Annotated in this window: 421 protein-coding genes, 2 tRNA genes and 1 other RNA gene (2 of these 424 only partly in view); 217 read left to right on the plus strand and 207 right to left on the minus strand. The window is 58.8% G+C overall.

Annotated features, from left to right (window positions below):
• The 11 genes from IMCC20628_RS01210 to IMCC20628_RS01260 all read right to left on the minus strand — a co-directional run.
• Nucleotides 1–527, minus strand: the start of a protein-coding gene (locus IMCC20628_RS01210; RefSeq protein ID WP_047028681.1) for an ABC transporter permease. It extends 1,057 nt beyond the left edge of the window; the window shows 527 of its 1,584 coding nt (coding positions 1–527); the start codon lies at nt 525–527; its stop codon lies off the left edge, out of view.
• Nucleotides 528–614: 87 nt separating this feature from the next.
• The gene (locus IMCC20628_RS01215; RefSeq protein WP_245307929.1) at nt 615–1,649 is read right to left on the minus strand and encodes an extracellular solute-binding protein; all 1,035 of its coding nucleotides are present in this window, start codon (nt 1,647–1,649) and stop codon (nt 615–617) included.
• Between the two features lie 153 nt (nt 1,650–1,802).
• A complete protein-coding gene (locus tag IMCC20628_RS01220; RefSeq protein WP_047028683.1) occupies nt 1,803–2,903 on the minus strand; it encodes an ABC transporter ATP-binding protein in 1,101 nt (366 codons plus the stop codon).
• Between the two features lie 365 nt (nt 2,904–3,268).
• Nucleotides 3,269–4,777 carry a mannitol dehydrogenase family protein gene (locus tag IMCC20628_RS01225; protein WP_047028684.1) on the minus strand — a complete coding sequence of 503 codons (1,509 nt, stop codon included), beginning with the start codon at nt 4,775–4,777 and terminating at the stop codon, nt 3,269–3,271.
• Complete coding sequence (locus IMCC20628_RS01230) at nt 4,777–5,550, minus strand: L-iditol 2-dehydrogenase (RefSeq protein ID WP_047028685.1); 774 nt, start codon at nt 5,548–5,550, stop codon at nt 4,777–4,779. Before IMCC20628_RS01230 ends, IMCC20628_RS01225 begins: the two co-directional genes overlap by 1 nt.
• A complete protein-coding gene (locus IMCC20628_RS01235; protein WP_047028686.1) occupies nt 5,550–6,548 on the minus strand; it encodes an ABC transporter ATP-binding protein in 999 nt (332 codons plus the stop codon). Before IMCC20628_RS01235 ends, IMCC20628_RS01230 begins: the two co-directional genes overlap by 1 nt.
• Before the next feature lie 10 nt (nt 6,549–6,558).
• On the minus strand, nt 6,559–7,389 hold the full coding sequence (locus IMCC20628_RS01240) for a carbohydrate ABC transporter permease (protein WP_047028687.1): 831 nt from the start codon (nt 7,387–7,389) through the stop codon (nt 6,559–6,561).
• Between the two features lie 4 nt (nt 7,390–7,393).
• Complete coding sequence (locus IMCC20628_RS01245; RefSeq protein ID WP_047028688.1) at nt 7,394–8,266, minus strand: sugar ABC transporter permease; 873 nt, start codon at nt 8,264–8,266, stop codon at nt 7,394–7,396.
• A 92-nt stretch (nt 8,267–8,358) separates the two neighbouring features.
• Nucleotides 8,359–9,624, minus strand: a complete 1,266-nt coding sequence (locus IMCC20628_RS01250) for a sugar ABC transporter substrate-binding protein (protein ID WP_197078447.1) — start codon at nt 9,622–9,624, stop codon at nt 8,359–8,361.
• A gap of 210 nt (nt 9,625–9,834) precedes the next feature.
• Nucleotides 9,835–10,791 (minus strand): sugar-binding transcriptional regulator, encoded by a 957-nt coding sequence (locus IMCC20628_RS01255; RefSeq protein WP_047032150.1) that lies wholly within the window; start codon nt 10,789–10,791, stop codon nt 9,835–9,837.
• The gene (locus IMCC20628_RS01260; RefSeq protein ID WP_052766247.1) at nt 10,788–11,510 is read right to left on the minus strand and encodes an HAD family hydrolase; all 723 of its coding nucleotides are present in this window, start codon (nt 11,508–11,510) and stop codon (nt 10,788–10,790) included. The genes IMCC20628_RS01255 and IMCC20628_RS01260 overlap by 4 nt, the downstream gene beginning before the upstream one ends.
• A 189-nt stretch (nt 11,511–11,699) precedes the next feature.
• Between IMCC20628_RS01260 and IMCC20628_RS01265 the strand changes: the two genes are divergently transcribed.
• Genes IMCC20628_RS01265 through IMCC20628_RS01275 form a run of 3 tightly spaced genes read left to right on the plus strand, consistent with a single transcriptional unit; the run spans nt 11,700 to nt 16,887 of the window.
• Nucleotides 11,700–12,761 (plus strand): efflux RND transporter periplasmic adaptor subunit, encoded by a 1,062-nt coding sequence (locus tag IMCC20628_RS01265; protein ID WP_052766248.1) that lies wholly within the window; start codon nt 11,700–11,702, stop codon nt 12,759–12,761.
• Entirely contained in the window at nt 12,758–13,801 is a 1,044-nt protein-coding gene (locus tag IMCC20628_RS01270) for an efflux RND transporter periplasmic adaptor subunit (protein WP_052766249.1), read from the plus strand. Before IMCC20628_RS01265 ends, IMCC20628_RS01270 begins: the two co-directional genes overlap by 4 nt.
• Nucleotides 13,798–16,887 (plus strand): efflux RND transporter permease subunit, encoded by a 3,090-nt coding sequence (locus IMCC20628_RS01275; protein ID WP_047028690.1) that lies wholly within the window; start codon nt 13,798–13,800, stop codon nt 16,885–16,887. The genes IMCC20628_RS01270 and IMCC20628_RS01275 overlap by 4 nt, the downstream gene beginning before the upstream one ends.
• 19 nt (nt 16,888–16,906) lie before the next feature.
• On the opposite strand, the gene IMCC20628_RS01280 is transcribed toward IMCC20628_RS01275, so the two are convergent.
• From IMCC20628_RS01280 to IMCC20628_RS01290, 3 genes are all read right to left on the minus strand, one after another.
• Nucleotides 16,907–18,082, minus strand: a complete 1,176-nt coding sequence (locus IMCC20628_RS01280; RefSeq protein ID WP_047028691.1) for a carboxylate-amine ligase — start codon at nt 18,080–18,082, stop codon at nt 16,907–16,909.
• Nucleotides 18,083–18,396: 314 nt separating this feature from the next.
• The gene (locus IMCC20628_RS01285) at nt 18,397–19,557 is read right to left on the minus strand and encodes a cation:proton antiporter (protein WP_047032154.1); all 1,161 of its coding nucleotides are present in this window, start codon (nt 19,555–19,557) and stop codon (nt 18,397–18,399) included.
• A gap of 100 nt (nt 19,558–19,657) precedes the next feature.
• The gene (locus tag IMCC20628_RS01290) at nt 19,658–20,572 is read right to left on the minus strand and encodes a polyheme membrane-associated cytochrome C (protein ID WP_245307852.1); all 915 of its coding nucleotides are present in this window, start codon (nt 20,570–20,572) and stop codon (nt 19,658–19,660) included.
• Nucleotides 20,573–20,941: 369 nt separating this feature from the next.
• Between IMCC20628_RS01290 and IMCC20628_RS01295 the strand changes: the two genes are divergently transcribed.
• The 9 genes from IMCC20628_RS01295 to IMCC20628_RS01330 are packed head-to-tail and all read left to right on the plus strand — an operon-like array spanning nt 20,942 to nt 27,827.
• Nucleotides 20,942–22,213: a hypothetical protein gene (locus tag IMCC20628_RS01295; RefSeq protein ID WP_047032155.1), complete on the plus strand. Its 1,272-nt coding sequence runs from the start codon at nt 20,942–20,944 to the stop codon at nt 22,211–22,213.
• Nucleotides 22,210–23,028, plus strand: a complete 819-nt coding sequence (locus IMCC20628_RS01300) for an RnfABCDGE type electron transport complex subunit D (protein WP_082127957.1) — start codon at nt 22,210–22,212, stop codon at nt 23,026–23,028. Before IMCC20628_RS01295 ends, IMCC20628_RS01300 begins: the two co-directional genes overlap by 4 nt.
• The gene (nqrC, locus tag IMCC20628_RS01305) at nt 23,021–23,821 is read left to right on the plus strand and encodes an NADH:ubiquinone reductase (Na(+)-transporting) subunit C (RefSeq protein WP_047028693.1); all 801 of its coding nucleotides are present in this window, start codon (nt 23,021–23,023) and stop codon (nt 23,819–23,821) included. Before IMCC20628_RS01300 ends, nqrC begins: the two co-directional genes overlap by 8 nt.
• Nucleotide 23,822: 1 nt before the next feature.
• Nucleotides 23,823–24,476: an NADH:ubiquinone reductase (Na(+)-transporting) subunit D gene (locus IMCC20628_RS01310; RefSeq protein ID WP_047028694.1), complete on the plus strand. Its 654-nt coding sequence runs from the start codon at nt 23,823–23,825 to the stop codon at nt 24,474–24,476.
• Nucleotides 24,473–25,072, plus strand: coding sequence for an NADH:ubiquinone reductase (Na(+)-transporting) subunit E (nqrE, locus tag IMCC20628_RS01315; RefSeq protein ID WP_047028695.1), 600 nt, complete (start codon nt 24,473–24,475; stop codon nt 25,070–25,072). Before IMCC20628_RS01310 ends, nqrE begins: the two co-directional genes overlap by 4 nt.
• On the plus strand, nt 25,069–26,289 hold the full coding sequence (nqrF, locus tag IMCC20628_RS01320) for an NADH:ubiquinone reductase (Na(+)-transporting) subunit F (RefSeq protein WP_047028696.1): 1,221 nt from the start codon (nt 25,069–25,071) through the stop codon (nt 26,287–26,289). The genes nqrE and nqrF overlap by 4 nt, the downstream gene beginning before the upstream one ends.
• 3 nt (nt 26,290–26,292) lie before the next feature.
• Nucleotides 26,293–27,258, plus strand: coding sequence for an FAD:protein FMN transferase (locus IMCC20628_RS01325; protein ID WP_047028697.1), 966 nt, complete (start codon nt 26,293–26,295; stop codon nt 27,256–27,258).
• 12 nt (nt 27,259–27,270) lie between these two features.
• Complete coding sequence (locus tag IMCC20628_RS25300) at nt 27,271–27,432, plus strand: hypothetical protein (RefSeq protein ID WP_197078373.1); 162 nt, start codon at nt 27,271–27,273, stop codon at nt 27,430–27,432.
• The gene (locus IMCC20628_RS01330; protein ID WP_047028698.1) at nt 27,429–27,827 is read left to right on the plus strand and encodes a CBS domain-containing protein; all 399 of its coding nucleotides are present in this window, start codon (nt 27,429–27,431) and stop codon (nt 27,825–27,827) included. Before IMCC20628_RS25300 ends, IMCC20628_RS01330 begins: the two co-directional genes overlap by 4 nt.
• Here the strand turns inward: IMCC20628_RS01330 and IMCC20628_RS01335 are convergent, their stop codons facing one another.
• A complete protein-coding gene (locus IMCC20628_RS01335; protein ID WP_047028699.1) occupies nt 27,828–28,988 on the minus strand; it encodes an acetate/propionate family kinase in 1,161 nt (386 codons plus the stop codon). It abuts the gene before it with no gap.
• A gap of 424 nt (nt 28,989–29,412) precedes the next feature.
• Between IMCC20628_RS01335 and IMCC20628_RS01340 the strand changes: the two genes are divergently transcribed.
• From IMCC20628_RS01340 to IMCC20628_RS01375, 8 genes are all read left to right on the plus strand, one after another.
• The gene (locus tag IMCC20628_RS01340; RefSeq protein ID WP_047028700.1) at nt 29,413–30,105 is read left to right on the plus strand and encodes a hypothetical protein; all 693 of its coding nucleotides are present in this window, start codon (nt 29,413–29,415) and stop codon (nt 30,103–30,105) included.
• Between the two features lie 155 nt (nt 30,106–30,260).
• Nucleotides 30,261–31,586, plus strand: a complete 1,326-nt coding sequence (locus tag IMCC20628_RS01345; protein WP_156174376.1) for a DUF1513 domain-containing protein — start codon at nt 30,261–30,263, stop codon at nt 31,584–31,586.
• Between the two features lie 162 nt (nt 31,587–31,748).
• A complete protein-coding gene (locus tag IMCC20628_RS01350) occupies nt 31,749–32,786 on the plus strand; it encodes a BMP family protein (protein WP_047028702.1) in 1,038 nt (345 codons plus the stop codon).
• Entirely contained in the window at nt 32,786–34,336 is a 1,551-nt protein-coding gene (locus tag IMCC20628_RS01355) for an ABC transporter ATP-binding protein (RefSeq protein ID WP_047028703.1), read from the plus strand. Before IMCC20628_RS01350 ends, IMCC20628_RS01355 begins: the two co-directional genes overlap by 1 nt.
• On the plus strand, nt 34,326–35,375 hold the full coding sequence (locus IMCC20628_RS01360) for an ABC transporter permease (RefSeq protein ID WP_047028704.1): 1,050 nt from the start codon (nt 34,326–34,328) through the stop codon (nt 35,373–35,375). The genes IMCC20628_RS01355 and IMCC20628_RS01360 overlap by 11 nt, the downstream gene beginning before the upstream one ends.
• 1 nt (nt 35,376) lies before the next feature.
• Nucleotides 35,377–36,321 (plus strand): ABC transporter permease, encoded by a 945-nt coding sequence (locus tag IMCC20628_RS01365; RefSeq protein ID WP_047028705.1) that lies wholly within the window; start codon nt 35,377–35,379, stop codon nt 36,319–36,321.
• Entirely contained in the window at nt 36,318–37,604 is a 1,287-nt protein-coding gene (locus IMCC20628_RS01370) for an amidohydrolase family protein (protein ID WP_047028706.1), read from the plus strand. The genes IMCC20628_RS01365 and IMCC20628_RS01370 overlap by 4 nt, the downstream gene beginning before the upstream one ends.
• Nucleotides 37,605–37,716: 112 nt before the next feature.
• Nucleotides 37,717–38,355 (plus strand): hypothetical protein, encoded by a 639-nt coding sequence (locus IMCC20628_RS01375; protein ID WP_156174377.1) that lies wholly within the window; start codon nt 37,717–37,719, stop codon nt 38,353–38,355.
• Nucleotides 38,356–38,372: 17 nt separating this feature from the next.
• Here the strand turns inward: IMCC20628_RS01375 and lysS are convergent, their stop codons facing one another.
• Nucleotides 38,373–39,869: a lysine--tRNA ligase gene (gene lysS, locus IMCC20628_RS01380; protein WP_047028708.1), complete on the minus strand. Its 1,497-nt coding sequence runs from the start codon at nt 39,867–39,869 to the stop codon at nt 38,373–38,375.
• Nucleotides 39,870–39,874: 5 nt separating this feature from the next.
• The gene (gene gltX / locus IMCC20628_RS01385; RefSeq protein ID WP_047028709.1) at nt 39,875–41,347 is read right to left on the minus strand and encodes a glutamate--tRNA ligase; all 1,473 of its coding nucleotides are present in this window, start codon (nt 41,345–41,347) and stop codon (nt 39,875–39,877) included.
• A gap of 272 nt (nt 41,348–41,619) precedes the next feature.
• On the opposite strand from gltX, the gene IMCC20628_RS01390 reads away from it, so the two are divergent.
• The 6 genes from IMCC20628_RS01390 to IMCC20628_RS01415 all read left to right on the plus strand — a co-directional run bounded on the left by IMCC20628_RS01390 (nt 41,620) and on the right by IMCC20628_RS01415 (nt 48,583).
• Nucleotides 41,620–42,642 carry a LacI family DNA-binding transcriptional regulator gene (locus IMCC20628_RS01390; protein ID WP_047028710.1) on the plus strand — a complete coding sequence of 341 codons (1,023 nt, stop codon included), beginning with the start codon at nt 41,620–41,622 and terminating at the stop codon, nt 42,640–42,642.
• Nucleotides 42,643–42,690: 48 nt separating this feature from the next.
• A complete protein-coding gene (gene xylB, locus IMCC20628_RS01395; protein ID WP_047028711.1) occupies nt 42,691–44,145 on the plus strand; it encodes a xylulokinase in 1,455 nt (484 codons plus the stop codon).
• The gene (gene xylA / locus IMCC20628_RS01400; RefSeq protein WP_047028712.1) at nt 44,142–45,452 is read left to right on the plus strand and encodes a xylose isomerase; all 1,311 of its coding nucleotides are present in this window, start codon (nt 44,142–44,144) and stop codon (nt 45,450–45,452) included. The genes xylB and xylA overlap by 4 nt, the downstream gene beginning before the upstream one ends.
• A 138-nt stretch (nt 45,453–45,590) precedes the next feature.
• A complete protein-coding gene (pcaD, locus tag IMCC20628_RS01405; RefSeq protein WP_047028713.1) occupies nt 45,591–46,388 on the plus strand; it encodes a 3-oxoadipate enol-lactonase in 798 nt (265 codons plus the stop codon).
• Nucleotides 46,389–46,427: 39 nt separating this feature from the next.
• A complete protein-coding gene (locus IMCC20628_RS01410) occupies nt 46,428–47,789 on the plus strand; it encodes a GH1 family beta-glucosidase (RefSeq protein ID WP_047028714.1) in 1,362 nt (453 codons plus the stop codon).
• 83 nt (nt 47,790–47,872) lie between these two features.
• A complete protein-coding gene (locus IMCC20628_RS01415; RefSeq protein ID WP_052766251.1) occupies nt 47,873–48,583 on the plus strand; it encodes a YetF domain-containing protein in 711 nt (236 codons plus the stop codon).
• A 12-nt stretch (nt 48,584–48,595) separates the two neighbouring features.
• On the opposite strand, the gene IMCC20628_RS01420 is transcribed toward IMCC20628_RS01415, so the two are convergent.
• From IMCC20628_RS01420 to IMCC20628_RS01430, 3 genes are read right to left on the minus strand one after another with little or no spacing between them, the layout of a single operon-like run.
• Nucleotides 48,596–49,600, minus strand: a complete 1,005-nt coding sequence (locus tag IMCC20628_RS01420; protein ID WP_047028715.1) for a 4-hydroxyproline epimerase — start codon at nt 49,598–49,600, stop codon at nt 48,596–48,598.
• Nucleotides 49,601–49,622: 22 nt separating this feature from the next.
• A complete protein-coding gene (locus tag IMCC20628_RS01425; RefSeq protein WP_047028716.1) occupies nt 49,623–50,873 on the minus strand; it encodes an FAD-binding oxidoreductase in 1,251 nt (416 codons plus the stop codon).
• Nucleotides 50,870–51,811: a rhodanese-related sulfurtransferase gene (locus IMCC20628_RS01430; RefSeq protein WP_047028717.1), complete on the minus strand. Its 942-nt coding sequence runs from the start codon at nt 51,809–51,811 to the stop codon at nt 50,870–50,872. The genes IMCC20628_RS01425 and IMCC20628_RS01430 overlap by 4 nt, the downstream gene beginning before the upstream one ends.
• A 237-nt stretch (nt 51,812–52,048) precedes the next feature.
• On the opposite strand from IMCC20628_RS01430, the gene IMCC20628_RS01435 reads away from it, so the two are divergent.
• The 8 genes from IMCC20628_RS01435 (at nt 52,049) to IMCC20628_RS01470 (ending at nt 61,385) form a co-directional block, all read left to right on the plus strand.
• Entirely contained in the window at nt 52,049–52,693 is a 645-nt protein-coding gene (locus IMCC20628_RS01435; RefSeq protein ID WP_047028718.1) for a 2-dehydro-3-deoxy-phosphogluconate aldolase, read from the plus strand.
• Nucleotides 52,694–52,855: 162 nt separating this feature from the next.
• Complete coding sequence (locus IMCC20628_RS01440) at nt 52,856–53,554, plus strand: tellurite resistance TerB family protein (protein ID WP_047028719.1); 699 nt, start codon at nt 52,856–52,858, stop codon at nt 53,552–53,554.
• Between the two features lie 106 nt (nt 53,555–53,660).
• Nucleotides 53,661–55,457 carry an ATP-binding protein gene (locus IMCC20628_RS01445; protein WP_047028720.1) on the plus strand — a complete coding sequence of 599 codons (1,797 nt, stop codon included), beginning with the start codon at nt 53,661–53,663 and terminating at the stop codon, nt 55,455–55,457.
• A gap of 67 nt (nt 55,458–55,524) precedes the next feature.
• The gene (locus tag IMCC20628_RS01450; RefSeq protein ID WP_245307853.1) at nt 55,525–56,892 is read left to right on the plus strand and encodes a sigma-54 dependent transcriptional regulator; all 1,368 of its coding nucleotides are present in this window, start codon (nt 55,525–55,527) and stop codon (nt 56,890–56,892) included.
• Nucleotides 56,893–57,180: 288 nt separating this feature from the next.
• Nucleotides 57,181–58,185, plus strand: coding sequence for a DctP family TRAP transporter solute-binding subunit (locus IMCC20628_RS01455; RefSeq protein ID WP_047028721.1), 1,005 nt, complete (start codon nt 57,181–57,183; stop codon nt 58,183–58,185).
• Between the two features lie 87 nt (nt 58,186–58,272).
• Nucleotides 58,273–58,953, plus strand: a complete 681-nt coding sequence (locus IMCC20628_RS01460) for a TRAP transporter small permease (protein ID WP_082127959.1) — start codon at nt 58,273–58,275, stop codon at nt 58,951–58,953.
• A gap of 6 nt (nt 58,954–58,959) precedes the next feature.
• A complete protein-coding gene (locus tag IMCC20628_RS01465) occupies nt 58,960–60,576 on the plus strand; it encodes a TRAP transporter large permease subunit (RefSeq protein WP_047028722.1) in 1,617 nt (538 codons plus the stop codon).
• Between the two features lie 251 nt (nt 60,577–60,827).
• A complete protein-coding gene (locus IMCC20628_RS01470) occupies nt 60,828–61,385 on the plus strand; it encodes a hypothetical protein (RefSeq protein WP_052766252.1) in 558 nt (185 codons plus the stop codon).
• Here IMCC20628_RS01470 and IMCC20628_RS01475 read toward each other — a convergent pair.
• Together IMCC20628_RS01475 and IMCC20628_RS01480 are read right to left on the minus strand one after the other, a co-directional pair.
• Nucleotides 61,382–62,335, minus strand: coding sequence for an AraC family transcriptional regulator (locus tag IMCC20628_RS01475; protein ID WP_245307854.1), 954 nt, complete (start codon nt 62,333–62,335; stop codon nt 61,382–61,384). The genes IMCC20628_RS01470 and IMCC20628_RS01475 overlap by 4 nt on opposite strands.
• 478 nt (nt 62,336–62,813) lie before the next feature.
• Entirely contained in the window at nt 62,814–63,992 is a 1,179-nt protein-coding gene (locus IMCC20628_RS01480; RefSeq protein ID WP_047028724.1) for a pyridoxal phosphate-dependent aminotransferase, read from the minus strand.
• 83 nt (nt 63,993–64,075) lie between these two features.
• Between IMCC20628_RS01480 and IMCC20628_RS01485 the strand changes: the two genes are divergently transcribed.
• The 3 genes from IMCC20628_RS01485 (at nt 64,076) to IMCC20628_RS01495 (ending at nt 65,542) form a co-directional block, all read left to right on the plus strand.
• The gene (locus tag IMCC20628_RS01485) at nt 64,076–64,753 is read left to right on the plus strand and encodes a GNAT family protein (RefSeq protein ID WP_047028725.1); all 678 of its coding nucleotides are present in this window, start codon (nt 64,076–64,078) and stop codon (nt 64,751–64,753) included.
• Nucleotides 64,750–65,229, plus strand: coding sequence for a GNAT family N-acetyltransferase (locus tag IMCC20628_RS01490; RefSeq protein ID WP_052766253.1), 480 nt, complete (start codon nt 64,750–64,752; stop codon nt 65,227–65,229). Before IMCC20628_RS01485 ends, IMCC20628_RS01490 begins: the two co-directional genes overlap by 4 nt.
• 88 nt (nt 65,230–65,317) lie before the next feature.
• Complete coding sequence (locus IMCC20628_RS01495) at nt 65,318–65,542, plus strand: hypothetical protein (RefSeq protein ID WP_047028726.1); 225 nt, start codon at nt 65,318–65,320, stop codon at nt 65,540–65,542.
• A 6-nt stretch (nt 65,543–65,548) separates the two neighbouring features.
• On the opposite strand, the gene IMCC20628_RS01500 is transcribed toward IMCC20628_RS01495, so the two are convergent.
• The 4 genes from IMCC20628_RS01500 to IMCC20628_RS01515 all read right to left on the minus strand — a co-directional run bounded on the left by IMCC20628_RS01500 (nt 65,549) and on the right by IMCC20628_RS01515 (nt 68,733).
• Nucleotides 65,549–66,580 (minus strand): nickel/cobalt transporter, encoded by a 1,032-nt coding sequence (locus IMCC20628_RS01500; protein WP_245307855.1) that lies wholly within the window; start codon nt 66,578–66,580, stop codon nt 65,549–65,551.
• 11 nt (nt 66,581–66,591) lie between these two features.
• Nucleotides 66,592–67,251, minus strand: a complete 660-nt coding sequence (locus tag IMCC20628_RS01505) for a DUF1007 family protein (protein WP_082127960.1) — start codon at nt 67,249–67,251, stop codon at nt 66,592–66,594.
• A 93-nt stretch (nt 67,252–67,344) separates the two neighbouring features.
• Nucleotides 67,345–68,238, minus strand: a complete 894-nt coding sequence (locus tag IMCC20628_RS01510) for a LysR family transcriptional regulator (RefSeq protein WP_047028728.1) — start codon at nt 68,236–68,238, stop codon at nt 67,345–67,347.
• Between the two features lie 255 nt (nt 68,239–68,493).
• On the minus strand, nt 68,494–68,733 hold the full coding sequence (locus IMCC20628_RS01515; protein ID WP_047028729.1) for a hypothetical protein: 240 nt from the start codon (nt 68,731–68,733) through the stop codon (nt 68,494–68,496).
• A gap of 171 nt (nt 68,734–68,904) precedes the next feature.
• On the opposite strand from IMCC20628_RS01515, the gene IMCC20628_RS24125 reads away from it, so the two are divergent.
• Nucleotides 68,905–70,056, plus strand: coding sequence for an AraC family transcriptional regulator (locus IMCC20628_RS24125; RefSeq protein ID WP_156174378.1), 1,152 nt, complete (start codon nt 68,905–68,907; stop codon nt 70,054–70,056).
• 16 nt (nt 70,057–70,072) lie between these two features.
• Here the strand turns inward: IMCC20628_RS24125 and IMCC20628_RS01525 are convergent, their stop codons facing one another.
• Both IMCC20628_RS01525 and IMCC20628_RS01530 read right to left on the minus strand, forming a co-directional pair.
• A complete protein-coding gene (locus IMCC20628_RS01525; RefSeq protein ID WP_047028730.1) occupies nt 70,073–71,689 on the minus strand; it encodes a GMC family oxidoreductase in 1,617 nt (538 codons plus the stop codon).
• A 44-nt stretch (nt 71,690–71,733) separates the two neighbouring features.
• Nucleotides 71,734–72,177 carry a sugar dehydrogenase complex small subunit gene (locus tag IMCC20628_RS01530; RefSeq protein ID WP_156174379.1) on the minus strand — a complete coding sequence of 148 codons (444 nt, stop codon included), beginning with the start codon at nt 72,175–72,177 and terminating at the stop codon, nt 71,734–71,736.
• Nucleotides 72,178–72,474: 297 nt separating this feature from the next.
• On the opposite strand from IMCC20628_RS01530, the gene IMCC20628_RS01535 reads away from it, so the two are divergent.
• Nucleotides 72,475–72,921 carry a glyoxalase superfamily protein gene (locus IMCC20628_RS01535; protein ID WP_047028731.1) on the plus strand — a complete coding sequence of 149 codons (447 nt, stop codon included), beginning with the start codon at nt 72,475–72,477 and terminating at the stop codon, nt 72,919–72,921.
• A gap of 12 nt (nt 72,922–72,933) precedes the next feature.
• Here IMCC20628_RS01535 and IMCC20628_RS01540 read toward each other — a convergent pair whose 3' ends face one another.
• The 4 genes from IMCC20628_RS01540 to IMCC20628_RS01555 form a co-directional block, all read right to left on the minus strand.
• Nucleotides 72,934–73,923: a WD40 repeat domain-containing protein gene (locus IMCC20628_RS01540; protein WP_047028732.1), complete on the minus strand. Its 990-nt coding sequence runs from the start codon at nt 73,921–73,923 to the stop codon at nt 72,934–72,936.
• A gap of 12 nt (nt 73,924–73,935) precedes the next feature.
• Nucleotides 73,936–75,018, minus strand: a complete 1,083-nt coding sequence (locus tag IMCC20628_RS01545) for a GTP-binding protein (protein ID WP_047028733.1) — start codon at nt 75,016–75,018, stop codon at nt 73,936–73,938.
• Nucleotides 75,019–75,082: 64 nt separating this feature from the next.
• Nucleotides 75,083–76,084, minus strand: coding sequence for an FAD-dependent oxidoreductase (locus IMCC20628_RS01550; protein WP_082127961.1), 1,002 nt, complete (start codon nt 76,082–76,084; stop codon nt 75,083–75,085).
• Nucleotides 76,085–76,186: 102 nt separating this feature from the next.
• Entirely contained in the window at nt 76,187–76,987 is an 801-nt protein-coding gene (locus tag IMCC20628_RS01555) for a creatininase family protein (protein WP_280949436.1), read from the minus strand.
• A gap of 22 nt (nt 76,988–77,009) precedes the next feature.
• On the opposite strand from IMCC20628_RS01555, the gene IMCC20628_RS01560 reads away from it, so the two are divergent.
• The 3 genes from IMCC20628_RS01560 (at nt 77,010) to IMCC20628_RS01570 (ending at nt 79,659) form a co-directional block, all read left to right on the plus strand.
• Nucleotides 77,010–77,582, plus strand: a complete 573-nt coding sequence (locus IMCC20628_RS01560; protein WP_082127962.1) for a MarR family transcriptional regulator — start codon at nt 77,010–77,012, stop codon at nt 77,580–77,582.
• A gap of 77 nt (nt 77,583–77,659) precedes the next feature.
• On the plus strand, nt 77,660–78,688 hold the full coding sequence (locus IMCC20628_RS01565; RefSeq protein ID WP_047028736.1) for a LacI family DNA-binding transcriptional regulator: 1,029 nt from the start codon (nt 77,660–77,662) through the stop codon (nt 78,686–78,688).
• Entirely contained in the window at nt 78,685–79,659 is a 975-nt protein-coding gene (locus IMCC20628_RS01570) for a 2-hydroxyacid dehydrogenase (protein WP_047028737.1), read from the plus strand. Before IMCC20628_RS01565 ends, IMCC20628_RS01570 begins: the two co-directional genes overlap by 4 nt.
• A 24-nt stretch (nt 79,660–79,683) precedes the next feature.
• On the opposite strand, the gene IMCC20628_RS01575 is transcribed toward IMCC20628_RS01570, so the two are convergent.
• Nucleotides 79,684–80,448 carry a gamma-glutamyl-gamma-aminobutyrate hydrolase family protein gene (locus tag IMCC20628_RS01575; protein ID WP_047028738.1) on the minus strand — a complete coding sequence of 255 codons (765 nt, stop codon included), beginning with the start codon at nt 80,446–80,448 and terminating at the stop codon, nt 79,684–79,686.
• A 298-nt stretch (nt 80,449–80,746) separates the two neighbouring features.
• Between IMCC20628_RS01575 and IMCC20628_RS01580 the strand changes: the two genes are divergently transcribed.
• Entirely contained in the window at nt 80,747–81,856 is a 1,110-nt protein-coding gene (locus tag IMCC20628_RS01580; protein ID WP_047028739.1) for a TRAP transporter substrate-binding protein, read from the plus strand.
• A 308-nt stretch (nt 81,857–82,164) separates the two neighbouring features.
• On the opposite strand, the gene IMCC20628_RS01585 is transcribed toward IMCC20628_RS01580, so the two are convergent.
• Complete coding sequence (locus tag IMCC20628_RS01585; protein WP_047028740.1) at nt 82,165–83,994, minus strand: TRAP transporter large permease subunit; 1,830 nt, start codon at nt 83,992–83,994, stop codon at nt 82,165–82,167.
• Nucleotides 83,987–84,571: a TRAP transporter small permease subunit gene (locus IMCC20628_RS01590; protein WP_047028741.1), complete on the minus strand. Its 585-nt coding sequence runs from the start codon at nt 84,569–84,571 to the stop codon at nt 83,987–83,989. The genes IMCC20628_RS01585 and IMCC20628_RS01590 overlap by 8 nt, the downstream gene beginning before the upstream one ends.
• A gap of 227 nt (nt 84,572–84,798) precedes the next feature.
• Between IMCC20628_RS01590 and IMCC20628_RS01595 the strand changes: the two genes are divergently transcribed.
• The 8 genes from IMCC20628_RS01595 (at nt 84,799) to IMCC20628_RS01630 (ending at nt 96,350) form a co-directional block, all read left to right on the plus strand.
• Nucleotides 84,799–85,569, plus strand: coding sequence for an SDR family oxidoreductase (locus IMCC20628_RS01595; protein WP_052766256.1), 771 nt, complete (start codon nt 84,799–84,801; stop codon nt 85,567–85,569).
• Nucleotides 85,570–85,780: 211 nt separating this feature from the next.
• Complete coding sequence (locus tag IMCC20628_RS01600; protein ID WP_047028742.1) at nt 85,781–89,263, plus strand: indolepyruvate ferredoxin oxidoreductase family protein; 3,483 nt, start codon at nt 85,781–85,783, stop codon at nt 89,261–89,263.
• Nucleotides 89,264–89,646: 383 nt separating this feature from the next.
• Entirely contained in the window at nt 89,647–91,980 is a 2,334-nt protein-coding gene (locus IMCC20628_RS01605) for an EAL domain-containing protein (protein ID WP_047028743.1), read from the plus strand.
• 186 nt (nt 91,981–92,166) lie between these two features.
• Entirely contained in the window at nt 92,167–92,922 is a 756-nt protein-coding gene (locus tag IMCC20628_RS01610) for a hypothetical protein (RefSeq protein WP_052766257.1), read from the plus strand.
• A gap of 150 nt (nt 92,923–93,072) precedes the next feature.
• The gene (locus IMCC20628_RS01615) at nt 93,073–93,297 is read left to right on the plus strand and encodes an aa3-type cytochrome c oxidase subunit IV (protein ID WP_047028744.1); all 225 of its coding nucleotides are present in this window, start codon (nt 93,073–93,075) and stop codon (nt 93,295–93,297) included.
• A 74-nt stretch (nt 93,298–93,371) separates the two neighbouring features.
• On the plus strand, nt 93,372–94,523 hold the full coding sequence (locus tag IMCC20628_RS01620) for a Re/Si-specific NAD(P)(+) transhydrogenase subunit alpha (RefSeq protein ID WP_047028745.1): 1,152 nt from the start codon (nt 93,372–93,374) through the stop codon (nt 94,521–94,523).
• Nucleotides 94,523–94,942: an NAD(P) transhydrogenase subunit alpha gene (locus IMCC20628_RS01625; RefSeq protein WP_047028746.1), complete on the plus strand. Its 420-nt coding sequence runs from the start codon at nt 94,523–94,525 to the stop codon at nt 94,940–94,942. Before IMCC20628_RS01620 ends, IMCC20628_RS01625 begins: the two co-directional genes overlap by 1 nt.
• A 10-nt stretch (nt 94,943–94,952) precedes the next feature.
• Nucleotides 94,953–96,350: an NAD(P)(+) transhydrogenase (Re/Si-specific) subunit beta gene (locus IMCC20628_RS01630; RefSeq protein WP_047028747.1), complete on the plus strand. Its 1,398-nt coding sequence runs from the start codon at nt 94,953–94,955 to the stop codon at nt 96,348–96,350.
• 79 nt (nt 96,351–96,429) lie between these two features.
• On the opposite strand, the gene IMCC20628_RS01635 is transcribed toward IMCC20628_RS01630, so the two are convergent.
• From IMCC20628_RS01635 to rpsU, 3 genes are all read right to left on the minus strand, one after another.
• The gene (locus IMCC20628_RS01635) at nt 96,430–96,930 is read right to left on the minus strand and encodes a DUF992 domain-containing protein (protein WP_047028748.1); all 501 of its coding nucleotides are present in this window, start codon (nt 96,928–96,930) and stop codon (nt 96,430–96,432) included.
• A 187-nt stretch (nt 96,931–97,117) separates the two neighbouring features.
• On the minus strand, nt 97,118–97,969 hold the full coding sequence (locus IMCC20628_RS01640) for a tetratricopeptide repeat protein (protein ID WP_156174380.1): 852 nt from the start codon (nt 97,967–97,969) through the stop codon (nt 97,118–97,120).
• A 116-nt stretch (nt 97,970–98,085) separates the two neighbouring features.
• Complete coding sequence (rpsU, locus tag IMCC20628_RS01645) at nt 98,086–98,322, minus strand: 30S ribosomal protein S21 (RefSeq protein WP_047028749.1); 237 nt, start codon at nt 98,320–98,322, stop codon at nt 98,086–98,088.
• A gap of 333 nt (nt 98,323–98,655) precedes the next feature.
• On the opposite strand from rpsU, the gene IMCC20628_RS01650 reads away from it, so the two are divergent.
• From IMCC20628_RS01650 to IMCC20628_RS01670, 5 genes are read left to right on the plus strand one after another with little or no spacing between them, the layout of a single operon-like run.
• Nucleotides 98,656–99,909 carry a sarcosine oxidase subunit beta gene (locus IMCC20628_RS01650; protein WP_047028750.1) on the plus strand — a complete coding sequence of 418 codons (1,254 nt, stop codon included), beginning with the start codon at nt 98,656–98,658 and terminating at the stop codon, nt 99,907–99,909.
• 11 nt (nt 99,910–99,920) lie between these two features.
• Nucleotides 99,921–100,277: a cupin domain-containing protein gene (locus IMCC20628_RS01655; RefSeq protein WP_047028751.1), complete on the plus strand. Its 357-nt coding sequence runs from the start codon at nt 99,921–99,923 to the stop codon at nt 100,275–100,277.
• 16 nt (nt 100,278–100,293) lie between these two features.
• Entirely contained in the window at nt 100,294–100,617 is a 324-nt protein-coding gene (locus IMCC20628_RS01660; RefSeq protein WP_047028752.1) for a sarcosine oxidase subunit delta, read from the plus strand.
• Nucleotides 100,614–103,610: a sarcosine oxidase subunit alpha gene (locus IMCC20628_RS01665; protein ID WP_047028753.1), complete on the plus strand. Its 2,997-nt coding sequence runs from the start codon at nt 100,614–100,616 to the stop codon at nt 103,608–103,610. The genes IMCC20628_RS01660 and IMCC20628_RS01665 overlap by 4 nt, the downstream gene beginning before the upstream one ends.
• Complete coding sequence (locus IMCC20628_RS01670; protein WP_047028754.1) at nt 103,603–104,157, plus strand: sarcosine oxidase subunit gamma; 555 nt, start codon at nt 103,603–103,605, stop codon at nt 104,155–104,157. The genes IMCC20628_RS01665 and IMCC20628_RS01670 overlap by 8 nt, the downstream gene beginning before the upstream one ends.
• Before the next feature lie 21 nt (nt 104,158–104,178).
• Here IMCC20628_RS01670 and IMCC20628_RS01675 read toward each other — a convergent pair whose 3' ends face one another.
• The 12 genes from IMCC20628_RS01675 to IMCC20628_RS01730 form a co-directional block, all read right to left on the minus strand.
• The gene (locus tag IMCC20628_RS01675; RefSeq protein ID WP_047028755.1) at nt 104,179–104,661 is read right to left on the minus strand and encodes a MaoC family dehydratase; all 483 of its coding nucleotides are present in this window, start codon (nt 104,659–104,661) and stop codon (nt 104,179–104,181) included.
• Nucleotides 104,662–104,803: 142 nt separating this feature from the next.
• A complete protein-coding gene (glgX, locus tag IMCC20628_RS01680; RefSeq protein WP_047028756.1) occupies nt 104,804–106,789 on the minus strand; it encodes a glycogen debranching protein GlgX in 1,986 nt (661 codons plus the stop codon).
• The gene (locus IMCC20628_RS24980) at nt 106,789–108,417 is read right to left on the minus strand and encodes an alpha-D-glucose phosphate-specific phosphoglucomutase (RefSeq protein ID WP_047028757.1); all 1,629 of its coding nucleotides are present in this window, start codon (nt 108,415–108,417) and stop codon (nt 106,789–106,791) included. The genes glgX and IMCC20628_RS24980 overlap by 1 nt, the downstream gene beginning before the upstream one ends.
• A 6-nt stretch (nt 108,418–108,423) precedes the next feature.
• Nucleotides 108,424–109,866, minus strand: coding sequence for a glycogen synthase GlgA (gene glgA / locus IMCC20628_RS24985; RefSeq protein ID WP_047028758.1), 1,443 nt, complete (start codon nt 109,864–109,866; stop codon nt 108,424–108,426).
• Entirely contained in the window at nt 109,863–111,134 is a 1,272-nt protein-coding gene (glgC, locus tag IMCC20628_RS01695) for a glucose-1-phosphate adenylyltransferase (RefSeq protein WP_047028759.1), read from the minus strand. Before glgC ends, glgA begins: the two co-directional genes overlap by 4 nt.
• Nucleotides 111,135–111,168: 34 nt before the next feature.
• Entirely contained in the window at nt 111,169–113,376 is a 2,208-nt protein-coding gene (glgB, locus tag IMCC20628_RS01700; RefSeq protein WP_047028760.1) for a 1,4-alpha-glucan branching protein GlgB, read from the minus strand.
• The gene (locus IMCC20628_RS01705) at nt 113,373–115,862 is read right to left on the minus strand and encodes a glycogen/starch/alpha-glucan phosphorylase (RefSeq protein ID WP_197078374.1); all 2,490 of its coding nucleotides are present in this window, start codon (nt 115,860–115,862) and stop codon (nt 113,373–113,375) included. The genes glgB and IMCC20628_RS01705 overlap by 4 nt, the downstream gene beginning before the upstream one ends.
• Nucleotides 115,863–116,355: 493 nt before the next feature.
• Nucleotides 116,356–116,949, minus strand: coding sequence for an OsmC family protein (locus IMCC20628_RS01710; RefSeq protein WP_047028762.1), 594 nt, complete (start codon nt 116,947–116,949; stop codon nt 116,356–116,358).
• Nucleotides 116,950–116,994: 45 nt separating this feature from the next.
• Nucleotides 116,995–117,603 (minus strand): peroxidase-related enzyme, encoded by a 609-nt coding sequence (locus tag IMCC20628_RS01715; protein WP_047028763.1) that lies wholly within the window; start codon nt 117,601–117,603, stop codon nt 116,995–116,997.
• Nucleotides 117,604–117,654: 51 nt separating this feature from the next.
• Nucleotides 117,655–118,449: an ABC transporter ATP-binding protein gene (locus tag IMCC20628_RS01720; protein WP_047028764.1), complete on the minus strand. Its 795-nt coding sequence runs from the start codon at nt 118,447–118,449 to the stop codon at nt 117,655–117,657.
• Nucleotides 118,442–119,347 carry an ABC transporter permease gene (locus IMCC20628_RS01725; RefSeq protein WP_047028765.1) on the minus strand — a complete coding sequence of 302 codons (906 nt, stop codon included), beginning with the start codon at nt 119,345–119,347 and terminating at the stop codon, nt 118,442–118,444. Before IMCC20628_RS01725 ends, IMCC20628_RS01720 begins: the two co-directional genes overlap by 8 nt.
• A 70-nt stretch (nt 119,348–119,417) precedes the next feature.
• Complete coding sequence (locus IMCC20628_RS01730) at nt 119,418–120,398, minus strand: ABC transporter substrate-binding protein (protein WP_052766258.1); 981 nt, start codon at nt 120,396–120,398, stop codon at nt 119,418–119,420.
• A 214-nt stretch (nt 120,399–120,612) separates the two neighbouring features.
• On the opposite strand from IMCC20628_RS01730, the gene IMCC20628_RS01735 reads away from it, so the two are divergent.
• Nucleotides 120,613–121,068: a MarR family transcriptional regulator gene (locus IMCC20628_RS01735; protein ID WP_047028766.1), complete on the plus strand. Its 456-nt coding sequence runs from the start codon at nt 120,613–120,615 to the stop codon at nt 121,066–121,068.
• 104 nt (nt 121,069–121,172) lie between these two features.
• On the opposite strand, the gene IMCC20628_RS01740 is transcribed toward IMCC20628_RS01735, so the two are convergent.
• Nucleotides 121,173–121,247 (minus strand) — tRNA-Val (locus IMCC20628_RS01740).
• A gap of 208 nt (nt 121,248–121,455) precedes the next feature.
• Entirely contained in the window at nt 121,456–121,821 is a 366-nt protein-coding gene (locus IMCC20628_RS01745) for a response regulator (RefSeq protein WP_047032170.1), read from the minus strand.
• Between the two features lie 255 nt (nt 121,822–122,076).
• Between IMCC20628_RS01745 and IMCC20628_RS01750 the strand changes: the two genes are divergently transcribed.
• Together IMCC20628_RS01750 and hisN are read left to right on the plus strand one after the other, a co-directional pair.
• Nucleotides 122,077–122,913: an N-formylglutamate amidohydrolase gene (locus IMCC20628_RS01750; protein ID WP_047032171.1), complete on the plus strand. Its 837-nt coding sequence runs from the start codon at nt 122,077–122,079 to the stop codon at nt 122,911–122,913.
• A 275-nt stretch (nt 122,914–123,188) separates the two neighbouring features.
• On the plus strand, nt 123,189–123,968 hold the full coding sequence (hisN, locus tag IMCC20628_RS01755; RefSeq protein WP_047028767.1) for a histidinol-phosphatase: 780 nt from the start codon (nt 123,189–123,191) through the stop codon (nt 123,966–123,968).
• Here hisN and IMCC20628_RS01760 read toward each other — a convergent pair.
• The gene (locus IMCC20628_RS01760) at nt 123,952–124,938 is read right to left on the minus strand and encodes an alpha/beta hydrolase (RefSeq protein WP_047028768.1); all 987 of its coding nucleotides are present in this window, start codon (nt 124,936–124,938) and stop codon (nt 123,952–123,954) included. The two genes, hisN and IMCC20628_RS01760, sit on opposite strands and share 17 nt — an antisense overlap.
• A gap of 373 nt (nt 124,939–125,311) precedes the next feature.
• Between IMCC20628_RS01760 and IMCC20628_RS01765 the strand changes: the two genes are divergently transcribed.
• Nucleotides 125,312–125,779, plus strand: coding sequence for an Hsp20 family protein (locus IMCC20628_RS01765; protein WP_047028769.1), 468 nt, complete (start codon nt 125,312–125,314; stop codon nt 125,777–125,779).
• Nucleotides 125,780–125,889: 110 nt separating this feature from the next.
• Here the strand turns inward: IMCC20628_RS01765 and IMCC20628_RS01770 are convergent, their stop codons facing one another.
• The 5 genes from IMCC20628_RS01770 to IMCC20628_RS01790 form a co-directional block, all read right to left on the minus strand.
• Entirely contained in the window at nt 125,890–126,453 is a 564-nt protein-coding gene (locus tag IMCC20628_RS01770; protein ID WP_047028770.1) for a DoxX family protein, read from the minus strand.
• Nucleotides 126,450–127,226 (minus strand): DNA-binding domain-containing protein, encoded by a 777-nt coding sequence (locus IMCC20628_RS01775; RefSeq protein WP_047028771.1) that lies wholly within the window; start codon nt 127,224–127,226, stop codon nt 126,450–126,452. The genes IMCC20628_RS01770 and IMCC20628_RS01775 overlap by 4 nt, the downstream gene beginning before the upstream one ends.
• A 13-nt stretch (nt 127,227–127,239) precedes the next feature.
• Complete coding sequence (locus IMCC20628_RS01780) at nt 127,240–128,175, minus strand: DUF692 domain-containing protein (protein WP_245307856.1); 936 nt, start codon at nt 128,173–128,175, stop codon at nt 127,240–127,242.
• 14 nt (nt 128,176–128,189) lie between these two features.
• Nucleotides 128,190–128,495, minus strand: coding sequence for a DUF2282 domain-containing protein (locus IMCC20628_RS01785; RefSeq protein WP_047032173.1), 306 nt, complete (start codon nt 128,493–128,495; stop codon nt 128,190–128,192).
• A gap of 339 nt (nt 128,496–128,834) precedes the next feature.
• Nucleotides 128,835–129,884: a low specificity L-threonine aldolase gene (locus tag IMCC20628_RS01790; protein ID WP_047028772.1), complete on the minus strand. Its 1,050-nt coding sequence runs from the start codon at nt 129,882–129,884 to the stop codon at nt 128,835–128,837.
• 589 nt (nt 129,885–130,473) lie between these two features.
• Between IMCC20628_RS01790 and gltB the strand changes: the two genes are divergently transcribed.
• From gltB to IMCC20628_RS01805, 3 genes are read left to right on the plus strand one after another with little or no spacing between them, the layout of a single operon-like run.
• Nucleotides 130,474–135,195, plus strand: coding sequence for a glutamate synthase large subunit (gene gltB, locus IMCC20628_RS01795; protein ID WP_245307857.1), 4,722 nt, complete (start codon nt 130,474–130,476; stop codon nt 135,193–135,195).
• Nucleotides 135,196–135,200: 5 nt separating this feature from the next.
• Nucleotides 135,201–135,527: a heavy metal-binding domain-containing protein gene (locus tag IMCC20628_RS01800; RefSeq protein ID WP_047028773.1), complete on the plus strand. Its 327-nt coding sequence runs from the start codon at nt 135,201–135,203 to the stop codon at nt 135,525–135,527.
• 13 nt (nt 135,528–135,540) lie between these two features.
• Nucleotides 135,541–136,995 (plus strand): glutamate synthase subunit beta, encoded by a 1,455-nt coding sequence (locus tag IMCC20628_RS01805; protein WP_047028774.1) that lies wholly within the window; start codon nt 135,541–135,543, stop codon nt 136,993–136,995.
• A gap of 144 nt (nt 136,996–137,139) precedes the next feature.
• Here IMCC20628_RS01805 and IMCC20628_RS01810 read toward each other — a convergent pair whose 3' ends face one another.
• Nucleotides 137,140–138,300: a DUF459 domain-containing protein gene (locus IMCC20628_RS01810; protein WP_047028775.1), complete on the minus strand. Its 1,161-nt coding sequence runs from the start codon at nt 138,298–138,300 to the stop codon at nt 137,140–137,142.
• Nucleotides 138,301–138,357: 57 nt separating this feature from the next.
• A complete protein-coding gene (locus IMCC20628_RS01815; protein WP_047028776.1) occupies nt 138,358–139,575 on the minus strand; it encodes a lytic murein transglycosylase in 1,218 nt (405 codons plus the stop codon).
• 193 nt (nt 139,576–139,768) lie between these two features.
• Between IMCC20628_RS01815 and galU the strand changes: the two genes are divergently transcribed.
• Nucleotides 139,769–140,653, plus strand: coding sequence for a UTP--glucose-1-phosphate uridylyltransferase GalU (gene galU, locus IMCC20628_RS01820; protein ID WP_047028777.1), 885 nt, complete (start codon nt 139,769–139,771; stop codon nt 140,651–140,653).
• 51 nt (nt 140,654–140,704) lie between these two features.
• On the opposite strand, the gene IMCC20628_RS01825 is transcribed toward galU, so the two are convergent.
• A complete protein-coding gene (locus IMCC20628_RS01825) occupies nt 140,705–142,300 on the minus strand; it encodes an outer membrane beta-barrel protein (RefSeq protein WP_052766259.1) in 1,596 nt (531 codons plus the stop codon).
• Nucleotides 142,301–142,452: 152 nt separating this feature from the next.
• Here IMCC20628_RS01825 and IMCC20628_RS01830 point away from each other — a divergent pair, with 152 nt between their 5' ends.
• Complete coding sequence (locus tag IMCC20628_RS01830) at nt 142,453–143,436, plus strand: KpsF/GutQ family sugar-phosphate isomerase (RefSeq protein ID WP_245307858.1); 984 nt, start codon at nt 142,453–142,455, stop codon at nt 143,434–143,436.
• Nucleotides 143,437–143,458: 22 nt separating this feature from the next.
• On the opposite strand, the gene IMCC20628_RS01835 is transcribed toward IMCC20628_RS01830, so the two are convergent.
• The 8 genes from IMCC20628_RS01835 to IMCC20628_RS01870 all read right to left on the minus strand — a co-directional run bounded on the left by IMCC20628_RS01835 (nt 143,459) and on the right by IMCC20628_RS01870 (nt 153,638).
• A complete protein-coding gene (locus tag IMCC20628_RS01835; RefSeq protein ID WP_047028779.1) occupies nt 143,459–143,914 on the minus strand; it encodes an NfeD family protein in 456 nt (151 codons plus the stop codon).
• Nucleotides 143,911–144,939, minus strand: a complete 1,029-nt coding sequence (locus IMCC20628_RS01840) for an SPFH domain-containing protein (protein ID WP_047028780.1) — start codon at nt 144,937–144,939, stop codon at nt 143,911–143,913. The genes IMCC20628_RS01835 and IMCC20628_RS01840 overlap by 4 nt, the downstream gene beginning before the upstream one ends.
• Before the next feature lie 145 nt (nt 144,940–145,084).
• A complete protein-coding gene (hemH, locus tag IMCC20628_RS01845) occupies nt 145,085–146,161 on the minus strand; it encodes a ferrochelatase (RefSeq protein ID WP_245307859.1) in 1,077 nt (358 codons plus the stop codon).
• A gap of 153 nt (nt 146,162–146,314) precedes the next feature.
• Nucleotides 146,315–148,291 (minus strand): 5'-nucleotidase C-terminal domain-containing protein, encoded by a 1,977-nt coding sequence (locus IMCC20628_RS01850; protein ID WP_047028781.1) that lies wholly within the window; start codon nt 148,289–148,291, stop codon nt 146,315–146,317.
• A gap of 140 nt (nt 148,292–148,431) precedes the next feature.
• The gene (locus IMCC20628_RS01855) at nt 148,432–149,685 is read right to left on the minus strand and encodes an AMP-binding protein (RefSeq protein ID WP_047028782.1); all 1,254 of its coding nucleotides are present in this window, start codon (nt 149,683–149,685) and stop codon (nt 148,432–148,434) included.
• A gap of 61 nt (nt 149,686–149,746) precedes the next feature.
• Nucleotides 149,747–150,109 carry an outer membrane lipoprotein Omp10 gene (gene omp10, locus IMCC20628_RS01860; protein ID WP_047028783.1) on the minus strand — a complete coding sequence of 121 codons (363 nt, stop codon included), beginning with the start codon at nt 150,107–150,109 and terminating at the stop codon, nt 149,747–149,749.
• 134 nt (nt 150,110–150,243) lie between these two features.
• Nucleotides 150,244–151,695: a homospermidine synthase gene (locus IMCC20628_RS01865; RefSeq protein WP_047028784.1), complete on the minus strand. Its 1,452-nt coding sequence runs from the start codon at nt 151,693–151,695 to the stop codon at nt 150,244–150,246.
• A 95-nt stretch (nt 151,696–151,790) separates the two neighbouring features.
• A complete protein-coding gene (locus tag IMCC20628_RS01870; RefSeq protein ID WP_047028785.1) occupies nt 151,791–153,638 on the minus strand; it encodes a M3 family oligoendopeptidase in 1,848 nt (615 codons plus the stop codon).
• A 170-nt stretch (nt 153,639–153,808) separates the two neighbouring features.
• Here IMCC20628_RS01870 and IMCC20628_RS01875 point away from each other — a divergent pair, with 170 nt between their 5' ends.
• Together IMCC20628_RS01875 and IMCC20628_RS01880 are read left to right on the plus strand one after the other, a co-directional pair.
• Nucleotides 153,809–155,347, plus strand: coding sequence for a sigma-54 dependent transcriptional regulator (locus IMCC20628_RS01875; protein ID WP_047028786.1), 1,539 nt, complete (start codon nt 153,809–153,811; stop codon nt 155,345–155,347).
• A gap of 188 nt (nt 155,348–155,535) precedes the next feature.
• Nucleotides 155,536–157,344 carry a DUF882 domain-containing protein gene (locus tag IMCC20628_RS01880; protein ID WP_245307860.1) on the plus strand — a complete coding sequence of 603 codons (1,809 nt, stop codon included), beginning with the start codon at nt 155,536–155,538 and terminating at the stop codon, nt 157,342–157,344.
• 130 nt (nt 157,345–157,474) lie between these two features.
• Here IMCC20628_RS01880 and IMCC20628_RS01885 read toward each other — a convergent pair whose 3' ends face one another.
• Together IMCC20628_RS01885 and IMCC20628_RS01890 are read right to left on the minus strand one after the other, a co-directional pair.
• On the minus strand, nt 157,475–157,741 hold the full coding sequence (locus IMCC20628_RS01885; RefSeq protein ID WP_047028787.1) for a DUF2312 domain-containing protein: 267 nt from the start codon (nt 157,739–157,741) through the stop codon (nt 157,475–157,477).
• Nucleotides 157,742–157,878: 137 nt separating this feature from the next.
• On the minus strand, nt 157,879–158,661 hold the full coding sequence (locus tag IMCC20628_RS01890; protein ID WP_047028788.1) for an N-formylglutamate amidohydrolase: 783 nt from the start codon (nt 158,659–158,661) through the stop codon (nt 157,879–157,881).
• 226 nt (nt 158,662–158,887) lie between these two features.
• Here IMCC20628_RS01890 and IMCC20628_RS01895 point away from each other — a divergent pair, with 226 nt between their 5' ends.
• Nucleotides 158,888–159,358, plus strand: coding sequence for a DUF1036 domain-containing protein (locus IMCC20628_RS01895; protein ID WP_047028789.1), 471 nt, complete (start codon nt 158,888–158,890; stop codon nt 159,356–159,358).
• Complete coding sequence (gene pyk / locus IMCC20628_RS01900) at nt 159,358–160,797, plus strand: pyruvate kinase (protein ID WP_047028790.1); 1,440 nt, start codon at nt 159,358–159,360, stop codon at nt 160,795–160,797. The genes IMCC20628_RS01895 and pyk overlap by 1 nt, the downstream gene beginning before the upstream one ends.
• Nucleotides 160,798–160,823: 26 nt before the next feature.
• On the opposite strand, the gene IMCC20628_RS01905 is transcribed toward pyk, so the two are convergent.
• The 6 genes from IMCC20628_RS01905 to IMCC20628_RS01930 all read right to left on the minus strand — a co-directional run bounded on the left by IMCC20628_RS01905 (nt 160,824) and on the right by IMCC20628_RS01930 (nt 164,744).
• Nucleotides 160,824–161,855: an alpha/beta hydrolase gene (locus tag IMCC20628_RS01905; protein WP_047032178.1), complete on the minus strand. Its 1,032-nt coding sequence runs from the start codon at nt 161,853–161,855 to the stop codon at nt 160,824–160,826.
• Between the two features lie 117 nt (nt 161,856–161,972).
• Nucleotides 161,973–162,584, minus strand: a complete 612-nt coding sequence (locus IMCC20628_RS01910; protein ID WP_047028791.1) for a hypothetical protein — start codon at nt 162,582–162,584, stop codon at nt 161,973–161,975.
• Between the two features lie 70 nt (nt 162,585–162,654).
• On the minus strand, nt 162,655–162,780 hold the full coding sequence (gene ykgO / locus IMCC20628_RS01915) for a type B 50S ribosomal protein L36 (RefSeq protein ID WP_047028792.1): 126 nt from the start codon (nt 162,778–162,780) through the stop codon (nt 162,655–162,657).
• A 158-nt stretch (nt 162,781–162,938) separates the two neighbouring features.
• Nucleotides 162,939–164,027: a 5-(carboxyamino)imidazole ribonucleotide synthase gene (locus IMCC20628_RS01920; RefSeq protein WP_047028793.1), complete on the minus strand. Its 1,089-nt coding sequence runs from the start codon at nt 164,025–164,027 to the stop codon at nt 162,939–162,941.
• Nucleotides 164,024–164,524, minus strand: coding sequence for a 5-(carboxyamino)imidazole ribonucleotide mutase (gene purE / locus IMCC20628_RS01925; protein WP_047028794.1), 501 nt, complete (start codon nt 164,522–164,524; stop codon nt 164,024–164,026). Before purE ends, IMCC20628_RS01920 begins: the two co-directional genes overlap by 4 nt.
• Before the next feature lie 16 nt (nt 164,525–164,540).
• The gene (locus tag IMCC20628_RS01930; protein WP_047028795.1) at nt 164,541–164,744 is read right to left on the minus strand and encodes a DUF465 domain-containing protein; all 204 of its coding nucleotides are present in this window, start codon (nt 164,742–164,744) and stop codon (nt 164,541–164,543) included.
• A 211-nt stretch (nt 164,745–164,955) separates the two neighbouring features.
• On the opposite strand from IMCC20628_RS01930, the gene IMCC20628_RS24520 reads away from it, so the two are divergent.
• On the plus strand, nt 164,956–165,132 hold the full coding sequence (locus IMCC20628_RS24520) for a DUF465 domain-containing protein (RefSeq protein WP_047028796.1): 177 nt from the start codon (nt 164,956–164,958) through the stop codon (nt 165,130–165,132).
• Between the two features lie 141 nt (nt 165,133–165,273).
• Here the strand turns inward: IMCC20628_RS24520 and IMCC20628_RS01940 are convergent, their stop codons facing one another.
• From IMCC20628_RS01940 to IMCC20628_RS01950, 3 genes are all read right to left on the minus strand, one after another.
• Entirely contained in the window at nt 165,274–165,570 is a 297-nt protein-coding gene (locus IMCC20628_RS01940; protein ID WP_047028797.1) for a metalloregulator ArsR/SmtB family transcription factor, read from the minus strand.
• A gap of 154 nt (nt 165,571–165,724) precedes the next feature.
• Nucleotides 165,725–167,380: an acyl-CoA synthetase gene (locus IMCC20628_RS01945; RefSeq protein ID WP_047028798.1), complete on the minus strand. Its 1,656-nt coding sequence runs from the start codon at nt 167,378–167,380 to the stop codon at nt 165,725–165,727.
• A 67-nt stretch (nt 167,381–167,447) separates the two neighbouring features.
• Nucleotides 167,448–168,224, minus strand: coding sequence for a sulfite exporter TauE/SafE family protein (locus IMCC20628_RS01950; protein ID WP_047028799.1), 777 nt, complete (start codon nt 168,222–168,224; stop codon nt 167,448–167,450).
• 91 nt (nt 168,225–168,315) lie between these two features.
• On the opposite strand from IMCC20628_RS01950, the gene IMCC20628_RS01955 reads away from it, so the two are divergent.
• The 6 genes from IMCC20628_RS01955 (at nt 168,316) to IMCC20628_RS01980 (ending at nt 174,043) form a co-directional block, all read left to right on the plus strand.
• Entirely contained in the window at nt 168,316–168,969 is a 654-nt protein-coding gene (locus IMCC20628_RS01955) for a thiamine phosphate synthase (RefSeq protein ID WP_047028800.1), read from the plus strand.
• 8 nt (nt 168,970–168,977) lie between these two features.
• The gene (locus IMCC20628_RS01960) at nt 168,978–169,985 is read left to right on the plus strand and encodes a tetratricopeptide repeat protein (protein ID WP_047032179.1); all 1,008 of its coding nucleotides are present in this window, start codon (nt 168,978–168,980) and stop codon (nt 169,983–169,985) included.
• A gap of 223 nt (nt 169,986–170,208) precedes the next feature.
• Nucleotides 170,209–170,772, plus strand: a complete 564-nt coding sequence (gene efp, locus IMCC20628_RS01965) for an elongation factor P (RefSeq protein WP_047028801.1) — start codon at nt 170,209–170,211, stop codon at nt 170,770–170,772.
• A 200-nt stretch (nt 170,773–170,972) separates the two neighbouring features.
• Nucleotides 170,973–171,773: an inositol monophosphatase family protein gene (locus IMCC20628_RS01970; protein WP_047028802.1), complete on the plus strand. Its 801-nt coding sequence runs from the start codon at nt 170,973–170,975 to the stop codon at nt 171,771–171,773.
• A 212-nt stretch (nt 171,774–171,985) separates the two neighbouring features.
• Nucleotides 171,986–173,008: a MotA/TolQ/ExbB proton channel family protein gene (locus IMCC20628_RS01975; protein ID WP_047028803.1), complete on the plus strand. Its 1,023-nt coding sequence runs from the start codon at nt 171,986–171,988 to the stop codon at nt 173,006–173,008.
• A 3-nt stretch (nt 173,009–173,011) separates the two neighbouring features.
• On the plus strand, nt 173,012–174,043 hold the full coding sequence (locus IMCC20628_RS01980; RefSeq protein ID WP_047028804.1) for a peptidoglycan -binding protein: 1,032 nt from the start codon (nt 173,012–173,014) through the stop codon (nt 174,041–174,043).
• Nucleotides 174,044–174,055: 12 nt separating this feature from the next.
• Here the strand turns inward: IMCC20628_RS01980 and IMCC20628_RS01985 are convergent, their stop codons facing one another.
• From IMCC20628_RS01985 to IMCC20628_RS01995, 3 genes are all read right to left on the minus strand, one after another.
• On the minus strand, nt 174,056–174,844 hold the full coding sequence (locus tag IMCC20628_RS01985) for a PhnD/SsuA/transferrin family substrate-binding protein (RefSeq protein ID WP_197078375.1): 789 nt from the start codon (nt 174,842–174,844) through the stop codon (nt 174,056–174,058).
• 28 nt (nt 174,845–174,872) lie between these two features.
• Nucleotides 174,873–175,784: a fatty acid desaturase gene (locus IMCC20628_RS01990; RefSeq protein ID WP_047028806.1), complete on the minus strand. Its 912-nt coding sequence runs from the start codon at nt 175,782–175,784 to the stop codon at nt 174,873–174,875.
• Between the two features lie 143 nt (nt 175,785–175,927).
• Nucleotides 175,928–177,763 (minus strand): ABC transporter transmembrane domain-containing protein, encoded by a 1,836-nt coding sequence (locus IMCC20628_RS01995; RefSeq protein WP_047028807.1) that lies wholly within the window; start codon nt 177,761–177,763, stop codon nt 175,928–175,930.
• Nucleotides 177,764–177,965: 202 nt separating this feature from the next.
• On the opposite strand from IMCC20628_RS01995, the gene rpmE reads away from it, so the two are divergent.
• Nucleotides 177,966–178,187 carry a 50S ribosomal protein L31 gene (gene rpmE / locus IMCC20628_RS02000; protein WP_047028808.1) on the plus strand — a complete coding sequence of 74 codons (222 nt, stop codon included), beginning with the start codon at nt 177,966–177,968 and terminating at the stop codon, nt 178,185–178,187.
• A gap of 180 nt (nt 178,188–178,367) precedes the next feature.
• On the opposite strand, the gene IMCC20628_RS02005 is transcribed toward rpmE, so the two are convergent.
• Both IMCC20628_RS02005 and IMCC20628_RS02010 read right to left on the minus strand, forming a co-directional pair.
• Complete coding sequence (locus IMCC20628_RS02005) at nt 178,368–178,886, minus strand: DUF1465 family protein (protein ID WP_047028809.1); 519 nt, start codon at nt 178,884–178,886, stop codon at nt 178,368–178,370.
• A gap of 463 nt (nt 178,887–179,349) precedes the next feature.
• On the minus strand, nt 179,350–179,541 hold the full coding sequence (locus IMCC20628_RS02010; protein WP_047028810.1) for a DUF1192 domain-containing protein: 192 nt from the start codon (nt 179,539–179,541) through the stop codon (nt 179,350–179,352).
• 152 nt (nt 179,542–179,693) lie between these two features.
• Here IMCC20628_RS02010 and IMCC20628_RS02015 point away from each other — a divergent pair, with 152 nt between their 5' ends.
• Complete coding sequence (locus tag IMCC20628_RS02015) at nt 179,694–180,674, plus strand: NAD(P)H-quinone oxidoreductase (RefSeq protein WP_047028811.1); 981 nt, start codon at nt 179,694–179,696, stop codon at nt 180,672–180,674.
• A 52-nt stretch (nt 180,675–180,726) separates the two neighbouring features.
• Here IMCC20628_RS02015 and IMCC20628_RS02020 read toward each other — a convergent pair whose 3' ends face one another.
• Nucleotides 180,727–181,968: an MFS transporter gene (locus IMCC20628_RS02020; RefSeq protein WP_047028812.1), complete on the minus strand. Its 1,242-nt coding sequence runs from the start codon at nt 181,966–181,968 to the stop codon at nt 180,727–180,729.
• A gap of 129 nt (nt 181,969–182,097) precedes the next feature.
• On the opposite strand from IMCC20628_RS02020, the gene IMCC20628_RS25305 reads away from it, so the two are divergent.
• Entirely contained in the window at nt 182,098–182,259 is a 162-nt protein-coding gene (locus IMCC20628_RS25305) for a hypothetical protein (RefSeq protein WP_197078377.1), read from the plus strand.
• On the opposite strand, the gene IMCC20628_RS02025 is transcribed toward IMCC20628_RS25305, so the two are convergent.
• From IMCC20628_RS02025 to tkt, 6 genes are all read right to left on the minus strand, one after another.
• On the minus strand, nt 182,210–182,959 hold the full coding sequence (locus tag IMCC20628_RS02025) for an SGNH/GDSL hydrolase family protein (RefSeq protein ID WP_047028813.1): 750 nt from the start codon (nt 182,957–182,959) through the stop codon (nt 182,210–182,212). The genes IMCC20628_RS25305 and IMCC20628_RS02025 overlap by 50 nt on opposite strands.
• Nucleotides 182,960–183,077: 118 nt before the next feature.
• Nucleotides 183,078–183,971, minus strand: a complete 894-nt coding sequence (locus tag IMCC20628_RS02030; protein ID WP_047028814.1) for a fructose bisphosphate aldolase — start codon at nt 183,969–183,971, stop codon at nt 183,078–183,080.
• A 163-nt stretch (nt 183,972–184,134) separates the two neighbouring features.
• A complete protein-coding gene (locus IMCC20628_RS02035; protein ID WP_047028815.1) occupies nt 184,135–185,331 on the minus strand; it encodes a phosphoglycerate kinase in 1,197 nt (398 codons plus the stop codon).
• 112 nt (nt 185,332–185,443) lie between these two features.
• Nucleotides 185,444–187,243, minus strand: coding sequence for a potassium/proton antiporter (locus tag IMCC20628_RS02040; protein ID WP_047028816.1), 1,800 nt, complete (start codon nt 187,241–187,243; stop codon nt 185,444–185,446).
• 281 nt (nt 187,244–187,524) lie between these two features.
• Nucleotides 187,525–188,535 (minus strand): type I glyceraldehyde-3-phosphate dehydrogenase, encoded by a 1,011-nt coding sequence (gene gap / locus IMCC20628_RS02050; RefSeq protein WP_047028818.1) that lies wholly within the window; start codon nt 188,533–188,535, stop codon nt 187,525–187,527.
• Between the two features lie 45 nt (nt 188,536–188,580).
• Entirely contained in the window at nt 188,581–190,572 is a 1,992-nt protein-coding gene (tkt, locus tag IMCC20628_RS02055; RefSeq protein WP_047028819.1) for a transketolase, read from the minus strand.
• A gap of 265 nt (nt 190,573–190,837) precedes the next feature.
• On the opposite strand from tkt, the gene IMCC20628_RS02060 reads away from it, so the two are divergent.
• Nucleotides 190,838–191,110: a DUF4164 domain-containing protein gene (locus IMCC20628_RS02060; protein WP_047028820.1), complete on the plus strand. Its 273-nt coding sequence runs from the start codon at nt 190,838–190,840 to the stop codon at nt 191,108–191,110.
• 64 nt (nt 191,111–191,174) lie between these two features.
• Nucleotides 191,175–191,537: a cell division protein ZapA gene (locus IMCC20628_RS02065; RefSeq protein WP_047028821.1), complete on the plus strand. Its 363-nt coding sequence runs from the start codon at nt 191,175–191,177 to the stop codon at nt 191,535–191,537.
• On the opposite strand, the gene IMCC20628_RS02070 is transcribed toward IMCC20628_RS02065, so the two are convergent.
• The 3 genes from IMCC20628_RS02070 to IMCC20628_RS02080 all read right to left on the minus strand — a co-directional run bounded on the left by IMCC20628_RS02070 (nt 191,534) and on the right by IMCC20628_RS02080 (nt 195,864).
• Nucleotides 191,534–193,327, minus strand: coding sequence for an alpha/beta fold hydrolase (locus IMCC20628_RS02070; protein WP_047028822.1), 1,794 nt, complete (start codon nt 193,325–193,327; stop codon nt 191,534–191,536). The genes IMCC20628_RS02065 and IMCC20628_RS02070 overlap by 4 nt on opposite strands.
• 113 nt (nt 193,328–193,440) lie before the next feature.
• Nucleotides 193,441–194,724, minus strand: a complete 1,284-nt coding sequence (locus tag IMCC20628_RS02075; RefSeq protein ID WP_047028823.1) for a surface lipoprotein assembly modifier — start codon at nt 194,722–194,724, stop codon at nt 193,441–193,443.
• 78 nt (nt 194,725–194,802) lie between these two features.
• The gene (locus IMCC20628_RS02080; RefSeq protein ID WP_156174381.1) at nt 194,803–195,864 is read right to left on the minus strand and encodes a transferrin-binding protein-like solute binding protein; all 1,062 of its coding nucleotides are present in this window, start codon (nt 195,862–195,864) and stop codon (nt 194,803–194,805) included.
• Between the two features lie 273 nt (nt 195,865–196,137).
• Between IMCC20628_RS02080 and ssrS the strand changes: the two genes are divergently transcribed.
• Nucleotides 196,138–196,294: non-coding RNA, 6S RNA (gene ssrS, locus IMCC20628_RS24525), on the plus strand.
• A gap of 92 nt (nt 196,295–196,386) precedes the next feature.
• On the opposite strand, the gene IMCC20628_RS02085 is transcribed toward ssrS, so the two are convergent.
• Nucleotides 196,387–196,596: a hypothetical protein gene (locus IMCC20628_RS02085; protein WP_047028825.1), complete on the minus strand. Its 210-nt coding sequence runs from the start codon at nt 196,594–196,596 to the stop codon at nt 196,387–196,389.
• A gap of 206 nt (nt 196,597–196,802) precedes the next feature.
• On the opposite strand from IMCC20628_RS02085, the gene IMCC20628_RS02090 reads away from it, so the two are divergent.
• From IMCC20628_RS02090 to IMCC20628_RS24130, 3 genes are all read left to right on the plus strand, one after another.
• The gene (locus IMCC20628_RS02090) at nt 196,803–197,390 is read left to right on the plus strand and encodes a 5-formyltetrahydrofolate cyclo-ligase (RefSeq protein ID WP_047032180.1); all 588 of its coding nucleotides are present in this window, start codon (nt 196,803–196,805) and stop codon (nt 197,388–197,390) included.
• Nucleotides 197,391–197,397: 7 nt separating this feature from the next.
• Entirely contained in the window at nt 197,398–198,222 is an 825-nt protein-coding gene (locus IMCC20628_RS02095) for a TIGR00282 family metallophosphoesterase (RefSeq protein ID WP_082127968.1), read from the plus strand.
• 167 nt (nt 198,223–198,389) lie between these two features.
• A complete protein-coding gene (locus IMCC20628_RS24130; RefSeq protein WP_052766261.1) occupies nt 198,390–198,902 on the plus strand; it encodes a hypothetical protein in 513 nt (170 codons plus the stop codon).
• On the opposite strand, the gene IMCC20628_RS02105 is transcribed toward IMCC20628_RS24130, so the two are convergent.
• Entirely contained in the window at nt 198,821–199,651 is an 831-nt protein-coding gene (locus IMCC20628_RS02105; protein ID WP_156174382.1) for an MBL fold metallo-hydrolase, read from the minus strand. The genes IMCC20628_RS24130 and IMCC20628_RS02105 overlap by 82 nt on opposite strands.
• Nucleotides 199,652–199,725: 74 nt before the next feature.
• Nucleotides 199,726–200,217 (minus strand): GFA family protein, encoded by a 492-nt coding sequence (locus IMCC20628_RS02110; RefSeq protein WP_047028827.1) that lies wholly within the window; start codon nt 200,215–200,217, stop codon nt 199,726–199,728.
• A gap of 80 nt (nt 200,218–200,297) precedes the next feature.
• Here IMCC20628_RS02110 and IMCC20628_RS02115 point away from each other — a divergent pair, with 80 nt between their 5' ends.
• Nucleotides 200,298–201,044 (plus strand): YebC/PmpR family DNA-binding transcriptional regulator, encoded by a 747-nt coding sequence (locus tag IMCC20628_RS02115; RefSeq protein WP_047028828.1) that lies wholly within the window; start codon nt 200,298–200,300, stop codon nt 201,042–201,044.
• A gap of 61 nt (nt 201,045–201,105) precedes the next feature.
• Here IMCC20628_RS02115 and IMCC20628_RS02120 read toward each other — a convergent pair whose 3' ends face one another.
• Complete coding sequence (locus tag IMCC20628_RS02120; protein WP_047028829.1) at nt 201,106–202,092, minus strand: LLM class flavin-dependent oxidoreductase; 987 nt, start codon at nt 202,090–202,092, stop codon at nt 201,106–201,108.
• A gap of 162 nt (nt 202,093–202,254) precedes the next feature.
• Here IMCC20628_RS02120 and ruvC point away from each other — a divergent pair, with 162 nt between their 5' ends.
• The 6 genes from ruvC to IMCC20628_RS25855 all read left to right on the plus strand — a co-directional run bounded on the left by ruvC (nt 202,255) and on the right by IMCC20628_RS25855 (nt 205,695).
• On the plus strand, nt 202,255–202,761 hold the full coding sequence (gene ruvC, locus IMCC20628_RS02125) for a crossover junction endodeoxyribonuclease RuvC (RefSeq protein ID WP_047028830.1): 507 nt from the start codon (nt 202,255–202,257) through the stop codon (nt 202,759–202,761).
• 10 nt (nt 202,762–202,771) lie between these two features.
• Nucleotides 202,772–203,389 (plus strand): Holliday junction branch migration protein RuvA, encoded by a 618-nt coding sequence (gene ruvA / locus IMCC20628_RS02130; RefSeq protein ID WP_047032182.1) that lies wholly within the window; start codon nt 202,772–202,774, stop codon nt 203,387–203,389.
• 51 nt (nt 203,390–203,440) lie between these two features.
• Nucleotides 203,441–203,725, plus strand: a complete 285-nt coding sequence (locus tag IMCC20628_RS02135; RefSeq protein ID WP_245307861.1) for a type II toxin-antitoxin system PrlF family antitoxin — start codon at nt 203,441–203,443, stop codon at nt 203,723–203,725.
• Nucleotides 203,712–204,110, plus strand: coding sequence for a type II toxin-antitoxin system VapC family toxin (locus IMCC20628_RS02140; RefSeq protein ID WP_047028832.1), 399 nt, complete (start codon nt 203,712–203,714; stop codon nt 204,108–204,110). The genes IMCC20628_RS02135 and IMCC20628_RS02140 overlap by 14 nt, the downstream gene beginning before the upstream one ends.
• Entirely contained in the window at nt 204,107–205,144 is a 1,038-nt protein-coding gene (ruvB, locus tag IMCC20628_RS02145) for a Holliday junction branch migration DNA helicase RuvB (protein WP_047028833.1), read from the plus strand. Before IMCC20628_RS02140 ends, ruvB begins: the two co-directional genes overlap by 4 nt.
• Nucleotides 205,145–205,329: 185 nt before the next feature.
• Nucleotides 205,330–205,695, plus strand: coding sequence for an RcnB family protein (locus IMCC20628_RS25855; RefSeq protein ID WP_047028834.1), 366 nt, complete (start codon nt 205,330–205,332; stop codon nt 205,693–205,695).
• Nucleotides 205,696–205,740: 45 nt separating this feature from the next.
• On the opposite strand, the gene IMCC20628_RS02155 is transcribed toward IMCC20628_RS25855, so the two are convergent.
• From IMCC20628_RS02155 to IMCC20628_RS02165, 3 genes are read right to left on the minus strand one after another with little or no spacing between them, the layout of a single operon-like run.
• A complete protein-coding gene (locus IMCC20628_RS02155; protein ID WP_047028835.1) occupies nt 205,741–206,643 on the minus strand; it encodes an NAD(P)-dependent oxidoreductase in 903 nt (300 codons plus the stop codon).
• On the minus strand, nt 206,640–207,509 hold the full coding sequence (locus IMCC20628_RS02160; RefSeq protein ID WP_047028836.1) for a glycosyltransferase: 870 nt from the start codon (nt 207,507–207,509) through the stop codon (nt 206,640–206,642). The genes IMCC20628_RS02155 and IMCC20628_RS02160 overlap by 4 nt, the downstream gene beginning before the upstream one ends.
• Entirely contained in the window at nt 207,506–208,726 is a 1,221-nt protein-coding gene (locus tag IMCC20628_RS02165; protein WP_047028837.1) for an NAD-dependent epimerase/dehydratase family protein, read from the minus strand. Before IMCC20628_RS02165 ends, IMCC20628_RS02160 begins: the two co-directional genes overlap by 4 nt.
• A gap of 123 nt (nt 208,727–208,849) precedes the next feature.
• Between IMCC20628_RS02165 and ybgC the strand changes: the two genes are divergently transcribed.
• From ybgC to serA, 16 genes are all read left to right on the plus strand, one after another.
• Nucleotides 208,850–209,302: a tol-pal system-associated acyl-CoA thioesterase gene (ybgC, locus tag IMCC20628_RS02170; RefSeq protein WP_197078450.1), complete on the plus strand. Its 453-nt coding sequence runs from the start codon at nt 208,850–208,852 to the stop codon at nt 209,300–209,302.
• A 23-nt stretch (nt 209,303–209,325) separates the two neighbouring features.
• Complete coding sequence (gene map / locus IMCC20628_RS02175; protein WP_047028838.1) at nt 209,326–210,081, plus strand: type I methionyl aminopeptidase; 756 nt, start codon at nt 209,326–209,328, stop codon at nt 210,079–210,081.
• 244 nt (nt 210,082–210,325) lie between these two features.
• Entirely contained in the window at nt 210,326–211,042 is a 717-nt protein-coding gene (gene tolQ, locus IMCC20628_RS02180; protein WP_047028839.1) for a protein TolQ, read from the plus strand.
• Between the two features lie 9 nt (nt 211,043–211,051).
• Nucleotides 211,052–211,504: a protein TolR gene (gene tolR / locus IMCC20628_RS02185; protein WP_047028840.1), complete on the plus strand. Its 453-nt coding sequence runs from the start codon at nt 211,052–211,054 to the stop codon at nt 211,502–211,504.
• A 10-nt stretch (nt 211,505–211,514) separates the two neighbouring features.
• On the plus strand, nt 211,515–212,633 hold the full coding sequence (locus tag IMCC20628_RS02190) for a hypothetical protein (protein ID WP_047028841.1): 1,119 nt from the start codon (nt 211,515–211,517) through the stop codon (nt 212,631–212,633).
• A gap of 53 nt (nt 212,634–212,686) precedes the next feature.
• Nucleotides 212,687–213,994, plus strand: a complete 1,308-nt coding sequence (tolB, locus tag IMCC20628_RS02195; RefSeq protein ID WP_047032184.1) for a Tol-Pal system beta propeller repeat protein TolB — start codon at nt 212,687–212,689, stop codon at nt 213,992–213,994.
• Nucleotides 213,995–214,159: 165 nt separating this feature from the next.
• Nucleotides 214,160–214,666 (plus strand): peptidoglycan-associated lipoprotein Pal, encoded by a 507-nt coding sequence (pal, locus tag IMCC20628_RS02200; protein WP_047028842.1) that lies wholly within the window; start codon nt 214,160–214,162, stop codon nt 214,664–214,666.
• A 159-nt stretch (nt 214,667–214,825) separates the two neighbouring features.
• A complete protein-coding gene (gene ybgF / locus IMCC20628_RS02205; protein WP_047028843.1) occupies nt 214,826–215,734 on the plus strand; it encodes a tol-pal system protein YbgF in 909 nt (302 codons plus the stop codon).
• A gap of 94 nt (nt 215,735–215,828) precedes the next feature.
• On the plus strand, nt 215,829–217,109 hold the full coding sequence (tilS, locus tag IMCC20628_RS02210; RefSeq protein WP_197078378.1) for a tRNA lysidine(34) synthetase TilS: 1,281 nt from the start codon (nt 215,829–215,831) through the stop codon (nt 217,107–217,109).
• 112 nt (nt 217,110–217,221) lie between these two features.
• The gene (gene ftsH / locus IMCC20628_RS02215) at nt 217,222–219,159 is read left to right on the plus strand and encodes an ATP-dependent zinc metalloprotease FtsH (protein WP_047028844.1); all 1,938 of its coding nucleotides are present in this window, start codon (nt 217,222–217,224) and stop codon (nt 219,157–219,159) included.
• A 172-nt stretch (nt 219,160–219,331) separates the two neighbouring features.
• Nucleotides 219,332–220,684: a phosphoglucosamine mutase gene (gene glmM / locus IMCC20628_RS02220; protein ID WP_047028845.1), complete on the plus strand. Its 1,353-nt coding sequence runs from the start codon at nt 219,332–219,334 to the stop codon at nt 220,682–220,684.
• Between the two features lie 12 nt (nt 220,685–220,696).
• Nucleotides 220,697–220,900 carry a hypothetical protein gene (locus IMCC20628_RS02225; protein ID WP_047028846.1) on the plus strand — a complete coding sequence of 68 codons (204 nt, stop codon included), beginning with the start codon at nt 220,697–220,699 and terminating at the stop codon, nt 220,898–220,900.
• An 87-nt stretch (nt 220,901–220,987) separates the two neighbouring features.
• Complete coding sequence (locus tag IMCC20628_RS02230; protein ID WP_047028847.1) at nt 220,988–221,848, plus strand: outer membrane protein; 861 nt, start codon at nt 220,988–220,990, stop codon at nt 221,846–221,848.
• Nucleotides 221,849–222,086: 238 nt separating this feature from the next.
• Nucleotides 222,087–222,932, plus strand: a complete 846-nt coding sequence (locus IMCC20628_RS02235; RefSeq protein ID WP_047028848.1) for an outer membrane beta-barrel protein — start codon at nt 222,087–222,089, stop codon at nt 222,930–222,932.
• A gap of 160 nt (nt 222,933–223,092) precedes the next feature.
• A complete protein-coding gene (locus IMCC20628_RS02240; RefSeq protein ID WP_047028849.1) occupies nt 223,093–224,268 on the plus strand; it encodes a phosphoserine transaminase in 1,176 nt (391 codons plus the stop codon).
• An 85-nt stretch (nt 224,269–224,353) separates the two neighbouring features.
• On the plus strand, nt 224,354–225,949 hold the full coding sequence (gene serA / locus IMCC20628_RS02245; protein WP_047032186.1) for a phosphoglycerate dehydrogenase: 1,596 nt from the start codon (nt 224,354–224,356) through the stop codon (nt 225,947–225,949).
• Between the two features lie 76 nt (nt 225,950–226,025).
• Here the strand turns inward: serA and IMCC20628_RS02250 are convergent, their stop codons facing one another.
• Nucleotides 226,026–226,523, minus strand: coding sequence for a lactoylglutathione lyase family protein (locus tag IMCC20628_RS02250; protein WP_047028850.1), 498 nt, complete (start codon nt 226,521–226,523; stop codon nt 226,026–226,028).
• A 101-nt stretch (nt 226,524–226,624) separates the two neighbouring features.
• On the opposite strand from IMCC20628_RS02250, the gene IMCC20628_RS02255 reads away from it, so the two are divergent.
• Nucleotides 226,625–227,536: a LysR family transcriptional regulator gene (locus tag IMCC20628_RS02255; protein WP_047032187.1), complete on the plus strand. Its 912-nt coding sequence runs from the start codon at nt 226,625–226,627 to the stop codon at nt 227,534–227,536.
• A gap of 24 nt (nt 227,537–227,560) precedes the next feature.
• On the opposite strand, the gene IMCC20628_RS02260 is transcribed toward IMCC20628_RS02255, so the two are convergent.
• Nucleotides 227,561–228,460, minus strand: coding sequence for a DMT family transporter (locus tag IMCC20628_RS02260; protein ID WP_082128284.1), 900 nt, complete (start codon nt 228,458–228,460; stop codon nt 227,561–227,563).
• Between the two features lie 234 nt (nt 228,461–228,694).
• On the opposite strand from IMCC20628_RS02260, the gene IMCC20628_RS02265 reads away from it, so the two are divergent.
• Complete coding sequence (locus IMCC20628_RS02265) at nt 228,695–229,993, plus strand: adenylosuccinate synthase (RefSeq protein ID WP_047028851.1); 1,299 nt, start codon at nt 228,695–228,697, stop codon at nt 229,991–229,993.
• A gap of 54 nt (nt 229,994–230,047) precedes the next feature.
• Complete coding sequence (locus IMCC20628_RS02270) at nt 230,048–231,604, plus strand: hypothetical protein (RefSeq protein ID WP_047028852.1); 1,557 nt, start codon at nt 230,048–230,050, stop codon at nt 231,602–231,604.
• A gap of 150 nt (nt 231,605–231,754) precedes the next feature.
• Here the strand turns inward: IMCC20628_RS02270 and IMCC20628_RS02275 are convergent, their stop codons facing one another.
• Nucleotides 231,755–232,816, minus strand: a complete 1,062-nt coding sequence (locus tag IMCC20628_RS02275; protein WP_343123250.1) for an aminopeptidase — start codon at nt 232,814–232,816, stop codon at nt 231,755–231,757.
• 147 nt (nt 232,817–232,963) lie between these two features.
• On the minus strand, nt 232,964–235,024 hold the full coding sequence (locus tag IMCC20628_RS02280; RefSeq protein WP_197078379.1) for a bifunctional diguanylate cyclase/phosphodiesterase: 2,061 nt from the start codon (nt 235,022–235,024) through the stop codon (nt 232,964–232,966).
• 397 nt (nt 235,025–235,421) lie between these two features.
• On the opposite strand from IMCC20628_RS02280, the gene IMCC20628_RS02285 reads away from it, so the two are divergent.
• The 4 genes from IMCC20628_RS02285 to IMCC20628_RS02305 all read left to right on the plus strand — a co-directional run bounded on the left by IMCC20628_RS02285 (nt 235,422) and on the right by IMCC20628_RS02305 (nt 239,707).
• Nucleotides 235,422–236,699 (plus strand): IS66 family transposase, encoded by a 1,278-nt coding sequence (locus tag IMCC20628_RS02285; protein WP_047028619.1) that lies wholly within the window; start codon nt 235,422–235,424, stop codon nt 236,697–236,699.
• A gap of 452 nt (nt 236,700–237,151) precedes the next feature.
• Nucleotides 237,152–237,538: a DUF4112 domain-containing protein gene (locus tag IMCC20628_RS02290; RefSeq protein WP_197078380.1), complete on the plus strand. Its 387-nt coding sequence runs from the start codon at nt 237,152–237,154 to the stop codon at nt 237,536–237,538.
• A 1,057-nt stretch (nt 237,539–238,595) separates the two neighbouring features.
• Nucleotides 238,596–238,895 (plus strand): Dabb family protein, encoded by a 300-nt coding sequence (locus tag IMCC20628_RS02300; protein WP_047028856.1) that lies wholly within the window; start codon nt 238,596–238,598, stop codon nt 238,893–238,895.
• A gap of 521 nt (nt 238,896–239,416) precedes the next feature.
• On the plus strand, nt 239,417–239,707 hold the full coding sequence (locus IMCC20628_RS02305) for a hypothetical protein (protein ID WP_047028857.1): 291 nt from the start codon (nt 239,417–239,419) through the stop codon (nt 239,705–239,707).
• Between the two features lie 286 nt (nt 239,708–239,993).
• Here IMCC20628_RS02305 and rpoH read toward each other — a convergent pair whose 3' ends face one another.
• Nucleotides 239,994–240,896, minus strand: a complete 903-nt coding sequence (rpoH, locus tag IMCC20628_RS02310; protein ID WP_047028858.1) for an RNA polymerase sigma factor RpoH — start codon at nt 240,894–240,896, stop codon at nt 239,994–239,996.
• A gap of 159 nt (nt 240,897–241,055) precedes the next feature.
• Nucleotides 241,056–242,105 carry an RluA family pseudouridine synthase gene (locus IMCC20628_RS02315; RefSeq protein ID WP_047028859.1) on the minus strand — a complete coding sequence of 350 codons (1,050 nt, stop codon included), beginning with the start codon at nt 242,103–242,105 and terminating at the stop codon, nt 241,056–241,058.
• Between the two features lie 29 nt (nt 242,106–242,134).
• On the opposite strand from IMCC20628_RS02315, the gene IMCC20628_RS02320 reads away from it, so the two are divergent.
• Both IMCC20628_RS02320 and IMCC20628_RS02325 read left to right on the plus strand, forming a co-directional pair.
• Nucleotides 242,135–242,530 carry a hypothetical protein gene (locus tag IMCC20628_RS02320; protein WP_047028860.1) on the plus strand — a complete coding sequence of 132 codons (396 nt, stop codon included), beginning with the start codon at nt 242,135–242,137 and terminating at the stop codon, nt 242,528–242,530.
• 71 nt (nt 242,531–242,601) lie between these two features.
• Complete coding sequence (locus tag IMCC20628_RS02325) at nt 242,602–243,381, plus strand: RNA methyltransferase (protein ID WP_082128285.1); 780 nt, start codon at nt 242,602–242,604, stop codon at nt 243,379–243,381.
• A gap of 1 nt (nt 243,382) precedes the next feature.
• Here IMCC20628_RS02325 and IMCC20628_RS02330 read toward each other — a convergent pair whose 3' ends face one another.
• A complete protein-coding gene (locus IMCC20628_RS02330) occupies nt 243,383–244,666 on the minus strand; it encodes a hypothetical protein (RefSeq protein WP_047028861.1) in 1,284 nt (427 codons plus the stop codon).
• Between the two features lie 363 nt (nt 244,667–245,029).
• Entirely contained in the window at nt 245,030–245,617 is a 588-nt protein-coding gene (locus tag IMCC20628_RS02335) for an EipA family protein (protein ID WP_047028862.1), read from the minus strand.
• A 236-nt stretch (nt 245,618–245,853) separates the two neighbouring features.
• Between IMCC20628_RS02335 and IMCC20628_RS02340 the strand changes: the two genes are divergently transcribed.
• Together IMCC20628_RS02340 and IMCC20628_RS02345 are read left to right on the plus strand one after the other, a co-directional pair.
• Nucleotides 245,854–246,504 carry a histidine phosphotransferase family protein gene (locus tag IMCC20628_RS02340; RefSeq protein WP_047028863.1) on the plus strand — a complete coding sequence of 217 codons (651 nt, stop codon included), beginning with the start codon at nt 245,854–245,856 and terminating at the stop codon, nt 246,502–246,504.
• Between the two features lie 135 nt (nt 246,505–246,639).
• Nucleotides 246,640–247,002, plus strand: coding sequence for a response regulator (locus tag IMCC20628_RS02345; protein WP_047028864.1), 363 nt, complete (start codon nt 246,640–246,642; stop codon nt 247,000–247,002).
• A gap of 105 nt (nt 247,003–247,107) precedes the next feature.
• Here IMCC20628_RS02345 and ctrA read toward each other — a convergent pair whose 3' ends face one another.
• Nucleotides 247,108–247,809, minus strand: coding sequence for a cell cycle two-component system response regulator CtrA (ctrA, locus tag IMCC20628_RS02350; protein WP_047028865.1), 702 nt, complete (start codon nt 247,807–247,809; stop codon nt 247,108–247,110).
• Between the two features lie 438 nt (nt 247,810–248,247).
• Here ctrA and IMCC20628_RS02355 point away from each other — a divergent pair, with 438 nt between their 5' ends.
• Nucleotides 248,248–248,604 carry a flagellar export protein FliJ gene (locus IMCC20628_RS02355; RefSeq protein WP_047028866.1) on the plus strand — a complete coding sequence of 119 codons (357 nt, stop codon included), beginning with the start codon at nt 248,248–248,250 and terminating at the stop codon, nt 248,602–248,604.
• Nucleotides 248,605–248,810: 206 nt separating this feature from the next.
• Here the strand turns inward: IMCC20628_RS02355 and IMCC20628_RS02360 are convergent, their stop codons facing one another.
• Nucleotides 248,811–249,089 carry a GNAT family N-acetyltransferase gene (locus tag IMCC20628_RS02360; protein ID WP_047032191.1) on the minus strand — a complete coding sequence of 93 codons (279 nt, stop codon included), beginning with the start codon at nt 249,087–249,089 and terminating at the stop codon, nt 248,811–248,813.
• Between the two features lie 180 nt (nt 249,090–249,269).
• Between IMCC20628_RS02360 and IMCC20628_RS02365 the strand changes: the two genes are divergently transcribed.
• A complete protein-coding gene (locus tag IMCC20628_RS02365) occupies nt 249,270–249,728 on the plus strand; it encodes a paraquat-inducible protein A (protein ID WP_047028867.1) in 459 nt (152 codons plus the stop codon).
• A 287-nt stretch (nt 249,729–250,015) separates the two neighbouring features.
• On the opposite strand, the gene IMCC20628_RS02370 is transcribed toward IMCC20628_RS02365, so the two are convergent.
• Nucleotides 250,016–250,291, minus strand: coding sequence for a DUF1153 domain-containing protein (locus tag IMCC20628_RS02370; protein ID WP_047028868.1), 276 nt, complete (start codon nt 250,289–250,291; stop codon nt 250,016–250,018).
• 226 nt (nt 250,292–250,517) lie between these two features.
• Here IMCC20628_RS02370 and mnmA point away from each other — a divergent pair, with 226 nt between their 5' ends.
• Nucleotides 250,518–251,708 (plus strand): tRNA 2-thiouridine(34) synthase MnmA, encoded by a 1,191-nt coding sequence (mnmA, locus tag IMCC20628_RS02375; RefSeq protein WP_047028869.1) that lies wholly within the window; start codon nt 250,518–250,520, stop codon nt 251,706–251,708.
• A 109-nt stretch (nt 251,709–251,817) separates the two neighbouring features.
• Here the strand turns inward: mnmA and IMCC20628_RS02380 are convergent, their stop codons facing one another.
• A complete protein-coding gene (locus IMCC20628_RS02380; protein ID WP_047032192.1) occupies nt 251,818–252,771 on the minus strand; it encodes a Gfo/Idh/MocA family oxidoreductase in 954 nt (317 codons plus the stop codon).
• Between the two features lie 614 nt (nt 252,772–253,385).
• Between IMCC20628_RS02380 and IMCC20628_RS02385 the strand changes: the two genes are divergently transcribed.
• Nucleotides 253,386–253,462, plus strand: a tRNA-Met gene (locus IMCC20628_RS02385).
• A gap of 652 nt (nt 253,463–254,114) precedes the next feature.
• On the opposite strand, the gene IMCC20628_RS02395 is transcribed toward IMCC20628_RS02385, so the two are convergent.
• Nucleotides 254,115–255,466 (minus strand): IS3 family transposase gene (locus IMCC20628_RS02395; protein ID WP_156174385.1). Its coding sequence is split into 2 segments (ribosomal slippage): nt 254,115–255,130 and nt 255,130–255,466, totalling 1,353 coding nucleotides; the frame shifts between segments, so codons are not numbered across the junction.
• Nucleotides 255,467–255,603: 137 nt separating this feature from the next.
• On the opposite strand from IMCC20628_RS02395, the gene IMCC20628_RS02405 reads away from it, so the two are divergent.
• Nucleotides 255,604–256,218, plus strand: coding sequence for a recombinase family protein (locus IMCC20628_RS02405; RefSeq protein ID WP_047028873.1), 615 nt, complete (start codon nt 255,604–255,606; stop codon nt 256,216–256,218).
• Between the two features lie 9 nt (nt 256,219–256,227).
• Here IMCC20628_RS02405 and IMCC20628_RS24135 read toward each other — a convergent pair whose 3' ends face one another.
• Entirely contained in the window at nt 256,228–257,433 is a 1,206-nt protein-coding gene (locus tag IMCC20628_RS24135) for a GGDEF domain-containing protein (protein WP_052766264.1), read from the minus strand.
• Between the two features lie 154 nt (nt 257,434–257,587).
• Here IMCC20628_RS24135 and IMCC20628_RS02415 point away from each other — a divergent pair, with 154 nt between their 5' ends.
• Entirely contained in the window at nt 257,588–258,535 is a 948-nt protein-coding gene (locus IMCC20628_RS02415; RefSeq protein WP_047028874.1) for a PD-(D/E)XK nuclease family protein, read from the plus strand.
• 78 nt (nt 258,536–258,613) lie between these two features.
• On the opposite strand, the gene IMCC20628_RS02420 is transcribed toward IMCC20628_RS02415, so the two are convergent.
• The 7 genes from IMCC20628_RS02420 to IMCC20628_RS02470 form a co-directional block, all read right to left on the minus strand.
• On the minus strand, nt 258,614–259,822 hold the full coding sequence (locus tag IMCC20628_RS02420; protein ID WP_047028875.1) for a hypothetical protein: 1,209 nt from the start codon (nt 259,820–259,822) through the stop codon (nt 258,614–258,616).
• A gap of 683 nt (nt 259,823–260,505) precedes the next feature.
• Nucleotides 260,506–261,644, minus strand: a protein-coding gene (locus tag IMCC20628_RS02425) for an IS3 family transposase (protein ID WP_156174386.1) whose coding sequence is annotated in 2 segments (ribosomal slippage) — nt 260,506–261,407 and nt 261,407–261,644 — 1,140 coding nt in all. Because the reading frame shifts where the segments join, the coding sequence is not laid out codon by codon here.
• 959 nt (nt 261,645–262,603) lie between these two features.
• The gene (locus tag IMCC20628_RS02440) at nt 262,604–264,535 is read right to left on the minus strand and encodes a bifunctional diguanylate cyclase/phosphodiesterase (RefSeq protein WP_052766265.1); all 1,932 of its coding nucleotides are present in this window, start codon (nt 264,533–264,535) and stop codon (nt 262,604–262,606) included.
• 494 nt (nt 264,536–265,029) lie between these two features.
• Complete coding sequence (locus IMCC20628_RS02445) at nt 265,030–265,347, minus strand: DUF6626 family protein (RefSeq protein WP_047028879.1); 318 nt, start codon at nt 265,345–265,347, stop codon at nt 265,030–265,032.
• 286 nt (nt 265,348–265,633) lie between these two features.
• Nucleotides 265,634–266,985 (minus strand): IS3 family transposase gene (locus IMCC20628_RS02455; RefSeq protein WP_156174385.1). Its coding sequence is split into 2 segments (ribosomal slippage): nt 265,634–266,649 and nt 266,649–266,985, totalling 1,353 coding nucleotides; the frame shifts between segments, so codons are not numbered across the junction.
• A 44-nt stretch (nt 266,986–267,029) separates the two neighbouring features.
• Nucleotides 267,030–267,812 (minus strand): hypothetical protein, encoded by a 783-nt coding sequence (locus IMCC20628_RS02465; RefSeq protein WP_047028881.1) that lies wholly within the window; start codon nt 267,810–267,812, stop codon nt 267,030–267,032.
• Nucleotides 267,813–267,957: 145 nt separating this feature from the next.
• Entirely contained in the window at nt 267,958–269,100 is a 1,143-nt protein-coding gene (locus IMCC20628_RS02470) for a CaiB/BaiF CoA-transferase family protein (protein ID WP_047028882.1), read from the minus strand.
• Nucleotides 269,101–269,180: 80 nt separating this feature from the next.
• Between IMCC20628_RS02470 and IMCC20628_RS02475 the strand changes: the two genes are divergently transcribed.
• The 13 genes from IMCC20628_RS02475 to IMCC20628_RS02535 all read left to right on the plus strand — a co-directional run bounded on the left by IMCC20628_RS02475 (nt 269,181) and on the right by IMCC20628_RS02535 (nt 280,420).
• Nucleotides 269,181–269,684, plus strand: a complete 504-nt coding sequence (locus IMCC20628_RS02475) for a MaoC family dehydratase (RefSeq protein ID WP_047028883.1) — start codon at nt 269,181–269,183, stop codon at nt 269,682–269,684.
• Between the two features lie 241 nt (nt 269,685–269,925).
• Nucleotides 269,926–271,227 (plus strand): sugar ABC transporter substrate-binding protein, encoded by a 1,302-nt coding sequence (locus IMCC20628_RS02480; protein ID WP_047028884.1) that lies wholly within the window; start codon nt 269,926–269,928, stop codon nt 271,225–271,227.
• 73 nt (nt 271,228–271,300) lie between these two features.
• On the plus strand, nt 271,301–272,197 hold the full coding sequence (locus tag IMCC20628_RS02485) for a sugar ABC transporter permease (protein ID WP_047028885.1): 897 nt from the start codon (nt 271,301–271,303) through the stop codon (nt 272,195–272,197).
• Between the two features lie 4 nt (nt 272,198–272,201).
• Complete coding sequence (locus IMCC20628_RS02490; protein WP_047028886.1) at nt 272,202–273,068, plus strand: carbohydrate ABC transporter permease; 867 nt, start codon at nt 272,202–272,204, stop codon at nt 273,066–273,068.
• Between the two features lie 2 nt (nt 273,069–273,070).
• Complete coding sequence (gene ugpC / locus IMCC20628_RS02495; protein ID WP_047028887.1) at nt 273,071–274,162, plus strand: sn-glycerol-3-phosphate ABC transporter ATP-binding protein UgpC; 1,092 nt, start codon at nt 273,071–273,073, stop codon at nt 274,160–274,162.
• 2 nt (nt 274,163–274,164) lie between these two features.
• Nucleotides 274,165–275,277, plus strand: coding sequence for a mandelate racemase/muconate lactonizing enzyme family protein (locus IMCC20628_RS02500; RefSeq protein ID WP_047028888.1), 1,113 nt, complete (start codon nt 274,165–274,167; stop codon nt 275,275–275,277).
• Between the two features lie 9 nt (nt 275,278–275,286).
• A complete protein-coding gene (locus IMCC20628_RS02505) occupies nt 275,287–275,616 on the plus strand; it encodes an L-rhamnose mutarotase (protein WP_047028889.1) in 330 nt (109 codons plus the stop codon).
• Nucleotides 275,617–275,668: 52 nt separating this feature from the next.
• A complete protein-coding gene (locus IMCC20628_RS02510; protein WP_245307930.1) occupies nt 275,669–276,676 on the plus strand; it encodes a Gfo/Idh/MocA family oxidoreductase in 1,008 nt (335 codons plus the stop codon).
• 3 nt (nt 276,677–276,679) lie between these two features.
• Entirely contained in the window at nt 276,680–277,132 is a 453-nt protein-coding gene (locus IMCC20628_RS02515; RefSeq protein WP_047028891.1) for a MaoC family dehydratase, read from the plus strand.
• The gene (locus tag IMCC20628_RS02520; RefSeq protein WP_047028892.1) at nt 277,132–277,440 is read left to right on the plus strand and encodes a UxaA family hydrolase; all 309 of its coding nucleotides are present in this window, start codon (nt 277,132–277,134) and stop codon (nt 277,438–277,440) included. The genes IMCC20628_RS02515 and IMCC20628_RS02520 overlap by 1 nt, the downstream gene beginning before the upstream one ends.
• On the plus strand, nt 277,437–278,639 hold the full coding sequence (locus tag IMCC20628_RS02525) for a UxaA family hydrolase (RefSeq protein WP_047028893.1): 1,203 nt from the start codon (nt 277,437–277,439) through the stop codon (nt 278,637–278,639). The genes IMCC20628_RS02520 and IMCC20628_RS02525 overlap by 4 nt, the downstream gene beginning before the upstream one ends.
• Before the next feature lie 21 nt (nt 278,640–278,660).
• A complete protein-coding gene (locus IMCC20628_RS02530) occupies nt 278,661–279,398 on the plus strand; it encodes an SDR family oxidoreductase (RefSeq protein ID WP_047028894.1) in 738 nt (245 codons plus the stop codon).
• Between the two features lie 182 nt (nt 279,399–279,580).
• The gene (locus IMCC20628_RS02535) at nt 279,581–280,420 is read left to right on the plus strand and encodes a fumarylacetoacetate hydrolase family protein (RefSeq protein WP_047032195.1); all 840 of its coding nucleotides are present in this window, start codon (nt 279,581–279,583) and stop codon (nt 280,418–280,420) included.
• Between the two features lie 52 nt (nt 280,421–280,472).
• Here IMCC20628_RS02535 and IMCC20628_RS02540 read toward each other — a convergent pair whose 3' ends face one another.
• From IMCC20628_RS02540 to IMCC20628_RS02590, 11 genes are all read right to left on the minus strand, one after another.
• Nucleotides 280,473–281,615, minus strand: a complete 1,143-nt coding sequence (locus IMCC20628_RS02540) for a CoA transferase (protein WP_197078451.1) — start codon at nt 281,613–281,615, stop codon at nt 280,473–280,475.
• Nucleotides 281,612–282,757, minus strand: coding sequence for an extracellular solute-binding protein (locus tag IMCC20628_RS02545; RefSeq protein WP_047028896.1), 1,146 nt, complete (start codon nt 282,755–282,757; stop codon nt 281,612–281,614). Before IMCC20628_RS02545 ends, IMCC20628_RS02540 begins: the two co-directional genes overlap by 4 nt.
• A 78-nt stretch (nt 282,758–282,835) precedes the next feature.
• On the minus strand, nt 282,836–283,636 hold the full coding sequence (locus IMCC20628_RS02550) for an IclR family transcriptional regulator (protein ID WP_047028897.1): 801 nt from the start codon (nt 283,634–283,636) through the stop codon (nt 282,836–282,838).
• A 101-nt stretch (nt 283,637–283,737) separates the two neighbouring features.
• On the minus strand, nt 283,738–284,841 hold the full coding sequence (locus IMCC20628_RS02555; protein ID WP_047028898.1) for a lactonase family protein: 1,104 nt from the start codon (nt 284,839–284,841) through the stop codon (nt 283,738–283,740).
• 2 nt (nt 284,842–284,843) lie between these two features.
• Nucleotides 284,844–285,812: an ABC transporter permease gene (locus IMCC20628_RS02560; protein ID WP_047028899.1), complete on the minus strand. Its 969-nt coding sequence runs from the start codon at nt 285,810–285,812 to the stop codon at nt 284,844–284,846.
• Nucleotides 285,809–286,798, minus strand: a complete 990-nt coding sequence (locus IMCC20628_RS02565; RefSeq protein WP_245307862.1) for an ABC transporter permease — start codon at nt 286,796–286,798, stop codon at nt 285,809–285,811. Before IMCC20628_RS02565 ends, IMCC20628_RS02560 begins: the two co-directional genes overlap by 4 nt.
• Nucleotides 286,795–287,535: an ATP-binding cassette domain-containing protein gene (locus IMCC20628_RS02570; protein ID WP_047028900.1), complete on the minus strand. Its 741-nt coding sequence runs from the start codon at nt 287,533–287,535 to the stop codon at nt 286,795–286,797. Before IMCC20628_RS02570 ends, IMCC20628_RS02565 begins: the two co-directional genes overlap by 4 nt.
• Nucleotides 287,532–288,278 (minus strand): ATP-binding cassette domain-containing protein, encoded by a 747-nt coding sequence (locus tag IMCC20628_RS02575; protein ID WP_047028901.1) that lies wholly within the window; start codon nt 288,276–288,278, stop codon nt 287,532–287,534. The genes IMCC20628_RS02570 and IMCC20628_RS02575 overlap by 4 nt, the downstream gene beginning before the upstream one ends.
• A 55-nt stretch (nt 288,279–288,333) precedes the next feature.
• On the minus strand, nt 288,334–289,503 hold the full coding sequence (locus IMCC20628_RS02580; protein WP_047028902.1) for a substrate-binding domain-containing protein: 1,170 nt from the start codon (nt 289,501–289,503) through the stop codon (nt 288,334–288,336).
• A 626-nt stretch (nt 289,504–290,129) separates the two neighbouring features.
• Nucleotides 290,130–291,026: a sugar kinase gene (locus tag IMCC20628_RS02585; RefSeq protein ID WP_047028903.1), complete on the minus strand. Its 897-nt coding sequence runs from the start codon at nt 291,024–291,026 to the stop codon at nt 290,130–290,132.
• Nucleotides 291,023–291,727 (minus strand): GntR family transcriptional regulator, encoded by a 705-nt coding sequence (locus tag IMCC20628_RS02590; protein WP_047028904.1) that lies wholly within the window; start codon nt 291,725–291,727, stop codon nt 291,023–291,025. Before IMCC20628_RS02590 ends, IMCC20628_RS02585 begins: the two co-directional genes overlap by 4 nt.
• Nucleotides 291,728–291,823: 96 nt before the next feature.
• On the opposite strand from IMCC20628_RS02590, the gene uxaC reads away from it, so the two are divergent.
• The 9 genes from uxaC (at nt 291,824) to uxuA (ending at nt 300,622) form a co-directional block, all read left to right on the plus strand.
• A complete protein-coding gene (gene uxaC, locus IMCC20628_RS02595; protein WP_245307863.1) occupies nt 291,824–293,224 on the plus strand; it encodes a glucuronate isomerase in 1,401 nt (466 codons plus the stop codon).
• Between the two features lie 26 nt (nt 293,225–293,250).
• Entirely contained in the window at nt 293,251–294,231 is a 981-nt protein-coding gene (locus tag IMCC20628_RS02600) for a TRAP transporter substrate-binding protein (protein ID WP_245307864.1), read from the plus strand.
• A gap of 72 nt (nt 294,232–294,303) precedes the next feature.
• Nucleotides 294,304–294,813, plus strand: coding sequence for a TRAP transporter small permease (locus tag IMCC20628_RS02605; protein WP_156174631.1), 510 nt, complete (start codon nt 294,304–294,306; stop codon nt 294,811–294,813).
• Between the two features lie 4 nt (nt 294,814–294,817).
• Nucleotides 294,818–296,098 carry a TRAP transporter large permease gene (locus tag IMCC20628_RS02610; RefSeq protein WP_047028907.1) on the plus strand — a complete coding sequence of 427 codons (1,281 nt, stop codon included), beginning with the start codon at nt 294,818–294,820 and terminating at the stop codon, nt 296,096–296,098.
• 9 nt (nt 296,099–296,107) lie between these two features.
• The gene (locus IMCC20628_RS02615) at nt 296,108–296,434 is read left to right on the plus strand and encodes a cupin domain-containing protein (RefSeq protein WP_047028908.1); all 327 of its coding nucleotides are present in this window, start codon (nt 296,108–296,110) and stop codon (nt 296,432–296,434) included.
• Nucleotides 296,435–296,447: 13 nt separating this feature from the next.
• A complete protein-coding gene (gene kduI / locus IMCC20628_RS02620; RefSeq protein ID WP_047028909.1) occupies nt 296,448–297,272 on the plus strand; it encodes a 5-dehydro-4-deoxy-D-glucuronate isomerase in 825 nt (274 codons plus the stop codon).
• Complete coding sequence (kduD, locus tag IMCC20628_RS02625; RefSeq protein ID WP_047028910.1) at nt 297,269–297,997, plus strand: 2-dehydro-3-deoxy-D-gluconate 5-dehydrogenase KduD; 729 nt, start codon at nt 297,269–297,271, stop codon at nt 297,995–297,997. The genes kduI and kduD overlap by 4 nt, the downstream gene beginning before the upstream one ends.
• A complete protein-coding gene (locus IMCC20628_RS02630) occupies nt 297,987–299,438 on the plus strand; it encodes a mannitol dehydrogenase family protein (RefSeq protein ID WP_245307865.1) in 1,452 nt (483 codons plus the stop codon). The genes kduD and IMCC20628_RS02630 overlap by 11 nt, the downstream gene beginning before the upstream one ends.
• On the plus strand, nt 299,435–300,622 hold the full coding sequence (uxuA, locus tag IMCC20628_RS02635) for a mannonate dehydratase (RefSeq protein ID WP_047028911.1): 1,188 nt from the start codon (nt 299,435–299,437) through the stop codon (nt 300,620–300,622). The genes IMCC20628_RS02630 and uxuA overlap by 4 nt, the downstream gene beginning before the upstream one ends.
• A gap of 58 nt (nt 300,623–300,680) precedes the next feature.
• On the opposite strand, the gene IMCC20628_RS02640 is transcribed toward uxuA, so the two are convergent.
• Nucleotides 300,681–301,151 carry an Lrp/AsnC ligand binding domain-containing protein gene (locus tag IMCC20628_RS02640; protein WP_082127972.1) on the minus strand — a complete coding sequence of 157 codons (471 nt, stop codon included), beginning with the start codon at nt 301,149–301,151 and terminating at the stop codon, nt 300,681–300,683.
• Nucleotides 301,152–301,369: 218 nt separating this feature from the next.
• Here IMCC20628_RS02640 and IMCC20628_RS02645 point away from each other — a divergent pair, with 218 nt between their 5' ends.
• The 3 genes from IMCC20628_RS02645 to IMCC20628_RS02655 all read left to right on the plus strand — a co-directional run bounded on the left by IMCC20628_RS02645 (nt 301,370) and on the right by IMCC20628_RS02655 (nt 304,129).
• Nucleotides 301,370–301,807: a universal stress protein gene (locus tag IMCC20628_RS02645; protein WP_047028912.1), complete on the plus strand. Its 438-nt coding sequence runs from the start codon at nt 301,370–301,372 to the stop codon at nt 301,805–301,807.
• 31 nt (nt 301,808–301,838) lie between these two features.
• Nucleotides 301,839–303,371: an alanine/glycine:cation symporter family protein gene (locus tag IMCC20628_RS02650; protein WP_156174632.1), complete on the plus strand. Its 1,533-nt coding sequence runs from the start codon at nt 301,839–301,841 to the stop codon at nt 303,369–303,371.
• Between the two features lie 155 nt (nt 303,372–303,526).
• Nucleotides 303,527–304,129: a ferric reductase-like transmembrane domain-containing protein gene (locus IMCC20628_RS02655; RefSeq protein ID WP_047028914.1), complete on the plus strand. Its 603-nt coding sequence runs from the start codon at nt 303,527–303,529 to the stop codon at nt 304,127–304,129.
• Between the two features lie 57 nt (nt 304,130–304,186).
• On the opposite strand, the gene IMCC20628_RS02660 is transcribed toward IMCC20628_RS02655, so the two are convergent.
• Entirely contained in the window at nt 304,187–305,038 is an 852-nt protein-coding gene (locus IMCC20628_RS02660) for a LysR family transcriptional regulator (protein ID WP_047032200.1), read from the minus strand.
• A 131-nt stretch (nt 305,039–305,169) separates the two neighbouring features.
• On the opposite strand from IMCC20628_RS02660, the gene IMCC20628_RS02665 reads away from it, so the two are divergent.
• The 15 genes from IMCC20628_RS02665 to IMCC20628_RS02735 all read left to right on the plus strand — a co-directional run bounded on the left by IMCC20628_RS02665 (nt 305,170) and on the right by IMCC20628_RS02735 (nt 328,477).
• Nucleotides 305,170–307,617: an FAD-dependent oxidoreductase gene (locus IMCC20628_RS02665; RefSeq protein WP_047028915.1), complete on the plus strand. Its 2,448-nt coding sequence runs from the start codon at nt 305,170–305,172 to the stop codon at nt 307,615–307,617.
• Nucleotides 307,614–310,061 (plus strand): FAD-dependent oxidoreductase, encoded by a 2,448-nt coding sequence (locus IMCC20628_RS02670; RefSeq protein ID WP_047028916.1) that lies wholly within the window; start codon nt 307,614–307,616, stop codon nt 310,059–310,061. Before IMCC20628_RS02665 ends, IMCC20628_RS02670 begins: the two co-directional genes overlap by 4 nt.
• A 33-nt stretch (nt 310,062–310,094) precedes the next feature.
• A complete protein-coding gene (locus IMCC20628_RS02675) occupies nt 310,095–311,669 on the plus strand; it encodes a trimethylamine methyltransferase family protein (RefSeq protein ID WP_047028917.1) in 1,575 nt (524 codons plus the stop codon).
• A 10-nt stretch (nt 311,670–311,679) separates the two neighbouring features.
• Nucleotides 311,680–313,116, plus strand: coding sequence for an aldehyde dehydrogenase family protein (locus tag IMCC20628_RS02680; RefSeq protein WP_047028918.1), 1,437 nt, complete (start codon nt 311,680–311,682; stop codon nt 313,114–313,116).
• Between the two features lie 99 nt (nt 313,117–313,215).
• A complete protein-coding gene (locus IMCC20628_RS02685) occupies nt 313,216–314,127 on the plus strand; it encodes an NAD(P)-dependent oxidoreductase (RefSeq protein WP_197078454.1) in 912 nt (303 codons plus the stop codon).
• 125 nt (nt 314,128–314,252) lie between these two features.
• Nucleotides 314,253–315,398, plus strand: coding sequence for a site-2 protease family protein (locus IMCC20628_RS02690; protein ID WP_047028920.1), 1,146 nt, complete (start codon nt 314,253–314,255; stop codon nt 315,396–315,398).
• Nucleotides 315,399–315,473: 75 nt separating this feature from the next.
• Nucleotides 315,474–316,769 carry a glycosyltransferase gene (locus IMCC20628_RS02695; protein ID WP_047028921.1) on the plus strand — a complete coding sequence of 432 codons (1,296 nt, stop codon included), beginning with the start codon at nt 315,474–315,476 and terminating at the stop codon, nt 316,767–316,769.
• On the plus strand, nt 316,762–317,445 hold the full coding sequence (locus tag IMCC20628_RS02700; protein WP_047028922.1) for a hypothetical protein: 684 nt from the start codon (nt 316,762–316,764) through the stop codon (nt 317,443–317,445). The genes IMCC20628_RS02695 and IMCC20628_RS02700 overlap by 8 nt, the downstream gene beginning before the upstream one ends.
• A gap of 166 nt (nt 317,446–317,611) precedes the next feature.
• Nucleotides 317,612–318,643 carry a BMP family ABC transporter substrate-binding protein gene (locus tag IMCC20628_RS02705; protein WP_047028923.1) on the plus strand — a complete coding sequence of 344 codons (1,032 nt, stop codon included), beginning with the start codon at nt 317,612–317,614 and terminating at the stop codon, nt 318,641–318,643.
• Between the two features lie 63 nt (nt 318,644–318,706).
• Nucleotides 318,707–320,218 (plus strand): ABC transporter ATP-binding protein, encoded by a 1,512-nt coding sequence (locus IMCC20628_RS02710; RefSeq protein ID WP_047028924.1) that lies wholly within the window; start codon nt 318,707–318,709, stop codon nt 320,216–320,218.
• Nucleotides 320,215–321,351, plus strand: coding sequence for an ABC transporter permease (locus IMCC20628_RS02715; protein ID WP_047028925.1), 1,137 nt, complete (start codon nt 320,215–320,217; stop codon nt 321,349–321,351). Before IMCC20628_RS02710 ends, IMCC20628_RS02715 begins: the two co-directional genes overlap by 4 nt.
• Nucleotides 321,352–321,354: 3 nt before the next feature.
• The gene (locus tag IMCC20628_RS02720; RefSeq protein ID WP_052766266.1) at nt 321,355–322,626 is read left to right on the plus strand and encodes an ABC transporter permease; all 1,272 of its coding nucleotides are present in this window, start codon (nt 321,355–321,357) and stop codon (nt 322,624–322,626) included.
• Nucleotides 322,627–322,730: 104 nt separating this feature from the next.
• Nucleotides 322,731–325,040, plus strand: a complete 2,310-nt coding sequence (locus IMCC20628_RS02725) for a cytochrome P450/oxidoreductase (protein ID WP_047028926.1) — start codon at nt 322,731–322,733, stop codon at nt 325,038–325,040.
• Between the two features lie 79 nt (nt 325,041–325,119).
• Nucleotides 325,120–326,163 carry a glycosyltransferase family 1 protein gene (locus tag IMCC20628_RS02730; RefSeq protein ID WP_047028927.1) on the plus strand — a complete coding sequence of 348 codons (1,044 nt, stop codon included), beginning with the start codon at nt 325,120–325,122 and terminating at the stop codon, nt 326,161–326,163.
• A 130-nt stretch (nt 326,164–326,293) separates the two neighbouring features.
• Complete coding sequence (locus tag IMCC20628_RS02735) at nt 326,294–328,477, plus strand: esterase-like activity of phytase family protein (RefSeq protein ID WP_047028928.1); 2,184 nt, start codon at nt 326,294–326,296, stop codon at nt 328,475–328,477.
• A gap of 57 nt (nt 328,478–328,534) precedes the next feature.
• Here the strand turns inward: IMCC20628_RS02735 and IMCC20628_RS02740 are convergent, their stop codons facing one another.
• From IMCC20628_RS02740 to IMCC20628_RS02750, 3 genes are read right to left on the minus strand one after another with little or no spacing between them, the layout of a single operon-like run.
• A complete protein-coding gene (locus IMCC20628_RS02740; protein ID WP_047028929.1) occupies nt 328,535–329,611 on the minus strand; it encodes an ABC transporter substrate-binding protein in 1,077 nt (358 codons plus the stop codon).
• Nucleotides 329,608–331,035: a sensor histidine kinase gene (locus tag IMCC20628_RS02745; RefSeq protein WP_052766267.1), complete on the minus strand. Its 1,428-nt coding sequence runs from the start codon at nt 331,033–331,035 to the stop codon at nt 329,608–329,610. The genes IMCC20628_RS02740 and IMCC20628_RS02745 overlap by 4 nt, the downstream gene beginning before the upstream one ends.
• Complete coding sequence (locus IMCC20628_RS02750) at nt 331,032–331,718, minus strand: response regulator transcription factor (RefSeq protein WP_047028930.1); 687 nt, start codon at nt 331,716–331,718, stop codon at nt 331,032–331,034. Before IMCC20628_RS02750 ends, IMCC20628_RS02745 begins: the two co-directional genes overlap by 4 nt.
• 116 nt (nt 331,719–331,834) lie before the next feature.
• Here IMCC20628_RS02750 and IMCC20628_RS02755 point away from each other — a divergent pair, with 116 nt between their 5' ends.
• The 5 genes from IMCC20628_RS02755 (at nt 331,835) to apbC (ending at nt 337,329) form a co-directional block, all read left to right on the plus strand.
• Entirely contained in the window at nt 331,835–332,818 is a 984-nt protein-coding gene (locus IMCC20628_RS02755) for a tripartite tricarboxylate transporter substrate-binding protein (protein ID WP_047028931.1), read from the plus strand.
• 88 nt (nt 332,819–332,906) lie between these two features.
• On the plus strand, nt 332,907–333,338 hold the full coding sequence (locus IMCC20628_RS02760) for a tripartite tricarboxylate transporter TctB family protein (protein WP_047028932.1): 432 nt from the start codon (nt 332,907–332,909) through the stop codon (nt 333,336–333,338).
• 9 nt (nt 333,339–333,347) lie between these two features.
• Nucleotides 333,348–334,883: a tripartite tricarboxylate transporter permease gene (locus IMCC20628_RS02765; protein WP_047028933.1), complete on the plus strand. Its 1,536-nt coding sequence runs from the start codon at nt 333,348–333,350 to the stop codon at nt 334,881–334,883.
• A gap of 158 nt (nt 334,884–335,041) precedes the next feature.
• The gene (locus tag IMCC20628_RS02770) at nt 335,042–336,073 is read left to right on the plus strand and encodes an AbrB family transcriptional regulator (protein WP_047028934.1); all 1,032 of its coding nucleotides are present in this window, start codon (nt 335,042–335,044) and stop codon (nt 336,071–336,073) included.
• 92 nt (nt 336,074–336,165) lie between these two features.
• Complete coding sequence (gene apbC, locus IMCC20628_RS02775) at nt 336,166–337,329, plus strand: iron-sulfur cluster carrier protein ApbC (protein ID WP_156174634.1); 1,164 nt, start codon at nt 336,166–336,168, stop codon at nt 337,327–337,329.
• A gap of 36 nt (nt 337,330–337,365) precedes the next feature.
• Here the strand turns inward: apbC and IMCC20628_RS02780 are convergent, their stop codons facing one another.
• Complete coding sequence (locus tag IMCC20628_RS02780) at nt 337,366–338,547, minus strand: serine hydrolase (protein ID WP_047028936.1); 1,182 nt, start codon at nt 338,545–338,547, stop codon at nt 337,366–337,368.
• Between the two features lie 132 nt (nt 338,548–338,679).
• On the opposite strand from IMCC20628_RS02780, the gene rirA reads away from it, so the two are divergent.
• Complete coding sequence (gene rirA, locus IMCC20628_RS02785) at nt 338,680–339,150, plus strand: iron-responsive transcriptional regulator RirA (RefSeq protein ID WP_047028937.1); 471 nt, start codon at nt 338,680–338,682, stop codon at nt 339,148–339,150.
• Nucleotides 339,151–339,159: 9 nt separating this feature from the next.
• Here the strand turns inward: rirA and IMCC20628_RS02790 are convergent, their stop codons facing one another.
• The gene (locus IMCC20628_RS02790; protein ID WP_047028938.1) at nt 339,160–341,148 is read right to left on the minus strand and encodes an FAD-dependent oxidoreductase; all 1,989 of its coding nucleotides are present in this window, start codon (nt 341,146–341,148) and stop codon (nt 339,160–339,162) included.
• 231 nt (nt 341,149–341,379) lie between these two features.
• On the opposite strand from IMCC20628_RS02790, the gene IMCC20628_RS02795 reads away from it, so the two are divergent.
• Complete coding sequence (locus IMCC20628_RS02795; protein WP_245307866.1) at nt 341,380–343,029, plus strand: alpha-glucosidase family protein; 1,650 nt, start codon at nt 341,380–341,382, stop codon at nt 343,027–343,029.
• Between the two features lie 31 nt (nt 343,030–343,060).
• Here IMCC20628_RS02795 and IMCC20628_RS02800 read toward each other — a convergent pair whose 3' ends face one another.
• The 15 genes from IMCC20628_RS02800 to IMCC20628_RS02870 all read right to left on the minus strand — a co-directional run bounded on the left by IMCC20628_RS02800 (nt 343,061) and on the right by IMCC20628_RS02870 (nt 357,417).
• Nucleotides 343,061–343,825 carry an ion channel gene (locus IMCC20628_RS02800; RefSeq protein WP_047028940.1) on the minus strand — a complete coding sequence of 255 codons (765 nt, stop codon included), beginning with the start codon at nt 343,823–343,825 and terminating at the stop codon, nt 343,061–343,063.
• Nucleotides 343,826–343,907: 82 nt separating this feature from the next.
• The gene (gene ade / locus IMCC20628_RS02805; RefSeq protein WP_047028941.1) at nt 343,908–345,605 is read right to left on the minus strand and encodes an adenine deaminase; all 1,698 of its coding nucleotides are present in this window, start codon (nt 345,603–345,605) and stop codon (nt 343,908–343,910) included.
• Nucleotides 345,606–345,686: 81 nt separating this feature from the next.
• Nucleotides 345,687–346,652 (minus strand): ABC transporter substrate-binding protein, encoded by a 966-nt coding sequence (locus IMCC20628_RS02810; protein WP_047028942.1) that lies wholly within the window; start codon nt 346,650–346,652, stop codon nt 345,687–345,689.
• A gap of 34 nt (nt 346,653–346,686) precedes the next feature.
• Nucleotides 346,687–347,793, minus strand: coding sequence for an ABC transporter permease (locus IMCC20628_RS02815; RefSeq protein ID WP_047028943.1), 1,107 nt, complete (start codon nt 347,791–347,793; stop codon nt 346,687–346,689).
• A complete protein-coding gene (locus IMCC20628_RS02820) occupies nt 347,790–348,677 on the minus strand; it encodes an ABC transporter permease (protein WP_047028944.1) in 888 nt (295 codons plus the stop codon). The genes IMCC20628_RS02815 and IMCC20628_RS02820 overlap by 4 nt, the downstream gene beginning before the upstream one ends.
• A complete protein-coding gene (locus IMCC20628_RS02825; RefSeq protein ID WP_047028945.1) occupies nt 348,674–349,009 on the minus strand; it encodes a membrane protein in 336 nt (111 codons plus the stop codon). The genes IMCC20628_RS02820 and IMCC20628_RS02825 overlap by 4 nt, the downstream gene beginning before the upstream one ends.
• The gene (locus tag IMCC20628_RS02830; RefSeq protein ID WP_052766268.1) at nt 349,006–349,497 is read right to left on the minus strand and encodes a GNAT family N-acetyltransferase; all 492 of its coding nucleotides are present in this window, start codon (nt 349,495–349,497) and stop codon (nt 349,006–349,008) included. Before IMCC20628_RS02830 ends, IMCC20628_RS02825 begins: the two co-directional genes overlap by 4 nt.
• A complete protein-coding gene (locus IMCC20628_RS02835) occupies nt 349,487–350,269 on the minus strand; it encodes an ABC transporter ATP-binding protein (RefSeq protein WP_082127974.1) in 783 nt (260 codons plus the stop codon). Before IMCC20628_RS02835 ends, IMCC20628_RS02830 begins: the two co-directional genes overlap by 11 nt.
• Nucleotides 350,270–350,351: 82 nt before the next feature.
• On the minus strand, nt 350,352–350,747 hold the full coding sequence (locus IMCC20628_RS02840; RefSeq protein WP_047028947.1) for a hypothetical protein: 396 nt from the start codon (nt 350,745–350,747) through the stop codon (nt 350,352–350,354).
• Complete coding sequence (hydA, locus tag IMCC20628_RS02845; RefSeq protein ID WP_047028948.1) at nt 350,744–352,201, minus strand: dihydropyrimidinase; 1,458 nt, start codon at nt 352,199–352,201, stop codon at nt 350,744–350,746. The genes IMCC20628_RS02840 and hydA overlap by 4 nt, the downstream gene beginning before the upstream one ends.
• Before the next feature lie 77 nt (nt 352,202–352,278).
• A complete protein-coding gene (locus IMCC20628_RS02850) occupies nt 352,279–353,040 on the minus strand; it encodes a class II aldolase/adducin family protein (RefSeq protein ID WP_047028949.1) in 762 nt (253 codons plus the stop codon).
• A 4-nt stretch (nt 353,041–353,044) separates the two neighbouring features.
• On the minus strand, nt 353,045–354,295 hold the full coding sequence (locus tag IMCC20628_RS02855) for a Zn-dependent hydrolase (protein WP_047028950.1): 1,251 nt from the start codon (nt 354,293–354,295) through the stop codon (nt 353,045–353,047).
• 9 nt (nt 354,296–354,304) lie between these two features.
• On the minus strand, nt 354,305–354,592 hold the full coding sequence (locus IMCC20628_RS02860) for a cupin domain-containing protein (protein WP_047028951.1): 288 nt from the start codon (nt 354,590–354,592) through the stop codon (nt 354,305–354,307).
• Between the two features lie 3 nt (nt 354,593–354,595).
• A complete protein-coding gene (locus IMCC20628_RS02865; protein WP_047028952.1) occupies nt 354,596–356,086 on the minus strand; it encodes a CoA-acylating methylmalonate-semialdehyde dehydrogenase in 1,491 nt (496 codons plus the stop codon).
• 2 nt (nt 356,087–356,088) lie between these two features.
• Nucleotides 356,089–357,417, minus strand: a complete 1,329-nt coding sequence (locus tag IMCC20628_RS02870) for an aspartate aminotransferase family protein (protein WP_047032204.1) — start codon at nt 357,415–357,417, stop codon at nt 356,089–356,091.
• Nucleotides 357,418–357,608: 191 nt separating this feature from the next.
• Between IMCC20628_RS02870 and IMCC20628_RS02875 the strand changes: the two genes are divergently transcribed.
• A complete protein-coding gene (locus tag IMCC20628_RS02875) occupies nt 357,609–358,307 on the plus strand; it encodes a TetR family transcriptional regulator C-terminal domain-containing protein (RefSeq protein ID WP_245307867.1) in 699 nt (232 codons plus the stop codon).
• Between the two features lie 185 nt (nt 358,308–358,492).
• On the opposite strand, the gene IMCC20628_RS02880 is transcribed toward IMCC20628_RS02875, so the two are convergent.
• Nucleotides 358,493–358,705, minus strand: coding sequence for a hypothetical protein (locus tag IMCC20628_RS02880; protein ID WP_047028954.1), 213 nt, complete (start codon nt 358,703–358,705; stop codon nt 358,493–358,495).
• Between the two features lie 349 nt (nt 358,706–359,054).
• Between IMCC20628_RS02880 and arsC the strand changes: the two genes are divergently transcribed.
• Together arsC and arsH are read left to right on the plus strand one after the other, a co-directional pair.
• Nucleotides 359,055–359,459 (plus strand): arsenate reductase (glutaredoxin), encoded by a 405-nt coding sequence (gene arsC, locus IMCC20628_RS02890; protein ID WP_047028956.1) that lies wholly within the window; start codon nt 359,055–359,057, stop codon nt 359,457–359,459.
• Nucleotides 359,456–360,172 (plus strand): arsenical resistance protein ArsH, encoded by a 717-nt coding sequence (gene arsH, locus IMCC20628_RS02895; protein WP_047028957.1) that lies wholly within the window; start codon nt 359,456–359,458, stop codon nt 360,170–360,172. Before arsC ends, arsH begins: the two co-directional genes overlap by 4 nt.
• 12 nt (nt 360,173–360,184) lie before the next feature.
• Here arsH and IMCC20628_RS02900 read toward each other — a convergent pair whose 3' ends face one another.
• Entirely contained in the window at nt 360,185–360,721 is a 537-nt protein-coding gene (locus IMCC20628_RS02900; protein ID WP_047028958.1) for a peroxiredoxin-like family protein, read from the minus strand.
• An 88-nt stretch (nt 360,722–360,809) separates the two neighbouring features.
• Between IMCC20628_RS02900 and IMCC20628_RS02905 the strand changes: the two genes are divergently transcribed.
• Nucleotides 360,810–361,580 (plus strand): AraC family transcriptional regulator, encoded by a 771-nt coding sequence (locus IMCC20628_RS02905; RefSeq protein WP_047028959.1) that lies wholly within the window; start codon nt 360,810–360,812, stop codon nt 361,578–361,580.
• A gap of 21 nt (nt 361,581–361,601) precedes the next feature.
• Here IMCC20628_RS02905 and IMCC20628_RS02910 read toward each other — a convergent pair whose 3' ends face one another.
• The 4 genes from IMCC20628_RS02910 to IMCC20628_RS02925 form a co-directional block, all read right to left on the minus strand.
• Nucleotides 361,602–362,225 carry a class I SAM-dependent methyltransferase gene (locus IMCC20628_RS02910; protein ID WP_047028960.1) on the minus strand — a complete coding sequence of 208 codons (624 nt, stop codon included), beginning with the start codon at nt 362,223–362,225 and terminating at the stop codon, nt 361,602–361,604.
• A gap of 49 nt (nt 362,226–362,274) precedes the next feature.
• Nucleotides 362,275–362,871, minus strand: a complete 597-nt coding sequence (locus IMCC20628_RS02915; protein WP_052766269.1) for a DUF2799 domain-containing protein — start codon at nt 362,869–362,871, stop codon at nt 362,275–362,277.
• Nucleotides 362,872–363,001: 130 nt separating this feature from the next.
• Nucleotides 363,002–364,312 carry an NAD-dependent dihydropyrimidine dehydrogenase subunit PreA gene (gene preA, locus IMCC20628_RS02920; RefSeq protein WP_047028962.1) on the minus strand — a complete coding sequence of 437 codons (1,311 nt, stop codon included), beginning with the start codon at nt 364,310–364,312 and terminating at the stop codon, nt 363,002–363,004.
• A 16-nt stretch (nt 364,313–364,328) separates the two neighbouring features.
• Nucleotides 364,329–365,678: an NAD(P)-dependent oxidoreductase gene (locus tag IMCC20628_RS02925; RefSeq protein WP_047028963.1), complete on the minus strand. Its 1,350-nt coding sequence runs from the start codon at nt 365,676–365,678 to the stop codon at nt 364,329–364,331.
• Between the two features lie 215 nt (nt 365,679–365,893).
• Between IMCC20628_RS02925 and IMCC20628_RS02930 the strand changes: the two genes are divergently transcribed.
• Both IMCC20628_RS02930 and IMCC20628_RS02935 read left to right on the plus strand, forming a co-directional pair.
• Entirely contained in the window at nt 365,894–366,730 is an 837-nt protein-coding gene (locus IMCC20628_RS02930) for an alpha/beta hydrolase (RefSeq protein WP_047028964.1), read from the plus strand.
• Between the two features lie 170 nt (nt 366,731–366,900).
• Nucleotides 366,901–368,040: a Gfo/Idh/MocA family oxidoreductase gene (locus IMCC20628_RS02935; RefSeq protein WP_047028965.1), complete on the plus strand. Its 1,140-nt coding sequence runs from the start codon at nt 366,901–366,903 to the stop codon at nt 368,038–368,040.
• Nucleotides 368,041–368,056: 16 nt separating this feature from the next.
• On the opposite strand, the gene IMCC20628_RS02940 is transcribed toward IMCC20628_RS02935, so the two are convergent.
• The 8 genes from IMCC20628_RS02940 to choX form a co-directional block, all read right to left on the minus strand.
• Nucleotides 368,057–369,115, minus strand: a complete 1,059-nt coding sequence (locus tag IMCC20628_RS02940) for a Gfo/Idh/MocA family oxidoreductase (protein ID WP_047028966.1) — start codon at nt 369,113–369,115, stop codon at nt 368,057–368,059.
• A gap of 86 nt (nt 369,116–369,201) precedes the next feature.
• Nucleotides 369,202–369,906: an SDR family NAD(P)-dependent oxidoreductase gene (locus tag IMCC20628_RS02945; RefSeq protein ID WP_047028967.1), complete on the minus strand. Its 705-nt coding sequence runs from the start codon at nt 369,904–369,906 to the stop codon at nt 369,202–369,204.
• A 37-nt stretch (nt 369,907–369,943) separates the two neighbouring features.
• Complete coding sequence (locus IMCC20628_RS02950) at nt 369,944–370,897, minus strand: nucleoside hydrolase (protein ID WP_052766270.1); 954 nt, start codon at nt 370,895–370,897, stop codon at nt 369,944–369,946.
• 214 nt (nt 370,898–371,111) lie between these two features.
• Entirely contained in the window at nt 371,112–371,909 is a 798-nt protein-coding gene (locus IMCC20628_RS02955) for a HugZ family protein (RefSeq protein ID WP_047028968.1), read from the minus strand.
• Nucleotides 371,881–372,642: an SDR family NAD(P)-dependent oxidoreductase gene (locus IMCC20628_RS02960; RefSeq protein WP_047028969.1), complete on the minus strand. Its 762-nt coding sequence runs from the start codon at nt 372,640–372,642 to the stop codon at nt 371,881–371,883. The genes IMCC20628_RS02955 and IMCC20628_RS02960 overlap by 29 nt, the downstream gene beginning before the upstream one ends.
• 50 nt (nt 372,643–372,692) lie before the next feature.
• On the minus strand, nt 372,693–373,754 hold the full coding sequence (gene choV, locus IMCC20628_RS02965; RefSeq protein WP_047028970.1) for a choline ABC transporter ATP-binding protein: 1,062 nt from the start codon (nt 373,752–373,754) through the stop codon (nt 372,693–372,695).
• Nucleotides 373,751–374,605 carry a choline ABC transporter permease subunit gene (gene choW / locus IMCC20628_RS02970; RefSeq protein WP_047028971.1) on the minus strand — a complete coding sequence of 285 codons (855 nt, stop codon included), beginning with the start codon at nt 374,603–374,605 and terminating at the stop codon, nt 373,751–373,753. Before choW ends, choV begins: the two co-directional genes overlap by 4 nt.
• 66 nt (nt 374,606–374,671) lie before the next feature.
• A complete protein-coding gene (gene choX / locus IMCC20628_RS02975) occupies nt 374,672–375,589 on the minus strand; it encodes a choline ABC transporter substrate-binding protein (RefSeq protein ID WP_047032206.1) in 918 nt (305 codons plus the stop codon).
• A 256-nt stretch (nt 375,590–375,845) separates the two neighbouring features.
• Here choX and IMCC20628_RS02980 point away from each other — a divergent pair, with 256 nt between their 5' ends.
• The 7 genes from IMCC20628_RS02980 (at nt 375,846) to IMCC20628_RS03010 (ending at nt 383,742) form a co-directional block, all read left to right on the plus strand.
• A complete protein-coding gene (locus IMCC20628_RS02980) occupies nt 375,846–376,436 on the plus strand; it encodes a thymidine kinase (protein WP_047032207.1) in 591 nt (196 codons plus the stop codon).
• A gap of 138 nt (nt 376,437–376,574) precedes the next feature.
• Nucleotides 376,575–376,973, plus strand: a complete 399-nt coding sequence (locus IMCC20628_RS02985; RefSeq protein ID WP_047028972.1) for a cytochrome c family protein — start codon at nt 376,575–376,577, stop codon at nt 376,971–376,973.
• Between the two features lie 196 nt (nt 376,974–377,169).
• A complete protein-coding gene (locus IMCC20628_RS02990) occupies nt 377,170–378,258 on the plus strand; it encodes a hypothetical protein (RefSeq protein ID WP_047028973.1) in 1,089 nt (362 codons plus the stop codon).
• Nucleotides 378,259–378,287: 29 nt separating this feature from the next.
• Complete coding sequence (locus IMCC20628_RS02995) at nt 378,288–379,433, plus strand: hypothetical protein (RefSeq protein ID WP_047028974.1); 1,146 nt, start codon at nt 378,288–378,290, stop codon at nt 379,431–379,433.
• Nucleotides 379,434–379,437: 4 nt separating this feature from the next.
• Complete coding sequence (locus IMCC20628_RS03000) at nt 379,438–381,354, plus strand: AAA family ATPase (RefSeq protein WP_047028975.1); 1,917 nt, start codon at nt 379,438–379,440, stop codon at nt 381,352–381,354.
• The gene (locus IMCC20628_RS03005) at nt 381,351–382,652 is read left to right on the plus strand and encodes a DUF6638 family protein (protein ID WP_047028976.1); all 1,302 of its coding nucleotides are present in this window, start codon (nt 381,351–381,353) and stop codon (nt 382,650–382,652) included. Before IMCC20628_RS03000 ends, IMCC20628_RS03005 begins: the two co-directional genes overlap by 4 nt.
• Nucleotides 382,645–383,742, plus strand: a complete 1,098-nt coding sequence (locus IMCC20628_RS03010) for a DUF2333 family protein (RefSeq protein WP_047028977.1) — start codon at nt 382,645–382,647, stop codon at nt 383,740–383,742. Before IMCC20628_RS03005 ends, IMCC20628_RS03010 begins: the two co-directional genes overlap by 8 nt.
• 64 nt (nt 383,743–383,806) lie before the next feature.
• Here the strand turns inward: IMCC20628_RS03010 and IMCC20628_RS03015 are convergent, their stop codons facing one another.
• The 3 genes from IMCC20628_RS03015 to IMCC20628_RS03025 all read right to left on the minus strand — a co-directional run bounded on the left by IMCC20628_RS03015 (nt 383,807) and on the right by IMCC20628_RS03025 (nt 385,626).
• Nucleotides 383,807–384,268, minus strand: coding sequence for a PAS domain-containing protein (locus IMCC20628_RS03015; protein ID WP_052766271.1), 462 nt, complete (start codon nt 384,266–384,268; stop codon nt 383,807–383,809).
• A gap of 38 nt (nt 384,269–384,306) precedes the next feature.
• Nucleotides 384,307–385,041: a LuxR family transcriptional regulator gene (locus IMCC20628_RS03020; RefSeq protein ID WP_156174387.1), complete on the minus strand. Its 735-nt coding sequence runs from the start codon at nt 385,039–385,041 to the stop codon at nt 384,307–384,309.
• A 123-nt stretch (nt 385,042–385,164) separates the two neighbouring features.
• Nucleotides 385,165–385,626 carry an Lrp/AsnC ligand binding domain-containing protein gene (locus tag IMCC20628_RS03025; protein WP_047028979.1) on the minus strand — a complete coding sequence of 154 codons (462 nt, stop codon included), beginning with the start codon at nt 385,624–385,626 and terminating at the stop codon, nt 385,165–385,167.
• Between the two features lie 112 nt (nt 385,627–385,738).
• Between IMCC20628_RS03025 and putA the strand changes: the two genes are divergently transcribed.
• Nucleotides 385,739–388,852, plus strand: a complete 3,114-nt coding sequence (putA, locus tag IMCC20628_RS03030; RefSeq protein WP_047028980.1) for a bifunctional proline dehydrogenase/L-glutamate gamma-semialdehyde dehydrogenase PutA — start codon at nt 385,739–385,741, stop codon at nt 388,850–388,852.
• A 54-nt stretch (nt 388,853–388,906) separates the two neighbouring features.
• Here putA and IMCC20628_RS24990 read toward each other — a convergent pair whose 3' ends face one another.
• Nucleotides 388,907–389,707, minus strand: a complete 801-nt coding sequence (locus IMCC20628_RS24990; RefSeq protein ID WP_156174389.1) for a hypothetical protein — start codon at nt 389,705–389,707, stop codon at nt 388,907–388,909.
• A gap of 301 nt (nt 389,708–390,008) precedes the next feature.
• Nucleotides 390,009–391,118, minus strand: a complete 1,110-nt coding sequence (locus IMCC20628_RS03035) for a histidine kinase dimerization/phosphoacceptor domain -containing protein (protein WP_047028981.1) — start codon at nt 391,116–391,118, stop codon at nt 390,009–390,011.
• A gap of 449 nt (nt 391,119–391,567) precedes the next feature.
• Here IMCC20628_RS03035 and IMCC20628_RS03040 point away from each other — a divergent pair, with 449 nt between their 5' ends.
• The gene (locus IMCC20628_RS03040; RefSeq protein WP_047028982.1) at nt 391,568–393,247 is read left to right on the plus strand and encodes a formate--tetrahydrofolate ligase; all 1,680 of its coding nucleotides are present in this window, start codon (nt 391,568–391,570) and stop codon (nt 393,245–393,247) included.
• Between the two features lie 90 nt (nt 393,248–393,337).
• On the opposite strand, the gene IMCC20628_RS03045 is transcribed toward IMCC20628_RS03040, so the two are convergent.
• The 5 genes from IMCC20628_RS03045 to IMCC20628_RS03070 form a co-directional block, all read right to left on the minus strand.
• Nucleotides 393,338–395,440: a hypothetical protein gene (locus tag IMCC20628_RS03045; RefSeq protein WP_156174390.1), complete on the minus strand. Its 2,103-nt coding sequence runs from the start codon at nt 395,438–395,440 to the stop codon at nt 393,338–393,340.
• Entirely contained in the window at nt 395,379–396,143 is a 765-nt protein-coding gene (locus IMCC20628_RS03055) for an extensin family protein (RefSeq protein ID WP_047028985.1), read from the minus strand. The genes IMCC20628_RS03045 and IMCC20628_RS03055 overlap by 62 nt, the downstream gene beginning before the upstream one ends.
• A gap of 12 nt (nt 396,144–396,155) precedes the next feature.
• Entirely contained in the window at nt 396,156–397,676 is a 1,521-nt protein-coding gene (locus IMCC20628_RS03060) for a pyruvate kinase (protein WP_052766272.1), read from the minus strand.
• A 128-nt stretch (nt 397,677–397,804) separates the two neighbouring features.
• Nucleotides 397,805–398,263, minus strand: a complete 459-nt coding sequence (locus tag IMCC20628_RS25310; RefSeq protein WP_082127977.1) for a DUF4342 domain-containing protein — start codon at nt 398,261–398,263, stop codon at nt 397,805–397,807.
• Nucleotides 398,264–398,437: 174 nt separating this feature from the next.
• A complete protein-coding gene (locus IMCC20628_RS03070) occupies nt 398,438–399,214 on the minus strand; it encodes a YHYH protein (RefSeq protein WP_047028987.1) in 777 nt (258 codons plus the stop codon).
• 185 nt (nt 399,215–399,399) lie between these two features.
• Here IMCC20628_RS03070 and IMCC20628_RS03075 point away from each other — a divergent pair, with 185 nt between their 5' ends.
• On the plus strand, nt 399,400–400,146 hold the full coding sequence (locus IMCC20628_RS03075) for a phosphatase PAP2 family protein (RefSeq protein ID WP_052766273.1): 747 nt from the start codon (nt 399,400–399,402) through the stop codon (nt 400,144–400,146).
• Nucleotides 400,143–400,952, plus strand: a complete 810-nt coding sequence (locus IMCC20628_RS03080; protein WP_047028988.1) for a DUF1206 domain-containing protein — start codon at nt 400,143–400,145, stop codon at nt 400,950–400,952. Before IMCC20628_RS03075 ends, IMCC20628_RS03080 begins: the two co-directional genes overlap by 4 nt.
• Before the next feature lie 101 nt (nt 400,953–401,053).
• On the opposite strand, the gene IMCC20628_RS03085 is transcribed toward IMCC20628_RS03080, so the two are convergent.
• On the minus strand, nt 401,054–401,524 hold the full coding sequence (locus tag IMCC20628_RS03085) for a hypothetical protein (protein ID WP_047028989.1): 471 nt from the start codon (nt 401,522–401,524) through the stop codon (nt 401,054–401,056).
• A gap of 149 nt (nt 401,525–401,673) precedes the next feature.
• Nucleotides 401,674–402,081, minus strand: coding sequence for a nucleoside diphosphate kinase regulator (gene rnk / locus IMCC20628_RS03090; protein ID WP_047028990.1), 408 nt, complete (start codon nt 402,079–402,081; stop codon nt 401,674–401,676).
• A gap of 608 nt (nt 402,082–402,689) precedes the next feature.
• On the opposite strand from rnk, the gene IMCC20628_RS03100 reads away from it, so the two are divergent.
• Genes IMCC20628_RS03100 through IMCC20628_RS03110 form a run of 3 tightly spaced genes read left to right on the plus strand, consistent with a single transcriptional unit; the run spans nt 402,690 to nt 406,140 of the window.
• Complete coding sequence (locus tag IMCC20628_RS03100; RefSeq protein WP_047028992.1) at nt 402,690–404,879, plus strand: anthranilate synthase; 2,190 nt, start codon at nt 402,690–402,692, stop codon at nt 404,877–404,879.
• The gene (locus IMCC20628_RS03105; RefSeq protein ID WP_047028993.1) at nt 404,876–405,235 is read left to right on the plus strand and encodes a cytochrome c; all 360 of its coding nucleotides are present in this window, start codon (nt 404,876–404,878) and stop codon (nt 405,233–405,235) included. Before IMCC20628_RS03100 ends, IMCC20628_RS03105 begins: the two co-directional genes overlap by 4 nt.
• 5 nt (nt 405,236–405,240) lie before the next feature.
• Complete coding sequence (locus IMCC20628_RS03110; protein WP_047028994.1) at nt 405,241–406,140, plus strand: cation diffusion facilitator family transporter; 900 nt, start codon at nt 405,241–405,243, stop codon at nt 406,138–406,140.
• 24 nt (nt 406,141–406,164) lie between these two features.
• Here the strand turns inward: IMCC20628_RS03110 and IMCC20628_RS03115 are convergent, their stop codons facing one another.
• Nucleotides 406,165–407,139: a threonine/serine dehydratase gene (locus tag IMCC20628_RS03115; protein WP_047028995.1), complete on the minus strand. Its 975-nt coding sequence runs from the start codon at nt 407,137–407,139 to the stop codon at nt 406,165–406,167.
• 152 nt (nt 407,140–407,291) lie between these two features.
• Here IMCC20628_RS03115 and IMCC20628_RS03120 point away from each other — a divergent pair, with 152 nt between their 5' ends.
• The 3 genes from IMCC20628_RS03120 to IMCC20628_RS03130 all read left to right on the plus strand — a co-directional run bounded on the left by IMCC20628_RS03120 (nt 407,292) and on the right by IMCC20628_RS03130 (nt 410,734).
• Complete coding sequence (locus IMCC20628_RS03120; RefSeq protein ID WP_047028996.1) at nt 407,292–408,221, plus strand: DMT family transporter; 930 nt, start codon at nt 407,292–407,294, stop codon at nt 408,219–408,221.
• 319 nt (nt 408,222–408,540) lie between these two features.
• Nucleotides 408,541–409,983 carry a DEAD/DEAH box helicase gene (locus tag IMCC20628_RS03125; RefSeq protein WP_047028997.1) on the plus strand — a complete coding sequence of 481 codons (1,443 nt, stop codon included), beginning with the start codon at nt 408,541–408,543 and terminating at the stop codon, nt 409,981–409,983.
• A gap of 172 nt (nt 409,984–410,155) precedes the next feature.
• Nucleotides 410,156–410,734 carry an ATP-dependent Clp protease proteolytic subunit gene (locus tag IMCC20628_RS03130; RefSeq protein WP_047028998.1) on the plus strand — a complete coding sequence of 193 codons (579 nt, stop codon included), beginning with the start codon at nt 410,156–410,158 and terminating at the stop codon, nt 410,732–410,734.
• A gap of 63 nt (nt 410,735–410,797) precedes the next feature.
• Here IMCC20628_RS03130 and rsgA read toward each other — a convergent pair whose 3' ends face one another.
• Complete coding sequence (rsgA, locus tag IMCC20628_RS03135) at nt 410,798–411,874, minus strand: ribosome small subunit-dependent GTPase A (RefSeq protein ID WP_047028999.1); 1,077 nt, start codon at nt 411,872–411,874, stop codon at nt 410,798–410,800.
• 187 nt (nt 411,875–412,061) lie between these two features.
• On the opposite strand from rsgA, the gene IMCC20628_RS03140 reads away from it, so the two are divergent.
• Nucleotides 412,062–412,559 carry a GNAT family N-acetyltransferase gene (locus tag IMCC20628_RS03140; RefSeq protein ID WP_082127978.1) on the plus strand — a complete coding sequence of 166 codons (498 nt, stop codon included), beginning with the start codon at nt 412,062–412,064 and terminating at the stop codon, nt 412,557–412,559.
• A 33-nt stretch (nt 412,560–412,592) separates the two neighbouring features.
• Here IMCC20628_RS03140 and IMCC20628_RS03145 read toward each other — a convergent pair whose 3' ends face one another.
• The 7 genes from IMCC20628_RS03145 to IMCC20628_RS03180 all read right to left on the minus strand — a co-directional run bounded on the left by IMCC20628_RS03145 (nt 412,593) and on the right by IMCC20628_RS03180 (nt 421,332).
• The gene (locus IMCC20628_RS03145) at nt 412,593–413,345 is read right to left on the minus strand and encodes a GGDEF domain-containing protein (protein ID WP_047029001.1); all 753 of its coding nucleotides are present in this window, start codon (nt 413,343–413,345) and stop codon (nt 412,593–412,595) included.
• A gap of 278 nt (nt 413,346–413,623) precedes the next feature.
• A complete protein-coding gene (locus IMCC20628_RS03150) occupies nt 413,624–414,376 on the minus strand; it encodes a GGDEF domain-containing protein (protein WP_047029002.1) in 753 nt (250 codons plus the stop codon).
• Between the two features lie 203 nt (nt 414,377–414,579).
• Nucleotides 414,580–415,821: a saccharopine dehydrogenase family protein gene (locus IMCC20628_RS03155; RefSeq protein ID WP_047029003.1), complete on the minus strand. Its 1,242-nt coding sequence runs from the start codon at nt 415,819–415,821 to the stop codon at nt 414,580–414,582.
• Between the two features lie 38 nt (nt 415,822–415,859).
• Nucleotides 415,860–416,957 carry a carboxynorspermidine decarboxylase gene (locus IMCC20628_RS03160; RefSeq protein ID WP_047032211.1) on the minus strand — a complete coding sequence of 366 codons (1,098 nt, stop codon included), beginning with the start codon at nt 416,955–416,957 and terminating at the stop codon, nt 415,860–415,862.
• 1,220 nt (nt 416,958–418,177) lie between these two features.
• Nucleotides 418,178–418,492: a GIY-YIG nuclease family protein gene (locus IMCC20628_RS03170; protein ID WP_245307868.1), complete on the minus strand. Its 315-nt coding sequence runs from the start codon at nt 418,490–418,492 to the stop codon at nt 418,178–418,180.
• Between the two features lie 807 nt (nt 418,493–419,299).
• The gene (locus tag IMCC20628_RS03175; protein WP_047029005.1) at nt 419,300–420,577 is read right to left on the minus strand and encodes an IS66 family transposase; all 1,278 of its coding nucleotides are present in this window, start codon (nt 420,575–420,577) and stop codon (nt 419,300–419,302) included.
• A 47-nt stretch (nt 420,578–420,624) separates the two neighbouring features.
• Nucleotides 420,625–421,332: a DUF4238 domain-containing protein gene (locus tag IMCC20628_RS03180; protein ID WP_047029006.1), complete on the minus strand. Its 708-nt coding sequence runs from the start codon at nt 421,330–421,332 to the stop codon at nt 420,625–420,627.
• Nucleotides 421,333–421,717: 385 nt separating this feature from the next.
• Between IMCC20628_RS03180 and leuA the strand changes: the two genes are divergently transcribed.
• The 3 genes from leuA (at nt 421,718) to IMCC20628_RS24140 (ending at nt 425,172) form a co-directional block, all read left to right on the plus strand.
• Complete coding sequence (leuA, locus tag IMCC20628_RS03185; protein ID WP_047029007.1) at nt 421,718–423,427, plus strand: 2-isopropylmalate synthase; 1,710 nt, start codon at nt 421,718–421,720, stop codon at nt 423,425–423,427.
• Nucleotides 423,428–423,498: 71 nt separating this feature from the next.
• Nucleotides 423,499–424,275 carry an alpha/beta fold hydrolase gene (locus IMCC20628_RS03190; RefSeq protein WP_052766274.1) on the plus strand — a complete coding sequence of 259 codons (777 nt, stop codon included), beginning with the start codon at nt 423,499–423,501 and terminating at the stop codon, nt 424,273–424,275.
• Between the two features lie 132 nt (nt 424,276–424,407).
• Nucleotides 424,408–425,172, plus strand: coding sequence for a hypothetical protein (locus IMCC20628_RS24140; protein ID WP_052766275.1), 765 nt, complete (start codon nt 424,408–424,410; stop codon nt 425,170–425,172).
• On the opposite strand, the gene IMCC20628_RS03200 is transcribed toward IMCC20628_RS24140, so the two are convergent.
• On the minus strand, nt 425,165–426,070 hold the full coding sequence (locus IMCC20628_RS03200; protein ID WP_047029009.1) for a metallophosphoesterase: 906 nt from the start codon (nt 426,068–426,070) through the stop codon (nt 425,165–425,167). The two genes, IMCC20628_RS24140 and IMCC20628_RS03200, sit on opposite strands and share 8 nt — an antisense overlap.
• Between IMCC20628_RS03200 and IMCC20628_RS03205 the strand changes: the two genes are divergently transcribed.
• Nucleotides 426,053–426,616: an NUDIX domain-containing protein gene (locus IMCC20628_RS03205; protein ID WP_245307869.1), complete on the plus strand. Its 564-nt coding sequence runs from the start codon at nt 426,053–426,055 to the stop codon at nt 426,614–426,616. The two genes, IMCC20628_RS03200 and IMCC20628_RS03205, sit on opposite strands and share 18 nt — an antisense overlap.
• A 71-nt stretch (nt 426,617–426,687) precedes the next feature.
• Here the strand turns inward: IMCC20628_RS03205 and IMCC20628_RS03210 are convergent, their stop codons facing one another.
• From IMCC20628_RS03210 to IMCC20628_RS03225, 3 genes are all read right to left on the minus strand, one after another.
• The gene (locus tag IMCC20628_RS03210; protein ID WP_047029010.1) at nt 426,688–427,680 is read right to left on the minus strand and encodes a P63C domain-containing protein; all 993 of its coding nucleotides are present in this window, start codon (nt 427,678–427,680) and stop codon (nt 426,688–426,690) included.
• Between the two features lie 35 nt (nt 427,681–427,715).
• Nucleotides 427,716–428,673 (minus strand): IS630 family transposase gene (locus tag IMCC20628_RS24535; protein WP_156174391.1). Its coding sequence is split into 2 segments (ribosomal slippage): nt 427,716–428,321 and nt 428,323–428,673, totalling 957 coding nucleotides; the frame shifts between segments, so codons are not numbered across the junction.
• 358 nt (nt 428,674–429,031) lie between these two features.
• On the minus strand, nt 429,032–429,244 hold the full coding sequence (locus IMCC20628_RS03225; protein WP_047029012.1) for a hypothetical protein: 213 nt from the start codon (nt 429,242–429,244) through the stop codon (nt 429,032–429,034).
• A 272-nt stretch (nt 429,245–429,516) separates the two neighbouring features.
• Here IMCC20628_RS03225 and IMCC20628_RS03230 point away from each other — a divergent pair, with 272 nt between their 5' ends.
• Nucleotides 429,517–430,443 carry an ABC transporter ATP-binding protein gene (locus IMCC20628_RS03230; RefSeq protein ID WP_047029013.1) on the plus strand — a complete coding sequence of 309 codons (927 nt, stop codon included), beginning with the start codon at nt 429,517–429,519 and terminating at the stop codon, nt 430,441–430,443.
• Complete coding sequence (locus IMCC20628_RS03235) at nt 430,440–431,201, plus strand: ABC transporter permease (RefSeq protein ID WP_047029014.1); 762 nt, start codon at nt 430,440–430,442, stop codon at nt 431,199–431,201. The genes IMCC20628_RS03230 and IMCC20628_RS03235 overlap by 4 nt, the downstream gene beginning before the upstream one ends.
• Before the next feature lie 82 nt (nt 431,202–431,283).
• Here the strand turns inward: IMCC20628_RS03235 and IMCC20628_RS03240 are convergent, their stop codons facing one another.
• Nucleotides 431,284–432,273, minus strand: coding sequence for a glutathione S-transferase family protein (locus tag IMCC20628_RS03240; protein ID WP_047029015.1), 990 nt, complete (start codon nt 432,271–432,273; stop codon nt 431,284–431,286).
• 230 nt (nt 432,274–432,503) lie between these two features.
• Between IMCC20628_RS03240 and IMCC20628_RS03245 the strand changes: the two genes are divergently transcribed.
• From IMCC20628_RS03245 to ggpS, 4 genes are all read left to right on the plus strand, one after another.
• The gene (locus IMCC20628_RS03245; RefSeq protein WP_047029016.1) at nt 432,504–433,031 is read left to right on the plus strand and encodes an N-acetyltransferase; all 528 of its coding nucleotides are present in this window, start codon (nt 432,504–432,506) and stop codon (nt 433,029–433,031) included.
• A 128-nt stretch (nt 433,032–433,159) separates the two neighbouring features.
• Entirely contained in the window at nt 433,160–434,287 is a 1,128-nt protein-coding gene (locus IMCC20628_RS03250; RefSeq protein WP_082127980.1) for an NAD(P)H-dependent glycerol-3-phosphate dehydrogenase, read from the plus strand.
• Complete coding sequence (locus IMCC20628_RS03255; RefSeq protein ID WP_047029017.1) at nt 434,284–435,066, plus strand: HAD family hydrolase; 783 nt, start codon at nt 434,284–434,286, stop codon at nt 435,064–435,066. Before IMCC20628_RS03250 ends, IMCC20628_RS03255 begins: the two co-directional genes overlap by 4 nt.
• Nucleotides 435,067–435,069: 3 nt before the next feature.
• Nucleotides 435,070–436,563 (plus strand): glucosylglycerol-phosphate synthase, encoded by a 1,494-nt coding sequence (gene ggpS, locus IMCC20628_RS03260; protein WP_047029018.1) that lies wholly within the window; start codon nt 435,070–435,072, stop codon nt 436,561–436,563.
• 30 nt (nt 436,564–436,593) lie between these two features.
• Here the strand turns inward: ggpS and IMCC20628_RS03265 are convergent, their stop codons facing one another.
• The 4 genes from IMCC20628_RS03265 to IMCC20628_RS03280 are packed head-to-tail and all read right to left on the minus strand — an operon-like array spanning nt 436,594 to nt 443,398.
• Entirely contained in the window at nt 436,594–438,654 is a 2,061-nt protein-coding gene (locus IMCC20628_RS03265) for a membrane protein (RefSeq protein ID WP_047029019.1), read from the minus strand.
• A 1-nt stretch (nt 438,655) separates the two neighbouring features.
• Entirely contained in the window at nt 438,656–441,466 is a 2,811-nt protein-coding gene (locus IMCC20628_RS03270; RefSeq protein ID WP_047029020.1) for a DUF4159 domain-containing protein, read from the minus strand.
• Nucleotides 441,463–442,380, minus strand: coding sequence for a DUF58 domain-containing protein (locus IMCC20628_RS03275; RefSeq protein WP_047032216.1), 918 nt, complete (start codon nt 442,378–442,380; stop codon nt 441,463–441,465). The genes IMCC20628_RS03270 and IMCC20628_RS03275 overlap by 4 nt, the downstream gene beginning before the upstream one ends.
• Before the next feature lie 4 nt (nt 442,381–442,384).
• Nucleotides 442,385–443,398, minus strand: a complete 1,014-nt coding sequence (locus IMCC20628_RS03280; RefSeq protein WP_047029021.1) for a MoxR family ATPase — start codon at nt 443,396–443,398, stop codon at nt 442,385–442,387.
• 115 nt (nt 443,399–443,513) lie between these two features.
• On the opposite strand from IMCC20628_RS03280, the gene IMCC20628_RS03285 reads away from it, so the two are divergent.
• From IMCC20628_RS03285 to IMCC20628_RS03300, 4 genes are all read left to right on the plus strand, one after another.
• The gene (locus tag IMCC20628_RS03285) at nt 443,514–444,134 is read left to right on the plus strand and encodes a DUF1285 domain-containing protein (protein WP_047029022.1); all 621 of its coding nucleotides are present in this window, start codon (nt 443,514–443,516) and stop codon (nt 444,132–444,134) included.
• On the plus strand, nt 444,131–444,790 hold the full coding sequence (locus IMCC20628_RS03290) for a CoA pyrophosphatase (RefSeq protein WP_047029023.1): 660 nt from the start codon (nt 444,131–444,133) through the stop codon (nt 444,788–444,790). The genes IMCC20628_RS03285 and IMCC20628_RS03290 overlap by 4 nt, the downstream gene beginning before the upstream one ends.
• On the plus strand, nt 444,787–446,037 hold the full coding sequence (locus IMCC20628_RS03295) for a CCA tRNA nucleotidyltransferase (protein ID WP_047029024.1): 1,251 nt from the start codon (nt 444,787–444,789) through the stop codon (nt 446,035–446,037). The genes IMCC20628_RS03290 and IMCC20628_RS03295 overlap by 4 nt, the downstream gene beginning before the upstream one ends.
• Before the next feature lie 276 nt (nt 446,038–446,313).
• Nucleotides 446,314–446,769 carry a hypothetical protein gene (locus IMCC20628_RS03300; RefSeq protein ID WP_047032217.1) on the plus strand — a complete coding sequence of 152 codons (456 nt, stop codon included), beginning with the start codon at nt 446,314–446,316 and terminating at the stop codon, nt 446,767–446,769.
• Nucleotides 446,770–446,796: 27 nt separating this feature from the next.
• Here the strand turns inward: IMCC20628_RS03300 and IMCC20628_RS03305 are convergent, their stop codons facing one another.
• A complete protein-coding gene (locus tag IMCC20628_RS03305) occupies nt 446,797–446,982 on the minus strand; it encodes a DUF1059 domain-containing protein (protein WP_047029025.1) in 186 nt (61 codons plus the stop codon).
• Between the two features lie 243 nt (nt 446,983–447,225).
• On the opposite strand from IMCC20628_RS03305, the gene IMCC20628_RS03310 reads away from it, so the two are divergent.
• Nucleotides 447,226–448,017 (plus strand): inositol monophosphatase family protein, encoded by a 792-nt coding sequence (locus IMCC20628_RS03310; RefSeq protein ID WP_047029026.1) that lies wholly within the window; start codon nt 447,226–447,228, stop codon nt 448,015–448,017.
• Here the strand turns inward: IMCC20628_RS03310 and IMCC20628_RS03315 are convergent.
• The 4 genes from IMCC20628_RS03315 to hemF all read right to left on the minus strand — a co-directional run bounded on the left by IMCC20628_RS03315 (nt 448,004) and on the right by hemF (nt 453,583).
• Nucleotides 448,004–449,080: an ABC transporter ATP-binding protein gene (locus tag IMCC20628_RS03315; protein WP_047029027.1), complete on the minus strand. Its 1,077-nt coding sequence runs from the start codon at nt 449,078–449,080 to the stop codon at nt 448,004–448,006. The two genes, IMCC20628_RS03310 and IMCC20628_RS03315, sit on opposite strands and share 14 nt — an antisense overlap.
• A 1-nt stretch (nt 449,081) precedes the next feature.
• Nucleotides 449,082–451,295: an iron ABC transporter permease gene (locus IMCC20628_RS03320; RefSeq protein ID WP_245307870.1), complete on the minus strand. Its 2,214-nt coding sequence runs from the start codon at nt 451,293–451,295 to the stop codon at nt 449,082–449,084.
• Between the two features lie 32 nt (nt 451,296–451,327).
• Nucleotides 451,328–452,353, minus strand: coding sequence for an ABC transporter substrate-binding protein (locus IMCC20628_RS03325; RefSeq protein WP_047029029.1), 1,026 nt, complete (start codon nt 452,351–452,353; stop codon nt 451,328–451,330).
• A 318-nt stretch (nt 452,354–452,671) separates the two neighbouring features.
• Complete coding sequence (hemF, locus tag IMCC20628_RS03330; protein ID WP_047029030.1) at nt 452,672–453,583, minus strand: oxygen-dependent coproporphyrinogen oxidase; 912 nt, start codon at nt 453,581–453,583, stop codon at nt 452,672–452,674.
• A 145-nt stretch (nt 453,584–453,728) separates the two neighbouring features.
• On the opposite strand from hemF, the gene IMCC20628_RS03335 reads away from it, so the two are divergent.
• Nucleotides 453,729–453,998 (plus strand): hypothetical protein, encoded by a 270-nt coding sequence (locus tag IMCC20628_RS03335; protein ID WP_047029031.1) that lies wholly within the window; start codon nt 453,729–453,731, stop codon nt 453,996–453,998.
• A 37-nt stretch (nt 453,999–454,035) separates the two neighbouring features.
• On the opposite strand, the gene soxR is transcribed toward IMCC20628_RS03335, so the two are convergent.
• Nucleotides 454,036–454,509, minus strand: coding sequence for a redox-sensitive transcriptional activator SoxR (soxR, locus tag IMCC20628_RS03340; protein WP_197078383.1), 474 nt, complete (start codon nt 454,507–454,509; stop codon nt 454,036–454,038).
• A 91-nt stretch (nt 454,510–454,600) separates the two neighbouring features.
• Between soxR and IMCC20628_RS03345 the strand changes: the two genes are divergently transcribed.
• Complete coding sequence (locus IMCC20628_RS03345) at nt 454,601–454,984, plus strand: VOC family protein (RefSeq protein WP_047029032.1); 384 nt, start codon at nt 454,601–454,603, stop codon at nt 454,982–454,984.
• Between the two features lie 12 nt (nt 454,985–454,996).
• Here the strand turns inward: IMCC20628_RS03345 and IMCC20628_RS03350 are convergent, their stop codons facing one another.
• Nucleotides 454,997–455,464: a tRNA (cytidine(34)-2'-O)-methyltransferase gene (locus tag IMCC20628_RS03350; RefSeq protein ID WP_047029033.1), complete on the minus strand. Its 468-nt coding sequence runs from the start codon at nt 455,462–455,464 to the stop codon at nt 454,997–454,999.
• A gap of 342 nt (nt 455,465–455,806) precedes the next feature.
• On the opposite strand from IMCC20628_RS03350, the gene IMCC20628_RS03355 reads away from it, so the two are divergent.
• The 4 genes from IMCC20628_RS03355 to IMCC20628_RS03370 all read left to right on the plus strand — a co-directional run.
• A complete protein-coding gene (locus IMCC20628_RS03355; RefSeq protein ID WP_047029034.1) occupies nt 455,807–457,657 on the plus strand; it encodes an ABC transporter ATP-binding protein in 1,851 nt (616 codons plus the stop codon).
• A gap of 48 nt (nt 457,658–457,705) precedes the next feature.
• Nucleotides 457,706–459,574 (plus strand): ABC transporter ATP-binding protein, encoded by a 1,869-nt coding sequence (locus IMCC20628_RS03360; RefSeq protein WP_047029035.1) that lies wholly within the window; start codon nt 457,706–457,708, stop codon nt 459,572–459,574.
• A 206-nt stretch (nt 459,575–459,780) separates the two neighbouring features.
• Nucleotides 459,781–460,359 carry a ubiquinol-cytochrome c reductase iron-sulfur subunit gene (gene petA, locus IMCC20628_RS03365; protein ID WP_047029036.1) on the plus strand — a complete coding sequence of 193 codons (579 nt, stop codon included), beginning with the start codon at nt 459,781–459,783 and terminating at the stop codon, nt 460,357–460,359.
• Nucleotides 460,360–460,373: 14 nt separating this feature from the next.
• A protein-coding gene (locus IMCC20628_RS03370; RefSeq protein WP_047029037.1) for a cytochrome b N-terminal domain-containing protein crosses the window boundary here: on the plus strand, nt 460,374–461,373 show its 5' portion. The gene runs 302 nt beyond the window's last position; the window shows 1,000 of its 1,302 coding nt (coding positions 1–1,000); its start codon is at nt 460,374–460,376; its stop codon lies beyond the right edge, outside the window.

A 461,373-nucleotide genomic window follows, 5' to 3' on the forward strand; every position in this document is an offset into this window, starting at 1 on the left:
AATGCGTCGGCGACGCCCGGCTGCTCCATCAGCACCACCCAGACGGCGGGCTCGGCCCATTTCGGGTCGAGGGCCACGAATTGTTTGGTGTAGATGTCGGTTTTCATACGGCTGATGCCGCGACCGGTCTTGCGCAGCAATGACGACATGCCGGTGGTCTCGTAGTTGAGACGCGAGCCGAGCCTTGTATGGGTCTTGAATTCCTCAGCCTCTGAGATGTCGACATACAGCGCTGCAAAAACATCGCTGTCGGGCGCGGCGGCGTTGCCTTCGTCGTAGTCCCAGCCTTCCAGCGCTATGACTGTGCGGGGAAGTGTCTGCGAGACGATATCGTTTTCCACCGAACGAAACAGCATGTCGGCGATCGGGGCAATGAAGCTTATCAGCACGAACAGCAGCAGCGGCGCAATCAACATCAGCGCCCGGAGCTTCTGCCGGCGAAGCGCGATTTGCAGGCTTTTTTTCAGCGGGATACCGTCAGCTGACAGCATCGGACCGTCTGAAGGGGTGTGGGTGGCATCGGTCATAGGGGCCGGCTCCGTCCTGCTGTCGCGTCAAATCAAATCGGATGGCTTGGGAGGGGCCGCAAACGGCCCCTCCCGCTATGTCAAAGATTACTGGGCAAGCCAGGCCTGGAACTTGGCATCCAGGTCATCGCGGTAATCAGCCCACCATGTGTAGTTGTACAGGAAGGTGTTCTTTGCATTGTTCGGATCGGTCGGCATATGCGGAGCCATGTCGATTCCGAGGTCAGCATGCTTGCCAACCAGTGGTGCGGACGACGCGCGAGCCGGGCCATAGGAGATGTACTTGGCCTGATCTGCCAGACGCTGAGTGTCGGTGGCAAACTTCAGGAAATCCTCAATGCGCGCCTGACGATCGGCGGGGAGGCCTTCGGGAATGATCCAGCCGTCAAGGTCGAACACCTGGGCGTCCCAGAGCATGGCGACAGGCTGCTTCTGCTCTTCGATCAGGCTGAAGAGACGGCCGTTATAGGTCGAACCCATGACGACTTCGCCATCGGCGAGCAGCTGTGGTGTATCGGCGCCTGCTGACCACCAGACAACCTGATCCTTGATGGTGTCGAGCTTGGCCAGCGCACGGGTCTGGCCTTCTTCGGTCTCAAGTACGTCATAGACATCGCCCTTGGCGACACCGTCGCAAAGCAGGGCCCATTCCATGTTGTTGATCGGACGCTTTTCGAGCGCGCGCTTGCCCGGATATTTTTCAAGGTCAAACACGTCGCAGATATTGGTTGGCGCTGTGTCGCCGACCAGATCGGTGCGGTAGCCGAAGGTGGTCGAATAGACGATCTGCGGGATGAAGCAATCGCTGACCAGCAGGTCGCCAAAATCTTCCGATGCCGGTGTGCCGTCCGGCGCAGGCGCCAGCAGTTCGTCGGCGTCAATTTCCATCGCCAGGCCTTCATCGCACAGGCGGATGGCGTCGGCGGCGACAACGTCAACCAGATCCCAGGTGATGTTACCGGCTTCGTTCATGGCGCGCAGCTTGGCCACTGCTTCAGCCGAGCTTTCGTCCCAGACGATCTTGAGTTCCGGATGCATCGCCTGATAGGGCTCGGAATAGGCCGCGATCTGACTCTTCTGATAGGCGCCACCCCAGCTGACGAGGGTCATGGTGTCGGCCATTTTGGCATCTTGGGCGTGTACGCCGGTGGTTGCCAGCGCGGCTCCGCACAACAGGGTTGCTAGTTTAAATTTCATGCTTGTTCTCCTTGTTAGGATACCCGTTTATGGTTCCCCCCATAGCCCGGGCAGACATTGGGGGTATGGTCTGTGGTCTCAGGCGTCGAGCGCGCGGCAGTCCTGCGGACGCCAGCCGATTTCGATCATTTCGCCGGGTTTGAGCCGGCGCTGATCCGGCGCGTTGCGGGTCTTGACGATGAAATCTTCCTTACCGGCAACCCTGAGACGGGTGCGATAAATGTCACCCATATAGATGAATTCCAGCACTTCGGCCTTGAGCGTATGGGCGTCGGGCAGAAGCCTTTCGCGGTTGAACTCGACCCGCTCGGGGCGGATTGAGACCAGTGTCCGGTCGCCGACATTGCTGACATTGACGGGGACGGTATCGATGAGGTCGCCATTGTCGAGGCGCACGAGCGCACTGTCCTTGTCGATCTTCTCGACCTTGCCCATCAGCGTGTTGTTTTCGCCGATGAACTGGGCCACGAAGCTGTTTTGCGGCTGTTCGTAGAGTTCGTCCGGCGGCGCCAGCTGCTGGATGCGGCCATCCTCAAAGACTGCGACCCGGTCCGACATGGTCAGCGCCTCGGTCTGGTCGTGGGTGACATAGACCACTGTGATGCCGAGATTGTCGGAAATGTGCTTGATTTCGAACTGCATGTGTTCGCGCAACTGCTTGTCGAGCGCGCCGAGGGGTTCATCCATCAGCACCAGTTCGGCTTCGAACACCAGTGCGCGGGCCAGAGCGATGCGTTGCTGCTGGCCGCCTGACAACTGCGCCGGTCGACGACCACCAAAATCGCCCATCTGCACCATGTCGAGCGCGCGCTGAACTTTCTGCTCGCGCTCTGCCTTGCCGATCTTGCGCACTTCCAGCGGGAACGAGAGGTTCTCGGCCACGGTCATGTGCGGAAACAGGGCGTAATTCTGAAACACCATGCCGATGCCGCGCTTGTGCGGAGGGATGTTGTTGATCTCTTTGCCGCCCAGCCTGATTGCGCCGTTGGTGGCAGTCTCGAAGCCCGCAAGCATCATCAGGCAGGTGGTCTTGCCGGATCCCGACGGTCCAAGCATTGTGAGGAACTCGCCCCGGGCAATCGAAAGATTGAGATCCTTTACGACAAGGTTTTCCCCGTCATAGCTTTTCTGGACGCCGTCGAATACGACGAAGCCGTCATCCGTGTTGGTTGAGACCAAAACACGCTCCTAATTGCTACGGGCTGTTGCGCCCTTCCCCTATTGATGGTCCGACAATTGATTTGCCGGTTGCCATCCTGTCGATATGTCAACGGATATAATGGTTGCAGATACAGGCTCAGCTGTCCACCCACACAAGGCATATGAATTGGCGAGCTGTAAACGGGCAGCAACGCCTAAGTTGTACGTTCCGTTATGACTTATGATTACTACTAATAAGGCCGTTGTACAAATAGAATGATGTGTGCCTTCGTCAGAAGGACATGGCATGCCGAACGATAACGACCGGTGATACGAGGCTTATATGATTTTGTTTTTGAGAATATTCACGGCATGGTTGAATCTTGCGAGTCTTTGGAAGCAGCTCAGGAAGCCAGATAGTCTGCAAGAACGGTCCGAGTCGGGCTGTTCTGGAGGCGCTGCAATGCTGCGGCGAAGGCCTGTTTGAATTCAGGCGCATCGGTGAGTGGGCCAAAAATGTCCGGCATTGCCAGAAACTCGAGGGGATTGCTTTGTGCGGCCAGCGCGCGTTCGCGCAAGCGTGCAGCGTTCGGGTCATCAAGCTTGATTGCTTCGCCGTCATCGCGGAAGCCCGCACAATAATGCGCCCAGAGAGCGACTTCGAGCGCCAGTCCGCTGATGGATTGGCCTTCCGATAGCCTTGCGCCGATGGTCGGCAGGATGAATTTGGGCTGACGATTGGAGCCGTCCAGACAAAGCCGCGGGATGGTGTCGCCGAGCGCAGAGTTTGAAAACCGCTTGGATACCACCGCAATGTAGTCAGTCAGACTGACGCCTTCGATGGCGGGCACCGTCGGCAGGACTTCCTCGACAGTGAGTTTGTTGAGAAAACCGGCGATCAGCGGATCGGCCATGGCGTCGTGGACAAAGTGATGGCCGAGCAAAGCCGAGGAATAGGCAATGGCTGCGTGACCACCATTGAGGATCCGCAATTTCATCAGCTCGTAGGGTGCGACGTCGGCGACGAACTCTACGCCAACCTTTTCAAGCGACGGCCGCCCTTGCGGGAAACTGTCTTCCATCACCCATTGCCGGAATGGTTCGCAGACGACGGGTGCTGCGTCCTCAATTCCAAACTGGCTGCGGACCAGGTCGATTTCGCGGGGGCCTGTCGCGGGCGTGATGCAGTCCACCATTGAATTGGGGAAGGCGACATTCGTTTCTATCCATGCAGCAAGTTGTGGATCGATTAACTGGGCCAGACCCAGAACCGTGGCGCGGGCGACATGGCCGTTTTCAGGAAGATTGTCGCAGGACATGACCGTAAACGGGGCGATGCCCTGGTCACGCCGGGCCTTGAGTGCGGCGATAATCGCGCCAAAGACAGTCTGGGGAGAATTGCCCATGCCTGCGTCACGGATGACAGCCGGATGGGTCGGATCAAATCCGCCGGTCTCGGCGCTGAGGAAATAGCCGCCTTCAGTCACCGTCAGCGACACAATCCGGATTTGCGGATCCTGCATCGCCGCGATCAACGCATCGGGATCGACGGCAATGAAATTGATCATCGACCCGATGACGCTGGCCCGGAAGCCTTCCGGGTTGAGCTCGACGATGGTGGTCAGCCAGTCCTGGGGGGCAAGCTTGTCGCGCATGGCCTGGTCAAAATGCATCATGCCGGCGCCGACGATGGCCCAATCATGGTCTTGGCCAAGCTCGAACAGGCGATGGAAATAGCTGGCCTGATGGGCGCGGTGAAAATTGCCGACGCCGACATGCAAAACGCCGGCGGTCAAGGCCTTGCGGTCATAGCCGGGGGTGCTCACAGCCTCGGGCAGGTTTGCCAAGGCATCGTTGCACAATCGCTGTGCCGAAATATTGTCATGGGGCTGTGGCGGGTTTGAGTCGGGCATCAGTTCATCCAATTCCCGCCATCGACATTGTATGTCTGGGCGACGATGTAGGCGGCATCTGGTGTTGCGAGAAAGACGGCCATGCCGGTGAGATCATCGGCGGTGCCCATGCGGCCAAAAGGCACCGCATCGCCGACAAGCCGCTTCTTTTCACCGGGCGCTAGGTTTTCATGGCGGGCGAACAGCGCGTCGACGCCGTCCCAATGTTCGCCATCAACCACGCCGGGAGCAATCGCGTTGACGTTGATGCCGTGCTTGATCAGATCAAGGCCAGCGGATTGGGTGAGGCTGATCACGGCGGCCTTGGTGGCACAGTAAACCCCGACAAGAGCCTCGCCGCGTCGTCCCGCCTGGCTTGCCATATTTATGATCTTGCCGCCCTTGCCGTGGGCGATCATCGATTTGGCGACGGCTTGAAGCGTGAACAGCGTGCCGGCGACATTGATCGCAAACAGCCTGTCGAAACTGTCCCGTGTGATATCGACGATCGGCGCCAGGTCGAACAGGGCGGCGTTGTTTATCAGGATATCGATTCCGCCGCTGCGTTCGGCTACGGTTTTCACAGCCGCATCGATGGAGGCCTGATCGGTGACATCGAGATGCACAGCGAAGGCCTGCTTGCCGATCCGGGCGGCAGTCTGTGTCGCCCGGTCAAAGTCGATGTCGGCAATGGCTACCACGGCGCCTTCGGCAACATAGCGATCGGCAAAAGCCTCGCCAATGCCACGCGCGGCGCCGGTGATCATCGCCGTCTTGCCTGCAAGGCGTTGCATCAGATCGCCATGCCGGCTGCGTCAAATTTGTAGATTTTTGACGGATCAGGAGACAGGTAGACAGTATCACCATGATGGATGTCGACTTCGCCATCAGCGCGGACGGTCATCGGTTCAAAGCCGTCAACGGCGACCCGCAGGAAGGTGTCGGAGCCCAGATGCTCGGAGACCCCGACCTTGCCCTTCCACAGACCCTCGGTCTTGGAAACGGTGACATGTTCCGGGCGAACGCCAATCGTCTTGGCGCCATGGGCTTCGGCATCCTTGCCCTCGATGAAATTCATCTTTGGTGAGCCGATGAAACTGGCGACAAACAGATTGGCCGGGGACCGGTAAAGTTCCAGCGGTGATCCGACCTGCTCGATGTAGCCAGCTCTGAGCACCACGATCTTGTCAGCCATGGTCATGGCTTCGACCTGGTCATGGGTGACGTAGATCATCGTGGTCTTGAGGCTGTTGTGGAGTTCGCTGATCTCGAGCCGCATGTTGACGCGCAGGGCTGCATCGAGATTGGAAAGCGGTTCGTCGAACAAAAAGGCATCGGGCTCGCGGACAATCGCCCGCCCAATCGCCACGCGCTGCCGCTGGCCACCCGAGAGCTGACCAGGCCGGCGCTCGAGATAGTCGGTGAGATTGAGCACGGAGGCTGCGTCTTCCACCTTCTTGTCTGCCGCGGCCTTGTCGAGCCCGGCCATTTTCAGCGGGAAGCCGATATTCTTGCGCACCGACATATGCGGATAAAGCGCATAGGACTGAAACACCATGGCAAGGCCGCGTTTGGCCGGCGGGATGTGGGTGGCGTCGTTGCCGTTGATCTCGATGGCGCCGCCGGAGACGTCTTCGAGTCCGGCGATCAGGCGCAGCAGCGTTGACTTGCCACAACCGGACGGGCCGACAAACACCACAAATTCACCGTCGTTGATTTCCAGGTCTAGCGGCGGGATCACCTGGGTGGTGCCGAAGCTCTTGGTAACTTTCTTGAGTGCGATATGTCCCATGGTTGTTTTCCTATTTCACCGCGCCGAAGGTCAGGCCGCGGACGAGTTGTTTCTGGCTGAACCAACCGAGAATGAGGATGGGTGCGATCGCCATTGTCGATGCCGCCGACAGCTTGGCGTAAAACAGGCCTTCCGGGCTCGAGTAGCTGGCGATGAATGCGGTCAGCGGCGCTGCTTTTGCAGCCGTCAGATTGAGGGTCCAGAAGGCTTCGTTCCAGGCCAGAATGACATTGAGCAGCAGGGTCGAAGCAATGCCGGGAACCGCCATCGGGGTCAGGACATAGATGATCTCCGACCAGAGCGCCGCCCCGTCCATGCGCGCAGCCTCAAGAATGTCGACCGGAATTTCCTTGAAGTAGGTGTAGAGCATCCAGACGATGATCGGCAGGTTGATCAGCGTCAGCACGATTACCAGCCCCAGACGCGAGTCGAGCAGTCCGGTGTCGCGGAACATCAGGTAGATAGGGATCAGGACGCCAACCGGTGGCAGCATCTTGGTCGACAGCATCCACATCAGGATGTCCTTGGTCCACTTGCCGGGCACAAATGCCATCGACCAGGCAGCCGGGATGGCAATCAGCAGGCCGAGCAGGGTGGAGCCCAGCGAGATGATCACCGAATTGGCGAAGTGAAGGCCGTAATTCGACCGTGAGTTCACCTCGGTGTAGTTTTCCGTGGTCCAGTCAAAAAAGAACAAGGACGGTGGGGACGCGATGGCCTCGGCTTCGGTCTTGAAGCTGGTCAGGAACGTCCACAGGATGGGAAAGAAGATTGCAATACCGATCGACCAGGCGAGAAGCGTGACGAAGAGTTTGCGTCGGGTGGAAACAGCGCGCGCCATGGTCTCAAGCGTCCAGGTTCTTGCCGATCATCCGCATCAGGAAGATCGCGACAATGTTGGCGAGAATGACAGCAACGATGCCGCCGGCGGAACCGCCACCCACGTCAAACTGCAACAGGGATTGCACATAGACGAGATAGGTGAGGTTGGTGGTCGCCGTGCCAGGACCACCATTGGTGGTGACCAGTATTTCGGCGAAAATGGAGAGCAGGAAAATCGTCTGGATCAGGATCACGACTGTGATCGCCCGGCCCAGATGCGGCAGCATGATGTAGGTGAATCGGTTGACGGGCCCGGCGCCGTCGATTTCCGCGGCTTCGAGTTGTTCCTGGTCCAGTGACTGCAATGCAGTGAGCAGGATCAGGGTTGCGAACGGCAGCCATTGCCAGGATACGATGAGAATGATCGAGGCCAGCGGCGCGTGACTGAGGAAGTCAAACGGTTCGAGCCCGACCGCTGAGGCCAGATAGGCGAAAAGCCCGTTGACCGGGTTCATGAACATGTTCTTCCACACCAACGCAGATACGGTCGGCATGACAAAAAACGGCGCGATCACCAGAATACGGACAATTCCCTGTCCGAAGAACGGCTGATCCAGCAGCAGTCCCAGCAAGATGCCGCCGACAACAGTGATCAACAACACCCCGAGCACCAGAATGAGCGTGTTGCCCATCGCATCGAAAAAGGCCGGATCGGTCAGAAAATAGCGGTAGTTGTCGAACCCGGCCCAGGCTTCGGTTCCAGGCGACAGCAGATTGTATCGCAGGAACGAGAAGTAGATAGTCATGGACAGTGGGACGATCATCCAACCCAGCAGCAAAATCACTGCGGGGGACATCATCAAGCGTGCTGCACTGCGTGAGTGGGCGGTCGCCATAGCTCAGTTCCTTGACGGGACGGGGACAGATCGGGAGTAGAGAGACGGGAGCCGGCCCGGGAAGGTTCCGGCTCCCGATGTGGACGGAAACCCTACTTGGGGTAGCCGGCCTTTTGCATTTCACGGGTGGTCAGTGCCTGCGCATTGGCCAGTGCGTCATCAATCGATGTCGTTCCGGCAAGGGCTGCAGAGAATTGCTGGCCAACAGCTGTGGCAATGCCCTGAAACTCGGGAATTGCAACAAACTGGACGCCGACATAAGGCACTTCGTCAACCGTCGGGTTCTGCGGATCGGCAGCATTGATGCTGTCGAGTGTCATCTTGGCGAAGGGAACCTTGGCATATTCAGGGTTCTCATAGAGCGAAGTCCGTGTGCCCGGAGGAACGTTAGCCCAGCCTTCCTTCTCGGCGACCAGTGCCAGATACTCTTTCGACGTTGCCCATTCGACGAATTTCTTCGCGGACTCTGCCTTTTGAGTGCCGGCAGGGATGCCAAGCGACCATGCCCAGAGCCAGTTGCCGCGCTTGCCCAGACCATTGTCCGGTGCCAGGGCGAAGCCGACCTTGTCGGCAACCTGGGAGTCTGTCGGATTGGTGACAAAGGATGCCGCCACGGTGGCGTCGATCCACATGCCGCACTTGCCGGTCTGGAACAGGGAAAGGTTCTCGTTGAAGCCGTTGTTGGCCGCACCGGGAGGTCCTGATTCATTCATCATCTCGATGTAGAATGTCAGGGCTTCCTTCCACTCAGGGCTGTCGAACTGGGCGTTCCAGTCCATGTCAAACCACTTGGCGCCGAATGAATTGGCGGTGGCGGTCAGAAACGCCATGTTCTCGCCCCAGCCGGCCTTGCCGCGCAGGCAGATGCCGTAAATGCCGGCATCCTTGTCGGTCATGGCAGCTGCAGCTTCACGGATGAACGTCCAGGTGGGTGCATCCGGCATTTCCATGCCGGCTTTTTCCATCAGGTCGCTGCGGTACATCACCATCGATGATTCACCGTAGAACGGCGCCGCATAAAGCTCACCGTCGACCGTCAGTCCGCCGCGGATGGCGGGCAGAAGATCGTCAATATCATAGGCTGCAGGCAGATCGTTGAGTGAAACGAGCCAGCCCTGCTTGCCCCAGATAGGCACTTCATAGGTGCCGATGGTCATTACGTCATATTGGCCGCCCTTGGTGGCGATGTCGGTGGTGACGCGCTGACGCAGGATGTTTTCTTCCAGCGTTACCCATTCCAGTTCGATGTCCGGGTTTTTTGCCGTGAAATCGTCGGATAGTTTCTGCATCCGGATCATATCGCCATTGTTGACCATGGCGATCGTCAGCCTCTCAGCAAGCGCAGCCGTGCTAAGCATCGACAACGCCGACGCGCACAAAAGCGCGTTTGCAAATCTTTTCATGAATTCCTCCCAAAGCCCGACATGGGCAAATGCCAATTAGACGGGCAAATATTCGCCCAACTACAGATTCGAGTCAAGGCAGATTCTATGCTGCACCTGCACAAAGACCGGCCACATTTGAGAATAATTATATATTTTCAGTAGTTTGTATGAACAATATTTTGCTCAATGATTGAGCAATTGTTCTGCTGTAGCTTCGTCCGTGATCAATCCATTGATCAGATTTCCCCGCATTGCTGCGAGAATTGCCTCGGACTTGATTGTCCCCACGGCAATGGCAATGACCGGCTTTGACGGCGAAATCTGCAGCACGGCGCTGGCCACCCGGTCATTGGTCAGACCGTCGATCAGCTTGCCGTTGCGGTCGAACACCCAGGATGTGATCTCTCCGATGCCGCCGGCCTTGCGCATGGCGCGCATCTCTTCGCGGCTGACAAACCCGTCTATGAGCAACGGCGCATTGTCGCCAATATTGCCGATTCCGACAAAGGTGATGTCGGCCTGCCGGGCCAGTTCGAGAATGTTGTGAACAGCCTCCTGCTGTTGCAGCAGCTGCTTTTCCTCCATGGAACGGGCGAACACCGGCAACGGCATCGGGTAATGCCGGGCGTTGACCCGGTCGGCCATGCGGATAACCACGTTGTAAGGCGTAGCGGCTCCATCCGACATCATGTTGCCGAGCAACGAGACAATCCGGTGTTGCGGGCAATCCATCTTGGGCAATTGCTCGACACAGGCCCGCAGCGCGCGGCCCGTGCCCAGGGCAATGATTTTCGGGTGATCCGATTTGAGGATGCGCTCGATTTCGCTGGCGGCCAGTTGGGCCACTCCGGTCAGTGCCGCCGGCGCATCAGGATCGGTCGGCGCCACCTCGCAGGTGATCAGGCCGAATTTTTTGGTCAGGCGGTGAGCCAGTTCCATGCAGTTGGCAATCGGATGGTCAAGCCTGACCTTGACCAGCTTTTCACTGACGGCAAGTGACACCAGTCGCTGGGCAGATTGCCGCGAGACGCCGAGTTTGCGGGCTATCTCGTCCTGGGTGTTACCGGCCACATAATAGAGCCAACCGGCGCGGGCAGCGTCGTCGAGACGGCTGGTTTCGTGATCGCCCGCAATGCTCATGTGTCCATCCATCCGTTCGTCTGCCGATTGGCTTGAGGCACCATTTCCAAGAAATGCTCCCATTTGTCAAAGCAATGTACGGTGCCGTTCAGCGTCAGCGTCTCTTCGTCAATCCCGCGAAGATGGCTGCCGCCGGTAAAGCGCAGCACCTCCATGCCGGCATTTTGCGCCGCCTGAATGCCGGGAAGCGAATCTTCGATCACCAGGCATTTGGCTGGATCGGTGTTCATGCGCTCGGCGGCATGCAGAAACAGATCGGGCGCAGGCTTGCCGCGGGCAACTTCAGATGCTGTGAAAATCCGTGCATCGAAAAACCCGGCTAGTCCGGTCAGTTCGAGCGACCGCAGCGCGCGCTTGGGGGTGCTGCTGGTGGCCACGCAGGTTCTGGTGGTCAACTGCCCAAGCAGGGCCTTGATGCCGAGGGTCGGAACCAGCTCCTGCTGGAAGCGGGCCAGAAGTTCGGTGCGGTATTTCTCCTCGAAATCGGTTCCCGGCAGATAGCCATGGGAATTGCGGATTTCGGCTGCAACCTTGGCCCAGCTGCGGCCGAGAAAATGGGTTTGCACATGGGCGGTGTCGACCTTCACCCCGACGCTTGCCAGAGCGTCGATAAGCACGCGGGCGCTGATCACCTCACTGTCAATGAGGACGCCATCGCAGTCAAAGATGATCAGTTCGGGATCGGGTGAAATCAGCGTCAGGCCTCGATTGAATTCCAAGCCGAACCCGATAGCACAGGCGGCGCTTCAAGGGCAGTGCGATGTGCGTGATAGCTTCACACGAACGTGCAGAGTTTTTTATCCTTACCGGCTGGTTCACGGTCATAACAGGTAACTTTTGATCTGGAACGTGAATGAGTGTCATAGTACAGGTCCGCTTCTTTCAATTACGCAAGTCCGGATGCCGTCTTGAAACGTTCAGTCATTGCCTGCACCGCAGCGCTCGCCCTTCTCACCGGTGTTCCCGCGTATAGCGAGACGCCTTTGGCTGTCGAAATTGTCGTCGCCACGATGAGCGTCGAACAACAGACATTCTCCCTGACCGGCGAAATCCGACCGAGGGAATCGCTGATGGCGGCGTTTCCCATTGGTGGCCGCGTGACAGAGGTTTTGGCCGATCTTGGCGCCAAGGTGGAGAGCAACGCGCCGCTTGCGCGACTTGATTCGATCCAGCAGGAGTTGGCGCTGAGAACTGCGGAGGCCGGATTGAGAACGGCCCAGGCTGACCACCTGCAAGCAATCGAAGATCTGCGTCGCGCCGAGGCGCTTTTGGCCAGCGGGGCAACGACGCGTGCAACGCGGGATGCAACCGATGACGCGCTGCGGGCTGCTGAAGGTGCGCTCGAGCTGGCAGAAGCTGATTGGGATCGCGCCACCAAAGCCCTTGCTGACACTGTGCTGCGCGCACCATCCGCTTCCACGGTGATCAGTCGAATGATCGAGCCGGGTCAGATCATCGGCGCTGCGCAAACTGCAATGGAGCTGGCACTGGACAAGGGATTTGAAGCGGTTTTCGAAGTGCCGGAGGCCATGTTGATCGGCGAGGCCCCGAGCTCCGGTATAGTGCTGTCGCGATTTTCCAAGCCCGAGGAAGGGTTTGGGGGCAGACTGACCGAGGTTTCTCCGCTGATTGATCCCAAGACCGGTACCGTTGCTGCGAAAGTAGAGGTGCTTGACCCGCCTGTTGGACTAGGCTTCGGCGAACCGGTGCGAGGAACAGCGTCGCGGCCGGCGGAAGCTCAGGTGAGCCTGCCCTATACATCAATGAGCGCCACGGCAGATGGACCTGCAGTCTGGCGTGTTGATCAGGAGACCATGCATGTCGTTCTCCAACCCGTCGAGATAGATCGTTATGAAACCGGCCGGTTCCTGCTCAGCGGTGGCGTGGAGGAAGGCGATTGGATCGTCACCAAAGGCGCCCAACTGCTTTATCCCGGACGCTTGGTTCGCCGCGTGGGAGAAGACCAATGAGATTTGCGGTTTTGCTGTCAGCCCTCTCCCTTTGCCTGGCAATGCCTGCAAAAGCCGATGAGCCGGTTCGCCCGGTGGTTTCGATGCTGGTCGATCCGCAAGCCGGAATTTCGCTCAGTTACACCGGAATAGTCGCCGCCCGCATTGAAACCGCGCTCGGCTTTCCCATGATTGGCACCATCGCCGCCCGTCCGGTCGACACCGGCGATCTGGTCAAGAAGGGGGATGTTCTTGCACGCCTCGATACCGAGGATTTGAATGCGGATTTGCGCACTGCTGATGCCGGGGTCACGGTCTCCAAGGCACAGTTGCGATCGGCAACGGATGCGCGCGAGCGGGCAAAGACCCTGGCAGAGCGGGGCGTTGGCAGCGCGACACGGCTCGAAGATGCAGAACGGGCGCTGGTTTCGGCACAGGCGCAACTGGAGCAGGCCCAGGCTTCGTATGCGCGCGCCGCTGATATCCTTGATCTGGCGACGCTGACCGCCCCCTATGATGGGGTTGTTGTCGAGACCTTCGCAGAGCCTGGCGCAACCTTGTCCGCCGGACAAGCGGTCCTCAAGCTATCGGCCATCGGCGAGCGGGAAATCGTGATTGATGTGTCGGAGGCAGAGGCGGCCCTGCGCGCACCGGGTGACCGGTTTGCAGCCAGCTTGATTGCAAGTGAAGCAATCACGACCGGCGCAGTACTGGCCCGTATTGATCCGGTGGCCGAGCGCGCCACCCGGACCTACCGGCTTCATCTGACGTTGGAAAACGCACCTGCGGAATTCAGGCTTGGCTCGCTGGTGCGGGTTTTGCCCGCCGGTGGCAAGGATACGGATATTGTCCTGCCTGTATCGGCGGTGCTTGATCCACCCGCAGTCTGGGTCGTCGACAGGAGTACCAACCAGGTCACTTTGAAGCAGATCAGTATTACCAGCGTCGCCGGTGATTTCGCCATCATCAGCTCAGGACTTGCTGCTGGTGACGAGGTAATCGTCAAAGGCATCCATTCATTGCAAGAAGGGCAGGCCGTTGGCCCGCGTGTGTCGGAATGAAAACTTTCAATCTCTCCGACTGGGCTCTGAAGCATCGTTCGCTTGTCTGGTTTCTGATGATCGTGTCGCTGGTTGCGGGGATCCTTTCCTACATGTCCATCGGGCGTGAAGAAGATCCGAATTTTGCGATCAAGACGATGATCATCTCGGCGGCGCTGCCGGGCGCTGATACGCGCGAAACGCTGACGCAGGTCACGGACAGGATCGAGAAAAAGCTCGAGGATCTTGGTGAGCTGGATTTCACCCGTTCGGTCACCCGTCCTGGCGAAAGCATCGTCTTCGTCGAGCTATTACCGACGACACGCGCCAAGAATCTGCCGGAAATCTGGCAGCGAGTCCGCAACATGATGTCCGATATCCGGGGGGAGTTTCCGGCCGAGTTCGCCGGCTTCAAATTCAATGACAGTTTTGGCGATGTTTACGGAAATCTGTACGCGTTCACGTCTGATGGTTTCTCGCCGCGCGAGGTGCGCGATTATGCCGAATCCGTTCGCCGTTCCGCGCAAGGATTTCCGGATGCAGGCAAGGTGGAACTCTTCGGCACGCGCGACGAGGTGATCTATCTGGAATTTTCGACAGAGCGTCTGGCTGCCATGGGGTTGAACCAGGCTGCGGTACAGGCGACGCTGGCGGCTCAGAACGCGATCATTCCTTCAGGTGTGATCGATACCGGTCCGGAACGTGTTCTGGTGCGGATCGGAGGCCAGTTCTCCGGTGCCGAAAGTCTTGAAGATATCAACCTGCGGGTCGGTGACCGGTTTTTCCGGCTGACCGATGTTGCCGATATTCGCCGATCCTATGAGGATCCGGCATCGGCTTTGTTCCGCTACAACGGCCAGGAAGCCGTAGGCCTGGCGGTCGGAATGCGGCAGGGTGCCAATATCGTCGATTTTGGCGAAGAGCTGAGCGCGGTGATCGAGAAAGCCCAGGCCGGCCTGCCAATCGGTGTCGATGTTCATCAGGTGGCCGACCAACCCCATGTGGTGGAGGAAGCGGTCGGACATTTTCTGCAGGCACTGGTCGAAGCGGTGTTGATCGTGCTGGCAGTGAGTTTCATTTCGCTCGGCATGCGGGCCGGGCTGGTTGTCGCCCTGACAATCCCGCTGGTGCTGGCGATCACCTTCGTGGTGATGAACTATACCGGGTTTACACTGCAGCGCATTTCGCTTGGCGCACTGATCATCGCGCTCGGCCTTCTCGTCGATGACGCGATGATCGCAATCGAGACCATGATTTCACGGCTTGAGCGGGGCGAATCCCTGACAAAATCCGCCTCCTACGCCTGGACGTCCATTGCCTTCCCGATGCTTTCGGGAACGCTGGTGACCGTGGCTGGATTCATTCCCATCGGCCTCAACACGTCGGCTGCGGGCGAATTCACTTTCTCGCTGTTTGTGGTGATTGCGGTTTCGCTGACGGTCTCGTGGATTGTTGCCGTGCTTTTTGCGCCGCTGCTGGGCGTGACATTCCTGCCGGCCAAATTGAAACACCACAGTGGCAAGCCGGGCCGGGTACGCAAGACATTCCATACGCTGCTCAAGGCCAGCATGAACCACCGCTGGATCACCATCGGGTTGACGCTGGCCGTCTTCGCCTTTTCGGTCTTCAGCATGCGTTTCGTCGAGCAGCAGTTTTTCCCCAGTTCTGACCGTCCGGAACTCATCCTCGATTTCACGTTGCCGCAAAACGCCTCTATTTCGCAGACATCTGCGGAAATGGCGCGGATGGAAAGCCGGCTGGAGGGCAATGAAAACGTCCTGTTCTGGTCGACCTATGTCGGACAGGGGGCGCCGCGTTTCCTTCTCGCTTATGACGTCACAACTCCGGCTCCGAATATCGGCCAGATCGTGATTCAGACCCCGTCGGTGGAGGCACGTGACGCGCTCAGGGCCGAACTCAACGCGACCGCCGCAACCGATTTTCCCGGCGTTGATATCTTCGTCAAGCTGCTTGAAATAGGGCCTCCTGTCGGCCGGCCGGTGCAATATCGCATTTCGGGACCCGGTATCGAAACTCTGCGCGATTATGCCCGCGACCTGACAGCAGTTGTTGCTTCCGATGAGCGGCTCGAGGGGGTTGTCATGGACTGGAACGAGCCTGCCCGAGTGGTTCGGGTGGACATTCTGCAGGACAAGGCCCGGCAACTCGGGATTACGCAGCGCGATATCGCCTCCGCACTGAACGCGATCTACGATGGCGCTTCGGTAACCCAGCTTCGCGACGCGGCTTATCTGGTGGACATCGTCGCGCGTGGAGATGCGCCTTCTCGCCAGTCGGTGGAGGCATTGGCTGCACTTCAGCTCTCCGGTTCAGGTTCTGCCATCATACCGCTGCGCACGGTGGCGCGGTTCAGTTACGAGACCGAGCAACCGGTGATCCATCAGCGCGGCAGAAAACCGACCATCTCCGTCAAGGCTGCAATTTCCACCACAGACCAGCCGGCGACGATTGTGACGGCTTTGAAAGATCAGATCGAGGCGTTCAACGGGAGCCTTCCGGCGGGCTACCATGTCGAAGTTGGCGGCTCGGTGGCTGAAAGCGCAAAGAGCCAGGCGCCGATTGCAGCTGTCGTTCCGCTGATGATCCTGATCATGCTGACGCTGATCATGATCCAGGTCCAGAGCTTCAGACTGGCCTTTGTCGTCATATGTGTCGCGCCTCTCGGGCTTATTGGCGTCGTCGCGGCGTTGGTTCCTTCCGGAGCACCGCTTGGGTTTGTCGCGATCCTGGGTGTTTTGGCGCTGATTGGCATTCTGATCCGCAATTCAATCATCCTGATTGACGAGATCGAGGTTTTGCGTGGCAAAGGACAATCCGCATGGGATGCCGTGTTCAATGCGTCGGATGCCAGATCACGCCCCATCCTGTTGACCGCGGCGGCGGCCAGTCTGGCGCTGATCCCGATCTCCAGGCAGATTTTCTGGGGTCCGATGGCTTATGCGATGATGGGCGGAATCATTGCCGGCACGGTGATCACGCTGTTCTTCGCGCCGGCGCTGTATCTGGCTGTCTTCCGGGTCAAGCGGGAAGACGATGCTGCCGAAGCATCGAACGCAGGTTCCATTGAGGGCGCTGGTGCCGGGTAAGCGATTGATGGTTCGACCGTCAGGCAGGTTGTCCGATGACGGCCCCGGAGTTCCGGTGTTTCTCAAGTCCCTCGGTAAATTCCCCGATCAGGGATCTGACAACCTCTTTCTGGGCTTCCTTGGTGCTGGCACCGCCAGCAATTGCTGTCGCGTGTACTGAGCGTTGCCTGTCGGCGCTGGTGCCTCTATCGATTATGCTCCGTGTTGACTGAACCTCGCTCCAGCATCCCAGAGCTTCGGCATCTTCACGGACCATGTCGATGATCTCTTCGAGCAGTTCGGTGAAGGCAACGACTTCGCCCCTGGCGAAATCGATCATGCCGTTTTTCACGCCATAGCGCTGGGCTCGCCAGCGGTTCTCGCCGACAAGAAACCGGTCATAGATGCGCCAGCGCTGGTTGCTGGTGCGCAGCCGCCACAGCATATGCATGATCGACTGGGTCAGTGCGACGATGGCCAGTGCATCGTCCAGTCGCGGCGAGACATCGCAAATGCGGGACTCCAGGGTCGGAAATCGCCCGGAGGGGCGCAAGTCCCACCAGATTTTGGTGCTGTCCTCAATCAGACCGCTGTCGATGATGATCTGCACAGAGCGCTCATATTCAGACCAGGATGAAAACCGCGGCGGCAAGCCGGTTCTGGGCATATTGTCAAACACCGTCAGCCTGTAGGCATTGAGCCCGGTGTCGTCACCTTTCCAATAGGGCGACGAGGTCGACAGAGCCAGAAGATGCGGCAGGAAGTAGGGAAACTGGGCCATCAGGTCGATGCGGGTTTCGTCATCGTCGATGCCGACATGTACATGCATGCCGCAGATCAGCATGCGGCGGGCGACACCGCCAAGATCACGCTCGAGTTCCCGGTATCTCGGTTTGTCGGTGAAGTGCTGTTTATGCCAATCGGCAAAGGGATGGCAGGACACCGCAAGTGGCGCCAGACAATGCTTGCCGGCGACAGAGGCGATTACGGAGCGCAGGCGAGCCAGATCGGCACCAGCTTCGGATACAGTCCTGCAGACGCCGGTGCCGACTTCGATCTGGCATTGCAGGAACTCGGGACTGACCTGATCTCCAAGCTCTGCGGCGCATTCGGTCATCAAGGCGTCGGATGCTGCCGCAAGATCGAGGCTTTCGCAATCAACAAGCAGATACTCTTCTTCTACACCAAGGGTGAAGCTGGGCACACGGTAGCTCATGGGAAGATTTGACCTTGAAAATGGCAAAAGCGCAAGCCGGGTTGAAATCGGGATTGGCTTTGAAACACCGCAACTGGTCGAAGGTTCCGTCCGATTTCGGCTCTACAACAAGTCCTTTGGCGTATCGCCGCGAAAGAACGCGTCAAGATTGTCGAGCGCGCGAAACCCCGTGGCATCGCCGGTTCGCACTGTCGCATTGCCAATATGGGGGCAGCATTTGAAGTCTTGTTGGACGAGTATCTTCGATGAATGTTCTTCAAACCAATGAGAAAAAGCGTTTCAGGGGCTGATTAAAGCCTGGGTTCGAACAGATATCAGTCCGTGCTGGTGCGGCGAATGGCTATCTGGGTCAAGAATGGTCCGACGATTTCAAAGGCGATGGTGCTGGCAACAGCGACGGCGAGCAGATCCTCTCCCATTTCGGGAAACCGTTCACTGGCGACCAGCGCCATGCCGATGGCGACGCCGGCCTGGGGCATCAGGCCGAGGCCGGTCATGCGGCTCTCGGCATCCGGCAGGCCTGCCAGCTTGCCTCCCAGCCATCCGCCGATCAGGCGGGCGAGAGCGCGCAGGAAGAAATAGGCAACACAGATATATCCTACTTCTGCGAGGTTGCCTGTCTTCAGGGAAGCGCCGGCCATGACGAAGAACAGCAGCATGAACGGCCATTCGATCCGTTCAATCTCATGAAACGGGCGATCATGATGGCGGGCGAAATTGATCACTGTTGCGCCGCATACCATCCCGGTGAGCAGGAAGGAAAAGCCGAAATGCAGTGCCAGTCCGGAGCACAGGAAAACCAGGCCGAGGGCTTCGATCAATGTCGGCTCGCCCGGCTTGATCCGCCCGGTCAGAAAGGCCGCAGGCAGACCGATGGCGAGCCCGAGCACAATGGCGCCGCCGACCTCGCGAGCACCATGTACCAGCGCGATCGCGGCATCCTGGTCGGTCATGATGCCGGCGAATGTCAAAGCCATTGAAAACACCAACAGGCCCCAGGCGTCATCAATGGCGACGATGCCGAGAAGATTGGTGACAAACCTCCCCTTGGCATGGCCCTGATTGACCACATCGCGCGTGGCGGCGGGATCTGTGGCAGCGGAAAGCCCGCCCAGCAGCACCGCAATCCCGATAGGCAGGCCAATCAGCCAGAGGCCGGTCGCCACCACGGCGACGGAGACGGCGACCAGCGTCAGCGATATGATCATGATCTCGCGCCCATGGGACTTCAGGGTTTCCGGGTTCAAGGTGCCGCCCAGCAGAAAGGCAACCATGGTCAAGGCGGTGGGCGCATAAAATTCGTTGGAACCGGTAAAACTGAGCGGCAGCCAATCGAGCACTGGCGGACCAATGATTGCTCCTAAAAGGATAAGCAGCGTAACCCGGGGGACATGGACAATCCGGCCGACCTTGTCGAGCAGAAGTCCGGCCAGAAACAGAATGCCGATTGCGACAAGAACTTCAGAATTATCCACCAGCAATTGTCCAGCTCAAGAATGTTTGTGAAAACAGGTGTTTACTAAAACGGCCCGGAAACAAGTTCCCGGGCCGTTGATTGTCATATTGTCAGCACGATCAAGGACGCGACATGCCTGTCATGTCGATTGTGGCCTTGGACGACAAGTCCTCGAGGCTGTCATAGGCCAGCTGAATGGCATAGCGCGGATTGTGCGCATAGGCGCCGGGGTCCTTGGCCAGGAACTGGTAGTTGTAGGCGGCGCGCAGCAGGCGCGGCGTCCAGCTCTGGTAGCGGTTGGGATACTTGGCTTCGTCAGCGTCGGATGCGCCATTCCCGTTCAGATCATTGAAGAAATAGGGGTAGGCGTGGGAATCATAGACCACCGGCGCACCGGTCACATCTGCGGCGTAGAGAAGAATGGCTTCGCCAAGCTTCTCGTGCAGGGTGCTGATTTCGGCGCGGATACCCTCTTTGACGTCACCGTCGCCATCAATATCTGCCGGAGTGATGCGGATGTCGCGCACGGTTTCCGCACCCTTGTGGCAGGCGACGCATTGATCAATGGCCACAACCTTGGTGGTGTGTGGATCGTGGCATGTGGTGCAGGTGTTGAAGTCAGGCACATGGACAAACCGGTCGGCGTAGGTTTTTCCCTCATACTGGTAACCGCCACGCACAGAGCCACCCATCAGGGTCGCCGCTGCCGCACGGTAGTGCACGTTGAGAAATCCCAGATCGCCATTGACTGTATCATCCTCGCCGCCGGCGATTGCCGCGTTGACGCTGTCACTTGATTCCCGGCCCTGATGGCAGACCATGCAGATCGCGGCAGAGCTGGTCTCTGTCGCCACTTCACCGGACGGTAAGGTGATCTGTTCAAGATCGGTCGCGGCCTGATTGTGACAGGTGACACAATCGATGGGCGATTCAATTGGTGCTGGCCCGTCGACCTTGCCTGCCATTGTGCCGTCAGCGCCGAGAAAATCCATCAGTCCGGGGCCGGAATGGCACGTGGCGCAACTTTCCGGCACGGCGCCCTCCTCGTTCCAGTGCACAAAGGATTCAGACTTTTTATCCGCGTGCGGTGAGGTGATCCATGCTTCGACAATCGAACTGATCGGAGGGGCTTCCTGCGCTTGAGCTGTTGGAACAGCAAAAAAAGCAAGGGCGATGAGGGATGGCAATAAACGAGAATGCGACAAGGTGGACCTCCAGCGGTTCAGTCAGATTGCGTGTATCCGGCACTTCTGGATGCTTCTGTAATCAGGACACTATGACGCACCGTCGCATCTTCGCATTGATATAGCTCAAGGCCTGACCAGAAAAATCTTGTTAGTTTTTGCGTTGTGGGGTCTCGGCGTGTCGTTTGATGCATTGGTCAATTTCGAAGAAATAGGGTGGTGTTCGCAGTGTTGCCTGGTTTCCGTACCGACCAAACCGAGCCGCCGCAGCAGGTGATCCGTGACGGGCCGCCGGTTGAGCGGGTCGCCTTGCTGGGCGCCGATTGGCCGGGCCTTCGACCGAAGCTGCTTTGTGCGCAAGGCGACCGGGTCACCCTCGGCCAGCCGGTCTTTCATGATCGCGCTCACCCTGACATTGTTATTGTCGCTCCCGTTTCCGGGGTGGTCGACTCGATCACACTTGGTCCGAGGCGGAGTCTGTCGGCCTTGGTGATCCACGCGGAGCTTGGTTCGACTGATCCTGAGCCAGTGACCGTCGCTGCCTCGACCGCAGCGGACCTGCGTACATCGCTTCTTGCACATGGTCTTTGGCCGAGTTTTCTGACGCGGCCGTTCGGTCGCATCCCTGCGCCTGATGCGACGCCGGATGCAATCTTTGTCACGGCTACCGCAGAGAACCTGCAGGCTCCTGATCCAAGAGTGGTGCTTGATGGCCGAAACGACGTGTTTCGGACCGGGCTGAAGGCTTTGGCGTTGCTGACTGCAGGGCCGGTTCATGTCTGCCAGAATAGTGGCGCCGACATTGCAGCCGGTCTCGGCGAGCGTATTCGCGGATCGTTTTTTCCGGCAGGGCAAGCGTCAGGCCTGGTCGGCAGCCATATTCACCGATTGCATCCTGTTGGTGCCCATCGGATGGTTTGGAGCATAAGCTATCAGGATGTCGCGGCCATCGGCAGCTTGATTGAAACCGGCGTCCCTGATTTCGGCCGAATCGTCTCGCTGAGCGGTCCGCGCGTCAAACATCCGTGCCTGATCCGTACCATCATCGGCGCAAGCCTGCAGGAACTGATCCGCGATGATACCTTGCCGGGGCCGGATGGTTCGGCAGTCAACGTGTTCTCCGGTTCGGCGCTGACCGGCCGGCCTGCGGCTTGGCTAGGCCGCTACCACCAGCAAGTTACCTTGCTCAGTGACGAGCCCGAGCGCAAGGCTAAATCCGGCCCGGCTTGGCTTGCGCGGTTTCGGAAACCGGCCTCGCGCCCGGGTCCGATTGTTCCGACAGCGGCGCTCGAAAACATGCTTGGCTTTGATATTCCTGCGGTGCCGTTCCTGCGCGCTTTGAGCGTTGGCGATGCGGAGGCCGCCAGCCGTCTGGGCTGTCTGGAAATGGTGGAGGAAGATCTGGCCGCGATTTCGCTTGTTTGCACCAGCGGCGCCGATTATGGCCGAATGCTCCGTCATGTGCTTGATGAACTGGCGGAGGACGCATGACCGATTGGCTGCTTGATCCGCACCGCATGCGCCAGCATGCAGGGTGGACGCCGGCGCGGGTGACGCTCGTGCAAATGCTGGCGCTGGCTGCGCCAATTGCCGTCAAGCTGGTGGAACAAGGAACAGCAATGGCAGCGGTGCTGGTGACAGCCCTGGTGACCAGTCTTGTCTGGGACTTGGCGTTTGCCTTGATCCGCGGTCGGACACCCAGCTGGCATTCGCTGAGCACGGCGTTGATCATCACCGTGCTGATCCCCTCGACACTGCCGCTGTGGCAGGTGGCCATGGCGGCAAGTTTTGGCATGGTATTTGGCGAGCTGGTGTTCGGTGGCCGCGGCTATGGCATCGTGCCGGCGGCAGCCGCGGCGGCGGGCTTCCTTGTGTTTTCATTTTCCGGCGCCGAGCTTTCCAGCAGCAACCAGGCCATGGCGCTGGCGACGCTGCCTGGCGCGGTCTTGTTGCTCGCCGGTGGCCTTGTTTCGTGGCGAGTTCTGGTCCCGGTTGTTGCCGTATTGGCCGTGGCCGGGTTTGCGCAGGGCGACATCAGTGGATTTTTCGAGACCTTGATCGCGGTGGCGTTTGGTATGGTGTTTCTGATTGGTGATCCGGTTGCCGCGGCATCGACAAACCTGGGTCGCTGGGTTTACGGCGCGCTGGCCGGCTTGCTGATTGTGGTGTTTGACACCTTGGCCGGACCGGCTGTGGCGCCGGCGGCGATTGTCTTCGCCTCACTGCTGGCCAGCCTGTTTGCACCGCTGATCGATTACGCCGCAGTTGCGGTGATCCTCCGGCGGCGGAGGCAAGCGCATGGCTAAACCGTTTGCACCCATTCGCAACTTCTTTGCTCGGTCCAATGATGATCTGGTCAAGATCATCGGCATGGCGGTGCTGGTTGCGCTGGTCTCGTCCGCCGCCGTGTCTGTCACCTCTGTCATGCTCAAGCCCTATCAGGACGCCAACCGCGCCGCCGAACAGCAGGCCCGGATGGACAAGATGCTCGACACCTTGCCGGGCATGCGCGACCTGATGATGGAAACCGGAGTCGATACGCTGGAAACCCGGCTGGTCAATCTTGATGATGGCAGTTTTGCTGATAGTGCAGATGCCGCCAGTTTCGATCTCGATGCGGCGATTCAGGACCCCGAGGCGAGCGTTGCACTCGACGCGGGTGTTGATATTGCCGCGATCAAGCGGCGCGCCAATCAATCGCCCGTCTATCTCCTGCAAAAGGACGGCGATCTCAAGCTGATCGTGCTGCCGGTCTACGGAGCAGGCTATCAATCGACCCTTCGCGCCGCGCTGGCGATCGAAGCGGATCTGGTGACGATTGCGGCGTTAGCGATTATCGAGCAGGGCGATACGCCCGGCTTTGGCGCGCGCATTGAAGACCCGGAATGGCTGGCGCAGTGGCCCGGCAAGAAGATCGCCGATGAAACCGGCACCATCCGCATCGAACTGGTGCGCGGTGAGGCCTCGACGCCCTACGAGGTCGATGGCATTTCCGGCGCCACCTATACCAGCAACGGGGTCACCAATCTTTTGCATTTCTGGCTGGGAGACATGGGGTTTGGCCCGTTTCTGACCCGGCTCAGGCAGGAAGGGCTCTAGGATGTCGCTCAAACACCATCTCACCGCCCCGCTGATCGGCAACAACCCGATCACCCTGCAGATCTTGGGCATCTGTTCAGCCCTGGCGGTGACGACCACCTTGTCGACCGCGGTGACAATGTCGGTGGCATTGACGGTGGTGCTGATGCTGTCGAACGGGACGATCAGCCTGATACGGCATCACATTCCGCCGTCGATGCGGCTGATCATCCAGATCACCATCGTGGCCTCGATTGTCATCGTCATTGATCAGTTCATGCAGGCGTTCATGTACGAAATGAGCAAGAAGCTGTCGATTTTCGTCGGTCTGATCGTCACCAATTGCCTGGTGCTTGGCCGGGCCGAAGCCTTCGCCATGCGAAACCCGGTGTTCCCGAGTGTGCTGGACGGGCTTGGTAACGGGCTGGGCTACAGCCTGATTCTGCTGATCGTCGGCGCGCTGCGCGAATTTCTGGGAACCGGTTCGCTGATGGGTGTTGCGATGGTCACCACAGTGGCGGATGGCGGCTGGTTTCAGCCGCTCGGCCTGATGCAACTGGCGCCAAGCGCCTTCTTTATCCTCGGACTGCTGGTCTGGCTGGTGCGGGTGCTGCGTCCCGAACAGGGGGAACAGCCTGAATTCCGGTTGCAAGCACCGGAGGATGGCCGGTCATGATCGAACTGCTGATTAAATCCATTTTTCAGGAAAATCTGGCGCTCTCCTTCTTCCTTGGCATGTGCACCTTTCTGGCTGTGTCCAAACGGGTCGACACCGCGCTCGGTCTCGGGCTGGCGGTCATCGTGGTGCAGGCGATCACGGTTCCGGTCAATTATCTGATCTTCAATCTGCTGCTGCTCGAAGGCGCTTGGGCCTGGGCCGGATTGCCGGACGTGGATCTGACCTTCCTCAAGCTCGTCAGTTTCATCGGCGTGATTGCGGCCATGGTGCAGATCCTCGAAATGATCCTCGACCGCTTCGCGCCGCGGCTCTACCGGGCCCTCGGAATCTTCCTGCCGCTGATCACTGTCAATTGCGCCATTCTCGGCGGCAGCCTGTTCATGGTCGAGCGGCAGTATGATTTTGCAGAGTCGGTCACTTACGGGATCGGCAGCGGTGTCGGCTGGGCGCTGGCGATTGTCACCTTCGCCGCCATTCGCGAACGGCTGAAATACAGCGACATGCCCAAAGGGGTCGAGGGGCTCGCCAGCGCCTTTATCGTCACCGGGCTGATGTCACTCGGGTTCTCGGCCTTCTCCCTGGTGACGCCATGACCGAGATTGTTCTGGGCATTGGTCTGCTGACTGCGATCGTCCTTGTGCTGGCGATCACGGTGATGGGGGCGCGGTCGATCCTGTCGCCGTCGCGGCCTGCATCCTTGACCGTCAACGGGTCGAGCAAATTCGACACCCGCACCGGGGTCAAGCTGCTGGCTGCCCTGAATGACAACGGCATTCTGGTGCCGTCGGCCTGTGCCGGTGCTGGTACCTGCGGATTGTGCCGGGTCAAGATCCTCAAGGGTGGCGCAGCGCCCTTGCCGACGGAAGCTGCGCGGCTGACCAAGGCTGACCTGCGGGATCAGGTTCATCTCGCCTGTCAGGTGGTTTTGCGCGGCGACATGGAAGTCGAGGTCGACAATGACCTGATGTCGGCGGAAAATTTCACCTGCACGGTCGAAAGCGTGAGAGCGCTGACACCGCTGATCCGCGAGATCGTGTTGCACCAGCCCGATGGCATGAAAGCCGCTATCGAAGCCGGGTCCTTCGTGCAGATCACTGCACCAGCTTTTAAGCTTGGCTTCGCCGATATCGAGGTTCCGCAAGAACATGCGGCTGTCTGGCAGAATTTGCTGAGGCTTGAGGTGTCATCGGCCGATCCGGTGACGCGGGCCTATTCCGTATCCAACCGGCCTGAAGACACAGACGCGGGGCGTATCGTACTCAATATCCGGCTGGCGCTGCCGCCGCCGTCGGTGCCCGAAGCGATGCCGGGGGTAGTCTCGTCCTGGCTGTTTTCACTGAAGCCCGGCGATCAGGTCGATACATCCGGACCGTTCGGCAGTTTTCGCGCTCAGCCCGGTGAGGCCGAGATGGTGTTCATTGGCGGCGGCGTCGGCATGGCGCCGCTGCGGGCTATCATTTTCGATCAACTCGAGCGGTTGGGCTCCAAACGCCGTATCAGCTATTGGTATGGCGCGCGCAACAAGTCGGATCTGCCCTATCAGGACGAGTTCGCTGCCCTGGCGGCCAGGCATCCGAATTTTGACTGGACCGTGGCCCTGTCGGATCCGCGTCCCGAAGATGATTGGCAGGGTGCCACCGGGTTTGTGCATATGGTGGCCTGGGAGAATTACTTGCGGGATCACCCGGCGCCGGAGGCTTGCGAGTATTATCTCTGCGGTCCGCCGATGATGATCCGCGCTGTGTCGGCGATGCTGGACGATGCCGGCGTCGATAAATCCCATATCTTCTCAGATGATTTCGGAGTCTGATCCATGAAGATGACGCGACGCAATTTTCTCGTCACAACCGCAGGCGCAATGGCCTGGGGCATGCGCCCGGCGATGGCTGGCACCATTGGCATCGGTGGACCGGCGTTTGGCAGCACTTGGCGTGCGGCTTTGCCGGACGCAGACAAGTCCGGTGCGGTGCGCAAGCTGGTGACTTCAGTTGTCGCTGAAATCAATCAGGCGATGTCGCCATATCTCGCCAAATCGGAACTCTCCCAGTTCAACCGCACCGATACACTGGATTGGCAAAACTGTTCCGCGCCGCTTGCCACTGTCGCAGACCATGCGCTGGAGATGTCAAAATTCACGCAAGGCGCCTTCGATCCGACTATTGGTCCGTTGGTCAATCGTTTCGGTTTCGGGCCTATCCACGGAGGACGGGCGCGTCCGCAAGATCTGTCGGTCTCAGCCGAGGCCTTGCGCAAGGCGGCGCCGGGTCTGACGCTTGATCTCTGCGGCATTGCCAAGGGCTACGCGCTGGACCGGATTATTGACAGCCTGCCATCTGTCGGCGTGGACACCGCTTTGTTCGAGCTTGGTGGCGAGGTGCGCACGCTGGGGCGTCATCCGGACGCAAGGCCGTGGCAGGTCGGCATCGAGCGGCCGGACGCAGCGCCGGGCCTCATGGCGCATATTGTTGCTCCCGGTCCGATGGCGCTGGCAACGTCGGGAACCGGATGGCAAAACGTCAGGCTGGAGCAGGGCGGCATCAGCCATCTGATTGACCCGCGCACCAGCCGACCGGTTGATGCCATGCCGGCGTCGGTGTCTGTTCTGGCAGACACCGCGATGCGCGCCGACGGTCTGGCCACGGCACTGATGGTGATGGGAATGGAGCGGGGTGCGGCCTTTGCCGAGACCCATTTGATTCCAGCGCTGTTTGTGCGGCTCGACAATGGCGGCAGCCATGAGATCATGACTGGCGGTTTCGAAGACTACGTCAGCGCATAGGAGGAACAGACGATGGAGACATTTCTGCTCGCATTTGGACTGGTGCTTCTGTCCGTGCTCGGATTGGCGCTCGGAGTGATTTTCGGACGGGCGCCGCTGAAGGGCTCCTGTGGCGGACTGGCCTGTGCCACCGGATTGTCCTGCAGCGGTTGCCGCAAGGGCGGCAAACCATGAGCACGCGCCCGCAAATAAAGACCTATATGAGCCGTGAACTGGTTACGCTGACGCCCGATATGGAAATAAACCGGGCGATGAACCTTCTCATCGACAATCACATTTCCGGGGCGCCGGTGCTCAATGAGTCCGGAAATCTGGTGGGAATGCTGTCGCAGAAAGACTGCCTCAAGGCAGCACTGCATGCGAGCTATTACAGGGAATGGGGCGATACCGTCGCCAAATACATGTCCGGTAACGTCCAGACGCTTGATGCAGACCTCGATCTCGTCGAAGCGGCGGAAGCCTTTCTGGCAAGTTCTTTCCGGCGCTTTCCGGTGATGTCGGAAGGCCGCCTGGTCGGCCAGATCAGCCGCTCGGATCTGCTCAAGGCTTTGGCCGGCAACTGGCAATAATCAGTCGATCAGGCAGGCAACGGCGCGAGCGATGACACCTTCCTCGTCGGCCTCGACGATATAGGCATGCCGGGCACTGTCAGCCGTCGTCAGCCGTTCGGCGCCGGCCGCATTGGCGTCGGCATCAAGCCTGAATCCGAGCCATTCCAGCTTTTGCATGGCCATGCTTCTGATTGGCGCTGCATTTTCGCCGACACCGCCGGAAAAGACCAGCGCATCGACGCCGCCAAGGCTCGCAGCCGCCGCGCCGATTTCCTGCACCAGCCGGTCGACATACATGTCGATGGCAAAGGCGGCATCGGGCTCATTGCTGGCCAGCAGCGTGCGCATGTCGCCCGACAGGCCGGAGACGCCTGACAGGCCGCTCTGGTGATAGAGCAGCTTGTTCACGGCGGCGATGTCGCCGCCATGGCGTTCCACCAGCCAGAGCACGGCGCCGGGATCGAGCCGTCCCGGACGTTGTCCCATCATCAGCCCGTCGAGCGGGGTGTAGCCCATCGATGTCCAGCTACTCTTTCCGTCCGTGAGGCCGCAGACCGAGCAGCCATTGCCGAGATGGCAGGCAATCACCCGGCTGCCGGAAACGCCCAAGGCCGGCAACCGGGCCGCGATATGTTCATAGGAAATGCCATGAAAGCCGTAGCGGATAAGCCCTTCGCGCGCATAGCTGCGGGGCAGGGGCATCTCGCGCCGCACGGTTGGAACGCCGGCATGAAAGGCAGTGTCGAAACAGGCGATTTGGGCAACACCGGGCAAGGCCAGCGTGGCAGCGTCTATCCCTGCCAGATTGTGCGGCTGATGGCCGGGCGCCAAGGGAGTCAGTTCGGCGATACCGGCGCGGATTTCCGGATCTATTCTGACCGGAGCGTTGAACCTCTCGCCGCCATGGACAATGCGATGGCCGACGCCGGAAATTGTTCCCGCGCGGGGCAGAATGATGTCATGGATCAGTCGCGGCAGTACGTCGGCATGGGTCTGATCGGAATCGCCAAACTCCTGTACGTCTCCTGCGGATGTTTTCAATCTCGGGTTCTGGCCGTGTCCGATGGCTTCAACCAGTCCGGAGAAGCTGCGCTCGAACTCTGGAGTAAACAACGCGAACTTGATCGAGGATGAGCCGCAATTGAGCGCCAACAGGCTTTCATGGGAACCGTGGCTCATCTTGGTTGTGTCCTTTCCGTGCTGCGTGTCCGTATATACGCCAAAAGCAGTGGCCTTAACTGTAGATCCGTTGTGCCGGATTGGAAGAATTGTGCAACCCAAATCCGGCACTGGACTGGTCTAAACCGCGCAATTGGCGTGATTGGGTGGTCAGCCGGGATGGTCGCAATCGGAATGGCGCGGTGAACGGAACTGGCCGGCAATGCCTGCGGTTCCTTTCCAAGAGCGGTCGCTGATTTTGTAGCTGTGGCTCAAGCGAAAGCCTTTCTCAACCCAAAAGTATTGTGGTGAAGCGCACCACATGGGCCACCTGTCCCTAAACATATAAACATTGATATGAATCAATGTGGAATCTTGGGCTGATCCCTAGTCTCTCCTAGATAACAGGGAGCGGTAAAGGCGCATATGCCTGCACCGGTGGAGCATGATCAGTCTGACACTGGACAAGGCAAGGATTTCGCGGGCAACGCTTTTGCGTCTGATTTCTGCGGTGGGGAGTGCCGCTGTTTTCGGGATGCTTACGGCTTCCCTGACGCCAGCAGCTTATTGGCCGTCGGCCTTTGCGCTCGCATTCATCTATGGCTTCTTTTTTGTCGGCGGCACCGGTTACAGGATTCTCATCGCCGTGGCGTTTCAGGACACCTCGCGCAAGGCATCTGCATCCTGGTCAGGAGCGACAACAGCCACGGCGCTCGCCGCGCTGACGGCAAGTCTGCTTATCGCTCAGCAAGAATCTGCCTTGCTCGTGATTGCAGCCTATGCCGCGGCGATCAACTTTGCCTATATCCCGGTCAAATTTGCATGCCTTGAAGCTGGCTGTTGTCAGGCACAGCGTCGCGATCCGTTTCTGATCCGCGGTCATGATCTGCGCCGTGTTGAAATTGCCGCAAGCGTCGCGGTGTTGAGCGTGGCTTTGACAATGATCTGGATCGGCGCATTTGACGTGGCCGCGATCCTTGGTGTGGGCGGTCATCTGGCGATCCGGCTTTTGTCTCGCTGGTCGCGCAACCGGTTGCCGGGCTCCGGACTTGAGGATGAAATCAAAGGGCAGGAACTGTTGCCGCTGGCGCTGTTGCTAGCCGTGGCGATCTGGATGACCGCGGTGCTGCAGTCCTGATGAACTTCCGTTTTCTGAACGATCTCAAACAAGGAGTCTGTGGTGGAAGCCAAATCTGAATCTGGAACAGAAACTGGTGATCGTTCGCGGCTCGGCCTTTTGGTGATCCGGCTTGTTGGTAACGGGGATTGCAGCGGAGGTTCGCATTGATTGCCATGGCTCTTACACGAAGAAATCTCCTCACCAGCGCTGCAGGCGCACTGATAGCAGCGCCATTGGCTGGGTGCGTAACTCAGGAAGGGCCCGAACAGGCCTTCGCGCCTCAATCCATCACGCCGATCAAGCCGTTGAGCAAATCCTCGGTCTATGTCCCCGGCTACATGCCTAATGCGGCGCAAGTCAACGGTCGGCCGGTGAAGGAAGATAGCTACTTCGCCCGAAACATCTCTGACCCGGCGCGGCCGTTCCGGCTGCTGACCCGGATCGGGATGGACGGCGAGGCAAGGCAGGCGTTGCTGCCCGCCTATGCGCATGATGTGGAAATCTCGCCTGACAGCTCCGTCGGGGTGATGTGCGGTTTCGAGGCCACTGACCAGGTGGCGTTCGATCCTGATACGCTTGATCTCGTTGCTGTCGCTCCGTCTTTTGACAAGGGCTGGAGAGGTGGCGGGCATGCCGCTTATCTCGGTAACGGTAAAACCGTTCTGATGTCAGAGCGCGCGCCGAAGCAGAGCCTGCGCGACGGCAAGATCGAAGCGCATTATGGCCGCATCACAATCCGGGATGTCGATACGCTGAAAATTCGCGGCAGTTACTCGACCCACGGGATCGACCCGCACGATATCCGGCTGATCGAAAATGACCGCTATCTGGTTGTTGCCAATTACGGCTCGCTGCGGAATGCAAGCACCGGCAAGATGGAGGTTCCGCGCCACGTGCATGAAGCCTGCGTCACCATTATCGATGTCGACAGCGGCAAACTGCTCGACAAGCGGGTCACCAACCGTCGGGACAGTGAACTGAGACATCTGGCAGCGGGCGCGCTTGACCGGATATTTGCGATCCAGGCGCGGTTGGGGAGTGAGGCGGACCTCGCCCGCGATTTAGGTCATGAACGCGAAGCTTATGGTGAGGACATCACCTCGGAGCCGGGTATTGCCTATCGGGCCGCTGCGACCCTGAAAATGGCCAAGGGAAAAGCGCCGCGCCAGATGGGGGGGCGCCGTGACACCGCCGAGATGCGTCATGGCCTGTCGATCCGCTACGATGCAAAGCACGATCAGGCAATTGCCAGCTATCCGAGCGCGCATCGATTGATCATATTCGATGGCGCTTCGGGTGCTGTGCTGCAGTCTTTCGACACGCACAAGATGGGGTTGCGGTTTCCCTGCGGCATTACCCTACTGCCCGATGGCGTACATTATGCGGTGACAGGCTATTGGGAAAACCTGTTTGTCTTCGAGCGCGGTAGCCACAGGCTCAACCGGGAAGCCTGTCTCTATCCGACATTCTTCGGACATAGCCATATTACAGCCGCCTGAGTTCAATCCATCAATCGAACGATGCTCTCGCTTGGTCCTCCTGTCATGCCGTTGTGCACAGCTCCTGCAACGGCCATTGCCAAGGACGTGCGCGCGTTTTATCATTTGGTCAAAAATAAAGTCGGGATCAGTTCAAATCATTGTTCAACAGGAGCGTCAGCCATGACAAAAATTACATCTTCAGCCCGCCTCAATCTTTTAAACCGGCGACAGGTGCTTGCCGGAACGGCTGCCGGAGCCGCCGCATTGGCGATGCCCGGTTTTCTCACCAAGGCCCGCGCCGAAGGGAAGCTGAAAGTGGCGGCGATCTACACCGTGCCGGTTGAGCAGCAATGGGTAAGCCGCATCCACAAGGCGGCGAATGCTGCGGTTGAGCGTGGCGATATCGAATATGTGTTTTCGGAAAACACTTCCAACAATGATTACGAGCGCGTCATGCGCGAATATTCCGAAGCCGGTCATGACCTGATCATCGGTGAAGTCTTCGGTGTTGAGGATGCAGCGCGGCAAGTGGCTGCGGATTATCCGGACACCGCCTACCTGATGGGGTCGAGCTTCCTGCCCAAGGATGACAATCCGAACTTCGCGGTGTTTGACAACTACATTCAGGATGCGTCCTATCTCTCCGGCATCATCGCCGGCGCCATGACCAAGTCGAAGAACATCGGCATGGTTGGCGGTTTCCCGATTCCGGAAGTCAACCGGCTGATGCATGCCTTCATGGCCGGCGTCAAGGAAACCGCCCCCGAGGCCAAGTTCCAGGTGGCGTTCATCGGCTCGTGGTTCGATCCGCCGAAGGCCAAGGAAACCGCTTTCGCGCAAATCGATGGCGGCGCCGACATTTTATATGCGGAACGGTTTGGCGTCTCCGATGCGGCCAAGGAAAAGGGCGTGCTGGCGATCGGTAACGTGATCGATACCCAATCCGACTACCCCGACACCGTGGTTGCATCGGCGCTGTGGCATTTCGAGCCGACGCTCGATCACGCCATCGAGATGGTCAAGGCAGGCACATTCAAGGCCGACAATTACGGGCTCTATTCCTACATGAAGGACGGCGGAAATTCGCTGGCTCCGCTTGGCACTTTCGAGGGCAAGGTTCCCGAAGAGGCGATGAAGCTGGTGATGGAGCGGGAAGCCGCAATCAAGGCCGGCGATTTTGTGGTTGAGGTCAACGACGAAGAACCCAAGTCCAACTGATGAACCCGAGCAAACGCCCGGAGGCGGAGACTGTTCTCCGCCTCACGGGCATCACCAAACGCTTTGGCGCGTTGATCGCCAATGACGCCATCTCGCTGTCGCTGAAACGCGGCGAGGTCGTGGCCCTGCTTGGCGAAAACGGTGCCGGCAAGACCACGCTGATGAACATCCTGTTCGGCCACTACACCGCCGATGAGGGCACTATCGAAGTCTTCGGCAAGGCGCTGCCGTCTGGGGACCCACATGCCGCGTTGGCCGCGGGCATCGGTATGGTGCATCAGCATTTCACCCTTGCCGACCAGATGACGGTGCTGGAAAATATCGTGCTCGGAACGCAGCCGTTATGGTCGTTCAATCTCGGCAAGGCCCGCGCGCGGGCGAAGATCCGGACGCTGGCTGCTGATTATGGTCTCGAGGTCGATCCGGACCGGATGATCACAGAGCTTTCGGTGGGTGAGCGGCAGCGGGTCGAGATCCTCAAGGCGCTATATCGCGAGGCGCGAATTCTCATTCTTGATGAACCGACGGCGGTGCTGACCCCGATGGAAACCGAAGCGCTGTTTGCCACGCTGAAGAAGCTGGTGGCGGCTGGTCTGTCGGTGATTTTCATCTCGCACAAACTCGGCGAAGTGCAGTCGGTCTCTGATCGCGTGGTTGTGCTGCGTGGCGGCAAGCTTGCTGGAGAACGCAAGACATCCGACGCGACGCGGCGTGAACTGGCTGAACTCATGGTCGGCGGACAATTGCCGGTCAACGAGATTGGGCCATCGACGCCCGGCGTCTGTCTTTTCGAGCTTAACGGCGTTTCGACCCGGGCGTTGGGCGGCGCTGCGCTCAAGCAGATCTCGATGCAATTGCGTGGTGGCGAGATCACCGGTCTTGCCGGGATCTCCGGCAATGGTCAGGCCGCACTTGCGGCGCTGATTGCCGGCACACTGGAAGCCCGCGACGGCGATATCATCATCCACGGAGAAAAAGCCACCCAGTGGTCGCCGCGCGCAGCTCTCGACCGCGGACTTGGCCGTATTCCCGAAGACCGTCATGCCACCGGCATGATTGGCGACATGAGCGTCGCCGAGAACGTGATTTCGGAAGCCTATCGCAGCCCACGTTTCTCCCGGTTCGGATTTCTCGACTGGAAGGCGGCAGCGAGTTTCGCGAACGACATCATCACCGCCTATGACGTCAAATGTCCGTCGCCTGACGCGCGGGTGCGGCTGCTGTCGGGCGGCAATATGCAAAAGCTCATTTTAGGCCGGGCACTCGATGGTGATCCGGACATCATCCTTGCCAGTCAGCCAACCCGCGGCCTTGATGTCGGAGCCGTTGCCTATGTGCATGCACGGCTGATCGAGGCTCGTGACCGCGGCGCGGCGGTGCTCTTGATCTCCGAGGACCTCGACGAAATTCAGACCTTGTCGGACCGGATACTGGTCATTCATCGCGGACAACTGTCCAAACCCTCCTTGCGCGGGAAGCTCAGTGTCATGGAACTGGGGGAATTGATGGCGGGTCATGGTCTTGACGAGGGGGCTCACCATGCGGCTTGAGCCGAGATCTTCATCTTCGCTTGCCGCCACCATCCTGTGGCCGGCGGGTGCGATTCTGGCGACCGTGCTGTTCTCCTCGGTTCTGGTGATGATCGCCGGCGCGTCGCCGCTCACAGTGTTCTGGCTGGTGTTCAAGGGCGCTGCCGGATCGCAATTCGCGCTGCTGGAAACCCTGACCCGGGCGACGCCGCTGATCTTTACCGGCCTCGCCGTGGCCGTGGCCTTCCGGGCGCGGCTCTGGAACATCGGGGCGGAGGCGCAGCTTTATCTCGGTGCGGTGATGACCGTCGTGCTCGGCACCGGTGCGGTGACAATTCCCTCGGCGGGGCTGATTCCGCTGATCATGCTGGCGGTCATGCTCACTGGCGCGTTGACCCTGCTGGGACCGGCGCTTCTCAAGACCCGCTTCGGCGTTGACGAGGTGGTGACCACCCTGCTTTTGAATTTTATCGTCCTGTTGTTTGTGTCGATGCTGCTTGAGGGACCACTCAAAGATCCTACGGGTCTCGGTTGGCCGCAGTCGAAGCGGGTGATCGCCGAGGCGCAATTGCCGCGGCTGATCAAGGGCAAGCGGCTGCATTACGGTTTCATCCTGGCCATTGTCTCGGCCATCGTGGTCTGGGTGATCATCAAGAAAACCACGCTGGGCTACGAGATGCGCGCGGTCGGGCACAATGCCGAAGCCGCGCGATTTGCAGGCATTCCGGTCAACCGGGTGATTGCCAAGACAGCGTTGCTGTCGGGCGGGCTGGCAGCGTTGGCGGGCTTTTCCGAAGTGGCCGGGCTGAAGGGCAATCTGACGCTCGATCTGTCGCCGGGCTATGGCTACACCGGTATTGTTGTGGCGATGTTGGCGATGCTCAATCCGCTCGGGGTGATCGCCGCGGCGATCTTCGTCGCAGGCATCTTTGTCGGAGCTGACGCGATGAGCCGCAGCGCCAATGTTCCGAGCTACATCGCCCAGGTCATGGTGGCGACCTCGCTTTTGACGATGGTCGCGGCCATCATGCTGATGCGCTACCGCGTGCGCTGGAGATGACATGAGCGAAGCTTTCGAGATTCTGTTCACCGCCAGTTTTTGGGTCGCCGCCATCCGGATTGCTTCACCGCTGATCTTTGCCACCATGGGCGAGTTGATCTGCGAGCGCGCCGGGGTGCTCAATCTTGGCATCGAGGGGATCATGGTGGCCGGCGCGTTTTCCGGCTGGTTCACCGTCTACATGGGCGGGGATCTGTGGACCGGCGTGCTGGTCGCGGCGCTGACGGGGGCAATGTTCGGGCTGCTGCACGGCTTTCTGACCGTTCCGCTCGGTTTGTCGCAGCATGTCACCGGCATCGGCATCACCCTGCTGGCGTCGAGTCTGACCTACTTCACCTACCGGATCCTGTTGCCCGAAGTGACGTCACCGCCGAAGATCGAACCGTTCCAGCCTTTCGCGGTGCCGGTGCTGTCGGACATTCCGGTGCTTGGCCCCGCTTTGTTCAACCAGACGCCGCTGACCTATCTGGCCTATCTCAGCGTTGCAGTTGTTGCCTTCGTGTTGTACCGGACCCCGGTCGGCGTTGCGGTGCGGGCGGTTGGCGAAAATCCGTCGGCGGTCGAGGCGCAAGGCATATCCGTGACTGCGGTTCGGATCGGCGCTGTGATGGCGGGTTCTGCTTTGATGGCAATCGGCGGTGCGTTTCTGACCATGTCGGCGTTCAATTCGTTCTTCTTCGAAATGATCAACGGACGCGGCTGGATCGCCATCGCGCTGGTGGTGTTCGGATCCTGGCGGCCCGGCAAAGCACTGATCGGGGCGATATTGTTCGCAGCCTTTGATGCCTATCAGGTCCGGCTGCAACAAATCACCGGCGGCGTAATTCCCTACCAGATTTTCCTGATGATGCCCTATGTGTTGTCGATCGTTGCGCTGGTCGTCGTGGCCCGCCGTGCGACCTATCCCAAGGCGCTTATGATTCCCTATCAGAAAGGCGAGAGATGAGTTTTGACACTTTGCTGAAAGGCGGGGTTCTGCCTGACGGAACCACTGCTGACATCGCCATCAAGGACGGGCGCATCGCTGCGATTGCCCCCGGGATCGAAGCCGAGGCGGGCGAGATAACCGACATCTCCGGCCATCTGGTGTCGCCGCCCTTCGTCGATCCGCATTTTCACATGGATGCAACGCTGTCCTACGGTCTTCCCCGGATCAACGCATCGGGAACGCTGCTGGAAGGCATCGGCCTGTGGGGCGAGCTCAAGCCGCTTCTGACCCACGAAGCGGTGAAAAAGCGGGCGCTTGCCTATTGTGACTGGGCTGCCTCGATGGGGCTGCTTGCTATCCGCACCCATGTTGACGTCTGCGACGACCGTTTGCTCGCCGTCGAGGCGCTACTGGAAGTCAAACAGGAGATTTCACACTATATCGACCTGCAACTGGTGGCGTTTCCGCAGGACGGACTCTATCGCTCGCCTACCGCGCGACAAAACACTATCCGGGCGCTGGATCTCGGGGTCGATGTGGTCGGCGGTATCCCGCATTTCGAACGTACCATGGTCGATGGCCGAGCGTCCGTTACCGAGCTTTGCGAGATCGCGGCGAAACGCGGACTGATGGTCGACATGCATTGTGACGAAACTGATGATCCGCTGTCGCGGCATATCGAGCAACTGGCCTACGAGACCCAACGGCTCGGGCTTCAGGGTAGGGTGGCGGGCTCGCATCTGACCTCGATGCATTCGATGGACAATTACTATGTGTCCAAACTGCTGCCGCTGATTGCGGAAGCGGAAGTGGCGGCTATCCCCAATCCGCTGATCAACATCACTTTGCAGGGCCGTCATGACACCTATCCGAAGCGCCGTGGTATGACCCGGGTGCCGGAAATGCTGGCGCATGGCATACGGGTTGGATTCGGCCAGGATTGCGTGCTCGATCCCTGGTATTCGCTGGGCACCGCCGACATGCTTGACGTGGCCTTCATGGGGCTACACGTCGCGCAGATGACAAGTCCTGCCGACATGCGCCGCTGTTACGACATGGTCACCACCCAAAGTGCAGCGATCATGGGGCTGACGGATTATGGACTGGAAGTCGGCAAGCGTGCCGATCTGGTCGTTCTGGATGCCGGAAATCCGATTGAGGCGATTCGGCTTCGGGCGACCCGGCTCCTGGTGATGGCCAGAGGGAAGGTGATCGCCCGCCGTGATCGCTCCCCGATGAAACTGCACATTCCCGGACGCGAAGGCGATATTGATCGCCGTTTTCGGGTTCCGAAGTCATGATAGCTTACAGCGCACGGTTCCCTGATAGCTGATTTAACATTTGTGAAAGAGCGTGGGGCTTACACTGCGGGAAGGAGTCTCGCGTAAAGGTACCCCTCGTATGGCCGCGGCAATGAGCCGAATTTTTCAGGCGTTTCGAATCTCGCGAAAGCTGGCATTGCTTTCAGGGGGATTTCTGCTCGTGCTGGGCGCTTCGGGTACCGCCGCACTGGTCTTTGTCCCGGCGAGCATGATGCCGGGTTATGGGGATGAGGTCGGAGGTCATTGCAAGACGGTCTACCAGTCCCAATTCCACCGCGGCAAAGAAAAGCGGTTGATCGCCGTTATTGCGACCGACGATCTCGAGCCCTTGGCACGGGTCAAGACCGGCGTGCGGATCGCCCGCCATCTGGCTGAAACACTGCACCCCGATCTTGTCATCGTCCAGGTCGCGGATCATCGGGGACCGACGGCGCGGTCGGAGCTTCGAGGTCAGGCAATTGGTGTAGAGATTGTCCACGCGCCAAATCCCGGCAAGTCATTGGCCGTCACCAAGCCCTGGGAAGCGCGCTATGTCGATGCCTTGCCGACCTCGTCGGGATTGTATTTCGGAAGCCGTGTCGACTTGCGGCTCACCGAGCTTGAAACCATCAACCATGAGATCGAACTGGTTGAGGGCTGTGACGGCGACGTGGTCGACGAAGATCCCAAAACCGTTGCTGATGCTGGACATGAAGAGGCCGCCAAGCCTGCTGACTCTGGCGGCCACTAGAACCCTATAGCTTCAGCCTATTCGCTGCGGGCCTTGCGGGCCGGGAACAGGATCACGTCGCGGATCGACGGTGCATTGGTCAATAGCATGATCAGACGGTCGACACCGATCCCAAGTCCGCCGGCGGGCGGCATGCCCTGGTCGATGGCATCGAGAAACTCTTCATCCAGTTGCTTTTCGTTCTCTCCGCGCGCATGCGCCTGCTCCAGCTGCTCGACCATGCGCTTGCGCTGCTCTTCAGGGTCATTGAGCTCGGAAAATGCGTTGCCCAGTTCCCAGGCATTGCAATAGGTCTCGAAGCGCTCGACCAGACGCGGTTCGCCCGGCACTTCCTTGGCAAAGGGCGAAATGTCCTTGGGGAAATGCGTCACATGCGCCGGCTGGATCAGGGTGGATTCGACCTTTTCCTCGAAGATGAAGGCCAGGCATTCGCCCCAGGTCCAGTCGTCCTCGATTTCGAAACCGGCAGCCTTGGCAGCGGCACGGGCCTCTTCGTCGGTGGCAATCGCGCGGAAATCGATGCCGGTGGCATCTTTCACCGCATCTGGCATGGCAACCCGCTTGAACGGGCCCTTGAAAGACATCTCGGTCTCGCCATACATGAATTCGGTTTTGCCGTGGATCGACAGGGCCAGGCTCTCGAACAACCTCTCGACGAGGCCCATGATGTCCTCGTAATCGGCATAGGCCCAATAGCATTCCAGCATGGTGAATTCGGGGTTGTGCCGGGTCGACACGCCTTCATTGCGGAAGTTGCGATTGACCTCGAAGACCTTGTCGGTCAGCCCGGAGACCAGCGCCCGCTTGAGATACAATTCCGGCGCGATGCGCAGATACATATCGAGCTTGAGGGTGTTGTGGTGGGTCTTGAACGGCTCGGCCGTGGCGCCGCCATAGACCGAATGCAGCATCGGGGTTTCGATTTCCATAAAACTCTCGTCTTCCATGAACCGGCGGATGCCGGAGACGATCTTCGAGCGCTGCTGGAAGCGAAGTTTCGAATCCTCATTGGTCATGATGTCGAGATGACGCTTGCGATAGCGCAGCTCGATATCCGAGAGCCCGTGCCATTTTTCCGGCATCGGCAGCAATGCCTTGGTCAGCATGGTGATCTCATGGGCGTTGATGGTCAGCTCGCCGCGCTTGGTTCGCCGCACTTCGCCGGTGACGCCGATGATGTCGCCAATGTCGATCAGCGGCAGAAGCGCGCGGACCTCTTCCGGTGTGGTGTCCTTGTGGCTGAAGATCTGAACCTTGCCCGAGGCATCATGGATATCCATGAACATGCCGGAATTGCGCGAGGAATAGACCCGGCCGGCCACGGTGATGATGTCGCCGGTCAATGTGTCGGCTTCAATATCGGCGTATTTTTCCGCCAGTTCGGCATTGGTCATGGTCCGGTGGAAATGCGCCGGATAAACCTCGCCAACCGTCTCGCGCAGAATGGCGAGCTTTTGCGCCCGCACTTCGGTGACATCGGAAGAAAGGCCGGGTTCAGTCGTCTTGTCGGTCATTGAAATTATCCGTTGTTTGCTTTTGCCGCTTCCACACCCGCCTTGACGGCGGTTTCGGCCTGTTTGAGGCGCTGGCGGACGACGGAACGGCCCAAAATGGCCATGGAATCAAAGAGCGGCAAGGACCGCGAGGAGCCGGAAACGGCGATGAACAGCGGCGCCAGCAAATTGCGCAGCTTGATTTCGCTGCGCTCGGAGATGGCGCGCAGTTCTGCCTCGATAGTTTCGGCGTTCCACTCGAAGATCTTTTCGAGATCGGGCTGAACCGTCTGCAGGGTCACCAGAACGTCTTCGAGCGTGACCTTCTTGATCCGGGAAAAATCATCCGCCCTCAGTCCCAGGTCGCCCTTGAGCAGAAAGCCGGTGAGGTCAGGCAGGTCGGACAGTTTGGTGATGCGCGACTGCGCCAGCTTCATGCCTTCGCGGAAGCGGTCGTTTTCCTGGGCCCAGGCCATGACACGGGTCATGAATTCTTCCTCGGAAATGCTTTCGCGCAGCCAGCGGCCGTTGAGCCAGTCGAGTTTCTGCAGGTCGAAGATCGCGCCTGCCTTGGACAGGTTCTCAGGATCAAAATGGGAAACCAGCTGATCCATGGTCAAAAGTTCATCGCCCTCGCCGATCTGGATGAAGAACAGGCCGAGGAAGTTCATCAGCGCTTCGGGCAGATAACCCAGCGCGCCGTAATAGGAAATCGATGTCGGGTTCTTGCGTTTCGACAGTTTTGATTTGTCGGCATTGCGCATCAGCGACAGGTGCATGAACACCGGCGGCTCAAGGCCGAGATATTGATAGAGCAGAATGTGCTTCGGAACCGAGGACAACCATTCCTCGCCACGAGCCACATGGGTGATCTTCATCAGGTGGTCATCGACCACATTGGCCATGTGATAGGTCGGCATGCCGTCGGCCTTGAGCAGAACCTGCATGTCGACGGCGTCCCAGGGAATCTCGACTTCGCCATAGACGCCGTCCACGAACTTGCAGGCGCCTTCGGTGGGGATCTTCATCCGCACGACTGATGGCTCACCGGCAGCCATGCGGGCGGTGACTTCTTCCGCCTTAAGTGTCAGGCAGCGGCCGTCGTATTTTGGAGGCTTGCCGGCAGCGCGCTGTTCTGCGCGCATTTCAGTGAGCCGCTCCGGGGTGCAGAAGCAGCGGAAGCCGTGGCCGTTCTCGACGATCTGTTCGACATAGGGAAGGTAGGTGTCCTTGCGCTCGCTCTGCCGGTAAGGGCCATAGGGGCCGCCGACATCGGGGCCTTCCGACCAAGACAGGCCGCACCATTTCAGTGCGTCGAGGACTTTCTGTTCAAACTCGGGCGTTGAGCGCGCAGCATCGGTGTCTTCGATGCGCAGAATGAACTCGCCGCCGTGTTTCTTGGCCAACAGGTAATTGAACAGGGCGATATAGGCGGTTCCGACATGCGGTTCGCCCGTCGGAGACGGTGCAATCCGCACCCGCATTGCAGTGTTGGCCATGAGTCTTCGTCCGCTTCCAGGTCCGATTGAATGGTGCGCGCGGCGGCTGATGCCGGCTGCGATCGTTCACCGGATACGCTGCGGCCAAGCGAGGCGCGGCGGAGACCGGCAAGCGCTGCCTTAGGCCATATTGCGCCGGTTGCGTCAAGTATGAGCAGGGACGGTGCGGACCGGATTGAGAGCTTTGGAGAACTGCGGAGCGCTTTGTGGTTGTTTGAAATTTCTGATTTACGTACCTCAAATATTGGTCTAGAAGGCCGTCAGGAGGACGGATGCGACCAACAGTGCACGATATTGCGGCTGAAGCCGGGGTCAGTCTGGCGACCGTTGACCGCGTGCTCAATGGCCGTCCGGGTGTGCGGAAACCGACCGTCGACAAGGTGGAGGCGGCTGTCAGCCGGCTTGGCTATGTGCGCGATGTCACGGCAGCCAACCTAGCCAGAAAGCGGGTCTATCCGCTGGTTTTCATCGTGCCGGGCGGGCCCAACAGCTTCCTGCAGAATCTCACCGCCGAAATCACCGCAGCCGCGCAACGCTCGTCGGTCGAGCGCACCTCGATCCGGATCGAGACCGTGCCGCCGTTTGATCCCGGCGCCATTGTCAGCGTGCTGGGTGCGATCGATCCCAAAACGGTCAGCGGCGTTGGCCTAGTTGCCACCGACACCGCCGATGTGACGGACGCAGTCAACAGGCTGGTCGAGCAGGGCGTTCCAGTGGTGACGCTTGTCTCCGATCTGCCCGGCTCGCAGCGCATCCATTATTGCGGCATCGACAACATTGCGGCTGGCCGGACGGCCGCCAGCCTAATCGGGCGGTTTTGCTCCGGACGGCCCGGCAAGGTGCTGGTCGTCGCCGGTTCGATGAAGCTATCCGACCATGCTGAGCGGGCATCGGGTTTTGCCGCAGTGCTGGACGCCGAATTTCCGGATCTCGACATCATCGGACCGGTGGAAACCAATGATAATGCCGATACCGTTAGGCATAGCGTCGAGGCGGCGCTTGAGAGGGAACCGGAAATTGTCGCCATCTACAATCTCGGCGCCGGCAATCGCGGACTGATCGAGGCGCTGGCCAGGCACAAGCGTAAGCTGTCTGCTGTTGTCGCCCATGAGGTGACGCAGCATTCGCGCCAGGCGCTGGCAGATGGGGTGTTTGATGCCGTCATCAATCAGGATTGCGGGCACGAGGTGCGCAGCGCGATCCGCGTGCTCAAGGCGCGGGCGGACGGGCTGGACCCGCTGACGGCGCAGGAGCGCATCCGCATCGATGTTTTTCTCAGAGACAATTTGCCATGAACCCTGATGTCACCACCACCCTGTTTCCCAATGAAAGGACGTTCCGCCATGTATCTCGGACTTGATCTCGGAACATCTTCGCTGAAAGCGCTGTTGATCGATGCCGATCAGCGCATTCTCGGATCGGCCAGCGCGCCACTGACCGTTGAACGGCCGCATCCCGGTTGGTCAGAGCAGGATCCCGACAGCTGGATCACGGCGACGAAGGCGGCCTTGGCGAAACTTGCGAAAACCCATGCGGCGGAGCTTGCCAAGGTGCGCGGCATCGGCCTGTCGGGGCATATGCATGGCGCAACGACCATCGACAAGGACGGCAAGGTGATCCGTCCCTGCATCCTGTGGAACGACACGCGCAGTTATGAAGAAGCTGCAGCACTCGATGCCGATCCGCAATTCCGCCGGCTGACCGGCAATATCGTGTTTCCGGGCTTCACGGCGCCGAAACTGAAATGGATGGCGGCGAACGAACCCGAAGCCTTTGCGCGCGTCGCCAAGGTGCTTTTGCCGAAGGACTATCTGCGGCTGTGGCTGAGCGGCGAGAGCATTTCCGAAATGTCGGATTCGGCGGGCACTTCCTGGCTTGATGTCGGCAAGCGCGCCTGGGACGATGGTCTGCTTGCGGCCACCGGGCTTGATCGCAGTCAGATGCCGTCGCTGGTCGAAGGCACCGAGCGGGCCGGCGCCCTGCGCGCCGAAGCAGCTTTGGAGCTTGGATTGCCGGCTGGCATTCCGATTGCCGGCGGGGCGGGCGACAATGCGGCGTCGGCCTGCGGCATGGGTACGGTGGCCAACGGCCAGGCATTTGCCTCGCTGGGCACGTCCGGGGTTCTGTTTGCCGCGAACAACCGTTATCTGCCCAATCCCGACAGCGCCGTGCATGCATTCTGCCATGCGCTGCCGGGGACCTGGCACCAGATGGGGGTGATCCTGTCGGCAACGGATTCGCTGAACTGGCTGTCGGGCATCACCTCCACCGACCCGTCGGCACTCACAGCCGAGCTTGGCGACAGTCTTGTGGCGCCCGGATCGGTGTTGTTTTTGCCGTATCTGTCGGGGGAACGCACACCGCACAATGACGCCACCATTCGCGGTGCTTTCGCCGGTCTGGGTCATGAATCCGACCGCACCGCCATGACTCGCGCCGTGGTCGAGGGCGTAGCCTTTGCCTTCCGCGACAGCCTCGCGGCCCTTGCCCAGGCAGGCACATCGCTGTCGCGGGTGACCGCGATTGGCGGCGGGTCGCGGTCAGGCTACTGGACCCAAGCACTTGCCACCGTTTTGGGAATGCCTGTCGATATTCCCGAGGGCGGAGATTTCGGCGCGGCCTTCGGTGCTGCGCGGCTTGGCCTGATCGCCGCGGAAGCTGCCGATCCCTTCGCGATCTGCACGCCACCGGCTACCGCCAAAACCATTCACCCCAAACGCGATCTCGCTGCCGGTTTCGACGAAGCCTATCAGCGCTATCGCGCGCTTTATCCCGCAATCAAAGGAGCCATGTCATGAGTACTGGATTTTTCGGCGACATCACGTCCATCCCGTTTGAAGGGCCTGACAGCACAAACCCGCTTGCCTTCCGGCATTACAATCCCGATGAAATCGTCATGGGCAAACGCATGGAAGACCATTTGCGCTTTGCGGTGGCCTATTGGCATTCCTTTACCTGGCCCGGCGGCGACCCGTTTGGCGGCCAGACCTTTGAACGGCCATGGTTCGGCGATTCGATGGATCAGGCGCGGCTGAAGGCCGACGTCGCCTTCGAGATGTTCGCGCTGCTCAAGAATCCCTATTTCTGCTTCCATGATCTCGATGTGCGGCCCGAGGGCGATACATTTGCCGAAAGCCGACGCAACCTCGAATCCATCGCCGACTATTTCGAAGGCAAGATGGCCGAGACCGGCACCAAGCTGTTGTGGGGCACCTCCAATCTGTTCTCGCACCGGCGCTTCATGTCGGGTGCGTCGACCAATCCCGACCCGGATGTGTTTGCCTATTCGGCCGCGACCGTGAAAGCCTGCATGGACGTGACCAAGCGGCTCAACGGCGAAAACTATGTGCTGTGGGGCGGCCGCGAAGGCTACGAGACGCTGCTCAACACCGATATGGGCCGCGAGCTTGACCAGATGGGCCGCTTCCTCAATCTGGTGGTCGAATACAAGCACAAAATCGGCTTCACCGGCACCATCCTGATCGAGCCGAAGCCGCAGGAACCGACCAAGCATCAATATGATTATGACGTTGCCACAGTTTACGGCTTCCTCAAGCGCTATGGCCTCGAAAACGAAGTCCGGGTCAATATCGAGCAGGGTCACGCCATTCTCGCCGGCCACTCGTTCGAGCATGAACTGGCCACCGCGCGGGCGCTTGGCATTTTCGGCTCGATCGACATGAACCGCAACGATTACCAGTCGGGCTGGGACACTGACCAGTTCCCCAACAATGTGCCGGAAATGGCGCTGGCCTATTACGAAGTTCTGCAGGCCGGCGGCTTCACCACCGGCGGCACCAACTTCGATGCCAAGCTGCGCCGCCAGTCTATTGACCCGGAAGATCTGCTGGCCGCCCATGTCGGCGGGATGGATTGTTGCGCCCGCGGTCTGAAGGCGGCGGCGAAGATGGTCGAGGACAAGGCGCTGTCGTCCTTTGTCGACGCCCGCTATGCCGGTTGGGATGGTGCACAGGCCAAGGCGATGCTGGATGGATCGATGTCGCTCGACCAGATTGCTGCGCGGGTGGAAGCGGAAAACATTGACCCGCAGCCGAGATCCGGCAAGCAGGAATGGCTGGAAAATGTCGTCAATCGCTATGTCTGAATGATCTTATAGAGGGCTGCGGCGGTTCTAATTTGCGGGCCGCCGCAGCCCAATTTACTTCCGGCAATTGCGCCGCGATGCACTCTGGCGTAAATCAACGGCTTCACCCGATAAAGAATGTCCGAAGGAAGCCTCGCCATGCAATTTGCCCGCCTGAACGGTGTCGTCCTCCATCATCAGGTGATCGGTGCGGCACCTGATCGCCCGACCATCGTCTTTTCCAATTCTCTCGGCACGGATTACCGTATCTGGCGCGATGTGATTGTCCGCATGGTCGGCGATTACAGCATCATCGCCTATGACAAGCGCGGGCATGGCTTGTCGGAAGCGGGTGATGGCCCGATCACCATGGACGATCACATCGATGACCTGATCGCGCTGATCGAACATTTCGAAGCCAAGGATGTCATTTTGTGCGGCCTGTCGGTCGGCGGAATGATCGCGCAAGGGCTTGCTGCCAAGCGGCCGGATCTGGTCCGGGCGCTGATCCTGTGTGACACCGGTCACAAGATCGGCACGCCGGATATGTGGAACGCGCGGATTTCCGCAATCACCGAGCAAGGTATTGCCTCGATCTCCGATGCGATACTCGAACGCTGGTTCACCACGGAGTATCGCAGCGCCGACAATGCCGAATTCAGCGGTTACCGGATGATGCTGGAACGCACCCCGGTGGAAGGCTATGTCGGCACCTGTGCGGCGATCCGCGACAGTGATTTCACACAGTCGAGTTCCGAACTGAGCCTGCCGGTGATTTGCGTGGTTGGAACAGATGATGGTTCCACTCCGCCGGCGCTGGTCGGTGAACTGGCACGGCTCATTCCCGGTGCGATGTATCAGGAGATTCCTGGAGCCGCGCATCTGCCGTGCATTGAGAAGCCGGTGGAACTGAGCGAGACCATCAAGGCCTTCATCGAGCGGCTTCCGGCAGCCTGACGTTTCTCTCTCGCGACACCAACCCTCATCGGACTTGCCATGACACGTGAATCTTTGCCTCAGGCTCTGGCCGGGCGGTTTTCCGCCGATTTTCTGTTCGGCGTGGCGACGGCGTCCTATCAGATCGAGGGCGCGGTTGAGGCCGATGGCCGCAAGCCGTCGATCTGGGACGCGTTTTCGCACATGCCGGGCCGGGTCAAGGGTGGCGACACCGGCGATGTTGCCTGCGATCACTACAACCGGCTTGAAGTTGATCTCGATCTGATGGCGGAGCTGGGTGCAAAGGCCTATCGCTTTTCGCTGGCCTGGCCGCGGCTGCTGCCCGATGGCGCCGGGGCGATCAATGAACCCGGTTTCGAGTTCTATGATCGCCTGCTTGATGGCCTCAAGTCCCGCGGCATTAAGGCATTCGCAACGCTGTATCACTGGGACTTGCCACTGGCGCTGATGGGCCGCGGCGGCTGGACAGACCGCGACACCGCCGAGGTTTTTGCGGATTATGCGCGAATCGTCACCCGGCGTCTGGGCGACCGGCTGGACACGATCACCACCTTCAACGAGCCATGGTGCTCGGTCTATCTGGGGCATCTGATGGGCGTTCACGCGCCGGGAGAGAGGTCAATCGAAGCGGCAATGGCGGCGCTTCATGTCACCAATCTGGCGCATGGCCTTGGCGTACAGGCAATCCGGGCCGAACGGGCAGAGCTTCCGGTCGGCATCGTGCTCAATGTGATGAGTATCATGGCCGCAAGCGACAGCGATGCCGACCAGAAGGCAGCGGAGCGGGCCAATGATTTCCACAATGGGGTGTTCTTCGGACCGCTGTTTGAAGGGGCTTATCCGCAATCTGTGCTTGATGGTTGCCCTGACCTGGTTTGCCTCATCAAGGACGGCGATCTCGACACAATCCGGCAGCCGCTCGATTTCTGGGGACTGAATTACTACACGCCGATGCGGGTGCGCGATGACGCAGAGTCAGAGTTTCCGCACATAGCTGGGGCGCCGGCGGTGAGGCCCGAGAAAACCGACATCGGTTGGGAAATCGAGCCGCAGGGTCTCTCTAATGTCGTCAGATATCTCTATGGCCGTTACACGCTGCCGGAGTTCTACATCACCGAGAACGGCGCTGCCGACAACACCGGGGTGGAAAACGGCGCGGTCAGCGACACGATGCGGCTCGATTATATTTCGACCCATCTTGCTGTCGTTGCCGATCTGATCGGCGAGAACTATCCATTGAAAGGCTATTTCGGCTGGAGCCTGATGGACAATTTCGAATGGGCTGAAGGCTACTCGATGCGTTTTGGACTGGTGCATGTCGACTACTCGACGCAGACACGTACCATCAAGCAGTCTGGCTATTGGTACCGGGATCTGATCGCGACGCACAGCGGTAGCTGATGGAGTGATTTTACGGCTGATGGGGGCGGAACCAGCATCGCAGCATGGCGTTATCGGGCTGACATTCAGCCGGAGTCGTTGTCATGGATCAAGCCGTCATCCCCTTTGATTGGGCGCGCATGCTGTTGGGCGATGCGCCGCCGTCGTTTCTCTTCGAAATCCTGTTCCGTACCGTCGTCATTTACATCTACACCTTTGGCCTGATCCGATGGATCGGTGGCCGCAGCATTTCGCAATTGTCGCTGGTCGAGTTCTTGCTGGTGATTGCGCTCGGGTCAGCGGTCGGAGACACGCTGTTTTATCCTGATGTGCCGCTCCTTCATGCGATGCTGGTCATCACCGTCATTGTGCTGATCAATAAGGGACTGGATTTCCTGATCCTGCGGTCCGACACCGCGCAAAAGGTGATTGACGGAAAGCCTGACTGGATTCTGCAGGACGGGCGGCTCAACACCGAGCAATCGTCAGACCGGGGCATGGGCAAGGCCGAGGTGCTGGCGATGCTCAGGCTTGAAGGTATCCGCAATCTCGGCGAGGTCGAGAACGCCTTTCTTGAAGCCAGCGGCAGCCTCAGCGTGTTCCGCACCAGCAAGCCGATCGCTGGAATGCCGATCGTGCCGCCGCATGAGATATGTCCTCTGCCACGCGTCGACCCGACGTCCCAGGACGGTGGTTCCGGCAGCCTGTGCTGCATGGACTGCGCGTTGCTTCGAACCGGCAGTGAAATCTCCTGCCAGAACTGTGGCGGCGAGGATTGGACACCCGCAACAATAGCTGATGCCAAATCGTCGTGATGCTGTTGCCGGTCAGCGCACCACGAAGCCGTGGGCGAAGGGATCTTCCTCGTCATCGATGGTGATGGTGTTGAGCCCGGTTTCCACGGCCCATCCGGCGATGGAGGGGATGATGGCGGGTGTGCCGGCAACATCGACTGCGGCCTCGACACGGCCGTGAAACAACGAGCCGATGATGCTTTCATGGACGAAATCATCGCCTGGCTTGAGCTTGCCCTGAGCCGCCCACTGCGCCATCCGTGCCGAAGTGCCGGTGCCGCAAGGCGAGCGGTCGATGGCCTTGTCGCCATAGAAGACGGCGTTGCGGGCATGGGCTTCGGCTCGGGTTGGCGCGCCGGTCCAGAGAATATGGCTCAGTCCGCGGATATCGGGATGCTCGGGATGGATGAACTCATTCTCATCATTGATGTTCTGCCTCAGCGCCGGGCTCATGCGGACCAGATCGGCGGCGGAGAAGTTGGCGATGTCGGAAAAATTCTCCTGCGCATCGACGATGGCGTAGAAATTGCCGCCATAGGCAACGTCGACGGTGATATCGCCCAATCCTTCGCAATAGGTCTTGATGTTGCTTGAATGTAGAAAGGCAGGAACATTGGTCAGCCGGACTTCGGTGACTTTGCGGCCTTTCATCTGATAACGGGCGATGATGCGGCCGGCTGGTGTGTCGATGGCCACAACGCCGGGCTCGCGCGGGCTGACCAGTCCGTTCTCGATCGCCATGGTCACCGTACCGATGGTACCGTGGCCACACATCGGCAAGCATCCCGAGGTCTCGATGAACAGGAAGGCGATGTCGCAATCATCCCGTGTCGACGGATAAAGGATTGTGCCGGACATCATGTCGTGGCCGCGTGGCTCGAACATCAGTCCGGTGCGGATCCAGTCATAGTCTCTGAGAAAATGCGCCCGGCGTTCGAGCATGGTGGCACCGTCCAACTGCGGACCACCGCCGGTGACGACACGCACAGGGTTGCCGCAGGTATGGCCGTCGATGCAGAAGAAACGGTTGCGCGCCATGGCGTGTTCTCCGGAAAGATTGTCAGAAACGGTCGGGCCGGCAGGCGGAAATGTCAATAGAGGGGAGCTTGCCATCAACAAGATCGGCGATCAGCCGTCCCATGGCTGCGGATTGCGTCAATCCGAGATGGCCATTGCCGAAGGCGAGCAGCACGGATGGATCTTCAGGAAGCGCGCCGATCACCGGCAGACTGTCGGGCAGCGAGGGCCGGAACCCCATCCATTCGACTCCACCCGTGGTTTTCAGTCCCGGCAGAAAACCGGCAGCCTTGTCGAGCATGGCTTTGCAGCGCGCATAATTGGGCGGCAGGTTGAGCCCGCCGAGTTCCACGGCACCGCCAACCCGCACGCCGGTCTCCAGCGGCGTCATGACGAATCCATGATTGCTGAAGATCAACTGACGCTTGAGATCGAATGCGCCCGGCGGCAGGGTCGTGTTGTAACCGCGCTCTGTGTCGAGCGGAATGCGCAGCTTGGTCACCTTGTTGATCAGCCGTGTAGACCATGATCCGGCGCAGACGACGATCCGGTCCGCCGCGCGCGTGGTTCCATCGGCCAGCCGGACGGATGGGCCGGTTTCGGAGTGCTCCAGCCCCGATACTTCTGCCTTTTCGAAAACGGCGCCGCAGCTTTCGGCATGGGCCCAGAGCGCCTGCGCAAAGCGCTGCGGTTCAGAGACGGTCTTCCAGCCGGGCACGAAGGTGCCGGCGACAAAGCGTGGTGACAGGCCGGGCTGCAGTTCGGCCAGTCGGGCACCGCGGACATGCTCGAATGCAATGCCTGCCTGTTCCCGCTGCTGCCAGCCATCAGAATGGGATTTGAATTCCGCTTCGCTTTCATAAAGTTCCAGCGAGCCGTCATGCCGTATTCGGCCAGCCATGCCGGCGCGGTCGACCAGCGCCATCATTTCGGATTCGGCCAGTTGCATCAGTGCGGTCTGCATCGCAATCGAGACCTGCTGGCGCGCGGGCAGGCTGGCTTTCCAGAATTGCCACAGCCACGGCGCCAGCCGTGGCAGATAGGATGGCCGGATCGACAGCGGACCAAGCGGATCAAGCAGCCATTTCGGCGCCTTGAGCAGGATTTTCGGCGATGCCAGTGGCATGATGTCGGAGAACGCAAGCGCCGCCGCATTGCCCTTGCTGGTTTCCTCGGCAATGCCGGATCGGTCGATCACGGTGACGGCGTAGCCCTGTTCGGACAACAGGGCGGCCGTGGCGATGCCGACAATGCCTGCGCCGACGATGACAATCCCGTTTGCTGAGCTGTTCATGCCTCGTCTCCGCTGGCCCGCGCCTTCTCCATGCCGGCCAGCATCTGCCGCTGGCGCATGCGGAAGCGTTCACGATCGTCCTCGCTGCGGCTGTCGTAGCACTGCGGGCAGGAGACGCCGTCCTCATAGAGCGGAGACGCTTGTGCCTCCGGCGAGATCGGGTTGCGGCAGGCGCGGCAGAGAATTTCGTCGCTTTCGCGCAGTCCGTGAGTGACGGCAACACGTTCATCAAAGACAAAGCAGGAGCCCTGCCACAGGCTGTCTTCTTCCGGCACCTGCTCGAGATATTTCAAAATGCCGCCCTTGAGATGGTAAACATTCTCATAGCCCTTGGCGCGCATGAAGGCTGTTGCCTTCTCGCAGCGGATGCCGCCCGTGCAAAACATCGCGACAGGCTTGCTTTTGTCTTCCAGACCGGCGTTTTCCACCCAGCCCGGAAATTCTCGGAAGGTGTGGGTTTCAGGATTGATCGCGCCTTTAAAGGTGCCGATGCCGACTTCGTAATCATTGCGGGTGTCGATGACGATGGTGTCGGGATCGGAAATCAGCGCGTTCCAGTCCTTCGGGTCAACATAGGCGCCGACGTCCTCGAGCGGATCGATGTCGGGCACGCCCATGGTGACGATCTCGTTCTTCAGGCGGACCTTCATGCGCCGGAACGGCATTTTGTGGGCGCTGCTTTCCTTGTGCTCCAGTGTCTCGAGACCGGGAATCTGGCGCAGATGCGCCAGCACGGCGTCGATTGCCGTGCGCGAACCGGCGATGGTGCCGTTGATGCCTTCCTGCGCCAGCAGCAAGGTGCCTCTTACGTCCATGTCACGGCACAGCTCCGCCAAGGGCGGTTGCAGTGCCTCGTGGCCGGCAAGCCGGGCGAAATGGTAGAGCGCAGCAACCACGACCGGCTGGTTGGGAGCAGGGGATATTTGACGTGTCTTCATGCTTGCGGGAATAGCGCGTCCACGGGTTTCAGGCAATCGGGCAGTGCGTCTCACCTTACTTGTTTGATGCTGCGTGCCAACGGATGGTTTTTGACTGATAACGGGCATGCATTGCTTCAATCGTTGCCGCGCTGTTTGCGCGTTTGACTGAGCGGGCGGCGCTCTCGCAGCATGGACAAGCATACGACGAAGGGCTATTCCGTTCACTTCAATTGATGACGTAGAAGGACCAGCGCCATGGCTGACAAGACCCAAGCCCTCATTTCCATTTTGAAATTGCAGCCTGTGGTGCCAGTGCTTGTCATCAAGGATCTCGCCCATGCGGTGCCACTGGCGCGTGCACTGGTGGCGGGTGGTCTCAAAGCGATCGAGATAACGCTGAGAACGCCGGTGGCGCTGCGCGCCATTCGAGCCGTTGCCGATGAGGTCGAAGGCGCGGTGCCGGGCGCCGGTACAGTGCTCAATGCGGCCCAGTATCATCAGGCAGTTGAAGCCGGGTCGCAGTTCATTGTTTCGCCGGGAACGACGCAGGAACTGCTTGATGTGGCCCGCAAGTCGCATGTGCCATTGCTGCCAGGTGCTGCAACGGCCAGCGAAGTGATGGCGCTGCGGGAAGAAGGCTATGGGGTTCTCAAGTTCTTCCCCGCTGAACAGGCGGGCGGTGCGGCCTATCTCAAATCGCTGTCGTCGCCGCTGGCCGGCACCCTGTTCTGCCCCACCGGCGGGATCACCCCGAACAATGCCCGCGATTACCTGTCCCTGCCCAATGTCGTGTGCGTTGGCGGATCCTGGGTTGCCCCGGCTGCACTGGTCGAAGACGGCGATTGGGAAGGCATCACGCGGCTGGCTAGGGAAGCCTGCCAGCTGTCAGTCCAGGGATAATTTCAGCAAGCTGCTGTGTCCGCGACTGGATCGCTCTGCCTGGCTGACCCGTTGGATCCGTGTAATTTGGTGTCGCGGTTTGAAAGCCGATCTGGCTCTTCCTATGTGATATTGAGCGGCTGGACAGGCCTGCCGCGTTCCGGAAGACAAGGACCAATTGCCATGTTTGATGCCAAAGCCCTGCTTGACCAGTTTCTCGGCTCCAATATTCCCGGCACTGAAGGGACCGTGCGTGACAAGGCCAGTCAGGCGACTGAGCTTGCCAAGAACAACCCGCTTGCCACGGGCGCCATCGCCGCAGTGTTTCTTGGAACCGGTGCCGGGCGTGCCCTGGGCGGATCGGCGTTGCGGCTTGGCGGCATGGCTGCAATCGCGGGACTTGGCTATCAGGCGTGGAAGAACTATCAGGCCGGCAATGCCCCGCAGGGCGGTGAAGCTGCGGCCGAACCGGAATTGCTGCCGCCTCCTTCAGATTCCGAGTTTTCGGTTGAGCCGGCTGCAGTCGAGAACGATTTTGCACTTTCGCTGGTCCGGGTGATGATTGCGGCAGCGCGCGCCGACGGTCATATCGATGACGCCGAGCGGGCGCGTATTCATGACAAGCTGGCCTTGTCCGGCCTTGGCCAGGACGCGATGAGTTTCCTTGACGAGGAATTGTCCCGGCCCGTCGATATGGACAGCATAGTCGGTGCGGCGACGAATGAAGCCCAGAAGGTCGAGATGTACACCGCGGCGCGCCTTGCCATCGAACCTGACAGCCGAGCGGAACGCGGTTTCCTCGATCTGCTGGCCGGCAGGCTGGGGCTTGCCGATGCTCTGGTTGATCACATTGAGGCAACGGTGTCCGCAGCCAAGGTCTGATTGTTGCCAGCCGGCAGCACTGCATGGTTTGTTCCTTGCCGTGTTGAACGGTGCATTGAGCAAGCGTCACGCTTGCCCGCCTCACCAAAGCGGCTAATGTCGAGCGATGCAATCACGCGTCGCCATCGAGAAGCAATTTCGGTTTATCCGCACCGGTCTGTTCGTCGGCTGGGCGATTCTGTCGGCGATCATTGTTGCCTGGTCTGTCCGCTCGTCGATGGAACGGGCGCATTCGGACGTGATGCAAAAGGCCGGTGAAACCCTGGCTGTTCAAACAGAAATCCTGTCCGGTGTGCTAGACAAATATCGCTTGATGCCGCCGTTGTTGTCGCGACAGTCTTCCATCCGCACACTTTTCGTTCGCGATGCCGGGGGCAATGCTCAAACCATCGATGCGCGCCGCACGGCCGAGGAGATTGCAGGCATGTCGGCGGCCCGGGATGTCGCGTTCTTTTTTCCAGATGGTGAATTGCTGGCCAATGCGCGTGGGTCATCTGCCAAAAGCGCGGTGGCCCGGCCGGATTTGATTGAGGTGGCCCGGCAAGGGCAACTTGGGCGCGCGGCGCTGTCTTATGGCGGGGATGACAGGACCTACGCCTTTTCGTCCGGGGTGCGCCGGGATGGAAAATTTGTCGGCGTCGTCATTGTTTATGTGGATTTTTACCGTGTCGAAGCGGCATGGGCGCTGTCGGCACGACGCATCTTCGTCACGGACAAGGCTGGTACCGTGTTTCTCGCCAATGAGCCGGACTGGCGGCTCAAAGCGCTGTCGGATTTGCGCGAGATCGGTCAACCAGCCCGCTATCTGATTGAGGGCGGGTTTGAAGAGCGGTTGGATCTGATGCATCGATTGCCGCTGCTCGAGTGGGACCTGCACGTTCTGGCTGACCCGTCTCCGGTGGAAACGGCCCGGATCACTGCAGCCTCAATAGCTACACTGGCTTGCCTGCTCGCAGGCATGATCGTTCTGGTTCTGCTGCGTCGCAACGAGGTCGCAATCCTGCGGACGCGAACTGACCGGGCGACGGCACTTCGTCTCGAGCGGGTGGTGCGTGACAGGACCCGGGCGCTTTCTGTCACCAACCGGTCGCTCAGCCACGAGGTCGAGGTTCGCCGTGAGGCGGAGCACCGCTTGCGCAAGACGCAGGATGAATTGGTGCAGACCGCCAAGCTTGCCGCACTTGGGCAAATGTCGGCGGCTCTCAGCCATGAATACAACCAGCCGCTGGCAGCGATCCGAACCTATGCGGACAATGCCCTGCGGTTTCTTGAGCGCGGTGCGACATCGGAAGTTTCCGGGAACCTGTCGCGTATCAACGGGCTGGTGGAGCGGATGGCGGAATTGTCGCGAACCTTGTTGGCGTTCTCACGCAAACCTGGAGCGACTGTCGGACCGGTGCCACTTGGCACGATCATTGACGAGGCGCTTCTGCTGGCCCGGCCCCGGGCAAGGGCAGCGGGTATAACCAATATTCATGTGGGGCCAGCAGTGACGGATCTGTATGTACAGGGCGGCCGGATCAGGCTTGGGCAGGTGTTCGTCAATCTGGTCAACAATGCCATCGATGCGTTGGCTGGTACGGTTGATGCCAGCGTCGAGATCGACGCCAGACGAGAAGGTGACCGGGTTGTCGTGACCGTGACGGATAACGGTCCGGGGATCGAGCCGGAAGAGCTGCCGAAGGTGTTCGACCCTTTCTTCACCACCAAGGGGATCGGTGAGGGGATCGGCATTGGTCTCTCGATTGTTGACAACATAATCCGTGATTTCGGCGGGACGATTGTGGCAAGCAATCGGCCTGAAGGCGGAGCTTGCTTTACCGTTAATCTTTGCGCCGCGAGCGCGTCACATGATACTCCGGACGCTAACAGAGATACGGTCCATACAGCGCAAAGTGTTTGACACTGGACAAGCTGGAGCCCGCATGGTTCTCACACACTCCGCAAGCGCTCTGGGGAGGAGCCCGGCATTGGAAGACAGTTCCGTTTTGAGAGACAAGGATCGTGTCGTTCATCTGATCGATGATGATTCGGATCTTCGCCACGCTCTTACGCAATCGCTGGAACTTGAAGGGTTGAGTGTGGTTGCCCACGCTGACGCGGGAGAGGTATGTGATCTGCCGCTGCGCACGCTCTATGGTGTCATCGTTTCGGATATCCGCATGCCCGGCACAGATGGATTTACGCTGATGCGTCAGGTGCTGGCGATCGATCCGACGATGCCGGTGGTGCTGATCACGGGGCATGGTGATGTCCAGATGGCAGTCGAAGCGATGCGCGCCGGCGCCTATGATTTCATCGAAAAACCGTTTGCCGCCAACCGGCTGTTTTCGGTGGTCGAGAGGGCGATCGAGAAGCGCCGGTTGGTGCTGGAGAACCGCTCTTTGCGGAGTGCGCTTGAGGGCGGAGACGACCTGTCATCGCGTCTGGTCGGGCGAAATCCGGCAATTCAACATTTACGGGCACAGATTTCCGCTGTCGCCGAGACAGACGCGGATGTCCTGATCACCGGTGAAACCGGCACGGGCAAGGAGGTGATTGCGCGCGCGCTTCATGATTTCGGACCACGGCGCAAAGGCAATTTTGTTGCCATCAATTGCGCCGCGCTGCCAGCGGATATTTTTGAATCCGAACTGTTCGGCCATGAAGCAGGGGCTTTCACCGGCGCGCAAAAACTGCGGATCGGAAAACTCGAGCATGCCAATGGCGGCACGGTGTTTCTCGACGAGATCGAATCGATGCCGATTGAGCTTCAGGCAAAGCTGTTGCGGGCCATTGAAGGCCGGATGATCGAGCGGCTGGGATCAAACCGGCAAGTCTCTCTTGATGTACGGTTTGTGGCGGCGACAAAGGCGGATCTTGCCAATAATCCCGCATTCAGGACGGATCTTTATTACCGGCTCAACGTGATCACACTGGAAATTCCGGCGCTCAGGGCGCGCAAGGATGACATTCCGCTGCTGTTCTTTCACATGGCGCGCGAGGCGCGGGCGCGCTACCGCCGCGAAATTCCGGACCTCACACCGCCGATAGAGGCTGGCCTTCTGGCGCATGACTGGCCCGGCAATGTGCGGGAATTGCGCAATGTCGCCGACCGGTTCGTCTTGGGCATGTGGTCCGGATTTGGCGGAGGTTCCGGCCCGGCGCTGGAACCTGGATCGGGGAGCCTTTCCGATCAGACCGATGCATTTGAACGGGCGGTGATCGTGGCGGAAATCGCCCGCAACAATGGCGCACTCAAGCCGACCTATGAGGGCCTGGGTATCTCGCGCAAAGGCCTTTACGAGAAGATGCGGCGGCTCAACATCACCGCCGATGCCGGCGGAGATGGGTCATAGACAACCCGCCGGATTTGCTGGATGGGTCGTTTTGTACCCATTGAGCAGCGTGCTGGCGTTTGTGCTTGCTGTTTTCGTGCCCGCATATGTGGGTTTTGGGCCCTTTTGACCGTATTTGCCGGTCTCGTCCGAAGTGGCACAGGGATTGCTAACCTGTTAAGCTGAATGCGATGGACGGGAGGACATCGCCGGGAGGACGCTGGGTTACGGACCCGGCCATTCTGGTTTTCCCCCACCTTCGCTTCGCTTGATACGTTCCGGGCATTTTGCCCCAGTGGAGGATATTTCATGAAAAAGCTTCTTCTCGGCGCCGTTTCCGCCGCCGCACTCCTGATCACCGCCAACACAGCATCCGCCAATTGCGATGATGGCGAAATGGTCATCAAGTTCAGCCACGTCGTGGCCGCAACCGGTCACCCGAAGGGCGATGCAGCCACAATGCTGGCCGAACGCGTCAACACGGAAATGAACGGCAAGGCCTGCATGGAAGTGTTCGCCAACTCGACCCTGTTTGACGACGACAAGGTCCTTGAAGCCTTGCTTCTGGGCGACGTCCAGCTTGCAGCACCTTCGCTTTCGAAGTTCGAAGCCTATACGCTGAAGTACCGCCTGTTTGACCTGCCGTTCCTGTTCTCGAGCCTCAAGGCCGTTGACACATTCGTGCAGTCTGACTCGGGCAAGGGCCTGCTGACGGTAATGGAAGACGTCGGCTACACCGGTCTTGGTTACTGGTCGTCGGGCCTCAAGCAGTTCTCGGCCAACAAGCCGCTGCTGACACCGTCTGACGCCGATGGCCTGAAATTCCGCGTCCAGACCTCCGACGTCGCCGTGGCGATGATCGAAGCCATGGGCGGTTCGGCCCAGAAACTCGCCTTCAAGGAAGTTTATGGCGCCCTGCAGACCGGCGTTGTCGACGGACAGGAAAACTCCTGGTCGAACATCTACACCCAGAAGTTCTTCGAAGTGCAGGACGGCGTGACTGAAACCAACCACCAGCTTCTGGCCTATCTGCTGGTGACATCGACGGAATGGCTCAACAGCCTGGACGCCGATTTCCGTGACCAGTTCGTCAAGATCGCGGACGAAGTGACGATCGAAGCCAATGCCGCGGTCGCCGCGACGGAAGCTGCGAACCGGCAGAACATTCTCGATGCCGGCGGTACCATCCGCGAGCTCGACGCCGAGCAACGCAAGGCCTGGATCGATGCAATGAAGCCGGTCTGGACCAAGTTTGAAGGCGACATCGGCACCGATCTGATCGAAGCTGCCGTATCTTCAAACGACGCCAGCTAAACTGGTTCTGATTGAAAAGCGGGTCCGGGGGCGTTCTCCCGGATCCGGTGACGCATATGCCAGCGGGCAGGCAGTCGGGGGGACGCCATGATTACGTTTTTGCCTTATCTCATCATGAGCTTGGTGATTCTGGTGTTCTTTCTTGCGGAGCGCCGCAATCCGGAATCGGTCACGCGTTTCGAGGAGAATGTGCTCGCGGTCATTCTGGCGCTGATCACCATTGTATCCTTCACCCAGGTTGTTGCCCGATACGGTTTCAACAGCGGCTGGACCGGCGCTCTCGAATTTACCCGGATCCTGTTTGCCTGGATGATCCTGTTCGGCATGAGCTATGGCCTTAAACAGGGCATGCATCTGGGTGTTGACGCGCTTCTGCGGTTGTTTCCCAAGCCGGTGTTCCGGTTCTTCGCGATTTTCGGCGCGGTCTGCGCCTTTCTTTATGCAGCCATCCTGATTGAATCCTCGTGGCTCGGGATCCTTGGCGCGGACACACGCGGCGGGGCGATGGTGTACTGGTCGAAGATGTACCAGATCGGCATTGGCCTTGATGATCTGCGCTATCCGGAATGGATGCAGGACACATTCGGCTTGAAAGAGCGGGTGCAGCGCTGGATCGCCTATCTCATTCTACCCATTGGACTGGGCCTGTTCGGTTTCCGTGCGTTGCAAGGCGTTGTGGCGATCTGGCGCGGTGACCGTGAACTGATCATTGCCGGACATGAGGCAGAAGACCTCGTTGCCGAAAACCGCAACGTGTTGAAGGACTGATCTGCCATGGAAACCACAATCCTGTTTATCCTTGTTCTCGGCCTGTTGTTTGTCGGTGTACCGGTTGCGGTCTCGCTGGGGCTGTCGTCGATCATTCTGATCGCCTTTTTCTCCACAGATTCAATGTCGTCGGTGGCTATCCAGCTGTTCACGGCTTCGCAGAACTACACTTTGCTGGCCATTCCGTTCTTCGTGCTGGCATCGGCCTTCATGTCGACCGGCGGTGTGGCCAAACGGATCATTCGCTTCGCCATCGCAACGGTGGGCCATTTCCGCGGCGGCCTTGCCATGGCCAGCGTGTTGGCCTGCATGCTGTTTGCCGCGCTGTCGGGATCGTCGCCCGCCACGGTGGTCGCAATCGGCACCATTGCCATCGCCGGGATGCGTCAGGTTGGCTATTCGAAGGAATTCGCAGCAGGCATTATCGCTAATGCCGGGACGCTCGGAATCCTCATTCCGCCGTCGATCGTCATGGTGGTCTATGCGGCGGCAACAGATGTATCGGTCGGCCGGATGTTCCTGGCCGGTGTGATCCCGGGTATCGTCGCAGGTCTCATGTTGATGCTGGCAATTTACATCGTGGCGCGCATCAAGGGGCTTCCGTCGGAACCTTGGCGTGGATTTGGCGAGATCGTCGCTGGCGGCAAGGAAGCCGGATGGGGCCTGTTCCTGATCATCATCATCATCGGCGGCATTTATGGCGGGGTCTTCACTCCGACCGAGGCTGCGGCCGTGGCGGCGGTCTATTCGTTCTTCATCGCCATCTTCATCTATCGTGACATGGGGCCGATGGCCGGCACGCCTTGGGTCAGTGATACCGATTCAAAGCCTGCCCGGGCCGGCTTTTCCGGTGTCGTCTATGCCCTGGCGTTCTACTTCGTCTGGATGATCCTGTCGTTCTTTGCCACCAATGATTCCGAAACCATCACTTTTGCCGGCCGCTCCAATCTTGGGCTGCTGATCTCATTCATCATCCTGGTGGCCTACACCACCTGGCGTGGCGACAAGGGACTTATGGGCGTGCCGTCGGCGCTGATTGCGGGTTTTCCCGTGTGGGGACGCAATCTCAAGCTGATGGGCCGCAATGCCGGCAGGGCGTTCTTCAATGAAGACACCCGCAAGGTGATGGTGGATGCCTCAAAAACCACCATCATGCTGATGTTCATCATCGTCAACGCGCTGCTGTTTGCGCATGTGCTCACCTCCGAGCGGATTCCTGATGCCATCACCGAACTGATGCTGGGCTACGGTTTCACCTGGTTCACCTTCCTGATCGCGGTCAACATCCTGTTGCTGATCGGCGGTCAGTTCATGGAGCCCTCAGGGCTGCTTCTGATCGTGGCGCCGGTGGTGTTCCCGATTGCCATGGAGTTGGGTGTCGATCCTGTCCATCTCGGCATCATCATGGTGGTCAATATGGAGATCGGCATGATCACGCCGCCGATCGGGCTCAATCTGTTCGTCACTTCTGGCATTACCGGCATGAGCCTGGTGCAGGTGGTGCGCGCGGCGATGCCGTTCGTGGCCGTGCTGTTCGTATTCCTGATCATTGTCACCTATGTGCCGGCATTGTCGACATGGCTGCCCTACAGTCTGATGGGACCGGAAATCGTTACCAGATAGGTATTGGGTGCCTCAGACCAAAAATAACCCAAATTCAAATTGGCGGGGCGCGCAAGCGCCCCGTTTTTTTTGTGCTTCTTCGATGCTTCGAGCAGATTTTCCGGCCAGGCCCGAACGGCTGGTTCTGATTTGCGATTTCGAACGTTCTCAAACGCGCTTTCGGGCGCGACACCTGGAGAAGCTCTGCCAGATGCGCTCATCGGCGGCTGTCGTGCCGCAGTCCAATCGAGCAAGCATCAAAGGAATTCATCATGCCGATGAAAAAGAAATCAGTCATCTACACTTACGCACTCCTCGCTGCCGCCACCGTTCTTGGTGCCCCCATTGTGACGAATGCGCAAAGCGAAGCCGGACAAGCCCTCGGATCCGCAGTTCGGACGCCGCAGGGGCAGGAGATTCCCGCAGGTGCCCTCGGGGTCGTCATCGTTGAAGACGCTCGCGAAGCCTCACTGCTGCAATTGCGCGGCATAGCCGGCAGCGGGATCGCCCTGCTTCGAAATTCTGACGGCGCTGATTGTCTGAGTGTCCCGCTACGGTTTGTTGCCGGAGATTTTGGCGGCGACAGCATCGCTGCCACGCGGGCAAAGACCATACGCCTGAACCTGAATGACGCCGGGCTGGTTCAGGCTCTGATCGCTGGTCAGGATATTGTCAGCGACCAGTACCGAGTCGGGACCACTCAGGATGACCAGATCTCCATCCAGCAAGGCCTGACAGAAGAGCACGGCTTTGTCCTCAATCCGGGAAAGTCGATGTTGGCGGATATTTTTGGCGCCGACGTCGGTCATGTCGCGTGTCCGACGTTCTAGATGGTCGGCTTGCGGGCGCGATATTGCGACGGAGTTACGCCGGTGACGCGGCGAAACTCGCCATTGAAGCTGGATTTGCTGACAAAGCCTGCCTCCAGCATGATTTCGGTGACAGGAAGGTCGGTTTCGCGCAGCAGCTTTTGCGCGTGGCGGATGCGAAAGCCGTTCATATAGCGAGAGAAATTGTCTCCGGTGCATCGGTTGACGGCATTTGAAACAAGACGCGCCGGAACGCCCAGCCGGCGGGCTGCGCGGACCAGCGTCAGATTGTTGTCGGAGAACAGCCGGGTCTCGTTCATCATTGCGTCCAGGGCAGCAAGCAGCCGTCGGTCATCTTCGGATGGCGCCGGCTGCCTCTGCGTTTGGGCAGGGCCGGTAATCGGAGTGCGCAACACTTGCGGTGCCACGATCAGGGCGACTGCAAAACAGAATGCTGCCAAAATACCTGCGGCTCCAGAGAGCAATTGCATTGCTTCGCCGTCGCCAGCGAAGAGGCTGGCAGCCACAATCGAAACGTCCGCCACAACCATCAGGCTCAATAGCGCGATCGTTGCGTACAAGGCCGAACGCGTGACCGGCATTGCCTGTGCCGCGACGTGGACGAATTCATCGGAATCCTTGCTCAAGAAGGCAGAGATGCGGACCAGATAGACAATGTTGAAGCCGAGAACGAAAACGTCGGCGGAGACTGGAACCGGTCCAAGAATCGCAAGTTGCGCAAGTACGACGACGCCGGCATTGATTGCCAGTGGTCTCTTCCATGATTGATCGCGGTCTTGTGTCAGGGCGAGAAACCCCAGATAGGCGGATGGCCCCAGCATCAGCGCGATCAACGGTTGTAGTTGAGCGGCCCAAATCATCGAGAACGACAATCGCAATCCGAGCAGCATGCCGATGGTGGCGAGGGACATCAGAAACACGCAGAAGGATGCCCGAACATATGCAGGCATTCTGCGGTTCATCAACAAGGCAACGGCGGCGATTATAGCTAAAGCGCTGACCATCCATGGAAGGGGGAGATTGACCATTTTGGATGTCTGTCGCCTTTTGTCTGAACCGCCCCGCGCTTGCTTTCTGTCCGAAGCGTTGAAAGATACTTCCTGTCTATACCGGAGCTGGCAATGAAACAACGTTCCCAAAACCTGCCCCGCTCCTGCGGTTTCTAGTGGGATTTTGACCGAAAAATATGGTTGTTTACGTGATTGATGTCGAAATTACTGGTTTAAAATTGGCGGTCTATGGGCGGTTCTGGTGGCGTTACTACCGTCCAAAACCGAGAATGAGGGGCAACAACCGGTCATTTCGCGTTAAGGTCTTGTTAAGATTTTGGGCGCAGCCTGATTATCAGACATGCCTCTTACCTCCTCCCAAGAACGGCATGACGGATGAGGGCGGCGAAAGCCGCCCTTTAACTTGTCCGGTATCTGTTCAGGGCTTGCGGCTTTCCAGAAATTTCCCGACGCGTGAAATCGCAGCTTCGATGTTGTCATCGGAATTGGCGCAGGAGACGCGAATATAGCCTTCACCGAGAACACCGAAGTCCGGACCGCCGATCAGGGCGACGCCTGCTTCTTCGAGTAGTGCGCTGGCAAGCGGCTTGGCTTTCCATCCGGTAGCGGAGATGTTCGGGAAGGCATAGAACGCCCCCTTTGGCAGGACGCAGGACACGCCCGGCAGGGCATTGAGCAGGTCGGTCACCAGCCGCCGCCGGCGGTCGAAAGCCGTAAGCATCTCGGCAACGGCGTCCTGAGGGCCATCAATGGCGGCTATGCCGGCAAATTGCGACGGTGCGTTGACGCAAGACCAGCAATTGACCGCGAGCTTGCGGACATAGCCGATCAGACTGTCGGGCCAGATCGACCAGCCCATGCGCCAGCCGGTCATCGCCCAGGTCTTGGACCAGCCATTGAGCACGATCAGCCGGTCGCGGATTTCGGGATAGCTCAGCAGCGAGGTGTGGCTTGCGCCGTCATAGGTCATCACGTCGTAGATTTCGTCGGACATGATGACGACCTGCGGATGCGCGGCCAGACCGGCAACCAGCTTGTCGATTTCGGCTTTCGGGGTGACGCCGCCGGTCGGGTTGGCCGGCGAATTGAGGATCAGCAGCCGGGTTTGCGGCGTTATCAGGGCCAGCGTTTCCTCGGCTGAAAAGGCAAAGCCGTTCTCCTCGCGCATCGGCACAGGAACCGGTCGCGCACCAACATGCTCGATCATCGAGCGGTAAATCGGGAACCCGGGATCGGGATAGAGAATGTCGACGCCCGGCTCGCCCAGCATGCGGATGGCGGCGTACATGGTTGGCTTGCCGCCGGGCATGATCATCACCGAGTCTGGCGAGATCTCGACACCGGTCATCGCCAGCGTCCTGCGGCATACGGCCTCACGGGTCTGCAGCAACCCGTTGGCGGGCGTGTAGCCGTGATGTCCATCGCGCAATGCCTTGACCGCCGCTTCGACGATATGGGCCGGGGTTTTGAAGTCCGGCTGGCCGATGCCCAGATTGAGGATGTCACGCCCCTGATTGGCGAGGTCGGTGGCGCGGGCGAGCACGGCGAAGGCATTTTCCTCGCCGATGCGATCGAAAGCGGCGACTGGCTTTATCATTACGCATTTTCCTGTTTGGATGGTTGTGTTGTGATGGAGAGTCATGTCCTATCCCGACGCGAAATTCAATTCAGGCGACCTCAATGCACGACTTGACCAACTGGCAACCCCGTCCGGCTCCCGAAGGTTTTTCGGTGACCGGGCGCTATGTGATGATCGAACCGTATGATCGTGATGTTCACGAAACGGCGCTCTGGGACGCGCTGGGTGGCACCGGTGTCAATGATTTGATCCGGTATTTTCCAAACGGACCTTTCGACACGGCCGGCCAACTGGCTGATTTTCTGTCGGGCACAGTCAAGGCGGGAGTGGTGGTCAATATTTTCCGCAGCCGCCGGACGGGAGATATCGTTGGCATGGCGTCACTGATGCGTCCCGATCCGGCCAATGGTGTTGTCGAGGTCGGCGCTGTTGCCCATGGCGCTGCGATGGCGCGCACACCGATGTCGACCGAGGCGCATTACCTGATGGCCCGGCACGTGTTTGAGGATCTCGATTACCGACGCTATGAATGGAAGTGCCACAACGAGAATGCCGCTTCCAAGATCACGGCGATCCGCCTCGGCTTCCAGTTCGAAGGCGTGTTCCGCCAGCACATTGTTTCCAAAGGCGGCAATCGCGACACCGCCTGGTTCTCCATGATTGATGGCGAGTGGCCGGATCTCAAGGCTGCTTTTGAAGCATGGCTCGACCCGTCGAATTTTGATGCGGATAGCCGCCAGAAGCGACGGCTGGAGGACATCAGACAGGCTGGCCGATGATGGCTTTGCGTCTCGCCGCAGCCAACGAACGGGCGCGGGTCGAGGCATTCCAGCGCGCGGCCTATGCGCGCACCGAAGCTGCTGTCGGCGCGCGGGCCATACCGCTCGAGTGGGATTACTCCGCCGTAATGAAGGAGTGTGAAGTCTGGTTGGACGAGCACGAGGGCGCGCTCATCGGCGTCCTGATCCTGCGTCTATTGGCGGACCGGCTATTCCTTGAATCCATAGGCACGGCGCCGCGGGCCGCGGGAACGGGCCGGGGCCGCTTGCTGCTTGAAGCGACATTCGAGCGGGCGCGGGAGCTTGGGCTGGATCGCGTCGATCTGATCACCAACAGCCTCAATCCTGCCTTGGTGTGGTACAAGAGGCGAGGCTTCACGGTCGATCATGAGGATATTGCGCCCGACCGGGTTGTGATACATATGTCCGCTGTTGTCCCTGACGCTGGATCCGGCATGCGGGACACACACGGATGATAGCGACGTTCAGAGGCAAAGCTGCCCTTGTCGCTGTGATCAATCAATGTTCAAGCGACGTGATCGTCACCAGACAAGGAATCGGTTCATGAGCAAACCTGCAACATCAGGCCGGTCTTCTGCGATCGCCGCAGCCATCATATTGGGCGGCACCGGGCTGGTTTTTTACTACATGCCGGCGATGATGATGTCCCTGTCGAAGATCTCGCCCTGGCTGTCCTATGCCTTGGCGATCAGCTTCGTGCTGGCATTCTTTGCCGTGTTCTGGCTGCGCGGCAAGCGGCAGCAAAAGCGCGATAATCGTCCGGAGTAGAAAAGTTCACGTCTGCAGCGACGCGGCCAGCAGCAGCAATCCGAGTGCAAACACCATCGCCGCTCCAGCAATTTCGATGAAGGTGCCGACGTGGCCGCCCATTGTGGCGCCAGCCAGACGCACGGCGGCACCCTTGGCCATGACAGCAAGTGTCGCCAAGGCCGACACGGTGATCGCGGTGCCGATCGCCATGGCGAAAGCCGAGACGATGCCTGCCAGCCAGAGCCCGTTGAGCATCGAGAATGTCAGCACGATCAGCGCGCCAGAACAGGGTCTCAGTCCCACCGCCACTACAGCGGCCCAGGCCTCGCGCAGGCTGAAATCCTTGCCTGAGAGCAGGCCCGGATCAGGCAAGTGGGCGTGACCGCATGTCGAGCAGACTTCGCCTTCTGCATGGGTGTGATGGTCATGGCTATGATCATGCGCATGGTGTTTGTGTGCATGGTGGTGATCATGGTCTTGACCGGAATGCAGGTGTTGGGGCGCCGCGGCAGGAACCAGGGCCGGTCGATCGTGGCGCAGTGAGAGCAGTTTGCGGCTCAGCAGCCAGAGTCCGAAAGCCGCGATCAGCGCATAGCTGGCCACTTCCATGAAGTGTGTTGCCTGCGTCATCGAAACCGACAGGCCGCGCAGCAGGTAGTAGGCGACGCCTACCACCGTGATCGCTGTCAGCGCCTGCAGCAAGGATGAGAGCAGCGCCAGCAATACACCGCGCCTGAGCGCCACTTCATTGGCGATCATGTAGGACGAAATCACCGCCTTGCCGTGACCCGGCCCGGCGGCGTGAAACACGCCATAGAGGAATGACAGGCTGACCAGTCCCCACATTTGCCACGGATCGGTGCGCATGGCCTTCAGGGATCCGGTCAGTGAACGGTAGAAGGCCTGTTGCTGCTGGTTGATCCAGTTGAGGAACGAACCGCCAAATCCGGAGGGGGCAAAAGAGGGTTCCGCGGTGCCGATGCCGAGCGAGGACTGGGCGTGGGCGGCAGTTGCAAGCACCACCAGGGCAATGGATGTCGTCAGAATCAAACGCATGGAACCGGGCTTCATTTGCAATCGAGCTCCAGCCGCGTCGCCAACAGCTTTGAAAGGTCATTGTTGGTTGTTGTGTCAAAAAACGCTTCGGTCAGGGAGTCCTGATTCTGAGCGATGATCTCGTCGGGATCGGGCCGGACAACGCTGCGGGTACAGTGGGACGCAGAGGCTCCGGTGACCATCATGTCTTCATCATTGAGGAAATCGAGCGCCGCATACATTGTCGGATCAAACACAGCGACATGGATGTTGCCTGACAGCTGCAGCTCGGTCTTGGGGATGACCGCGAAGAACATCAGCAATTGGCCGTCCTGATAATCGACCTTGATTGCTTCCGGGAGCGCAATTTCCACATCCGCGCCGTTGACGGTGACAGTGGTGTAATAGTCGAATTCCGCCAGCGACTGGGTGACCATGTCGCTGATTTTGGCGAGCTCTCCGGCGTCGAGTTCAAGGTTTGAGTCTTCGTCGAAATCCAGAATGACGCTGGATGAGAAGACTTCATCAAATCGCCAGACATTCCGCAGTTCCGTCACGCGTCCATCGGCGGAAGTCTCAATCTCCAGACGCGCTTCGGCAAAAACATGCGGATGCGCCAAGGCGGGAGCCGGGGCGAGCAAGGCTGCAAGCACCGCGGTGGCCGGCAATTTCTGCATCAAAAGCATGGTCATGGGTCGCCTAACTGTCTGTGCCGCTTCGAAGGGTCTAGTGACATCGAATATAGACGAAATTCCGGCACGCAGCAGACCTTGCGACAATTGGAATCACTGGTTGGTCTTGAACCACTGGTTCAGGAAATCAACAAAGGCGCGAACCTTGGCCGGGAGATAGCGACGGTGCGGGTAAATCGCATAGATCCCGCGGTCGTTGGAAAGGTAGTCTTCAAGGATCGGTACCAGCGTGCCAACTGGCTGACGTTCCTTGAAAATGAAGTCAGGCAAAATCGCCACACCCAGTCCGGCCTCGGCTGCGCGCATCGCCGTCAACGGGCTGTTGACCTCCAGACGGCCATGGACGGTGACGGAGAAAGAGGAGCCGTCCTTGTTCTCGAAGCGCCAATTGTTCAGCGTCCGGCCATTCGTGTCGACGATGCAAGGGACGCCGGCAAGCTGGGACGGATGAGTGATCGGGCCATGCTTTTCCAGAAATTCAGGCGATGCGCAGGCAATCAGGGCAAAGGATGACAGCTTGCGGGCGATGAGACCCGAATCCTCAAGCTTGGTGATGCGGATGGCCACGTCATAGCCTTCCTCGACCAGGTCGACGAAGCGGTCGTCGGAGATGATTTCCAAGGTGACATCCGGATGGGCGGCAGCAAATTCAATCAGCGACCGACCGATAGCTGCGTCGGCGAAAGTTCGTGGTGCGGACACCCTTATGCGGCCCTTGAGATCTGTCGAACCCTCTCGCACCAGATCGGCGAGGTTGTCAATTTCCTTGAGAATGTCCGACGCGGTGCGGAAATAGATGTGTCCGGCCTCAGTCAGTGAAAACTGCCTGGTGGTGCGGTTGAGCAGCAAGGCACCCAGATCGTCCTCCAGTTCCCGGACATATTTCGACAAAAGCGCCTTGGAGCGGCCAACCTTGCGGGCGGCGGCGGAAAAACCTTCGGCCTCGACCACGTCGATAAAAGCGCGAATCCGGGTCAATGTATCCATATTGGGCAGGTCCTCGGGGTTTGCGCCCGGCCAGGGCAGACGCTGTCATTGTCATCACAAATTGAACAGTTACCCGATATTCGTTCAGAGAATGAGTTTTTCAAGGCGCGATGGAAAAACTTCTGAATGCGACGGACGAAGAACCATGAATTAACTGTCTGAATTGGCACGTGCAGATGGATGCCTGTCGCCCTGATACGGCAAAGCGCCGGGCGGAGGGGCACCCGGCGCATTTTTGTAGCAAATTCTTTGTTGTCAGAATACCACGCCAGAACCGAAACTGACGGGCGCATCCGGATACTTGTTGGCAGGCGCATCTTCACTGCGGCCGATTGTCGATGTTGTGGTGCAATCGACACCAGCCTTGGCAATCTCGGCTGCAGTCTGATCGCAAATCCGAGTTTGGGTTTCAGCTGTTTCGGCAAATGCTGAAGTGGTTGCAAATGGCATGATTGCGGCGAGTGAAATGGCTGCGGCTGCGATGATCTTGGTCATGGTGGTCTCCCTTGAGAGCGTTTGAGTTATGACAGGCGGTTTCCGAAGAGATCGAAGAACTGCTGCGGAACCGGCGATGAACCCAAACTGGTGATTTGGTCGCCGACATGCCGCGCGACTTTGAAATCCGAATTGGAAGTTTCATTTTTGAGGCGACAATTCCGGAATCGATTGGACTGTTTGGCCCATCGTCCCTATCTCGAAGCCATGCTGACGCGCGCCAGTTCCGGTGATGCGCAACTCGCGGACTCGAACATGTCAATCGAATTGACCCTGGCTGGCTTTATCGACCTCATCCTGCGCGGTGCGACGTTCGGGATCCTGTTGCTGGTCATTGCCCGATTTTTGCGCCGACCGGATTTCGGGCCGATGTGTTTTTCCGGCGTGCTCTTCGGCGTGACCGGGCTGGTGGAAATCATTCTCAACGCACCGACGATCATTGAAATGCTGGCTCCATCCGCCGCGCTGATCCTGCTTTTCCAGCAGATGCATTTCATTGCCCTGTGGTGGTTCGTGCTGGCGCTGTTTGATGACCGGTTCCGTTGGAGTGCCGGTGTTTTCTGGCCGGTTGCGCTGGCGATTCCGCTCGTCTCCGGAGCAGCCTTTGCGCCGGAAGACTGGCTATTGCCATTCACGATGGCGCTGGTGGTGATGAATGCAACGCTGTTCGGATTGATCATCTATCGGGCCATGCGCAACCGGGCCAGTGATCTGGTTGATGAACGGCGCAGTTTCAGCCTGGCACTGGCGTTCTCGGTTCCGCCTTTCACACTTCTGGTGTTCGTGACCAATCTGATCAGCATCGACGCACCGCTCTATGCTGGCATTTGTCTTGTCTATTCGGCAGTCTATTTCAGCCTGGCACTGGGATTTTCCTATTGGCTGACAGCTTTGAAGGACGGGTTGTTCCAGCGCTCGGGCAACGGGTCGGTCGCAGCGGTCGCCCGCAGCGATCTGTCGGCAGCCGATCGGCTTGAGCTCGACCGGGTGGTCAAGGCCATGGATGGCGGGCTTTATCTCGAACCGGGCCTGACCATTGGCGGACTGGCCGATGTGCTGGCTGTGCCCGAACACCGGCTGCGGCGGCTGATCAATGGTGGCCTTGGCTACCGTAATTTCGCAGCCTTCGTGAATGACTACCGGATTCGCGAAGCCAAGCGCAGGCTGTCCGACCCGGAGATGGCGCGCGAGCAGATCATCCAGCACGCCTTCAGCCTAGGCTACGCGTCACTGGCTCCATTCAACCGGGCATTCAGGGAACGCGTCGGCGTCAGTCCGACCGAATACCGCGAAGGCGCCTTGACCGGCGTCATTACCCACTAGGCAGTGTGGCTTTGCCTCATTTTACCGAAGCGGCAATGGCATCGACAGCCCGCAGTGACAGGGCGGCGATGGTCAAAGTCGGGTTGGCCGTGGCCGATGTCGGGAAGGTGCCCGATCCGAGCAGGAAAAGATTGCGGTGGTCGAAACTGCGCAGATCTGCGTCAACCACAGCGGATTTGGCATCCGAGCCCATTCTCACGGTGCCGATGATATGACCTGATCCCTGGATCACCGGCGAGTGCTGCACGTCGGTCGCGCCCAAGGCGGCGAACACCTCCTCGTGCGCAGCTTCGGCAGCGTCGAGGCCTTTGCGGGTGTAGTCATCGAAATCATAATGGATGCGGGGCAGCGGCACGCCATTGGCGTCGCGCTTTTCCGGATCGAGCGTCACGCGGTTTTCTGCGTCGGGTGATTGCTCGACCAGCGACGCAAGCCGGATCTGGCGGGACGTTGCATCCTTGATTGCCGCATCAAGCTCTTCGCCGCGCAGGCCATTGGCTGCCAGGTCCGCCGCCGTGGTTGTTGGTGCTCCGGTTGGCCAGCTGTGGCCATCATTGCCGATTTCAATGCGGAAGGCGCCGCGCTCCTTGCGGAAATCGCCGTCTCGCAGGTTTTCGATGCCGGAGGTGGCCAGCGGTCCGCGATAGGGCCAGACCGGCTCTGCGGCCATGGCCCAGCTGAGGCGGGACGGGTGGTCCATCAGGTTGCGCCCGACCTGGTCGGAGCTGTTGGCAACGCCGTTCGGCGCCTTTTCCTGGGCCGAATTGAGCAACAGGCGGGGCGTCTCGAGCGCGTGGGCTGCGACAATGACCACCTTGCCCGACGCCGTGCCGGTGGTCCCGTCGGCGCGGCGGAAATCGACGGAGGCTATCTGTCCGTCTTCGCCGACATTGAGTTTGGTGGCCGTGGTTTGCTCATGAACTTTCGCACCGGCCTGTTCTGCCAAGGCAACATGCACGGTGGCGTCATATTTGGCCTGGATCGGACAGACCGGTATGCAGGAATTGTTGCCGCAGCATTCCGGACGGTCCTGGCGATAGACGGAGTTGCGGCCCTGCGGGGTGGAGCGGACCTGATAGGCGGTGCCGTCCAGCGCCGAGGCGAAATGCTTGTCGAGATAGGTCATCGGAATCTGCGGCATCGGAAATTCGCCGGAGCGCGGCGAGCCGAGATCCTCGGCGGAGTCGCCGGCTACTCCGATCTCGTTTTCGGCCGCCATATAGAATGGCTCGAGATCGTCATAGCTTATCGGCCAGTCAACCCCATGGCCGTAAAGAGACTTCAGTTTGAAATCCGAAGGCAGGTTGCGCAGCGTGGTTCCGAGCCAGTGCCAAGTGGTACCGCCGACAACCTTGATATAGGTCGAGCGAAAAAGCTCAGGACCCATCTGCTGATAAAAATCCTCAGGCTTGTGGGTCAGGGGATGGGAAGCCGTCGGATCATTCGGATAGGCCGATTCCGGTACCTTGATCTTGGCGTTCCAGAATTTCTCGACTGCATCATAACGGTCAATCCGCTTGCCGGATTCAAGAAAGGCGACGCTCAGTCCCTTGGCGGCGAGCTTGGCGCCGGCAATTGCGCCGGCCACGCCGGTGCCGATGATGAGAATGTCTGCGGTGATGTTATTGGCCATAATGCGGCTCCCGGAAAATCTTGAAATTCGGATGGTGAAAAGCGTCAGCTTTCAGGGGGATCTGCCCAGTAGCCGGTCGCTCCGCCGCAATAGCCCATGGGCTTGGTGTAACTCATCGCCGGCCACATCAGGGCTTCGGTGTAGGTGATCACCTCTTCGGCGTCGGGATCGGGCGACACGCCGCTGTACCAGGACGCGACAACCTCGTTTCCCAGCTCCGGATTTGCCTCCCCATCTGCGAGAGCGGCAAGCTCGTCGCTCTTTCCGATGGCCTTGAAAGCCTCAAACATCTTCATCGCATCGTCGGCGGAGAGATCGGAGTGACCGGTGAGCGTTTTGGACAGTTTCAGAAAGCCATCGGCGTCAATGGTCGCGGCAAAGGCCTTGCCCGGAAATTGAGCAAAGACGGAAACGGCCAGCGCCGATCCCCCTATCAAAATACTGCGCCGGGTGGCGTTCAGCGGGAGGTTGGACTTTGGCTGGGTCATGAAAATCTCCTTGCTGGTAATGATTTTCAACGCGGATTGCCCGAAATGGTTCCGTCTTTCGTCCTGTCAGGCAAACATCCCGGATCTAACGCTGACACCGATTGAATTGTGCCACAGATTGACAATCCTCATCGGCGTACCTATTTCACATCTCTCGGGTCTGGAGCCCCGGCCGTTCGCAGGCACTATGCCATGGTGAAGTCTCCAGCATTCAAGCAGTCACCTTTTTCGATGACATGCCAGATGGTGGAACGCGGACACCCCTTTGTTACGGTATGTCATGACAGGAGAACTGCCATGCGTGACAGCACGCCATTGCCAAACTTGAATACATTGAAAGATCAGGCACGCCGCCTGAGAACCCGCCTTGAAGCCAATGGTGATGCCATCGGCCATTCAAAAGCGCTGGAACTGATCGCTGCGCAGCACGGCTTCAACGACTGGAACACTTTGCACGCGGCCTTGGGTAATCGTCCCGGTCCCGAAAGCCTGGTTCCGGGCAGCCGGGTGACTGGAGCCTATCTGGGGCAACCGTTCACCGCCAAGGTGGTGGGTATCCAGGCGATCACCTCCACGCCTGGAAACTTCCGGGTGTCGCTGGACCTTGATGAAGCCGTCGATGTCGTCACCTTTGACAGCTTCTCGTCGTTCCGGAAACGGGTCAACGGGGTCATCGGCAAGGACGGGATAAGCCGTGCGCACACCTCCAACGGACGTCCGCAACTGGAGCTGTCCTGGTCTTGACCGGGAGAGTTTTCAGCCCGCTATGTCGACAACGCCGCAATCGCCTGCTTGCGATCCAAATGCGAGCAGGCGACCTGGCTTGTTCCATGCCAATGCGGTGATCGGGCCTTTGCCCGGTCGCCGCAGCAAGGCTTCCTTGCTGTCGCCGATGCGAACCGCCAGCACCATGCCGTCGCCAAAACCGATGGCGACAAGATCTTCGATCGGGTGGCAGGCAACGCAGGTCACCATCGTATCGGCGCGCTGACCAAGTTCGAGCGGGCCTTTGCCCATCGGACCGTCCTTGCCTGAAAATGGCCAGACGATCGCCGATGCCGCCCCGGACGAGGCGAGCCATTTGCCCTTGTTGGACCAGGACAGCGATTTGACCTTGGCCGGATAGCCGGTCATGCGCATGTGGCGCTGTTCACTGCCCGGCTTGCCATCGAGTTTCCAGCCGTGCAGCGCGTTTTCCTGCATGGCGGTGACCAGAAACCGGCCGTCGGGGCTGAACATCACCTGATTGTGGGCGCCCTTCCATTCGAAATCCACTGCCGGGGCGCTGCCATTGACGAAGACGAGAGACACCCCGTTGTAGCGCGCCATTGCCAGCCGCAGGCCTTTCGGCGCGAAGCCAAGCCCTTCTATGGTGCGCGCCTCTTCGAATGTCCGCTCGGTGCCATCAGCCAGCAGCACCGTTGCCGTGCGGCCATCGGCAAAGGCTAAAGCGCCTTGCGGCCCGGCCGCCACAGCATTGACCCATTTGCGCGCGGACGGGCGCAGCGTGGTTTCGGTTCCGTCGGCGCCAAGCCGCATCACCTTGCCGTCTTCGCCGCCACTGATCAGGCTTTTGCCATCCAAGGTGAGGGCGGTGGCGAGCAGCCCGTCATGCAGGTCATGGCGGTGGGTGCCGTGGTCGAGGCGTATGACCTGTCCGGACGCCAGCGCAAAGACCGGAACCTCATCCAGAAATGCGACGGCAAGGCAATGGTCATCGAGATCAATCGGAGCGACAGTTGGCATGATCGAACCTCCTCAGGCCTGGCAGGCCAGGAAGGTCCGCTCGAGCTTCTCGCGGTCGAGATCCCGGCCGATGAAGACGATGCGACTTTCGCGCTTTTCGTCTTCTTTCCAGGCGCGCTGATGGTCGCCTTCGACGATCATGTGGATGCCCTGGATGATGTAGCGGTCGGCATCGTCCTCAAAGGCGATAATGCCCTTGAGCCGGAGAATGTTGGGACCATCCAGCTGGGTGATCTTTTCAATCCAGGGAAAGAACCGCTTCGGGTTGAGCGGCCCTGCACGCAACGAGATCGATTCAATGGTTGCATCGTGAATATCGGACGGCGCGGCATGATCATGATGGCTGTGGCCGTGGTGGTCATGATCGTGCCCGTGGTGATGGTGGTCGTGATCGCAATCCGGGGTGCAGGCATGATCGGGGTGATCGTGATCGAGGAAATGCGGATCGTTGTCGAGCGCCCGGCTGAGATCAAAAGCGCCACGGTCAAGCACGGCATCCAGCGGCACGGCGGCACGTTCGGTGCGGTGAATGCGGGCTGACGGATTGATCGCCCGCACAGTCCGCTCGATGGCTTCCAGCTGTTCCGGCGTCACCAGATCAGTCTTGTTGAGAATGACTACGTCGGCGAAGGCGATCTGGTCTTCGGCTTCGCGGCTGTCCTTGAGGCGGGCCGGGAGATGCAGGGCGTCGACCAGTGCGACGACGGCGTCGAGCTTGGTCTTGGCGCGGACTTCTTCGTCCATGAAAAAGGTCTGGGCAACCGGCACTGGATCGGCCAGGCCGGTGGTTTCGACGATGATGGCGTCAAAGCGGCCCGGACGGCGCATAAGACCTTCGACGACGCGGATCAGGTCGCCGCGAACGGTGCAGCAGACGCAGCCATTGTTCATTTCGTAGATTTCCTCGTCGGACTCCACGATCAGGTCATTGTCGATGCCGATTTCGCCGAATTCGTTGACGATCACGGCATAGCGCTTGCCATGAGGTTCGGAGAGAATCCGGTTGAGCAGGGTGGTTTTTCCGGCGCCGAGATAGCCGGTCAGCACGGTCACGGGGATCGGAGCCACGGGGGTGGAGATTGGCGCTTCGCTCATGAGTTCTCTCTGTCAGCAATGGGTGTTTGAACCCCATATAGGCGCTTCGCCTGGCTTATGCCACTCACAAGGAGATGATGTGGTTGGCCAGAGCCAATCCGGACTGGTGCGCGGCCTCTGCCCGTGCCTCGATGCACCAGTCACCACAGGCAAACAGCGTGTTGTCCGAATTGGCGAGAAAAGGTTGTCCCAGCGGTTTCTCCACCAGTGCGTAAAGCCAACGGTGAAGCTCGAAGTGAACAGGTTCAGGGTGATTTGAACCAAGGCCCGTGGTCTCCCTCATTGCTTTGATCATTTCCAGAGCAACCGTTTCGCGGTGGTTTTGAAGATTGGCTTTCGACCATTCCGGCGTGGCATGCAGCACATAGGTCTCGCCGGTCCGGCCCGGTTTGGAACCATTTCGCACAATCAGTCCAAGCACGTCACCCGGCTGACCGCGTATGAGATCCGGCACGGAGTCCAGTGCGGCATCAAAGGCCAGCATGGCTGTCCAGCAAGGCGCCATTCCGACTTTATCCAAGGGCGCGAAGGCGGGATCAAGCGGGCCAAGAAGGGCATGAGCCTGCGGGGCCGGTATCGCAGCCACTATTTTTGACGCGGAGAAGTGGGTTTGTGTTCCGTCACTGTTTTTCGCGTGGACAACAAAGCCACCGCCCTGCCTGAGGATACGTGTCGCCTGCGCTCCGAGCCTTATGTCGAGGCCCTGAGCCAGCGCCTTGCCAAGCGTCGACATGCCAGGTTGCCCAACCCACCAGGGGCGCGCGCTGTCCTTGCCGTCAGGTGCCCATTCTGACGATTTGCCACTCTGCGTGAGTTGATTGACCAGAGCGGTAAATTCCGGCGTGCGGCTGGTGATGTACTGCGCGCCATGGTCGAAATCACCGTGCTCGCTGCGACGCGTTGAGAGTCTGCCTCCGGGCGATCTGGATTTCTCAAGCAGGAGCACCTTCTTGTGGCTGTCGACCAGATATCGAGCGAGGCTCAGACCTGCCAGTCCAGCACCTATGACAAGGATATCAGCGTCGATCATGTGATTTGTCCATCTGTTCACCTGCGGCCACGTCATCTCCTCAGAAACTAGAAATATCCTGAGCAATTCAAGCTGATGTCTCTGACGCCTCCTGGACGGCCTCCAGGCCTGGTTCCGGTTGGTCGCCCTGGAAACAGCTTAGGTGAGGTCATCCACATCGAATTCGGCCATGTCCGAGAGCAATTCGCTGAGTCCGCGCACGGCGTGAGCGAGAATGGCCTCACCTTTTTCTGCCGTCGCCTGGCTGGCCTTGCCGGCTGCGCCGTCCTTGTTCAGATCTGACATTTTCCAGCCGAAAGCGTGCGGGCCATAGGCGCGCAGATGGGTGAACTGCGCGGCATAATCCGACTGTCGCGAGGGGAAATCCTGCAATGCGTCTAGCCGGACAAGATCCGGGCGAATGGCCAGCATCACCGAGGTTTCGATGTCGCCTGCATGGATGTCGAGAGATTTCTCCTCCGGGCTGATGATGTCGGCTGGAACGCCAAACCGGGTCCAGCTTGTCGCAACCACCAGCATGTTGAAGCGCACCCGCGCTTCAGTGGCCACGACAGTCAGCAGCGGCGAATTTCCACCATGGGCGTTAAGCAGCATCATGCGGTGGATGCCGCGATCAGCGCATGTTGCAGCGATGGCGAGCCAGCGCTCGATTGCCTCGTTATAGGTAAGGCTTCGTGTGCCTGACACATCCATATGTTCGATGGAGTAGCCAACTGATTCGACCGGCAGCAGAGCCAGATCTACAGACGCTGGCGCAGTGACAAGCAGTCGTTGCGCCACCGCCTGGGCGATCAGCGCGTCTGTCTCAAACGGGAGGTGCGGACCATGTTGTTCATGGGCACCCAGGGGAAGGATGGCGATTGGCACGGATTGTGTGGGCATAAGGTGGTTTTTCCACTCAGGCTTGGTTAGGGTTTGAACCCTAGGGTGATGGAACAAAGGCCGCAAGAAGGAGCTGTCCATGTCCGGTAAAAAGAAGAACAAGAACAAGAAGTCGAAAAAGGCTGATCAGGCAGAAGCGCTCTCGATGATCAACCAGGTCGCCCGGAACGCCCGGACTGCGCTGTCGCGCCATTTGCTCGATATCGGGCTTTATGCCGGGCAGGATTCGGTGATGCTGGCACTGGACGAACATGATGGACAGACGCCGGGGGCAATAGCCGCCTTGCTCGGGGTCAAGGCTCCGACCATCACCAAGACCATAGGTCGACTTGCTGCTCAAGGCTTTGTGCGGCGACAGGGGTCGCCGAATGATGGGCGGATGATGCTGGTGTTCCTGACCGATGCGGGCCGGGATCAGATCAGATCGGTCCGAAAATCGCAGCGCCGGGCAGAGAAGGCGGCCTTCACGGGGCTGACGAAGAAAGATATCGCGCAGCTTCTCGATCTTTTGGCGCAGGTTGACACCAACATAGCTGCAACACTGGGGATTGCTGCTACGGCATCGGGTAACAAAACCTCCGAAATCCAGCCGCAGCAAGAAGCCGATGCCAGTGCAATGGTCGAGGGTAACCCGTCTTCGCAAACTGACTGATTGCCAGTCCGGTTTAAACCTTTTAAGTTTGTTTAAACGGTTGAATCGGGGCAGCGCCTCGACAGGGGAATTTGCATTTGGCTCAGAAAATTAAACTCTCCACCATTGCGGAGGCCTTGGGGCTTTCAACAGCAACGGTCTCTCTGGCGTTGCGTGACAGCCCGCTTGTCGCGGATGTGACGCGGGATCGCATCAAGGAGAAGGCGATAGAGCTCGGTTATATCTACAATCGCCGGGCGGCTTCGCTGAGAACATCGCGATCGGGGATTATCGGCGTCGTGGTGCACGACATCATGAACCCGTTTTACGCGGAAATTCTGAAGGCGATCGAGACCGAACTCGACCGTAGCCGGCAAACCTTCATTCTTTCCAATCATTATGATTCGGTCGAAAAGCAGCGCAACTTCATTGAGACATTGCTGCAACTGGGCGGTGACGGCGTGATCATGTCGCCAGCGATTGGAACGCCGGCGTCGGACATCCGGCTTGCTGAGGACAACGGCATGCCTGCCATTCTGATCGCGCGTTCGGTCCCGGAAATCGATGTGCCGACCTTTCGCGGCGACGATGCATACGGAACGTCGCTTGCGACCAATCACCTGATCAGCCTGGGCCATACTCGTATCGCCATGATCGGTGGCACCGATCACACATCGACCGGGCGGGATCGTTATGCGGGCTACGCCGACGCTCTCAGAAAGGCCGGCATCGAAGTCGACCCGGCGTTGAGGATTTCAGGACCGCGCACCAAGCAAAGCGGTTTTGAGGCGGCTGTGAATTTCCTCGCCAATCCGCTCAAACCGACAGCAGCGGTCTGCTGGAATGATCTCGTGGCCATAGGCATGATGAATGGCATTGCCCGCGCAGGGCTTGTACCAGGAAAGGATATATCAGTGACTGGATATGACGACCTCGAGGAAGCGGCGATCGCAACACCGGCGCTGACCACGGTCTGGAACGGACAATCCGAAGTGGGACGCTTTGCAGCACGGGCGCTGCTCGACAAACTCAATGGCTCAAGCGAAGCAGATGGTCTGCATTTGATCAAGCCGGAGATGCGGATACGGCAGTCAACCTCACCGCTCAATCCGGGAGCAGGCCGATGAGCGCCGCGGGTTCGACAGTCCTGATCCCTGGCGGGATCCATGCCCGCGTCCGGGAACGGATTGAAGCTGAGTTTGATGCTGTGTCCATTGCTGCAGCCGACGCAGCACTGATGACCCCGGAAGCCAGGGCGAAGATCAGCGGCATTGCCTGTGCGACGGTCATTACATCCGATTTCATCGACGCGTTTCCGAATCTGTCGATCATCGCCAGTTTCGGGGTTGGCTATGATGCAGTGGACGCCAAACATGCCGCAACGCGGGGTATCATGGTCACCAATACGCCGGACGTTCTGTCGGATGAGGTTGCTGACACGACCGTTGGTCTGTTGCTCAATACGCTGCGTGAGTTTCCAAAGGCCGAGGCCTATCTGCGTGCTGGCCGGTGGGTGGCGGAAGGTTCCTACCCACTGACGTCGCTGACCTTGAGGGGGCGGACAGTCGGCATATTCGGGCTTGGACGGATCGGTCTTGCCATCGCCCGGCGGCTCGAAGCCTTCGGTTTGCCGATCAATTATCATACCCGCACCAAGCGCAATGATGTCGATTACCCATGGCATGACAACTTGGCCGGGCTGGCCTCGGTTGTCGACACGCTGATTGTGGTCGTGCCAGGTGGCGCTGCGACAGAGAAGGCCGTGAATGCCGACATTCTTGCTGCGCTTGGTCCGAAAGGAGTGCTGATCAGTGTCGGCCGCGGATCGACAATCGATGAGCCGGCGCTGATTGCGGCGCTAGCCGATCACAAGATTGCCGCCGCCGGCCTTGATGTTTTTGCCGATGAGCCAAATGTGCCGCAGGCGCTGATGGAATTGCCAAATGTCAGCCTGCTGCCTCATGTGGCGTCGGCATCGGTATCGACACGCAACGCCATGGCCGATCTGGTGGTGGATAATCTCGCGGCCTGGCTTGATGGCCGCCCGGCGATTACCGCGGTTCCCGAATGCGCGGGTCTGGATAGAAAACCAGCATGAATACCTGGCCGAGGCTGCGTGAGCTTACTCTGCAGCCTCGGCGACGCGGGCATGTCTGGCCCGGACCGCATCGCCAAAGGCAGCGAAAATCTTGTCCGAGATAGCGTCGCTGCCGACCCAGTATTCCGGGTGCCATTGCACGCCGATGGCAAAGCCTGGTGCGCCGATGACACTGACAGCCTCGACGGTGCCATCTTCGGCGACGGCTTCGACAGCCAGCCGCGGCGCCAGTTTCGATATTGCCTGGCGGTGAAGTGAGTTCACTTGCACCTCGCCATCTCCGACGATCGAAGCGAGGCAGCTGCCTTCCTTCACCTGGATCGAATGTCGAATAGCAAACGCAGCATTGCGATCTTCGGTCTCGGGTTTGCGGTGATCGATCCGCCCCGGAAGGTCCTGTATTTCAGTGGCGAGCGAGCCGCCAAGCGCGACATTGAGTTCCTGAATGCCGCGGCAGATGGCCAGTAGGGGTATGCCACGCTCGATGGACCGGCGAATCAGCGCCATGCTCAGCAGGTCACGGGCCGGATCGAACGGGCCGTGGTTTTCGGTCTCGTCCTCTCCGTAGTTGGAGGGGTGCACATTGGTGCGGGAGCCGGATATCAAGACACCGTCGACGCGATCCAGCACCATGTCCACATCGGTTCCGTCCGCCAGGGCCGGAACTATCAGCGGCAGAACATTTGATCCGTTGACCGCTGCCATGATGTATTGATCAGGTGCTGCGTGCCATGTGTATCCATCGAAACTGCGGATGTCGGCCGGAACCGCAACAAGTCCACTGTGCATTGCATCATCCCTCTGATCTGTGGATCTGCCGGTATGTAACACGGCTCGTGTGGTTTTCCCGCTTCAGGCGATCTTTGTCAATTCGCCAGATGGCTGGTTTGGATGCAATAATCAAAGGTTCTCCGGGTTCAGATCCATGAAACGATTGACTGGCCAAAAATACTGACCATTGCCTCGGTATTTGCCGCCTTTCGCTTGAAAGGCCTGTCACAACATGGTTATGTCCAGCAAGGTCGCCGGGCTCTCAAACATGAATAATCACTCGGGCTCGCGACTTCGTTTCAACTGGGAGGTTTTTATGGATCGTCGTTCCTTTATCAAGAAGGCTGGGGTCGCTGGTGCAGGCGCTGCAGCAGCAACCACACTGGCCGCACCGGCCATTGCGCAGACAATGCCGAAAATCACATGGCGTTGTTCTTCGGGTTTCCCGAAAGCGCTGGACACCATTTACGGCGCAGCCGAAGTTTTCGCCCAGGCCGTTTCCGAAGCCACCGATGGCAATTTCGAAATCGAAACCTACGGCGCCGGAGAGATCATTGGTGCGCTTGAAGGCGCTGACGCGGTTCGCGACGGCACCATCGAAATGGCGCACACGGCTTCGTACTACTTCTTCGGCAAGGACCCCACATGGGCGTTCGGCACCGGCGTTCCTTTCGGTCTCAACCAGCGCATGACCAATGGCTGGCTCTATGAGGGCGGCGGGCTGGACCTGCTCAACAACGAATTCTATGCCGACAACAACATGATTGCTTTCCCTGCTGGTAACACCGGCGCCCAGATGGGCGGTTGGTTTCGTAAGGAAATCAACACTGTTGCCGATATGCAGGGCCTCAAATTCCGCATCGGCGGTTTTGGTGGACGCATCATCCAGGAAGTCGGCGTTGTGCCGCAGAACATTCCAGGTGGCGACATCTATGCCGCGCTTGAAAAGGGCACCATCGATGCGGCCGAGTTTGTCGGTCCTTATGATGACTCCAAGCTGGGCTTCAACAAGGTTGCTCCGTACTACTACTATCCTGGTTGGTGGGAAGGCGGCGTGACGCTGATGAACCTGATCAATCTGGACAAGTGGAACGAATTGCCAAGCGCCTACAAGGGCGTCGTCAAGTCGGCCTCCGCGCTGGCCAACAGCGTCATGATGGCACGTTACGACACCTTGAACCCGCCAGCTTTGAAGAAGCTGGTATCGGAAGGTACGAAGCTGCGTCCTTACAGCCTCGAGATCCTGGAAGCCTGCTTCAATGCAGCCAACAAGGTCTATGCTGAAATCGGTTCCGAGAATGCCAAGTTCAAGAAAATTCATGACAGCTACATGGGTTATCGCGGCGATGGTTACCTCTGGTTCCAGCTGGCCGAATACAACATGGACACGTTCATGATGATTCAGCAGCGCGCCGGCAAGCTCTAAGAGAGCTCATTCCAGGCAAAGCCTTCAAGGCCCCGGGACCTTCAGGTCCCGGGGCTTTTTCGTGTGCGGATGTCTTTGGTTCGCGGCCAGATGGGCTGAGAGATCCTATTGATTTCGTCCCTGTACCTGGCCGCGTTCAGGGGGAACACGCACGAAACCGTAGCCCTGCAAGCCAAGTCAATGACCTCCGGTTTCGCAACCTTCTTCCGCCGGCAAGCTGATCGCCAGAAGCTTGTCAGGTTGATTGCGCACGAAAAACCCGGCGATGATTACCGCCGGGTTTTTTGTGGTCTGCACAGAGGGACTGGTCAGTTAAAGTTTGGCAACCCGGTTGCGCCGCCCGGCGCGGGAAGCCCTCCGGGCGCCGGCAAGACGTCATTGCCCGTTGGTTTGGAGGGTTCTCCAAAGCTTGGCATTGCCGGCATGCCACCATTGTCGGGTTCACCGATGTTCGGTGTACCTGGCAGGCTGAGGCCTCCGCCCAGCCTTAGTCCCGAGCCAGGCAAGCCAAACCCACCACCGCCGATATCATTGATCGCATTATCTATATCACTCTGATTCATCATCACAGGATCAGTCTTGTAGTGGGTCACAAGGCCTGGGAAGGCGATCAGAATACCCAGCATGACGATCTGAATGATGATGAAGGGCAGCGTTCCGGTGTAGATCGCTCTTGTTGTAATCGGCTCAATCATTCGATCCGTGGTTTTGTCAAACCAGGCTTTGATTGGCGCCACTGACCGCAGATAGAAGAGCGCGAAACCAAACGGCGGCGTCAGGAAACTGGCCTGCAGGTTGAAGCCTATCAGCACGCCGAACCAGATCAGGTCGATACCAAGCTTATCCGCCACGGGAGCCAGCAGCGGTACCAGAATGAAGGCGATTTCGAAGAAGTCCAGGAAGCAGCCGAGGATGAAAATGATGATCGAGACCGAGATCAGGAATCCGGTCTCGCCACCTGGCAAGCCCAACATCAGATCTTCCACCCAACGGTCGCCGGCAATGCCGTAAAAGGTGAGTGAGAAAACGCGTGCACCGATGAGGATGAACATCACGAAAGTTGCCAGTTTCGTGGTGGAATCCAGTGCCTGGAGAAGTGTTTTCAAGTCCAGCCGGCGCTTCATCAAAGACATGATCAGTGCACCGGTGGCACCCATGGCGCCGCCTTCCGTGGGCGTTGCGATGCCCAGAAAGATGGTGCCGAGAACCAGGAAGATCAGCGCAAGTGGCGGGATCAGCACGATAACGACCTGTTCGGCCATTTTCGACAGAAACCCCAGCTTCATCGTGCGATTGAGCAGTGCAAAGGCATAGGGGATGATTGTGGCAACCAAGGCTGCCCAGACCACCTGGATCTCATAGCGCAGATGTTCGAAGACATAAAAGTAGCAAACCAGGAACAGCATGACTGCAGTTCCAAGGATAATGAACAGCGAACGGCCACCATTGCCCAGTGGCCGTGCTTCCGGCGGCAGGGCAGGCACCCATTGCGGTTTGATCAAGGTAATGGCGAAAATGTAGGCGCAGTACATTCCGACGACAATCATCGCTGGAAAAAAGGCACCGACATACATGTCGCCCACCGAACGGCCAAGTTGGTCGGCCATGACGATGAGGACAAGTGAAGGTGGGACAATCTGCGCCAGCGTGCCGGAAGCTGCAATCGTGCCAGCCGCAAGCCCGGGATGGTAGTTGTAGCGCATCATGATCGGCAGGGAGATCAGGCCCATGGCAATGACTGATGCCGCGACGACGCCCGTGGTTGCAGCAAGCAGGGCTCCAACGAGGACAACGGCAAACGCCAGTCCACCACGAAGATTTCCGAAAAGCTGACCGATGGTGTCGAGCAGATCTTCGGCCATGCGAGACCGCTCAAGAATAAGTCCCATGAAGGTAAAAAACGGGATCGCCAGCAGCGTATCGTTACGCATGATGTCGAAGACGCGGTTCATGTTGGCTTGAGCCAAAGGCCAGAAAAGCCGGATTTCCGGTGAAATGTGGCTCAGTTCGACGCCAGCCACAAAAAAGTACATGCCGCCAGCGGCAAGCGTGAAGGCAACCGGATAACCGATCAGCAGCATCGCCATCACGGTGATAAACATGATCGGCGCAAGGTTGTGGGCGATGAAATCAAGCATCGGTGCGGCCCTTCATGTCCGTGGCTGCTTCTACTTGCGGCGGCATCGAATGATCATGGCCGGGTTCATCTTCAATGATGCCGCGAATAATTGCGATGCGTTTGATGATCTCGGACACCGCCTGCGCGGTCAGCAGAATGAAACCGAGAAGCACGCTCGCCTTGGCTGGCCATATGATCAGGCCACCGGCATTGCTGGACATTTCACCACTCTGGAATGAGCGCCAGAAGAACGGCCAGGCCAGATAGGTCATCATCAGGCAGAACGGCAGCAGAAACAGGAAGTGACCGAACAGGTCGATCCAGTCACGCGCCCGCTTGGAGAGGTTGCCGGCCAGTACATCAATGCGGACATGCTCATTTTTGCGCAGTGTATAACCCGCAGCGAGCATGAAGACCGCGCCGAACAAGTACCACTGGACTTCCAGCCAGGCATTTGACGACATGTCGAACATTTTGCGGATGGTCGCATTGCCTGCGCTGATCAGCACGGCGGCCAGCACAAGCCAGGACACATTGCGACCGACAAACTCGTTGATCCGGTCAATGAACCGGCTCAATGTTAAAAGACTTCCCATTTTTTCCTCCTGGTCAGTTCACCTCCAATTGATAGGAGTGTGATCAACCATGGTTCCCATTGTTCATGCATAGCACCTAAGTGGAGCGGCGCCAGTCCATATCAGGAGAAAGGCATACAACGCAACGAGTGGTGCACTAATCTTACCAGTTCAAATCTGGCCCCAGGTGGCGTCTTTTCACGCTTGCGGCTATACCGTCGTTGAATCGAAGCTGAAAGGGGACCCATGTGGCTGCAGGCGAATTGTTTGATATGTCAGGCGAGGTTGCACTGATAACCGGTGGCGGCACCGGAATCGGCTTTGCCTTGGCGCGGGCGCTGGCGATAAATGGTGCAACTGTTGCACTTGCCGGAAATGAACCGGACAGTTTGCAGGCCGCAGTTGAAGCCATTGCCGCTTGTGGTGGACGCGCCATTTCAGTGGCTCTTGATGTGCGTCAGGACGAGATGATTGTCTCGGCATTTGATCAGGTCGAAAACGCCCTCGGCCCTGTAGGCGTGCTGGTCAACAGTGCCGGTATCGCGCATCGCGACAAAGCGACACATCTCTCGCGAGAAACCTTTCAAAATGTCATGTCGGTCAACGTCGATAGTGCCTTCATGGTGGCGCAAGAGGCTGCCCGGCGCATGATCCGTGATGGTCGCAGCGGATCGATTATAAATGTTTCCAGCATTTTGTCTGAAGTGCCGGTCCGTCAGGTGGCGGCCTACGGCACATCCAAGGCGGCGCTAAGTCATCTGACCCGCTGTCTGGCACTGGAATGGGCAAAGCATAATATCCGGGTCAACGAAATCCGCCCGGGCTGGTTTGACAGCGCGCTGACAGACCGCTTTCTCAAAGGACCGGCCGCCAAGGTGATGGCGTCCCAGACTCCGCTCGGGCGCCTGGGTGATTTCCGTGATCTGGATGGAGCGGTATTGCTTCTGGCTTCCAAAGCCGGCGTTTACATGACCGGCAGCGCCATCACTGTGGATGGCGGTTATTCCGTCAACCACTGATTCGGTCGCCACAGGTTTTTCAGGCGACAGAAAATTACGTATGCCACATCTTGCCGATCGTCTGATTGCGCAGTCTGGCTCTGGCCATGAATTCGATTGACCGACGGGCAAACTGGCCCAACTATCATCGTCAAAGTCGCGAGCCAATTGAGCTCGCGATCTGCGTCGGGTCAGGCTTGATCCGGACGATGGTGGTTTGAGGAGGCCGTAAATGACAGCGCATGATGTATCGCTCGACGACAAGTTCGATCTTACCAAGGATCGGATTTTTGTCACCGGATCTCAGGCCGTCGTCCGCCTTCTTATGATGCAACATGAGCGCGACCGCCTCGCCGGGCTGAACACTGCCGGCTTTGTGTCCGGGTATCGCGGCTCCCCGCTTGGCGGCCTGGACCAGCAGATCATGCATGCGCAGCGGCACTTGTCAGCGCGAAACATTGTTTTCCAACCCGGGTTGAATGAGGAACTCGCCGCCACCGCCTGCTGGGGCTCACAGCAATCGGGTCTGGACGGAACCGGGAAGTATGATGGCGTATTCGGTCTCTGGTATGGCAAGGGGCCCGGCGTGGACAGGTCCGGTGATGTGTTTCGCCATGCAAATCTCGCGGGTTCGTCCCGGCATGGTGGCGTATTGGCGCTTATGGGAGACGACCACACAGCCGAAAGCTCCACCAACGCTCATCAGACAGAATTCAATTTCGTCGATACCATGATCCCGATTCTCAATCCGGCCGGCGTGCAGGAGATGATTGATTACGGACTTCACGGATTTGCAATGTCCCGGTTTGCCGGCACGTGGGCCGCTCTCAAATGCGTCAAGGACAATGTGGAATCGACCGCGTCGGTTGATGCCGGTCTTGATCGCCTGAAGATCATTCTTCCCGATTTTGCAGTGCCGCCGGGGGGGCTGAATATTCGGGCGAACGATCTGGATTTCCTCGGCCAGGAGATGCGGCTTCATGAATACAAACGCGATGCGGCCAGCGCCTATATAAGGGCCAACGGGCTCAACCGGATCATCTATTCGGGTGGCGCCAACGCCAAGATCGGTATTTTGACTGTTGGCAAGAATTACCTGGACGTGCGCCAGGCTCTTGATGATCTGGGGATTGATGAGGCGCGCGCCAACAAGATTGGTGTCCGGCTTTTCAAGGTGGCCTGTCCGTGGCCGTTTGACCTGGCTGATATGGCCGAATTTGTCGATGGCCTGGATATGGTGATCGTGGTTGAAGAAAAACGTTCGCTTCTGGAAAGCCAGTTGCGTGAAGCCCTTTACGGGACGGCGCGCCAGCCGGTGGTGGTTGGCAAGCGAGACGAGCGGGGCGACTGGTTGTTCCCGGTCAAGGGGGCGCTTGATCCCAATGACATCGCGGTCGCCGTGGGTGAACGTGTACTCAGGGTCGTCGGTCATGCCGAAGACATTGACGCAAAGGTCAAACGCATTCGCCAGTTCCAGAGCATGCTGGCGACTGTCACGGACGTGGCCTCGCGCACGCCCTATTTCTGTTCCGGCTGCCCGCACAACAGCTCGACAAAGGTTCCTGAAGGATCAATTGCGGCTGCAGGCATCGGCTGTCATTTCATGGCGCTGTGGATGGATCGTGACACGGTGGGGTTCACCCAGATGGGCGGGGAGGGCGCGCAGTGGGTTGGCCAGGCTCCCTTCACTACACGCGATCATATTTTCCAGAACCTCGGCGACGGCACTTACAATCACTCAGGTGTGCTGGCGTTGCGCTTTGCCATCGCATCGAAAGCCAACATCACCTACAAGATCCTCTATAATGACGCCGTTGCGATGACCGGCGGGCAGGCGCATGAGGGCGGCCTCACCGCTGACGCCATTGCACGGCAGGTTCGTGCAGAAGGTGTCGATCGGATAGCGCTGGTGAGCGATGATCCGCACCGGTATCCCGCAGGCACGGTCTGGCCTGCTTCTATGAGTGTTCATCACCGCACCGAGCTTGATGCCGTGCAACGCGAGTTGCGTGACGTGCCGGGTGTGTCAGTCCTGCTTTATGATCAGACTTGTGCTGCCGAAAAGCGGCGCCGCAGAAAGCGCGGCACCTATCCCGATCCGGACAAGCGGGTCATCATCAATGAACTGGTATGCGAGGGGTGTGGTGATTGTGGCGTCAAATCGAACTGCGTGTCGATCCAGCCTGTCGACACCGAATTCGGGCGCAAGCGCCGGATTGACCAATCCAGTTGCAACAAGGATTTTTCCTGTGTGGAGGGGTTCTGCCCGTCCTTCGTCACCGTTCACGGTGCGCGGATCCGCAAGACCGACAGTTCTGTTCTCAAATCTGCGCCGGATCCGTTGATCGGACTGCCGGTGCCGGACATTGCACCGCTTGATCGCGGGTGGGCTTCGATCATTGACGGCATCGGGGGGACGGGCGTCGTCACCGTCGGCGCCATTCTGGGCATGGCTGCGCATCTTGAGGGGAAGGGCTGTGGCATGATCGACATGGCCGGGCTTGCCCAGAAAGGCGGGGCTGTGTTCTCGCATGTCCGGATCGCGCGATCACCCGAAGATATTCAGGCCATCCGGATATCAGCAGGCAAGGCGGATCTGGTTCTGGGCTGCGATCTGGTGGTGTCAGGATCACGAAAGGTGCTGGCCTCGGTGCGTGAGGGCGAGACGGCATTCTTGGTCAACACCAGTGAAGTCATGCCGGGTGAATTTACCCGCGATGTGAATTTCTCGTTGCCGACCGAGCGGCTCAAGCAGGCGATTGTCAAATCTGCCGGCATCGAGCGCACCAGCTTCTTCAACGCGACACAGGCCGCAACCCGGTTGTTCGGCAATGCGATTGCAGCGAACATGTTCATGCTTGGCATGGCGTCCCAGAAGGGCGCTTTGCCTCTCTCTCCCGAGTCCGTCGAGCAAGCCATTCGACTTAATGGTCAGGCCGTGGCCATGAACATTGAAGCGTTCCGCTGGGGCCGCAAGGCCGGACACGACCCGCAATCGGTGCTGGCGATTGTCGGCGACGCGCTTCCGGTTTCAGATGGAGCAACAGAAGAGTCGGTCGCCGATCTCGTGGATCGGCGCGCGGATTTTCTGCGGGACTATCAAAACGAGGCATGGGCAGCCAGATACCGTCAGATCCTGCGCCCGCTTATCGAAGCGGAGACACTTGTCTCTGGCCGACCCGGATCGGTATCGGCAGCGGCGGCTAGGTCGCTGTTCAAGCTGATGGCAATCAAGGACGAATACGAAGTGGCGCGGCTTTACAGCGACGGCAGTTTCAAGCGTCAACTCTACAAGCAGTTCGAGAGCTTCACCAAGCTGGAATATCACATGGCGCCACCGGTGCTGGGTCGAAAAGACGCCAAGGGTCATCCGATCAAAACATCGTTTGGCCGCGGAATGACGGCGCTTTTCCCTGTGCTTTCAAGGCTGAAGGTTCTTCGTGGCACGCCGTTGGATGTGTTCGGTTACAGCGCTGAACGGCGGATGGAGCGCCAGCTTGTTTCAGAGTTCAACACGGACCTGGAGGAAGCGACACGTCTTCTGCGGCCTGACAACGCGCCCCAGATCGCTGAATTCCTATCTTATCCGATGGGTATTACCGGGTATGGCCACGTTAAAATCCGCAACAAGGAACAGGTCATTTTGAAGAAGGAAACTCTGCTGCGCTCTATTCACGAGGGGAGTGCAGCCGGGCACGCCATTGCTGCCGAGTAGCTGGATAGCGTGTTGCCATAAATAGCGGTTCGAGCAGTGTGGTTGCTTCCAGCAGGGCAGTTGATCTGCCGATGCGTCATCGCGAGACGCGAATGACGCTGCGCTCATCTCACCCGCCTACGAAAGCAGGAGTCGGTTTTTCCACCAACCGAAAATTATTCCGCCCACAATCCGGGAGACATGCAGGACAATGAACCATTCCGTGCAGGGGTTGTCGTCAAAGCAACTTTATGGTGTTTTTTTGGCGTCGAAATGACGATTTTTTTAACCAAACCTTCCTAAAAGAGGAGGCTTTGGCGGTTTTTACGAAAATCCTTTGGCGGTAAATGTGTTCTTAATTTCCGCTTGTTAGGTTGGCATCCTAACTCCAAAGGTGAGTGTTTATGCAACAAGCGGGCAGCACAGCATTCGAAGAAGACGTACGCCTCTCGTTCGTGGCTTCGCTGTACCAGCAGCGGGGCACGTTGTTTGCTGGCATGATCGCGCATGTGCTCACCACAATGCTGATTTATCTCCGCATTGACGATCCGTTTTATCTATTTAGCGGCTTGGCACTTTTCATAATTTGGGCAGTTCGCAATCTTGACATGTTGGCCTTTGACCGGTTGGACAAGTCCGCATTCAAGTTCAGTGACACCCTGCACTGGGAGAGACGCTATGTTGCGGGCTCTCTGGTTGCTGCTTTTGCATTGGGTACGATGTGCGGCCATGCATTGGTGGTTGCACAGGACTCGTTTGCAGAGCTGGTGTCAATTTCCGTTATCCTGGCCACGATGATCTCCGTCGTTGGACGAAACTTCGGATCGCGGTTGAATGTCGACATGATCATTCTGGCGGCTTGTCTGCCGATGATGGCAGGGCTTGTCATGGCTCGTGACCCTTATATGAGTCTGATGGCGCTGCTTTTGTTGCCGCTATTCCTGACAACGCGCTCGATGGCGAACGGGGTTCGTGATTTTCTTTACAATTCAGTGACTGCTGAACGGAAAACCTCGGAGATTGCGGAACGGTTTGACACTGCACTCAACAATATGTCGCACGGATTGTTCATGCTTGATGGGGAAGGGCGGATCGAGGTTGCCAATCGCAAAGCCCGCGAGTTTTTTAGCATTGACAGTAATATTGATTTGACTGGTCGCGCCTTGAAGGCGGCAATGCGACTGGGTGCCCGCAATGGCATGATCGCAAAGGAGAACTTTGTGCAGATCAATGAACATCTCGAAAAGCTGATCAGTGGTCGCGAAGATCGTTCACTGGTGCGCCTGGACAAGAACTCCTGGCTTGAATTCAGTGCCCGGCACCGGGGCGAAAAGGGTGTGGTTCTGATTTTTGAAGATGTGTCGGATCGTATTGAATCCGAGAAGCGTATTTTGCAAATGGCGCGCTTTGACAGCCTGACCAGTTTGCCCAACAGGTCGTGGTTCAAGGAAATTGTGGCGATCAAGAATGCCAAGGCAAAACCCGGCCAGAATCTGGCGCTGGCGGTTCTCGATATCGATGATTTCAAGCATGTCAACGATACCATGGGACACGTCAACGGCGACAGGCTGCTGAGTTCGATTGCGAATCGCCTGAGGTCGTTGTCCCGACAGAAAATCGTCATTTCCCGGTTTGGCGGCGATGAGTTTGTGCTGTTTTTCCCGGATGTGGCGGATGCGGATGAGTTGCAGACATCAATGGACCACGTGATTGACACGTTGCGTGGTACTTACATGATTGACGGGCATAAGCTTTTTATAAGTCTTTCGGGTGGAGCAGTCATGGCGCCGGTTGCCGGGGTGCAGGTCGAGGAGTTGCACATTCAGGCAGACCTTGCCTTGTATGAAGCAAAGCGCCGGGACAAGAACCGCTGGACACTGTTCGAGGAATCGATGGATCAGCAGTATTCTGCACGTCAGTACATGAAAAGCGAACTTCGTGAAGCGATCCGCACAGGGGCAATGGATCTGTTTTATCAGCCGATGTTCAACCCCGCAGGTACCCAGATTGCCGGTGCCGAAGCCTTGTCGCGGTGGAACCATGCGGAGCTTGGGCCGATATCGCCTGCGGTCTACATCCCCCTTGCCGAAGAGATGGGGATCATAAGTGAACTCACCCATAGCGTGTTCGACAAGGCGGTGCGTGATTGCTCCAATTGGCCCGGCGACCTGTTTGTCTCCGTCAATCTTTCCGCTCATGACCTGGGCGACCGGACCATAATATCGGTGATTACCGACGCGCTCGACAGATACAATCTGGCGCCGGAGCGGCTGCAACTGGAAATCACCGAGAGCGGACTGATGAACGACCTGGAGGTGGCCAGAGACATTTTGACGGAACTCCGGGCCATGGGAATGCAAATCGCTATTGATGATTTCGGAACCGGCTATTCCAGTCTCAGTTATCTTGATATTTTGCCGCTCAACAAGGTCAAGATCGACCGGTCCTTTGTCAGTAATCTCACCGAAGACGCAAAAAAGCTGAAACTCCTGCGTGGTGTTGTCCACCTCGCGCGCGAGCTTGGGCTGGATGTTGTCGTCGAGGGTGTAGAGACCGAAGAGCAATTGGCGATGATCCGCGACAACAATTGCGCCGATCTGATTCAGGGCTACATTTTCGGGACACCGATGCCGAAGGGCGCTTTCCTGGAACTCGCGGCCAAGCTGGCCAAGCCGGGAAAACAGAAGGCAGCTTCGACAGCCAAGCGGCGGTCCCGGTCAGCACAACTGGCGCACTGAAGCCAACCTGATCTGACAAGCGGCTATCAATTCCAAATTAATTGTCCCCGGTGCTTTTTCACAGGTCTGCCGGTGTTCTGTGTGTTTTCAACGTTTCGTTAACCATAATAAATAGTTAACAGGCTGTTTGCGGCGCTATGTGATTGCTTAATGAAAAATTAACGATAAGCTTCTCCTTGAGAAATTATGGGGATCATGTCGTCCATGACAAAAGCTAATCCAGACACGGTTTCGGGATTTGGTGCCAGCGTGATGCGCTTTCTTGAAAGCATTGAGTATCGTCGCATCGAAAGCGCTGACGATCTCGCGGATGTTGCTCGAATTCGTCAAAAGGCGTTTTCGATGGTTGGGCTGGCCCCGCAAAATGGCACGCATCTGATTGACGATCTTGATTTCAAACCGAATGCGCATGTGATGGGTGTTTTCTTCGACGAACAACTTGTCTCGACTATCCGTGTTCATCACGTCACTGCAGCTCACCGCGACAGCGTTGCCGTGTCGCATTTTCCCGATATCATGAACCCGCTTCTTGATGCCGGTAAAACCTTTATCGATCCGGTTCGGTTCGCAGCCGACCCTGATACCATGCGCGAATACCCGGCATTGCCCTATTTGACTTTGCGGGTTGCAACCATGGCGACCGTCTTCTTCGATGTGGATTTTTGCCTGTCGGTGATCAAGCCGAACCATCGAGCTTTCTACAAGCGTGTCTTCCAGTCGATTGAACTGACCGAACCTCGTTATTTCGAGCGCTATGACAGCAATATCGAGCTGCATGGGGCCAATGCCCACGAGTTGAAGCGAACGCTCTTTGACCGCTATCCGTTCTTCCGGTCGCAGCCGCATGAGCGCAAGATGATGTTTGCACCACGCGAAGTACTAGGGCTCACACCCCTGACGATCCTGCCAACGGCTCGGTACGCGCTTCAACAAGCCAGTTGAATGAAGCCAATCATTGATGGCCATGGCGAGGCTCAGCAATGCCTGGAGGTCATTGACCGATATTACCCTTGGCTTGTGACTGCTTGTCCATTGCACATTGCCGGTGGTTTGTGTAATTCCTCGGTAAATTGTCATTAGGGGAGTTACAGCATGGCTGAACAGAAGAATGGTCCTGTCGAAACTGGCGCTGCAATGGATTATTCCGAGCACGAGAGAACCTACGTAGGATTTCTTGCTGCGGCGAAGTACGGAACGATTACCATCGTGGCTTTGTTCATCGCCATGGCCCTGTTCTTTTTTTCCGGCGCCGGCGCCATCGTCAGCTTCCTGGCGTTCCTCATTCTCAGCATCGGCGGTTCTATTCTCGCTCGCTGAAGCATTCGCACGCGCCGGGGTCTTGAGTGATCTGCCCCGGCGTGTCTCATCCTGTTGTAAGAGGAGGGGCTCTCGTGGGCGCCACTGTATTTGTAGCCAAAGAGTCAGATTCGCTTGAATCACGCGTCGCCGCTTCGCCGGAGACCGTGAAAAAGATGACTGCACTCGGCTTGGAAGTCATTGTTCAGAAGGGTGCTGGCGAGAAATCCAGGATTACCGACGCGGACTTCATCGCTGCCGGCGCGACAACGGGAACCGCAGCGAGTGCCAAGAAGGCTGATGTTGTTCTTCGTGTCCGGCGTCCGTCGGAAACGGACATCAAGTCTCTCAAATCAGGCGCAATCGTGCTTGCGCAAATGGATCCCTACGGCAATGAAAAGGCGCTCGCCGCCTTGGCAAAAGCCGGGGTCACGAGCTTCGCCATGGAATTGATGCCGCGCATCACACGGGCGCAGTCAATGGATGTGCTTTCATCACAGGCAAACCTCGCCGGCTATCAGGCGGTTATCGAAGCCGCCCATACGTTCGACCGGGCAATGCCGATGATGATGACTGCGGCTGGCACCGTGGCAGCGGCGAAAGTCTTTGTGATGGGAGCCGGTGTTGCCGGTTTGCAGGCAATCGCCACCGCACGCCGTCTTGGTGCTGCGGTATCGGCCACCGATGTGCGTCCTGCCGCCAAGGAGCAGGTTGCTTCGCTCGGCGCAAAATTCATTGCTGTTGAAGACGATGAGTTCAAAGCTGCCGAAACCTCCGGCGGCTATGCCAAGGAAATGTCAAAAGAGTATCAGGCCAAACAGGCCGCGCTGGTCGCCGATCATATCTCCAAGCAGGATATCGTCATCACCACTGCGTTGATCCCCGGCCGTCCGGCACCCAAGCTGATTTCGCGCGATATGCTCAAGAGCATGCGTCTGGGTTCTGTGGCCGTCGATCTGGCGGTTGAGCGCGGTGGAAACATCGAAGGCTCCAAGCCTGGCGAAACCGTCACAGTCGATGGCGTCACGGTGATCGGCATTCTCAACATGCCCGGGCAGATCGCTGCAAGCGCATCGCTGCTCTACGCCAAGAACCTTTTGACCTTCCTCGACACCATGATCGACAAGGAAACCCAAACGGTCGTCGTCGATCTTGAGGATGAACTGGTCAAGGCGACGGCGTTGACCCATGGCGGCGCAATCATTCATCCCGCATTTGGCGGTGAAAACACCAAGGGAGCAGCGTGATGGCAGGATCCGCACTTGATACCGCTCTTGAAAATCTGGAGCAGGCCTTAAGCGCAGTCCGTGAGGCTGCGGAAAATGCCGGGCCAGCGGGCGACGGCATTGCGGCAGCCGTTCACGCGGCAAGCGGCGGGGCGATTGACCCGTTTGTTTTTCAGGTCGCAATTTTCGTTCTGGCGATTTTTGTCGGCTACTACGTGGTCTGGTCGGTGACGCCGGCCTTGCACACGCCTTTGATGGCTGTGACCAACGCAATTTCCTCGGTCATTGTTGTGGGCGCACTGCTTGCCGTCGGCACATCGCTCTCGGGTTGGGCAACCGGCTTCGGGTTTGTTGCGCTGGTGCTTGCGTCGGTCAATATATTTGGCGGGTTCCTCGTCACCCAGCGCATGCTGGCCATGTACAAGAAAAAAGAGAAGTGAGGGCCGGCTGATGTCAGAGAATTTTGCCGCATTCGCCTACCTCGTTTCCGGTGTCATGTTCATCATGGCTCTTCGGGGCCTATCCCATCCAACGACCAGCCGTCAGGGTAACCTCTACGGCATGGTTGGCATGGCAGTTGCCATTGTCACGACTTTGCTGCTTGCCAAGCCTTCATTCAGCGGATTTGCGATGATTGTCGCAGGTCTCGCCATTGGCGGCGGCGCGGGCGCCTATATCGCTCGCAAGATTCCGATGACATCAATGCCGCAGCTGGTTGCGGGCTTTCATAGCCTGGTCGGTCTTGCTGCCGTTCTGGTGGCGTCGGCAGCGCTTTATTCGCCGCATGCCTTCGGCATCGGTGAAGTCGGCGAGATCCATGCGCAGGCGCTGATCGAAATGTCGTTGGGCGTCGCCATCGGCGCGATCACCTTCACCGGTTCGATCATTGCGTTTCTCAAGCTTGATGGCCGCATGTCGGGCAAACCAATCATGCTGCCAATGCGCCACGTCATCAATGCCGGACTGCTGATCGGTATTGTCGTGCTGATCGGTGCGCTTGTGGCGACGGAAAGCTACACGGCGTTCTGGCTGGTGGTGGTTCTGTCGCTGGCGCTCGGTGTGTTGCTCATCGTGCCGATCGGTGGTGCTGACATGCCGGTTGTCGTGTCGATGCTCAATTCCTATTCGGGTTGGGCTGCGGCCGGCATTGGCTTCACACTTGGAAATCTGGCGCTGATCATTACCGGTGCGCTGGTAGGCTCATCTGGCGCGATCTTGTCCTACATCATGTGCAAGGGCATGAACCGGTCCTTCATCTCTGTCATTCTCGGTGGCTTTGGCGGCGAAGCCGCAGCGGCTGGCAGTGATGATATTGATCGCAGCGTCAAGCTCGGTTCGGCCGACGACGCCGCTTTCCTGATGGCCAATGCATCAAAGGTGATCATCGTTCCTGGATATGGCATGGCAGTGGCTCAGGCACAGCACGCCACACGGGAACTGGCTGACAAGCTCAAGGAACACGGCGTGGAGGTCAAGTATGCCATCCATCCGGTGGCCGGCCGTATGCCCGGTCACATGAACGTGCTGCTGGCAGAAGCCAATGTGCCCTATGACGAAGTCTTCGAACTCGAAGACATCAATTCGGAGTTTGCGCAGGCTGACGTGGCCTATGTGATTGGCGCCAATGACGTCACCAACCCGGCGGCGCGCGACGACAAGACATCGCCGATCTACGGCATGCCGATTCTGGATGTCGACAAGGCGCGCACCTGCCTGTTCGTCAAGCGTTCGCTCGGTTCCGGCTATGCCGGCATCGACAACACCTTGTTTTACAAGGACAGCACGATGATGCTGCTGGGCGACGCCAAGAAGATGACCGACGATATCGTCAAGGCGATCGATCACTGATTTGGGTGTTGATGCAGCTCTATAAAAAAAGTCCCGGAAACAATTTCCGGGACTTTTTTTTTGGTATTGGTTCTGGTGTTTAGTCAGCTGCTGAGCGCAGCTGGATTTCGGCAATGCCGACAGCGACATTGAGGCCTTCCTGGGCCTGAACGCTGACAGGCTGGAGCGAGAAAGTCTCGTCAGAACCGCCAACCAGGATATTGACGCCTGCGCCTGCTGCTGCCGTTGCTTCAGCCGACACACCGCGATAATCACCTGAAAGCGAGCCCGGCTGATATTCATAATCAGTGGTCGGGGCGAGAACGACCCATTCGATCACGGACGCGCCAGTGACTCCAATGTCGACGCCGAATTTGTTGATGACGCCGAAATAGGCTTCCTTGGGAGAATCGGCGTTTGCCGGGGTGTATTCACAGGACAAATCCTTGGACGAACCGAAGATAAAGCCGGTTCCGCCTTCAACGACGCATTCCAGAAGCCCCAGTTCTACACTGTCCGCATGGGCAGGGATCGTCGCCGCGCTCAATCCGAGGGTGGCGATAACTGCCGCTGCGGCGGATATTTTGGTGGTCTTGATCATGATGTACTCACTTTCCCGTTTATTGGTTCGGTGAGACAACGGGCTCGGGCGCCAATGGTTCCGAAACGGGATCAGCCCCTTGGGTCGTCATGATTTTGCTGTGATATGTACCGGTCACGTCGAGCGCCTGCCTGCTACGCCGCGCATCCATTCGAACGCGACATGCATCAGGCAGGAGTGCTCCGAATCAGCGCACCCGACCCAGACCGTCGATCGCCGGACGATATTTTGGATCAAGCTGGGCAGCCCGGGCATAAGACCGGGACGCACGCTTCTTGTCGCCGCGGCGCTCATAGATCAAGGCCTGATTGGACCAGGATTCGGCGATCTTCTCATCGAGCTCGATTGCGCGATTGAAATCGGCAAAGGCGTTGTCATCATCGTTGAGTGCGACATAGGAAATGCCGCGGCCATTGTAGGGCTCAGGTGAGTTGGGCGCCAAGGAGATGGACGTCGAAAAGTCTTCGATTGCCTGCGGGTGCTGATTGCGCAGCTGCTTGATCAGGCCGCGATTGTGGTAGGCTCGCGGATCGGTGGTCTGAAGACTTATGGCACGATCGTAATCATTCATCGCCTCATTCACTCGCCCAGCCTGGCGATAGAGATTACCGCGCCCGATCAAGGCGACGTCGTAACGCGGATTGATCTGCAGGGCGCGATTGTAGTCTTTTGCCGCATCGTTCTGGCTGCCCATCGACCGATGAATCAGGGCTCTGTTGGCATAGGCCTGATAAAATGAGGGGTTGAGCTGAATGGCTCGGTCGAAATCCTCAAGGGCATTGCGGTATTGACCGGACCGACCATAGGCCGCGCCACGCACATTGTAACCCTCGGGGTCCCGCGGATTGCGGCGGATAACATCAGTCAGCGACGAGATGTTCTCGTCAGTGCCCTGAGTCTTGTCGATGGAGATGGCATCAATGGGCGATGTGGTCGAGCAACCTGACACCGCCATGGTGATGACGGCAGTTGCTGCCAGCAAAACAGACCGAGCTGCGCTTGTTTTTCGAGTTCCTGCCGCTGCAAACAAACGCATCATATAAGCCCACCTTGCTCTTCCGGCGAAATTCCGGTCCGCCACTGAAAAAGGCGGAGACGAATAATCGTCCCCGCCTCACATTCATGCAAGCCCAAAAGGGCAAAAAAACGGCTAGATCAGCGAGTTGGTGCGGCCGGACGGCCACCGCCGATAAGACCTTCACGCTGGGCGCGCTTGCGAGCCAGCTTGCGAACACGGCGGACGGCTTCTGCCTTCTCGCGCGCACGCTTCTGCGATGGCTTCTCGTAAAAATCACGCATCTTCATTTCACGGAAAATGCCTTCGCGTTGCATTTTCTTTTTAAGAGCGCGGAGCGCCTGATCGACATTGTTATCGCGGACAAGTACCTGCACGTTGATCCCGTTCCTTCGAGTTTTTGGTTGCTGAAGCAACCCTGGCAAACAAAAATTCCGTTCGTTCGGCCAAGGGCGTTACGATTGAGGTGGCAAATATCAGTTTCGAACGCCCAAGTCCAGTCCCCCGGCAACTTGACAATGGGGGCGCTCCTGTATTTTTCATCACATTATCGGCCATACTGATTTTGTCGCGTGACCGGAGGGAACCGTGCGACAAAACCCACTGCGACATTCATGGTCGTTCAGAGGTCGCAAAAGAGCCGATGCGAGGCAGATGAATTTGCTCTTGCTGGGGTATAGCATACCAGGAACATTGGGAGCCAGACAGTCATGCGCAAATACTCCGCTTTTGCCGTTGCCCGTGAGGCAATGCGCGGTCACAAGGGCTGGCCGGCGCAATGGACATCGCCGGAGCCGCGAAAAAGCTATGATGTCATCATCGTCGGTGCCGGCGGGCATGGGCTGGGCACGGCCTACTATCTCGCCAAGGAACATGGCATCACCAATATTGCGGTGATCGAGAAGGGCTGGCTCGGCGGTGGCAACACCGGTCGCAACACCACCATCATTCGCTCCAACTATCTTTATGACGAGAGCGCCGGGCTTTATGATCATGCGCTCAAGCTGTGGGACGGGTTGTCGCAGGATCTCAATTACAATGTGATGTACTCAGCCCGGGGCGTGATGATGTTGTCACACAATGTCCACGACACCCAGGTGTTCAAGCGCCACATCCATGCCAACCGGCTCAATGGCATCGACAATGAGTGGCTGACACCTGAAGAAGCCAAGGCGTTCTGTCCGCCGCTCAACATTCACCAGTCGGCGCGCTATCCGGTAGTTGGCGCAGCCTTGCAGCGCCGTGGTGGTACAGCTCGCCACGACGCGGTGGCCTGGGGTTATGCACGGGCCGCTGCCGATATGGGCGTTCACATCATCCAGAATTGTGAAGTGACCGGCGTCCGCCGTGCCGATGACGGATCGGTCTCCGGCGTCGACACAAGCCGCGGATTCATTGGCGCGAAGAAGGTTGGCGTTGTTGCTGCCGGACACACATCGGTGATCATGGAAATGGCCGGCATCCGCATGCCGCTCGAAAGCTATCCGTTGCAGGCGCTGGTGTCCGAGCCGGTCAAGCCGATTTTCCCCTGCGTGGTGATGTCAAATACGGTGCATGCCTATATTTCGCAGTCGGACAAGGGCGAGTTGGTCATCGGCGCAGGCACCGACCAATACACCTCCTATTCCCAGACAGGCGGGCTGCACATCCTCAGCCACACGCTCGATGCCATCTGCGAAATGTTCCCGATGTTTACGCGGATGAAGATGCTGCGCTCCTGGGGCGGCATTGTCGACGTGACGCCGGACCGCTCGCCGATCCTGTCGAAAACCCCGATCAAGGGGCTTTATGTCAATTGCGGCTGGGGCACCGGCGGGTTCAAGGCAACGCCGGGATCGGCCAATGTGTTTGCGCATACAATTGCGCGGGACGAGCCACACAAGATCAACGCGCCCTTCAATCTGGACCGCTTCAAGACCGGACGTCTGATCGATGAAGCGGCGGCTGCCGCCGTGGCGCATTGAGGCTTGAACTGATGACCCATCAATCCATCAATCTGGCAGACAAACTCGACGGCTTTGCCGATTTGTGGTCGCCGAAAATCGTGGCCGGGTTCAATGGCCACGATGTGATGGTGGTCAAGGCCAATGGCGACTTCAACTGGCACTCCCATCCTGACACCGATGACTTCTTTCTGGTGCTGTCCGGGCGTTTGACCATCCAGATGCGTGACGGCGACGTCGTGCTGGGACCCGGTGAGATGTATGTGGTGCCAAGGGGCGTTGAGCATTGTCCGCGCGCCGACGAGGAAACCCATCTTCTCATCATCGAGCCTGCGGGCACGCCGAACACCGGCAATCCCGAAACAGCTGCGATCAAAACCACGATCTGACCGAGGACCACGCAAAATGCTCCTGATCCACTGTCCCTACTGCCAGGAAGACCGGCCCGAGCTCGAATTCCGCAACACGGGCGAGGCGCATATTGAACGACCGAAGGATATCGCCGCGATCAGCGACGAGGATTTCGAGGCGTTCTTCTTTATCCGGACCAACCCGAAGGGCGTTTCCTATGAGCGCTGGCGGCATATTCACGGCTGCGCCCGGTTCTTCAACGCCGTGCGTGACACGGTCAGCGACAGATTTGTCACCACCTACAAGGCCGGTGAGCCGCGTGTTGACGTGGTGCGCGGCGAGGACGGGGTCTTGATGGTCAAGGGAGCGAAACAATGAGCGGCGCCAACCGGATCAAGGGGCAGGGCCGGCTGACGCCCGCCAGGGTCGTGCGCTTCACCTTCGATGGCAAGGCACTGTCGGCTGTCGAAGGGGACACGCTTGCTTCGGCGCTGATTGCCAATGGCATCCATCTCACCGGGCGGTCTTTCAAGTATCACCGTCCACGCGGCATGCTGTCGGCTGGCCCGGAAGAGCCCAATGCGTTGATGGATGTAGGCCGGGATGCCGCGCGACGGACACCGAATGTGCGGGCCACCGTGCAGGAGGTCTTTGACGGCATGCAGTCGCAGTCGCAGAACCGCTGGCCGTCGCTGGCCTTCGATGTCGGCGGGCTCAACAATTACGCCTCGCCGTTTTTCGCCGCCGGTTTTTACTACAAGACCTTCATGTGGCCGAAAGCGGCCTGGAAAAAGATCTACGAGCCTATCATTCGCGCCGCAGCTGGTCTGGGCGTATCGCCGAGCGAGCCGGATCCTGATCATTATGCCAACCATAATGCCCATTGCGATGTTCTGGTGATCGGCGGCGGCGCTGCCGGTCTTTCTGCCGCACTTGCCGCGGCGCACTCCGGTGCCAGCGTGATCCTGTGCGACGAGAAGCCTGAAACCGGCGGCGCGTTTCATCATGAGACTGATGCGACCATTGACGGCGTGTCCGGCCGGGACTGGGCGCAGAAAGTCACCGCAGAGCTCCGCGCCATGGACAATGTCCGGGTGCTGACCCGCACCACAGCGTTTGGCTATCAGGCGCAAAACCATGTCGCGCTTCTGGAGCGGGTGACCGAGCATCTTGCCAATCCGGACCCGGCGCTGCCGCGCGAACGGCTGTGGCAGGTCCGGGCCAAACAGGTTGTCATCGCCACCGGCGCCATCGAGCGGCACATGGTGTTTGCCAACAATGACCGCCCCGGCATCATGCTGGCTTCGGCGGCGCGGACATTTCTCAATCATTACGGTGTCGCTGTCGGGGCCAAGGTCGGGGTCTACACGGCCTGCGATTCGGCCTGGAACGCAGCTTTTGATCTCAAGCGGGCCGGCGTTTCGATTCCGGCTATTGTCGATGTGCGACCTGATCCCGATCCGGCGCTGGTGGCACAAGCCCGGGAACTCGGTATCGAGGTTCTCGCCGGTCAGGCTGTGCTCGACACCTCGGGCGCGCTACGGGTCAAGTCGATGAAGGTCGGCAAATCGAGTGGTGGGTCTACCCGAACTATCGAGATCGATGCGCTGATCATGTCGGCGGGCTGGACACCGTCCGTGCACATGTTTTCGCAGTCGCGCGGCAAGGTGGTCTGGGACGAGGCTAGCCAGCGCTTCCTGCCCGGCCGCAATGTTCAGGATTGCGTCAGCATTGGCGCCTGCAATGGTATCGACGATCTGGGTGACGCAGTCGCAGGTGCTGCAAAGGCTGGTCACGAGGCGTCAAAGGCTGCCGGCGTGAAAAGCCGCAAAGCCTGGATTGCGCCTGAGGCAGAGACTCAGACATCCTGGGCCGGAAGCATGATGGGGTCGGCCGCCGGTGCCGGTCCTGACACCACGGTCAAAGCGTTTGTCGATTTTCAGAATGATGTCACCGCCAAGGACATTCGGCTTGCTGTGCGTGAGGGCATGCATTCGATCGAGCACGTCAAGCGCTTCACCACCAATGGCATGGCAACCGATCAGGGCAAGACCTCGAACATGCATGGCCTGGCGATTGCGGCCGAGATGCTCGACAAGCCGTTGCCGCAGGTGGGTCTGACTACATTCCGCTCGCCTTACACGCCGGTGACCTTCGGTGCGATCGTCAATCATTCGCGCGGCGATCTGTTCGATCCGACGCGGCGGACGCCGATGCATGGCTGGGAAGAAGCCCATGGCGCGGTGTTTGAGGATGTCGGCCAGTGGAAGCGCGCCTGGTATTATCCGCGCGCTGGCGAGGACATGCATCAGGCGGTCAATCGCGAGTGCCGGACGGTGCGCGAGAGTGCAGGCATGTTCGACGCCACGACATTGGGCAAGATCGAGGTTGTCGGCCCTGATGCGGCCGAATTCCTCAATCTGATGTACACCAATGGCTGGGACAAGCTGCAGCCGGGCCGCTGCAAATACGGCATCATGCTGCGCGAGGATGGCTTCATCTATGATGATGGCGTTGTCGGGCGACTGGCCGAGGATCGCTTTCACGTGACCACGACCACCGGCGGTGCGCCGCGGGTCATGCATCATATGGAAGATTATCTGCAGACCGAATTTCCGCATCTGAAAGTCTGGCTGACCTCGACGACCGAACAATGGGCGGTCATCGCTTTGCAGGGACCCAAGGCGCGCGAGATCATCGCGCCGCTGGTCGAGGGCATCGACCTCTCCACCGAAGCCATGCCGCATATGAGTGTCCGCGAAGGCAAGATCTGCGGTGTGCCGACGCGGCTGTTCCGGATGTCATTCACCGGCGAGGCCGGATACGAGGTCAATGTGCCTGCCGATTATGGCGAGGCGGTCTGGAAAGCGCTGTGGGCGCGGGCAGAGCCGCTGGGCGCTTGCGCCTATGGTACCGAGACCATGCACGTGCTGCGGGCCGAGAAGGGCTATATCATTGTCGGTCAGGACACCGATGGCACGGTGACACCGGACGATGCAGGGCTCAACTGGGCCGTGGCGAAGAAGAAGCCGGATTTCGTCGGCATTCGCGGCATGAAACGGCCCGATCTGGTTGGCGGCGGGCGCAAGCAGCTTGTCGGGCTGACGACCAAGGATCCGAACATTGTTCTGGAGGAAGGCGCGCAGATTGTTGCCGATCCGAATCAGGTCATTCCGATGACCATGATCGGACATGTCACATCGTCCTACTGGTCGGAAAATTGCGGCCGGTCGATTGCCATGGGCGTGGTCATCGATGGGCGCGCGCTCAAGGGCCAGACACTGTATGTACCGATGCCGGAGCGGGTCATTGAAGTGGAAATCACCGATGCCGTGTTCATCGACAAAGAGGGAGTGCGTCTGAATGGCTAAATTCGCTCAAGCCGTCCGTGCCGAGCCGCTTGCCGGACGGGTCAGCAGCGCCGCCGGTGTTGCCCTGACACCGGCAGTTCCCGCAAATCGTGTGTCGTTGAGGGCCGGACCAGAGAGCGTCAAGGCAGTATCTAAAGCACTCGACCTCGACCTTCCATTGCAGCCAAAAACCTCGGTGCGCAATGCGCGCGGCCGTCTGGCCGTCTGGCTGGGTCCTGATGAATGGCTGATTATTGACGAGGCCGGCGACCCGATGATGGACCTGGCCAAGGCCAAGGTGCTGCATTCGGCGGTTGATATCTCCCACCGCAACACCGCGATCCTGGTGACCGGCGAAGGCGCGCGCCCGACGCTGGAATCGGGATGCCCGCAGAATCTGGGCGACGCGGTGTTCCCGGTCGGTGCGGCAAGCCGCACTGTGATGGGCAAGATCGAGGTGGTGATCATTCGAACCGGAGAGACAGATTTCCGGGTGGAATGCTGGCGTTCGTTTTCAGATTACGCCTTTTCCTTGCTGTCAGAAGCCGCCAAGGATTGCCTCGCATAGGCGCAGATCGGTTTATGCGGCTTAGACTTGCGGCAGGTCCTTGGGGTCAAACTGGATGATGGTCATCCACGATGCCGTCAAGGCCGGTTTCTTGCTGCCCTCGATTTCCACCGTTATGTCAAAGGTGGTCATCAGCAGGCCGGGACCGCGCAACCGTGATTCCTTGAGAAAGAAACGTCCGCGAATCCGGCTGCCGGCAGGCACCGGGGCCATAAAACGCATCTTGTTGAAACCGTAATTGATCCCGACATTGTCCTCGCGCAGTCTTGGGACGGCATCGGAGTGCATTGCCGACAACATGGAAACCGTCAGAAAGCCGTGCGCGATGGTTCCGCCGAATGGCGTTTCTTTTGCGCGCTCCGGATCAACATGGATGAACTGGTGATCGTCGGTGGCGTCGGCAAACAGGTCGATACGCGATTGCGGCACATCGATCCACTCTGAGACGCCAACTTCAGTGCCGACCAGATCCTTGACCTCGGCAATTGATATCACTCGTTGCACATATATCTCCAAGTGTGAAAGGTGAGTCAGATGGGTGGCAAACTAGAATTATATGCCACGTATTGCATCAACTCATCCAAGCCTGCGTGCTGATGGCTTTACAATTCCCCAACGTTAACGGCACCGTCTGGCTCGCTTTGGTTCATTTCAGGACAGTATCAGCATTCTCTTGCCAGCAGATTACCGAGCGCGGAGGGACAGTCTCATCGCCCAATGCGCCCGGTGTTGTTTGGTTCCACTTGCCTGTGGTGTCCGGTAGCTGGAAGAAAACCTCGTGGCGGTCGCGATTGAAGACTATCGCGGTGCGTTGCCCGATGGGTCCCAGCACCATCATGAATGTGTTCCTTTGCGGATCTTCCCATTCAGGCGGGGTCATTGCGCGCCCGTCTGCAGTCAGCCAGGTAACCTGATCCGGCTTATTCGAATCGGAGGAATCCTTGAGGAACTCCGTGCGCATCAGATGTGAGGAGCCATCCCTGAATGCCGCCCAGGCGCGGGTGAATTCCAGCCGCGGCTGATTGAGGCCTTTCCAGTCCCGCCAGGTCACGGCGTTATCCTGCGCATAGGCGTTGTTGTTGCCGCCCTGTGTGTGGCCAAACTCGTCGCCGGCAGTCAGCAGGATGGTGCCCCGGGTCGCAAACAACGTGGCAATCAGTGCCTGCGCATCGGCCTCGCGGCTTGCGAGGATGGCCGGGTCATCGCTTGCGCCTTCGGCACCATCATTCCAGGAATAGTTGGCATTGTGTCCGTCGCGGTTGTCCTCGCCATTGGCTTCATTGTGCTTGTTCTCAAATGCCACGAGATCGCCAAGCGGAAAGCCGTCATGGGCGGCAACGAAGTTGACGCTGCGGGTTCGGGTCGCGCCCTTGCTTTTGAAAATGTCGGACGAGCCCGAAAGCCGGGTCGCCAAAGCGCCGGTCATACCCTCGTCACCACGCCAGTAACGGCGGATATCGTCGCGTGCGTGATCGTTCCACTCGAGCCATGGCGGGCCGAAATGTCCGAGTTGATAGCCGCCCGGTCCAATGTCCCATGGCTCGGCAATCAACAGCCTGTCATGCAGTACGGGATCATCGACAATGAGTTGCAGCAATCGAGCGTCGGCTGAAAAGCCGTTCTGGTCGCGACCGAGAATCGGCGCCAGGTCGAAGCGAAATCCGTCAATTCCGGCCTGGGTCACGAAATGGCGCATACTAGCCAACACAAGTTCCTGAACTTCCGGTCGGTCGCAAGCGAGCGTATTGCCGCATCCGGTGTCGTTGATCAGGTTGCCGGATTGATCGTGACGATAATAGGCCGCGTTTCCAAGTCCGCGCAGCGACAGGGTCGGCCCATGCAGGTCGCTTTCCCCGGTGTGGTTGAAGACCACATCAAGGATGACACCGATTCCTGCTGTATGCAGCGCCGCGCACACGAAGCGGAGATCGGCGATACCGCCGGGCGCCAGCCGCGGATCAAGCGCCAGCATGGTGACGGGGTTGTAGCCCCAGGCATTGGTCAGTCCCAGCGGTCCAAGGTGACGTTCATCAATCCAGGCGACGATTGGCATCAGTTCCACGGCGCTGACATGCAGCGCACGCAGATGCGCGATGATGGACGGATGCGCTAAGGCCCGCAATGTGCCGCGATCGGCTTCGGGGACGTCAGGATGCAGAAGCGTGAAGGCGCGAACCGGAAGCTCATAAATGAGACCGCCGGGCTTCACACCCGGCCGGTCCGGGTTGAGCGCCGGCAGCGGTTTCTCGACGATGGCCTTCGGCACGATTGCGGCGGTGTCTTCACCAAATGCCCCGAGACGAGGATCGTAGACAAAGAGGCGATCCAACCTGACGGCAAACGGGTCGACCAGCAGCTTTGACGGGTCAAAGCGGTGGCCTTGTGCGGGTTGCCAGGGGCCATCTGCGCGAAGTCCGTAGCTGGCACCGGCCTGAATGCCTGCGACGAAGGCCGTGAAAAAGCCATCCTCAACTTCGGCAAGTTCATGGCGCGCGATCTCCTGATCCGCACCGTCGAACAGGCAGACCGTGACCGATGTTGCTGACGGCGCACGCACAGCAAAACGAACTCCGTCGGCCGTCAACTCCGCGCCCGGCTTCGGCGGAACACCAAGTTCAGCAGGATTGCTCATCAGGTGATGACAGTGGGAGCGTCGCGCCCGGTCCGCTTGCTGATGCCAGCAAGCGCTTCGGCGGCATCGATGACGGGCGCAAGGGCGGCTTGCGTTTCCTGATCGTGCTGGTTGGGGTCCGGTTCGTGGCGCTCCATATAGACCCGAAGCGTTGCGCCGGAGGTGCCGGTGCCGGACAGGCGGAAAACCAGCCGTGCGCCACCTTCGAAAAAGATCCGAAGCCCCTGATTGCGGCTGACCGATCCGTCCACCGGGTCATGATAGGAAAAGCTGTCGGCCCTTTCGACGGTCAAGGACCCGACCTGACGGCCAGCGAGGCTGTCGAGGCTTTCCTCAATCGCAGCCATCAAGGCGTTGGCATTGGCGGTATCGATGGCTTCATAGTCATGACGCGAATAATAGGTCCGGCCATATTCGGCCCAATGGTCACGGACAATCTCCAGCGCGCTTTGGCGCCGGACCGCCAGGATGTTGAGCCACAGCAGCACCGCCCACAACCCATCCTTTTCGCGGACATGATCGGAGCCGGTTCCCGCACTTTCCTCACCGCAGATGGTGCAGCGTCCGGCGTCGAGCAGATTGCCGAAAAACTTCCAGCCCGTTGGGGTCTCGTGCATTTCGACGCCGAGCTTTTTGGCAACCCGGTCGGCGGCGCCGCTGGTCGGCATCGAACGGGCTATGCCCTTGAGGCCGCTCTTGTAGCCGGGGGCTAGATGGGCATTGGCAGCCAGCATGGCAAGTGAATCAGATGGCGTGACAAAGATGTTGCGGCCGATGATCAGGTTGCGATCACCATCGCCGTCCGAGGCTGCGCCGAAATCAGGTGCGTCCGGTCCCATCATCAAATCGTAGAGCATCTTGGCGTGAACCAGATTTGGATCGGGATGATGTCCGCCAAAATCCTCAAGCGGGGTGGCGTTGAACACCAGAGCGGGATCGACTCCAAGGCGGCGTACCAGAATTTCGCGCGCATAGGGGCCGGTGACGGCGTGCATTGCATCGAAGGCAACACTGAAACCGCCTGAAACCAGCGCACGGATGGCGTCGAAATCAAACAGCGTTTCCATCAACTCGGCATAGTCAGTAACCGGATCGACAACCTCGATCACCATCCCACCAGCTTCGAAAACGCCGGTCTGGTCGAGATCCACGTCGTCGAAGTCGGCGATCAAATACCGATCAATGGTCTGGGTGCGGGCATACATCGCTTCGGTGATCTTCTCCGGTGCCGGGCCGCCATTGGAGATGTTGTATTTGATGCCGAAATCCTCGGTGGGACCCCCGGGATTGTGGCTTGCCGACAGTATCAGCCCGCCGAAAGCCTCGAATTTGCGAATCAGGTGGGAGGCAGCCGGTGTTGATAGAATTCCGCCCTGTCCAACAAGAACCCGACCGAAACCGTTGGCAGCCGCCATGCGGATCGCGGTCTGGATAACCTCGCGATTGTAAAACCGGCCATCACCGCCGATCACCAGTGTCTTGCCCTCGAAGCTCTCGAGACTGTCGAATATCGACTGGATGAAAGCTTCGGTATAGCCGGGCTGCTGAAACACGGGGACCTTCTTGCGCAGCCCCGACGTGCCGGGTTTCTGATCAGGGAAGGGGGTGACGGATACAGTCCGGTTCATGGATTTTTACTCTTTATTCGCAAGAAGTTCGGCGTAGAGATCGGCATAGCGCAAGGCGCTGCGGTCCCAGGAGACGTCTGCCTCCATGCCCTGGTTCTGTAGTCGCGCCCAGACCTTTGGCTCAGCGAAGGCACGGACGGCGCGGCGCAGCGCTTCGCGCAGGGCGTCGGGCGTGACCGGGGAGAACTGAAAACCGGTCGCAACTCGCGCCGCACTGGCTGCCTCGTTGGCGTCGATGATCGTGTCGGCCAGTCCACCGGTGCGGGCAACCACCGGAACATTGCCATAACGCAATCCGTAAAGCTGGGTCAGGCCGCAGGGCTCGAACCGTGATGGCACCAAAACCATGTCGCCGCCGGCCTGCATGAGATGCGACAGCGGCTCGTCATAGCCGATGACCAGTCCGACATGGCCGGGATGCCGCTCGGTGGCGGCCAGGAGCGCTGCCTCGAGTGCCTGATCGCCGGAGCCGAGGACCACCAGCTTGGCCCCCATGCCGACAATGTCATCAACAAGCTCGGTGAGGACGTCGATGCCCTTTTGCCACGTCAGGCGGCTTACAACGGTAAACACCGGACCATCGGTGCCGGCCAAACCGAACCGGTCAGCCAGTGCCTTGCGGTTGGCCTGCCGTTTTTTCAGCTTGGAGCGGCTGAAATTGGCCGGGATCATCGGGTCGGTTGCCGGGTCCCAAACCTGGGGATCGATCCCGTTGACGATACCATGCAAAGCGTCGGCGCGGGCGTTGATCAAGCCATCCAGCCCCATACCAAAGGCGGGCGTCCGGATTTCCTGGGCATAGGTCGGGCTGACAGTGGTAATGGCGGAGGCCATTTGCAGGCCGCCCTTGAGGAAGCTGACATCACCATAATACTCAAGTCCGTCGACCGAAAAAACCGCAGGCGGCAGATCAAGCTCAGGGAAGATGTCGGGTCCGAACTGGCCCTGAAACGCAATATTGTGAATCGTCATGACCGTCGGCGTGGCAGCGGCACTACCTTGTTTCATATAGACCGGCACAAGCCCGGCTTGCCAATCATGGGCATGGACAAGGTCCGGAATCCAGCCATCCAAACCACCTTCCGCGATGGTGGCTGCAGCGCGGCACAGTGCTGCAAAGCGGCGCCAATTGTCGGGGTGATCGGCACCCGCTGCATTGGTGTAAGGCCCGCCGTCACGGCCATAAAGCTCCGGCGCGTCCAGAACGAGGAACTGGACCCCGTCAATCTTGCTGGCAAGAACGGTTGCACTTGCGCCAAACAGATTGGTGAATTCCAGAACCGGAACCGGCCTTTTCAGCTTGGCCATGACCTGCTTGTAGCCGGGCAGCAAAACCCGCATGTCGACTCCGTGGGCAGCCAGCGCCGCGGGCAGGGCGCCCGCGACATCGGCAAGCCCGCCGGTCTTGATCAACGGATAGACTTCGGAGGCGACGGAGAGAACTTTCATTCGTAGATCAATCCTGCACGGTCAAGCATGTCCTGGGTGATCAGGCAGATCCCCGATTCCGATCGGTGGAAACGACTGGCATCCAGCTCCGGATCCTCTCCCACAACCAAACCTGCCGGAATTTTCACGCCGCGATCGAGCACCACCTTTGACAAATTGGCATGCCGTCCGATGACGCATTCGGGCAGCACCACCGCCTCGTTGAGTTTTGAATAGGATCGGCACAGAACACCGGTAAAAATCAGCGATCGATGCAGTTCCGAGCCGGAGATGATGCAATCGCCAGACACCAGCGAGGACAGCGCCATGCCGCGACGGCCTTCTTCATTGTGAACGAATTTTGCCGGTGGCCGGATCTCGGCGTAGGTCCAGATCGGCCATGACCGGTCATACAGATCAAGCTCGGGCAGGATGTCGGTCAGGTCGATATTGGCCTGCCAATAGGCGTCAATCGTACCGACGTCGCGCCAATAGGCTTCTTTCTCGGGTGTTTCGCGGACACAAGATTCAGCAAATCTGTGCGCCACGGCTTTGCCGTGTTCGACGATATAGGGGATGATGTCCTTGCCGAAGTCACGGCTGGAATCCGGATTGGCGGCATCGCGGCGCAACTCATCCATCAGGAACTCGGTGTTGAAGACATAAATGCCCATTGAGGCCAGCGCCATATCCGGATTGTCGGGCATGGCGGGAGGATCGGCAGGCTTCTCGACAAAGGCGATGATCTCGTCCTTGTCGTTGACATGCATGACGCCAAAGCCGACCGCTTCCATGCGCGGCACCTCAAGGCAACCGACCGTGACATCGGCACCGGAATTGACGTGCTGCTGCAGCATCAGTTCATAGTCCATCTTGTAGATGTGATCGCCAGCCAGAATGACCATATATTTGGGCTCATAGCTTTCGATGATGTCGATATTCTGGAAGACCGCATCAGCGGTGCCGTCATACCATTGGGTTTCCGATACGCGCTGGCTGGCGGGAAGGATGTCGAAGCTTTCATTGCGCTCGGGGCGCAGGAAATTCCAGCCGCGCTGCATGTGCCGGATGAGGGAGTGAGCCTTGTATTGCGTGGCGACGCCGATGCGCCGGATGCCGGAATTCAGGGCGTTGGACAGGGCGAAATCAATGATCCGCGATTTGCCGCCGAAGAAAACCGCAGGTTTGGCTCGGCGGTCGGTCAGTTCCTTCAGACGGCTGCCACGACCGCCCGCCAAGACATAGGCCATGGCGTCGCGCGCCAAAGGCTGGATTCTCTTGTTCTCCATTTTTTCCTCCCCTTTCGTGTTCTCCGCGGTCAAGTCAGCCGGGGGTGAACATCAATGTCGCCAATGGCGGTAACGTCAGTTCCGAGATCGCATACCCATCCTCCGAGCGCGTGATGACTTCACCGAGATTGCCTTTGCCGGAGCCACCATAGATGGTGGCATCCGAGTTGAATATTTCAAGCCATGTTCCGTCATGAGGCATCGGAACGCGGTATCCAGACCGGACAGTGGGCGTCAGATTGGAGATGATGACCACTGGTTTTTCACCCGGTGCGCGGCGAACCCAGGCAAGTACCGAATTCGCGTTGTCATCTGCTATCAGCCATTCGAAGCCCTCGGGTTCGCAGTCGCGCGCATGCAAGGCGGGTGTTCGCGCGTAAAGCTTGTTGAGATCGCGCACCAGGCACTGCATTCCGTGATGGCGAAGGTCGTCAAGATGATCCCAGTCCAACTGCCGGGCCTCGCTCCATTCGCCTCGCTGGGCAAATTCCTGCCCCATGAACAACAGCTTCTTGCCGGGATAGCCCCACATGAAACCGTAATAGGCTCTCAGATTGGCAAATTTCTGCCACTCATCGCCGGGCATTTTGGTCAGCATGGAGCCTTTGCCATGCACCACTTCATCGTGCGAGATCGGCAGCACGAAATTCTCGGAGAAGGCATAGACCAGGCCGAAGGTCAGTTCGTCATGGTGGAACTGGCGATGCACCGGGTCGCGCTGGAAATAGGTCAGCGTGTCATGCATGAATCCCATGTTCCATTTGAAGCCAAAGCCCAGCCCGCCCTCATGCACCGGCGCTGAGACCTTGGGCCAGGACGTCGATTCCTCGGCGATGGTGACAATGCCGGGATGACTGCCGTAGACAGCCTTGTTCATCTGCCTGAGGAATTCGACCGCATCGAGGTTTTCGCGGCCGCCGTCCTTGTTGGGGACCCATTCGCCTTCCTTGCGGGAATAATCGAGATAGAGCATCGACGCGACAGCATCCACGCGCAAACCATCGACATGATAGGTTTCGGCCCAGAACAACGCGTTGTTGAGAAGGAAGGACGAGACCTCCCGCCGTCCGAAATTGTAGATGGCGGTGTTCCAGTCGGGATGGAAGCCCTGGCGCGGGTCGGCATGCTCATAAAGCGCCGTGCCGTCGAAATGAGCCAACCCATGGGCGTCGACGGGGAAATGCGCAGGCACCCAGTCGAGCAGAACACCGATACCGACCATATGGGCGCCATCGACAAAGCGGGCAAAGCCCTCTGGTTCGCCAAAGCGGGCGGTTGGCGCGTAAAGTCCGGTGGTCTGGTATCCCCAGGACGGATCATAGGGATGTTCGGCGATTGGCAGGAACTCGATGTGGGTAAAGCCCATTTCGACGCAATAGGGGATCAGTTCACTGGCCAGTTCGTCCCAGGACATGAACGACCCGTCAACATGCCTGCGCCAGGAACCGGGATGCACCTCGTAGATCGACATCGGCTGACGGCGGGCGTCGACCTTGCTCCAATGAGCGCGGTGGGCACTGTCTTTCCATTCATGGGTGAGATCGGGTTCGACGATCGAGGCCGTCGCAGGTCGCATTTCGGCGCGGCGCGCAAAGGGATCAGCCTTCAGCGGCAGTCTTTCGCCATCGGGACCAAGAATTTCGTATTTATAGGCGGTGCCAGGTTTGACGCCGGGGGCGAAGATTTCCCAGACCCCGATCTCGGCACGGCGGCGCATCACATGGCGACGGCCATCCCAATCGTCAAAGTCGCCGACGACCGAAACCCGCTTGGCATTGGGCGCCCATACGGCGAAATGCACGCCGTCTGCGCCTTCATGATGGATCAGATGGGCGCCAAGCTTGTCAAAAAGCCGCAAATGCGAGCCCTCGGCGATGAAATAGTCATCCATCGGGCCGAGCACGGGACCATAGCTGTAGGGATCGTCAATGACCCAGGTGCCGGTGGAATTGGCTGCCGCGTAGCGCAAAGGCTGGCGGGTGGTAATCTCGATGCGGCCTTCGAACAGTCCTGTCGCCGCACCCGGTTCTAGTTTTCCGGCGGGTTTGCCATCCAGCGTGAGGGCGGAAATCTCATCGGCGCCGGGCGCAAACACCCGGGCGATAAAACCGTCACCAAATTGCTGGACACCGAGAACAGAAAAAGGGTTTCCATGCGTTCCGGAAGCAATCGCTTCTGCTTCGTCAGCCGGCAGGTGAAACGTCTTCCTGTCGGCGTCGTGCACGGTTCCCTTTGGGGTCATGGGCCGGCTTTCCAGATTTCCTTTGCATACTGACGTATCGTCCGGTCCGAGGAGAACCAGCCAACACGCGCGGTATTGAGGATAGTACGGCCATACCATGCCTCTTCGTCAAGCCATAAACTGTCGACCCGGCGTTGAGCTTCGGCGTAGGCGTCGAAATCGGCGGTGACCATGAACCAGTCATGCTCGTAGAGCCCGTCGGTCAGTTCGGTAAAACGATCCCGGTCATCGGGACTGAAAACACCTGACGAAATCGCAGTCAGAGCCTGCGACAACTCGCGAGAGGCCTCGATGATGGCGCGCGGATTGTGGCCGGTGGCGCGGCACTCGGCGACTTCGGCTGCCGTCATGCCGAAGATGACGATGTTGTCTTCACCGACGCATTGCTGGATTTCGACATTGGCGCCGTCCAGCGTGCCGATGGTAAGCGCGCCGTTGAGCGCAAACTTCATGTTGCCGGTGCCAGATGCTTCCATGCCGGCGGTCGAAATCTGTTCGGAAAGGTCGGCGGCAGGCACGATCACTTCAGCCAGAGAGACGTTGTAATTGGGGATGAAAACGATCTTGAGCAGGCCGCGCACGGCAGGGTCATGATTGATGACCCGTGCCACGTCATTGGCCAGTTTGATGATCAGCTTGGCATTGTGATAGCTCGGCGCCGCCTTGCCGGCGAAGATCTTCACCCGTGGGGTCCAGTCGCGTTCGGGATGAGAGCGGATCTGGTCGTAGAGTGCGATGGCCTCGATGATGTTGAGCAATTGCCGCTTGTATTCGTGGATGCGCTTGATCTGGATATCAAACATCGCCGAGGGGTCGATCTTGATGCCCATGCGGCGGGCTACCAGATTGGCCAGGCGGACCTTGTTGTCGCGCTTGACCGCGGCGAAACGGGCACGGAATTCGGCGTCTCCGGCGAAAGGTTCAAGTGCCTTCAGGGCTTCCGCATCGTCCATGAATTCATCGCCGATGACTTCGCGGATCAGCGAGAACAGGCCTGGATTGCATTGCATCAACCATCGGCGCGGGGTGATGCCATTGGTCTTGTTGTTGATCCGGTCCGGGTAAAGGCCGTGAAGATCGGAAAACACGGTCTGCTTCATCAGATCGGTGTGCAATGCCGAGACGCCATTGATGGAATGGGAGCCGACAAAGGCCAGATTGCCCATGCGCACGCGGCGCTCGCCACCTTCGTCGATCAATGAGACCGAGCGCGCCTGTTCGTCGTCATAGCCGCGTTCCTTGCGGGCATGGACCAGCACCTTGGCGTTGATCGCATAGACCAGCTGCATATGGCGGGGCAGCAGCCGCTCGAACAACGGCACCGGCCAACTTTCCAGCGCTTCCGGCAGAAGCGTGTGGTTGGTGTAGCTGAAGGTTTCGCGGGTGATGTCCCAGGCCGGATCGAACTCCATGCCATGGACATCGATCAACAATCGCATCAGTTCGGCCACCGAGACCGCCGGATGGGTGTCATTGAGCTGAATGGCGACCTTGTCCGGCAGCGAGAGCAGATCACCATATTGCTGCAGATGGCGGCGCAGGATGTCCTGCAGCGAGGCAGATGAGAAGAAGTATTCCTGACGCAGGCGCAATTCCTGGCCGGCCGGCGTGCCGTCGGCAGGATAGAGCACCCGGGCCAATGCTTCGGCCTTGTTGCTCTCGCGCAGCGCGCCAATATGGTCGCCGGCATTGAAAGCATCGAGCAGAATCGGGTCGATCGGCTGTGCGGTCCAGAGCCTGAGCGTGTTGACCCGGTTGGCGCGCCACCCGACAACCGGGGTGTCGTAGGCAACGGCAATCACGCGCTCCTGCGGCTTCCAGGCGCAACGCTGGGTCTCGTCGCTGTCAGTTTCGGTGTCCAAAATGTCGACCGATCCGCCGAACCCGATTTCATAGGCGCTTTCGCTGCGCTGGAACTCCCAGGGATTGCCATGGGAAAGCCAGGTCTCAGGCAATTCGACCTGCCAGCCGTCGCTCATCTGCTGCCGGAACAGGCCGTGGACATAGCGAATTCCGTAGCCATAGGCCGGAATATCGACCGTCGCCATGGATTCCATGAAGCAGGCCGCCAGTCGTCCGAGGCCACCATTGCCGAGTGCGGCATCCGGTTCAAGTGCTGCGACCACGTCAAAATCAACCCCGAGCGACTCCAGCGCTTCGCGGACTTCTTCGAGCATGCCAAGATTTGAGACAGCGTCGCGGGTCAGCCGGCCGATCAGGAATTCCAACGACAGGTAGTAGACCCGCTTGCCGCCGCTTTCATAGGTTTTGCGGGTCGATTCCATCCAGTGGTCGATGACCCGGTCACGGATGACCAGAATGGTGGCGGTCATCCAGTCATGAGGCTGGGCGACCTTGGCATCCTTGCCGATCGAATAGGTCAGCCGCTCGATGATTTCTGCAGCCAGAGTCGCCGGGTCGGATCTGCGCGGCTCAGGCGAAGGTAGATCGGCGCGTGCGGACTTGGATATCATCGTATTTCCCATTCATCTTGGGGCGGCGCGCGGCCAGAGGTGACGTCAGTCCATCGCTCACTACGCAGTGGGCGGTTTGTTGTCAATAAGACTATTTAAATCCATTAGATTGGTGTTTTGAGCGATAAAATACGCAAATTGCCTTGGAGCAGCTGTCTGATTTGCGGCCGGACAGGCCTGAATCCGGCAGCTGGTTATCATCCGCACAAGACAGATCTACAGTTGCATGATTGTATTCGGTGGGTCCGGATTTGTTCCACCGATTGTCCTTCATCAATTCAAAGAGTTACAGCTACCTTTGCGCGTCCATTTAGATCCGCGGCGCTGGCGCAAACCGCAGGTACAATCGGTTGCTGAAGTCGCTCATAAGCTGAAGTTGAAGATGGTGCTATTAACAGGACTTGCAGATAGGAGGGTCAAACCGCTCGATCGTCGTGAATGCCGATCCGGCTGGCCGTCCTCTTTGTGAGATGTGGCCTCCTGGAGGTCCGGGAGGCCACGAGAATCAGCCTTCTTGATGCAGCAGTTCGCGATTGTTGTGAACCAGTCTGGTTGACCAGGGAATCGGGTTGCGCAACGCGAAATGAGCCATGCAGGCGCCTTCCGCTTCTGCCAGAAGCGCTGCAATACTTTCCTCGGATTCAGGGCTCTCGATGATGACGTGGGTCTCGACTTTTTCGCATCGTCCATCTGTGGTGTGACCGAGTTCTCGCATCGTGCCCAGGTTTGTCATGAAGCGGATCCGCTGCTCAAGACGCAGGGAATCAACCTGAATTTTCCGTGCTGTGAGAATGTCGGTCAGATGCGTCATCAAACAGAAAGCGATGCCGGCGGAGAAAAACGCAAGCGGCGGCGGTGCTGTGTCGTCTCCGACCGGCGTCTGCTCGTCGCAATAGAGTTTGACCGGGCTGAAACCGGGAATGTTGACCTGAACCACGCCCGATTTCTTCTGCCGGTCGTGTGCTTCGGCAACAACATTGACCTCGAAGTAAAGCGGCTCCGGTGGGCAGGACTTGCGAAACGGCGACGGTTCGAATTGGGTTGGGACTGGCCGAGCCTCGGCTCGCTCACCTACGTGAAAATCGCTTTGATCTGTCATCGATCTCTGGCTCCTTGGGATGGTCGATTAAATATGTCGCGGTGTTTAGTCATGGTTCCAGTCATCGGGATTGCTGGAATCGTTGGGTGAGAGGCCGAGTATTTCACCGTCGGTGGAGCAGCCGAGACCGAGTACCGTCCGGTTGGCGTAGTTGAAATAGGCAGCAACCTGGTTGATCTCGAGAATCTCTCCGTCGCTGAAGCCGAGTTCGCGCAGCTTCTGGACATCGGCCTCAACCAGCTTCTTGGGTGCGACAGTCAATATTTCCGCGTAGCGCAAGGCTTCTTTCTGAGCATCGTCGAGTGGCGCGCGACCAATTGCACGGTCACTGATCGCCGCCAGGATTTCGTTGCTGCGGGCGTCATCCTTCAGCAGCCGCTTCAGACCGGCAAAATGATGGTCAACGCAGTAACTGCACTCGTTGAGTGAACTCACCCAAACGCCTATGGTTTCCAGAAACCACTTCGGCACCGTGTTGTTGGAATTGTGCAGCACGTTCTTGTAGAGCGTCATATGGCCTTCGAGCGTATGCGGACGCAAGCTGTGCATGGCGAGAATGTTGTCGACTTTGTTGCCCGGACCCTTGACCCGGTCGTATATGGTCTTGAGCGCCCCTTCGGCCTCAATGTAGGCAATAGTGTCAATCCATGGCATTGCTGGTTTCCTTGACTGTTTGGGTTCGAAAGGCTGAGTTCGCGGCCCGTCTCAGCCGAGCAACAAGGCGTCGTCGCTGAGTTCCTCGTGCTGTTCCTGCTTGAACAGGGCGAGCAGGTCGTTGACATGCATCGCTGCGCGTTTCGGTCCGTCAATGTCGGTGACAATCCGGCCGCGGTGAAACATCACCGTGCGGTCGCCGACATGCAGCGCCTGGGCCATCGAGTGCGTGACCATGACCACTGTGAGCTTCAGTTCGGCAACGATCGATTGCGTCAGTTCGAGGACGAAACCGGCGGTCTTCGGATCAAGCGCGGCGGTATGTTCGTCAAGCAGCAAGACCTTGGTGTCACCGGTCGTGGCCATCAGCAAGCTTACTGCTTGGCGCTGGCCTCCCGACAGCAGGCCGACCTTGTCGTGGAGCCGATCTTCCAGGCCAAGTCCCAGCACCTTCAACCGCTCTGCTGCCTCGTCTTTGATTGTACGGGTGACTGCGAGACGAAACCCGCGCGGCCGGGTCCGGCCCTGCGCCAGCGCAAAATTCTCGAGGATGGTCAGATCCTCGCATGTGCCCATCTTGGGATCCTGGAAAACCCGGCTCAAGAACCTGGACCGCCGATAGATAGGCCAATCGGAAATATCGTCACCGGCGACAGCAACAGTGCCGCTGGCTGGTCGGCACAGGCCGGCAATGAGATTGAGGCAGGTCGATTTTCCAGCACCGTTCGAGCCGATAACGGTCAGGAACTGGCCCGCGGGAACGCTCAGGTTGACGCCCCGCAAGGCCTTGGTTTCCAGCGGTGTTCCGGGGTTGAATGTGACGTGGACATCCGAAAGCTCAATCATCGCTGCGCCTCTTGAAAAACTTCAGGAAAGGCAGTCCCGATTGCTGCACGATCAAGGCCACGGCAACCAGCGCTGCGGTCACCATTTGGACGTCTGACGCCTGCAGCCCGATGAAGTCGGCATTCAACGCCGCCGCCACGGCAAGCCTGTAAAGCACCGCGCCGATGATGCAGGCCGCGGTCGCACGGGCGATGGTATCGGAGGGCAGGACCGACATGCCGACGATTACCGATGCCAGTCCGACGATGATGACACCGATCCCCATATAGGCATCGGCCGCGCCAAAGATCTGTGCGAACAGCGCACCGGCCACAGCGGTGAGAAAATTTGCAAGCCCGACGCCAAACAGCTTCATGTTCGCGACATTGACACCATTCGCTTCCGCCATCGCCGGATTGGCGCCAGCGGCGCGCATCGAGATGCCGAGCCCGGTGGCAAGCAGAAGGTCAATCAGCAATTTGATGACAAGCACCAGAATGCCAAGGAAGATCGGGTTGACGACGTAGCCCGGATAGCCCCAGCCCTCGAATGCCGAGTATACTGTTTCCACCCCCAGCAGCGCCTTGTTGGGTCCGGTCATTATGCGAAGGTTGAGCGAATAGAGTGCAATGCCGACCAGAATGCCGGCCAGAATATGCAGGATGTTGAAGCGCACATTGAGATAGGCGGTAGTAAATCCGGCGGCAAAGCCGGCGCCACCTGCAAGCAGCGTGGCAAGCCACGGATTGACGCCGAACCCGACAATCAGAGTGGCGCAGACGGCGGCGCCCAACGGAAAACTGCCTTCCACGGTCAGATCCGGAAAGTCCAGGATCTTGAAGGTCAGATAGGCGCCGAGCGCGACAATTGCGAAAATGAAGCCAGTTTCGAGCGTGCCGAGAAATTCATACAAAGACATGGGAATCCACTGCCATCAGCTTGGAGCGATTGACGTCGATGGGCGTCAATCGCCCGACGGGATGATACTGTTATTCGAATATCTTCGTCGCCGCATCGAGCGTTGACTGCGGCACCGTCAATCCCATTTTCTCCGCCGAGGACTTGTTGATCAGGGTCTCGAACTTGTCATTGAGATCCTTGGCAATGACGGCATCGATTGTCCCTACCGGCTTGCCGTCCAGAACGTCGGCAACCATATCTCCGGCAAGCCGCCCGACCGCGTAATAGTTGAGCCCGACCGAAGCCGCAGCACCGCGCTCGACACCGCTGGTTTCGCCGGAAAAGATCGGCATTTTCACGTCCCAGCCGATTTTCACGATAGCTTCCATGGCCGCGACCACGGTGGTGTCGTCCGGAACATAGGCGGCGTCGACCTTGCCGATCAGTTTCTTGGTCGCAAGAATTACCTCATTGGTCGTTGGTGCGGCCGATTCCACGACGTTCAAATTGCGTTTCTCGGCTTCGCCTTTGAGGACCGCGAGTGCGGCCAGAGCATTGTCGAGGCCGGGATTGTAGACAAAGCCGACCGTCTTCATGTCGGGCAGGAATTCGAGCATCAGGTCTAGCTGCTGACCGATCGGGGCAGCGTCGGAGACACCGGTGACATTGGCCCCGGGCTGTTCATAGCGGTCGATCAGTTTGGCTTTCAGCGGGTCGGTGACCATCACGAATACAATCGGGATGTCACGGGTCGAGGCAACCATGGCCTGGGAGGTCGGGGTGGTAATCGGCACGATCACGTCCGGCGCGTTGCCGACGAATTTCTTGGCGATCTGCTGCTGTGTCGGCATGCTGCCATTGGCGTTCTGATATTCGACCTTGAGTGTTTCTCCCTCGACATATCCGCGGTCGGCAAGGGCATCAATGATGCCCTGTTTGCCGTCCATCAGTGATGGCACTTCGACGATTGTCGAAATCGCGATGGTCTTCATTTCGGCCGCTTGGGCAACCGGCGCTGCAGCCGCTGCGAGTGCAAGCATGGCAGCACGAATGAGAGATGCGACTTTCATGTTATCCTCCGAATGTGTGGCGGGAATTGCAGCCCGACCGTTTTCTCTGTGGTTCCCGTGACTTCGGTACCCAGCTTTTCAGGAGCTTGTTGTCCCAAGTCGCAATTCCGAGATTGTCTTTGACCCTTGATTGGTTTTGTCGAAGCGCATTTGCCTCATCACCAATTCTTCGTTATCAGACATATGAAACGAGATAATTGACAATGTCAATCACATGACCGACGAACATGATTATCAGCTGCGCAGGGGCCTGGGTTTCAGGTTTACCCGCACGTCCCGGCTTATGGAGCAGCATTACGAACGGCTTTTAGGGGAACTGGGGTTGTCGCGCATCATGTGGTGCGTTCTGGTGATGCGTGGCCTTTACGGAATCCAGAGCCCATCGGCGATGGCCGACTATCTGGGCGTGGATCGGGCGGTAATCTCGCGCATTCTTGGCTCGATGGATCGGAAAGGCATGATTTCACGCATCCCGCTGGATGGTGACAAGCGCGGTCGGGACGTCCATCTCACCGATCTTGGCAAACAGAAGCTCGACGCATTTTTGCCGCGTGCAATGGAGACGGCCAATTATTTTCGCAGCAAGCTTACCGAGGCTGAGTTTCAGCAACTCAACCTGATACTGGACAAGATGATGGAAGGCGAAGACGGCGCGCTGCCGAGTCTCTGACCGGGGCTTCCCGAAAACCTGATTGCCGTCTGATGAGAGTTTTCGAGAGCGAAATTCCGAAAACCAGCAATCTAGCGGGTAATCTACTTTTCAAGAGGATCGGATGGTGGGCGTAACAGGGATTGAACCTGTGACCCCTACAATGTCAATGTAGTGCTCTCCCGCTGAGCTATACGCCCATCCGATGCGCCGCATACACCACACAATGCCCTATTGCGTCAACATGAAAACAACGGATTTTTGGCGTCTTTTGTCGAGCCGGTTGGCGAGAGGGCACGAAGAGGCAAGACGGCGCGCATAAAGTCGTCTCTACGCCCGGCGAATGCAGGACAGCCCGCACGGCACGAGGCGATGCAGGCTGGTCTCGAAATGATGATCAGGAAACCCTCAGGCGGCCAGAATCATCTTGTTGACCTCGTCGACCAGGTCGCGAAGATGGAACGGCTTGGACAGCACCTTGGCGTCCCGCGGTGCCTTGGAGTCCGGATTGAGCGCCACGGCGGCAAAGCCTGTGATGAACATGACCTTGAGATCCGGGTCGAGTTCTGTGGCGCGGCGCGCCAGCTCGATACCGTCCATTTCCGGCATGACGATGTCAGTCAGCAGCAAATTGAAAGGTTCCTCGCGGAGCCGGTCATAGGCGCTTGCGCCATTGTCAAAAGACCGGACTTCGTAGCCGGCTTTTTCCAGTGCCTTGACCAGAAACCGGCGCATGTCGTTGTCGTCTTCGGCGAGGAGAATTTTCGGCGTCATTTTTTTTCCAAACCTGTCATCGTGCTCATGGAGCGCTGCCTGAGCCATATATCTGCCATTTCGGTAAACATCAGGTGAATGATGGCGCTTTTGCGGTCAGGAATTGCCGCACTGGACAGCTGAGAAGGCAGATGGCATGGTGATTCAAGCGGTTGCAGCAAAGGGAAAAATATGCGCGAAGCCGACAGGCCTGGTGCGGAATGCGAGCCAGATACAGTTTCGCACGCTGTTGCTCCCTTCGAGATCCGCCGTCCAATGCAGCAAACCGAGCCCTTTGTGTTCAACTCCCCGCATTCGGGCCGGGTTTACCCGGAACCGTTTCTGGCGATGTCGCGGCTTGACCGGAATTCTATCCGGCGCTCCGAGGATCATTTTGTCGACGAATTGTTTGCCGGGGTGATTCAACTGGGTGCGCCCCTGCTTGCGGCCCAGTTCCCGCGGGCCTGGCTTGATGTCAACCGGGAACCCTATGAGCTTGATCCGAGGATGTTTGACGGCGCCTTGCCGGCATTTGCCAATATTGGCTCCCTGCGGGTAGCCGGAGGCCTGGGGACGATCCCGCGGCTGGTGGCCGAAAATATGGACATTTACCGGGGACGGCTCAGCGTTGAAGAAGGGCTTTCCCGCATCGAACGGGTTTACCGGCCCTACCATGCCACCCTGCGACGGATGATTGCGCAAACCCACGTCCAATTCGGCAAGGCCATCCTGATCGATTGCCATTCAATGCCTGCCAATATTCGAGTCGCCGGCGGCACCCCGCGGCCTGACATGATCATCGGCGACCGTTATGGCATCAGCGCCGCCGAGGATCTTTCTCATGCTGCGGTGTCGATCCTGTCTGGTCTTGGCTACAATGTGGTGCGCAACAAGCCTTACGCAGGCGGCTTCATCACCGAGCACTACGGCCGGCCGGCACGGGGCCTGCATGCGTTGCAGATCGAGATCAACCGAGGGCTCTATGTCAATGAAGTCAACCTTGAGAAAACCGCGGGATTCAACCTGCTCAAGGCAGACCTGGGCGAATTTGCCGGCGAGATGATGGCCCATGTGCGCGACGATCTCGGAGACGACCGGCTGGCGGCCGAATAGCTGTCCCCCGGATTGCAACGTAAAAAAAACCGCGCACGAGGCGCGGTAAAATCTAGGGAGGAAACGCCCAAGGAGGGCATTCACAGTCAAAGACTGTATCGAAATATTAATGCTGCACTGCACAAATGTCAACAATATTTCCATTGAGTTTATTGCGGGTGCGAAGAGCGGTGGGGCAATTTTCTTGCCGCGCTTGCATTTCTAAACCAGCCGGGTCAGTGGTTGGGATGAATTTCTCATGCCGACCGCAATAATTTTTCTTTACGGAGTTTGCTGTGCTTCCCGAAATTGCATTTTTTGACGCCATCGCCGAAGCAGCGGCGGCGGAGACACTTCCCCGTTTTCGCATGGCTGTCACCGTCGACAATAAGCATGTCGGTGGATTTGACCCGGTAACCGAAGCTGACCGCGAAGCGGAAAAAGCAATCCGGCGACTGATCACCGAGCAGTATCCGGAGCATGGCATTCTGGGCGAGGAGCATGGTGATGTCGGACTGGACCGGGACTATGTCTGGGTCATCGATCCTATCGATGGAACCCGTGCTTTCATTTCCGGCTTGCCTGTCTGGGGTACGCTGGTGGGGCTTTACCACAAGGGACGAGCCGTGATGGGCATGATGGATCAGCCATTCACCGGCGAACGTTTCATCGCCACGCCGGGCAGCGCTTTCGTGCGGCGCAACGGCCAGACCACACCTTTGAATTCCCGGAAGGGCGTTTCGCTGGAACAGGCGACAATGATGACCACGTCGCCATCAATCTTCCCGCCGGACCTTGAGCCATCCTACAAACGCGTCGAAAGCGCCGTTCAATTGGCGCGCTACGGCTGCGACTGCTACGCCTATGCGATGGTCGCCTCCGGGCACATCGACCTGGTCGTCGAATCCGGTCTGAAGGCTTATGATGTCGGTGGATTGATTTCTCTTGTGGAGCAGGCTGGCGGTGTCATGACGACCTGGAGCGGTGATCGCCCCGAACATGGCGGCAGTATTGTCGCCAGCGGTTCGCCAGAGCTGCATGAGGCTGCGTTGGAATTACTCAATCGGGTTGAGTAAGAACTTTTTGGACTGGTTGTGATGTCTGGTCGGGCGGGATGAAGGCGTCAATCGCGGCCAACGCCGCCAAGCGATAGCGGTCTGATTCCTGAAGAATTTCATGGCGGGCGCCATCGATCATGATTGCTCTTCCGGCGCGGAACCGATTGCCGAGGTTCTCGATGGCTTGCGGCGCAACAATCGGGTCATTGCCCGCTCCGATCAGCAATGTCGGCACGTGGATTTGATCGAGGTGCTCGAACCGGTTGATGCGGTCCATCGCCCCAAGCATTTCATTGACCCAGCAGACAGTCGGCGGGCCGAGCCGCAATTCGGGATGCGCCAGATAGAGCGCCTGATTGCGGGCATAGCGATCGATGTTAGTGGTCAAGGCATTGCCCGCAAATGGCTGCGGGAAGCGATCCTTGCCTGAGCTGAGCCATCCTAAGCCTGCCATGCGCAATACCCTGGTGATCAGGCGGGTGCCCCATGTCGGGATCGGTTGATTGGAGAGTTCGACAAAGGGGGCGATCAGCGCCATTCGTTCGATGCGGTTGGCAAGCTTTGGCGCCATTGACAGCGCAACGAGCGCACCCATGGAATGGGCGACCAGACAAAACGGCAATCGGGTCTCGGGCAGCACGATGGTTTCGAGAAAAATCGACAGATCGGCTTCCATATCCCGAAACCGGCGGAGGTGACCGCGGAAGGGGTTTTTCAAAAGCCGCTGCGAGCGGCCTTGCCCGCGCCAGTCAAAGGTCGCAACCCAGAGTCCGCGGTCTGTGAAATGACGGATGGTTTCGTAGTATTTTTCAATGCACTCATTTCGACCGTGCAGCAGAACCACGGTTCCTGCCGCCACGGAAACCTCTGATTTGAAGATTGCATAACGCAGTCTTTTGCCGCCAACACCGTCGAACCAGCCGACCACATGGTTGCCGGGCACCGGATTGCCATCAGTCTCGATCAGCTCGGGGAGATCATCGCTCATAGGGATCGGGATTAGTGCTTCCCTCGGAGAAGGTCAAAAGGAAAAAGTCCGGAGCCGCATTGGATGCGGCTCCGGCCAGGTGCCTGGAACAGAAGGGACGGGATGTTCCCGGCGGATCAGGCCGTGTTTGCCTGACAGGTGTGAGGATGCCAGATGGCAGATGAACCAGTGCCGAACAGGATATTCACCTGGTATTCACTTGACCAGCCGCGGATTGCCGGTCGTGACGCAAAGATCTTGAACCCGACGCGAGGAGTTCCCACATTGGCTTGGCAGGCGCCGAAGATCGGGTCTGCTGGCCGGATTGCCGCCCTATGCGGGGCAGTCCAGATGTCAAAACGCAAACACCAAGTTGCTCTTAAGGAGGACACACATGCGTCACGTTGATTTTTCCCCACTCTACCGATCCACTGTCGGCTTCGACAAGTTGCTGACCATGCTTGATACCCTGGCCCCGCCGGATCAGGCGCAGTCCTATCCGCCCTACAACATCGAACGGACCGGCGAGACCACCTACCGCATCACCATGGCGGTGGCGGGTTTTGACGAAGCCGAGATTTCCATCGAAGCGCGCGAACATGCGCTGACGGTCAAGGGTGAAAAGGCTGAGGACAAGGAGGTTTCCGGTTCGGAATACCTCTATCGTGGGATCGCCAAGCGTGCGTTTGAACGCCGCTTCCAGTTGGCTGACCATGTCGAGGTGACCGGTGCATCATTGCGTAACGGTCTGCTGCACGTGGATCTGGTTCGCGAGCTTCCGGAAGCCATGAAGCCGCGCCGCATTGCCATCAGCAGCGATGCAGGTGACGAGCCCAAGCAGATCGAAGCAACAAAGGCCTGATCTCATTCCCCCAAGCCGGTGAGGCTCTGTGGCGCTCAGGGAACTGAGCGCCATTTTCATATCCCGGGGGTGCTGGTTTGCGTGGTTTCAGGTCGAGGTTTGCCGGAAGCTCAACGGCGCTTTGCCAACAGGGCGTCAATCGAAAGCAGCCCCGGGCCTTTGATGGCTATGACCAGCAGCGGTACCAGCCACAGCAAACGCTGGTCGGCGATGATGCTGTCGGGGAACCGGTCGAACAATGCGCCAATGTGCTCCGCACCAATCTGGTGCACCGTGATATCCACGAATGTCTGCACGGTAATGAATCCGATCATGCCGAGGGCTGCTATCCGCGAGAACAGGCCGATGACAATCAGCAGCGGTAAAATGAACTCCGCATATGTCCCCATGAAGACAATCAGGCCCCATGGGAAGAAGGACACCGCATCGACGTCACCTCCGGCAGCTTCCACAGCCGGCAGCGCGATCTGGTAATAGGCCCCGGACGAGATCGTGAAAAACCCGAGCAGGCCTTCGCCGACCTTGGTTTTCGCGGAATTGAGGAAATAGGCCCACAGCACTGCGGCAAAGGTGAAGCGGGCAATGAGACCGAGCAACCAACTGTCGCCCATCCGTTCGAGAAAGCCGAAGACGCGACCATGAAGATCGGTGAGAAAATTGATTGCGGATGTCATGCGGTGTGCTCCGAATTTGTCCGGCCGAGCGAACATGCTGAAAAAATGCCAGCTTCAAGCATGGCCGAAATGGCTGATGGCAAGTCGAACTCCGGATGCTGCTCAAGAGTGAGGCTGGCAGCTTCCCCGAGCGCCTTGCCGACAATCAGGGCCTGGAAAAAAGTCGGGGCACCGGGCGGCAATTGCCGGACTTGCACGTCGTAGTGCGGCCGTGTGATCACCGCATCTTCTGGTTCCAGCGGCCGGATGTTATCGAGTGGCCGCTCTTCGCGGCTGGCCGAGAAAATCGATACCGACGCGTAGCGGCTTTCAACAATGCGTGTCGCCGGATGCGGCGTGAACGTCACCTCACCGAGCCGCTCTGGCGGGATCGTGCCGAGGCTTTCGGGCAGCAAGGGGGGAGCGTCGGCAGCGTGATATGCATCGAGCCACGCTCGTTCCAGTCTTGCAATGTCAGGCAAGTACAGCAGTTTGGACACTGGTTCGAAGCGTTCAAGGAACGCTGCAAAGTCATCACCATATTCGAACATGAGTGGTGAGCGGGGAGGGTTTTCAGTCAGGTAAACCCGCGCCATGTCACGAAAGAAGTATTCTCCGACAAGTCGCTTGACGGCAGGGAAAATGCTTCCAAGCGCATCGATCAGACCCACGGTCATATTGTTACGGTAAACTGCGAAACGTTTGCGGGCGCCTTTGCCGCGCGGTCCGACGACACCTTCGGGCACCGGCAAATCCGAATTTAACAGCGCAGCGCCAAATCCCAGCTGCGACATCCCTGTGGGTACGTCATCCCACGGCATGGCGAGACCCGAGCAAAGCCGGCCCCAACCGGGCAAGGATGGCATCGGCGAGTTGAGCCTCTCGGCGCAGCACCGGCCATTCGGGAACATCATTGTCCCACTCGATCAGGGTCGGCATCGCGCCCGCCTGGCTGATGACAATTTCATAGAGTTTCCACACGGCATCAGCGACAGGGCGGTCATGGGCATCGATCAAGAGCAGATCGCCTTCGTCATCGACATCTTCGGCGTGGCCGGCGAGGTGGATTTCCTCGACCAGTTCCAGCGGAAAATCCCGCAGGTAATGCATCGGCTTCCAACCGTGATTGGTGGCAGAAACGAAGACGTTGTTGATGTCGAGCAGCAGCCCGCAACCGGATTTGCGGGCTATTTCAGCGATGAAATCGGTCTCGCTCATTGTCGTCTGTTCAAACGCCACATAGGTCGACGGATTTTCAATCAGGATTCGACGTTTGAGCCGGTCCTGAATCTGACTGACATGGGAGACTACCCGTTCGAGGGTCTCGGCATTGTAGGGGACTGGCAGCAGGTCGTTGAAATAGCCTGCGTCATGACTGGACCAGGCGAGATGTTCGGACACCATTGCCGGTTCGTAGCGTTCGACGACTTTGGCAAGGCGTTCCAGGTGATCGGGATTTAAGCCGCTCTCAGAACCGATTGAGAGGCCTACTCCGTGAACAGATAACGGAAATCTGGCACGAATGGCTTCAAGTGCACGGTGCGCCGGGCCGCCATCACCCATGAAATTTTCGGCGTGGACTTCAAGAAAACCGATACTGTAATCATCCGCCAGTATCGCGTCGACATGTTCGGTCTTCAATCCTGCCCCCGCACGAGGCGGGAGCGGGATGTTCGGAAAACGGGAAGCCCCGGCAATCGGCGAATGAGGGGCGGATTGCGTCATGTCGAGACTCCCGTTCATCAAGTGGTTTCCAATCAGGCAGGCACGTCGCGATCAAGCGCTTCAAGGGAGCCCATGCGGCCGCCTTCGAGGCTCATCGTGGCACAGGTGCCTGCGTCAACGTTTTTCCAGGCGTTGCCCTGGTAATCAACCTTAGACGTGCCTGCACATGTAGTGCCAGGTCCTGCAGCGCAATCATTCTTGCCAGCCAAAGCGACGCCGTAGCATTTTTCGGTGGCTGCGAGCGCGCCATCGGTTGAGGCGAGGAAGGTTGCGCCCGAGATGGCCATGGCCACTGCGCCTGCGAGTGCGGATGCACCGATAAGATTTTTCTGCGACATGCTGTTCTCCTTGAATGTATTATTCAACCCAATTTCCGGAATTTTCGGTCCCGGCAGATGGAGAATGGCAAATTGCACAATAACATGGAAATCAAGCACACGTTATTCAGCATCACTTGCTCGTGAGTTCAACGTGATTGATTTCGATGTGAAATCATGCGCATCGGCAGTGTCTTTTTTATGCTGCGGTGCACTCTGAGAATGCGGCTGGTGTGCCGTCAATTGTCGTCCTGGATGCCCTGGTTCTCTGATGCGAGCTTCATCTCGATCCGGATAATGCGCACCTGCAATATTCATAAGTGTCGCGCAAAACTGCAGTGTGATTTTGCGCGACCTGTATCAGGCAATCAACTCAATAAATTGATCGACCATATCTTCGGTCGTCGCAAAGCTGGTGACCAGTCTGAGCATGGTCTCGTCTGCGCCGACAAGATGGGACGCGGAGCGAGGCGGGGTCCATTCATAAAACATCGCGCCTTTCGCCATCAGTTCTCTGGACAAGGACTTTGCCAGGATCGGAAAGGTCTCATTGGCGGTGCTGTCCCATGCCAACCGCGCCTGACTGGAACCGGCTATGCCGGTGCGAATGCGGTCGGCCATCGCGTTGGCGTGTCGGGCCAGATCGAGCCAGAGGTCGTTTTCGAAATAGGCATCGAACTGGGCGGCAATGAAGCGGCTCTTGGAAAACAATTGCGCCGCACGCTTGCGGATGAAAGGCGCCTGAGTGGCCATGGCGGGGTCGAGAAACACCAGTGCTTCGGCGCACCAGCAGCCATTCTTGGTGCCGCCAAAGGAAACGATGTCGACACCAAGATCAACGGTCATCTGCGATGGCGTCAGATCAAGTGCGACGAGCGCATTGGCGAAACGGGCGCCATCCATGTGCAGCGGCAGGCCATGGGCCTTGGCGATCATCGAGATCGCACGAATTTCACCGGCTGTGTAAACCGTGCCCGCCTCTGTGGCCTGGGTCAGGGTAATTGCCATGGGTTGGCCGCCATGAACAAAGTCAGCGGGAAAACGGCCAATTTCGGCTTCAAGAATGGCGGGGTCCATCTTGCCTGCTGATCCGTCCACCGGGGCAAGTCGTGCTCCGTGGCTGAAGAATTCCGGGGCGCCGCATTCATCGGCAATGACATGGGCTTCGCGGTGGCAGAAGGAGACGCCGCCTGGCCTGTTGACGGCAGACAGCGCAAGCGAATTGGCAGCAGTGCCAGTGCCAACGAAGAAGACCGCAACTTCCCGCCCGAAGATATCGTTGAAGGTTTTTTCGACCTTTCGATCCAGATCGCCCGCGCCATAGGCTGCACTGTAGCCGGTCGAGTGGGCCGAAAGCGATGTGGAAATGGCAGGGTGGGCGCCGGCCCAGTTGTCCGAAGTGAAAATCATAACAGGTCAAATCTCCGAGGCTTGTGTTGCATAGGCTATTGCATGATTTGCCGGGTTTTTCAAAACGCCTGGCGGGGTTGGTCGTCGGCTGAAGCGGCGCCAGCGAATTGCTGCCGTTGTCGCCCCTCGCGGGCTCGAGTTTGATGTTTCAACAGCAAAACACCGCCAACCAACGCAATCACGTAATTATCTTGCGTGGCATCGATTGGTTTGATCATTTACGGTCGCGACAGTCAGGTTTTTTGGGTTCTGTATCTTGCGCAGTTAGAGACATTCTGTCATAGATCACTCGAAATAGGACAGCCTTACTGTCCTATTTGTGTCTGCTTTGGCCAGCTGGCTAAGGCCGATGTGGACGCAAGGGGCTGCAATCGGCAATCTGTCGTTTTTGCAATCAACCGGTTCAAGGTGACCGTTTCGCTCCTTCATGGTACAAAACGCGCCGCGCGCCCGCGATTGCCGGGTGAAGCACGACATGCACACGAGGCCAGACGACAGATGCATCCGGAACGCAAGCGTCGCCGCACCCGGCGGTGGCGGGGTGCGGGCCGGAATCAACCGCTGCGGCGGTCCTGAAGGAGGAATGAAGATGGCAGACCTTTCACCATCTCGGACGGATGTGAGCGCTGGTACGGCAAATGCTGCAACCAAGCCTGCCGCCGTGCAGACCTTTGGATTGCCGGCCAAGCAGGGCCTCTATGATCCGCGCAACGAACATGATGCCTGCGGCGTCGGTTTTGTCGCGCATATGAAAGGCGTGAAGTCGCACCAGATCGTCCGCGACGGGCTGTTCATGCTCGAAAACCTCACCCATCGTGGTGCGGTTGGCGCGGACCCGCTGATGGGTGACGGCGCTGGACTTCTGGTGCAGATACCGGACCGGTTTTTCCGCGAAGAGATGGCCGAACAAGGCGTGACGTTGCCCGAGGCAGGCGATTACGCCGTAGGTTTTGTCTTCATGCCGCAGGACGAAGCACTCTGTGACCACCTCAAGGGCATTATCGCCGAAGGTGTCGCCTCCGAAGGGCAGACGCTACTCGGTTTCCGCGACGTGCCTGTCGACAATTCATCCTTGTCCAAAGCGCCTGAAATCGCGGCAACCGAACCCCGCCATGTTCAGGTGTTCATCGGCCGTGGTGAAAATGTTGAAGATCAAAACGTCTTCAAGCGCCAGCTCTTTGTGCTCCGGAAGGTGATTTCGAACCGGGTTTATGACGAGACCGATGGCCGCGACAACGGCTTCTATTTCGTCTCTTTGTCGACACAGACCATCGTCTACAAGGGGATGTTCCTGGCCTATCAGGTCGGCGCCTATTACAAGGATCTGAGCGATCCACGGTTTGAATCGGCTGTCGCGCTGGTTCACCAGAGATTTTCGACCAACACGTTCCCATCGTGGAAACTCGCACATCCCTACCGGATGGTGGCGCATAATGGTGAAATCAACACGCTGCGCGGCAACGTCAACTGGATGGCCGCGCGCCAGGCCTCGGTATCGTCGCCCTTGTTTGGCAGCGATATCTCGAAGCTCTGGCCGATTTCCTATGAAGGCCAGTCCGATACAGCCTGTTTTGACAATGCGCTCGAGTTTTTGCTCCGTGGCGGCTATTCCATGGCTCACGCGGTGATGATGCTGATCCCGGAAGCCTGGGCAGGCAACACCTCGATGAGCGCGGACCGCAAGGCGTTTTACGAGTATCATGCGGCCTTGATGGAGCCATGGGACGGTCCGGCGGCGGTCGCCTTTACCGATGGCGTCCAGATTGGCGCCACGCTCGATCGCAACGGGCTGCGCCCTGCACGCTATATCGTCACCAATGATGACCGGGTGATCATGGCGTCTGAAGCTGGCGTTTTGCCGGTGGATGAAAGCTCGATCATCAAGAAGTGGCGGCTGCAGCCTGGCAAGATGCTGCTGATCGACATGCAGGAAGGCCGCATCATCTCCGATGAAGAGGTCAAGTCGGGACTGGCTGCCAAGCACCCCTATCGTGAATGGCTGGAACGCACCCAGTTGATCCTCGAAGACCTGAAGCCGGTCGAGCCACGGGCTTTGCGCAAGGACGTGTCGCTGCTCGATCGCCAGCAGGCTTTCGGCTACACGCAGGAAGACACAAGGATCCTGATGTCGCCTATGGCGACCACCGGACAAGAGGCTATCGGTTCGATGGGAACCGACACCCCGATCTCGGCGATGTCGCAGAAATCGAAGCTGCTCTACACCTATTTCAAGCAGAATTTCGCGCAGGTAACCAACCCGCCTATTGACCCGATTCGGGAAGAACTGGTGATGAGCCTGGTGTCCTTCATCGGGCCGCGACCGAACCTGCTCGATCACAAGGGTGCTGCGAAGAAGAAGCGGCTCGAGGTTCGTCAGCCGATCCTTACCAATGGCGATCTCGAGAAAATCCGCTCCATCGGCCACACCGAAGACCGTTTTGACACCAAGACGCTGGACTTCACCTATGCGAGAGAGAAGGGCTCGGATGGCATGGAAGCGGCGCTGATAAGGCTTTGCGACCGGGCCGAAGAGGCTGTGACCGGTGGTTACAACATCATTATCCTCTCTGACCGTCAGATTGGCTCGGATCGGATTGCGATTCCGGCGCTGCTGGCGACGGCGGCTGTGCATCATCACCTGATTCGCAAGGGTTTGCGCACATCGGTAGGCCTCGTGGTTGAATCTGGCGAGCCGCGCGAGGTCCACCATTTTTGCTGTCTGGCCGGCTACGGTGCCGAGGCGATCAATCCCTATCTGGCATTCGATACCCTGTTGGACATGCACAAGCGCGGCGAATTTCCGCCGGAAGTCGACAAGTACGAAATTGTCGCACGCTATACCAAGGCAATTGGCAAGGGCATCCTCAAGGTGATGTCGAAGATGGGGATTTCGACCTATCAGTCCTATTGCGGTGCGCAGATCTTCGATGCGATCGGCCTGTCGAGCGATTTCGTCAACACCTACTTCACCGGTACGGCGACAACGATTGAAGGCGTAGGATTGGCTGAGGTCGCGACAGAAACCGCGGAACGTCACCGGCTGGCCTTCTCCAATGATCCGGTGCTGGCCACATCCCTGGATGTCGGCGGCGAATATGCCTACCGGATGCGCGGTGAGGAACACGCCTGGACACCGGATGCTGTGGCAGCACTACAGCATGCGGTGCGCGGCAACGCCCAGGATCGCTATCGCGAGTTCGCCGATATGGTCAACCGCTCAACCTTGCGGATGAATGCCATTCGCGGATTGTTCGAGATCCGCACAGGCGAGATTACCGGTCGCACGCCTGTTCCACTCGATGAAGTCGAACCGGCGGCAGCCATCGTGCGACGGTTTTCAACCGGCGCAATGTCATTCGGCTCGATCAGCCGGGAAGCGCACTCGACGCTTGCTGTTGCCATGAACCGGATCGGCGGCAAGTCGAACACCGGCGAGGGCGGCGAAGAGCCGGATCGTTACCTGCCGCTTTATGGCGGTGGCGCCAATCCTGAACGCTCGGCGATCAAGCAGGTGGCCTCGGGCCGCTTCGGGGTGACGGCCGAGTATCTGGTCAACGCCGACATGATCCAGATTAAGGTTGCTCAAGGCGCCAAGCCCGGTGAGGGTGGACAGTTGCCCGGCCACAAGGTCGATGCGACGATTGCCAAGACCCGGCATTCGACGCCAGGTGTCGGTCTGATTTCGCCGCCGCCCCACCATGACATTTACTCGATCGAGGATCTGGCGCAGCTGATTTTCGATCTGAAGAACGTCAATCCGGAAGCCGATATTTCGGTCAAGCTGGTATCGGAAGTGGGCGTTGGAACGGTTGCGGCCGGCGTTGCCAAGGCGCGCGCCGATCACATCACCGTTTCAGGCTACGATGGCGGCACGGGTGCGTCGCCATTGACCTCGCTCAAACATGCCGGCAGCCCTTGGGAAATCGGCCTTGCCGAAACCCACCAGACGCTGGTTCTCAACGGGCTGCGTTCGCGGATCGCGCTACAAGTCGATGGCGGACTCAAGACCGGACGCGACGTGATTGTCGGGGCGCTGCTTGGTGCCGACGAATTCGGCTTCTCCACCGCGCCTCTGATTGCGGCGGGTTGCATCATGATGCGCAAATGTCATCTCAACACTTGTCCGGTCGGCGTTGCGACGCAGGATCCGGTGCTGCGCAAGCGCTTCAAGGGCACGCCTGAGCACGTCATCAACTACTTCTTCTTCGTCGCAGAGGAAGTGCGCGAATGGCTTGCCGCCATGGGATACCGCAACTTCGATGAAATCATCGGCCAGTCTGAGCTTCTGGCCAAGGACGGCATGATCGATCACTGGAAGGCCAACGGCCTCGACTTCAGCCGGATTTTCCACAAGCCCGATGCGCCCAAGGCAAAGACCTACTGGACCGAACGCCAGAACCATCCGATTGCCGATGTGCTGGACAGGCAGTTGATCGAAAAGGCCATGGCGGCGCTTGAAAGCAAGGAAAAGGTCGAGTTTGACGTCAAGATCAAGAACGTTGACCGTTCCACCGGGGCAATGCTGTCGGGCGAAATCGCCAAGCGGTTTGGCCACAAGGGACTGCCGGAAGACACGATTACGGTCAAGCTCAGCGGCACAGCCGGGCAGTCGTTCGGTGCGTTCCTGGCCCATGGGGTAACCTTCGATCTCGCCGGTGACGCCAACGATTATGTCGGCAAGGGCCTGTCGGGTGGATGTATCATCGTCCGGCCGCCTGAAAATTCGCCAATCGTGGCGGAAAACTCGATCATCGTCGGCAACACGGTGCTCTATGGCGCCATCGAAGGTGAATGCTATTTCCGCGGTGTCGCGGGCGAACGGTTTGCTGTTCGCAACTCGGGCGCCATCGCCGTGGTCGAAGGCGTGGGTGACCATGGCTGCGAATACATGACCGGTGGTCTTGTCGTGGTGATTGGAGAAACCGGTCGCAACTTCGCTGCCGGGATGTCCGGTGGTGTTGCCTATGTGCTCGACGAGGCCGGTGATTTCGCCAGTCGCTGCAACATGGCGATGGTCGAACTGGAACCGGTGCCAGAGGAAGACGACATCCTTGAGAAGCTCCACCATCACGGCGGAGATCTGGCCCACAAAGGCAGGGTCGATGTCAGCGGTGACATGACCCGTCATGATGAAGAACGGCTGTTCCAGCTGATCTCCAACCACATGCACTACACCGGTTCGACGCGGGCCAAGGAAATCCTCGATGATTGGGCCGCTTACCGTCCGAAATTCCGCAAGGTAATGCCGGTCGAATATCGCCGCGCGCTTGAAGACATGGAACGGATGCGCATGGGCGTGGCGGCGGAATGAGATCAATGATCACATCCACCACCAACACCATCGAAGGCCGGGAGATTACCGAGTACAAGGGCATCGTCACAGGCGAAGCCATTCTCGGGACCAATATCTTCAAGGACATCTTCGCCGGCATCCGCGACATCGTCGGCGGGCGCTCGGGTTCTTATGAAAAATCGCTGCGGGAGGCGCGGGAAATCGCGCTTCGCGAAATGCAGGACGAGGCCAGCCGGATGGGTGCAAATGCAGTCATCGGGATCGATCTCGATTATGAAAACATCTCCGCCGGTGGCAAATCCTCGATGCTGATGGTTTCAGCGTCGGGAACGGCCGTGGTTCTCAGGTGAACAGGACAAATTTATGGGCAAGGTAACGGGTTTTCTCGAAATCGACCGGCAGACGGCGAAGTATCAGCCGGCGTCGGACCGTATTCGCCATTTCCGCGAGTTCACCATCAGGATGAGCGATCAGGAAGTCCAGAAGCAGGCGGCGCGCTGCATGGATTGCGGCATTCCCTATTGCCATGGACCGACCGGTTGTCCGGTTCACAACCAGATCCCCGACTGGAACGATCTGGTTTACAACGACAATTGGGAAGAGGCGATCCGCAACCTGCATTCGACCAACAACTTCCCCGAATTTACCGGCCGGATCTGTCCCGCGCCCTGCGAGGAAGCCTGTACGCTCAACCTCGAGGATGCCCCGGTCACCATCAAGACCGTGGAGCAGGCAATTGCCGACAAGGCCTATGAGCTCGGATTCATCGTGCCTCAGGCGGTCACCTCCAAGACGGGCAAGAAAGTTGCGCTGATCGGCTCCGGTCCCGCCGGAATGGCAGCAGCCCAGCAGCTTGGCCGCGCCGGCCATGAGGTTCATGTCTACGAGCGCGAGAGCCAGCCTGGCGGTTTGCTGCGCTATGGCATCCCCGATTTCAAGATGGAGAAGCACTTCATCGACCGCCGCATCGAGCAAATGGAAGGCGAGGGCGTCACGTTCTTCTGTAACGTCAATGTCGGTGTCGACAAAAGCGTAGAGGAACTGCTCGGCGAGTATGATGCGGTGCTTTACACCGGCGGCTCCGAGACGCCGCGCGATGTTGGTATTCCAGGCGCTGATCTTGTCGGTGTGCATGATGCGATGCCGTATCTGGTGCAGCAGAACAAGCGCGTTGCGCGCGAGAGCATCGAGAATGTCGGCTGGCCGTCCGAGCCTGTACTGGCCGGTGGCAAGCATGTGGTTGTGATCGGCGGCGGCGATACAGCGTCCGACTGCGTTGGCACGGCATTCCGTCAGGGTGCAGTCAAGGTCACGCAGCTCGACATCCGGCCACAGCCGCCTGAAAAGGAAGACAAGCTCGCTGTCTGGCCGTTCTGGGCAACCAAGATGCGCACGTCGTCTTCACAGGCCGAAGGCGCGGTTCGCGAATTCCAGGTCGGCACGCTCGAACTGATCGGCGAGAACGGTGTTCTGGGCGGTGTGAAATGCTGCCAGGTGGATGAAAAGCGCAAGCCGATTGCCGGATCGGAATTCGTCATCAAGGCGGATCTGGTGTTTGTCGCCATCGGTTTCCGCGGCGCGATGCAGACCGGCGTCATCAGCGAACTTGGCGACAAGCTGTCGCTGGACGTGGACCGGCGCGGCTCGACCAATATTGTTGCCAATGAAGACGACTACCGCACGTCGGTCGACAAGTTGTGGGCTGCAGGCGACGTGCGGCGGGGCCAGAGCCTCGTCGTCTGGGCAATCCGCGAAGGCCGGCAGGCAGCCCGGGAAATCGACCTCAGCCTGATGGGCGCGACCGACCTTCCTCGCTGAACTGGCCGGCCTGTCAGAATCGGACACGTTGCCTGCAGGCAGACGGCGTGACCGTGCTGATTTTGATGATGACGGTGTGTGTCAGTTTTTGAATTGATGCATGTACGTTATCGTTCAAATGAACCCATTTGAATGCGACATGCATTAGCGGCTGATTTTTGGCCAGGCGAAGTTGTCCGCACGGCCTTCTGGCGGTTCAGGCAGAACCCCGTCAAGCACAAGCATATCGCGCGGAGACCGGACAAGGCTTGCCGTAGCGGGCATGCCACCCAGCAGGGCAGACCCACCGTCGAGATCCGGATCGGTCATGGCGACCGGCATGGTCCGCATGACGGCGATGGCGCTTTCATCGGGGGGCGGCGGCATGAAAATTTCAGGAAAAAGTGAAGAATCAATCGTGGAGACGCCGGCCGTTGCTGCGTCGCCGAGCAGGCGGCGTGCAGATTTTTCAGCGTAAAACGCCATTTTTCGTCTGCCGGCCTTGGTCATGTTGATGCCGTCCGAGCCGCGAAGCCGGACCTGCTGTCCATTGATATCTGACCCGGTGAAGATGAATTTGCCCTCTTCATCGACAAACCCATCCCAGATGTCGATGAATTCGCCTCCGGCTTGTGCGACGAGCTTTCGGTGGACACCGTTGAGTGCCACCATGTCCGTGGTCATGCTGGGCGATTTGAAGGCAGGCAGTCCGATCCACAGAAGTGGCGTGTTGCGGGCCCGTAAAATCTTGATGAGCTGTTGTGTGCGGCGCTCATACTCGGCAAGCCAGTTGGCTGACCGGGCCGCTTCGCGCTCGCCGTTGACGATGAGTTGTTGTCTGTCGTTTGAGCCGATCTGCACAACGATGATTGCGGGCTGGACCTCTTCGACAATACCTGGCGCTTGTCCAGGCCAATCATAATAATCGTCACGAACCAGGCCAGAGGACCCGTTTGTCCGGTCGACAACCACAACGCCGGGGGCCTCGGCGAAGGCTTCGCTCAGACCGTCAGCGGTGCCGTTGGCCAGAAAGTCGCCGAGCACCAGTATCTTTCGTGCGTTTTCGAGCTTTTCGATTTTGGGCTCTGGCGGAGCAGCAGTCCTGACGCTGCGCACGGGTTTTTTGACCCGGCTGGTGCGTGCCGCTTTGGTCGATGGGCTGGCTTTCTGGCTGTTGTTACCGCCGAAAAGCAATTGCAGAAAGGACTTGCGCTCCACACGTTCCTGCGCCGCTGCCGGTGCGGCGGTTTGCAACACAGTCCCGCCCACCGTCAAAGCGATCAGCAAGACTGCCACAAGGCGCAGGACTGGTAAGCGAGCAAACACGCGGGATCTATCTCCGGTTCAGCCTCGGAACGGTTGAGATCCAGCGGTCACGAATGATCAGTGGCGACGGATCGCATCCAGTACCTTCTGCGACGGAATCGCCTCGCCGGTCAAGCCGGCGCGCGTCTGGAAGCTGGCAATCGCGGCCCGTGAACCGGAGCCAAAATTGCCATCGATCTCACCGTCATAATAACCAAGCTGCTTGAGGCGGGTTTGCAGCTCGAATTTTTCTTTGACGTCGAGTGTTCCCGCCGGGCGGGGCCAGCGCTGATCAACGCCGCCATATCCGGCAATCTCATCGGCCAGAACACCGACTCCAAGAGCGTAGGAGTCCGAGTTGTTGTAGCGCTTGATGACAAAGAAATTCTTGCTCATCAGGAATGCCGGCCCATTGCCGCCGCCGGGCATCTTGAGTTCCGCGCGGCGGCCTCCATTGGGAAAGTTCCGACCGTCCGGCCGGGTAAATCCAAGGGCGGTCCATTGCGACAATGTCTTGGTCTGGCCTGAATATTTGGCGCCGCCCCGGGGGGCTGCCGCCTCATATCCCCAGGTTTCGCCGGGTCTCCAGCCGTTTTTCTTGAGAAGATTCGCGGCGGTCGACAATGCGTCGGGGATTGAATTCCAGATGTCCCGATGACCGTTTCCATCTGCGTCGACGGCGAAGGCCAGGTAGCTCGTGGGAATGAACTGGGTATGACCCATCGCGCCGGCCCAGGATCCGGTCATTTCCCTGGTGGAAATATCGCCGGCCTGGAGGATTTTCAGCGCCGCAACGAGCTGGTTGCGCGCAAACTTGGCCCGCTTCTTGTCTGCGTAGGCCAGTGTGGCAAGAGCTTGCGGCACATAGTGAAGCCGATCAGTCTTGGCGAGGATCTCACCATAATTGGATTCCATCGACCAGATTGCCAGGAGAACCGAGGCATCCACGCCAAAATGCCGTTCGATTGCGGCAAGGGTCTTGGCATGGCGTGCCGCCATTTCACGTCCCTTGGCAATGGTGTAAGGATTGACGCGGGAATCGAGGTAATCCCAGACCTTGGTGGTGAATTCCGGCTGATACCGCGCCTTTTCCAGGACATCCGGGTCCGGTGAAGTGATGCCTTTGAAGGCCTGCTCATAGGTCGAGCGCGAAATGCCGGATTTCGCGGCTGTGCTGTAGAAGCTCGAGATCCACTGCTGAAAACCTGCATCAGCATGTGTGGGCAGTGGGGCCAGAATTCCGGCGAAGAGGCAAAAGCCGGCGGCGCGAGCAAGGTTTCTTGGTGATCGGAGCATATTCCAAGCATCCTGTCGTTGGGGCTGTATCGGGTGACTGATCGGTAATCATAGCCTATAGCCGTCAACAAATCGTTTACCATATATGGTGCACCGGCACAGCCTTTGCCAGTTTCTAACAAATGCGGTGTATTGCCGAACAGGGTGGTCGGGATGCACGGGCAGGATCATTTATGAAAAATGAGGAAAAAACATGACTGTGATACGCAAGATTAGAAAAGCTGTACTGCCGGTCGCCGGATTGGGCACCCGCTTTCTACCGGCCACCAAAGCGGTGCCGAAAGAGATGCTGACGGTTGTCGACAAGCCGGTCGTCCAGTATGTCGTTGAAGAGGCGATGGAAGCCGGCATTGAGCATTTTGTTTTTGTCACAGGACGCAACAAGGCGGTGATAGAAGACCACTTTGATATCCAGTTCGAACTTGAGGCCATGCTGCGCGAGCGCGGCAAAACCGTCGAATTGAAGTCGCTGGAAGACATGTTGCCGAAGGCCGGTGCTACGAGTTTTACCCGCCAGCAGGCTCCGCTGGGGCTGGGGCATGCCGTCTGGTGCGCCCGCGATATCGTCGGCGACGAGCCGTTCGCGCTGCTGCTGCCGGATATGGTGATGCGCGACAAGGTCGGGTGCTTGTCGGGCATGGTCGAGCTTTACAACAAGGTAGGCGGCAATATCGTCGCGGTGGGAGAGTGTGACCCTGCACTCGCCCACAAATATGGCATTGTCGGCAAAGGTGAGGATCTCGAGGGCGGGTTCCGAATCACAGAAATGGTGGAGAAACCCGCTGCCGGTACAGCACCGTCAAACTACTTCATCAATGGCCGCTACATCCTCCAGCCGGAGATTTTCGAGATTCTGTCAAAGCAGGAACGCGGTGCCGGCAATGAAATCCAGGTGACGGACGCGATGCTCAGGCTTGCCGCGGAGCAGCCGTTCTCGGCCTACCGATTCGGTGGACAAACCTATGATTGCGGCTCCAAGGAAGGCTTCATTCTGGCCAATGTCGCCTTCGCGCTGGGACGGGACGATATCAGGCCTTTGGTTGAAGCTGGCTTGAAGAGCCTGATAAACGGCGCCTGACAAAATCGTCGCGTGGCGTTGATAGCCGGTGCGGGCCCCGTGCCCGACCGGTTATCGCCGCAGTTTTAGACCCAGCCCGATGCGCGTGGTTTTCTCGTCTGTCGTGCCGGATTCCATTGTCCGCTCGTAGCTGGCGTCGGCCTCGAGATCGAGATAGCGATTGATGCTCCAGGTCAGGCCGGCGGAAGCGCCATAGCTGCGCTGGTTGCTGCGGCCGTTGGTTGAGGTGTAATCCGTGTATTCTGCCGTGGCGCCGAGCCGCGCCACTACGGCGCTGTGGATCTGCTGGGTCAGGCCGGAATTGAGTTCGTAGACGACCGCGCCCGATTCACCTGCTGTCGTCGCCGATTCCACCGTGGTTGCCATCCCGACCAGAACATTGGTTCCGCGCTGCGGCGACCAGTTGAGTTCGCCGTCCAGGGTCAGGCCCGAAATATCGTTGAGGCTGGCATCATCCAGTGACCGCAAGGCATAGCCTGCCGCAAACTCGCCCGAGAGCTTTTCTCCCAAATTGACCTCGACGCCGGCACGCATGCCATAGGTTGTTGAGGACCGTTCCGAACCGGTGCTGTCAATGCGCTGGTCGTATTTTTCGCGGCCGACGGATGCTTCCAGGAACGGAATCAGTGCTGGCGACAGGGCGTAGCCGATGCGACCAGTGAGTTCGGCGCCCATGGTATCGCGATCATCAGCTGTGACCGTGCTGCCGTTTGGCAGCGTCGCGTCACCATACATCTTCCTGGTTGCTTCCAGAGATGTGGTGCCACGCAGGATGCCCAGGTCCTTTTGCAGCCCGACACTTGCGCGCAGTTCATGGATGTCCGACTGGGTCGTCGCTGCGGTGATCGCGTTGGGATCGGTATTGCTTTCCTGGGAGTAACTGTAGCCTGCACCCAGTGTGGCGGCAAAGTCGTTCACCAGATCGAGATTCAACAGCGCATCCAGATTGGCGGTCGGTAATTCGGTGCCGGTGCCCGAGATGTTCTTTTGCCAGGTCGCCGATCCGTCGATGGCAAGTTGATGCCGTGCCCAGTCTGATTGAAGTGTTCCGGACAAGGTTGTCTCGCTGTAAGTCCGGCTGGTTTTGACCGGACCATTACTGACGGATTCCCGAACCACTCGCTGCTCGAGTGTCGGCCGCAATGTCAGTGATCCAATCATAAACCCTGGCACCGCGAATGCATCGGAATCCGTACCGACAGGCAGATTGTCAACTGTACCAATCCGGGGGTTCTGGGATCCGAGACTTTCAGCATAGTCCTGGTCGGCCTGGTTCAGTTGGGTTGCAGAACCGATGGATCCGGTCAGCTCCTGGGTCGCCGGCTCGACGGGATTTCCGGACACGTCCGTTTGCGCGCCAGTTTGCGAGGTCGTGTCGTTCGCGCTGACATCGTCCGGATCTTCGATTGCCGATGGAGTATTGGCGTCGCTGCTGCTGGCTGGCAAAGCGCCATAAAGGGTTGCAGCCGCTCTTGATTGCGGCGTGGAATCCTGCGTGGTGGTACCGCGCAAACCGTAAGTCTCGCTGGCAGACTGCGCCTGTGCCATGGTGATCGCAGAAAGAAGACAGATTGTGGATATGCCGAGGCTGCAGCCTGCGCGCTGCGCTGCCGGTCTTGCCTGTGTCTTGTGGGTGCGGTTGCGCATGCGTGATCGGGTCCGGATCTCATCCAAAATCTTGTCAAACCGTAAACACTTGTGGTTAACGCAAGGTTTCCATCCGGCCCTTTGCCCGATTGATCATGTGCTTGATGGACACAGCCACGGCAACGCGATATTCCCGCAATATGAAGAAGATCATGGCAAACTATCCAACCCAAGAGATCCTGCTTTCTGCGGGACGTACCATCCAGACAGAAAAGAGCGGTCTGGATGCGCTCGCTGTCGCCCTGGAGAACGGGCTGGCGGCGCCGTTCGTGCAAGCGGTTGAAGCACTTGGGGCAATCACCGGCCGGGTGATTGTCACCGGTGTGGGCAAGAGCGGCCATATAGGCGCGAAGATTGCCGCGACACTGGCTTCGACGGGGACACCGTCACATTTTGTCCATCCGGCGGAAGCCAACCATGGTGATCTGGGAATGATCGCGCGGGATGATGCGATCATCGTCTTGTCCTGGTCCGGAGAAAGCGCCGAACTCAAGGGCATTCTTGCCTATTCGCGCCGGTTCCAGATACCGCTGGTGGCGTTTACCGCCGGTGACAAATCCACACTGGCACGGGAGGCAGACATTGTGATGCTGCTGCCGCGTGAGCAGGAGGCCTGCCCGCATGGCCTGGCGCCGACCACATCGACACTGATGCAATTGGCCTTGGGCGATGCATTGGCGGTTGCACTGCTGGAAGCCAAGGGCTTTACCGCCGGCGATTTCCACGCCTTCCATCCGGGCGGGCAGCTTGGTGCGACGCTGGCACATGTTGCTGATGTGATGCATACAGGCGAATCTGTGCCGCTGGTACCGTCAGGCACGCCGGCGCAGAAAGCCATCATGAGGCTTTCACAGTGCAAATTCGGTTGTGTCGGGGTTACCGGGCCGGATGGGCGGTTGATCGGCATTGTTACCGATGGGGACGTGGCCCGTAATCTGGGGCAAAATCTGGTTGATCAGCCGATTGACGTGATCATGACGAGCCAGCCGAAGACCATCGCGCCAACGGCGCTAGCCAGCACGGCAATGGCCATCTTGAACAAGAATTCCATCGGTGCGCTGATGGTGACTGATCAGAATTTGTCTCCGATCGGCATCGTGCATTTCCATGATCTTCTCAGGATCGGTGTGGCCTGAAGCCCGTTTCCAAAAACGTGGTTCAGGCAGGTACGACTGTCAGACCGCCCGCCTGAGCCGCAATAATGCGCACGCGGGCTCCCGCTGGCATGTCCGGTCCCTGGACGATCCAGGTCGTGTCATCAAGCCGGATGCGGCCCTTGCCCTCGGCGATGGGCTCTTCCAGTGTTGCCGTTCTGCCGACAAGGCCTTCAACGCGGCGGTTGAGCATCGGCTGGTCGCTTTCAGTGTTTGATCCCGCGATCCGGCGACCGACCAAGGCGAAGGCTATGGCCAGAACAGCGAAAACCAGGAGCTGCAATTGCCAGCCCCAGATTTCCGACCCCCACAACGGGAATGATACTGCTCCGACCACAATCGCGGCCAATCCGATCCAGAGCAGGAAAACGCCCGGGATCAGGATTTCCAGCCCGAGCAGGATCAAGCCGACAATCCACCAGGTCCATGGACCTAGTTCTGCAGCCAGTCCGGCAATCATGCGTCCCGCTCCGTGTCAGAACCTGTTGAAAAGCCTGGTATCGTGCTGCTGCGGGGCTGACGCGGCGGCTGGGCAGGCGCACGGGGCTGGCTGGGCGCTGACGGACCGCCATCCTTGCCGAACACTTCCTGCGCGATCGCGCCGATGCCGCCCAATGAGCCGATCAACGAAGAGGCTTCCAGCGGCATCAGGATGACCTTGTGGTTGGGTGCCGAGGCCATCTGTCCAAGCGCTTCGGTGTATTTCTGCGCGACGAAGTAATTGATTGCGGTGACGTCGCCTTCGGAGATGGCGACCGACATCATTGTCGTCGCCTTGGCTTCCGCTTCGGCGAGGCGTTCACGGGCCTCTGCGTCACGGAACGCAGCGTCCCTGCGGCCCTCGGCTTCGAGAATGGCGGACTGCTTGGCCCCTTCGGCGCGCAAGATCTGTGAATTGCGCGAGCCTTCGGCTTCCAGGATATCCGCGCGCTTTTCGCGCTCGGCCTTCATCTGCCGGCCCATGGCTTCGACCAGATCCACTGGCGGGGCGATATCCTTAATCTCGACGCGGGTGATCTTGATGCCCCAGGGCGCGGCTGCCTGATCAACGACTTTCAGCAATCGGTCATTGATGGCGTCGCGATTGGACAGCAGCTCATCAAGATCCATCGATCCCATCACCGAGCGGATGTTGGTCATGGTCAGGTTGAGCAGCGCCTGTTCAAGGTTTGAAACCTGATAGGCGGCCTCCGCAGCGTTAAGCACCTGATAAAACGAAACCGCGTCGGCAGAAACCGAGGCATTATCACGGGTGATGACTTCCTGGGTGGGGATGTCTAGCACCTGCTCCATGATGTTGATCTTGCGGCCGACGCGGTCGACGAAAGGGACAATGATGTTCAGCCCCGGTGTCAGCGTCTTGGTGTAGCGGCCAAACCGTTCGACTGTGAAGGCAAAGCCTTGTGGCACGGTCTTGATTCCGGAAAACAGAACCAGAATTGCAATGACAACGACGACAATGACCGTAATATCCAGTCCCAACATACCTTAGACCTCCTGAGCCTCAAATTCTGATTTTTGCGGACCTTTCCACACCGCTGGTCAGTCCCGCAAGACTTATCCATCTGCCGGGCTCACTATCTTCGCACATTTCGCCGGACTGCTGGCTTCGCGCGTTGATCAGGCGGGCTCAGACCCAGCCCTGCAACTCGCGCCGTACTATGGTTTCGATCACCTTCATTCCGCCCTCGGAATCATTGAGGCAGGGGATATGGCTGAATTTCTCGCCACCATTCTCATGGAACGATTCAGCGGCCTCGACAGCGATTTCCTCAAGTGTTTCCAGGCAATCGGACACGAAGCCGGGATTGATCACCGCTATGCGCTTCACGCCATCCTGGGCCAGCTTTTCAACCGTTTTGTCGGTGTAAGGCTGGAGCCACTCTTCCGGACCGAAGCGCGACTGAAACGTCGGCATCAGTTTTTCCTTTGGCCAGCCCAGCCGCTCACGCACCAGTCGCGCGGTTTTCAGGCATTGGCAGTGATAGGGGTCGCCCTTGAGGAAATAGGATTTTGGAATGCCATGGAAGGACGTCAGCACGATTTCCGGTTCCCAGTCGAGACCGGCGATATGGGTCTCGATGGACTGGGCAATTGCGTCGATGTAAGCCGGATCGTCATGATAGGGCGGAACGGTTCTCAGTGCAGGCTGCCAGCGCATGTCCATCAAGGCCTGAAATGCCTTGTCATTGACGGTTGCGGTGGTGGCAGCGGCATATTGCGGGTACAGCGGAAACAGCACGATGCGGTCACAGCCGGCATCCTTGAGTGCCTGCAACTTGTCCGGAATTGACGGCTGGCCGTAGCGCATTGCCCAGTCGACCATCACCGAAGGATGTGATGCCAGCGTTGCGCCGAGTTTGTCAGCCTGGTTGCGGGTATAGGTCCGCAGATAGCTTTCGTCGAGATCCTTGTTCCAGATCGTCTCGTAGGCTTTGCCGACCCGTCCGGGCCTTGTGTTGAGCACGATGCCGAACAGGATCGGGTACCAGAAGAAGCGCGACCATTCGATCACCCGTTTGTCGGTGAGGAACTCCTTGAGATAGCGCCGCATGGATTTGTAATCGGTGCCGTCGGGCGTGCCGAGATTGACAAGCAGGACGCCAACTTTCTGGATTTTGACTGGCGGATGTTCGGGCGGCAGCTTGCCCACTGCACGGCTGGCCTCGTCAGACAGGTTCACACGGGTGTTCAAGGTAGCGTCCATTTCGTTTGTATCGCGGGGTTACATCAGTGTTGTTTGGGAACATAGAGACGCGGGCAGACAAATCAATCACCTGCGGATCGGAGATCAATCTTTCCACGAACGCAAAAGGGCCCGGAAAACCGGGCCCTTGCACATGTCGGATTGAAACCTGCCTTACTTGGCGGGGATGGACAGCGTTTCGCCGACCACCAGATTTTTCGGATTCGCCGATGGATTGGCTTCCGCAATCATGTTCCACATATTGGCATCACCATAATAGGTTTTGGCCAGGTCCCACAGGTTGTCGCCGGAAGCCACAATGTGCTCCTTGCCTGTCATTGCTGCGTCAGCCGGTGCTTCCTTGGTCATCGTCGCGTCTTCGCTCGGCGCGGCTTCCTCGGAAATCATCGGTGCGGAGGTGGTCAGGTCCTTCGAGCCAGGCAGCGGCTCGGGAATCTGGATGGTTGGTTCAGCTGGAGCTGCTTCTGCATCAACCGCAGGAGCCGCTTCCTCTGCAGCCGGAGTTGCTTCGGTCATCGGCTTCATTGCGGCGGCCATCACACGGCCGTCGGTGTAGGGTGTGTAGGGGTTGTTCTTGGCAAGATAGTCAGCGACCACCTGTTCAAGACCGGGGCCGAAGTCATAGGCGTTCATGCCGGCCGTGCTGAAGATGGAATAGCCGTCGCCGCCGCCGCGCATATAGTTGTTGGTGGCCACCGAATAGACTGTTTCCGGATCGATAGGCTCGAAGCCATCACCCTTTTTGACCTCGACGGAGACAATCCGTGAACCCGCTTCGGCATCCTTGTCGAAGGTGTAGCGAAGGCCTGCCACCTGTGCGAAGCGACCGCCGCCTTCCTCAATCTGGCTGGCGCCGTTTTCGAGTGCTGCGACAATGTCGGCACCCTTCATCTGGAATGTTGCCAGCGTGTTCTGGAACGGAAGCACGCCAAGGACTTCACCCATGGTGATTTCGCCTGAATCAATGGAGGCACGCAGTCCGCCACCATTCTGAATGGCGATGGTGACGCCCTGATCGGCAACGCGGTCGATCATCGCGTCAGCCACCAGATTGCCCATTTCGCATTCACCGGCACGGCAGGTGTCGCGGCTGCCGTCGATATCCTTGGTGGATGCCGAAACAATTGTGGTTTTCAATTCTTCGATCGGCGCGCCGAGTTCCTTGATGCGGGCGAGAACGCCTTCATCGGGGATAATCGAGTTGTCGAGCAGCAATGGATCGCCCTTTGCTTCCTTGACCACGCCATTGTCGTCGAAAGTCACCGAGAACTCGCCGAGGTATTTCGAGTAGGAGGCGGCTTGTGTCACCGGCACCTTGTAGCCCTCGGGATTGTCGATCATCGTCGGGTAGGGGCCTTCAGCCTTGTCGTCGGTGTTGGACAACAGGGAATGAGAGTGGCCGCCGACGACCACGTCGACACCCGGGATCTGGGCGATCAGTTCCTTGTCGCGGACGTAACCGACATGGGTCAGGGCGATGATCTTGTTGACGCCCATGGCCTGGAGCTTTTCGACTTCGGCTGTGATCGACAGGATGTCATCGGCAATCAGGATGTTGGGGCCGGGGGAGGCAATATCAGGCGTGTCGTTGGTCACTGCACCGATGATGCCGATTTTTTCGCCGCCGACTTCCAGAACAATCGAAGGCTTGATCCGGTCGCCGACTTTGGAGGAAGCGCTGGCGGCCACGTTGGCGGACAGTACCGGGAACTCGATGACGTCGAGGAAGGGGGCCAGCGCATCTTCGCCGTCGTCGAACTCATGGTTGCCCACGGTCATGGCGTCGAATTTCATCTGGTTGAGGAACTCGGCTTCAACCGTGCCCTTGTAGGTGGTGTAAAACAGCGAACCCTGAAAATTATCGCCACCGTTGAGGAGCAAAACATTGCCGCCTTCAAGCGCCTGCCGGCGATCGGCGATGGCAGTCACCAGTCGAGCCGCGCCACCGAAGCACTTGCCTTCGGTTTCGTCATCTGCAGAGCAGGTGGATTCATATTTGTTGTTGGATTCGATGCGGCTGTGCCAGTCATTGATGTGCAGGATATTCAATGTGTAATCTGCAAAGGCCGCGCCTGAGCTCAGTCCCAGTATCGATACGGACATAAGCGCGCGTTTGATGAGTGTGTTCATGGAATGGCTCCCGGTTTCGATGTTCCCAGTTCACTGGCAATCCAAACTTCGGAGTACGCAGCAGACTTTTCCCGATGGTTTCATTATCGGCGGTGAACATCAAGAGCCAAGCGCCAGGATCACCCGAAATCCGGCTGTTTTCAGGCTGAATAATCTCGCTCGTCAGCTATTACCTTGCCATCGTTGGGAAGGCTTCCGGGCGGAGTGATCTCGACCTTGCCGCGCAGCTTGGTGATGGCAGCCAGAGTTGCCTCGATTGCTGCAGCTTCCGGTGTTGCACCCGGAACAGGCTCGGCCATAAGGGTCATCGTGTCGGCATCGTCTGACCGGCCGACGACCAGCCGCGCGCGGGCGATTTCAGGGTGCGCCTTGAGCACTTCGGACACCTGCTTGGGGTCGACGAACATGCCTTTGATCTTGGTTCGCTGATCGGCGCGGCCCATCCAGCCCTGAATTCGCGGACCTGTCCGGCCGCAGGGCGACAGGCCAGTCAGGATCGCCGACAAATCTCCGGTTCCGAAGCGGACCAGCGGATAGCCGGGGTTTAGCGTGGTGACGACGAGTTCGCCGACTTCGCCTTCGGGGACGGGATCATTGGTCCCGGGGCGGACGATTTCGACAATCATATCCTCATTGACGATCATGCCGGGGTGCGGCGCGCCATTGGCGTCAGCGCTTTCATAAGCGATAACTCCCAGATCGGCAGTTGCATAGCATTGAAGCACCGACACATGCCGGTCAGTGTAATATTGTCGCAGGGATGGAAACAGCGCGCCGCCAGAGACCAGCGCCCGTTTTATCGAAGACATGTCGCGGCCCAGTTCGTCGGCCTTTTCGAGAATTGTCTTGAGATAATCAGGTGTACCGGTGAACCCCGACGGCTTGAGCTTCGAAGCTGCATCGACTTGCGCTTCGGTATTGCCGACGCCTGCGGGGAACACCAGGCATCCCAGGGCACGGGCGCCTTCATCGAGAATGAAGCCACCCGGGGTCATGTGATAGGCAAGGCTGTTGTGAACCATGTCACCAGCCCGGAAGCCTGCAGCAAACAGCGCGCGGGCCGAAGCCCAGGGATCAACGCCAAGCCCTTGCGGTTCCCACACCGGTCCCGGTGACATGAACACACGGTTGCCCTTCAAGGCCTCCGGATCGGCAAGCCCGCCGAAGGGCGGATTGGCGTGCTGCATCTGCATCAAGTCGGGTTTGCGCAACACCGGAAGTGTCGCCAAGGCCGCCTTGTTCACGAGTTTTTCGGGGTCGGGATGACCGAGCCAGGCATCAAGGGCCGGGAGCCGCTCAAGACTGCGGCTCAGCAGGGTCCGCAGGGTCTCGAATGTTTGCTGCTCGCGCGCGTCGGGCGTGCGGGTTTCACGATCATCGAAATGGCTGGTCATCGTTGGTGCCTGTGCTTGCTTGCCCGGAGCGCGTCACGGTTCAACTCAACCCCGAAACGTTCTAGATGCGGCGAACCAAGGTGAACTGTGCGCCTGTTGAGGAAGTGCAGTTGAGCTGGGATTGGCCAGCAAGTGCGCAATTTACCCTTGATGTGGTCTGACGCAGCAGTGAAGTCAGTTCGATTTCGACGATCTGGTCGGATACGTGACGATACGATCCTTCCGCCAGAAGCGAATTGGTATCGGTTGTGCGGGTCTCGAAGCGACCGGCTGAAAAGCTCGAGATGATGCCGTTGGGGTCAACCCACTGGCCTTCTATGCCCTGAGGTTGCACGGCCATCGGGCGCGGGCTGTAGGACGCTGACTGGCAGGCGGCCAAAAGGCCGGCGAGAGCGCCAATGGCGATGATGCGGTGCAGTTTCATGGCGCGTGCTTCCCTCGAGCTGTCATCAATACGATTCTTACGATGTAAGAATGCCGCGCCAGCACGGCGAAAGCAAGGCGGCGGCATTCCGGCCGGCCTGACGGCCGGTCCGGGTGTTGTTGTTCGTGGTCAGTCTAACGCACCAGAACGTTGCGGAACTGCCAGGGATCGGACTCGTCGATGTCTTCCGGGAACAGTCCGGGACGACCGGTCAACGGGGTCCAGTCGGTGTAGTGGCCTTCGACCGGGCCGAGATAAGGCGATTGCACTTCGAGGCAGCGCTTGTAGTCGACCTCGTCGGCCTCGACGATACCGGCCTTCGGGTTTTCGAGCGCCCAGACCATGCCGGCCAGAACAGCCGACGTCACCTGCATGCCGGTGGCGTTCTGATAGGGGGCGAGGCGGCGGGTTTCTTCCAGCGACAGGCGCGAGCCATACCAGTAAGCGTTCTTGTCGTGGCCATAGAGCAGCACGCCGAGCTCATCGAGCCCCTCGACCAGTTCGTGTTCGTCGAGCACATGCAGCACTGGTTGCGCGGTGCCGCCATTTCCGAACATCTCATCCAGCGACAGCACGGCATCATTGGCCGGATGGTAGGCGTAATGGCAGGTCGGGCGATAGGAGACGTCGCCTTTCTTGTCCTTGACCGTGAAGTAATCGGCAATCGAGACCGATTCATTGTGGGTGACAAGGAAGCCGTATTGCGGGCCGGGAGTCGGGCACCAGGTCCGCACGCGGGTGTTGGCGCCGGGTTGTTCAAGATAGATTGCGGCCTTGCAGCCTTTCTTGTGCTTCTTGGCGTTCTTCGGCATCCATTTTTCATGGGTGCCCCAGCCGAGTTCAGCCGGCTGCAGGCCTTCAGAGATGAAGCCCTCGACCGACCATGTGTTCCAGAACACGTTGAGCGGCTTTGGCGTCTTGCTCAGCTGCGTGTCGCGTTCGGCGATATGCACGCCCTTGACGCCCACTTTCTTCATCAGCTTGGCCCAGCCTTCGCGATCGTGCTGGTCGGGCTCCTTGAACTTGACGTTCAGATCGTTGGCGAGGTTGACCAGCGCCTGCTTGACGAACCACGAGACCATGCCTGGGTTGGCGCCGCAGGTGGAAACGGCCGTGGTGCCGCCAGGGTTCTTGTTCTTCTCGTGCCGCAGGGTCTCGCGCAGCGCATAGTTTGTGCGCTCGGAGTTTTTCATGTTCTTGTCGAAGTAGAAGCCGAGCCATGGCTCGATCACCGTGTCGATGTAGAGAACGTCGAGCTTGCGGCAGAGCTTGATCAGATCAACCGAGCCGGTATCAACGGAGAGATTGACGCAAAAACCCTGGCCTTCGCCTTCGGTCAGCAGAGGTTTCAGAAGGTCCTTGTAATTGTCCTTGGTGACATGGGCCTTGATGTGCCTGATGCCGTGCTGGGCAAGGATTTCCATGTCTCCGGCGTCTTCACGCGGATCGATGACAACCATCCGGCTCTTGTCGAACTTGAAGTGACGCTCGATCAGCGGCAACGTGCCGCGTCCGATCGATCCGAACCCGATCATCACGATCGGTCCGGTGATGTCGCCATAGACGGGATAATCCTGCTGGGTCATGCCATTCGCTCCATTAACAAGCGCTGCAGCCGTCTGCGGCGGTAGCGGCGGCGTAAATCATACTTCGCTGTTACAATAAAGCGAAATCAGATGGCTCAGCTGTCCATCGCCTCCAGCTCATCGATCATGCCCTCGATCATCGACAGGCCCTGGTTCCAGAAGCCGGGATCGGAGGCATCGAGGCCGAAGGGCGCCAGAAGCTCCGAGTGATGCTTGGTGCCGCCAGCCTTGAGCATGTCGAAATAGCGGTCGCGGAATCCTTCGGGAGACTTTTCGTAGACAGAGTAGAGCGAATTGACCAGGCAATCGCCAAATGCGTAGGCATAGACGTAAAATGGCGAGTGGATGAAATGCGGGATATAGGCCCAGAATGTCTCATATCCCTCTGACAATTCAACCGCAGGTCCCAGGCTTTCCGATTGAACGTCAAGCCAGAGTTTGCCGAGTTGTTCAGACGTCAGTTCGCCTTCGCGTCGTGCGGTGTGGACCCGGCGCTCAAATTCGTAAAACGCGATCTGGCGGACCACGGTGTTGATCATGTCCTCGACCTTCTGGGCCAGCATGGCCTTGCGCTCGCGGCGGTCGGAGGTGCGCTCGAGCAGGGCGCGGAAGGTCAGCATTTCGCCAAATACCGAGGCGGTTTCGGCCAGGGTCAGCGGCGTCGAGGACATCAGCGCACCCTGGTCGCCGGCCAATACTTGATGCACGCCATGGCCAAGCTCGTGAGCCAGCGTCATCACGTCGCGCGGTTTGCCCAGATAATTGACCAGCACATAGGGATGAACCGAAGGCACGGTCGGATGGGCGAAAGCGCCAGACATCTTGCCGGGACGGCTGGGTGCATCAATCCAGCGTTCGTCAAAGAAACGACGGGCGATGTCGGCCATTTCCGGCGCAAAGCCATGGTAGGCGGACAGCACCGTGTTCTTGGCCTCATCCCAGGAAATGGTCTCAAGCGGTGTTTCGGGAAGCGGCGCGTTGCGATCCCAGAACTCGAGCTTTTCAAGGCCAAGCCAGCGGGCTTTCATCGCGTAGTAACGATGCGACAGCCGCGGCGCAGCCTCGCGCACAGCCTGGGCGAGCGCGTCAACCACCGGCCGTTCGACCCGGTTGGCCAGATGGCGGCTGTCGGCGATGTCTTCGAAGCCGCGCCAGCGGTCGGAGATTTCCTTGTCCTTGGCCAGCGTGTTGGTAATCAGGGTGAAGGTACGCAAATTTTCCTTGAACGTCGCTGCCAGCGCCTGGCCGGCTTTCTTTCGCTTGGCACCATCAGCATCCTGCAGCAGAGACAGCGTGTTTTCGAGAGGCAGCTTTTCATCGTCTATGATGAATTCGAGGCTGCCCATGGTCTCGTCGAACAACCGGTTCCAGGCGGTGTGGCCAGTCATCGACTTTTCATGGAACAATTGCTCGATGCGGTCTTCAAGCTGGTAGGGCCGGTCGAGCCTGAGATCATGGATCCAGGAAGTGTAGCGCGCGGCGCGGGTGTCGCGGCCTAAACTGTCCTCGATTACCGAGTCTTCGATTCGGTTGAGTTCCAGCGCGAAGAACAGAAGATGTGCGCTGGCGTCCGTCATCGCGCTTTGCACATCGCCGTAGAATTTGGCGATCTTTGAGTCTGACGTGTCGGAAAAATAGGCCAGTCCGGCGTAGGAAATGATCCGGCCCATCAATTCCTCGAGCTGTTCATAGGCCTCGATCGCTGCACCCAACCCTTCATCTCCGGAGGTCATTGCGGCTTGGGTGATCCGGCCTTTCCAGCGCGCTTCGAAGGCTTCGGCGCGGCTTAGGGCTTCGGCGAGGTCGGACTTGAATTCGGGCGCTTCCGGCCCTGAGTAAAGATCATCGAGATTCCATACGGGCAACTGACCCAAGGCAGCATCCGGTCCCCGGGATGTCGCGGGTGCGTGGACAGGCGCATGGTCCAGAATTGATTTCGGCATGTGGGCACTCACTTTCGATGACGGGACAGGCAAAGCGACATTCCGGTTTTACTGGCAGCGGCGATTAAAATGCAATCATTTCTCGAAATCCCATTTTCAGCCTTTTCTGGCAACCTTGGGTCATGACGAAAGTCCGTTGCCCGCAACATCGGGAGTGAGGAACAAGACCCTTGTCCAATCGTGTACTAATAGTCGATGACGATCCGGTTCAGCGCCGCTTGCTCAAGGCAGCGGCTGAGCGCTCCGGGTATGAGACAGAACTGTTTCAGGACGGGCGCACGGCGCTGGCTCGGCTGACCGATCCCGCTAAGACGGTTGATGTGGTCGTGCTCGACCTGATGATGCCCGATATGGGTGGCCTGGAAGTGCTGGAGCATATGCGCACGGCCGGTATCTCGGTGCCCGTCATTGTCCAGACCGGCCAGGGCGGTATTGAGACAGTGGTCAAGGCGATGCGCGCGGGGGCGTTTGACTTTGTGGTCAAGCCGGTTTCCCCGGAGCGACTGGGATTGTCACTGTCCAATGCGCTCAAGACATCACGGATCGGCGCAGTGCCAAAGCCTTCCCGCAAAGACGCAGGTTTCCAGAATATCGTCGCCGCCAGCCCGGCCATGGAGCGGGTAATTTCGCTTGGACGCCGCGCCGCGGCATCCGTCATTCCGGTCGTTCTAGAAGGCGAATCCGGGGTGGGCAAGGAAATGATCGCGCATGCCATTCAGGCTGAAAGCAACAGGCGCAACAAGCCATTCGTGACTGTCAACTGCGGCGCAATCCCCGAAAACCTGGTTGAGAGTATCCTGTTCGGCCACGAGAAGGGTGCGTTTACTGGCGCCACCGAGAGTCATGCCGGCAAATTCGCCGAAGCCGATGGCGGCACGCTCTTTCTCGACGAAATTGGTGAATTGCCTCCGGAAATTCAGGTCAAACTGTTGCGTGCGGTTCAGTTGGGCGAGATTGAAACCGTTGGGGCGCGATTGTCGAAAAAGGTGGATATCCGGCTGATTTCGGCGACCAACAAGGATCTGATTGCCGAGGTCAAGGCTGGCCGTTTCCGGGAGGATCTGTATTACCGGCTCAATGTGTTCCCGATCCATGTTCCGGCGCTGCGCAAGCGCAAGGAAGACATCCCGCAACTGGTTCGCCATTTCGCCAAGCGGTTTTCGGATGTGATCGGCGGCAACCGCCTGCGCAGCGTCGCGCCCGACGCCATGGCGTTGCTCACTGCCCACGATTGGCCGGGCAACATACGCGAGCTGGAAAACGCCATGCACCGGGCGATTGTCTTGTGCGACGGCGAGACGCTGACGGTCGATCTTTTCCCGCAGATAGCAGCGCAGGTTCCGGGATACAGTCTTTCGGTGCCCGACAGTGCGGCAGAACCTCGCGCTTGGGCTGAATTGCGATCCGCAGTGGCAGCCCCACTGGAGCAAGCCCGGGCCGTGGATCTGGCGACGTTCGATCCGGCCGCCAGCCCGGAGCATATAACACCCATCGGTGCCGGTGTGCCCGCGGTCAACGCGGTGACGCCGGAGGGTGAAGTGCGTCCGATTGCTGAAGTCGAGGAGGAACTCATCCGCTTCGCCTTGTCATTTTATCGCGGACAGATGAGTGAAGTCGCCCGCCGCCTCGGTATTGGCCGGTCAACGCTCTACCGCAAGCTCAAGGACTACGCGATAAATCCCGATGATCCCGACCGCGAGGCCGCCTGAGCGACAATCCTGATGGATTAAAAAAAACCTGTTTCCGGTTTGATCTGCTTCATTCCTTGTTAAGTGATTATTCACTATAAAAGGCTGAGCAGCGATACATGGCCGGTTTGCCATTGTGTCACCGCATTTGGTCACCAGATGGTGATTGATCACGGTTTTTCCGGCGTTCGGGGACAGCTTTGGCGATAATGACAACGAATTCAGGTTTGGTATGGGCCACATGGTCTTCGGGTGTACGCCTGTGGGGCCAGTCGCGGACTGCTGTATTGTCGGCGGTATTGCGGATTTTCTTGTTGGTGCTGATCGCGGCGTCTGCCGGACTGGCGACAACCGTCGGCGCGTCGTCGGAGACGCGCTCGCTCAAGCTCTATTACATTCACACCAAGGAAAAAGCCGAGATCGTTTTCAAACGCAATGGAAAATACGATCAGGCTGGCTTGAACAAACTCAACCGTTTTCTGCGGGACTGGCGGCGCAATGAGCCGACCAAGATGGATCCGCGACTGTTTGACCTTGTCTGGGAAGTTTACAACAGGGTAGGTGGGCGCGACTATATCAATGTGATTTCAGCCTACCGCTCGCCTGCCACCAATGACATGCTGCGCCGGACCCGCGGCGGCCAGGCCAAGAAAAGCCAGCACATGGTCGGCAGGGCGATGGATTTTTATATCCCTGGCGTGAAACTCACCACACTTCGTAACGCTGCCATGAAAGTTCAGGGCGGTGGCGTGGGCTATTATCCAAAATCAGGATCGCCCTTCGTCCATCTTGATGTGGCGAGTGTTCGGGCCTGGCCACGTATGAGCCGGCAGGAACTCAGCAAGCTCTTCCCGGACGGCAAGACCCTCCATCTTCCGCCGGACGGCAAGCCACTTCCTGGATACAAGGTTGCCCTGGCTGACTATAAACGTCGCGGTGGAGCAATCGTGTCGACCAGTGGGGGCAATTCCAGCTCCGACAAAAAGCGCTCAGGCGGATTGCTGGCCGCACTGTTTGGCGGCGGTGACGAGGACGAAGAACCCGAAGCAATCGCAGCGGCTCCAGTTCCGAAAGCCGCGCCGCAGCAGACCGAAGTCGCGGCCTTGCCCGGCGTGTCTGCCGAAAACGCGCCGCCGGCCGAGCTGGCATTCGCGCTTCCTGCTCGGGGCCCGATGCCTGTCGCCCGTCCTACAGTCGAACAACCGGTGGTGATGGCTGCATTGGCCCCGCCGGAACCCATCTTGCCTGCACAGGCTGAAATAGAGGCGTTTGCGGCAGCCGCCAATGCGGACGTCGCAACACTCCCTCCGGCCAAAATCGATCTGGCGTCTATTCGCGCGCCGATCCCGGAATTGCTGGCTGAACGGGCTCTGGCTCCCAAGCCTGCTCCGGAAACCCCCGTTGTGGAAGTGGCCGCGTTGCCGGTCCCGAATCTGCCGGTCCCCGACCTGATCGAAACCCGCATGCTTTCTAGCGCGCCGCAGCCCGTTCAGGAAACGGAGACCGCAGCGGTGACGCCTGAACCGGCTGAGCTTTCTCCCGCCCCAGCGGCAAAGATCGCCTCATTGCCTTCTGGGGATGATTTTGTTCCGTTGCCGATCCGCAGGCCTGGAGATCGCGCCGGTGATCGTGTCCCTGCGATTGAGGTCGCATCTCTGGAGCAGGTCCCGGTTCCCGTCCAGCGCGGGGCGCGCCTTGAAGCAACATCGATATCAGCGACTGCGTCGCGCAAAGGTGACCGGCCAACAGCCAGCGCGGTGGCCGATCAGCAGCCGCGGGCGGTCCGGACCGAGCCCAAGCTGACCGATACCATGATCTCCAATTGGGCCTTGTCGCAGGAGCGTGTGAACAAGATGACGACGCTGCCTGGCAAGGGCCGACGGTTTGTCGTCAACCAGCTGCGTGCGGCGCCGACTGTTGTTTATGCTAACGCCTTTGCGCCGGGCGGCGATCTTCCGCACAATGAGTTCACCGGATCTGCGGTCAACTTCATCGCGGTTGCCCGATTCGGGAAATAGACCGCCGGATCTTGCTAGCAAGTTGATGCAGTCCCCGAGACATGCCCAAAAATTTGGCCGCTTAATCAAACTGATCAAGCGGCCATAATGGCTTCACAGTCTTGAAGCGCGCACAGTCGTGCGAGCTGTCTTAGCTGGCGTCTTCCGGCTCCGGAGCCATGCCGAGCGCGTGCAGGTAGGTGTCGAGAATGGCTTCCTGCTCCAACCGGTCGTTCGCATCCTGCTTGCGGATGGCAACGACTTTCCGGAGCACTTTTACATCGTAGCCGGTTGATTTGGCCTCGCCATAGACATCCTTGATGTCGTCAGCGATGGTTTTCTTTTCTTCTTCCAGCCGTTCAATGCGCTCGACAAAGGAACGGAGCTGGTCGCGGGCGACGGCGCCGGCATCAGACATGGGGTCACTCCTGAAAGGACAGATGAGGGGTCAATTGCAAGATGCTTCAAGTGCCCAAACGCGGCCGTCGGGTCAAGGGCGTTTGCACAATAGAGGTTGAATAATCACATTCCTGTGGAGATCCCGGCGCGCGAACGTCAGATCACGCGGGAACCGTGCAATTCAATTTCGTGCAGTTCCGGCACATCGGCGAGCGTGGCAAGAATCGGAGCGAGGCGGTTGGCCCATGATTCGATGCCGGCCTCGTCGCCAATCAGGTCCTGGCGGATCTCGAGCAAGGCGTGGGCAATGCCGGTCATCGAGCAATGCCGGTGCATGGTGTCGCCTTTGAGCGCTCCGTCGTAGGGTTCGTTGTTGCCGACGATCAGTGCGGGATCTGCGGCCAGCTGATTTATCAACATAAGTGCCGCCCGTGGGTCGGTGTCCCACAGAACGCCAGCGTGCCAGGGTCTCGCCACACCTTTCCAGGCATGGGTGAAGGAATGCATCGATATGACCAATGGCGGCTTGCCGGATTTGCGCCACGTCTCGGCAATAACTGTGGAAACGGCATCATGATATGGCCGGTGGAAGAGATCGAGACGGCGCTCGCGCTCTTCGGCGGAAAGCGGATGGTTAGCCGGAATCACCATCCCGTCGGAAAGCTTCATGATCAGGGTCGGATCATCTTCGCCGCGGTTGGGATCGATCAGCAAACGCGAGAAGCAGCCGAGAACGGCTGGAATTCCCAGGCGGGTGCAAAGACTGCGGGTAACCGCTTCTACCCCGATGTCATAAGCAATGTGGCGTGCAAATGCTGCGGCGGGCAGACCGAGGTCGCCATATTCGGCGGGCAAACGGTTCATCGCGTGGTCGGCGAGGATCACAAGCGAGCGGCTTGGGTCGCCAGGAATGATTTCAAAGGGCTGAAAGCCGGACATCGCGGAATTGGGAACTCGGTTTGAGAAATGCTCTACTGGATGGAATCAATTGCACAGCCTTTAGCCACGGGCAACCGCCGCGATAGGGTTCTTTCTTCGCCTGAGGCATATAATTGCCGGGAAAGCGCGCGAAGCTTGACTTTAGGCTTGTGCCATTCGTTGACTTTCACGGCCTCGCGGCGCAAAAAGCAACCCACAAGCCATTAGCGGAGACTGACCAGAATTGATGTTTCGCGAGTTGCCACAAATCCATTTCACCATCGCCAAATTTGCCGCGCTCCTATCCCTGACCGTCGGGGCGTTGACGCTTGCCGGCGTCGCAGAAGCCCGGGCGGACTTCCGGGTGTGCAATGGCACACAATCCCTGGTCGGCGGAGCAATAGGGTACCGCACGGAGGAAGGTTGGGTCACCGAGGGCTGGTGGCAAATCCCCGCCAATTCCTGTGCCACTCTGATTGAGGGGCAGATGGGATCGCGATACTATTACCTTTACGCCGAGGACGCCGGCGGCGGTGGTCGCTGGGGCGGTGACATCAATATGTGTGTCGCCGACAATGAATTCCGCATCGTTGGCGTCGAGGACTGCTTTGCTCGCGGATTCCAGCGCGTGGGTTTCAAGGAATACGATACCGGACGGCAAGGAAGTTGGATGGTCCAGCTGTCGGATGCCCCGGAAGCGCCAGAAAGCCAAAATTGATGAAGCGGCTACGCAATGTAAAAATTCTCGCTACACTCGGACCAGCGTCGTCGGACGAAGCGATGATCCAAAAATTGCATGAAGCGGGGGCAGACCTGTTTCGCATCAATATGAGCCATTCAACTCATGAAATGATGCGGACACTGGTCAGTCGCATCCGTGCGGTGGAAACAAAGTGCGGCCGGCCGATAGGCATTCTCGCCGACCTGCAGGGCCCTAAACTGCGAGTCGGCAAATTTGTTGATGGCGAAGCGACCCTCGTTGCTGGCCAGACCTTCACGCTCGACAACAAAGACGTTCCGGGCGATTCAAATCGGGTGTTCCTCCCGCATCCGGAGATTCTGGAAGCGGTTCAGACGGGCCACCGCTTGTTGATTGATGACGGACGGCTGCAATTGATTGCCGTGAAATCCGACAAGACTTCAATCACTTGCACAGTGGTCAATGGCACCAAGATTTCCGACAGAAAGGGCGTCAGCCTGCCTGATACACTGCTGGAAAGCGGAGCTCTGACCGAGAAAGACAGAAAAGATCTCGACGCTATTCTGGCCGTCGATGATGTCGACTGGATTGCGCTGTCCTTCATTCAGCGACCTGAAGATGTCTCGGAAGTCCGAAAGATTACCCGTGGCCGTGTCGGCCTGATGTCAAAGATCGAAAAGCCACAGGCGCTTGAACGTATTGATGAGATCATTGAACTCTCAGACGCACTGATGGTGGCGCGCGGTGATCTCGGTGTGGAAATGCCGGTTGAATCAGTGCCTGGTATCCAGAAACAGCTCACCCGCGCCTGCCGCAAGGCCGGCAAGCCGGTGGTGGTTGCGACCCAGATGCTGGAATCAATGATTTCCGCGTCGGTTCCGACGCGCGCCGAAGTCTCCGATGTCGCCACCGCTGTCTTTGAAGGTGCAGATGCGGTGATGCTGTCGGCTGAATCCGCTGCCGGGGATTATCCGGTCGAGGCGGTCACGATGATGGCGTCGATTGCCCGCAAGGTCGAGCGCGATCCGAACTATCCAGGCATCATCTATTCCCAGCGCCCGGTGCCCGATGCCACTGGCGCCGATGCTATTTCGCTGGCGGCGCGTCAAATCGCCGAAACGCTCAATCTGTCGGCTATCGTTTGCTACACCTCGTCCGGTAATACCGGGCTGCGCGCTGCGCGTGAGCGGCCGAATGTGCCGGTCATAGCCTTGTCACCGGTGATCCAGACCGCGCGACGGTTGTCAGTCGTCTGGGGGCTGCATTGCGTGGTGACCCAGGATGCAACCGACCTTGACGACATGGTCGATCGGGCCTGCCGCATCGCCTTCCGCGAAGAATTCGGCAAGCCGGGCGACCGCATCATCATTTCGGCTGGCGTGCCGCTTGGAACGCCGGGTTCGACCAATATGCTGCGCATTGCCTATATCGGGTCTGACGGAATGACCGGCATCTGACCAGACAATAATTATTGCAGCGCAACCTATCCGGCGGAGGAAACTTCGCCGGAACAGGTGGCATGGTCATTGACCAGTGCGGCTTCAGCCAGTGCGGCAGCGGCTTTCAGATCCACGTCGCGGCCCGCTACTTTTTCGATGGCGCGCACCGCAAGCCCTGTCGTCACGTGATCCGGCTTGTGGCCGAGATTGCGGATCCAGATCAGTTCCGCGCCCTCAATGTCGCGCGCCAATCCTTCAGAGTGAATGTGGGCCAGCACAACGGAATCACTGTCTCCGGTGATTATGACCGTTGGAGCCGTGATCTCGGTGTAGCGCGGCGAAACGCGTGCCAGATAGGGTTTCAGGTTAGAGACATCGATGGCGTTGTAACGAAACGCCTTTGGCCTGAGCACCAATCCCGGCGCGGTTTCAGTGATGTAGTCACCGGGCGTCGGGTTTGGCGCGAAAACGCAAGCCGACCCGCTTTCCAGCCGCGTCAGCCCAGCCGGTAGAGCCAGCACATTGGCAAACAGTTGACCGATCGCCGGCATGCTGGTCAGGCGGTAGTACCAGGCTATGCCGCCGGGCCAGGGATGGGTGGCGGGCGCCAGAAACACCAGGCCTGCAATCATCTCCGGCTTGTCGAGCGCGAGACTTGCGGTGATCGCTCCACCGAAGGAGTGGCCGATGATGATGGCTTTCGATATCCCCTTGGCACGCATGGCCCGCGCAATGGCGTCGGCCTGGCCGTCGGGGGTGTTGTTTTCCGCGCCACCGCGCTCGGACCAGCCATGGCCAGGGCGGTCGATGAACAGCATCTCGGCGCGGCCTTCGAGTTTGAACCTGAAGGGGATCATCTGATCCCGGAGATTACCGCTGGCGCCATGAATGAACACCAGCGCCGGCAGATCGGCTGTGTCGGGCCTCGGGATATGCACGGCGTGAAGCCGGTAGCCGCCAACATCGATCATGTCGCCAACAGGGGGATACGAGGCCTCGATTTCGCGTGACTTGACTATGGTCAAGGCTGCAAGGCCGGCAATCAGCAGCAATAGGGCGGCAAGTACATAGATCATGGTGGTGAGGATCGGTCTTTGGAACAACATGAAGGGTCGACGCTGTCTAAGTTGAAGGCGAGGGCAGGGCACCTTCCATGCGATACGGTTTTGAACGAAGAAAGTTTCAGGGAGAGATCAGGTTTTGCTGCCGGCGAGTTTTTCAGCCAGTTCTCCGACCCTTTTCTGCGCCTGCTGATTCGCCGGGTAGATTTCAAGCATCTGCTCCCAGGCTCGAAGCTCCAGTTCATCATTCCCTGAGTCGGAGAGGATGGCGGCCATGCCAGCGATGGCGCCAAAATGGCGCGGTTCAAGCGCGAGTACCCGATCGATGTCGGCCATGGATTTTCCGTAGTTGCCCATCATGTAATGCAGTGTGGCTCTACGGTTCCAGCCCTCGGCGAAGTCAGGCATCAGCACGATGGCCTGATCAAGCAGATCGAGCGCCAGCCCATTTTTCCGGTCAGCGATGGCCTTGTCTGCCCATTGCACCAGAAGATTTGTGGTGGCGCTGCCCGAATCACGCCAGCGCATCCAGATGCGTTCGCTGACTTGCTTGGCCTGCTTGGCGTCGCGCGTGCGTTTGAGCTCTGAAAACAGGGAGTCGAGGGTAACTGCCGGTTTGGCCGTGACGCTTGATTTAAGCGCTTCGGGCTTGGCCTGGGCAAATGCCTGCATTCCGGCCGTGCCTGCGGTCAGGACCACAGCAAGGCTCAGGGGAATGATTCTGAAAAATGAAAAATGGCGCATGACGGAAAACTAGTCCGTCTGCGCCAAAGATCAAATGCAAATTTCAGTGATCGCCAAGCGACCTGCTGCTTCAGCCCTGGCGAGCCTTGAAGCGCGGGTTCATCTTGTTGATGATGTAAACGCGGCCCTTGCGGCGAACCAGACGGTTGTCGCGGTGGCGTGCTTTGAGCGATTTAAGCGAATTCTTGATCTTCATTATTCTGATCCGCGGGTTATGCGGGCGAACGACGTCGCCCATTCAAACAAAAACGCGCCACCAAGGGACGCGCTCATCGGTTGCACGCATGTAGCCGCTTGGGCTTTTTCTGTCAACTCCGGGGGAGTTATTTCCCGATAGATAGCGGTTTAAAACAGCTATTTTTGCGTGCTGATCCGGGTGACATGGCCCATCTTGCGACCAGGACGCGCTTCGGATTTGCCGTAGAGATGCAGCACGGAATTGGATTCAGCTGCAATCTGGGGAACGCGGTTGATATCGTCGCCGATCAGGTTCTCCATCACGCAATCGGAATGCCGCTCGGGGTCACCCAGCGGCAGGCCGGTAATGGCGCGAATGTGCTGTTCAAACTGGGAGATTGCGCAGGCGGCTTCCGTCCAGTGGCCCGAATTGTGCACCCGGGGGGCGATTTCATTGACGAGCAAGCGGTGGCTCTCGCCATCGCGAACAGCAAAGAACTCGACAGCAAAAACCCCGACATAATCCAGATGGCCGGCGATTGCTGAGGCGATCCTGACCGCTTCTGAGCGGGCTTCGGCTCCCAGTGTCGATGGGATGGTCGAGGTGTGCAGAATATGGTTGCGGTGAATATTTTCCGCAACGTCAAAGGCGCGAACTTCGCCCGAAAGACCGCGTGCGGCAATCACCGACACTTCGCATTCGAAGTGAACGAAGGACTCCAGAATTGCCATCTGGCCTTGCATGGCGGCAAAGGCAGACTCGGCGTCCTCAGGCCGGACCAGTTTTGCCTGGCCCTTGCCGTCATAGCCCAGCCGGGTGGTCTTCAAAACAGCCGGCAGCCCGGTTGTTTTGATCGCACCATCAAGATCAGACCAAACCGATACGGCAGCAAACAAAGCTGTTTCGGCCCCGAGGTCTCGCGCCATGGATTTTTCCAGCAGCCGGTCCTGCGCCACCTCGAGAGCTTTCGACCCGGGTCTGACCGGAACACGCGATTCGAGCCATTGCACCGCTGCCACCGGCACGTTTTCGAATTCGTAGGTGACCACGTCACAAAATTCGGCCAGTTGCTCCAGAGCCTCGGGATCGTCATAGCTTGCGACGATCTGGCTGTTGGCAACCTGTGCTGCAGGCGCATGGACGTCGGGTTCAAGAATGGTGGTTTTGTAGCCCAGGCGTGCCGCCGCCATCGCCAGCATCCGGCCAAGCTGACCGCCGCCGATGATGCCGATCATGGCGCCCGGCGCGAGCGGTTCGGCGCTCATGGCTGATCAACCGGAAAATCGGCCACGGCATCGGTGCGGGCCTGGCGCCAGGCATCGAGCCTGTCAGCCAGCGCGGTATCATTGAGAGCTAGCACACTTGCGGCGAGCAAGGCGGCGTTGACCGCGCCTGCCTTTCCGATGGCCAAAGTGCCGACGGGAATGCCGGCCGGCATCTGTACGATCGATAAGAGGCTGTCCTGTCCCGAGAGCGCCTTGGATTCCACCGGAACTCCGAACACCGGCAAGGGTGTAAAGGCCGCGGTCATGCCGGGCAGATGCGCAGCGCCGCCGGCTCCGGCAATGATCACCTGGAATCCGTCGGCACGTGCGCCCTTGGCAAAGGCAACCAGGCGGTCCGGCGTGCGGTGCGCGGAGATGATGAGGGGCTGATGGGCAATGCCGAGTTCGGCCAGCGTTTCGGCGGCGTGTTTCATTGTTGGCCAGTCAGACTGGCTGCCCATGATTACTGCGACCTTCGGAGTTGGGTTAACGGTCATGCGCGGCTCCGCGAGGTCAGGCAATGATATCCGGAATGATCTGGTCTTCGATCTTGCTGATCTTGTCCTTGATCACGAGTTTCTTCTTTTTCATGCGTTGAACGCGCAACTGGTCACAGCCAACCTGGATCATGGCGTTGATTGCGACGTCGAAGTCTTCGTGTTCATGACGCAATCGCGCGACCAACATACGCAATTCCGCCTGTTCCTGATTGGACATGCCATTTTCCCGTCTCAGTCATGCTGTCGGCGCTTGCCCGACCTTTTTTGTCGTTTCGGCGCTCGTACCACACAATCAGGTGTAACGGGAAGTTATCCCCATACAGAAATCACCTTCGACAAAAGGAAAAAGCCGTGGCACACTCCCAGACGTCAACAAGTGATTTGCACCGGTGTCCCGGCGCCGGCGCATCCCAACCAAGGAGACGCTTATGTCGATTGATGCTCATCTTGCCACACTTGAAAAGAAGCACGGTGATCTGGAGGCTGAACTCCAGACAGTACAAGCCCAGCCGTCTGTCCATGACGAGATGATTGCTGACATCAAACGACGCAAACTACGCCTTAAAGATCAGATCAAACGTCTTCGGTCCGCTACACAACATTGACCAGATTTACATGACACCAAGATGACACGGCGCGGGCTTTTCCCGCGCCGTTTTGTTTGGGACCAAGCCGGAGTCGGCTGGCTCAAGTGAACCAGCATGGTTTTCAGAGCTGCAGTTGATTTGAACGCGACACGCATCATTTCAAAGAGTTACAACGCCGCTGCGGCACAATGGCGCTGCATCAAGCCAGAACTGATCGATCCATAGATTGAGATGTAGAAAGCCGTCGGTGTTGACAGCATAAATCCGGCGTGTGCCCTGACTGCTGACCGTCACCAGATTGCATTCGAGCAGCGCTTTAAGGTGTTGCGAAACCGCAGGGCGGCTGATCGGCAGTCCGTCGGCCAGTTCATTGACCGTCCGGGGCTGGCGGCGCAGCTCTTCCAGCAGGTAACGCCTGTTGGGATCGGCGATGGCTTGGAAAGTATCCATGGTCATAAAAGCAAGCTAAATCAAAGGATTTCGCCGGGCAAGCCTTTTGTGCGCTGCAACGAGTAGGCTCCGCTCAAGTGTCATGCGCTTGAGCAGAACGATGCTCTAAAGCAGCCTGCGCTGTTTGAAACACCAGGCCATCCTTCAAGCAGATGCCGTTTTATTTCGTCCCACCGAGTGTTCTGGCTTCGTCACGCAGCAAATATTTTTGAATCTTGCCTGTCGATGTCTTGGGGACTTCCTGAAATATTACTGTACGCGGACACTTGAAACGCGCCAGCAATCCGCGGCAGTGCTCGATCACGTCCGCCTCGCTCAGGCTATAACCAGGCCGAAGCTCGACGAAGGCGCAGGGGGTTTCGCCCCATTTGTCATCGGGCCGGGCAACGACCGCCGCCGCCAGAATGCCGGGATGTTTGTAAAGTGCGTCTTCGACCTCGATCGAAGAGATGTTCTCGCCGCCCGATATAATGATGTCCTTGGAGCGATCCTTGAGCTGCAAATAGCCGTCGGGATGGATGACGCCGAGGTCGCCAGAATGAAACCATCCGCCCCGGAAGGCCTCTTCGCTGGCCGCCGGATTTTTCAGATAGCCCTTCATGACGATATTGCCGCGAAACATGACCTCGCCAATCGTTTCGCCATCTGCAGGCGTTCGTTCCATGGTCTTTGGATCCATCACCGCCAGATTTTCAAGCGCCGGATAACGAACTCCCTGACGGGCTTTTTTGGTGGTCCGGGCGCCATGGTCGAGCGCTGTCCATTCCGCCTTCCATTCGTTGACGACGGCGGGTCCGTAGGTCTCGGTCAGGCCATAGAGGTGAACCACCTCGAAACCGGCATCGGCCATGCCGGCCAGTACGGATTCCGGCGGAGGTGCTGCTGCCGTGTTGAAGCTGACTGTGTGGGAAAAATCGCGTTTTTCATCTTCGGGCGCATTCAGAAGTGCCGACATGACAATCGGTGCGCCGCACAAATGGGTCACGCCGTGATCAGCGATCGCGTCATATATGGCTTTGGCACGGACCCAGCGCAGGCAGACATGAGTGCCGCCGACAACGCCCAGCGTCCAGGGGAAGCACCAGCCATTGCAGTGAAACATCGGCAGGGTCCAGAGATAGACCGGGTGACGCCCCATGCCTGAAGCGATCACATTGGAGTAGCCCATCATGGCCGCGCCGCGGTGGTGATAGACCACACCCTTGGGGTTGCCGGTTGTGCCGGAGGTGTAATTGAGCGAGACCGAATCCCATTCGTCATGCGGCACGCTGCGAGTGAATTGCGCAGAAGCAGCCGCTACCAGTTTCTCGTAATCCAGAGTGCCGATGCGGGCGCCCTTGGGGAACGGCGCGTCGTCAGGATATTCGGTGTCGTCATAATCGATGACAATCGGACTTGTCTCGGCAAGGCTCAACGCCTCGGCGACAACGCCTGAAAATTCGCGATCAACGATCAGGATCTTGCACTCGGCGTGATCAAGCTGGAATGCTATTGCCGGTGGATCGAGCCGTGTGTTGATCGAATGCAGGACGGCCCCGGTCATGGGCACGCCGTGATGGGCTTCAAGCATCGCCGGGGTGTTCGACAGCATCACCGAAACGGTGTCTCCCCTGGTCGCTCCCAGTGAGGTCAGCGCGTTGGCCAACTGTTTTGAACGTTTGAGAAAGTCCCGATAGCTCAGGCGCAGTGCGCCATGGATGATCGCAGTATGGTCGGGATGAACGATGGCCGCCCGCTCAAGGTGAGCCAGCGGCGTCAGAGGCTGATAGTTGGCGGCATTGCGGTCGAGATCGGTCTCGTAAGGATTGGTGCTCAAGATCTGGTTCCTGTGCCTGTTTGGTAATCGGTCCCGGGCATCAAATCACCTCAACGCCCGGCTGTCATCAGGCCATTAGGTGAACCGCTCCATCCCAAATCAGCTTCAGCGCGGCCAGCAGCACCATCACGTACATGAATGGATAGAAAATGTCCGGTTTCATCCGCCTGACGATGTATACGCCGCCCAGCGTCGCCACCGGGGCCAATGGCGCCAACACCAGTGAGGTCGACAAATTGGTAGTGTCGAACTGGCCGAGCGCAAAATAGGGAACCAGTTTGATTGCATTGATAATGGCAAAAAACCGGACGCTGGTTCCGGTGTAGGTCTTCGGATCCTGCCTGAGCGGCAGGGCGTAGATCTGGTAGGGCGGGCCTCCGGCATGGGAAACGAAGCTGGTGAACCCTGACAAAGTGCCCCAAAATGCGCCCCTTGCCGGCTGGTGGGCGCGTGCAACTGGTTGGTCGCCGCTGCGGGACGAGATCAGGTTTTGGCTGACGTACCGCCAGACGAACCAGAGTGCGACCGCCCCGACTATGAGTTTGATCATCGGGACAGTTACCCAGGCTGCCGTGAACCAACCGATTGCGATCCCGAGAAGCGCGCCAGGCAACATGATCACCAGAGTTTTTCTGTCCCAGTGGCTGCGCCAGCTCCACAGGCTGACGATATCCATGACAATCAGGATTGGAAGGAGGATTGCGACTGCCTGCACCGGCGAGATGGTCAAAGCCATCAGCGGGACTCCCAGCAGCGCCATGGCACCGCCAAATCCGCCTTTTGAAAGGCCGACAAGGATCACGGCAGGGATTGCCGTAGCGTAGAAGATCGGGTCAGTCATCATCGGAGTGGTTGATCCTTGTGCCGCGCCGGTCTATCCCGTTTGTAATCATTTGGCCATATCGGCTTTCAGTGCTGGCTCGACAGGAATTCCCATGACAGATTCAATCAAACGCTGCCGTCTCGTGCTGGTCACGCCTGATATCGAAGATGCGGCGCAGTTGGCAGCAATAACCGGCGACGCTCTGCGTGGCGGCGATGTCGCTTCGGTGATTATTCCGCAGCACAGTCTGGACGAGAAAAGTTTCCAGAAACGGTGCGAAGCCCTAATCCCGGTCATTCAAGCGGCAGGCGCTGCAGCGCTTGTGGCCGGCGATACGCGGGTTGCCGGGCGGGTCCGCGCCGACGGGTTGCACATCGAAGTCGGGCCGACGGCCATGACCGAAGCTGTAAAACAGCACGCTCCAGGGTTGATCGTGGGTGGCGGTAATGCCCGCGAACGTCACGCCGCCCTGTCAATCGGCGAAGCGCAGCCGGATTATGTCATGTTCGGCTCGATTGCCGGAGACATCAAACCGGAGCCGCATTCCAAGAATATAGCCCTGGCGGAATGGTGGGCCGACATGATCGAGATTCCCTGCGTGCTGATGGGCGGTACCAGCACCGCCTTTGTGGAAGATATGGCGCAGACCAGAGCCGAGTTCATCGCCTTTGGATCAGCGGTCTTCGCCGATCCTGCGGAAGCGCCGCGCATCGTCGCCGAAATCAACGCTCTGCTCGACGAAAAAGCGCCACGTTTCGGCCGATAATGCAGCGGATGTTCAAAATTGAAGCCCTGACCCGGCGACGGTCCATTTTTGCGTTACGCCGTCCAGTCTGGATGCAGTTGATCGCTGCTCTGGTCGTGCTCAATGGCGGCCCTGCACTGGCGCAGGACACCAAGAGCGAGACCGCCGCCCCCGTCGAAGCAAGCTCGAGCACGGCGCCGTCCGATGCGACAGTCCGGGCATTCGGCGCTTTTCAGCGTGGCTATTATCTCACGGCTATGGAACTGGCGCTTCCGCGCGCGCAATTGGGTGACCCGGCGGCGCAGACCTTGCTCGCCGAGCTTTTTGCCGCCGGACTTGGGGTTCCGCGCAGCATGAATGATGCTGCCTTCTGGTACGCGCAAGCCGCCGAGAGCGGTGATGCTTCCGCGCAGTTCAAATACGGTGTCATGCTGCTTGAGGGCAAGTATGTCGATGCTGATCGGCCCAGGGCCGAAGAGTTGATGAAAAAGGCGGCTGATGCCGGCAATGCCTTTGCCCAGTTCAATCACGCCCAGATCCTGGTTTCCCAGAAACCCGGCGATGCCGGTATCCTCGAGGCTTTGCCCTATTTCGAGAAAGCAAGCGAACAGGGCGTGCCGGATGCGCAATACGCGCTTGCACAGATTTACAGCAACACGACCGGCGTCCCGGACGAGAAGCGCGGACGGGCCCGCGAACTCATGGAAAAGGCAGCACGCGGCGGGTTTGATACGGCACAGCTGGACTATGCGATATGGTTGATTGACGGCATTGGCGGACCCAAGGACTATGAAAACGGCTTCCGCTGGATGCAGGTGGCGGCCAATCGCGGCAATGTGGTCGCGCAAAACCGGATGGCGGTGCTGCACATCAATGCCATCGGCACCTCGGGCGATCCGGTTGAGGCCGGCAAATGGTACATCCTGTCGCGACGCGCGGGATTCAATGACCGATCACTCGATGATTTTTATCAGGGACTGACCGAAGACCAGAAAAAACTGGCGATCGAGGCGGCAAACCAATTCGGCAAGCATTGATTTTTGGCCGCTGCCGCCGTCCTGTCCGCGCTTGCGACGCGGCACATTATATCCATCTTCCAGGGGATTTTGGTGCTTGTGCCGTGTGCGGCCGGGTTGTCTTTCAGACGGATCGGTTTGAACGCTGTATGCACCAGACTTGAAAAGCTGAGCCATTTGTGGTCTTGAAGCCGCCAAGCGGCGCCGAAAACCGGCCCGGATCAAGCTGACGCGGAACGCTCACATGAAAATCAATGGAAATGAAATTCGCCCCGGCAACGTGCTTGAGCACAACAAGACCCTTTGGGCCGTGGTTAAAACCAATGCCGTCAAGCCGGGCAAGGGTGGCGCCTTCAATCAGGTCGAGATGAAGAACCTGCTCGACGGGACCAAGCTCAACGAACGTTTTCGGGCGTCCGAGACGGTTGAGCGTATCCGTCTGGAGCAAAAGGATTTTCAGTTCCTCTATGAGCAAGGGGAATCCCTGGTGTTCATGGATTTGGAAAGCTACGAACAGCTTGAGCTGCAGAAGGAATTTGTTGGCGATCGCCGCGCCTTTCTGCAGGATGGCATGATGGTAACGGTCGAGCTTTATGAAGATCGTCCGATCGGCATTTCATTGCCCGATCATGTCACTTTGGCGATTGCCGAAGCTGACCCGGTGGTAAAGGGGCAGACTGCGGCGTCTTCCTACAAGCCGGCCATTCTTGAAAATGGCGTCCGTATTCTGGTTCCGCCGTTCATCTCATCGGGCGAGCGTGTGATCGTTGACACCAACGAATTGACCTATCTGCGTCGCGCGGACTGATGCATGCCGCGTTCGGATGGGTCGATCCGAACGTCAATGTCCCTGCACCATGTCAAAGTGCCATTCGCGCTTTCAATTGACTGTGGCGCATTCTGGAATCTTCATTCGGGCGAAGCATGCGTTGCTTCGCTCTGAGCCTTTCGACTGCGGCTTCTGGCGCGTTTGAGCCAGTCGGCCACCGACATCAAGGAATGAAATAGATGGCGCGTTCTGCCCTTCTCAATGTGATGGTACAGTCGGCGCTCAAGGCCGGGCGCTCGCTTTCGCGCGATTTTGGCGAGGTTCAAAATCTACAGGTCTCGCTCAAGGGCCCGGCTGACTTTGTCACCCAGGCCAATCAGAAAGCGGAAGCCATCCTGACGACCGAATTGTCGCGGGCACGGCCGACCTATGGTTTCCTCAGCGGGGAAAGCAAGGAAGTGGCGGGCTCTGATGGTGCGCACCGCTGGATCGTCGATCCTCTGGATGGCACTACAAATTTCCTGCATGGCATACCGCATTTCGCGGTTTCGATTGCGCTTGAGCGCAATGGCGACATCGTCGCCGGCGTCATCTACAATCCCGCCACCGATGAGTTGTACACAGCTGAACGCGGCGGCGGAGCATTTCTCAATGACCGCCGATTGCGCGTCGCAGGCCGCAAGGCCTTGTCCGATGCGGTGGTTGGCACCGGGGTGCCCCATCTTGGACGTGGTCATCATGGCAAGTTCCTTGTTGAACTGCGCCATGTCATGGGCGAATGCGCCGGCATCCGGCGGATGGGCGCGGCAGCAATTGACCTGGCCTATGTGGCTGCAGGTCGGCTCGACGGATTTTGGGAAAAGCCGCTTGAACCGTGGAACATGGCTGCCGGGCTGATCCTGATCCGCGAAGCGGGCGGTTTCGTCGCCGACGTGACTGGCGGAACCGACATGTTCGGCACGAAGTCGGTTGCAGCAGGCAATGAGTACATTCTCAAAGGCCTTCTGGAACTGGTGCAACGCCCCGTTCCGACCGCCTGACGGCCTGATGCATGTCGCGTTCGAATGAATTCATTTGAACGGTACCGTACATGCATCAGTTCACGGCAATACGGCGTCCTTTGCGTAGCCAATTGAATGAGCGGCTCAGCAGTCATAGCCTTGTTTTGAAAGCATGCTTTCATTTCTGCCATATTATCGGCTAGAGTTTGCCTGATCATTTGATTTGGGACAAAGGCCGGGACGAACAACGCATGGCAAAATTGACATTGTCGGGATGGGGCATCTCCGAAGACGGTAGCGGAGCGGACCCGCATAAGCTGTCGAGTCCGCTGGTGTTCTTTTGGAGCATGATGATATTTCTCATCCTGACCGGATTTGTCGCTGCAATTCTCTACCGCCAGATTCAGGAAGCCTTTGTCGCCAATCCGGGTCTCAATGGATTGATCGTCGGGGTGCTCGGGGTCGGGGTGCTGCTGGTCTTCACCCATGTGCTCAGGCTTCGTCCCGAAGTCCGCTGGGTCAATTCGCTGCGTGCCACGGGCGACGCGGAGAAAGTTGGCCGTGATCCGGTGCTGCTGGCGCCTATGCGGGCGCTGATTGGCCGCCGCCAGGAAATGGCGCTGTCGACCTCGTCATTGCGTTCCATTCTCGACTCGATCGCGACACGGCTTGATGAATCCCGCGACACCTCGCGCTATCTGATCGGGCTTCTGGTTTTCCTCGGACTGCTCGGAACATTCTGGGGCCTGCTTGGAACCATCGGATCAATCAACCAGGTGATCCAGTCCCTGGATCCGGGAACTGGCGGCACCGAGGACGTGCTCTCGACCTTGAAGAGCGGGCTGTCTGCGCCGCTCGACGGAATGGGCACGGCATTCTCCTCATCGCTGTTCGGCCTTGCCGGGTCGCTGGTGTTGGGTTTTCTCGATCTTCAGGCCGGTCGCGCCCAGAACCGGTTTTACACCGAGCTGGAAAACTGGCTGTCGACAATGACGGATCTTGATTCCGGCATGTCGATGCCTGCCGAAGGCGCTGGTGCGACAGAAGAAATCAAGATGCTGTCGGAACGGATGCAACAGTTGTCGCAGGAGTCCGGAATGACCCCGCGCACCACTGCGGCGATGGCGAGCCTCGCTGAAGGCATTCAGGGTCTGGTCAAGAACATGCGCAATGAACAGCAGATGCTGAGAGACTGGATCGAGGCGCAACAGGTCGAATCGCGGCGGATGCGTGAGACGCTCGACAAGCTGGCTGACAAGATCGGGGACAAGTAGGAGATGGCGCTGGCGCGAAACCGGCGGCGGGAGCGGACGGTCGATTACTGGCCGGGATTTGTCGATGCCTTGTCGACCTTGCTGCTGGCCATCATGTTCCTGCTCACTGTGTTCGTGCTGGCGCAGTTTTTCCTGTCGCGCGAAATCTCCGGCCGGGACCAGGTGCTCAACCGGCTCAACAGCCAGATCAATGAATTGACCCAGCTTCTGGCGCTCGAGCGATCGGGAAAGCAGGATCTCGAGGATACGCTGGCCAATCTCCAGTCCTCGCTGTCGGAATCAGAATCCGATCGGTCGCGGCTGCAGGAACTGCTGGCCAGCGGAACCGGTGCGAGCGCCACAGCGGAAGCCAAAATTGGCACATTGTCGGAAACGCTTGATGCCGAGAAAAAGGTTTCGCAGCGGGCTCTCAATCAGGTCGAACTGCTCAATCAGCAGATTTCCGCGCTCAGAACCCAGCTTGGCGCGCTGGAAGATGCGCTTGAGGTTTCCGAAAGCAAGGACCGTGAGACTCAGACCAAGATTGCCGATCTTGGCCGCCGTCTGAATGTTGCGCTGGCCCAGCGGGTGCAGGAGCTTAATCGCTACCGGTCCGACTTCTTCGGCCGCTTGCGGGAGATCCTTTCAAGCCGTGAGGATGTCCGGGTGGTGGGCGACCGGTTCGTGTTCCAGTCGGAAGTTCTGTTTCCATCTGGCGGCAACAGCCTCAACCCAGCCGGCCAGGAACAGATGGCCAAGCTGGCCAGCGCCATCATAGAGCTTGCCCGCGAAATTCCCGATGAGATCAACTGGGTGCTGCGCGTTGACGGCCACACCGACAATGTACCGCTGTCGGGCAATGGCCGCTATGCTGACAACTGGGAACTCTCCAGCGCCCGCGCAACGTCGGTGGTCAAATATCTGGTGGCCAATGGCGTACCTGCCAATCGTCTGGTGGCCGCCGGGTTTGGTGAATTCCAGCCGATTGCCGATGGCGACAGCGACGAGGCTCGCGCCACCAACCGCCGCATCGAGCTCAAGCTAACCGAGAGATAGCATTTTGGACCGTCAGCGGTGCAATCCCGGCAAAGCCTCCCGCACCGGCAACGGGGCTGCGAGCGGCGCGTAGTCGGCGGGCTTGAACCGCACCAGCCCGGTCATCAAAATCGCATCGCGAATTTCTGTTTCAAGGCCCAGGATGGCGACCTCGACGGCATCAGCGATGGCATTGGCCTGTCCGGCATAATGCTGGCTGGTGATCAGCGGCAGTGCCGGCGTCTGCGGGGTGGTGGCGAAGACCGCCAATTCTTCAGCTGCCGGCTCGTGGCGCCTGGCCAATTCCCAGGTGACCGCGTCAATCGCCGCCCAACCGGCCAACCCGTCGGCCACAGCCCTGATCGAGGCGCGGTGCGCGCCGGTTTCCAGTGGTTCGGGCAGGGATGTATGACCGCCTGCGGCAAGCAGCCGGACCGGAGCGGCAAAGCCTGATTGCGAATGTGTCATGTTGAAAGCCAGGCGCTTTTCAGTCAGTTCACCCAGGTGCTCCGGGAGCTGATCCCTGCGGGCGATCAGAGCGCTGAAATAGTGGCCTGGGCGCGCGCCGGTCACCGCATGGGCAGGTGTGCCCACAAGTGCCACCGTGCCCGTCAGGCGGTTGGCATAGGGATAGCCACAGGTCTGTGACAGCAGCAGGTCGGGATTGCTCCAGAGCGGCTCAGGGTCGGCAGTGCGGTCAAGGTGCACAGGCGCGTCAATGCCCCGCTCGAACAGTCGCTGGCGGATTGCCGTCCAGACCGCATCAGTGGCATGACGGATTTCCGGCCAGTCATACATCGGCAGTGAGGCAGCGCCGCTCACAGCGCTGCCTCGTGGCTCTGAGCAGGCATCATCTGGCGTCGCCACGGCGTTTGCGACGGGCCTCGATCGGCCATGCCACAGGCTCCTTGGTCCGGAAGCCGAAGCGGCGAAACACCTCCCAGTAGCTTTCAAAGCGGTAGCCACCATTCATGCGCAGGAAGCGGGCCCGGTTTTCCCTGAAGAATTCCGGGATACGGTACCAGGCGAGCGACGGATAGGCATGGTGCACAGAGTGATAGTTGTTGTTGAGAAACAACAAGCTCAACGGGCCTCTGGTTTCGATGATCACCGAGCGTTGGTTGGCCTTTTCAACCGCCTGATGCTCGATGAACGAGCGCACCATCAGCAATCCCATGCCGAAATAGGCGGCGATGAAATAGGAGGCGGGATGCATGCTGCCAAATCGATCGATCAGCATGAACACCAAGGCTACTGCCAGGATATGACGCAACCATATTGTAAGGATGGACCGATCGCCGGGTTTGATGCGGCGATACTCGCTGCGGATGAACCCGATCGTGGCGAGCATCGGCCCGAGTGTCATACGGCCCACAAGCGTGTTGTTGGCAACAAGCAAGGTTTTGAACCAGGCCGGTATCGCCGTCCAGACATCGCCGTCGAGATAATAACTCTCCGGATCGTCATAGGGGTCAGTGATGTTTTCGTTGATGTGATGGGTCAGATGGCAGGATTTGAAGCGCAGATAGGGTACCAGCACTCCAATTGGCGGGGCGATCAAAAGATCATTGATTTTTTGGTTCCTGAATGGATGACCGTGTAAAAATTCATGTTGTAGCGATGAATGCAGCGTAATGGTGGGGATCAGCAACAGGACACGCAATGCGTCCGGCATGTCAGCCCACCCAAATACCAGCAAAAACCACACAGCATAGCAAACACCTGCCAAAAGCAGGGTCCGCCACTCCGCGTCATTCCGCATAGTGGATACACCTTCTGAATGTTCCTGTTATAGCCCGCGGTCAGGTGTCCCGTCCCCCGCGTGGCTTCCAGACGAACGCCCGATCAATACCCTGAATTGAGGGGCTTCACAAGAATGTTACCAAAGACTGGTTCAGCATTTTTTTACAGCGGATGGCTGGCAATGGATTTGAGGCTCGAGTTTGCCTCAAGGGACAGAGCCTCGGCGCCGTGCTCGAACTGCAATCGCGCAAGGCGGGCATAGAGCCCGCCCTTTGCCACCAGTTCGGCGTGGGTGCCCTCTTCAACGATCTGTCCCTTGTCCATCACCAGAATGCGATCAGCGCGCAGCACGGTGGCGAGCCGGTGGGCAATGACAATGGTGGTGCGGTTTTCCATCAACCCCTCAAGGGCTTTCTGCACCAGGGTTTCGTTTTCCGCATCCAGTGCCGATGTGGCTTCATCCAGCAGCAGGATAGGGGCGTCACGCAGGATCGCCCGGGCAATGGCGACGCGCTGGCGTTGCCCGCCAGACAGGGTTATGCCGCGTTCGCCGACCGGGGTTTCGTAGCCCTTGTCCAACGCCATGATGAACTCATGCGCCTGCGCCGATTGGGCTGCCGATTCGATTTCTGCCTGGCTGGCGCCGGGTTTTCCAAAGGCGATATTGCTGCCGACACTTCCGGCAAAGATCGTCACATCCTGTGGCACCATGGCGATGCGGGCGCGGACATCCGCAGGATCGGCTTCACGGACATTGACGTGATCGACAAGCACAGACCCGGTGGTTGCGTCGTAAAACCTCAGGATCAGCGAAAACAGTGTCGATTTGCCGGCTCCCGAGGCCCCGACAACAGCGACCGTTTCACCGGGACGAACGTGAAAGCTGGTTCCGGTGAGCGCCGAGGTGTCGGGCCGGGCCGGGTAGGCGAAATACACATTGTCAAAACTGATGTCGCCCATCGCAGGGCTGGGCAGCGGCTTTGGCGATGCCGGCGCCTGAATGCCGGGAACCTCGTCCAGCAGTTCGCTGAGTCGCTCGGCGGAGCCTGCAGCTTGGGAGAGTTCGCCCCAGACCTCGGACAAAGTGCCAAGACTGCCCGCAGCGAAAACCGAATAGAGCAGGAACTGCCCCAGTGTGCCGGATGTGATGTCTCCGGACAGGACCGATTGGGCGCCGTACCAGAGCACCGCAACCACGGATCCGAAAGCCATCGCGATGGCAAAGCCGGTCAGGATGGACCGCGCCAGGATGGATTTTCGGGCCGCGGTGAAAGCTGCCTCCACAGCCTGGCCGAACTGCGTCTGGGCGGCTTGTTCGGTGTTGAAGGCCTGCACCGTGCGCGTCGCGCCAATGGCCTCGCCGGCAAAGGTCATGGCCTCGGCCAGGCTGTCCTGCGCGTCACGCGAGCGCTTGCGCACCTTGCGGCCGAAACCAACCAGCGGGAAGACAATGAGCGGGATGGCGCCAAGCACCAGCGCCGACAGTTGCGGCGAGGTGATGAACATCATGACGCCGGCGCCGATGCACAGGATGGTGTTGCGCAGCGCCAGCGAGGCTGTGGCGCCAACTGCCGATTTGATCTGTGTGGTGTCAGCGGTCAGCCGCGAGACAATCTCGCCCGAGCGGTTGGCATCATAAAATGCTGCGGACAATTGGGTGACATGGTCGAAGACATCGCGGCGAATGTCGGACACCACGCGCTCGCCCAGCGTGATGACAAAATAGTAGCGGCAGGCCGAGGCCAGCGCCAGCATGATGGCAATCGCCGCCAGCATCGAGAAGTAGCTGTTGATGAAGCCGGCGTCCTGAGCTGAAAAGCCATTGTCGATCATCCGGCGAACTGCCATCGGCAGACTCAATGTGGTGACCGCTGCCAACAACAGGAATGCCAGGGCGCCAAGCACCAAGCCGGGATAGCGTCGGACATAGGGGTAAAGCCGTGCGAGAGGACGTACTGATGGGCGCGCCGCCTTCGGGGTGTCGGATTGTTCAGCCACATCTTCTCCTGCTATGCATATTCAGCACATTCGTGGAGCCGCAAAAACGGTCGCGGCCCTTGTTATCGACAGGGCCTTCATGTATAGGCTCGCCATCGAATTGGGAAGTCGTTGTCCTGACTGGCATCGGCTTCATTTACGTATTTGGCCAAATTGCCGCAAGCATCGTTGCGCAGGGCCTTCCAACTGCAGGACAAGTAAGATGAAGGCGAATATCCATCCCGAGTACCACATGATCAAGGTGGTCATGACCAATGGCACCGAATACATGACCAAGTCGACCTGGGGCGCCGAAGGCGACACCATGAACCTTGAAATTGATCCGACATCGCATCCGGCCTGGACCGGCGGCAACCAGCAGATGCTGGACCGTGGCGGCCGTCTTTCGAAGTTCAAGAAGCGCTTCGAAGGCCTCAACCTGTAATCAGGTCGGCAGACACCGTATTTCAAAAGCCCGCCACCGAATTGGCGGGCTTTTTTGCGTCTGGCAAATCTTTGCAACATCGTCACCGCTGCGCCCGTATCGCAATGCAAGCTGCCGCAATACAAAAAGGCCCGCGAATGATCGCAGGCCTTGCCGACAATTGGAGTGGTCAGGCAGGTGTCAGCGTTTGCTGAAAACCGTCTGCAACAGGTGTTGCTGGGCCTGGACCGAATTTTCGTTGTCCGGCTTGAGTGCGGCGGCTTCGGCCGGACGATAGATCTCGCGGTCGAGCATGGCGACTCGGCTCTGGATGCGCAACGAGCGTTCGACCAGATCGCGGAAACTTTCCGGCAATTCGGTCCAGCCCTGTGCCGTGCGGTCGCAATTGAAGCTGTCGAGACGAACCTTGGTCTTTTCGGCCAGCACCTGATCACGGTTCATTTCGCCATTGTTGACCGCGCGTTGCAGAAGCAGCCAGGAGGCCATCTGCATCAGGCGTGTGGTCAGGCGCATCGACTCTGCCGCATAGAGAACGCCAGCCATGCGAGGCAAGCCTTTTGACGCGGTGCGGCCTGGGCCATCAAGATAGTTGGCGGTTTCCTCAACCAGCCCCATGCCCTCAGCGTAAAGCGCCTTGAACTGGGCCGAATTGGCCATGCGATCTGCGAGATTGACGGTGTTGCGGCTGGTTTCAGACATTGGCCGTATATTCCTGATTACAAAATACTGAGTTAGGCGGCTGTCGCCCGGCGCCATATATCTTCGCTGAGCCTCTGTAGTTTGAACCGGAGAAGACTTTCCGGCAAGGTTAATCTTAAGAAAGGGTTAACGCCGGAAAGGTGCTGATTGGTCCGCGCTCGATGCCGGATATGAAGCAGTATTTGGTGCTTTTGCGCCATTCCTGAGTGCACCGTGACGATACCGGATCCGCTTTCGGGGAGAAAGTCCAATCGATCGGCGCGGTGGGGTTTTACCCAGAATTCTGAGCAAAAAAAGAGCCGCATCAGCGGCTCTCAAGAGTTAAACAGGGAGGCGTCAGACAGAATGACCCGAGGTCAAGCTGTCAAATCCAGAATGTCTGGATGTTCATAGTAAAGACTTATAAAGCTTAACCGAACCTTACCTTGAAGTGTATTTTTCATAAATGACTGCATTGAATGATCTATTTTGACTTGAATAAGCTCTCTGCGACGCTTCGGCTAGATGTTTTGGAGGTCTTGTCTGCTTCCAGACGTGCGATTTCGTCATGCAACACTGCGATTCGTTCTTCCAGTTCTCCGGCTGAAAGGAATGTCAGGTCGCATCCGATTTCGTGAAGCCGCTTCGGTTTGGGCTGGTCGTCATCTGCAAACATCGCGCTTACCTCATTGCTGATTCATTGTCGCTTGGCTTTCGGCTGAGGTGCCAACAGGCATTGCCATCACCATAACCTGAGCCCGCGGCACCGTGCAATTGACAGGGCGGTGTTGTAGGTTGCGGCAAAAGACTTAGCAGGAGAATGAATCAATGCGTGCAATAGAAATCCGTCAACCCGGTGGTCCCGATGTGCTGACCCTGACCGAGCGAGAAATGCCGGTTCCAGGCGAGACAGAACTGTTGGTCAAGGTCATGGCTGCAGGCGTCAATCGGCCTGATTGCCTGCAGCGCCAGGGCGCCTATCCGCCACCGCCGGGCGCCTCTGACATACCCGGTCTCGAGATTGCCGGTGAAGTTGCGGCTGTCGGCGCGGCTGTGACGCAGTTCAAGCCGGGAGATCATGTTTGCGGGCTGGTGCCGGGCGGCGGCTATGCCGAGTATTGCACCGTTGACGAAACAAATGCGTTGCCGGCGCCCAATAGTCTGACAATGACCGAGGCGGCAGCGATCCCCGAGACATTCTTTACGGTCTGGCACAATGTGTTTCAGCGCGGCGGTCTCAAGAAGGGCGAGACATTTCTGGTCCATGGCGGAACTTCCGGCATCGGAACAACCGCCATACAGCTTGCCAAGGCGTTCGGCGCCCGTGTTCTGGCAACAGCCGGATCCGAAGCGAAGTGTGCAGCGATGCTGGATCTTGGCGCCGATCTTGCCATCAACTACCGTGAGACCGATTTTGTCGATGCTGTGAAGCAAGCGACTGACGGCAAGGGCGCAAATCTGATTCTGGACATGGTCGGAGGCGATTACATCAACCGCAATTATAAGGCTGCGGCGATCGAGGGCAGGATTGTCCAGATCGCGTTCCTGAATGGCCGCAAGGCGGAAGCCGATTTCTCGCTTCTGATGATGAAGCGGCTGACCCATACCGGATCAACGCTCCGAGCCCGCGATATCGGATTCAAGGCGACAATTGCCGCAGAACTGCGCCAACATGTCTGGCCGTTGTTGAGCGAGCGAAAGGTGCTGCCAGTGATGGATTCGATATTCCCGCTTGATCAGGCATCAGCAGCGCACCAGCGCATGGAAGATGGCGATCACATCGGCAAGATCGCACTCGACATAGGCTGACTGCTATCGCTTATTTTCGCTACGAGCATCCGTCCTGATCAGGACGGATGCTCTAGTCTTCGGATGCCGAGGCGCGTGGATCAAGATTGATTGATTCGGGTGTTGCGGACCGGCCAGATGGTGTCGCGGCAAAACTGTCGCGATCCTCGACGGGAACCGGGGCGCGCATGCGCGATCGGTACAGGGCATATCCTGCAACCGCGATGTGGGCCGCTGCGGTGACTGCGAACAACAGATAGGGATCGTAGGCCATGACCACGCCGGCGAGCAGCGGACCAACAATGGTGCCGACGCCGTACAACAGCAGCAAGCCGCCGGAAACGGTGACGAACTGGTCGCTTGCGGCATAGTCATTGGCATGGGCAACAATGATCGAATAGAGCGTGTAGGACATCGCGCCATAAAGCGCGATCAATCCGAACAACACAGCGATACTGGATGGCTTTACCACCGTGATGGCAAGACCTGCGGCCCCGGCAATGGCAGCCAGTCCTGCAAGCACATAGCGGCGGTCCATACGGTCAGACATGCGACCGGCCGGTATCTGCATGACCGCGCCCGAAAAGATGGTGATCGACATCATGGTGGCGACGATGATGGTGGTCAGGCCGACATTGGCGCCAAAAACCGGTGCCAGCGTGCCGAATGCGCCATTGGCAACGCCGATCATCAGCATGGCGACGAAGGAAACTGGCGAATTGCGGAAAATCAGCGGGAGGTCAAGCTTGACCTCCTTGAGCGGCGCGGGGCTTGAAGCGGTCGATACCGCCGTGGGCAGCAGCGCCAGGCAATACAGAACGCCGGCAATCATGAAGAAGGTGGATTGCGAGACATCACCCAGTGCAATGCTCATCTGTCCCACGACAATGGCGACATAGTTGACCGTCATATAGAGCGAGAAGATCATGCCGCGGGTTTCATTGGTGGCGCGCTCGTTCAACCAGCTCTCGATGATCATGAATGAGGCGGCAAGCGAGAAACCGGTGACCACGCGCAGCAGGATCCAGCTTACGGGATCGACCAGCAAACCGGTCAGCAGTGCAATGATGGCAATTGTCGCGGCAAAGGCCGAGAAGGCCCGGACGTGGCCGATGCGCCGCACCAGTCGCTGGGAATAAATGCAGCCAAGCACAAAACCTGTCGCCCAGGCCGTGCCGAGCAGGCCCAGCGATGTGGGGGAGAAGCCTTCTTCTGTTCCGCGCATAGGCAGCAACAGGCCATGCAGTCCGTTGCCTGCTAGCAGAAAGGCTGAGCCCAACATCAAAGAAAGGACTGGAAGTAGGTTGCGGTGCATGATGAACCAGTGTGTTAAAGCGTTTCGTAAATCGAGCGAACCGGGAATCAATGCCGGATATCAACAAACCTAGCTGATTGATGGGGATCATGTCAGGTTTAAGGCTGGACGGCGAATAGGGCGTAGTGCATGTCAACGAAAATACTGCTGGTTCTGGTTCTGGCCGCCATGGCGCTGCACCTGATCAAACCCTTCGGCCTTCCCGGCCTGAAGCGGCGATCCGATGTCTGGAAAATCGCGCTTATTCTGATTTTTGCAATGATGATGGCGCTGGTTCTGCGTCCGCAATGAATTGCGCCACATGCGCGGCCCAGTGCCTGTAGCCCAATGCATTGGCGTGAAAGCCGTCTGAAGCGAAGCCTTCAGGCCCTCCAACCCGGAGCGGGGCGACAGCCGTGGCGTAGCGTTCGCGGCAGAGCTGAACTCCCATGGCGTTGATGATCCCGGCGCGCAGGCCAAGCACGAATGCCAGCGACGCGGGCAGGGCCGGAACATGTCTCATGTTGACCACCGGAGACCAGTAAATCCGCGCTTCGGGCCAGCGGGCGTGGGCGGCGTAGAGCAGCCCTCCGAAACCCTTCTTGAACCGCGAGCGGGTGACGAAATTCTTGGCGTCATTGGTGCCAACAGTCAGCACCACATGGGTGTAATCGCGCTCTTCGATGTTCGGGATCACATGGTCGCGAATCTGGGCGGCAATGGCGGAATTGGCGCCGGCGTTGCGCCAGGAAACGGTTTTGCCCGTGGCGGCGTTCAAGCATGCGGCAATCTGGGGTCCCAGTGTATCTTCAATTCGTTCGGCGCCGACACCGGCGGCGGACGAATCCCCAAGCACCAACAGGCGAATTTCTGCAGGGCCTTCGCCAATCCGGCCTCTGGGCCGGCCGGTTGGCGGCGGAAGACGCGGCGCAATCTTGCGTACGCCAAGGCCCTTGATCAGGGCGACCGGGACAAGAAACCAACTGATGAGGCCAGCAAGGAAAGTGTTCATAGCTCGTAGTGTCTCTGCCTGTCTGAACCATCGTGCCTCCCGCAACCGGGGCACTCTAAAAGGAAACCCGCCATGTTGCCACGGCGGGTTGAAACCATTCCGGTTCGGTGAAGTCCGGTCAGCCCGCGCGAGACGCTTCGTAGATGCTGTCAATTGTGGTGGCAAGTGTCGCATCGTAATCGGCGTCTGTTTGGCCCTGCGACAGCCCCTCGGTCAAGGCGCGCGAGAAGGAGGCGATCACCCCCTTGTTGGTGCTGAGCAGACGGTTGGCCTCATCGCGAGAGTAGCCGCCAGACAGCGCCACGACGCGCATGACGCGCGGATCGTCGACCAGCGACGTGTAGCGATTGGCCACGGTCGGCAGCGACAGTTTCAGCATGACCTGCTGACCGGCAGGCACAGTGTCGAGGTGCCGCTGGATTGAGGCCAGCAGCAACTGTTCCGCTTCGTCCTTGTCGGTGATCTTGATATTCACTTCCGGTTCGAGAATTGGCATCAGCCCGTGGCTGAGGATTTGCCTGCCGAGTTCGAATTGCTGGGCGACGATCGCCTCGATCCCGTCCTTGTTGGCGGCATTGATGACCGAGCGCATCTTGGTGCCGAAGATATCCTTGGCGACGGCGCGCTCGAGAAGCGCGTCAAGGCCGTCGATTGGCTTCATCAATTGCACGCCGTTCTCTTCTTCCATCAAGCCCTTGTCGACTTTCAGAAACGGAACGACGCCGCATTTGTCCCAGAGATAATCGGCGGTGGGCACACCGTCGATTTCGCCATCCATGGTGCGCTCGAACAGGATTGCGCCGATCACCTTTTCCCCGCTGAATGCGGGTGACTTGATGATCCGGGCACGCATGGCGTGGATCAGCGCAAACATTTCCTCATCATTGGAATAGGCATCTTCTGCCACGCCGTAGAGCTTCAATGCCTTGGGTGTGGAGCCACCCGACTGATCGAGCGCTGCGATGAAGCCATCCTTCTTCGCCATTTGCTGCGCCATGGTTGCATTCATCATGCTTTGTCCCCCGTAATCAACATCTTGTGGGTTGCCTTAACAGATGCTGCAACGCGGTGAAACTAGGCTCATGGTGTATTGAAACGATTGAAAAATATTCAATCGTTTGAAAGGCTTGGAGAAACGCCAGGAGGGTTAACGGGGAAGGGGCTGAACCTCCGCCTCAGGCTTTCAGAACATCGACGCCGGGCAGTGGTTTGCCTTCCATCCACTCCAGAAAGGCACCGCCGGCAGTGGAAACATAAGTGAAGTCCTCGGCCACGCCGGCGTGATTGAGTGCAGCGACAGTGTCGCCTCCACCGGCGACTGACACCAGGAGGCCCTCCTCGGTGCGGCGGGCCGCATGTTGAGCAGCAGATACGGTGGCAGTGTCGAATGGCGGAATTTCAAAGGCACCAAGTGGACCATTCCAGACCAGCGTGTCGGCCTTGGTGATCCAGGCGTTGATCGCTTCAACGGATTTTGGTCCGACGTCGAGCATCATCGCATCGGCGGGGATGGCTGCAACATCAACGGTTTCATTGTCGGCGCCGGCTTTGAATTCGCGCGCCACCACACCATCAACAGGCAGCACGATTGCGCATCCCGATGCAGCCGCCTCGGCTTCGATTGCCTTGGCGGTTTCGGCGAGATCATGCTCGCACAGGGACTTGCCGACATCGATGCCACGCGCAGCCAGGAAGGTGTTGGCCATGCCGCCGCCGATCACAAGCGCATCGACCTTCTTGACCAGGTTTTTCAAGAGATCGATCTTCGACGAGACTTTGGCGCCGCCGACGATGGCGACAACAGGCCGGGCCGGATTGCCAAGACCCTTTTCGAGAGCAATCAGTTCAGCCTGCATCGTGCGGCCGGCATAGGCTGGCAAGAGATGGGCAAGTCCTTCGGTCGAAGCATGGGCGCGATGGGCTGCGGAAAAGGCGTCATTGACAAAGATGTCGCCATTTTTGGCCAGCGCTTTGGCAAACTCGGGGTCATTGGTTTCCTCGCCCGGATGGAAGCGGGTGTTTTCGAGCAGCAGGATGTCACCTTTGACCATTTCATCAACCGCTGTCCGGGCCGCTTCACCAATACAATCGCTCGCGAAATGGACGCGGTGATCAAGTACGTTTTCGACAACTCCGGAGATCGAATCCAGCGACATTGAGGGGACCGCTTGGCCCTTGGGACGACCAAAATGTGCAAGCAGGATCACCCGCGCGCCTTTGCCCGACAGTTCCATGATCGTGGGGGCAACCCTTTCAATGCGGGTGGTGTCGGTGACCTTGCCGTCCTTGACCGGAACATTGAGGTCAACCCGCAGCAGAACGCGCTTGCCGGAAACATCGGTGAGATCGTCGAGGGTCTTGAAAGCGGGCATTGCATGGTCCGATCGTCGAGTTGGTGTCCGGCTGGATTTCGGCGCGGAGATTACACCGCTCGGGGGACGACGCAAGGCGGGGAACGGAAATTCCTGCCTGCAGTCTTAGTCCTCACCCCCGGCGCTTGCGGGCGTAATCCCTTATTGCGTGAATCATCTCACGGAAGTTGAGGAACAGCGGAAGCCGGGTGGCGGGCGCCACCGGTTCAAGTGAAATGCCGACCGTCTTGATGTTACCCTTGTCATCGGTCTGGCGGACAATCAGCACGATGCGGCCAATCTTGACGCGGTCGGCGTAGTCGGGTTTGCCGCCCAGGCGCTGTTCCATCAGTTCGGCGATGGTCAGAGACTTGTCCGTGTCGCTGATCAGACCCGGTCCGTAGGCACGGTCGAGTTCTTCACCGGTCCGGTTGGGATCAATGGTGAATGTGCCGAAGAATTCATTGTCGTTCTCGCCGACGGCGACCTTGGAGGCAAACAGGCGGTCGAGGAGGCGGGAAAATCCGGGCGCGATGAACAGATAGACCAGGTCGTTTTCCAGCAGTCGGCCAGCATATTGGTAGCGCATAGATTTGCCATCGCGAATGACCAGCGAGGGCCGCGCCCAGCGGGGAATGCGTTCGCCCCGCAGAACCGGGCTGTCGGCGGCCACCCGGTAGGCAAGCAGCTCATGATTGGCGGTGCCGGGAAGATCGAGCTCGAACTTGTCGATGGCGCCGATCTGCGGCGGAATGATCAATCCCAGGCGGCGGGCGATCGGCTTGACGGTCCAGCCCTGAATGGCGAGCGAGACCATCACCACGATGAATGTGGTGTTGAAATAGAGTTGGCCATTTTCGAGATTGCCGAGAATCGGCAGGATCGCCAGCAGGATCGACACTGCGCCGCGCAAGCCGACCCAGGCGACAAACCCGGTTTCGCGCTGGGTGTAGTCGAACGGCAGCAGGCACAGCCAGACTGCAAGAGGCCGGGCGATGCAGACCAGGAATATTGCCAGTGCAATGGCCGGAAGGATGATCTGCGGAAATTGCGACGGCGTCGCCAGCAGACCGAGCACGAGGAACATGACGATCTGCGCCAGCCAGGTCAGGCCTTCCTGGAAGCGTATGATCGACGTTTTGGAATGGATCTTTTTGTTGCCGGCATAGATGCCCGCCACATAGACCGCGAGGAAGCCACTGCCACCGATCACCGATGTGTAGGCGAAGACCAGCAAGGCCAAAGCCAGCACGAAGATCGGTGCGAGCCCGCGTTCTACCGGGACACGCCGAATGATCTGAACGATGAGAACACCGCCGCCGAGACCAAGCACCAGACCAAGACCTATCTGCTTGACGAACAGGATGAGCAGATCCAGACCGGCGCTTTCCAGCCCTTCGCCGCTGGCTATGATGGAGACCAGCGCCGCGGTGAGGAAAATAGCCATCGGGTCGTTGGTCCCGGATTCGACTTCCAGTGTCGAGCGGACCTTGTCACGGATATTGATGCCACCGGTGCGCAGCAGGAAGAACACTGCGGCGGCATCGGTGGAGGCAACAATGGAACCCAGCAGCAAGCCCTCGAGCCAGGAAAAATCCAATAGAAAGCGTGCAGCGGCGCCAAACAGGATTGCGGTGAACAGCACGCCGACCGTAGCCAATGTCAGCGAAGGCACGGCCGCCTGCCGGAAAGACTGCAGTGAAGTGCCGTAGCCCGAATCAAACAGGATGATCGCAAGTGCAATCGATCCGAGCATGAAGGCGCCGGAATTGTTGCTGAAGTCGATGCCAAGACCATCGACACCGGCAAGCAGTCCGATGAGCAGGAACAGAAGCAACAACGGTGCGCCGAAGCGTTCGGCGAGGAGACTGGAAAATGCAGCAATGAGAATGAGTGACATAGATGCCAATGTCACAATGTAAAATGTGTCCAACCGTCGTCCCTTGGTCTGGCGCCGTAATTGACCCTCACGAAGTGTATTGGTCTCAATTATGGAAGATGGCGGCAGCCGGGGCAATGTCTCGGACGCCGAAGCAGGTACATTCAAGCTCAAACAAGGTGAGAGTTTGTCCGTGTCTGCAGATATGAACTCCCAGACGGCAAATTTCCTGGTCAGTTTTGGGCCTGAATCAGCACAGCCACCGTTTTTTCAAACGGTGGCTGTGCAATCGTCGCAAGTCCGGTCAGATCAGCAAGGCTGATTCGTTGGCAAGCCTAGATGAGCTTTGCCATGGCGACTGCTGTGTCGCCCATCCGGTTTGAGAAGCCCCATTCATTGTCATACCAGGTCAGGATCGAGCAGAAAGTGCCATCCATGACCTTGGTCTGGTCCATGTGGAACACGGACGAATGCGGATTGTGGTTGAAGTCGATCGAGACATTCGGTTCATCGGTAAAGCCGAGAATGCCCTTCAGCGGGCCGTTGGCGGCGTCGCGGATGGCCTTGTTGATTTCCTCGACAGTGGTGGAACGCTTGGCAAGGAACTTCAGATCGACAACCGAGACGTTCGGGGTCGGCACGCGAATGGACATGCCGTCGAGCTTGCCGTTGAGCTCTGGCAGCACCAGGCCGACAGCCTTGGCGGCACCGGTCGAGGTCGGAATCATCGACATTGCGGCCGCACGGCCCCGGTAGAGATCCTTGTGCATGGTGTCGAGTGTCGGCTGGTCACCGGTGTAGGAATGGATCGTCGTCATCATGCCTTTTTCAATGCCGATGGCATTGTTGAGAACATAGGCGACCGGCGCCAGGCAGTTGGTGGTGCAGGATGCGTTGGAGACAATGAGGTCGTCCTTGGTCAACACATCAGTGTTGACGCCGTACACGATGGTCTTGTCGGCGCCGGCAGAAGGTGCGGACACCAGAACGCGCTTGGCACCGGCTTCCAGGTGAAAGGCGGCCTTGTCGCGGGCCGTGAAGATGCCTGTGCATTCCAGTACGATGTCGATGTTGAGATCGGCCCAGGGCAGGTTCTTCGGGTCACGTTCGGCAAAAACCTTGAACGAATCGCCGCCTTCAATCTTGATGGTGTCGCCGTCGACTTCAACGGTCTTGGGGAACTTGCCGTGAACCGAATCCCAGCGCAGCAGATGCGCGTTGGTTTCAACCGGGCCGAGATCGTTGATCGCGACAATGTCGATGTCCTGGCGTCCGGATTCATAAATGGCACGCACCACGTTACGGCCGATACGGCCAAATCCGTTAATGGCAATCCTGGTCTTCATGCTGTTTCTCCGTCTTGGGTCAGCGAGCGCCTGTCTTGGATAAGATCAGGCCTTGTCATGCAGGCGGTCTTCAACCGCCGCCACCGCGGCCTCGGCAGTGATGCCGAAATGCTCGTAGAGTTCCTTGTAAGGTCCGGATGCGCCGAAGCCGGTCATGCCGATGAACAGACCGTCCGAGCCAATAAAGCGGTCCCATCCCTGGCGGATGCCCGCCTCGATGGCGATCTTGATCCTGGAATCTCCGATAACAGCCTTTTTATACTCCACGCTCTGCTCTTCGAACAACTCGAAGCACGGCACGGACACCACGCGGGTGGTGTGACCATTCGCCTCAAGCATCTTGCAGGCTTCGAGCGCGATCTCGATTTCCGAACCGGAAGCAAAGATTGTTACCTCGGCTTCGCTGACCGATACGAGATCGTAAGCGCCGTAGGAGCAGAGATTTTCCTCGGTGTAATCGGTGCGCACTGTGGGCAGGTTCTGACGCGTCAGGGCGATGCCGCTGGGGCGCTTTTGTGCCTCAAGGGCGATGTGCCAGCATTCGGCTGTTTCCACGGCATCGGCCGGGCGGAACATCAGCAAATTCGGGATAGCGCGCAAGGCGGCCATCTGCTCGACCGGCTGATGCGTCGGGCCGTCTTCGCCAAGTCCGATGGAATCATGGGTCAGGACGTGGATCACCCGGATGCCCATCAGCGCAGCCAGCCGGATCGAAGGCCGGCAGTAATCCGAGAAGATCAGGAAGCCGCCGGAATAGGGGATCAGGCCGCCATGCAGCGCGATTCCGTTCATCGCCGCCGCCATGCCGTGTTCGCGAATGCCATAATGGATATAGCGTCCGGAAAAATCGTCCGGCGTGATCGGCTTGGTCTGGCTGGTGCGGGTGTTGTTGGACCCGGTCAGGTCGGCTGAGCCGCCAATGGTCTCGGGAACCACGCCATTGATGACTTCGAGCGCCATTTCCGAAGATTTGCGGGTGGCGACGTTGGGCTGGTCCTCGGAGAGCTTGCGCTTGTAGGCAAGGATTGCCGGTTCCAACTCGCCGGGCAATTCGCCGGTCATCCGGCGTTCAAAGGACATCCGGACATCGTTTTCAGTCTCAGCCAGGCGGGCTTCCCAGGCTTTTCTGTCCTTGACCGACCGGAGGCCGGCCAGGCGCCAGGCATCAAGAATGTCGGACGGCACGACGAAAGGTTCTTCGCTCCAGCCGAGGGCTGCGCGGGCACCGGCGATTTCCTTGTCGCCAAGTGGCGACCCATGGGCGCCGCTGGTTCCAGCCTTGTTGGGAGCGCCAAAGCCGATCACGGTCTTGGCGGCGATCAATGTCGGCCGGTCGGATTTCTGCGCGGCTTCGATGGCTTGTGCGATCGCGTCGGGATCGTGGCCGTCGATGTCGAGCGTGTTCCAGCCCGAAGCTGCGAAGCGGGCCAACTGGTCGGTCGAATCGGTCAGCGAAATCGGGCCATCGATGGAAATCGAATTGTTGTCCCAGAAGACAATCAGCTTGTTGAGCTTGAGGTGGCCTGCCAGCGATATCGCTTCCTGGCTGATGCCCTCCATCAGGCAGCCGTCGCCGGCTAGCGCATAGGTGTGATGTTCAACCAGGTCGGATCCGAACTCGGTTGCGAGCTTGCGCTCGGCGATCGCCATGCCGACAGCATTGCCGAGGCCCTGGCCGAGCGGGCCGGTGGTGGTTTCAATGCCTGCAGCGTGGCCATATTCGGGATGGCCGGCGGTCGGAGATCCAAGCTGGCGGAAATTCTTGATGTCCTCGAGCGAGATGTCATCATAACCAAGCAGATAGAGCAGCGAATAGATCAGCATCGAACCATGGCCGGCTGACAGCACGAAGCGGTCGCGGTCAGGCCAATTGGGCTTTTTCGGATCAAAGGTGAGATAGCGTGAGAACAGCACTGTGGCGACATCGGCTGCGCCCATTGGCAAGCCGGGGTGCCCGGATTTGGCTTTCTCTACAGCATCCATGGATAGAAACCGGATTGCATTCGCCATCCGGTCGTGTTTTTCGCGTGAAATCATGATGGTTCCGCCAGTCGCGTTCAGGTCAGGTCCGGGCCGAAAGCAGTCCGGATCGAAGGCCGCGCACAAATAGCAGTTGCTTCGCCGGAGTCAACAAAGGCATGGCACGCAAACCGCTGATGCCACAATCGTGTCGCATGCTCACGACTGGGGATGCAGAGCGCGGTTTTGTTGACGCGTAGTTGCGCTGATGCGTAAACTAGGCCCCGCAAGTATCCGGAATTCAAGCGATTCGGCTTGTAGTCCAGATCCAGGGAAGCCGCCGATGCCCGCCGAAAAAACATTGAAATCAGCACTTGAGGCTTTGAACAAGGCCTTGAATCAGCTTGACAATGAGGTTGACCGGCAAGTCGAGGCCAGCCGCAGTTCGACCGAAACCGCAGCGGAACTGGACCGGATGATCGAAGATCGTTCGCGTATTGCGCAGGAGCTTGACCAGGCACAGGACAGGGCGAACCGTCTGGAAGAGGCAAACCGGGAGGTTTCGCGCAGGCTGGTGACGGCCATGGAAACGATCCGGGCGGTCTTAGACCGCTGATAGACGGGTGGCGGGCCTGATACAGGCCTGATCACCCAATTTGATGCTGCACAGGATATGTTGAATGGCACAAGTCACGGTTACCATTGACTCCAAGACCTACCGCATGGCCTGCGAAGAGGGGCAGGAAACGCATCTCACCGAGCTTGCAAGCCGCTTTGATCGCTATGTTGGCCATCTCAAGGGTGAGTTTGGCGAAATCGGCGACTTGCGGATTACCGTGATGGCCGGAATCATGGTGATGGATGAATTGCACGAGTTGCAGCGGCGGATGCGCGGACTTGAAGCAGAAGTCGAAACCCTGAAGAAAACCCGCGACAATGCCCTGACCAAGGTCGACAAGGTTGACAGCGATATCACCGAGGCGCTGATCGAAGTGACAGGAAAAATCGAGAAAATCGCCGGCAAGCTGGCGGGCCGGGACTAATTCTCGGCCGCCGCGGCGTGAATTTCCTTCAGGGCGGCTATCACCTTTTCGGGAATGGCATGAAGGATATGCTGCCCGATCTCGGGAATTTCCTCATACCGGCAATTGGCTATCCGACCGGCGGCAAGCCTCGCTATTTTCGAGTTTACCGCAGGGTCAGACTCGCCATGAAGCACAATGACCGGCAGGTTGAGCAAGGCAAGCCGTTCGCTCCAGTCCGAATCGCTCGCTGACGTGTCGGCAAGGAAGGCGGAAGCTCCACCGACAGTGACATGATGGATGCCAGCTCGCAGCAATCCGTAAATTTCCTGGTCCTGAATCGCCTTGCGGTCGCCGGGACAGTTTTCGGCAAGGGCTGAAAGGTACCGGTTGGAACCGCCATACCGCAGATAGGCAACCGCTGTGAGGGCAATGAACCGGTGTGCTGCGGCTGATGCAATCCCGCTCGACATTGCGAGTTTCTGCAAGACACCGACCGGTACAAGATGTTCAGCCATCTGCAGCGGATAATAGGCTGAGCACAGGACCAGGCCACTGACCCGCTCGGGGTGGGTGAGACAATATTCGATCGCTGCATGAGCACCAAACAGATGGCCAAGCACGAGCGAACGACCGACACCGTGCTGGTCGCAGACATATACAGCATCCTCGATACACGATTGTATCATCGGCCTGTTCCTGAAAGGTGGGCGCGTTGCGCCATAGCCAGGTTTGGAAATGCCGAGATACTCAAAACCGGCACAGCTAAGGCCATGCCGTGCTGCCATGGTGAGTTCCGGTCCTTGCAATAACCCATGGAACATCAACACCGGACAGGTTTCCCCGGCGGTGCCGGGAGGCGCGGGGTAATGAACATAGCTGATCTGCCTCCCGCCAGAATCTGCCGTCCGCCAGGACGAAATGTCATGGGCAAAGGGGAAGCTGTTGGTTGGCGATGCGATGGTGACGCCCGGATCGGGCACTCCACCGGAGAGGGCCGCCAGGCTGACAAGGTCATTGACCACCTGGACGGCTTCGAGACGCGATGCGACACCAAGTTTGCGAAAGATCGCCTGGGTCTGACTTTTCACCGTGTCGACAGAGCGAAAGCGATCCCGGGAGATCTCGACATTCGACTTGCCGTTGGCCATCAGCTCGAGAACTTCATTCTCTGATGGTGACAGCCCGAAGCTGCCGCTAAGAACGACCGGAATGCTGGCGCTCCAGCTGGCGCCGGGAAGGGTGACGACGACAACATCAAGTTCAAGATTGTGGTTGAGAGATACAAAACCGCTCTCGCCTTCCCTGCGTACGAAACTGCGATTTCCGCCCGGCTGTTGGGTGTTGTGTCCAAACAACGCTGCCACGGTCTCAAGCACCGGGCCGCTGAGGCTCATCTGCAATTGTTCGACCTGGTCGGCGGAATAGGCAGCGGCTTCGGTTGAAATGACTGCCTTGTTGTTCTTGTCGTGGGTGATGACGAAGCCGTCTATGTATCCGAATAGGTTTCGCGCTTGCGACGACTGCGCGACAATCCGCAATGCCCTGTCGAAAACAATTTTCAAGGCCGGACCTTCGACCAGCGAGCGGTACTTGGCCTCTGGCGCCGGAGACATGACTTGCGCCAGTTCGGCGGCGATATTGAAATGCTTGCCAATCTCGCCCGAGAACACCGGGTGGCCGGTTTCCCCGACAGCCAGAAAATCCTCGAGATCTTTCATGAACTCGGTGAATTCCTGATCGCCCTTGAAATAGGAATAAATTGTTTCGATTGCCCGTGTTAGCGGGGCAGGGTTGTCAACAGACTCCATGGACCGGATACCGTTTCTGTGGACTGTGATTTCGATCCGATTTTACACAATGGATGGTTGCGCACAAGCGGACGCTGACGCGCCCTGGGCGTTGTTATGGACGGGGTGGCGCTCTAAAATGCTTTGGTGAAGGTCAAGTCCATTCCGCTGGTTCTATAATCGTAGAATGCGACATTGCTGCTTTGCTGCTTATGGAACAGGCCGATGATCGGAGAAAGGCCGGCGATCTGGAAATCGTCCTTGCGGAAGGCCCCCCTGAGTTCCCCAAACCTGTCCTGACGCACCAGTCTCAGCCCAGGAAAAAGATCTTCGAAATCACGCGTGCCAACAGTCAGATAGGCATTCATTCGCAGACCAAAGGCGATTGGCGTCTCCATGCCCAGAGTAAGAGATTTGCTGTCGTAGGAATTCCATGGCCGGGCGGACACGGTTTCCCGTTCGAAACTGCTGCTGACCGACACCGCGATCTGATTTGAAAACGCCCGCCGCAACGTTCCTGTCGCACGTGTGGTGCTGGCTTCGGCTGCCCTGGTGGCATCAAAGCTGCGGTTCATGTGAATGACTTCTGCCGACACCCACCAGTTCTGGGCAAAGTTCCACTTTGCCGCGACCCGGCCTCCGATCCCCAGACTGTAAGGTTTGAAATTTTGCCAGTGGCGGTCAAATATTGCTTCAGCCTGAAGCGAATAGCGAAGTTCATTCCGTCTCAATCCCACTCGAATTTCGCCCTGCTGCTTGTCATAATCATCGTTGGAGTAATCGGAAAAGCCCGCCGACAGGGATGCGTAGGCGGCGAGGTTTTCGGTCAGCATGTGCGAGTAGCCTGCGACGGCTCCAGCCCTGACACCAATTCCTGATTGTTCGCGTGCCCCATTGGCAATCGTGAACGGCAGGCCTCCGATCATGACTGTGGATTGGGAGGTGCCATCGTTGACGTTGGTGGAGGGGGCAAGGGAGAAGTATCCAGACAGAGAAAATCCCCTGGTGGTGCCTGCCCGGCGCGAGAGTTGCTCAAGTTGGTTCGAATCCCTGGTCAAATCGGCGGTGTCGATCAGCCGATTGAGCTGGTACCCCGCTGCCTGCCGCTTGTTCTGCGCCAGAAGGATCTCCACCAACTCGATGCGGACCGTATCAATGCCGGGTTCGCGGGAAAGAATTTCCCGAAGCAGTTTTTCTGCACGGTCCAGGCGGCCGGTGCGGGCATAGACCACCGCCAGAAGATAGGCAGCAGGAATGGCTTCCCGACCCTGGAAACGGGTGTTTTGCAGGATAGTCTCGGCCGCAGTGAAATCACCCGCTCCGACAAGTGCTTCAGCAGACAGGAACGGGGAATCCGCCTGAGCAGGCGATATGCACAGCGGCAAGGACGCAAGCGCCGCGAAAAGCGTTGTTGTCAACGCCCTTAGCCCTTTACGTACTCGCCACCGGTCTGGACCCATTTCCGAGGAAAACACGGGAATTTTACGCATTGCTGATTAGTTTTTCACGGCGCCAAAGGTTCCCGTCATCAGATAATCCCGGTTCTGGCCATCGATCTCCGCATTGCCTTCGATCACATAGGCGGCAGCGGTTTCTGCTGCCGCGTCTCCGAAGAACGACCCGATGGCTTCGTTGTAGGTTGATGTTCCAACGGGGTTGTTGTTCGAATCGACCAGTTGGGCTGTTCCGGTATAATCCGAACCGGTGATGTTTGCGTTGATGTTGAGGCCGGTCACGTTGGGGTTGAGCATCAGCATATTGCTGTCTTTGTAAGCGGCGAGTTGGCCGTTCTTAATGCCACCCTTGACCGTTCCAGCTCCGAAATCCGCAGTCAGTTCAACCTCGCCGCCGTTGAGCCCCATGTTCTGCATGTTTCCGTTGTCATCATAAACCGAGGTTCCACCCTCGTGGAAACCGCGATATGTGGCCTGTCCGGACATGGGCATGTTGGTGGTGTTGTTGCCGATGAAGCCGACCGCTTGAACAGAGGTTGCGGCACCATCAGCGCCCTCCTGGTAACGAATGGTCGTGCCATGCTTGAGAACAATCTGCTCAACAAATTTGCCGTTTGAATCGTGGCGGTTGTAGACACCGACCGAGGACAGGTTTGCATGCTCGTTCGAGACCTGTGCGTCACCGAAGTTGCCGCCGTCGAAGTAGATACTGCCTTTGGCGTCCGTCATCCCGACAAGCGTGGTTCCGTTTTCCAGCTGGTCTGTGGAGGTGGCCGTGATCAGGGCCGGGTTGTTGCCCTGATTGGTGTTTGGATCGGGATCGACGTCCGCAGCCCCATCAATGGTAATCCCGCCCGGCGCAGATTTTTCGAGAATCCTGGCTTGCGTGATCTGGTGTTGGGACTGCGGCAGATTTGTATAGGAGCTGACTGAAGAAGTGTTTGTCGCATTCACCCGATAGGCCAGCGCCTTGCCGGATGCCTTGATCGGCAGCGAGCCTCCGGCAGCAGGACCCGCCAATGTGCCACCCGAGGGTGAACACGCACTGACTACGGGAAGAATTGCGAGCACCACTGCGCCGGAAATTAAAGCTGATTTGTTCATGATCCATCCCTCGCCCGCATACACTTACGAAACACTGCCCGCATTCAGGGCCAGCCCGCCGAATCCGGGGCGGGATCACGGCAGGCCATCGATACTCAAACCTCGACGATGCGAATGGTTTGGACTGCACACGAGGAAACCTCCGCGTGTGCCGTTGCATTGAAGTATCGATGGAAATGCAGGACTCTCAATCACCCGATCGGGTGAAAACACTGTTTTGCGATTTAATGATTTGCTCATTGGCGCGGGGCACGTGATGACCTATATACAGCTTGCGATCTGCGCCCCTCGACAGGATACACGAACCCTGGGGCCTTAATTGATCCAAAGGGTGCTGTCCCTGACCGGACTCGTGGGTCCGGACATATGGCGCCCACCTACGTTGTAGGTTCCCAGGATCAATAAATCCATCGGTTGCCGTGGATCGCACTTTTCTCTCGCAAATCTGAAATATCTGCTCTCTCGCAAATGCTGGTCAAAGCGGAGGCTGTCCTGCCGCAAATTGAGCAGATGATTTGCGGCCTACTGGATCAATCCCAGTTTCAACGCGCGCGCTACGGCCTCGATTGTGGTGTCGGCCATCAGTTTCCGGCACGCAGATGCGATCAGGGTGTTGGCATTGGTCTGGCATTCATTGTGTTGCCCGGTCTTGATATCGTGCGCCCGACCCCGCGCCGCCAGTTGCAGGCAGATCCGTTCAGGACTGGTCAATGGTTCCAGGGGGAAGGTCATCAATGTCCTTAAATGTTACCATTGAGAAATAGCTATGGAGGTCTGTGTATCCTCAGGCTGTAGTCTCCGACAACCAGATCCCCGTCGCACGGTGTACAAACGGTATGCAGGGTTCTCAAAATGAGACAAATCCGCCTTAGCCTGTGGCAAATCCTGCCGCGACGTTGACGCATGCGCGCGTTCGGGCTTACGGCTTTGCTTCGGAAATGTCGGAGAAACCCATGGACAGCAAGGCAAGCCTTCGCGCCGCAGCGCTGGCGCAAAGAGATGCGCTGGCGCCGGATCGCCGCATCGAAATGAGCCTTGCGATGGCCGAACATGCCGAAGCGATCGCCTTTGATCCCGGCACGGTGATCGCCGGTTATCTGCCGATTCGTTCCGAGCCGGATTTGCGGCCGTTGATGGCGCGGTTTCGTTCGCGTGGCGCGCGGTTGTGCCTGCCGGTGGTGCTCGATCGTGAAACCATTGTGTTTCGCGACTTTGTCCGCGGTGCGGAGCTGGTCAAGACCGGCTTCGGGACCTCGGGACCGGGACCGGAGGCAGAGGAGCTTGATCCGGATATCCTGCTTGTTCCGCTGTCGTCGTTCGACCCTCACGGCAACCGGCTCGGCTATGGCGCGGGTCATTATGACCGGGCAATCGCGCGGCTCCGCGGGAAGGGGCTGTCGCCACAACTCATAGGCACGGCCTTTTCACTTCAGCAGACTGACAATCTGCCGGCAGAGCCGCATGATGTGCCGCTGGCGATGATCCTGACCGAGGTGGGCTTGCGCTCATTTCCGCAAGCTCTATAGAGAGCCGATGCGCCTGTTATTTCTTGGAGACATGGTCGGACGATCCGGCCGCACCGCGGTCTGGAACCGCCTTCCCGGCCTGATCCGCGATTACAAGCTGGATTTTGTCATCGTCAATGGTGAGAACGCCGCTGGCGGGTTCGGTATCACCGAAGCGATATTTCTCGAAACGCTGGAAGCCGGCGCCGATGTGGTGACAACCGGCAATCACGTCTGGGATCAGCGCGAGGCGTTGGTCTATGCCGACCGGCAGGACCGGTTTCTGCGCCCGGCCAATTATCCGCCCGGTACTCCCGGACGCGGCTCCAATCTCTATATCGCCCGCAATGGCGCGCGCGTGCTTGTCGCCAATGTGATGGGCCGGGTGTTCATGCACCCCGATCTCGATGATCCGTTCTCGGCAGGCGAAGCCATCCTCAATGCCTGTCCGCTGGGCGAACAGGCCGATGCGGTGGTGTTCGATTTCCATGCCGAAGCGACCAGCGAAAAGCTCTGTTTTGCGCATTTTGTCGATGGTCGGGCGAGTTTCGTTGTCGGCACTCACACCCATGTGCCCACGGCCGACGCCCAGATCCTCAATGGCGGCACCGCCTATATGACCGATGCCGGCATGTGCGGCGATTACGATTCCTCCATCGGCATGGAAAAGGAAGAACCGATCAACCGCTTCCTGTCGCGCATTCCGAAGGGACGTTTTGAAGCCGCGTCCGGCCCCGCGACGATCAGCGGCGTCGCCGTCGAGATCTCTGACCGCACCGGGCTGGCCGAGAAAATCGCGCCGTTACGAATCGGGCCACGGTTGAGCGAAACCATGCCGGACTTCTGGAGCTGACCCAGCGGGACAAGTAGACCCGGCTTTCTACAGATCCTGTTCCAGGCCCTTGATTGCCGGGCGGTCCGCGTCCGCATCAGGCGGCAACATGCCGCGCTCCTTGAGCCAGGGATGAATGGTGACAGCGCCGCAAACGCAACTTCGGTTCGTCCCATCTGCAAAAGAATATGAAACATGCCCGACCAGGCGCCGAAATGGTCGGGTTCCAGTTCAATCGCGCGTTCAAGATCGGACAGCGCGCCATTGATGTTGTCGCGCAGGAAACGCGCAAAGGCCCTCTGGTTCCAGCCCTCGGCATAGTCCGGCGCCTCGCGCACGGCGATGTCGAAAGCGGTTTCGGCAGCCTCGAAATCATAACTCTCGCGACGTTCCATGCCATGATCGATGGCGTCGCGGACGGCAAGAGTGGGGGCCTGGTCAAGCCACCAGCGCCATATGGCGTTCTCCGCCTCACGTCCTTCGCGCTCGGTCTTGGCGGATTTCAATGCCGCAAACAGTCTTTCACGTTCACTGGAAGCGTTGGCCAGCAACACCGAAGGCCTTGCGGCAGCGAAGGCGAGCACCGCGATGCGGATCAGAAACTTGCGCCGGTTGATCATCAGATCCCCTTCAAGACCAAAATAGTCGGCTGGCGCGGCAAGCTGCGGGCTGAAATGGTGAAGCTGTCTTCATTGACATAATCGACCAGAAACCGGTCGCCCATCATGGTGATGAAAGCTGACAGCGGCGCACCGCGACGATGCATAGGCAACAGGATTGAGGATTGCAAACGTTTGGCAAGTCCGGTCATCGCCTCGTGGCTCAAGGTTAGCCCGCCATCGACCGGCACCATGACGATATCGAGCCGCCCGATTTGCGCAAAATGCCGATCTTCCAAGGGGTGATGCAAATGCCCCAGATGACCGATACACAGATCGGCAACCTCGAAAATGAAGATCGAATTGCCGTCGGGCTCCATGCTGCCAAAATTGCGGATGTCGGTGGTGACATTGCGGACATAGACATCGTCCACCACGAGATTGTGCTCTGCCGGGCTCTGGTCGAAATTCCAGCCGCGCAACACGTGTGCGATCCGCTCGTCGGGCGCCAGGGTGAAATGCGAGGAATGCGCCTTGTTCATGGTCACGACATCGGGAACCGACACACGTCCCGCCCATCCGTTGAAGTCAGTGGCAATCGTCACGCCCGCCGGCGTGGTAATCACATAGGTCGAATGTCCTGCAAACATGATCTCGACGTCGCCGGAACCAGCTGCCGCCGGTTGAACCCGTGCTGCGACTTCGTCCGGTGTCAGGTTGGCGTAGGTCGCGCGGGGCAGGGACTGCGCCACGGCCATGCATTGGCTGAAAGGCCGCTGCTGATCCTGCGCTGCGGCAGGCGATGATAAAAACAGTGTGGCGATAAAGATAAGGGCATTGATACGGGGCATGATGGTGGCTCCGTGGCTGATGTCTTTCACTTGCGTAAGTGTAGGGCAGTCTGACGTAAGGTAAAGACCTGGTTTCAGCCCGGTACGGTGGGGTCCGAACCGGTCATCTGCTGCCATCGTTGTTTGAGGGCGGCGTAATTGTCTTCAGGCTGGCGCTCATAACTGATCTCGTCGGCGCCAATCGCCATGAATTTCTGCTTCGAGCTGGTCCAGATGTGTCCGGCGGGCATCAGCCAGGAGGTGTCATCCAGCGTGCCGGCCTTGATGTTGATTTCGGCGGACCCGCTGGTGCCGTGCCAGATGCGGACACCGCAATCGGGACAGAACCAGCCCTGGCGCTGTTTGCCGGATTCACTCTCCCGGCTTATGCATTGCAGGCCCGGATCGACATCGAGATCCTCGCGCCGGAACCGTAGGCTTTCGCCAAAGGCTGACGAGGTCTGCCGCTGGCATTCGGTGCAATGGCAAAGATAAAACACCAGCGGACGCGCCAGCAATGTGTAGCGGATTTTGCCGCATTGGCAGCCGCCTCTCAGGGGCAGGGGCGGGATGTTGGTGTGATGCATGGCCGGAACCTTCTGGACGAAACGCGGTAAGAACCTTATAACGCGCCAATCCAGATTCCAGAGCAAAGATCAGGGGCATTATGGCCGGCCATTCACAATTTAAAAACATCATGCACCGCAAAGGCCGGCAAGACGCCGTCCGTTCCAAGATGTTCTCCAAGCTGGGGCGCGAAATTACCGTCGCCGCCAAGATGGGCGCGCCCGATCCGGCGATGAACCCGCGGCTGAGGCTGGCGATTCAGAACGCCAAGGCGCAGTCGATGCCCAAGGACAACATCCAGCGCGCCGTCAACAAGGCGACAGGCGGCGACAGCGAGAACTATGATGAAGTGCGTTACGAGGGCTATGGCCCGGGCGGCGTTGCCGTCATCGTCGAAGCGCTGACCGACAACCGCAACCGCACGGCATCCAATGTCCGCGCAGCGTTTACCAAATCCGGCGGCGCACTTGGCGAAACCGGTTCGGTGGGCTTCATGTTCTCGCGTGTTGGCGAAATCATCTATCCGCCGGAGGCCGGTGACGCCGACACGATCATGGAAGCCGCCATCATGGCCGGCGCCGAAGACGTGACCAGCAGCGAGGATGAACACAACATCATTTGCGCATTCGAGGATATCGGCGAGGTTTCAACCGCACTCGAAGAGGCGCTCGGTGAGGCGCAGTCGATCCGGGCAATCTGGAAGCCGGCAACGTCAGCGCCGGTCGATGAGGACAAGGCGGAATCGGTGCTCAAGTTGATCGCCACGCTCGACGACGACGATGACGTGCAGAACGTCTACGCCAATTTCGAAGTCTCCGACGAAGTCATGGCCAAGCTCTCGGCCTGACCGGTCAGACTGGCTGAAACAATCAACCGCCGGCCTTTCGAGCCGGCGGTTTTGTTTTGTCTCAGAGCGTCTCGCGCAGCTTGCCGAACAGATCGACGGATTTCAGCCTCGCGTCGAGTGAATGGATCGGCATCGAGATCATGATCTCATCGGCCTTGGTTGCCTTGATGAAATCATGCATCTGCGCCTTGGCGCTCTCCGGACCACCGACGATGGCGTAGCGCAGCATGTGCTCGACATTGATCTTTTCCATGTCGTTCCAGTAGCCATCCATGGTTTCGATCGGCGGCGGCATTTTTCCGCGCGTGTTGCGGCGCATGTTGACGAATGTCTGCTGCAGGGTGGTGAACAGATGCGCGGCCTGATCATCGGTATCGGCCATGACTCCCATCACCGCAGCCATGACAAAAGGTTTGTCGAGTTGCGCCGACGGCGTGAACTTGTCGCGGTAAATTTCCAGCGCTTCAAGCAGCATGTCGGGCGCGAAATGCGAGGCAAAGGCGTAAGGAAGGCCAAGCGCTGCAGCCAGATGGGCGCTGTAGATGCTGGATCCGAGAATCCACAGCGGCACATGTGAGCCGGCGCCGGGGATGGCGATCAGCTTGGTGTCGTCGGGCTCGCCCAGCCAGTGCTGCAGTTCCAGAATATCATCGGGAAAACTCTGGGCACCGCTTTCCAGATTGCGCCTGAGCGCACGGGCGGTGTTCATGTCTGTGCCCGGCGCACGGCCGAGACCGAGATCGACGCGGCCCGGAAACAGCGCTTCCAGTGTTCCGAACTGTTCGGCAATGACCAGCGGCGCGTGGTTTGGCAGCATGATGCCGCCCGAGCCGATACGGATGGTGCTGGTCGCATGTCCTGCCTCGGCAATCACCAGTGCTGTGGCCGCACTGGCAATGCCTTTCATGCCGTGATGCTCGGCAAGCCAGAACCGGGTGTAGCCGGCGTCCTCGGCGCGCTTGGCCATCAGCGGTGTTGCGGCAAGCGCATCGCTGACGGTGCCGCCTTCGACGATGGGGCAGAGATCAAGAATTGAAAAGGCGGTCATGGAATGTCTTTCGGGGCTGTATATGGTGGGGCTGTGGACTGCTTCCCACCATGTAGGAAGTTACCGGTGGAAAGCCAAAAACTGTTTCGTGATCAGGAGGTTTGTTTTTGCTTTGTTCACATTTTGATGGAAAGCTCCGGCACAGGCAGCTAGGGTTTTTGGATGAGAGAAGCGATTCGAATTATCGGGATTGATCCCGGGCTGAGGAACACCGGCTGGGGTGTTGTCGAGAGCCTCGGCAATTCCTTGCGCTTTGTCGCCTCGGGCACGGTCAAATCCGACGCCAAGCTTGATCTCGCGTCACGGCTGATGCAGCTTTACGACGGTCTTGAGACCGTGTTGCATGAGTATCAGCCGTTTGAGGCGGCGGTGGAAAACACCTTCGTCAACAAGGACGCCACAGCGACGCTGAAGCTTGGGCAGGCCCGTGGCATCGCCATGGTGGTGCCTGCACGCGCCGGATTGCGGGTCGCTGAATATGCGCCGAATGCGGTCAAGAAGGCGGTGATCGGCGTCGGCCATGGTGACAAGAAGCAGATCGTCATGATGGTCAGGATGCTGATCCCGAAAGCGACATTTGACAGCGAACATGCAGCGGACGCGCTGGCGATCGCCATTTGCCATGCGCATCACCGGACATCGCCCGCCTGGCGAATGGCTGCGGAATGAGGACGTTTCGATGATCGGGAAACTCAAGGGAACGGTCGAGGAAATCGCCGAGGACCATGTGCTCATCGATGTGCATGGGGTCTGCTACGTGGCCTATTGTTCGGCGCGGACGCTGTCACGGATCGGATCGGCCGGCGAGGCTGCGGTGCTGTTCATCGAGACCTATGTGCGCGAAGACCAGTTGAAGCTGTTCGGTTTCGAAAGCCAGCTCGAGCGCGAATGGTTCCGGCTTTTGCAAAGCGTCCAAGGCGTGGGCGCCAAGGTGGCGCTGGCGGTGCTGTCGACGCTGACGCCCTCCGATCTAGCCAACGCGATCGCGCTGCAGGACAAGGCAACAGTGGCGCGCGCGCCGGGCATCGGGCCGAAAGTGGCGCAGCGCATCGTCACCGAGCTCAAGAACAAGGCCCCGGCTTTTGCCGGCGATGGCGGCCAGGCCATGGGGCTGAAGCAGGAACTCGGCGAGGGCGTCGCCCCTGCACCGGTGACTGACGCGGTGTCGGCATTGACCAATCTGGGCTATTCGCGCGACCAGGCCGCCAATGCCGTGGCGGCAGCGATGAAGAATGCCGGAGAGGATGTTGATTCAGCCAAGCTGATCCGGCTGGGCCTGAAAGAACTGGCTAGGTGAAGCAATCCTTGCCAAGGGGGTAGTTCCTTACTAATTGTAGATGTAAGGAATATGCGTAGAGGTAAGGAAATGGGCGTCGAATCCAAGATTACCACCAAGGGCCAGACGACGATTCCGATCGAGGTGCGCGAATATCTCAAGATCGGCGCAGGCGATCGCATCGGCTATGAATTCGTCAATGGCAAGGTTGTGCTGGTGCCGAAGAACCGAAGCGCACTCGATTTCGCAGGCGTTCTCTTCGAGCCAGATCGCGCGCCGGTTTCAGTTGAGACCATGAACGAGGCAATCGGCGAGGCCATTTCTGATCGGTACGAGCACTCGCATGATCGGGATTGACACAAACATCATCGTCCGGCTTCTGACCCGGGATGACAAGACGCAATTCGATGCTGCGGTGGAACTGGTCAAAGCCAGCGATGCCGACAGGCCGCTCTTCGTCAATCCGATGGTCATTGTCGAGACCATCTGGGTGCTGGAACGGGTGTACAAGACTGATCGGGAAACAGCGCGCAGCCATGTGGCGGGTTTGCTCGACACGGTGGAAATCAAGGTGCCGGAGATGTTGCATATGAAAAACTGGGCCGAATGGCTGCATTCGCCACATCCGGATTTTTCCGACGTCGTCATCGCCGGGATCAACCGGGAGAATGGCTGCGAGAAGACCATGACCTTTGACAAAAAGGCCGCTGCTTCCGTGCCCGGTATGGAGCTGTTGTCGTGAGCGAGTCCGACCGGTTGATTGATGCCGAGAAGCGCGGTGAGGACGTCGATACGACGCTGCGGCCGCAATCGCTTGCCGAGTTCACCGGTCAGGCCGAAGCCCGTGCCAATCTCAAGGTGTTTATCGAAGCGGCCAAAAACCGCGGCGAGGCGCTTGATCATGTGCTGTTTGTCGGACCTCCCGGCCTGGGCAAGACCACATTGGCGCAGATCATGGCCAAGGAACTGGGAGTGAACTTCCGCTCCACCTCAGGTCCGGTGATCGCCAAGGCCGGCGATCTGGCAGCGCTTCTGACCAATCTCGAAGACCGCGACGTGTTGTTCATCGATGAAATCCACCGGCTCAGCCCGGCGGTCGAGGAAATTCTCTATCCGGCGATGGAGGATTTCCAGCTCGACCTGATCATCGGCGAGGGGCCGGCAGCGCGCTCGGTGAAGATCGATCTGTCACGTTTTACTCTCGTTGCGGCAACGACGCGGCTTGGGCTTCTGACCAATCCGCTGCGCGACCGGTTCGGCATTCCGGTGCGGCTGCAGTTCTATACCGTTGCCGAGCTCGAGCTGATCGTGCGCCGTGGCGCCCGCATCATGGGGCTGGGCATGACCGACGAGGGCGCGCTGGAGATTGCCCGCCGGTCGCGCGGCACGCCACGCATTGCCGGGCGGCTGCTGAGGCGGGTGCGGGATTTTGCCGAAGTGGCAAAGGCCGAGGCCGTGACCCAAAAGATTGCCGATGAAGCGCTGACCCGGCTGTCGGTCGACAGCATCGGGCTCGACCAGCTCGACCGGCGCTATCTCGACATGATCGTGCGCAATTTCGGCGGCGGTCCGGTGGGCATCGAGACCATTGCCGCCGGATTGTCGGAGCCGCGCGATGCGATCGAGGACATCATCGAGCCGTTTCTCATCCAGCAGGGATTCTTGCAGCGCACGCCACGCGGACGGGTGCTGACCCAGCGCGCCTGGGGCCATATGGGGCTCAACCCGCCCAAGGATCTTGCCGCCACCCAGGCCAGCCTGTTTGAAGAAGAGTAGACCTGCTGGTCACGGCATGCCGCAGGGGGTGCTGAGCCGCTGCGCCGCCGCTTTGCGGCAGCATTCAGCCTCACTTAAACCGCAATTAAACTACTGATATTATTACCAAATATTAATAGAACCGTTCATTTCCAGTTCATCTTCCGGGCCCTATCTTCCTCTCACAAACAACGAAAGGAAGCGTCATGAAAAAAGCATTCATCGTCTCGATCGCCGCATTGTTGATGGCAGCCCCGCTGGCTCAGGCACAGGCCCAAGCCCGCTCAGACCACCGGAAGCCACAAGTCGAGGTTCAGACCCGGTCTGATCACCGCAAGCCGCAGTCCCATTCCCAGATCAAGAAGTCCGCTCCGCAGAAAGTGCTGAGCAAAAAGCACTGGTCCAAGGGCCAGCGGATGAACGACTGGAAGAAGCATTCCTCAGTGAGTGATTACAAGCGCCACGGCCTGCGCAAGCCCGGCAGCGGCCAGCGCTGGGTTCAGGTCGACAACCAGTATGTGCTGATCAGCATTGCATCCGGCCTGATCGCCGGCATCGTCGCCGGGCGTTAAAGTGAAAAGAACCTCCCCTGCGGCAAGCGGGGGAGGTTTCTGGTTTTAGTCGATGACCGGTGAGGCATGCAGTGACCGGACGGTTGTTGCCAGCAGTTCCTTGCCGCCCGGTGTCCATCCCAGCTTGCGCAGCCGCGCAGTGTCCATCTGCCACGGCGCATCACCGGCAACCGGCGCCGGCAGTTGATGGGCGGAGCCTGCGGCAGCCTGCAACAGCCTGAGCAAATCATGGCGGTCAAGCAGCAGGTCCGACACGTTGAAGGCGAGACCGTTGATCTTGTCGGCTTGCAATTCCAGCATCATCTGCACCGCTTGGGCGACATCGCGGCCATGCACTTCGGTCGCCAGCCGTGGCTCCACCGGGCGGCCGGCCAGATAATCGGCAAACAGTGCCTGCCATTTGTGCGACTGGCCGGGCCGGGCGGTGCCATAGACGCCGGTGACCCTGAGGCTGGTGGCAATGAAATCCGGCCCTGCCATTGCCGCCAGCGCCTGTTCGGCGGCCAACTTTACCGCGCCATAGAGCGTGTCGGGCCGCGGCACAGTCGCTTCGTTCAGCAGGGTGCCGTCACGCTGGGGGCCATAGACGGCGCGGCTTGATAAAAACACGCAGCGTTTGACGCCCGCCTGTCGTGCGGTCTGAAACAGCCGCATCGTCCCATCCAGATTGCGGGCGCGAAAGCCATCCGGGTCGCTGCCCTCTCCACCGCGATATTTGCCGGGCAGATGGTCAAACGCAGCGTGGACAAAATGATCGGCCCCTTCGAAGGCTACGGCCTGATCGCGGTCCGGATCAAGCACCAGCGGCACAAAGCCGACCGGTCTTGAAAAAAGCCTTTCCGCCGGCTGGGTCCTGCCGCCGACGGTGACTTCATAGCCTTGGTCGAGAAGTTCCTCGACAATGAAACGGCCGACCAGCCCGGTTCCGCCGGAGACGAGCGCTTTCATGCGTTCGCGACCACGGATGGACCTGCAAGCGATGCAATGTCGGGGATCGTCTTGCCCTCATAAAACGCATGCCAGAGGTCAATCAACGGCTTGAGCTCCGCCGATCTCGGATGTCCGGTTTCCCACGGCTTTTCATATTGATAATGCAGCACGCCGATTTGTTTCCAGTCCCACAGCTCCGGCAGGTTGAACCAGACATATTGCAGCATGTTCATATAGACCGGCAGACCATGCCAGTCGGGGAAAAACGTCTCCAGGAAAGTCTGATCGGTGCGCCGCCAGAAAATCTCCGGCTGATCGAGTTTTTCCAGCATCGCTGCGAAGGTCACTTCTGACGGGCGGGCGACGAAAACGCCGGAATTGAGCCGGTGAAAATCGCTCAAGCTCTCATAGACATTGGGCGCGGCCGAGAACTCCGGATAGCCAAACAGCTTGTCGATATTGCGCAGCACCAGTGCATCGGCATCGATGAAGATACAGGTCCGGTACTCGGTCAGTTGCCAAAGCCGGAGCTTGCAGAAATTGTCGAGCGGCGAGTGAAAGGCGGGTTTGCGGCCTTTGGCGAAGGGTGCTGCCGCATGCAGGTTGCCGCGGGCATGGCGCTGGTTGAAGCCGTCGGACAATGGCAGGTGATCAACCTCGATCAACCGGCAGCCAAGCTCTTTGAGCGGCGCCAATTCGGCATCGCTTACCGCGCCAGTGTGGAGCACGACGATGTCGGCGCTGCTTCCGGTCAACCCAATCGACCGTGCAAGCGCTGTCGCCCCCATGGCGTAATCCGCATTGGTGACCAGCGTGACAAAGGCGTGAGGCGAAGCCGCATCGCGGTCGCTCACGCCCTTCGTCGTCGAGGCATCGCTGTTCATGAGACGGATTTGAGCTTTTTGCCTTCGGGGTCGCGGTTGATCGACGTCGCGATGTCCTTGGTCCAGGCCGACACTGCCGGAACCCGGGTCCGGTCGACCCGATAAGCGAATTTTCTGGCAACATCGACGACTTCTCCCAGCAGCCCTTCCTTCAGGGTGGTTGGTTCAAGTCCCAGTTCGAGGAATTTCTCATTGTGAACGACAAGGTCGTTTTCCGCTGCTTCCTTGCGCGGATTTGGCAGCCAGGCGATCTCGGCGCCGGTCATCGAGGAGATCATCTCGGCCAGATCGCGGACCCGGTGGGTTTCGGTCATCTGGTTGAAAATCTCCACCTTGGAGCCGCGTTCGGGTGGATTGTTGAGCGCAATCTCGATGCAGCGCACGGAATCCTGAATATGAATAAAGGCGCGGGTCTGCCCGCCGGTGCCATGCACCGTCAGCGGATAGCCGATCGCGGCCTGGATCAGAAAACGGTTGAGAACGGTCCCATAGTCGCCGTCATAATCAAACCGGTTGACCAGTTGCTCGTGCCGCCGGGTCTGGTCGGTGTGGGTGCCCCAGACAATGCCCTGATGCAGATCGGTGATGCGCAGGGCGTCGTTCTTGGCATAGAACTGGAAAATCAGCTGATCGAGGCATTTGGTCATGTGGTAGATCGAGCCGGGATTGGCCGGATACAAAATGTCCTGCTGCACCGTCTCGCCATCCATGGTCTCGATGCCGACCGGCAGATAGCCCTCGGGGATCGCAGCACCCACGGTGGAATAGCCGTAAACGCCCATCGTGCCCAGATGTACCAGATGCGCGTCGAGTCCGAGTTCGACCATGGCGTTGAGCAGATTGTGGGTGGCGTTGACGTTGTTGTTGACGGTGTAGTTCTTGTGACGATCGCTTTTCATCGAGTAGGGCGCGGCGCGCTGTTCGGCGAAATGCACGATCGCATCAGGCCGCGCTTCGGCCAGCCAGTGCTTCAGCACATCGTAGTCGCGGGCCAGATCAATGAGATGAAAGTGGATCTTCCTGCCGGTTTCCGCATGCCAGATCCGTGTGCGTTCCTGAATCGAATCCATCGGTGTCAGCGACTGGACCCCGAGTTCGGTGTCGATCCAGCGCCGCGACAGATTGTCGACGATGTGAATCTCATGCCCGGCATTTGAGAGATGCAGCGCCGTGGGCCACCCAACAAAGCCGTCGCCGCCCATGATTGCAATCTTCATCGATGATTCTCCTGTGCCTGCATGGTTTTATTCCTGATAGATCGCTTTTATGACAGAAACACGATTGTCTCAATTCCCTCATCGGGCTGTGGACAAATGAGTCAAATATCCAAACAGGTGGTTATCATGAACGCATCGCTTTCGGGACACTTGCAAGATGGCGGGCATCACCTGGTCCAACGGGTGTATTACGAGGACACGGATTTTTCCGGTTTTGTCTATCATGCGCGCTATCTGCATTTCTTTGAAAGGGGGCGGACCGACTACATTCGCCTGCTCGGCGTTTCACAAGGTACATTGCATACCCAGACTGACCTGGTCGATTCGGTGGCCTTTGTCGTCCGGCGGATGGAAATCGATTTCAAATCTCCGGCGCGGATGGATGATGTTCTGACCATCATCACCAGGCCGGGTGAAATTCGCGGCGCCCGGATGATGCTGGACCAGACCATTCTTCGCGGAGACGATGTGCTGGCAATAGCGGCGGTAACCGTCGCCGTGGTCAATGGTTTTGGCAGGGCGCGAAGGTTGCCTGACGCGCTGCTCGCGCGGTTTGGCGGCGGCGCGGATAACTGATAATTCAAGGAAAGGATGATCACTTGGTGATCTCATCAGAAGACGAGCTTGAGAAGCTGCGACACATCGGGAAAATTTGCGCCAACACGATACAGGTCATGGCAAAAGCCATGGAGCCGGGCATGACGACCCGTGAGCTTGATCTGATCGGAAGGCAGCATCTGGATGCTCATGGGGCCCAGTCGGCGCCGGAGTTCTGCTATGAATTCCCCGGAGCAACCTGCATCTCGGTCAATAAGGAAGTTGCGCATGGCGTTCCCGGTGACCGGGTGATTGCGCCCGGCGATCTGGTCAACATCGATGTGTCGGCGCTCAAGGATGGTTATTTCGGTGACACCGGAGCATCATTTGGTGTCGCCCCGGTGGCGCAGAAGACCTCCCGTTTGCTGCGTGATGGAAAACGGGCGATGTCGGCAGGAATCAATCAGGTCAAGAGCGGCGCGCGTTATGCGTCGATCGGCGATGCTGTCGGCAGTTTTGCCAAGAAGAACGGCTATACGCTCATTCGCAACCTGGCCAGCCACGGTGTCGGTCAGTCATTGCACGAGTACCCCGAAGAAATCGCGACCTGGCCAAACCGTCACGATAAGCGGTTGATGGAAGAGGGGCAGGTCTTCACCATCGAACCGTTCCTGTCTTTCGGGGCGACGTTTGCTGAAGACGATGATGATGGTGGAAGCTGGACCCTCTACTCATGTCCCAACGCTCTGACCGTGCAGTTCGAGCACACGGTGGTTTCCAGCCGCAATGGTCCGATCATTCTGACGTTTCCGGATTAACCCAACTGACGGTTATTGCAGTCGCGTTGCGGCGCTGAATCCTAACCGAACCTTAACCATAACAATTTATTGCTTGAACCGTGCGGATTGCGCGGATTGTGTGCGCCATCCTTTGACCAAAATTGGCCGCGAGAAGAACTTGGAAGTGAATAGGCGACGGTCGCTCACTTCTGGACTCCCGGCAAAAGTGACGTCTTGGCCGCCCGGTAATAAAACCGGGCGTTTGGATTTGAGGGTTATTTGAATGGAACAAGTTGGACTTGCGGCAACCAGCGAAGTGACGCTTTGGTCGCTCTTCATGCAGGCGGGGTTTGTGGTCAAATTTGTGATGCTCGGCCTGATCGGCGCATCTGTCTGGACCTGGGCCATCGTCGCTGACAAATGGATCTCGTTCGGCAAATTCCGCCGCCAGCTCGACCAGTTCGAGCAGGTATTCTGGTCGGGTCAGTCGCTGGAAGAGCTGTACCGGACGCTGTCGGATCGCAAGTCCGCCGGCATGAGCGCCATTTTCGTCTCGGCGATGCGCGAATGGAAGAAATCCTTCGAGCGTGGCGCCAAATCGCCGATCGGTCTGCAGATGCGCATCGACAAGGCCATGGATGTGACGCTTGCACGCGAAGCCGATGCGCTGGAATCCAAGCTCGGATCGCTGGCCACAATCGGCTCGGCTGCACCCTTCATCGGTCTTTTCGGCACAGTAGTCGGCATCATGACCTCGTTTCAGGCGATTGCCGGATCGAAATCCACCAACCTCGCCGTGGTCGCCCCCGGTATCGCCGAAGCGTTGCTGGCAACGGCCATTGGCCTGCTTGCTGCCATTCCGGCGGTTATCGCCTACAACAAGTTCTCTTCCGATGCCGGCAAGCTTTCAGCCCGCATGGAAGGTTTTACCGATGAATTCTCCGGCATCCTCTCGCGCCAGATCGACGAGCGTCAAAACGCCCGTCAGGCTGCGGAATAGGGGGCCGGGATGGGCATGTCAGCACAGGGTCGTAGCGGCGGCGGTTCGCGCCGTGGACGCCGGGGCGGCCGCAAGCAACTGTTGAGCGAAATCAACGTCACGCCGTTTGTCGACGTGATGCTGGTGCTGTTGATCATTTTCATGGTTGCAGCGCCCTTGCTGACTGTTGGCGTTCCCATCGATCTGCCGGAAACGGCGGCCAAGGCGCTGAATTCAGACACCCAACCGATCACGGTTTCGGTGAATTCGGACGGCCAGATCTATCTGCAGGAGACCGAAATCCCGATCGAGGAAGTGGTGGCCAAACTCGAGGCGATTGCCACCACTGGCTACAAGGAACGGATCTATGTCCGAGGCGACACCAATGCGGATTACGGCACCGTCATGAAAGTGATGGCGCGCATTTCCGCGGCCGGATTTACCAATCTTGGCCTGGTGACGCTTCAGGAACAGGACGGTTGACGGCGCGCTGATGAAGGGAAGTATGGCGACATCAACATTATTGCACATTGTGGTGCTGGGATTCGCATTGTCATCCTTCACCGCGCCGAAGACGCTTGAGGTGGAGAATGTTGAGTCGTTCCCTGTCAGCATCGTGCCGATCGAGGAGATCACCCAGATCCAGCAAGGCGAAAAGACCGCACCGCTCGCTGAAAAGGCCGCACCGATTCCCACCGCCCGGCCTGATCCAGTGCCGGACGCTGAAAATGTTGGCGAGAACGCAGTCGATTTGAAGCCGGTCAAGGCCGCCAAGCCGAGCCCAAAGGAAGTGGTCTCGGAAGCGCCGCCCAAGCCGGCAGAAAAACCGGCACCCCAACCTGAACCGGAGCCAAAAGTCCCGACACCGGAACCTGTCAAGGTGACCGAGCCCAAGCCTGCTGAAAAACCAGCGCCCAAGCCTGTTCCTGAAAAGCCGGCCGAGCCTGCGCCAGCAGCGGAAAAACCTGCCGAGCCCAAGCCAGCACCGGTGGAAGTCGCTGCCTTGCCGGCAGAATCCGCGCCGGATCCTGTGGCCGAAGCGATCACCGAGGCGCCCCCTGCGGAACCGGAATTTGCGGCTTTGCCGAGCGCCGGACCGGTGCCACAGGCACGGCCGGAGCCACCTCGGCCAGAAACACCAAAGGCTGCGGCCAAGCCCGCGGCGTCGGAATCTGCTTCATCTAAGCAGAGCGACTTCAATGCCGATGCGGTTGCAGCACTTCTCAACAAGCAGGATGCTGCGGGTGGCGGCGCCAAGCGGTCGACCGAAACGGCAGCTCTTGGTGGAACTCAGACCACGCGCGGGAACACGCTGAGCCAGAGCGAAATGGATGCGCTGCGTGGCCAGATCCAGAAATACTGGAGCATCATTCCCGGCATGGCCGATGGCGGTGATGTTCGGGTGATCGTCAAGATGAGGCTCGACCTGTCCGGCAATATCGTCGGCCAACCGGATGTGACGGCAACTGGCGGATCGGCTGCGACCCGTGGGACACTGTCAGGCAGCGCCCGGCGTGCGGTGCTCCAGGCACAGCCCTTCCAGTTGCCGAAAGAGAAATTCGATTCATGGTCGGAAGTGATCGTGAATTTCGACCCCAGCCAGATGTTTTAGGGCAGGGGTACATGACTGTGATAGAAATGGCGCTGAAAGGCTGCATTATGAAAATGATCAACCGAATTCTTGTCCTGCCATTGGTGATGGCCGCTGCACTTGCCGTGTTTGCGGCGAGCCCGGCGCGCGCCGTGGTGGAGATCGATATCAACCGCGCCAATGTCGAGCCGTTGCCGATCGCCATTACCGATTTCATCTCCGCCGATGGTCTTGGCGCTCAGATTTCCGAAGTGGTGGCGGCGGATCTCAAGCGCTCGGGCCTGTTCGCTCCGATCGCCAAGGCCGCGTTCATTGAAAAGATCTCCAATCCTGATCAGGCTCCCCGGTTTGAAGACTGGAAAGTGATCAATGCCCAGGCGCTGGTCACCGGTCGTCTGGTGCGCGAGGCCGATGGCCGGTTGCGGGCCGAATTCCGACTATGGGACACTTTTGCCAATCAGCAGCTTTCCGGCGAACAGTTTTTCACCCGCCCCGAGAACTGGCGCCGGGTGGCCCATATCATTGCCGACGCGATTTATGAGCGGCTGACAGGCGAAAAGGGCTATTTCGACAGCCGTGTCGTGTTCGTGTCCGAAAGCGGACCGAAGACCGACCGCAAGAAGCAACTGGCGATCATGGATCAGGATGGCGCAAATCTGCGTATGCTGACCAACGCCAATGACATCGTGCTCACCCCGCGGTTTTCGCCCAGCCGCCAGGAAATCACCTACATGTCGTTCGAAGGCGGTCAGCCGCGGGTTTATCTTCTGCAGCTTGAAACCGGTCAGCGCGAACTGGTCGGAAACTTTCCCGGCATGACCTTTTCTCCACGATTCTCGCCGGATGGCCAGAAGGTGATCATGAGCCTTCAGCAGGAAGGCAATGCCAATATCTACACCATGGATCTGCGCTCGCGGGCGACGACGCGGTTGACCAGCACAGCAGCGATCGACACTTCACCATCCTATTCACCCGACGGCACTCAGATCGTCTTTGAAAGCGACCGGGGCGGCCGACAGCAGCTCTACGCCATGGGGGCCGACGGCTCGAACCAGCGCCGTGTGTCGTTCGGCGACGGGTCCTATTCAACTCCGGTCTGGTCGCCACGCGGCGATCTGATCGCCTTCACCAAGCAATCGGGCGGCAAATTTTCCATTGGCGTGATGAAAACCGATGGTTCGGGCGAGCGGATCCTGACGACCGGCTTTCACAATGAAGGCCCCACCTGGGCGCCCAATGGACGGGTGCTGATGTTCTTCCGTCAACCAGCCGGCTCTGGCGGCCCGCAGATCTATTCGATCGACCTGACCGGGTACAATGAGCAACTGGTCACGACCCCCACCTACGCATCGGACCCGGCGTGGTCGCCGCTTCTGGAATAGCACAAGACCCTCGAAAGGGCTGATTTTCGCCGTGTTTGCGCCGTATTGTGCGGTCAAATGCGGCTTTAAGGACCCAGAATTACACAAACTTAACCTTGTTCCTTCAGCGCCGGTTAACCGCAACCGGTTACTAATGGTCAACCAGAACATTCAAGGAGACCGGCTATGGGCCGCATGCAAACTCTTGCCCGCAACCCGGCAATGCTGGCGCTTTTCACAGCGCTCGTACTGACCGGCTGCGCCTCGAAAAAGAACAACCTGCCCAACAACGCAGCTGATCTGGGCCTTGCCGGCAATGCGACGCCGGGGTCCCAGCAGGACTTTACCGTCAATGTCGGCGACCGGATTTTCTTCGACACAGATTCTTCTGTGGTCCGTGCCGATGCAGCGGCGACACTTGACCGGCAGGCACAGTGGCTCAACCAGTATCCGAACTATCAGATCACTGTTGAAGGCCATGCCGATGAACGCGGCACTCGCGAGTACAACCTCGCACTTGGCGCGCGCCGCGCCTCGGCCACACGGCAGTATCTTGCCAATCGCGGCATAGCGGCAAACCGCGTACGCACCATCTCCTACGGCAAGGAGCGTCCGGTCGCGGTTTGCGACGACATATCCTGCTGGTCGCAGAACCGCCGTGCGGTCACGGCACTTGGCGGCGCTGGCAGCTAAAACCTGATCGGTTTCAAGCGAGAGGGCGGTTTTCGGACCGCCCTCTTTGCGTTTGATTGGACCTTGACCATAGTTTGGCCGGTTTGTGCGTTGATTTGATGAGCCGCCATGCGGTATTCCATATCTCCGGGCGATTGCCCGTGTAATGAGGTCAGGCAGATGAAAATCATTTCAAAATTGCTAACCGCGATGGCGCTCGGCGTTCTCGCGTTTCCGGTCAATGCGGCACCGCTGTTTTCCGGATTTGAACGAAGCGCGCCGATTCCACCAGCCGGGATCAGCTCTACCCTTCCCGAACAGGCTCCGCTCATTCTGGCACAGGCCGGCGATCCGGTGTTCCGCATCGGTCAGCTTGAAGAGCAGATTCGGGCGCTGAACGGGCGGATCGAAGAGCTCGGATTCCAGATGCTGCAGATGCAGGAGCAGATGCGGCAGATGCAGCAGGACAATGAATTCCGCTTTCAGGAACTCGAGAAGGGCGGAAGTCAGCGTGGTGATGCGGGACCGGCAATGACGCAACCCGGCATCGAGGAGTCGACCACGGCGTCGACCGGCCAGAACGACCAGACCAATCAGGGCACTGGCGCGCCTGCGGTCGATCTCGGATCGATCAAGTTCGATGACAAGGGTGATCTGATCGGCGGTATCATAGAGCCCAATGGCAGTTCCGAGACAGCCTCGCTGACGTCATCCGATGATCTTTATCAGGCTGGCTATAACCACATGCTTGCCGGAGATTATGCTCTGGCTGAGCAGGTGTTCCGTGATTACATTGCCAACCATCCCGAAGGCGCGCGTACCGCTGACGCAATGTTCTGGCTTGGCGAAGCGCAATACTCTCAGGGCAATTACCAGGAATCGGCCAAGACATTCCTGGATGCGCACAAGCAGTATCCCCGCGCCGACAAGGGCGCCGATGCGCTGTTGAAACTCGGCATGTCGCTGGCCAAACTCGACAATCGTGACACGGCCTGCGCAACCCTGCGCGAAGTGCTGATCCGCTATCCCGGCGCCTCTGCCGCAGTCCGCGCCAAGGTCAGTGAAGAACAGATACTGGCGAGCTGCTGATCCCGGATCGAGCCCGATGACGCTGCCTTCGTCAGTCCGTCCGGCCCCACTTCCCCACAATTTTCAACATTGTCTTTCTGATTTCCTCGCCCGCTTGTCCGATAGCCGTCCGCTTGGCGTGGCGGTGTCTGGCGGATCGGATTCGCTGGGCATGCTCTACGGGCTTGCCGCTCTCCTTGCCCCGGTCAAACTGGTTGCGCTGACGGTGGATCACGGTTTGCGAACCGGGTCAGCCGATGAAGCGCGCCAGGTTAAATCTCATTGCCGCAGGCTTGGCGTGTGCCATGAAACGCTTTTTTGGGATGACAAGCCGCCGGTGGCGGGCCTGCAGGCGGCGGCACGAACGGCGCGCTACAACTTGCTCGGATCGGCCGCGGCGCGGCTTGGGCTTGCGGCGGTTCTGACGGCTCATACAAGCGGCGATCAGGACGAGACGCTGGAGATGCGGCGCGCCCGCAGCCAGTCGGACGTGGCGCCCGGCCTTGCCGGAATTCCGCATGCCACGCTGTTTGACGGACATATGTGGGTTTTGCGCCCATTGCTTGGCGTCAATCGCGCTGAAATCCGCGACTTTCTTCGCCAGGCAAACGTGGACTGGATCGAGGACCCCTCCAATATCGATGAGCGCTTCGAGCGGGTTCGGGTTCGCGCCAGACTGAAAGACCAGCCTGCGGACCGGCGAGGTCTTGGGAGCGAGGATATCGTCGTCGCCCGGTCGCTGCTTGCCCGGAGGGCTGCCGCGATCATCGATGGCAATTGCAGTCTGGAAACGGGCGACACGATCCGGATGAAGTGCAGCCCCGGTGAAGACGCGGATGTGGTGGTGGCCGTGATCGAAGCACTGATCGATCTGTGCGGAGGGGCCGGAAGGGCACTCGACCGGCGCGGCAAAGCGACGCTTGCAGACATTGCCAGCGCCTGCATCGGTGACTTTGACACAAATGGCCAGACGATTACCCTTGGACGCTGCCTGATACGTCGCCACGGCAGGGAATTGCTGATCCGACGGGAAAGCCGGGGAATTGAGGAACTGGTTCTGGCTCCCGGGTCGGCTGGTGTCTGGGACGGGCGGTATCATATCCGAAATCTCGACCAGAGGGCCCATTTGCATGTGGTTGGCGGTGGACCAGAGGGAATCACGCCATTGTTCAGGCGTGATTTGGCTGTAGAGCCGTTGTTCAAGGACATGCACGAAGAGTTGTTTGGCGGATTTTCATGCCGCCGGTTGATCGGTCGCAGTTCGCGCGTCCTGCCGATTCATGAGTTGCCTTTGGCGCAAGCGCTGACCGGTTTGGTCGATACGGACCTGTTGCCGGAGTGTCCCTGGGTTAACCTCAAGGTCAAAATGACCGCGATTGGCGTCAATGTGCTATGACAAAGCCATGCTGCAGCCTTGGCAATGACCTGTCGGGCTCCTATGTTGTAGAAGAGTATTCGAAATTCGGTTGGCCGCCGGTGGCCGCTGACCATGATCCCCGAGGAAGAGCATGAACCCCAACTTCCGTAATTTTGCCCTGTGGGCAATCATCGCGCTCCTGTTGATCGCTTTGTTCAATATGTTTCAAAGCCCGAGCGAACGGACAACCGGGCGTGATATCGCCTATTCCCAGTTCCTCAAGGACATAGATACCGGTCGTGTGCGGGACGTCACGATCATCGGCGAGCGGATTTCGGGCAATTACACCGATTCCGCCACCGGGTTTCAGACCTATTCTCCAGGCGATCCGTCGCTTGTGCAGCGGTTGAGCGACAAGAACGTCACTGTGGTTGCCAAGCCGGAAGTCGACAGCTCCAACACGCTGGTCGGATATCTGATTTCCTGGCTGCCGATCCTGCTGATCCTCGGCGTGTGGATTTTCTTCATGCGGCAGATGCAGGGTGGCTCGCGCGGCGCGATGGGCTTTGGCAAGTCCAAGGCCAAGCTTTTGACCGAGGCGCATGGCCGGGTCACATTCGCTGATGTCGCTGGAGTTGACGAAGCCAAGCAGGATCTGGAAGAAATTGTCGAGTTCCTGCGCGATCCGCAGAAATTCCAGCGCCTGGGCGGCAAGATCCCGCGCGGCGTTCTGCTCGTGGGCCCTCCCGGTACCGGCAAGACCCTGACCGCCCGTGCGGTGGCAGGCGAAGCCAATGTGCCTTTCTTCACAATTTCCGGTTCGGACTTTGTTGAAATGTTCGTCGGCGTTGGTGCCAGCCGTGTGCGCGACATGTTCGAGCAGGCCAAGAAAAATTCACCCTGCATCATCTTCATCGATGAAATTGATGCGGTCGGCCGTCATCGCGGCGCCGGTCTCGGCGGCGGCAATGACGAGCGCGAACAGACGCTCAACCAGTTGCTCGTCGAAATGGACGGCTTTGAGGCCAATGAAGGCGTCATCCTGATTGCGGCGACCAACCGTCCTGACGTGCTTGATCCGGCGCTGATGCGTCCGGGCCGCTTCGACCGTCAGGTTGTTGTGCCGCTTCCCGACGTCAATGGCCGCGAAAAGATCCTCAAGGTGCATGTCCGCAACGTGCCGATGGCGCCGAATGTCGATCTCAAGGTTCTGGCACGCGGTACCCCGGGCTTCTCCGGTGCCGACCTGATGAACCTGATCAACGAAGGCGCGCTTCTGGCGGCACGGCGCAACAAGCGCATTGTCACCATGGCCGAGTTCGAAGATGCCAAGGACAAGGTGATGATGGGAGCCGAGCGCCGCTCGACCGCCATGACCCAGGAAGAAAAGAAGCTGACCGCCTATCACGAAGCCGGTCATGCCATCGTCGCCATGAATGTCGCCGTGGCCGATCCGGTCCACAAGGCGACCATCATTCCGCGCGGTCGTGCGCTCGGCATGGTCATGCAACTGCCTGAAGGCGACCGCTATTCGATGAGCTACAAGTGGATGGTGTCCCGGTTGGCAATCATGATGGGTGGCCGTGTTGCCGAGGAATTGACCTTCGGCAAGGAGAACATCACCTCCGGCGCTTCCTCGGATATCGTGCAGGCTACCAAGCTGGCCCGTGCGATGGTCACCGAATGGGGCTTCTCCGACAAGCTCGGACTGGTGGCTTACGGCGAGAACCAGCAGGAAGTGTTCCTCGGGCACTCCGTGGCGCAGCAGAAGAATGTTTCTGAATCGACGGCCCAGACCATCGACAGCGAAGTTCGCCGTCTGATTGATCAGGCCTATCACGAAGCGCGTGAAATCCTGACCAAGAAGAAGAAGGGATTCATCGCCATCGCCGAAGGCCTGCTTGAATATGAAACGCTGACAGGTGAAGAAATCAAGGCGCTGATCCGTGGCGAAAAGCCTGCACGCGACACCGATGATGATACGCCTCCGAGCCGTGGTACTGCCGTTCCGACCGCCGGCACCAAAAAAGGCGGGGCTGGAAAGAAGGGCGACGAGCCTGATTCGGGCCTGGAACCGCAGCCCCAGTAAAACGCAAATCTCATCAACCATAGGATGAGAAAATATGAAAACAGCCGCCGATTTGGCGGCTGTTTTGTGTATAATGAAATGGTTTGTAACAAAATCTGATTGTATTCGGACGCGCTTCTGATGAATTACAGTTAAATGCTAATCCTATAAAGCGGGACGTAACGGGGGCACTATGAGCAGACGATATTTCGGCACGGACGGGATTCGTGGTCAGGCCAACAAGGCACCGATGACGCCGGATCTGGCGATGCGCGTTGGTATTGCAGTTGGAAACCTGTTTCGACGTGGCGACCACCGGCACCGGGTGGTGATCGGCAAGGACACAAGGCTGTCGGGCTACATGATCGAGAACGCGCTTGTGGCCGGCTTCACGGCTGCGGGCGTCGATGTGTTTCTGCTTGGCCCGATCCCGACACCGGCGGTGGCGATGCTGACCCGGTCCTTGCGCGCCGATATCGGCGTGATGATTTCCGCCTCGCACAATCCGTACCAGGACAATGGCATCAAGCTGTTCGGGCCCGATGGCTTCAAACTGTCAGACGATCTGGAGCGCCAGATCGAGAATTTGATGGATGAGGACATTCATTTGCAACTGGCGCGTCCGGAAGCGATCGGACGGGCAAAACGCATTGATGGCGTTCACGACCGCTACATCGAGTTTGCCAAGCGGACCCTGCCCAAGGACATCACCCTGTCGGGCATGCGCGTCGTCATCGATTGCGCCAATGGCGCAGGCTACAAGGTGGCGCCTGCTGCGCTGTGGGAACTGGGCGCAGATGTGATTGCGATCGGCGAGGAGCCGAATGGCACGAACATCAACCTCAATTGTGGTTCGACCCATCCTGTCGCTCTGGCGCGCAAGGTTCACGAAGTCAGAGCAGACATCGGCATCGCCCTTGATGGCGACGCTGACCGGGTGCTCATCGTCGATGAAACCGGCGCTGTGATTGACGGTGACCAGCTGATGGCCTTGATTGCGGAGTCCTGGGCGGCGGACGGTATGCTGCGGGGCGATGGCATCGTTGCGACAGTGATGTCCAATCTGGGCCTGGAGCGATTCCTAGGGGACATCGGCCTTTCGCTGGCACGGACCAAGGTTGGCGACCGCTACGTGGTTGAGCATATGCGCAAGCACGGGTTCAATGTTGGCGGCGAGCAATCCGGGCATATCGTGCTTTCTGATTTTGCCACCACCGGTGACGGCCTGGTCGCGGCGTTGCAGGTGATGGCCTGCGTGCAGCGGATGGGACGGCCGGTGTCGGAAGTTTGCCGCAGGTTCGAGCCTGTGCCTCAGGTGCTCAAGAATGTGCGGCACTCGGGCGGCAATCCGCTCAATGACAGCTTTGTCAAGGCAGCCATCAGCGAGGCCGAGGCGTCGCTGGGCAGTTCTGCCCGGCTGGTGATTCGCCCCTCAGGCACCGAGCCATTGATCCGGGTGATGGCCGAGGGAGATGACCGTGGCCAGATCGAGACCGTCGTCGACCAGTTGATCAACGTGATATCAGGTGTCCGCAACGCGGCCTGACGGCGACGGCTCATGTCGGCCAATGTCTGCGGCTTTGGTCTGCAGGGAGCTTACAAAGATCCAGAACGCAAAAAGTGGCCGAATTTTTCGGCCACTTTGTCATTTCAGAGGTCTGTAAAATACCGTAGCCTCGAGATGTTTTTCCCGACGATCGTCGGTTTGCTTGCCGGTCTTTCAAGGATTCTTGGTAAAGAGACGTGGTTAAGCGGGTTTTAACCTTTCTACTGCATTGTTGAAGACGAACCAATAAGCGCGTTGTCTCCAGAACCGGCGGCACCGCATGTCTCGACAATGGAGTCTACCATGAGAAAGATCTTCCTGGCCGGTACGGCCATGGTGCTTGCCGGTGTGGGGTCGGCTTCTGCTGCTGACATCTATCCTGCACAGGTTATTGATGCGCCGATCTACGAAGCGCCGGTTTCGCAGCCCGTTGCGGCAGCTAGCGGCTGGTATCTGCGCGGCGACGCAGGCTATGCTTGGAACAGGAGCAGTGGCGTCAATTTCCTGCAAGGCGGCCTGGGTACATGGGCGCCGTTTACCACGGCTACGCTGCGCTCGTCCTACAGCATTGGCGGTGGTGTCGGTTACCAGATAAATCAGAAACTGCGTACCGATGTGACGCTGGATTATTTCAGCAAGGCAGATTTCAGAGGTTCGACCACAGGTGGCGGCGCCTTGGCCGGTGTCTGCGCGGGCCCCTGCACCTCGACAGATCTTTCTTCGGTTTCGGGCCTGAGCCTGCTCGCTAATGCCTATGTAGATATCTACAAGCAGGGACGCTTTACGCTTTACGGCGGTGCCGGACTTGGTGGCACCAAGGTGAAATGGGGCGACCTCGCCAACACTGCCTGCGCCGATGATGGCACTGGTTGTGCTGCCACCGATATTCATGGCGGCGCAAAGGGATGGCGCTTCACCTATGCCTTGATGGCTGGTGCCTCGGTTGATCTGAGCTGCAACCTGAAGGCCGATGTCGGCTACCGCTACCGCCATATTACTGGTGGTGCAATGTTCAAGAGCCTGACCAGCAACGGCTACCAGGGTTACAACAAGAGCCTTGCCTCGCACGAAGTTCGTGGTGGTCTTCGCTATAGTCTCGGTGGTTGTGCCCAGGAAGAAGTTTACATCGAACCTGCACCCATCATGCCGGCTGTCTACAAGTAGGCTCCATCTGCCAGCTACAATTTGTCGTTTCAGACCGCCCGGCCAGCTTGCCGGGCGGTTTCGTTTTGGAACGGTGCTCTACTTTGCGGATGACGGCAGATCTTTTGTTAAAAAAAAGCGCAGACAACAGAGTTAACAAGCATGCTTAACCGGGACTTAACCAGTCTTGGCCATAGTGCCCTTCACAGGCATTCGGAGCGCACTGAGCGAAACCGGATCTATTGAAGGGAAATCGGCCATGTTCATGCGAATAGCTCTCACGTCCAGCATCGCGGTTTTGACTGCGTTGGCGGCGCCGGTCCAGGCGGCCGATCTTGACGACATCATATATGCTCCCGAATTGGCGATGACCCAGCCGGTCGAAGTCGGCACGGGCTGGTATCTTCGCGGAGATCTCGGATACTCGGTGAGAAGCCGTGGTGCGGCCACCAATTACTCGACCTTCACGGCCGGGCCACCTGCTGCCTATTTCAACAATGCTTTCGACAGTTCTTCGCTCGACAGCGACTGGTCAGGATCGCTGGGCGCCGGTTACAATTTCACCGACTACCTCAGGGGCGACCTCACTTTCGAATACACAAGAGGCAGTTTTGCGGGAACCACCAGTTCGGTAGGGGCGTGCACCGGTCTGGCGACTGGCCAATGCGCCAGCGCTGATTCGCAGAACTTCGACCAATATGGCTTCATGGCCAATGCCTATGTCGATCTCGGAACGTTTGCCGGATTTACACCCTATGTCGGTGCCGGCGCCGGTGTGACCCGTGTCACCTGGAACCCGCTGAGCAACGATCAGAGCTGCGTCTCGGTCGTCGGCAATGTCTGTGGTGCTGGTGCGGCAATCGACAGCACCCACTCCGGCCAGGAAAGCTGGCGCTTTACCTATGCCTTGATGACCGGCGTATCCTACGATCTGTCCAAGGATCTCAAGCTGGATCTCGGCTACAAATATTCCAAGATCAAATCGGGCGGTCAGTTCAGCTATGACACTGCCACAGCGGCGGCAGGTGCAACCGGCATTCAGTCTTACGACAATGGCTTTTCCAAGCATGAAGTCCGCGTCGGCCTGCGCTACTCACTTTTCTAGGCATTTGCCAATCCGGATCTGAATGGGGAGGGCGGCATGACCGCCCTCTTTTTTATGCTGCGCTGTATCGCGCCGCTTGACTTCAACTTTGCCGAGGTCTAATCTCGCCAGTGGGCCACCCCTCCCCAACGAGGGGCCACTATCTGGAAGGATAGCCACAATGACGACTCTGACGAAGCCGGACCTGCGTCCGGAAAACCCCCGTTTTTCTTCTGGTCCCTGCGCCAAGCGTCCCGGTTGGACGCCTGAAGCGCTCATCGATGCGGCACTTGGCCGCTCGCACCGGGCCAAAATCGGCAAATCCAAACTCAAGCAAGCCATCGACCTGACCCGCAGCGTTCTCGGCGTGCCCGATGACTATCGCATCGGCATTGTTCCGGCGTCCGATACCGGCGCGGTCGAAATGGCCCTGTGGTCGATGCTCGGCGCCCGCGGCACAGACATGGTCGCCTGGGAAAGCTTTGGCGAAGGCTGGGTCACCGATGTGGTCAAGCAGCTCAAGCTTGACGATGTCCGCAAGATCACCGCGCCCTATGGCGAGCTTCCCGATCTCACGACAATCGATTTTGACCGTGACGTGGTCTTCACCTGGAACGGCACCACCTCAGGCGTCCGCGTTCCGAACGCCGATTTCATTCCGGCTGACCGGCAGGGCCTTACCATTTGCGACGCCACCTCGGCAGCCTTTGCCCAGGACCTCGACTTCGCCAAGCTCGATGTCACCACCTTCTCCTGGCAGAAGGTTCTCGGCGGCGAGGGCGGCCACGGCATGCTGATTCTGAGTCCCCGCGCCGTCGAGCGGCTCGAAAGCTACGTTCCGGCCTGGCCGCTGCCGAAGATCTTCCGGATGACCAAGGGCGGCAATCTGATCGAGGGCATCTTTGTTGGCGAGACCATCAACACGCCGTCGATGCTCTGCGTCGAGGACTATATCGATGCGCTGACATGGTCCGAACGTGTCGGTGGCCTCAAGGGGCTGATGGCCCGCGCCGACGCCAATGCCGATGTTCTGCATCGTTTCGTGGCCGACAATGACTGGATCGCCAATCTGGCGAAGCTCGACGAGACCCGGTCCAACACTTCGGTCTGTCTGGTTATTGCCGACCCCGAGATTGCCGCGCTTGCACCCGACGCCCAGGCGGCTTTCGCCAAGGCCATGGTCGGCCGTCTCGACAAGGAAGGCGTGGCGCTCGATATCGGCGCTTACCGCGATGCGCCTGCCGGTCTTCGGATCTGGTGTGGCGCAACGGTCGAGACATCCGATCTCGAGGCTTTGACGCCATGGCTGTCCTGGGCCTTCGCCCAGGAAAAAGCCGCGCTCAGGCAGGCAGCCTGATCCAGCTTTGGTGACCGCGCCGGTATGATCCTGCGCGGTCCGACTGCTCAATTCACGTAATTTGATCTTAGCAATGGAGGCCATCATGGCACCTCGCGTACTCGTATCCGATGCACTCTCGGAAACCGCCGTCCAGATTTTCCGCGACCGCGGCGTCGACGTCGACTTCATGCCGGCGCTCGGCAAGGACAAGGACAAACTGCTCGAAATCATCGGGCAGTATGACGGCCTGGCGATCCGCTCGGCCACCAAGGCGACCGAAAAGCTGATTGCCGCTGCGACCAATCTCAAGGTCATCGGCCGCGCAGGTATCGGCGTCGACAATGTCGACATTCAGGCCGCATCGCGCCGCGGCATCATCGTCATGAACACGCCCTTCGGCAACTCGATCACCACCGCAGAGCACGCCATCGCGCTGATGTTCGCCGTTGCCCGCCAGCTTCCCGCCGCCGACGCCTCGACCCAGGCCGGCAAGTGGGAAAAGTCGAAATTCATGGGTGTCGAAATCACCGGCAAGACGCTCGGCGTCATCGGCGCCGGCAATATCGGTTCCATCGTCTGCTCGCGCGCCATCGGCCTGAAGATGCATGTCGTGGCCTATGACCCGTTCCTGTCCAAGGAACGCGCCGAGGAAATGGGCGTCACCAAGGTCGAGCTCGACGAACTGCTGGCCCGCGCCGATTTCATCACCCTGCACGTGCCGATGACCGACAAGACCCGCGGCATCCTCAATGCCGAAGCACTGGCCAAGACCAAGAAGGGCGTTCGCATCATCAACTGCGCCCGTGGCGGTCTTGTCGACGAGGCAGCGCTTGCCGAAGCCATCAAGTCCGGTCATGTCGCCGGTGCTGGTTTCGATGTGTTTGAAGTTGAACCCGCCACCGAAAGCCCGCTGTTTGGCCTGCCAAACGTCGTCTGCACGCCGCATCTTGGCGCCTCGACCACCGAAGCCCAGGAAAATGTCGCACTTCAGGTTGCCGAGCAGATGTCGGATTATCTGGTCCGAGGTGCTGTCTCCAACGCCATCAACATGCCGTCGATCACGGCGGAAGAAGCGCCGATCCTCAAACCCTTCATCCGGCTCGCCGATGTGCTCGGCTCGTTTGCCGGACAGGTCACCGAAAGCCCGATCAAGGAAATCGAGATCCTTTACGATGGCGTCACCGCCGGCATGAACACCAAGGCGCTGACCAGCGCATTGCTGGCCGGCCTGATCCGCAACCAGGTCTCGGACGTCAACATGGTGTCGGCGCCGATCATGGTGAAGGAAAAGGGTATCGTGCTGTCGGAAGTCAAGCGCGACAAGACCGGCGTCTATGACGGCTATATCAAGCTGACGATCACCACCGAACGGCAGACCCGATCCATTGCCGGTACGGTGTTCTCGGATGGCAAGCCGCGCTTCATCCAGATCAAGGGCATCAATCTGGATGCCGATGTCGGCGCCCACATGATCTATCTCGCCAATACCGATGTCCCCGGCATGATCGGCTTCGTCGGCACCACGCTGGGTGATGCAGGCGTCAACATCGCCAACTTCCAGCTCGGCCGCGACAAGGAAAGCGGCGAGGCTATCGCGCTGCTCTATGTCGACGGGACAGTCGGCCAGGATGTGCTCGACAAGCTGACCGCCCACGCCGCCATCAAGCAGGCCAAGCCACTGGTCTTCAACGTCGATTGATCTGCCTGCGGTTTAAATGTGAAGCCCCCGGATGCGCTGCAGCCGGGGGCTTTTTTATTGACTTAGCAGATTATTTTCAGGCGTAGGCGCCGGAGGAATAGGTGAGCTCGTAGCTGTGGCTGTAGAGCTCGAAGACGATGCCGAACGGGTCTTCGACATAGACCATGCGATAGGGCTTGTCGTTCGGGAAATATTCCCGCACCGGCATGCGCTGCTTGCCGCCTGCGGCGACGATCTTTTCCAGAAGCGATTCCAGGTTCGGATCCTGTATGGCGAAGTGGAATGTGCCGTGCTGGCGGAAATCCATATTGTCGGACGGGGCGTGGTTGCCATCGAATTCGAACAGCTCGATGCCGATCCGGTCGGCTGTGGCCATATGGGCGATGCGCAGCTTTTTCCAGCCGGGGCCGAAGACATCGGTGCACATCCGGCCGATTTCACTGTCATCCTCGGCAATCTCGGTGGGTTGCATGATGGTGTAGAATCCGAGGATCTCGGAGTAGAATTTGACGGCGCCGTCGAGGTCGGGGACGGACAAACCGATATGGGAAAAACTTCTCGGGGTCGGCAACATGGTGCGCTCCTTCGTGTGATGCGATGAGGCAGATATAGTCCTGTACTTTGAGAATATGAAATTATCATTTATAAGAATAATCATAACAAAATGGAATGATTATGTTGAACTCCCGTTGGCTCGAAACCTTCACCACCCTCTGTGAAACCGCGCATTTCACCCGCACTGCGGAGCTGCTCGGCATGACGCAGCCGGGCGTCTCGCAGCATTTGCGCAAGCTCGAGGACCAGGTCGGACACCCGCTGATTTCACGTCAGGGAAAGGGGTTCAGCCTGACCCCTGCCGGAGAAGCCGTGCTGGCGATCGGGCAATCCCGACGGCGCGAGGAGCAAGGGCTGTTCCAATCTGTGGCGCATGATGCGCCCGACATCGGCGAGGTCAGCATCGGCTGTTCGGGAAGTTTTGCCATGCTGCTCTATCCCAGCCTGCTGCCATTGATGCATTCAGCGCCCGGTCTCACCGTGCGGCTGGAAGCCACGCCGCGCGATGGCATTGTCAGTGGCGTTCTGGATCGTCGCTATGATCTGGGCATCGTCGGCCACAAGCCCGATCACCCGCGGCTCGAGGCCACCCGTCTGGGCGTGGAGGAGCTGTGCCTGCTGCTTCCAGCCGGCGAGGTGTTGGGCGACATCAGCCTCGCCGACCTCGACGCACGTGGCTTCATCGCCCACCCGGACGGGTTTGCCTATGCCGACGATCTGTTCGCGCTGAATTTTCCCGATGAGTTCCGCGGCGCCGACCGGTTGCGCGTCCGTGGCTTTGTCAACCAGATCAGCCAGATCCCGGCGCCGGTCGCCCATGGGATCGGCTACACGCTGTTGCCGCGCAGCGGTTTTGACGCCTATCCGCAGCGAGACAGGCTGCAGATCGTCAATTTGCCGCAAGGCCGCAGTCACGAGCTATGGCTGATATCCGGTCGGGGACGCCAGTTGCCGGCACGGATTCCACCGGTTTCCGAGATCATAAGGCACGTTGCCGAGCGGCTGTGCTTGTCGTCTGCGGACCGGTCGTGACCGGTCATGGTCAGGTCTGGGGTTTCAGCCTGATCGAAGCGCAACATGGCTCTTGCGTCGCTCAGCCAGCCCGATGCCGGTGAACACCAGAACCAGCGCGATCACATGGTAGAGGTGCAAGGTCTCGCCGAGGATCATCACCGACAGCAAGGTTCCGAAGATCGGCACCAGATTGATGAAAATCCCGGCCCGGTTGGAGCCGATGATTTCATTGCCCTTGATGAACAGGACCTGGGACACCAGCGAAGGGAAGACTGCCGTGAAGGCAATGACAAGCCATCCGAGCATGTCTGGCCAGATGACTGTCTCGCTGGCCACTTCATAGGCAGCAAAAGGCAATGACACGACAAAGGCAGAGGCGGCCATCACCGCAATCATGCTCTGCCAGTGCAGCACCGGCTTGTAGCGCAGCGCCACGGTGTAGCCGCCGTAAAACAGCACTGCCAGCAGCATCAGCGCATCGCCGCGATTGAGCTCCAGCCCGATCAGACGCTCGAGGCTGCCGCCTGACGCGGTGATGGTGATGCCGGCCAGCGTCAGCAGGAAGCCGATGATCTGCGCCGGGGTCACCTTGATGCGAAACAGAATGAAGTTGGCGAGAAAAATCACCATCGGCATCCCCGCCTGCTCGATGGCGACATTGATGGCCGTGGTGTATTCCACCGCCGAATAAAGCAGCAGGTTGAAGCAGGCGAAGCCGAACACGCCGTAGGTCACGAGCAATGGCAAATTGGCGCGGATGACCTTGATGTCGCGGCGGACCTGCGGCAAGGCAAACGTCAGCAGAATCAGAACGGCCAATCCCCATCGCGCCGACGTCAGCAGCATCGGAGAGATATGCCCGACGGCAAGTTTGCCTGCCACTGCATTGCCGCCCCACGACATTGCGGTGATTGTCAGGAACAGATAGGCGCGAATGGGCAAGGCGGAATTCCGGGATTTTTGGATCAAGCCCGGGCAAAGGGGGTCTGAATTCGCGGTTGCACCGGGCCGGTTGTGAACGTCATGCAACCTGTTTGGCCAGAACATGTTAAATTGTCACGTAAAAACATCTGATCGCCGCGTCTGAGGGTCGATTTTGCTCGGGCAAGTCTGTATGCATGCGCGGGTTTTGTTTTCCGGGCCTCTTGAGAAGAGTCCGCACGCCAAGGGGATGTCATGGCCAACGTAGTTGTTGTCGGGTCGCAATGGGGCGACGAGGGTAAAGGCAAGATTGTCGACTGGCTTTCAGAGCGGGCCGACGTGGTTGTCCGGTTCCAGGGAGGCCACAATGCCGGCCATACCCTGGTCATCGACGGTGTCAGTTACAAGCTCTCGCTGTTGCCTTCGGGTGTTGTACGGCCGGGAAAACTGGCTGTTATCGGCAATGGCGTCGTTATTGACCCGCATGCGCTGCTCAGTGAAATCGACCGGTTGGCGACACAAGGTGTTGTCGTCAATGCGGACAATCTGCGGATCGCCGACAATGCGACGCTGATTCTGTCGTTGCACCGCGAACTCGACGCGCTGCGCGAAGATGCTGCCTCGAATTCGGGCACCAAGATCGGCACCACGCGTCGCGGCATCGGCCCTGCCTATGAAGACAAGGTTGGCCGCCGGGCGATTCGCGTCATGGACCTTGCCAATCTCGACACACTTCCGGCCAAGGTTGACCGGCTGTTGACGCACCACAATGCGCTCCGACGTGGCCTTGGCCAGCCGGAATTCTCGGTCGAGACAATTCTGGAAGAACTCACTTCCGTTGCAGAGCGCATTCTGCCGTTCCGCGAGACGGTCTGGTTGCTGCTCGACAAGAAACGCCGTCAAGGCGCGCGTATCCTGTTCGAAGGTGCCCAGGGCACGCTGCTGGATGTCGATCACGGCACCTATCCGTTCGTCACCTCTTCGAACACGGTATCCGGTCAGGCAGCAGCCGGGTCAGGTCTCGGGCCTGGCTCGCTGAGCTATGTGCTGGGAATCACCAAAGCCTACACGACACGTGTCGGCGAGGGTCCGTTTCCAACCGAACTCAATGACGAGACCGGTCAGTTTCTTGGCGAGCGCGGCCATGAATTCGGAACGGTCACTGGCCGCAAGCGGCGCTGTGGCTGGTTTGACGCGGCGCTGGTCCGTCAGGCGGTCGCCGTCAACGGCATCACCGGGATTGCACTGACCAAGCTCGATGTGCTTGACGGCCTTGCCGAACTCAAGATCTGCGTCGGTTACGACATCGATGGCGAGCGCATCGATCACCTGCCTGCCAGCCAGGGCGCCCAGGCTCGCGTCACGCCGATCTATGAAACAATTTCCGGATGGGAGGGCACCACTGTGGGTGCCAGGAGCTGGGCCGACCTGCCGGCTCAGGCGATCAAATATGTCCGGCGGATCGAAGAACTCATCGGCGCACCGGTGGCGCTGTTGTCCACAAGTCCCGAGCGTGATGACACGATACTTGTGACAGACCCGTTTGAAGACTAAGTTAGCGCAGCATACGCCTTTTTGGCGCTTGGCGGGATCAAACCAGGGTAAATCATGGCCGATTTTGTAGCAGTCATCCGGAAGGCAGTCGACAATCTGCCCGATAACACTCCGGAAAACCGGATCAAGGTTTATGACAAGGCGCGGGCTGCCATAAGGCGGCAACTTGAGGCTATGAATCCTCAGCCTTCCGACGAGGTGATCGCCCGTCAGCTCGACAAGCTCAATCTCGCAGTTGACGAAGTCGAGATCGAACACGCCGAAGCGCTTCCAGCCGAGGACGATGAGGCCGACGCCTTGATGGCGGAACTCGAATCGATGGTGGAAAAAAGCCCGGTGATTGCTGAACCGGTCGCGCCTCCGCCCTCGCCAGCAAAGGCCCCCGCGCCAGTAGCAGCACCGACGCCGCCGGCACCGGTTGCGCCGGTGGCTGCACAGATGGCGCCGAGCGAACCTGACGAGCTTGGCGAGCCTGATGAGCCTGTTGTGGCTCAGCCCAAGGCTACGTCGCGCCCGTCTGATCTGGTTGGCTCGGCTCATGATGAGGCCTTCGGACTTGATAGCGCGCCGCATCGCCAGAACAAAACCTCGCCCAAACGCGGTTCATCCGGCGGCAAGGGCCGCCTGGTGGCTTTGGCACTTGTTCTGGTGCTGGGCGCCGCCGCTTACGCCGGCTGGAGCTACAAGGACGAGATCACCGCAATGCTGTGGTCCTCGACAATCGACCAGCCGGTCGTCACCGAGGAGGTTCAACCTGCGGAAGACGCAGCTGCGGTGACGCCTGAGCCTGCACCGGCAGAACCCGTCACGCCGGCAGAGCCTGCTGCAGGAGACACCGATGGTGTTGCCTCAAAGTTTACCCAACGGCTCGGCGCTGATGGAACCGAAACCGATGCCGGTCCGGCGCCAGGCCCTGATGTGGATGACACAAGCGAGGGCCGCTCAGTCGCCGAACTGACCGATGCTGGCCCGGTTGATGAAACCGTGGCCGAGGCAAACACTGCCGAGACTCCGACCGACCCGGCAGACGCCACGGCGCCGAATGCCCAGCCGCTGGGCGTCGCTCAGAAGATGATCCTTTATGAAGAGCGGCTCGGGCAACAGTCGCTCGAGGTCAAGAACGGTACCGTCGTCTGGACCCTGGTCAGCGAGGCCTCCGGCGATGGTCCGGATGAACAGGTGATTCGTGGCGAGATCAACAATCCCGACACCGGACTGTCGGCGCTGATCACCTTCAAGCGCAATACCGACCCGTCCCTGCCGGCCAGCCATATCGTGGAAATCGTCTTTGCCGTGCCAACCGATTTCGCCGGTGGATCTATCGATCAGTTGCAGCGCATCGCCCTGAAGCAGACCGAAGCCGATCAGGGCAGTCCGCTGATCGCGGTGCCTGCCAAGATAACCCAGGATTTCTACATGGTGGCGCTCAACGATCTCGACGAGGCCCGCAAGACCAACACCGAGCTGTTGCGCCAGCGCAACTGGATCGACATTCCGGTGGTTTACGCCAATGGCCGGCAAGCCCTGATCACGCTGGAAAAGGGCGCCAGCGGCACCGAAGTCTTCAATCAGGCGCTCGACGCCTGGGCCAAGGCTGCGCCTCAGAACTGAGGGTGAACAACTGCGCTGACATCTCCCCTCTCGCGGGGGAGATGTCACGACGTGATAGCGGGTGAAAACCCGAATTCTGTGATTGCCACACTTCCCCCCTCTTCTGTCGGCTACGTCGACCGAGGGTGAGTCTCGCTGATGCCTTCCGCTTCACTCGCACGCCTTTGCCGTCTCAAGGGCGGCGGCACGGTCAGCCTTGGCAAGCCGGCCCAGCCGGCCCACCGCTTTGTAAAACCGTGGATAGTCGCCCGCACAGAGCTCGAACAGGCGGACAAAGGCCGGAACCCGGTCATTGTAGACCGAGGTGGCGGCGATCTTGGCATTGTTGATCGGGGCCTCGACCCAGGCATCATAGCCTCTAAATCCACCCCAGCGGCTCTGGCGCATCTGCCGGTAGCGGATCCGCAGTTGGTCGATCGCTTCTACCTTTGCGGCGCGCTTCTGCGCAACAGTGCCGGAGCCTTGATAAACACGGCTCAATTCGCCCCGGGTTTGCGCCACAAGTGCCAGGAACTCGGCGCTGCGCCTCAGGCCGGCCTCGTAGCGGCGCAACCCGCTCGCATCGCCGGCCGCGCGCAGCCATGACTTCACGCCGGTGGTTTCAACAGCCACGGCGAATGCCTCGTTGAAGGCGGTATCGTCACCCAAATAGACGCGCTGGTGGGCCAGCTCATGAAACACCAGGCCAGCGAGATAGGTCTTGTCCTGCAGGAACATCGTCGAGAGCAGCGGGTCACTTGACCAGCCCAGCGTCGAATAGGCGGTGACGCCCGAGACATGGACATCGAAACCCTGCTGCTGAAGTCCGGCAGCGGTTTTGATCGCAATGTCCCTGGAGAAATAGCCCCGGTAGGGCACGCAGCCGAACACCGGAAAACACCACACTTGTGGCACGAGTGAGAATTCGGGTGCTGCAAACACCGCCCAAGTCACATAGTCCCGGCCGATATCGACATAGGAGCGGTAGCTCGAATTGTCGGGCAGCCCGAGTTCGTCGGTGGCGAACTGCCTGATGGCGCGCGCCGATGCCATGCGCTCGCGCAACGCCTCGGGCGTCGAAGCATCGCCGATAAGCTTGGCGACAGTCTGGCGCTTGGTCATGATCTGCGCGTGCCCTTTGAGCGTCTGCGCGTAATAGGACACGCCGGTGCACCCGGCCAGGCCAACCACCAGGCCCATCACCATGATCAGGGATAAGAAGATGCGCTTCACGGTCTGCCCACAGGATTGCCCACATGTTCCCCGGGCCCATGTCGCGATGGCCCTTGAAAGAGAACTGAGTGTTAAAGCGGCGCACCGGTTTGATCAAGCTTGGGCGAGGGGGGGCCGGATGTCTCCTGCCGGCAGTTCTACCCGGTGTTATCCCTGCAATGCTGCCACTGGCTTGTTCTCAAGTAGCTCTCTCAACTTGGCCGGCCGGACTGCTGGAGAGAAAAGGAAGCCTTGATACTCGTCGCACTGGCGATCCTTGAGCCACTGACGCTGGCTCTCGGTTTCAACCCCTTCAGCCACGGCCTTGACCTTCAGCAACTTGCACAAGGAAATGATGATCTGCGTGACGCTGTCGCTGGTGCCGATATTCGAGACAAACGACCGGTCGATCTTGATGCAGGATATCGGATAATTCTGGATATAGGCGAGGTTTGAAAAGCCGGTTCCGAAATCGTCGATGGCGATCCCGAAGCCTTGGTTTCTGAATGCGGCCAAACTGTCGGTAACATCGCTTGAATTGCCCATCAGGGTGGACTCTGTGATTTCCAGTTCGATGTTTTCAGGCGTGCAACCGGTCCGTTCCGGCAGGGACAGGATACGGGCGTGAAAGTCATGACACTCGAACTGTTTTGGCGACACGTTGATCGAAATCGAAATTGCATGGCCTTCCTGCTCGAGCAGATATTGTTCCCGGCCAGCCTTGTTCAGAACCCAGTCGCCTATGTCGCAGATCAGGCCGAGGTCTTCAGCGGCATCAATGAAGTAGTTCGGGGTCAGAAGGCCGCGTGTCGGGTGATTCCAGCGAATGAGGGCCTCTGCGCCAACAATGGTGTTGGTCACTGTATCTAGGCGAGGCTGGTAGAACAGCTCGAATTCATCACGCAAAATGGCCTGCTTGAGCTCACGCTCCAGGGTTACCTGCTCCTCGAGCTTGTTTCGCAGGGAAACATTGAATTCGCGAAAATTGTTGCGGCCGCTGTTTTTGGCTTCGTAAAGCGCAACATCCGCGTTCTTCAAAAGCAGGTTGAGATCGTCACCGTCATCGGGGAAGCAACTGATCCCCATGCTCAATGTCGAGAGCAATCGGCGGTCGCCGACTGCGAACTCCACTTGAAACTCCGAGATCAGATTGTTGCAGAAATCCTGCAGAATCCCGGGCGTTTTCACCTGCCTCAGGCAGATCAGGAATTCGTCGCCACCAATCCGGGCGACGGTTCCTGTGCCTTCGACAGCCTTGGACAATCTCTGGCCAACCTGCACCAGCAATGCGTCGCCGACGCCGTGGCCGAGGGTGTCATTGATCTTCTTGAACTGGTCCAGATCCAGCAGAATGAAGGCAAGTTTCTCATTCGTGGCAATAGCCTGGTTCAGCAGTTCGGGCGTTCGGCCGATGACGTAATTCCGGTTCGGCAGTCCCGTCAAAACATCGTGGTCTGCAAGATAACTGGCGCGCTGTTCCGTTTCCTTGAGGTCGGTTATGTCTGTTTCACTGAGCAGAATGGCGCTTTCGCCACTCACATTGTCCATGCAGTTCCGAGCCGCAATCTCATGCCACCGGATGCCCTGTGAGGTTACCATTCTGGCCGACAGCCGGCATTCACCGGATTTGTGCAGACTGGCGATCAGAACCTCGTAATCCTCGGCGGATGCGAAAGCCGCTTGCAGATGCGGCGATGGCGCGGCTTCCTTGGAAACGGCGGCGGGATTGCTGTACAGCAACTCCCCATTGCTGCTGTAGAGCGAAATCATCACCGATGTATGCAGAAGCGCCACCGAACTCCGGATTGATTCCGGTTCCTTCTGGCTGACGAGTTGACCTTGGCACAGCATGCCGACGCGGCCATCGGAGAAATGGAAACCGCTCAGACAGACATCAATGGTCACCGGCATGCCATTTGGATAGATGGTCCATATGTCCGAATGCGATGCATCGTCTGTTTCAAAATCTTGCTGGTATTTCCGCAGCATTTGCGAAATTGTCACAGACATGCCGCTGGAAAATTCGCGGTCTCTCAATTCCATGATCGAACTGGCGCACCACAATTCCAAAGCCGATTTGTTGGCCCATGGAATTCTGTCATGATCGATATCGTAGACCCAAAGACAGGTGGTTATCTGGTTCAGATATTCATGCGCCATCTGGTCGGGGATTCGAGCCCAATCCTCATGCAATAAAGGCAATGCCTGTGGGTCTCGTTGCTGCGTCATTACAAATTTGAGCTCATCGCCGCTTTGGAGCATGAGTGCCCGAGATGGAATGCCAAATCTGGATGGAATGACGTGTTCAAATGGTTTCCCGTCGTTCACAAGGCACTAAAAATGCCAGTTATGAGAGAATCTGTAAGAAAATAACTCGAATTGGCGAAGTTGAGATGCACCATTCGCGGAATATGTCATCCGCAATACATGGCTAAACTATTTTTTATCCTTTAAAAATCAACTAATCGGGACATGTGAGTTTCACCCGGTCTTTTCTTGGAACTGGTGCCGGGCCGAGACTGGGTTTTTGCTAATTCTCGTTGCTTTGGCAGGCTTTTCAATTGAACTATTCAAGGTAATTACCCACCCCCTTGCCATGCACCACAATGTCTGAATCCATGATGATATGGATCGGACTGATTTGCAGCAGCTGAGCAAGGACGAATTGATCGAGATGGTGCTTCGGCTCCAACGGCCTGCCAAGGATTCTCGGACGTCTTCCAAGCCGCCCTCTACGGACAAGAAAGAGAAACGCGTCAACTCACGACCGGGTGGAGCCAAGCCCGGGCATGAACCCCACAATAGGGTGCTGGCGGATTTTGCCGACATGTTTCGCGATCATGAACCGACCGCCTGCAAGAGATGCGGCCATGCGTTTTCCGGTGATGATACGATGGTGCTGGCCGGGGCCTATGACGAGATCGATATTCCTGCGATCCGTCCTCATGTCACCCGGCATCGGCGTTTTTCCTGTCATTGCCCGCAATGCGGCACGACGACAAAAGCCACCGCACCTGCCGTGGCAACCGCAACGCCGTTCGGGCCAGGCATTCACGCGCTGGCGATCTACCTCAAGAGTTTCCATGCATTGTCTTACGAACGCCTGAGCGGTGTGTTCATGGATATCTTCGGCCTCCATGCGAGCGAGGGCGCGATCATGAACATGTTTGCCCGCTCCCGTCCGAGCTTCCAGGCCACAGCACAGGCCGCCAAGGCCAGCCTTCGAGCCGCCCGCGTTGTCGCCAGCGACGAAACCGGTGTGCGTATTGAGGGCACAAATGCCCAACACTGGGTTTTTCATTGCAAGGATGCCGTTGTCCACCAGCCCGATTACTCCCGTGCAGCACGGGTCGTTCACGAGACCATGGGCGGCCATGTCCCCGAGGTATGGATATCTGATCGGTATTCAGCCCAGCAATCTCACGGCCATCGACATCAAACCTGCCTTGCACATTTGGCGCGTGATACAGCCTTTGCGCTGGAACATGGCGAGGATGATCTCCCTCTTCGCTTCCAGCTTTGGTTTGGCCGTGTGTTTGATTTCGCCAGAGCCATAAGCACATTCGCTGCGTCTACCGTCGCAAGCAAGAAGCGCAAATTCGATAAACAGCTTGCCGGGCTTCTATGCGCCCCGACTTCATGCGACCTGGCCCAAAAGCTCCAGGCCAAGATCGGGCGGGCCCGCGATCAGCTGCTGACGTTTTGCGACTATCCCGGAGAAGTCGATGTCACCAACAACACATCTGAGCGAAAGCTCCGTCCATGGGTCATTCAGAGAAAGGTGACAAACGGATATCGCGCCATGTGGGCCGCCCAAGCCGAGGCGGATGTACGCACAACCGTCGATACCGCCCGCCTCAAAGGCGCAAATCCCTTCCAGGTTATCGCATCCGTCTTGGCGTAGGCCGACATCAAGGCCCGAAATCATAAATTCAGGGGTGGGTAATTACGGTGCCCATAGTGAGGCGCAGCAACTTGCATTGTTCAGGCCTCTTTGGTCTGAGTACTTGCATTAGCCTGATTTTTCATTGGTTGATTGACGCTGGTCAATTTGCCGTCTGGCTTTGACACGTCCATGGAAGATCAACCGCTGAAAGTTGTAGGCAATTTGGGCCACCGTCGGTTTTGCAATAATGAGCGGCATCGCTTTTCCGGCCCAACAATCCGCTGCCACACCAGCACAACAAACGCACCCCTGTTCACCGCTAAACACATGCCCATAGGGACTGCCGCTAGTGCCTGAATGTGTCCCGCCATACGTGAACTCAGCCCATGCCATGTGTGGCCAGCGGAACAAAGGGCGGGCAAAACAGTTGATGTGCCATGTCAGACACCGCGCATAGAGTTGACCAGGACTTGATCAAAATCGAGCGTGAGCTCGATCAGCTGAGCCGGTTGGCCAAAACGCTTGATAGTCAGTTCCGCCTGCCGGGCACTTCCATCCGCTTCGGACTGGACTCAATTGTCGGACTGATCCCGGGCATTGGCGACACCTTGGTGGCAGCACCCTCGGCCTGGATCATCTGGCGGGGACACAAGATGAGGATTGGCAAAAGGCATATTGCCCGCATGGTCGCCAATTCGGCCGCCGACTACGCGATCGGCGCCATTCCCCTGATCGGCGATATCTTTGACGTCGGCTTCAAGGCCAATCTGCGCAATGTCACAATCCTGCGCGAGCAACTTGGCGTCAGGAAACAGACGCACAGCTCTGTGCAAACTGAAACAAGCACAGCTGCCTGAACACCACGCCGCCTGGACGGACGATTTCCCGCCCGGACATGCAAATCGATGCACCGGGAAAAATCCTCCCGACCCCCCCCCCCCCTAAATTTTCCCCACTCTTTGCCCTTATGCGATACTGGCCTGACCTTCCGTTCCAAGCGGATGGCCGGGGCTGACGGAGCTTCGGCCGGCGGAAGGCGGTGAGTTTTGGCGCGCGGGCACCGTACCTGCGGGCCAGGAACTTGCGAAGTGGACACCCCGGCCAGCGCGGGGGCCTGTCGGATCGAGGTGGATCGCGGCAAAGGTTTTCTCGCGCGAATGGCCGGTACCGGTTGCCGCCTGGAAGGGCTGCTACCGGCGGCGTTTGATCCGCATTCCTCTTCGGGCGGGCTGTCCGGTGAAGGCATGTGGCGCCACCGCAAGCGTCGGCCTGACAAGTCCCTGCCGCATCTGACGGACCAATCTGTCGGGCGCGGGTGGGAGCTGGCGGGGTTCGGTCTCCAAAGGGCCGAACGAGACGAAACCGCCCGGGGCTCGCGTCAGACTTTGCGGGGAGGAGCCGCATTTGCGCCCGGAAGGCGCATCTGTCCCTCACCGGTGGGGCGCGGGTGACTGCGCCAAGCCACACTTCTTAACCACCACGGGCCTGTCGCCCGCGCCCCACGAGTCCGGACTTTTGCCGGACGCGAAACTGCCACAGAACCGACGGCGAGCATTTGGTTCGCGCGCGGGGTTTTAGCGTGCGTGGCGACGGGTCAGGTAAGGGGCAGGCGGGAATTCCCCACCCCGTCATTCCGGCCACCGGGCCGGAATCCAGCGACCCGGCCTCTGCCGGGTCAAAGGACTCTTCCCGCCCAAGGACTTGGGCGTACTGGATGCCGGATCGGGGTCCGGCATGACGGAAGATTTGGGGATAGCGCAGCAAGAAAGTGTCCCGGACGCCAAGCCGCCAACGCCGCATCATCCGCTCGCCATGCCGCGCCCTATCCTGTCCGCGCGACTCGCCCTAAGAAGGAGCACGCACATTTCAAAACCGGTGCGATCCGCCGGTTTGCCCGCATCCGAGGAGACCATGATGATCAGACATACCGTCACATTCAGGCTGAAACACCCTGCAGGGTCTGAACTCGAGCGCATTTTTCTCGCCGACGGCAAACGCATCCTTGGCGCAATTCCCGGCGTCCAGAAATTCGAGGCACTTCGGCAGGTCTCGGCCAAGAACAATTTCCGGCACGGCTATTCCATGGAATTTGCCGGGCAAGCCGAATACGACGCCTATGACAGCCATCCCGAGCATGTCGCCTTCGTCCGGGACCGCTGGATCCCCGAGGTCGAGGAATTTCTGGAGATCGATTACGTGGCCTTGCCGAACTGACCTGCCGGGTCATGCATCTGCCTGTGCAGGATTGGGCTCGCCTGTCAGGGGCTTGTACCCAGAAACGTCATAAAATAAACAGAATCAAGTGCTTGCACTAGTGCGGCGCTTTGCGAATCCCCGTTTGTTGACCCATCGTTGCGCTGTTCAGCATCGTCTCTCTTGGCTAGCCAACGCATCGTGCCGATCAGTCGATGTCACTCCCTGATCCTGGCTACATCGATCAGACATTCACTCATTGGGTGATCCGGGCTTAGACCGGTTCGAGGCGGTTGATCTCTTTACCATGATGGCAAATTCAACCATCAATTCGAGGTTGTGAAGCCAATTAAGTTCGTGCAAATCATGTTGATGAATGCAATTATGGCGGTATCTATTTTCTCAACACCCTCATTAACTTAAAGCGCTCTCAAACATCAGGCACTCATGTGTCAGGAAGCTTGCTAATTATGGCAGTCCCACTCTTCGTCCCAAACCCGGTTGCGGCCACTCCATCTGTCAGTGCTGTAGCCCTTGGCCGCATGTCAATCAAATTCAAGGCCATCAAATATGCACCGGAGTTCGCAAATGAGATCGGAAAATTTGAGGTCTCTTTCGACGGGGGAGAGGCCAACACAGTTCCGGTCGATACAACGAAGCCGCCGGAACCCATTGAGGCAGACATTGATGCAGACGACCTGAGGGACCTGCTTGAACAGGAGTTGGTCGAAGCCATTTCAGTTGATGATGGCGAAGAGGTCGAGCGTCTGGCTGAGGAGCTGCGTCTCCATCTGGAGCTTTGGCCCAGCACCAAAAGTCCCACACGAACCTGAATCGTGAATGCTATCGTCTGCGCACCAGCCATCATGGTGGCTGTCTGACGTGGTGGACGAGCTTGCGGATTTTTTGCGCAGACCGATTGAATTCTGGGCTTATTCGCGTTCCGGTCCGTTTTGGCTGGTCATTTGGTGTTCCGGACAAAGGTGGCCGAGTTGTCGAAGGCGCTCGCTTGTCAGGCGCGTTGACCTCAGGCGGCAGGCCGGCAAAATCCGGGCAACAAAAAACCCCGAAAGCGGTTGTCCACTTCCGGGGTCTGGATCGATTGCCGGTTTGGTGCGATCAGTCGGCGATCGTGACCAGGGCCTTGTCGCGGGCTGCGGCGGTTTTTTGCACCGAGTCCTGAACCTTTTCAAAGGCGCGGACCTCGATCTGGCGCACTCGCTCGCGGCTGATGGAAAACTCCGTTGACAGATCTTCCAGCGTAATCGGGTCGTCACGCAGACGCCGCGCCTCGAAAATTCGCCGTTCACGTTCGTTGAGAACATCAAGCGCGCTCTGCAGCATGCCGCGCCGGGTTTCAAGCTGATCCTGTTCGACCAGCATGTCTTCCTGGCTCTCGGAATCATCGACCAGCCAATCCTGCCACTGACCGGATTCGCCTTCGCCGGCCTTGATCGGCGCGTTGAGCGAGGCGTCACCAGCCAGGCGACGGTTCATCGAAATGACTTCCGCTTCGGAGACGTTGAGCTTGGTGGCGATTTCGGCAACCTGATGCGGGCGAAGATCGCCATCCTCGACAGCCTGAATCTTGCTCTTGACCTTGCGCAGGTTGAAAAACAACCGCTTCTGGTTGGCGGTGGTTCCCATTTTGACCAGCGACCAGGACCTCAGGATATATTCCTGAATTGATGCCTTGATCCACCACATGGCGTAGGTGGCGAGACGAAAACCCCGTTCTGGATCGAATTTCTTGACCGCCTGCATGAGGCCGACATTGCCTTCGGAGATCACTTCGCCGATCGGCAGGCCGTAACCGCGATAGCCCATGGCGATCTTGGCGACCAGCCGCAGATGGCTGGTGACGAGCTTGTGGGCTGCCTTGGTGTCCTCATGCTCGAGGAAACGCTTGGCCAGCATGTATTCTTCCTGCGGTTCCAGCATCGGGAACTTGCGAATTTCCGAGAGATAACGGTTTAATCCGTTCTCACCGGCAGAAATGGACGGCAAACTTCCTTGGGCCATTATAGCACCCCCTAAATCCCGAATTTCGGCTTCCTAACGGCAAGCCTAATGGCGCGGACCGAACATCGCATCCGAACTACCCGATATGTCATGTAATTGTGGCGAAACCGGGTATCAAGGTGCAATCGCCTTCACGGTCGCGTGAAGACGCTTGCTGCTTTACAGAGTCGTAAGCGCCACCCGCATTTCTTCCATATCTGCTGGAAGCGGGGCCTCGAAACGCAGTGTTTCCCCGGTGATCGGATGCTCGATAACCAGCAAAAACGCATGCAGCGCCTGACGTGTGAATCCGTTGACGGTTTCGCGTACGGCATCAGGCAGACGGTTTGCCTTGGTCTTGAAGGCGCCGCCATAGTCGGCATCGCCAATCAGCGGGTGGCCGATATGGGCCATATGCACCCTGATCTGGTGGGTGCGGCCGGTTTCAAGCCGGCATTCGACCAGCGAGGCGGCGCAGGTTCCATCGGGTTTTTCCTGGTACCGCTCGCAGACCAGATAATGGGTGACGGCATGGCGCACATCTGCGCCGTCATCCTTGCGGACTGCACGGCGGATGCGGTCCTTGGCGCGGCCAAGGCTGGCGTCGATGGTGCCTTTCAGCCCGTCGGGCTTACCCCAGACGATCGCCTTGTAGGCGCGCTCCAATGGACCGGTCAGGCCGTGGTCGGCAAATTGTTCGGCGAGATGGCGGTGGGTGATGTCATTCTTGGCCACCACCATCACCCCGGTGGTGTCGCGGTCGAGCCGATGGACGATGCCCGGCCTGCGCACGCCGCCGATGCCCGACAGGCTGTCGCCGCAATGATGGATCAGCGCATTGACCAGGGTTCCGGTCCAGTTGCCGGCGCCGGGATGCACCACAAGGCCTGCCTGCTTGTTGATGACGATGAGGTCGTCGTCCTCATACAGAACCTCAAGCGGAATATCCTCGCCAACCGGATCGGGATCCTCGGGCTCGGGTATTGTCACGTCGACCCGGTCGCCGGGGTGGATCTTGTGCCTGGCCTGCTTGGCAGCAACGCCGTTGACCATCACCGCACCAGCCTCGATCAGCGCCTTGACGCGGCTGCGTGAAAGGTCGGGTTCCACGGCCGTGGCCAGCCAGGCGTCAAGCCGGCCGGTGTCGTATTCGCCGACAACCAGGGTTTCGCAAGCCGGTTGGGCTTCCCTATCGGGCTGGGCTTCGCTAAACGATGTCGCGTTCTTCAATTTCAGGGTCCGCCCGGCAAGGAATGGTAATGTCGAAAGTGAATGACGACGATCTGGACGAAAAGCCGCTTGATCCGGAGATGGAAAGGGTTCGGCGCAAGATGGTGCGGCTGCTGGCCGTGTCGATCGGCGTCATGTTCATCGGTCTTATGGCCGTGCTGGGGGCAATTGTCTACAAATTCACACAGGCCGACGACACCAGCGCTGCAAACAGTGCTGTGGCAGGGTCATCGATGGTGGTGCCGTCGGATGCGCCGATTGCCTCCGTCGCAGCGCTTCCGGAGGGGTTTGTCGTGGAAAGCGTTTCGCTCGACGGAACCCGCATCGGCTTCTTCGGCCGCGCAGCCGATGGATCAAGACGGCTGATCATCCATGACATGTCGGTCAGCCGCATCGTCGCCGATGTTGTCGTGATCACGCGTTGATCGTGCAGGGGCAGGGCCGCCTCATCCGGGTGGAGGATCCTGCGGACCCACGCATAGCCGAGTTTACCGCGATGCGCGACAAGGATCTCGCCGGCCGCGGCGACCGGTTCATCGCCGAGGGCCGGGTTGTGCTTCAAGCGCTCGTCGATGCCCAAGCAGACAACAAACGCTTTGTGCTTGAGAAGGCGCTGATTCTAGAAAACCGGGTCGATGGCCTTGGCGACCTGCTTGACCGGATGGATGCTGATTGCCCGATATATGTGGCCGGAGGGAAAGTTCTGGACGCCGCAGTCGGCTTTGCAATGCATCGCGGCATTCTGGCCGTTGGCAGGCATGTTCCGCCTGCATCCTTCCCCGAATTCCTGTCTGGATTGCCAAACCAGGCGCTGCTGGTCGTGACATGCGGAATATCCAATCATGACAATATCGGCGGCATCTTCAGGAACGCCGGGGTTTTTGGCGCCGACGGCATCGTGCTTGATGCATCGTGCTGCGACCCCCTCTACCGCAAGGCTATCCGTGTTTCGGTCGGCGCGGCGCTGCGGGTTCCGTTCTGCCGTGCGGGATCAATCGCGGAGATTGTCAGGACCCTGTCAGCGTATGGCTTCGAGGTCATCGGCCTGTCGCCGCATGGCACCGGGTCGCTGGCAGCATTCACGCCTGGCGGCCGGGTGGCGCTGCTGGCTGGTACCGAAGGTGAGGGGCTGCCGGCCGACATACTTGATCAGGTGAAGACACTCAGGATCGAGCAGGCGCCCGGCATGGACAGTCTGAATGTGGCGACGGCCAGCGGTATTGCGCTCTGGCAGGCCGCTACGCGTATGGGGCGTGCCGGCGGATCTGCATCATAGCTTATTGATCGGCGGTCAGCATTTCCCGCACCCGTGAGGCAAGGCTTGGTTCGGAGCTTCCCGACCCCGTTGGGCCTTCGCTGCCTTTGAGGATGGCGAAGATTGGGGAAGCGCTGCCGTCTCTGCCTACAGTCAGTTCCACCATCATAGCGGCCACAACAGCTAATTCGCGGCGCAGAGCGGGGTCATTACCGCTCTTGTCTGCCTTCAGCAGTCTCTCAGCCAGTGCCGCTTGCCGCGCACGGAGACGGTCTATTTTTTCGGCTTCCGGGATGTCGCCATCAATGTCCTCATGGAAGTCCGATTCCTCATCCGCGTCATTCTGTTCGTCAGTGATGTGCAGGAGTTCCTCCTTGCCAGGGTCACGGCTTTTCCCATTGCCACTGCCGATAGGCGTTGGTTTCACTGCCCGCAGTTGCAGCGGCGGCGGCGTTGCAGGCTTTACGGCAGGACTGGATTTCTTGGCTGCGCTGACGGCCTCTTTGAGCGCGCTTTTGGCGGCTCTGATCTCGTCGGACAATTCCCGGTTTTTCTGACGAAACCGTTCGACTTCGGCGATTCGCCGGTCGAGGGCATTTTCACGGTCAGTTAGCGTCGTGATGGTCTTGGCAAGTTTTTCCTGGCTTTGAGCCAGTCGTTCATCATGGTTCTTCAATCGGATTTCCAGATCCCGGTTGGATGTCTCCGACTTGGTGAGCAAATCACGCACCGCATTGCGCTCGTCGCGAAGTTCCCGGATCTGCGCCTTGAAGTTTTCAGCCTCGGTGTCGAGGGTGACAAGGTCGATACGCAGTTCTTCAATCTTCGCGCCAAGGCGATTGATCTTGTCATCTCGCGCGGCGAGTTCATGCTTGAGGGCTTCTGACAGCCGTGCGGCGTCGCTGAAATTGCCGGTCAAAGTGGTAATCGCGGCGTCGCGTTGATTGATTTTGGCGTTGAGATCGCGAATGCTGTCGTCACGCTCCTCGATAGCCTTTTCGATCAATATTTTTTCACCTCGAAGAGCGACCAGATCGTTGCTCAACCTTGAGCCGCGGGCAACGCTTTGAGTAAGTTTCTCCCGATTGTGCTTCAGATCCACCGACAGACGTGCGGTTTCAGCCGCAAATGCTGCTCTGGCCATATCCTTTTCGGCACGGATTTCCGCAGCGGAGAGTGGTACGCTTGCACGGATGCGCCGTTCGGTCAGGCTGACAATACGACGCTGAATGATCGGCGCCGCGATCAGCGCGACCAGGGCAGCAGCCAGAAAACCCAACGCAAATAACAGGACAAACTCGATCACGGTGAATCCACACAATCAGGGGCGGGGCCTAAAACGCCTCGCAAAAACCTGGCTGAGCTTTAAGCATGGCCAATCGGTGTCGGCAAGCCGCAAGCATTGAGAGAGCGCAACCGGGCTGCAACAAAGAGAAGCGAGTGTTGCTTGCCGGTTGCAACGGGCAGCTTCAAACTGGTTCCGTGACAAGGTGACAGATTGATCAGCTTTTAAAAATGTCGCGCTCAAAAGGTTTTAGATGAACCACAACCTATATGCGTCAATTCACGCTGTTAGCGCCAAAGACACGTCGGCTTCAACCGGATGACGCGTATCGGGTTTGGGCATGTCGCTATCGAAAAACCGCGGCACACTTCTGCGCGGCTTGTATCAGAACGGATTCCACGTCGGCGCTGGCGTCAGTTTCAGATAACCGATGTTTACGCCCAATCGGGCGCCGAGACCGGTCCTGATCGGCACGACCAGAACATCGCCGCGCGCCAGCACGGTCATGCCCAGGCCGGCAATTGCGTAGGCCGAGCCCGAGACTCCGCCAAACCGGCCGTAAACGGCTTCAACGCTGGGAAGATTGTAAACCAGCATCATGGTTCTGTTGCCATTGCCACCATAGTCCCATCCGAGTGACGGACCCTGCCAAAACATGTCATGCTGGCCGGCATTCTTTGTGAACAGTTCGCCTTCACCGTAGGTCAGGCCACCGATGAACGCGCCGGAAGCTTCCTGGCCGAGAATATAGCCGTTAGGCAGGCCATAAGACTGGAAAGCCTTCTCGACGATCTTGGCCAGGCCGCCCGAAGTCGAGCCGAAAAATCCGTGACCCGCATTGACGATTTCCTGAGTGGTGTATTGTGAAGAGTTGGCCTGTTGCGCGCGGACACCGGAAGCTGTTCCGGCAATGAGAAGCAAAGCCAGAAAAACAGAGACATAGGCGCGAAGGTATAAGCGGGACGCAATCATTGGAATCACTCCTGTGATGGGACGGTAGGTACCGCAGGAAACATTGATCACATTGTGACGGGCCGATCTTAATAAGCAGTTTACCAAATGTGGTGTCTTTAGGGCGAGGCGGCTTACGTTGCCATCGGCAATGGGCCATTGAACGGACCCTGATTAACAGCGCTTGCGATTGAGAGCACCCGGTGCGATTTTTTATCCGCGCTGATTCGGCGTGGGGCGCAAAGAGGAGAAATATAATGTCGAAGAACCACAATTTGACTTTGGCGGGTCCGGACCTTGCTGCGCTTCTGTGCAGCCGTGTGTGTCATGACATCATTTCTCCCGTCGGGGCGATCAATAACGGGCTGGAACTGCTCGATGAAGGTGGAGCTGACGCCGATGCGATGGATTTGATTCGCACCAGCGCGCTCAACGCGTCGGTGCGCTTGAAATTTGCCCGGCTCGCATTTGGAGCGTCCGGATCGGTCGGCGCATCGATTGATACGGGCGAGGCTGAAAAGGCGGTTATCGATTTCGTTTCGGCGGACAAGAAAACCGAAGTCCGGTGGACCGGGCCTCGCGCCATCATCCCGAAGAATCAGGTCAAATTGCTGTTGAATTTGTTTCTTGTCGCTTATGGAGCGATTCCTCGCGGTGGCGAGATCGATGTAACTGTTGAGACTCCGGAAACCGATCCAAAATTCCGACTGGTCTGCAAAGGACGCATGGTGCGGGTGCCCCCCAAGTTTCTCGAGATTTATTCCGGGGAAATGGAAGAGGCCGTAGATGCCCATTCAATTCAGCCCTATTACACGGTGCTTCTGGCTGACGAAGCCGGATTGGTGCTGTCGTGCTCGGCAAATGCTGATGAAGTGGTGTTCACGGCTCAGCGGGCAACGGCTGACTGATACCGGCAATGTTCATGGCAACGCTCCGTTAAGCCTGTCTGATTACGAAATCTTCGCTCCCTTGGGATAGGCTTCTTTCCAGCACTACAGAATCCGCACTCGGGTTCATCTGGAAGAAGCCAAAGGAGGGCTGCCATGCGCCGCTTTATGATTGCTGATGATTCTGCCGTAATCTGCAAGGTTGCCAAACGCATCCTGACCGGGTTGGATTATCTTGTCATCGAGGCTTCGAGTTCCGGCGAGGCGATGATCATGTGTGATACCCAGCTGCCGGATGTTCTGTGTGTTGACGCTGGCATGACAGGCGCCCTGGACCTGATTTCCTCGGTGCGCCAGATGGATGGCGGGAGTGCCGTTCGCATTCACTATCTGATGATCGAGAAAGAATTCAAGCAGATGATGGCAGGCAAACGGGCCGGCGCGGACGATTTTTTGCTCAAGCCGTTTGACCGGCGCAGCCTGACGGAAGCTTTTGCTCCCTATGCCGCTGCGGCATGATCGTGAATCCTGCTTACGCTGAAAACGGCACAAAGCCCTGACAGCAAAAAACCCGCCTTGAAGGGCGGGTTTTTTTGTTTCTGGCAAGGCCTGATGGGAGAATGATCAGGCGCTTTCGAGAATCTGGCTTTCTTCCGGCTCGCGCAGAACGTAACCACGACCCCACACCGTTTCGATGTAGTTTTTGCCGCCTGCCGAGGTGGCAAGTTTCTTTCGCAGCTTGCAGATGAAGACGTCGATGATTTTCAGTTCCGGTTCGTCCATCCCGCCATAGAGATGGTTCAGGAACATTTCCTTGGTCAGCGTCGTGCCCTTGCGGAGCGAAAGAAGCTCCAGCATCTGGTATTCCTTGCCGGTCAGATGCACACGCTGCGCTCCGACTTCGACGGTTTTTGCGTCGAGATTGACGACCAGGTCGCCAGTGGTGATGACCGATTGGGCATGACCCTTCGAGCGCCGAACGATTGCATGAATGCGCGCAACCAGTTCGTCCTTGTGGAACGGCTTGGTCATATAATCATCAGCGCCAAATCCGAGGCCGCGAACCTTATCCTCAATTCCGGCCATGCCGGACAGGATCAGGATCGGCGTCTTTACCTTGGACAGCCTGAGAGTGCGCAGAACCTCGTAACCGGACATGTCCGGGAGATTGAGATCCAGCAGAATGATGTCGTAATCGTAAAGTTTGCCGAGGTCGACGCCCTCTTCACCCAGATCCGTGGTGTACACGTTGAAGCTTTCGGACTTCAGCATCAATTCGATGCTCTGCGCTGTCGCGCTGTCATCCTCGATCAATAGAACCCGCATTTTTTAGTCCCCTTTTCCGCCGCCGCAAGGTTTGAGATCCACTTACGCTATACGGATCCAGTCGTTGCCTGATTTGGAGGCTGCCATGGAATGGTTAACAAATTCTGATCAGGTTATGCAACCATCATCTGAATGTTAATTATCACTGGCAAACTCATGATTTCATTTCCGAAAAATCTCTTGGGTTTCTTGAAGTGACACTTCATGAAATCGGCCCAAGTGATTCAAAGGACTCTGGAAAGACGAGGAGAAAAATCATTTTTTCCGTTTACTCCGCCTTAAACCATGAGGGGTATTATTAATGATGCCCGTAAACGAATGGTTACCGTGGCGCGTAAAAAGTTAACGCCGCGGTCATTATTTGCAAATCGGGACTGGTGAATTTGCCAGAGTATCGAGTTTCACCAACCGGGATCTCGCATCACGGGAGTATTGCGTATGAAGTCGCGTGAGAGCCATGTTCGCCTGAAACAGTTTCAGGTCAATGAGAAAACCCGTCAGCTTGGGCAAATCCAGCTGATGATGGCAGAAATGGAAAAAATGGCAGCCGAACTGGAGTACCAGATCACCGCCGAGGAAAAGAAGGCCGGCAACACCGATCCTTCCCATTTCGCCTATCCAACCTTCGCCAAGGCAGCGCGCCAGCGATCCGACAATCTGCAGAATTCAATTCGCGAATTGAAGGTGCAGCTTGATGCGGCTGAACTGGCGCTTGAAGAGGCGCAGGCCGAGTTCGAAAAGGCAACCGCGCTTGAAGAGCGTGATGCCGGACATCGGTCAAGCCGCGCAGTCTGAGTGAATGCATGTGGTGTTCAGGTAGGTTCACTTGAACACCACATGCATTGACGCCTGCAATTACCTGCGACCGGCCACTCCGGTCGCAGGTGCTTTGGCTTGCGCCGAAGCAGATGGGCCTTGCGACCCGTAGCTCCTTCATGGCCCTTGCAATCGCGAAGTTCTTGGTTTTTCAGGAGCCTGCTGCTGTCAGGCGTGAGAGCTTTCTACACAATTACATCCCGCCATTCAGTGTGCCGCTGCACCTGGGCCTTGAAAAAGGGGCATAACGGGATGATTTTCCATCCGCCGGCGCGCGCAGCTTCGACAGCATGAAGCGCCAAAGCCTGCCCGACACCTTTGCCACGCAATGCATCGGGCACTCCGGTGTGATCGATGATGATCATCTGCGGTGAGGCGCGCGAAAAGGTCATTTCTGCTTCGACGCCTTCAAGGATCGCTATGTAGCGGCCGCCGGTTGGGCCATTTTCGTCGGTAATATCCATGGTATCTCCCGTTTGCGACTTGTGACTGGTATCGTGTATGGCGGATAAGGAGTTGTTTTCGCGACCGATTGCGGCGTCGATTGGATTCAAATCGACGATAGCGTACATGCATTGTCTCAAAGTGCTACAGCATTTTTCGCGTCAAATTGGGCTGAAGAACTGGGGCTGAGGAGTGTGTGGATGAGTTTAGTGCTTGCAGCAGCGTTGGTGCTGGCTCCGTTGTTTTTCGGACTGGGGATCATTTTGCCCCTGGTGCGGTTCGAAACGCTGTATTTTTTTGATCAGTCGCCATCGCTTCTTGGTGTCATTGTCGCACTGTGGACGGGTGATGACGCGGTTCTTGCGGTGGTGGTGGCGCTTGTCTCCGTTGCGTTTCCGGTGATCAAGTTGATAGCAATCTCGGCCGAGGCGGTGGGAATCGAAAACAATTCCGGCCTGGCGATGCGATTGGTGCCGCATTTGAGCCGCTGGTCGTTGATGGATGTTGTTTTGGTGGCATTGGTGATCGTGGCCGCCAAAACCGGCGGGATCGCTGAAGCCTTTTCGCAGCCCGGGCTCTGGTTTTATGCCGGATCTGCGCTGACGGCTGCGCTGGCGCACGGACTTGCCGGAAGATTCGGCAAACGCGCACCGGCATGACCGGTATCCGGTCAAAAGACTGAATTCCGGCTTGAGCCGATTTTGCTCGTTGATAGACGTGCCCACGCATGGCTCTCACCACGGTGTCGGCAATCCAGCCGGATGCGAAAAGGACGCTGAAATTTCCTGAATAGGCGCACATACCCAGACGTTCAAATGAGACCATCTGAACGCGACATGCATAAGTGCATCCTGCGATCAGGCTTACTTACCTGATCGCCGTCAAGATGCTCTGAAATCAAAGAATCAGCGCGTCCTTTGGGCGCCCGAGCGGACGCTCGGGCACTCTAATGCCGGTATTGCTGGATGCGCGTGGTGCGCAGGCCAGCAAGGCCGTAGTCGCTGATAGACGACTGCCAGGAGAGGAATTCCTCAACCGTCAGCGTATAGCGCTCGCAGGCCTCTTCAAGGCTGAGCAAGCCGCCGCGAACAGCGGCCACCACTTCAGCTTTTCGCCTTATAACCCATCTACGGGTGTTGGCAGGTGGCAAATCAGCGATCGTCAACGGACTCCCGTCGGGGCCGATCACATATTTGACTCGGGGTCGTACCATATCGGTCATTGGACTCTCTTACATACTCAAGACCTATGCATCAGACCCTACAGGCGGGGGTTTAAAATTTGCCTAAGGGCCTGGCAATGATTTGGTAAGATTTGGCACAGGTTCGGTGCGGCTATCGGGCATCTTGTTGCAGATCGCTGCAAACCCTATAAAGGGGAGGTCCTGAACGGATATCTTGCAACCGCTTGATCAGCGCCTTGAACGCTGTTGAATGACGGGAAATACAGTGAACAGTCTAGATTTTGACAAGGAACCCCGCGACACGCGGGTGGTGGTCGCCATGTCGGGCGGCGTCGACAGCTCTGTGGTTGCGGGGATTCTTGCGCGGCAAGGCTATGATGTGCTTGGCGTTACGCTGCAGCTCTATGACCATGGTGCAGCAGTGCACCGGGCAGGGGCGTGCTGCGCCGGCCAGGATATTGATGATGCGCGGCGGGTTTGCGAAACCCTCGGCATCCCGCATTACGTGCTGGATTATGAAAAGCGTTTCCGCGAGGCGGTGATCAATCCGTTCGCCGAAAGCTATGTCGCCGGTGAAACGCCGATCCCCTGCGTTGCCTGCAACCAGACGGTCAAATTCGCCGATCTGCTGGCGACCGCGCGCGATCTTGGCGCCGATGCGCTGGCGACCGGGCATTACATCCGCTCGCGCCCCAACCCATCGCAGGCCAATCCGGGCCGGCGTGCGCTTTTCCGCCCGGTGGATGCCGAACGCGACCAGAGTTACTTCCTGTTTGCCACCACCCAGGACCAGCTTGATTATCTGCGCTTTCCTCTGGGCGAACTGTCCAAGGCGCGTACGCGCGAGCTTGCTGGAGAAATGGGCCTGACCGTCGCCCAGAAGGCTGACAGTCAGGACATCTGTTTCGTGCCGCTGGGCAAATATGCCAATGTGATTGAAAAGCTCAGGCCCAATTCGGCGCTTGCCGGAGACATCGTGCATATAGATGGCAGAGTGTTGGGCGAGCATCCCGGCATCGTCCACTACACCATCGGCCAGCGCCGCGGCATCGGGGTGGCGACGGGTGACCCGCTCTATGTCGTGCATCTCGATGCGCGCTCGCGGCGGGTGATTGTTGGACCGCGTGAACTGCTAGAGACACGACGCGTGATTTTGCGCGATGTGAACTGGCTGGGTGATGCTCCGCTTGAAGCCATTGGTCAGGACGGGTTTGAATGTTTTGCCAAGGTGCGCTCGACCCGGCCGCCAAAGCCAGCGATCCTGCGCGCGGTTGACGGTGAAATCTCGGTGGAACTGGTTGATGGTGAAGCCGGCGTGGCGCCGGGCCAGGCCTGTGTGCTCTATTCAGCTCCCGGTGACGAGGCGCGGGTGCTCGGCGGTGGCTTCATTGACCGCTCGGAGCGGTCGCCCGCGGCCGAGGCGATGCTCTCGACACTGCTGCGGCCCGCCGCCTGAGACGCGCTGCAGCAAGCCCTGTTGGCCGTTTAAAGCGTCGCTTATCCGGCTGGATGGGCGACGCGGTAACGCTTTGAAAGTCTGCAGGCTTAATTGAACGCGATTTCTATCAATCGTGGCGCACAGTGCCTTCCGAGAGTATCTCGATCACGGCAAGCCCGTCGGACACCGGCGTGCGCGGGGCGGCGCCGGTGCGGATGCAGTCGAGGAAATGTTCGCATTCGCGGGTCAGCGGCATGCCGTCGGCAATGTCGATATAGTCGGGGTCGACCATTTCCGACTGCCAGCCATTGTCGTCTTCCCACAATTTGTGATGGTATATGGCCAGTTTCTGGTTCCAGGGCGCCACATCGTCAAACACCGCCATGGCCTTTGAACCGATCACCGTGAGCTTGCGTTCGCGGTAGGGGTTGAGCCGTGAGGCGAACACATGGCTGCGCACACCGCTGGGGAATTGCAGGTGTAAATGGGCGAAATCCGACAGCTGGTTGAGCATGGCCGAGCCGACGCCGTGGACATTGACCGGTTTTTCGCCGGTCAGCGCCAGGATCAGCGACAGGTCATGCGGGGCGATATCCCAAAGCGCGTCATTCTCGACGTGGAATTTGCCGAGGCCCACCCGGTGCGAATGGATGTAGCGGATGGCACCCAATTCGCCGTCGGCAATCATCGCCTCGAGTGCCTCGAACGCCGGATGGAAGCGCAGCACATGGCCGGTCATTGCCACCAGACCTGACTTTTGGGCGGCATCCACGACCCGCCGGGCGTCGGCCACCGATAGGGCTATGGGTTTTTCGACCAGCAGATGCTTGCCGGCTTCAAGCGCCGCGATTGCGTGATCGGCATGATATTGCGGCGGCAGTGCCAGAACCACGCCGTCAATCGCCGGATCAGCCAGAACCGCGTCGAATTCCATGGAATTGACGCCATGCATCGCTGCAAGCGTGCCGGCGCGGTCGTGATGGCGATCGGACACGGCATAAAGCGCGCCGAGTTCGGAAAATGTCCTGGCATGGTTGGATCCCCAATAGCCGCAGCCGACGACGGCAATTTTGGGGGGCAGAGCGCTTTGCATGGCTGGTCCTAAGTGTTCTTGCGTGGTCTTTGAAGGCTGGATTAGACCCGATGCCGCGCTGAGGCAAGGCGAGGGGGTGGCAAGCGGGCCAGCCGGGGTGCGGCATGGCGTCATATTCTGGTGACGGCGGACACCGGAGACCTCGGTTATCGCTTGCAAACACCCGCGCCGGGCCGCCGGCGAGCTGCTCGAAGGACGCGCCGTTTGTGGTCCGGTCTTGTCAGGGGGAGGGGGGGCGCCAAAAGACAGGTTCTCTCCGGGTGGCAAAACAGTGTCCTGTAATATGGCGCAGTTATCGGAGATCCTCGGAATCCTCTGGTCTGGCAGAGCAAAAGCCGGCATGCCACAACCGACTGGTTGATGACCTTCTGCCGGGCACCGAGAGCGCCGCTGTCCAGGCCTGATTTCTGCCAGGCCAGCCGGGCGGAAGCGAAAGGTGGGCGCGCCAGATGCTCGGGAAAAATCGGCGCAGGGCATGCCTGTTGACGCGCTCTGCCGGGTCGGCGTGCAAACAGGTGAGAAAAGGCCAATGCATGCTTGACACCGGAGCAAGCCGCACCTTATATGCCGCCCGTCCGGCCCGATGAAAATCGGCGGCTGGCGGCGGGGTAGCTCAGCTGGTTAGAGCAGCGGAATCATAATCCGCGTGTCGGGGGTTCGAGTCCCTCTCCCGCTACCACTACTCCCCCCAACTTCGGGGCATGCGACGTCCGATTGGCGACTTCAACCAGCATACCAATCAATCCTTTGATTTCTATATGTGTGCCAAAGTCTTGCGGTGTGATTACGATCGCATCCACCAGCTTTCGGATCGCCTCGGCAGCTTCTCGATTTTCATCGGTTATCTGGATGGCGTACATGCGTGCCATGGTGTCCACGCAATCGGCAAATTTTTTGACAGACGATGGATGGAGTACGACTGTCTCGGGCAGGGACGGTAAAGCACGCTTTCTCTCTTCGAGGCCTCCAATTTCATTGCGGATACCTAGAAGGCGCACACTCGCCAAGTCACCGTCGAAGACGCCCTTGTCATAATCCGCCCACAATCTGGTCTCGAGCTGCTTCAATTCAGCGATCTGCTTATCGACAATCCGAGTCTGCTCGACGGTTTTGCCTGCCAGTCGAGTTCGCTCTGAATTGTAGCCTTTTATCATTTCAGCGAGGGCTTCGGTTTGGCCTAGCTGCTCTTTGAGGCCAGCCAAGGTGGTCTCTACGATCTCATCAAGATAGTACGCGCTGGAGTTCACGCATGAGCTAGTGTCCGTCGTCAGATAAAATGGGACATCAGAGCGGCTTGAGTATTGGAGGCTCTGGTTCGTTTGTGTGACTGATTATGCCGCTTGTTTTTGATGGTGCAAGCGACGTTGGCGGATTGTCAGCTTCTTGATCTCTTTCCTTTCTCTCAAGATGGCTTTGTCGCGCCCAAAGTAGACGTCGGCGGGTGTGACGTTCTTCAAGCTCTCGTGGTAGCGCCTGTTGTTATAGTAGTCGACGAAGGCCTCGATCTGGCGTTCAAGATCGCCTGGCAGATAGTAATTTTCCAGCAGGACCCGGTTCTTCATCGTCTGATGCCATCGCTCGATCTTTCCCTGGGTTTGCGGGTGGAACGGGGCTCCACGAACGTGATCCATCTTCTTGTCCTCCAGCCATTCAGCCAAATCGCCAGAGATGTAACATGACCCGTTATCGCTGAGCAGGCGCGGTTTGTGGCGCACGACGGCCTGGTCGCAGCCCGATGCCTGAAGCGCCAGTTCAATGGTGTCTGTCACGTCCTCGGCCCGCATGTTTGTGCAAAGCTTCCAGGCGATGATGTAGCGGCTGTAATCGTCCAGGATCGTGCTGAGGTAATACCAGCCCCACCCGATGATCTTGAAGTAGGTGAAGTCGGTCTGCCACATCTCATTGATGGCGATAGTTTTGTCTTTGAACTCATTGGCTGCCTTGATCACCACATAGGCCGGTGCGGTGATTAAATCGGCTTCCTTCAGGATACGATAAGCCGATGATTCAGAGACAAAATACCGCTTCTCATCAGTGTATTTGACTGCCAGCTCCCGGGTCGTCAGCGCCTCGTGTTCCAGCGCGAACTCAATCAGGTCATCACGCCGGTCTTGGGGGATACGGTTCCAGACCGACTTCGGCCGTGGAGACCGATCATCCAAGGCAACAACCCCACCGTCGAGGTAAAGATCATACCATCTGTAAAAAGTGGTGCGCGGTATGCCCAGCATATCGAGGGTCTGCTTGGTTGGCAGGTGCGATCCTTCGACCGTGCGAATGATCTCAAGCTTCTCGGTCGCAGGGTATCTCATGCCTCGTCCTCCCCAGCACCTGTCATGCTTTTTTTGAGCAGGCGGTTCTCCAGGGTCAGATCGGCGACGCATTCCTTCAACGCCAAGGCTTCAGAGCGAAGGTCCTTTACTTCCGGCGACGTCGCTTGCCGTGCTGTGTCACCCGAGAGCCGGCGCTTGCCTGCTTCCAGGAACTCCTTCGACCAGCTGTAATACAGGCTTTCGGCGATACCTTCGCGGCGGCACAGCACCGAGATGCTTTCCTCTCCACGCAAACCCGCCAAAACGATACGGATTTTTTCCTCCGCTGAATAGGTCTGGCGGGTCTTGCGGCGGATGTTCTTGACCAGCTTGTCAGCTGCGTTCTTCGATGTTTCAGGCTTCTGTCTCATCTCGATCTCCCAATCGGTAAGATGAACCAGAAATCCTCCGTTGTTCAAATCCTCAAATCTGTCCCACGGGCGCTGACGTCAGACACGTTGGTGTCATAAACGACCGTTTGTGTGACGGGTTGCAGGGGACTGGGGTGATGGGTGAATTAATCGGTTATGTGCGGGTCTCGAAATCGGACGGGTCGCAAGTTCTGGATTTGCAGAAAGACGCGCTGCTTAATTCTGGTGTGGACGCCAGTATGGTCTACGAGGATTTCGCATCGGGGAAGAAGGATGACCGGTCAGGTCTAGAGTCCTGCATTAAGGCCTTGCGTTCAGGCGATACCCTGGTTGTTTGGAAACTTGATCGATTAGGCCGTGACCTTCGCCACCTCGTTACTACCGTCGATGATCTACACAAACGGGGTGTCGGTTTTCGGGTCCTTTCAGGGCAAACGCCGATTGATACTTCAACGGCCCAAGGCAAGCTCATGTTTGGCATCTTCGCCTCACTGGCGGAATTCGAGCGCGAGCTGATCCGCGAACGCACAATTGCAGGTCTGCAGTCTGCGCGCGCCCGTGGTCGAGTTGGTGGACGGAAGCCAAGGATGACACCAGCCAAGATCAGGCTGGCTCAAGCCGCCATGGGGCAGACAGAAACTGTTGTTGCTGATCTCTGCAAGGAACTCGGCGTATCGCGTCAGACGCTGTACAGGCACGTTGGGCCGCAGGGAGACCTGAGGGCAGATGCGATGAAAATCGTGGGCGATTAAAGCATATTCTTAACCGTGTAACGCCTTATCATTGAATTGGTTTTGCTGCTCGACTGTATCTTGTTCCGCAGGGTCGGCCAATCGTACCTGGTCGCGTCCGCCATGTTTGGCCTGATAGAGCGCAGCATCGGCACGCTGAATCAGCTGATCGAGACTTTCGCCTGTACCCTCCACCAACCCTATGCTGACAGTTACAGGGCTACTGACGGGAATCCCCACATGAGTTTGGATTCGCAGAAAAGCACACAACGCTTCGGCGACTCCTTGCCCCGCCAGTGCGCTGGTGTTTGGCAGGAGAATGGCGAACTCCTCGCCGCCCAGCCGTCCGACCGCAGCGTTTTCAGGAACTGACGTCTGCATCACATTAGCGATCAGTTTTATGGCCTCGTCACCAGTCTGGTGCCCATAGGTGTCGTTGATCCTTTTGAAGTGGTCAATATCCAGGATCAGAAGGGAGACTGGCAGCGTCTTAGTCGCATCGTTACTCATTGACAGGGCGACGGCCATGAAACCGCGTCGGTTGAGAATTCCACTCAGGGGATCGGTGATTGACTGTAGATTCAGGTCGGCGAGCAGGTCAGCTGCGATGCGCAACAGAAACAAAATGGCAAACAGCAACCAGCCAAAAAGCCCGAGGAATTTGATCGATACCACCCAAAATGAATTGACGTTAATGGAGCCAATATGCGGTGAACCTTCCAGAAAAAATGAGACGACAGGACGTGCAATCATAAGAAACGTTACCGAGAACGTGGCGATGATAATGCCGAGGTCTACATTTTCCTTTTTCTTTTGCTTACGTATTGCTTGAAGTCCGACGATCAGAATCGCCGCCAAGCCGACACTGGCGGCGGAACCCCGACCCATGGCACTTTGCATGACAAAACCAAACCACAGGACGGCCGCGCCGGTGACGGCGAGCATCGAAAGCAACAGCCGCTCGGGCACGACTTCGTCATATCTCAGACACATTCCCCTGACGAAAAACCAGCCACTTAACGGTAGCAAAAGGTTGAAGCCAATCCACAGCGGTATACTCGGAACCATAATATTGAGAAATTCGGACCCGAACCCTAAACTCGCTGCCGCATATCCCCAAGCCCAGTTCAAAATGTATCTTTGATGCGGCTGTTGTTTCCAAATTAGGAAAAAAACTAGAAAGAAAGTGAGTGCGGTGATCGGATTGATCATAGTAAGCAAAATCGTCGAGTCCATGCGGAATCCCCCCCCCCTCACTTGTCTCGAAAAGACCAATATCTCTAAGAGGTTAACATTATTTCAATCTGTGCGCGCAATCATTGCATGTCGCAATCGCGATGAAGGGCGCGTCTTGCAGATGCCCTGCTGATGCAACAGAGGAGACTATTTTATGGGTAATCTGGGACTCGACACCCTTGCTCGCGTGGAAGAGGTGGTTACGGATGTCTTGGCCATGGACCTTCTTCACAGCTCGCCAGATTTTTTCAGGAAGGTTGTCGAAGTCGCTGGTGAGACATCCGATCTCAGTTTGATTACTATTCGACGATCCGTTTATGACACTTCGCTTGGGGAAACTGACATTGAGTTGGTCGTCGACGGGCTAAAGGGGAAATGCGGCATCCTGATCGAGAACAAGATACGAGCTCCACTTATGGATCGCCAGTTCGAGCGTTACCATATGCGCGGTGAAGCAGGTATTCAGAATGGTCAATGGAGCCGATTTCGGGTGCTGTTGATGTCCCCACAGAGTTATTACGAGGCACTTGGGGCGGAGCACTCCACTTATATAGACGCAAACCTTTCCTATGAAGAGATTGTCGAATTCCTCGGCGGTTATCCCGAATTCGTTTTCAAGCGGCATGTTTTTGAAAGTGCCATTAGCGACTACCGCAAGGGTTACGTTAAGTCGCCCGATGTAGCCATGATGGACTTCTACCATCACTACTGGACGGTCGCGTCGACGGAATTTCCGCAACTTCGCATGCTGAAGCCAGATGTGGTGGGCAGGGACGGAACTTGGATTTACTTCCCTTCTTTATACGCAGGCAACAGTGTCCGTCTTATCCACAAGTTCAAGGGAATCGGATGCGAACTCGCGGTTACTACGCGAAATGCCGAGCAGCTCGCGGAATTGCTTGCCCCCTTCCTTGAATCTGACATGGTCGTCCGTCCAACGAAGTCAACAGCGTTCATCAACGTGAAGACGCCCGCTATCAATCATATTCTAGATTTCGCGACGTTGAGAGCCGATATTGTTCTCAGCCTTGAGACGTTGGATCGCTTGAGATCGTTCGCAATGAACGAACAAGTAAGGCGAGGTATCATGGCCGTTTTGTAGTGCAAAATTTTTGTATTACTTGGTGCCGAATTAGATGAATTTGGCGGTGTCTTTAGGTGTGTCTTTTTGAGTGTTGTGTCACTGACGCCATCTTTTCAATTCACGAATTACCGCTGCCAAACTCGGAGAGTGTTGCAGACTCAAAATAGCTTTCCGCTGTTTACTGATGCCCAGTTCGATTCTGCATTTTCCACTTGCCGTCATGTGACTGATTTTGGACCAAAAAGTAGAAAGCCCTTCATATATTCGCACAGTGCTTCTCTGGATGGCCTCAAAGGCATTCAACGGGGGGCTCTTGGCCTGTTCTCGATTCGGAGAGTCCTGAGTTGTGCCGATAGTCGCTGAAGTATACTCCTCTGCCGCCTCCACTGTGTCGGCAAAACAAGATGCTTCAGCTGTGGGACGTATTTCGAACAACATGGCCGCAACCTTTTTCCCTCCATAGCGAACCATGACCTTGGACAGCAGCCTGTCGCCTGTTTCGACTGTCGGGCGGCTATATGCGGTTTCTTGGCGGTTCTTCTTGAGTTTTGCCTTGTCGATAGCTTTGGCCATCTTCTCGGGGGCGGACCGCCTACAGGCCTTCCACTTCGCAAAAGCTCCGCCTGTCCTAATAAGCCTGAAACGGTGTTGTGTGAGGCTCCAGGCGGCTTCCAACGCATGGTCTGGCCATGAGAGCATGATTTCATTCCGCCATATGCCCCACAACGAGTAAGTGGCGACCGCTGCAGCATTGCGGATTGGTCTGGTATTGAGGTCCGTTTTTGAGAATTTGACCAAAAGTCTGCGATGTACCGCCTCTCGATGTTCGCTAGGAACCCGACAGACGAAATGGGCATGAAGGTCGAATAGGCCAGACTCAAGATCGAATCTTGGGTGAATCGCAATCAAGAGCAATTCGAAAGAGTGCTTTTTCCGAAGCTCACTAAATTCGATATTGATTCTCGCATTAAAGGTTTTCATGGCTGATACTAATTCGTCAGCTGAGGCCTTCGCGCCTGTCAGCCCGATGCCCCAAAACATGCAGTTTTTAAGGCCGTACTCGGCAGCAAATTCGGTGAAATCGGTGACAATAGGAACATTTCTGCGGATCGCTTCATGTCCAAAGAAGCGCGATCCACGAAGAGGGCGGCCCAAGTCGATGATTTGCCCTGGCGCATCTTGGAGCAGAACTAGGTAACGTTCGTGTTCAGAAACATGGACATCCACGCCGAGGGATTCGAGCCGCTTTCCCAGTTCCTTCGCATAGTGGAGTGGACTGGCCCTCTCGTTTGCCGACGCAGTCATTTGACAGGCTTCGATTGCGGCCTGCGATAGTTAGGCGACGTTCGCGGGATAAAGCGAAACACCGAGAAACTCGGCATTTCAGCCTGGGGGGAATGATTGAAGCGGGCTCCCGCTACCAAAATTTCTCAATGAATTCAGTGTTTCTGTTGTCTTTGGATAATCCCGAAGGCGGCCGTCTGCTGAGTTGTACCGACTCGGTACCGAGCGGGGCGGCGGCCCGCTTTTGTGTTTTCTAATTCAAGTCTTCGTGTTTCTGATTTCGAATTGGAGTCTTGAATTAAATCCAATGTTGGAGTTTTCGATTTTGTCGGGCCTGGCAAAATTGTGCGCGACGCCAACGCCACCCAATAACGGTAGGCGTCAGCCTTGATCGACTGTCCGCGGTAGTTTCGATAACGGTCTAAATGGGCGGAAAGCGGGCTTTCGCTGCGACTTACATCAGTGTCGGGTTTTGGATTTTTCTGCTATCGAACCAAATCGCATTATCCTCCCATACAATATGTCGGTCGGCACTTTCCGAATGACTGCAATCCCGATCATTCTGGACAAATAACCTTTCGCTAGAAATTCCTAAAACGCGTCATCCGTTCTTGCCATATGATGCAAATTGACCCGCCTGCCTGAATGCCGGTTGCTCAACCGAAGGTTGGCTGCAATAGTCGATATGAATAGCCCCGAGTTTTCTAGACACCCTCTGTCTTCGTTCTCTGCTGCCGTTCGAACTCGACGGGTGACAGCATCCCGTTCCTCACATGCTTGCGCGTGGGATTGTAGAACATCTCGATGTAGTCGAACACATCCTGCCTCGCTTCGGTTCGGGTTTTGTAAGTCCGTCGTCGTATCCGCTCGCGCTTGAGCAAGTTGAAGAAGCTCTCGGCAACAGCGTTGTCGTGACAGTTGCCGCGCCGGCTCATTGAGTGCTCAAGATTATGGGCGCGCAGAAACGCAGCCCAGTCCATGCTGGTGAACTGCGAGCCCTGGTCCGAATGGATCAGCACCCTGTTCTTCGGCTTCCTTCGCCAAACGGCCATGAGCAATGCTTGCAGGACAACATCCGTTGTCTGGCGGCTTTGCATCGACCAGCCGACGACACGGCGGGAGTAGAGATCGATAACGACGGCGAGGTAGGCGAAACCTTCTTGAGTACGGATGTAGGTGATGTCAGTGACCCAGGCCCTGTCTGGCACGTCCACGTCGAACTGCCGGTCTAGCGTGTTGTCCACCACCAATGACGGTTTGCCGCCGTAGCTGCCCGGCCTACGCTTGTAACCGATCTGCGCTGTGATGCCCGCCAGTGTGGCCAGACGTGCAACGCGGTTCGGACAGCACGTTTCGCCCTGATCCAGCAGATCATCGTGGAGTTTGCGATAGCCATAAACCTTGCCGCTGTCCTTCCATGCTTTGTGAATGAGCTCGGTCTGGCGCACGTCTTCGCGAGCCCGTTTGCTCAACGGGTGCTTCAGCCAGGCATAGAAGCCGCTAGGTTGGATGCGCAGACACCGGCACATCGCCCGCACAGAGAACAGCGGGCGATGCTCGGCCACGAACGCGTATCTCACTTTGCATCCCTGGCGAAATACGCGGTGGCTTTTTTTAGGATGTCGCGCTCCTCGATGACCCTGGTCAGTTCGCGTTTCAGCCGTCTGATCTCGGCATCTTTGTCGTCGCCGCCCGATGGCTGTGAGAACCTCTTCTTCCACGCGTAGAGCGAATGCGGGCTGACGCCCAGCCGCTGTGAAACCTCCGCAACTGGATAACCGCGCTCAACGATCTGATGAACAGCATCGCGTTTAAAATCGTCACTGAATTTGGCTGTGCTCATGATGGCCTCCTTGCCTCAAATTTAGGGAAGAAGGCGTCTACAAATCTAGGGGCTATTCAAACCGATACCAGACCATTGTCCGCTTGGCCGACTGGCCGTTGGCCTAGAAGCAGAAATAATTTCCGCTTCGCGCCCCCAATTCGGTCATTCCGGGGAAGCGGCAATCACTCAATGCTTGCCTGCGATCGCGCAACCCACGGGAGCGTTCGGCGCTCTTTAACGATATTCGTCTACTGTTATTTGGTGAGCAAGCTCGGACCAACACTTGACGATCTGTATGTCGAAATCGGCAGGACCCTTGTCATCTGGGGGTGGCTTGAGGGTGAAATGATCGACGCAAAGATCAACTGGCGTCAGACTCCACCTGAGGCAGCCACTGGACCATTGAGAGTCTTCCTTCTAGGGCTCGCTGAGCCTCGGGGGTATACGAAACGCTATTGCGCATGGGCTGGCGTCGTCTCATAGCGATCCATGGTCGCCTGAATTCGAGCCGTACGTCACCTGCAGGACCCTTGATGCTGACCTGAGAAAGATAACGCTTAGCGATCTGCGTCGAACACAGGTACAGCTTGAGCGCCTTCGAAAACTACTGCGGAAAATCTATGTGCTCCCTATGCACGCCGAACCTCGCCGAACATAATTAGGTGTCCCGATTGCGGTCGTCCACGATTATGGCCGGTCTTGTTAAGAGCCGGCGCTCGCTTCGGCCAGCCACAGGTCCACAAATGGCGGTGAGCGGTAATTCGCTGCATTGCGCACCAAGGTCGGCTTTGCGGACGGATCAAACATTGGGTCGATGATCTTTTTCGCTCCCATTTCAGTTTGACATGCTCGCATTCGCCGCCCTACTTTTTGCGGACTTCGCCGCAAGGGCAAGTCAAATGCTGCCGATCCAGCGTCGTTTTTCGGATAAGAGCGCGCCGCCCTACAATGCTGGCGCTGCTTCGTGCCGTCTCCCGTTATCGGATATCCGCAAGAAGAGGCCTACTGGATTTAGGCCTATCACAAAGTAAATCTATGTCTGATGCGCTTTGTGGCTTGCCGAAATGATATCCTTGAAGATTACTGCATCCGATTAAGTGAAGAATGCGTGCTTGTTCTTCTTTCTCCACCCCTTCAGCGGTCACTGCGAGAGAAAGCCCTTCTGCCAGCAATACGATTGCCTGAATTATGGATTGAGCTTTTTGATCCCCTATCAGATTATTCACTAAAGATTTATCAATTTTAAGTCGCCTGAATTGGTATTTGCGAAGATACCCGATACTCGAATATCCCGTACCGAAATCATCCAACGCGATCGTGATGCCGACTGACTGCAGCGCAGTGATTAACGGCTGGGCTCGGTCTTCGTTGTCAATCAGCCAGCCTTCGGTAACTTCGAGTTCCAACCGCTCGAACGGGAAACCTTCTTCGTCCAAAACTCTCAGTATATCTTCCACCAGTGTCGAACACCGAAATTGGACAGGTGACAAATTTACCGAGAGTTTCAAGTCAGGCCAGCCCAGTGCATTCCTGGCGGCGGTTCTCAAAACGTGCAGACCCAAGTCGTTTATCAATCCATATTCTTCGGCAATCGGTATGAATTCATCGGGTGGAACTGAGCTTCCATTATCTCGTGTCCAGCGACATAACGCCTCAATTCCCGTCAATTTTCGCGTTTTGGCGTCAACGATTGGTTGGTACGCGACCTCGATCCTTCCCTCACGGACAGCAAGACGCAGCTCCTCCGCTAACTCAGTTCGCAGCCGCCTATTGGACGCTAGAGCCGTGTCGTATTCGCAGGTGCGGCTTCTTCCGCTTCTCTTGGCTTCATACATGGCGATATCTGCCTGGTGCAAAAGCTCCGTCGCGTCGACTGAAGCGTCACCAAAAGCAACACCCACGCTAAGACCGATATCAACATGGCGACCTTCTACCTCAATCGTTTCATGCACAATCGCTAACGCACCAGTCGTTGCGGCTTTTGCCTTGCTGTGTAGGTGCTCGCCCGAAATAACCATCGCGAACTCGTCGCCACCTAGACGCGCTAGTATTCCTTCGTGAGAACTGCTGATGGCTTGCAGTTCTTCCGCAACTTTCTTTAAAAGCTTGTCACCGACATCGTGTCCGAATGTGTCATTGATATTTTTGAAACCATCAATATCGAAGAGCATCACCACGATTTGATCATCCGTCGGTAGGCGACGAGATCGTTCTATGAGCAATTTGTTGAAAGCACGCCTATTATAGAGGCTTGTTAACTCGTCGGTTTCTGCACGGATTTTCATGATTCCATTCACGCGCTCTAGTCGTCGATGATAGGCAGCACGTGCAGATTCGATCATGGATATGAAGATGAAGACGGAAATTTCCAGAGTTATTAAGCTGCTGATGTACAGAAATTCAAAGCTATGTAAATCGTACGCTCCTACCTTATCTTTCGCAACTGAAATGTAAGTTGATAAAGACGCCACCATAACTATAAATAGCCATGCAAAACCATAGTAATAACCACTTAGAAGCACAGAAATAATGGGAATGGATACGTACCATGCCATCCCAGGCGCAAATATATTATCTATATGCGTAATCTGCCAAGTTAAAAATATGAATAGGAATGCTATATATAAATTTCCAGCAATATAGCTGCGGCCAAATATCCTGTAAATCCACAATGTAGAAATCATCGCTGCACCGCATAAGGCCATTGCAGCAGCGACAATTGGGTATCCAGACAAGCTAAACTGGACGACGAAAATGGGGATAACGAGTATAGCGAGAATTATGACTGAAACAAATCGGCCCGTAAATTCCTGCGCGGCGCGGTTGTCTACATGCGCGGAAGGATGCGCATAGACGGCGAGCCGCTCATGAAGACGTACTGCTGGCGTGGTGAATGCCGATATATTCATTCTAAGTCACATACCCGCTCAAAGTTACCAAATGAGTATGGGAATCGCGTTAACGATCCGTAATTGCAGGAGCCGAAAGCCGTTTCTTTGGATAGAGAGTGGTCGATAAAGATGACTGGACTACAACGAATATAGCCTTCTGCACCTTCCCCCCTCCCTATTCCATTGAAAATCCCACGGTAGCGCTAAGCCAAATATTGAATTGAAAGCGGATGGAAGCTTGGCTGCGCATCGCAAAGACCCCATGACATTTCTAGAAAGAACCGATCTGTTGGCGGACGTGAATCACTTGAAGCGGACGTCCGCTGTCCGGTAGACAAAAGTCGGCAATGGGCCGGAAGTGCCACTGCGCCCAGAGCAGGTTACTGTGTGAACACTCGATGCTCGAACAAGACTGATCTATAATGCGTAGGCAAGGGTGGTGATGCAAAACCACCAGCTTGAAACGATAAGTACTCCATGCGCAAAAACTGCTACCTTTAGCGGGTGCATGCTCAGACCCATTCCGGGCGTTTTTGCCATGTCATTTCAGCGCGTGCGTTGATGTGCAGATGACATTCTTGGCTCATCCGCAGGAAATCTCCTGACAGCTGGCTCTGAGACTTTTTCTCTGCCAAGCGCTTTCCATAATGCTGTAGCTTGCTGGCGCAGATTGCAATGCTGCCCACACTTGGCTCCGTACCTTTAAACCGCAGGGTACGCATGTAGCAATCGCTTCTGCCCAGCCATTCCCTGCTGAATTCGCTTTCGCTCCGAACCAAGCCATGAGTTCTCAACAGCTCGTAAATCTCGTTTAAAACCGTTTTCTGCATGAATTTCTCCTTTGTTGATAAATAAACTAACGCCCAAGTATGTGGGTTTCATTGTATTTATTAACGGAGAGGCGATGCGAAGAGAAAGCGATTGGCTAATACAAAAAGGGATTAAGGAGAAAGGCAGTCGCTGGGTTGCAGAGCAAAAATTCTGGTTATTTGGCACTGCTACATATTTCGATGGAACAGACATAGGCTTTGATGAAGTCACAGTGTCCGTCGTCAGATAAAATGGGACATCAGAGCGGCTTGAGTATTGGAGGCTCTGGTTCGTTTGTGTGACTGATTATGCCGCTTGTTTTTGATGGTGCAAGCGACGTTGGCGGATTGTCAGCTTCTTGATCTCTTTCCTTTCTCTCAAGATGGCTTTGTCGCGCCCAAAGTAGACGTCGGCGGGTGTGACGTTCTTCAAGCTCTCGTGGTAGCGCCTGTTGTTATAGTAGTCGACGAAGGCCTCGATCTGGCGTTCAAGATCGCCTGGCAGATAGTAATTTTCCAGCAGGACCCGGTTCTTCATCGTCTGATGCCATCGCTCGATCTTTCCCTGGGTTTGCGGGTGGAACGGGGCTCCACGAACGTGATCCATCTTCTTGTCCTCCAGCCATTCAGCCAAATCGCCAGAGATGTAACATGACCCGTTATCGCTGAGCAGGCGCGGTTTGTGGCGCACGACGGCCTGGTCGCAGCCCGATGCCTGAAGCGCCAGTTCAATGGTGTCTGTCACGTCCTCGGCCCGCATGTTTGTGCAAAGCTTCCAGGCGATGATGTAGCGGCTGTAATCGTCCAGGATCGTGCTGAGGTAATACCAGCCCCACCCGATGATCTTGAAGTAGGTGAAGTCGGTCTGCCACATCTCATTGATGGCGATAGTTTTGTCTTTGAACTCATTGGCTGCCTTGATCACCACATAGGCCGGTGCGGTGATTAAATCGGCTTCCTTCAGGATACGATAAGCCGATGATTCAGAGACAAAATACCGCTTCTCATCAGTGTATTTGACTGCCAGCTCCCGGGTCGTCAGCGCCTCGTGTTCCAGCGCGAACTCAATCAGGTCATCACGCCGGTCTTGGGGGATACGGTTCCAGACCGACTTCGGCCGTGGAGACCGATCATCCAAGGCAACAACCCCACCGTCGAGGTAAAGATCATACCATCTGTAAAAAGTGGTGCGCGGTATGCCCAGCATATCGAGGGTCTGCTTGGTTGGCAGGTGCGATCCTTCGACCGTGCGAATGATCTCAAGCTTCTCGGTCGCAGGGTATCTCATGCCTCGTCCTCCCCAGCACCTGTCATGCTTTTTTTGAGCAGGCGGTTCTCCAGGGTCAGATCGGCGACGCATTCCTTCAACGCCAAGGCTTCAGAGCGAAGGTCCTTTACTTCCGGCGACGTCGCTTGCCGTGCTGTGTCACCCGAGAGCCGGCGCTTGCCTGCTTCCAGGAACTCCTTCGACCAGCTGTAATACAGGCTTTCGGCGATACCTTCGCGGCGGCACAGCACCGAGATGCTTTCCTCTCCACGCAAACCCGCCAAAACGATACGGATTTTTTCCTCCGCTGAATAGGTCTGGCGGGTCTTGCGGCGGATGTTCTTGACCAGCTTGTCAGCTGCGTTCTTCGATGTTTCAGGCTTCTGTCTCATCTCGATCTCCCAATCGGTAAGATGAACCAGAAATCCTCCGTTGTTCAAATCCTCAAATCTGTCCCACGGGCGCTGACGTCAGACACCTTGGCCAATTTTTCAGATGTGGACCGCTGGTCTGCTCGGAACTTCGCAAAGGTTCCACCTGTCCGAAAAAGCCTGAAGCGCTTCTGTGTGAGGCTCCAGGCAGCTTTTAGGGCATGGTCTGGCCATGCGAGCATGATGTCATTCTGCCATATCCCCCACAGCATATAGGTCGCTGCAGCAGCTGGATTGCGTATCGGTCTGGTATTGAGATCGATTTTGGAGAATTTTGACATCAGGCGACGATGCGCAGCCTCCCTATGTTCAGGCGGCACACGGCAAATAACATGTGCATGCAGGTCAAAAAGACCAGTCTCCATGTCAAATCTTGGATGGATTGTAATTAGAAGTAATTCGAAGCTGAGTTTCTTCCGAAGTTCACTGAATTCGATATTGATTTTTGTGTTGAAGGCTTTCAGGGCGATTGCAAGATCTTCGGCAGCCGCTTTTGCGCCTGTCAGGCCAACATTCCAAAACATGCAGTTCTCAAGGCCGTGTTCGGCAGAATATTCTGCAAAATCGGAGACAACGGGAGCGTTTTTTCGGATCGCTTCATGTGCGAAAATGCGTGAGGATCGCAGCGGTCTGCCCAAGTCAATAATCTCGCCTGGAGCGTCTTGGAGCAGAACTAGGTAACGTTCGTGTTCAGAAGCATGGACATCCAGGCCGAGGGCTTCGAGCCGCTTTCCAAGTTCCTTCGCATAGTGGAGCGGACTGGCCCTCTCTTTTGCTGCAGCAGTCATTTGACAGGCTTCGATTGAGGGCGGCGGTAGTTCGGCGATCTGCGCGGGATAAAGCGAAACACCGAGAAACTTGGTATTTCAGGGTGGGGGGAATGATTGAAGCGGGCTCCCGCTACCAAAATTTCCCCCAAATTGGGTTCATTGTTCATTGCCCGTATTCTCCGAGGCTGGGCGCGCCGCGGGGGGATGCCAATCTGTGTCCGTCAATCCTGATCGGGCATCGCGTCGTCGTCATTGTTGCGCCATTGCCGGCGACGACTTCCTGCAAGGGATCGAGCGCAGCAAACCCTTCGGTCTGGCTGAATTTCGGCCAGTCCAGCACTTCCGCGCACCAGACATCGGCCGGTTCGAGGCGTGAAAGCCAGGCTCCTGTCGTCCCGCTTTCCAGAAAATCGGCAAGAATGGCCTTGATCTCGTTGCGCTTGCTGAAGGCCAGGTCCGGGTTGCGATAGGGGGCGAGGGCTTTGCACTGCAGAAGATCGGCGAGCACGGCGATCGGCGTCATCGCGATGGCGATGTGGCCATCTGCGGTTTCATAGATGCCGTAGGGTGCTGCCGCATGGACGCTGGCATTGGCAATGGCGCTGCGCGGCGGCTGCGTCCGGTCGCCATTGAAGAAGGATGTGAGTTGCTCGAACTGTGCGTCGATTGCCGAACTCATCAGGTCGACCTCGACCAGCCCACCCTTGCCGGTGACACCGCGGCGGACCAGGGCGGCGAGAATGCCCTGAACCAGATGGTTGCCCGTCGCCATGTCGAGTACGGCAAAAGACACCGGTACCGGTCCGTCGTCACGGTTTCCCGAGAGCCAGGTCAGCCCGGAAAGTGACTGGACCAGGAGATCCTGCCCCGGCTTGTCGCGCCATGGTCCCTTCTCGCCATAGCCGGTGACCGTGCCATAGACGAGGCGTGGATTGATGGCCTGCACGCTTTTGTGGTCGAGCCCGATGCGCTCCATCACGCCGGGGCGGAAATTGTGGATCATCACATCGGCCGAGACGATCAGGTCGCGCACTTTTTGCAGATCACCGGCATTTTTGAGATCAGCGGCCATGCTGCGCTTGTTGCGGTTGATGGTGTGAAACAGCAGGCTGTCACCCGCAAACATCTGGTCGGCGACCACCAGTTTGCGGCACAGATCACCGCCTTGCGGGCGCTCGACCTTGATCACTTCGGCCCCCAGATCCGCCAGTCGCAGCGCTGCCATTGGGCCGGCCAGGAACTGCGCGAAATCGAGAACCCGCAGCCCCTCCAGCGGCAGGGTCACAGGTGTGCTTGTGTCAGTCATCAGCGCTGTCCCTATTGTTTGTATGCAAAAACTAGTTTTGTATAAGAAAAACGTCAAGCGCTTAGAGGAGATTCGGCACCATGGCAGACGGCTACTACACTGATAAACGCGACATCCCTTTGTACAATGTCGAAACCTGGATGTATGAGGAGTTCGAAATCGGCCAGAAGGTCCGCTCGATCCGCCGAACCATCTCGGAAGGCGAGGCGATGAGCTTCAACTGCCTGGTGATGGACAACCATCCCTATGTCGCCGATGAAATTTTCGCTGTCGAGGACGGGCTGTTCAAACGCCGGTTGGTGGCGGGCGCCATGGTGTTTTCCTATGGTCTCGGGCTGATGGCCAACAACAATATCCATGCCTTCAGCTATGGCTATGACCGGCTGCGTTTCATTGGGCCGGTGTTCATTGGCGACACCATCCACACGGTGCGCACCAATCTGTCAAAGTCTCCACGCACCGATGAACTGGGCAATGTGCGGGTCAGCTATGAGGTGTTCAAGGGTGCGGATGAACTGGTGCTTTACTGTGAGCATCTGCAGACAGTGAAATATCGCCACGGCCGCCCCGCCGAGACCGCCTGACACAGGCAGATACGCGAATCCGGGCGCTGCGGCCAAGCTCTGCGGCGCTTGAGGACAATTCAGTCTGAAATAAACGCCCCGACCAAAATGCCGATCAAGCGCCGTTGCCAATGGGTTTTTCGCTGGTAAGGCCAGTTAGGTCTTGAACATATCTGAAACTTACGTTTATATACAAAATCTCTTGTGGGTTGGGAGCCTTGGCTGAACAGCGCTGCCGGAGGATATAAATTGGGAGGAACCGATGAAACGTTCGAATTTGCAATTGATCCTTGCCGCGCTGTTGGTCAGCACCGCATCCGCTGGCGCAGGTGAGTTTGACGGAGTGACGCTCGAGGCCAAGCTGATTGGCGGCGAGCAATATGAAAAGCTTTATGGCCGCATCGCCGAATGGGAGACGAACACCGGCGCCACGGTCACGATCATCTCGAAGAAGAACCATTTCGAGCTGGACAAGGAATTCAAGTCCGACATCGCCGCCGGGACCACCGGCTGGTGCGTCGGCTCGAACCACTCGTCCTTCGCGTCACAATATCCGGCACTCTACACCGATCTGTCGGCGTTGATCCCGGCTGAGACGGTGGCCGAATTTGTCCAGGCCAATATCAGTGCCGCGACACTGGACGGCAAGCTGGTGATGCTGCCGCGGGCGCAGTTCGATGTCTCGGCGCTGTATTATCAGAAAAGCCTCTATGAGGACGCCGACAAGGCGGCCGCCTTCAAGACCGAATATGGCTACGACCTGGCTCCGCCTGAAACATGGGACCAGTTCCGCGAGCAGGCCGAATTCTTCGCCGATCCGCCGAATTTCTATGGCACCCAATATGCCGGCAAGGACGAGGCAATCAACGGCCGCTTCTATGAGCTGATCGTCGCCAATGGCGGCAAGATGCTCAATGACGATTTCTCGCCCGCCTTCAATTCGGACGCCGGCAAGGAAGCCTTGCAGTGGTTCGTCGATCTCTACAAGGCCGGTGCGGTTCCACCCGGAACGACCAACTATCTCTGGGATGACCTCGGCAACGGCTTTGCCTCTGGCACCATCGCGCTCAATCTCGACTGGCCGGGCTGGTCTGGCTTCTTCAATGACCCTTCAGCCTCCACGGTCGCCGGCAATGTCGGCGTGGCGCCTGCGCCCAAGGGCTCGGCGGGTGTCCGCACCGGTTGGTCCGGGTTCCACGGCTTCTCGGTTACCGAGGATTGCGCCAACAAGGAAGCCGCCGCTTCTCTGGTCGATTTCCTGACCAATGAGGACAGCCAGAAGCTGGAATCAAGCGCAGGTCCGCTGCCGACACGCACGGCGGTCTGGGACTATGTGATCGAGCAGGCCAAGGACGACGCCTACAAGAACGAAGTTCTGCAGGCGTTCCAGGAAACCGCGAAGACGGCGTTCCCGGTTCCTCCGACTCCTTACTGGATCGAAGCCGGCAACCTGATCTTCCCGGAACTGCAGGCAGCCATTCTCGGCGACAAGACCGTCGACGAAGCGCTGGCTGATGCATCGGAAGCTGTTGACGAAATGATGCAGGACAACGGCGTCTACTGACAGGCCTCCCAAGGCTGGCGGAGCCGACCCAATTGGCCGGCTCCGCCTTTTCTCATGCGATGCGGGATATCTTATGCGACGGTTCAAATTGCCGCCTTGGCTTAGCCTTTTGTTGCCGGCGCTGATCATCCTGGCGGCGGTGGTGCTGGTGCCACTGCTTTTTTCATTCTATTCGAGTTTTACCGCCTATCGGCTGACCCGGCCGGAGACCATTTTCTCCTGGATCGGCCTGCGCAACTACGTGCGGCTGTTTGGCGATTCAGGTTTCTGGTGGGCCTTCGGGCGGACGGTTTTCTTGCTCACCGTGGCGCTGAATGTGGAAATGCTGCTCGGCCTTGGGCTGGCGCTGCTGGTCAACAAGGTGACATGGGGGCAGCGCGGGTTGCGCACCATCATGATGTTTCCGATGATGTTTTCGCCGATCCTGGTCGGCTTCCAGTTCAAGTTCATCTTCAACGACAATATCGGCCTGATGAACAATGCGCTGCAATCGCTGGGCCTGACCGAGGCCGCCATTCCCTGGCTGGTCGATGGAAAACTGGCGATGTTTGCCATCATTTTCGCCGAAGTGTGGATGTCGACCTCGGTCTTCGCAATTCTCATCCTGGCCGGGCTTTTTGCGGTGCCGCGGGATCCGCTGGAAGCAGCGCAGGTGGATGGGTGCACCTCGTGGCAGACCTTCCGCCACATCACGCTGCCCTTCATCATGCCGTTCATCAACATTGCGCTGGCCATCCGCAGCCTCGACGTGGCGCGGGCCTATGACATCGTCAAGATCATGACCAATGGCGGTCCGGCGCATCGCACCGAACTGGTGTGGACCATGCTGGCCCGCACCGGTTACGTCGATGCCAAGATGGGGCTGGCCAATGCCATGGGCTACATCTCCATCGTGCTGGCGATCTTCTTCACCATCTTCTTCTTCCGCAAACTCAGTGCGTCGCGGCAAATTGTCGGAATGGGGGGCTGATCAGATGGAACTCAACGCCAAGCATCGTCTCAACCGCCGCGCCTTGTCGCTTCTACATTTCGTCACGCTGTTTTTGGCAATGTCGATCATCTGCCTGCCGGGGCTCTGGGTGGTGCTCAATTCGTTCCGCCCGACGGTGGAGATCATGGCCAAGCCGCCGGTCTGGATCCCCAACGAGCTGAATCTGGATCACTACCGCGCCATGTTCGGAGCACTCGGCGAGGGCGGCATTCCGGTGGTGCGCTACTTCACCAATTCGCTGATCATCTCCATCACCTCGACGGTCATCGCCATCTTTGTCGGCATGGCCGGCGGCTATGCCTTTGCGCGCTACCAGTTTCGCGGCAAGGCGGCGATTTTCGTCGGCATGATGCTGACCCGGGCGGTGCCCGGCATCGCGCTGTCGCTGCCGCTGTTCATCGTCTTTGCCCGGCTCGGCATCATCGACACCCATTTCGGGCTGATCCTGGCCTATGTCGCCATGAATGTGCCGTTCACGATCTGGCTGATCGACGGGTTCTTCCGGCAGGTGCCGCGTGAGCTGGCCGAAGCCGCCGAGATTGATGGCTGCACCCGCTGGCAGGCGTTCTGGAAAGTCGAGTTTCCTGTGGCCAAGGCAGGCGTCGCTTCTGCCGGCATTTTTGCCTTCCTTACCTCCTGGAATGAATATGCGCTGGCCAGCCAGCTGACCCGCTCGGTCAACTCCAAAACCATGCCGGTCGGGCTGCTCGATTTCACCTCGGAGTTCACCCTCAACTGGGGTGGCATGTCGGCGTTGGCGGTGGTGATGATCATCCCCGCATTGATCCTCACCTTCATCATCCAGAAGCACCTTATTGCAGGCCTCACATTCGGAGGCGTCAAGGGATAGTCATGGCTCAGGTTCAGCTTAAAAAAGTAGAAAAGAAATATGGGTCGCTGCGCGTCGTCCACGGCATCGATCTCGATATTGCGCATGGGGAATTCGTCGTTCTCGTTGGTCCCTCCGGCTGCGGCAAGTCCACCACGTTGCGGATGATCGCAGGGCTGGAGAAAATATCCGGTGGCGAGGTCTATATCGGTGACGCGCTGGTCAATGACCTGCCGCCGCGGTCGCGCAACATCTCGATGGTGTTTCAGAACTACGCGCTCTATCCGCATATGACGGTGCGTGAAAACCTCGGCTTCACACTGAAAATCGCCAAAAAGTCACAAGACGAGATTGATGCGGCGGTTCACGAGGCAGCCACCATCCTGAGCCTCAATGACTATCTCGACCGCCGGCCTGCCGAACTCTCGGGCGGCCAGCGCCAGCGCGTTGCCATGGGGCGCGCCATTGTCCGGCATCCCGACGTGTTCCTGTTTGACGAGCCGTTGTCCAATCTGGATGCCAAGCTGCGCGCCCAGATGCGGGTGGAAATCAAGAAGCTGCACCAGAAGATCAAGACCACCATTATCTATGTGACCCATGACCAGGTCGAGGCGATGACTCTGGCGGACCGCATCGTGATCATGCGTGACGGCTATATCGAGCAGCAGGGCACGCCGCTCGAGGTGTTCGAAAATCCGGTCAACACTTTTGTCGCCACCTTCATCGGTTCGCCGCCGATGAACCTGATCCCGGCAACCATTGCCGCGGATGGCGAGATGCTTGAAATGGCGCAAGGTGTGCGGCTGCCGCTGCCATCGGCATTCAAGGGAATGGATGCCGGGCGCAAGGTCATCCTGGGGTTCCGGGCCGACAATCTGATGCCGATGGGACACGCCCTGCCGCAGGGCAGCGAAAGCGCCGAGATCGAGATGGCAGTCTCGCTGACCGAACCGTTGGGCGCTGAAACGCTGCTGTTCGGTGAAATCGCCGGGGAGCAGGTGCAGGCCAAGATGCTCAATCCGCGGCCCGTCGCGATTGACGAGACGCTGCGGTTCCAGCTCGATCTGAGCAAGTGCCATCTGTTTGATTCCGAAACTGGACAATCGCTGAGGTAATCATGGCCATTATCGAACGCATCGAAATCTGCATGGCCGACCTCAAACCGAAGGTCCGCCGCACGGACGCAATCCAGTCGTTTGTCAGCCAGGAAACGCCGATCCTGCGGATCACTGATGCCGATGGCGCCACCGGGACCGGGTACAGCTACACCATCGGGCAGGGCGGCCCGGCGATCATGTCGCTGCTGCGCGATACGCTGGCGCCGCAACTGCTGGGGCAGGATGCCGAAAACATCGAACGCATCTGGCGTACATTGCTGTTTTCCACCCATGCCACCGCTGTTGGCGCAATCACCTCACTGGCCTTGGCCGCGGTTGATACAGCGCTTTGGGATTTGCGCTGCCGCCGGGCCAGGCTGCCGCTCTACAAGATGGCCGGCGGCGCCAAGGACAGCGTGCCGATGTACACAACCGAAGGCGGCTGGCTGCATATCGAGACACAGGCGCTGGTCGATGATGCGCTGGAGGCGCAGGCCAAGGGCTTCTCCGGCTCGAAGATCAAGATCGGTCGTCCGCATATCAGCGAAGACGATGCCCGGTTGCGCGCCGTGCGCGAGGCTGTCGGACCCGGTTACGAGATCATGACCGATGCCAATCAGGGCTTTACCCGGGCAGAAGCGATGCGCCGTGCCAGGATGCTCGAGCGACATGATATTGCCTGGTTCGAGGAACCGATGCCGGCTGACGATGTGATGGAGCATGTGCGGCTGGCCGCATCCACCAGCGTGCCAATTGCGGTTGGCGAGAGCATGTATTCGATCAGCCAGTTCAAGGATTATCTGACGCTTGGCGGCGCTTCGATCGTGCAGGTCGACGTGGCCCGCATCGGCGGCATCACGCCCTGGCTCAAGGTTGCGCATATGGCCGAGGCGCAGAATGTGCCGGTCTGTCCGCATTTCCTGATGGAACTGCATGTCAGCCTGGTCTGCGCCATCCCCAATGCGCCCTGGCTTGAATATATTCCGCAGCTTGATTCCCTGACCACACAGGGCATGGAGATGAAGGATGGGAGGGCAATTCCATCGTCCGAGCCGGGCCTCGGCATTGCCTGGGACTGGGACGCCATCGCCGCCTCGAAGATTGACGGCCTGTCGGTCGACATCACGGCTTAGGAGGACATCATGCAGCGCATGGGAATGATGATCGGACTGAAACCGGAGAACATCGCCGAGTACAAGGCGCTGCACGCCGATGTCTGGCCGGGGGTTCTGGCCAAGATCAGCGAATGCAACATCCGCAATTACACGATCTTTCTGCGCGAGCCGGAAAACCTGCTGTTTGGCTATTGGGAATATCACGGTGAGGATTTTGCCGCCGATGCCGCGAAAATGGCGGCGGATCCGGAAACCCAACGCTGGTGGGATGTCTGCATGCCGCTTCAGGCTCCACTGGAAAGCCGTGCTGACGGCGAGTGGTGGGCGATGATGGAGGATGTGTTTCACCTTGACTGAGAACACGCCGATACAAGAACTCAGACAGAGCTGGCCGCGTCCGGCGCAGCCGATGCCGATCGTCATCTTTGGTGCCGGTTCGATTGTCACCGATGCGCATCTGCCGGCTTACCGCAATGGCGGTTTCCCGGTGCGCGGCATTTACGATCCCGATCTCGCCAAGGCGCGGGCGCTGGCTGAAACCTGCGGTGTCACCGCTTACGAATCCGCCGAAGCCGCCGCTGCCCAAGATGGCGTGGTGTTTGATCTGGCGACGCCGCCCGACGCCCATGCCGGTATCCTGCGGCTTTTGCCCGAGGGCGCGCCGGTGTTGTTGCAAAAGCCGATGGGCAGCGATCTGGCAGGCGCCAGCGAGATCCTCAAGATCTGTCGCGCCGGCAAGTTTCGCGCCGCCGTCAATTTCCAGCTGCGGTTTTCGCCGATGATGCTGGCTTTGCGTGACGCCATCGACAGGGGCCTGCTTGGCGAAGTGGTGGATTTCGATGCCTGGCTGGCGCTCGATACGCCCTGGCATTTGTGGACGTTCCTGGAAAAGGCGCCGCGGGTCGAACTCTCGCTGCATTCGATCCATTATCTCGATTTCGTCCGCAGTATCTTGGGCAATCCCGAGGGCGTGCATGCCAAGAGCATTGGCCATCCCTCATCCAAGATCGCCCAGACCCGGACGTCGGCAATCCTCGATTATGGCGACCGCGTGCGCTGTGCGCTGTCGATCAATCACAACCATTCCTTCGGACGCAAGTTCCAGGCCTGCGAGTTCCGCATCTGCGGACTTGAGGGCGCCGCCTATGTCAAGCTTGGCGTCAATCTCGACTATCCGCGCGGCGAGCCCGACGAGCTGTGGCTCAACACCGGCGGCGAATGGCAACAAATTCCGCTTGAGGGCGCCTGGTTTCCCGATGCCTTCACCCACCGGATGGCGCAGGTGCAGCGCTTCGCCTCCGGTGAAGAAGATAGCCTGGTTTCGAGTGTCGAGGACGCCTGGGACACCATGGCTCTGGTCGAGGCCGCCTACAGCAGCAGCGCATTCCCGGCCACGCCGCTGGCCAGCAAGGACTAAGACATGCATACCGAAAAAACCTATTACGAAGACTACCAGCTTGGCGCCACGCGCGAGACGGTGGGGCGGACCATGACCGAAACGGATTTCGTCGTTCATGCCGGCCATACCGGAGATTTCTTTCCGCACCATCTTGATGCGGAGTTCTGCAAGACGTTGCCGTTCGGCCAGCGCATTGCCCATGGCACGATGGTGTTTTCGATCGGCATCGGTCTGACGGCAAGCGTCATCAACCCGGTGGCATTCTCCTATGGCTATGACCGGCTGCGCTTCATCCGGCCGGTGTTCATCGGCGACACGATCCACACCAAGGTGACCATCTCGGAGAAAAAGCCTGACCCGAAACGGCCCGGCCAGGGACAGGTGATCGAGCGCTGCGAGGTCATCAACCAGAAGGGCGAAACTGTGCTGGCGACCGATCACATATTGCTGGTCGAGATGAAGGACGCCGGCTGATGGATGCGTTCTTGCGCCTGCATGGAGACGACAATGTGCTGGTGGCCCTGAAGACGGTGGACGCCGGCACGTCTGTCACTATCGATGATGAACCGGTGAAACTGGCGGAGACGATTGCCCGCGCGCACAAGATCGCCGCCAAGCCGATCGCGGCCGGCGACATCATCGTCAAATACGGCATGCCGATCGGCCGCGCTACTGCCGACATCGCCGTCGGACGCCACATCCATGTTCACAATATCCGCAGCGACTACACGCCGACCTATTCGCTGCGTGAGAATGACGGCGTGGAAAGGACTGGGTCATGACCGGCAGCATCATTGGCTACCAACGCAAGGACGGCCGCAAGGGCATCCGCAACACCATTGTTGTCGCCTATCTGGTGGAATGCGCGCATTTCGTCGCCTCGGAGATCGCCCAGGAATTCCGCGACCACGATGTGCAGGTGATCGGTTTTCCCGGCTGCTTCCCGAATGAATATGCCCAGGTGATGATGGAGCGGCTGTGCACCCATCCGAATGTGGCCGGTGCGCTGCTGATTTCGCTGGGCTGCGAGAGTTTCAACAAACCGCGGCTGCACAATGCCGTCGAGGCCTCCGGCCGGCCGGTCAAGACGCTGGTGATCCAGATGAACAAGGGTACGGCCAAGTCCATTTCCACCGGGCGCGAATGGGTGAGGGAAGCGCTCGAACAGGTTGCCGAGGTGCCGCGCGCGCCGATGGCGATCAGCGAACTGGTGGTCGGCACCATCTGTGGCGGCTCGGACGGCACCAGCGGTATCAGCGGCAATCCGGCCGCCGGCAAGGCGTTTGATCTGCTGGTGGCGCAGGGTGCGGCCTGCATATTCGAGGAAACCGGCGAACTGATCGGCTGTGAAGAGGTGATGGCCGCGCGCGCTGAAACGCCGGAACTGGCTGATGAGCTGCGCGCTGCTGTGGCCAAGGCGGCGCATTATTACGACACGCTGGGTTATGGCAGTTTTGCCGCCGGCAACGCCACCGGCGGTCTCTCGACGATCGAGGAGAAATCGCTCGGCGCCTATGTGAAATCCGGCGATTCGCCGATCTCAGGGCTGATCAAACCCGGTGACGTGCCGCCGCGCGGCGGGCTCTATCTGATGGATGTTGTTCCCGACGGCGAAGTGCGTTTCGGCTTTCCCAACATTTCCGACAATGCCGAAATCGTCGAGATGATTGCTAGCGGCGCGCATCTGACCCTGTTTGTCACCGGGCGCGGTTCGGTGGTCGGATCGGCGATCTCGCCGGTGATCAAGATCTGCGCCAATCCGGACACGTGGAACGCGATGAGTGACGACATGGACGTCAATGCCGGCGCCATCATCGAAGGCCTTGCAAGCCTTGATCAGGTCGGGCGCGAGATCTATGACACTGTGGTCAATGTGGCTGCGGGCGAGCCGACCAAATCGGAAGCCCTGGGACACCGGGAATTCATTCTGACCTACAAATCCTTTGACCCCATCGGGCCTGCCTGCCTTCCGGCTGCGTAGACCAACTTCTTGGAGATAAAAATGCAGAGATTGAAAGGCAAGACCGTTCTTGCGACCGCGAGTGCCCAGGGCATCGGCAAGGCCACGGCTTTGCGCATGGGCCAGGAAGGCGCCCGGGTCATCGCCACCGATATCAACGACAAGGTGCTGGCCGGATTGAACGGTGAGACCGGAATCGAAACCCGCCGTCTCGACGTCACCGACAAAGCCGCAATCGCAGCGCTGGTGGCCGAGATCGGCCAGATCGATGTGCTGTTCAATTGCGCAGGCTTCGTTCATGCCGGATCGATCCTCGACGCCACCGAAGAAGAATGGGATTTCGCCTTCAACCTCAACGTCAAATCGATGTTCCACATGATCCGCGCCGTGCTGCCGGGCATGCGGGCTGCCGGCGGCGGGTCGATCGTCAACATGTCATCGGTGGCCGGCGCGGTCACCGGGCCGCCCAACCGCTTTACCTACAGCGCCACCAAGGCAGCTGTCGCCGGACTGACAAAATCGGTCGCGGCCGATTTCATCAAGGAAGGCATCCGCTGCAACGCGATCTGCCCGGGCACCGTCGAAAGCCCGTCGCTGGAAGACCGGATGCGCGCCATGGGGGACTATGAAACCGCCCGCAAGGCGTTTCTGGATCGCCAGCCGATGGGCCGTCTGGGCAAGCCGGAAGAGATCGCTGCACTGGCAACTTATCTCGCCAGCGACGAGGCAGGCTTCACCACCGGCCAGTTGCACGTCATCGACGGCGGCTGGACAACCTAAAACTCTGGCATCGGCTTTTTGCAAGCGTCGGTACCATGTCCGTACCTGCAATAAGTTGGAGAATGTGTATTTTGCTGGCAGGTGCCGGCGTTCGGACCATGCTTGCACACGCGGGCAACGTCATCATGGAGGAGCTGCTGTCAGAAACGTCAGCAGGGTCCGTGTTTCAACAGGAGAATGGTATGAAATTCGTGCGTTTTGGTGAAGCGGGTCAGGAAAAGCCCGGCGTTCTGGACACAAACGGCAATATCCGGGATCTTTCCGGCAAGGTTTCGGACCTGTCCGGTGCCGTGCTGAGCGATCTTGATGCGCTCAAGTCCGTCGACATCGAATGCCTGCCGCTGGTGTCGGGCTCTCCGCGCCTGGGGGCTTGCGTTGCCGGTACCGGCAAGTTCATCTGCATCGGCCTGAACTATTCCGACCACGCCGCAGAAACCGGTGCGCAGGTGCCGCCGGAGCCGATCATCTTCATGAAGGCCACCAGCGCGATTTGCGGTCCCAATGATCCGGTCATCGTGCCGCGCGGCTCGGAAAAGACCGACTGGGAAGTTGAACTTGGGGTGGTCATCGGCAAGTCTGCCAAATATGTTTCGGAAGCCAATGCGCTCAGCCATGTTGCCGGCTACTGCGTCATCAATGACGTGTCCGAGCGCGCTTTCCAGACCGAACGGGCAGGACAGTGGACCAAGGGCAAGTCCTGCGACAATTTTGGTCAGACCGGCCCCTGGCTGGTCACTCCGGACGAAGTTCCTGACCTGCAGGCCCTGGGCATGTGGCTTGATGTCAACGGCAAGCGCATGCAGGACGGTTCCTCCAAGACAATGGTCTATGGCGTCGCTCATCTGATCAGCTATCTGAGCCAGTTCTTCACCCTGCACCCAGGTGACATCATCTCCACCGGCACGCCTCCCGGCGTCGGCATGGGCATGAAGCCGCAGCAATATCTCAAGGCCGGCGATATCGTCGAACTTGGCATCGAAGGTCTTGGCGCGCAGCGTCAGGATGTGGTTGCAGACATCTGACCGGATTTGGGGTTCTGGGGACGCGGCGCGCTTGAACAGCGCGCCGGCATCTTCAGCTCCAGCCGCTTTCCAGCAATGCATTGGCGGTGCCCAGTTGTGGCGCCGCCAATGTTGATTTTGGCCGTTCGCCGTCAATCCGCATCGGAATGGCGGTGGTGTGCAGCGGACCGTCCTTGAGCGCCACGGATTGCAGCATGTCGAGTTGCTGCAGCACGCCGGAGGCCAGCGTCTCGTCCCAGCTCAGAACCGGTGCGGCCCAGAAATCCTGCGCCATGGCGATTTCCATCCAGTGATCGGTCGAGTGCCTGGCCAGCGCCGTGCCGAGTGCTGCGGATACGGCGTCACGGTCGCGAAATGCATCCAGTCCTGCGAGCGGCGTCTCTACGCCGAAATGGGTCCACAATTCGCCAAGATCATTCATGCCCAGCGCAATGTGGCCGTCGGCGGTGCGATAGACGCCATAGGGCGCAGCCAGATAGGCATGGGCCGGGTTGTTGCGCTGCCGTTCGGGCAGGCGGCCGCCATCGTTGAGATGGGTGGTCAACAATTCGAATTGCAGATCGGTGATGGCTTCAAGCAGGCTGGTTTCCACCAGCCCGCCCTTGCCGGTGCGCTCGCGGCGAAACAGCAATGCCAGCAGCCCTTGCGCCAGCGCGGCGCCGGCCAGCATGTCGGCCACCGGCAGGCCGATGGCGACGGGACCGTCATCGGCGCCGCCACTGAGCCACATGACGCCGGAGCGGGCCTGGGTGAGAAGATCCTGTCCGGGCAGGGCGCTCCATTCGGTGTCTGCGCCATAGCCGCTGATCGAGCCATAGATGATTTTCGGATTGAGCGCTTTGACCGCCTCATAGCCGAAGCCCAGCCGTTCGATGACGCCGGGTCGGAAATTCTGGATGACGATGTCGGCACCGGCAACCAGATCCTGCAGGCGGGCGCGGTCGGTATCGGTCTTGAGGTCAATTTCGAGCGAGCGCTTGCCGCGGTTGATGGCGTGGAAAATGGTGCTCTCGCCCTCGACCGAGACATTCGAGACATAGAGATAGCGCGACAGGTCGCCCTTGCCGGCGCGCTCCACCTTGACCACATCGGCGCCCAGATCGGCCAGCCGCAATGACGCGTAGGGCCCGGCGAGGAACTGGCTGAAATCGAGAACGCGCACGCCTTCGAGTGGCAGATCCGAGATACTCATTATTGGTCTCCATTGGGGAAGCTGGCGCGAAACCGCTCGTTCAACCGTGCAACCGCCTGATCCGGCTCGAGCCGGCCGCGCAGTGCTTCAGTAACAATTTCGGAGCCTTCTTCCTGGAATTGCATATAGCCGTCGTGACGCGGCCGCAGCCAGGCCGTTTCATGGGTCAGCCGGGTGTTGAAATAGGCATCCAGTGTTGAGGCGTTGACGGCCGGATCGCTCCAGGCAAGGGCGTTGCCCGGCTGGCCGTTGGCCTCGACGTAGAGCCCGCGCTGACAGTCGGCGCCAGCCACCCAGAGGGCGAATTCGGTGCACAGTTCCGGGTGTGCGGTTTTGGCCGAGATCGCCATGCCGGTGCCGCCGAGCGCCGAACCGAGCGGTCCGTTGCGCCCCAACACCGGCATGTCGGTAAAGTGGGTCCGGTTCTTGCGGTAACCCTCATTGGCATAGCCCTTGTAGAGATAGACCAGCGGCGCGAGGTGATAGCGATCGGATAAGGACAGCTCATCGAGCACCGCGATCGGGTCCATCTGATAAAAAGCCTCGTCCATGTGACGCGAAACGGCGCGAAGCTGCTCGAGCACCTGACGACCGGTGTCGGGGTCGATCAGATCGCCCAAGCTGGTGGCGCAGGGCCGGCCGAGATTGGCTGTGAGCGTGTAGAAATTCATCAGCACATGCGGTGAGCGCAATGGCCAGATGACATGGCCGTCTTCGGCCTTGCGGATCACTTCGACCCAGCTTTGCACCCGAGGCGACAGATCGGCCCGGTGCGCCTGCACCTGGGTTGCCGCATCAATCGGAAGCGCCCATTGATGGCCGTGCATGAAGTAGCTCTGAAAGCTGCGCCCGACCGACTGGTTGGCGAGTTCGGCAAGGGCGTTTTCGCTGGCATGGGTTTCAAGTGGCAACAGGCAGCCCTGGTCCGCGACCGAGCCGACATGGGGATGGTCGATCACCATCAGATCATATTGGGCGGCGAGTTCATCGACCGGTGTCGTCTCAAATCCCTGCAGGGAACGTTTGTCCCATTCGATGGACACGCCGGGATGCGATTTGCCGAATTCACGGGCCGCAGCCACCACCGGATCATACCCTCGCGGGTCCGACCAGGTCATTCCCTTCAACACTACCAAATCAGCCATTCAGACCTCCACAAAGCCGAAATCAGCCTAGCTGAAATATTTCATCAGCGAAAGTGGATTTTATATATTGTTTGCAGGTCAGCTCTCGGTGAAGGCGTTGCCGCCGAGCAGGGCGGTCACTTCGTGGCCGGCTTCGATCAGCCTTGCACGGGTGTCTTCGCGCGAGACGAAATGGGGCGTCCGCAACCGGGTGATGAACGGGATCGTCAGCGCGGCGATGATGGCGCCGGAATAATCCCGCAAGGGGACCGAGATGTTGAACACCCCCTCGATCACTGCCGAGGGGCTTTCGCAATAGCCGCGCTCCTCGAATGCCTCGACATTCTTGAGGAAGGATTGGAGAATGTCCGGCTCGCCATTCTTGGCGCGCTGCAGGAATTTCTTGCTCTCGCTTTGGCTGAGCGCGCCAAACAGGATGGCGCCGGATGCGGTCTGCAGCATCGGCACACGGGCGCCGAGCCGCACGCTGGTGACATTGTTGCCGGGCGCGTCGACCTGGGCGATGATCAGGATGTCGTCACCATGCTGGATTGCCAGATGGATCGACTGGTTCACCTCCTGCGCCAGCTTGCGCATGGTTTCAATGGCGACCGAGGACAGGCGCCGGATCGGCGGATGACGGTGGGCAATCTCGAACAGCTTTGTGGTCAGGGCATAGCGTTCGGTCGAGGGCTCGAATGACACATAGCCGCGCTCGGTGAGCACTGCCAGCATGCGGAAGATCTCGCTGATCGAGCGGTCCAGCGCCTTGGCGATATCGCTCTTTCGCATGCCGTCGGCATCGGAAGCCAGCAGCTCGAGAATGTCGAGCCCCTTGGAGAGAGCGGGTGCAGTGTATTTGCCGCTCTTCATGTCATCTGAATCCGGTGTGTTGTTCATGCCATCCTCGTCCGATCAAGCCACGCCATGGCTTTGCCTGAAATCGGGTGGCTTTGCAAATGGGCGGATTGTGGCCGACGGAGGCGATGACGCTGTTCATGTCATGATCCTCCGGGCAAAAAGCCGACACATGTCGGGGTGCCGATGTCGAGGTGGAAATCGAGAGGCTTCAAGGCGTCGTCCTTGCCGATGGCAAAAAAGCTGACCCGGTCGCTGTCCTGGTTGGCGACCGCCATTATCTCGCCGCTCGGCGCGCAGGCGAAGTATCGTGGTGTTTGCCCGCCACTTGCCACATGGTCGATAAACCGCGGCGTACCTGTTTCCGGATCAATCGCGATGCGTGCAATCGAATCGTGGCCGCGATTGGCGACGTAGAGATGCCGGCCAGACGGGGCGAGAGCGATTTCCGACGTGTGGTTGAGGATCGAACAGTCAGCGGGAATGGTGCGGCATTTGCCGACGATCTCCAGCGCGCCGGTCTCGAGATCAACTTTGAGGCTGGTGATGGAAGAATCCAGTTCGCCACAGACATGAACAAAGGCGCCATCATGGGAGAAGGCGAGATGGCGCGGGCCAGTGCCTGGTTCGAGCGCAATGGTGTGCGCCAGAGCAATCGCTCCGGTTTCAGCATCGAAGCGATAGACCATCAGCGCGTCGGCGCCGAGATCAGAGACGATGACATGCCGGTTGTCGGCGGTTGTCAGCGCTGCATGCGGATGCGAGCGGCCCTGGCGCGGCAATTGCGGGCCGGTGCCGGTCTGGCGGGCGCTGGCGGCAATCTCGCCGACGCCGGTTTCAGCGTTCACGGCGACAATCGCCAGCGCCTGATCGCGGCCGCCGAGATCCTCGTCCCAGCCATGATTGGTGACCAGAACGAAGCGTCCGGTCCGGTCGAGGCTGAGATGGGCGGTGATGGAGCCGGCCGAGGACTGGCGCCCAAGCTGTGTGATGGTCTTGCGGTCGGGCGACAGCGCGAAGCCGGTGACGGCACCTTCGGGCCATAAGGGCATTTCGCAGCTCGCGTAAAGCCGGTCTGCCGCCTTGTTGGCAATCACAAAGGTCGGGTTCTCGATGTCTCCGAAGCTGGACAGAAGATTTGCGGAGCTGTGTTCCGGATCAATCCGGAAGATCGAGATGCCCGGCGAGTTCGAGGTGGCGAAATAGCCGGTGGGTTGATTGCAGCCGCTGACGAAAAGATCGGTCATGGTCAAATATCCTGTGCCACTGTGCGTTCACGGCCATAAAGGCTGACCAGAACCAGAATGCCAAGCCCGAGGCCTGCCTGCACGGCGGAGGGGTTGAAGCCGAGGCCGATCAGCAATGTGTTGACCTCGATCAGCACCGCCGCGCCGATGGCCGTACCGACATAGGAGCCGCTGCCGCCGACCAGCGCCGTGCCGCCAATCACCACGGCGGCGATGGTCTGGAACAGATAGGGCTCGCCAACACCGGCATAGGCCGAGCCGGAAAAGCCGAGCAGCAGGATGCCGGCGAGGGCTGCAAAAAAGCCGCTGATGGCAAAGGTCACGGTCCAGGTGAAGACCGGGCGGATCAGCGCATAGCGCGCTGCACTCGGATTGCTGCCCAGCGCATAGAGCTGGCGGCCGAAAGTGGTGCGCCTGAGCACCAGAACCACCAGTGCAATCAGCACGAACACGGCGGGAACCAGTCCCGGAAACGGCAGCGGGCCAAGCGTGCCGCCGATCGAGACAAAGTCGGAGATGAATTGCGGCGCACTGCCGGAGGGAAAGCCGCCGGTCCATTGCTGCACGGCGCCCAGCGCCACGGTGCCGACGCCAAGCGTGACGATCAGCGGATGGACGCCAAGGCCTGCGGAAATCAAACCGTTCAGCGCGCCGATGCCAAGTGCGAGCAGCGAGACGATGACGAAGACCAGCGCAAAATCCATGCCGTCGCCGTAAAGTTGGGCGGCCACGACATTGGCTACGCCGACGACGAACGGGATCGACAGATCGATGCCGCCAAGAATGATCACCAGCGTCTGGCCGACGGAGGCGACGGCGAGCAGCGCACTGAGCACCAGCATGGAACGCAGGGTGAAGATCGAGCCATATCCGTCGATCAGGGCGATGCCGGTCAGATGGAGGATCACCACCATCAGCAGCGCGCCATAGAGCCGGTTGCGTTTGAATGCGGTCGTGACCGTCTGCATCATGACCGGTCTCCTTTGGGAAACAGCCACTGTTCGATCTGCGTGGCCGACACGGCGATCACCAGAATGGTGCCGTAGGCCATCTGCAGGATGAAGGTGGAGACGTTGAAATAGACCAGCAGGCTCTGCAGCAGAAAGATTGCCGCAGCCCCGGTGACGGCATGAAGCGGTCCGCCTCGGCCACCGGCCAGGCTGATGCCGCCGAGTGCGACGGCCGAGATTGCCAGCAGGGTGTAATTAGCGCCGATATTGGGATCTGCCGAGCCGATCAGCGCGGTCAGCGACAGGGCGGCAAAACCGGCAAAGACGCCGCCGAGCACATAGGCGAGAAACCGCACCAAGGTGACATTGACTCCAGCGGTGTAGGCGGCGCGATCGTCGCTGCCGCAGGCCATCAGCAGCGCGATATAGGGTATTCGCGTCAGGCCAAACCAGATGAGGCCGATGCCGGCAAGCGGCAGGATCGACCAGCCGCCAGACATGGTTCGGAGCCAGTCGGGAATGGTGCCGCTGGGGGAGGGCACCAGGGTCGTGGTCAGGCCGCCGAGGATGAGGAAGGTGCCCAGTGTGGCAACGATGGGCTGGATGCGCATGATGGTGACGAGAAAGCCGTTGAAGGCTCCGAAGGCCGCACCGATGGCGACACTGGCGGCGATCACCGGCACCGGTCCGGTCAGCCCGGCCTCGCCCATGACGAAGACCACGATGATGACATTGATGAAGCCCATCAGCGGTCCAATGGAAATATCCAACCCGCCGCGGCCCGACAGGATTGACGGGCTGGAGGCGAGGGCTGCGCCAATCAGCGGGGCTGCCAGTCCGATCACCGTGCCCCAGGCCGAGGGCATGAAGCGCTGCGGGTTGAACCAGATATTGAGGATCAGCAGGACGATGAGGATGGTGCCGCCAAAGCCGATGCGGCCGAGCAGGCTGCGCAGGTGCAGCATACGTCGATCATCTCGCGGCAAGGTGTTGGTCGACACGGTCATGCGGCCTCTCCGAACATGCCCGCCAGAACGCGTGCGTTGGTCTTTTCATCGCCGGAAAGTTCCACCGAGATGTCCTTATCGCGGAAGACGATGACCCGGTCAGCCAGGTTGATGGCTTCCTCGATCTCGGTCGAGACGATCACCAGGGTCATGCCTTTGGCGGCGAGGTCGCGAAACAGCCGGTAGAGCATGGTGCGGGTTGCCACATCGACGCCGCGGGTCGGATCGTTGAGCAGCAGCACCCGCGGCTCGCTGGCCAGAAGCCGGGCAACGAGTACCTTTTGCTGATTGCCGCCCGACAGCGAGGTGATCGGATTGCGCGGATTGTCGGTGACGATGCCGAGCAGCTGCTGGTAATGGGCAAAGCGCCGGTCGCGTTGCTTTTGGCTGATCAGCCCGAAGAATGAATCGCGTGCAGACGAGCTGATTGCGAAATTGTCGAGGATCGACTGGCTCGGGAAAATGCCGTTCTCGCGCCGGTCGCGGGGCAGGAAGGCGACGCCGAGCCTGTGGGCATGGCGGCCACCGCGGAGCTTTTCGGCCCCCTTGGCACCGGGCGTGAAAACGCCGCCGGAGACCGGCCTGTTCCAGCCTGCCAATGTTTCGAGAAACTTCTCCTGGCCATGGCCGTCGAGTCCGGCCAGGCAGATGATCTGTCCGGCCGGGAAATTGAGTGTCACCGGTGAGGCGCCATCTGTGTGCACCAGGTCAGCGGTTTCGAGCGAGGTCTGGTTCATTGCGCGGCGGCCTTTTCGTCGAGACCGCGCGCGGGCGGCGCCATTTTTGCCAGAAGATCGGCGGCGGTGAAGCTGCCGCGGGAAAACGAGCCGGCATGCATGCCACTGCGCAGGATCGACACATCGTCGGACAGGCGCATGACTTCCTCCATGCGATGGGAAATGAAGATCACCAGTTTGCCCTCTGCGGCCATGCGCTCCATCACCGCAAACACGGCTTCGCGGTCACCATGGTCGAGTGCGGCGGTGGCCTCGTCGAGAATGAGAATTTTCGGGTTGCGGGCCAGCGCGCGGGCTATCACCACGATCTGCTGGGCGGCAAGCGGCAATTTGCCGGCTTCAAGGTCGAGCGGCAATTGGCGCGCGCCCAGTGTGTCGAGCACGCTCTCGATCAGCGCTGTTCGTTCAGCCTTGCTGGCGCGGTGGCGGAAGGGACCGTCGAGGCCAAGTATAATGTTGTCGGCGACGCTCCGGTCGGGTGCAATCAGCACTTCCTGGAACACGGTGGCAAAGCCGAGATCGAGCAGGTCACGCAAGCGGCCCAGTGGCAGCGGTTGTCCGTCGAGCCGGATCGAACCGCTGTCGGGGGTGACAATGCCGGAGAGGATCTTGACCAGCGTGCTTTTGCCCGAGCCGTTTTCACCCAGAACGCAATGAACAGTTCCGGGTTTGAAGTCTATCGAAACATCGCGGAGCGCGACGGTTTCGCCATAGGACTTGGAGAGGGCTTCAACTTTGATCATGATCGGAATTCCCAAAGCCCGGCCCGGCTTGCGCCGGACCGGGGTATTGATGGCATCAGTTGCAAGCCTTGGGAGACTTTGCGTAATCCCAGCCGGGAACCGGAGCAGGGTTCTTGAAATACCCGTCCATTTGATCGGCCGGCAGCGGGTCGGTGGCAGGAACCGGGAAGACCGAGACGGCATCCGGTGTCATGCAGCTCTCATACATGCCCGCCAGATCCGATCCGGAAATCACCGGAAGCGGCACCATCAGGGTGTTGAGCTTGGGCGCCTGGCCCTGCAGGACCCGGACGGCTGCGCGGAACAGGGTCTGTGCCGTCATGTGCGGCAGCACGCCATGGCCTTCGAAGCGGTAGGTGTCCTTGTTCTCGTTCCAGTAGCCCAGCGCATCGCCGGTGATCGAGCCGGTGATCAGCGGCGCATCGCGACCGGCCTGCTTGAAGGCTTCGGCAACGGTGCGCGATTCCGAACCCGTGGTCCAGACCGCATCGACCTGGCCGGGATAGGTGGCCAGCGCCTGCAACAGCACGCTCTTGGTCACATTGGCAGTCCAGTTGCCGTTGACGGTGCGGGCCACCTTGATGCCGGGGTGTTCGGCCAAAGCTGCGTCTGCACCGGCCTTTTCCTGCAGCACGATCGGGTGACCGGCGAGGCCTTCGACCATCATGATGGTGGCGTCTTCACCGGCGGTCTTGGCGATGGCTTCAATCATGTCATAGCCCCAACGGTAGTAGTTGGAATCGACATTGATCGCATAGGGGCTTGTCACCGCTCCGGCGGCGGTGATGAAGGGAATGCCCGCATCATAAGCTGCCTTGATGGCGTCGTTGAGCGCGGTCGACGAGCTGACAACGGACGTAATGACAGTGCATTTCCTGTCGATGAAGGTGCGGATCTGGTTGATCTGCTGGCCGACATCGCCATTGGAATCGGAGATCTCGAAAGTGGCATTGATGCCGGCATCGGACAGGCCCTCGACCAGGCGCTTGAGCTCGTTGGTGACGGTGACGCGCCAGGGATTGCCCTGATAGGATTCCGAATGGCACCATTTCCAGTCGCCATCGGCAACCTTGAAATCATCATAGGCGGACGGAAAAATTTCCGAGGATGCGCCGAGATAAAGACCGGGAAGATCGCCCGGCAAATCCTTGTAGAGCGCCTCATCGGCAAAAGCAGTGCTGCTCGCAAGCAACAGCGCCGGCAAAATGTACTTCATCTTGGACATAAGTTCTCTCCCGGTTGATCTGGCCATCCCGGATCTGTCGCCGAAGACCGGAAACATTGGGGATGGGTATGGCTTGGTGTGATTGTTGGTTTGCGGCGCGCATGCGACCCGCGTCCTGATGCAGGAAATCCTCCCTTTTTCTGCATCGTGGCTTTTGTATATGATAATTATTTTCATATGCAATTGAATTTGGCAAGTCCAGAAGTTGAGATCTTGATGCTTTGAATTGGTTTTTGGTGCGCTGAAGACCGGCATGGCGCCCGGGGAGGCAGAACAGGCATCTTGTAGCGGCGGTTGAGTGTGGATACTCTGAGGCGGCGTCGGCTGCGACGAAGCTGGACTGCAAGCTTGGCTATTGCAGACTGTCAAACGGCATTCATGACACTCAAATCCATACGCTGCTTCGCCGGAGGCAGCGACGTTCGCGCGCATGCTGATTGTTGGCCTGACGTCGGAGCTATTATGGGTGGCAGTCAGCTCTGGTGTTGAGACTGCTCAGCTTCATTCCGAAAATATTGATAGGGTTGCCAACGCCGCTTCATCGCGAAAAGCGAAGGTCCGAAGACTGTGGTCAGTTGGGGCGCGCGCAAGATGACGGCCTGAGCAACATTCAGGCCGTCAGCCAATCACAGTTCGACTAGCGCGCCACGCCTTGTGATGACCTTGGCGGCCAGAGCTGAGCCGGCCGCAATTGCCGTGTTCAGATCGGAGCAGTCCAGATAGCTCGCAAGAAATGCCGCATTGAAGCTGTCTCCCGCGGCGGTTGAGTCAACAACATTTTCGACCTTCGATGGGGTGAAACCGCTGGTCTGTCCGCCAGAGAGAGACAAGACGTCTGCGTCGCCATTCTTGACCACAACCAGCGGCGCGCCGGCATCGGCATAGCGGCGGGCGGTATCACCCGGCGTTGCGTCGCCAAAGAAGGTTGCCTCGTCCTCGAAAGAGGGAAGCAGGATGTCGCTGACGCTTGCGGCAGTCATTACCGTTTGCCGCGTTGTCTCTGGACTGTCCCACAGGCGCAGCCGCAAATTGGGATCAAACGCTATCGTTGCGCCATTGCGGCGCGCTGTTGCAAGGGCGTCAAACAGCGTTGAACGGTTCTGCGGAGACAAAATCGCCAGCGTGATCCCGGACAGGTAGATCAGGCTGGCGGTTGAAAGCGCAGCCTCCAGAAATGCAGGATCATTGGCCAGTCTGCGGGCCGCTGAATCCGAGCGCCAGTAGGCAAAACTGCGTTCGCCATTATCGAGCTGAATAAGGTAGAGGCCGACAGTGCAACCCGGCAGTCTTTGAACGAATTCTGTCTCGATCCCGGCATCGCGGATAAAATCGGTCATACGCTCAGATACCGCATCGTCGCCGACCGCAGTGAGATAGGCAACTTCCCATTCCGGCTTCAATATTTGCCGCGCATACCAGGCCGTGTTGAGCGTGTCACCGGCAAAGCCGAGGCTATAGTCGCCGTCGGCCGTGGGCGCCATTTCGACCATGCATTCGCCTATCGAAAGAAACCGCTGCGTCATGTGTCGGGCTCGTCGGCGAAATAGCGAAGGTGGTCCGCTCTGATGCGCACAATCTGCTCCTTGATGCGTGAGAGGTGGATGCGCATGTGATGCATTGCCTTGTCTTCGTCGCGCGCGCGGATCGCCTCCATCACTTTCAGGTGGTCATTGAAAGCGTCCTGGGAGGCGAATGACAGCGAGAGAAAACGCACCCTGTCCATATGCGCCTTGTTTTCGCGAATGATGTCCCAGGCAAAGCTCAGTCCGGCGCGTTCACAGATTTCCTTGTGGAACTGATCGTCAAAGCCATGAAAGCTGACCGGATCCTTGTCTTCGACCGCCTGCCGTTGCTTTTCAAGGATCACATCCAGGGCAGCGTGGTCGTCTTCGGTGAGCACCCGGCAGGCGATGCGCACGGTTTCCGCTTCAAGCGCATTGCGGACAAAGCGCGCCTGCAGCACGCCGATTGACGAAATCTGCGAGACCATGGTCGAGCGTTGCGGCCGGATCGACAGGAAGCCGAGTTTCGACAGGCGATAGAATGCATCCCTGACGGGCTGGCGCGACACGCCCAGTGCCTTGGCAACCTCAGCCTCCGACATCTTGGTTCCCGGCGGCAATTCAAGCAGCAGGATCTGGCTGTGCAATTCGTCAAACACCGTGTCGGCGACCGAAGGGCGGTTGAGTGGTTCAAGGGCCCGCAAAGGGGATGGTACGGACATATGTGCACTCCGTTGACTCGATAAGAATACTAGCATATTACAATTCTAGTCTGATTGAAAGACATATCCAAATTCCTGGGGAGGAGTATTTTGGCAATGTTGGTCGCTGATAGATTGTTTCCTGTTGACCCGCAAACGCGGGGAATCGCGCGCGCACTCTATCAGACCGTCGCAGACTTGCCGATCATCAGCCCGCATGGTCACACGGATCCGCGCTGGTATGCCGAAAATCAGCCATTTACCGATCCGGCGCAATTGTTCGTCACACCGGATCATTACGTGTTCCGGATGCTGTGCTCGCAGGGGATCAGTCTCGAAAGCCTCGGTGTGCCGAGGGCCGATGGTGGGCTGACTGAAACTGACGGGCGCACGATCTGGCGGCTTCTGGCGGAGAACTACCACCTGTTTCGCGGCACACCCTCGCGGATGTGGCTGGATCATGCCTTTGAAGATTTGTTCGGTCTCACCGAGCGACTGTCTAAACAGACCGCTGATCAAAGCTATGATCATATCGCGGCGTGTCTGGCAAAACCTGAATTCCGCCCGCGTGCGTTGTTCGAGCGCTTCAACATCGAAGTGATCGCAACCACCGAGAGCCCGCTCGATGACCTGCGCTGGCATCGGATGATCAGGGACAGCGACTGGACCGGGCGCGTGGTGACGGCTTACCGGCCCGATGCCGTGGTTGATCCGGATTTTACTGGCTTTGCCGACAATGTCGCGCAATTTGGCGCGCTGACAGGCGAGGATACCTCGAACTGGGAAGGTTATCTTCAGGCCCACCGGATCCGCCGGGCCTATTTCAAGGAATTTGGGGCAACATCTTCGGATCATGGTCATCCGACCGCGCGGACCGAAAACCTGACGCCGGTTGAGGCGGCTGGCCTTTTTGGCAAGGCGCTCAAGGGGGTCTGTACAGCGGACGAGGCGGATGCGTTCCGCGGTCATATGCTGACTGAAATGGCGCGCATGAGTCTCGAGGACGGTCTCGTGCTGCAGATCCATCCTGGCAGCTTCCGCAATCATTCGGATCCGATCATGGCCGCCTTCGGCCGCGACAAGGGGTTCGATATACCCACCCGGACCGATTATGTGCGGGCGCTGAAGCCGCTGCTGGATGCGGTCGGTCTGGAGAAGGATCTTTCGATCATTGTCTTCACGCTGGACGAAAGCAGCTATGCCCGCGAACTGGCGCCGCTCGCAGGCGCCTATCCGGCCCTGAAACTGGGTCCGGCCTGGTGGTTCCATGACAGCCCTGAAGGCATGCGCCGGTTCCGGGAAATGACCACGGAAACCGCAGGCTTTTACAACACCGTGGGCTTCAACGACGACACCCGCGCCTTCTGTTCGATCCCGGCGCGCCACGATGTGGCGCGACGGGTGGATTGTGCCTTTCTCGCTACGTTGGTCGCCACCGGGCGGCTTTCTGAGGAGGATGCATACGAGGTCGCAAATGATCTCGCATATCGGCTTGCCAAGCAAGCTTATCGGCTCTGAGAGCCATTTCTGGGAGGAAAATGAACATGAAACTGAGGAAAACACTGACCGGCATGTTGCTGGCCACCGCCGCCATGGTGATGGCAGCCAATGCCTGCGAAACCACGCTCAAGTCATCCGACACACATCCGGACGGCTATCCGACCGTTGAAGCCGTCAAGGCGATGGGAAAGACTCTCGAAGAGAGCACAGGCGGCCGACTTTGCGTTGAAGTCTATCACTCGGCTCAATTGGGCGAGGAAAAGGATACCATCGAACAGACCCAGTTCGGCGCTATCGATCTGAACCGGGTGAGCCTTGGACCCTTCAACAACATCATTGAAGAGACGCAGATTCCGTCGCTACCTTACATCTTCCGTTCGGTCGATCACATGCACACGGTGATGGATGGCCCGATCGGTCAGGAAATTCTTGATGCCTTTGCAGCCCATGACCTGATCGGCCTCGCGTTCTACGACGGCGGTTCGCGCAGCTTCTACAACAAGGAAAAGCCGATCACATCGATGGCCGACCTGAAGGGCATGAAGTTCCGCGTCATGCAGTCCGACATGTTTGTCGACATGGTCAGCGCGCTGGGCGCCAACGCCACACCGCTGCCTTACGGCGAAGTCTACTCGTCGATCCAGACCGGCGTTATCGACGGTGCTGAAAACAACTGGCCGTCCTATGACACTTCGGGACATTACGAAGTGGCAAAGTACTACACGCTCGACCAGCATTTGATCGTGCCGGAAGTTCTGGTGATGTCGAAGAAGAGCTGGGACAAGTTGAGCGCGGAAGACCAGGCAGCCGTTCGTGCCGCCGCCAAGGCTTCGGTTCCGGTGATGCGTGACCTCTGGGTTGCGCAGGAAAAGATTTCTGAAGACAAGGTCCGCGCCGCGGGCAGTGAAATCATCACCGACATCGACAAGACCCCGTTCATCGAAGCGATGAAGCCGGTCTATGAGAAATATGTCACGTCCGACAAGCTCAAGGACATGGTCGCCCGTATACAGGCAACCGAATAGTCTGAGTGCCGGCCCGCGGGATAATCTCCCGCGGGCCGTTTTTCATTGGAGGAGTGGGACGTGCAGAACCAGATGACGAACGTGGCGCGGGTAACCAGCGTCATGGCACGGGTGGCGCTATGGGTGTCGGGAGTTGGTCTGGTGCTGATGACAGTCCTGATCGCCTGCCAGGTATTCTGGCGCTATGTGCTCAATGACAGTATTTCATGGACTGAGCCGGGATCCGTGATGATCATGGGCTGGTTCATTTTCCTCGGCGCGGCTGTCGGCATCCGGGAAGGCTATCACCTTTCCTTTGACATCATGCTGCATGTGGTGCCGCACCGGGTGAAGCTGATGCTGCACACCGTTTCTGATGTTGTTGTGATCGGTTTCGGCGCAGGCATGGTGGTCTATGGCACCCAGCTGGCGATCAACGCCGCTCCCAATACCTTGCCAAGCCTCGGCATATCCGGGGCATTTGATTTCATGCCCATCGTGGCCGGCGGCGTGCTGGTGGTCCTGTTCTCGATCGAACGGATTGCGCGGCGCATGGCCGGCATGCCCACGGCACGCTTCGGCGAAACCGAGCTGGAGGATTGAGACGATGGAACTTTGGATACTTTTCGGCTCCTTCGTGGTGCTGCTGCTGATCGGCACTCCGGTCGCCTTCTGCCTCGGCGTATCGAGCTTCGCAACGATTGCCTATCTCGGCCTGCCGCCGGTGGTGGTGTTCCAGCGGATGAATTCCGGCGTCTCGGTGTTCGCGCTGATGGCGATACCGTTCTTTATTTTCGCCGGTGACCTGATGGTGCGCGGCGATATCGCCCGGCGGCTGGTGGCGCTGGCCGGCGCCCTGGTTGGTCATCTCCGCGGCGGCCTGGGCCAGGTCAACATCCTGGCCAGCGTGATGTTCGGCGGCGTCTCCGGGTCGGCTGCGGCTGACGCAAGTGCTGTCGGCGGCCTAATGGTGCCGCAGATGAAGGAGCGCGGCTATGATGTCGATTATGCCGTCAACATTACCGTCGTCGGCTCGATCATCGCGCTGATGATCCCGCCATCGCACAACATGATCATCTATTCGATTTCGGCGGGCGGCAAGATTTCGATTGCCGACCTGTTCACCGCCGGCATCATCCCCGGCGCCGTTCTGGCGCTGTCGCTGATGGTGGCTGCCTATTTCGTCGCCAAGAGCCGCGGCTATCCGACAGAACCGTTCCCCGGCGGACGGGCGCTGCTCGGTCTGTTCGGCAATGCCGTGCCGGGTCTGATCCTTGTCGCCATCATTTTTGGCGGTGTTCGCTCGGGCATCTTCACAGCGTCGGAATCCTCCAACATTGCCGTCGTCTATGCGATGTTCGTCACCTTCTTTGTCTATCGCTCACTGAGCTGGTTCGATTTCGTCGCCGCCACCATGGCCGCCGTGCGGACCACCGCGATGGTGCTGATGGTGATCGGTTGCGCCGGGGCATTTGGCTGGCTGCTGGCCTATACCCGGGTGCCGACCTCGATGGTGCTGATGCTCAAGGGAATTTCGGACAATCCCATCATCATCTTGTTGCTGATGAACCTGGTGTTGCTGCTCCTCGGCACGTTCATGGACATGTCCCCGTTGATTGTCATCACCACGCCGATCTTCCTGCCCGTGGCTGTCGCCTTCGGCGTCGATCCGGTGCATTTCGGCGTCATTCTGATCCTCAATCTGGGGATCGGCCTGTGTACGCCACCGGTGGGGGCGGTGTTGTTCGTCGGATGCGCTGTGGGCAGGATACCGATCTGGCAGGCGATGCGCACGATCTGGCCTTTCTATGGCGCAGCCTTTGCCACGCTGATGCTCGTCACCTATATCCCGCAGCTGTCCCTGTGGCTGCCTGCCCAGTTCCATTGAGGTTTTCCCATGATACAGAAATTTCCCGAAGTGCCTGCCGATCCTGGTGTGACCCGGCAGGTGTTGAGTGACAGTCCGGAACTGATGATGGTTGCTTTCCGTTTTCAGACTGAGGGTGCTGAAGGCAAGCTGCACAACCATCCGCATGTGCAATCAACCTACGTCGAGTCCGGGCGCTTCTCCTTCACCGTGGCGGACGAGACATTCGAGGTCGCCACCGGCGACAGCTTTGTCATCCCGTCAAATGCGGTGCACGGCTGCAAGTGCCTGCAGCCCGGAACCCTGATTGATACCTTCACGCCCCGGCGCGATGATTTTCTGACGCTCAACTCCTGAAGGGAGATTTTTCATGCTGACAGTTGAAACCCGTCACGCCATTGACCCGGCTACGGCCAAGGGCCTTGATACCACAGGGTTGCGGTCCCATTTTCATGCCGGCGGCCTGTTTGCTGATGGCGAAATCCGGCTGGTCTACACCCATTACGACCGGATGATCGTCGGCGGCGCGGTTCCTGCCGGCGGCAAGCTGACGCTCGATCGGGTCGAGGAAAGCGGCACGCCTTCGATCCTCGACCGGCGCGAGATGGGTATCCTCAATATTGGCGACAGCGGAACCGTGTCGGCCGGCGGCACCGACTACACGGTCAACAAGGGCGATGTGCTTTATCTCGGCATGGGTTCGGGGGCCGTGACCTTTTCAGGCAATGGCCGGTTCTATGTGCTCTCGGCACCGGCGCACCGGAGCTGCCCGAGCAAGCTGATCCGCATTGAAGATGCCCGCCGGGTCGAGATGGGCTCGGCCGAAACCTCGAATGAGCGCGTTATTCTGCAGTTCCTGCATCCGGAAGTGGCCGACAGCTGCCAGTTGTTGATGGGCTACACGCAGTTCGCCTCGGGGTCTGTCTGGAACACCATGCCTGCGCATCTGCATGACCGCAGGATGGAAGCCTATCTCTATTTCGAGCTTGGCCCGGAACAGCGGGTCTTCCACTTCATGGGGCAGCCGGACGAGACCCGGCACATTGTTATGGCCAATGAAGAAGTGGTGATTTCGCCGTCCTGGTCGATCCATTGTGGCGCCGGTACCGGTGCCTACACGTTCTGCTGGGCGATGGCCGGTGACAATGTCGATTTCACCGATATGGACATGGTCGCCATGGGAGATCTTCGGTGAACCCATTTTCGCTGTCTGGCAAAACCGTATTGGTCACAGGCGCCAATACCGGAATCGGCCAGGCCACGGCAATCGCCATGAGCAGGGCAGGCGCGATGGTCATTTGCGCAGGGCGAAGGTCCTGTGCAGAGACGTTGAGCCAGATACCGGGTGGACGTGAGATCATTCTGGATTTTTCCGATCCGCTGGCGGCGCGCGACGTGTTTTCAGAGAACCGCATCGACATTCTGGTCAACAATGCCGGCATCATACGGCGCAGCGACGCCATTAATTTCAGCGAAGCTGACTGGGATGACGTCGTCGACATCAACCTGAAGTCGGTGTTCTTTACCAGCCAGGCCTTTGCCCGCGCCGTGCTCGAACGCAACGGCACTGGCAGCATCGTCAACGTGGCGTCGCTGCTGTCGTTTCAGGGCGGCATTCGGGTGGCATCCTATACGGCGGCAAAACACGGCGTGGCCGGCCTCACAAAAGCCCTGGCCAATGAGTGGTCGGCAAGTGGCATCAACGTCAATGCGATTGCGCCGGGCTACATTGCCACCAACAACACCGAAGCACTGAGGGATGACCCGGAGCGAAACCAGGCTATTCTGGATCGCATTCCTGCCGGACGCTGGGGCGAGCCCGATGACATTGGCGCGGCTGCGGTTTTCCTGGCGTCACCGGCGGCGAAATATATCCACGGTGCAGTTCTCAATGTCGATGGAGGCTGGCTTGCCCGCTAAACTGGAAAGACTTGGCCGCAGCAAGGATCACCCGAAACCGAAATCGGGGGTTGTCCATCTCGGTCTCGGTGCCTTTTTTCGGGCGTTCGGCGCGATTTATATCGATGACGCGGTGCGGGTTTCCGGCGGTGACTGGGGCATCGTCGGCGTCAGTCTGCAAAGCCCGGGGACGCGCGACAAGCTTGCGCTGCAGGATTTCGTCTACACCACGGTGTCGCAGGACCCCGATGGTGGCGAAACATTCCGCAAGGTCGAGATACTGGAGACTGTGCTTGTTGCGCCCGAGGATCCCGAGGCCGTGCTTGCCCGCATGGCCGATCCGGCCATTCGCATTGTCACGCTGACGGTGACGGAGAAGGGCTATTGCCATGATCCGGCGACCGGACGGTTGAACTTTTCCCATCCCGACATTGCTCATGATCTGAAGAATGCAAAGCCCAAGACCGCGATCGGTTATCTTGTCCGGGCGCTGCAGCGGCGGCGCGATGCCGGCGATCCGCCTTTCACAGTGCTGACCTGCGACAATCTTCCCGAGAACGGCAAGCTGGTGCGCGGCGTGGTGCTGGATTTCGCCCGTGAACTTGACCCGAGCCTCGCTGCGTGGATCGAGGCGGAAGGCCGGTTCCCCTCGACAATGGTCGACCGGATCACGCCGGCGACAAAACCAGAGGATGTCGAGCGGCTGGCCCAGAAAATCGGCATTCGCGATGAAGCGCCGGTGCTGTGCGAACCGTTCCGCCAATGGGTGGTGGAAGATGATTTTGTTCCCGCCTATGGCGCAGATGCCTATCCGGATCTGGCCGCAGCCGGCGTCGAGATGGTGTCGGACGTAACCCCGTTCGAGCGCATGAAGCTCAGGATGCTGAATGGCACCCATTCCTCGCTGGCCTATCTGGGTTATCTGGCAGGCCATGAGACCATCGCCGAGACCGTGGCGGACCCGGTCTTTGCGGGCTTTGCCAAACGGCTCTGGCAAGAGGAGATCATGCCGTCCTTCAACCCACCCGAAGGGGTGAACCTGGCCGACTATGCCGACGCCTTGTTCGAGCGCTATTCCAACCCGGCGATCCGTCATCGCGCCTGGCAGATTGCCATGGATGGCAGCCAGAAACTGCCGCAACGCATTCTCGGAACCATTGCCGACAATCTGGCCGCAGGACGGGCGAGCCCCGGCCTGATGCTCGCAGTTGCTGCATGGATGCGCTATGTCGGCGGCGTCGATGAAAAGGGCCAGCCGATCGAGGTCAAGGACCCCCTGGCGGATCGGTTGCGCGGCCTGTCCGATGCGGCAGAAACACCGGCTGAAAAAGTTGCGGCGTTGCTTTCGGTCCGGGAAATATTCAGTGCCGACCTGGCGGCGCAATTGCTGGAGCCGGTCAGTCATTCCTATGAAAAACTATGCCGCCTTGGCGCGCGGCAAGCTGTTGAGGACGTCACATGAAGGAAAGCTGGCGCTGGTATGGTCCGCTGGACAGGATTTCGCTGGGTGATGTGGCACAGACCGGTGCAAGCAGCATCGTCACGGCATTGCACGAGATCCCCTATGGAGAAATCTGGCCGCGCGAAATCATTGCCGAACGCAAAGCTGGGATCATGGCAGCCGGTTTCGACTGGGTTGTCGTTGAAAGCCTGCCTATTCACGAGCGCATCAAGCGCAATGACGGCGACCTGTCGGGGCTTTTTGCCAATTACCGGCAATCCATGGCCAATCTGGCGGCAGAAGGCATCAAGACGATCTGTTACAATTTCATGCCGCTGCTTGACTGGACCCGCACAGACCTTGCGGCGCCTGTTGCCAATGGCGGAAGTTGCCTGCGGTTCTCAGCGCCGAAAATGGCTGCCTTGGAACTGTTCATGCTTGGCCGCAGTGCAGCGAGGGAGGATTATTCGGCCGATGTAATCACGGCTGCCGAATTGTGGTTTCGGGCTTCAACGGATGCTGACCGCGCCGAGCTGATGCATTCGGTGATGTCCGGCCTGCCGGGCGCCTTCGAGCGTTACGATGCAGACGGGTTGAAGGCGGCGCTGAAGCGATATGAAGGAATTGATCGGCGCGCGCTGCGCGCTCATTACCAACGGTTTCTGGAAGAAATCATCCCGGCTGCCGAAGATCTCGGCATGCGGTTTTGCGTTCATCCTGACGACCCGCCGCGGGACATTCTGGGCTTGCCGCGGATTGTCTCCGCCGCCGACGACATCGCCTGGATCCTAAATGCCGTCGACAGTCCGGCCAACGGGCTGACCTTGTGTGCCGGCTCGCTTGGGGCCAATCCGGACAATGATGTGCCGGCGATTGTCCGCAAGTTTGCCTCGCGAATCTGGTTCGCGCATCTGCGCAATGTCCGCAAGGATGTCGATGGCTCGTTTGAGGAAGCAGCGCATCTTTCAGGTGATACAGACATGGTCGACCTGATTGCCGCACTTCTGCAGGAAGAGGCGCGACGCCGTGCGAGCGGAGATAAAGATTGGGAAATTCCGTTCCGTCCGGATCATGGTCACGAATTGCTGGATGATGCAGCCCGCAACACGCATCCTGGCTATCCGTTGATCGGCCGCATGCGCGGGCTTGCCGAATTGCGTGGCGTGATTGCCGGCTTGTCCTATGCCGGGACCCCGGCCAGCTAAGTTCGCTTTTCCGCTGATACCGATTCGATTGCTACATTCGCCACCGTGCAGCCAAGGGTCAGCTGCGCAATTCGATCATGCTTGTTTCCTTGACGGATTCCATGACTGCGAAGGAGTGGGTCTGCATCACCGACGGCAACTTGCTGATCCGATCGCCAAGCAGTTCCCGGAACTCGGTGATGTCGCGGGTGCGAACTTTGAGCATGTAATCAAACGGCCCGGCAATCATCAGGCAGCTCTGTACTTCGGGGATCAACCGGACGGCCCGATTGAAGTCCTCAAGCGAGCTGTCGCTGGTCTTTGACAGGTTCACATGGACGATCATGACGTGGCTCATGTCCACTTCAGTGGGCTCAATAGTGGCGCTGTAACCGGAAATGACCCCGTCACGCTCGAGCCGTTTGACCCGTTCCGAACACGGGGTTTTGGTCAGATGCACACGCTCGGCAAGATCAACGATCGACATCCGCCCATGCGCCTGCAATTCATTGAGGATGCGGCGATCTATAGGGTCTAAATTCCTCTTCACTTGGTCTTTTTTCCTTGCATTTCCTGTTTTTTGGCCGATTGTTTTGAATGTAGACCAATAAAAGGTCCATAGACTAGTCTTTTCGACTAAAGTTGTTGGACGGGGTAGCCCGTATTGCATTTGTGTTTCAGCGTCGGTTTCGAATTTTTAATTGGCTGTATTGAGTTGTAGTTCCGGCGACGGGAACGGGTATGAAAACAATAAGAGAGGGACTTGAAATGACAACAAAACTGGTTGTTGGCCTTGATGGCCACGGGTCAGGCGAACGTGCCCTGGCCTATGCGGAGCGGCTGGCCAAGCTCATCGGGGATTGCGAGCTGATGATCGTCTATGTGGTGGAATGGTCGCCTTATTCCTTCCAGACGGCTGAAGAAAACGCACAGCGCCACAAGCGCCGTGAAGAGGAGATCTCAACGGCAACGCAGCGGGTCATCGATCCGGCTGTCGCGAAGGTGCATGCGGCCGGGCTCAAGGCCACGGGCAAGGTACGGCATGGCGATGTCGCATCCATCCTGATGACTGTTGCGGAAGAAGAGAAGGCCGAGCAGATCATTGTCAGCCGGTCTTCGGAAGGCGGTTTTGCGAAACGCTTTTTCGGCAGCGCGACCTCCAATCTTGTGATGCACGCATCCGTGCCGGTCACCGTTGTCAATTGAGGGTATTATCATGATGCTTTTTAGAAAAATGATGCTGTTGGCACTCTCAACAGCCGGGCTTGCGGGCGCCGCTCATGCGCAGGAAGCCATGACCCTCGACCAGAAGGTCAACGAGATCTTTGCGGCCGTCACCGGGCCGTTTGTCAGCCTTATTTTCGCGCCACTTCCGGGCACCAGTTTTCCCTGGATCGTGATGTGGCTGGTGATCGCGGCCTCGATCTTTACGATCTATTTCGGCTTTGTGCAGTTCCGCTTCTTCGGTCATGCCATCGGCCTGGTGAAAGGTGATTACTCGGATCCCAATGATGCGGGTGAAGTGAGCCATTTCCAGGCACTGGCAACAGCGCTGTCGGGCACTGTCGGTCTCGGCAATATCGCCGGTGTGGCGGTTGCCGTTGGCATCGGCGGACCCGGGGCGACGTTCTGGATGATCCTTGCCGGACTGCTCGGCATGGCGTCCAAATTCACTGAATGTACGCTCGGTGTGAAGTACCGCAACGAGTATGAAGACGGCACGGTTTCCGGTGGTCCGATGTACTACATCTCCAAGGGGTTCAAGGAGCTGGGTCTTCCCGGCGGCAAGTTCCTCGCGGTGATGTTTTCGATCTTCTGTATCCTCGGCGCACTCGGCGGCGGCAACATGTTCCAGGCCAATCAGGCGCATGCGCAGATTTCCGGCATTGTCGGTGACTATCCGGGCTGGATTACAGGAATTGTCTTCGCAGCAGTGGTCTTTGCGGTCATCGTCGGCGGCATCAAATCCATCGCCAACGTGACTGAAAAGATTGTTCCGTTCATGGGCATTCTCTATGTCGGTGCGGCGCTGATCATCCTGCTGGTGAACTACGACAAGATCGGCTGGGCATTCGGCCAGATCTTCGGCGGTGCCTTTACCGGCCTCGGCGTTGCAGGCGGCTTTGTCGGCGCTCTGATCCAGGGCTTCAAACGGGCAGCGTTTTCCAACGAAGCCGGTGTCGGCTCGGCGGCAATTGCCCACTCGGCGGTGAGAACCAAAGAGCCGATTACAGAAGGTTTTGTGTCGCTCCTCGAGCCACTCATCGACACTGTCGTGATCTGCACGATGACCGCACTGGTGATCACCATTTCGCAGCAGTTGATCGTTGATCAGGCCACCGGGCTCTATGTGCTCAACGAAGCCGGTACGTCGATTGCCACTGTTGGCGATGTCAGCGGCGTGGCCCTGACCTCGGCAGCATTCGGATCGGCCATCAGCTGGTTCCCTTATGTGCTGGCCATCGCGGTGGTGCTGTTTGCCTTCTCGACCATGATCTCCTGGTCCTATTACGGGCTGAAGAGCTGGACCTATCTGTTCGGCGAAGGCAAGAACTCGGAGCTGACATTCAAGGTCATATTCTGCGTGTTCATCGTCATCGGTGCGGCGGCCAGCCTTGGTCCGGTCATCGACTTCTCCGATGCCGCGATCTTTGCCATGGCTGTGGTCAACATCTTCTGCCTCTACTTCCTGATGGGACTGGTGAAGAAGGAGCTGATTTCCTACGCTTCGCGGCTCAAGGCTGGTGAAATCCGCAAGTTCAAGCACTAGGCTTGATTGCAAAAACATGGTGGGCGGCTTCGGCGCGCCCATCAGAGATCCGGCGTCAGCGCGAAAGCACTGGCGCCGTTTTCATTACCAGAGTTTAACTTGGAACGGTCTGCCTGCGGGTCTATGTCGGGAGCCGAACCAAAAGGATATTCCTCGTGAGACGCATTTTTTCATCGCCCTACCTGTTTTGGGCATTGCTCGCCCTGCCAGCCATACCCATGCTGATCTCGCTGGTTTCCGACCCGGGTGTCGCCGAGGGGCTGCTTCATCCCACCGGTGAATTCTCTGCCCGCTTCATGATCATCGCTATGATGATCACGCCGTTGCGGATGATCTTTCCCAAGGCGGGTTGGCTGAACTGGCTGATGCGGCGCCGACGCGCGCTTGGTGTGGCTGCCTTCCTCTATGCGGTGCTGCATCTGGTCTTGTACGTCATTGACGAGGGCGCCCTTGCTCCAATGCTTGCGGAGTTCACGGAACTTGGGATCTGGACGGGCTGGCTGGCGTTCGCGATCTTCGTGCCGCTGGGTCTGACCAGCAATGCCGCATCGCAGCGCTGGCTGCTGGCGGGGTGGACGAAACTGCAGCGGTTTGTCTACCCGGCCGCGGTGCTGACCCTACTGCACTGGATTTTTGTGAACAACAATCTTGGTCCGGCTCTGGTGCATTTCGTGCCGCTTGCTGCGCTTGAAGCCTGGCGGATCTGGAAGACTTATTCCGGCAGGGCAGGTCCGGCGGTCGCAGCTACCGATCCTTGATCATCCGGCAGGATAGAACTGACGACCGTGATTGTCCGGATGAAGTGGTCGTGCGCGTCACTGCCCCGACAGGTGTTTGCGGGCGCTGTTGAGCAGGCGGCGGTGGATGTGCGAATGGCGGTTGCGCAGATGCACAGCGAAATAGACGGACTGGGGTATGCGCGGCGCGCCCCTGACAAAACCGAACCCGCCTGAGGCCACCATTTCCTCAGCGGAATCCTCCAGCACGTAAGCGGTTCCGCCCAGAGCCATGAGAAGACCGCACACAGTGATGTTCTGTCCGCTCGACAGCGGCGTTTCGGCCAGATTGGCGACGATCTGGCGGTGCACCTTCTCAAATGCCGGCGAATAGTTGGTGAAGATGTAGCTTTGCGGCTCGATGTCGTTGAGGTGCACCGCCGTTGAACTGATCATCCGGTAGGCGAGTTCACCGATGTGTTCGTAATGCAGGTCGGGTAGGTTCTTCGGGGTGAACATGATCGACAGATCGATTTCGCCAGCCAGCAGGTCGATGCTCATCTGGTTGGAAAAATCGAGGTCGATATAGAAGGCAGCATCGGGCAGGACTTTCCTGAACCCGCTCACCCAGTCGGCAATGTGGCTGGAGGCCAGGTCATGCTGCATGCCGATCCGCATCGAATGGGCAAAATTGCCGGTGTTCTGCACAGATCGCCGCGCCTCGGTCCATTGGTGGCGCAAGGTGCGGGCATGATCAAGCAGCTTGAATCCAGCCGGCGTCGGCTGGGTCCCGGCGCGACTTCGGGTGAACAGCTTGCGCCCCAGCGTGGTTTCCAGCGCCTGGATGCGGCCGGATACGGTTGACTGGGTCAGGTTCAGGCGTTCGGCGGTGCGGTTGAAGCTGTTGGTTTCCATCAGGTCGAGGAAAGTTTCCAGATGCTCGATTTGCATGACCGACCCTTTGATTTTGCTGCTCTGCACCCTAATCGGATTTTCCGATTAATAAAGGCTTTTCGGCACAATAGCGCAACCGTGAACCGCACCTGATACTCACCCTAATCGAACTGTTGCGGGAGAGACGTGTGGGCGAGATTGCAGGGCATGCACGGGTTGTCATTATCGGAGGCGGCGTGGTCGGGGTCTCGGCGCTTTACCATCTGGCCAAGGCTGGCTGGACCGATTGCGTCCTGCTCGAAAAGAACGAACTGACGGCTGGTTCCACCTGGCATGCTGCCGGCAATGTGCCGACATTCTCGTCGTCCTGGTCGATCATGAACATGCAGCGTTATTCGACCGAACTCTACCGGGGTCTGGCCGAAGAAGTCGATTACCCGATGAATTACCATGTCACCGGGTCGATCCGGCTGGGGCATTCCAAAGAGCGCTTGCGGGAGTTCCAGCGCGTGGCCGGCATGGGCCGCTATCAGGGCATGGATCTCGACATTTTGTCGCCAGACGAAATCAAGTCACGCTATCCGTTCGCCGAAACCCATGATCTCACCGGCGCGCTCTATGATCCCTATGACGGCGACATCGATCCGGCGCAGTTGACCCAGGCGCTGGCCAAGGGCGCGCGCGATCTTGGCGCCAAGATCTACCGCTTCTGTCCCGCCACCGGCGTACGCCGCGAAAATGACGAGTGGGTGATATCGACCGAAAAGGGCGAGATCCGCTGCGAATATGTGGTCAATGCCGCAGGCTATTACGCCCGCGAAGTCGGTAAGTTGTTCGGTCGAGACATGCCGATGATGGTGATGAGCCATCAGTACATGCTGTTTGACGAAGTTCCGGAACTGGCGGCCTGGAGCAAGGAAGTCGGCCACAAGCTGCCGCTGATGCGCGACGTCGACAGTTCCTACTATCTCCGGCAGGAAAAGAACGGCTTCAATCTCGGCCCTTACGAGCGCAATTGCCGGGCTCATTGGACAACGCCGGACGACCCGATGCCGGCGGATTTCTCGTTCCAGCTGTTCCCGGACGATCTCGAGCGGCTGGAATGGTACATCAATGACGCGGTCGAGCGGGTGCCGTTGCTGGGCACGGCGGGACTGACGAAAAACATCAACGGGCCGATTCCCTATACGCCGGACGGCAATCCGCTGATCGGGCCGATGCCCGGTGTGCCCAATGCATTCGAGGCCTGCGTCTTCACCTTCGGCATCTGCCAGGGCGGTGGTGCCGGCAAGGTGCTGGCCGAATGGGTGATGCAGGGCGAGACCGAGTGGGACATGTGGTCCTGCGATCCGCGCCGCTTCACCGGGTTCTGCGATCAGGATTACGCGATCGCCAAGGGCATGGAAGTCTATGGCCATGAATATGGCATGCATTTCCCGCATCACGCCTGGCCTGCCGGGCGCAACAAGAAACTTTCGCCGGTGCATGACCGGATCGCGGATCTCGGTGCGCAGTTCGGTGCCTATGATGGCTGGGAGCGGGCCAACTGGTATGCGCGGCCTGGCGATGACACCAGCGAAGAAGCGACGCAGACCTGGGCGCGTGAGGGGGCCTGGTTCGAGGCCGTCCGCGAGGAATGTCTGGCGGTGCGCGATGCTGCCGGCATTCTCGATTTGCCGGGGTTCTCACGGTTCAAGGTTCAGGGGCCCGGCGCGCGCGACTGGCTCAACACGCTTATCACTGGCATGGCGCCAAAGCCGGGCCGGATCGGGCTGGGCTATTTCGCCGACGCCAGGGGCCGCATTGTCACCGAAATGTCGCTGATGGCGCTGGATGAGGATTTCTTCTTCCTGATCACCGCCGCCACGGCGCAATGGCATGATTTCGAATGGCTGACCAAGCATCTGCCCACCGGCTCCGAGATTGCCATTGAGGATGTGACCGACGCGTTTGCCTGCCAGATCCTGACCGGGCCGAAATCGCGCGATATCCTGTCCGCCATCACCGAGGCTGATCTGAGCAAACCCTGGTTGACCCACCAGTCGGCGCAGATTGCAGGGACATGGTGCCAGTTGGTGCGGGTCTCCTTCGCCGGTGAACTGGGCTGGGAAATCCACACCAAGGTTGAGGACACGGCGCCGGTCTTCGATGCGGTGATGCAGGCGGGGCAGGCACATGGGCTGAGGCCGTTCGGCATGTTCGCGCTCAATTCGCTGCGGCTGGAAAAGAGCTACCGGGCCTGGAAGGGGGATCTGTCGACTGATTACACCATGCTGCAGGGCGGGCTCGAGCGCTTTGTCAAATTCGAAAAACCCGACTTCATCGGTAAGCAGGCACTGCTGGCGGAACGTCAGCGCGGCGTGTCCAAGCGCTTTGTCACGCTGATGGTCGATGCGGGTGATTGCGATGCGCCCTACATGTCGACGCTCTGGCATGACGGCAAGGTGGTGGGTGAAACCACGTCGGGAGGCTGGGGGCACAGGATCGGCAAATCCATTGCGCTCGGCATGGTCCGCGCCGATCTGAGCGAGCCCGGCACAGTGCTTGAAGTTGAAATATTCGGCGAACGTTTTGTCGCCACGCTGGCTCCTGACGAACCCTTGTGGGATCCCAGGAATGAAAGGTTGCGGGCATGAGTGTGCCAGTTCCAGACAAGGCCCGTGTTGTCATTGTTGGCGGCGGGGTCTCTGGCTGTTCGGTGGCCTATCACCTGGCCAAGCTCGGCTGGCGCGACATCGTGCTCTTGGAACGCAAGCAATTGACCTGCGGCACCACCTGGCATGCGGCCGGGCTGATTGGACAGTTGCGCGCTTCGCTCAACATGACCCGTCTCGCCAAATATTCGGCCGATCTCTACATCAAGCTCGAGGAAGAGACCGGCGTCGCCACCGGGATGCGGCAATGCGGATCGATCACCGTAGCGTTGACCGAAGCGCGCAAGGAGGAAATCTACCGGCAGGCGTCGCTGGCCCGCGCCTTCGATATTGATGTGCAGGAAGTCAGCCCTGAAGAGGTGCTGAAGATGTATCCGCATCTCAATATCTCCGACGTCACCGCGGCGGTGCATCTGCCGCTCGACGGGCAATGCGACCCGGCCAATATCGCCATGGCGCTGGCCAAGGGCGCACGCCAGAACGGCGCCCGCATCATTGAGGGCGTCAAGGTGACGGCAATCACCAGTGCCGACGGGCAGGTGACCGGGGTCGACTGGCAGCAGGGCGAGGAAACCGGCTCTATCGCGGCTGACATTGTGGTCAATTGCGGCGGCATGTGGGGCCGCGATCTTGCGGCGCAATCGGGCGTGACGCTGCCACTGCATGCCTGCGAGCATTTTTACATCGTCACCGAGGCGATCGAAGGCCTGCCGCGGCTGCCGGTGCTGCGGGTGCCGGATGAATGCGCCTATTACAAGGAAGACGCCGGCAAGATGCTGCTCGGCGCTTTCGAGCCGAAAGCCAAGGCCTGGGGCATGCAGGGAATCCCGGAGGATTTCTGCTTCGACCAGTTGCCGGAGGATTTCGATCACTTCGAGCCGATCCTCGAACAGGCGGTCAACAGGCTGCCGCTGCTGGCCACCACCGGCATTCACACCTTCTTCAACGGGCCGGAAAGTTTTACCCCGGATGACCGCTATTATCTCGGCGAAGCGCCGGAGATCAAAGGCTACTGGGTCGCAGCCGGGTACAACTCCGTCGGCATCGTCTCATCCGGCGGCGCAGGCTTTGCGCTGGCGCAATGGATGAATGATGGCGAGCCGCCGTTCGATCTGTGGGAAGTCGATATCCGCCGGGCACAGCCATTCCAGAAGAACCGGCATTATCTGCGCGAGCGGGTGACTGAAACCCTTGGCCTGCTTTACGCCGATCACTACCCCTACCGGCAGATGGAGACCGCACGCGGCATTCGCCGTTCGCCGATCCATGAGCAGCTGAAAGCACGCGGCGCGGTGTTTGGTGAAATGGCCGGTTGGGAGCGGGCCAACTGGTTCGCCGATGAGGGTCAGGAGAGGGAATACAAATATTCCTGGAAGCGGCAGAACTGGTTTGACAACCAGAAGCGCGAACACACGGCGGTGCGCGAGGCTGTCGGCCTGTTCGACATGACCTCGTTCGGCAAGATCCGGGTCGAGGGACGCGATGCGGTTTCCTTCATGCAGCGGCTTTGCGCCAATGAGATGAATGTCGAGCCGGGCAAGATTGTCTACACCCAGATGCTCAACACCCGTGCCGGCATCGAGTGCGATCTGACCGTGACGCGGCTGTCGGACATGGCGTTCCTGCTGATTGTTCCCGGCTTTACCCTGCAACGCGATCTGGCCTGGCTGCGGCGGCATCTGGAAGATGAGTTCGTTGTCATCACCGATGTCACGGCCGCGGAATCGGTGCTTTGCATCATGGGCCCGAATGCCCGCAATCTTCTGCAGGCGGTGAGCCCGAATGATTTTTCCAATGAGGCACACCCGTTTGGCATGGCACGCGAAATCGAGATCGGCATGGGATTGGCGCGCGCACACCGCGTCACCTATGTCGGCGAACTCGGTTGGGAAATCTACGTGTCTTCCGACCAGACCGCCCATGTGTTTGAAGCGCTGGCCGACGCAGGCACCGATCACGGGCTGAAGCTTTGTGGCTTGCACACGCTCGATTCCTGCCGGATCGAAAAAGGCTTCCGGCATTTTGGCCATGACATCACCGACGAGGATCATGTGCTGGAAGCCGGTCTCGGTTTTGCGGTGAAAACCAAGAAGGGCGAGTTCATCGGCCGCGATGCGGTGTTGAGCAAACGCGAAGAAGGCCTGTCGCGCCGGCTGGTGCAGTTCCAGCTCAAGGATCCGGAGCCGCTGATGTTCCACAACGAGGTGATTGTCCGCGACGGCGAGATTGTTTCGATCATCACCTCGGGCAATTACGGCCATCATCTCGGCGGCGCCATCGGGCTCGGCTACGTGCCTTGCAAGGGCGAAAGCGTCGAAGAGATGCTTGCCTCAACTTACGAAATCGAAATTGCCGGGGAACGCCATTCAGCAACGGCGTCCCTGAAACCGCTTTACGACCCCGGCTCGCTCCGCGTCCGGATGTGACTTGAAATCTGCTTCGGATCTATGGAGACCTAGATGGACATCGCACCTGAAACCAACACTGCAATCGAGTCTCCACCAGTTGAAAAGCTGAACCGTCGGTCTGGTGGCCGCGCCAACCGGGTTCTGGTCCGGACTTCGCCGCTGGCCGACAATCTAAGGCCGATCCGGGCAGGCATGAGCGGCGGCCAATATTCGCCATTGTCACAGGCCAATGTGCTTCGCATTCACGAAGCGGCACTCGATGCGCTGGAGACCATCGGGCTGTCGCAGGCGCCGCCATCGGGCGTTGAAATTCTCACTGGCGCAGGCGCCATTCTGGGTGATGACGGGCGGATCCGGTTTCCGCGCGCTCTGGTCGAGGACATGCTGGCGCTGGCCAACAAGGATCTGGTGCTGTTTGGCCGCGATCCCAAACATGATCTCGATCTGTCGGGCACACGAGTGCACTACGGAACAGCAGGCGCCGCGGTGCATGTGGTCGATGTGGAAAACCGCACCTACCGCGAATCCACTGCGCGGGATCTCTATGATGCAGCGCGGATCACCCATGCGCTCGACAATGTGCATTTCTTCCAGCGCGCCATGGTCTGCCGTGATGTGGTCGACAATTTCGAGATGGACATCAACACCATCTATGCCTGCTGCGCCGGCACCACCAAACATGTTGGAACCAGCTTTTCCGACCCGTCGCATTTCGAAGGCTGTCTCGAACTGTTGCACTTGATCGCCGGTGGCGAAGCGGCTTGGCGGGCGCGGCCGTTCGTGTCGAATTCGAACTGCTTTGTGGTTCCGCCGATGAAATTTGCGGAAGAGAGCTGCATCACGATGGAGAAGTGCATCCGCGCCGGCATGCCGGTGCTGCTCTTGTCAGCCGGGCAGGCGGGCGCCACAGCGCCAGCGCCGCTCGCCACCGCGATCGTGCAGGCGGTGGCCGAGTGCCTTGCTGGTGTTGTCTATGTCAACGCCATGGCGCCGGGGCATCCGGCGGTGTTCGGGACCTGGCCGTTCGTGTCCGATCTGCGCTCAGGCGCGATGTCCGGCGGCTCCGGCGAGCAGGCCTTGTTGACGGCGGGCTGCGCCCAGATGCACCGGTTTTACGGTCTGCCTGGCGGTGCTGCGGCGGGGATTGCCGATGCCAAACTGCCGGACATGCAGGCCGGCTGGGAACAGGCGATCTCCAACACCATGGCGGGACTGAGCGGCCTCAACATGGTCTATGAATCTGTCGGCATGCATGCGTCGCTGCTGGGATTCTGCATGGAATCTCTGGTGCTCGGCGATGATCTTCTCGGCCAGGTGTTGCGTTGCGTGCGCGGCATCGATGTCACCGAGGACAATGTCAGCCTCGACGCCATGCGCGAGGTCTGCCTCGAAGGCCCGGGTCATTATCTTGGTCATCCGCAGACCTTGAGCGTGATGCAGACCGAATATGTCTACCCGGCGGTCGCTGACCGGACCAGTCCGAAAGAATGGGCGGAAATCGGCAAGCCGGATTTGGTGCAAAAGGCAATTGCGCGTAAGAACCGCATTCTTGCAGAGTCGACGGCACCACAACTTCCTCCGGAAGTTGATGCGGCGATCCGGGCGGCGTTCAACATCTACGTATGAGGTCACAGTCATGACGACTTATGCCAATCTCGGGCGGTTCTATATCAATGGCGAATGGGTTGCGCCTTCGGCCGGAGCAACGTCAATCGAGGTGATCAATCCGGCAACGGAAGCGAGCGTTGCCCAGGTGGCGATTGGTTCGCAGCAAGATGCGGAAAAGGCCATTGCCGCAGCGCGAGCGGCTTTTCCGGGTTTCAGTAACTGGAGTGCCGAGGAACGGCTTGCGCTGCTCGGCCGCATTCGTGACATCTACGAAGCCCGAATGGACGAGATCGCCGAAGCAATCACCATGGAAATGGGCGCGCCTGCGGCGATGGCGAAATCTGACCAGGCCGGGTCTGGACTGGCTCATATCGAAGCGACGATGACGGCGCTCAAGGAGTTCGCGTTTGAGGAGATGCGCGGCACAACGCTGATCGTGCACGAAGCCATCGGGGTTGCCGGCCTGATCACGCCGTGGAACTGGCCGATGAACCAGATTGCCTCCAAGGTGGCGCCGGCGTTGGCCGCGGGCTGCACCATGGTTCTGAAGCCGAGCGAGATCGCGCCTTTGAGCGGTATTGTGTTTGCCGAGATTCTCCACGAAGCCGGCGTGCCGGCGGGTGTGTTCAATCTGGTCAATGGCGACGGACCCGGTGTTGGTCAGGTGCTCAGCAGCCATCCGGACATTGATATAGTGTCTTTCACCGGTTCGACCCGCGCTGGTATTCTGGTGGCGAAATCAGCAGCCGATACGGTCAAGCGTGTGGCGCAAGAACTGGGCGGAAAGTCTCCCAACATCATTCTGGCGGATGCTGATCTCGACGCAGCGGTGGGCAGTGGCGTGGAGTGGTGTTTCGGCAACAGCGGCCAGTCCTGCGACGCACCGACACGGATGCTGGTGCCACGGGACCGCCACGATGAAGCATTGGCGATTGCAAAAGAGGCTGCGGAGAAGCTTGTCACCGGGGATCCGCTTGCCCCCGATACCAATCTGGGGCCGGTGATCAGTCAGGTTCAGTATGACAAGATTCAAGGCTTGATCGCGTCCGGCATTCAGGACGGAGCAACGCTGGTGACCGGCGGCCGCGAGCGGCCGGATGGGCTCAGCCATGGTTACTACGTCAAGCCAACCGTGTTTGGCGGCGTCACGCCTGATATGCGGATTGCGCGTGAGGAAATCTTTGGGCCGGTGCTCGCGATCATGCCTTACGACACGGAAGAGCAGGCGGTCGAAATCGCCAATGACACGGTCTACGGGCTTGCCGCTTATGTGCAGTCTGGCGATCTCGAACATGGGCGGCTGATCGCGCGGCAGATGCGGGCCGGGCAGGTGCATATCAACTATCCCGATGCAGACATGTTCGCTCCGTTTGGCGGCTACAAGCAATCCGGCAATGGCCGCGAATATGCCGACTGGGGCATGCGTGATTATCTCGAAACCAAGGCGCTGGTGGGTCACGGCTAGTGGTGCGATACTGACAGATGGTTCTCATCTGTCAGGACAAATCGCCCCAACAGACCAATAGGCCCGCGCGTTCAACCCACAATCATTTCATTCAGGAGCATCACCATGCGCTATGGTTTCATCGGCTTGGGCAATCTCGGCGGGCATATGGCGGCAAGCCTGTTGCGCGAAGGCTTTGACGTTTCGGTCACCGATATCGATCAGTCTTTGGCCAAGCGTCATCTCGACATGGGCAAGGGCTGCCTTTGGGTCGACACGCCGGCCGAACTGGCGCGCGACTGCGACGCAATCATCACCTGTCTGCCGTCGCCGGCCGTGTCGGAAAAAGTGCTTACCGAAATGCTGACCACGGCACGGCCCGGAACCACCTGGATCGAAATGTCGACGCTGGGCCGCGACGACATCTTGAGGCTTGCCACGGTCGCATCGGCCAAGGGCGTCGAAACCATGGAAGCGCCGGTGACCGGCGGTGTGCATCTGGCAGCACAAGGCAAGATCACCGTGCTGGCCGGCGGCGAACAGCATCTGTTCGACAAGCACAAGCCTGCGTTTGAGGCGATGGGTGACAAGATCTTCCACATGGGAGCGCTCGGCTCGGCCTCGATCATCAACGTGATCACCAACATGCTGGCCTTTATCCATCTGGTCGCCGATGGCGAGGCGCTGATGCTGGCCAAGCGCGGCGGACTCGACCTGAAGACCGCATGGGAAGCCATTGCCGCCAGTTCCGGCTCGAGTTTCGTGCACGAGACCGAAGGCCAGCTGATCCTCAACGGCAGTTATGATGTGGCCTTCAACATGGATCTGGCGCTCAAGGATCTTGGCTTTGCGATGAATTTCGGCCGTGAATTCGGTGTGCCGATGGATCTGGCCGGGCTGACCAACCAGACCTTCGTGCGCGGCAAGGCAGCCTATGGCGGAGAGGCGCAGTCGACCCAGATCGTCAAGCTGCTCGAGGACGTGCTCGAGACCGATCTGCGCGCGCCGGGCTTCCCGTCAAGGCTTGAATAGTCGGCCATTGCACCGCAGATAAATGCTCGGTCATAGCCGCCAGGTTGCGCGACTGACATCGATCAATACAACTGCTCGCGTCCTGACGCATGATCGTACGACAAGATCTGCGCGCAGGAGACGTCATGTTCAAGAATGCTGTCCAACTTTTCGAGATATTCGGATTCAAGCTCAAGGTTGATCCGAGCTGGCTGCTGATCGCGGCGCTGATCGTCTGGAGCCTGTCGACCTCCTATTTCCCGGACGTTCTTCCAAGAGAAACCAGCACGCTTTACACAGTCCTTGGCATCATCGCGATGCTCGGCATGTTTGCATCGCTGATCCTGCATGAGCTGTCGCATGCGCTGGTAGCACGGTCCTACGGTCTGAAGGTCGGCGGGATCACTTTGTTTATCTTCGGTGGTGTGGCGGAGCTTGAGGAAGAGCCGCACGATCCGAAATCCGAATTCCAGATCGCCATCGCCGGACCGCTGATGAGCCTGTTTCTGGCCGCGCTGTTTTATGGCCTGTCAAACCTTGCCGCCGGCGAGTCCGAGATTGGTCTGGCGGGCGCCGTGTTCGGCTATTTGGCGCTGATCAATGTGGTGCTGGCGGTGTTCAACCTGATCCCGGCGTTTCCGCTTGATGGCGGCCGGATGCTCAGAGCGGTGATCTGGCATCTGACGCAGGATCTGTTGCGTGCCACCCGTATTTCCAGCCGCATCGGCTCGGCCTTTGGGCTTTTCCTGATGCTCACCGGTGCTTTCGCGGCCTTCGCCGGGGGCGGTGTTGGCGGTTTCTGGCAGATCCTGATCGGCTTCTTCATCCTCAATGCGTCGAACGGCAGTTACCAGAACCTGCTGTTCAAGGCGGCGTTGCGCGGCAAGACGGCGGCAAGCCTGATGAGCGAGCGGGTGCACACGGTCGACGTCGAATCCTCAATCGCGGACCTGGTTGACGATGTCATGCTGCGCCATGGTGTGAGCTTCGTTCCCGTTGTGTCTGGCGAGAAGCTGCTTGGCTATGCCGACACAGCCGGTGCGGGCGCAGTCGACAGGCAGGATTGGGCGGGACGGCCTGTTTCCGAGATCATGGTGCCATCGGGGCCGGAGACCACGGTTTTGCCAAGCACACCGCTCAATGAGGTGTTCAAGCTTTTGTCGGCTCATCCGCGTCGCAAGCTGATGGTCGCACAAGGCGGGCGGTTGTTGGGTGTGATCTCGCTTTCCGACCTCATGCATCATCTCGCGCTCGAGCAGGAAATAGGTGCCAAACCAGGGGTGAGACATTGATATCGGCGGATGGTGTTGCATGGCTGAGTGCTTGGTGAGAGTGCCCGGTATGGAAATCAAACCGGAGTTCGGGTCATGAAAATACTGATGTTTACCAACACCTACACGCCGCATGTCGGAGGTGTGGCGCGCAGTGTGAGTGAACTCACCGCGGGCTTGCGGCGCGCCGGTGACGAGGTGCTGGTGATCGCACCTGAATTTGACAACATGCCGGAAAATGAAGCCGGCGTGGTGCGCATACCGGCGGTGCAGAATTTTGCCGGCAGCGACTTTTCCGTGCCGTTGCCTTTGTCGCGCAATCTGGCAAGCACGATCGAGAACTTCGCCCCTGACATCATCCATAGCCATCACCCGTTCCTGTTGGGCGATACCGCCTTGCGCGCGGCAAGCACGGTTGATGTGCCGGTCGTCTTCACCCACCACACCCGCTATGAGCTCTATGGCCACTACGTGGCGCAGGATTCGGAAATGCTCAAGCGTCTGGCCCTGAGCCTCTCTCTTGGTTATTGCGATCTGTGCGACGGGGTGATTGCGCCAAGCCAGAGCATCGCTGATTTTCTTACCGATCACGACGTCCGGACCCCGGTTGCCGTGGTGCCAACCGGCGTTGATGGAAACTGCTTTGGCTTTGGTGTGGGTGCGCGGGGGCGTGCCGCTTTGTCGATCCCTGAGGACGTGTTCCTTGTCGGGCATGTCGGACGGCTGGCGCCGGAGAAAAATCTCGGCTTCCTCGTCTCTGCGCTTGTCCTGCTTCTGGAGCAAAATCTCCACGCGCATGTGCTCGTCGTTGGAGGAGGGGCATCGCGCCAGACAATGGATCAGACGCTCACGAGGGCAGGGTTGGCAGATCGCGTGCACTTTGCCGGTGTGTTGAAGGGGCCCGCCCTTGCTGACGCCTATGCGGCGATGGATGTCTTCGCGTTTTCATCCTTCTCTGAAACCCAGGGGCTGGTGCTGGTGGAGGCGATGACGGCCGGTTGCCCGGTCGTCGCGCTGGATGCGCCCGGTGTTCGCGATGTGGTGGTCGACAAAGGCAATGGCCGCTTGCTGCCTGCGGATACCGATGCGGCGCGGTTTGCCGCAAGTTTGGGTGCGATTGCCGATGCCAGCGACGAAAGCCGTCAGGTCATGCGGCAGGCGGCGCACAAGACTGCTGCCGGCTATGCGATCGACAAGACGGTTGCGCGAACCCGCGCCTATTATCAACGGATTATCGCTGAAAGGCGTCGCTGGCCCGACGAGACCAATGGTCTCTGGATGCGCACCCGGCGCTCGATTGCCAGGGAGATGGATATTCTTGGCAACTTTGCCCATGCCGCCGCAGATGCGATATTGCCGGATGAAGACGGCGAGGCGGATCGGGATGGCTGAACGGTGGCGCCAGGTCGCGGTCTCCATCTGTGTGCGCATTGTTGCCGGAGGTCTCATTGCGGTGTTGTGGCTGTGGAGTGCACTTCTGCGCAAGGACACAAAACAACTCGACAAGCTGGACCGGTACATTGCCGATGGGCATCAGGTTCTGGCGGTTTTCTGGCATGGAAAATATTTGCCCCTGTTTCCACTGGCTCAGGGCAGGAACGCAGTGGTGATCACCATGAATTCATTTCGCGGCAGAGTGATCGGGTCTATCAGCAAATGGTTTGGCTACCGTCCAGTCTTGCTTCCCACAGAAGTGAAAGGACGTGGTTATCAGGCGCTTGTGCAGCAGGTGAAGGATCATGCGGGGCTGATCGCACTGGCTCTTGATGGCCCGACTGGCCCCTATCACCGCATCCGGTCGGGCGCGCTGCATTTGAGTGCCTTTCATGGAGTGGCACTGGCTCCTGTCGGGGTGGCTAGTTCACGGAAACTGGTGCTGAGTTCACGCTGGGACAAACAGGAAGCGCCGTTGCCGTTTTCCCGCGTTGTTGTTGCTGTCGGCGACATGATTGAGCTGACGCAAGCCGGGGATGGCCATGACACCACCGATTGGGAGACGACCGTCATGAAGGGAATGGATGCGGTGGAACTGCAGGCCGAGAAAATTCTCGTCGGAACCAGGCAATAACTGCCGCTTTCGACAGTTTTTTCCGCCCACTTGATGTATGTCAATGGGACGGGGTAGCCTATCGCTAATCTCTCGGATTAACGTTTGCAGAAAATGTCTGCCGGTCAGGCCGACGATTGCCTGACCGAGTGGTTCATCCCAACGCAAACCTAACCTGGAGGTCATCATGAGCATTATTCGGAACAAGTCGGGTCGTATCGTTGCGGCACTGGCGTTTTTTCTCGCCTCGGCAACCGCTGCATCGGCATTCACAGCCTGTCAGGTCACCGATACCGGCGGCATTGACGACAACAGCTTCAACCAGACAGCCTGGAAGGGTGTTCTCGACGCCAAGGAAAAGCTCGGCGTTGATGGGCGTTATCTCGAATCCCAGGCTGAAACCGACTATGAAGCCAATATCAATTCGCTGATTGGTGGCGATTGCGATGTAATCATCACGGTCGGCTTTTTGCTCGGCGATGCCACCAAAACCGCAGCGGAAGCCAACCCGGAACAGGAGTTCTCGATCGTCGATTTCGCCTATGATCCAATGGTTCCGAATATTCTGGGTCAGGTCTATGCCACTGATGAAGCGGCGTTTCTCGCCGGCTATCTTGCAGCCGGCATGACCAAGACCGGTGTGCTTGGCGTCTTTGGCGGGATCAATATTCCGCCGGTTACCATCTTCATGGATGGCTTCCACTCAGGCGCAGCCTATTACAATGAACAGAAGGGAACTTCTGTCAGCGTTCTGGGGTGGGATCCGAAGGCCCGCGAGGGGCTGTTCACCAACAATTTCGACTCGCTTGATGATGGCAGGGCCTTTGCCCAGAACCTGTATGACGAAGGTGCCGATATCGTGGTTCCGGTCGCGGGGCCTGTAGGGCTTGGCTCTGCAACGCTGGCATCGGAACTTGGCCCGGACAAGCTCAAGATCATCGGCGTCGATGCCGATCTCTATTTCACCGACCCGGAGCACAAGGAAGTGTATCTGACATCGATCACCAAGCGGATGGACGCAACAGTGCTCGACGTGATCAAGCGGTCGATGGACGGCAAGTTTGAAGGCGGCATCCTGCTCGGATCGCTGGAAAATGGCGGTGTTGATTTGGCGCCGTTCCACGACATGGAAGAAGCGGTGCCTGCCGAACTGAAGCAGGAACTCGAAGCCATTCGCGCCGGCATCATCGACGGATCGATCACGGTCGCTCCCAAGTAACTCACTCCACTTTAGACCGGCGCAGGGCCATGTCCTGCGCCGCATGGAACCAGGGGGTGTGAGATGGATGTAGAGTTACGCGGTATCACAAAGCGCTTTGGACCGGTGGTGGCCAATTCGGGAGTCAACCTGACCATTCGCAGTGGCGAAGTGCTGGGGCTTCTGGGTGAAAATGGCGCCGGCAAATCGACATTGATGAATGTGCTGTGCGGACTCTACCGTCCTGATGAGGGCGAAATTCTTATTGACGGCAAAGCGGTCAGCTTCGACGGACCGGGCGAAGCGATCGCGGCTGGAATCGGGATGGTGCACCAGCACTTCATGCTGGTGCCGGTGTTCACCGTGGCTGAAAACGTCGTGCTGGGCGTTGAGCCCACCGGCAGAGCGGATTATCTCGATCTCGACAAGGCGCGATCGCAGGTGCTCGATATCCGGAAACAATACGGACTTGAAGTTGATCCCGATGCTCTGATCGAAAACCTTCCGGTCGGCGTTCAGCAGCGGGTGGAGATCATCAAGGTGCTTTTCCGCTCCGCCGAGGTGCTGATCCTTGACGAACCAACGGCGGTGCTCACACCGCAAGAGGTCGAGGAATTTTTCCAGATCGTCAAAGCCTTGCGCGATGCCGGCAAGGCGCTGGTGTTCATTACCCACAAGCTCAACGAAATTCTCGAAATCGCCGATCGTATCAGCGTCCTGCGGGGCGGTGAGATTGTTGGTGAGGGCGACCCGAAAAAACTCACGACGACAGAGCTGGCTGAAATGATGGTCGGCCGCCCGGTCAGTTTCGACGTGGTCAAGGAGCCCTATCACCCCGGTCCGGCGCTGATGGAGATTAACGATCTCGTGGTGCTCAACGAGAATGGTTCGGTGTCAGTTGATCACCTGAGTTTTTCGGTCAAAAGCGGTGAGATCGTCGGCATCGCTGGCGTGCAGGGCAACGGCCAGACCGCGCTGGTTGAAGCTCTTGCGGGACTGCGGGAAGCTGTCGGCGGCTCGGTCAGTTTTGCAGGTGAGGACATTACCCGCGCCTCGCCGCGGGCTCGGCACAAAATGGGCATCGCCCATATTCCGGAAGACCGTCAACGCACCGGGATCATTCCGAGTTTCAGTGTCGCTGAGAACATGGTTCTCGACACCTATTATGATGAGCGTTTTTCGTCAGGCATGCAGATCCGCTGGAACAAGGTCCAGGAGACCGCTGCGCAGAATTCGGCGGAGTTTGATGTGCGCACACCGTCAGTATTCACGGCAGCCGGGAACCTGTCGGGCGGCAATCAGCAAAAACTTGTCGTTGCCCGCGAAATGTCGCGCGATACAAAATTTCTGATCGCGGCGCAGCCGACGCGCGGTCTTGATGTCGGTTCCATCGAATTCATTCACCAGCGGCTGATTGATGCGCGGGACGAGGGCGACGGCGTGCTGATCGTATCATCCGAACTCGACGAAATCCTGGCTCTGTCAGATCGTATTCTGGTGATGTTCAGGGGCAAGGTTGTGGCCGAATTTGACGCCAGCAAAGGTGCGGTGGACAAGAATGCCATCGGGTTGGCAATGGCGGGAGCATCGACATGAGCGACAGCAAGACCGACGTCGTTATCCAGAATTTGCTCAAGCGGGCGGCGCCCGGGCGCAGCGAGTTCGAAGACCTGGTCATCGTGCCGCTGTTCGCGATTGTGGCTGCGCTGGTGCTTGGAGCCTTGGTCATGCTGGCCACCAGTGTCGAGCCGGCGACGATTGCCAAGTCCTATCTGGCGCTGCTGCAGGGGTCGGTTGGGTCGCTCAATGCGATTTCAGAAACCCTCACGGCGGCAACGCCCCTTATTCTCGCAGGCCTCGGGCTGGCGCTCGGGTTTCGTGCAGGACTGTTCAACATTGGTGCCGAAGGCCAGATCCTGATGGGCGGAATGGCTGCGGTGATAACCGGGTTCAGTTTTCCGGGGCTTCCGATCTACGTCCTTTTGCCGCTTTGTCTGTTGAGCGGTGCATTGGCCGGTGCATTTTATGCGGGGATTGCCGGTTGGCTTCGCGCCGCCACTGGTGCGCATGAGGTCATTTCCACGATCATGCTCAACCTGATCGCCTACCGGTTGATCGACTATATGCTGCGGTTGCCGTTTGTGCAGCGGCCAGGTCGCAATGATCCGATTTCCAAGTCGGTTCCGGACCACGCCGAACTGCCGAGGTTGCTGGATTGGATCGATCCCAATCTTCGGGTTCATGGCGGCATTTTCCTGGCGCTTGCGGCGGTGTTTGTCGTCTACTGGCTGCTGTTCAAAACCAAGATCGGTTTCGAGTTCCGGGCCAGTGGTGCAAGCCCGGATGCTGCGCGTTTCGCTGGCATGCGATCGGGCCTGACCATCGTTCTGGCGATGGCTTCGGCCGGTGCGCTGGCCGGTCTTGCCGGGACAGTGCAAGTGCTCGGGGTGCTCGACAGGGTGACGCCGGGATTTTCCGCCGGCATCGGCTTTGATGCCATTGCAGTGGCCCTGCTTGGCAGGTCGCATCCGTTTGGTGTGCTTCTGGCGGGCTTGCTGTTTGGCGGGCTCGAAGCTGGCGGACGACAAATGCAGGTTGACGCCGGAGTGAGTATCGATCTGATCGGCATCATTCAGGCGCTGATCATCGTCTTCATCGCGGCACCAATGTTGGTGCGCGCAATATTCCCCTGGGGCTTTCGTAAGCCTGAAACGGTGCGGGGCAAGTAGATCATGGCGATGACCAATCAAACCACACCCAGTTCAACTTCCATGCCCGATCTCGGAAAACAGAAACATGCCAGAATCGCGGGCGGCGTGTTGATTGCGCTGGCTATGCTTGTGGCGTTTGTTTTCGGTGCAGGCACTGAAGGCAGTGCAGTGTTCCGGCTGTCACGCCCAACCGATGCGCTGGTACTGCCCGATCTGAGCGTGCCGGCGATGCAGTTCAATCTTGTTGTCGCCGCGCTTCTGGCATTCTTGGGCGTCCGACAATTCCTTCGCGGCGGAGTGCGCTGGTCATCCCTGTCACTCGGCATTGGCCTGGCGCTGGTCGTCGTGGCGTTTCTGGTCTGGGCGACAGCGGGCAAAGCCTTTTCGCTTACCGGCATGCTGCAGGCGACAATGGTGCGTGCGGTGCCAATTGCGCTTGGCGGTTTGGCCGGGGTGCTGTGCGAACGGGTGGCTGTGGTCAATATTGCGATCGAGGGAATGCTGCTTGCCGGTGCCTTCGCGGGGGCCTTGGTCGGGTCGATTCTGGGCGGGGTAGCGGGTTTGGCGGCTGCGGTCGTGGTCGGCGGATTGTTTGGTTTCTTCCTGGCTGCGCTGGTGGTGACCTACCGAATGGATCAGATTATCGCTGGTGTGGTGATCAACCTGTTTGTGCTGGGCTTTACGTCCTATGTCAGCAGTCAGGTGTTTCAGGAGTACCGATCACTCAACAACGCGCCAGTGTTCCGAGCGATCAAGATCCCGATTTTGGGGGATATTCCAGTAATTGGACCAATGCTGTTCTACCAGAACATCTTCGTCTATGGCGCGCTGATCATGGTGGCGGTGGCGACCTACTACCTGTTTTACACCCGCAGCGGGCTTCGGGCGCGTGCGGTGGGGGAGCATCCGCGGGCTGCCGATACACTCGGAATCGATGTTTACCGCACCCGGTTCATCAATGTGACGCTTGGCGGCATGGTTGCCGGTTTCGGCGGGGCCTGGTTCACCTTGGGTTCGGTCGGCCGGTTTGACGAGAATATGACCGGCGGGCGAGGCTATATCGGGCTTGCGGCGATGATCTTTGGCCGATGGCATCCCGTCGGTGCGCTGATGGCAGCACTGGTGTTCGGATTTGCCGATTCGATGCAGCAGAAGCTGGCCCTGTTGCAGACGCCGATTCCGTCTGAGTTTCTGGCCATGGCGCCCTATATTGCCACGATTGTGGTGGTTGCCGGTTTCATCGGGCGGGCGCGGGCACCGGCAGCCGATGGTCAGCCTTACATCAAGGAATAGCTGTACGCCCGGCGCGCGAACCCCTGACATTTTGCAGATGCAGGGTCTATTGTGCGGTATTGGTAAAACAATGATGCACATCGCACCGGGTGGAGGAAATGCCGATGACGGATGACAAGGCGGCGGTTTGTCCGGCGCATGGGCGAGCAGACGGATGTCCTGTTTCGCCGCAGGCTGCGGCATTCGATCCTTTTGCTCCCGCCTATCTGGCCAATCCGGCGGAAGCGCTTCGGTGGTCGCGCGAGCAGGAACCGGTGTTCTACAGCCCGCAACTCGGCTATTGGGTCGTCAGCCGTTATGATGACGTCAAGGCAGTGTTTCGCGACAACGATACCTTTTCGCCCTCGATCGCGCTCGAGCGTGTGGTGCCGCCCAGCCAGGAAGCAGTGGAGACGCTCAAGCGCTACAATTACGCCATGAACCGGACCCTGGTGAACGAGGATGAGCCAGCGCACATGGAGCGTCGCCGGCTGCTGATGGATCATTTCCTGCCTGCCAATCTTGCCGAACATGAAGCGATGATCCGTCGACTTACGCGCGAGAAAGTCGACGCTTTTGTCGAAAAGGGCCGGGTCGATCTGGTCGAGGCGATGCTTTGGGAAATTCCACTGACAGTGGCGCTGCATTTTCTCGGCGTGCCGAAGGAAGACATGGATTCGCTCAAGGAGTTTTCCGTGGCGCATACGGTCAACACCTGGGGCAAGCCGACGCCGGAGCAACAGGTTGCGGTCGCCGATACGGTCGGCCGGTTCTGGCAATTTGCCGGCAAGGTGCTCGACAAGATGCGCAAGGAGCCTGACGGCACCGGCTGGATGCATGACGCCATCCGCAAGAATGCGGACTATCCCGACATTGTCACGGACTCCTATCTGCACTCGATGATGATGGCGATCATCGTGGCGGGTCACGAGACCACGTCGCTGGCAAGCACCAATGCACTCAAGCTGTTGTTGTCCAACCGACTGGTCTGGGAGCGGATCTGCAAGGATCCGGCGCTGATCCCCAATGCCGTCGAGGAGTGTCTTCGACTTGAGGGCTCAGTGGTGGCATGGCGGCGGAAAGCCACGCGAGAGACGGAGATTTCAGGCGTCACAATTCCGAAGGATGCCAAGCTGCTGATTGTCAGCGGCTCGGCCAATCATGATCGGCGTCATTTCGAGAACGGTGACTTTCTCGATATCTATCGCGACAGCGCGGTTGAGCATCTGACCTTCGGCTATGGCAGCCACCAGTGCATGGGCAAGAACTTTGCCCGGCTGGAGATGCGGATTTTCATCGAGGAGCTGACACGCCGGCTGCCGCACATGCAACTGGTCGCAGATCAGCAATTCACCTATCTGCCGAGCCTTTCCTTTCGCGGACCCGACAGGCTTCTTGTCGAATGGGACCCGGCCAACAACCCCGAACATGCCGATCCGTCGCTTGCAGCTTCTAGCATCTCATTTCCAGTCGGCGCCCCTTCAGCCAAGGAAATCGCACGGAGCGTTCGCGTTGCTGAAACCAAGCTCATTGCCGAGGGGGTCAAGCTGGTACGTCTCGAAGACCCGGATGGCTTGCCGCTGCCGCCGTGGACGCCTGGTGCGCATATCGATGTCGTGTTCGATGAATTCAGCCGTAAATATTCGCTCTGCGGAGACCCTTCAGATCCGCTCTATTCAATCGCCGTGCTGCGGGAGAATGAGGGGCGAGGCGGGTCGCGGTTCGTTCATGACCAACTGGTTCCGGGAATGACGCTGCACATGCGCGGCCCAAAAAACTATTTCCGGCTCGAGGAGGATGCCGATCGTCACATCCTCATTGCCGGGGGCATCGGCATCACGCCGATCGTGGCAATGGCTGACCGGCTCAAGGCTTCGGGGTGTGACTACGAAGTTCACTACGCTGGCCGGTCGCGTGATCGCATGGCTTTTCTGGACCGGATGGTTGCCGATCATGGCGCAAATGTCGTGCTTCATGTTTCAGGTGAAGGGACCCGCGCCCAAATGAATTCAATCGTCGACGGTTGGAGCGTTGGAACACGGATCCACGCCTGCGGACCGCGGGGCCTGCTCGGCGAACTGGAGTCCCTTTGCACACATTTGCCGGAAGGCGCCTTCAAATGCGAGGCGTTCAGCACCGATGCTGGCAGCGGCGCGCATGCCGACGATACCGCGTTTGTGGTGGAGTTGAAGGATTCCGACCTGACGTTGACGGTCCCCACTGGCAGCACACTGCTCGAGACTGTGCGGGCGGCCGGTATCGATGTGCCGAGCGATTGCGAGGAAGGTCTCTGCGGCAGCTGCGAGGTTCGGGTGCTTGAGGGAGCTATCGATCATCGCGACAAGGTTTTGTCATCAGCTGAAAGAGCGGTAAGTGACCGGATGATGGCCTGTTGCTCGCGTGCTGCCGGCGGAAAACTCAAGTTGGCGCTTTAAGCCGGACCGCCGCCACAGTTGATTGATTAGTGGTGCGCCGCTATCAGACCGCGACAGACTGAACCAGGCGGACCGGTGCATGCCCAAACTGCTGATTGTTACCGATGCCTGGCGTCCGCAGATCAACGGGGTGGTCCGGTCGATCGAAAACCTGGTGCGCGATCTCGCGTCGCTCGGCATTGATGTTGATATTCTTTCGCCTGCCGAATTTCGTACTCTGCCTTTGCCGGGTTATCCGGAGATCCGGCTGGCTTTTACGACGCCTTGGGCTGTGGCGCGGCGCATGGCCGAGTCAGCTCCCGACTATATCCATATTGCCACGGAGGGGCCGCTGGGTTTGTTGGCCCGCCGTGCCGCGCTCAAGCGCAATGGTTTCACCTCGAGCTATCACACCCGGTATCCGGAATATGTCTCGGCGCGCTATCCCATGCCGGAAAGCTGGCTTTATGTCTTCATGCGCTGGTTCCACAATGCCGGGCGCGGCTGTCTGGTGGCAACGCAAAGCCTGCGAAGCGAGCTCCAGGCCAAGGGCTTTCACAATCTGCACATCTGGTCGCGCGGCGTCGACACCAAGCTGTTTCACCCGGATTATCCGGCGCCGCTTGATCTGCCGAGGCCAGTGTTTTTGCATGTCGGGCGGATGGCGGTGGAAAAGAATGTCGAGACGTTTCTCGCCATGGATCTGCCCGGGACCAAGCTGGTGGTCGGCGGCGGGCCGATGCTTGAGGATTTCAAGGCGCGCTACCTGGATGTCACATTTACTGGCGCCAAATCCGGGGCTGAACTGGCGGCGCTTTACTCGATGGGCGACGTCTTCGTGTTTCCGTCGCTGACCGACACTTTTGGTTTGGTCTTGCTCGAAGCCCTGGCCTCCGGGGTTCCGATTGCTGCCTATCCGGTCACAGGGCCGGTGGACATTCTGGGTGATAGCGGGGCGGGCGCGCTGGATCAGGATCTGCGCAAGGCGGCGCTTGCCTGTCTTGGAGTTCCGCGTGAACTCCCCCGCAGGCGCGCTATGGATTTTTCCTGGCAGGCCTGCGCCCGGCAGTTCCTGCATGCGACCTATATCAGCTATGGCGTGACTTCGAATTTGAAGAACGCGGAACGGGCAGCAGATCTGTAACTGTCGGCGCTGACGGAAGTGGCGGGCCTCATGGGGAAAGCCTGTCTTCATAAAACCGTCATCTCAGCGTCATGATGCTGCAATCGTGCCTGTGCCACATCCCCGGATATCAAAACCGGGAGATTGCCATATGTCACGACTGCTCAGCTTCACCTCCGTTCTTGCCTTGATCGCGGCTTCCGCCTCGGCCGCAGACATGAACTTCAACCGCGTGTCGTCCTTCGCCACACCGCTCAACATGGCGGCCGGTGAAGATCAGGATCGCGAGACCTCATCCGAAATCATCGCCGCCACCGAAGACGGCATGCGGCTTGTCTATACCGACAGCCCGCTGGGTGTGGTCGGCCTCGTCGATATTTCCGATATCGCTGCGCCAAAGCCCTTGGGCAATGTCGAACTCGGCGGTGAGCCGACATCGGTCACCATCATCGGTTCAAGCGCCTTTGTCGCCGTCAACACCTCGAAGGATTATGTCGCTGTCGGCGGCAAACTGGTGACCGTGGACATCGACACCAAAGCCGTGACGGCTGAGTGCGATCTTGGCGGACAGCCCGATTCCATTGCCAAGGCCAAAGACGCTTCATTCCTGGTGATTGCCATCGAGAATGAACGCGATGAAGATCTCAATGACGGCGTGTTGCCGCAAATGCCAGCCGGGCAGGTGGCGATGATCGACGTCAAGGACGGGGCTGCCGATTGCGGCAGCCTGCGGTTCACCGATGTGACCGGGCTTGCCGACATCGGCGCGGACGATCCGGAACCGGAATTTGTCGACGTCAATGGTTTGGGTGAAACAGTTCTCACATTGCAGGAAAACAACCATCTCGTGGTGATCGGCCGCGACGGCAAGGTGATCTCGCATTTCTCCGCAGGTGCGGTGACGCTTGAAAAAGTCGACCTGACTGATGAGCGTGCAGCACTCCTGTTTATCGAAACTCAGGCTGACCGCAAGCGCGAGCCGGATGCGGTGAAATGGATCGACGATGATCATTTCGCCATTGCCAATGAGGGCGATTACGAAGGCGGATCACGCGGCTGGACCATCTTCAACAAGGACGGCAGCGTGGTTTACGACTCCGGTATGTCGCTGGAATATGCCATTGTTGAAACTGGCCATTATCCCGACAAGCGTTCTGACGCCAAGGGCGCAGAGCCTGAATCGATCGAGGTCGGCACGTTTAACGGCAAGCCCTATGTCTTTGTCGGCGCCGAGCGCGCATCTGTCGTTGGCGTTTATGATGTCAGCGATCTGGCCAAGCCGGTTCTTGTGCAGCTGCTGCCTTCGGGCATTGCACCAGAGGGCATCGTTGCGATTGCTACGCGCAACCTTGTGGTCACGGCCAATGAAGCCGACCTGATCGAGGATGGCGGCGTGCGCAGCCATGTCATGGTCTATGAACAGCAGGAAGCGCCTGCCGCCTATCCGCAGATTACCTCGCAAGGGGCTGACAGTCTCATCGGCTGGGGCGCCCTGTCGGGTCTGGCCGCTGATCAGGAAAAAACCGGCATGCTGTATGCGATCAATGACAGTTTCTACGGCTATCAGCCGCGGATCTTCACGATCGACGCGACGCAGACGCCCGCTCGCATCATCTCCGCGCTCGACATCACCCGTGGCGGTGTTCCGGCCCAGAAGCTGGATATCGAAGGCGTGACGCTGGATGGCAAGGGCGGTTTTTGGCTGGCGTCCGAAGGCCGGACGGACCGGCTGATCCCGCATGCGCTCTACAACGTCAACGCCAAGGGCGTGATCAAGACCGAAATTCCGCTGCCAGCCGAACTGCAGGCACAGGAAATCCGCTTCGGTTTCGAAGGCATTGCCCGCGATGGGGATGTGCTGTGGATGCCGATGCAGCGCTCCTGGAAGGATGACGCCAAGGGCGAAGTCAAGCTCGTCTCCTACAATGTCGAGAGCGAAGAGTGGGGCGCCGTGCGCTACGCACTCGATGCGCCGGCCGACAAGGGTTGGGTCGGGCTGTCCGACATCGAGATCCACGGTGACTATGCTTACATCATCGAGCGGGACAACCAGATCGGCGAGAAAGCCGCGAACAAGAAGATCTACCGCGTCGCCATGAGCCAGATGGTTCCTGCTGCCTTGGGTGGCGAACTGCCGCTGGTTGAAAAGGAAGAAGTGCGGGATCTGTTGCCGGACCTGAAGTCGCTCAATGGCTATGTTGTCGACAAGGTCGAAGGCCTGGCCATTGACGCCAACGGCAAGGCCTATGTTGTCACGGATAATGACGGTGTTGACGACAGCTCCGGCGAAACCCTGTTCTTCACCGTTGATGGGCTTGCCTCCGTTTCGAACTGAAGCTGATTTTTCGCATATCGAGCGGCCGGACGGGAAAACCCTGTCCGGCCGTTCGTGTTATGGGCTCGGCGGGGTCACGGATTTGCGCCATTGCGACAGGAACCGTACCCGCTTGGCCCGGTCGAGCGAGACCAGCAGCGCCGGCGACAGCGGAATTGGCCGAAGCGTCAGCTCATCATCGTCACTCAATCGCGCCAGTGCCGCCGGTCCGCTCAGCGGCGTGAGCAGCCGGGTTTCACCATCAAGGATTGCCCGTCCCTGCGGTGACAGAGCCAGCTCCAGAAAGGCGCGGGCAGCAGTGGCGTCCCGGGCTTCGCGTGGAATGTAGCCAGCGCGGGCCAGCACCAGCGTATAATCGCTCGGCAGGATGACGCCGATGCGTGGATCGTTTTCCGCGCGCGACAAGGCATAAGATCCCAGCACATTGTAGCCGATGAAAGCGCGGCCATCGGCGACCCGGTCGATGACTTCCGAGCTGCAGCAGAAGGTGGCGACGCTGTTGCGCCCGAAGCCTTCGATCAACCGGCCCCAGGTGCTGGCTTCGGTGGAATCCTGAAAGGCGAAGAGATAGCCGACACCGGAATCCTCGATGTCATAGGTGGCGATGCGTCCGTTGAGTTTGCCCGATTGGCGCATCAGGTCGATCAGATCAAAGCGGCTCCGCGGCGGACCGTCCTCTTCGAACGCGGCCTTGTTGTAGACCATGACGGCGGGTTCATAGGTCAGGCCGATCAGTTCGCCGCGCCATTGCGCCCAGTCGGGCAGGCTTGAAAGAACCGGGCTGCCGATCACGCGGGCACAGCCGCCATTGACCAGACGGACCTGCTGGGCGATCGACGAGGAAATCACCAGGTCGGCATAGAAGACCCGATCCGAGCAGGCACTTGAGACACTGGCGTCGAGATTGTTGGAGGTGTCCTCGATATAGGTCACCGCAACGCCGGGATTGCTTTGCTGGAACGCTGAAATCAACGGCTGCATGAAATCCAGATCGGTGACGCTGGCAATGACCAGATTTCCGAATTCTGTGCCGCGAGGATCAAATCTTGTGGTGGTTTCTGCTGCATCAGCGAAGCTGGAAATGCTCAATAGGGCGACACTGACCACTGATAGGAAAACTGAGCGGCGGATCATTCGGCGTCACCTTCGGGATGAATGGCAGAAGGCGCGTCCGCAAGCGGCAGGTCAATGCCGACTTCGAACCCGCCCTCGGGGGAAAAGGCAGTCCGGATTGAGCCGTGATGAAATTCGGCGACTTCTGCAACGATCGCCAGACCGAGCCCGGCGCTTTGCGGGTTGGAAGCATCGCGAGCAAACCGCTGGCCGATCTTCTCGAGCTGAACCGAGTTCATTCCCGGCCCCTGATCATGGGCGGCGATCAACGCCGTGCCGCCCTCAGTGATGCTCACTTTCAGGCAGACCGGCGGGTTGCCGTGCGCCAGCGCATTGGTGATCAGGTTGCGTGCCGCCTCGCGCAGGCTGAAGGCATCGCCGGTGACCATCACCGGATCGGCGGGCAGATCAAGCTCGATCCCCTCGGCGCCGCCGGTGCGGCGGGCTTCGCGTTCTGCCTCCACTGCGACGCGACGGAGATCGATCAACTCCAGCGTGGCTGAATCGGCACGATGAGTGACCAGCGCGTGCGACAGCAATTGATCGGTCAGGCGGCTGACGCCGACCGACCGGTCACGGATACGTCTGAGCAGCGCCCTGAGTTTCTGCGGATCGTCCTCCTCCAAAGCGAGTTCGGTCTGCGCCCGGAGCGCGGTGATCGGGGTGCGCATCTGGTGCGCAGCATCGGCAACAAAATCCTGCATGTCGCCGACCCGCTTGTCGAGCCGGGCCATGAAGCGGTTGATCGCCGCCACCAGCGCCTCGACCTCGCGCGGCGTGGTGGTGGAGAACGGTGTCAGATCCTTGGGGTCGCGCGCCAGCAAGGCATTTTCCACCCGGCGCAACGGACTCAGCGCCAGGTGCATCGCCAGCAGCGCCAGCGCCAGGGTAACGCCGCCGGCGATGATGACGCCGATAACGGCGCGGGCGACAATCTCGTTGGCGAGTTCGGAGCGGGCGCGCAAGGTTTGCGCCACGATTACGGTGATCGGACCGCGCACGGCCCGTTCGGCGAGAAAGCGCTGCATCTTGATGGCGCGAATGGCTTCGCCGGAAAATGTGGCATCGTAAAGCAGCGGCCCGTCGTCACGTTCTGTGGCCTCAGGCAGGGGGACGGTTTCGTCACCGGTCAGGGTTTCGCCGCCGGGGCCGATGATCCGGTAGAAAATCCGGTCCTCCGACGCCAGCGACAACAGGCCGAAAGCCGACAGCGGGATGTCGATGACGGTTTCGCCCTCGACAACGCCGATCCGCTCGGCAATCTGCAGCGCGGCACCGGTGAGCAGCCGGTCAAAGGCGCGCGTCGCTGCAGTCTGACCATAGCTAAGTGCTGCCACAGCCGTTCCCGCCGCGGCGACGGTCAGCAGCAGTGTCAGCAGCAGTGTCAGCCGCCATGCAATGGAGCGGGAGCGGCTGGCGGCCGGATAGGCTGACACAAAGCTCACCGGGCAGCCGCATCGGATTTGCTGGTCAATGCCTGATAGCCAAGGCCGCGCAGGGTTCTGATTTCCAGTCCGGAGCCGGAGACCTTGCGGCGCAGCCGGCCGACATAGAGTTCGATGGCATTGGGCCCGGCGTTGGCGTCCATACCGAACAGGCGGATGACCAGTTCATCCTTTTCCAGCACGCGACCCTTGTTGACCAGAAAGATTTCCAGCAGCAGTTGCTCGCGCGGGGTGAGCTGCAATTGTTCGCCGTCGACGCTTGCCAGCCGCGTCGCCATGTCGAATTCGAGATTGCCGGCCGACAGTGTTGCGCCGGCTTCCCCGCTGCGACGGCGCACGATGGCCCGCACCCGGGCTTCGAGTTCGCCCAGATCGAAGGGTTTGACCATGTAGTCGTCGGCGCCGAAATCCAGCGCGCCGATCTTGTCATCCACGGCCAGCCGGGCGGTCAGCACCAGCACTGGCACGGCGTTCTTGCGCTGCCTGAGCCATTTGAGGAAATCCAGCCCGGAGCCGTCGGGAAGATTGATGTCGAGGATCACCAGATCATAGGCCGAGGTGGCGGCGAAATGCTTGGCGTCTTCGAGGAGGCCGGCCCGGTCACAGCTATGTCCACCGCGCCCCAGCCGTTCGGTGATGGCCTCGGCGACATCGGTCGTGTCTTCGACGACCAGAAAATGCATCGGCAACTCCTCCCGCTCTCAAAACGTCCAGTTGACAGCTGACTGACAGCTTTTTGCGTTAGCGTAGCTGCCATACCGCTTTTGAGGAAAGGCGGCTCGTTCATTTGGAGGAAATCATGAAGAATTTTGTTGCGCGGCTTGCCGCTACCGCCGTTGCCGTCGTCTCGCTGACGGCTGCCGCTCATGCGTTCGATCCGGGTTCGACCGAGTGCATTGCACCGGCAAACCCAGGCGGCGGCTGGGATTTCACCTGCCGTCAGGCCGGCAAGACCCTGCAGGATCTCAAGCTTGTGTCCGGCACCATGCAGGTCACCAACATGGCTGGCGGCGGTGGCGGCGTGGCTTTTGCCGAAGTCGTCAACAAGCGCAATGACGCCAACAATATGATCGTTGCTGCGTCGTCCGCCACATCGACTCGTCTGGCGCAGGGTGCCTATCCCGGCAACACCATGGATCAGGTCCGCTGGATCGGCGCCGTTGGCGCTGATTACGGCATTGTTGCCGTGGCCAAGGACTCGCCGATCAACACGCTGCCTGAGTTGCTGGAGCTGATCAAGAATGATCCGTCTTCGGTCTCTATCGCCGGCGGTTCCGCTGTTGGCGGCTGGGATCACCTCAAGGTTCTCATCGCGGCCAAAAAATTCGGCATCGATGATGTCCGCACCATTAAATATGTTGCTTTCGATGGTGGTGGCGAGGCTGTAACCCAGCTGCTCGGCGGTTCGGTTCAGGCCTTTACCGGCGATGCATCGGAAGCCAAGGGTTTTGTCGATTCCGGCGACATCAAGGTGCTGGCTGTGCTAGCGCCCGAGCGTCTTGAAGGCGACTTCGCCGCGTTCCCGACTGCCAAGGAGCAGGGCATTGACGTGATCGGCGCCAACTGGCGCGGGTTTTACGCTCCCGGCGGCATGTCCGACGAAGCCTATGACTACTGGGTTAATGCCATCGGCACCGTCTATGACAGCGCTGAATGGAAGGACGTGATGGCTCAGAACGGTCTTGCTCCGCTCAATATGCGCGGTGCTGACTTCCAGGCTTTTGTGGCTGAATCGGTGGATTCGATCACCGCCATCTCCAAGGAAATCGGTTTGATCCAGTAAGGATCTGTCGAACTGCCTCCGCCCGGTCAACGGGCGGAGGCTTTCTGTTTACGGCGACATCTGCCGGAGCATCGAGGGGGAGGGCGCCATGAGCGACCGGATTATGGGAGGCCTGGGCCTCCTCTTGGCACTGTTTTTCATCTGGCAGGCGACGCTGATTCAGGAAAGCTTCATTTCCGATCCGGTTGGCCCGAAGGTGTTCCCGATCATCATCGGAGTTCTGGTCGGCATTTCCAGCCTGGCGATCTTCTTCAAGCCCGATGACGAGCCGGAATGGCCGGAGTTCAGCCGGCTGTTTGAAGTCGGCATGACGGTCGCCGTGATGGTCGCCTATGCCTATGCGTTGCCGCTTATCGGTTTCGTCGTGTCCACCGCATTTGCTGCCGGATTTCTGTCCTGGCGGCTCGGCACGCCACCGATCAAGGCTGTGATTGCCGGGGTCACGATCGCCGTCGGCATTTATGTCGTTTTCCATCTCATCCTGGGTCTGTCGCTTGCGCGCGGCCCGTGGGGATTTTGAGGCAGGGTCATGGACACACTTAACGCACTTGCACACGGGTTTTCCATTGCCCTGACATTCCAGAACCTCGGCCTGGCGCTGATAGGCTGCTTTCTCGGCACCATCATCGGCGCACTGCCGGGGCTTGGACCGTCGAATGGCGTTGCCATTCTCATTCCGCTGGCCTTCTCGCTCGGCCTCGATGCGACGCCGGCGCTGATCCTGCTGACCAGCGTTTATTACGGCGCCATGTATGGCGGCCGCATTTCGTCGATCCTGCTCAATATTCCCGGTGACGAACCGGCGCTGATGACCACGCTCGACGGCTATCCGATGGCCAAGAAGGGCATGGCCGGCGAAGCGCTGGCGCTGTCCGGCATTGCCTCTTTCGTTGGCGCCTTTTTTGCCACCTGGGGGCTGGTGTTCCTGGCGCCGCAGTTGGTCAAGGTGGCGCTGCTGTTCGGTCCGGCGGAATATTTTGCGCTGTTTGCGCTGGCCTTTGCCACACTGGGCGGTATCGCCAGCAAGAACCAGGCAAAGGCCGCGATTGCCGCAGGCCTCGGGCTTGGCATTGCGATGATCGGTGTCGACGGCCAGACCGGCGTGCCCCGCTTCGCGTTCGGCGAAGTGCATCTTTATGACGGCATCGACTTCCTGGTGGCGATCGTCGGCCTGTTCGCGCTGTCGGAAGTGTTCATCTTTCTCGAGCATCGCGGCACCCCAAAAGCCACGGGCGACGCGGCTGCCGTCAAGCTTGGTCGGCTGACACCGCCCTTGTCGATGCTCAAACAGACAGCGCCAACCATGGCAAGGTCGACGGTGCTGGGCTTCATTGCCGGCGTCTTGCCAGGCGCGGGCGCTTCGCTCGGATCGTTCATCGCCTATTCGGTTGAAAAGCGGCTGGTCGACAAGGACAACACCTTCGGCACCGGTGATCCGCGCGGCGTGGCGGCACCCGAGGCCGGCAACAATGCGGCAGCCGGCGGCGCGCTGGTTCCGATGCTGGCGCTCGGCGTACCGGGTTCCGGCACCACCGCGGTGCTGCTGGCGATGCTGCTGGCGCTTAACATCACGCCAGGACCGCTGTTGTTCACCAACAATCCCGACGTGGTCTGGGGCCTGATTGCGGCGCTGTTCATTGGTAACCTGATGCTGCTGATCATGAACATTCCGATGGTCAGCCTGTTCGTCCGGGTGCTGCTGGTGCCCCCGCGCTATCTGATGCCCGCCGTGGCGATGATCTCGTTTGTCGGCATCTATGGCATCTCCGGCTCGACATTCGATCTGATGGTGATGGTGTTCTTCGGTGTGCTGGGCTGGCTTTTGAGAAAGCTGGAAGTGCCGCTGGTTCCGGTGATCCTCGGCATCCTCCTGGGCAACCAGATGGAAGCAAACATGCGACGGGCAATGACCATCTCGGATGGCGACTGGAGCGCATTGTTTGCCTCGCCCCTGTCGATCGGGCTTTGGCTGTTTGCGTTCTTCGGCTTCATCATGCCGATCGTTGCCGGACGGTTTTTCCGGTCGAAACTGCCCCGCACCGACAGCGATGCTGATCCGGATTGAGCCCCGATTGATGAGACCGCTGGCTATGGCTCCAGCGGTTCATTGCTGCGCTTGATGGTTCCATCCAACCATGAAGCGCACTAGGTTCGTGGTTGCAGCAGGCTGATTCTGCTCGGACGGCCACGCCGTAATCTTCGGTCAATGCGGGAGTTGAAGACATGGCGACGGGTTCCTGGCAAACCCCACTGCTGACGTTTGGCATCGCCGCGCTTGGCGCCGTGATCACTTATGCCCTGTCCTTTCCGGCTCCGTTTCTGACCGGTCCGGCAATTGCCGTCACGTTCGCCGGGCTTGCCGGTGTCAAGACCCAGGCAGCGCCGCAGCGCTTGCGTGATATGGTGTTCGTCATTCTGGGTCTCACCATCGGGCAGGGCGTCACACCCGACGTGTTCGGAGCGATGCGAACCTGGCCGGTGACGCTCGCAGCGCTGGGGGGCAGCCTCTTTGCCATCATCTTCTTCACCCGGGCAGCGCTGATGCGGTTCTGGTCGATGGATGCGGCGACGGCCTTCCTGTCGTCTTCGCCCGGGCATCTGAGCTATGTTCTGGGACTGTCGGAAGGCGTGAAGGCGGATCTGAAGATCGTCAGCATTGTTCAGTCGATCCGGGTTCTGGCGCTGACGCTGCTGGTTCCGGTCGCGGTGACGCTAACCGGCCAGATTCCCGACCGCGCGCTGGAAGTTCCGATCGAAACCGCACCCGGTCCGCTGCTGGCCTTGATCATAGCCGCCGGGCTTGCAGGCTATGGGTTGCAGCGGCTTAAACTGCCGGCGGCCTACCTGATTGGCGGCATGCTGGTGTCCATTGCAGCTCATGTCACAGGACTGGTGAGCGGTGTGATGTCATTCTGGCTGGCGGCAGCGGCGTTCGTGTCTCTGGGCGCCCTGATCGGCTCGCGGTTTTCCGGCGTCACCGGGCCGGAACTTCGCCGCGCATTCAGTGCCGGTGTGATGGTCACGGTGCTAGGCGTTGTGCTGGCCGGAATGTTTGCAGTGCTTGCGCACTGGATCACGGGCATGGATCTGATCGCCATCCTGGTGGCTTTCGCGCCGGGCGGGCTCGAAACTATGGCGGCGATGTCGGTGATCCTCGGCATCGATCCGACATTCGTCGCCACCCATCATGTGGCGCGATTGTTGATGCTGACCGCGATTGTGCCGTTCTTTGTGCTGCGTGGCCGTGGCAAATAGCTTGGCCGACTGCTTTTTCGCGTTTGCGCCATTTTATTGCGAGCCCATCTGCACTATGTGGAGGGGGTCCGAAATGACAAAGAGTGGGGTGCATCGTGAGCGTGACCAAAGAAGAGATTCTGGCCAAACTGAAATCGGTCAAGGGACCTGATCTTGAGGGCAATATTGTTGATCTCGGTCTGGTCTCGGAGATCTTCATTGCCGATGCGAAAGTCTATTTTTCGCTGACGGTTCCAGCCGCCCGTGCGCAGGAGCTTGAACCGCTGCGCGAGGCTGCCGAGCGCGCCACCAAGACCGTTCCCGGTGTCCAGGGTGCCATGGTGGCGCTGACAGCCAGCAAGGAGCCTGGCTCAACACCGCCGCCGCCGCGCCCTGTGCCACAGGCTGCAGCGCAGGCGCATAGCCATGCGCCGGCGAAACCCGCTCAATCGCAAGCCAAGCCCAAGACCGATGTGCCGGGGATCGCCACGATCATTGCCGTTGCCTCGGGCAAGGGGGGCGTTGGCAAATCCACCACAGCCGTCAATCTGGCGCTCGGGCTGCAGGCAACCGGTCTGAAAGTCGGCATACTTGATGCCGACATCTATGGTCCGTCGATGCCGCGGCTGCTGGGCATATCCGGACGGCCGGAGCAGCTTGAAGGCCGGATACTCAAGCCGATGGAAAATTATGGCCTCAAGGTCATGTCGATGGGGTTTCTCGTCGCCGAAGACACGGCGATGATCTGGCGTGGTCCGATGGTGATTTCGGCGCTCAACCAGATGCTGCGCGAAGTCGCCTGGGGCGAACTCGACGTGCTGGTTGTCGACATGCCGCCCGGCACCGGCGACGCCCAGCTGACAATGGCGCAGAATGTGCCGCTGGCCGGTGCGGTGATCGTTTCGACCCCTCAGGACCTGGCGCTGATTGATGCCCGCAAGGGGCTCAACATGTTCAACAAGGTCAATGTGCCGGTTCTGGGCATTGTCGAGAACATGAGCTATTTCATCTGTCCTGATTGCGGCAGCCAACATGACATTTTCGGTCACGGCGGCGCACGCGACGAGGCAACGCGGATTGGCGTACCATTTTTGGGCGAAGTGCCGCTGGCAATGCCTATTCGCGAAACCTCCGATGCCGGAATGCCGGTGGTGGCGACGGCTCCTGACGGACCGCATGCCAAGATCTATCTCGAGATCGCAGCAAAGGTGCGCGCGCGCCTGGAAGAGCTTTCCGGAGACGGCGCGCGGACAATGCCGGAGATTGTGTTCGAGTAAAGCGTCCTGTTCATCGCTTGACGGTTTGAGCGCCGGTCAGTCCCCGGCGCTCAACATGGCAAACATCGCCAACAACCCTTGGTCCAGCGCGTCGCTTTGCGGCTCGCTTTGGGACGAGGTGCAGGCAATCACCGTGCCGGTATCCGGATCGCAATAGAGAAACTGGCCGTGAATGCCGGCGGCAAGAAAGGTGTTTGATGCGCCGCCGACCTGGTACCAGTTGTTGCGGTAACGGCCGGTCTTGAGAAAGCTGGCCTGGGTGCCCTTGGCCCAGACGTCAGCATCGCCATTTTGCTGCATGTCGGCGATCCACCGTGCGGAGACGATCTGGTTGCCATTTGCGGCTCCACCACCAATCAGCATCTGACCCAGCGCCAGCAGATCATGCGGGCGGCAGGAGACGCCGCCTGCGGTGCGCGGGGCACCGTGCGGGTCGACTGTGATAACCGCGTCGGCTGTGGCGCCGAGCGGCTGCCACAAAAGCCGGGCGCACAAATCAGGAAAGCGCTCGCCGGTCGCCCGTTCCAGCACGATCCCGAGCATATCGGAATTGGGCGAGAGATAATCGTGAACACCGCCATGCGGGCCGCGGGCCTTTTTCAGGCTGCACAGGAACGACAGCATCCCTTCGTCATTGCCCGCCTCTGATGGCGGGTTCCACGACATGGCACGCCGGTAGCGGGCATAGGCTTCAAGCGACAGATAGGATTCATCGAAATCGAGGCTGACCCGCATGTCGAGCAGATCCTGTACCTTGGCGTCGGCATAGGCGCTGTTTGCAGATTCAGGCACCAGAGTGCCGACCAGCGTCGCAGGATCCAGGACCCCCTGATCCTCCAGGATGCCGGCAACCAGCGCGGTAATCGATTTCGAGATCGAGAACACCAGATGCGGATCGCGGCGGTCGACGCCCGGGGCGTGCCATTCGCACACTACCGAGCCATGTTTCGACAGGATGAAGCTGTCGGCTTCGCTGCGGGTCAGCAGGTCTGCAATGCTGTGGTCGGCGCCGCGGGCTGCCGGCCGGGCCAGCAGGTCGGGATTTTGCACAGGATCAGGCAGTTCGGCGCTGCTGGCGGTCTGGATCCGGGCGGAGCGCACCATCTCCGCCACATTGCGAAATGACCAGAAGCTGTAGGGACGCGTGCGCCAGTTGGCGAGCGTGATGGCATCGCGGGCAAAGCCGTTGCGTGTCTCGAATTCGGTGGCGCGTGCCATAATTTCCCTCGTATTTGCGGCCATTGGTGCAGCCGCGACAAAAACATGATAAAAAGGGTTTCCTTTTTCTGGAAGCATTCTAAACTAGGTTCACTTCCGATTGGAAGGCAGCATGAGCACCGGAGCCAGATAATGCGTTTGACACGCCAAACCAATTACGCCGTGCGGATCTTGATGTATTGCGCGGCGAATGACGCGCCGTTGAGCCGGATCGGCGACATCGCCAAGGCCTATGCGGTTTCGGAATTGTTCCTGTTCAAGATCCTGCAGCCCTTGACCAAGTCCGGTCTGGTCGAATCGGTGCGCGGGCGCAATGGCGGCGTACGGCTTGGCCGTGCTGCTGACAAGATCACTCTGCTCGACGTCGTCAAGGTGACTGAAGACAGTTTTGCCATGGCTGAATGCTTTGAGAACGATGCCAGCGAATGTCCATTGGTCGATTCATGCGGATTGAACACCGCCTTGAGGGAGGCCTTGGGGGCGTTTTTCGAAGTGCTGTCGACCTATTCGATCGATGATCTGGTCAAGGCACGGCCCTCGATCAACTTCCTGCTCGGACTTGAAGAGCATCAGCCGGTCGTACCAGCAGCACCGGCGGCCTAAAGCAAAAACTTACAGTCTCAAACCGATTTCCCGGCCTTCATATATGGCGTATGCCGCCTGGCGTGGAGCAACTCCGTCGCCAATTTCCCTGATGCCAATGCCACGTTGTTGCAGATCAAGAGCGAGACTGTTCTCGGCCATGTTGGCGGTGGCAAAAACAAGCGTTTCAGCCTTGATCTCGGTTTCGCGACCATCGAGGAATGACTGCACGGTGGCAGACGTCCCGGACCACCGGGTGATGGCGCTTTCGACGATGAACTTCACGCCCAGACCGGCCAGTGTCCGGCGCAGCGGAAAATCGGCTGCAGTGCGTTGCAGTTCCTTGCCGACGAGTGGATCCGGGGTGACGATGGTCACGTCATGGCCGTCTTCGGCAAGTTTCCATGCTGTGCCGCATCCCTTCCAGTTGCCGCCCTCATCAAGCACGATAACGCGATGACCGGGCCGGACTTGCCGCGTCATAATGGCCTCCGTTGAACAGATATTGCCATTTTCAATGCCGTCCAGGACTTCGACGTGGGGGATGGCTTTCTGGAAGCCGGTGTCAGAGGGAAGAGACCCGGCTGCGATTATCACCTCGTCCGCTTTTTCGGCGACGACATCGTCCGCGTCCATATAGGTGTTGAGTCGTATCTCGACCTGGAGCCTGGTCAATTGCCGCTCGTACCATTCGATCAGTTCAATGATTTGTCCCCGCCGGGGTTGCAGGCCTGCCAAACGATAGGCACCGCCCAAATGAGGTGAAGCTTCAGCCAACACCACGCGATGGCCGCGTTCGGCGCTGACGCGCGCTGCCTCCAAGCCGGCTGGTCCACCACCGACAACAAGCACTGATTTACGCTGGGCTGCGGGTGTAAAGCGATCACCACCCCACTCGGCCTCGCGGCCGGTCGAGGGGTTGACCACGCAGGATATCCAATAGTCCCTTGAACGTCGGCCCCAGCACATCTGGTTGCACGACAGGCAACCTCGAATGTCTTCTGCTCGCCCCTCGCGGGCCTTGTTGGCGAGATGCGGGTCGGCTATCTGTCCACGGACAATCGAGACCAGATCAGCCTGTTCTTCACCGAGCACGGTTTCGGCATTGTCAGGTGTGCGGATATGGCTTTCTGCGGTGACCAGCGCGTGTGTGACGACGCCTTTGAGCGTGGAAGCCAGATCCGTGCCGAGCTTCTCCGGATAAATAAATGTCGGCATCAGCTTGTAGAAATCGAAATAGCTGCCTGTGCCGCAAGTGACATAATCAATCATCTGCTCGCGATCATGACGCTCGATGATTTCACTGATGGCTTCGCGCTGCAGGGCAACCTCGAAATCCGGTTCGTCGTTGACTGCGAGCCCGATAATGAAATCATCGCCGCAAATATTGCGGATGCGAGTGATGATCTCGCGGGAAAAGCGGGTCCTGTTCTCCAGGCTGCCGCCCCATTTGTCGTCACGCCTGTTTGACCACGGTGTCCAGAACTGATCGACAAGACCGTGATAGGCGGCCCAGACTTCGACGCCATCGAAACCGGATTCCCGACACCGCCGCGCGGCTTCGACGAAGCCGGTGATGGTTTCCTTGATCTCCGCCTCGCTCATGGCATGGGAGCCGTCGCTGTCGTGGTAGCTCGGCATGCCTGAGGGCGACCAGGCCGCATGAAAAGCGTTGTCCTGATCGCCATGGCTGCCGACATGATAAAGCTGCTGGATGGCAACAGCGCCGTGACCCTTGATCGCGTCAGTGACCTTGCGGAAATGCGGGATCACGCCGTCGTCGCTGTGGCGGAAATTGCCGCGTGTCAGCACCGCAGCGGCATGGACCGGCATCGGCTCGACCACCACCATCGCCGCACCGCCCAAGGCGCGTTCGGCGTAATAGGCGGCGTGGCGTTCGGTCGGCAGACCCTCGACAGCCATGTTTGTGGTGTGCGCGCCAAATACAATGCGGTTGCGGAGGGTGTGCCCACGCAGGTCAACCGGCGAGAACAGTTTCTTGAAGCTGCGCGTGGTCATTGTTCTCGCCTCCATGATCTACGCCGAGAGGAACATGCTAGCACGCGGCGCGTCCAGCACTGTATTGACTGCGAAATGCGATGGTCTCGTTGCGCAGTCATCTTCGATGGGCAAGCCGACCGCTACACCAAGTTTTGGTTCAACAGGCTTGTAAGGGGCAAGCGGCTAATTTAAACGATTAAAAACCCTCAATCATGCGCCTGGTGCGTCATGTCCGAAGTGGAGCAAGCGGTGAGCAAGACAATATCCCCGGACTGGTGGCGCGGCTGCGTCATTTACCAAGTCTATCCCCGATCCTATCAGGACACCTCCGGCGACGGCATCGGCGATATCCGCGGCATCATTAAGCGGCTCGATCATATCGCCTCGCTGGGGGTCGACGCCATCTGGCTGTCGCCGTTTTTCAAGTCGCCAATGGCTGACTTCGGCTATGACGTGTCGGATTATTGCGATGTCGATCCGATGTTCGGGACATTGTCGGATTTTGATGAACTGACTGAACTGGCGCATGCCAAGGGGCTGAAGATCATCATCGACCAGGTGATCTCGCACTCGTCCGATCAGCATGCCTGGTTCAAGGAGAGCCGCTCGAGTCGGGACAATCCGAAGGCCGACTGGTATGTCTGGGCCGATCCCAAGCCTGATGGCACGGCACCCAACAACTGGTTGTCGATTTTTGGTGGTCCGGCGTGGGAATGGGATACCGCGCGGCGGCAATACTACATGCACAATTTCCTGGCCTCGCAGCCGGACCTGAATTTCCATAATCCCGATGTGCAGGACGCGATCCTGGATTCGGTGCGGTTCTGGCTCGATCGCGGCGTCGACGGCTTCCGCCTCGACACTGTCAATTTCTATGTTCACGACAAACAATTGCGCGACAATCCACCGCTGTCGCTGTCAACCGAAGACGGCAACTTCATGGGGGTGGATGCGCCCGACACCAATCCTTACGGCTTCCAGGACCATCTCTACGACAAGTCCCAGCCAGAAAATATTGTCTTTCTGCAGCGAGTCAGGGCTTTGCTCAACGAGTATGAAGGGCGCACGACGGTTGGCGAAGTCGGCGACGGCCGCCGCTCGCTCAAGACCGTCGCCGCCTATACCAATGGCGGCGACAAGCTGCACATGTGCTACACCTTCGACATGCTTGGCGGTGAGTTTTCGGCCGAGCATTTCCGCCGCAGCATCGCCAACTTCCAATCGGTGGTCAAAGACGGCTGGGTCTGCTGGTCATTCTCCAACCATGATGTCGAACGCCACGTCTCGCGCTGGATGCAGGAAGGCGATGATCCTGAGCATCTGGCACGATTTGCCATCACCATGCTGTCTTCGTTCCGCGGGTCGATTTGCCTCTACCAGGGCGAGGAACTGGGGCTGGAAGAAGCTCATATCGCCTTTGAGGATCTCACCGATCCCTACGGCATCCGCTTCTGGCCAGCCTACAAGGGCCGCGACGGCTGCCGCACGCCGATGGTCTGGGAGCGGCAGGGTGCAAATGCAGGGTTTTCAAAGGCGTCGCGAACGTGGTTGCCGGTGCCCGAAAGCCATCGCGCCCATGCGGTGGATCAGCAGGACAAGGTTTATGGCTCGGTTCTCAACTACTACCGGACCATGCTGGCCTCCCGCAAAAACCATCCGGCTCTGATCGATGGTGACATGATCTTCATCGAGACCAATAAGGATGTTCTGGCCTTCATCCGCCAAACCCAGGAGCAGAGGTTGGTCATCGTGCTCAACCTGCACCGCGAGCCGCAGTCGGTCATATTGCCGGAAAATCTGATGGTCAGGGAAGTGCTGCATCTGCCCGGATGCGCCGGCGGCATTCATGATGGCGTGTTAACGCTGCGCGGGCTCGACGGGTTCTGCGGGCTGCTGTGACGCTACCTGCCAAATGATCAGCAGGCGCTGATCATTCGCCGTCGTCGGGAATTTTGAGGATGTTGCCGCAGGCCTTGCAGTGCACCGCATCAGCGTCGTGTCGATACAGGCCGCAATTTGGGCAGCGAAACGTCACCTTGAACGGCCGGACCACAGCCTGGGCGAGGCGGACAAACAGCGAAATGCCGACAATCATGGTGACGATTGCCGTCAATTTTCCGAATGTGCCGGGCAGAATGATGTCGCCAAAGCCGGTGGTGGTCACCGTCGCCACGGTAAAATAGAGCGCGTCGACAAATCCGTCGGTGCCGTCCTGGCGGTAGAAGAAGAACGTGTAGACAAAGCCGGTGGTCATGAACAGGAAGACCACGACATTGATCGAGGCGCGAATGACGTCGGTGAGTTCCGACTGGCCGATCTTGCGAAGCCCGACTTTGAGCAACGGGCTCTGGCCGATGGCCCAGATCCGCATGGCGCGAAGGAAGGCGAAATTGTAAAGCAGGTTGGGTAACAGCAGCGTTCCCAAAATAACCAGATCCACCCATGTCATTGACTTGAGCAGCCAATCGCGCGGGCGGCGTGCGATGGCCGCCTTGACCACCAGCTCCAGAGCGATCCAGGCTGCGATCAGGTAGTCGAGCACCAGGTAGTTCTCACCTGTGCGCAGATACGGCCCGAAGATGAAAAAGGCGATGATCGCCAGATCGATGCACGCCAGCACCGCCTGGAAGCGGATTGCCGACAGGCTCTCGCCGGCATAGAGCCGCCGCAGGGTCTGGCGCAGATTTTCCTTCATCGTGTAGCCATGTCCTATTTCCCGTCATCCCTGTCCCTGGCCAGAGCTGCGACGCTCATGGCCAGGCATATCTTCAACACCCTCACTCGATCAATGCAAATGCGTCGACATCGACCATGCCCATGTCTGAGATCTTGAGATGAGGGATCACCGGCAGCGCCAGAAAGGCCAGCTGCAGGAAGGGCTCGTCGAGCGTGCCGCCAAGCTCTTTTGCTGCCGCGCGCAGCGGCGTTAGCTTCTCGCGCACCTGCTCGAACGGCAGATCACTCATTAGCCCGGCAATCGGCAAAGCGATTTCGGCGAGCACCTTGCCTTCAGCGGCGACAACAAAACCGCCGCGGATTTCGCTCAGGCGGTTGGCGGCCAGCGCCATATCGGCCTCGTCGGCGCCGACAACGCAGATATTGTGGCTGTCATGGCCGACGGTGGAGGCGATGGCGCCGCGCTTGAGGCCAAAACCCTGAACGAAGCCGGTGGTGATGTTGCCGTTCTTGCCGTGGCGCTCGATCACCGTGATCTTGAGGATGTCGCGCGACAGATCGCCCTTTGTCTCGCCGTTCTCGATCGGTAGCTCGAACTTGCGGTGCTCAGTGATGATCTTGCCGGGCACGATGCCGATTACCGATGTGGCGATCCTGTTTCTGCGAACGGCGAAGCTCTCGGCTGAAAGCGACGGCGCGTGGACACTGTCCATGCCCACCGGCGCGGTGGTAGCGCGGGCGGCAAACAGCTCATCTGTGACGTGGCGGCCGGCGGAAAATACCATCTGCGCATTGCAGCCTTCGAGGCTGTCGAGCACCACCAGATCGGCGCGCCAGCCCGGCGCCACCAGGCCGCGATCCTTCAACCCGAAGGCACCGGCGGCTGAAATCGAGGCGGCGCGGTAGATCGCCAGCGGCTCGACACCATTAGCGATGGCATGACGAATCATGTAATCGAGATGGCCATGCTCGGCGATGTCGAGCGGATTGCGGTCGTCGGTACAGAGCGCAAGGAACGGCGAATTGCGTTCGGTGATGATCGGGATCAGGGCGTCGAGATCGCGTGACACCGAGCCTTCGCGCACCAGCACATGCATGCCCTTGGACATTTTCTCCAGCGCTTCTTCGGCGGTGGTGGATTCGTGCTCGGTGCGGATGCCGGCGGCGAGGTAGCCGTTAAGGCCAAGTCCGCGCAACAACGGCGCGTGGCCATCGATATGGCCGCCCTGAAACGCCTCAAGCTTGGCCATGCAGGTCGGGTCCTTGTGCAGCACGCCGGGGAAGTTCATGAATTCTGCCAGACCGATCACCTGTGGATGATCGCGGAACTCCAGCAGGTCCTCGATATCCAGCCGGGCTCCTGCCGTTTCGAGATGGGTGGCGGGCACGCAGCTTGAGAGCTGCACGCGGATATCCATGATGGTCTGTTCTGAGCAATCGAGGAAATAGCGGATTCCGGCGGCGCCGATGACATTGGCGATTTCATGCGGATCGCAGATCGCGGTGGTGATGCCGCGCGGCAGCACGCAGCGGTCGAACTCATGCGGCGTGACCAGCGAGCTTTCAATGTGCAGATGGGTGTCGATGAAGCCGGGCACGACGATCTTGCCGGAGATGTCGATCTCCTGGATGCCTACATAGCTTTCCAGCGTGCCGACGATGCGGTCGCCGCAAATGGCGATGTCGCCCTCGCGCAACTCGCCCGTGGTCAGGTCAAACAGCCTGCCGCCCTTCAGCACGATATCAGCAGGCATCTTGCCCTGGCCCTGGTCAATCATGTCGCCAAGTCTGTTTGTCATGGGGGCACCTGCTGTTTGTTGTCCGAATCAAAAACCGGCCGGCATTTCTGCCGGCCGGCCGAGTTTACCCCAAAAGGGTGATTACATCTTGTCGGTAACGACTGATGTCCATGCGCCTTCCGGCTGCTTGGTGATGATCCCCTGATCGAGCAGCGCCTTGGCGGTGCGCTCATAGGCTTCCGGGATCAGCTTGGCATCGGGTTCGCCGATCAGCTTGGCCACTTCGTCCATCATCCGGACCTGGTGGTTTTCGTCCTGGCCGCCATTGTCCATGACGATGCCGGCTGCTTCTTCAGGATTGGCAATGGCGTAGGCCCAGCCCTTCATCGAAGCCTGGACGAACTTGACCATCTTCTCGACATAGGCCGGATCCTTGAGGTTGTCCTCAAGCGCATAAAGACCGTCTTCAAGCAGGTCGTTGCCCATGGCGGAGTAGTTGAAGACGACCAGATCTTCCGGCTTGTAGCCAGCATCCATCAGCTGCCAGTATTCATTGTAGGTCATGACCGAGATGCAATCGGCCTGCTTCTGGATCAGCGGCTGCACGTCAAAGCTCTGCTTGAGCACGGTGACGCCTTCGGCGCCGCCTTCGGTCGACAGGCCAAGCTTGTTCATCCAGGCGAAGAACGGATATTCGTTGCCGTAGAACCAGACGCCCAGCGTGTGACCCTTGAAGTCGGCCTCTGTCTTGATCGGGCCGTCTGCCGGGCAAACCAGTTCCATGCCGGCCTTCTTGTAAGGCTGGGCGATGTTGACGAGGCCGACGCCTTTTTCGCGGGCAGCAAGAGCGCCGCCCATCCAGTCGACGATGACGTCAGCGCCGCCGCCGGCAATCACCTGTTCCGGTGCAATGTCCGGGCCGCCCGGCTTGATTTCGACGTCGAGGCCGGCTTCGTCATAAAAGCCCTTGTCCTTGGCGACGAAATAGCCGGCGAACTGGGCCTGGGCGACCCATTTGAGTTGCAGCGTCACCTTGTCGGCAGCGTTTGCGGCGCCTGCCATCAGTGTCATGGTGAGTGCCAGTGTCAGTCCGAGTGTTTTTTTCATTTTTGGTTCCTCTCTGGTTATGGCTCAGGGCTATCTATCTGCGATAGCTCGGATGCCAGAATGTGACGGAGCGCTCAAGAAGTGCAAGCGCCCCGTAAAACAAAGACCCGACAATAGCCGCCATGGCGATTTCCGCCCAGACCATGTCGAGATTCATCCGACCCACTTCGGTCGAAATCCGAAAGCCCATGCCGACAATCGGCGTGCCGAAGAACTCGGCGACGATGGCGCCGATCAGCGCCAGCGTGGAGTTGATCTTGAGGGCATTGAAGATGAAAGGCATTGCGGCCTGAAGCCGCAGCTTGAGCAGCACCTGCCAATGGGTGGCGCCATAGGTGCGCATCAGGTCGCGTTCCATGTCGCCGGTGGCCGCCAGCCCGGCAAGTGTGTTCACCAGCATCGGGAAGAAGGTCATGACGATGACGACGGCGGCCTTCGACTGCCAGTCGAAGCCGAACCAGATCACCATGATCGGGGCAATGCCGATCATCGGCAGCGCCGAGACCATGTTGCCGATCGGCAGCAGGCCGTTGGCAAAGAAGCGGAAGCGGTCGGCGAGAATAGCGACGAGGAAGCCGGTCGTGCAGCCGACGACATAGCCGAACAGCACGGCCTTGAGCACGGTCTGGCGGAAATCGGCTGCCAGGATTGATGTGGACGTGACAATCCTCGCCCCGATGGCGGAAGGCGGCGGCAGCAGTACGAACGGTACGCCGGCACCGCGAACGATGCATTCCCACAGGATCACGACCCAGATGCCAAACAGCGCCGGGACAATGATGGAAACAGCGCTGGTCTGGTTGGCGCGGCTGCCATCGCCGGACAGTACCGTGACCAGCCGCCAGCCGAGAAGCCAGGCTGCGGCAAGGGCTGCGAAATAGCCGTGCGTGGCGGTGCCGAAGCCATCGACCAGACCTGAAATCAGCATTGCCGCTGCGCCAAAGCTCGACAGCGTCAGAATGGCGGTTTCCACGGCAAAGCTCAGCCGCAGCATCGACAGCAACGCGCCTGCGGCCAGAATTGCCGCCACCGTCAGCGACGTTGTCTGGCTCATGCCTGCAGTGAAGGGCAGGGCGGTTAGGCTGTAGAGAGTGGCCAGCAGTGATAGCAACGCCTGCCAGTTGGGACGTAACACACTCATTGGGTTTTTGCTCCCATGCGGGTGTTGACGAACCGGCCGACGATATCGACTGCGCTCACAAGCAGGATGGCGACAACGGAACCTGCGATCAGGGCGGCGAAGATGTCGACCGTCTGGCTGTAATAGGAGCCTGCCAGCAGCTTGGAGCCGATGCCGGCCACGGCACCGGTGGGCAATTCGCCGACGATGGCGCCAATCAGGCTGGCGGCAATCGCCACCTTCATCGAGGTGAAGAAGAACGGCACCGAGGCCGGAATCCGTAGCTTCCACAATGTCTGCATCTTGCTGGCGGAATAGGTCCGCATCAGGTCGAGATGCAGCACGTCAGGTGAGCGCAGGCCCTTGACCATGCCGACAGCGACCGGAAAAAATGACAGATAGGTGGAGATCAGCGCCTTGGGCAGCAGTCCGGTGACGCCGATGGCCGACAACAGCACGATGATCATCGGTGCAATCGCCAGGATCGGAATGGTCTGCGAGGCGATGATCCAGGGCAGGAAGGAGCGGTCGAGCGCCGGGATATGGACAATGCCGATGGCGATGACCACGCCAAGTGCGGTGCCCATGGCGAAGCCGAGCAGCGTCGCCGACAGCGTCACCCAGGAATGATAGACCAGACTGCGCTTTGACCAGGGTTTGACCGTCAGCGTGTTCTTCCAGAGGTTTTCCGCCACCTGATGCGGCGCCGGCATGGTCGGCTTCGGCTGGCTCATGGTCTTCATGAAGAATTCGGTGGTGGTGCGGGTTTCATCCGCACGGCGGTCGAAATCGCGTTGAAACGGCGCGTTCATCGAATAGGCGGCGACATACCAGGCGATGAGGATCACCAGCAGGATTGAACCGACGGGAACCAGACGGTCCCTGATGAAGCTGGGCTCGTTCATCCGTGTTTCCCCTGCGGCCAGACGATCATGGTGACGGCAACGATCCCCAGCGTGATGCCGCCGACCTGCATGATGGACGGGCGTTCACCGAAAATCAGCAAGCCGATCAGGTTGATGAGCACCAGTTGCAGCACAGCGGAGAGTGACATGGCGACTGCCAGCCCGCTTTCGCGCATCACCCGCACCATCATCAGATTGCCTGCGGTGTAAAGCGTGATCGCAAGCACCAGCAGCCAGACAGACGGCCGGTCGACATAGACCCGGAGACTGCTTGCTGCGGCCATGAAAATCACCATCACGGCTGCCAGCCAGATCATCAGCGAGGGGCTCATCGGGAACCTCCGGGCCAGCGCATCAACAAAGTGGCCACGCCTTCCGGGGTGTCGTCGTTGCGGCCTTCTGGAATTTCGACAAGAGCTTCGCGCTTGTAGAAGCGCAGGGCATCGGAATTGAGTTCGAAGACTGTGAGCTCGAAGCCTTGTGGGCGTGCGGACTTGGCGGCGTCGAGCAGCGCTTTGCCCAGACCGCTGCACCGGGCTTGTGGACGAAGATAGATCGCGTGAATGAAACGCCCGTCTTGATCCATCGAAAGATAACCAGCGATCTCGCCGCCATCCTCGGCCACGAAGATGGTTCGCCTGTCGAGCAGATCCGCACCGAACATGTCCTCGATGGCCTGACGATCGATCACACGGGGCAGCCATGAGGCGCCGGCGTCCAGATAGTCATTGATGATTGACGCGCAGACCGGCAGATCGGCGGCGGTCGCGCGTCGGACACCAGGTTCGTGGTAAGTTTGGCGGACAGCGCTATTCATCATAGCTGTGTCCGGCTTTGAGGCCTTCTCGGACCTGGTGGGCGATCTTGAGGAATTCAGGCGTCTCGCGAATGTCGAGCGACCGGTCGGGGCCCAGATCACAATCGATGATCTCGTGAATGCGGCCCGGACGCGGGCTCATCACCACGATCTTGGTCGACAGGAACACGGCTTCCGGAATCGAGTGGGTGACAAAGACCACAGTCTTCTTGGTCTTGGCCCAAAGTTTCAGCAGTTGCTCGTTCAAGTGATCGCGGACAATCTCGTCAAGCGCGCCAAATGGTTCGTCCATCAGCAGCATCGCCGGTTCAACGGCGAGCGCACGGGCGATGGAGGCACGCTGCTGCATGCCGCCGGAGAGCTGCCAGGGGAATTTCTTCTCAAAGCCAACAAGATTGACCAGCTCCAGATTGCTGGCAATGCGGGCCGAGCGGGTGGCTTTGTCGAGCCCCATGACTTCCAGCGGCAAGGCAACATTTTGCTCAATGGTGCGCCAGGGCAAAAGGGCTGATTGTTGAAACACATAGCCATAGGCACGGGCCATTCGCGCCTGTTCCGGCGTCATGCCATTGACCGACACCGTGCCGCCAGTTGGTTTTTCCAGATCGGCGATCACCCGGAGAAGCGTGGTCTTGCCGCAACCGGACGGACCGATCAGCGAGACGAATTCACCCTCGGCAATGTCGAGCGTGATGTCTTTCAGCGCATGAACCGGACCGTCATTGGTCTCGAAGGTGAGATCGAGGTTTTTGGTGGAGATGACGGTTGCTGTCACTGGCAGATCCTGTTCCGTCTGGAATGTGTTGCGCTCATCAATTCTCCATTCCTACACTGGCTCGTCTCACGCACTGCTTGGTTCACTCGCATCGGCTGACCGTGAATTCGAACTCGTCGCCGCCCTGCATCTTGAAATGGAGAGCGGCTGGATCGTCATAGCTTGGCCTGACGAGGTAGGTCGAGACCCACTCTTCGCCTTCTCCGGAGCAAAGTGCCGTGACGACCGCGCGACCGTAGGAGGCGGACAGGACCTGAAGGAAATCACAGCCCGATTCATGAAATTCGACATTCTGCGGGCTGACGATGATCTTGTTGTCGCTCATGGCTCCCTGCTCTGGGTCGAATGCACAGCCTTCGCTGTTTCCGTATTTGCCGTCAATCTGCAGCATGTCGGCTGCTGCCGGGGCGGCAAAAAGGCTCGCGAGGAAAATTATGCCAACTGTTCTGGCAAGCGCAGGCGTGAGCATGATCTTCATACCCCGCTTGCCGGAATGCCGGTGCGTTCGACCTTGCGTGGGGAAGAGACTTCCTTCCAGGTCGACAGCGCCTTGTTGGTCGGCGTCACCGGCTGCCTCGCGACAAACTCGCCGTGACCTTCCTGCGGCTTGACTTCGCCATCGTCGATGGCGACGCGGCCGCGGGTCAGCGTGTAGCGCGGCAGGCCCTTGACCTGCTTGCCCTCGAAGACGTTGTAGTCGATCGCCGACTGCTGGGTGCTGGCGGCAATGGTCTTGGATTTCTCCGGATCCCACACCACCAGATCGGCATCGGCGCCAACCAGCACCGCACCCTTTTTCGGATAGCAGTTGAGGATCTTGGCGATGTTGGTCGAGGTGACGGCGACGAACTCGTTCATGGTCAGCCTGCCGGTGGCAACGCCATAGGTCCACAGCATCGGCATGCGGTCTTCGAGGCCGCCGGTGCCGTTGGGGATTTTTGTGAAATCGCCGACGCCGAAGCGTTTCTGCTCAGTCGAAAACGCGCAATGGTCGGTGGCGACCACCTGCAGCGAGCCTGCGGACAGTCCGGCCCAGAGCGAATCCTGATGCATCTTGTTGCGGAAGGGCGGGCTCATCACCCGGCGCGCAGCATGGTCCCAGTCTGGGTTGGCATATTCGCTCTCGTCAAGCGTGAGATGCTGGATCAGCGGCTCGCCCCAGACCCGCATGCCCTTCTGGCGGGCGCGGCGGATGGCTTCGTGGCTCTGCTCGCAGGATGTGTGAACCACGTAAAGCGGAGTGCCAGCCATGTCGGCGATCATGATGGCGCGGTTGGTGGCTTCGCCCTCGACTTCGGCGGGACGGGAGTAGGCATGCGCCTCGGGGCCGTTGTTGCCTTCGGCCAGCAGTTTCTGCTGCAACTGCGCCACCACGTCGCCGTTTTCGGCGTGGACCATGGCGATGCCGCCCAGTTCGCCCACCCGGCTGAATGAGGAATACATCTCGTCATCATCAACCATCAGCGCGCCCTTGTAGGCCATGAAGTGCTTGAAGGTGGTGATGCCCTTTTCTTTGACCACTGTCTCCATCTCGTTGAACACCTGCTCGCCCCACCAGGTGATCGCCATGTGGAAGGAGTAGTCGCAATGGGCGCGGGTCGACTTGTTGTCCCACATGGTCAGCGCTTCAAGCAGTGACTGGCCGGGCGCGGGCAGGGCGAAATCGATCACCATGGTGGTGCCGCCGGCAAGGGCTGCGCGGGTGCCGCTTTCGAAATCATCGGTCGAATAGGTGCCCATGAACGGCATTTCGAGATGGGTGTGCGGGTCAATGCCGCCGGGCATGACATAGCAGCCGGTGGCGTCGAGCGACTTCTCGCCGACCAGATTGGGGCCGATGGCGGTGATGACGCCGCCCTCGATCATCACGTCCGCCTTGTAGGTCAGATCGGCGGTGACGATTGTTCCGTTCTTGATGACGGTGGTGCTCATGATGCACGTCCTCTTGCTGTTCCAAATTTTGTTCTGATCAGCCGTCTTGATGCGGCCTTTTCAAAAATTCTGCTGGTCTAGTCTGCGTAGCCGGGATTTTCCCGGTCGAGCACAAGTTTCATTTCCTCGAAATGCGAGAATTCGGCGTCCTTGTAGACATCCCATTCCTGCGCGACGGATTCGGCCAATTCATCGTTCATCACGTTGAGCGGCTGGCCGGTCGAATAGGCCAGCACCATGGTGCGCGCGGCGCGTTCGAGATGGTACATCGCGTCGAATGCCTCAGCCACCGTGCGGGCCACTGTGGTGACTCCGTGGTTGGCCATCATGACGTTGGAATAATTGCCAATGGTGGTGGCGATGCGCTCGCCTTCGGCTTCATCATTGGCGATGCCGCCGAAACTCATGTCCATTGCCAGCCGGTTGAAGAACCGTGCCGTGGTCTGGTCGATCGGCTTGATCGAAGGGTCTTTCAGACCTGCAAGGGCTGTGGCATGCGGCGGGTGAAGATGCAGGACCACTCGGGCATGCGGCACGTGCTTGTGGATGGCGGAATGGATCGACCAGGCTGACGGATCGGGCGCATTCGGGCGCTTCATTGTCTCGGGATCATCGGCGTCGACCAGCAACAGTTCGCTGGCCTTGGCGCGGGAGAAATGCTTCCAGCGCGGGTTGACCAGAAATTTCTTGCCGTCAGGCGAGACGGCAGCAGAGAAATGGTTGGCGACGCCTTCGTGCCAGTCGTAATAGGCGGCGAGCCTCAGCGCTGCGGCGAGATCGACGCGCAATTGTTGTTCGTCAGCACGATCGATCGGTACGATGTTTGATGTTGTGCTCATGGTTTTACTCCACCACTCCTGCTGTTTCGACGACCGCATGCATCAGCACGTCGGCACCGGCACCAGCCCATTCCTTGGAAATGTCTTCGGCTTCGTTGTGGCTCAATCCGTCGACGCAGGGGCACATGACCATGGCGGTTGGCGCCACGCGGTTGATCCAGCATGCATCGTGGCCTGCGCCGGAAATAATGTCCATGTGCGAATAGCCGAGTCGCTCGGCGGCGTCGCGCACAGCCTTGACGCAATCGCGGTCGAATTCCGGCGGATCGAACTGGCCGACGATCTCGGCCTCGAAGCCGACACCGAGCGCGTCGCAGAGTTTTGGCGCTTCTGCCATCAACCGCTCGACCATCCCGTTGAGCGTATCGATTTCATGGCTGCGGAAATCGATGGTGAAGACCGCCTTGCCCGGAATGATGTTGCGGGAATTGGGATAGACATCGACATGACCGATGGCGCCCACTGCGTTCGGCGCGTTGTCCATGGCGATTGTGTGCACCAGCTCGGTGATCTGGGCCAGGCCGCGGCCGGCGTTCTTGCGCATCGGCATCGGGGTTGAGCCGGTGTGGCTTTCCTTGCCGGTGACAGTGCACTGGATCCAGCGCAGACCCTGGCCGTGGGTGACGACACCGATGTCCTTGCCCTGAGCCTCGAGAATCGGGCCCTGCTCAATGTGCAGTTCGAACAATGCATGCATCTTGCGGGCGCCGACTTCCTCGTCGCCCTTCCAGCCGATACGGACCAGCTCATCGCCAAAGCGCTTGCCCTTGGCGTCTTCCCGGTCATAGGCCCAGTCCTGTTCGTGCACGCCGGCAAAGACGCCGGAAGCGAGCATGGCGGGCGCAAAACGAGTGCCTTCCTCGTTGGTCCAGTTGACCACCACGATCGGGTGCTTGGTCTTGATGTCGAGATCATTGAGCGTGCGGACCAGCTCCAATCCGGCCAGCACGCCGAGGACGCCGTCATATTTGCCGCCGGTGGGCTGAGTGTCGAGGTGGCTGCCGACATAGACCGGCAGCGCATCGGGATCGGTTCCGGGCCGGGTCATGAACATGTTGCCCATGGTGTCGACGTCCATGGTCATGCCGGCATCCTCGCACCAGCGCTGGAACAGTTTGCGGCCTTCGCCGTCCTCGTCGGTCAGGGTCTGGCGGTTGTTGCCGCCGGCGATGCCGGGTCCGATCTTGGCCATATCCATGAGCGAATCCCAAAGCCGGTCGGCGTTGATGCGAAGATTGGCTGCGGGTGCGGACATGGTCGTCTCCTATTTCAGTTCGACTTCGACAAAGCTCATCGTCTTTGTCCCGGCATTGATGACATTGTGCTCGACCCCGATCGGGCGGCGATAGGCGTCGCCTGCCGCCATGGTCACGGTGCGGGATGTCCCGCCGGGTTCTTCGAGCAACATTTCGCAGTCGGTGACCAGTGTGATCACGTAATCATGGCCGTGAACATGCCACCCGGTTTCAGCCCCGGGCGCAAAATCAAAGCGCGTCACGCGGACGCGCTCATCATCGACCAGTGTTGTTGCGGTGGCAGGTTCACGGGTCATGGTTCAGCTCGGAAAATTGAACACGGCGCCCGACTTGATGCCGTTGGGCCAGCGCGAGGTGATGGTTTTCAGACGTGTGTAGAAGCGCACGCCTTCCGGGCCGTAGATCGAGTGATCGCCGAACAGCGAGCGCTTCCAGCCGCCGAAGGAGTGGTAGGCCACCGGCACGGGGATCGGCACGTTGATGCCGACCATGCCGACTTCGATGGAATCGGAGAAGGCGCGGGCGGCGTCGCCATCGCGGGTGAAGATCGCCGTGCCGTTGCCGTATTCATGATCGTTGATCATCTTGACGGCTTCGTCAAAGGTTCCTGCGCGGACAACCGACAGCACCGGTCCGAAGATTTCTTCCTTGTAGATGGTCATGTCGGTGGTGACGCGGTCAAACAGCGTGCCGCCGACAAAGTAACCGTTCTCGTAGCCCTGCAACGAGAAACCGCGACCGTCGACCACCAGTTCGGCGCCTTGGCTGACGCCCTGATCGATGTAGCCGAGCACCTTTTCCTGATGCATCTTGGAGACCACCGGGCCCATCTCGGCGGCCTCGTCGGTGGTCGGGCCGATCTTCAGCGCCTCGACGCGTGGCTTGAGCTTGGCGACCAGCGCATCGGCTGTCTTTTCGCCGACAGGTACTGCAACCGAGATCGCCATGCAGCGTTCGCCGGCCGAGCCGTAGCCTGCGCCCATCAGCGCGTCTGCGACCTGATCCATGTCGGCGTCGGGCATGACCACCATGTGGTTCTTGGCGCCGCCGAGCGCCTGGACGCGTTTGCCATTGGCAGTGCCGCGCGAATAGACATATTCGGCAATCGGGGTGGAGCCGACAAAGCTGATTGCCTTGACGTCGGGGTGATCGAGCAATGTGTCGACGGCGAGCTTGTCGCCATGGACGACGTTCAGGACGCCCTCAGGAAACCCTGCTTCCTGAAACAGCTTCCAGGCCAGCATCGGCGCTGACGGATCACGCTCGGAAGGCTTGAGCACGAAGGTGTTGCCGCAAGCAATGGCGATCGGATACATCCACATCGGCACCATGGCGGGGAAGTTGAACGGGGTGATGCCGGCTACAACCCCGAGCGGTTGGCGGTCGGCGATGGAATCAACGCCAGGTCCGACATTGCGGGAAAAATCGCCTTTCAACAGATTGGGGATGCCGCAGGCGAATTCCACACACTCGATACCGCGGGTGACTTCGCCGAGCGCGTCGTCATGGGTCTTGCCGTGCTCGCGCGAGATTTCGCGGGCAATGTCGCCTGCGTGGCGGTCGAGCAGTTCCTTGAACTTGAACATGAAGCGGGCGCGCTTGAGCGGCGGCATCGCGCCCCAGGCAGGCTGCGCGGCTTTGGCGGAAGCTACAGCCGTGTTGATTTCCTCGACCGTCGAGAGCGGCAGTTCGGCGATTTGCTCGCCGGTGGCCGGATTGAAGATAGGTGACCGCCGGTCCGAGCCGGAAATCGTCAGTTTGCCGCCAATGGCGTTTTCAATGATTTGCATGGTTACGCTAGCCCTTCGAGTACATTACGCAATTTTTCGAACAATTCGTCGATCTGATCCCTGGAGATGATCAAGGGCGGCGAGAGCGCAATGATGTCACCGGTGGTTCGGATCAGCAATCCGTCGTCATAAGCTTTAAGGAAGGCTGAGAAGGCGCGCTTGGTCGGCTCGCCAGCGATCGGGTCCAGTTCAATGGCGCCGATCAGGCCGGTGTTGCGGATGTCGACGACATGCGGGCAATCCTTCAGCGAATGCAGCTGCTCTTCCCAATAGGGCGCGATTTCGGCCGCGCGGGTGAGCAGGCCTTCTTCCTTGTAGGTGTCCAGCGTCGCAAGAGCTGCCGCCGAGGCAATAGGATTGCCTGAATAGGTGTAGCCGTGGAAGAACTCGATCATGTGCTCGGGGCCTTGCATGAAGGCATCATGGATTTCCGAGGTCACGAACACCGCGCCCATCGGGATGACGCCATTGGTCAGTCCCTTGGCCGAAGTGATCATGTCGGGTATGACATCGTAATATTGCGCGGCAAACGGTGCGCCGAGGCGTCCAAAACCGGTGATGACTTCGTCAAAAATCAGCAGAATGCCGTGCCTGGTGCAGATTTCGCGCAGCTTCTTGAGGTATCCCACCGGCGGGATCAACACACCGGTGGAACCGGCGACGGGTTCGACAATGACGGCGGCGATGGTGGAGGCGTCATGCAGCGTGACGATGCGCTCGAGTTCGGAAGCCAGATCGCCACCATGCTCGGGCTGGCCCTTGGTGAAAGCGTTCTGCGCGGGCAAATGTGTGTGCGGCATATGGTCGACGCCGGTCAGCAGCGTGCCGAACATCTTGCGGTTGGAGACGATGCCGCCGACCGAGATGCCGCCGAAATTGACGCCATGATAGCCACGCTCACGACCGATCAGGCGGGAACGGGAGCCGTCGCCTTTGACGCGGTGATAGGCCAGCGCCACTTTCAGCGCAGTCTCGACCGACTCGGAACCGGAATTGGTGAACATCACATGGTTCATGCCGTCGGGCGCGATGTCGACCAGACGATTGGCCAGTTCGAACGCCTTGGGATGGCCCATCTGGAAGGCAGGTGCGTAATCCAGCTCACCGGCCTGCTGTGCTATCGCTTCGGTGATCTTCGGGCGGCAATGGCCGGCATTGACACACCACAGACCGGCAGTCCCGTCGAGGATCTGACGGCCGTCGGAGGTGGTGAAATGCATGTCCTTGGCGCCGACCAGCATACGCGGGTCCTGCTTGAACTGGCGGTTGGCGGTGAACGGCATCCAGAACGCGCGCAAGTCGTTGGGGGATGTGTTGAGCCGGTTTGACATGGCTTGGTGCGCCTCCTGACGCATGGGTTTTCCGTTCCTCTAGTCAATTGCCAATTTGAAGGCTTTGTTTCCGCTGACAGGCTATGTTACGAAATCTTGACTGTTTGATAAAACTCTAACAGGGACAACCATCCGGTCAAGGCCAATTCGGCGTTGTCCGCGACAGCTTGAGCAAGGTGAACGGAAGCCGGATGAGTGAGGATAGAGGAACGCAGCACTTGAAGGCACGGGCGATGGAAACCCAGCGCAAAACGCGCATCCAGATGGAAAACGAAGCGCGGATCATTGATGCCGCGCTTGAGGAGTTTTCGGTTCACGGGTTTCGCGGTGCGACCATCGACCGGATCGCTGACCATGCCGGTATGTCCAAGCCCAATCTGCTGTATTATTTCCGGCGCAAGCAGGACATCTATGAGGCCTTGATTGCACGCCTGCTCGATACATGGCTGGAGCCGTTGCGTGAGTTGAACGAGGTCGGTGACCCGTTGCCGGAATTGCAGTCCTATATCCGCCGCAAGCTCGAGATGGCGCGCGATTTCCCGCGCGAGAGCCGGCTGTTCGCCAATGAAATCCTTCAGGGTGCGCCGCGTATCAAGCGCTTGCTCGAGAGTGAGCTTAAACCACTGGTCGATGAAAAGGCCGAAATCCTGCGCGGCTGGATGAAAGCCGGACAAATCAACCCGGTAGACCCCGTGCATCTCATATTTTCGATCTGGTCGACCACCCAGCACTATGCCGACTTTGATGCACAGGTGCGGGTCATCCTCGGGCCAGACCGTGGTGCGGAAGGCCGTTTCGAGGATGCCGCGCGGTATCTCGAGACGCTGTTTCTTGATGGTTTGCGACCGAAAACAACAGGCGGCGGAAGCCCGCGCATTCGCGAGTTGTAACCGCCTGACATGAGCATGGGTTCCGTCGGCATCTCAAGTGATCAGTCCAGCTTGCTGCTTCGCCAATGCCTGCGGCTAGAGCCTGTGAACAGGGCTGTCTTGCCGGTCAGGGTCGGCGATCAAATGCCACTGCCCGGTCGATCCAGAAAGTCGACCGGGCGGGATATACAGGCACGTCCTCTGGGTCAGTGGCTTCCGCCGCCGCCGCCTTCACCGCCTTCTCCGCCCGCCGTGTCAACGTCTCTCGGACGGAAGGTTTTTAAGGTGTCATATGCGTCGTCTCCCTTCTTCTGGGCGGTTGGTGTCCCCATGCACCCTGCAGCCGCCGCTGTCGAAGACAGGCCGAGAAGCAGTGTGAGACGTGACCGATCTACTTTGGTTTCCGGGTCTTTCTGCATAGTTGGTATCTCCTCTTTGAAACGGCACACGCGACGTTCCTGTGGACTTCGCGGATATGAACACCACTCGATGACGATGATCATTCATGTGCGCAGAGCCGGAATGGATCTGCAATGTCATCAAAACAGCGTCCGTCCGAACCGGCATTGATATACATCAAGAGGTTTGCATATGTTCTCGGAGAATAGTGGTGTTGGTTTGTGTCGCCCGGCTTGGTGGGCCCTGAAAAATCAATCAAGAAAGCTTGATATGTGGCTGGCGCCATGTGCGCTGTTGCGCTAAGCAGTCTCTTGATCACCGACGCTTCAAGCGAGGTGAAACCGAAGGCCAGCGAGATCGGAAAGCTGCATGAGCATTGTCATTCACCACAATCCCGGTTGCGGCACGTCCCGCAATGTTCTTGAGATCATACGGGCCATTGCCGGCGAGCCGGTTGTTGTCGAATATCTCGAAACAGGCTGGACACGCGCGCAATTGCTGGGGCTGTTCGCAGCTGCGGGATTGACGCCGCGCAGTGCGCTGCGGGTGTCGAAGTCGCCCGCCGAAGAACTTGGACTTACGGATCCCGCCGTCAGCGATGAAACCATCCTGGATGCGATGCTGGACCATCCGGTGCTGGTCAATCGTCCAATTGTCTGCACACCAAAAGGCGTGGCGCTGTGCCGTCCGTCAGAAGCGGTTTTCGCGCTTCTCGACGTTGTCCCCGGCGCCACCTACACCAAGGAAGACGGAGAGGTGATCACCGCGCCATGACCGATGATCTGCCCAATATTGATGGCGACAGTTTGCAGCTGCCCCAGACACAGCGGCTGGCCTTGCCCGGCGAGCCTGACCATCCAGCGCGCGTGCTGATGCTCTATGGTTCGCTGCGCATCCGGTCCTATTCACGGTTTCTGACCCTGGAGGCGAAACGGGTGCTTGAAGCGCTGGGTGCCGAGGTGAGGATCTATGATCCGGCCGGACTGCCGCTGGTTTCCGACGACATGGAAAATCATCCCAAGGTGGCCGAGTTGCGGGAATTGTCGCTCTGGTCGGAAGCCCATGTCTGGTGCTCGCCTGAACGGCACGGCGCCGTGACCGGGGTGATGAAGACGCAAATCGACTGGTTGCCGCTGGCTCCAATCGGCGGCGTCCGCCCGACCCAGGGGCGGACCCTGGCGCTGATGCAGGTCAGCGGCGGTTCGCAGAGTTTCAACACGCTCAATCAATTGCGGGTGCTTGGCCGCTGGATGCGGATGATCACCATCCCCAACCAGTCATCAGTCCCGAAAGCCTTTGCGGAATTTGATGAGGACGGGCGGATGAAACCGTCGGCTTTTTACAACCGCATGGTCGATGTCATGGAAGAACTGATGAAGTTCACATTGCTGACACGGGGGCGGGCTGAGTATCTGGTCGACCGTTATTCTGAGCGGGTGGAGAGCGCCGAAGCGCTCTCCCTGCGGGTCAACCAGCGCTCGATCTAGCGCTGGTCTGCATCATACGGCGCCGGTGTATTCGCCGCGGGCCGGATAATCGTTCTTGATGGCGAAGTCGAGCGCACCGACGAGTTCGGAGAAATGCGGGCGGACAAATGGCATGGTCTGGACCGAGCCGTAATACAGCGTCTGCTCCGGCGTCACCATGAACAGGCCCGGTTCGGAGAACAATGCCGGCTCTTCGATGCCGATCGAGGTTTTGCCGCGTGACGTGGAGATGTAGAGCCCCCATTCGCGGGCTTTGGCCAGGGGCAGATCATAGCCGAAACGCAATGTGTCGGCGCCGATCTTCTCTGCCATCTGGCGTGTCCGCTCTTCGCCATCCGAACTGATGGCGATGGTTGCCACACCACGCTCGGCAAAATCGGCCGCACGCTTTTGAAACTCGGTGAGATAATTGGCGCAGATCGGGCAATGCAGGCCACGGTAAAAGCAGATGACAGTTCCGCGCTCGGACGCGTCGGTAGTGAGATCGAAATCGCCGTGATCGAGCGTCTTCAGTTTCAGGTCGGGAGTTTTCTGGCGGGGCATGAGCATTGGGAGAACCTTTCAGGATCGGGATTGCGCTGCCAGTATACAGGTTTTATGATCTGTAAAAGCCAAACTATCTGATAGGAACACCGATATGCGGTCATTTGATCGATTGACTACCTTGATGGAGCGATTCAGCCTGCAAGTGAAACCATCGCCGCCGGAGACCGCGACGCTGGTGGTCACCGCGGATCAAGATGGGGCTCCGCGCCACGTCTGGTTCGGCGCCGCCGGGATCGGTTCAGGATTTGTAGCCAAGGACCTGTTGTTTTCAGCCGAAGTGGATTGGGGCGGGGCAGCCAATCCGTTGCTTGCTGCTTTGCCTGACAGGATAGGATTTGATCTTTCCATGGATGGCGAGGCGGCGAGCCTGGTCAGTCTGATGCGTTCGGAACTCGCGGCGGCGAGATGCGGGTCGGCATCGGTCATAAACCGGCTTGGCGAGGTGTTGATCGTGCGTCTGCTGCGCGCGCAGATCGAGGCCGGATCGACGGAGCCGGGCCTGCTGGCCGGACTATCCGATCCAAGACTAAGCCGCGCCATCGTCGCCATTCATGACGGGCCCGGACGCCCGTGGCGCAATGAGGATCTGGCTGCCATCGCCGGGCTGTCGCTGAGCCGATTCTCGGAAACATTTCTGGCTGTGGTCAGCGAGACGCCGGCGGCCTATCTGCGAAGGTGGCGGCTCATTCTGGCGCGGCAGGACCTGGTCAAAGGCGACCGTGTTGACGCGGTCGCCCGGCGCTATGGTTACGACTCCGCCGAGGGCTTCACCCGGGCTTTCAAGCGCTGCTACGGCCTCAATCCGGTATCGCTGCGCCACAGCCCATCCGGATCAGCGTTGCCGTCAGTTGTCCCGGTCTGATGCGATGTTGCTTGTGCGGGGTCAGCTCGCTTGCGCAAGCAGCACGGTATGACCTTCGCATTCGGGATCTTCGCTGGCAAAACTGACGATGTGCAATCCCAGACCGGCCAGGATCGCCTCATACTCTGCGGGTGAGAGGCTGGAATGATAGACTAGGTCGTCGCCGACATGGCCGGCGACTTCTCCGGCTTCGGGCCCGACCGTCAGCATCAGGGCGCCGCCGGAACCAAGATGCTCAGCCAGACGGACAAGTGTGGTGCGCTGTTCGTCCTGGGTCAGGTGGAAGAAGCTGTCCCAACCGATCACGCCATTGAATGTCTGCCCCAGTCGCAGGTGGCGCATGTCGGAGATCCGCCAGTCACCATCGGGGTATTTCTCGCGCGCCAGATCGATCATGGCTTGTGCAGCGTCAACACCGGTCACCCGATAGCCAAGGCTGCGAAAATAGGCGGCGATGGGATCGCCGCTGCCGCATCCAATGTCGAGTATTGCGGCTTGCGGCGGCAGAAGCGCTGCAAAGCGGTCGAGCCATGGTTTTTCGAACAGAACTCTGGCGCGTTCCGCATCGAATCGCGCAGCATTGCGTTCGTAGGTCTGCCAGGTTTGTGCTGCCAAAGCAGCCAGCGAATTGATGCCCTCTGCCATGCGTGGACCTCCAGTCAACGGTTCCGCCTGACCAGTCTCAAAGTTGCTGTCAGCCGCGCGCCGCGTAGCTGTAGCGGAAATCTTCCATGTTATCCTCGATGCGGCGGAGATCGGATTGCATCCGGCCGATGTCCCGCTCCAGATCGCGGATTTTCCAGCGGTTTTCATCGATCCGGCGTTCGACGGTGCGCCGGTCTTCCTTGCGGTCGCGGATCAGGTCCTCGTCGGCGCGGATGTCCCGTTCGATGGCGCTGATGCGCGATTCCAGCGTGCTGATCTCGCTTTTCTTGCGGTGCTGAACACGCCCGAGATCGTATCCCTCGCGGAAGCCGGGTTCGAGATCAAGCGGGCAGACATTGGCGTAGGATTTCCCCTGACTGCCGACAGTCAGACCATTGAGCGGTGTGCAATAGCGCGGCAGGCCCTTCTGATAGCCCTGGTACCAGAGCGTCTGGTCAGCGGCGACGCCGGCCTTGGTGCAGGCCTTGACGTGTTTTGCAAAGCGATCTTGCGGATTGTATCCGCTTGCGCCGTCCTGTTCGCCGATCACCCGCCAATCAGCGACAGCGCATTCTTCTTTTGACAGGGTCTGGCAGGAGGTGATCAGCGCGCAGACAGCAATCAGCAAGGCAATACGTACAATCAATTTTATCTCCCCAGACCTGACCCCAAAGCTCAGCGCTGGCCTATGGCCTGCACCAGCATAACCAAGGCTGCAGAAATAAAAAGGTCCCGCTTAGTGATGGGCGGGACCTTCCAGTATTCTTGCGGGATTTCTACTCCGCGGCCTGCTTGGCCATCGGATTGTTCGGATGGGTGGTCCAGTTGGCGTAGTCTGGATCGATCGGCCTGTTGGTGCGCGGATCGGAGCCTTCGGTCATCTCGATCATGGTGATGCAGTCATCGACCGGACAGACATTGACGCAGAGATTGCAGCCGACGCATTCGTCGTCCATCACCTCGAAATGCCGCACGCCGTCGACCATCGCGGTGATCGCCTGGTGAGAGGTGTCCTCGCAGGCGATGTGGCAGCGGCCGCACTTGATGCAGAGGTCCTGATCGATCCTGGCCTTGGTGATGTAATTGAGGTTGAGATACTGCCAGTCGGTGACGTTGGGGACCGCACGGCCCTGGAAGTCGGCAATTGTCTCGTAGCCCTTCTCGTCCATCCAGTCGGACAGGCCCTGGGTCATTTCCTCGACAATCTTGAAGCCATAGGTCATGGCCGCGGTGCAGACCTGGACCGTGCCGCAGCCCAGTGCAATGTATTCAGCGGCGTCACGCCATGTCTGAATGCCGCCAATGCCGGAGATCGGCAGTCCGCGGGTCTCGGAATCGCGGGCGATTTCGGCGACCATGTTGAGTGCGATAGGTTTCACGGCCGGGCCGCAATAGCCGCCATGCGAGCCCTTGCCGTCAATTGTCGGCACGGGGGCGAAATTGTCCAGATCGACGGAAACGATCGACGAGATGGTGTTGATCAGGGACACCGCGTCGGCACCACCGGCTTTGGCGGCGCGCGCCGGATAGCGCACATCGGTAATGTTGGGGGTCAGCTTCACGATGACCGGCATGTTCGAATAGTGCTTGCACCATTCGGCCACCATCTGGATGTATTCGGGCACCTGACCGACTGCGGCACCCATGCCGCGCTCGCTCATGCCGTGCGGGCAGCCGAAATTGAGCTCGATGCCGTCTGCACCTGTGTCCTCGACACGTGGCAGGATCGCCTTCCAGCTTTCCTCCTCGCAAGGCACCATGATCGAGACGATCATTGCCCGGTCGGGCCAGCGTTTCTTGACTTCAGTGATTTCCCTGAGATTGATCTCAAGGTCGCGGTCGGTGATCAGCTCGATATTGTTGAGGCCCAACAGCCTGCGGTCCGGACCCCAGATGGCGCCATAGCGGGGGCCGTTGACGTTGACAACCGGTGGCCCGGCTTCGCCGAGGGTCTTCCAGACAACGCCGCCCCAGCCGGCTTCAAAGGCGCGCTCTACATTGTAGGCCTTGTCGGTCGGCGGCGCCGAGGCGAGCCAGAAGGGGTTGGGTGATTTGATACCGAGAAAATTGGTGGAGAGGTCAGCCATGATATCTTTTCCTCCGTCAAGCCATCAGGGCTTTGTGAATGCTTTCGGCGGCGATCTTGCCATCTTCGACAGAGACCACAGTGAGGTCTTCTCCGCCGGTGACACAGTCTCCGCCAGCCCAGATCTTGGGATGCGAGGTGCGACGGTCATCGCCTGTGCGGATCCGGCCTTTTTCCAGCTCGATCGACATGCCCGTCAGCGGATCTGCGTCCGGCGTCTGGCCAATGGCCTTGAACACCTGATCAGCTTGAAGTGTTAGCAGTTCTCCGGTGCCGGTCAGTTTGCCGCCGGCGTCCAGTTCGGTCTTTTCCAGCGTGATCCCGGTCACGGCTCCATCGGAGACGTTGAGACTGCTCGGCATCACCCAATGACGGATGACGACGCCATGGGTCTGGGCCAGTTCCTGCTCATAGAGCGAGGCATTCATGTGCTCCTGGCCGCGCCTGTAGGCGATGGTGACTTCGTCAGCGCCGAGAAGCTTGGACTGGATTGCCGCGTCGATGGCGGTCATGCCGCCGCCGATGACGACAATGCGGCGTCCGACTTCAAGCAAGGACAAATCCTCGGCCTGGCGCAACACGCCGATGAAATCGACCGCGTCGACAACACCTGAGGCATCCTCGCCTTCGAGGCCAAGCGCATTGACGCCGGGCAGGCCCAGTCCGAGGAATACCGCGTCGAAACCCGCTGTCAGTTGCTCGAGCTTGACGTCCCGGCCCAGTGCCTTGCCGTTCTCGATGGTGATGCCGCCGATCTGCAGGATGAATTCGACCTCGTCCTGGGCAAAATCATTGGTCGTCTTGTAAGACGCGATGCCATATTCGTTGAGCCCGCCGGCCTTTTCACGCGCTTCGTACACCGTCACGTCGTGGCCATGGGTGGCGAGACGATGGGCGCAGGACAGGCCAGCCGGGCCGGCGCCGATAACGGCAATTTTCTTGCCGGTCGGGGCGGCGCGGGTGAACGGGTGGGGTTGTTCACGCTCCATGAAAGTGTCGGTCGCGTGACGTTGCAACAGACCGATCTTGACCGGTTTGCCTTCAGCCATCTCACGCACACAGACCTCTTCGCACAGGGTCTCTGTCGGACAGACACGGGCGCACATGCCGCCCATGATGTTCTCGTCGAAGATTGTCTTGGCCGCCCCTACCGGATTGCCGGCCTGGATATTGCGGATGAACAACGGAATGTCGATCGACGTCGGACAGGCCGTCATGCAGGGCGCATCATAGCAGAAATAGCACCGGTCCGCCTCGACGATCGCCTCGTGCGGCGTCAGTGGCGGATGGATATCGGAAAAATTGTCGACATAATCGGCGCTGGAAAGACGGTTGGCCTTTACGTCGCTCGTCTCGGATACTGTCATCAGGACCCCCTCGTTTCGAGAACCTCTTTTTGCGGTCTTTTCGGAGAAACTCCTCAGTTCATCCGATGCCGCGATAGGCAAAGAATGAATTGGTTTTATCAAAAGGTCAATTTTTTTATCGGATGATAAATTTTAAGCCGGAGCCAGGCATTGCGCTTCCGCGATAGCCCGGCAATAGTTCATCAAATCAGAGATACGCTCCAAGGAGTTCGACGGTGACGGATTACCCGATAACGGACTATGATGACGCATACGCCAATGGCGCGCACATTGCAGGAGCGGCTGACTACCCGCCGCGATGGGCAGCCAAGGCAAAGGCCTTGCGTGACAGTTTGAACCATGAAGGCAGGGCGCGCCTCGATCTTGGCTATGGGCCAGCGCCGCGCAATCGGCTCGATTTGTTCCTGCCCGAAGGCACCCCCAAAGGCCTCGCGGTGTTTGTCCACGGCGGGTACTGGAAAGCGTTCGACAATTCTTTGTGGTCGCATCTGGCTGCCGGGCCATTGGCGCATGGTTTTGCGGTGGCGATGCCAAGTTACACGCTGTGTCCTGATATCCGCGTTGCCGGGATCGCCAGGGAAATTGCCGCCGCAGTGAGTTTTGCCGCTGGCGAAATCGCCGGGCCGGTTCGCTTGACCGGCCATTCTGCTGGCGGTCACCTGGTCACCAGGATGATCAGCGGAGAACCGCTGTTGCCTGAAGCGGTTTTGCGCCGCATCGCCGGCGTCACCCCGATTTCAGGTGTTCATGATCTGCGACCCTTGATGCAGACGGAAATGAACGACACGCTCCACATCGACGCATCGGAGGCACAATCGGAAAGCCCGGTTCTGCTGACGCCGCTCGCAGCCATTCCGATGGCCGCATGGGTGGGCGCAATCGAACGGCCTGAGTTTGTCCGGCAAAACCGGGCGCTTTATGACATGTGGCGTGGCTTTGCGACCTCGATGAGTATTCTGGAAGATCCGGGCAAACATCATTTTGACGTGATTGACGGACTTGCCGATCCTGAGCACCCGTTGTGCCGGACGTTCCTCGGACTTGATGGCTGACGGCTTGCTTCTGTCCCTGGATTTTGAAGAATGGCGCGCTTGGAACCGTCGAGAAAATGGGCGGACTGATTGACGCGGATTGCCTCACCGGTGTGCACCCGGCAAGGCAATCACATCTTAACGGTCGATGGGTTAGGGTTTCTGACAACAGTTTGCCGGGACAAAGTTTCATGACCAAGATTGCATTTGTCGGCGCCGGTTTTGTCGCCGACTACTACATGACGACGCTTGCCAATTATCCTGAGTTGGAGATCGCCGGCGTGTGGGATCACGATGCCTCCCGGCTTGCGCAGTTTTGTAGCTTTCACGGCAAGCAAGCCTACGGATCACTTGCTGATTGTCTTGGCGATCAGGGCACCACAATCATCGTCAACCTGACACCTCCGGAAAGCCATTTCGAACTCAATCGTGCAGCGTTGAAGGCGGGCAAGCATGTCTATTGCGAAAAACCGCTGGGCATGACGTTCGAGGAGGCTAGCGAGATAATCGAGCTTGCCGAAACAGAAAACCTGACTGTCTGCAGTGCACCGGCCAACGGCCTTTCGGATGCACAGCAATTGACCGCAAGTCTGATTGCAGCCAGGCGGATCGGCGCGCCGCGGCTTGCCTATGCCGAGATGGAAGATGGCCCGGTGTTCAAGGATAACTGGATGGAGTGGCGCTCGCGTTCCGGTGCACAATGGCCCGGTGTGCACGAGTTTGAGCTGGGTTGCACACTTGAGCATGCCGGTTACGGGCTGAGCTGGCTGGTGTCGCTGTTTGGCGCGGTCGAAAAAGGCCAGGCCTTTTCCGCTCTGACTTTTCCAGACAAGGGGCCGGGGACGTCGGATCTCGTCATGGGGCCGGATTTCTCGGTCGGCTGCCTGTCATTCCGTTCCGGTGTGACTGCGCGACTGACCTGCGGTCTGGCCGCACCGCGCGACCGCTCGCTGACGATCATCGGCGATGAGGGCACCATCGTGGTGCGGGATTTGTGGGATGACCGCTCGCCGGTGCATGTGAGCCGGTTTGATGGCAAGCGGCCCTTGCTGCAGCGGTTGACGGGCCGGTTCGAGCGCAAACGCGGGCGGATGTTGCCGCTCAGGCTGACCCATGGCCGTGCGGTCGCCTATCCCGCGCCAGCCAGGGCCGGTAAACTGGCCGCCTATCCGTCTCAGATTGATTTCGGACGCGGAATCGCGGTGATGGCGGATGCGATCACCAGGAGCGAAGCTCCGTTCTTTTCGGGCAAGCGGGCGCTGCATCTGACCGAACTGGCGCTTGCGCTGAATGGCGGTATCGGCACGTTCACGCCGCGCTCGAGTTTCTGAACCAAACGTTGGGGGCTCAATCCACTTTCGGTGGGCGGGCGAGGATTCCATCGATGATGCGGAGCGCGCAAATTGTGTCGTCGAGTGTGTTGTCAGGCTGCTCGCTCAAGCCCCGGAGGATGGCTTCGGATGCGGCTTCGATCTCGAATTGCAGGCCCGACCCCTCAAAGCCATAGTGATGCCGTACCGTCCCCGGAAGCGGCAGCTGCCGGAACAGTTTTCTGCGAATTCTTGCGTCAAGGGATCCACCTCCGGGCTGGATCAGATCAGCCATCAGGCGTGACGGATAGACGGAAAAGCCATCTGCCTTGATGAATAGCGGACCGATCACCAGAACCCCTTTGTCCCCTTCGATGACCATCCGGTTGGATCCATTCCTATCAAAACCGCAGGTGAACCTGGCCTCCGTTTTGCCGAACCGCATTGTGACCGCAGCACTGCTGTCGGCGCCTGACGGCATGGTCTGCCATGATGCGTCGACATGGTCGGGATCACCGAGAAAATAACGTGCCAGCGAGATCGGATAGATGCCCAGATCATAAAGCGCACCGCCGCCCTTTGACTTGTCGTAAAACCGGCTTCGCGGGACATAATCCTGCTTCCAGGCGATATCCGCCTCCAGCTGGCGGATGTTGCCGATAACGCCGTTGCGCAGGGCGGAACGGACGGCAATGATGGCCGGCAAATAGCGGCTCCACATCGCCTCCATGACAAAGACCCCGGACGCGGTGGCGGCGGACTGAATCTCCAGCGCCTGTTCCAGATCAGCGGTAAATGGCTTTTCGACCAGAACCGGGATGCCGGCCGCGATGGACTCGAGTGCCTGGGAGTGATGGCCGTTGTTAGGGGTGGCAACATACAAAGCATCAATGCTGCCTGAGGCGAACATTGCGCCCAAGGAGTCAAATGCGGTTATCCCTGAATGACGGCTGAAAATTTCCCGCGCCTTGGCGGGGTCGCGCGAGCAGACCGCCGTGAGTGTCGCATTGTCAGCATACACAATATCGCCAGCAAATTGCCGCGCGATTGTACCGGTTCCAACAATGCCCCAACGAATGGTTTTCCGCTCTGTCATGGCTTGATCATAAACCCGGGCTGGTGAAGGCTGGGTAAATGCCTGATCTTGCGTGCAAGATCGATCAGCCAGAATATCAGGCTGTTTCACCAGGGCAGGGGTTTGCCGCGGTAATCATAAAACCCGCCGGTCTCAGCCGCTGTGAACTGGTCGAGGACAGCCAGCAGCACGGCTGCGGTTTCAGCTGGTGTTCGCACGGTCAGTCCGGCTTTGGCAAAGCCCGATGACAACCCGGTGTCGACGGTTCCCGGGTGCAGAGCCACGCAGATGGCTTCAGGCGATTTGCGGGAAAGCTCTATGGCGGCGGTGTGGACGAACTGATTGAGCGCCGCCTTGGAGGCGCGATAGCTGTACCAGCCGCCAAGCGCATTGTCGCCGATCGAGCCGACCTTTGCCGACAGGGTGGCGAAGACGGATTTGCCGTGTTTCGGCAGCAGCGGCAGGAAATGCTTCATCAGCAGCGCTGGTCCCATCGCATTGACCGCGAAGGCATGGGCCATGTGCTCCGGGCTGATGGCCTTGAGGGTCTTTTCCGGCGTGAAGCCGTTGCCATGCAAAAAGCCTGTCGCGTCAAGCACCAGACGGAGATCGGATTGCCGTGTCTCGACAGCTTTCGCGGCGGCGATGATGCTTTGCTCATCGAGCAGATCGATGCCGGGCTCGGATGAGCGTGAATAGCCGATCACCTCGGCAAAGGCACCGGACTGGTTCAGCGCGTCAAACAGTGCTTTGCCGATGCCGCCGCTGTGGCCAATGACGATAGCGAGCCCGCCGTTTCTCACACTGTGCACTCTGCTGCTCCTGTCACCGGGTCAATTGCCTAGGTCGTCACGTCGCATGCCTGGTCATGACCATCATGTAATCGGCCAGGAACATCTCGGGATCGGTGTCGACCATCACCATATGGTCCGGCCTGCCGTCAAAACAACGGGCGCGGCTCTGGGTGCCGCCGGGCTGGAACAGGGTCTGGCCGATTGCCGGGCCATCGGTGACCACGGCAAGTGCGCCTTTCTGCAGCCTGAAGGCGCCGGGCACGGTCAGCCACGACAGTGCCATCACGTCATGCGGCACGCAGCCGCCAATTCCCATATGGGAGCGATAAAACCGGGCATAGAACTCGGCCATGGCCGCAAGCGGCCCGCCCAGAGCTGGCGATTCCCGTGCAAGCGCCTGCATGAAGTCGGGCGTGAACACCACCGGCATGGTGCAATCGAGCGGAGCCAGAACCAGCGGCCAACTCGCGGCCAGAACCATGTCGGCGGCATGCGGGTCGTTCCAGAAATTGGCCTCCGCCATGGGCGTGACATTGCCCTTGTGGTGAACCGCCCCACCCATGACGACGACCGCCTTGATTCGCGACACCACACCGGGGTCGCGTTCAAGCAGCCGGGCCAGGTTGGTCACCGGCCCCACCGCGCACAATATGATCTCGCCGGGATAACGTTTGGTGGCCTCGATGATGTAGTCGACCGCACCAAGCGCATGCTTGCTTCGATTTGAAGCCGGAATATCCACCTCGCCAAAGCCGTTGCGGCCGTGAACCAGATAGCTCGGCTCATTGGCAGGCATGGAAACAGGGGCTGTTTCACCCTCCGCGACGTCGATATCCGAGCCCCAGAGATCAAGCAATGCCAATGCGTTACGGGTCGCCTCATGGGTGCGGACATTGCCGAAGATCGTCGTCAGCGCCAGCAATTCGATTTCGGGATGAGCGATGGCGTAGGCGATGGCCATGGCGTCATCAATACCCGGATCGGTGTCGAGGATAATCTTGTGTCTCATCTGCAGCCCCGTTTAAGTGCCCGAAGCAATGCCACGGCGGGCTGCGGGCTGCAAGCCAATCGGTTGCAACGCAAGGTCGGTGCAAGTTTAGGCGCGCAATGTCGCCAGCGACCGGCGGCATGGCGGGGATTTCCCTGCTGTCGCTAGACGGACGTCACTCCTGTCGGATGACGTCCGTCTGCTTTTCAGAGCCAATTGAAACGGCATTGCTGTGTCAGGCTGTTTTTGCGCGGCGGGCCATTTCCACAAGATACGGACGCAAATCCGATGCCTTGGAGAGCGGCGCATCATAGTCGATGCGCAACAGTTCATCGCCATTGGCAAGGTCCAGGCCGGCACAATCCAGTCCGCAGAGCTTCCAGCCTGATTTTTTCGATTTGCCGAAGACCCTGGCAAAATTGTCCACGGCGTCGGCATGGTCAGCATTCATATGCGCTATTGCGCCGGCCTCCATCTCTGCAACATCGGCGATCGCTGGCGATGTGATGAGAATGTCGGACGCTTCCAGGACGAAGGCTTTTCCAAAGCCGCCATTGAGGCTTGCCGAGTGCGGCACCATCCGGAAAAAGGCGAAATCTCCGAAATCAGCATAGAGCGCCGCCTTTGGATGGCGGGCAATGAAGCGGGCGCGCAGGCGGGCATGGGCAGGATCGTCGCGTGCCACACGTTCGGCCTGTGTCCGCACGGTGATGCGCGGATGTGCCAGCGGGTCACCCTTGCCCGGTTCGCCAAACAGCAGTGACGCCCTCGGGTCGGCGAGCAGCGCGGTTGTGTGAACCGACAATCCCGAGACCAGGATCAGCGGCGTCCCGTCAACATCGGTGCCGGTCAGAACCCGGCTTGCGAAGGGGAAGCCGGTGTCAGGTTCGAGCACACCGATGGCAGCAAACCGCGCGCCGCGAATGAGGCGACGCGCCAACTGGCGGGCCTCCTCATCGGTGTCGCGGATGATCTTGACCGGCTCTTTCACAGTGCCGGTCGCCCTATTTCGGCGCCATGCGGATGGCGCCATCCAGACGGATTGTCTCGCCGTTGAGCATGACATTGTCGATGATGTGCATGGCCAGCTTGGCGTATTCTTCCGGCTGCCCCATGCGAGATGGGAATGGCACCGACGCGCCAAGGCTATCCTGGACTTCCTGCGGCATGCCAAGCAGCATGGGTGTTGCGAAAATCCCCGGAGCAATGGTCATGATCCTGACCCCGAGACGGGCGAGTTCGCGGGCAATCGGCAGCGCCATGGCATGGACGCCGCCCTTGGATGCGGAGTAGGCGGCCTGGCCGATCTGGCCGTCAAAGGCTGCAACTGAAGCGGTCGAGATCACCACACCGCGTTCGCCGTCCGCAAGCGGCTCAAGCTTGGAGGCGCGGTCGGAAAACAGCCGCAGCATGTTGAAGCTGCCGATCAGATTGACTTCGACAACCTTGCGGAAAACTTCGAGATCATGCGGACCCTCACGGCCGACGACGCGGACTGCGGGAGCAATGCCGGCGCAGTTGATCAGGATCCGGGCTTCGCCAAAGGCTTCTGCGGCTTCCGTCAGCGCCGCATCAGCTGCTGCGGCATTGGAGACGTCGCAGGCGATGGCCTTGCCGCCGATTTCGGCGGCCACTTTTTCAGCCTGGGCCAGATTGATGTCCAGCAGCGAGACTTTTGCTCCAGCGGCTGCCAGTGCCCGCGCGGTCGCCGCACCAAGGCCTGAGCCTCCGCCGGTTACGATGGCGGCTTTGCCCTTAACGTCCATATTCAATTCTCCTTGACTGAATCAGATTGATTGTCCGACGTTCATCACTCTCAGCGGCGATGCTGTGTCAATCCGCGAACGATGTCGTCGGAGGTGATGGAGCCTGTCACAACGCCCTTGTCAATGACACCGATTGTCCCCTCGCGCTTGGTCAACGCGTCCATGACGTCGGAAAGAGGTGTATCGGGGGTGACCGATGCCGACAGCGGCGATTGGCCGCGTGCGGCATCCGGTTTGCCAGGTGTCATGACGTCTTTCGCCGTCAGCATGGCAATAGGGTTCATGTTGGCGACAAAGTCCTGGACATAATCATTGGTCGGCGAATTGACGATATCGCGCGGGGTGCCGCACTGGATGATGCGGCCGCCTTCCATGATGGCGATGCGGTTGCCGAGCTTCATGGCCTCGTCGAGGTCATGGCTGACGAAGACGATGGTCTTGCCCAATCGTGACTGAAGTTCGAGCAGTTCGTCCTGAAGCCTTGTCCGGATCAGCGGGTCGAGCGCCGAGAACGGCTCATCCATCAACAGGATCGGCGCGCCGGTGGCAAAGGCGCGGGCGAGGCCGACGCGCTGCTGCATGCCGCCGGAGAGTTCAGCGACCATCCGTTCGGACCAGTCCGACAGACCGACGAGTTCGAGCTGTTCGGCGACCCTCTTGTCGCGCTCCTTTTTCGGAATTCCCGCAATTTCAAGGCCAAAACCGACATTGTCGGCAACCGAACGCCAGGGCAGCAGGCCAAATTGCTGAAACACCATAGACACGGTGTCCATTCGCAGCTGCATGAGCTGTTTGTCGTCACAGCCGCCGACATCGAACGTCTCGTCGCCGCAATGGACAGTCACCTTGCCGCGACTGATGGGGTTGAGGCGGTTGATGGCGCGCAGCAGCGTGGATTTGCCGGAACCCGACAGCCCCATCAAAACCAGGATTTCGCCCTCGTTGATGTCGACGGTGCAATCGTGCACGCCGAGCACATCACCAGTCTCTTCCTGGATCTCGGTGCGGGATTTGCCGGCGTCGGCGAGCGCCAGGCTTTCGGCGGTGTTGTCGCCGAAGATGATGGAAACGTTTTCAATGCGGACCGAGCCGCGATCAGCATCAAGGCTCATGACGTTGCTCCAATGCGAACCCGGCAGATGCGGTCCAGAATGATGGCGAGAATGACAATGGCGATGCCGGCTTCAAGCCCAAGCGGAATGTTGACGGTGTTGAGCGCGCGGACCACCGGCTTGCCCAAGCCATTGGCACCGATCAGGGCTGCGATAACGACCATCGACAGCGACAGCATGATGCATTGGGTCAGGCCTGCCATGATGGTCGGCAGCGCGGCGGGCAACTCGACTTTCCGGAGCAATTGCTGCGGCGAGGCGCCAAAGGCCATTCCGGCCTCGACCATCGGTCGGGGGACCGAAGTGATGCCCAGATAGGTGAGCCGGATCGGCGCCGGCGAGGCAAAGATGATGGTGACCAGCAGGCCGGGAGCAAGTCCGAGGCCGAACAGGATCAGAACCGGGATCAGGTAGACGAAGGTCGGCATCGTCTGCATCAGATCGAGGACCGGCTGCAAGATGGTGTAAAGTCTGGGCCGGTGCGCCAGCCAGATGCCGATCGGCACGCCGATGGCCATCGACATGAAGGCGGCGGAAATGACCAGCACGAGGGTTTCGACGGTTTCTTTCCAGAGACCCTGATTGATGATGAACACCAGTCCGAGAATGATGCCAAGCGCCAGTTTCCATGACTTCTGAATGCGCCAGCCGATCAGCGCGATCACCAGAACAAGAACCAGCGACGGTAGCCATAAAAGGCCGTCAATCATGCTGTCGAGGACGAATTTGAGCGAGTCTGCGATGGCATCGAAGATGAACTCGAAATTGTCGGTGAGAAAATTGAAGAAGCTCTTTCCCAATTTTCCGACCGGAATTTTCCAGGCCGTAATGAAATCCGTCATGAAATCCATGTCATGTCCCCCGACGCACAATTCAGTCCGGGGCCGCTTTGGCAGCCCCGGACCGTTGTGTCATTATTACATGCCGAGCTTGGCAGCGACAGCCGCAGCAGCATCGCCGCCGTCGAATGTGGTCACGCCTGCAAGCCATGGCGTTACCGCATCCGGATTGGCTTTCAGCCAGGCCAGACCAGCTTCGTTGGCATCTTCACCCTTGAGGATGTCGTCCATGATCTTGTTTTCCATCGACAGCGTGAAGGAAAGATTCTTGACCAGGGTTCCGACGTTCGGGCATTCGGTGGTGAAACCGGTGCGCACATTGGTGTGCACGGTGGCGGCGCCAAAACCGGAATCGCCCATGCCATCCAGATAGGCAATCGACATTTCACCCATGATCGGATGCGGGGTCCAGCCGAGGAATGCGATCCATTCTTCGTTGCGGATTGCCTTTTCAGCCTGCGACAGCATTCCTGCTTCCGAGCTTTCGACCAGTTCAAAGCCTTCCAGGCCATTGGCAGGGTCGGCGATCATTTCGAGAACGATGCGATTGCCGTCATTGCCGGGCTCGATGCCGTAGATCTTGCCGTCGAACTTGTCCTTGAACTTGCCGATATCGGACAGGCTCGTGACGCCGCCTTCAGCGGCATAGGTCGGCACAACCAGGCCGTAGCCGGCGCCGTCAAGGTTCTGGGCAATGGTTTCAACCGAACCATCGTCGAGGAACGGCTGCACATCGGCGGCCATCGACGGCATCCAGTTGCCGAGGAAGACGTCCATGTCCTTGTTCTTCAGCGACTGGTAGGTCACAGGCACGCTGAGCACCTGGACTTCTTGGGTGTAGCCCAGAGCGTCAAGCACGACGCCGGTGACGGCGGTGGTGGCCTGAATGTCGGTCCAGCCGACATCGGCAAAGCGGACGTTCTTGCAAGCTTCAGCATCGGCTGCGTGGGCAGTTGCGGTTCCGGCAAGCAGAATTGCTGCGAATGTAAGTGTCATTTTTTTTATCATATTCGGTATCTCCCGTGTTCCGATCGCCGAAACAACCACCTATGGACCGTGAACTCAAGCCGAAAACCGGCCATATTTCGCGCCTGGGAGCAAAAACGGTTGTTGAAAGCGCGGCCAAGGGGTGGAAATAGACCGCGCCGGTTGGCAAGAGGCTATGAACCAGTGGCCTGAAGGCTGCGTTGGTGCGGAACCGGAGCCTGAAGCGGGGCATTTATCTGAACCGGATGAACAGCGGGAGCCGGCCTTGGCCAAGCTATATTTCAGCTACTCGACAATGAATGCGGGAAAATCGACGCTTCTGTTGCAGGCGTCCTACAATTACCGCGAACGCGGCATGCGCACCGTGCTGTTCATTGCCGCCTTCGATGATCGCGGCGGCGCCGGGCGCATTGCCTCGCGGATCGGGCTGGATTGCGAGGCGATCCCGTTTCGGCCGAATGACGATCTGTTTCAATCGCTCAAGGAACTGAAGGCGGATGGCGAGATTGCCTGTGCCTTCGTCGATGAAGCGCAATTCCTGACCGAAGCTCAGGTCTGGCAACTGGCGCGGGTGGCCGACCGGTTGAATGTCCCGGTGATGAGCTATGGCTTGCGTACTGATTTTCGCGGCAAACTGTTTCCGGGCTCCGCAGCGCTTCTGGCGATCGCAGATGAACTCAGAGAAGTTCGGACGATCTGTCATTGCGGGCGCAAGGCGACGATGGTTGTGCGCGTCAATGACGAGGGCAGGGTGATCCGCGAAGGCGCCCAGATCGAGGTCGGCGGTAACGAGAAATATGTGTCCTATTGTCGCCGTCACTGGGATGACGTGATGGGGCAAGAGGCTCCGGAGTAGCGCCATTTTCAATCGGTTTTGCGGTTTTAGAGGTGGTTGACAAAGCCTCGTCCCGACATATCTGCACCATCGTCTCATTGCTCTTGCAGCGTCTACGTAATAGATATGGCCAACCTAATACCCGAATGGAGACTGAACATGCGCATTTCCCTTTCCACACTGCTGGGCGCCGTTATGGCCGCTGGCCTTCTCGCTCCTACGGCCGCCTTTGCTGATGGAGACGCCCACAAGGGTGCCAAGATTTTCAAGAAGTGTGCGGCTTGTCACACAGCCGAGGAAGCGAAAAACAAGGTCGGCCCGCATCTGGTCGGCATCGTCGATCGGCCGATCGCTTCGGTCGAAGACTATAAATATTCGCCAGCCATGGTCGAACATGCGACCGAGGTTCCGACATGGACCGTTGAGGCGCTGGATGCCTATCTGCGCAACCCCAAGGGTGTGGTCAAGAAAACCAAAATGGCGTTTGCCGGCCTGAAGAAAGATTCCGATGTTGCCGACGTCATTGCCTATCTGAAGGATCCCGCAGCGGCTGAGTAAAGCCTTGCGACAATAGAGACGTTGAAAGGCCGCTCCCTCCGGGGCGGTCTTTTATTTTGTTCTCACGATACCTACGTTTTGCACGCTTGATGTTTGCGGTGCCGACAACCGGTGCTACAAACATCTCAACGCCCGGACCAAGCGGGCTGGATGGATCAGCGCTGGACACCGGCGCACGAAAACGGGGAAGCCGGGCATGGCCAATATCAAGAGCTTTGACGCTGAAATTGAAAAAACACGCTCCGTCGTTGACGACATGCGCTCGAAGATCGAGGCTTCGGGTGTCGTACTTGAAAAGCTTTCGGAAGCGGATGCTGAACTAGGCGATCCCCAGTTCGACATCGAGAATGCCCGCATCCAGGACGTGTTGCGCCAGCAGCGCATGATGGAAACCAATATCGCCGACCTGATCATCGGCCTCGAAGACGCGACCAACGTCTTTGGCTCGGAATTTGAAAGCATGAAGGGTTTCTCCGGGATGGAGAGCTTCATTGCCTTGTTCTCGAAAGCACGGGCGCAACGGATGCGTTCGGACCGCGTCAGGAACATGTCCCTGTCGGGCAATCTGCAGGAGCTTTTGAAGAAATCCGATACCATCACCGGCATCCTGACAGACCAGAAGGATATTCTCGACAACCGCTACAAGACCTCCGAGGCAAGTCTGATCAAGGTGATCGAGCGCCGCAAGGTGACCATGGCCAATCTGGAAACCACGCAACAGCGGATCGAGGAACTCAATCCATTGTTGATGGACATTGAAAACCAGATCGCAGCCTCGACAGACCAGAAGACCCGCACCAACCTTGAAAGCGACCGCTCGAAACTTGCCACCGAGTATAATCAGCGGCAGGCCAAGGAGCAGGAATTGCTGGCTGAAAGCCAGACACTGGAACGCTACACCTCGATGTTCCAGACATTCGTGGATTCACTCAACAACCAGATCGCGGCGCAGAACACGCTGATCAACAAGCTCACCATCGACACCGAGCAGCGCATCGTCCTTTACAAGGCGCTTGAGGATTCGTTGAAGACGGCTGCGCAGCAGGATGTGGCGCACAAGATCAACACGCTGGGCAGCCGGGTCGATACGGCGGCGGAAGAAACCATGGCCGGCATTGGTGCAGCTGCGCAGACCCACATTGGCGATCTTCTGGAGATGCATGAGAAAAACATGCTGTCGACGCAGGATATCCAGCGCCGCAAGCAGCTTGCAGATGATGCGTTTGCCCGACGGTTCTCCGAGGTTCTGGAGAAACACAACTCCGCCAATTACGTGAAACCGTAAGCGAGCAGTGATGAGATCGGGAACCGGCCATGCGTGCTGACACCGGCGCCGCCAAATCATATTTCAGATCGATGCACGCGGCGTTGAAGGGCTTGCGTGTCTATCTCTCCGACGACAAGTCGCCGCTTTACGCTCATGGTCTGGTTGGCCAGGTGATCATCCCCTATGTCGATCGTCTCGAGGCGACATTCTCGGCATGGGAGAACCGGGTCGGCTTTATCGAGCGGTTCAGGATCTCGCGTGCCGACAGCGGGTTTCCGGTGTTTCAGAATGTGCTGACGCTGGAGAATGACCGCGCCACGGCTGAAGAGCGGCTGGCGGCCATGCCGGACGTCGAAACCCTGAAGGCGGAAATGGCCGACTTCATTCTCCGCCACAAGGCATTTCCTGCAGCCCTTCAGGAGCAAATTGCCGAACGGCTGTATCTGGAGGAGATTGGCAAGGATGCGGTGTTCGCGCCGTTCATTCTGCCTGAAACCATCCGCGTCTCGATCAACCCCAAGACCGGTCGACCGTTTTATGTGGTTCATTGGGGCGTTTTCGACGGCAGCCAGACGCTGCCGATGGTCTACATGGCGACCATTGAGGATTCGAGCGAATCCATCGCCAAGATGCTGGTGGGCAAGGATGGCAAGCTTAACCCCGATGTGGATATACCGCTGCCGGTGGGTGGGCTGCTCAACCCGGAATTTGCCCGCGCCTTTGACGCCTCGGCGGAAAAGAATGGCGCCTATTCGCTGTCGCCGGCGACCATTGCGCAAAATCTGGACGCGGATTTTGAACATCTGCACCCCAAGCAATTGCGCCGTTTCGTGCTGGGACCGTTTTATTCGGCTGGCGTAACCGACAACTCCGACCGGATCTCGACGATCCTGTCGAAGGTGCGCAAGGACGAGAACGCCTGGCTTTTGACATGGACCTTGCAGGAGGTCTTTTCCAAGTCCGAACGTCCGGCCAAACACGGGTTGTGGAGTTCCGAGCCGGCGCGCGACATCTATCACATCGAAACCGACGATCTGGAAGCAGCCCGGCAGGGCGTGAGCGCCTATCAGAAACACGCACTTGTGCCGCACGAAGCCTATCAGGCGCTCTATGCCTCGGGGGAGGCGGAAAGCATTTTCTCCGGCTTCACCGTGCATGTGGTGTCGGGCAACCAGATCATCAGCGAGGTATGAGCTCATGAGCCAGACGACGGGGCTGACAACCATTTCCGAGGAAGATATTGCCCGGCATCAAGCGGTGGCGCAGGCGATGGTCACCCGCGTTGTCGTGCTTGTTGCGCAGGATGGCGGGTCTTCAACGCCGCTTGCGGGCACCAACCGGCGGTTTGTTTCCACCGTATCGACCCGTGGCATGCGCAGAACCCGCGAGATCGAACTCGGCAAGACCATCCAGGCGATCCGCGCCAATGATCCGATGTTGTCGATCCCGCAGCACACGTTGCTGTTCAGGACCCGGCGGGGAATTGCCGTGGCGCTGGCTGTGGCGGAGCTGTTCGCGCAGCAGACGGATCTCGAAAGTCTGCAGTCACGCAATACCGGCGCGCCGTTGCAAGGCGAGGATGCCGAGCGCTTCAAGCGCTTGCTTTCGGCCTCGGCCTATGTCGCCGCGTTCACGCTTTCGGCCTATATCCTGCAGACGGTCGATGGCGAAAGCGAGCCTGCCAATGATACTGAAGAACCGGATTTTCAGTTTGATACGCCGCAGGATGCGCTGAAATCGATCATTGCAGCGCTGGACGAGGCGGTCTCCGGCGCGCCTGACGAGATCGCCATGACCTCTCGGGCACGCGCGTTGGCCCGTGTTGCCATTGAGGGGCTTATCAGCCGGCGTGCCCGGTTTGATGCGCTGAGCAGTTTCGCGCAATCCCATCTGCGGCTGGAAACCGACAACTTCACGCTCGACGGTTTCGACGTGGCGCCGGGACAGCGCCGCAAACCTCTGGTGATGAGCTTCAAGAAGCCCAACGAAATCATCGGCAACCATCTGGCCAAGCATCAGGCAATGCGCCTGGCGCGGATGGTGATGGCCTATGATTTTGACCGACAGCTCAATCCGTTTGTCGAATTGGGCGGGTTCCTGTTCACCTTCATCGGCGATGGCGCGCCGGGCACCGGCAAGACCATCCTGATCCAGATGCTGGCGGGCATGATCAATGATTATTGCGAAGTCGCGGGCTATCCGTTTCACTACGAGAATTTCGGTGTTGACCAGATTTCGTCCTATCAGGGCAAGTCAGGGCAGAACTGCAAGGCGTTCGTCGACAATGTGCTCAACCCGCGCGCCATCGGTTTCGGCACCATCGACGATATTGATCAGGTTGCGGCCAAACGCTCCGATGACCGCGCGTCGGCCGGTCAGCAGGAAGTCACTGCTGTGCTGATGGAAAGTTTCGCCGGCGCCTCCACCGTGGTGCGCGGCAACTGCAGTTTCGGCATGTTCTCCAATTACCCTGAGAATGTCGACGATGCGCTCAGGCAACGCGCCGGCGCGCGCTGGCTGGTCGACGGACCGCAATCGCTTGATGATTACATCGACATTTTCGCGCTTCTGGCGGGCAAGAACCACTCGATTCCACTGGGATCGCATGATCTGTTCGCCAGCCAGGAAATCAAGCAGGCTGTGGCGCGCTCCTATGACGGCCACGACAAGCCGCAGGAAGAGGGGCTGCTCTCTGTCTGGGAACGCTTCGAGAAAGAGAATGGCAAGGTCAAGACCATTGCCGACATCGGCGACTATCTGCACCGGATCAAGCTGGCCGAGCCGCGCTTTACCGGCCGGGCGATCAAGAACATCACTGACGCGATCAAGATGCGGGCGATGGACATCGATTTGCCGGACGAATGGTTCGAGACCGCCGAGGCTTTCATGCACAAGCCCTATGACGACAAGATTGCGATGGTTTCGGAACTGCGCAAGCCTTTCACCATCGACATGGTGCTGCAGGAGATCAACCGCTACGCTGATTCCGAATTCCGTTACACCGACCGCTCGGACGCGACTGCCGTCGATGACATCATTCGCCGCGAACGGCAGCGCGAACGGGCGATCCGGGAGATCGAGACGATGAAGCGGGACGGGCGTTGGCAACAATGAAGCGGCTGGTCGACAACGAACTGATCTATGGCCGGTTGCTGCCGATTGACGAGCCACATCTGGTGGCGCGCTATAACAAGGCGCTGCTGGCTTTCGGCTTGAAGCCAACCATGCTTGAGAGCTTCCGCATCGACATGACCGGTTTCTCGCCCGAAATTGCCGAAGAACTTGGCGATGTTCAGTATCTCGATCCAAATGGCGTCAACCGCCGGTTTATCATTCTGACACCGGAGCAGGAGAACCTGCCGGTGGTTCACACCCAGTTTTCAAACACCGCCGGGCTGATGCATCAGTTCTTTGACGGCAATCGTCGCGCTGTTCATGCGGTGACGATCAAGGACGCGTTGTTTGGCGAGATCGAAGAGCCGATCGATGTGGTGACCGGGGTCGAGGACCTGCTGTCGATCAGTGAAATCCGCTTCCGGGTGATGTCGGCTGAAAACATGCTGGGAAAAGCCACGGAACTGCGCGGGCTGGTCGACCAGCTCAAATCCTCCAGGAACGGCTGGCGTGATGACGTCATGCTCAACCGGATGGTCGAGCTTGCGCGGGAGACTGGCGACATCCGGCAAAACGCGCTTGTGCCGGACAAGCTTGTCTTTCCGCACAATTCGTTTTGGGCCAATCATTTCGGTGGCGTGTTCATCTTCCGTGATGACCGGACCACGACAGTGATTTGCGACAGCCATGCGCCGGGCTTCAGGCGATCTCGTCCCTGGGAAGTCAGCTACATAGATATTGCCGACCACGCGCGGATTTTTGACTATCTGTCTAAGACCGGACGGCTGCAATTGCCGCGCGCTTCATGGGTTGAGCCGTCCGGTTTCTTCGCTCACCGGGCAGAAATGGCAGTCGACGACCTCATTCGCCGGATCGATCCTTCCGTTGATCTTGCCGGAACCGACAGGATCTGGCTGCAGACGTGGATGCACAACAATTCCGCGCTGATTGCCGAGGAGGGAGTTTATCCTTTTTTGCAGGAAGCGATGCGCGAGGTGGCTTCCACCGGACAGATCAAAATGCGAGAGGTGCGGGCCGATCGTCGGTTGATGCTTTGTCGTGCGATGCCGGATCATCCCGATCAATGGCTGATAAACCGGCTTCTGGCACGATTGGCGCCGTTTGACTTTGTCAGTCGCTTCGTCTTTGACAAGCACGGGTTTTATGAAGCCTATGAAGGCTATTCCGAGAGCTACCGCGCTCATGTTGTGGATGTGCTTGGGACAACCTATCTGAATAACAAGGCGGCGCTCAGGTCGCGGCTTTACGGACTGGAAGGATACCAAAACGATGTTTGACCCGGTGATTGAATTTTTCGAGCGTATTTTCAACGCGATCGGCCGGGCCGTCGGGGTGGTCATCTCGGTAATCTTGTGGCCGTTTGTCACCGTGGCGGGATGGTACCGGCGCCGCGGCTTCATACTCAAGGCCGTCGTTGGCGGAATTCTTGTCGTCTTCGTCGGGCTGTACGGTTATTTTTTCTGGCAAACCCAGGTCTGGACCGGCTTTGATCCGGAATATCCTGGCAAGCGCGAAAGCTTCGCATCGACGCCTGGCGTCAAGATTGCTGACGGAACCTGTGCGCCTTCGGCGATGGTGTCGGTGACGTCGGACCTGATCGATTTCAACGTCAACCAGAATGCCTGGATCTCATCGATGATCCTGTACAAGTCCGGCCTGTTTGGGGTGGATTGGGATCACACGCCGTATTTTGACAACAAGGCCGCGTTTCAACGTGGCGTGAATCAGGCGATCCGCCGCACAACGGTCGAGTTTGTCGACACACTCGGGCGGGTGCGTGGCACCAGCCAGGTTGATGGCGACCTGCAGGATGCCCGCGGTGCCATGCAGTTTGACGAATACACCTGGTATTTCGGCGTTAGCCCGTTTGGGCCGAAGACACCGACGCCCTCATTCTATCGCACAGCGATTGATTACATGCAGGCGTTCAATGCCCGGCTTGCCTCATGCGATGCCATCTTTGACGCGCGCACCGACAATCTCGTCCAGTTTCTCGACCGCATAGCCTCCGATGTTGGCTCGACATCGGCAATTCTAAGGGATCGTTCGGAGAACTACAATGGCGGCTGGTTCGACACCCGTGCCGATGACCGCTTCTGGTTCTCCTATGGCCAGCTCTATGGCTATTACGGGATCCTGAAAGCCACCCGTGAGGATTTCCGCGATGTGGTTGTTCAGCGCAACCTTGGCCAGCTTTGGGATGATATGGATGAGCAATTGTCTGCGGCGCTGAAAATTCAGCCGTTCATCATTTCCAATGGCAACGAAAGTGGATGGATCATGCCGACGCATCTGGCGACCATGGGATTTTATGTGCTCAGGTTCCGTTCGAACCTGGTCGAGATCCGCGGCATCCTGGACCGCTGAGCGAGAAAGCTGCTTTCGGCTCCGCGACCTTCACCCTGGGCACTTCGTGGCCAGGGCGGATGCTTTAACCAGTGGATGGCTTGGTCATGATGCCAACCGTTCGGACGTGGTCGAAAACCTCCTCGACCATGCCGTAAAGCTCTTCGCGGCCATCGTCGGCGATGCGAAAACGACCGACTGTGCGGACAAATTTGTGACCGCCCTGGTCGTTCTTGAGCCGTAAAACATAATGAAATCCGGTTTTGTCCACAGCCAGGCGTTCGAACAGTTCCAGCATATAGGGCAGGTCGTCGGGATGGACCGTTGCATTGGCCAAGGGCAAGTCGACAGGTCCCTTGGTAAAGGGCAGGCCAAAAATCGTGAAGATGTCGCTCGACCAGAACACATGACCTGTCTCCAGATCCGCGCGCCAGTATCCCACCGTGTGCTGGCACGACATGAGGCCGACGATTTCCGCGTCGCTAACCCGGATATGCTCCATATCCTGTGCCGGAGTTTCCTCATCCGTGAATTCGAACCTGACCACAATGACCTTCCCCGACAGGGTTGCCGAACTGAAGCGTTCTAGCTGATAAGGCGCAACCGAAGCGCCTTGGCGACGAGTTGCGTCCTGTTGACACAATCGAGTTTGCGCATGGCGCTGTTCATGTAGGCGTTGACCGTGTGATCGGACAGCGAGATGATTGCAGCAATCTCGGCCGAAGTTTTTCCATGTGCCGCCCAATGCAGAACTTCAAGCTCACGCGCCGTCAGCACACTGCTGACGCTTAGCGTTTTGCTCTTCAGATTGGAAAATGTGTCATAGGCGTGCATGACAAATATGCCCAGTTCTCCCATTTCCGCGTGGGTCAGTTCTGATCTGTCGCCAAGGAAACCAATGGCGGCGCGATCGCCGGAGAAACCGTGCACGGGGAAATACACCCCAAAATTCATTTTGTGACGAACAAACAACTGCAGCGCAATCTCAGTTTCGTGCAGTGGCCTGTGTCCGCCATCCGTCTCCGCACACCAGGAAAGAGGAGCGGTCGAGCGGCGGAGAGATGCAAAAATCGGCGAGTTTTTCAAAAGGCCAATGGAGTCGTAGGCCTCGATAAATCCGGCTGGCAGATCCGACAGCACAATCCTCGGTGTCAATTGATCCTCGACCGCCGTGGGGATGTCCACGACCAGAAACCCCTTGTAATCAAACTTGGCAGCGAGCGTGCGCAGAAATCCGGCAAGTTCAATTTCGGTCTTGACTGCGCCCAAGCTGCGGAAAAGAGCTTCATGACCTTTCATCGATAGTAAGCCGTCATTCAATACATATCTCCGCGTTCCTTGATATGATATTACGATTATTCGTCAACCGATACCACTGCTGAGGTAGTCGGATACCCGTTTAATTTGTGATATCAAATCTGGTAAGGGGCATGGGAATGCACCTCAAACCGGTATTTTGTCGGTGTTCTTGACTTCTTCCATCACCGGGTAAGTGTGCGTTTCGCGTACACCTGGCAATGATAGAATTACGTCGGAAAGAAACGCCCGATATGCTTCCATACCTTTGACGCGAGCCTTGACCAGATAGTCAAACCCTCCCGCCACCATGTGGCACTCCATCACATCGTCCGATTTTCGAACAGCTTGTGCAAATGCGTCGAATACATCCGGCGTCGTCCGGTCGAGTTTGACTTCAACGAATACGAGCATGCCGCGGTCGAGCTTCTGGGGAGATAGTCGGGCGGCATAGCCTTTTATGAAGCCATCGCGACTCAGCCGTTTGAGGCGTTCGGCAGTCGCCGTGGGAGAGAGGCTGATTTTGTCGGCCAGCTCCAGGTTGGTGAGCCTGCCGTCATCCTGCATGGCACGAAGGATCTTTCGGTCAATACGGTCGATTTCCCTCATGGAATCCCCATAATAGTGCAAAATCGTAGTGAAATGTTCGGTTAGAATAAAACAATATGGCGAAAATGTCTACAGATCAAGATGTATGTTGGCTCATTCACGGGAGATTGTCATGACCAGCACAACCACGCCAAACCTGCCAGCTTTTCACGCGCCGCATGCGGCAGACGACGACCGGTTGATTCATGATCTCAGCACGGACCTTGTGTTCAGCGGTGCGCAGGACCGGGCAATTGATACCCGCACCACCAAGTTGATTCAGGCGATCCGTTCGGAGTCGGGCCAGATGGGCGGCGTCGAGGATTTCTTGCGCGAATACGGCCTGTCGACGCGGGAGGGACTGGCGTTGATGGTTCTGGCCGAAGCGCTGCTGCGGGTTCCCGATGCGCTGACCCAGGACCGGCTGATCGAGGACAAGCTCAAAGAGGGTGGCTGGAGCGAACACGAAAGTCATGGCGACACCTGGTTTGTTGCAGCCTCAGCCTGGGCGCTTGGACTGTCGGCCCGGGTGATCAAGCCGGGCGAGACGCCCGAAGGGGTGATGCGCGGACTGGTCAAGCGCATGGGCATGCCCTCGGTCAGAACGGCAACTCGGCAGGCGATGCGGTTTCTCGGGCATCATTTTGTGCTGGGCGAGACCATCAAGGACGCGTTGGGCCGCGCCGCGAAGAACGAGACGCGCGGCTATCGTCATTCCTACGACATGCTCGGCGAAGGCGCCCGAACTCACGCAGACGCCAAACGCTATTTCAAATCCTATGCCGATGCGATCGCGGCCATCGGCAAAGCCGCCAACAAGAGTTCGACCGGCCGCAAGCTGCCCGACCGTCCCGGCATCTCGGTCAAGCTCTCGGCGCTGCATCCGCGCTACGTTGCCACCCACCGCGAGCAGGTGCTCGAGGAACTGGTGCCTGATCTGATTGCCCTTGCGCAGATGGCAAAGGCGCATGATCTCAATTTCACCGTCGATGCAGAGGAAGTCGACCGGCTGGAACTGTCGCTGGATGTGATCGACCGTGCCTTCGCCGACAAGTCGCTTGCGGACTGGGATGGTTTCGGACTGGCTATCCAGGCCTATCAGAAGCGGGCGCCGCAGGTGATCGACCACATTGCCGGTCTGTGCCGCAAGCATGGCCGCCGGATGATGGTGCGGCTGGTCAAGGGCGCTTACTGGGACACCGAGATCAAGCGCGCCCAGGAACGTGGCCTCGACGGCTACGCGGTGTTCACCCGCAAGGCAGCGACCGATCTGTCCTATCTTGCCTGTTCGCGTAAACTGCTGGATTTGCGCGATGTCATCTATCCGCAGTTTGCCACCCACAATGCGCTGACGGTCGCCACCATCATCGAGATGGCCGAGGATCGCAGCGGCTTCGAATTCCAGCGCCTGCATGGCATGGGCGAGGTGGTTTATGACTGCCTGAGCAAGAGCAATGACCGCGTGCCGTGCCGCATTTATGCGCCGGTCGGCGGTTATCGCGATCTTCTCGCCTATCTGGTGCGCAGATTGCTGGAAAACGGCGCCAACTCTTCCTTCGTGGCGGTGGCTGGTGACAAGAAAATCCCGATTGCCTCGCTGCTGGAACGCCCGGACGCCAAGCTTGGACTGGCCAGGGGGCAGTCGGCCCGCAACAGCCAGATTCCGCTGCCGCTGGCGATCTATCCCGACCGGGTCAATTCGCGCGGCATCGAATTCGGTGACCGGTTTCAGCTTGCCTCACTGCTGGAAGGCATGCAGCGCTCCGGCGCAACAGTCGATGCTTGTCCTTTGGCGCCCGGGCTGAAGGGCGGTGCGGCGCAGGAGGTGAGATCTCCCTCCGTCCCGGCAAAGATTGTCGGCACGGTGCGGTTCACCGACCCGAAGGATGTCGACAAGGCGGTTGGCATCGCCATGCAGGGCTTCAAGACCTGGTCGCGGACCGACGCCGGCATCCGTGCTGCGGCGCTCGACCGGGCTGCCGATCTGCTCGAGGAGCGGCGCGACCGATTCATGGCGCTGCTGGCGGCCGAGTCCGGCAAGACGCTCGATGACGGCATCGCAGAAATCCGCGAAGCCGTGGATTTCCTACGCTATTACGCCGACCGATCGCGCGAAATGTTTGCCAAATTGCAGCCGATGCCAGGCCCCACCGGCGAGGAAAACCGGATGGGCTGGCGCGGACGCGGCGTGTTCGTCTGCATTTCGCCGTGGAACTTTCCGCTGGCCATTTTCCTTGGCCAGCTCACCGCGGGGCTGGCTGCCGGCAATGCGGTGATCGCCAAGCCTGCGGAACAGACACCCTTGGTCGCCCATGAAGCGATTGCGCTGATGCATGAAGCCGGTGTGCCGAAAGATGTGCTGTTGTGCCTGCCGGGCGCTGGCGATGTCGGCGCGGCGCTGACCTCGCATCCGAAGATCGGCGGGGTGGCCTTTACCGGATCGACCGAGACCGCGCGCGCCATCAACCGGACGCTGGCCGCCAAGGACGGACCGATTGTGCCGTTCATCGCCGAGACCGGCGGGCTCAACGCCATGATCGTCGACGCCACGGCACTGGCAGAACAGGTGGCCGATGATGTGGTGATGTCGGCGTTCCGCTCCGCCGGTCAGCGCTGCTCGGCGCTCAGGCTGTTGTTCGTGCAGGAAGACGTTGCCGATCAGATGCTGGAGATGATCGAAGGGGCTGCGCGCGAACTCAAGCTCGGCGATCCGTCAAAGCCCTCGACCGATATCGGGCCCGTCATCGATGAAGCGCAGCGCGACATGCTGGCAGCCCATATCGCAACCATCTCCAAGACCCAGAAACTGACCTATGCCGGAGATGTGCCGAATGAGGGGTTGTTCTTCGCCCCGCATATCGTTGAACTGAAAGACGCCAGCGCGCTTGACCGGGAGATTTTCGGCCCGGTGCTGCATGTGGTTCGCTACAAGGCCAAGAAGCTCGATGCGGTGCTTGACGCCATCGACGCCACCGGTTTTGGCCTGACGCTCGGCGTGCAAAGCCGCATTGAATCGACGGTGCGCAAGGTGATCGACCGGCTCGACACCGGCAATGTCTATGTCAACCGAAACATCATCGGCGCCGTGGTCGGCACCCAGCCATTCGGCGGCTCGGGCCTGTCGGGCACTGGCTTCAAGGCCGGTGGCCCGCACTACCTCATGCGCTTTGCGGTCGAGCAGGTGGTGTCGGTCAACACCGCGGCTGCCGGCGGCAATGCCGGGCTGATTGCCATGGCGGACGGGTGAACCTATCTCCTTAACACAACAAGTTCGCGACGATGTTGTACAACATGTAAATCACTATTTTTGTTGCTTAAGCCATTGTGAGAAAACGGCGCCGCCTTCTTTCATGATTTTGGCATTTGGTCGGTAGCCACCAAGCTCATTTGTTGAATTCGACAGTGTCAAATTCATCATAAGATCATTCGGTGTTCCATTCCGATTAAATAGAACAGCAGGGTCGTGTATACTTAATCCTGTCCCATTGGTCCATTTGGCTGATATTTCATCGGGGCAGTTACATGAATTGCATTGGTCGCGGGTTGGATTGCCCGTTTTAGGTTTTCTGCAGTAGTTTCTGTTTTTAACCAGTTGATGAGCCTTTAGCCCGCATGAATTGTACCAGCCGTTTTTGACTTTGGAGGAGCCTTGCGTGTCGCACCAAGGCAGGTAACGTTCAGCAAGCTTCAGGAAACTCCGGTTTTTAGCTCTCGCGTAAAACCATCGAAATTTTGCACTGATTGACCATTTTGGATGTACAAACACTGAATGGCCATTGTTGATTGGTTCGTTGGCTCTCATTCCTCGATTGTCGTGCGCACCGTTATTGCCTTTGGAGATGTCTGTCCCTTCCCAACCGGCTCTTGTGGGCTGCCATAGGCAACCATAATTATTGAGCTTTATACATAGGGGGACTTTCTTTGGTTTCGCGCAATCGATCGGTTTTCGTGATCCGGTGGGTGTCAGGTATCGCTTTGCATTTTCACACCAGTTGGGTGCATCGGCTGGTACGGGGTATAAATCAGCCCGTGCGCTCAAAGATAGCGAAAAAAAAGCCGTGAAAAGTAAAGGCAGAATCTTTGTAATAAAAATTCTTGACATCTCAGTTTGCCTCTTCAATAGTCGATTTGTGCACATGTTATAGATAGATATCGCTAATATCAACTATTTATATTGTCAACGGATAAGTGCAACTTAAGAATTTTCTATTGGTTGCTTCCCTTTCGCCATAGTGTCGTAATCGCGCATTGAGCGCCCTCATCATGCAAGAATCCGCTCTGCTTCGCTTTGGTCTCTATCCTCAGCCGGCGGCAATGCCGGGCTGATTGCGATGGCGGACGGGTGATCCCTGCGCCGGGAGCAGTGCTGGCCGGGTGCAAAAACCCGGCTTGCCGGTCCGGCATCAGCGCTGGTAATCCGGCCTCGGTTCGGGCGAGAACTCTATCGAGGCGCTGACGCCCTGGGCCGTGATCTTGAGGTCAAGCTCGCATCTGAGCTCCATGCAGGCGATCTCGGCAATCTTCATTCCGAGCCCGCCGGACTGCGAATTGATGTCCGGCGGCATGCCGGCGCCATTGTCGGAGCAGGTGACCCTGACGCTGTCTGGCGTCGGGTTGGAGAGCTCGATCCGGACCACGCCCTCGCGCTGATCGGGGAATGCATGCTTGAACGAGTTGGCCACAAACTCATTGACCAGCGTGCCGACAGATACTGCCTGCTGTGAACCGATTTCAACCGACACCGGCACATATTCCATGGTGACATGGGGCGGCGTGGTTTCTGCCAGGTAATCGACGATGTTCTTGAGATAGATGCCGAGATCGACATTGGATCCGGCATCGGTCTTGTAGAGATATTCATGCAGCGTCGAGACCGCGTCGATCCGGGTCATGATTTTTGAAACGGCCTGTTTGGCCTCGTCCGATTGCAGCCGCCGTTCCTGAATGCGGGCAAAGGCGGACAGTGACTGCAGCGAATTCTTGACCCGGTGATCGACTTCCTGGCGCATGGTGGCGGCTGATGCGATCGCCTTGCGCAATTCGAGCTGCACCATCACCTGGCGGGCGAGCACCTTGATCGCATCCCGCTGCAACGGGGTCAGGGTGCGGGGCTGATGGTCGAGCACGCACAGGGTTCCGATCGGCAGGCCGTCCGGCGTTTTCAGTAGCGCGCCAGCATAAAAGCGCAGACCCGGATCGCCGCAGCACAGCGGATTGTCGACCATGCGCGGATCGTTCAGCGTGTCCTCGATCTCCATGAACTCGTCTTCGAGAATGGCATGCGAGCACAACGCCGTCTCGATCGGGGTTTCGCTCATCTCCAGCCCGACCGAGGCCTTGAACCATTGCCGGTCCGCATCCACCAGACTGATTAGCGATACCGATGTGCCGCAAATCGACGACGCCAGTTGCACGATGTCGTCGAAATCCTTTTCGCGGTCGGTGTCGAGCGTCTCGTAGGAGTACAGCGCCGTGAGTCTTTCGCTCTGGCGGGGATGCAGCGCAGCCTTCATGTGTTCTACCCTCTGAAAAATACATCTTGCGTCAAGTGATCAGCCTGCCGGCGGCGGTTGGATCATCGCGCGGTGCGGGAAGGCGCCTGCGTGGCGGTAGCGCTGTCTTCACCGGGTTACATTGCTGCAATCGGTACAGCTTCGAGCGGAGGCGGTCTTTAACCTGTCTTGCATTTTGTGGATTAATCCAGCCAGTTGCGCTGCCGGATCGGGCTTTATTGACCCCTTATAATGATGTGCGTGTTGCACGCAACACACGGCGCTGCCAGAAAGGCAGCAGGTAACATCGCATCGCAATGCAAGCGCAGTTCAGTGCGCGGTCCCCGCATGTCGCAATTGGCGCATTGGGCGTCCCGTTTCATGCAAGCATGGATTGGGCTTTCGGGCTCTATTCATTGGCTAGGGTCGCGCGGGGGATGCGGACCGGTGGGGAAGAGGAAAACAACACCATGGCTGAGTACAAATCCGATATCGAGATTGCCCGGGGGGCAACCAAGAAGCCGATCATGGAGATTGGCGAGAAGCTGGGCATCCCGCAACTGGACCTGGTTCCTTACGGTCATGACAAGGCCAAGGTTTCGGCCGATTTCATTGCGCGGCAAAAGGACAAGCCCAACGGCAAGCTGATCCTGGTCACCGCGATCAATCCGACGCCTGCGGGTGAAGGCAAGACCACCACCACGGTGGGCCTGGGAGATGGGCTCAACCGCATCGGCAAGAAGGCGATGATCTGCATCCGCGAAGCTTCGCTCGGGCCGAATTTCGGCATGAAGGGCGGCGCTGCGGGTGGCGGCATGGCGCAAGTGGTGCCGATGGAGGAAATGAACCTGCATTTCACCGGCGACTTCCACGCCATCACCAGCGCCCACAATCTGCTTTCGGCGATGATCGACAACCACATCTACTGGGGCAACGAGCTTGAAATCGATGCGCGCCGGATTGTCTGGCGCCGGGTGATGGACATGAACGACCGGGCGCTGCGCGACATCGTGGTCAATCTCGGTGGCGTGGCCAACGGATTTCCGCGCCAGACCGGCTTTGACATCACCGTAGCCTCGGAAGTCATGGCGATCCTGTGCCTGGCCAAGGATCTGAAGGACTTGCAAGAGCGGCTGGGCGCCATCGTTGTCGCCTATCGCCGCGACAAGACCCCGATCCACTGCCGCGACATCAAGGCCGATGGCGCCATGACGGTTCTGCTCAAGGACGCGATGCAGCCAAACCTGGTGCAGACGCTGGAAAACAATCCCGCCTTCGTGCATGGCGGGCCATTCGCCAATATCGCGCATGGCTGCAACTCGGTGGTGGCCACCACGACGGCGCTGAAGCTGGCCGATTACGTCGTCACCGAAGCAGGCTTCGGGGCCGATCTGGGTGCGGAAAAATTCTTCGACATCAAGTGCCGCAAGGCCGGGCTGAAGCCTGATGCCGCCGTGATCGTCGCCACCGTGCGGGCGATGAAGATGAATGGCGGCGTCAAAAAGGACGACCTTGGAACCGAAAACGTCGCCGCCGTCGAGAAGGGCTGCGCCAATCTCGGCCGGCATGTGCAGAACGTGAAGAAATTCGGCGTGCCGGTGGTGGTTGCGATCAATCACTTTGTTTCCGACACCGAGGCTGAAGTTCAGGCGGTGAAGGACTATGTCGCGACACTCGGCGCCGAGGCGATCCTGTGCAAGCACTGGGCGCTGGGCTCGGCGGGAATCGAGGATCTGGCTCACAAGGTGGTGGAGATGGCCGAGTCCGGCCAGGCACAGTTCGCGCCACTCTATCCCGACGAGATGCCGCTGTTTGAAAAGATCGAGACCATCGCCAAGTCGATCTATCACGCAGGCGAGGTGATTGCGGAGAAATCCGTGCGCGAGCAGCTCAGGCAGTGGGAAGAGCAGGGCTATGGCAATCTGCCGATCTGCATGGCCAAGACGCAGTATTCATTCTCCACCGACCCGAACCTGCGCGGCGCACCAACCGATCACACTGTTCCGGTACGCGAGGTGCGATTGTCTGCCGGTGCGGGCTTTATTGTCGTCATCACCGGCGAGATCATGACCATGCCGGGCCTGCCCAGAACGCCGTCTTCGGAAAAGATCTATCTCAATGACAAGGGGCAAATCGAAGGGTTGTTCTAACGCAACATGCATCAATTCAACCAGTTACAGCGCCCCGCATTCAATTGGATGCGCGGCGCTGAAATGGGCTGGGGCGTCGTCTGAAGCTGATTATCGAGGGCAACGCCAGTGTTCCATTTCTGTACGTTGCACCATGTGATCAAATCTTAGTCGGGAGTTTTCCTCGCTTTCTGCGTTCTCGTAGGAAAGCTGGTTGTTTCTGAATTTTCGCCACAACTGTTCGGGATCCGCGCCCATCCGGATCAGGCTGTGAACCATCAGTTTATCTTGTAGAAGAAAACTTTGATTCTGCACCAGATCCATCAATGGAGCCAATGCGGTTGGTGCGGTTTCTCCCGCCAAACAAAGACCGTACAAACCGGTTTTGTAGATTGATATCAGCTCGCGTCTTTCATTGTCATTTTCAGCCTTTTCCAAGCGTCGATAGACCAGGTCAAGCAGTGTCGGGACCGCACGATCTCCAAAAAAGTGCAGTTTCGCGATGACCTCGCCGGCATGACGTTGCATGTCCGGATTGGCAGCGATTTCTGTAAGTTCATCGTAGTAGGGCACCATGTAGTCAGCAGGGATTCGGGTAAATCCGGAGCTAATCCGGCGAATTGCCGTCCCCCAATCGACAGGAAGGTCATTCGACCAAGTCTGCCCAGCCTTTAGATTGTTGAGCAATATCGCAACCCAGTTGCTCATCTCCTGGCGGTCGCCGCCATTGATCACCTTTTGAGTAACGGCATGCAGTACGGAAGGAGGAGGGTAGTCGGGCCGATCAAGAATGCGAAGCACAAGGTTTCCGTCTACGATACTTATTCCCGGCTTCTTCCAGGTGTCGAGTTGGTCAAAAAAGGCGTCGATCATTATGATGTCGGATGCTTTTGGCGGATTGCTGCTTTCAAGCAAGGTCTCGATAAGCGCACGGTATTTTTGATTCCTGTCGCCCGCATTCAACTCCAAATCCAGACCAAGGGTCTCAGTCAGAAAGTGGACCCAGTCGGAAGTCTGGACTCCCTTGCGGCGGGCTGTCAGGCTTTTCTTGGTTCTGAGCCACCCTGGTTTAACGTGAAGCTGTCCAGAGCTCACAAATGTCGGGATCAAGGGTGCAAACAGGGGCCTGTATTGGCCCGTCGTGCTTCTGAAAACCGGTTCAAACTCACCCTTGGCGTTTCGTGCGTGGGCGGTAATCCTTTGAACTGAAAATGTATCTGCTGTCAGCGAGTACGAGTAGATTTTCCTGGTATCTGCACTGTGGAATTGTCCCCGTGACAGAATCATGTCGGCATCAGACAGCTTAGCTTTTTCTTCAATAAGGCATTGACCTTCGCTAATCCGAAGCCTGGCCTCTTCTGCAGCATTTGGCTGTTTTCGACTGTCGCCCGGTTTTCTTGGCAATGAAAATTGAGAGGAATTCGAGCTGATATTGATGAGGGGACAGCTGTCCCGCTTTTCAAATCGGTAACTCAGCAATTCCATTTCCGGATCGATATCAGCAAATGGGCGTGTGGTGGGCAACATCAAAATTCTATCCGCGGCGCCTGTCAAAAGCGCATGCAAACAAAACCCGTCGCATTTGCTTTCCTTGACCGGATAAATTCCCACGTCCTGGCGAACCGCAATTGTGGTTGCAATCATCGGGCGCGCGATGTCGCTGAAATCGCCTGAAATGTATTCTGAGTTTGCTGATAGTTTTGCTAGCAAATTTATCGTGGCTGGCAATATCCACAGAATGGATATCGCAGAAACTACAGATAGAATTACCTTCTTGGTGCGTTCTGCTTTTATCAGTACGGAAATCCAAAGAGACAGTATGGTGTATAAAGATATTGTAGGGGCTGCAATAATCAGAAAAGATATCGGTATTCCGACGCCGGTGAACAATAGATATATGATAATCTCAGGATTCAAAAATCCTATAATCGACGCCGGTATGGTGATTGATAAAATTATCGCGACCCACTTCACGGCGATCTCCGATTGCGCGGTTTGATGTGGGCGCAGCCTATGTCGCAACCGTTTCGAAATCGCTACCTGAGCGTGTGCAATTTTCAGCGTCGGGGATTTTGTCTCAATTACATTGGCGAGATCGAAAGCCTGCTTTGAACGGAAGACTTGGCAATCAATCCACCCCATTGGCCTGCCGTCACTGGCACAGTCGATAGCCGCGGTTGCGCTTGGCGATGTCGAGGTGGAGATGGTCGTCATGGCTGGCATTGGCGCCGGGGCCAAGGACGGTTGTGAAATGAAGACATGCGCCGGCGCGAACCGCGCGCTGGAAAGCTTCATCCATATTGCCGTCACCGCTGCGTGGTGAAATGCCGATCGGCTTTCGCCCTTCAAATTCGAAATTCACAACGTCGACGGCATTGCCGATCGAATGCTCCGACATCTTGCCGGTTGGCAGATTGTTGCGCCGCCGGCAGACATAGGTCGAGCCGTGATTGATGGCCTTGAGGTGAACCTCGTCCGGAAAAGCTGATGTTGCGGGAAGGACGACTGCCCCGATCCAGCGCGCGAGTGCGACAGCAGTCTTGCAGCGCAATTGGGTTGCAGGTCTTAGCGCCACGCCCTTGGCTATTTCGGTTATCGCATAGGGTGCGTTGATGCCGCAGCCATTCTCCCCGATGACCGGATCAAGTTTTTCAAATGTCACGCCAAGAGTGTTGAGTTCGGTTTCGCAAATGGCCAGAGCAGCGTCGGTCTCTTCAGGCGCGATGACGCCGGGCAAGGACGGAGGCTTTTTGTCTGCGGATGACACATCCGGCGTTGCTTCTTGTGCGGAAGTTGGCGCTTTTTCTGCGGGGACGGTTGACTGCAGAGGTTTGTCGACCGGGACCGGCCCCTGGAGAGGGAGATCAAACCCAGCCAGAGTGACAAAAATGGCGGGGATCAGATAAATCCGGCGCATCGGTCTATCCCGTTAGAGTGGTTGCGGACCGCGCCAGGAGGTCAGTGCCGAAAGGCGAGCCGTCTTCTTGAACTGATGACGATCCATACGACGCAAAATGCCTGCAAGAAAGCGAATAGTTTCTGCAATATAGGGCCCCTTGTTGAGCATGATGCATTCGGCGCGCTGACCCATGGCGGCATCGGTCACCTCAGCGCGCGACGGTGCACCGGTTTTCAAGAGTGTTTCGAGCACCTGGGTGGCCCAGACCACCGGGATGTGGGCAGCCTCGCAGAGCCAGAGGATTTCTTCCTGAACCTCCGACAAGCGTTCGGTTCCGATTTCCATCGCCAGATCGCCGCGAGCTATCATGACGGCGACCGGTTGATGCGAGCCTGCCTGAACAATCAGCCGCGGCAGGTTGCGCACCGCGAGCCCGGTTTCAATTTTCAGGAGCAGCGGTTGCGGTGGTTTTTCGCCGCGGTGCTTGCCGAGTTCAGCCATCAGACCGCGAATATCTTCCGGGCGCTGCACAAAGGAACAGCCGATAATGTCGGCATGGGCTGCGACAAAAGGAAGAATGGCCAGATCGGTAACGGTCAGGTGTTCGATATCGAGATCGATGGCCGGGAAATTGATACCCTTTTCGAGCTTCAGTTTCTTGCCCTTGTCGGCCACAACGGTGACTTCCAGCACGGCCCCATCGTCAGTGAGTTCGACAACGCGCGCGCCGATCTTGCCATCATCGATCCAGATCTGGAGTCCGGGTTGCAGCTTGGTGACGATGTCTGGAAAGGTGATGGTGATGGACGGCAGCCGTTTGCTCTTTTTGGCTGGTTTTGCCAGCAGCCTGAAACGATCGCCACGAAACAGCCGGGTGGATTTGCCCGGACTGATGCTTTCGATCCGGCATTTCGGTCCGGCAATGTCCATCAGCACAGGGCACAGCCTGCCTGCCTTTTGGGCGGCGGCGCGAATGTTCCCGATCATCGCCGCCCAGGCCTCGGGGCCGTCATGGGCGCAATTGATACGGAAGCAACTGGCGCCGGCCTCGACCAGTTGATCAACAAAGCCAGGGTCGGTGGCGCCCTGCGGCGGCATGGTCACCATGATGCGGGTGTTGCGCTTGTCGGGGTAATCTCCAAAGAAACGTGCCTGATCGCGCGTGATCTGCGCCAGTCCTGCGTCAAGCGCTGAGGGCTCGGGCCAGTTTGCCGGCAGACCGGACAGGCCGTCGAGCGTGGCGCTGACGGCGGCGAGCGATTGGCGCAGATGCGATTCGGCTCGTCCCAGAGAGGACAGGCCGAGCACCGAGAGGCTCGATTGAAGGCCGGTCAGATCATGGTGACGGGCGGCCAGATAGAAGGCGAGGTTGCGTGCACCGGTGCAAAACTCCGGACGCTCGATTTCCATCTGCCAGTCGGCAAAGAGCGCGTTGCTGTCGGACTCGATCCTGGCACTATAGTCATTGAGCAGACTGCGGCACGCCGCGATCTGCTGTGGGGTTGTGACGCAAGGCGATGGGTCTGAAACGGTACTGGTGTCTTCGCTCACAATGATCCTTCCGGGCGTAGGCTAACCATCGCGCCTCGCGCCGCACAGCCCATCAGCCAACATTGATGCCTATCGGCTGCGGGGCACATGCTGATGACAGAGGAGCCGCCTCACATACGGCCGTTTGCCTATGGTTTTGCTTTGCCGGCTGGCTTTGTCTTGGGTGAGGATTTCGCCTTGCCGGTCGCCTTCGCCTTGGCTGCGGTTTTTTTCGGGGCTGCGGCTTTGCGGGAAGTAGCTTTGGGCTTTGGAGCAGGCTCAACGTCCGGAGCGTCGGGCTGGCTTTGCGCCAGGTTGTCATCTGCTTCGTCAACTTCGCGGACAACTTCCACCTTGACCTTGGTGACAAATGCCGCGATGGCGCCGAGGATGGCCAGCCATGGGGCTGCAAGCGCCACGGCGCCGCCAGCGACCACACCAAAGGTCAATGGCGTTTCCAGCACGATGTCGCCGTCGGAGGTCTTGATGCGCAGTTGCCGGACATTGCCTTGCTTCAGCAGATCCTTGACCTGCTCAATGAGCTGACTGCCCATGACTTCGATTTCTTCGGTGAAAGTCTTCCTTGCCTTGCCGTCCTGATCATTCATTGGATTTCTCCTTGCCTGATGGTGAACATGAGTGTGGTCGATCATTCATAGGCCCAGCAGGCCTTCGTATCCTTGATGAGGATCAACCGTTCTCACCTTCACATGGGGTCGGCAAAGGCAAACAGCAACGTGTCCGGACCGCGGCAGGCAATCCGGACACGGGGCGCGTTCGGGTCAGGGCCTGCCGAAATCGCGGCTGACCTTGCCCCAGGCGCAATGCGGGAAATAGGGATAGCTGTCGGTGACAAAATAGACGAATTCCCCGTTCAGCTTGCCTCCATTGCACCGGTCGAGCTTGCCCGATCCGCCGGTAAACTGCCAATCCTGCACATAGGTGCCGTCATGCTTGCCGCCGGGCCCGCCCTTGCGTTTGCCGGGTTTGAGCGTGTAGCCGGATTTGGCTTTCGAGCCGGCATAGTGGATTTCAAAACCGTCAGCGGCGAAGCCGACCAGAGTGGCGTTTTTGCCTTTGAGAAATCCGGTCGGCTTGGCGTGGTAATGGTAGAGACCGCGGTTGTCGACATGGGCATTGTTCTTGTCCAGCCCAAGCATCGAGCCTGCGCCCTTGCCGTCGAGCAGCCAGCCTGAGGAGCGGTTGCGGCTGAACCCTCGTGGCGAGGATGGATCGTAGTAATCCGCCGTGCCGGGGCGGATCATGACGCCATTGAGCGCAAAGCCGGTGGAGCCGCGCAATTGGGTGGCGTGAGACGTCTTGACCGGGTTTTCCGGCACGCAGACCTCGATGAATTGCGCCGAAATCCTGTTCGGATTTCCGGCATTTGGAAATTTGCCGGTGGAGTGATCGGGCAATCCGTTCGATGTCATGCAGATATTGCCGCGGCTCTTGGTGATCGCTACCGATCCCGATGCAGCCTCGGCCGCAAGTGCGCTTGCAGCAATGCCGGCAATGGTGACGCCGGCGATGAGAAGATATGAGAGTGGGCGGTCCATGAGGTTCCCCTTGGCGGTTGATTGTTTGCGTCTGGACCTGATCACGATGACGTTTGCCACCTTTCCGGGGAGTGACCGGTAGATTAAGCATTTGTCATGATTGGCGCCGGTGTGAGCGGATTGTGTGGAACGAAGCGGCGCCGAGCGGGTTTATATCTGCAATACCGAGAGGGGCCGGGCATCGCATGACGACATTTTTGAAATCAAACCGTGTCACGGAATGGCTTGTCCGCGGCATCCGCAACGGCAACGCGCACCGGCTGCCGGTCGTGCTTTTCGCGATCCTGACACTGGGTGTCTATGCATTCATCGAAATCGCCGAGGAAATGGCCGAAGGCGAAATCCGCAAATTCGACGAGATGCTGTTCCTGAGCTTGCGGGTACCTGGAGACCCCTCCACCCCTCTGGGGCCGGCCTGGCTTCAGGAAACCGCCGTCGAAGTCACCTCCATTGGCGGTTTTCCGCTCATTATCCTGACGCTTGCGGCGGTCGCCGGGTTCTTCATCGTCACCCGGCGATATGGTGCTGCGCTCTATGCGGTGCTGGCTGTCGGGTCGGGCGCGTTGCTCAGCCAGACGCTGAAGCAGTATTACGGGCGCCCAAGACCCGATCTGGTTGATCACCTTGATACAGTTCACACACTGAGCTTTCCGAGCGGGCACGCCATGGTGACAACAGTCGCCTATCTGACGCTTGCTTCGCTGGTGATAGGGTTTCTCACCGATCGTCGGGCGCGGATCTACGTGCTGGCGGTGGCGGTGTTCGTGGCCGTCATTGTCGGTGTCAGCCGGGTTTACCTCGGCGTTCACTGGCCAAGCGATGTTGCCGCAGGCTGGGCGCTGGGTGCTGCCTGGGCGAGTTTATCCTGGCTGATCCTGCATTTTCTCAAACATCACAGCCGGGTCCAGATCGAATCCGGAGACAAGCCATGAGCATTGCAACGGCGAAACCGACAAACTGGCATGACTGGTTCAAACCGTTTGCGCGGCTTGGCTATGGCGCACGTGGCGTGGTTTATCTGGTGCTGGCCTTCTTCATCATCAGCGCGGCGCTGACCACTGGCAGCGGCGGCGATTCCAAGGATGCGGTTCGCTTCATCACCCAATCCACGGCAAGCGCCGTTCTGGCGCCACTGCTGATCTTCAGCCTTGCCGGTTACTGTAGCTGGCGTCTGGTTCAGGCAGTGTTTGACACTGATCAACACGGGTTCAAACCGAGGGGCCTGGCGGTGCGTGCCGGGCTAGTCGGATCGGCTGCGAGTTACGGATTTCTGATGGTCTACACATTCTCGCTGTGGTGGGGCGGTACGGTATCGTCGGACGGTTCCGGCGACGGCTTCGCCCGCACCGCCGCAGCCTTTATCGGCGCCGGGCCGGTGTCGGTCATTTTAAGTTCGATCTTCGCCATTGTTGGCGTCGCGCATATCTGGAAAGCTATCCGTCGCAAATATCGCGATCACATCGAGGCGCCTGAAACGGTGATGCGATGGATCGACATGGCGGCGATCGGCGGACTGTGCGCGCGCGGAGTGATATTTCTCGTCATCGCCTTTCTGTTGTTCCGGCATGGCCTTGCGGGTGAAGAGGGCAGGGCGAGCCTTGCCGATGCGCTCGGCTTCATTGCCGGCCTGCCGCTGGGCGCCTGGCTGCTCGGTGCAACCGGGGCAGGGTTCTTCCTGTTTTCGGCCTATTCACTGTCGGAGGCGATCTGGCGGCGTATCAATGTCGAAAATGCCTGACCGCAAAACCCGTTTGAAGCCGCCGGCAGCCGTTGGGCCGGCGGCCCTTTCTGTTTGCTTCGCGTTGTGCTGGAATGCCTTGTTCCGACCTCATGCGGCCTTCAGCGGCTGAGCGCGGCATCGTGAACCAGCCGAAGCGAGGGGCGAGCGAGTTCCTTGTTCAAGCGTTCCCGCCGCGCGGCTTCTGGCTGGAACTGGACTGAAACCACAACAAGGCGCTCGGGTGCTTCGCCAAACTGACCGGGCAATGAAAACTCCACTGCTTCCGGCAACCCGAGCAGTGCCATTCCGCGCGCCGTTTCCAATGACAGGCTTTGGCCCACCACCCCGTGCATTGGGCTTTGGGTGATGATCGCGGTTTGCGGCTGCCGGTCGCTGACGCGGAAGCGTACACGACTGTTGAGTGTGATGATGTTGCCGTCGATATCGTCAGTGAACACCACAGTCGTGTGGTCGAGCTTTTGTTTGAGCAATAGACGAACGCAATCGGTCAGCGTGTGCCGACGGTCATACATGGTCTCAAGGATGGTGAAGTCCTTGCTCGTCAAAATGCAGGCTTGGTTTTTCCACATGGCGGATCTCCGATCGCGCCGATGGTACTGCCGGCGCTATTTAAGGTCAGGGACTTCCGTCTCCCCTGCATCGGACAGGACCCGATGCAGGGGATGTGACCCTGTCAGAAGAAAAATTCCGAGTGGGTGTGAAAAGCCGGTCATGGTGATCATTCAGCCTTTGCGAGCTGGGTGACCTCGGTGACTGTCAGATCGTGGATCTGGCCGTTGCGCGCTGCAAAATTGATCGATTGCCCTGCCTTCAGGCCAATCAAAGCGGTGCCAACCGGTGTGGTGATCGAGACGCGACCTTCCTCGATGTTGGCGTTGGCTGGATAAACCAGAACAATCTTTTTGCCGTGATCGCCATCGATCACATAGGTTACCTCCGAACCCATGCGAACAACGGCGTCAGAGATGGTTTTGTCACTGACAATGCGGGCGCGGTCGAGTTCTTCTGCCAGGCTTGTCGCAATCTCGAGGCCACGCTTTTCATGAGCGGTCACCAGATTGCTGAGCCGTTCATAATCACCTTCGCTGATCGTAATTCTGGGCTTGCGCCGGTTTTTCTGCAGCATTGAACTGTCCACGCATTCAGGTTGGCCCGGTCGAGGCGACTCGGGTGTGGGTTTCTGGAGATTTTATGAACTGTTACGCCGTATGCGGTGTGTGCGAAGTCTGTCAGACAGGTCCGGATATCCGCAAATCATACCCCCGCGGTTCGGGGGCGCAGGTCACCGAACCGAGGGTAAGATTTCCGCGATGGGAAAAGCCCTGAACAAACGAGCACTATGGGTCCGATACAACTTCATCGCTAAAATGTGGTGTATGCCGGGGGTGATGTCAAGCCTTCTGTCGATGCAGCTCACCGCGATAATGATGTGCCGCGCAGACGACGATTTCGCAGCCTGGTCATTGTGGGTCGCGTCCCCACATCCTGCCGCGCACGGAAGCGATGATAGCTGAAACATGCATATCCACTTGAAGCATTTCCCGGGCTGCGCTAAGAGCTTTGTCATGACGATGCACGTGGCACAGAACAATTGGTGGTGGGTTCGCTTCTAGGCGGCCTTGACCACGCATGCGCGTTAGAGATCAACAAGCCGCCCGGGACCTCAAGGTCCGGCGGCTTTTTGTTTGACCCGCCGGCGCCAATTATCCGGACCGGTTCAAACGGAGTTTGACTATGGGCACGACGGTACTTTCAGACAGCGCAGCGCAGTATCAGACGCGTGGCGGTGTGCAGGTGACGCGGCGGCGCCGTGAAACGCCTTATGCGGATGCGATTTCGGATTACATCGATGCGCTCGACAGCCGGCGCGGCGCGGTGTTTTCATCCAACTACGAATATCCGGGCCGTTACACCCGCTGGGATACGGCGATTGTCGATCCACCGCTTGGTATCTCGTCGCAAGGGCGCAAGCTCACCATTGAAGCCTATAATGGCCGCGGCGAAGCCCTGCTATCAATCCTTGCGGGCCGGCTTGAGGGGCATGCGGAATTTGCGATTTCAGAACGCGACCCTCAATGCATCAAAATTGATGTCGCGGAACCCGATCGGGTGTTTTCAGAGGAAGAGCGCTCTCGTGCGCCAACGGTGTTTTCGGTGCTGCGGGTCATTATCGACCTGTTTCATTCGGCCGAAGACGGCAATATCGGGTTCTATGGCGCCTTTGGCTATGATCTGGCGTTTCAGTTCGACTCGGTGCCGCAAAAGCTGACCCGGGACGAGGAGCAGCGCGATCTGCTGCTTTTCCTTCCAGATGAAATCCTTGTGGTCGACCACCATGCGGCAAAAGCCTGGATCGACCGCTACGACTTTGCGCTCGACGGGGTGACCACCGAGGGACGGGACGCGACAATCGTGCCGGAGCCGTTCAAACCGGCTGACAGCATTCCGGCGCGCGGCGACCATACGCCGGGTGAATATGCCGAACTGGTCAAGCGCGCCAAGGAAAGCTTCAAGCGCGGTGACCTGTTCGAGGTTGTGCCGGGGCAGACTTTCTTCGAGCGCTGCGAAGCACGTCCGTCGGAAATCAGCCGGCGGCTGAAGACCATCAACCCGTCGCCCTATTCGTTCTTCATCAATCTCGGCAACCAGGAATATCTCGTCGGTGCATCGCCGGAGATGTTCGTCCGGGTTAATGGCCGCCGGATCGAGACCTGCCCGATTTCGGGAACCATCAAGCGCGGCGATGACGCGATCTCGGATTCCGAGCAAATTCTCAAACTGCTCAATTCGAAAAAAGACGAATCCGAACTGACCATGTGCTCGGATGTTGACCGCAACGACAAGAGCCGGGTCTGCGAGCCGGGGTCGGTCAAGGTGATCGGCCGCCGTCAGATCGAGATGTATTCGCGGCTTATTCACACCGTCGATCACATCGAAGGCCGTCTGCGCGACGGCATGGATGCATTTGACGGGTTTCTGAGCCACGCCTGGGCGGTGACGGTGACCGGCGCGCCGAAACTCTGGGCGATGCGGTTTCTTGAAAACAACGAGAAGAGCCCGCGGGCCTGGTATGGTGGTGCGGTCGGCATGGTCAGTTTCAATGGCGACATGAACACCGGACTGACGCTTCGGACCATCCGCATCAAGGATGGCATTGCCGAAGTTCGGGCCGGAGCCACCTTGCTGTTTGATTCCAATCCTGAGGAAGAGGAAGCCGAGACCGAGCTGAAGGCATCTGCGATGCTGTCGGCGATCCGCGATGCGCGACTGGGCAATGCCGGTTCTGCTGGCCGGGAAACCGCCAAGGTGGGCGAGGGGGTCTCGATCCTGCTCGTCGATCACGAGGATTCCTTTGTCCACACGCTGGCCAATTATTTCCGCCAGACCGGCGCCAAGGTTACCACCGTGCGCGCTCCGGTCGATGATGCGGTGCTCGACCGTGTCTCGCCCGACCTGGTGGTGTTGTCTCCCGGCCCGGGACGGCCCAAGGATTTCGATTGCGCCGCAACCATCAAGAAAATCCTCGCCCGCGAGCTTCCGGTGTTTGGCGTTTGTCTGGGCCTGCAGGCGCTGACCGAGAGTTTCGGCGGATCCTTGCGCGAACTGGCGGTGCCGGTTCACGGCAAACCGTCGCGGATCCGGGTCGTGCCCGACGGGATCATCTTTTCCGGTCTGGCAAAGGAAGTCACGGTCGGACGCTATCACTCGATTTTTGCCGATTATGCCACAATGCCAAAGGAATTCCGTGTTACCGCGGAAACCGATGACGGGGTGATCATGGCGATCGAGCATGAGAGCCTGCCGATTGCGGCCGTGCAGTTCCATCCGGAATCGATCATGACACTGGGGCAGGATGCCGGCATGCGGATGATCGAAAATGTGGTGGCGCATCTGGCGCGCAGGAACAAGGTGGAAGCGGCATGACCAAGATCCTCGGACTCGGCAGGAACTTTTTCCCGGCCATTTTCGTCACTCTGGCACTGTGCCTCTCCGTGGGCTTTGGCCCTGCATCGGCCCAAGAGCCCGCGGAGATTGACCAGGGCCGGGAATTGGTCGAAACCAATTGCGGCAAATGCCATGCTGTTGGCGCAGCCGACGCCAGCTCGCACAAGGATGCGCCGCTTTTCCGCCAATTGTCCGACAGCTTTCCAATGGATGCGCTGGAAGAGGCCTTTGCCGATGGCCGGATCTATTCGGGTCATCCCGACATGCCGGAATTCATTGCAACGCCGGAGCAGGTTGACGCGATTGTCGCCTATATCGCTTCGCTTCAGGAATAGTCCGGATGCCGCAGGCCTCAAAGACCATTCGCCATCTGGCGTTCTGGTCCATTCCCCTGGCTTTCGGGGTGATGGGACTGAAATTTGTCGCCTGGCACCTGACCGGCTCGATCGCGCTTTATTCCGATGCGCTGGAATCCATCGTCAATGTGATCGCGGCTCTGGCGGCCTTCTTCGCCATTGGCTACGCGCAGAAACCGGCTGATATCGGTCACCCTTACGGACACCACAAGGCCGAGTATTTTTCCGCCGTTCTGGAAGGCGTGCTGATTGTGGTGGCGGCGTTGCTGATCGTGAATGAGGCGGTGGGCGGGCTGATGGCGCCCAAGCGTATTGAGGCACCGATGCTGGGCCTTGCGGTCAATGGCAGCGCGGCGATCATCAATGGCGTCTGGGCATTTGTGCTGTTGCGCATCGGCCGTCGGCATCGGTCACCGGCGCTTCAGGCCGACGGACATCATATTCTTTCGGATGTTGTTACCTCGGTGGGGGTGATTGTCGGCCTTGGTCTGGCGCTAGCCTTTGATCAGCCACGACTGGATCCGCTGCTGGCGCTGATCGTGGCGTTCAATGTGCTGTGGCAGGGCTGGAAGGTGATTGCGTCCTCTGTTGACGGGTTGATGGACCGGGCGATTGATCCCGTTGATGAGTTGCGCATCCATGAGATCATCAAGGCTGAAGCCGATGGCGCCATAGAGGCCCATGATATCCGCACCCGGATGGCGGGCCGGATCTCATTCGTTGAATTCCACTTGGTGGTAGATGGCGAGATGACGGTCGAGCACTCGCATGAAATTTGCGACCGACTGGAAACAGCGCTCAAACAGGCAGTGGAAGGCGTTCAGGTCATCATTCACGTCGAGCCCGGCCACAAGGCCAAGGATGAAGGCGTCCTGCTGGGCTGAGCGCCGCTCTCAGAGGTGAAGCCGTCAGCCGCCAAATCTGTCCAATGCCATGCGAAACACAGCCGTATCGACATTGCCGCCGGAAATCGTGACGATCACGTCCTCGCCTTCGATTTCGTCGGGGTGGAAAAGAGCTGCGGCCAACGCGACCGCACCGCCGGGTTCAGCGACAAGCTTGAGCCGGGAGAAAGCAACTGCCATGGCGTGAAGCGCTTCGTCCTCGGTTACCACCAAGCCCGGGCCGGCAAGCCGCGACACGATCGGAAAGGTCAGGTTTCCCGGCTGCGGGGTGATGATCGCATCGCAAAGGGAGCCGGAGAGGCGGCTGTTGCGCTCGATGTGGCCTGACGCCAGGCTGCGGGCCATGTCGTCGAAGTCTTCTGGTTCCACCGGGCGTGCCCGCAGTTCCGGGGCATCTGCCTCGAGCGCCAGCGCGACTCCGGAAGTAAAGCCGCCGCCGCCGCAGCAAACCAGGACATCCGCCTTGGTGATGCCCTCCGCTGCGGCCTGTTCGGCGATTTCCAGCCCGCAGGTTCCCTGGCCTGCAATCACCAGGGGATTGTCATAGGGCACGATCAGGGTGAGGCCCTGCTCTTCCGACAGCCGGGCGCAAATCGCGTTCCTGTCGTCCTTCGCGCGGTCAAAAAGAACCACCTCGGCGCCCATAGCCCGCGTGTTGTCGATTTTCATCTGTGGTGCATCCGAAGGCATGACGATGATCGCCCGCACACCATGGCGCTGTGCCGCCAGCGCCACGCCCTGTGCGTGATTGCCGCTGGAAAAGGCTATGACGCCGCGCGCCCGGGCATCAGGATCCAGCCCCGATACCGCTGACCAGCCGCCGCGAAACTTGAAACTGCCGGTGTGTTGCAGGCACTCAGGTTTGATCCAGACGCGCCGGCCTGCCATCTCGTCAAGGAATGGAGAGCTGAGCAAAGGCGTGCGCCGGACATGGCCTTCCAGCCGGGCCTGCGCAGCGCGGATCATCTCGATGTTCATCCGATTTTCCTCATGTGAATCGTTTGTCGTGATGCTATCGGCAGCAAGGGCGGTTCTCCAAGCCTTTTCGCGGCGTTCAGTCTTTGGCGGTGCTGCCTGCGCCTCGTTCGAGGCGGATTGCCCGCTGCAATGCTGACTGATACTCACACGACATGAGCGCAGAGCATATCGACCACCCGCATCTCATTGGCTCCGGACTTGCAACGCTCGCCGTGATCGCGGCTTCGGTAGGCTTTGGTCTCGTTCCCTATTTCGCACGCAGTTTGACAGCTGAAGGCATGGCGCCGCACTCCATCGCCTTTTACCGCTATGCCTTTGCGGCAACCGTGCTTCTGCCTTTCGTATGGCGGGCCAGGGCTCGATGGACTGCACTTTTGTGGGGTATCGTCGCCGGTGTCAGCATGGGGGTTGGCTGGATCGGCTATGTTCGTGCTGTCGAAATTGCGCCGGTGTCGACCGTCGGTGTTCTCTACATGACCTATCCGGTTTTCACATTGATGATTGCCTGGCTGGTGTTCGGCGACACACCGTCTCGGCGGGCCATTCTGGCGTCCCTTATGATTGTCGCGGCGGCTGCGCTCGCCACGTCGCCCGGTGCGATCACCCCTGATCAGGTTCCGGCGCTTGTTTTGTCGTTGGCTGCTCCGCTGGGGTTCGGGTTCGGTATCAATGTGCTGGTGCACAAGCTAACGGTGCTCAAACCGGTGGTGCGCATCGCCTGCGTCAGCCTTGGCTCGGTGCTCGGGCTCTTGCCGCTGATGGTGGCGACGCCGGTTGCTGCACTGTTGCCGGTTACTGTGTCAGGCTGGTGGTTGGTGGCCGGCATCGCCTTCGGCTCGGCGCTTGTGCCGCAATTGCTCTATACCGTGGCAGCACCTGTCATCGGCACAGCCAGGACGGCAATAGCCGGCAGTTTCGAACTGCCTACCATGTTTCTGGTTGGCTGGTTCGCCTTTGGTGAACCCGTCGGCGGCGCCCAGTGGATCGCCTGTGTCATCGTTATCTCGGCGATTGCCCTGACGCCCGGAAAGTCCATTCGCAGTGTTGCCGCCAACATCGCAGTTGAGCGGAAAGAGCCTTAAAAACGTTAGGCAAGTTTGCTGCGGCGCAGCAGAAACCTCTCTGCGCGCCTTGACATGGCCGCAATTGTCAGGCCTAAGGACGCAACTGGATAGGGGCCCATTCGGCCGCTGCACGCGTCTTCGTTGATTAGCGTGTTCTGACTTCCCCTAACATCCACCTTTAAATTTTCGCGTCGGCCAGCGGCGATGCGCCCAACCCGAACTCCTCCGATTGCGGTTTTCCCGTAGCCGGCGGATATTTTGTGATCGGGCATGGTCCGCGAATTGCAGCGCTCAAGCGCATGCACAGACGTATGCCCAAAAATCTGAAAGTTATTACATGTTGTTTTCCGAACTCGGTCTTTCCAAGACCATTCTCGACACGCTTGATGGCCTGCGCCTGACAACGCCGACACCGATCCAGGTGCAGGCGATACCGTTGGTGCTCGAGGGCCGCGACGTGATCGGCCTGGCACAGACCGGCACCGGCAAGACCGCAGCCTTTGCGCTGCCGATCCTGCACCGTCTGGCACCAGGCAAGCCTGCCGCGCCGAAGAAAGCCCGCGCGCTGATCCTGTCGCCAACCCGCGAGCTCTCGGCCCAGATCGCCCGCAGCGTCAAGGACTACAGCCGCAAGCTCAATATGACCTCGACCGTTGTGGTTGGCGGTGTGTCGGTTCGCCCGCAGATCAAGGCGCTGGCCAGCGGCGTTGACATTCTTATCGCCACCCCGGGCCGTTTGATGGATCTCATCGAGCAGCGTGCCGTGTCGCTCAACGAAATCGAAGTGGTGGTGCTTGATGAGGCCGACCAGATGCTCGACATCGGCTTCATGCCGGCAATCAAGCGCATCCTCGCCATGACACCGGCTGCGCGGCAGACATTGCTGTTTTCGGCAACCATGCCCAAGGAAATCCGCGAGCTGTCCTCGCGTCACTTGAAGAACCCGACTGAAGTGTCGGTGATCCCGGCCAAGAAGACGGCCGACCGGGTTGAGCATTCGGTGATGCACATGCCGACAGCTGCCAAGATTGGTGCACTGGCATCGCTGATCCGTGACCGCAAGGGCGAACGCGTCATCGTCTTCACCCGCACCAAGCGCGGCGCCGACAAGGCCGTCAAGCGGCTTGAAGCCGACGGCATCAACGGTGCTGCCATTCACGGCAACAAGTCGCAGGGCCAGCGCGAACGTGCGCTTGCAGGCTTCCGTGCCGGCACCGTGCCTGTGCTGATTGCCACAGACATTGCCGCTCGCGGTATTGACGTTCCCGGCGTCAGCCTGGTGATCAATTACGAACTGCCGAATGTGCCGGAAGTCTATGTTCACCGTATCGGCCGCACCGCGCGCGCCGGCGCCGAGGGCACGGCCGTGACCTTCTGTGCACCGGACGAACGCTCGCTGCTGCGTGATATCGAAAAGCTGCTCAAGGTAGCCATCAACGTCGAAAAGGCGCCGGAAGGCACCTATGTCGATGCGCTGGCTGATCCCGATGGCGATTTTGCACCGCTCAACCGCACCCAGCGTCCGCGCCAGGATGCACGGCCGCAGGGCGCCAAGCCACAAGGCCAGGGCCGTCGTCCCGGTCAGAACCAGGGCGCAGGCAAGCCGCAGGGCCGCAAGCCCGCCAATGGCCAGCAAGCCGGTGCCCCTGCAGCCAACCGGCATCAGCCGGCAACCGGCGCCAACCAGAATGGCGACCAGCCGGCCAAGTCGCGGCGTCGCCGCAACGACCGTCGTCCGCGGCCTGAACAGGCTGGCGACAAGGCCGTGGCACGCGGCTGACACCCGGCCAAATGGTACCTGCAGGAGCTGATCCAAGCTCCGCAGGTGACAATGAATTTCCAAACGGCGCAGCGTTTTCACGTTGCGCCGTTTGCTCGTTTGAGAATGCGCCATTGTTTCGCGCGCCGTATCGTACTATCTGCGAAGCATGCAATCACACGGAGACTGGCTTATGAGCGACGAAGACGAAAAGACGACAGAACTGCCGTTGGGCAAGGAAGCGGAAGCCAACCTGTTCAAATCGCGTTCGATCTTCATCTATGGCGGCATCACCCAGGAGTTGGCGCACAAGGTCTGCGCGCAATTGGCTGCATTGGCTGCCGCCAGCGACGATGACATCCGGATTTTCGTCAACTCACCGGGCGGCCATGTTGAATCGGGCGATTCGATCCATGACATGATCGGCTTCATCAAGCCAAAAGTCTGGATCATCGGCACTGGCTGGGTTGCTTCCGCTGGTGCACTGATCTATGTGTCCGTTCCCAAGGAGCAGCGCCTCTGCCTGCCCAACACCCGTTTCCTGCTGCATCAGCCATCGGGCGGCACCCGCGGGATGGTCTCGGATATCGAGATCCAGGCGCGCGAGATCATCAAGATGAATGCGCGGCTCAATGCCATTTTCGCCAAGGCCACCGGCCAGACGGTGGAAAAGATCGCCGCCGACACCGACCGCGATTACTGGCTCTCGGCCGAAGACGCCAAGGAATATGGTCTGGTGGGCAAGATCATCACCAGCCAGAGCGAAATCTGATCCGGTTTTCGATCTGACCTGAATGCGACCCCGCTGGCGAGAGCCTGCGGGATCTTTTTTTACCTATTTGGATTTGTGCTTCTTGGCCTGCTTGATCATCTTGCCAAACGCCTTGTCCTTGGAGCGTCTCTGGGCAAGGCTTGCGGTATTGTGCTGGTCTTCGGCGACCAGCTTGCGCCAGCGCGCCAGCCGCGCTTCGTCAATCGTGCCGCTCTTGAGCGCCGCCTGCACCGCGCAGCCGGGTTCGCTGACATGGGTGCAATTGTTGAAGCGGCATTGCAGCGACAGGGCATCGAGATCGGAAAACACTTCGGCGACGCCGGCTTCGGCCTCGGTGAGCTGAAGCTCGCGCACGCCGGGCGTATCGAGCACGGCGCAGCCATCGGGCAGGATGTGAAGCTGGCGGTGCGAGGTGGTGTGGCGGCCCTTGGCATCATCGTCGCGGATGGATTGCGTCGCGGCGGATTCGGTTCCCGACAACGCATTGGTTAGTGTTGACTTACCGACGCCGGAAGACCCAAGGAATGCGACCGTCTGTCCCGGCTTGCACCAGGGCGCCAGTTTCAATTTCGGCTCGTCGCTCTTGGCGTTGAGCGTCAGCACCGCGACATCGTCGGAAATGGTCTCGGCATCCTCGACATATGCGCGGGGGTCTTCGCACAGATCCGACTTGGTCAGCAGGATCACCGGGGTCACGCCGGCATCGAAGGCGAGCGCGACGTAACGTTCCAGCCGGGCGACGTTGAAATCGAGATTGCAGGAGGTGACGATGAATGCGGTGTCGATATTGGCGGCGATCAGCTGAATGGAGCGGTCATGGCCGGCAGCGCGGCGCTTGATCAGGCTCTTGCGCTCCAGCAACCGGCTTGCGCTTGGCAGTTCATGATTGAGCAGCAGCCAGTCTCCCACGGTGGCGTCGACACGTGGCGGCACCACCATGTCGATGTTGTCTCCGAGCACGCGCAAACCGCTGCGGTGCACCTCGGTGACCCGGACCGGGGGAGTTTCGGTCATCTCGTCAATGCTGATCTGCTGGGCGAAGAAGGGCTGCCAGCCAAGGCTTTGCAGGGCTGATACCGGTGGCTTCGGGGTCTCGCCCTTGGCTGTTGACGGCAGGAACGCTGAATAATCACGCGTCATCGATTGTGGCTTTCATGCTCCGGGACCCTAAAAGCTGCATTGGCAGATATCAGTCGCTGTACGGATACTGCCCTGCAAGGGATGTCATGGGTTCAATACAGCGTTATAGGGTAGCATTCTATGGCATGGGTGGGGAAAAACGATTCTGTTTTGCATCCGCTGCCGCAAAATTTGTGAGACCAGCCCCTTGATACCAACACTTGAAACCGACCGACTGCTGCTCAGGCCACAGACCATGGAGGACTGGCCGGCCTATGCGGGCCTGATGATGTCCGATCACGCGGTGTTCATGGAGGGGCCGCATACTCTGGCGGACGCCTGGGGGATGTTCTGTCATGATCTGGCGCAATGGTATCTGCTGGGTGTGGGTGCGCTGATGATCGAAGACCGGAAGAGCGGGCAATGTCTCGGTCAGGTCGGTATCAATCACGGACCGCTGTTTCCCGAGCATGAACTCGGCTGGCTGGTTTACCCGGCATCCCAGGGCAAGGGTTACGCGTCGGAAGCAGCGCTGGCCTTGCGCAATTGGGGCTTCAATGTTCGGGGTCTGAAGACGCTGGTCAGCCATATTGATCCTGAAAATCACCGCTCGCGCAAACTGGCCGAGCGGCTGGGCGCTGTGCTGGAATTCGATGCGGAGCGTCCCGGCCCGGAGGTGTTGGTCTACAGGCACAGGGCGCCTTAAGCGACCGACGACCGGAGAGCCCCTGGCGAGGTCTTACGCCGCCAGGCTGTCGAATATCACCTGATTGCGACCGCTGGCCTTTGCCGAGTAAAGACACTCGTCGGCAATTCGGAACAGATCGTCATAATTGGCATTTCGACCAAAAGCCGCGCCCCCTACACTGACGGAAAGGGTGTGCGATCTGGCATTCGGCGGAAACTCGGCCTCGCTGATTTGCAGACGAATACGTTCGGCTACTGTGAGGGCCTGCGCGATGCCGGTTTTTGGCAGGAAAACGCCGAATTCCTCGCCGCCGATCCGCCCGACGATGTCGCCTTGCCTGAGTGAGTCCTGGATGGTTTGGGCAATGATCTTCAACGCGACATCACCCTTCTGGTGACCAAAGCGGTCATTGATCCCTTTGAAATGGTCAGCATCGATGACCAGGAACGCTCCGGCGTTGTGTGCCGGTTGCCGCATCGCCTGCTGGAGATAGGCGTCGACCAGCATCTTGAAGGCGCCGCGATTGAGCACTGCTGTCAGGCTGTCTGTCGAGGCGATGATGCTGATTTCGCGGTGGGCCATCGCCAATTGCCGCATCTTGTAGAGCAGCATGAAGAGTGCCGGTGCTGCAAGTCCCATCGGCAGGAAGGTGTTGACCATCATCGAGTAGCGAAATCGCGCTTCAGACATTTCGTGAAACCTGAAGGAGGCAATAAACATCGCCGCGCCAATGCAGAAAATTGTGCCGCCAAGAACCCCGGCCACGACCCTGGCCCAGCCGGTGGCTGAAAAATCAAGCTTCACTCTTGCACCCCGCAAGTTTCGATCTGGCCGCAATGACCAGCAATCGCAATAAGGCCCGGAAACATATGCGTTAGCTTTAATGTCTCGACGTCAGTTATGGGGGGTGTGTTCTTTGGTGCCCGGCATCCGCCGCAGACGCTGCGCGCGCATAAAAAGGCCTTGGTCAGCGCAATGGAGCTAACAGCCATGCGACATTGAAACCGGGATTGCAGCAGGTAAAGATGCAGGTTGTATCGATGCTGGCGGTGCCTCCGGTTTAGGGGCCCTCTGTTGAGGTTTTAAGCCACCAGTCGCTCGAATATGACCTGATTACGACCGCCGGCCTTTGCCGAGTAAAGGCACTTGTCGGCGACACGGAACAGATCATCATAATCGGCATTTCGCCCGAATGCCGCGCCCCCCACGCTGACGGAAAGGCTGTGCGACATGGTGTCGGGTGGAAATTCGACTTCGCCGATTTGCATCCGAATGCGTTCGGCGACATGAAGTGCCTGCTCGAGACCGGTTTTTGGCAGGAAAACCCCGAATTCCTCGCCGCCGATCCGTCCGACGATATCGCCTTGCCTGAGTGAACCCTGGATGGTTTGGGCAATGATCTTCAACGCGACATCACCCTTCTGGTGACCAAAGCGGTCATTGATCGATTTGAAATGGTCGGCATCGATGACCAGGAATGCTCCGGCGTTCTGTGCTGGCTGCCGCATCGCCTGCTGGAGATAGGCGTCGACCAGCATCTTGAAGGCGCCGCGATTGAGAACCGCTGTCAGGCTGTCTGTCGAGGCGATGATGCTGATCTCGTGGTGGGCGATCGCCAATTGCCGCATCTTGTAGAGCAGCAGGAACAACAGCGGTGCTGCCAGTCCGGTGGGCAACAAGGTGTTGACCATCAGCGAATAGCGGAATTGAGAATCCGTCATGCTGTGGAAATTGAAGGAATCGACGAAGAATGCCATGGCGATGCAGAAGGCCGTGCCGAACACGGTCCCGGCGATGACCTTGGCCCAGCCGGCGGCTGAAAAATCAAGCTTCACTCTGCAACCCCGCAGGTTTCGGTTTGGTCGCAACGACCAGAAATCGTGATAAAGCCCTGAAACATATGCATTGGCTTTAATGTCTTACCGTCAGATATGGGGGGTATTTTCATGCCGTCGGCAGCTGCGTTGCATAAAAAAGCCCCCGCCGGATTTACCAGCGGGGGCTCGATGTTTACTCACTCATGGTCGGCCTCAGACCGTCAGGAAAAGTCCAGCGCGCGGTCGCCGTCGGCGTCCTTGATGCGGGTTGGCAGGCCGTTGTGGTTGAGGATGTTGAGGAACGGCTTGGGGTCGAGTTCCTCGACATTGGCCATCTTCTTGACATCCCACTGCCCGGTAGCGACCAGCATGGCGGCGGCGACCGGCGGCACGCCAGCGGTGTAGGAAATGCCTTGCGAGCCCACTTCATTGTAGGCGTCCTTGTGGTCGGCGACGTTGTAGATGAAGACTTCGCGTTCCTGACCGTTCTTGGTTCCCTTGACGAAATCACCGATGCAGGTCTTGCCGGTGTATTCGGGAGCGAGAGATGCCGGGTCGGGAAGGCAGGCCTTGACCACTTTCAGCGGCACGACTTCATCACCATTGGCGAGCTTGACCGGCTGTTCCGACAACAGGCCGATGTTCTTCAGCACCGTGAAGACGTTGATGTAGTGATCGCCAAAGCCCATCCAGAAGCGCACATCGGCGCCGTCCATGTTCTTGGCCAGCGAGTGGACTTCGTCATGGCCGCAGAGATAGGCCTTTGACGGGCCGACGACGGGCAGGTCGTAGGTCTTGCCGATCTCGAACATCTGGTTGGTCTGCCATTCGCCCTTCTGGAACGAATAGACCACGCCGGTGAACTCGCGGAAATTGATTTCCGGGTCGAAATTGGTGGCGAAATATTTGCCGTGGCTGCCGGCGTTGATGTCGACGATGTCGACATCGGTGACGGTGTCAAAATAGTCGTTCTTGGCCAGCGCGGCATAGGCGTTGACGACGCCCGGATCGAAGCCGGCGCCGAGGATGACGGTGACGCCCTTTTCAGCGCATTCGGCAGCATGTTTCCATTCGTAATTGCCGTACCAAGGCGGGGCTTCGCAGATCTTGCCCGGCTCTTCATGGATGGCGGTGTCGATATAGGCCGCACCGGTGTCGATGCAGGCGCGCATCACCGACATGTTCAAAAACGATGTGCCGACATTGATGACGATGTTGGAGCCGGTCGCCTTGATCAGCGCCTTGGTGGCCTCGATGTCCATGGCGTCGAGCGCATGGCCTGCAAGCACGCCGTCGGTCTTCATGGCATTCTTCTCGCCAATGGAGGCGATGATGGCGTCGCATTTGGCCTTGGTGCGCGAGGCGATGTTGATGTCGCCGAGCACGTCGTTGTTCTGGGCGCATTTGTGGGCGACGACCTGGGCGACGCCGCCGGCGCCGATGATGAGTACGTTCTTCTTCATGATGGGGGACTAACTCCTATGTCCAATCGTCAGATGCCTCAGGAGAGGCTGTGTTCGAAATCCGTGTAATCAAATTCACGGACCGTTCTGATGCTGCCATCCAGCTCGCGGATGGCGATTGACGGCATTTGCACGCCGTTAAACCAGTTTTTCTTGACCATTGTATATCCGGCGGCGTCCTGGACCGATATCCGGTCGCCGATGGAGAGTTTGGCCGGGAAATTGAACTCGCCGAAGATATCGCCGGCGAGGCAGGACTTGCCGCAGATCATGTAACGCTGATCGCCAGTGTTTGGTTCGATCTTGGCGTTTTCGCGGTAGATCAAGAGATCCAGCATATGGGCCTCGATTGAGCTGTCGACAATGGCGAGGTTCTTGCCGTTGAACAGCGTGTCGAGCACGGTGACTTCCAGCGTGGTCGATTTGGTGATCGAGGCTTCGCCGGGTTCGAGATAGACCTGCACGCCATATTCGCCGGAAAAGCGCTTCAGCCGCTCGGCAAATGTATCGAGCGGATAGTCTTCGCCGGTGAAATGGATGCCGCCGCCGAGGCTGACCCATTCAGCCTTTTTCAGAAGCGGCCCGAATTTCTGCTCGATATTGCCGAGCATCTGGTCAAACAGCGCGAAATCGCCGTTTTCGCAATTGTTGTGAATCATGAAGCCGGAGATCATATCCATCACCGGCTCTACCTGCTTGAGATCCCATTCGCCCAGCCGCGAATAGGGCCGTGCCGGGTCGGCGAGATCAAAGGTGGAGGAACTGACGCCGGGATTGAGCCGCAGACCGCGGGTGATACCGTCGGCCTTTCCGGCAAAGCGGGTGAGCTGGCCGATGGAATTGAAGATGATCTTGTCGGCGTGGGAGACGACTTCGTCGATCTCGTGATCGGCATAGGCGACCGAATAGGCGTGGGTTTCCTTGCCGAATTTTTCGCGGCCGAGCCGCACCTCGTTGAGTGACGACGAGGTGGTGCCATCCATATAGTCGGCCATGAAATCAAACACGCCCCAGGTGGCAAAGCATTTGAGTGCCAGCAGCGCCTTGGCGCCGGACGCCTCACGCAGATGAGCGATCTTGTCCATGTTGATCAGCAGCTTTGACTTGTCGATCAGATAATAGGGGGTCTGGATCACGGTCTCATCCATCCTGGTCTGGGGCATCCCGGTCATGGGGGGAGGGGTGGCGCATGCTAGCGGTGGGTTCGCGCGGGTCCGGCTCTGCCGGGGATCATGCGTCAGGGGGAATTAGGAAAATCCGGGGTCATAGGCAAGGGCTGAAGCGGGAATTTGGTGAAAAAGGGGACTGGGCTGCATGTCGCGCTATGTCGGGGACAGTTTACTTTTGGCAATGTGCTTCCTTTTGGGCGCGGTGCCGAAAGTAAACTGTCCCCTGACTCCACGCCAAATCCCCCGCGGGCGATAATCCGCCGGCGGGTTTCGATCATCGTAAAGTCCGGAGGGCCGCACGCGGGCTTTGCCTCTGGAAATGTAAAAAACGGTGGCGCACCCCGCGCACGGCCCGATTATCGCCGGATGATGTCCGCATCCGACAGACGGCGCCTCGCACTCGCGGGAGTGGCTTATCCACTAGGTTCCCGCCCGGATTGCTCCGGCCGCGATCAGGGCAGACCGTGGGAGTGGTTCTCGACGTTCCGGCACGGACCCTGACGCGCCGCATCGGGCCCGTCATGTTCGCCACAGGCCCGGACCGGATGTTCCGTTTCCTGCCGCCACTGTGGCGCGAAAACGGGTGCCGGCCCGGTGGCTGGCTTTGCACGGTCGAACCCGACCGCCCGCCAGCGGAACCCCGATGGCCTCCGCCTCCTCCCGCGACCTGCCGCACGTTACCGCAGATCCCGAAAGGCCTTCCTCCCGCCTGGTCCGACACGTTCGCGTTCCATCCGGCAGCGGGAGCGGACGAAGTATGGCATGGGGGCGGAAGGTGGGGATGAAAAGGGGGCGGGTTTTGGCTAAGGGGTTGGGATTGTTGAGGGCGGGGTGCGGCAATGTTCCCGTAATCTGGCGCAGTTTGCGGCGTCCGATCTCCCCCCTCGCGGGGGAGATGCCCGGCAGGGCAGAGGGGGGTATTGATCCGGCTTCGGTGTTTGCGGCGTCACCCCCCTCTGTCACCTACGGCGACATCTCCCCCGCAAGGGGGGAGATTGGGGAGCGTGGTGGCTTCACATTCCGTCATGCCGGACCCCGATCCGGCATCCAGCAGGCGAGCGTCCGCTAGCCGGAAGACCAATTCTGTTCAGCACGTGGAAGAGTCTCTCACCGCGCGGACGCGCGGTGGCTGGATCCCGGATCAAGTCCGGGATGACGGGGGGATGGAGACGACACAAGCCGATAGCTCAAAGACCATGGAGAAAGTGGGCAATGTCATCCCAATCCGGGTTCATTGTCTCGATCAGATCGATTTTCCATTGCCGGGGCCAGTTCTTGATGGCTTTTTCGCGGGCGATTGCGTCGGTCACGAGGTCATGCTCCTCGAACCAGACCAGCGTTTTCACAGCGTATTTCGAGGCAAAGCCCGGCGTCAGATTGTTCTGGTGCTCATACAGGCGGCCGGGCAAGTCGCTGGTCACGCCGGTGTAGAGCGTGCCATTGCGCCTTGAGGCAAGGATATAGACATAGCCCTTCCGCATGCCGCCATGATTGCATGACATGCGCCTGCTCGCAAAAGTTTTGAGGGTCGCCACAGTGGGGCTGGTATTTGCCTCATCCGCCGATGCCTGCCTTTTAGGCGCCCCTCTCTCCTCCGTCATCCCGGACTTGAACCGGGATCCAGCAGGCGAGCGTCGGCGAGCCGGACGACGCTATTGTGCATGTCTCGAAGGAGCCTCTCACCGCGCAGACGCGCGGTGGCTGGACCCCGGATCAAGTCCGGGGTGACGGGTGGAGGGGATGCCGATGAACGCGGTCATTGGTGGCAGTTGCCGACCCTATGGTCTGTTGTTCCTAAGGGAGAACCGGACGCATTTTTGATGGGATGGAGGACGGAGTGGACTGTGATTTCCCGGACCTCGTCTTCCCGGCCTTGAGCCGGGATCCAGCGACGGCGCGTCTGCGCCGTGAATGAGTCATTTGCGATCAAGGACTTGATCGCGCTGGATGCCGGATGGGAGTCCGGCATGACGGGAGGTGGAGGTATCCGATGAATGTCATTGTCGTCCGCAGCCGAGGCCATACAGTCTGACGCTCGTGACGGAGAATGTGAAGGATTTTGAGGGGATGGGGGCAGAGTTGAATCGTCTGTTAGGAAAGTAGATCGATAGTCTTTCAATTCAGCTATAGTCGTCCTTCATGGGTATATCTGTAAAATTCATATCGTCGAATTTTTCGAGTTCGCCTTCGAACACGCTTTTCATGATGTCCAGAATAGATGGGGTGTTGTTAGTACCTATGTGATTTTTTATGAAACCAAACTGTAATTACCCACCCCTGAATTCGTGATTTCCGGTTCTTCTACCGGCCTATGCCAGGACGGATGCGATGACCTGGAAGGGGTTTGCGCCTTTGAGGCGTGCGGTATCGACTGTCGTGCGTATGTTCGCTTCGGCTTGGGCGGCCCACATGGCGCGATATCCGTTTGTCACCTTTCGCTGAATGACCCATGGACGGAGCTTTCGCTCAGATGTGTTGTTGGTGACATCGACTTCTCCGGGATAGTCGCAAAACGTCAGCAGCTGATCGCGGGCCCGCCCGATCTTGGCCTGGAGCTTTTGGGCCAGGTCGCATGAAGTCGGGGCGCATAGAAGCCCGGCAAGCTGTTTATCGAATTTGCGCTTCTTGCTTGCGACGGTAGACGCAGCGAATGTGCTTATGGCTCTGGCGAAATCAAACACACGGCCAAACCAAAGCTGGAAGCGAAGAGGGAGATCATCCTCGCCATGTTCCAGCGCAAAGGCTGTATCACGCGCCAAATGTGCAAGGCAGGTTTGATGTCGATGGCCGTGAGATTGCTGGGCTGAATACCGATCAGATATCCATACCTCGGGGACATGGCCGCCCATGGTCTCGTGAACGACCCGTGCTGCACGGGAGTAATCGGGCTGGTGGACAACGGCATCCTTGCAATGAAAAACCCAGTGTTGGGCATTTGTGCCCTCAATACGCACACCGGTTTCGTCGCTGGCGACAACGCGGGCGGCTCGAAGGCTGGCCTTGGCGGCCTGTGCTGTGGCCTGGAAGCTCGGACGGGAGCGGGCAAACATGTTCATGATCGCGCCCTCGCTCGCATGGAGGCCGAAGATATCCATGAACACACCGCTCAGGCGTTCGTAAGACAATGCATGGAAACTCTTGAGGTAGATCGCCAGCGCGTGAATGCCTGGCCCGAACGGCGTTGCGGTTGCCACGGCAGGTGCGGTGGCTTTTGTCGTCGTGCCGCATTGCGGGCAATGACAGGAAAAACGCCGATGCCGGGTGACATGAGGACGGATCGCAGGAATATCGATCTCGTCATAGGCCCCGGCCAGCACCATCGTATCATCACCGGAAAACGCATGGCCGCATCTCTTGCAGGCGGTCGGTTCATGATCGCGAAACATGTCGGCAAAATCCGCCAGCACCCTATTGTGGGGTTCATGCCCGGGCTTGGCTCCACCCGGTCGTGAGTTGACGCGTTTCTCTTTCTTGTCCGTAGAGGGCGGCTTGGAAGACGTCCGAGAATCCTTGGCAGGCCGTTGGAGCCGAAGCACCATCTCGATCAATTCGTCCTTGCTCAGCTGCTGCAAATCAGTCCGATCCATATCATCATGGATTCAGACATTGTGGTGCATGGCAAGGGGGTGGGTAATTACGATATTTTGTCTTTTGCTGCCAAAAATACTTTATTCGGGCCGATTGGTAAAACAATATGGCTATGCGCATGGCCAAATACATTCGTGTGAATAATTGGACGATCAGATGTTAGAAGTTCATGCCGAGCGCTTGAAGTGTCAATAACTTTCCACTCGAATGCGGAGATCGCATCTATGTGGTGCCTGTTGTTCATGATTGAACGCATTTTTAGTATTGAGCGATTTGTGAAATTTGCGGCTACTTGATTAACAAGCTCATCAAAATCACGGGTTTCAGATGCTTGCATATATTCATCATAAAAAATTCTGAACTTTGGCAAAATACGTTCAGCAAGTTGATCTGAGATTAGCTTATATTGACGAATATCAGAGGGCATTCGTGTCATGAGAGTGAAGAGAAATTTTGCCCACGCGCTACGGGGCTTACCTTCAAGGGTTTCCCCTTTTTCCAATCGCTGAAGAGCCTCTGCTGCTTGATAGTCGACTAGTGAAAAAAACTCAGTTTCAACTTCTTGCGCCAAATCGTCAGGCAGTCCGCCTATGGAATAGAGACGAAGTTCAAAAGCCGTTGCATTTGGATGGACCGGTTTGCTTTTTAATTCAGGTCCAAACGGTCTGCTGAATTGAATCAAATTCCCGTCGTGCGCAGCCCAGCGCTCTAGGAAGAACGACGGAACAAAATGGTGCTTGAGAGGAATGCTCATGATTTACACTGCCGGAAAGGTAGTAAGCGTAACATTTATTCCAATTTATTCTAATCCTTAAGCAAATCGAATGATATCATCCCCCTTGCCAACCCACCCCGCCGCGGCTATCTTTTCCGCATGAACCCGAGCACGTGCCCAGTCACATCATCACCAGCCCGCTTCACCGCGGCGGCGGTTTCGTGTGCGCGTCTTGGCGGCCTACTTCTCGCACTTAGCGGCGATCGTCGGGCTCGTTGAGGAGCGTCCGGCGGTCGAACCCGCCGGCGACGCTGCTCCTCTCGCGACTTTACATTTTTTCCTGAATGCAACATGACGGCCTAGAGTGCCTGTGGACGCCGCTTCATTGCGACGCCGGGCCAGGGCCAGGAAACGAGAGACGATCATGACCGCACACACAGTATCCGGACCAAAGGGCATGCCGACGGCATCGCAGAAATACCACGCCTATCCGTTGATTGATCTTGCCGACCGGACCTGGCCGTCCAAGCGCATTGAAAAGGCACCGATCTGGTGCTCGGTGGATTTGCGCGATGGCAACCAGTCGCTGATCAACCCGATGGGACATGACCGCAAGGCGCGGATGTTCCAGCTGCTGCTCGACATGGGGTTCAAGGAAATCGAGATCGGGTTTCCGTCGGCCTCGCAGACGGACTTTGATTTTGCCCGCTGGTGCGTGGAAGAAGGCGGCGTGCCTGATGATGTGTCGCTGCAGGTGCTGGTGCAGTGCCGGCCGGAGCTGATCACCCGCACATTCGAGGCACTTGAGGGCGCCAACCGGCCGATCATCCATTTCTACAATTCGACATCGGAGCTGCAGCGTCGGGTGGTGTTTGACAAGGATGTGGCCGGGATCAAGCAGATTGCCGTCGATGCGGCGAAGATGATCAAGGAGATGGCGGAGAAGGCCGGCGGCGATTTCCGCTTCGAGTATTCGCCGGAAAGCTTTACCGGCACCGAGCTGGAAGTGGCGCTGGAGATTTCCAATGCGGTGATCGACATCATCGCGCCGACGCCAGACAACAAGCTGATCCTCAATTTGCCGTCGACGGTGGAGATGGCGACGCCGAACATCTATGCCGACCAGATCGAGTGGATGTGCCGCAACATCACCAACCGCGAGAACGTGCTGGTGTCGCTGCATCCGCACAATGACCGCGGCACCGGCATTGCCGCCACCGAGCTGGGGCTGATGGCGGGCGCCGACCGGGTCGAGGGCACGCTGTTCGGCAATGGCGAGCGCACCGGCAATGTCGATGTGGTGGCGCTGGCGCTGAACATGTTCACCCAAGGGGTCGATCCGGAGCTCGATTGCTCGGATATCGAGCGGATCAAGGATGTGTTTGAATATTCCAACGAGATGAAAATTCCCGAGCGGCATCCCTATGTGGGTGAGCTGGTCTACACGGCGTTTTCCGGCTCGCACCAGGATGCGATCAACAAGGGTATCAAGGCGATCCGCAAGGCCAACAAGCCGGAGTGGGAAGTGCCCTATCTGCCGATCGATCCGGCCGATGTGGGGCGTTCGTATGAGGCGATCATCCGGATCAATTCGCAATCGGGCAAGGGCGGCATCGCCTATATCCTGAAGGAGGATTACGGGCTGGATCTGCCGCGGGCGCTGCAGGTGGAATTCCGCGAGGAAATCCAGCGGATCACCGATGAGGAGGGCGTCGAGCTGCCGCCGAAGCGGATCCATGAGAGCTTCATGGAGCTCTATGTCAGCCAGCCCGGCGCGCGGCTTGGCTTTGTCGACCATCACACCCATACCGATCCTGCCAACAAGGGCGTGCGGGTGGTTTCGGCCGAGATCACCGACAATGGCGAGATAAAGCGCATCGAGGGCCGCGGCACCGGGCCGATCGACGGTTTTGTCAACGCGCTGTGTGCTTATCTCGGCATCGAGCTGACGGTGGCGAATTATTCCGAGCACTCGATGCAGCACGGTTCGAACGCGGCGGCGATCTGCTACATGCAGATGGAAACGCCGGTCGGCAAACTCTATGGCGCGGGCGTCAACACCAACATCGTCGCGGCATCGCTGGAAGCGGTGGTGTCGGCGGCCAACCGGGTGCTTGACGCATCCAAGGGTTGAGATGAACTGACCGGACCGCCGCGCAACAAAAGCGCGGCGGTTTGCTTTTGTGCATGCACGAGGAGAGAGCCGTGACCGGACTTCAGATGGAACTTTCGGGACCCGAGAACGGCACGCCGCTGGTGCTGCTGCACGGCTTTGGCGGCGATCATTCGGCCTGGGATGCGGTCAAGGCGGCATTGCCGCCAACCACCCGGATCATTGCCGTGGATCTGCCCGGCCATGGCGGCTCGCTTGATGCCGAGGGGCGTGGTGGCGCCGGGCGGATGGCAAAGGCGATCCTTGCCGGGCTGGATGCGACGGGTGTCGAGAGTTTTCATCTGGCTGGCCATTCGATGGGTGGCGCGGTCTCAGCGCTGATCGCCATGCGCGCGCCCGACCGGGTTCAGTCGCTGACGCTGGTGGCACCGGGCGGTATTGCCAAGGCCATCAATGCCGGGCTGCTTTCGCGCTATGCCAAGGCGACATCCGAGGCGGAGATCCGCGGCTGTCTGGAAGAAATGTCGGCGTCGGGGTTCGTTACCCCGCAGGCGGTGATTGATCATTTTGTTGCGGCCCGTTCAAGGCCCGGTCAGCTCGAGGCGCTGGACGAGACGCTTCAGGCGATGTTCCCGGACGGGCCGGATCAGGGGCAGGGGGTGTTGCCGGGCGATGCGCTGGCAGCTCTGGCCATGCCGGTGGCGGTGATCTGGGGCACAGAGGACAATGTGTTGCCCTGTCCGAAGCCGCCGGCCCTGCCGGCAAGCTTTGCCTTCAGCGTGCTGCCCGGGCTTGGCCACATGCTGCCGGAAGAAGCGCCGGAGGCGATTGTCCGGGTGCTGGAACAGGCGCTGGCAGACCGGGGCTGAGAGGGCTGGCTGACTGCGCGGAGCCCAGGGCGCGGCATCTTTACCATCCCGGCAATCTCTGCCGCCGCATTGTCGCCATCAAAGCCGGTCTGTGGTAACGTGTTGTTAACCAATTCTGTCCGGAACAATGCCATGACCGACCGATCCAAACCGCATTCCAACGACCGCCGCCTGGCCGACATCGTCCGCGAAGTCAAAATCGCCGCTGCCGACCGCACCGATGTGGTGGTCGATATCCGTGACGCCGATCGCGCCCGGCTGGAGCTGCTGGCGCAAGAAGTTCAGCCGCTGCTTGATGACATTGATCCGGCCGATGACCGGTTTGATTTCGGCATCTCGCCCGGCCTGCAGCCGCGGCTGTGGATCGATTCGGTGGCGCATGTGCATATGGGCCACGACCGGCGGGTGTTCCGCTTTGTCCGCGACACGCGGCTCGGCCGGGTGATCCTCTCCGACACCAGCGACATGACGGCGACGGCGGATTCTGTCGGGCGCTACATCGCCGAACGGGTGATCGAGCGTGAACGCATTCTCGCCGGTGATTTTGAAGCGATGAAGGCGTCAGCCTCGGCAAGCCACGGGACATCCGCCTCGGCGGGCGATCATGATCAGCAGCCAACGGCAAAGGCCGATGCTGCCGACGACAAGGCGGCAGCCAGATCTGCAACGGCTCCGGACAAATGGACATCGCCGCGCGAGGACACCGCGACCGACACGTCAAGACCGATGGCGGCGTCGCTTGCCAGTGTGCCGGAGATTGCCAAAGAGCCCGCGTCCAAGCCCGGCCGCGGCGCCGGATTCGTGCTGGGAGCGTCTTGGTTCATTCTCGGCTGCGTTGCCGGCTCCGCGGCGCTTGTGATGGCGTTCTGGGACCGGATTTCGGCACTGATCAACTAAGTTTTGCGCCGATCAGGCCCTGCTGGGTTTCCTCAAAACCGGATCCCTGATTCGCGATGCGCATGCGGCGATGGACAAGGCTCCAGTTGCCGGGTTCGCCATCGATCTCGAACAGGTTGAATCCTGCTGCCGGTTTTTTGCCGCCGGGGCCGTTGCTGGCCGAGGCGATGCCCACCACCGGAACCGGGCCGTCCAGGCCGTTCAAGTGATGCAGCGTGTCGAGATGGGTGTGCCCGTGCAGCACCAGTTCGGCGCCGTGCTTTTTCAGCATCTTGGAAAAACGGCCGATGCCGCGCAGCCGCTTGTGCCAGGGGGCAGCGCCACGCACCGGCGGATGATGAATCAGGATCACCCGGAACAACCCGTCCTTCTTGGCCTGGTCGAGCAATTTGCCGGTGGCGCGGGCCTGGCGGCGGGTCAGATCGCCGGTGGCGACGAAGGGCAGCGTGGCGTTGGCCGAGGACATGCCGATCAATGCTACCGGACCGCGCTGGCGGTAGCTCGGGAACAGCTCGGCCCCGGGAAGATCGGCGTCGGAGACCAGCCAGGGCCGCCAGGCGGCCTTGATGCGGGACAGGGCGCCCGGGACATAGGCATCGTGATTGCCGGGCACCACGGTGGCCTTGTCGGGTTCGAACCCGGTCTCCAGCCACAGCCGAGCCGCCTCGATTTCGGTGTTGGTCGCCAGATTGACCAGATCGCCGGTGATGGCGACATGATCGGGGGCTGCCTCAAGCATTGCGGCCAGCACATTCTCCAGCGTATCGCCAAAAAGCTGCTTGCGGCGGTTGCGATGCCAGTTCACATAACCAGTGATGCGCTTGGAGGCGAGCTCCTTGAGCGACATTTTTGGCAAGGGACCAAGATGAATATCGGAAATATGGGCCAATCGAAACATGGTGGCAGCAATAGCGATCCACAGCCCGGCCTGCAACCGGCAGGTTCGGTTGATGACGGCTTTGGTGGCCGCCCGCCGGAACTGCGATCGGTTCGCGCGCGGCTGGTGACACGGCTGATCCATGTCTGGTTTGTGCTGACGCGGTCGATGACGCTGGGGGTCCGCGCCGCCTGCTATGACGCTCAAGGCCGGGTGTTTCTGGTGCGCCATTCCTATGTGCCGGGCTGGCACATGCCCGGCGGCGGCGTCGAACGCGGCGAAACCTTTGGCCAGGCGCTGATCAAGGAATTGCGCGAAGAAGGCAATCTCGTGCTCGACGGTGAGGCTGAGCTGTTCGCAGTCTATTTCAACAGCCGCACCAGCCGCCGCGACCATGTCGGTTTTTACCGTTGCAGCGTGCGCCAGACCGCGCCGAAACTGGCCGACCGCGAGATTCTCGAGGCGGGATTTTTTGCGCTGGATGCGCTGCCTGAAGGCGTGACGGCTGCGACACGGCGGCGGCTGGCGGAGTTGGCGGGCGAGGTGCCGGTTAGTGAAGTATGGTAAGGTTGGGGTGGCTTTGGACGGTGATTTTGATATGCTTGGCGTAGGCTTTATTCGTACCGGCCTCAAGCATGTTAATCATTATCAATTTCCATCTCGATTTGGCTCCCCACCTTTGGGAAGGCCACATCGATATTCCTCTTAAATGCCTTCCAGTCTTTTGATATCTTCATTACCGGGAGAATCTGGAGAATGTGATCTCGGAGATCTGGCTGACCCACATCATGGGAAAGAAACTGGTGATGCTTAAATTTTCTTCGTTTTGATTCTTCTTGCGTTGGATTGAGTTCTTGAAGCTTCGGCAATACGCCCTCCGGCAATCGATCATAAACAATGTCATTTGTGATGTGGCCAAGGAGGGGTGTCTTGGCTTTGCCGACCGGCCATTTCCAGCCCTTTAGCCGGTAAATCTGTTTGTAAAATTCGTCTGGGAAGCGTTTTGCCCAGGCAAGCCTCTCTTCGACAAGATAGACAGATAAGAGGCGGTGTAACTCGTCGCGGTCACGTTCTGTCTGAAACCCTGTCGCCTCGTCAACTAGTGCAACGATACCGACTTTTGCGAGTGCCCGGACCAGCATCTCACTGCTTTCGGCGATAGTGGCCTGTTGGAGGGTAAGAAGCCCCAAATTCCGAGCCTCTAGGAAAAGGTCACAGACCTTCGGGAGGAGTTCTGCTTTGAAACCAAGCGCCTTACCTCCTGTTGTGGTTATAAAAGCTATCGGAACCGTCGAGTCTATTATTTCTTGTGTAATAAGTGGTTTAAGGCTTTTTGTAGCTAAAAATGGGGGCAAGCCGTCGGTTACCTGTTGCGACCTTCCTTTTGGCTTTGTTGATCTCCCAAGGGCGCCGAGGAACCCGGCTTGTGTAAGAAGCCGTGTGCCATCTGACAATACAGCGCAAGGGATCTCAGCGTCTCCTATTTTTAGCGTTCCCATGTGAGTCGCTTTGGGCAAATTGGCTGCTTCGGCCCACCTCGCCTTAGCGGCCTGGCTCGCGATATCACTGCGTTCTTCGGAGGTCAGTTTTTCTGCGCGGGCCTTGCCGCCCTTGCTTTGAGGTGTGCTCATGCGAATCGCTCCATGCTTGCTAGAGCATCGTACGTTTAATCCGGCGCATAGCCTGCTGCCTTGAAATAGTTCCAGCATTCGGTTCTTTCGAAGAGATGGCAGATAGAGCCAAGTGCGTCTGAAAGCGCGTCGAATGTTCTGGCGGCCGCGGCTCTCAGATGTGCCTTGATCTTCGAGAAAGCCATTTCGATGGGATTGAGATCTGGGCTGTAGGACGGAAGGAACAGGAACCAGGCTTTGCTTTCCTTCAAGATCTCGGCGGCTTTTTCGCTTTTGTGAACGGCGAGGTTATCCAGGATGACGACGTCGCCGGGCGATAGGGTCGGGGCGAGTTGTGTCTCGACGTAGGTGTCGAAGGATATGCGGTTCATGGCGTGGTGAATGATCCACGGAGCGGTCAGGCCATGGCAGCGCAGGGCGGCGATGAAGGTCTGCGTGCCCCAATGACCGAATGGTGCATCCATATGCAGCCGCTCACCGCGCGGGCAGCGCCCGCGAAGACGCACCATTTTCGTATTCACCGATGTTTCATCAATGAAGACAAGACGATGCGGTTCGAGCCGCATCCTCGGCTGTCGCTTGGCGATCCAGACATCACGAGAAAGCCGCACTGGCGCGCGGGCGCGTTCGGATGCCATCAGCGCTTTTTTTATATGTGAACCCTTCCGCCACCAGAATGCGCGACAGGGACGATGGCGGAACGCGAACGCAATGCGTCTCGTCAAGCTTGTCGACCAATTCCGGCATCGTGATATCGGGCTTTTTCTCGACTTCGGCAATCAGGAAGGAGCGGTAAGCCGCAAGCTTGCCGCCGCCCGGCGGGCGGCCTTGGCGCGGTGGCGACACAGACCCGGTCTTGCGGCGATGCTGCATGACACGGATCGCCGTGCTGTCGCCGATGGCGAAACGACGTGCTGCTGCCCGGCAGGAATGCCCGGCCTCAACCATAGCAATGACCCGTGCTCGGATATCTACGGAATGCGGTTTGCCCATGAGACACCTCCATTCCCGAAACAACCATGAAACCGAACGAAATGGAATCCCACCTGATTCACGTTTCGTGACCGATGCTGTAGGTTAGCGATACCGTGCTTGCTGAAATATTGCAAGCATACATTTGGAACAAAAGTGAACGTGCTTGCTATTTGGCCGTCTGTTCGCCGAACCTTCTGTGCAATTTTTCCGCCATTCTGGCGCCATATTCTTGGCGCGCTTCCGGCCATCCACTTTACCAAGAGCCCTCGCATTTGGGTCTTAACCATCTTCGGGCACGTCGTTTTCAACCTCGCCTGAAGCGATCTGCACTTTGTGAACAGCGCGGCTGTTGGCGTCGGCGGGGCGCGTCTGTCCTTTACATTCGGTTGGCCTCTTGATCCTCAATATCGGGTGCGGGCTTGCCCTCTGCCTTGAGCTTAGCAGCAAGTTTGCGGAATAGCTGTGGATGGTAATTCACACGGCCTGGCTCATTGCTTACGGTGTCTCTGAAATCACCGAATAGCAGGTGGATTCTCCGACTGTTGGCGCTGTAATAGACGGAGACATTCATTGCGATCTGCTTTCCCATGTAACCTCCTATGCTTTGCAGTAAGCACATATAGGAATTGGCGCCGGGATTTGATACGGCGTAGACCGCCCATTTTCAATTGAGACACTGCTGACACTATTTGGCCGCAGCATAGGTAATGTGATCACCGATCCCGGCCCTGTGGCGCTTGCGCCCTTGAAAGCCGTCAATTCCGGCTTAAATTCCAGCAACTGCATCCTTGCATTATCGGTCCGCGTTTGTTGCATTGATTGTGTCTGCAACCGAGCGCCCCGCTTTATGAAAAGTAGACCATGTCTCCAATCCTTTCGATCCAGAATCTTTCAAAACAATATGACAGCGGCTTTCAGGCGCTGAAGAATGTCAATCTCGATATCGAGGAGGGCGAAATTCTGGCGCTGCTGGGGCCCAATGGCGCTGGCAAGACGACGCTGATCTCGATCATCTGCGGGTTGGTCAAGGCCACTTCGGGTACGGCCAAGGTCGGCGGCTTTGATGTTGTCGATGATTATCGGCAGGCGCGGTCGCTGATCGGGCTGGTGCCGCAGGAAATTGCACTTGAGCCGTTTCAGACCGTCAGCGACGCTCTGCGCTTCACCCGAGGCCTCTTCGGCAAGCGCAAGGATCCCGCACTGATCAAGAGCATTTTGGAAAAGCTGTCGCTTGGGGACAAGGCCGACACCAAGACCATGGAACTGTCGGGCGGCATGAAACGCCGGGTGCTGATTGCCAAGGCGCTGTGCCACGAGCCGCGGGTGCTGTTTCTCGACGAGCCGACGGCGGGCGTCGATGTCGAACTGCGCAAGGAAATGTGGGAGGTGGTGCGCCAGCTCAAGGATGACGGCGTCACCATCATCCTGACCACCCATTATATCGAAGAGGCGGAAGCGATTGCCGACCGGGTCGGGGTCATCAACAAGGGCGAATTGTTGCTGGTGGAGAAAAAAGCCACGCTGATGCAGCGGATGGGCAAGCGGCAGATGCGGGTCGAGCTGATGGCTCCGCTCGATGCCATTCCCGAGGCCTTGGGCAAATATAATCTCGATTACAGCGCCGAGGACCAGACGCTGACCTATTCCTATGAAGCCAATGGCGAGCGCACCGGCATTGCCTCGCTGTTTGCCGATCTGAGCAAGGCCGACCTGATCCTGCGCGATGTGGAAACCAGGCAAAGCTCGCTCGAAGACATCTTTGTCGGACTGGTGGAGGACAAGTCATGAATTTCCAGGCAGTCAAATCCATCTATTCGTTCGAAATGGCGCGGTTCTTCCGCACCCTGTCGCAGAGCCTGATCTCGCCGGTGCTGTCGACATCGCTGTATTTCATCGTCTTTGGCGCCGCCATCGGGTCACGGATCCAGGAGGTCGACGGTGTCAGCTATGGCGCCTTCATCATCCCCGGACTGATCATGCTGTCCTTGCTGACCCAGAGCATTTCCAACGCGTCTTTCGGAATCTATTTCCCGAAATTTTTGGGCTCGATCTATGAGCTGCACACAGCACCGGTGTCATTCATGGAGATCGTGCTTGGCTATGTCGGGGCGGCGGCGACCAAATCGGCGCTGATCGGGCTGGTGATCCTGGCAACGGCAACGTTCTTCGTGGATTTCGAGATCATGCATCCGCTGGCGATGCTGGCGTTCATGGTGCTGACCTGCGTCTCGTTCAGCCTGTTCGGCTTCATCATCGGCATCTGGTCGAAGAATTTCGAACAGCTGCAGATGGTGCCGCTCTTGGTGATCACGCCGCTGGTGTTTCTGGGGGGCAGTTTCTATTCGATCTCGATGCTGCCGCCGATCTGGCAGACCGTGACGCTGTTCAATCCGGTGGTCTATCTGATCTCCGGCTTCCGCTGGGCCTTCTTCGGCACATCCGACATCAATCTCGGCCTCAGCCTGGGGATGATCGCGCTGTTCATGTTCGCCTGTCTCGGCATCATCTGGTGGACCTTCAAGACAGGCTACAAGATCAAGACCTGATCCCGCGACGGGTTCAAGCAAAAGGCGCGTCCGGGACAGGGCGCGCCTTTTGGCATTTTCAGGGCGTGATCGTCAGCCGGTTTCAGGCTGCCTCGCGAATATGGTCGCGGCCATGCGGGGCCTCGAGATCAAGCTCGGGGCCGACCGGGACAATGCCGGTCGGATTGATGGTTTCATGGCTGCCGTAGTAATGGTTCTTGATGTGATCCATGTTCACCGTCTCGGCAATGCCCGGGATCTGGTAGAGCTCACGCAGGTAGCCTGACAGGGCCGGGTAGTCGACGATGCGGCGGATGTTGCATTTGAAGTGGCCGACATAGACCGGATCAAACCGCACCAGCGTGGTGAACAGCCGGCAGTCGGCCTCGGTCAGCGTGTCGCCGGTCAGGTAGCGATTGCCGGTCAGGCGCATTTCGAGCATGTCGAGCGCGTCAAACAGGGCGTGGACGTTTTCCTCATAGGCCTCTTGCGTGGTTGCAAAGCCTGATTTGTAAACGCCGTTGTTGACGTTGGTGTAGACGATCTCGTTGATCTCATCGATCTCTGTGCGCAGCGCTGCCGGATAGTAGTCCGGGGCAGGCTTGGCGATGGCGTCAAAGGCCGAATTGAACATCCGGATGATTTCCGAGGATTCATTGGAGACCACGGTTCCGGTCTGCTTGTCCCACAGCACCGGCACGGTGACCCGGCCGGAATAGTCGGACTTGGCTGCGACATAGACCTGCCAGAGGAAATCCTTGCCGCCCAGATGATCGGCGGTGCCGCCATCGCGATCGTGGAACTCCCAGCCGTTCTTGCCCATATAGGGATCGACAATGGAGACCGAAATCGCCTCTTCCAGGGCCTTGAGCTTGCGAAAGATCAGCGTCCGGTGTGCCCATGGACAGGCGAGAGAGACATAGAGATGGTAGCGTCCGGCTTCGGCCGCAAAGCCGCCCTTGCCCGACGATCCGGCGCTGCCGTCGGCGGTCACCCAGTTGCGAAACGCCGCTTCCGAGCGCTTGAATTGGCCACCTGTGGATTTCGTATCGTACCAGACGTCTTTCCAGACGCCGTCAACCAGCATTCCCATGATCATTCTCCTTTGACCCAAGACATAAGCCTGAAACTGAAAAAAGCGAAGGTTTTGGGGGTGAACGGTGCGTTTTGCATTGGACGACAGCCACGGGCTTTGCTATTGGCGAAAGACAAGAAGGAAACACCGGATGCCCGCCACGGCCTTGCGACGACGCTGAACAGACTGCCAACGTGCTTTTTTGCGCGTGCCGTGTCACGTCTCGTTGCTCAATCCGGAAACACTCCATGCCCTGCCAGGATATTGTCTTTCTCACCGAAGACGCGTCTCATGACGCGGCCATCAATCTGATCAATGAAGAAGCCTTCGGGCCCGGCCGTTTCGTCCGGTCGTCGGAGCGCGTGCGTGAACAGGGGCCGCATGACCGCAGCCTGTCCTTCATTGCCGCAGACCGGGGCGAGACCATTGCCTCGGTGCGGCTGACACCGGTTTTCGCGGGGAATGTTGCCGGACATTTGCTGGGTCCACTGGCGGTGCGGCCTTCGCACAAGAATCGCGGCATTGGCCGCGAACTGGTGCGCATCGCACTGGCCGCGGCGCAAACTGGCGGAAGTCAGGCGGTGCTGCTTGTTGGTGATCCGCCCTATTATGCACCGCTGGGATTTGCCCGGACAAAGCCGGGCGCGCTCACAATGCCCGGCCCGTTCGATCCGCACCGGCTGCTGGCAGCTTGTTTTGGTGATGCCGATGCGATGTCGCTTGAAGGCGAAATCCATCATCGCGACCGGGGGCAAGCTGCCCTCGGCGTTGGGTGAAGGCGGTTCAAACCGGGCAATTGGGGATGTCCCAAAACCGACGCCGGACTGCGTTTCTGATGGTTTTCGGCTGCCCTGCAGCCGGTATTTGGTTGCACTGCAGCACAATCGGCACTACATAGAGCCATATGATTTATTCAGGCACACAAGCCAACGACTTCTCTGCTTCACCCGTTTCATACACCAAAGTCTGCGTTATCGGTGCAGGCGCATGGGGGACTGCACTTGCTTCCGTGGCGCGACGCGCCGGCCGGGAGACTGCAATCTGGGGACGGGATCAGGCAACAGTCGAGGCCATAAACACCCGTCGCGAAAATCCGAAATACCTTCCGGGTATCGAGTTGCCGGACGGGATCCATGCAGCCACGGATATGGCCGAGGCGCTTGACGGCGCGGAAGCCGTGCTGCTGGTCACGCCGTCGCGGACGCTGCGCGATATCTGTGTTCAGATGCGCCCGCATCTGGGCAAGGATGTTCCGATCGCGCTGTGCGCCAAGGGGATCGAGGCCGGTACCGGCTATCTGCTGAGCGAAGTCGCGGCGCAGATCCTTGACGGGCATCAGATCGGTGCGCTGTCGGGGCCGACATTCGCTACTGAGACCGCGCTTGGTCATCTCACTGCCGCCACTGTCGCGTTTCAGTTTTCCTATTCCGACAGGCTTGATACCGCCTCGAGCCCGGCGACGCGGCTGGCGCTGTCACTCGGCTCCGAGTTTTTCCGGCCCTATATCACCGATGATCTGGTCGGCGTCGAAGTCAGCGGCGCCATCAAGAACGTGATTGCCATTGCCTGCGGGATGATCACCGGGGCCGGCTATGCCGAAAACACCCGCGCGGCGCTGATCGTACGCGGCATGGACGAAATGAAAACGCTGGCCGACGTGCTTGGCGGGCGCCGCGAAACGGTGACCGGCCTGGCCGGCGCGGGCGATCTGATCCTGACATGCTCATCGCAGACCTCGCGCAACATGTCGCTCGGCGTTCAGCTCGGCAAGGGCATGGCGCGGGACCAGTGTTTTGACGGCAAGCCGGTGGTTGTCGAGGGCGAAGTCAATTCGATCTCGGTGATGGACCTTGCCCGCCGGATGAACATCAAATTGCCGATTTGCGAGAGTGTATTCCGGATCCTGCACCAGGGCGCCGATGTCCGGGAGACCTTTGCAGATGTCTGGTCGCAGCCGATCGAAGGCGAACGCCGCGGTCTGGCTATCTCCATTGATCACCCCGTCGCCATTGCAGCAGAGGCCCTCCAATGACCCTAGCCCCGACACAACCCGACGGCTTGCACACCCGCAAATTCGTCCTTGCCACCGATCTCGATGGCACCTTTCTGGGCGGCAGCGACGCGGACCGGTCGCGTCTGTATGGCTGGATAGAAGCCAACCGCGACACGGTCGGGCTGATCTTCGTTACTGGCCGGGACCCGAAATTCATCGGCGATCTGTGCCGCGACCGAGGCGTGCCGTGGCCCGACTATGCCGTCGGCGATGTCGGCACAACCATCGCCACGGTATCGCCGGAAACGGGTGTGGCGCCGATCGAACATCTCGAAACCGAAATTGCCGCGCAATGGGGCGATGCCGGCGACATCGTGCGCGCCAGGCTTGACGGCCATCCCGGACTGACGCTGCAACCCACCGATTTCCGCTATCGGGTCAGTTATGATATTGATGCCGACAGTTTTGATGCTTCGGCCTGGGATATCGTGCTGGAAATGGGATTTCAGCCGCTGATCTCGGACAACAAGTTCTTTGATGTCCTGCCGGATGGCATCAGCAAGGGCCCCTCCTTGCGCCGGCTTGTCGAGCACCTGGCGATTGCGCCGGAACGCGTGTTATGCGCCGGCGACACACTCAACGATCTGTCGATGCTGGAATGCGGTCTGCCCGCAGTCGCCGTCGGCAATTCGGAACCGGAACTGGTCAAGCGCGTTGCTCATCTTGAGCACCTGCACATGGCGCAAGCCCATGGCGCGGCAGGCATCTTGGAGGCAATCCGTGCCTTCAACATGCATGACCTACCAGAAGGATATTGATTCATGGCCAGCGACCTCGTTATTGTTTATCACCGTCAACCCTATGAAGAGGTTGAAGAAAACGGCAAGATCGTTTTCCGGGAAAACAAGAGCCCGAACGGGATCGTGCCGACACTGAAAGGCTTTTTCGGTCGCGTCGACAAGGGCGCATGGATCGCCTGGAAGCTTGCCGAAGACGCCGCCAATCCGGATTTCGAGCGGGTCATCGAGATCGAGGACAGCTATGGCAAATACTCGGTCACGCGGCTGCCGCTGACGCCTGACCAGGTGTCGAGCTTTTATCACATCACCTCGAAGGAAGCCTTCTGGCCGATCCTGCATTCCTTCAAGGAACGCTACAATTACGACCCCGTCGACTGGCCGACATTCCGCGAAGTCAACTGGGCCTTTGCCGAAGCCGCCGCGGCTGAAGCCGCACCGGGCGCGGTGGTCTGGGTGCATGACTACAATCTGTGGCTGGTGCCGGGTTACCTGCGCAAGCTGCGGCCTGATGTGAAGATCTCGTTCTTCCATCACACGCCGTTTCCGGCGGCCGACATGTTCAACGTGCTGCCGTGGCGGCGCGAGATCGTCAACAGCCTGCTGGCTTGCGACGTGGTCGGTTTTCACATTCCGCGCTATGCGGTGAATTTCGTCCATGTGGCGCAGAGCCTGCTCGAGGTCGGCAATGTCGTGCGCAAGGACGTCAATCCCGATTTCGTCTGGGAAGGCACCGCGCTGTCGGACCGCCGGGTGCCGGAATCGGTTCAGTATGAGGGACGCACGATCCGCATTTCCAGTGCGCCGGTGGGCATTGACTGGGACTTTATCCAGGAACGCGCCGCATCGGAGGAAACCCGCGAAAATGCCGCGGCAATCCGGGCGGAACTGGGCGATTGCAAGCTGATCCTGTCGGTCGGCCGCACCGATTACACCAAGGGCGGCGTCCAGCAGCTGGAAAGCTATGAACGTCTGCTGCAGGCGCATCCGGAAATGCACGGCAATGTGCGGCTGATGCATGTCTCGGTCGGCGCCAATCGCAGCATGGCGGCTTACGAGGAAATCCAGGGCGAAATCGAACAGGTGGCCGGCCGCATCAACGGCACGTTCGGCTCGTTCGAATGGCAACCGGTGGCGCTGATTTCATCGGCGGTGCCGTTCAAGGATCTGATTGCCTATTACCAGCTGGCCGATGTCTGCTGGATCACGCCGCTGGCCGATGGCATGAACCTGGTCTGCAAGGAATATGCCGCAGCGCGCACCGATGGTGACGGCGTTCTGGTGCTGTCCGAATTTGCCGGTGCGTCGGTGGAACTGTCGTCTGCGGTGATCACCAATCCGTTCTCGCACCGGTCGATGGACACGGCAATCGAGCAGGCGCTGGCGATGCCCGAAGAAGAGCGCCGCCACCGGATGGCGATGTTGCGCAATACGGTCAAACGCTATGGCATCAAGGCCTGGGCCGAAGACCAGATGAGCTATTTCGGTGACGAGGAAGTGCTGTCCAAAGCCAGCTAAGCCGAGGCTTTGCACAGTAGCGAGGGCCTGTTAGCGGCCCTCGCGGAACCATGTGGCGCCCAGCGCCAGGATCATCAGGGCAAGGCCCAGAAAGCCACCGAACAGCGGCAGTGATCGCACGCCCTTGAGCACGCTCTCATTGCTGGCGCGCAAGCCCATTCGGCTGCCGGCATTGACGGTGGCTGCCCGGGTCGGCAGGATCTGCGGCAAATTGGAGGCTTCCGCATTGACCCGCGTGGTCAGGCCACCACTGTCGGCCGAGATAGGCGCGATCACATCCGTCGTCGACACTGTGGCGCGAAATTCGGGCGCATCCACCGCGCCGACATGGGCCAGCGCCCGCAAATCGCCCGAGGTGACTTCCACCAGTCCAGGTTCATCCAGCGTCACTTCCGTCTTGAACAGGCCATCGCCAGCGGGCGCCAGGGTGATATCGCGCATCTCGCCCGAGGGCAGCTTGATGGTGGCAGGGCCGGTGGTATCGCTCATGGTCTGGCGCTCGACCATCAGGGTGCGGCCACTGGCAGATGCGCGCAGCGCCTCTTCTTCCAGTGAGGGTTCCTTCATCAGCCAGTGGGCAATGCGCCGGTAGAGCGCCACATGCGGTCCGCCGCCTTCAAAGCCGCGGGCCCAGAGCCAGCCGTGATCGGACAAAAGCATGGCGATGCGGCCATCGCCATAGCGGTTGAGCACCAGAAGCGGCTCGTCATTGGCACCGCTCATCACCACATCACCGACCGTGTCGGTCACGCCGACAGTGCGGAACCAGCGGCCCCATTGCGGCGGCTCGTTCGTGCCGCCGGGCAAGGCGCGCGTCACCGGGTGACGTTTGCCATCGACAGACAGCCGCGGATAATAGCCGGCCTCGGTGACCTCTCCGGTCGGCAATGCCGGGAGCGCCGGCGCCAGCGGGGTTTCGGCAATGGATTCAATACCGGCAAGCTCGGGACCGGCGGCAATCAGCAGCGCGCCGCCGTCTTCGACATAGCGGGCGATGTAATCATAATAGAGCACCGGCAGAACGCCGCGGTTCTGGTAGCGGTCGAAAATGATCAGATCGAATTCGTCGATCTTCTCGATGAACAGTTCGCGGGTCGGAAAGGCAATCAGCGACAGTTCCGATATTGGCGTTCCGTCCTGTTTTTCCGGCGGGCGCAGAATGGTGAAATGCACCAGATCCACCGAAGCGTCGGATTTGAGCAGATTGCGCCAGGCGCGTTCGCCGGCATGCGGCGCGCCGGACACCAGCAGCACGCGGAGGTTTTCGCGAATGCCCTCGATCAGCGCCACGGCATGGTTGTTGGCGGCTGTGACCTCGCCGTCGATCGCCTCGACCGAGAACTCGACAATGTTTTCTCCGCCGCGCGGCAGTTTGAGATTGAAGGAGGTTTCCTGGCCGGGTAGGGCGGTTTCGGTGGTAATGGTCTTGCCATTGACCCGCACGGTGACCGGCACAGGTCCGGAAACTGCGGCGCCATCTTCGCTGACCCGGTAGACGATCTCCTGCTGTTCACCGACGATGCCGAAACGGGGGCTGCGCACCACATCGACCCGCCGGTCGATCTCGTTTTCATCGCCGACGATCAGCCCGTGCAAAGGTGCGTCGAGGCCGAGCGCTGACAGCGAGCCGGGCACGTCGTGAACCTGCCCGTCGGTGATCATTACAGCACCTGCGAGGCGTGAACTCGGAACATCGCGAATGCCTGACGCCAGCGCCTCGAACAATTTTGTCGAGGGTGATTGTGCATCGGGATCGGTGACGGCCTCGATGATCCGCAGTTCAAATGCCGGGTAGCGCGAGATCCGCTCGGTGAGCGCCTTCAGCGCGGCATCGGTGCGCGCGGTGCGGTCGATGCTCATCTGGCTGGGGCTGCGGTCGACGACGACGGCGACGATGCCGGTGACCGGCTCTCGGTCTTCGAAATTGGCCACAGGATTGGCCAGCGCCAGCACCAGCGCCGAAAGCGCCAGCGCCCGAAGCGCTGCGCCGCGCATGCGCTTGGCAATCGCCCAGCCAACCAGCAGAAGGGCGATCAAGGCCAGTGCAAGGATCAATGGCAGCGGTACAAATGGATCAAAGGCCAGGCTCATATCATTGTCCCAACCGTTCAAGCAGTGCCGGAATGTGGACCTGATCGGCTTTGTAATTGCCGGTCAGCATGTACATGACGATGTTGACGCCAGCGCGGTAGGCATATTCGCGCTGCCATGGGTCGGCCGGCACTGTCGAAAACATCGGATAGCCGCCGTCGTCGATGGCCCAGGCGGCTGCCATGTCGTTGCCGGTGATCAGGATCGACGAAACGCCATCACCGCTGCGGGCCGGGCGTTCCGCAGGATTGTCGGAATCAGGCGTTGCCTCCACCCACAAGGGTCCGTCGGCATAGCGGCCGGGGAAGGTGTCGAGCAGAAAGAACGATTTGGTCAGAACATGGTCGGAGGGAACCGGCTCGAGCGGTGGAATGTCGAGATTGGCGAGAATCTGCTGCAGTTTCTGCGTCAACAAGCTCGATCCGCCGCCGAGATCAATGATCCGGTCGCGGGTGTCAAACAGCACCGTGCCGCCGCTCTTCATATAGGCGTCGATGCGGCTGATGGCGGCGGGCGTCGGAAGCGCTGCATCCTCGCTCATCGGCCAGTAGATCAGCGGGTAGAGCGCCAGTTGATCAGTCTCGATGTCGACGCCGATGGCGGTGCCGGGCTCAAGTGCGGTGCGGCTGGAGAGGTAGCGCGACAAGCTGTCGAGACCATAGCGACTTGTGGTGTCGGCCTCTTCGTCACCGGTGATCACATAGGCAAGACGGGTCTCGTCGAGGCTTTCGAGCAATTGCGCGTCGCCGGGTTGAGCATCCTGGGCGCGGGCGCTGCCGGGGGCTGAGACCAGCAACAAGGAAACGCCGACTGCGAACAGAAACGCTGCGGCTGCCTGTGCCGGACGCATACCCTTGCGGCGGAATGCGCCGTTGAGCAGCAACACAATCAGCGTATCGATCAGCAAGGCCAGCAAGGCGGCGCCAAACAGCCATGGTCTGAAATCAACCGCGCTGTCGCGGCCGAGAGATACGCGGGTAACCGGGACCTCGAATTCAGGAATATTTATCGCGGCAAGGGTGTCGTCCTGGCCAAACAGATTGAGCGCCACGAAGCCATCCTCCGCGCCATACAGGCCGGGCGGGTTGTCGCCACTCACTTTGGCAACGGCACCGGCAGTGAGATCGAGTGGCTTGGCATCGCCGCTTGCCGGTATCAAAGTGCCATTAGCGTCAAGCAGGCGCCAGGGCGGCGGAATGCCCGACCCGGTTTCGCCACCACCGGCAACAGCGCGCGACAACTGCACCACGCGGCGCAACATGTCAACGAAATGGCCCGATATCGGCAGGTTGGACCAACCGGCCTCGGCGGTGACGTGAAACAGCACGATGCGGCCGGCGCCACGCTCGGCGGCGGTGACCAGCGGGGTGCCGTCGGCGAGGCTTGTCCAGGTGCGTGCCGCCAGATCGGCGGAGGGTTCGGCCAGCACCTGACGGCTGACCGTGACATCGCGCGGCGTCGGCAGCCCGGCAAACGGGGAAGTGGCGGGATAATCGGCCAGCGATTGCGGCTCGATCCAGGACAGGGCGCCGCCCAGTTCACGTTCGCCCTTGCGCAACAGCACCGGCGATAGCGGATCATCGGCAGGCGCTGCCGCCAACCGTGGTCCGGCGAAGCGAATCAGCGTTCCGCCGCTTTCGATCCAGTCATTGAGCGGCTTGCTGACATCGTCGGGAAGCACGCCGATATCGGCCATGACCATGACGGCCGGCGCCTGGGCCAGGAGTTTGGGGATCGCCGCGGACATGTCGGCGCTGTCGGCCTCGATCAGGTCGGCATAGGGCGAAAGCGCGCGGTTGATATAGTAAAGCGGCGAGAGCAGCGGCTGGGCGACGTCTGCGGCTTCGCCCGACACCAGTGCCACCCGGCGGCGGCGGAAACTGTCATCGAGCAGCCGCACCGATCCGGCGGTGTCGATGCCGGTCACATCCAGCCGGGCAATGTCATTGCGGATTTCGAACGGGGCGGAGATTGTCGCCGTGGCCTCATTGTCGCCTGCCTCGAAACTGAGCGTGCCCGAGGAAATCTCCCGGCCCTTGCTGTCGCGGGCGGTCAGCCGGTGATTTTCAGTTGCAGATGGGTCGAGACGGCTGGCCGAGATACTAAGCGCATCGGCGCCATTGTCTGCATGGGTGAGGGCGAGCGCCTGGGCGTTGTCGGCACCAATAATGCGGATCGCTGCCGGTTCGAGCATGGCAAGCTGATTGAGAGCTTCGGTGGCGTCATCGGTGTCGATGCCATCGGTGAGAAAAGCGACGGTGCCGGGGCGGGTCTGGCCAAGGGCTGCGATCAAGGCGGACATCGCATCACCACGCTCGGGCAGCAACGGCCGGGGCTTGGCGGCGCGCAACTGCTCGCGGGCGCGCTCGAAGGTGCCCGGCGTGGCGTCATGGCGGCGATCGGCGGTGAAGACGATCGACACCGGGATATCGAGGTCTTCGGCTTCGCTGATCAGGATGTTGGCGGCCTCGGTGCGTGTGTCCCAGTCGGGCGCGCTGGCCCAGCCATTGTCGATGATCAAGGCCAGCGGACCGTCAACCGACAGCGCCTTGTCGCGCGGATTGAGCACAGGTTCGGCCAGCGCCAGAATCACCAGCGCGGCAATCAGCAGTCGGAGTGCGGTGAGCCACCAGGGGCTGCGCGATGGGGTTTCCTCATTCTTGAGCACAAGCGCGAGAATGGCCAGCGGCGCGAAGGGTTCAGCTTGCGGGCGCGGCGGGGTCAGCCGCAACAGCCACCAGATTACCGGCAAGGCCAAGAGCCCGAGCAGGATTGCCGGCGCGCCAAAGGCGATGGGCAGACCGGCGATCATGCGGTGATCTTCTTTTGCGCGGTGGGGATGCCGGAGAGATGCACATGCGCAGAGGCGAGCGCTTCAGACGCCAGCCGGTCGGTACTGTGGGCGAGATAGCTCCAGCCCAAACGCCGAACGCCTTGCGCCAGTGTTTCGCGGCGGGCCAGCCAGGCGCGGCGGTAATCGGCGGCAATGGTCTCGGCACGCCCGGCGACAAGCTTGGCGCCGGTCTCGGGATCGCGGAATTCGGTGCGACCGGCATAGGGGAAGGTTTCCTCGGCCGGGTCAGAAATCTCGATGGCATGGCCGCGGATGCCGCGCCGTGCCGCCGGTCCGATGCAGCGGTCAAGTGCTGTGTCGGGATCGAGAAAATCACCGATCAGCACGACATCGCTCATCCGCCCGACCTGGCTGAGATCAGGCAGGCCTGTTTGCGCCGGCGCATGCGACAAGGCCAGCGCCAGACGCTCGGCGGCGTTGCGCGAGGAGACCGGATCCATGACGCCGGGACAGCCAATGCGTTCTCCGGAGCGCGACAGCACTTCGGCCAGCGCCAGCATCAGCACCAGCGCACGGCTTTCCTTGGCGACCGGCGCCGCATCGGACTGGTAGAGCATGGAGGGCGACTGATCGGCCCACAGCCAGATGGTGTGGGCGGCTTCCCATTCGCGGTCGCGGACATAGAGATGATCGTCGCGGGCTGACCTGCGCCAATCAATGTTCGACAGCGATTCGCCGTCGACATAGGGGCGGAACTGCCAGAAGGTTTCGCCGATGCCGCGTTTGCGCCGGCCGTGCCAGCCGGCGATCACGGTGTTGGCGACGCGCCGGGCTTCGGCCAGACAATCGGGCAGCAGGGCTGCGCGCTGGCGTGCACGAGCCAGCGCATCAAGCCGCAGTGTCGGCTGGGTCAGGTGGCCGATCGGGGCCATCAGATCACCCGGCTTTCGGGGTGACAAGCCCGGCGATGACATCGCGGATGCCGATGCCTTCGGCGCGGGCGGCAAAGGTCAGCGCCATGCGGTGCTGCAGGATCGGCTCGGCCAGCGCGCGGACATCGTCAATCGATGGCGCCAGCCGGCCATCATAAAGCGCGCGAGCACGGGCACAAAGCATCAGCGCCTGACCGGCGCGCGGGCCGGGGCCCCAGGACACGGTTTCGTCGACGCGTGCGTTGCCATGACCGGGACGGGCGGCGCGCACGAGTTCGAGAATGGCGTCGACCACCGATTCGGGCACCGGCATCTGCCGGATCAGCATCTGGATCGCGGCGAGGCGTTCCATGGTTATGGCCGGCCTGGCAATAGATTCCTCGGCGCCGGTGGTTTCAAGCAGGATCTGCCGTTCCGCCGCCATTTCCGGGTAGGGCACGTCGACCTGCATCAGGAAGCGGTCAAGCTGGGCTTCGGGAAGCGGGTAGGTGCCTTCCTGTTCCAGCGGGTTCTGGGTGGCCAGCACATGGAAGGGACGCGGCAGATCATGCGGTGCGCCGGCGACGGTGACATGATATTCCTGCATCGCCTGCAGCAGCGCCGACTGGGTGCGCGGCGAGGCGCGGTTGATTTCATCGGCCATCAGAAGCTGGGTGAACACCGGGCCCGGCACAAAGCGGAACGAGCGCCGTCCGGTCTCGTCCTGATCCATGACTTCGGAGCCCAGAATATCCGATGGCATCAGGTCAGGGGTGAACTGGATGCGGTTGGTGCTCAGCCCCAGCACGGTGCCAAGCGTGGCGACAAGCTTGGTCTTGGCAAGCCCGGGAACACCGACGAGCAGGGCGTGGCCGCCGGACAAAACCGCAAGCAGGGTCTGTTCGACGACTTTCTCCTGACCAAAGATGACTTTCGACACCGCCTGTCTGACAGCGGAGATATCCGCAAGTGCGTGCTCTGCGGCCGCGATTGCGGCTTTCGCGTCAATTGGCTGTGTGACAGTGTCGATACGTCCCATGGAATTCTCCGCGCGTTCCTGTTCGAAGCTGCCAAACAGCTTATTCTACCCTGAAAGGCTGACAAGAGCAGTTCGGTTGACTATCTGATACCTATACTCATAGCTGGACAGGACAATGGCAAAAACAAGGACTACCGAGAAAACAGATGCCGCCGGTCTGGCGGCGCTGATTTCGCGCGCCCAGGGCGACCGCAATGCCGGCAAGGATGGCTTGCCGCCGGTTGAGCACTGGAATCCGCCCTATTGCGGCGATATCGACATGGAAATCCGTGCTGACGGCACCTGGTTCTATATGGGGACACCCATCGGTCGACCGGCGCTGGTACGGCTTTTTTCCACGGTTTTGCGCGGTGACGAGGACGGCAAGATCTATCTGGTCACGCCTGTGGAAAAGATCGGGATCCGTGTCATTGACGCCCCATTCCTGGCCGTCGAGATGACGGTTGCCGAGGAAGAGGATGGTCAGGTGCTGATATTCCGCACCAATGTCGGCGATGTGGTGCGTGCCGGGCCGGACAATCCGCTGCGATTCGTCACCACCGGCGATACCGACCAGCTCAAGCCCTATCTCATGGTGCGCGGCCGGCTTGAAGCCCTGGTCAACCGGGCTGTGACCTACGACCTTCTGGCGCTCGGCGAGGAAGCCGTGATTGACGGTGAAAACATGTTCGTCATCCGCTCGGCCGGTGCGGTGTTCCCGGTGATGCCGATGGCAAAGCTAGAGGCGCAGCTTTGACCGGTGCGACTTCCGACTTTCCGTTGAGGTTTGATGCGCAAGATTTTCGCCGGCGTGCCCATGGTCACGATCCGGAGCGGGCTTTCGGGCTCGAGCCGGCGCATCTCGGCCATGGTGATCACGTGCTGAATCCGACACTGGTCTCCAGTCTCGCCGGCGTCAAACTGCGCGATGCGGCAGTGTTGGTTCCTGTGACCGATGCCGGAACTCTCTCCCAGGTGATCCTGACGCGGCGCACGACGACGATGCGCAAGCATTCGGGCCAGGTGGCGTTCCCCGGCGGCGCCATTGATCCCGAGGACGGCAGCCCAGAAATTGCCGCCATGCGCGAGGCTGAAGAGGAAATCGGGCTTGATCGGCAATTCGTTGAACCGATCGGGCGGCTTCCGGTTTACATGACCACAACCGGATTCCGGATTACGCCGGTGCTGGCAGTGGTGCGGCCCGGTTATACCATCACCCCGAACCCGGACGAAGTTGATGCGGTGTTTGAAACGCCGCTGTCCTTCCTGATGGATCCTGCCAACCACAAGCGCGAAAGCCGCGTCTGGGATGGTATCGAACGGCATTATTTCGCCATGCCCTTTGGGCCACACCGTATCTGGGGTGTGACCGCCGGGATCATTCGCACCATGTATGAAAGACTTTACGCATGAGCCTTGCAGCAAGCGTCGCCGACCAATCCTGGTTCAAAGATCCGGCACTTGCGCGGATTTTCGAACTGCTCAATGCGGACGGTGAAGAAGTGCGGGTGGTTGGCGGCGCGGTGCGCAATGCGCTGATGGAACTGCCGGTCTCCGATACCGATCTTGCGACAACCTGGGCCCCGGATCAGGTGATGGCGCGGGCAAAGGCGGCCAGCATCCGGGCGGTGCCGACAGGTATTGATCATGGCACCGTGACGCTGGTGATCGATGGCCGCGGCTTTGAAATCACCACGCTGCGCCATGATGCGGAGACCGATGGAAGGCGCGCCAAGGTGAGTTTCGGACGCGACTGGCAGGTTGATGCCGAGCGGCGGGATTTCACCATCAACGCGCTGTACGCCGACCGGACCGGCGCCATCATTGACCTTGTTGGCGGGCTGGACGATATCGAGACCCGCACAGTGCGCTTCATCGGCAATGCGGATGACCGCATCGCGGAGGATCATCTGCGAATCCTGCGCTATTTCCGGTTTTTTGCCCATTACGGCAGCGGCCGTCCCGACGCGGCTGCGCTGAAGGCCTGCGCCAGGGCGCGCGACAGCCTCGCCAAGCTCTCGGCCGAGCGGGTCTGGAAAGAGCTCAAGACTCTGCTCAAGGCCCGCGATCCGGGGCGGGCGCTGTTGTGGATGCGCCAGGCAGGCGTGCTGACCGCCGTGCTGCCCGAAAGCGAGAAATGGGGCATTGATTCAATCGGCGGGCTTGTTGCCACAGAAGCAGCGCTGGATTGGGCTCCCGATCCAATGCTGCGGTTGATGGCGATTGTGCCACCGGATACGGAACGGATGCGCGAGCTCTCGTCGCGGCTCAAGATGTCGCGCGTCGAGGCTGACCGGCTGGGCAAATGGGCCGGAGCGCCGGCTATCCAGCCAACGCTGGCGATCACCGCGCTGGACCGACTTTTGTACCGTCACGGGGCAGAGCCGATGGCGGACCGGATCCGGTTGTCGCTGGTGTCTGCGCGGACCCGCGCTGATACCGACACATCCGCGCTCACCGATGCCGCCGGCCACAGTCGCCATCTAACCCGGGCCCTGAGTTGGGAGAGACCACAGTTTCCGGTCGCAGGCGCCGACCTGATAGCCAAGGGTATTTCGCCCGGTCCGGATATGGGCGTGCAACTGGCGGCGCTGGAAGAGCGCTGGATCGACAGCAATTTCACGCTCGACAAAGCCACGTTGCTGGCCGAGATCGGTTGATCTGAAGCTGGTTCAATATCAGCAGCTTTGTGCCGTTTTTCATGTTTGCTGACAGATTGCTCGCAGCCGGTAATCGTTTCGCGACACTGCGCGCGCGTGAGGCAATCCAAGCGTATTGTTAACTTTGCTTTGATATCGATAGCTGTGTGGGTGGGCGCTTGAAGCGGTAGCCCATACGGGTGCGCAAGGGACGCTTTGTCCTATCAGAATTCCGCATTTTACAGTCCGGAATTTTGGCTCCGGCATCCGGTGCTCTTGTATGAACAGGACTGGAAGATGATTCTGGGTCAAAGCATGTTCGAAGTCGTTCTGGATCGCCTGGGCAAAGACAGGGCGGATGCTCTGCAATCGAGCTCTTCGGCCTGGAACCGGATACGTGGTCTCAATGCGAGCTTCGTCGGTGCTGGTTGCGAGCCGGCACGCTGGAGAGACAGCGAACAGCCCAATATCGCCGCTTCCGCCTATAATGATGACGTGCTTGCACCACCGCCAAAGCCTGCTTTTGATGCTTCGCAGTTCAAGCGGCTGAGCCCTGAGGACGTGGCAAAAGATATCCAATTGCTGCCCTCGGACAATCCGACCGAGTTGCATCTGAAACGGCGGAATTTTGCGCGCTTGAATCATCCCGACCGGGTGCCGGAAGAATGGCGGGACGCGGCCACGACCCGCATGAAGATCGCCAATCGGCTGATTGACGACGCGCTGGCGTTGGTGGCTTTAACCCAAGCCTGAGCCGCATTCCCGCACGGTTGCTCTTTATCAGGCGGCGTCTTGCTCGTCGCTGATGTGCGCCTTGATCTGCTCAACGGTGGATGGCCGAATGGTTGTTTCGCCGTGGGTCTGGCGCAGATGGTCCACCGTGCGTGCGACGATGTCCGCTTCGTTGTCCGACCGGGTGTGCCATTCGCAACCGGGGACGATAGTTCCGCATTGGAAGGTCTTCATGGCTATCTCCTCTTTTCAAAGCCAATACCAGAAACCCGCCTTTGCCGGCGCACCGGTCGACGGAACGAAAGCATAGCACAAATCGAGCATTTTGGCACCGGACGGCGAGATGCGTGACATCAAACCGCATGTTTGGGCCGATGAGCTGAACCCTTGGCCGGTTTGCGGATTTAACGGGCTGGCCAGAAAGGTGTGCTTGGATTAGCATCCCGGCATCAAATCCATGACAAGCAGGAATAGCCCGTGCAGGACCAAGACAGACTGGACTTCGCCGTTGAGCTTGCCCGCAAGGCCGGCGCCTTCGCCAAGCACCATTTTCAGGCAATCGATGCTCTGGTGATTGAAAGCAAGGGGCATCAGGACCTGGTTTCCAACGCCGACAAGGACACCGAAACCCTGATCAGGGCAGCGCTTGCAGAGCATTACCCGGATGATGGCATCGTCGGTGAGGAACATGGCCGCAAGCACGGCTCAAGCGGCTATGACTGGGTGATCGATCCCATCGACGGCACCGCCAATTTTGTTCGCGGGATACCGCAATGGTGCGTGGCCATTGCCTGCGCCAAGGCGGGCGAAGCGGTGATCGGCGTGATTTTCGAACCATCATCGGATGAAATGTTCACGGCCTCTAAGGGCGGTGGTGCCTTTGTCAACGGAAAGCCGCTGCGGGCTGTTCAAACCGATGACATTGGCCAGGGATCGATCGGGATCGGCTTTTCCGGCCGCGCTCCGGCAATGGCGGCAGCAACAGCAGTCGCCATGGTGATCGAGCGCGGTGGCGTGTTTTTCCGCAATGCCTCGGGCGCGTTGATGCTGGCCTATGTCGCCGCAGGGCGTTTGCTTGGCTACATCGAAGAACACATGAACTCCTGGGATTGCGTCGCCGGGTTGCTGATGATCGAGGAAGCCGGCGGGACAATCGTCAAACCCGACCCTACAACGAGCCTTGACCACGGCACCGTGGTGATCGCGGGAGGTGCGAACATGTTCGACGAGATCAAGTCGATCGCCGAGACGAGCTTCAGCCAGAAATAAGCACCGTGCCGCGCTCGGGGAAATGCAGGGCGATATCGTCGCCGACGGCGAAGGGTGCGTCGACATCATTGCAGACGGCAAATACCGGGCCGATGGCGGTTTCGGCAAAACACTCGAGATGCCGCCCGACATAGGTGACCTTGGTCAGCCGCGCCGGAAGTGCATTTGCCGTTCCGGCCTTGACCAGTTCAAGGCGGCCGGGCCGGATGGCAAGCTTTGCAGCTCCCGGCTTCATGCCGCGTGAAGGCAGGTCGAGGCGGACCGGACCCAGAACTGTCGTCGCCTTGTCATTGGCAACGCTTTCGATTTCGCAATCAAGCAGATTGGCCTCACCGATGAAATCGGCGACGAAGCCGTTGATCGGCGCGTCATAGAGATCGCGTGGCGTGCCTTCCTGGGCGATCACCGCATTGTTCATGACGATGATCCGGTCCGAGACCGCCAGCGCCTCTTCCTGGTCATGGGTAACATAGACCACGGTGAGCCCGAGCTTGGTCTGGATGTCGCGAATATCTTCGCGCACCTGGCGGCGCAGCTTGGCGTCGAGATTGGACAGCGGTTCGTCAAACAACAGCACCTGCGGCTCCAGAACCAGCGCCCGGGCGACGGCCACCCGCTGTTGCTGGCCGCCCGAGAGCTGGCTGGGCAGTCGTGCGCCGAAATCCTGCAATCCAACAAGTTGCAAGCCTGCCATCGCCCGCTCGCCGACTTCCTTCTTGGGGAAGCCTGAGAATTTGAGCCCGTATTCGACGTTTTCGCGCACGCTCATATGCGGAAACAGGGCATAGGACTGGAACACCATCGACACGTCGCGGTCGGTGGCGGGAAGTTTGGTGACATCCTCTCCGCCAATCAGGATCTGGCCTGACGAGACCATTTCCAGCCCGGCGATCATGCGCAAGGTGGTGGTCTTGCCGCAACCCGAGGGGCCGAGCAGCGTCACCAGTTTTCCCTGTTCGACGGTCAGCGAAATACTGTCCACCGCCGCCACCTTGGCATTGGGGTAGATTTTGGTGACATCGCGGAATTCCACTGATGCGGCGTTGCTGCCTATGACGCTCAACTTATCCGCCTCCCACAATTGCTATTGGTTTGGTTGCGTGGCCTGTGCCACGACGACCGATGTTGCGGCTGCCGACGATCAGTTGCATGGCGCCGATGACGGCCAGCATGACGAAGATCAGCGCCGTGGCATAGGCAATGGCGATGCCATATTCATTGTTTTCGACACGGCCGACGATGTAACTGGTCGACAGATTGTAGCGGGCGCTGACGAGGAAAATGACCGCGCTGATGGCGGTCATGGCGCGCACGAAGGAATAGACCAAAGCTGCGAGGATGGCCGGGCGCAGCAGCGGCAGGATGATGCGGATGAAGGTCTGAAACGAATTGGCGCCCAGCGTCAGCGAGGATTCATCCAGGCTCTTGTCGAGCTGTGACATCGAGGCCACCCCGGCGCGCACGCCCACCGGCATGTTGCGGAAGATGAAGGACAGGATCAGGATCAGTGCGGTGCCGGTCAGTTCTATCGGCGGCAGGTTGAAGGCGATGACATAGGCCACGCCGATCACGGTTCCGGGAATGGCGAATGACAACATGGTGCCGAATTCGAAGGCGTTCTTGCCGGCAAAGCGCTGGCGCGCCAGCAGATAGGCGGTGAGCAGGCCGAGCATGGCGGTCAGCGGGGCCGACACCAGGGCAATCCAGATCGTCGTCCAGAACGAGGCCCAGGCCGAGCCTTTCAGGTGCAGGCCAAATTCGTTCCAGCCGATGGCAAAGGCCTGGATGTAGTGATCGAAGGTCAGCGAGGTGTCGACGCCCCACAGCTTGACGAAACTGCCGTAAAAGATCGTCGCATAGACCACCACCGTGACAAGGATCCAGAATGTTGCCAGCGCGGTAATGACGATGGTCAGGCCGCGGGGCAGCGGAGGGTGGACGCCGGCGTCACCCTTGCCGGCGACCGTGGTGTAGGATTTCTTGCCGAGCCAGAAGCGCTGGGCGTAAAAGGCGCTGAGCGTGAAGATCAGCAGCACGATGGCGAGGATGGCTGCCTGCGACTGGTCATATTGGGCGCCGACGATGGCGAAGAAGATCTCGGTCGACAACACATCGTAATTGCCGCCAAGCACCAGCGGATTGCCGAAATCAGCCATGCTTTCGATAAAGCCAAGCAGGAAGGCATTGGCAAGCCCTGGCCGCATCAATGGCAGCGATACGGTCCAGAAGGTTTGCCACTTGTTGGCGCGCAGGGTTTGCGCTGCCTCTTCCATCGACGGGCTGACGCCTTCGACGACGCCGATCAGTACCAGAAAGGCAATCGGCGTGAAGGCCAGTGTCTGGGCGATCATCAGGCCGGGCAGGCCATAGACCCAGCGCGTTGCCTGGACATCAAACAGCCAGGAGAAGCCCTGGGTGACGACGCCGGAAAGGCCGAACAGCAGGATAATGGCGAGGCCAATAACGAAGGGCGGGGTGATTACCGGCAACACCGTCAAGGCGCGGAGCACGCGCTGGAAACGGACATTGGTCCGGGTGGCGATCAGCGCAAAGACCAGTCCGAGCGCTGTGGTGATGAAGCCGATGACGACGGCGAGAAACAGCGAGTTCCAGGCCACGCCGCAGCGGGTTCCGCTGGTCACGCAACCGAGACTCCATATCCGGTCGGAAAACAGTTTGGCGAGGAACGTGGAAAGCGAATAGCTGCCTTCCTCGGTCAGCAGCGCGCTGGCCAGCATCTGCGCGATCGGCACGAAGATGAACAGTCCGACGACGGCGATGATGAAACCGATGCTGCTGACGACAAAGACATCGCCGCCGACCGCGCCGCGGGCCGCGATACCCAATGCGAGCAGGAACAGGAAGGCGCCCGCCACCAGCATGGCGCCATAGCCCATGCCGAACTGGCGGTCGTCAAGCGGGCCGAAAGCCTCGGTCATCCAGGCGAAACGCCAGCCGCGCAGGCCAACGCCATAGCCCTGGGCAAAGAACCAGAACAGCCCGAAGGCGCCGATGGCGATGAGAAGCCAGCCGAACAGCGGATCCTGTTTCTGCCTGCGCCACAGCAGCAGCGGCAATAAAAGTGGAAGCGCCAGCGGTGCCAGCCAGGTTTTCTCTCCCTGGGCGACGAGAAACAGAGCCGGCGCAAATTCCGCATCGAAGGGATAGCCGTCGAACAGCCAGGAAAACGAGAAGAAATTGTCCTGAAGTCCATACCACGGCAGGACTGCATAGCCGACCCACCCGACCGCCATCCAGAGGACAACGGCCGGGTGCAACTTCGCGGTTTCCTGCCTGACCCGCACGCCGGTTACTGAGGCAGTACCGAGACTTCGTCATCCCACTTTTTCAGCAGGCGCTTGCGCTCGTCGGACGAGCCATACTTCTCGAAATCATAATCGATCAGCTTGATGGTCGACAGATCCGGCGCCAGTTCCGATTGTGTTGCCGATTTGTTGGACGGCACCTGGAATGATTTGACGTCCTTGGCGCGTGACTGAACTTCTGCGCTCAGGGCCCAGTCATAGAACTTGCGGGCGGAGTCCGGATTACGGCCGCCGGCAATGATCGACATCGAACCTATTTCATAGCCGGTGCCTTCGCAGGGTGCGACGGTGACAATCGGGAAGCCGCTGGCCGATTGGGACACAGCATCATGCATGAAAACAATGCCGATGGTGTTCTCGCCCAGGCCTGCTGCCTTGATCGGCGCCGAACCCGACTTGGTGTACTGATTGATGTTCTTGTGCAGGTCCTTCATGAACTGGAACCCGTCCTCTTCGCCGAACAGCTGCACCATGGTGGCAAGCGTCGTGTAGGCGGTGCCGGACGAATTCGGGTTCGCCATCTGAACATGGCCCTTGTATTCAGGCTTGGTCAAATCCTTCCAGCAGGCCGGAACCGGCAGGTTGTTTTTCTCCAGAAGATCCTTGTTGTAGCCAAAGCCAAGCGCGCCGGAATAAATCCCGATGGTCTTGTTGCCGGCTGATTCCGCCTGGCGGATGGCCCAGTCGTTGAGCTGGTCACGCATCGGCGACATGTATTCCTCGGTCATGCCTTCATTTGCGGCCTGCAAATGCGGGTCACCGGTTCCGCCCCACCAGATGTCGCCCTTCGGATTTGAAGATTCCGCCTTGATCTGGGCAAAGGTTTCGCCGGAGCTTTTGCGGGTCATGTCGACCCGAATACCGGTTTCTTCCTCAAATCCCCGGGCCATCAACTGGCACCAGGTCTCGTCAGCGGAGCAATACAGAGTGAGATTGTCAGCGAGCGCAACACCGGACCCAAGTACGGTTGACGCGGCGAGCGCAAAACCCGCCAGAAGCGATAGTTTCATGGTTTTCCTCCCTTAAGTCAGGCTGCAAGCGGCCCGACGAAAGGGAAGTGTGTCTTGTCATCGCCGTGCTGACAAGTGAATTGTTGCCATTTTATGACATGTCAAATCATTGATACTACAGCGTCTACCTGCGTAAAATTGATTTTATGCAGCAAACTTTCAGGTATTCGATGTGCCGTGCAATTATATGTTGCAGGTCCGCTCCAACTCTTTTGCCTCAACTGCGAGGCGTGTCCTGTGCACTGCAAAACGACTGTTTGCGCCGCAATAGAGAGCTGACCTGTCATGTGCTGCCGGGGGCGGGAGCCCTGCTGCTCTCTACGGGTACATCACCACCGGCGGCAGCGACGACAGGATCGAGGTGACATTGCCGCCGGTCTTCAGGCCGAAAATGGTGCCGCGGTCATAGAGCAGGTTGAACTCGACATAGCGGCCGCGGCGGATCAGTTGCTCGCGGCGTTCCTCGGTCGTCCAGGATTTGTCGAAATTGGCGCGAACGATCTTCGGGTAGACCACGTTGAAGGCGCGACCGACATCTTGGGTGAAGGCGAAATCCGCGGCCCAGCCACCATCCTCGTCACTGCTGTGCTGCCAGTCGTAGAAAATGCCACCAATGCCGCGCGCCTCGTCGCGGTGCGGCAGGAAGAAATACTCGTCGCACCACTCCTTGTATTTCGGGTAGTCGGCGACCGCATGGCGATCACAGGCAATTTGCATCGCCCGGTGGAACAACCGCGTATCGGGGTCGGTCTGGGTGCGGCGATTGTCGAGAACCGGGGTGAGGTCGGCACCGCCGCCAAACCAGTGGCTGGTCGTCACCACCATGCGGGTGTTCATGTGCACGGTGGGCAGATGCGGATTGGTCGGGTGGGCGATCAGCGAAATGCCCGAGGCCCAGAATCGCGGATCTTCCTCGGCGCCGGGGATCTGCTTGCGGAATTCGGGTGAGAATTCGCCGTGAACCGTCGAGGTGTGGGCGCCGGCTTTTTCAAACAGCCGGCCCTTGAGGATCGACATGGTGCCGCCGCCGCCCGCACCCTCGTCGCGCTGCCAGGGTGTTTTCTCGAAGCGGCCCGGTTCGCCATCTGCCTGCGGCATGTCGACTTCGTCTTCAAGCGTTTCGAATGTGGCGCAGATCTGGTCGCGCAACTGCTCGAACCACTGACGTGCTTTGGTCTTCTTGTCCTCGATGTCATCGGGCAGGCCGACCGGCAGGATTGGGCGTTCCATGTGATGTCCTCGTCTTAACTATTGGCGTGTCATAGCAGCACCGCCGGAAGGATGTAACTGCACCTTTTAGGGGTATGCAATGATGCCGCAGGGGACTCGCAGCATGAAAGATTTTGCGTTAGAATTGATCCAGCAAGGAAGGAAGATGAGCAAATTTCCACCCCGCCGTCCGCCACTTGATGGCCTGCGCCGTGAAATCGCCCGGTCGCGCAGCGAGAAATCTGCTGGCAGACCCGGCGGCTTTGTTCGCAAAACGTACCGTCTCACCCGTGGCGAGGCACGCGAAAAAGCACAGGAATGGTTTTCCAACTGGCCGAAAGCCGCCTACTGGACCGAAGTGGAAAGCTGGCGGGCGCTGCCGGGCGAGGGCGATACCATCGAATTCACCATGCGCCGCCTGCCGACCGCTGACTGAGTCGAAAGCGGCTGGCCTGCTGTCGTAAGGACCTGCCTCAGGCCTCTTCAGCGTCAACAGATTTCTGCACCACCAGCCGGGGTCCGGTTCCGGTCTTTTTCGCGCGGTCGTCCGGGTTGTAGAGCTTGCAGGCATCGAGCGACAGGCAGCCGCAGCCGATACAGCCGTCGAGGCGATCGCGCAGCCGCTCCAGCATGCCGATGCGGGCGTCGAGATGGGCGCGAAATCCTTTGCTGATCTTTTCCCAGTCGCGTTTGGTGGGCGTTCGCTCCAGCGGCAATTGCCTGAGCTGGACGCGGATGTCCTCGAGCGTAAATCCCAGTTGCTGGGCAATCAGGATGAACGACAGCCGCCTGATGTCGGAGCGGAGAAACATCCGCTTGCCGCCCGGCGTTCGCCGCGCCGCGACCAGCCCCTCATCGTCATAATAGCGGATGGCCGAAACGGCGAGCCCGGTGCGGCTGGCCACTTCCCCGATGGAGAGCAGACCCTTTGCGGCAGCGATGGACATCAGTGAAAAAACCTCTTGAGCTCAAGTTCACTTGAGAAAGTAACATGGCTTTCATCACAGGCAACCGCCCATGAGTTGAAGGAGCAGAACCATGTCCCAATCCACCCTCGAACACGTCAATTTCACCGTCGCCGACGCGCCTGCCACAGCCAAATGGCTGTGCGATGTGTTTGGCTGGAAGATCCGCTGGCAGGGGCCGGCGCTTGGTGATGGCCTGTCCATCCATGTAGGGACAAATGTGGATTATCTGGCGATCTACACCCCCAAGACGGTGCGCGCCCGCCACGAAATCCAGAAAGACCGGGTTGGCAGCCTCAATCACGTTGGTATCGTGGTTGATGATCTCGATACGGTCGAGGCAAAGGTCAAGGCGCTGGGCTATGCCACCCACAGCCACGCCGATTACGAACCAGGCCGTCGGTTCTATTTCGACGACGAGAACGGCATCGAGTTCGAAGTTGTCCACTATGACTGATGCGTTATGCGCCTACAGCCCGAAACGGCGGGTGATCTCGCCGGCGATGATGGCAACGCTCATCGCAAGGTTTAGGCTGCGCCGTCCTTCGGCCATCGGAATGGTCAGCCGCGCGTCGGCTGCGTGGTGGACCTTGGGCGGTACGCCGGCACTCTCGCGGCCGAACAGCACCACGTCCTGGGCGGTAATGGTCTGGTCGCTGTCATCGGTATAGGGCGTGGCCGATTGAGTGGTCATCAGCACCAGGCGGCGCTTCTCGGTTGCGCGCCAGATCTCGAACTCCTCCCAGCCATCATGGCGGGTCAATGCCGCCATTTCGATATAATCCATCCCGGCGCGCTTGAGCGAGCGGTCGGTCATGTCGAAGCCGGCCGGGCCGATGATGTGGATGCCGAGGCCGAAACAGGCGCCGAGCCGCAAGATGGCGCCGGTGTTGCCGGGAATGTCGGGCTGGTAGAGTGCAATGAGAGGTTTGGTCATGGTGGCAGTTTCTGTGTTTATTTTGTCACAAATTCAAGCAAGGATAGCGTCATATCGACAGAAACCGGCTGCGACAAACTGGCGGAGTTGTGGAAACTGGTCTAAACGGGGCTATCTTTAACGCGAACCTGACGGAGGCCGTAATGCGCATCATTTATATCAGCTTCCTGCCGGTGGCCTGAGCCACCTCCCAAACGGCTTTATCGCGGTTTCAGTTTCCAATTTCAGCTTCCGTGCCCTGCTTGATGGGCGATAAGCGCCATCGCGTGACCTTTGCCTTCACTACGGTTTTGCCGGTGCGCTGCACATGCGAGACATGCGGTTATATTCAAGGAGACATCCATGTTTGGATGGTTTGAACGTCGACTAAATCCCTATCCTGAGGCAGTGCCTTCCGCGCCGCCCGAAGGGCTTGTGGCATTTTGCTGGCACTATTCGCGTGATGCGGCGCCGTGGCTGATTGCCATGGGCATTCTGACCGCGCTGATTTCGATCGGCGAAGTGATGCTGTTCGGGTTTCTGGGTTCGATTGTCGACTGGCTTGCCAACTCCGACCCGCAAGGCTTTCTGGAACGCGAATCGGGCCGTCTGGTGCTGATGGGCGCGATTGTGCTTGTCGCCCTTCCGGTCACGGTGGTTCTGCATTCGCTGATTATCCACCAGACGTTGCTGGGCAATTATCCGATGATCGCGCGCTGGCAGATGCATCGCTATCTGCTGCGCCAGAGCCTGAGCTTCTTTTCCGACGAATTTGCCGGCCGGGTTGCCACCAAGGTGATGCAGACTTCGCTGTCGATTCGTGAAGCGGTGATGAAGCTGCTGGACGTGTTCGTCTATGTGCTGGTCTATTTCATTGCCATGATCGGCATGGTGGCGAGCGCCGAGTGGCGGCTGGTTTTGCCTTTGTTGTTCTGGATTGCGATATATGTCGGCCTGATCGTGCATTTCGTGCCGAAGCTGAAGCGAATCTCGACGGATCAGGCTGATGCGCGCTCGGCGATGACCGGCCGGGTGGTCGACAGCTATACCAACATCTCGACGGTCAAACTGTTTTCGCATGCCGGTCGGGAAGAGACCTATGCGCAGGAAAGCATGGATATGTTCCTGCAGACCGTTCACCGGCAAATGCGCCAGGTGACGCTGTTCCAGTCGCTGATCTATTTCAACAATTCGGTTCTGGTGTTCGTCGTCTCGGCGATGTCGATCGGCTTCTGGTTGAACGGCATTGTGTCGGTCGGCGCCATTGCCGTCGTCATCGGGCTTTCGCTCAGAATAAACGGCATGTCGCAGTGGATCATGTGGGAGGTGTCTGGCTTCTTCGAGAATATCGGCGTGGTTCAGGACGGCATGGGCATGATGATAAAGCCGCAAGACGTCGTCGACCGGCCCGGTGCGGGTGCGATTGTCGCCAAAAAGGGCGGCCTTGAGTTCGAAAATGTCCGCTTTCATTATGGCAAGCAGAGTGGGGTGATCGAAAACCTCTCGCTGTCGATCAAGCCAGGGGAGAAGATAGGCCTTGTCGGCCGCTCCGGCGCGGGCAAGACGACGCTCGTCAATCTTTTGCTCAGATTTTACAATCTCGAGTCCGGGCGGGTGCTGATTGATGGCCAGGACATTTCGCAGGTGAGCCAGGACAGCCTGCGCGGGCAGGTCGGCATGGTCAGTCAGGATACGTCGCTGCTGCATCGTTCCGTCCGTGCCAACATCGCCTATGGCCGTCCGGAAGCGACAGAAGCCGAAATCATCGAGGCGGCGCGCAAGGCCAATGCGCTGGATTTCATCGACGGGCTGGAAGATCTTGCCGGGCGTACCGGACTGGATGCCCATGTCGGTGAACGCGGCGTCAAGCTTTCCGGCGGACAGCGCCAGCGAATAGCCATCGCACGGGTGTTCTTGAAGGATGCGCCGATCCTGGTGCTCGACGAGGCTACTTCGGCGCTTGATTCGGAGGTTGAAGCCGCAATTCAGGAAAACCTGTTCGCGCTGATGGAGAACAAGACCGTGATTGCCATCGCGCACCGCCTGTCGACCATCGCAGAAATGGACCGGCTGGTGGTGCTGGACGGGGGCGAGATTGTCGAAACCGGCATTCATGACGACCTGATCAGGTCAGGTGGCATTTATGCCGATTTGTGGTCGCGGCAATCGGGCGGCTTCATCGATGTGGATGCTGATGTAACGGCTGCGGAGTAGAGGGTTGATGGCATTGCCAAACCGCAACTGCGCACTATTGTTGCACGCATGATCTTTCGTCCCGTCCTCGCCCTGTTCGAACGCTGGATCGATCCGTTTGTCCGGCGCTCGAGCTACCGGCCGCCGGCATCGACGCGGGCATTTCTGTGGCATTATGTCGGGCAGGCCAAGGGCGCTTTCGCCGCAATGCTGGCGTTGGGCGGTCTGGTGGCATTGCTCGAGGCGGCGCTGTTCTATTTCGTCGGACTGCTGGTCGATGTGCTGGATGCGGCCGAGCCAAGTGCTGGATGGGACGGGTTGATCGCGGCGCATGGCCCGACACTGGCGTTCATGCTGTTTGTCGTGATAGTGGCGCGTTTTCTGGTTGTCACCGTTGCCGCGCTGGTCGAGGAGCAAACAGTTGTTCCGGGTTTTTACAATCTGGTGCGCTGGCAGGCGCATGCGCATGTGTCGCGGCAGGATCTGGCGTTTTTCCAGAATGATTTTGCCGGCCGCATTGTCTCGAAAGTCTGGTCGGCGGGACAGGCCACCGGCGACTTCATGGTGTCGCTGCTGCAGGTGGTCTGGTTCATCCTGATCTACACCATCACCACCATGGCGCTGGTGGCGCAGCTTGACTGGAGACTGTCAGCGCTGGTGCTGGTGTGGATTGCAGCCTTCGGGGTGTTGGCCCGGTTCTTCGTGCCGCGCATAAGACGTTATGCCCGGGCCAATGCCGAGGCATCTGCCATGCTGACTGGACGCCTCACCGACAGCTATTCGAACATTCAGACACTCAAGCTCTATGCCCGTGAAGCCGACAATGACCGTTACATAAAGCAGGGGTTTGATCAGTTTATCGCCGCTATCATACCGTTCACCCGGCATCTGACCGGGGTGCGGGCCTCGCTGGCGGCGTTGTCGGGAATCATGATCGCGGCAATTGCCGGGTTTTCGATCAATCTGTGGCTGACCGGCGCGATCTCGGTCGGCTCGGTGGCGTTCACGCTGTCGCTGGTGCTCAGGCTCAACATGCTGCTGGGGCGGATGATGACGCAGCTCAATTCGCTGATGCGCAATCTCGGCACGGTGCAGAATTCGGCTGAACTTGTGGCGCGCCCGATCGGCTTGCGGGACAGTGACGGTGCGAAGGATCTTGCGGTTGATTCGGCTGGCATCCGTTTTGACCATGCGAGTTTCGGCTATGATCCCAGATTGCCGGTGATTGATGATCTTTCACTGACGATTGCGCCGGGAGAAAAGCTCGGTCTGGTCGGCCGCTCCGGCGCTGGCAAGTCGACATTCGTCAATTTGCTGCTCAGGTTTTACGATCTGAAATCGGGCCGGATCGAGATTGACGGTCAGAATATTGCCGATGTCAGGCAGGAATCGTTGCGCCAGGCCATCGGCATGGTCACCCAGGACACGTCGCTGCTGCATCGCTCCATCCGTGAAAACATCGTTTTCGGGCGCCCTGACGCAGATGATGCCGAGATTCTCGAGGCAGCGCGGACGGCTGAGGCGCTCGAATTCATCAATAATTTGTCGGATCAGCGTGGCCGTACCGGGCTCGACGCTCATGTCGGTGATCGCGGCGTCAAATTGTCAGGCGGGCAGCGCCAGCGAATCGCCATCGCCCGGGTCATGCTCAAGAACGCGCCTATTCTGGTGCTGGACGAGGCGACATCGGCACTCGATTCGGAAGTCGAAGCCGCCATTCAGGAAAACCTTGACGAGTTGATGGAAGGTAAAACCGTCATTGCCATTGCCCACAGGCTATCCACCATCGCCCGGATGGACCGTTTGGTGGTGATGGACAATGGCCGGATCATCGAGGCCGGCACCCATGCTGAATTGATCGCGCGGGGCGGGCTTTACGCCGATTTGTGGGCGCGGCAGTCGGGCGGATTCATCGGCATGGACGAAGCTGCGGAATAGCTGCGCAGTTTTCCCGCGACAATGTGCCCTTCTCCCATCGTCTGGTCTGGACTTATCCTTCCAACCCGCTTAGAAACCGCGCGATTGACAGAATTCCGCCGCATTGTCGGCATCGGCCGATTCCGCCTATAGCGGTATGGCCGAACCTGCTAACACCAGTGGGGCGGAATGCTGGTCCGGACGCAGCTTGAAGAGGACGTTGAGCCGTGAGTGAGCCAATGACACAAAGCGAAGGCGCGGGTGAACCCACCCGCCGCGATTTTCTTTACATCGCCACGGGGATGGCAGGCGTGGTCGGCGTGGGCAGTTTTGCCTGGCCGTTCATCGACCAGATGCGCCCCGACGCTTCGACGCTGGCAGCGTCCTCGATTGAAGTGAACGTTGAAAGCCTTGAGCCGGGCATGTCGTTGACGGTGAAATGGCGCGGCAAGCCCGTGTTCATTCGCAATCGCACCGATGCCGAAATCGAGGAAGCGAAATCCGTTGCGCTTGACGATCTCAAGGATCCCGACGCGCGCAACGCGAACATTGCCGCCGGCTCCGAGGCAACCGATGCCGATCGTTCAGCTGGCGAAGGCAAGGAAAACTGGCTGGTTATGATCGGCGTCTGCACCCATCTGGGCTGCATCCCGCTTGGTCAGGCCGGTGATTTCGGTGGCTGGTTCTGCCCATGCCACGGCTCGCACTACGACACAGCCGGCCGTATCCGCAAAGGTCCGGCGCCGGAAAACCTGCCAGTACCGGTGTTTTCCTTCGTGTCTGACAGCGTTATCAAAATCGGCTAAGGGGGCTTTAGACCATGAGCAGTGATCATTCGACTTATCAGCCCACCACCGGATTCGGAAAGTGGATGGATGCGCGCCTGCCGGTTACCCGGCTTGTGCATGACAGTTTCGTCTCCTACCCGGTGCCGCGGAACCTGAATTACGCCTACACCTTCGGCGGTATCCTGTCGGTGATGCTGATAGTGCAGCTGGTGACCGGCATCGTGCTGGCCATGCATTACGCCGCCGATTCTGGCCTCGCCTTCAACTCGGTCGAAAAGATCATGCGCGATGTCAATTCCGGCTGGCTGTTGCGTTACATGCACGCCAACGGCGCATCGTTCTTCTTTATCGCCGTGTATCTGCATATCGCACGCGGCATGTATTACGGCTCCTACAAGGCGCCGCGCGAAGTGCTGTGGATCCTCGGCGTCATCATCTTTGTGTTGATGATGGCAACCGGGTTCATGGGCTATGTGCTGCCATGGGGCCAGATGTCGTTCTGGGGGGCAACGGTGATCACCGGCTTCTTCACGGCGTTCCCGGGGATCGGCGAGCCGATCCAGCAATTGCTGCTGGGCGGCTTTGCGGTCGATAACCCGACGCTCAACCGCTTCTTCTCGCTGCACTATCTGCTGCCATTCATGATCGTCGGTGTTGTGATCCTGCATGTCTGGGCATTGCACGTCACCGGTCAGACCAACCCGACCGGCGTTGAAGTGAAGTCGAAGACGGACACGGTTGCGTTCACGCCCTATGCGACCATCAAGGATGGTCTGGCGATGAGCATCTTCCTGATGATCTTCGCCTACTTCATCTTCTTCATGCCGAACTTCCTCGGTCATGCTGACAACTACATCCCGGCGAACCCGTTGAAGACGCCGGCGCACATCGTTCCGGAATGGTACTATCTGCCGTTCTACGCGATCCTGCGCGCCATCACCTTCAACATCGGACCGATCGATTCCAAGCTTGGCGGCGTGCTGGCCATGTTCGGATCCATTGCAGTGCTGTTCGTGCTGCCTTGGCTCGATA

The organism is Hoeflea sp. IMCC20628, from assembly GCF_001011155.1.
In the GTDB taxonomy this organism is placed as follows: domain Bacteria; phylum Pseudomonadota; class Alphaproteobacteria; order Rhizobiales; family Rhizobiaceae; genus Hoeflea.

Coding starts and splice junctions, on each gene's coding strand:
- IMCC20628_RS01215 (WP_245307929.1), bottom strand. CDS start 1,649: ATGGCCGACACCATGACCCTCGTCAGCTGGGGTGGCGCCTATCAGAAG.
- IMCC20628_RS01225 (WP_047028684.1), bottom strand. CDS start 4,777: ATGCCCGACTCAAACCCGCCACAGCCCCATGACAATATTTCGGCACAG.
- IMCC20628_RS01230 (WP_047028685.1), bottom strand. CDS start 5,550: ATGCAACGCCTTGCAGGCAAGACGGCGATGATCACCGGCGCCGCGCGT.
- IMCC20628_RS01235 (WP_047028686.1), bottom strand. CDS start 6,548: ATGGGACATATCGCACTCAAGAAAGTTACCAAGAGCTTCGGCACCACC.
- IMCC20628_RS01240 (WP_047028687.1), bottom strand. CDS start 7,389: ATGGCGCGCGCTGTTTCCACCCGACGCAAACTCTTCGTCACGCTTCTC.
- IMCC20628_RS01245 (WP_047028688.1), bottom strand. CDS start 8,266: ATGGCGACCGCCCACTCACGCAGTGCAGCACGCTTGATGATGTCCCCC.
- IMCC20628_RS01250 (WP_197078447.1), bottom strand. CDS start 9,624: ATGCTTAGCACGGCTGCGCTTGCTGAGAGGCTGACGATCGCCATGGTC.
- IMCC20628_RS01255 (WP_047032150.1), bottom strand. CDS start 10,791: ATGAGCATTGCGGGCGATCACGAAACCAGCCGTCTCGACGACGCTGCC.
- IMCC20628_RS01270 (WP_052766249.1), top strand. CDS start 12,758: ATGAGATTTGCGGTTTTGCTGTCAGCCCTCTCCCTTTGCCTGGCAATG.
- IMCC20628_RS01275 (WP_047028690.1), top strand. CDS start 13,798: ATGAAAACTTTCAATCTCTCCGACTGGGCTCTGAAGCATCGTTCGCTT.
- IMCC20628_RS01280 (WP_047028691.1), bottom strand. CDS start 18,082: ATGAGCTACCGTGTGCCCAGCTTCACCCTTGGTGTAGAAGAAGAGTAT.
- IMCC20628_RS01300 (WP_082127957.1), top strand. CDS start 22,210: ATGACCGATTGGCTGCTTGATCCGCACCGCATGCGCCAGCATGCAGGG.
- nqrC (WP_047028693.1), top strand. CDS start 23,021: ATGGCTAAACCGTTTGCACCCATTCGCAACTTCTTTGCTCGGTCCAAT.
- IMCC20628_RS01310 (WP_047028694.1), top strand. CDS start 23,823: ATGTCGCTCAAACACCATCTCACCGCCCCGCTGATCGGCAACAACCCG.
- nqrE (WP_047028695.1), top strand. CDS start 24,473: ATGATCGAACTGCTGATTAAATCCATTTTTCAGGAAAATCTGGCGCTC.
- nqrF (WP_047028696.1), top strand. CDS start 25,069: ATGACCGAGATTGTTCTGGGCATTGGTCTGCTGACTGCGATCGTCCTT.
- IMCC20628_RS01325 (WP_047028697.1), top strand. CDS start 26,293: ATGAAGATGACGCGACGCAATTTTCTCGTCACAACCGCAGGCGCAATG.
- IMCC20628_RS25300 (WP_197078373.1), top strand. CDS start 27,271: ATGGAGACATTTCTGCTCGCATTTGGACTGGTGCTTCTGTCCGTGCTC.
- IMCC20628_RS01330 (WP_047028698.1), top strand. CDS start 27,429: ATGAGCACGCGCCCGCAAATAAAGACCTATATGAGCCGTGAACTGGTT.
- IMCC20628_RS01335 (WP_047028699.1), bottom strand. CDS start 28,988: ATGAGCCACGGTTCCCATGAAAGCCTGTTGGCGCTCAATTGCGGCTCA.
- IMCC20628_RS01340 (WP_047028700.1), top strand. CDS start 29,413: ATGATCAGTCTGACACTGGACAAGGCAAGGATTTCGCGGGCAACGCTT.
- IMCC20628_RS01345 (WP_156174376.1), top strand. CDS start 30,261: ATGGCTCTTACACGAAGAAATCTCCTCACCAGCGCTGCAGGCGCACTG.
- IMCC20628_RS01350 (WP_047028702.1), top strand. CDS start 31,749: ATGACAAAAATTACATCTTCAGCCCGCCTCAATCTTTTAAACCGGCGA.
- IMCC20628_RS01355 (WP_047028703.1), top strand. CDS start 32,786: ATGAACCCGAGCAAACGCCCGGAGGCGGAGACTGTTCTCCGCCTCACG.
- IMCC20628_RS01360 (WP_047028704.1), top strand. CDS start 34,326: ATGCGGCTTGAGCCGAGATCTTCATCTTCGCTTGCCGCCACCATCCTG.
- IMCC20628_RS01365 (WP_047028705.1), top strand. CDS start 35,377: ATGAGCGAAGCTTTCGAGATTCTGTTCACCGCCAGTTTTTGGGTCGCC.
- IMCC20628_RS01370 (WP_047028706.1), top strand. CDS start 36,318: ATGAGTTTTGACACTTTGCTGAAAGGCGGGGTTCTGCCTGACGGAACC.
- IMCC20628_RS01375 (WP_156174377.1), top strand. CDS start 37,717: ATGAGCCGAATTTTTCAGGCGTTTCGAATCTCGCGAAAGCTGGCATTG.
- lysS (WP_047028708.1), bottom strand. CDS start 39,869: ATGACCGACAAGACGACTGAACCCGGCCTTTCTTCCGATGTCACCGAA.
- gltX (WP_047028709.1), bottom strand. CDS start 41,347: ATGGCCAACACTGCAATGCGGGTGCGGATTGCACCGTCTCCGACGGGC.
- IMCC20628_RS01390 (WP_047028710.1), top strand. CDS start 41,620: ATGCGACCAACAGTGCACGATATTGCGGCTGAAGCCGGGGTCAGTCTG.
- xylB (WP_047028711.1), top strand. CDS start 42,691: ATGTATCTCGGACTTGATCTCGGAACATCTTCGCTGAAAGCGCTGTTG.
- xylA (WP_047028712.1), top strand. CDS start 44,142: ATGAGTACTGGATTTTTCGGCGACATCACGTCCATCCCGTTTGAAGGG.
- pcaD (WP_047028713.1), top strand. CDS start 45,591: ATGCAATTTGCCCGCCTGAACGGTGTCGTCCTCCATCATCAGGTGATC.
- IMCC20628_RS01410 (WP_047028714.1), top strand. CDS start 46,428: ATGACACGTGAATCTTTGCCTCAGGCTCTGGCCGGGCGGTTTTCCGCC.
- IMCC20628_RS01415 (WP_052766251.1), top strand. CDS start 47,873: ATGGATCAAGCCGTCATCCCCTTTGATTGGGCGCGCATGCTGTTGGGC.
- IMCC20628_RS01420 (WP_047028715.1), bottom strand. CDS start 49,600: ATGGCGCGCAACCGTTTCTTCTGCATCGACGGCCATACCTGCGGCAAC.
- IMCC20628_RS01425 (WP_047028716.1), bottom strand. CDS start 50,873: ATGAACAGCTCAGCAAACGGGATTGTCATCGTCGGCGCAGGCATTGTC.
- IMCC20628_RS01430 (WP_047028717.1), bottom strand. CDS start 51,811: ATGAAGACACGTCAAATATCCCCTGCTCCCAACCAGCCGGTCGTGGTT.
- IMCC20628_RS01435 (WP_047028718.1), top strand. CDS start 52,049: ATGGCTGACAAGACCCAAGCCCTCATTTCCATTTTGAAATTGCAGCCT.
- IMCC20628_RS01440 (WP_047028719.1), top strand. CDS start 52,856: ATGTTTGATGCCAAAGCCCTGCTTGACCAGTTTCTCGGCTCCAATATT.
- IMCC20628_RS01445 (WP_047028720.1), top strand. CDS start 53,661: ATGCAATCACGCGTCGCCATCGAGAAGCAATTTCGGTTTATCCGCACC.
- IMCC20628_RS01455 (WP_047028721.1), top strand. CDS start 57,181: ATGAAAAAGCTTCTTCTCGGCGCCGTTTCCGCCGCCGCACTCCTGATC.
- IMCC20628_RS01460 (WP_082127959.1), top strand. CDS start 58,273: ATGATTACGTTTTTGCCTTATCTCATCATGAGCTTGGTGATTCTGGTG.
- IMCC20628_RS01465 (WP_047028722.1), top strand. CDS start 58,960: ATGGAAACCACAATCCTGTTTATCCTTGTTCTCGGCCTGTTGTTTGTC.
- IMCC20628_RS01470 (WP_052766252.1), top strand. CDS start 60,828: ATGCCGATGAAAAAGAAATCAGTCATCTACACTTACGCACTCCTCGCT.
- IMCC20628_RS01475 (WP_245307854.1), bottom strand. CDS start 62,335: ATGCCTGCATATGTTCGGGCATCCTTCTGCGTGTTTCTGATGTCCCTC.
- IMCC20628_RS01480 (WP_047028724.1), bottom strand. CDS start 63,992: ATGATAAAGCCAGTCGCCGCTTTCGATCGCATCGGCGAGGAAAATGCC.
- IMCC20628_RS01485 (WP_047028725.1), top strand. CDS start 64,076: ATGCACGACTTGACCAACTGGCAACCCCGTCCGGCTCCCGAAGGTTTT.
- IMCC20628_RS01490 (WP_052766253.1), top strand. CDS start 64,750: ATGATGGCTTTGCGTCTCGCCGCAGCCAACGAACGGGCGCGGGTCGAG.
- IMCC20628_RS01495 (WP_047028726.1), top strand. CDS start 65,318: ATGAGCAAACCTGCAACATCAGGCCGGTCTTCTGCGATCGCCGCAGCC.
- IMCC20628_RS01500 (WP_245307855.1), bottom strand. CDS start 66,580: ATGCGTTTGATTCTGACGACATCCATTGCCCTGGTGGTGCTTGCAACT.
- IMCC20628_RS01505 (WP_082127960.1), bottom strand. CDS start 67,251: ATGACCATGCTTTTGATGCAGAAATTGCCGGCCACCGCGGTGCTTGCA.
- IMCC20628_RS01510 (WP_047028728.1), bottom strand. CDS start 68,238: ATGGATACATTGACCCGGATTCGCGCTTTTATCGACGTGGTCGAGGCC.
- IMCC20628_RS01515 (WP_047028729.1), bottom strand. CDS start 68,733: ATGACCAAGATCATCGCAGCCGCAGCCATTTCACTCGCCGCAATCATG.
- IMCC20628_RS01525 (WP_047028730.1), bottom strand. CDS start 71,689: ATGGCCAATAACATCACCGCAGACATTCTCATCATCGGCACCGGCGTG.
- IMCC20628_RS01530 (WP_156174379.1), bottom strand. CDS start 72,177: ATGACCCAGCCAAAGTCCAACCTCCCGCTGAACGCCACCCGGCGCAGT.
- IMCC20628_RS01535 (WP_047028731.1), top strand. CDS start 72,475: ATGCGTGACAGCACGCCATTGCCAAACTTGAATACATTGAAAGATCAG.
- IMCC20628_RS01540 (WP_047028732.1), bottom strand. CDS start 73,923: ATGCCAACTGTCGCTCCGATTGATCTCGATGACCATTGCCTTGCCGTC.
- IMCC20628_RS01545 (WP_047028733.1), bottom strand. CDS start 75,018: ATGAGCGAAGCGCCAATCTCCACCCCCGTGGCTCCGATCCCCGTGACC.
- IMCC20628_RS01550 (WP_082127961.1), bottom strand. CDS start 76,084: ATGACGTGGCCGCAGGTGAACAGATGGACAAATCACATGATCGACGCT.
- IMCC20628_RS01560 (WP_082127962.1), top strand. CDS start 77,010: ATGTCCGGTAAAAAGAAGAACAAGAACAAGAAGTCGAAAAAGGCTGAT.
- IMCC20628_RS01570 (WP_047028737.1), top strand. CDS start 78,685: ATGAGCGCCGCGGGTTCGACAGTCCTGATCCCTGGCGGGATCCATGCC.
- IMCC20628_RS01575 (WP_047028738.1), bottom strand. CDS start 80,448: ATGCACAGTGGACTTGTTGCGGTTCCGGCCGACATCCGCAGTTTCGAT.
- IMCC20628_RS01580 (WP_047028739.1), top strand. CDS start 80,747: ATGGATCGTCGTTCCTTTATCAAGAAGGCTGGGGTCGCTGGTGCAGGC.
- IMCC20628_RS01585 (WP_047028740.1), bottom strand. CDS start 83,994: ATGCTTGATTTCATCGCCCACAACCTTGCGCCGATCATGTTTATCACC.
- IMCC20628_RS01590 (WP_047028741.1), bottom strand. CDS start 84,571: ATGGGAAGTCTTTTAACATTGAGCCGGTTCATTGACCGGATCAACGAG.
- IMCC20628_RS01600 (WP_047028742.1), top strand. CDS start 85,781: ATGACAGCGCATGATGTATCGCTCGACGACAAGTTCGATCTTACCAAG.
- IMCC20628_RS01605 (WP_047028743.1), top strand. CDS start 89,647: ATGCAACAAGCGGGCAGCACAGCATTCGAAGAAGACGTACGCCTCTCG.
- IMCC20628_RS01610 (WP_052766257.1), top strand. CDS start 92,167: ATGGGGATCATGTCGTCCATGACAAAAGCTAATCCAGACACGGTTTCG.
- IMCC20628_RS01615 (WP_047028744.1), top strand. CDS start 93,073: ATGGCTGAACAGAAGAATGGTCCTGTCGAAACTGGCGCTGCAATGGAT.
- IMCC20628_RS01625 (WP_047028746.1), top strand. CDS start 94,523: ATGGCAGGATCCGCACTTGATACCGCTCTTGAAAATCTGGAGCAGGCC.
- IMCC20628_RS01630 (WP_047028747.1), top strand. CDS start 94,953: ATGTCAGAGAATTTTGCCGCATTCGCCTACCTCGTTTCCGGTGTCATG.
- IMCC20628_RS01635 (WP_047028748.1), bottom strand. CDS start 96,930: ATGATCAAGACCACCAAAATATCCGCCGCAGCGGCAGTTATCGCCACC.
- IMCC20628_RS01640 (WP_156174380.1), bottom strand. CDS start 97,969: ATGATGCGTTTGTTTGCAGCGGCAGGAACTCGAAAAACAAGCGCAGCT.
- IMCC20628_RS01650 (WP_047028750.1), top strand. CDS start 98,656: ATGCGCAAATACTCCGCTTTTGCCGTTGCCCGTGAGGCAATGCGCGGT.
- IMCC20628_RS01655 (WP_047028751.1), top strand. CDS start 99,921: ATGACCCATCAATCCATCAATCTGGCAGACAAACTCGACGGCTTTGCC.
- IMCC20628_RS01660 (WP_047028752.1), top strand. CDS start 100,294: ATGCTCCTGATCCACTGTCCCTACTGCCAGGAAGACCGGCCCGAGCTC.
- IMCC20628_RS01665 (WP_047028753.1), top strand. CDS start 100,614: ATGAGCGGCGCCAACCGGATCAAGGGGCAGGGCCGGCTGACGCCCGCC.
- IMCC20628_RS01670 (WP_047028754.1), top strand. CDS start 103,603: ATGGCTAAATTCGCTCAAGCCGTCCGTGCCGAGCCGCTTGCCGGACGG.
- glgX (WP_047028756.1), bottom strand. CDS start 106,789: ATGAGCAATCCTGCTGAACTTGGTGTTCCGCCGAAGCCGGGCGCGGAG.
- IMCC20628_RS24980 (WP_047028757.1), bottom strand. CDS start 108,417: ATGAACCGGACTGTATCCGTCACCCCCTTCCCTGATCAGAAACCCGGC.
- glgA (WP_047028758.1), bottom strand. CDS start 109,866: ATGAAAGTTCTCTCCGTCGCCTCCGAAGTCTATCCGTTGATCAAGACC.
- glgC (WP_047028759.1), bottom strand. CDS start 111,134: ATGGAGAACAAGAGAATCCAGCCTTTGGCGCGCGACGCCATGGCCTAT.
- glgB (WP_047028760.1), bottom strand. CDS start 113,376: ATGACCCCAAAGGGAACCGTGCACGACGCCGACAGGAAGACGTTTCAC.
- IMCC20628_RS01705 (WP_197078374.1), bottom strand. CDS start 115,862: ATGGGAAATACGATGATATCCAAGTCCGCACGCGCCGATCTACCTTCG.
- IMCC20628_RS01710 (WP_047028762.1), bottom strand. CDS start 116,949: ATGACAGATCAAAGCGATTTTCACGTAGGTGAGCGAGCCGAGGCTCGG.
- IMCC20628_RS01715 (WP_047028763.1), bottom strand. CDS start 117,603: ATGCCATGGATTGACACTATTGCCTACATTGAGGCCGAAGGGGCGCTC.
- IMCC20628_RS01720 (WP_047028764.1), bottom strand. CDS start 118,449: ATGATTGAGCTTTCGGATGTCCACGTCACATTCAACCCCGGAACACCG.
- IMCC20628_RS01725 (WP_047028765.1), bottom strand. CDS start 119,347: ATGTCTTTGTATGAATTTCTCGGCACGCTCGAAACTGGCTTCATTTTC.
- IMCC20628_RS01730 (WP_052766258.1), bottom strand. CDS start 120,398: ATGAAAGTCGCATCTCTCATTCGTGCTGCCATGCTTGCACTCGCAGCG.
- IMCC20628_RS01735 (WP_047028766.1), top strand. CDS start 120,613: ATGACCGACGAACATGATTATCAGCTGCGCAGGGGCCTGGGTTTCAGG.
- IMCC20628_RS01745 (WP_047032170.1), bottom strand. CDS start 121,821: ATGACGCCGAAAATTCTCCTCGCCGAAGACGACAACGACATGCGCCGG.
- IMCC20628_RS01750 (WP_047032171.1), top strand. CDS start 122,077: ATGCAGCAAACCGAGCCCTTTGTGTTCAACTCCCCGCATTCGGGCCGG.
- IMCC20628_RS01760 (WP_047028768.1), bottom strand. CDS start 124,938: ATGAGCGATGATCTCCCCGAGCTGATCGAGACTGATGGCAATCCGGTG.
- IMCC20628_RS01765 (WP_047028769.1), top strand. CDS start 125,312: ATGCGTCACGTTGATTTTTCCCCACTCTACCGATCCACTGTCGGCTTC.
- IMCC20628_RS01770 (WP_047028770.1), bottom strand. CDS start 126,453: ATGACATCCGCAATCAATTTTCTCACCGATCTTCATGGTCGCGTCTTC.
- IMCC20628_RS01775 (WP_047028771.1), bottom strand. CDS start 127,226: ATGTCGCAGCTGGGATTTGGCGCTGCGCTGTTAAATTCGGATTTGCCG.
- IMCC20628_RS01780 (WP_245307856.1), bottom strand. CDS start 128,175: ATGAACGGGAGTCTCGACATGACGCAATCCGCCCCTCATTCGCCGATT.
- IMCC20628_RS01785 (WP_047032173.1), bottom strand. CDS start 128,495: ATGTCGCAGAAAAATCTTATCGGTGCATCCGCACTCGCAGGCGCAGTG.
- IMCC20628_RS01790 (WP_047028772.1), bottom strand. CDS start 129,884: ATGATTTTCACTTCGGACAACTGGGCCGGCGCCCACCCTGCCATTTCC.
- gltB (WP_245307857.1), top strand. CDS start 130,474: ATGGCAGACCTTTCACCATCTCGGACGGATGTGAGCGCTGGTACGGCA.
- IMCC20628_RS01800 (WP_047028773.1), top strand. CDS start 135,201: ATGATCACATCCACCACCAACACCATCGAAGGCCGGGAGATTACCGAG.
- IMCC20628_RS01805 (WP_047028774.1), top strand. CDS start 135,541: ATGGGCAAGGTAACGGGTTTTCTCGAAATCGACCGGCAGACGGCGAAG.
- IMCC20628_RS01815 (WP_047028776.1), bottom strand. CDS start 139,575: ATGCTCCGATCACCAAGAAACCTTGCTCGCGCCGCCGGCTTTTGCCTC.
- galU (WP_047028777.1), top strand. CDS start 139,769: ATGACTGTGATACGCAAGATTAGAAAAGCTGTACTGCCGGTCGCCGGA.
- IMCC20628_RS01825 (WP_052766259.1), bottom strand. CDS start 142,300: ATGCGCAACCGCACCCACAAGACACAGGCAAGACCGGCAGCGCAGCGC.
- IMCC20628_RS01830 (WP_245307858.1), top strand. CDS start 142,453: ATGGCAAACTATCCAACCCAAGAGATCCTGCTTTCTGCGGGACGTACC.
- IMCC20628_RS01835 (WP_047028779.1), bottom strand. CDS start 143,914: ATGATTGCCGGACTGGCTGCAGAACTAGGTCCATGGACCTGGTGGATT.
- IMCC20628_RS01840 (WP_047028780.1), bottom strand. CDS start 144,939: ATGTTGGGACTGGATATTACGGTCATTGTCGTCGTTGTCATTGCAATT.
- hemH (WP_245307859.1), bottom strand. CDS start 146,161: ATGGACGCTACCTTGAACACCCGTGTGAACCTGTCTGACGAGGCCAGC.
- IMCC20628_RS01850 (WP_047028781.1), bottom strand. CDS start 148,291: ATGAACACACTCATCAAACGCGCGCTTATGTCCGTATCGATACTGGGA.
- IMCC20628_RS01855 (WP_047028782.1), bottom strand. CDS start 149,685: ATGACCAGCCATTTCGATGATCGTGAAACCCGCACGCCCGACGCGCGC.
- omp10 (WP_047028783.1), bottom strand. CDS start 150,109: ATGAAACTGCACCGCATCATCGCCATTGGCGCTCTCGCCGGCCTTTTG.
- IMCC20628_RS01865 (WP_047028784.1), bottom strand. CDS start 151,695: ATGACCCAGCAGGATTATCCCGTCTATGGCGACATCACCGGACCGATC.
- IMCC20628_RS01870 (WP_047028785.1), bottom strand. CDS start 153,638: ATGCCGAAATCAATTCTGGACCATGCGCCTGTCCACGCACCCGCGACA.
- IMCC20628_RS01880 (WP_245307860.1), top strand. CDS start 155,536: ATGACAACGAATTCAGGTTTGGTATGGGCCACATGGTCTTCGGGTGTA.
- IMCC20628_RS01885 (WP_047028787.1), bottom strand. CDS start 157,741: ATGTCTGATGCCGGCGCCGTCGCCCGCGACCAGCTCCGTTCCTTTGTC.
- IMCC20628_RS01890 (WP_047028788.1), bottom strand. CDS start 158,661: ATGTCCGGCTTTCAGCCCTTTGAAATCATTCCTGGCGACCCAAGCCGC.
- IMCC20628_RS01895 (WP_047028789.1), top strand. CDS start 158,888: ATGTTTCGCGAGTTGCCACAAATCCATTTCACCATCGCCAAATTTGCC.
- pyk (WP_047028790.1), top strand. CDS start 159,358: ATGAAGCGGCTACGCAATGTAAAAATTCTCGCTACACTCGGACCAGCG.
- IMCC20628_RS01905 (WP_047032178.1), bottom strand. CDS start 161,855: ATGATCTATGTACTTGCCGCCCTATTGCTGCTGATTGCCGGCCTTGCA.
- IMCC20628_RS01910 (WP_047028791.1), bottom strand. CDS start 162,584: ATGCGCCATTTTTCATTTTTCAGAATCATTCCCCTGAGCCTTGCTGTG.
- ykgO (WP_047028792.1), bottom strand. CDS start 162,780: ATGAAGATCAAGAATTCGCTTAAATCGCTCAAAGCACGCCACCGCGAC.
- IMCC20628_RS01920 (WP_047028793.1), bottom strand. CDS start 164,027: ATGAGCGCCGAACCGCTCGCGCCGGGCGCCATGATCGGCATCATCGGC.
- purE (WP_047028794.1), bottom strand. CDS start 164,524: ATGACCGTTAACCCAACTCCGAAGGTCGCAGTAATCATGGGCAGCCAG.
- IMCC20628_RS01930 (WP_047028795.1), bottom strand. CDS start 164,744: ATGTCCAATCAGGAACAGGCGGAATTGCGTATGTTGGTCGCGCGATTG.
- IMCC20628_RS24520 (WP_047028796.1), top strand. CDS start 164,956: ATGTCGATTGATGCTCATCTTGCCACACTTGAAAAGAAGCACGGTGAT.
- IMCC20628_RS01940 (WP_047028797.1), bottom strand. CDS start 165,570: ATGACCATGGATACTTTCCAAGCCATCGCCGATCCCAACAGGCGTTAC.
- IMCC20628_RS01950 (WP_047028799.1), bottom strand. CDS start 168,224: ATGATGACTGACCCGATCTTCTACGCTACGGCAATCCCTGCCGTGATC.
- IMCC20628_RS01955 (WP_047028800.1), top strand. CDS start 168,316: ATGACAGATTCAATCAAACGCTGCCGTCTCGTGCTGGTCACGCCTGAT.
- IMCC20628_RS01960 (WP_047032179.1), top strand. CDS start 168,978: ATGTTCAAAATTGAAGCCCTGACCCGGCGACGGTCCATTTTTGCGTTA.
- efp (WP_047028801.1), top strand. CDS start 170,209: ATGAAAATCAATGGAAATGAAATTCGCCCCGGCAACGTGCTTGAGCAC.
- IMCC20628_RS01970 (WP_047028802.1), top strand. CDS start 170,973: ATGGCGCGTTCTGCCCTTCTCAATGTGATGGTACAGTCGGCGCTCAAG.
- IMCC20628_RS01975 (WP_047028803.1), top strand. CDS start 171,986: ATGGCAAAATTGACATTGTCGGGATGGGGCATCTCCGAAGACGGTAGC.
- IMCC20628_RS01980 (WP_047028804.1), top strand. CDS start 173,012: ATGGCGCTGGCGCGAAACCGGCGGCGGGAGCGGACGGTCGATTACTGG.
- IMCC20628_RS01990 (WP_047028806.1), bottom strand. CDS start 175,784: ATGCGGAATGACGCGGAGTGGCGGACCCTGCTTTTGGCAGGTGTTTGC.
- rpmE (WP_047028808.1), top strand. CDS start 177,966: ATGAAGGCGAATATCCATCCCGAGTACCACATGATCAAGGTGGTCATG.
- IMCC20628_RS02005 (WP_047028809.1), bottom strand. CDS start 178,886: ATGTCTGAAACCAGCCGCAACACCGTCAATCTCGCAGATCGCATGGCC.
- IMCC20628_RS02010 (WP_047028810.1), bottom strand. CDS start 179,541: ATGTTTGCAGATGACGACCAGCCCAAACCGAAGCGGCTTCACGAAATC.
- IMCC20628_RS02015 (WP_047028811.1), top strand. CDS start 179,694: ATGCGTGCAATAGAAATCCGTCAACCCGGTGGTCCCGATGTGCTGACC.
- IMCC20628_RS02020 (WP_047028812.1), bottom strand. CDS start 181,968: ATGCACCGCAACCTACTTCCAGTCCTTTCTTTGATGTTGGGCTCAGCC.
- IMCC20628_RS25305 (WP_197078377.1), top strand. CDS start 182,098: ATGTCAACGAAAATACTGCTGGTTCTGGTTCTGGCCGCCATGGCGCTG.
- IMCC20628_RS02025 (WP_047028813.1), bottom strand. CDS start 182,959: ATGAACACTTTCCTTGCTGGCCTCATCAGTTGGTTTCTTGTCCCGGTC.
- IMCC20628_RS02030 (WP_047028814.1), bottom strand. CDS start 183,971: ATGATGAATGCAACCATGGCGCAGCAAATGGCGAAGAAGGATGGCTTC.
- IMCC20628_RS02035 (WP_047028815.1), bottom strand. CDS start 185,331: ATGCCCGCTTTCAAGACCCTCGACGATCTCACCGATGTTTCCGGCAAG.
- gap (WP_047028818.1), bottom strand. CDS start 188,535: ATGAAGACCAGGATTGCCATTAACGGATTTGGCCGTATCGGCCGTAAC.
- tkt (WP_047028819.1), bottom strand. CDS start 190,572: ATGATTTCACGCGAAAAACACGACCGGATGGCGAATGCAATCCGGTTT.
- IMCC20628_RS02060 (WP_047028820.1), top strand. CDS start 190,838: ATGCCCGCCGAAAAAACATTGAAATCAGCACTTGAGGCTTTGAACAAG.
- IMCC20628_RS02065 (WP_047028821.1), top strand. CDS start 191,175: ATGGCACAAGTCACGGTTACCATTGACTCCAAGACCTACCGCATGGCC.
- IMCC20628_RS02070 (WP_047028822.1), bottom strand. CDS start 193,327: ATGGAGTCTGTTGACAACCCTGCCCCGCTAACACGGGCAATCGAAACA.
- IMCC20628_RS02080 (WP_156174381.1), bottom strand. CDS start 195,864: ATGAACAAATCAGCTTTAATTTCCGGCGCAGTGGTGCTCGCAATTCTT.
- IMCC20628_RS02085 (WP_047028825.1), bottom strand. CDS start 196,596: ATGACCTTCCCCCTGGAACCATTGACCAGTCCTGAACGGATCTGCCTG.
- IMCC20628_RS02090 (WP_047032180.1), top strand. CDS start 196,803: ATGTCGGAGAAACCCATGGACAGCAAGGCAAGCCTTCGCGCCGCAGCG.
- IMCC20628_RS02095 (WP_082127968.1), top strand. CDS start 197,398: ATGCGCCTGTTATTTCTTGGAGACATGGTCGGACGATCCGGCCGCACC.
- IMCC20628_RS24130 (WP_052766261.1), top strand. CDS start 198,390: ATGAAACATGCCCGACCAGGCGCCGAAATGGTCGGGTTCCAGTTCAAT.
- IMCC20628_RS02105 (WP_156174382.1), bottom strand. CDS start 199,651: ATGCCCCGTATCAATGCCCTTATCTTTATCGCCACACTGTTTTTATCA.
- IMCC20628_RS02110 (WP_047028827.1), bottom strand. CDS start 200,217: ATGCATCACACCAACATCCCGCCCCTGCCCCTGAGAGGCGGCTGCCAA.
- IMCC20628_RS02115 (WP_047028828.1), top strand. CDS start 200,298: ATGGCCGGCCATTCACAATTTAAAAACATCATGCACCGCAAAGGCCGG.
- IMCC20628_RS02120 (WP_047028829.1), bottom strand. CDS start 202,092: ATGACCGCCTTTTCAATTCTTGATCTCTGCCCCATCGTCGAAGGCGGC.
- ruvC (WP_047028830.1), top strand. CDS start 202,255: ATGAGAGAAGCGATTCGAATTATCGGGATTGATCCCGGGCTGAGGAAC.
- ruvA (WP_047032182.1), top strand. CDS start 202,772: ATGATCGGGAAACTCAAGGGAACGGTCGAGGAAATCGCCGAGGACCAT.
- IMCC20628_RS02135 (WP_245307861.1), top strand. CDS start 203,441: ATGCGTAGAGGTAAGGAAATGGGCGTCGAATCCAAGATTACCACCAAG.
- IMCC20628_RS02140 (WP_047028832.1), top strand. CDS start 203,712: ATGATCGGGATTGACACAAACATCATCGTCCGGCTTCTGACCCGGGAT.
- IMCC20628_RS25855 (WP_047028834.1), top strand. CDS start 205,330: ATGAAAAAAGCATTCATCGTCTCGATCGCCGCATTGTTGATGGCAGCC.
- IMCC20628_RS02155 (WP_047028835.1), bottom strand. CDS start 206,643: ATGAAAGCGCTCGTCTCCGGCGGAACCGGGCTGGTCGGCCGTTTCATT.
- IMCC20628_RS02160 (WP_047028836.1), bottom strand. CDS start 207,509: ATGAACAGCGATGCCTCGACGACGAAGGGCGTGAGCGACCGCGATGCG.
- IMCC20628_RS02165 (WP_047028837.1), bottom strand. CDS start 208,726: ATGAAGATTGCAATCATGGGCGGCGACGGCTTTGTTGGGTGGCCCACG.
- tolQ (WP_047028839.1), top strand. CDS start 210,326: ATGGAACAAGTTGGACTTGCGGCAACCAGCGAAGTGACGCTTTGGTCG.
- tolR (WP_047028840.1), top strand. CDS start 211,052: ATGGGCATGTCAGCACAGGGTCGTAGCGGCGGCGGTTCGCGCCGTGGA.
- IMCC20628_RS02190 (WP_047028841.1), top strand. CDS start 211,515: ATGAAGGGAAGTATGGCGACATCAACATTATTGCACATTGTGGTGCTG.
- tolB (WP_047032184.1), top strand. CDS start 212,687: ATGATCAACCGAATTCTTGTCCTGCCATTGGTGATGGCCGCTGCACTT.
- pal (WP_047028842.1), top strand. CDS start 214,160: ATGGGCCGCATGCAAACTCTTGCCCGCAACCCGGCAATGCTGGCGCTT.
- ybgF (WP_047028843.1), top strand. CDS start 214,826: ATGAAAATCATTTCAAAATTGCTAACCGCGATGGCGCTCGGCGTTCTC.
- ftsH (WP_047028844.1), top strand. CDS start 217,222: ATGAACCCCAACTTCCGTAATTTTGCCCTGTGGGCAATCATCGCGCTC.
- glmM (WP_047028845.1), top strand. CDS start 219,332: ATGAGCAGACGATATTTCGGCACGGACGGGATTCGTGGTCAGGCCAAC.
- IMCC20628_RS02225 (WP_047028846.1), top strand. CDS start 220,697: ATGTCGGCCAATGTCTGCGGCTTTGGTCTGCAGGGAGCTTACAAAGAT.
- IMCC20628_RS02230 (WP_047028847.1), top strand. CDS start 220,988: ATGAGAAAGATCTTCCTGGCCGGTACGGCCATGGTGCTTGCCGGTGTG.
- IMCC20628_RS02235 (WP_047028848.1), top strand. CDS start 222,087: ATGTTCATGCGAATAGCTCTCACGTCCAGCATCGCGGTTTTGACTGCG.
- IMCC20628_RS02240 (WP_047028849.1), top strand. CDS start 223,093: ATGACGACTCTGACGAAGCCGGACCTGCGTCCGGAAAACCCCCGTTTT.
- serA (WP_047032186.1), top strand. CDS start 224,354: ATGGCACCTCGCGTACTCGTATCCGATGCACTCTCGGAAACCGCCGTC.
- IMCC20628_RS02250 (WP_047028850.1), bottom strand. CDS start 226,523: ATGTTGCCGACCCCGAGAAGTTTTTCCCATATCGGTTTGTCCGTCCCC.
- IMCC20628_RS02255 (WP_047032187.1), top strand. CDS start 226,625: ATGTTGAACTCCCGTTGGCTCGAAACCTTCACCACCCTCTGTGAAACC.
- IMCC20628_RS02265 (WP_047028851.1), top strand. CDS start 228,695: ATGGCCAACGTAGTTGTTGTCGGGTCGCAATGGGGCGACGAGGGTAAA.
- IMCC20628_RS02270 (WP_047028852.1), top strand. CDS start 230,048: ATGGCCGATTTTGTAGCAGTCATCCGGAAGGCAGTCGACAATCTGCCC.
- IMCC20628_RS02280 (WP_197078379.1), bottom strand. CDS start 235,024: ATGACGCAGCAACGAGACCCACAGGCATTGCCTTTATTGCATGAGGAT.
- IMCC20628_RS02285 (WP_047028619.1), top strand. CDS start 235,422: ATGGATCGGACTGATTTGCAGCAGCTGAGCAAGGACGAATTGATCGAG.
- IMCC20628_RS02300 (WP_047028856.1), top strand. CDS start 238,596: ATGATCAGACATACCGTCACATTCAGGCTGAAACACCCTGCAGGGTCT.
- IMCC20628_RS02305 (WP_047028857.1), top strand. CDS start 239,417: ATGTCAATCAAATTCAAGGCCATCAAATATGCACCGGAGTTCGCAAAT.
- rpoH (WP_047028858.1), bottom strand. CDS start 240,896: ATGGCCCAAGGAAGTTTGCCGTCCATTTCTGCCGGTGAGAACGGATTA.
- IMCC20628_RS02320 (WP_047028860.1), top strand. CDS start 242,135: ATGTCGAAAGTGAATGACGACGATCTGGACGAAAAGCCGCTTGATCCG.
- IMCC20628_RS02325 (WP_082128285.1), top strand. CDS start 242,602: ATGCGCGACAAGGATCTCGCCGGCCGCGGCGACCGGTTCATCGCCGAG.
- IMCC20628_RS02335 (WP_047028862.1), bottom strand. CDS start 245,617: ATGATTGCGTCCCGCTTATACCTTCGCGCCTATGTCTCTGTTTTTCTG.
- IMCC20628_RS02340 (WP_047028863.1), top strand. CDS start 245,854: ATGTCGAAGAACCACAATTTGACTTTGGCGGGTCCGGACCTTGCTGCG.
- IMCC20628_RS02345 (WP_047028864.1), top strand. CDS start 246,640: ATGCGCCGCTTTATGATTGCTGATGATTCTGCCGTAATCTGCAAGGTT.
- ctrA (WP_047028865.1), bottom strand. CDS start 247,809: ATGCGGGTTCTATTGATCGAGGATGACAGCGCGACAGCGCAGAGCATC.
- IMCC20628_RS02355 (WP_047028866.1), top strand. CDS start 248,248: ATGAAGTCGCGTGAGAGCCATGTTCGCCTGAAACAGTTTCAGGTCAAT.
- IMCC20628_RS02360 (WP_047032191.1), bottom strand. CDS start 249,089: ATGGATATTACCGACGAAAATGGCCCAACCGGCGGCCGCTACATAGCG.
- IMCC20628_RS02365 (WP_047028867.1), top strand. CDS start 249,270: ATGAGTTTAGTGCTTGCAGCAGCGTTGGTGCTGGCTCCGTTGTTTTTC.
- IMCC20628_RS02370 (WP_047028868.1), bottom strand. CDS start 250,291: ATGACCGATATGGTACGACCCCGAGTCAAATATGTGATCGGCCCCGAC.
- IMCC20628_RS02405 (WP_047028873.1), top strand. CDS start 255,604: ATGGGTGAATTAATCGGTTATGTGCGGGTCTCGAAATCGGACGGGTCG.
- IMCC20628_RS24135 (WP_052766264.1), bottom strand. CDS start 257,433: ATGGACTCGACGATTTTGCTTACTATGATCAATCCGATCACCGCACTC.
- IMCC20628_RS02415 (WP_047028874.1), top strand. CDS start 257,588: ATGGGTAATCTGGGACTCGACACCCTTGCTCGCGTGGAAGAGGTGGTT.
- IMCC20628_RS02420 (WP_047028875.1), bottom strand. CDS start 259,822: ATGACTGCGTCGGCAAACGAGAGGGCCAGTCCACTCCACTATGCGAAG.
- IMCC20628_RS02440 (WP_052766265.1), bottom strand. CDS start 264,535: ATGAATATATCGGCATTCACCACGCCAGCAGTACGTCTTCATGAGCGG.
- IMCC20628_RS02445 (WP_047028879.1), bottom strand. CDS start 265,347: ATGCAGAAAACGGTTTTAAACGAGATTTACGAGCTGTTGAGAACTCAT.
- IMCC20628_RS02465 (WP_047028881.1), bottom strand. CDS start 267,812: ATGACTGCTGCAGCAAAAGAGAGGGCCAGTCCGCTCCACTATGCGAAG.
- IMCC20628_RS02470 (WP_047028882.1), bottom strand. CDS start 269,100: ATGACTGACACAAGCACACCTGTGACCCTGCCGCTGGAGGGGCTGCGG.
- IMCC20628_RS02475 (WP_047028883.1), top strand. CDS start 269,181: ATGGCAGACGGCTACTACACTGATAAACGCGACATCCCTTTGTACAAT.
- IMCC20628_RS02480 (WP_047028884.1), top strand. CDS start 269,926: ATGAAACGTTCGAATTTGCAATTGATCCTTGCCGCGCTGTTGGTCAGC.
- IMCC20628_RS02485 (WP_047028885.1), top strand. CDS start 271,301: ATGCGACGGTTCAAATTGCCGCCTTGGCTTAGCCTTTTGTTGCCGGCG.
- IMCC20628_RS02490 (WP_047028886.1), top strand. CDS start 272,202: ATGGAACTCAACGCCAAGCATCGTCTCAACCGCCGCGCCTTGTCGCTT.
- ugpC (WP_047028887.1), top strand. CDS start 273,071: ATGGCTCAGGTTCAGCTTAAAAAAGTAGAAAAGAAATATGGGTCGCTG.
- IMCC20628_RS02500 (WP_047028888.1), top strand. CDS start 274,165: ATGGCCATTATCGAACGCATCGAAATCTGCATGGCCGACCTCAAACCG.
- IMCC20628_RS02505 (WP_047028889.1), top strand. CDS start 275,287: ATGCAGCGCATGGGAATGATGATCGGACTGAAACCGGAGAACATCGCC.
- IMCC20628_RS02510 (WP_245307930.1), top strand. CDS start 275,669: ATGCCGATCGTCATCTTTGGTGCCGGTTCGATTGTCACCGATGCGCAT.
- IMCC20628_RS02515 (WP_047028891.1), top strand. CDS start 276,680: ATGCATACCGAAAAAACCTATTACGAAGACTACCAGCTTGGCGCCACG.
- IMCC20628_RS02520 (WP_047028892.1), top strand. CDS start 277,132: ATGGATGCGTTCTTGCGCCTGCATGGAGACGACAATGTGCTGGTGGCC.
- IMCC20628_RS02525 (WP_047028893.1), top strand. CDS start 277,437: ATGACCGGCAGCATCATTGGCTACCAACGCAAGGACGGCCGCAAGGGC.
- IMCC20628_RS02530 (WP_047028894.1), top strand. CDS start 278,661: ATGCAGAGATTGAAAGGCAAGACCGTTCTTGCGACCGCGAGTGCCCAG.
- IMCC20628_RS02535 (WP_047032195.1), top strand. CDS start 279,581: ATGAAATTCGTGCGTTTTGGTGAAGCGGGTCAGGAAAAGCCCGGCGTT.
- IMCC20628_RS02545 (WP_047028896.1), bottom strand. CDS start 282,757: ATGGCTGATTTGGTAGTGTTGAAGGGAATGACCTGGTCGGACCCGCGA.
- IMCC20628_RS02550 (WP_047028897.1), bottom strand. CDS start 283,636: ATGAACAACACACCGGATTCAGATGACATGAAGAGCGGCAAATACACT.
- IMCC20628_RS02555 (WP_047028898.1), bottom strand. CDS start 284,841: ATGACCGATCTTTTCGTCAGCGGCTGCAATCAACCCACCGGCTATTTC.
- IMCC20628_RS02560 (WP_047028899.1), bottom strand. CDS start 285,812: ATGATGCAGACGGTCACGACCGCATTCAAACGCAACCGGCTCTATGGC.
- IMCC20628_RS02565 (WP_245307862.1), bottom strand. CDS start 286,798: ATGACCGTGTCGACCAACACCTTGCCGCGAGATGATCGACGTATGCTG.
- IMCC20628_RS02570 (WP_047028900.1), bottom strand. CDS start 287,535: ATGAACCAGACCTCGCTCGAAACCGCTGACCTGGTGCACACAGATGGC.
- IMCC20628_RS02575 (WP_047028901.1), bottom strand. CDS start 288,278: ATGATCAAAGTTGAAGCCCTCTCCAAGTCCTATGGCGAAACCGTCGCG.
- IMCC20628_RS02580 (WP_047028902.1), bottom strand. CDS start 289,503: ATGTCCAAGATGAAGTACATTTTGCCGGCGCTGTTGCTTGCGAGCAGC.
- IMCC20628_RS02585 (WP_047028903.1), bottom strand. CDS start 291,026: ATGACGCAGCGGTTTCTTTCGATAGGCGAATGCATGGTCGAAATGGCG.
- IMCC20628_RS02590 (WP_047028904.1), bottom strand. CDS start 291,727: ATGTCCGTACCATCCCCTTTGCGGGCCCTTGAACCACTCAACCGCCCT.
- uxaC (WP_245307863.1), top strand. CDS start 291,824: ATGTTGGTCGCTGATAGATTGTTTCCTGTTGACCCGCAAACGCGGGGA.
- IMCC20628_RS02600 (WP_245307864.1), top strand. CDS start 293,251: ATGAAACTGAGGAAAACACTGACCGGCATGTTGCTGGCCACCGCCGCC.
- IMCC20628_RS02605 (WP_156174631.1), top strand. CDS start 294,304: ATGACGAACGTGGCGCGGGTAACCAGCGTCATGGCACGGGTGGCGCTA.
- IMCC20628_RS02610 (WP_047028907.1), top strand. CDS start 294,818: ATGGAACTTTGGATACTTTTCGGCTCCTTCGTGGTGCTGCTGCTGATC.
- IMCC20628_RS02615 (WP_047028908.1), top strand. CDS start 296,108: ATGATACAGAAATTTCCCGAAGTGCCTGCCGATCCTGGTGTGACCCGG.
- kduI (WP_047028909.1), top strand. CDS start 296,448: ATGCTGACAGTTGAAACCCGTCACGCCATTGACCCGGCTACGGCCAAG.
- uxuA (WP_047028911.1), top strand. CDS start 299,435: ATGAAGGAAAGCTGGCGCTGGTATGGTCCGCTGGACAGGATTTCGCTG.
- IMCC20628_RS02645 (WP_047028912.1), top strand. CDS start 301,370: ATGACAACAAAACTGGTTGTTGGCCTTGATGGCCACGGGTCAGGCGAA.
- IMCC20628_RS02650 (WP_156174632.1), top strand. CDS start 301,839: ATGCTGTTGGCACTCTCAACAGCCGGGCTTGCGGGCGCCGCTCATGCG.
- IMCC20628_RS02660 (WP_047032200.1), bottom strand. CDS start 305,038: ATGCAAATCGAGCATCTGGAAACTTTCCTCGACCTGATGGAAACCAAC.
- IMCC20628_RS02670 (WP_047028916.1), top strand. CDS start 307,614: ATGAGTGTGCCAGTTCCAGACAAGGCCCGTGTTGTCATTGTTGGCGGC.
- IMCC20628_RS02675 (WP_047028917.1), top strand. CDS start 310,095: ATGGACATCGCACCTGAAACCAACACTGCAATCGAGTCTCCACCAGTT.
- IMCC20628_RS02680 (WP_047028918.1), top strand. CDS start 311,680: ATGACGACTTATGCCAATCTCGGGCGGTTCTATATCAATGGCGAATGG.
- IMCC20628_RS02690 (WP_047028920.1), top strand. CDS start 314,253: ATGTTCAAGAATGCTGTCCAACTTTTCGAGATATTCGGATTCAAGCTC.
- IMCC20628_RS02695 (WP_047028921.1), top strand. CDS start 315,474: ATGAAAATACTGATGTTTACCAACACCTACACGCCGCATGTCGGAGGT.
- IMCC20628_RS02700 (WP_047028922.1), top strand. CDS start 316,762: ATGGCTGAACGGTGGCGCCAGGTCGCGGTCTCCATCTGTGTGCGCATT.
- IMCC20628_RS02705 (WP_047028923.1), top strand. CDS start 317,612: ATGAGCATTATTCGGAACAAGTCGGGTCGTATCGTTGCGGCACTGGCG.
- IMCC20628_RS02710 (WP_047028924.1), top strand. CDS start 318,707: ATGGATGTAGAGTTACGCGGTATCACAAAGCGCTTTGGACCGGTGGTG.
- IMCC20628_RS02715 (WP_047028925.1), top strand. CDS start 320,215: ATGAGCGACAGCAAGACCGACGTCGTTATCCAGAATTTGCTCAAGCGG.
- IMCC20628_RS02720 (WP_052766266.1), top strand. CDS start 321,355: ATGGCGATGACCAATCAAACCACACCCAGTTCAACTTCCATGCCCGAT.
- IMCC20628_RS02725 (WP_047028926.1), top strand. CDS start 322,731: ATGACGGATGACAAGGCGGCGGTTTGTCCGGCGCATGGGCGAGCAGAC.
- IMCC20628_RS02730 (WP_047028927.1), top strand. CDS start 325,120: ATGCCCAAACTGCTGATTGTTACCGATGCCTGGCGTCCGCAGATCAAC.
- IMCC20628_RS02735 (WP_047028928.1), top strand. CDS start 326,294: ATGTCACGACTGCTCAGCTTCACCTCCGTTCTTGCCTTGATCGCGGCT.
- IMCC20628_RS02740 (WP_047028929.1), bottom strand. CDS start 329,611: ATGATCCGCCGCTCAGTTTTCCTATCAGTGGTCAGTGTCGCCCTATTG.
- IMCC20628_RS02750 (WP_047028930.1), bottom strand. CDS start 331,718: ATGCATTTTCTGGTCGTCGAAGACACGACCGATGTCGCCGAGGCCATC.
- IMCC20628_RS02755 (WP_047028931.1), top strand. CDS start 331,835: ATGAAGAATTTTGTTGCGCGGCTTGCCGCTACCGCCGTTGCCGTCGTC.
- IMCC20628_RS02760 (WP_047028932.1), top strand. CDS start 332,907: ATGAGCGACCGGATTATGGGAGGCCTGGGCCTCCTCTTGGCACTGTTT.
- IMCC20628_RS02765 (WP_047028933.1), top strand. CDS start 333,348: ATGGACACACTTAACGCACTTGCACACGGGTTTTCCATTGCCCTGACA.
- IMCC20628_RS02770 (WP_047028934.1), top strand. CDS start 335,042: ATGGCGACGGGTTCCTGGCAAACCCCACTGCTGACGTTTGGCATCGCC.
- IMCC20628_RS02780 (WP_047028936.1), bottom strand. CDS start 338,547: ATGGCACGCGCCACCGAATTCGAGACACGCAACGGCTTTGCCCGCGAT.
- rirA (WP_047028937.1), top strand. CDS start 338,680: ATGCGTTTGACACGCCAAACCAATTACGCCGTGCGGATCTTGATGTAT.
- IMCC20628_RS02790 (WP_047028938.1), bottom strand. CDS start 341,148: ATGACCACGCGCAGCTTCAAGAAACTGTTCTCGCCGGTTGACCTGCGT.
- IMCC20628_RS02800 (WP_047028940.1), bottom strand. CDS start 343,825: ATGAAGGAAAATCTGCGCCAGACCCTGCGGCGGCTCTATGCCGGCGAG.
- ade (WP_047028941.1), bottom strand. CDS start 345,605: ATGACAAACAGACTTGGCGACATGATTGACCAGGGCCAGGGCAAGATG.
- IMCC20628_RS02810 (WP_047028942.1), bottom strand. CDS start 346,652: ATGAAAAAAACACTCGGACTGACACTGGCACTCACCATGACACTGATG.
- IMCC20628_RS02815 (WP_047028943.1), bottom strand. CDS start 347,793: ATGAGTGTGTTACGTCCCAACTGGCAGGCGTTGCTATCACTGCTGGCC.
- IMCC20628_RS02820 (WP_047028944.1), bottom strand. CDS start 348,677: ATGAACGAGCCCAGCTTCATCAGGGACCGTCTGGTTCCCGTCGGTTCA.
- IMCC20628_RS02825 (WP_047028945.1), bottom strand. CDS start 349,009: ATGAGCCCCTCGCTGATGATCTGGCTGGCAGCCGTGATGGTGATTTTC.
- IMCC20628_RS02830 (WP_052766268.1), bottom strand. CDS start 349,497: ATGATGAATAGCGCTGTCCGCCAAACTTACCACGAACCTGGTGTCCGA.
- IMCC20628_RS02840 (WP_047028947.1), bottom strand. CDS start 350,747: ATGAAGATCATGCTCACGCCTGCGCTTGCCAGAACAGTTGGCATAATT.
- hydA (WP_047028948.1), bottom strand. CDS start 352,201: ATGAGCACCACCGTCATCAAGAACGGAACAATCGTCACCGCCGATCTG.
- IMCC20628_RS02850 (WP_047028949.1), bottom strand. CDS start 353,040: ATGAGCACAACATCAAACATCGTACCGATCGATCGTGCTGACGAACAA.
- IMCC20628_RS02855 (WP_047028950.1), bottom strand. CDS start 354,295: ATGTCCGCACCCGCAGCCAATCTTCGCATCAACGCCGACCGGCTTTGG.
- IMCC20628_RS02860 (WP_047028951.1), bottom strand. CDS start 354,592: ATGACCCGTGAACCTGCCACCGCAACAACACTGGTCGATGATGAGCGC.
- IMCC20628_RS02865 (WP_047028952.1), bottom strand. CDS start 356,086: ATGCAAATCATTGAAAACGCCATTGGCGGCAAACTGACGATTTCCGGC.
- IMCC20628_RS02870 (WP_047032204.1), bottom strand. CDS start 357,417: ATGTCAAACCGGCTCAACACATCCCCCAACGACTTGCGCGCGTTCTGG.
- IMCC20628_RS02875 (WP_245307867.1), top strand. CDS start 357,609: ATGAGTGAGGATAGAGGAACGCAGCACTTGAAGGCACGGGCGATGGAA.
- IMCC20628_RS02880 (WP_047028954.1), bottom strand. CDS start 358,705: ATGCAGAAAGACCCGGAAACCAAAGTAGATCGGTCACGTCTCACACTG.
- arsC (WP_047028956.1), top strand. CDS start 359,055: ATGAGCATTGTCATTCACCACAATCCCGGTTGCGGCACGTCCCGCAAT.
- arsH (WP_047028957.1), top strand. CDS start 359,456: ATGACCGATGATCTGCCCAATATTGATGGCGACAGTTTGCAGCTGCCC.
- IMCC20628_RS02900 (WP_047028958.1), bottom strand. CDS start 360,721: ATGCTCATGCCCCGCCAGAAAACTCCCGACCTGAAACTGAAGACGCTC.
- IMCC20628_RS02905 (WP_047028959.1), top strand. CDS start 360,810: ATGCGGTCATTTGATCGATTGACTACCTTGATGGAGCGATTCAGCCTG.
- IMCC20628_RS02910 (WP_047028960.1), bottom strand. CDS start 362,225: ATGGCAGAGGGCATCAATTCGCTGGCTGCTTTGGCAGCACAAACCTGG.
- preA (WP_047028962.1), bottom strand. CDS start 364,312: ATGGCTGACCTCTCCACCAATTTTCTCGGTATCAAATCACCCAACCCC.
- IMCC20628_RS02925 (WP_047028963.1), bottom strand. CDS start 365,678: ATGACAGTATCCGAGACGAGCGACGTAAAGGCCAACCGTCTTTCCAGC.
- IMCC20628_RS02935 (WP_047028965.1), top strand. CDS start 366,901: ATGACCAAGATTGCATTTGTCGGCGCCGGTTTTGTCGCCGACTACTAC.
- IMCC20628_RS02940 (WP_047028966.1), bottom strand. CDS start 369,115: ATGACAGAGCGGAAAACCATTCGTTGGGGCATTGTTGGAACCGGTACA.
- IMCC20628_RS02950 (WP_052766270.1), bottom strand. CDS start 370,897: ATGAGACACAAGATTATCCTCGACACCGATCCGGGTATTGATGACGCC.
- IMCC20628_RS02955 (WP_047028968.1), bottom strand. CDS start 371,909: ATGGCGCCATCCGCATGGCGCCGAAATAGGGCGACCGGCACTGTGAAA.
- IMCC20628_RS02960 (WP_047028969.1), bottom strand. CDS start 372,642: ATGGACGTTAAGGGCAAAGCCGCCATCGTAACCGGCGGAGGCTCAGGC.
- choV (WP_047028970.1), bottom strand. CDS start 373,754: ATGAGCCTTGATGCTGATCGCGGCTCGGTCCGCATTGAAAACGTTTCC.
- choW (WP_047028971.1), bottom strand. CDS start 374,605: ATGGATTTCATGACGGATTTCATTACGGCCTGGAAAATTCCGGTCGGA.
- choX (WP_047032206.1), bottom strand. CDS start 375,589: ATGACACTTACATTCGCAGCAATTCTGCTTGCCGGAACCGCAACTGCC.
- IMCC20628_RS02985 (WP_047028972.1), top strand. CDS start 376,575: ATGCGCATTTCCCTTTCCACACTGCTGGGCGCCGTTATGGCCGCTGGC.
- IMCC20628_RS02990 (WP_047028973.1), top strand. CDS start 377,170: ATGGCCAATATCAAGAGCTTTGACGCTGAAATTGAAAAAACACGCTCC.
- IMCC20628_RS02995 (WP_047028974.1), top strand. CDS start 378,288: ATGCGTGCTGACACCGGCGCCGCCAAATCATATTTCAGATCGATGCAC.
- IMCC20628_RS03000 (WP_047028975.1), top strand. CDS start 379,438: ATGAGCCAGACGACGGGGCTGACAACCATTTCCGAGGAAGATATTGCC.
- IMCC20628_RS03005 (WP_047028976.1), top strand. CDS start 381,351: ATGAAGCGGCTGGTCGACAACGAACTGATCTATGGCCGGTTGCTGCCG.
- IMCC20628_RS03010 (WP_047028977.1), top strand. CDS start 382,645: ATGTTTGACCCGGTGATTGAATTTTTCGAGCGTATTTTCAACGCGATC.
- IMCC20628_RS03025 (WP_047028979.1), bottom strand. CDS start 385,626: ATGAGGGAAATCGACCGTATTGACCGAAAGATCCTTCGTGCCATGCAG.
- putA (WP_047028980.1), top strand. CDS start 385,739: ATGACCAGCACAACCACGCCAAACCTGCCAGCTTTTCACGCGCCGCAT.
- IMCC20628_RS24990 (WP_156174389.1), bottom strand. CDS start 389,707: ATGTCAAGAATTTTTATTACAAAGATTCTGCCTTTACTTTTCACGGCT.
- IMCC20628_RS03035 (WP_047028981.1), bottom strand. CDS start 391,118: ATGAAGGCTGCGCTGCATCCCCGCCAGAGCGAAAGACTCACGGCGCTG.
- IMCC20628_RS03040 (WP_047028982.1), top strand. CDS start 391,568: ATGGCTGAGTACAAATCCGATATCGAGATTGCCCGGGGGGCAACCAAG.
- IMCC20628_RS03045 (WP_156174390.1), bottom strand. CDS start 395,440: ATGACGACCATCTCCACCTCGACATCGCCAAGCGCAACCGCGGCTATC.
- IMCC20628_RS03055 (WP_047028985.1), bottom strand. CDS start 396,143: ATGCGCCGGATTTATCTGATCCCCGCCATTTTTGTCACTCTGGCTGGG.
- IMCC20628_RS25310 (WP_082127977.1), bottom strand. CDS start 398,263: ATGAATGATCAGGACGGCAAGGCAAGGAAGACTTTCACCGAAGAAATC.
- IMCC20628_RS03070 (WP_047028987.1), bottom strand. CDS start 399,214: ATGGACCGCCCACTCTCATATCTTCTCATCGCCGGCGTCACCATTGCC.
- IMCC20628_RS03075 (WP_052766273.1), top strand. CDS start 399,400: ATGACGACATTTTTGAAATCAAACCGTGTCACGGAATGGCTTGTCCGC.
- IMCC20628_RS03080 (WP_047028988.1), top strand. CDS start 400,143: ATGAGCATTGCAACGGCGAAACCGACAAACTGGCATGACTGGTTCAAA.
- IMCC20628_RS03085 (WP_047028989.1), bottom strand. CDS start 401,524: ATGTGGAAAAACCAAGCCTGCATTTTGACGAGCAAGGACTTCACCATC.
- rnk (WP_047028990.1), bottom strand. CDS start 402,081: ATGCTGCAGAAAAACCGGCGCAAGCCCAGAATTACGATCAGCGAAGGT.
- IMCC20628_RS03100 (WP_047028992.1), top strand. CDS start 402,690: ATGGGCACGACGGTACTTTCAGACAGCGCAGCGCAGTATCAGACGCGT.
- IMCC20628_RS03105 (WP_047028993.1), top strand. CDS start 404,876: ATGACCAAGATCCTCGGACTCGGCAGGAACTTTTTCCCGGCCATTTTC.
- IMCC20628_RS03110 (WP_047028994.1), top strand. CDS start 405,241: ATGCCGCAGGCCTCAAAGACCATTCGCCATCTGGCGTTCTGGTCCATT.
- IMCC20628_RS03115 (WP_047028995.1), bottom strand. CDS start 407,139: ATGAACATCGAGATGATCCGCGCTGCGCAGGCCCGGCTGGAAGGCCAT.
- IMCC20628_RS03120 (WP_047028996.1), top strand. CDS start 407,292: ATGAGCGCAGAGCATATCGACCACCCGCATCTCATTGGCTCCGGACTT.
- IMCC20628_RS03125 (WP_047028997.1), top strand. CDS start 408,541: ATGTTGTTTTCCGAACTCGGTCTTTCCAAGACCATTCTCGACACGCTT.
- IMCC20628_RS03130 (WP_047028998.1), top strand. CDS start 410,156: ATGAGCGACGAAGACGAAAAGACGACAGAACTGCCGTTGGGCAAGGAA.
- rsgA (WP_047028999.1), bottom strand. CDS start 411,874: ATGACGCGTGATTATTCAGCGTTCCTGCCGTCAACAGCCAAGGGCGAG.
- IMCC20628_RS03155 (WP_047029003.1), bottom strand. CDS start 415,821: ATGAAGAAGAACGTACTCATCATCGGCGCCGGCGGCGTCGCCCAGGTC.
- IMCC20628_RS03170 (WP_245307868.1), bottom strand. CDS start 418,492: ATGTCATGCAATCATGGCGGCATGCGGAAGGGCTATGTCTATATCCTT.
- IMCC20628_RS03175 (WP_047029005.1), bottom strand. CDS start 420,577: ATGGATCGGACTGATTTGCAGCAGCTGAGCAAGGACGAATTGATCGAG.
- IMCC20628_RS03180 (WP_047029006.1), bottom strand. CDS start 421,332: ATGAGCATTCCTCTCAAGCACCATTTTGTTCCGTCGTTCTTCCTAGAG.
- leuA (WP_047029007.1), top strand. CDS start 421,718: ATGACCGCACACACAGTATCCGGACCAAAGGGCATGCCGACGGCATCG.
- IMCC20628_RS24140 (WP_052766275.1), top strand. CDS start 424,408: ATGACCGACCGATCCAAACCGCATTCCAACGACCGCCGCCTGGCCGAC.
- IMCC20628_RS03205 (WP_245307869.1), top strand. CDS start 426,053: ATGGGCCAATCGAAACATGGTGGCAGCAATAGCGATCCACAGCCCGGC.
- IMCC20628_RS03200 (WP_047029009.1), bottom strand. CDS start 426,070: ATGTTTCGATTGGCCCATATTTCCGATATTCATCTTGGTCCCTTGCCA.
- IMCC20628_RS03210 (WP_047029010.1), bottom strand. CDS start 427,680: ATGAGCACACCTCAAAGCAAGGGCGGCAAGGCCCGCGCAGAAAAACTG.
- IMCC20628_RS03225 (WP_047029012.1), bottom strand. CDS start 429,244: ATGGGAAAGCAGATCGCAATGAATGTCTCCGTCTATTACAGCGCCAAC.
- IMCC20628_RS03230 (WP_047029013.1), top strand. CDS start 429,517: ATGTCTCCAATCCTTTCGATCCAGAATCTTTCAAAACAATATGACAGC.
- IMCC20628_RS03235 (WP_047029014.1), top strand. CDS start 430,440: ATGAATTTCCAGGCAGTCAAATCCATCTATTCGTTCGAAATGGCGCGG.
- IMCC20628_RS03240 (WP_047029015.1), bottom strand. CDS start 432,273: ATGGGAATGCTGGTTGACGGCGTCTGGAAAGACGTCTGGTACGATACG.
- IMCC20628_RS03245 (WP_047029016.1), top strand. CDS start 432,504: ATGCCCTGCCAGGATATTGTCTTTCTCACCGAAGACGCGTCTCATGAC.
- IMCC20628_RS03250 (WP_082127980.1), top strand. CDS start 433,160: ATGATTTATTCAGGCACACAAGCCAACGACTTCTCTGCTTCACCCGTT.
- IMCC20628_RS03255 (WP_047029017.1), top strand. CDS start 434,284: ATGACCCTAGCCCCGACACAACCCGACGGCTTGCACACCCGCAAATTC.
- ggpS (WP_047029018.1), top strand. CDS start 435,070: ATGGCCAGCGACCTCGTTATTGTTTATCACCGTCAACCCTATGAAGAG.
- IMCC20628_RS03265 (WP_047029019.1), bottom strand. CDS start 438,654: ATGAGCCTGGCCTTTGATCCATTTGTACCGCTGCCATTGATCCTTGCA.
- IMCC20628_RS03270 (WP_047029020.1), bottom strand. CDS start 441,466: ATGATCGCCGGTCTGCCCATCGCCTTTGGCGCGCCGGCAATCCTGCTC.
- IMCC20628_RS03275 (WP_047032216.1), bottom strand. CDS start 442,380: ATGGCCCCGATCGGCCACCTGACCCAGCCGACACTGCGGCTTGATGCG.
- IMCC20628_RS03280 (WP_047029021.1), bottom strand. CDS start 443,398: ATGGGACGTATCGACACTGTCACACAGCCAATTGACGCGAAAGCCGCA.
- IMCC20628_RS03285 (WP_047029022.1), top strand. CDS start 443,514: ATGGCAAAAACAAGGACTACCGAGAAAACAGATGCCGCCGGTCTGGCG.
- IMCC20628_RS03295 (WP_047029024.1), top strand. CDS start 444,787: ATGAGCCTTGCAGCAAGCGTCGCCGACCAATCCTGGTTCAAAGATCCG.
- IMCC20628_RS03300 (WP_047032217.1), top strand. CDS start 446,314: ATGATTCTGGGTCAAAGCATGTTCGAAGTCGTTCTGGATCGCCTGGGC.
- IMCC20628_RS03305 (WP_047029025.1), bottom strand. CDS start 446,982: ATGAAGACCTTCCAATGCGGAACTATCGTCCCCGGTTGCGAATGGCAC.
- IMCC20628_RS03325 (WP_047029029.1), bottom strand. CDS start 452,353: ATGAAACTATCGCTTCTGGCGGGTTTTGCGCTCGCCGCGTCAACCGTA.
- hemF (WP_047029030.1), bottom strand. CDS start 453,583: ATGGAACGCCCAATCCTGCCGGTCGGCCTGCCCGATGACATCGAGGAC.
- IMCC20628_RS03335 (WP_047029031.1), top strand. CDS start 453,729: ATGAGCAAATTTCCACCCCGCCGTCCGCCACTTGATGGCCTGCGCCGT.
- soxR (WP_197078383.1), bottom strand. CDS start 454,509: ATGTCCATCGCTGCCGCAAAGGGTCTGCTCTCCATCGGGGAAGTGGCC.
- IMCC20628_RS03345 (WP_047029032.1), top strand. CDS start 454,601: ATGTCCCAATCCACCCTCGAACACGTCAATTTCACCGTCGCCGACGCG.
- IMCC20628_RS03350 (WP_047029033.1), bottom strand. CDS start 455,464: ATGACCAAACCTCTCATTGCACTCTACCAGCCCGACATTCCCGGCAAC.
- IMCC20628_RS03355 (WP_047029034.1), top strand. CDS start 455,807: ATGTTTGGATGGTTTGAACGTCGACTAAATCCCTATCCTGAGGCAGTG.
- IMCC20628_RS03360 (WP_047029035.1), top strand. CDS start 457,706: ATGATCTTTCGTCCCGTCCTCGCCCTGTTCGAACGCTGGATCGATCCG.